Raw genomic sequence first — 447,366 nt, forward strand, 5'->3', positions numbered from 1 at the left:
CGAAGAATTCGAGAATATAGAAACCGTACGCACCGCGTATGGGTTGGGGCGGATTTGAACCGCGCCGAGACTCGCGATGCTCGTCTCGTCTGCTTCCAATCCGTGTCACTAATTTCGCCGACACAGACCGCTCGCTCCGCTCACGGTTTGTGTCGTCAAAAATGGGTTGGGGCGGATTTGAACCGCCGGCCTCCTCCATGTCAAGGAGGTGTCATAACCAACTAGACCACCAACCCGCGTTGGCTTCTATCTACACTCACCCGTTGCAGAGGGGTATAATTGAATGTTTCGAAACCGAATCCCAGTGCCGTCTGTGGGTTGTGGGCACGGTTCAGTCGAGCGCGATTCGAGCGACACGACGTGTCCACTCGGGCGATGTCCCGATTCCGAACCTGTCACGTGGTCCCGACAGCCTTATTTGGATGTACGAGGTTGTACATTACAACACGAAAGAGTTCATTGGTGACCCACAATGCAGGAATACATCGAACGCGTGACCGAGGGAGAGGATCTGACACAGGACGAGGCTCGCGAGGCAGCGACGGCGGTATTCGAGGACGCCACGGCGGCCCAGATCGGGGCGCTGCTGGCGGGTCTGCGAGCGAAAGGGGAGACCGAAGCGGAGATCGCCGGCTTCGCCGAGGGGATGCGCGACGCCGCGCGGACGATCGACCCCGACCGGCGGCCGCTGGTCGACACCTGTGGCACCGGCGGCGACGACTACGACACGATCAACGTCTCGACGACGAGCACGATGGTCGCCGCGGGTGCCGGCGTCCCGATCGCCAAGCACGGCAACTACTCCGTCTCCTCCTCGTCGGGGAGTGCGGACGTGCTGGAGGTGGCCGGCGTCGATGTGGAGGCCGAACCGCCACAGGTCGAGCAGGCCATCGAGGATGACGGGATCGGGTTCATGCTCGCGCCCGTCTTCCACCCGGCGATGAAGGCCGTCATCGGCCCGCGCAAGGAACTCGGCATGCGGACCATCTTCAACATCCTCGGACCGCTGACCAACCCCGCCGGTGCGGACGCACAGGTGCTCGGCGTCTACGATCCGGCCCTCGTGTCGACGATCGCGGAGGCGCTGGCTCGGATGGACGTCGAGCGAGCGATGGTCGTCCACGGATCGGGCCTCGACGAGATCGCGATCCACGGAGAGACCGTCGTCGCAGAGGTCACCGGTTCCGAGATCGAGGAGTACACGCTCGTCCCGGAAGACATCGGACTGACGACGGCCGACATCGAAGACGTGGCCGGCGGCACGCCCGAAGAAAACGCCGAGGACCTGCGAGGGATCGTCGAGGGGACCGTCACCGGACCGAAACAGGACATCATCCTCGCGAACGCGGGCGCGGCGATCTACGTCGCCGGTGAGGCCGACAGCCACGAGGCCGGCGTCGAGGCGGCTCGCGAGGCGATCGAGTCCGGCGACGCCGCCCGGAAGTTCGACGAGCTCAGAGGCGAGGCATGACGCGGGTCAAGGTCTGTGGAATCACTCGTCGCGAGGACCGCGAGGCCGTCGTCGCCGCGGGCGCAGACGCGATTGGTGTCATCAACGGCGTCAGCGTGGACACGCCCCGCGAGGTCGACGACGAGACCGCGGCCGCGCTCGTGGCCGGCGTGCCACCGCTCGTGACGAGCGTGCTGGTGACGATGCCCGAGGCCGTCCAGTCCGTGGCCCGCCGCGTCGAGACCGTCCAGCCAGACGTGGTGCAGGTCCACGACGGGTTGACCCCGACACAGCTGGGCGCGCTCCGACGGCGCGTCGACGCGAAGCTGGTGGCCGTCGTCGACGCCGAACACGCCGAGATCGAGGCGTACGCCGACGCCGCGGACGCCCTCCTCGTGGACTCGGTCGACGCCGAGGGCGGCGGCGGCACCGGCGAGACCCACGACTGGGATCGGACGCGCGAGATCGTCGACACGCTGGACGCGCCGGTCGTCCTCGCGGGGGGCCTCACCCCCGAGAACGTGGCCGACGCCGTCGGGACGGTCCGGCCGTTCGGCGTCGACGTGGCCTCCGGAGTGGAGGCCGAAGGCGGCGTGAAGGACCACGACGCGGTCAGGGCGTTCGTCCGGCAGGCGAAGCGCGCCGACGCCGCGGCCGTGGAGGCGGGACAGTGACCCTCGATATCGACCGCGAGACGTTCGTCGACCGAGCGACCGCCGACGGACCGGTCTCGGTGCGAGCGGTCGCGGAGCTGTCGGCCGACGTGGAGCCGCTGGCGGCCTACGCCGCGCTGACCGGCCGGACCACGGACGGTGCCCCCGGAAAAGGCGGCCACACGTTCCTGCTCGAAAGCGCGGAGAAGGTCGCCTCCAGCGACCCAGACGGCGCGTTCGCACCGGTGACCGACGATCGCCACGCCCGCTACTCGTTCGTCGGCTACGACGCCGACGCGGTGATCACGGTCGACGACGCGACCAGCGTCGAGGTCTTCGACGACCGGATCGCCGACCTCGTGACGACCGACGGGGGCGACGTGGTAGACGATCTCCGGGCGGCCATGCCGGACGTGGAGCTGCGGGGCTTCCCGGACCACGATCGCCAACACCTCGACGGCGGCCTCGTCGGCTTCCTGGCCTACGACGCCGTCTACGACCTCTGGCTCGACGAGGTCGGACTCGACCGGCCGGACTCTCGCTTCCCCGACGCGCAGTTCGCGTTGACGACGACGACGCTGCGCTTCGACCACGTCGAGGAGACGGCCGCGCTCGTGTTCACCCCGATCGTCCGACCCGGTGACGATCCCCGCGCACGCTACGACGCGCTCCTCGACGAGGTCGAGCGGGTCGAGGCCGTCCTCGACGGAGCCACGGACCTCGAGACCGGCAACTTCGTCCCCGCCCACGAGGAGGCCGGGCCGCGCGACGAGTACGAAGACGCCGTCGAGCACGCCAAGGAGTCCGTTCTCAGCGGCGACATCTACCAGGGCGTCATCTCGCGCAAGCGGGAACTGTACGGTGAGATGGACCCGCTGTCGCTGTACGAGTCGCTGCGGGCGGTCAACCCGTCGCCGTACATGTACCTGCTCGACTACGACGGGCTGAGCATCGTCGGCGCGAGCCCCGAGACGCTCGTCTCCGTGGCCGACGACCGGATCGTCTCGAACCCGATCGCGGGGACCTGTCCGCGCGGGACCAGTCCCGTCGAGGACCGCCGCCTCGCGGGCGAGATGCTCGCCGACGACAAGGAGCGAGCCGAGCACACGATGCTGGTCGACCTCGCGCGCAACGACGTGCGCCGGGTCGCAGAGCCCGGGAGCGTCCGCGTCGAGGAGTTCATGAACGTCCTCAAGTACAGCCACGTCCAGCACATCGAATCGACCGTGACCGGCACGCTCGACGAGGGAGCGGACGCCTTCGACGCCGCGCGCGCCACGTTTCCGGCGGGGACGCTCTCGGGTGCGCCCAAGATCCGGGCCATGGAGATCATCGACGAACTGGAGCGGTCGCCACGCGGGGTCTACGGCGGCGGCGTCGGTTACTTCTCCTGGACCGGCGACACGGACTTCGCGATCGTGATCCGGTCGGCGACGGTCGAGGACTGTGATACCCCAGCAGGCGTCGATGGCGACCGGACCCAGCGCACGACCGTGCAGGCCGGTGCGGGTGTCGTCGCCGACTCCGTTCCCGGGTCGGAGTACGAGGAGACCGAGGACAAGATGGGCGGCGTGCTGGACGCCGTAGAGCGCATCCGAGCGCCCGCGGCCGACGCGAACGAGGAGGTGTCCCGATGAGCGGCGACGAGGCGGCCGACGACGACCGGCCGCTCGTGCTCTTTATCGACAACTTCGACTCCTTTACTTACAACCTCGTCGAGTACGTCTCGGAACACGCCGACACCGAGGTCCTGCGCAACACCGCGACGCTCGCCGAGGTGCGGGCCGTCGACCCGGACGCCATCATCATTTCCCCCGGTCCGGGCCACCCGAAGAACGACCGCGACGTGGGCGTCACGATGGACGTGCTACGAGAAGTCAGCCCCGAAGTCCCGACGCTCGGCGTCTGTCTGGGGCTGGAGGCCGCCGTCTACGAGTACGGCGGAACGGTCGGCCGCGCGCCCGAACCGATCCACGGGAAGGCGTTCCCGATCGACCACGACGGCCAGGGCGTCTTCGCCGGACTCGAGCAGGGGTTCCAGGCCGGTCGCTACCACTCGCTGATCGCCGACGAGGTGCCCGACTGCTTCGACGTGACGGCCACGACCGGCGTGGCGACCGACGACGGGACGGTCGAACTAGTGATGGGCGTCCGCCACCGCGAGTACCCCATCGAGGCGGTCCAGTTCCATCCCGAGTCGGTGCTGACCGCAGTCGGCCACGACCTCATCGAGAACTTTCTCGACGGCCTCTGAACCTGGCGGCGTCTGTCGACTCGATCATACGGAAAGTTGTAGGTCTTTACCAGATCGACCGCACGCCGTCGTGCGGTCGACTGGGTAAGCGCCTACAACCGTCCGTATCAGAGCACGGAGATGCCGAACAGTCCGAGCAGGTAGAGCACGCCGACGGCGACCGCGGCGAGAACGACCAGTCGCCACGCGAACTTGAGGACGATCCGCCCGATCAAGATCACGACAGCCAGCGCGGCGAGGCCGACCAGCAGGGCGGGGATCGTTCCGAACCCGCCGATAGTCAGGAGCATACTGGCCCATCGGCATATGCTTTGTCGCCGTGCTCGCTGGCCGCGCCGTCGCGCCGGGACACGGCGAACGTATCAGAAACAAAAAATGCAAGACTGAACGACGACGGCGCGGCGCGATCGACCGGCGGACCTCGCCGGCCGTCCGCGGAATCTCCAGTCGAAACCCCCGACCATTTCGACTGAAATTTCGGCTCTCGTCTGGTGGTTTCTGGGAACCGTTTTTCACTTTCACTCCGGTCTCGCTCCATTAATATGCTATCGGCGTTTGCTATGTACCGTACAGCGAATCGCGTGCGCTGCCCGCTGGATCGTGGCTGATATTACCCACCAGTGATATTTCGCATAGCGTCGAAACCACCCGGCGGTCTGTCTCCCGTCGCGTGCCTACGGGGACACGTATCGCTGGGTATTTAACAGTCCGTACAAACACAACCGTCGTTACGAATGAGAGGATCTACACGCACTATCGAGAGGGGTATCGCCCGACAGACGGCCACTGTCGGCAGGAGGACCGAGGAATGAGCGACGCAGGTGCAGGTGCCGACGAGGTACAGCTGCCGATCAAGCGGACGACCGGCGACACGCTCGAAGACCGACTCACTGGCAACGCCTACCACAACATTCTGCCCGCCCGCTATCTCCGCAAGGACGCCGACGGCGAACTGATCGAACAGCAGGAGGATCTGTTCGATCGGGTCGGGACAAACGTCGCCCTGGCCGAAGCCGTCTTCGAAGCCGACAAACGGGGCGTCGACGTGACGGTCACCCCGGACCAGCTCAAACCCGATCACCCGCGGCGCGACGAACTCGCCGGGGAAGTGTTCGGCAAGGGAACCACCGTCGGCGACGACGCCGAGACCGAGCTGTCGGTGTACAACGTCAACAAGTTCGCGTACGACACCGTCGTCCCCGAACTGCCCGACGAGCTACGAGACCACGTCGAGAACGTGGCCGGCGAGTTCCAGGACGCGATGGAGAACCTGTCGTTCATGCCGAACTCGCCGACGCTGATGAACGCCGGTGACGAACTCCAGCAGCTCTCGGCCTGTTTCGTCGACTCGCCCGACGACGACATCGACGACATCCACCAGACCGCCAAGGAGGCCGCACAGGTCTTCCAGTCGGGCGGTGGCATGGGCTATGCCTTCTGGCAACTGCGGCCGTACGGCGATCAGGTCGGCTCGACCGGCGGCATCGCTTCGGGCCCGATCACGTTCATGCGCACGTACGACCAGATGTGCGAGACGATCGCACAGGGTGGTGCCCGCCGTGGCGCTCAGATGGGCGTCATGCGGGTCTCGCACCCGGACGTCATCCAGTTCATCCACGCCAAGAACAAGGACGTCTCGCTGGCCGAGACCCTGCGACTGAACGACCCCGACGACTTCACGCACAACTCCTTCGCCGAGGCCCTGGAGGAGGCCCGCGAACTCATCGACGAGGGCGGCAAAGTCCCGAAGCACCTCCGCAACGCCGTCGAGGGTCACCTCTCGAACTTCAACATCTCCGTCGGCATCACCGACGACTTCATGGACGCACTGGAGAACGGCGAGGAGTTCACGTTCACCAACCCGCGGACGAACGAGCCCCACGTCGCCACCGAGGAGACCCAGGAGCTGTACGAGATGTTCGACCTCGGCGAGTACGTCGAGGCCGGCGAAGTGCTGTCGATCCCCGCCGAGGAGCTCTGGGAGCGCATCATCGGCGGCGCACACGAGAACGGCGAACCGGGCGTGATCTACCTCGAACGCGTCAACAAGCAACACTCCTTCGACGTGGAGGAACACCCCGACCACCGCATCCTCGCGACGAATCCCTGCGGGGAGCAGCCGCTGGAGGAGTACGAGGCCTGTAACCTCGGACACATCAACCTCTCGACGCTGGCCGACCAGGACGCCCCCGACTGGCGTGTCTGGTCCGACGCCCACGCCGACGAGTACGACGCGCTCGAAGACGCCGTCGATGCCTTCCTCGACGACGCGCTGGACAACGAGGAGTTCCAGCGCCGCATCGAGCTGGGCACGCGCTTCCTCGAAAACGTCGTCACGATGTCGGACTTCCCGGTCGAGAAAATCGAGGAGAAGGTCCGAGAGATGCGCAAGATCGGGCTGGGCATCATGGGACTGGCCCAGCTGTACATCCAGCTCGGGGTCAAGTACGGCTCCGAGGAGGGCGACGAGATCGCCCGCCAGATCATGCGCCAGATCAACCACGGCTCGAAGTGGGCCAGCCACGAACTCGCGGAGGATCGGGGGACCTTCGACGAGTGGGACAACTCCAAGTACGCGGACCCGACGGCCTACCGCGAGTGGTTCGAGTCCCAGACCGGCCTCGACGCCGACGAGTGGGCCGACGGCTTCCCGATCCGCAACCACAACACCACCACGATCGCGCCGACGGGCACCACCTCGATGGTGGGCAACACCACCGGCGGCTGTGAGCCGATCTACAACGTCGCCTACTACAAGAACGTCTCCGACGACGTGCAAGGCGACGAGATGCTCGTCGAGTTCGACGACTACTTCCTGCGCGTGCTGGAGGAGAACGGCATCGACGTCGATGCCGTCAAGGAGGAGGCCCAAGAGCAGATGGCCGACAACGCCTTCGACGGCGTCGACGGCCTGACGACGGTGCCCGACGCAATCGGCGAGCTGTTCGTCACGACCGGCGACCTCACGCCGAAAGAACACGCCGGCATCCAGTGTGCCTGCCAGCAGGGCGTCGACTCCGCGATCTCGAAGACGGTCAACGCGCCAAACGACTCCACGACCGAGGACGCCCGGGAAGTGTTCGAGTACATCTACGAGCACGGCGGCAAGGGCGTCACCTACTACCGCGACGGCACCCGCAGCAAGCAGGTGCTGACGACGCGGGCCCAGAACACCGAGTTCGCAGACATGGACGAGGGCGAGATCGTCGCCCAGATCGAGGAGGTCTTCGACGGCATCGAGGGCTTCCTCGAACACGAGGCCGTCCAAGACGCACTCGATCAGCAGGTCGAGTCGCTGCTGGAAGTGGCCGACGGCGAGCAGCCCGAGACCAGCCCGTTCGCCGAGAAGCAGAGCCGACCGGACGTGCTCCACGGCGTCACCCAGCGCATCGACACCGGCTACGGGAAGCTGTACGTCAACATCAACGAGGACCCCGAGCGGGAACGGCCCTTCGAGCTGTTCGCCAACATCGGGAACTCCGGCGGCTTTACGGCCTCCTTCACCGAGGCCCTGGCCAAGACCATCTCGACGGCGCTCCGTTCGGGCGTCGATCCCAAGGAGATCGCAGACGAACTGCAGGGCATCCGCTCGCCCAAGGTCGCCTGGGACAAGGGCGAACAGATCCAGTCGATCCCCGACGCCATCGGCACGGCGATGCGTCGCTATCTCGACGACGAGATCGACAAGGCGTACCCGGACCAGGCCACGCTCGAACAGACCGCCGAAGACGAGGCGGGCAGTGCGGATCCGAACGTGCCCGAGACCGACGGCGGTGCCGTCACCCCCGACAGTTCGGCCACGGACGCGGCGGGCACAGAACCGTCGTCGCCGGGCGAGGCCACCGACGCCGACCAGCAGGAACTGATCGACGCGGGCGAGAATCCGGAGTGTCCGGAGTGTAGCTCGCTGTCGCTGTACTACTCCGAAGGCTGCAAGACCTGCGAGTCCTGTGGCTGGTCGGAGTGTTGAGGATCTGACTGCGGATCTCTGTGGCCGACCGTCGGCCACACCCGGGGCCAAGAGCGTGTGACACTCTCGGTTCACGACGTTGCCGTTCTTTTTCGATCGAGGCGACTGGCTGACTGTTTACACGACGCTGATACACAACTGGCCGGTTCCTGAACACACACCCGAAAGCACGATTAACCGCCGCTCGGTCGTCGTTCTGGTGTAGACATGGACAGTACCCCCTACCGACGCGGCCGTCCCGAACGGAGGGTGCGCCCGTGAGTCTGCTCCGGCGGTTTGGCTTCGTCGTCCGGTCGTGGCTCGACGCCCTGTTGAACCGCGTCGAAGACCCCGTCGCAGAACTGATACTGCCGGCTGTAACTGTTTCAAGATATTCGCGACAACGGGGTCGCGAAATCCTATACAGACTTACAGCCGGCAGTATGAACTCCTCCTACGAACAACTCCGAGACGAGCTCCAGGAGATCAACCGCGGCATCGCCGACCTCACCACCCAGAAGAAGCGCCTGGAGATGCACCGCGAACGCCTGCGGGCGGCCGTCGAGAAGTACGACGAGCAGAGTCAGGATGCACTCCGACAGGAGCGCGAGGACCTGGCCAGACGCGCCCTGGAGAAGAAACACGCGACGAGCGATCAGCTCGCTGGGCTGGACGAACAGATCGACCGACTGCAGGCGACGCAGGACCAGCTCGTCCAGCGCCAGATCGAACTCCGGGGACGGATCGAGGGGTTCCGGACCCACAAAGAGACGCTGAAGGCGCGCCACGAAGCGGCCGAGGCGTCGGCCCGCGTCGCCGAGGCGTTCACCGGGGTCGGCGGCGACATGGCTGACGTGAACCGTGCAATCGAGCGTGCGACCGAACGGACCGAGCAGATGGAGGCCAGAGCGGCCGCGCTCGAAGAGCTCGAAGCGAGCGGTGCGCTCGACGACGTGCTCGCAGAGGGCGACGAGATCGACCGGGAACTGGACCGACGCTCGACCGAACAGCGGGTCGATCGCGAACTCGATCAGCTGAAGACCCGGCTGGGGCACGAGACCGAGCGGTCCCAGAGCGTCGACGTGGACGAAGCAGCGAGCTAACCCGCCGTGTCGCGCGGTTCCGTTCGCTGGAGGGGCTACTCCACCGTCCTCGACACCCATCCGCTGGGGCCGTTGGGGAAGGCCTCGCGTTCGGTCTCGGGCTGGACCGTCCCGTCGGCCTCGATCGCGCGGGCGACGACCTCGTGTTTCCCGTCCGGCGGTTCGTACTCGAAGGCCCACTGTCGCCACACGTCCGGCGCGTGTGGCGTCTCGCCGGGCTCGCCGGCCCAGTCGACCGACTCGACGAGGGGATCGGAGAGTCGCGCCTCCGACCAACTGTCGCCGCCGTCAGTCGAGACTTCGACGGCCGAGACGCCACGCGTCCCGGCGTAGGCGTGGCCGCCGACCTGCACGCGGCCGTCTGGCAGCGTGTTCTGGGCGTGGATCTTCGCGACGGTCTCGACCGGTCCGGTGCCGTGCCAGCCACGTTCCTCCCAGTACCCCTCCGCATCGCGGTCGATCACCTCGATCTCGGTGATCCACTTGACGTTGATCTCGCCCCAGTGGCCGGGCACCAGCGCCCGGGCCGGGTAGCCGTGGCCCTGTGGCAGCGCGCGGCCGTTCATCCGGTAGGCCAGCATCGCGCCGTTGAGCGCGTCGATGGGGAACACCTGGTAGTAGTCGTCGGCGGCGTGGACCCGCACGCAGTCACAGTCGCTCTCGGGGCCGGCTCGGTCCAGCAGCGTCCGGACGGGAACGCCGGTCCAGAGGGCGTTGTCCATCTTCGTCCCGTTGAGCGATTCGCCGACACAGCGCAGCGTGTGAAACTCCGTCCGTGCGTCCATCGACCGGAGCCGCTCGTAGTCGACCGTGATCTCCTCCTCGACCGAGCCGGTCACCGAGAGGGTCCACTGGGTCGCGTCGACCTCGGGATCGACGGCGTTGATGTCGACGCTGAAGAACGCGTCGCTCACGAGCGGTTCGAGCCCGTCGACGGCCAGCGACTGGTCTGCAGCCGTTTCGAGTGCCTCACGCACTGCCGGACTGGCGTCGTCCGGAATCGTCGCGGTCGGCTGGCTGGTGTCGTCGGTCAGGACGGTCGCGACGACGCCGACTCCGGCCGCCGTCCCCAGCGACGCGAGGACGCGCCGACGGTCGGGATTCGTCGCGCCGCGAGCCGGAAGCGAGCCCGACAGCCCCGCGAGGCCGAGTGTGAGAGCCGCTCCGACTGCGGCACCACCGCCGGAAGGGACAGAGCCCGTGAGCAGCGTCGCGACGCCGAAGACGACGCCACCGGCGACGACGGGTCCGACGGCGCGGTTGGCGAGTCGATCCCCGAGCCTGCCGGCGACGCGTGCGACCGCGGCGACGACACAGACAGCCACGAGCGCGGCGGCGACGAGGTTCAGCCGCTGGCCGAGCGAACCGAGAAACTGGATCGCCAGCGAGACCACAGCGCCGGGCATCCGCCGGGCCAGCCACCGCTCGATCGGTGACGCGACGAACGACGGGGCGAAGCCGACGGCGGCGAGCGAGCCCACGACGGCCGCGACGCCGGCAAACAGCGCCACCGCATCGTCGGCCGACGGGCGAAAGCGAGCGAACCGTGTCATGCCCGTTGCTGGGGACACTACCCCCTTAACGGTTCTTCGGATTCCGTACCAAATTCGTCCGCGACGCCGAACGTCGACACGCTCTTTCCCGACCGCGCCCCAGAGCGTGTCATGACCGAGACCGGTGGGCGGCCCTGTCCGATGTGCGAGACGCCCATGTACCACCGCCACTGCAAGTACGTCTGTCCCGTGCACGGTGTCGTGTACGACTGCGCCGACACGTTCTACTGATACGCAACGACAACCGTCCGTATGACACTGCCGACTGTCAGTCTGGGCCGATCTCGCGATCCCGGAGTCACGAGTCGCTCGAAACAGTGACAGTGCGACGACTGAGACCGACGCCGGCTCGTGGACCGTCATATCGACACAACTACACATTTTTATACGGTGGGCGACAGAGACTGGTGTAATGACCCAGCCAGGGGACGGGGTTCGGGTGCTCCACGTGGACCGCGACCCGCAGGTCCGACACGCCGTCGCGGCGCGGCTGGCGGACGACGACGTCGTCGTCGAGAGCGTCGCGACCAGCGGGGCAGCAGTCGAGGAGCTCGACGACGGTCGGTTCGATTGCGTCGTCAGCGGCCACGACGACCCGGCACTCGACAGCGTCGCGCTCCTCGAAACCGTCCGGTCGGAGTATCCGGACCTCCCCTTCCTGCTGTGTACCGACGCCGGCAGTGAAGCGCTCGCCAGCGAGGCGGTCGCTGCCGTCGTCACCGAGTACCTCCCTCGCGACGGCGACGGCGGGTATCGCGCGCTCGTGGATCGGGTCGAGCGAACGGTCTCGGAGTACAGAGCGACGACGCCGATCGAACGGCAAGAACAGCGCCTCTCGACGCTGGTGTCGAACCTCCCCGGAATGGTGTATCGCTGTCGAAACGAACCGGGCTGGCCGATGCAGTTCGTCAGCGCGGGAGTCCGGGAGCTGACCGGCTACGAGCCCGACGCCCTGGAGAGCGGACGGGTCGACTGGGAGACCGACGTGGTTCACCCCGAGGATCGCGACGATGTCCGGGAGGCGGTCCAGTCGGCACTCGACAGCGGCGAGCCCTTCGAAGTCACCTACCGGATCGAGACGGACGACGGGCAACGGCGGTGGCTGTGGGAGCGGGGCCAGTTGCTCACGCGCGACGACGAGACGGAGATTCTGGAGGGGTTTATGACGGACATCACGGCTCGCACGGAGCACCGCCGGGCGCTCGAAGAGCAGCGAGCGTACGTCGAGGACGTGTTGAACTCGCTCGAAGACCTCTTCTACGTCGTCACGCCCGACTGGTCGCTGCGCCAGTGGAACGATCAGGTGGTCGACGTGACGGGATACAGCGACGAGGAGATCGCGGAGATGACTGCACTGGAGTTCATCGCTCCCGAGGACGTTCCCACGGTCGAAGCTGCCATCGAGCGTGCGATCGAGAGCGGCTCGTCACGATACGAGGCCACGATACAGACGAAGTCCGGCGAGACGATTCCCTACGAGTTCCACGGTACGGCGCTGTCGGACACGACCGGCGAGTTCCTCGGTATCGCCGGTGTGGGCCCTGACGTGACCGAGCGCAAGGAGCGCGAACAGACGCTGCGCCAGTACGAGACGCTGGCCGAGAGCGTCGCGGACCCGAGGTACGTGATGGCACCCGACGGGACCATCGAGATGATCAACGACGCGCTGGCCGACCACATCGGCTACGAGCGGTCCGAGATCGTCGGAGCGTCGCCCGAGGAGTTCGTCGTCGGAGACGGCGTCGAACGGGCCGAGGAACGCATCCGCGAGCTGTTGACTACCGATCGAGACGTGGCGACCTTCGAGATGTGGACGGTCGACGACGACGGCGAGGAGACCTACAACGAGACGAAAATCGCCGTCATGACCGACGAAGACGGCGAGTTCGAGGGAACGGCCGGCGTCATCCGAGACATCACCGAGCGGATGGAACGTCAGCGAGAGCTAGAGCGCTACGAGACGATCCTGCAGGCGGTTGGGGATCCCGTCTACACGCTCGACGCCGAGGGGCAGTTCACAGTCGTCAACGACGCGATGGCGGCGCTCTCGGGCTACGACCGCGAGCAACTGGTCGGCGAGCACATCTCGAAGCTGATGACCCCGGAAGACGTTGCAGCCGGCGAAGAGCTCATCGCAGAACTGCTCGCCGACCCGGACCGGACGAACGGGACCTTCGAGATGGGACTCCGGACGGCCGACGGAACCGAGATCACCTGCGAGAATCACGTCGCCCTGCTGCCGACCGATGACGGGCGGTTCAGAGGGACCGCCGGTGTCATCCGGAACATAACCGAGCGAAAGCAACGGGAGCGACAGCTCGAACAGTTCGCCAGCGTCGTCAGCCACGACCTCCGGAGCCCGCTCAACGTCGTTCAGGGACGGATCAACCACGCCGTGGCGACCGGCGAGCTCGAACACCTCGACGACGCGGCCGACGCCGCCGACCGAATGGAAGCGCTCATCGACGACCTCCTCACCCTCGCCCGCCAGGGACGGCGGGTCGGCGACCTCGAACCGGTCGCTCTCGACGTGGTCGCCCAGGCGGCCTGGTCGCACCTCGACGCCGACGAGAAGGATCTCGTCGCCGAGACCGACAGCCGCGTCGAGGCCGACTTCGACCGACTCCAGGAACTGTTCGACAACTTGTTTCGCAACGCGACACCCACGGCGGAGCCGAGACGGTCCGCGTCGTCGACACCGACGACGGGTTCGCCGTCGTCGACACCGACGACGGGTTCGCCGTCGTCGACACCGACGACGGGTTCGCCGTCGTCGACGACGGGGACGGGATTCCGCCGAGCCAGCGTGAGACGATCTTCGAACGGGGGTTCACGACCAGCGAGGAGGGGACCGGATTCGGACTGGCGATCGTCGACACCATCGTCAGGGCTCACGACTGGTCGATCACGGTCGGACGGAGCGACGCGGGCGGTGCGCGCTTCGAGGTCACGACCTAGTTGCGCGAGGGACGAGCCGACCGGACGTGACGGTACGCGGGCCCCGCCAGCAACACGACCGCGACCGCGAACGAGCCAAGCAGCACGTGCAGGCCCGCGCTCAGCCCCTCCGTCGAGAGGGTCCGCATCGACGCACCGGCGAGCACTTCCACGAACACCCACGGAATCTCTCCGAGGAACGTCCCGACGACGTAGGCCCGCGTCGAGACGCCGGAGAAGCCGGCACCGTACGAGACCGGATCTGCCGGAAGCGGCGAGAGGCGTGCCGCGAGAACGCCGCGGGTCGCGCCCGTGACAGAGATGAACCGCCGGCCCGCGTCGTTGAGCCGGGCGAACAGGCCGCCGCCGCTACGCCCGGCATAGCGGGCAAACAGGAAGGGCGGGATCGTCGTCAGCGTCGCCCCGACCAGCGCGACAGGGATCCCGTACCGGAGGCCCAGCACGTAGCCCACGAGCGCGGAGATCGGACTGATCGGCCAGGCAAACAGCGGGCGAACGAGATACAACACGAGCAGCGCCGCGCCGAACTGGAGGGGATGTGCCGAGAGATGTGCGACCTCGTCGAGCAGCTGCCGGGGCGAGAGTTCCAGCGACGCGACGACCACGAGCGCGGCGAAGGCCACGACACCGCCGAGTTGCCGTCGCGTCGACTGTTTCATCGGTCGAAAACCGCGTTCGCAGTGTGAAACCTCTTGTGGTCCGATTCCCCGGCGACCGGAGCGGCGCTCGACGGAGCAGCCGAACGTTTACCAGCGTCGCCGTCGATGCTCCGACCGTGCCGTCCGACGATCGCGTCGCGCTCGGTCTGGAACTGCTCGCCCACCTCGAACACGCCGAGCTGTCGGTCAAGGACGCGATGGACCGCATCGAGATCGTCACCACCGATCCGGCAGTCCAGCGCGAGATCCTGACGGCCGCACAGCGTGAGGGGATCGTCGAACGCGAGGGCGGGGCGGTCCGGCCGACCGCGACGGGCACGTTCGTCAGCTTCGAGAGCGATGTCGTCGTCAAAGAGGGCGAGTTCGACTGTCAGCGCTGTGGTGCGGGCATCTCCGAGGGCCACTTCGTCCAGTTCGACAGCGACGAGCTCGGCCCCTTCGGCTCGACGTGTATCAGGAAAGTGCTCGGGCGCGACTAGCGGCCCTGTCGGAGCTCTTTGATCAGTTGCTTGATCGTCTGCTGTTGTTTCGCGAGGAGCTCGTTTTGCTGTTCGATTGTCTCGGTCAGCGTCGCGAGTTGCTCTTCGACGGCCGCGAGGTCGGCATCGTTCGTGGTACCGTCGGCCGTCGGAGACGCCTGTCTGGTCTCGGCGTCACGTTGTGAGGTGACCGAGGCGGCCGACTGACGCTGTCCGGCGGCCGCGGCCGGTCGCTCGTCGGCGGGCTCTGCGTCCTCGTCGTCGCCGACCAGCGGATCGATGCCCGAGTCGAGTCCGAGACCGTCCGACCCGCTGGGGCTCGCCTCCTCGCCGTCGGTCTCGCCGTCCGTCTCGTCGACTTCGAGGGCGTGGTTGAGTTCGCCGAGCGAGTCCACGTCGTGGTACGCGAACAGCGACCCCTCCAGCGTCTTGCGGAACAGCCCGGCCTGATCGTTGGGCGCTTTGATGCGTTCCGGACGGCCGTCGGCTTCGAGGACGACCGCTGTCGCGACGCTCCCCTCCTCGAAGTGCAGTCCCGTCACGTCGTCGTAGTGATACGCCTCGAAGTCGCCGGCCCAGGTGTACTCGCCGATGTGTTTGAGCAGGCGCGACTCGGTGACGACCAGCGTCAGTTCGCTGAACCGGAAGACGCCGCTGACGCCCTCGTCGTCCGCGATGACGCCCTTGACGCGGAGGTTCGCCTCCAGCAGGCGTTCGAGGACCGCGCTGGTGCGCTTGCCGGGGACGGCAAACGAGTCCTTGTCGTCGACGTAGGTCATCGTGAACTTCGTCTTCCGGCGACCCTCGGAAATCGAGAGGCGTTCGAAGTCGTGGGCGTACTCGCCGACCCCTTCGTCACTCAGCAACCCTTCGCCCCTGTAGACGAGCGTCCGCGTCGGGGTGAAACAGACGGCGTCTTCGTCCCCGAGGTTGACGCCGGCCGTGACCTCCTCGTCCCCGAGCGCTTGCCGGACGAGGTCTGGTATCTCCATGGTGGTCATGTACCAGTCCGGTGGCTTAAATCCGCGGGTGCCAGACCGTCACGGACCGCCACTAGATGAGAACGTTAAAGAGCACCTCCGGACAACGAACGAATGCACCGCGCCCGGGTGGCTTAGCTGGACATAGCGCCGCACTCATAGGGTCGTCGTACGGACCGTCGTAGACCTTCGCCGGACCGGCCGGGGAAACGGCTCCGACGGTTCGTACCGAACTCACGCGGTACCAACCCGGCATGACAGCAGGCGTTCGTCGCGCCTGCGACCTGAGTCATGCGGAGATCGAGGGTTCGGAGCCCTCCCCGGGCATTTTACTCTCATCGCGAACCCCGTGCGAGTGACGACGCCATCGCCCCTCGACGAGCGAGACGATCCCATCGAGCCGACACCCCGGTCCTCGATTCATCGCGAATCTCACGAACAGAACGTATATCCAAAGCGATATATGAGGTGGTTTACCAACTGTGGTCCATGACCACTGAGGACTGCGACGGGCGTCGTTCGCGCGTCACGCGGCGGCGAATGCTCGAATCTGTCGGCGGTGCTGGAACGCTGGCGCTCGCCGGCTGTCTGGGATCTGATAGCACATCCACCGCGACGAGCAGCGGCGACGGGTCGGTCACGATCGCGCTCACGGCACCCGAGACGGGCCACTACGCTCCCGTCGGTGAGCACGAACGCGACGGGTTCGAACTGGCTGTCAGGCACCTCAACGAAGGGGGTGGGATCGTCGACGACGCCGAGTACAGTTCCCTCTCGGGCGACGGCGTGCTGGGCTCGACCGTCGAGACCGCCGTGCTGGACACGGAAGCCAGCTCCGCAACGACCGAATCGAAGGTGCGTCCGCGTCTCGACGGCGACGAGTTCGCGGCGTTGTTTGGCGGCGTCGCCGGATCCGTCGTACAGACCAATCGCGACCTCGCCGACGAGTACGAGACGCCGTACTTCGTCGGCTCGTCGACGGTCGACGCACTCACCGGGAGCGGCTGCTCGCCCCACGTCTACCGGCACCTGTTCAACTCCACGACGCTGGCCCGGTCGCTCGTGTCCGAGCTCGCCAGCGACATCACGGGCCAGCAGTCGACCTTCCACGTCTACGCCGACGCACCGGAAGGCAACGACCTGTTCCAGTCGATCAGCGATGTCGTCTCCCGCCGTGACCTCCCCTGGCGGCCGACGGGGGGGATCGCGGTCCGCCCGGGAACGACGAACTTCGAGTCGGCGATCAACGAGGGCACCCTCTCCGACGTGACACTCGTCTTTCTCGACGTGTTCGGACTGGACGCCGTCAACGCGATCCAGTGGGCCAGAGACACGCTCTCCGAGGACACGACCGTGGTAGTGCCATATCTCACGCAGTCGATCGCGGACTTGCTCGGGGACCGGGTGGCGGGAATCTACGGCACGACGGGCTGGCACGAGGACCTGGGGACGCCACTGGCCGGCACCTTCGGCGAGGCCTATCAGCGCGAGTACGGGCGGTCGGACTCGGACGCGCTCGTCGCACCGGGTCCCGCGCAGACCGTCTACGCGCAGGTCGTCCTCTTTGCCCACGCCGCCGAACGGGCCGGGAGCTTCGACGCCGCAGCGATCCGGACCGAACTCGAAGGACTCGGGTACGCGGCCGGTGCGGGAACACAGGAGATGCGGGCCTGTGACCACCAGTCTATCCGTTCGGTCCCGATCGTTCGCGGTCGAGCACAGACGGAGTCTATCGACAACAACCTCGAACTACGCGCTGTCAAACGCGGTATGGAACCCGGCTGTGAGGAGCCGCCCGCATCGTCGTGCGATCTGTAGTCGGTCCCGACGGCGGCGCGACACGCTACTTAACAATTCCAATGGTTTTATGTCCCACACACAAATACCGCCAGACACCGGTGCCCTCCACAGTGCCGGTACGAAGCCATCAGTTGCCATCGCCGCTCGCTCACTTCCCCAGGGGCGAGCGGTGAACGCAATGCGGCACGGCAGATGCCCACCTCACACGCTTCCATCCCCATCCTCCGTGGACATCCTGCCGTTCCGGCAGTTTCTCTTTCGAGACGACGATCGCTCCCGCTCCGCAATCCCTAAACGAGCCTCGCGCCAAGCACACGCCAATGGCCGACTGGACGGAGCGATACCGCCCGACGACGCTGGCGGAGGTGCGGGGCAACGACAAGGCCCGCGACGCCCTGCGAGAGTGGGCCGACACGTGGGAGGACCATCGCGAGGCTGTCATCCTCCACGGCGCGCCGGGGATCGGGAAGACCTCGGCGGCCCACGCGCTGGCCAACGACATGGAGTGGCCGACGATCGAGCTCAACGCCTCGGACACCCGGACGAAAGACGTCATCGAAAAAGTCGCTGGGGAGGCGGCGAAGTCGGGGACGCTCACGGCGGGCGGAGCGGGGCGACGGCTCGTCATCATGGACGAGGCCGACAACATCCACGGCAACGCCGACCGCGGGGGGGCGCGGGCGATCACGTCGCTGGTCAAAGAGGCCAATCAGCCGATGATCCTCATCGCAAACGAGTTCTACGAGATGAGCAACGGGCTGCGCAGCGCCTGTGAGGACATCGAGTTCCGCGACGTGGGCAAGCGCTCGATCGTGCCGGTGTTGCGGGACGTACTCAGGCAGGAGGAGATCGCGTTCGACGACGACGCGCTGACCGAGATCGCCGAGATGAACGACGGCGACCTCCGGGGGGCGATCAAGGACCTCCAGGCGCTTGCGGAGGGCCGGGACCACCTCGCCGCCGACGACGTGGTCACCGGCGAGCGCGACACCACGGAGGGAATCTTCGACTACCTCGATCTCCTGTTGAAGGAGGCCGGGCCACAGGAAGCACTCGAAGCGAGCTACGACGTCGACGAGACGCCCGACGACCTCATCAACTGGATCGAGGACAACATGCCCAAAGAGTACGCGGGCAGCGAGCTGACGACCGCCTACGAGTTCCTCGCAAACGCCGACCGCTGGCTCGGGCGCGTACGCGCGAAGCAGAACTACTCGTTCTGGCGCTACGCGGGCGACAACATGACCGCGGGAGTCGCCGCCGCCCGCGAGGGAACGAAGGGCGGCTGGACTCGCTACGGTCCCCCGAGCTACTGGTCGAAGCTGGGCCGCTCGAAGGGCACGCGCAACACGCGAGACCACATCGCCCAGCAGATCGCCGCCGTCAACGGCGTCAGCATGCGCACCGCGCGCCGGGAGATCATGCCTTTCCTCGCGACGATGACCCACCACTGCAAGAACCGCGAGCTGACCGTGGCGATGGCCGCCCAGTACGAGATGGACGCCAGCCACGTCGCCTTCGTCACCGGGTCGGGGAAAGACACCAACAAGGTCCAGTCGATCGTCGAGGACGCCGAGGAGCTGCGAGAGGAGGCCGCCGTCGAGGGGTCGGACGGTGCCTTCGAGGGGGCCAGCGCGGGCGAGGCGACACCGGACGCGGACGCCGCGGACGACACTGAGGACGACGGCGACGACACCGACGACGGTGGGCAGGCGACGCTTGGCGGTGAGCCCGCGGGCGACGACGGCGAGGCGGACGACGGCGACGGCAGCCAAGCGAGCGACGACGGCGACCAGCAGTCCGGGCTCTCCGATTTCATGTGACGATCGCCTGACCGACAGTCCGTATCATACGGTTTCTTGTAGTTGCTCACCGGTGATCGTCGCCACAGAGTAGACGATCACCGGTAAATCGCTACAATAATCCGTATCAGTTCGCCCGCGTCGCGGCCAGACCGCCGGTCTTCGACCGCTTCGAGAGCGTCCAGATCGCGCCCGCGATCAGGACGAGGACGACGACTGCACCGACATCCGTCAGCGTCTGGTCGAGCCCGAACTTCCGGCGCGCGACGAGCATGTCGAACCAGGTGACGGCACTGCCCAGCGCGAAGAGGAGACGCGCGCGAGCGAGCCCGTGGCCGTGTGCCCACAGCGCCCCCGCGGCGAGCGCGCCCCAGAGGAGGAAAGAGAGGGCGTAGTAGCCGGTGAGCACGCTGACCGGCACCGCGAACAGGGAGCCGTCGAGCGCGAGGTGGACGGGAACCGCCACAGCAGCGAGGATCGCCAGCGTGCGGAGTCCACCGACGGACGGCCGTTCGACGGTCCAGGCACAGGCCGCCGTGAGACAGAGCAGGATGAGCGACGCCGTAAAGAAGTGCGCCGCGGTGATCAGAGCGGTAAACTCCGTCACCGTCAGCGCCCCGAGGATGATCTGGGAGGGGAGCAGTGCGACGGCGGCGGTGACGGCCCACTTCACCCGACGGTCGTCCTGGCGTCGCCAGGCGAGATACAGGACGCCGAGCAGCGCGAAGCCGACGAGCATCGCCAGCAGCCGGTGGGACCACTCGATGAAACTCACGAGGTTCGCGGGGAACAGTCCCAGCCAGCCGTCACAGAGCGGCCATCGCTGTTCGCAGGTCAGTCCTGCGCCCTTGTAGGCGGTGTAGAGCCCGACGAGCATCAGGAGCAGCGTTCCGGCCGTCGACCCGAGCAAGAGGTTGCGAAACCGGCGACTCATGGCACGGGCTACGTCTCTGAGCTACTTATGTCCCGCCTTTCCCCGTGCAGTCTCGCGGAGTCCCCACGAGTTTTAAGCACGTTCCTGTCGCCGTATGTGTATGGGACTCGACGAGGACGCCCTCGACTACCACGGCCGGGCACCGCCCGGAAAGATCGAGATCGCGACGACGAAGCCGACCAACACCCAGCGAGACCTCTCGCTGGCGTACTCGCCGGGCGTGGCCGCTCCCTGTGAGGCGATTCACGAGACGCCCGAGGACGCGTTCAAGTACACCGCACGCGGGAACCTCGTGGCGGTCGTCTCCGATGGCTCCGCGGTGCTCGGCCTCGGCGACATCGGCCCGGAGGCGTCCAAGCCGGTGATGGAGGGGAAGGGCGTGCTGTTCAAGCGGTTCGCCGACATCGACGTGTTCGACCTCGAACTCGACACCGACGATCCCGACGCGATGATCGAGGCCGTCGACGCGATGGGACCGACCTTCGGCGGGATCAACCTCGAAGACATCGCCGCGCCGGCCTGCTTCGAGATCGAGCGCGAGCTGCGCGAACGGATGGACGTGCCCGTGTTCCACGACGACCAGCACGGGACCGCGATCATCTCCGGGGCGGCGCTGTTGAACGCGGCCGACATCGTGGACAAAGAGCTCGAAGAGATGGAGATCGTCTTCTCCGGAGCCGGGGCGAGCGCCATCGCCTCGGCCCGCTTTTACGTCTCGCTGGGAGTCCGCGAAGAGAACATCACGATGTGTGACTCCTCGGGGATCATCACTGCCGACCGCGTCGAGAACGACGGACTGAACCGCTACAAGGCGGAGTTCGCCAGCGAGGGGACCGGCGGCGACCTCGCCGACGCACTGGCCGGTGCCGACGCGTTCGTCGGCCTCTCGGTCGGTGGCGTCGTCGACGAGGCGATGGTCCGGTCGATGGCGAGCGACCCGATCATCTTCGCGATGGCCAATCCCGACCCGGAGATCGACTACGAGACGGCGAAGGCCGCTCGCGACGACACCGTCATCATGGCCACGGGCCGGTCGGACTACCCCAACCAGGTCAACAACGTCCTCGGATTCCCGTTTATCTTCCGCGGTGCGCTCGACGTGCGCGCGACCGAGATCAACGAGGAGATGAAGGTCGCGGCGGCCCGCGCACTGGCTCGCCTCGCCCGCCAGGACGTGCCAGACGCCGTCGTCAAGGCCTACGGCGACCAGCCGCTGCAGTTCGGTCCCGAGTACATCATCCCCAAGCCGCTGGACCCGCGGGTCCTCTTCGAGGTGACCCCCGCCGTCGCGGAGGCGGCGATGGACTCCGGCTGTGCCCGCAAGACGATCGACCTCGACGACTACGTCGAACGGCTGGAGGCGCGGCTCGGCAAGTCCCGCGAGATGATGCGCGTCGTGCTCAACAAGGCAAAGAGCGACCCCAAACGGGTAGTGCTGGCCGAGGGCGACGACGAGAAGATGATCCGCGCGGCCTACCAGCTGATCGAGGAAGGGATCGCCGAGCCGGTCTTGCTGGGCGACCGGGACCGGATCTCGGCGATCACCGACACGCTCGGGCTGGCCTTCGAGCCGGAGATCGTCGATCCCGACGAGGGCGGCCTCGACGAGTACGCAGATCGGCTGTACGAACTGCGACAGCGGAAAGGCGTCACGCGACGCGAGGCCGACGAACTCGTCACCGACGGCAACTACCTGGGCAGCGTGATGGTGGAGATGGGCGACGCCGACGCGATGTTGACCGGGCTGACTCACCACTACCCCTCCGCGCTGCGGCCCCCACTCCAGATCGTCGGGACCGCACCGGAAGCCGAGTACGCAGCGGGAGTCTACATGCTCACCTTCCGCAACAGGGTCGTCTTCTGTGCGGACACGACCGTCAACACGGACCCCGACGCGGACGTGCTCACGGAAGTGACCCGTCACACGGCCGAGCTGGCACGGCGGTTCAACGTCGAGCCCCGCGCGGCCATGCTGTCGTACTCGAACTTCGGCAGCGTCGACTCGCCGAGCACGCGGGCACCGCGTCGCGCCGCCGAGCGCCTCCGAGAGGACCCGGCGACGGACTTCCCGGTCGACGGCGAGATGCAGGCCGACACGGCCGTCGTCGAGGACATCCTCCAGGGGACCTACGAGTTCTCCGAACTGGACGACCCGGCGAACGTCCTCGTGTTCCCGAGCCTCGAAGCGGGCAACATCGGCTACAAGCTCCTCCAGCGCCTCGGCGGTGCAGAGGCGATCGGCCCGATGCTGGTCGGCATGGACAAGCCGGTCCACGTCCTCCAGCGTGGCGACGAAGTCAAAGACATCGTCAACATGGCGGGCGTGGCAGTCGTCGACGCTCAGGACGACTGATCGTCGTCAGTCGCTCGCGCCGCCGCGATTCGAGCGCGAGGGCGGAGGGACCTGCTCGTCGACGGTGGGCGTCTCGGGGAGCACACAGCGGGCCGGCTCGTCGTTGACGTGTGCGTACTGGTTGGGGGCGTTGGCCAGCGGGTGGGCCGGGTTCGATCCGCTGGCGATCCGTGCGGCCCTGACCTCGTCGAAGCCGTTGATGCGGGCTCGAATGCCACGCCAGTGGAGCCCGGTCGAGCGAGGGATCGAGACCGGGTGGCTCGCGTCGAACTGCGCGTTCTTGACCGCGAGCATCGCGGCGTTGACGTTTGCCGCGAGGTCGTCGTGGTCGATGAGGAGTCCGACGGTGGCGTCGCCCGGTGCCCGAGCGGCGAGGATGTCGAGCCCGAGGTGGAGCGCCCGATACTCGGCGACGTTGTTGTCGGGCGACCCGTCGCGGACCGACAGCCGGGCGACGCGCTCCCCGTCCCGCGTCTCGATGACGACTCCGAGTCCGCCAGACGACTCTCGATACGAGCCGTCGGTAGCGACGTAGAAGTCTCGGTGGTGTGTGCGCGGCGGGTGCGCGATGTGGGGCGTCGGCGATTCGTCGAACAAGTCTCGAAGTGACGGCCGGCCGTATGCGGCCATACAAGTATTACGTGTCCGTACGTGTTAAATATATTGCCCAACTCGTAGATGAGGTGACAGAAACACCGGGGCAGCGACGGTGTCGGAGCTCACTCTCGCAGGTGCTTGTGGCCGACGAGGAGGGCGACGGCGTTGCACAGCAAGAGGGTCAGGAACGCGCCAGTCAGGCTCTGGCTGGAGAGCCCGACCGCCAGAAGCGGCAGATAGAGGAAGGGCAGTGCGATGGCGATCCAGAACGCGAGCGCCCGGATCGGGGGCAAGACGTGCTTACCGACCTCGCTCACCGAGCGTACCGACTGGAGCGACGATCGAAGGTCGTTGTTGGTCGAGCTTGACATCGGGGACACCTATCGATCACCACGACCGAGAGCATCATATAACCGGTCGAGGCTTCGGACTGTTTCAGTTCATTTCACGCTGGTACGAAGTGCGTACGAACGTTTTACGACGGCTCGAAATAGCCCGAAACGTTTTATAACGTCATCTTACCGAGCGACGGCGATTCGATCACTCTCGGTCCCCGGCCGAGAGAAGCGCCACCGTGACCGCGCCTCCGGCCGCGGGGAGCTCGACGGAGTCGACGACGTACGCTGGGACCGTCGACCGCCACTCTTCGAGGGCCGCTTCGTGCGTTTCGCGGTGGCGCTCGACGGAGTACTGTTCGTCGGACTCGGACCTGAGCCGCTCGGCGGTCTCGTCCGAGGTGGGCAGTGACGGACAATCGCCGTCGAGGAGCGCGCAGGGCGAGAGCAACAGCTGTGCGTCGTCGTCGCCGTCGCCGGGCTGTTCGACGTGGAGGCGTGCCCGCATGCGAGCACTGAACGGAGCCGTGACACGAAGGGCGGTCTGGGTCCCCCGTTGGCTGGCCTCCAGCGCGGTGACGATCTCGTCGGCTTTGACGACGACCGTCTCGATTGCTTCGTGATCGGTCATCGGTGTGACTACTGAGTGGCGACGGCGTATCAATGTCGTGGGGTCGCCAGCGTCGAACGGGACCGGCATCGTCCCTCCGATCCCCACTGCGGGGTCGAAGACCGACCGGCAAAACGGGGCGTCGGGTCGCCTGTCCATAATCACGGGCGATAATCTGGCAGATAGATTTATCTGTGGTATGGCGAAATTGAGGGACAGTATGTGGCGGGGGGACGACGAACGGACGGAGGCATCTGGCGTGCAACTGAAGACGGACGCCGAGACACCCGAGATTCTCGTCGTCGACGACGAACGCGACGTTGCGGACCTGTACGCCATGTGGCTCGGCGAGGAGTACGACACCAGCGTCGCGTACGACGGTGACCAGGCACTGGAATACGCCGACGAGTCGGTCGACATCGCCCTCCTGGACAGACAGATGCCAGGTCGCTCCGGGGACGAGGTGCTGCGACGGGTCCAGGAGCGTGGGCTCGACTGTCGCGTCGTGATGGTCACGGCCGTCGATCCCGACGCCGACATCGTCGACATGCCCTTCGACGACTATCTCACGAAGCCCGTCACGGGTGCTGATCTCCGAGAGACGGTCGAAGCGATGATGCGCCGCGATGCGTACGACGACCACCTGCAAGCGTACTTCGCGGCCCTTTCGAAGCAGGCGACACTGGAGTCCGAGATGAATCCGAGGGCCCGAGCGGAGAGCGAAGCGTACGCGGAAATCACCGCTCGCGTCGAGCGACTGGCCGACGAGGTCGACGACCTCTCCGAGAACGTCGACGACTTCGAATCGCTGTTCTTCGAACTGACCGGACGCGACTGATACTGCCGGCTATCACTGTTTCGAGACGTTCGCGACCACGGGTCGCGAAATGCTGTACAGACGGACAGCCGGCAGTATGAGGTGGGACGCTCTCGGCGCTACACTCCCGGTGAGACGGAGATCGAGTCGTGTCCTGACGGCGACGTGTGGGCGGATCCGGAGTGAGAGTGCGTGCTTACAGCTCACACGCCGACGCGGGCGGTTCGTCACAGCCGGGTTCCACGTTTCGCCGCCCGTTCAACAGCTCGAAGTAGTTTCCGACCGAGTCCGTCTCGGTACTGCCACGAACGACCGGGACGGCTCGCATCGCCTGGTGGTCGCAGGCCCGCATCGTCTCTGAACCCGCACCGAGTGCGTACTCGACTCCTTCGAGTTCGGACCGGACCGCGTCCGCGTCGAACGTGCCGGCGGACTCGGCCGCGCTGGCCCACAACAGGACCTGTCCGTACGTGTTCTGGGCCGGGCCCGGTGGGACGAGCGCCGTGGTGCTCATCGTTCCCGAGTACTCGTTCTGGTAGGCGTCGCCGAACTTGCTCGACAGCGGCGTATCGAGGTTCTCGTGCCAGCCGACGGTGCCGTAGACTCCCTCGACCCGCTCGCCCAGCGAATCCGAGACCGACTGGGTGAGCAACGGGACGACGATGACTGCGTCCGCTGGGAGGATCTCTTTGGCTTGCTGGATCGCGTTGACGGCGTCGAGACCGAACAGATCGAGGAAGACGATGTCGACGCTGTTGCTCGACGCTTCCGAGAGCGGGCGCTCGAAGTCGGTCGAGCCCGATCGGACCGTCGCGGTACCGATGGGCCGCAAGTCGAGGTCGCTCGCGGTCGCGTAGCGGTTGATGCTCCGCTTGAGGTCGCGTCCTTCGATCGTGTCGGTGGTGACCTGGAAGAAGAACTGGGCACCGTCGATGTCGGAGACGACTTCCGGGACGAGAGCGCGGGCCAGCGTGCGGGAGTTGAACAGCTCGCGGTAGACGTGTGGCGAGCAGTGCTCGCCCGTGAGCTGGTTCAGCGTCGACGTGCCGACGAAGTACGGCGTCTCGTGTTCGTCCGCCAGATCCCGGTGTGTCGTGACGACGCTGCCCGCGACACCGCCAGTGAACATGGCCAGCTCGTCGTCGCCGAGTCGCTGCTGGAGGTTCGTTTCGGCCGTCGAGGCGTCGCCTTCCGTGTCGGCGATGGCGGTCTCGACGGTCCGTCCGAGCACGCCGTTCCCTGAGAGACTGGCGAACCCATCGCCACCGACCAGTCCCCCGCCCTCGTTGAGATGGGTGACCGCGAGTTCGAACCCTCGGCGCTCGTGATCGCCGATCGGCGAGTAGCGACCGGACTCGGGCGAGGACAGTCCGATCGTCACCGAGTCGTCGGTGCTGGTTTCTGTCGCCGCCCCGTCAGATCCGAGACAGCCGGCCAGCGCCACCGCTCCGGTCCCACCCAGAGATTCGAGTACACGCCGCCGCGTCGCCCGCGAACCGCAGCCACCACGCTCGTCCGTTGTCATGGCCTATGGTTGGCAAACCATTACATATATGATTTTGGATCAGTTCGCCGTTAGAATCTGTCGCCTCGCCGAAACCGACCCGACGGACGACACGGGACCCCGCTCGGTACGTCGTCCCAGATGCGACTGTCCGTCCGCTCGGGCGGCACCGGTCACCGGCGGTTGGCATCGAGGACATCTGCGTGGCGAAAATCGGTTCGTTTCACTCCGCGACACCGAAATGCCAGCGTCTTCGCGAAAGAATTATCAGGGTGTGAAGGTAATGCCAGTCAATGTCATCCGACCGTTTGCGAGGGATCTCTCGCCGCGATTTCGTCCGATCGGCGGTTGCGATCGGTGGGACGGCCGCACTCGCCGCGTGCATGGACCGGGAACTGGACGAGGGCGGAGAGACCGACACGGGCGGCGGTCGCTTCCCGTCTGGCACCGACACGGCGTCGCTGCCCGACGGACAACACGAGTGGAACGAGTATCTCGTCCACGGCGCACACGGAAACACGTCGCTACCCCAGCATCAGGTCATCCTGGGACTCTCCTACGTCGGCTCGGTGCCGCCGACGACCGCAGAGCGCGAGCAAGTCGAAGAGGCCCTCTCGACGCTCGAAGCGGCCGTCAGGTGGGGAACCGGCGGTGACCCGTCGGCGGCGATCAACGACGGCCTGCTGACGATGCTTGGCTACACGAGCCGATACTTCGATCGGCTCGGAAGCTCGGTCGAGCAGCTCGCGTCGCCCGAATCGCTCCTCGAATCGGTCGGGGAGGACCCCGAACACGCGGACGAGTTCGACGCGGTCCTCTTCCTGACGAGCGATCTGGGCTCGCTGACGATCGGTGCCGAGGAGGCGCTGTGGGGCGAGATCGACGGGCTCAACGGCGTCGCGTTCGACGCGACGCTGTCCGGGATCTTCGAACGGACGACGCGCCGCACCGGCGTCGTGGGACAGGGGCTGGTCGCCGACGAGGTCGAACAGGACGACGTGCCAGACGACGCGCCCCTCTCGATGGGATTTCGCTCTGGCTTCAAAGACTCCCAGCCCAGCGAAGCGGCAGTGACGATCGATACCGGACCGTTCGCCGGTGGGACGACGGCGGCAGTCGGTCGGTTGCACATCGACCTCGATCGGTGGTACGACAGCGGCGACCTGGAAGACCGCACCGAGAAGATGTTCTGTCCCGCTCACGACCCCGAAGAGATCGGCGAGACCGCCGACAAGCTCGGCAGCGAGAGCTCGATCACCGAGACGGACGTCGATCGGATGACCGAGGACGCCGACCGACACGCCCGCGTCGGCCACTCACAGAAGCTGGCGAGCATCCGTGACGACTCGTTCGATCCGCTGATCCTGCGGCGCTCGGAGGGGGTCGCGACGGACGCCCCCGAACCGGTCGACTTCAACTTCACCTCGATCCAGCGGGACATCGAGGACTTCGTCACCACCCGACGGGCGATGGAGCCCGAGGAGTACGACTTCGACGTCGACGACGACGAACACGGGATCGTCGACTACCTCGAAACGAAGGGACGGACGGCCCTCGTCGTGCCCGCGCGCGAGGACCGCGCGCTCCCGACACTATGATCGACCGACGGACGCTGGCGGTCACCGTCGTCGCACTCCTGACCGTGACCGCCGGCTGCACTTCGATCGCCGAGATGGGGGGCGGCGGCGACACCGGCGGCGAGATCGGCTTCGAGGACGTGACCGGAGAGGTGGGGCTGAACTACAGCGACGACGTGGCGGGCGGTGCCGGCAACGGCAACGCGGGCGTCTACGTCGCCGACGTGGACAACGACGGCTGGGACGACGTGCTGGCGGTCGGCGGCGAGCGGCCGGTGCTGTTCGAGAACACCGGCGGCGAGTTCAGTCGCTCGGGCGCGTTACCGGAGTACGACCGGCAGTTCAAGAGCGCCACGTTCGTCGACTACGACGACGACGGCTGGAAGGACCTCCTGTTGTTGCCCCGGGGCGGTGGCGTCGTCGCGCTCCACAACGACGAGGGATCGTTCGAACCGGACGACATGGGCCTGGGGAACGTCACACATCCCCTGGGAGCCGCGCCAGCCGACTTCGACGGCGACGGCCGCGTCGACCTGTTCCTCTACCAGTCCGGTGACTGGCTCGAAAAGACCCCGGCCGGCAAGAGCGCACTGAACGAGACGCTCGCGTCAGACAACGGCTACCCCAACTACCTCTATCGCAACGTCGGCGGCGAGTTCGAGCGCGTCGAGGACGCCGGCATCGAGGGCGACCGCTGGAGTCTGGCCGCCACTGCAACGGACCTGACTGACGACGGCCGACCGGACATCTACGTGGCTAACGACTTCAACACCGACGTGCTCTACGTCAACGAGGGCGACGGTACCTTCAGCCAGCGCCGGCTGGAGGGGCCGACCGCACGCAACGGGATGTCCGTCGAGGTCGCCGACCTGAGCGGTGACCGGCGTCGGGACGTGTTCGTCACGAACATCGAATTGCCCATCTCCCGGGACAACATGTCCGAGGAACGCTACGAGCTGCTCGAACGGATGTCGACGTTCGCCTTCCACTCGGGCCGGACGAAGGGCAACACCGTGATGGTCAATCAGGGCAACGGCACGTTCGAGGATCGAGCCGAGTCCCTGGGCGTCCAGACGGGTGGCTGGGGATGGGCCGCGACGGCGACGGACTTCGACAACGACGGGGACCGCGACCTCATGCACGCGACCCAGAACGTGTTCCGGCTGAACCCCGACGATCCACGCTACACCTTCCCCATGCTCTGGGAGCGGACCGACGGGGGCTTCGAGAACCTCGCAGCCGACGAGCGGGGGCTCCCCGAGACCGACGGGCGTGGCCTGGTCGCGCTCGACTTCGACAACGACGGCGATCAGGACGTGATCTCGGCCGCCTACGGCGACCGATTCGCCGTCTACGAGAACACGGTCACCAGCGACACGGATCGACTGCAGTTCCGGGCCGTCGACGAGACCGGGGGGACGGCACTGGGCGCGACCGTGACCGTGAGCGGCGAGGACAGCACCCAGCGGATCGTCCAGTACTCGGAGACGGACTACCTCTCACAGGAGAGTCAGGTCGGCCACGTCGGCCTCGCGGGCGAGGGCAACGTGACGATCACGGTCACCTGGCCCGACGGGACCGAACGGACCTTCGACGATGTGGCACCGAACCAGCGGGTCCGCCTCTCGCCCGACGGCATCGAGACGGTGACGACGTTCCCGACCGGCGATCAGACCGGGTGACACAGCGCCCACGTGTCCCACTCTGGATCGAGCTTCGACGGCTCGGCCCCGCGGTCGGTGAGCAGACCGGCGTGGTACAGCATCGCTTTGAGCTGAAAGACCGTCGGCGAGTGATAGACCGTCCCCTCCGCGAGAGCGTCTGACCTGAGATCGCCGCCCTCGTTCAGGACGCGCTCGCGGACCGTCTCGTCGCCCCGGAAGAACAGCTCGACGGTGAACGTCGGGTGGTGAGCGTGGAGCCACTCGACCAGTTCGACCAGCGAGGGGGCGTCGATGCCGTCGTCGTGCATCTGCTGGAGCTCCTCGACGAGCAGCGTCGTCGCCGGATAGGCGTAGACGACGCGGCGAGCGACCTGTCCCCAGCGCGGGGCGACGTCGACGAACCGCTTTCGCGAGCGGCGATAGGACTCGAAGTCGACCACTGCCGCTTCGAGCGTCCCGAACTCTTCGAGTCCGAACCGGACGACCTCCCGACCCAGCGGCGTCAGCGTCGGCCGGGGCTGGGCGTCGACCAGCCCGAGGAAGGCCGCGCCCTGGCGAGCCGCGTCGACCGCGCCGACGACGTGGTCGGCGACGAGCCGTTCGGTCTCGCCGTCGTGTGCGACCGCCAGCGGGTAGGCGAGGTAGTTCTTGGGATGGTTCAGCCCGAAGCTCTTCTCGGCGACGCCCTGGGCACCAGCCTGGAACCGGATCGCGCCGGCCTCGCCGTCGGTCCGGTTCCCGACGACTCTGGGTCGTTCGAGCACTTCGACACGACCGCTCTCGGTGACGCCGAGGACGCCGACGTTCAGCTCGCGCGCCAGCGTGCGTTCGCCGTCTCGGATCGACGCCAGCGGAGCCGAGACGAAGGCGACGTTGGCCTCGTCGAGCCGGTCGTGTGCCTGGACGACGGCGCGCTCGCCGTCGACCGTCCCGCCAGAGTAGCCCTTGGCCTCGACGACCACCAGCGGCGGCCGCTCGCCCTGTCGGTCGACCGCGAGCAGGTCGTCGTCCAGCGGTCCGACGCCGACGAGATCCGGGTAGCCGGTGCCGACCCGGACGTGGTTGAACGGCGCGAGTGCAGCCTTCGTCTCCTCGGCGATCGGGCGACGATCGACCCACCGCTCCTGTGCGAACTGCGTGTCCGCGACGACGTAGCCGTCCGGATCGTCGCCGGGAAACAGCTCGCGCTTCGTGTGCGCGAGGACCGACGGCTCGGTCAGCGACGCGCTCGTTGCCATACGGTCGCTTTCGCCGTCGCCGGCATCAGTGTTTGCCCCGCGACCGCCCCCAAAGACCTATATCGTGGCTGCTCGCAGGGCGAACGGCATGAAAGAAACTGTTCGCGAGCTGGGACCGGCAGCCGGAAGCGGGATCGGGGCGTACGTGCTGGGGTACATTTTCACGTACGTCCTGAGCGGGTCCGCTGTCGAGGAGTCGAGCCTGAATCAGATCGTCGAGGCGGTGGGCGACGGCGGCGTCGCCTGGAAGCTCGTCGGCTGGGTGTTCTACAACGCCCACGGCGCGACGACGACGATCGACATCGACATCCCGTTTATCGGGGGCACGGAGGTCCTCAACTACATCGCACAGGGGGACGCGTGTCGCCCGTGCTGTACGTGCTCCCGCCGGCGCTGTTGATCGCGGCCGGCCTCTTCGGAGCCCGGATGGTCGACGCGACGGACATCGGTGACGCGTTGCGGACCGGCGGCGCGGTCACGGCAGGCTACCTCCCGCTGGCGATCCTCGGCGTGTTCCTCTTCACCCTCACCGTCGACGGCTCGTCTGGCGGGCCGACGCTGGTGCCGGCGATCGGGCTCGCCGGACTGGTCTACCCGCTCGTGTTCGGCTCGATCGGTGGGGCGATTGGGGTCACCCTCGCGAGCAGCGGTCGGTGACGGCGGCTCCGGTACGCTTTTGACCGTCTCCGTGTAGACGGTGTGGTATGGTTCGGGGACCGCGGGCGGAACTGGCTGAGAAGATGGCGGGCGAGATCGCGCTCAGCGACGCGCCCGGCGAGACCGTCCGCAAGTGGCGCACGGACTTCGAGGTGAGCCAGACGGGACTGGCCGACGCGCTCGACGTGTCGCCCTCTGTCGTCTCCGACTACGAGAGCGGTCGGCGCGACAACCCCGGCATCGGCGTGGTCAGGCGGGTCGTCTCGGCGCTGCTGGACATCGACGAGCGACGCGGCGGCGAACACATCCGCCAGCACGCTCGCGTCCTCTCTGCTGGCTTCGACTCGGACGTGGTCCTCGATCTGGGCGAGTACGCGGCCAACGTCCCGCTGGCGGACTTTTACGACGCCATCGACGCCACCGAGCTGGTCAGCGGGGACGCCGACACCGTCGCCGGCCACACCGTCATCAACTCCATCGCCGCGATCACGCGGCTCTCTTCGGACGAGTTCTACCAGCTCTACGGGCAGTCGACCAACCGGGCGCTGGTGTTTACCGACGTGACTCGCGGCGAGTCACCGCTGGTCGCGCTGCGAGTCGTGACGCCGACGCCCAACGCGGTCGTCCTGCACGGACTCGAATCGGACGGCCTCTGGGACCACGCGGTCGATCTCGCCCGCATCGACGGCTTCTCGCTCGCCGTCGCGGACGCCGAGATGGACGAGATGCTGGCGGGGCTGCGGGAACTCCGGTAGGCGCTACTGGAGCGCGGGCGGCGCGACGAGATCGAGTTCGGACCCCTCGAAGAACGACCGCAGGAAGGGCGCTCGCGCCTCGATCTCCTCGGAAGTGTGTGAGTCGGAGCCGACGGTGACGGACACGTCGTACTCGGCCAGCACCGACCGGAACGGTGCCGTCGGGTGGACGAGATCGAGATCGGTCAGCGCGCGCCCGGCGTTGATCTCGGGGATCGTCCGCGAGTCGGTGAAGGCCGACGCCATGCGGCGATACTGCGCCTCGGTCGCGCGGCCAGCCAGGGGCGGCGTCCGCTCGATCAGGTCGGGGTGGGCGGCCACGTCGAACAGTTCGGACTCGATCAGCTCGACGAGACGGTCGAAGTACTCGTCGACGAGGCGGTCGAGTGCCGCCTCGGAGCGGCCGGCGTAGTTCGAGGGGACCTGTACGTTCGCGCCGTCGAGTTCGTGGACGCTCCCGATCGCGTAGTCGAAGTCGGCCTCGGCCAGGAAGTCGGCGATCGCGTCCTCGTCGCTGGGGTGGTAGTCCATCTCGACGCCGTCGTAGATCGCCACATCGGCCTCGGCGCGCAGCGACTCGATCCCCGTTCGTCGGCGCTCGTAGGTCTCGTCGAGGGCGAACCCGTACCGGGCCCGCTCCTCGCGGCGGAAGTCGCGCTCGGTGACGGTACAGTGATCGGTGAAGCCGATCCCCGCAAGTCCGGCCGCCTCGGCGGCTCGGGCCATGTGGAACATGTACCGACCGTCCGAGTAGTTGGTGTGGGCGTGGTAGTCGTACACGGTGGCTCACTGGGCACCGGCGGCAAAGTCGGTTGCGCCGGGAGCGAAAGAACCGTTAGTTCCCCCTTCGTCGCCGACACCATGGCCCCCCGAACGACGACCGTCCTCCTCGTCGGATTGCTCGTCCTGAGTGGACTCTCCGTCGCCGCCGGAGGGGTGATCGACGCCCCGCCCGAGCTGACGATCGAGAACCAGGCAGACACCCCCCACCGCGTGACCGCCTACACGGTCTCGGAAAGCGAGTCGGTAATGGAGCTGAACTTCGCCGTTACGACCGACGACGGCGACCGCCGACTCGCGACGCTCGAACAGCTCTACTGGCCCGGCGAGTTCCGGAACGTGACGATAGCAGACGACGGCGTCCCCAGCCAGCGCCACACCGTCGAGCCGGGCGAGAACGTGACGACGACGGTCGAGGCCTGGACGCCGGGCAACGTCACGATCTACGTCGTCGAGGATCTCGGCGACGACCAGCGCCACGTCCACACCGACATCCGCACCTGCACGGAGCGCCAGCAGGAGCACGAACTCAGGCTCGAATCGGACGGCACCGGCGGGAGCTACACCTGTGCGTCCAGCCTCGACTGGCTCTTACCGTGACCGCCTGCATCGACTGTTCTCGGCAGGTTCACGCCCCTGAAACCGATTCATACGGAAGGTTGTAGGTCTTTACCAGATCGACCGCACGCCGTCGCGCGGTCGACTGGGTAAACGCCGACAACCGTCCGTATCAGACCCCCGAACCAGGACGGCGATCGAGACGGCCTGAACCGGTGCCACGAGCGCCGTACTGAGGAACCCGCCAGCGACGGGGACCCGCGCCATCCCCCAGGCGGCGAGACCGAACGTGAGCACGAGTCCGAACAGTTGCAGTCGCCGTCCTCGTGCCGTCGCAGCGCTCGCTCCCAGCGCGCGCAGGACACCGTAGCCGGCAGCGAGGTAGCCGGGCAGCGCGAACAGCGAGACCAGCACGAGCGAGAGGACGACCAGCGACAGCAGTATCAGCGGGACGCTATCCGGGGAAAACTGGACGGGCGCAAACAGCCGGAGTGGTACCGTCAAAGAAGCCAAAACCGCGAGGTAGCGACCCAGCGACGCGCGGCCGCTGTCCCGGTCGAGCACCCGCGTCATCGTCAGCCAGCCGGCCGTACCCACTGCCAGCGGGACGACCGCTTCGAGCGCGACCGCACCGAGGAGAGACGGCAGTTCCAGATCGACGAGCGCACCGACGGATCTGCTCGTGCGGGCGGTCCCACGCGGAAACACCGAGTACTGGAGGCTGACGGTCTGGTCCATCCAGTGGGGCGTCACGACCGAGATCGGGTCTCGCTGCCGGAGCCAGTCGACGAGTGCTACCAGAAGGCCGGCGACGGCGAACGGAGCCAGCAGCCGGGGATCCCGCTGGAGCTCCGTCAGGGCGGCCCGCAGCACGCTCGCCGTCGGCTGCGGTGACGACCGCTCGTCGACGGCACCGTCATCGCCGACCGTCCCGCCGTCTGATGCCGTCGTCATGCCGTCTCCTCCAGTGCGATCACGCGCTTTCGGTTGGCGGCGTACAGCCGTCCGTCGCCGACGATCGGCGCGGACAGCGGGACCTGCGAGGGGCGGTAGGCGAACAGTCGGTCGCCGCTCGTGGCGTCGATTCCGACCAGCTCGAACCCCGACCTGACCGCGTACACGACGCCGTCGGCCACGACGGGAGCCGTCTTGCCGTCGAACGGCGTCGACCACAGTACCTCGCCGCTCGCGAGGTCCAGCGCGTGCATCGACCCCAGCTCGTCGACCGCGAAGACGGTCCCGTCGGCGACCGCCGGGACGCTATCGGTGACGTTCGCGTCGAACTCCGCGCGCCACAGTGTTGTGCCGTCAGCAAGATCCAGCAGCCGAACGTCCTCGCGAGTCTGAACGACCACGCCAGACGCGGTCGCGACCGGCGCGCTGATCATCTGTTCGTCGAGTTTTCGGTGCCACTCCCGGGCTCCGCTCTCGGCGCGATAGGCCGACACCTGTCCGGGCCAGGCCGTCGCGAAGACGAGCCCGTCCCGGACGGCCGGGCGCTGGAACGACGAACTCGACGCCTCGTCGTCGAACGTCGCCCGCCAGCGGACGCTGCCGCTCCCGGAGCCCAGCGCGACGAGCGAGTCCCCGGCCGGAACTGGGGTGTAGATCGTCTCGTCAGCGACGACCGGCGACGGCGGTTCCGGGGGACCGAAGAAGCCGGGCTTCGAACCCGGCCCGCGCCACCGATCGACACCCAGACGCTCGTCCGTCAGGGGCACGCCGATCCCGCCGCCCTCGTTCAGGCCGAAGACGTCCGTCGGCGTGGTCACGGCCAGCGTCGCCGTCTCGTAGCGGCCAGCCGGGGCGCGGGCGGGACTCGACTGGTAAGGTCCCGAGGCTCCGAACGCCCGCTCGCCGTCTTCCGGGTCCAGCGCGAGCAGGCCGCCCCCGGCCGCGTAGAGCCGGCCACCGGCGCTGATCGGGGTCGTCGTCCCCTGAAACCACGCCGTCGACTCGTGGCTCCAGGCGACCTCGACCTCGCCGCGCGGCCCCGTCGCGGACGGGTGGTGGGCCGTGCCGGCCGCGTCGTAGCGGGCCATCGGCCACGAGACCGGTTCGGGGGACGATTCGGACTGTGCGCCGGCAACGGAACCGCCGACAGCGCCGGCGAGTGCGACTCCCGCAGACGCGAGCAACCGTCGTCGAGTGGAGGGCATCACTGCCCCTCTTCAGCCGGCGGACAATAATCGGTGGTGGTTCTGTACTACCGCACGTAGCGATACTTCCGCTCGCCCATCCGTCCCGCTACCCACCTTCTTCCGCTTCGGGTAGCTCACTCCGTTCGCCACCATCTGCTCACGGGCGAAAAGCGCCCGTTCGCATTGTCTGCGGGACCGGAGGTCCCGCACCACTCGCGCAAAAACGTGGGCAAAAAAGCGGATCGCTCGCTTCGCTCTCGATCCGTGCTACCGCACGTAGCGATACTTCCGTTCGCCCATCCGACCCCAGCCGTCGAAGACGAACTCCTCGCTCGGCGTGGTGAGTTCCTCCACGTCGGCGTAGTCGTCGGTGTCGTGGTTGTGTACGTCGTGGATGCGCTCGTACTCCGCAAAGGAGATGTCGTAGCGGCGGTCGAGTTGGTCGTCGACGTTGAGCGCCTCGATTTCCGCTTTCCAGCCGTCGGCGACCGTCTCAGCGTGGATCTCGGCCTGTGCGCCCGAGCCGTAGGAGGCCACGAGGAGCTGAGCCCCGGTCAGGTCTCGGTCGTGTTCCAGTGCGTGCTTGAGGCCGGCAACGCGGGCGACGTGGACGGAGCCGGTGTACCAGTTGCCCACCTCGCGGGCGATTTCGAGGGTCGGTTCGATCGTGTCGGCGTACCAGTCCTCGTAGCGTTCCGTCTCGGTGAGTGCGTCCGTGTACTCCTCGATGGCGTCGAAGAACTGCTCCTGTGTCTTGAACTCCTCGCGGCGGGGCTGACGCCCGATTTCCTCGGCCAGTGTGAGCTCGACGTCCGTGTCACGACAGACGTGGCGATAGCCCAGAGCAGCGGCCTTGCGGACCATGCCCGGGAACGGCGTGTGAAACGGGATCAGCGCGAAGTCGTCGGGGTGGAGTTCGACCCCGGCGCGTTCGAGGTCCTCCATCGCCTCGCGCATGCGTGCGAGATACACTTTCATCGAACGCTTGCCGTCGACGGAGGGGAACTGCTGGTTTGGCTTCAGGAAGTCCGTCTCGTCGGCGCTCCCGAATCCCTGGTCGGTCGACAGCTCGACGAAGTCGGGATCCTCGTCGACGATCATCGCGACCGCGCCGGCACCCTGGGTCGCCTCGCCGGGGTCGTCGCGGGCGTACAGCGCGGTGTCGGTCGCGATCACGAGCGCCTTGCGGCCGCGGTTGCGGCCCGCGCGGATCCAGTTGTACGCGTCGTCGAGGCTCTGGGTCCCGGCGATGCAGGCGAACTTCCGCTCGCCCTTGTTAGCGTGGTGGAAGTCGTCGTCGTACACCTGTTCGAGACAGCCGGCGACGTACGTCGAGACCGGCTTGGAGTTGTCGAAGGCCGACTCCGTCGCCACGTCGATCCGGCCGATGTCGTCGGGCGTCAGCCCCTTGCGCTCCATGAGCCGGTGTGCCGCGTTGGCCGCCATCGTCACGATGTCCTCGTACACGTCGGGGAACGAAGAGACGTGGAGACCGAGCCCCTTCGTGTACTTGCCGGGATCCTCGTCCTGGGCCGGCGCAAACGTCTCCGCGAGGTCCAGTTGCAGCTTGCCCGTCCGAATCTCGATCGCGTCGATACCGACGGTTGTCATACTGTGAGAGTTACCACCGCCGTATAAGAGACTGTCGACTACCTATTCGACGATCGTCGAACATCGTACACTCAGCCCGCAAGATCAAGCCGACCGACGGTCGCCGACACGCCAGATCCGCCGTCGTCAGTACGATCTGTCGTCTGGACCGACGACTGTCGCTGGTCAACCGGTTCACGTCGTAACTCGGGGAGACACCGATTGGTCTGTCAACCGCTACCCGAGACGACGGCCTGGTCGCTTCCCGTATTGGGCGGTGATGCGGAGTCGTAGACGGTCACCGTGATGGTATACGAGCTATCGCGCTCGTTGGTCTGTGCGACTAGTCGCTCGGCCGAGATGTCGCTGGATCCGCTCACACCGTTGTCCGTCACCGTGTCGACAACCGTGCCCGACGAATCGGTGAGTTCGTACTCGACGCGGTCGAGGTCGCCGTCCGCGTCTGAGACGTCGACGGTGACGTCGTACCGGTCGGTCGGCGGCGAGGTCCCGGCGCTGTAAGTCGCGCTCGTTATAGTCGCCGACGGCGCGGAACTGCCGCCACCGCCTCCGCCACCCTTGTCGGTTGGCGTGATGGTAAACGTCTTCGTCTCGGTTCCGCCGCTCGCTGGCTGGTAGGTGACCGTGATCTCCACGTCCTCGCCGCTCATGTCGACCGATGAGAACTCGTCGGTGAACTCGTAGAGGTAGAACGTCGCCGTTGCGCCGTCCGAGAGTTGTGCGTTCCCGTCGTTGCTGAATCCGTCGGCGTCCAGATCGACAGTTCGCGGGAGGGCGGTCCCATCATTGTAATCGACGTGGGCATCGGCCAGGTCCGCAGCGACGTACACCTCACTCGTCACGGGTTCGCCGTTCGGCGTCCCGCCGTCGCTGAGGGCCGTAATAGCGCTGTTCGCCGGCGCTATCCTGACATCGGTGATCGTGACGCTCTCGCCGAAACGGTTCGTGACAGAGAAGTTCACCCCGCCAGCGACGCTGTCCGGGTCCTCGCCGTCGTTGGTCACAGCGTCGTCGTTGTACACGAGGGTTCCCCTATTGATAATCTCCAAGATCAGACGGTCGCCTCCCCCGCCACTCGACGTGTATACGGTCACCCCTCCGTTGTTCACCGGTGTCAACGTAGTCGAGTTTTCCCCGTCGGCATTCGTCGTTCCCGAAGTAGACACCGTACCGACCTGCGTATCGTTTGTCGCGTACTGTACTGCTCCGCCGTCGACAATCGGGTCTGTCGCCATCGACAGCGTCGCCTCAGTAGTCTGAGAGAAGTCCAGCGTACAGGGATCGTTCACTCCGTTCGGACAGTCGATCCCTATTTGATCGGACGGGTCCAGCCACGTGACGTTGTACGCACCGCTGCCGGCTGGTGCTGAACCTGCCGCTTCGCTCTGGACGTAGACCTGCATCGTGACGTTTCGCGGTGCCGTCCCGTCGAACGCAGTCTCGGAGTCGGTGTCGGCGCTGAACTTCAGATCGATCCACTGGCCACCGGCGACGCCGCTGCTGTCGTAGGTGAACGTCGCCTGTCCGTTTTCGTCCGGCGCTGCCTGGTCGGGGGAGAGCTCCCCGCCCTCCGCCGACGCGTTGATCTGGCCGTCCGTCACGGGGTTGTTGTACGCGTCCCGCAGCTCGACGGTTACCTCGGTCGTGTCGCCGCTGTCGAGTCGCGTCGCGTTGCCCGCAACGTCGGTCAGATACGCCTCGTCTTCCGGAGTGACCTGACTCCCGACCCCGACTTTCGTCATGCGGAGCCGGTAGGAGACGTCCGGTTCGAGCGTGATCCACAGACGATCGTACCGAGCGCCGGAGATCGTCTCGACCTCGTGGTCGAGGACGTGACCGCCGTTCTCGTCGCGTTGGTCCGCCAGGAGCGCGTCCCACTCGGACTCGGACAGCTGCGTCGCCACGGAGAGTGTCACGTTCGAGGAGTCGTTAGACACCTCCACCGTCGTCGTCGACGTACTCACCGGTTCGAGGTCCAGGCTCGTGGAACCGGCCTGGGTCCGGCTCAGAGAGCCGTTGATCGCTACGAGGCTGATCCGCTTGCCGTCGATCATCGTCTGGCCGGTTGCCGCCAGACTCTCGTCCGCGAAGCGATTCGACAGGACCGTGTTCTCGTAGGCCGTCTCCGGGGCCTGTCCGTAGACGTTGTAGCTGGGCTGGTAGACGAGGAAGCCGGTGTCGTAGCGCCGATCGGTGCCGTTCCAGAAGTCGCCGGTCTCACCGCTGGCGGTGGCGTTCGCGATCGTCAGATTCGCCCCGGACTCCGCGGTTTCGCTGGTGCGAATCGTCCCCGAGGCGGGACCGGGGTTGACGGCGACGAGTCTGGCGGGATAGCGGGTCCCGAGTGTCAGCGTCACCGATCTGGTCGCCGTCTCGCCGTGGATCGAGACCAGTTCGTTGCGCAGATCCTGCATCTGGTCGCGGACGTCTTGGTTGTGGTTGAACTCGACCGCGTGGTTCTGGTTCGGGACGACGAACGCCTGATAGCTCGAAAACGCGACGACGAGCATCGCGAACAGCAACACCGCTCCGATCTGGACCGACTGGGCGCGGTCGTCGTCCCGGAGTCCCATTGCCCGTCCTTGTCAGTACCCGATAAAAAAGCTGTCCGCAGCTATGATCCAAACGATAACGACTATTCGCCGTCTTCCTCGTCCTCTTCGACGACCTCGGGGTCGCTCATTGCCGTCTGGAGGCTATCGAGTCCGTTGGCCCACTCCGAGACCAGTCCGTATTCGAGTTCGGCGGCCGCGTCCACGTCGAGTTCCTCGCCGTCGATGACCAGCGTGCCGGCCTGGACGCAGTAACCGAGCGCCGCGTCGAGGTCCTCCTCGGCCTCGGCGTCGGCCGCGGCCTCGATGTAGTCGATGACGGTTCCTTCCTGGGCCGGCCCCTCGGCGATGTACTCCTCGGCGGCGTAGAAGACACAGACGAGGGAGGTCTGGACGCCGTCGATCAGCATGACGGTCTCCTCGTCGTCGAGATCGATCTCTTCGAGGACGATCGAGCGGATGTCCGCGATCTCCTCGAGCGCGGTCTCCCGATCGATCAACTCGTCGTCGTGATCGGTGATGATCTTGGCGACGGCGATCGCCGCATCGTCCTGCAGATTCAACAGCAGGCGAGCGGAATCCTCGTCTTCCGGATCGATCTCCTCTTCGCCGAGACGATCGATCCAGTTTTGCCACCGTTCCTCCGTGTAGTACTCCCCCGGTGGAGTGCTCATATCCCTCCCTACACATGGCCGGGGATAGTACTTTCGACCACCGGGGACGCAAGAAGTTACCGTACCGATCCACAGAGGCGCTCGAATGGCCGACGCGACAGTCGGTCGAGCCGTCGAACGGTTTGGACAATCATTTATTCCACCCCGAAGAATCGGTGGGTATGGCAGCACCACGAATCCTGATTCTGGGCCCGCCGGGTGCGGGCAAGGGCACGCAATCGAGCAACATCGCCGAGACCTACGGCGTCGAGCACGTCACGACCGGCGACGCGCTCCGTGGCAACAAGGAGATGGACATCTCCGACATGGACACGGAGTACGACACGCCTGGCGCGTACATGGACGCTGGCGACCTGGTCCCCGACAAAGTCGTCAACGCCATCGTCGACGAATCGCTCAGTCAGGCCGACGGCTTCGTCCTGGACGGCTACCCGCGCAACCTCGAACAGGCCGAGGAACTGGCAGACATGACCGACCTCGACGTGATCCTCTCGCTGTCGGTCGCTCGCAAGGAACTGGTCGACCGACTCACGGGCCGTCGGGTGTGTGACGACTGTGGCGCGAACTACCACGTCGAGTTCAGTCCGCCCGCGGAAGACGGCGTCTGTGACGACTGTGGCGGCGACCTGATCCAGCGCGACGACGACAACGAGGAGTCCGTGCGCAACCGACTGGACGTGTTCGACGAGAACACCCTGCCCGTCATCGATCACTACGAGGGCGACGACGCCTTCGTCGCCGTCGACGGCGAGCAGACCCCCGACGAGGTCTGGGCCGACATTCGGGACGCCATCGACGCGCGCGTCGAGTAAAACGTTGATAAGGGCTCGCCGCTGTAGAGTAGTACACGAATGGCACGTACCGCCCAGAAAGTAGAGTCGCTCGCCAGCGAGGGCGAGGACATGACCGACGCACTGGCGACCGTCCTCGCCGTCGCCGAGGAGCAGGGAACCGTCTCCTGGGCCGACGTGAGCGACGATCTCACGAGCGGTCAGTGGGGCCGGCTCATCGAGAAGGGGCTGCTGGTCGACGCCGACGGCGCGGGGTTCGTCCTCAGCGACCCCGACGGAATCCGCGACGCGCTCGGCGAAGACAGCGTCGAGACCGCCGCGGCCACCAGCGGCGACGGCGACGACGACGAGGGCGTCAACTGGACCAGTTACGACAAGGGCGCGGCCCTGGTCACCGTGGGCCTGTTCGCCGGCTACATGCAACAGGACGTGCGCGCACTCGTCGGCGGCACGATCGATATCCTGCTGGGGCCACTCAACGATCTGGTGCCCTTCTACGTCGTCATCCTCGTGCTGGCGATCATGACCGGTCTCTGGTCGACACTCCTCCAGGACAACCTCATGGATTCGGAAGTCATGGGGAAGTACCAGGAGAAGATGCAGGATCTGCAGGACCGCCGTGAGGCCGCCAAAGAGCGCGGCGACGACGAAGCCCTCGACGAGATCCAACAAGAGCAGATGGAGGCGATGGGCGACCAGCTGGGCATGTTCAAAGCCCAGTTCCGGCCGATGGTGTGGATCATGCTGCTGACGATCCCCGCCTTCCTCTGGATGTACTGGATGATCCGCGACGGCCACATCGAGGCCGCAGAGACCGTGATGGTGCTTCCGCTGGTGGGCGAGGTCTCGAACTGGCAACAGGGCGTCCTCGGGCCGCTCCAGGCCTGGATCCTCTGGTACTTCCTGTGCTCGCTCGGGTTCAGCCAGCTGCTCCGGAAGGCACTGAACGTCCAGACCTCGCCGACAGGGTAACCCCGCGAACGCGACCGGAAACAGACAGCCTCTTTATTCGCGCCCTCACCAGTCGATACATGTTGATCACCGTTTCCGGACCGGCGGGTAGCGGCAAGAGCACACTCGCCGCGAACCTCGCCGAGGAGCTCGGATACGACCACGTCAGCGGCGGCGACATCTTTCGCTCGCTGGCCGAGGAACGCGGCGTCTCGCTGGTCGAACTGAACCAGCAGGCCGAGTCCGACGACCAGATCGACCGCGACCTCGACCGGCGACTGCGCTCGACCGCTCGCGAGGAAGACGATCTCGTCCTCGAATCCCGGCTGGCCGGCTGGATGGCCGGCGACCACGCCGACCTGAAGCTGTGGCTCGATGCACCACTGGACGTGCGGGCCGAACGTATCGCCGACCGCGAGGAGAAGTCCGTCACCGAAGCCAGAGACGAGACGCAGGCCCGCGCCGAGAGCGAAGGGCTGCGCTACCAGGAGTACTACGGCATCGACATCGACGACCGATCGATCTACGACCTCTCGATCAACACCGCTCGCTGGGACGAAGGCGGCGTCCAGGAGCTCATCGTCGCCGCCGTCGACGCTTACGACCCGGACGGTGACGAGGGGAAAGCACCGACGGCCGGCGTCACCTACGAGTTCTGAGATGGTCCGCGACGCGCCCGAACACCGGTCGCCCGCCGATCTGCTCACCTTCGGCGTCGTCAACCTCGACAAGCCACCCGGCCCCTCCGCTCACCAGGTGGCCGCCTGGGTTCGAGACGCCGTCGACGACGCGCTCGACGCGGCCGGCGACGACCGGACGCTCGGACGCGTCGCACACGGCGGAACGCTCGACCCAAAGGTCACGGGCTGTCTCCCGATCTTGCTCGGCGACGCCGCCCGCGCGGCGCGCGTGTTCGACGACGCAGTCAAAGAGTACGTCACGATTCTCGAACTGCACGACCACGCACCGCCGGACTTCGACTCGATCGTCGCCGAGTTCGAGGGCGAGATCTACCAGAAGCCCCCGCGCAAGAGTGCCGTGAAACGACGGCTCCGCAGCCGGACGATCCACGCGCTGGACGTCCTCGAACGCCACGATCGCCGGGCGCTCCTGCGCGTCCGCTGTGGCTCTGGAACGTACGTCCGCAAGCTCTGTCACGATATCGGACTTGCACTCGGGACCGGCGCACACATGGGCGAACTCCGACGCACCGCGACCGGCGACTTCGACGATCGCGACCTCGTGACAATGGAAGACCTCGTCGACGCGCTGGCCGAGTGGGCCGACAACGACGACGAGACGTGGCTCCGCGAGACCGTCGCACCCGCGGAACGCGCCCTGGCCGGCTATCCCACGGTGACCATCGCACCCAGCGCCGCCCGCGAAGTGGCACACGGCGCACCGGTCTACGCACCCGGCGTGATCGAGACCGACGCCGAGCAGGGTGCCGACGTGTGCTGCGTGACACCCGACGGCGCGGCGGTGTGTCTGGGCAGACTGGTCGGCGACCCCGACGCCGACAGCGGCGTCGCCGTCGAACTCGAACGCGTCCTCGTCTAACGCTTCTGTAGGCGGCGACACCCGCCGCGACTCGACGCGCCCGACCGAGACGATGACTCCCACACGCAACGCCGAAGCGTAGCCCTTAATTAGTGGACCCTCCTCGTTCCGAGTGCGGGACCGTGGGGTAGTGGTATCCTCTGCCGATGGGGTCGGTAGGACCTGAGTTCGAATCTCGGCGGTCCCACTCCAAGTTTTCCCGGATCAAAATTACTGGCGGCTTGGATCTTCTGAATCCAAATTCCGGGTAGAAAACGAGTGGTCTAAACACCCTCGTTTAAGTGTGGGGTGGTCCGCGTGATCCGACTCCCCGAGAGCCGGATCGACAAGACGACCTGTCAGCATTGTGGGACTCACGTCTCGCGGGATTTCCGGCGGACCTTCGGCGATGAAGACGACATCGCCCACCGCTGTGCAGCCTGTGACTGCATGGCCCGGCTTTCAGCCGGGAGTGCAGCCGGGAAGAGCGTCTCGAAGGCTGACCCGGCGGAGCATCCGAACCGGAATCGAGGCCAGCGCACGGATGCGCGCGCCGACGGGGGTGAGTCGCTGTGAGGTATCAGTCGGATCTGTTCGAGTACGAGGAAGACCTGTCCCCCCTCACCGACGCCCAGCGAGAGGTGTACGAAGCTGTCGAGCAGGATGGCTACGGCGTTCGGGAGTACGCCCGCAAGACTGGCCGGTCGAAAGGGACAGTCGGAAACCTGCTTCGGCGGGCTCGTCGACGACTGGGGGGTGATGAGGCGTGAGTGAGACGATCCTCGATCGATTCGTCTCCAAGGTCTCGCAGTCGGTAACGGAGATCGTCGTGGCGTACCTGCTGGCGTTCATCGCGGGTGGTGACTCACTGCAGCTCGCGAAGATCGTGCTGGCGATCAAGCTGAACGTGTTCGCGCTGCCGCTGTCGTGGACGCCCGCGCTCCGGCTGCCGCTGTGGTGCTGGTACGTCACCGCCGTCCTGTGGCTTCGTCAGTGGCTGCTGCTGTCGGGCTACAGCACGTCAGAGGCAGTCGGACAGGTCGAGCGCTACGTCGGGGGTGAGACGGCGTGACCGAGTTCGTCCGAGCGTCTCGCCTGTACGACGTTGAGGCAGGCACTCCTCTCGGCTTCGGCTGGGCGGCGATGCGGCCCCTCGCCGAGAATCGCCAGTCGACAAAGCAGTACCGGGAGGGACAGTAATGCCGTCGACGAACCAGAGCGCCAACGATCGCGACCGCGAGACCTTCCCTAAGATCCGCGACGACGTTGGTGAAGATCCCGCTCGGTGGCTCGACTGGGAGATACTCGGCATCAACGACCGCGAGCAACTCGTTCGCACGCGAATCGACTCCATTGACAGCCTGGAAGCGATCCGGGCGTGGATCGGCGTCGAGCGGGCGCTCGGTCGGGGTGACGGCGGCGGTCCTCGCAAGGGGATCATCAACGCGCTCGAACAGCGCGAACGACGCCTCGACGAGATCGGCGAGCGACCCAACCGCCTCCAGCAGCGCGACGGCCCTCGCGATCTCGCGCCCGTCGAGTGCTCGTATCCTGATCGCGACGATATCGACGCGGCCAGCGATCGAAGGACGTACAGCCCGACACGAGCTTTCGGGCCGCTTCGGGAGCGGTACCCGCATCTGTTCGAGGACGGTCACAGCGCCGACGAGAGCGGCCAGACGGGCGCTGTCGCAACCGACGGGGGGAGCGGCGAATGAGTACCGATCCGCTGAACCCGGCCGGCGACGATCACATTCGCTTCGACGATGTCGCCAGCGGGTACGAGACTACCGCGATGCCGAAGCCCGTCGCCCACGGAGCTGCGATTCAGAACGTGCTGGCTGATCTCTCTCCGAGTGACCAGGACGCCACGCCGAACGAGCGTGAGACCCTGTACGCGACCGCCGTCGACTACTGGCGGGCGAACATCGCGAACCGCGATGTCGAGCCGTACATCGCCGAGCGCGGCGTCGAAGACCGCTTCGACTGGGTGCCGAACGACGGCCACGAGTACGGCTTCGTCGTCCGGTCGAGCAAGTGGATGGCCGGCACCGAGACCGGCGGCGACTATCGACCGTACTACCAGCAAGACGTACTGCTCCGGCGGATCGTCGATGATGATGACGCTGGCCTGTCGCTCGAACCCGGCCCGGTCTCGCTCCGGGTCGAGATCATGCCTCAGTACCGTGATCTCGTCTATCAGAACTCGCGGGACCCACTGCCATGTCCGTACGGCGAGGGTACCCGACTCCAGATGTGGACCACGTGGGCCGAAGAGGCCGAGGAAGTCGAGCAGCGCGCCTATGACGCCCTCGTGGCCGTCTACGGGAGCGACGCCCTGAACGTCGGGCGTGATCGCGTCGACGAGTCTCGCCGCATCGCCAAAGCAGAGACGCACATCCGCTTCGACGTGGACAAGAAGCCTCGCGTCGTCGAGGCCCTGGAGAACTCGAAGGACCTGATTGCGTGGGGTGGACATTCCGAAATCGAGGCTGGCCAGCAACGCGATCGAGAAGGCTGGAGCGAGGTGTCAGTCGAGTCCGACCGCTGGGACCTGCTGGGCTTCGACGGCACGGAGTACGGCGTTCACGCGAAGATCTATCAGGCTCAGGACTGGCACAAGCGTCCGGAGTCCGATTACTACCGACACCCGAAGTTCGAGGCCGCCTATGCCGGCGTTGATCGGGGCGCGAACCCCCACGTCGACGACTGGGACGACGTGATGACCCACCTTCGGACGATCGTCGCCACCCACGCCTACTGGGGTGGTCTCGACCGAGCTGATCACGTCGAAGACGACTACTTCGACGGGGCCTTCGCCGAACAGTTCGAGTTCGAGCGTCCCATTGGTCGGCGTGAGATGCTCCGGCGACGGTATCAGGATCTCGCCACCGAGGTGTACCGAGAGGCACTGAAAGAGTCGACGGACGCCGTCTACGACATTCTGAAGGTGGTCGCGAGAGCGGACGGTGCGACCTACGATCACTTGGAGCAAGAAACCGGGCTGGCCCGCTCGACGATCCGCTACCACGTTGCCCGGCTGGCCGAGAACGGCGTAGTCGCCCGGCGCGGGAATCCGGTGCTGGTCACCTTCGTGAGCAAGGATCTCTGGAAGCGCGCCACGGAGATCCTGGCGAAAGCGAACCCCGACGACACGCAAGAAGACCTTGCAGAGCGCGCCCAAGAGCGTCGAGAACGCCGTGAGGAACGCGACGAGCCCGACGACACCGAGGAGGGTGGCGACGCTGACGACACTGACGGCGACGCCTCGACCCGCACCGAGTGGCTGTATCTCGATGAATGGGGAAGCGTCGACGAGCTAATCGGTGAGCTGACCTATGGCGATCGGACGCCCCGCGACGTGCGTGTCCGTGATCTGAGCGAGCCTGCACCGGGCTAAACTGGGCTCGCGCGCCGGTTGCTGGTCGTGCGGATAGCTACTTCTCTCGCGTTTCAGACCTTCTTACGCTGTCTTCCGTCACTCATTCTTACAGAACCGACGCCAGTGTGTCTTCGACCGGTTCGTTCGGGCCGTCGAGACGGGGTGACCGCCTCGATCGAGGCGAGTTCCACCCAGTTTTTCGCCGAGCGCCTCGCTCGTTCAGATACCGAATCGCCCGTGAACGGGTGCTTCTCACCTCGAAAACGGCGGTCTCGCGGGCCGGGCCGTCCGCGCAAGTTGCCGGGTCCCCCTACGGCGGTGCCTGTAGGCAGGGCCACCAAGTGCGGGGCGCGCAGAACGCGCGCCCCTTCCCGCACCGCCACCGCAAATGGTGTTCGGGCGTCTGACCGGCGTGTACGTGCTGCCTACGGGGTATAGACTTCCCCCAGACCCTGACAACCAGCCTTGCCAGAACCGTCTACGAGGGGGTGAGAAGTCCTATGGAGATGACCACATCGGTAACTACACTGTATAGCATTGCTATCAGGGAGTAGAACAGTCGACAACCGAAATATAAAATTTGTTGATGCTTTCGGCTACTTTTATCACAATACGTCAGCTGTGACAGTACAACGTACTTATGGGGACATTCGGCGATCAATATGTCGTAGGAGAGGAATACCGCAACTCAACAGAGATTGAAACAAATCAGTACCACAAGTGGTTGAACGCTCCTTTAGATGGTGGTATCAATCCGCAAATGGGGATCGGAAGGCTTGAAAACCAAATCACTGGAGAGCGTGAATTTCTCATTTTCTACTCATCTGACGGCCAATCTATGCGGCACGATCCGTGGGACGATATCATAAATATGGAAGACGGGGTTGCACATTTTTGGGGCGACTCTAAGGCCGGAGACGGACCAGATCCGTTAGAACGTCCTGGGAACGCTCTGGTGAAAGAGGAGTACTGTACGAACTATGCTCAGAATAGGCGATCCAATGCTGCTCCCGTACTACTGTTTCAAAAAGAGCGACCGGGATATGTGACATTCAAAGGACTTTGTCTCATATCTGGTCTAAATCTTAAGCGGCACAAAGATGGAGACGAGACTGTTGTCAATTATCGAATCGACCTCGACATTCTTGATGCTGATGCTGTCGACTTAGAGTGGATACATCGGGCCGTGTTTAGACGCTCCTCAACCGGCGAGTCACGGGCCGTTGCGGTTGATCTAAAACCTGTCCTGAGTGCCTCATCGTGTCGATCTGTTCGCGGAGCATACGCTGCAAGAGCCGATTTGTACTGCGTCTAAACAAGGCCGATACATCGTAAAGCTCGAACGGGTGTCGATAACGGTGGGCCTGAAGCGTGGAACCACTGGGTAGATACTGGCACCGTCCGTCGATACTCGGTATATAAAGACCGTATCCGGTCAGCGGATGCTCAGAAGCCCGAAGGGAAGGTATCGGATCTTCATTCAGATATTCGATCTCGGCTCGATGGGTCAAATACTGAAAGAGGAGAAAAGCTGGAAAGGCTGTTAAAAAAGATGCTCAGCAGCATGGACAATATATCGCAGGTCGAGCTCACCCCCAGTAGTGGAGACAAAGGTGTTGATTTGACAGGCAAAATCGATCTGGTAACGGAAGCTCAATTGACGGAACCAAATACAAAAATCGCGTTCAAAGCACAGGTTAAGAATAAATCTGGCAGCGTTGGAGGGCGTGAAATTAGCCGTCTGGCGTCGCGAGTCGACGATGGAGAAATTGGACTGTTTTTCACGATGTCATACTATACTCAAAAAGCCCAACAAGAAAATATCTCGACATATCCAGTACGACTCTTTTCGGGGAAAGATATTGTTGAGCTACTGGCTCAGACGGACTTAGCAAGTAGAGAACGACTAAATGATGCTGTTGTTGATGAAATCAACAGTTCTGTATAGATCTGTTTATTTATAAGCACTAACTCTCGGCCTGTCAAGTTGGTGCAGCTCGGAGATGCCGATTTTCGATTGGCGAGCCTCACGATGCTCTCCCCCACCGTGCCAGTGTAACTTCGGCAGTCTTGAGGAGTGACGCATCTCCCACTGTAGGACTTCGATACCACGCCCACGAATCCGATACACCGCAAACACGTACCACCCGTTCGCAGCACGGAGCTGCTCGTGGTACTGATCGTAGAGCTTGAACGTGCCGGGCTGCCCGTCGCTGTGGCGATGCATCGCAGCCTTGATCTCGACCGGCGTGCCGTCCGGTCGCTTCGCGTCGTGCCAGCTACACCGATCGAGTTCTAGTCCGTACCGCTCGGCGGCTTGGCGCTCGACGAGGGTGCCGTAGTGATTCGCGCGATGGCTGGGCATTACGCTGTGCTCCGGTTTGCTCGCCATTTCAGCAGGATCGAGTGACCGAGCGCGACCAGCAGTACGGAACTGCACAGGAACCCGAGTCCGGCTGATCCCGACTGGTCGAAGACGATCGCGCCGAGGAGTATTCCGGACAGCCACGTGAGCCACATCTGGATTGGATCGACCGCTTGGCTCATTTTGTTGCCTCGCGTGCGTCATATATAGATACTCCTCCGGGTTGTTGTCGGCCGTTGCCCATGGCTGGCGTGCGCTTGCAGGCAGCGAGCACGCCATGGGCCAAGCGTAGGAGTACGCCAGGGGGTTGGTTGTTGTTGGTTTGCCCGAATACCGCCGCTGTCATGCGGTTAGTCCCTCCACGTCGCCAACCACGTTGCGATGGTCGCCGTCGTGCTGGTACTCGTTCCAGCGTTGTCGGACCCATTCGGCGCTGTAGGGAACGAAATCGGCAATTTCGTGGTTTGGTTTCTCCGGATTTGCCTCCTTGGCGGTGATGACGGTGTAGACGGCGAGCTTCCGTGAGAGGTCGGCGGGATCGACTTCGTCGCCGTCTTCCTCGCCGCCTGACCACGACCACGTGGTTGGCTCCTTGTCGTCGTATCGCCAGTCCGTTTCGGGGATTCCCGACACGGAGAAGATCTCGTTCACGCCCGAGCGGCCCTTCACGTCCTCGTAGAAGGTCGCCTCCTTCAGCCCCTCCTTGTGGACGCACACCGCCAGTTCACGAACCAGCGGATGCACGTCGCGGCCGTCGTGGCCGATGACGATCAACGAGCCGCCGTACTTCCGGATCTTGTAGGTGAGCGGTCCGAGCTTCGTCTTCGTGTCGTAGCCGTCCTTGCCGCTGCCGCCAGCGTTGCTCGATGCCTCGTCGAAGATGAACAGCTTCGGAGTCTGGGTGTTGTGCATCGGATCGCCGTCTTGTTTCAGCCACTCGTTCAGCTCGCCGTAGTTCGCCAGCCAGCCGTCCCGCCGATCTCCGTCGTCGTCGAGCCACGTGTCGGTTTCTTGGAGGGTGCGGATGTTCGAGGCGACGAGGCCGTCGGGGTGCTGCTCCTTCCAGAGTTGGCCGAGTAGACAGGCGAAGTTCGACTTCCCGGTACCGGGTTCGGCCCACTCGTAGAACATCGGCGCTGGCCCTGTCATCTGTGCGCGGAGCTGGTCGATCGCCTTGATTCCGGAGATGTCCGCACGCTGTCCGGCGTCGCCGGTGAAGTGCTTGAGCGACTGCATGTCGCCGTTTTCCAGGGCACGACGAGCCGTCTCGGTGCCTTCGATCCGGACGATATCCCGGACGTGCTGGAGATCCTTTGCCTGACCGGGCATCTTCGCCGGCCGGTCGCAGCGCTGTGGATCGTAGTGCGTTTCGAGGATCGAGAGATAGCGCGATAGTTTCTCGTCGCGAACGATCCCGGCGTGTGCGTGGGTCTCGTCTGGCTCGCGCTGGCCGTAGCCGTCCTGGTACTCGCGGAACTGTGCCGGGGTGTAGAGGTCGCTGTTGTCCTCAGTCATCGTTCATCTGGGGGTTCTGGTTCGGTTGGTCGGGAACCGATACGTCGGCGGGCCCATCGCCCACGGCGGCGTCGGCGGTGGGGTCGTGGTCGTCGAGATCGTGGATGGTGGGGGCGTCGTCGAAGTCTTCGCCGTCGTCGACGAGGTCGCCGAAGGTGTCCTTGGCAGCGGTCTTCTGGATCATCTGGCCGCGTTCGTTCGCTTCGCTCTCGGCGGTGACGAGCTTCTTCTGGAGTTCCACGGCACCACGGGACCACCGCCCGCGGATGGCAGCGAGTTCCTCGGCGCGATCGATGAGCCAGCCGTGGATGTCTTCCATCTGCTTCTTGCTGGTCATGAGCTGGGTGTCCTGGCAGCCTTCGAGCCAGACACCCTGAACCCGAACCTGTTCGATGTCGTCGAGGTACTCGTACTCCCGAACGGCCCAGGCGCTGCCGCCGTTGATCGGGTACGGATCTGGCCCTTCGATCTCCTTCTCGCGCCAGAGTTGTGGCGGGACGTAGTGCTTCTGGACGGTGTCTTCGGCCGCGTTGACGTGGTGAACCTCGATCCAGTTGCGGTTCCGGAGCCACCGGGCGATCTTCGCGCCCACGAGGTAGCACGGAACGCCGAGCAGGAGCCAGCCGACGAGGACGCCAGCGATCCAGACCGGCGGCGTCGGGAGCTGTGGCTGGTAGTAGATCACCAGCCCGACCGCGCCGAGGATCATGCCCGTGACGAGCAGCTTGTACTCGCCGAGGAGCCACGTCAGTCGGTCCCGGTTCGTCTGGAAGGTCGGGGCGGGCATTCAGGCCACCTCCGGCCGGCCGTTCTCGCGGCGGATCACGTTGTAGCCGGCGATGGCCATCCAGACGAAGGCGATCGCCGCGCCAGCGAGCCACGCCTGGAGTGACGACAGTGCGCGGAGGATATCGAGCCCGCCGCCGGAGGGTTGCTCGACGATTTCGGAGTACAGCCGGGTGTTCTCGGTGGAGATAGCGACGCCAACCCAGCCGTCGACTTCGGTGACGGGAATCTCGATCGTTGCTGTCTCACCAGCGCGGAAGGGCTCAGTGGTGACGGGCACCTTCCCGCCCTGTCGGAACCGGCCGCCGTCGGAGAAGGTGAGTGTCTGGACGGTCTTCGAGCGGATGGTCAGCAGCGCGACGCTCTCGTTCGCGCGGTATTCGGAATCGACCAGTACCGTGTTCTCGTCAATCCGCGTGGTGTCGGTCGGCGTGGTATCCGAGTCCTGGGCGGTAGGCTGGGGACTCGGGGTGTCGGCTGTCGGAGTGTTTCCAGCGGCCGCCGCCGGCCCCATCGGTGTGGCGCTGATCGGGCCGGCGACGATCGCGAGCGAGACGACTGCCAGCGTCACGAGTGTCAGAAAGCGCATGGTGAGTGGTTAGGAGTTGCCCAGCAGTGCAGCGCCGGCCAGCGCGGCCAGCGCGAGCAGTGCGACCGTCTGGTTGATCGAGCCGCCGCCGAGGAAGCCACCACCGCCACCGCCGCCCAACTCCTGTTCACGAGCCTCCCACTGTGCGCGCTCGTAAGCGAGGTTCTCGTACAACTGGGCGAGTTGGGTCGTGTTCACGTCGGCGGTCTTGTACACTGTTTTCTCGATGGTGACGTTTTGGCGACGCTCACCGTCGGTCGTGCGGATCTCGCTGATGCTAAAGTTGGTCGTTAGCTCTACGGTCCGCTCGTCGGTGACGACCCACTGAGTGCCGCCGATCGCGCTGGGATCGTAGGTCATGTTCGTCTCAAACTGGCCGCTGGCGGGGTTGGTTTGGGACATGAGCACGCCGCGATATTCAGATCCGTCCTCGGTTGTAACGACCATGTACCCCGTGGAATCCAGCGTTTCAGGGCTGTTTGCCCCCATCATGGTCAGTTTGCTGGCGGCCCAGCCCTGGTAATTGTCGCCAGCACTGAACTCTTGTCCGTAGAGGTAGGGATCGATCAAGTCTGAGTTGTTGATTTCGCCGGCCTGATAGGAGTCGTAGGTGTTGTTGACGAGCACGTCCATATCGGACTGGACAGCGTCGTTTTGGGTCTTGATCTGTTGCCAACTCTCGACGTATTGAGAGTTGTCATGCACAAGGTGTGGATCGTGGCTGTCAGTCGGTGCCCCGACTTCGAATCCGTGGAAGCGATAATATTTCTCGAAGGCGATTTCGTATCGGTTGAGTCCGAGCGTGGTATCAAAGGCATCGCCACCACCAAAACTGCCAGACACATCGATACCAGTGACAGTTACGCTGGATCCGTTCACCAACTGCATGGATATCTGTGAGTATCCATCATGAGTGGCTGGAGTTTCCCAGGCCCCATAGTTCGTCTCGTCAACGTGATGGATGTAGGACGCACTAATCCCGCTCTCGTTATCGACGACACGCCTATGATGGCGGACATTAGCAATGGAGATATCCCACTGCTTAGCGAGGTTGATCTGGATCTTAGCGTAGTGGTCTGCGATGGCCTGCTTCCCAGCGGCACGGGTGGCGGCTTTGCTGGAGCCGTTGTTGAGCGCCCTAATCTGGGCGTTTTGGCCGGCGATACGGGCCTGCGTTTTGGCTCCTTCTAATCTGTTAGCGGCAAAGGTGTGGGTTACCTCAGCGGACGCCTGTTGATCGAGCGCACGCTGGTAGATGTCCTGTTTGATCTGCTTGGCGTCGGTGTTGGTCGTGTTGATCGAATTTGACGAGACCGGTGCCGTGCAGTCGTATTGTGTATAGTCTGTCGACAGCAGCCGTCCGAGCTTCTGGACGTAATCACAGGTCAGATCCTTGTCGTTGCCGGTGCCGCCGGTCACATCGTACCGGTCCGGCACGAGTGTGCGACCGCCGTAGACAGCAGTCTCGACATCGCCAGCCCCCTCACCCTCGACAGTCGCGTTAAGCTCCTCATAAACACTATTGTGGAAGCCCAGGCCGTCTGATTGGGTGGTGTCGACGGTCTCCCGAGCGAGAATAGTCCTGCCCGATCCGGGGGTACCGCGGGTAGACCAGGTGACTGTCACGGACCCACTCATGTTGGTGGTGTCGACGACGGCGATTGGATCAGCGCCCTGGAAGGTGTACGTCTGCTTGTCAGTCGTGTCGGTCGGGGTGTCGGTCTGGGTGCTGGTGGCCGTCTGGGCGAGGCCGGCCGGGGCGATGGCCGACGAGACGAGGAGGACGGCGATCAGGACCGCGCCGCGGTTCATGGGTCGCCCCCGTCAGTAGCGACGGCTGGAGCGTCGCCGGTCGCGTCGTCGAGCTGGTCGTCGTCGGTGTCCTTCGTGCGGACGTGGTGGGCGGCGACGACGGCGGCGGCGAAGATCGTCGGGACGACGACGGGGAAGGGCTGACCGACGACAGCGGCGGCGATCGTCGAGGCGGAGACGCCGATAGTGCCGAGCAGGCCGTAGCCGAGGAGTGTATCGAGCCTCACGAGGATCACCCCATGTAGCTGATGACGTAGTAGCCCGAGGCCTCGACGGCGACGACGACGAGCCCGAACGCGGCGGTGCCGGCGATGACTTCCTGCGCGCCGAGGATGTTCAGCCCGGTCACGAGGACGAGCAGGGCCGTTCCGACGGCGAGGTACGTCTCGACCGGTGCCTCGCCGCGGGCGATGTTCGCCAGATCGGTGTCGATCTCGTAGGACTTCCCGCTGGAGCGGTTCACGCGATTCGTCGCGTAGGCTCCGAACAGTGACACCAGCGTCAGCAGGAACGCGAAGGTGATCTCCGTTCCCTGCCCGGTCCACACCGCCGCGCCTAGGTCGTTCCCGAGGATGTTGATCGTCGCGATTCCGTTCGTCACGAACGCACTGGCGGCGAAGATCGTGCCGAACAGCGCGTCTTCGATGTCGATCTTTCCGTACATAGTCGAGTTCGGCCGCGCTCGCGACCGATGCTCGACCCCGTTCGTCTGACCGCAATAGTTCTCAGGAAAATGGGGGACGTGGGGCGACGGCGTATATACGCGGTGTCGGTGACCCCAACCTATTTGATGGGTAGACGAAACCCAGCCGATAGTGATGCAGAAACTCCGGAACATGGACGGTACTGGTAGCGTGACGATCCCGAAGGACGATCTCGCCAGAGATGGGCTGGTCGACGACGACGGCGGACTGCCCGACAATCAGCAAGTCGTGGTCGATCGCCTCGACGAAGGCTGCTATGCGGTTCGGTTCGTCGACAGTGGCGACGTGCCCGAGCTGTCCGAGTGCGAGGCTATCGAGCGAATTGCCGCGCAACGGATGTTACAGCAGGATGCGCTTGGGAGCGTCCGAGCCGACTGAGCTACTTTTCGCCGACTTGGACCGTCGATTCTGTTTCTATCGGCATCGATCTGGTTGACAGTCGTTCGGCCACCTCTTCGAGGACGTCGTCACCAACATGGCGGGCGAGGTAGTCCATCGCCTCGCGTTTGCCCTGTTCGTCGCGACGGGCGTGTTCGCACGCGGCGATGATCGCGCCGGTGTTGTTCCCCACATCGAAGACATTCTTCGCGCGCTGGATCGCCTCGTACCTGTGGCCGTAATCGTCATCTGGATTGGTTCGGATTCGGACCTGGTTGGGGATCTGGTCACCCATACCTGTGGCCACGACCCCCAGAATCCTAGTTTTATCGCCTCACTCGAACTGAGACCGTATATAAAGAGCGACGGAACCGGTCGGGTTGAGCTGGTGAACCCGCGTGATCGGGGGGACTCGATGGGTCGTCGGTCAGGATAGTGGCCACAGTTCGATACCCGCTCGTGGCCACTGGCGAGAATCGTATCTTCTCGACGTGCGACCCCGTACGGTTGCTGAACGATGCTCTTCCAACAGGGATAAGACGCTGTGTGTTGTACTATATACCACAGCACCCTACCATGAGCCTCGAACACGACGGCGATTCCAACGAGAAATCCGCCGCAGAGCGGCTCGCCGAACTCACTGGTGAGCCAGTCGAGAAGTTCGAGTATGACGGCCCGATTCCTGACGCCGAGAATCAGGAATGGGAAGCCGTCGACGAGTAGCGCCGTCTATCTCCACTCTTTTCCGAAGTCGTGCCATGACTCGAACTGATCGAGGAAGTAATCCGCGTTGGCGAGTAGATACTGTTGGCAGAACTCCGGCGCGTGCTGCAGCGGAACATCGGGGAAGTCCCACGTCTTTTTGAACTTTTCACCGTCACGGTACACGTCCAGATGAAGACCTTCGATCGACACGTTATGCTTACCGTCGACGTTGTGATCGAAGCGCACGACCTGTCGCCAGTCGTGGGGCGGGTGCCCGTCGCGGGTCGCGTCAGCGTCGTATTCGAGCTGGTAGACGAAACGAGTCACGTCACCGCCCACGGTATCGAGTTCGCGACGAATCCGGGCGTAGGGCCACTCAACCCACACGAAGCCGATATCAGGCATCTTTGAATCTTGATTGTGTGCTAGTGCGGATTGTTAAATACCCAGCGATAAGGTGGTCGCATACATTTGCTTTTACTGGGCCTGTGGTCTCCTTCGGAGTATTGCTATCGCTTTCTCCCGTCAGTCTCCCGCTTATGAATACGATCTGTGATGTTCCGCTGAAGTTCGACTCCATCCCACTTCTCTCGTTCATTATCAGGAATCTCGTCGTGTAGCCTTCCCTCTTCAGCAAGCTTTTCTCCCATCTGTTTCAGGTACTTCCCCCACACGAGACGTGGAACTGGTTCGTCTCGCTCTTTGCACCACTCGATCACGTCTCTGTTCGATTTCGAGGAGTTGCAGGACTGGCAGGCAGGAACCTGATTACTGATGGAGTCGTCACCACCTTCAGCGAGGGGAATTACATGGTCGAAGGTGGTCTCGGTCTCTTCCTTGCAGTAGATGCAGATCCCGAAATCCTCCTTCAGTTGGTACTTGTCTTCCTTCGTGATCGACGCCATCTCGTACTCGCCTTCTTTGAGCTGGTGGTATCGCTTCCAGAGAAAGCCGTCGTGAGCAACGTCAGCAGCTAATTGAATCAGACGGGCGTGCTGGTAGCAGATGAGTTCGTGGTACGTCTCGATATTGCCGGGGAGGTTCGCTGTACCGCGGAACAGCCGTGGTTCTGGGTATGTGTAGTGCTTGATCGATGCTTCCTGTACTTCCTTCCAGAGGGTCTCGTCATCTAAGTCCTCCCAATCTGGGAGTTCGTCGCTAAGATTCTGTTCGAAGACAGCCACACTCACGAGTGCGTCTGAATCGTACTCTTCGTTGAAATCAGCGACGGTCCGCCCAGTTCCAGGTATGTCCCACTCTCCGGCTGTTTCACCGGGTTGGTGGACGATGACCATACTCGTCTGTCCTTCTTTTTCACGGTCGTAAACCCGCTGACCGGTAGAAAATCGATAACTTTGCTCGTCTTCGATGCTTTGAGCTTCGTCGTTCTCAGACATTCAGTGCAGTCCCTCGTTTTCACTATCTCGCACCGTAACTTCATTATCTAGGTTACATTCCGGAAACAGATTTGCTGTCGCGATTTTAGCTATCAACAAGGAGATCGTCGGCTTCGAGTTCCCCAGCGAGGTAGGCACGGCCGCGGTCGGTGATCTGGTAAGCACCCCTGTCTTCATCGTAGTATTCTACGAGGCCAGCTTTGTGAAGTTCTCTCAGTCGTGTTCGTATATGTGTTATTTGATAGTCAAGATTCATCTCAACCACTGCTGGCGTTGAGACAATAGGCTCATTTCCTTCATTCAGCAGAAACTCAAGAATACGGTCATCTGCTGCTGTCATCCAAGGCACCCGTGGCCGTCGCATTGGCTAACTGCATGAATATCTTGTAGTTAGGTGCGCCGTTTGACCTTGTAACTGCAATTGTATAATCCACTAGAGTAGATTGTGCAATCCACTAGTATTAAGTTACCTGCCACATTGTCGGTATTCAACGGAAGCACGTCGCGGACCCGTCGCTCGTCGTCGGGTCCTGTTCGAGAATTGCGGACCCCGCTGTAAGGGCAGCGGGTCCGCGTGGGCTTCCGTGAAGTAGCACGAAAGCCATGATAGCAAATTCGTCCGGGGTACATCAAAGCCCCGTCCGACAGCGCACGCACCGATCGAGAACCAGTTTCACTTCCACCGGCAGAATCACGGATTTCCGGGGGACGGGTCGGCGAACTGTTCACTTTCACTTTCACCACGCGGATAAGACTCGCTCCTTTTACCATCCCCTCTGTCGGTTCCGAATGGGTATGTTGGAAAAGAAGACCGTCCGCATAGAGTGCCGTAGCGATCGGTGGCGATTCGTGTGTCCCCGCGGCCACCGCTCCTGGGAGCCGACCAACCACCACTTCTGGTGTGCCTCCTGCGCGCGTACTGACGGCGTCGACGGGTCGTTTAACGAACTGCGCGACCGGAAGACCGGCGAGCTGCACGAGCGCGAACGCGTCCGGCTGGTGACGCCGACCGGACCGTACGATCGCGATCTCGACGGAGGGACCGAGCGATGACGCGCGAGACCGACCGCCACGAGTCGCCCTGGTACTGTCCGGAATGCGCGATCTGGGTAGGCTGGAAACTCGATACCTGCAGCGAGGGCCACGATCGCCCGCGCCTGCCGCTCCGGTACGTCGACGTGGAGTACGACGACGCCTGGAGAGTGGAGCGACGGGACCGGCTCCGTGGGAAGGTTCACTCGCTTTGGGGGTTCCTGCGATGAACGGGACTGTGTGGACCTGTCGAAGCTGTACCGGTGGATTCCCTCAGCCCGTGTTAGTCAACGGTGCCTACCGGTGCCCGTGGTGTTCCGAAGTGATCGCAAAGTGGGCCGGCGACTATCAGAAACACGCTGTCGAGCAGGTGATCGACAAATGACTCGGCTCGCCGAAGTCGAGACCTGTCGGGAAGACGACTGCCAGCGCGACGTGTATCCCGGCTGGTCCCGCTGCTTGGGCTGTGGGCGAAAACACCGGAGGGCTGCGTAATGAGCGACGACAGCGACGACGTTCGCGACGTGCTCGAAGAGATCCGCGAGGCTGTCGACGACGAAGCCGACCTGGAGCCGACCCCGCCGCGCGAGGCCTTCGACCTCTGGATTCAGCAACTCGACCGTGCCGAGTCAACGATCGAGTCCTATCAGTATCGAGTACAGCCGTTTCTGGAGTTCTGCGATGCGAACGATATCGAAACACTCGATCAGTTGACCACGCGGACTGTCAAAGAGTTCGAGGCAGAACGTCGTGGAGACCTCCAGAAGCAGACGCTAAACAATCAGTTCGGGACGGTTCGCCAGTTCCTGAAGTACTGCCGTGATCTGGAAGCGGTCACCGAAGACGTGGTTCGGGCGATCAACGTGCCCGAGCTGACGAAGGAAGACCGCGTCAACACGGAGAAGCTCATCTCCGAGCGTGCGAAGCCGACCCTCCAGAATCTCGAAAAGTACCGCTATGCGTCCCGTGATCATGTTCTCTTCCTGCTACTGTGGCGGACAGCCGCCCGCATCGGAACGTTGCACTCGCTGGACCTGAAGGATGTCTACGTCGACGAGGAAGACCGCGAGCGGCTACGGGTCGAACTCGCTGAAAGCGGCCACTCACCGAACGCCGTCGAGCAGATCCTCGACGAAGCCGAACTGCCGTTCATCTTCCCACGGAACCGGTCGGATTCGGGAACGAACCTGAAAAACCGCGACGGCGGGGAGCGCGTGATCAACATCGCCGGCTGGGTCGCGGAGGTCGTCGAGGATTACATCGACGTGAACCGCTTCGAAGTGACCGACGACGAGGGTCGCAAACCCCTTTTCACGACGCGGAAGGGGTCGGGCAGGCTGGCCCGCTCGACGATGCGGAACTGGATCTACATCCTGACCCAGCCGTGTGAGTTCGGCGGTGAGTGTCCCCACAACCGTGATCCCGAGACCTGTGAAGCCCGCGAACACGGCCACGGCTCGAAGTGTCCCAGTTCACGAAGCCCGCACAAGATCAGAACCGGCTCGATCACTTGGCACCGGGATAACGGCTGGCCGGTCGCGGACCTGGCGGACAAGGCCGACACCGGTGAGGATCTGATCAAAGGCGTCTACGATCAGCCTGAAGCACTGGTTCGCGGTGCGGCTCGACGGCACCATCTCGACAAACTCGACGATTCTGACGAGTGAGACACATCACTATGTATTCAATTAGTCCATCAAACCGACAGACGACTTTCGGTAGAGTAATGTCAGCTAACCGGCTATCCACCTCGGCGGTCCCACTCTTTTCCGTGTTGTATCGAAATTAACGGCAGTTCTGGGCTTCTGCGCCCAAATTACTGCGCTACAGAAATGTTCTAAAGTCACCTCTTTAAGTCGGCGGTGGTCGGCGTGAGTTCCGACAGTTTCGACCCGCTTGAGGATCCGCTGGTGTGCGATTACTGCGGATTCATCATCGAGGAAGTCGGGCAAGAGTGCCCGGCCCTGCCGAACGGGAGGTGTCGGCCGTGAGCGACGACGAGCCCGCACGGAGTCCTTCGAGGCGGGCGACGACGACAGAGGGTCGGACGCCGACACAGCGGCGACGTGGAAGCTCGCGCTGTACGGGGCGACGAACCGGCGGTTCTGGTCCTGATCGGAAGCGATCACCGAGGGGATCGACCCGAACGACCACACGCAGGACCCCGACGTTCGCGAAGCCGTCCGGTGGTGTTCGCTCGACTCCGTACAGGCTGCGAGTGAGCGCGAGAGACGCGACGACCTCGCGCGTCGGCAGTGGGACGACCTCGACGATCTCGACGCCGCCGTTGAGCGGACGATCTCCGACGTGGAACAGCCGCAGGTGCGTTCAACGCTGCCCGAGGAAGCTGAGTTCCGCTGTGTCGTCGACTACATCGGTGCATATGCGTACCGGGACCTCCCCAGCGACGAACTGGGAGACGGTCAGCAAGACCTCGAAGTCGTCGAAGACTGCGCCGACGACGGTGACGACGTGCCGATAGTAGATCGGGAAAAATACCTGCCGATTGTCGACGTGTGGGGCTAATTCCTCATTTATAAGATGTGAATACAAATCACCTCAATTCAACTGAAGTTGGTGGTTTAGATAGACATGTTAGCTGTAGGTCCAGATTGAAAGTGCTATCCAATAGTGATCATAGATTGATCTAGCAGTCTGATGATGGGATATTTGATCTGGGATTTCATAGTGTATTGAACACATAACACCCCTTTGTGTCAGGTGTATATTCGACAGAGGGTGTTGGATTGAGGGGCTGGAAATTTCACTTTCACTCCGGTGCCACCGAGTATATAAGCTATACTCTCCAATTGCATTGTATGTCGCGCTTCAAACTAAAACCGTATGAGATCCGACTTCGAAAGAGTGGAAATACTACCGACTATCTGGACCTGACATCTCTCGTTGAAAGTGGGGCTGCCTTTGAGGAAGCTTTCTTTGTAGATAGCCATAGCTCACCACTCCACCTGACCGAACTGTTCGAGCAATACGCTACACACTGGTACAACAACCCCGTTAATGACCAAGGCCGGCAACGTACACTTTCGGTAGACGACGATCCCGAGAATGGTGGTGGATATTTCCGACCAACCCAAGGAAGCGCTGGCGGAACACTAGAAGGTGTATTGAAATATGGCGTCTATGGAACCTCTGCAGATCACCTTGATACGGACACAGGTAATCGCGAAGAAGATGCAAGAAGGGCAGAAGAGGCTGCAGAAACTCCGATTCCGTTCCTTCTGCATGTCCCAGACAATGACCCTCGAAGAGCTGTGATAGTGTTAGAGGCCGTCGGCACTGCAGGAATCAAATCCCTGCTGGCACAAGAATTCGAGACCCTACTACCGGATGGCTTGATGCTGGAATTTGAGCCCGTCAAAGATGAGGCGATCTATAGCCGAATAAGACACGCAGATGAGGTCACTCGGGCTCGTCTCCGGAAAAGCGGCAGACTCAACGAACGAAATGACCGCTTCACATCGATCTTCGGGGACTCACTCTGCAAGCAGTCTAGCATATATGAGCCCTTCGAAGGGGGTTCAATTGATGTGGATGTCGGTGAACTCGAAGACTGGATTGAAAATGCGGATGATGACGAAAATCCCTTCGATATAGGGGGTGAAGTGTTCGATCAGGTACGCTTGACAATCAAAGAGGCAGGTTCAGAAAGCACTCTGTTGCTTAAAGAGGGTGAGAGGGTGTCATAGAACGGTTCTCATGGTTTCGTTGACTTCCTCAAAACGCTGTACACTTGGTGCACGCCATTTTTAGTGGGTTATAGATATGGGCAAAGAGAAATTCGGCGTTGCTGTTGACGAAGAGATCGTACAAGAAGTGGACGAATTAGTTGCTGAGTGTGACGATCTCGGAGCCAGCCGCTCCGAGATCGTCGAGGCCATCCTCACAGCGTTCGTTCAATCCGAGTCAAATCACGCTGAACGAGTGAGAGAAATCATAATTCGGAAACGAAAAGGGATACTCTAAACATTTCAATGCACCGTGCACCAAGTGCACGGCTTTCTAAGCTAGTAACGCTCTATAATAATCACAATCTCGACCATAGTGTGTGAAGACTTCTATGACACCCTCTAAAGAGGGTGAGGCAAAAATCATAGAGACGTTAGATGATATCGATACAGAAGGAGGCTACCCAGTGAACTCAGACGTATCTCGACGGGCTCGTACGTTTGTGAATCAGGAGATCCCATTCGCTAGTGGACTTGACAGTACCCCCGCATTATAATTAGAGTTACTCCTCGGTATCCTCTGAAACCCACCAACGACATTCGCCACCCCGTGTGGCGAAATCGGTCACAGATGGACGGCCGACAGTACAGGAGATCCGGTAGATGGACACCGCGAGAGATCGGCTGAACGATTCGCCGGAGCAACGCCGGTAGATGCTCGTCCTCGACAGGGTTCACTCCGATCGTTCGACGCATCGAAGCTGTGCCCTACAGCAGTCCGAGCGGTAGCGGTCGTACTCGCGGACGGACGGGCAGTCACGGTAGCGGCGGGCGACGACGGTGCCACAGGTTCGACACTCGAAGGTCCAGCGCGCGTCGGCGAACGTTCGGCAGTGGACCTCGGTGTCGAGTGTCTCGGCGCGCCGCCGGAACGCCGCGCCGTGGCCGGTCGTGGCGCAGTGTTGGTACTGTTCGACGTGGATCAGCTCGTGGCGCAGCGTCGACGCCCACTCCGCCTGCGAGAACTCGCGGAACGCGTCCCAGGTCAGCGACAGCGTACACGGGAGCGGCCTGCCGTCGGCATCGGGGACGGCGTCCCAGTCCAGGGGGTCGCCGACGGTGGCGTTGTCGATCTGGGGGTGTCTGACCGCGGCGGCGCGGCGGCGGGCCCGCGTCGAGACCGTCCACTCGACGAGGTCGAGGCGCACGTCCACCAGCCACTCGCGACGGGCGTGCTTGCAGTAGGCACGGGACCACGCGATCAGGTCGTCGTGATCGTCGATCGCGTCGAACTCGACCGGCGCGTCCATCGGCGGACAGTGGCCGCCGAGGGCGCTTGAGGGATGCGGTCCGTCGTGGTCGTTACAGTCCGGTCGGGTGGTCGACGTAGGTCGTGGTCAGGCCCCACTCTTCGAGCAGCGCGGCGAGGGACCGGACGCCGACGGTCTCCGTGGCGTAGTGGCCGGCCAGTACGACCGTCAGCCCCGCTTCGCGGGCCTCGTGGTAGGCTTTCTGTTTGCCTTCGCCGGTCACGAGCGCGTCCACGCCAGCCGCGGCGGCTTCGCCGATCCAGTCGCTGCCGCTGCCGGTGACGATCGCGATGTCCTCGATCTCGTCGGGGCCGAAGTCGAGCACCTGCACGGGTCGGCCGGCGGTGTCGAGTTCGTCGGCCAGCGACGACCGGAGGTCCTCGACGGTGTAGCTGCTGGCTGCCCGTCCGCGCTGGCCGATGTACTCCGGGCCGACCTCGCCGAAGGGAGCCCGGTCGTCCAGTTCGAGCAGGTCTGCGAGTCCGGCGGCGTTGCCCAGCTCCGGATGGCCGTCGAGGGGGAGGTGGGAGACGTACAGCCCAATGTCGTGCTCGATCAGGGGGGCCATCCGACGGTAGTGGGTCCCGGTCAGTCGCTCCATTCCGCCCCAGACGATGCCGTGGTGTGTGACCAGGAGATCGGCCCCGACGTCGGCGGCCGCCTCGACGGTCGCCTCGGCGGCGTCGACGGCGACGGCGACGTGCTCGATCTCGGTCGAGCGGGTCTCGACCTGAAGTCCGTTCGGGCTCGCGTCCAGGTCGGCGTAGGTCGCCGTGTCGAGTCGCTCGTCCAGTCGGTCCGTGAGTGTCTGCAGTTCCATGGCCGGCCCTTCGACGGCCCCGTCCGTATGCCTTCGGGGAGTCGGCTGGGCGGTGTTCAGATAAGAGAGAGTAGCGTCATTCAGGCACCGAAAGCCCTCGCGTCGCTCAGTAGCCATTGAAAGTCAATGCACACTCGATCGCACGACAGCAGTGCGATCAGTGTGTAAATCATTTCAATTGTCACTATAGCGGGCCGAGGGCTCTCGGTGTCTACAACTCAGAAAATGTAGCGGCTTCTCTGAACACTACCAACGACTGGGGTTGGGGCTACTCCAGTTCCCGCTCGCGCTCCTGGCTGGCCCGCTCGCGGTACTCTTCGACGTCTTCGAGCGTCTCGGTCTCCAGCAGTCGGTCGAGCTTGCGCTCGAACTGCTCGTCGGTGAGTTCGCCTTCGGCGTAGCGACGGCGCAGCGCCTCCAGTGGGGTCTCGTTCGGACTGTCGGCTTCCCGCTCCGATTCGTCTCTCGTCGTCTCGCCAGATTCAGTGCCGGTCACGTCGTCGGCCCACTCCTCTCGGTCTTCCTCGTCGCCGAACAGGGTCGCGGTCAGTGGAACGAACACGGCGTATCCGACGATCAGCGCCGGGAGCCACCACTCCTGTCCGGTGAACAGACCGACCATCCAGATGCCGGTCACCAGCATGGAGACGATCCCCGTGACGTTCTCGCGGGCGCGGTCGATCGGCGTCTCCTCGCTCATTGATCGTGGTTCTCGGGAGACGGTTATAATGGTGGCGAGAGCGTCACTCGTCGTTGGACAGGGGTTCGATCGGGACCCCGCCGACGCGCTCGCCCGGTGCCACGTCGCGGTTGACGAACGAGTGGGCGGCGACCGTCGCACCGTCGCCGATCGTCACGCCCGGCCGCGTCGAGGAGCCGTGTCCCAGGGTCACGTCGTCGCCGATCTCGACGGGGCCGACGTGCCACTCGTCGGTGTACCCCTCGTGGGTGAGCAGCTTCGTCCCCCAGCCGATCAGCGACCTCTCGCCGATCGTGATCTTCTCCGGGAAGAACGGGTCGACGACGACGGCCGGCGCGAGCACGGAGCCCGACCCGATCTCGACGCCGAAGGCCCGATAGACCGGGTTCTTGGCGATCGGTGGCAGGTGTTTACACAGTTCGAAGACGTAGTAGGTCAGGCCGAATCGGATCGGATTCCGTATCTGGTACCAGCCGGCGGCCGGTACGTCGCGGCGTTCGACGCTGTCGTCGACGGTCGACCGCTTCGCTTCGCGTCCGTCCATGCCTGCCGTAGGCGCGCCGCCGACAAGTCGGTTCCTCCGACGACGCCGGCAGCGTCACTCGACCGACGCGAGGGTCTCGGCGTCGCCCAGTGCCGGATAGTCCTCGAAGATCGCGGTGGCGGTGTGTTCGCCGCTGATGAGACACATCGGCATCCCGATCCCCGGCGTCGTGTAGGCCCCGGTGTAGTAGAAGCCGTCGAGTGGACCGCGGTGACTCGGTCGGAAGGGACCGGTCTGGAACAGGGTGTGTGCGAGACCCAGCGCCGTCCCGTCGGGGTCGCCGTAGCGGTCGGCGAACTCGCTGACGCAGGCCGTCGTCTCCGAGACGATCCGATCGCGGAGGTCCACGCCGGTGTGTTCGGCCAGATCCGTGAGGACCTGCTCGCGGAACCGCTCGCGCACGTCCGGAGCGTCGTCGAGACCCGGAGCGATCGGGACGAGCGCGACGACCGCGTGGTGTCCGTCGGGAGCGACGGTGTCGTCGGTCTTCGAGGTCACCGAGAGGTAGTAGGCCGGATCGTCGGGCCAGCGCGGCTCGTCGAAGATCGCCTCGAAGTGGTCCGACCAGTCCGTCGGCAAGACGAGCGTGTGGTGTTCGAGCGGGTCCACATCGCCCTCGACGCCGAGATACAGCAAGAACGCCGACGGCGCGTAGGTCTGGTCGTCCCAGTATCCGGGGTCGTGTGCGCGGTCCCGGTCGTCGAGCAGCGCTCGCTCGGTGTCGGCCGGGTTGGCGTTGCTGACGACGAGATCGCTCTCCACGAGGCCGTCGTCGGTCGACAGTTCGAACTGACCGGCCTCGCCGCCGACGTGCTGGACCTCGACGCCGGTCCGGACGGTGACGCCTTGCTCGCGGGCCAGCTCCGCCAGCGCGTCGACGACGCCAGCGATACCGCCCTCCGGGTAAAAGACGTTCAGGTTCAGGTCGACGTGGCTCATGATCGAGTACAGCGCAGGCGTGTTGTACGGCGAGCCACCGAGGAAGACGAGGGTGTACTCCAGGAGCTGACGGAGCTTCGGGTGCTCGACGTAGCGGCTCACGTAGTCGTCGATGTTCCCGAACAGGCGATAGCGCGGTGCCATCGGGAGCAGGTCGGTGTCGACGAACTCTCGGAGTCGCTCGCGGCCCTCGTAGACGACGCGATCCATCGCCAGCTCGTAGTTGCGCTCGGCGTCGCCGAGGTACGCGGCGAGTGCCTCGCCGGCCCCCGCCTCGTAGGACTCGAAGATCGCCTCGACGCGGTCGCGATCGGGCGGGACCGTCACGCTGTCGCCGTCCTTCCAGCACACCCGGTACTGTGGATCGAGTCGCTCCAGTTCGTAGTAGTCACCCGGTTCGCGGTCGAAGTGAGCGAAGAACCGCTCGAACACGTCGGGCATCAGGTACCAGGACGGTCCCGTGTCGAACCGGAACCCGTCGCGTTCGAGTACACCGGCGTGGCCCCCGACCCGGTCGTGGCGTTCGAGCAGGCGCACGTCCAGGCCCGCCCGTCCGAGGTACGCGGCCGCCGAGAGGCCGCCGAACCCGCCGCCGATCACCGTCACCGTCGGATCGCCCGAGCGCCGACTTTGCATGCCCGCCGCTAGCGGTCCCGTCGTTTTGAGGGCACCTGCCGTTCCCACACACTGGGAGTTAGGTATCCCACTTTTTTCACGAACGACGCTAGCGTCCGACGATGCGCCCGACGGAGACCCTCTCGGCGTGGCGGCTGTACCGAGACGTGGACACACACCCGTCGCTCGGACTCTCTCGGGCCGCACTGCTGGTCTTGCTGGTCGGGTTCGGCGGGCTCGCACTCGCCGGGATCGAGGTTCCGCTCCGGGCCCAGATGGTCGTCTACCTCGTCGGGATGGTCGCGCTGAACCTCCCACACGGCGGGTACGAGCACTTCGAGAACCTCCGGCGGCGACGGCCGACGGTCCGGTGGCGGTACGTCGGAGCGTACCTGCTGGCCATCGGTGCCTTCGTGGGACTCTTTTTGCTCGCGCCGGTCGCGGGGCTCGCGCTCGCCCTGGTGGTCGCGATGGCGAAAGGCGGGCTCGGTGGGCTCCACGTGCTCGCGGCGACGAGTGGGACCGGACACCTGCAGACCCGTCCACAGCGTGCGCTCGCGATCGCCGTCCGGGGCGGTGCGGTCATGCTCGTCCCCATCGTCTTCCACCCGACGACGTTCCACAGCTTCAGCTCGCTCATGGTCGGACTCGTCGAACCCGGCGCGCTCGCGGCCTACAGCGGCCAGTTCGACCTGACCCGGCGCGTGATCGCCGTCGGTTACGCGCTCGCGCTGGGCGCGCACGTCGGACTGGGCTACGTCCGGGGCGGCGGCCGCTCCTGGCTCGTCGACGCGGGCGAGTCCGTCCTGCTGGCCGCGTACTTCGCCGCCGTGCCCGTGCTGGTCGCGGTCGGTCTGTACTTCCCGTTCTGGTACTCGGCCCGCCAGGTCGCTCGGACGGCGACCGTCGAGGCCGAACCGGTCGGCGACGACGAGTGGGATCTGGTCGGGGGTACCTCGGCGTCGACGGTGGTGCTGCGCGCGTGGGGCATTCTGATCGCCGGTGCGCTGGCGACGTTCGCCGTCCTCGCGGTCGTCTACTGGCTGTTCCCCAACCCCTTCGCCGGTACCGCCGCACTCCCCGGTGCAGTCGCGTTCTGGAGCGTCTTCATCAGTATCGTCGCGCTCCCGCACGTCCTCGTGGGCTCGCTGCTGGACCGCGACCGGGGCATCTGGTACGTTCCGTGACTACGGCAGCGTGAACGGCTGCCAGTCGTCCGGCTGACCGCGCAGGCCGCGCACGCGCAACTCGCCGTCGGCGTCGCCGTCTTCCGGTTCCCGGACTCCGATCCGCCCGTCGGCCACCTGACTGATCGTGTTGACCGTCTTCGTGTCGTGAGTCGTCGGATCGATCGAGAACAGCCCCAGTCCACCGGCGCTGTCGATCCGACCCGAGAGCGTCTGGACGAACCGGAACAGCGCCCGCATGTCGACGTACATCGACAGCGACGAGAGGCTGACCAGCCCGGTCCGAACGCGGCCGTCGGCGGCGTCGGCGTACAGCGACTCGTACAGCGCCGAGAAGCGCATCCCGATACCGGTGAGGTCGCTCTGGGTCGAGATCGACCTGACCCTGAGATCGAACTGCGACTCGGCGAGGTCCTGTCCGGTACAGTCGATGACGCCCGCCCGGTCGGTGTCGAACGACGGGTGGAGTCGACGGCAGCTGTCGAGCAGCGTCTCGCAGCTCTGGTTGGTCGAGACGAACAGCATGCCGTCGCCCGTCTCCGTCCCGTCGGCGACCATCGAGCGGACGAGGTCCTCGGCGCGGCTCAGCGCCGGCCCGGCGACCAGCACGGTCGACCCCGCCTCGATCGGTTCGATCGGGACGCCGTCGCCGAACTCGTAGACGCCGTCGGCTCCGCCGCTCATGGCTCTTCTCCGTCCGTCTCGACGCCGCCGTCCAGTCGGGCGTGGAGTTCGATCACATCCATGGCGACGGCCGCCAGATCGCGGAGATACGCTTCGTCGGCCGCCGAGAACGAACGCGGCTCGTCGTCGTAGACACACAGCGGCCCGATCACGAGCCCGCTCCTGGTCACGAGGTTCGCGCCCAGGTACGCCCGGATCCCCATGTCTAAGAGCGTGTCGCTGCGGGACTCGAAGCGCGGGTCCTCGGTCACGTCCTCGACGGCGAGCACATCGTCGTCTTCGACGATCGTGAACGTGCAGATGGAGTCCTGCCGGTCCATCGTGTCCCACTCGTTGGCCCCGCCGTAGCAGGCCAGAAAGTCCTGACTGTGCTCGCTGATGATGTTGATCGAGGCGCGCTCGACCGAGAAGTGCGTGGCCGCCAGGTCGGTGATGCGGTCCAGGGAGTCGAGCAGTGCTCGATCGTCGAGATCGTACGACTGGAGTGCCGCCAGCCGCTCGCGTTCGTTCTGTGGCAGCGGGTACGAGGCCTGTGACTTGCCCTCAACAGTCGTCTGGAGCAGTCTGGCCAGCCGCTCGGTCCCGAACACCGAGCCCTTGCCGACGTACTCGGTGATAGTCCCGCGCAGTTCGTCGGTGCTGATGGCGTCCGGAGCGGCGTCGGTATAGAGGATACAGCCCGCGTCCGGCGCGGTGTCACGGACCGCAGTGACCAGTTCCAGGCCCGTTCCGTCGGCCAGGTCGTACTCCGTGACGACGGCGGCCAGGTCGGTCGAGACGGCTGCTGTCGCGTCGTCGAGGGTCGCCGCGGTCTCGAAGACCGGGTCGAACTCCGTGAGCTCGGTCCGGAGCCGTTCGACCGTGTCCTGGCGGGCGTCCTCGTCGGGATCGACACAGAGGATGCGATGAGACGGCATGCTGTTGGCTACATCGTCTGCCACGAGCGGTATGTACGTACTGGCCGAAGTATCAACAGCGAAAACTGCGCACCCTACTCAGTGCCAAGCACCGCATCGAGCGTCGCGTCGTCGACGTGGCGGCCTTCCCGGCCCGCCGTGTAGGTCTTTGCGACGGCGATGGCCCGCCCGGTCCGGGAGTCGCCCAGATCCGGCGACAGCTCCGACTCCAGCAGGTCGGTCGTCCACGAGCACTCCTCGTAGTCGATCTCACCGGCGACGAGGCCCAGACACAGCGAGACGACGATGTCGTTCATCGCGTCGGTGACGAACGCCGGGGTCGCTCCGCTGATCGCTCCCAGCTGCTCTACGTCGACCTGCGTCCCGTTGACCGTCGCAGCGAACACGACCGAGCCGGCGGCCAGCTCGGGGGCCGTGTAGTCGCCGTCCGGTTCGTCGGCCGCGTACCGTTCGAGCGTCCGCCGACTCTCCTCGGCGACGGCGTCGGAGAGTTCCAGTTCGGCGACGAGGTCGGAGACGACCTCCGCCGGGCTGGGGCTGGGGATGTCCGCGTCGATTGCCTCGTCCAGCGCGCCCAGCGTCTGCACGACCGCGCGGGCCTCGACGGGCCGGCGGGCGGCCACGTCCCCGGCGTCGGTGTCGGCCTCGTTCAGTCGCAGCCCCGCGACGAGTGTCGCACCCGCCAGCTCGGTCGCGTTCGACACGTCGACCTCGCCGACGGCGTCGCCCACCATCCCGCGAGCGAGCAGGCGCGTCGGCGCGTCGACGTCGAGCTCCTCGACCAGCGCGTCGATCTCGTCTTCGACCGCTTGGACCGTCACGTCGGGCTCCTCCTCTGTCACCGCGGTCTCGGGCTCGCCGTCCGCGTCTTCCGGTGTCGGCTCAGAGGGAGTCTCGCCGTCCGCGTCTCCCGGTGTGGTCTCGTCGGACTCCGAAGCCGACTGCTCCTCGGCTTCGCCAGCGCCGTCGGTGGCAGTCGCCGCTTCGGGCGGCTTGGCCACCTGTCCCTCCGTCTCGGCGCTCATCTGGTAGCGCTCGTCTTGCAGTCGGTCACCGAGCAGGCGTTTGAGCGCCTCCGCGCGGTTCTCGATCGCTACGCGGCTGGTCTTCGAGGCCCCGCTGAGGACGTTCTGTACGTCCTCCGCGTCGTGGCCGTTGACCAGCGCCGCCAGCGACAGCGCACCCCCGGCGGTCGCCCCCGGCGAGCGCCCGTTCGCGATCACCTCCGGATTCAGCTCGAAGGCGTCAAGCAGGATCCGGTGTGCCACGTCGACCAGCGAGTCGGGCATCTCGACGGCCAGGCCCAGGCGGTCGGCCAGCGCCTGTGGCTTGGGTGGGACCTCGTCGACGTCGAGGTAGACGCTCGCGGTGTCGAGTTGCTGCTCGGTGATCGTGATCTCCCGGTCGTCGAGCAGCTCGGACCACGCGCTCGCGACCGTCTCCTCGTCGACCGGGAGCCCGTCCTCGCGGGCCGACAGGACCAGTGCCGCCGCAAGGAAGTCGTCGACGTTCCCCTCGTCGATCTCGGGCTTGTTGCGCAGCTGTCCCAGCCGGACCTGGGTGATCTGTAACGTCTCTTTCGGTATCTGGAGTTGCTCGCAGACGCGGAGCAACCGATCCTCGACGCCGTCTCCTGCATTACTTGCCATACTCCAGTCGTTCACGCTTCACTGTCTTAACTTTTGGATGCTCGAACCGCCGATCGGAGCTGTCGCGGGACCGTCGCCGTCCCGGAGCGTCGAGCGACGGGTCCCCTCACCGCTCGTCTGCTGGCCCGAGGCCGGGGACGGCGACGGCCGATTCGAGCCGATCCATCGCCAGCGCGGTCGTCAACACCAGCGCGAGATACAGCACTGCCACGACGACGTAGGTGTCGGTGACCCGGAAGCTATCGGAGGCGATGATCCGGGCCTGCCGGAACAGCTCGGGCACGGTGATGAACGCGGCCAGCGAGGAGTACTTGATGAGATAGACGAACTCGTTGGTCCAGCCGGGGATCGCGTAGCGCAACCCCTGTGGCAGGACGACGTGGCGGATCCCCGCCGCCTTCGAGAGGCCGATCGATCGGGCGGCCACGAGTTGTCCGCTGTCGACCGACTGGAGCGCGCCCCGGATGTACTCGGCCTGGTAGGCCGAGGAGTTGATCGTGAAGCCGACGATCGCCACGAAGACGGCCGCCCGTGGCACGGCTCCCTCGCCGACGAACCCGAGCCCCTCGATCTCCTCTGCCAGGGGGAGCCCGTAGTACAGCAAGAACAGCTGGGCGAGCAGCGGCGTCCCGCGAACGAGCTCCGTGTACGCGAGCGAGATGTGTCTGACGAGCCACCCGCCGTAGACCCGCGCGACGGAGAGCGGGACGGCGATCGCCAGCCCGAGCACCATCGAGGCGAGCGTCAGGTACACCGTGATGAAGGCACCGGCGGCCATCGCCGGCCCGCCCTCGATGGCGAAGGCCGTCAGTTCGAACGGCCAGGCGAGCCACTCCGCGACGAGTCCGAGCGGCCCCAGATCGGCACCGACAGCGGTCAGGGTCTCGGCGGCGTTCGCGAACGGTGCGGTCGGGAGCCACGGCTCGCGAGCGAGCACCGCCGTCTCCGAGCGGATCAGGTCCGGGACGCCAAGCGCCGTGGCGACGGCGTCGAGGACCGTGTTGTGGTAGGCCCAGCGCAGCGACAGCCACGTCCAGAAGACGACGCCGACGGTCACGACGGCGACGCGTCGCCGGCCCGGCAGATCGCCGACTGCGGCGGGTTGGGTCTGGTCCGCGCTCATCAGTGGATCTCTGTGAGGTCGCCCAGGAACTCGCGTGTGCGATCGTGTTCGGGGTCGTCGAACAGCTGTTCGGGCGGTCCCCGTTCGACGATCCGTCCGTCGTCGAGGAAGGTGAGCGTCGTGGCCGCAGAGCGGGCAAAGCCCATCTCGTGGGTGACACACAGCATCGTCATCCCCTCGTCGGCCAGGTCGTTCATCACGCCCAGCACCTCGCCGATCAGTTCCGGGTCCAGCGCGCTGGTGGGCTCGTCGAAGAGGATGAGCTCCGGGTCCATCGCCAGCGAGCGAGCGATCCCGACCCGCTGTTTCTGGCCGCCGGACAGCTCTGCCGGGTAGGAGTCTGCCTGCTCGGCCAGCCCGACGCGGTCGAGGTACTCCATCGCGCGGTCGTGGGCCTCGCCGCTCGGGAGATCGAGCACCTCGGTCAGCCCCAGCGTGACGTTGCCCACCGCGGTGCGGTGCGCGAAGAGGTTGAAGTCCTGAAACACCATCCCGACCCGTCGCCGGAGGTCGTTCTCGTCCATCGCGTGGACGTCCTCGTCGTCGAGGAAGATCGACCCGCCGTCGATCTCGGTGAGACGGTTGACACAGCGCAACAGGGTGGACTTGCCCGACCCGCTCGGGCCGACGATCACGTCCACGTCCCGTGTGTCCATCTCGAACCCGACGCCGTGCAGTACCTCCTCTGTCCCGTACGATTTCTCGACGTCTTCGAGTCGAAGTAGGCTCATTCGTTGCCTCCTGGGATCGCGTAGCGGTCGTGTAGTCGATCGAGCGTCCGGTTCGTCGCGACGGTCAACACGAAGTAGATCGCGGTGATCGTGAGGATGACCTCCATCACGGCGGTGCCCCGGCCGGGCTGGAGATAGAGGTTCTCGGCCCGAGTCAGGAGCTCCGCCAGCCCGATCGCGAAGGCGACGCTGGTGTCTTTCAGCACGATCGTGAACTCGTTTTGAAAGCCGGGGATCGAGCGCCGGATCGCCTGCGGAAAGATCACGTGGCGGATGGCCTGGAGCTTGCTCATGCCGATCGAGCGGGCTCCCTCCATCTGGCCCTCGCTGATCGACTGTATCGCACCCCGGAACACCTGGCTCTGATAGGCCCCGCTGCGGAGCCCGAGGGCCAGCGTCGCCGCGAGAAACGGCGTCACCTGGATGTCGAGCGCCGGCACGGTGCCAAGCTGTGGGATCGGGAGCCCGAAGTACAGCACCACGACGAGCACGACGATCGGCGTGCCACGGAAGACGACGCCGACGGTGCCGACCACCGACCGGAGCGAGTCCGGCCCGTACACCTCGATCGCCCCCATCGGGAACCCGGCCAGGAACCCCAGCGAGAGACTGGTGATCGTCAGCAACACCGTGACGATCGTCCCCAGCAGCAGGAAGTCCGCGTTGCTGGCGACGAAGAGCCAGTCGCTGCTTTGCAACACGATCCCCGCCATCTATCTCACTCGAACCACTCGCCGACGAGCTCGTCGTAGGTCCCGTCGTCGCGCAGTTCCGCGAGCGCGTCGTTCAGATCGCTCAGGCGCTCGTCGTCGGGACGCATCCCCATGCCGAACTGCTCGCCGGTGTCGATGACGAACGCGATCGCGACCGCACGGTCGCCCGCGAAGCTCCCGGCCACGGGCTCGTCGACGATCACGGCGTCGACGTTGCCGTTTTCGAGGTCCTGGGCTGCCAGCGTGTAGTTGTCGTAGCGCCGGAGGTCGTCTTCGGCGACGAGTCCGTCCTCGACGAGCGCCTCGGCCTCGCCCTCGCCCGTGGTGCCGCCCTGGGCACCGACGCGGACGCCTTCGAGATCCTCGACCGACTCCGGCTGGAACTCGCCGCCTTCCCGGACGAGGACGGCCTGGCTGGACTCCCAGTAGGGGTCGGTGAAGTCGATCTGCTCCTGGCGGTCCGGGCCGATCGTCATGCCGGCGGCGATCAGATCGATGTCGCCGTCCAGCACCGACGGGATTAGCGACTCGAAGGCGATATCCTGCCACTCGCCGACCTCGTAGCCGGCCCGGTCGATGACCGTCTCGGCCAGCTCGATGTCGAAGCCGACCAGTTCGCCGTCCTCGGTGTACTCGAACGGCGGGAACCCGGAGTTCGTCCCGGGAACGATCGTCTCCGTGTTCTCTTCGCTACTCGAACAGCCGGCGATCGCCGTCGTGGCTCCGAGAGCCCCGACGGTCTTCATGTACGCCCGCCGATCCATACTGTACGTACGAGCCATATCGAGTGATCGGTAGAGCCACTGTTGAACGTTTCGGGCCTGTTCTGGATGGTCTATCATGCCGACGGCGGTGATCGGCATTTTTCGAGGACGGGCGAGGGGGTAATCACTCGCAGCTCTGCTTCGTATCTGAACACCGCCGTCTCTGTGGCGGGACCATTTATGTTCGCGCGTACCACACGGGTGAGCATGGAACAGCTATCCTCGTGTTACTTCTGTGGAGCCGCCCTCGACGCCCAGATCGAGCCCTACCAGGTCGTGCCGGCGTCGCTGGAGCCGACCGACGACCAGCAGCGAGCCGTCTCGCTGTGTCCGAGCTGTCGCCAGAAGCTCGCACACGTCGTCGAGACCGTCGTCGAAGCCAGCGACGACGGGGACGCCACCGCGGCCATGGACGACGTGTCGGATCTCGACCCCGAGGGAACGCTCCTCGACGACGAGCCAGGCACCGCGACCAAGGGAGAGGACTCCGTGGCCGACAGCCAGTCGACGGACGCGAGCAACGACACGAAACCGGAACCGGAACCCGCACACGAGGGGCGATCCGACGACGGTAGTGAGCCGTCCCAGTCCGACGCCGACGGACAGGCCAAGCGCACGGGATCCCGTCACTCTCACAACGGGACGGCCGACGAGCAGGCTGTCGATCGCCGCCGCGACGGCGAGACGCGAACGGACCGTGCCCCGGACGAACGTCGGGCCGAGAGCAGCGAGCGACGCGACGGTGCCGGTCCGCAACGAGACGGCCGGGGCGCAAGCGACGACGCCGAGGCCGACCGGACACAGCAGACTCACAGTGCCGGCGACACGGGCGAGGACGACGACGGACCGTCGCTGACGGCACTGGAGTACAACAAGGTGATGCGACTCCTCCAGAACCGAGAGTTCCCGGTCGAACGCGCCGAGATCCACGACATCGCGACGAGCGCCTACGAGATCAGCGACCGGGAGTTCGACGCGATCATCGACGCCGCGATCAAGCGCGGGCTCATCGACGAGGAGGACGGCACGCTCGTGAGCGGCGACTGATCGCGATCACTCGACTCGCTGCGTGTAGGTCACCTGTTTCTCGGTGAAGCCGTTGTCCTCGTAGACGCTGCGCGCCCCCTCGTTGGCCCACTCATACGGAAAGTTGTAGGTCTTTACCAGATCGACCGCACGACGGCGTGCGGTCGACTGGGTAAACGCCTACAACCGTCCGTATCACAGGAGACTTCCAGGTAGTCGACGCCGCGTTCGCGCGCGCCGCTCGACGCACTCGATGGCCGCAGTGCCGTGGCCCCGATCTCTGTGGCCCTGCTCGACGAACAGATCGACGATCTGGAGATACCTGTCCAGTGCCCGCGAGGAGTGCTCGCCTTCGCGTACGAGCACCGAGCCGACCGTCCGGCCGTCGACTTCCAGCAGGAAGGCCGTGGTGTCGTCACCGTTGACGTGGTGCTGTGCGATGCCCTCGACGACGTCCGCCGGATCGTCGTGAGCCAGTTCGTTCAGCTCCGAGTACGGCTCCATCTCGCTGGCCAGCTGGAACCAGTACTCGGCGAGCAGTTCGGCGTCGTCTCGGGTCGCCTCGACGAGATCCATACACCGGTCACAGAGCCGCCGTGGATAGCTGTTCTGGTGGTCTGGGAACTGATCGCACGCCTACCGACGGTAGTGTTCAGAGAAGCGACCGCGCTGGCTGAGTTGCAGACACCGAAAGCCCTCGGCCCGCTGGCCCGATCTGTGGCGGCACTATTCGACCGGAGAGAGAGAGAATATCCGCCACAGATCGGGCTACCGAGCGACGCGAGGGCTTTCGTTGACTGAATGACCCTACTCACTCTTATCTGAACACCGCCGGTCCTGACGATCAGCTGTCCGCGTGTGCGAACACGAACGAGCGCAGCAGCTTCCCGGCGAGCACCGCAGCCTGCCCGTCGTCGCGGTCGTTGACCTCCACCATGTCGAAGCCGACGGCGTGGGGCGCGACCGCCCGAACCACGTCGCGTAGCACACGTGGGGTCAGCCCGAACGGCTCTCTGGTACCGGTGCCGGGTGCGAAGCCCGGATCGGCGGCGTCGATGTCGAGCGAGCAGTACACCCGCTCGTCCTCGAAGTCGGGCTCCCAGTCCGCGACCGCGTCGGGCTCGACGACGGTCACGTCGGCCTCGCTCGCACGCTCCCACTCGCTTCGACAGCCGCTGCGGGCACCCAGAACGATCGCCCGGTCGGCGACGGCCAGCGCGTGGCGCGTGACGGTCGCGTGGCTCAGGGGGTTGCCGGCGTACTCTTCGCGGAGGTCGAGGTGAGCGTCGAGACAGCAAAACACGTCCGGATCGAGGGCCCGAACCCCGGCGACGGAGACGGTGTGTTCCCCGCCGACCAGGAGGGGGATCGCTCCGTCGTCGGCGTAGTCCCGGACTGTGCCGCGGAGAAAGGCCAGATAGTCGGCCACGTCGTCGGTCGGACCGATGTCGCCGTGGTCGGCGACCGCGAGGTCGGTGAACCGCTGGTCGGTCCGCCGATCGTAGTCCTCGAACGACTCGGCGTAGTGGCGGACGCGGCGCGGCCCGAAGCGCGTCCCGGGCTCGAACGTCGTCGAGGCGTCGAGTGGCGCACCGACGACGACGTAGTCGGCCGCGTCGGGGTCTGTGGCCGCGCCAGGAAACATCTTAGACGATCTTGCGCTGTTCCTCGTACTCCAGGTACTCGATCTCGTCGTCGGGGTTGAGATCCTCGTCCTCGGGGATGCGCATCGTGAACGTGTCGTAGGTCTCTAAGTCCATCACCTGTGCGTCGTCGCCCGTGACGGAGACGACCTGGCCCTGCTTTCGCTGGATGATCGGCACCCAGATCTTCGCGTCGACGGGCTGGGAGAGCGAGCGCTTCTTGCCGTCGAAGACGCCTTTCCCGTCGACACGGGCCTTGGCACTGCCGTGCTTGCCCGGCTTGGCCGTGCTGTAGGCGGTGATCTTGCAGGGCGTCTCTTCCATCATCACGTAGCTGCCCTCGTCGAGTTCGCGAACTTCGGTCTGTTGTCGTGGCATACGCCCGGATTATCCATGTGCGAGTATAAACGGTTTGGAATGGCGGCGGAGAAATCGCTGTCGACGGGGATCAGAACGGACACACCGAGGACTCACGCCTCGGCTGGCTCCGGTTCGAGTGTCGTCTCGACGACACGATACGCCGCGTAAACCCCCAGACGATCAGTCCGAGGAGGATGCTGTACGACCGCACTTCCAGCGGGACGAGCGCCTCGTGGACGATCTGGCTCCCCGTCGATGGGGTGTCCGCTTCCGAAGAGCATCTCCAGCAGGCCGATGGCGACGACGCCGAACGTCACCGCTCGTCCCAACAGCCGCGCGTGTCTATCTGTTCCGGCAAGAGTGTCACTCCAGTGTCCTTCTCAAAACAGCGGGGCATAAACACACGGGCGAAACGCCGTTCACTCCTCGTCAGGGCCGTAGCTCGACGCGTAGCCGGCGTCGTCGGCCGACTCCCGCTGGCGCATGCTCTGTCGGGTGAACTGGGGTGTCGCACGCAGTCCTTTCGACCGGCGAAAGGAGAGGTACGTGACGCCAGCGACCGCCAGCGTCCCGACACCCGCGACAGCCGTCGCTTCGTCGGTCGAGGCGGTGTACAGCAACGCCGTCGAGAGGGTTCCACTGGCGAGGATCATTCCGAGAATCAGCCGGCGGGTCATCCGTTCGAGGACGCCGTCAGAGTCCTCGATGTCGGCCCGGACGTGCAGGTCCTCGCGTTCGATCCGGTCGAGCGCGGACTCCAGTTTCGGCGGCACCCGGACCATCGACTCGGCGGCGTCCCGAACCTCGTCGGCCCGGTCCTGGGCGTACTGCTTCGCGCCGGCAGCGATGTGGCCTTCCTCCCGGAGGTACTCCGTCGCGACCGTGATGAAGTCGAAGTCCGGGTCCAGCGTCACGCACACTCCCTCGACGACCGTGGCGACGCGCAACACGAGTGCGAGGTTCGCCGGGAGCCGGAGCGGGAACTCGTAGATGGTGTCTTCGACCTGCTGGATGATCTGCTGGACGCGGTACTGTTCGAGGTCCTCGCCGCGGGCGTCGGCGATGGCCAGCTCCATCACCTCGCCCATCACTTGCCGGTCGGCCTCGGGGCTCAGCGTCCCCATCTCGATCAGTGCGTCGAGGATGGCGTCGATGTCCTGGCTCGCGACGGCCGCGTAGAAGTCGACGATCCGGTCCTGCACGAAGGGGTCGACCCGCCCGGACATCCCGAAGTCGTAGAACACGAGCGTCCCGTCGGACTGCACTGCGAGGTTCCCCGGATGTGGGTCGGCGTGGAAGACGCCGTCGTCGATGATCATCTGGAGGTAGCTGCGCTGGAGCGTCTCGGCGAGTCGGGTCCGGTCGACCGACAGCTCGTCGAGTTCCTCCACGTCGTTGATCTTCGTTCCGGGGAGGTACTCCATGGTCAACACCCGGTTCGTCGAGTGGGTCTCGACGACGCCGGGGATGCGGATGCGGTCGTTGTCGGCGAAGTTACCGCGGATCTCGGTGAGCATCTCCGCTTCCCGACCGTAATCCATCTCCTCGCGGATCGTCTTCGAGAACTCGTCGGCCAGCGTCTCCAGGGAGAACGAGCGCGTCTCGCCGACGAAGTACATCAGGATCGGGAGCGACCAGCGGATCGCCCGCAGGTCGGCCTCGACGAGGTCCTCGATGCCGGGGCGTCGGATCTTCACCGCCACGGCATCGCCGTCGACCTCGGCGCGGTACACCTGGCCGAGACTGGCCCCGCTGATGGCCTCGTCCTCGAAGTCGTCGAACGCCTCGTCGACGGGACCGAGCTCGTCTTCGAGGACGGTCCGGGCCTCGTCCCAGGGCGCTGGCGGCACCCGATCTTGCAGCTGGGCGAACTCGTCGATGTATTCGGGCGGGAGGACGTCAGGCCGCGTCGACAGCAGCTGTCCCAGCTTGATGAACGTCGGTCCCAGCGTCAGCAGCGAGTCCAGCAGCCGGCCGGCGCGGCGACGGCGCTGTTCGGGATTGACGTCTCTGGAGCGCCCGAACAGGAGAAATCGGTTCCGGTCCCGTGCGTAGGACAGCCCCAGCGGGAGGAAGTGGCGAACGACGACGACGAACCGCCAGTAGGCGCGGAGATTCACCGATGAGCCACCCCGTGATCAGGCGTCCTCGACGGGGATCGTCGTCTCGGTTCCGACACCCGCTTTCGGCAGTCTGAGTTCGAAGACGCCGCGGTCGATCGTCCCCTCGGCACCCGCCCCCGTCGCGTCCGGGGGAAGCGGGAGCTCCGCGTCGAGAAACAGCGAGCGGTCTTCTTCGACGTACCGGAAGTCGGAGCCCACGTCTTTCCCGCGCTGGGCCTCGATCACGATCGTCCCTCCGTCGACGCTGACGTCGATCGTGTCGGCAGTGACGCCTGGAAGGTCGACGACCAGCAGGTAGGCGTCGTCCGATTCGAGCACGTCGGCGAACACCGAGGCGGGGAGATCCCCCAGGGCGTCACGGAGCGCTGACATACACGGTGCTTGGGAATGGTGGGCGAAAAAGGCCGCGGTCGCGGCCAGAAACGGTGCCGGGACGGCTTCTCGCCGGCCGCCGCCGCTGGCGGGACGGACACGGCCGGACTTTTGTTCACGGCGTCGAACAGAGAGACATGAGCGATTCCACAGGCGATCTGACGGCGATCGCCGACGCCCGCGACACGCTCGCGACGCTGGTCGAGCCCATCGAACGCACCGACACCGTCCCGCTGTCGGTTGCGGAAGGACGTGTGCTCGCCGAGGAGCTGGTGGCCCGCGAGAGCAGCCCGGCCGACTGGATCGCGGTCGACGACCGGCTCTTTGCTCCGGGCCACCGCCTGCGCTCGACGGATCTCGGGCTCCTGAAAGTGGCCGGCGTCGACGACGTACTCGCCGTCCAGCGCCCGACGGTCGGTATCGTTCCGACCGGCGACGAGCTCGTCCAGCGCGAGGCCGGCGCGGGCGAGCGCGTCGAGACGACGGCGTTCACGCTCTCTCAACACGTCGACCGCTGGGGCGGGAAGGTGACCTACCGCGACACCGTCGGCGAGGATCGCCACGCGCTCCGGACGGCGATCCAGCGGGATCTGACCCGCGACGCGCTGGTCGTGACCGGCGTGACGGCGGGCGATCCCGTCCGCGAAGTCGTCGCGGACCTCGGATCGATCCACGTCGACGGCGTCGCCAGCGATCCGGGCCAGACGGTCGCCGTCGCCAGCGTCGAGGAGCGGCCGATCCTGCTCGTACCGGAGTCACCGGTCGACTGTCTCGTCGCCGCCGTCCAGTTGCTCCGTCCGCTCGTCGCCGAACTCTCGGGCGCACCGCTGCCCGCTCGCGCACACCACCACGCCGCGCTGTCGGAGTCAGTCGAGAGCGCGCCCGGCGTCAGGACCCTCGTTCCGGTCGAGTTGGCCGATCACGTGGCGACTCCGCTGGGGGACGGCCAGCCCACGCTTCGAGACGTGATCCGGGCCGACGGCTGGGTCACGGTCGAAGCGGGCGACGACGGACTGGCCGCCGAGGCGTCGGTCGGCGTGATCGACTGGGAACACGCCTAACGGGAGCTCTCGTCGCCGTTTGCCGGCCGGACGCCGCGGTCGCTCCAGTACGTATCGAACGGAGTTCGGACGGGCTCAGCTCATCTCGCCGAATCCGGTGACGCGGCGGTCACCGAGGACACACTGGCCGCGCTCTGCGGGATCGTAGCGCTCGACGTGGATCGCGTCGAGCCCGGCGTTCCAGGCGGCACCGATGTCGTCGGGGTCGTCCCCGGCCAGAACTCCCTCGTAGCCGTCGTGGGCGACGCCGAGATCCGTCATGGCCATCTCGACGGGCGTGGGATCGGGCTTCCAGCCGGTCTCGTCAGAACAGCACACGACCGTGTCGAACCAGTCTCGGATGTCGAGTCGATCCAGCACCGGATCCGTGAGGTACGACTGGCAGTGCGTGACCACGCCGACCGGCGCGTCGATCTCGCAGATGAACGACTCGGCGTCGTCGTAGAGGTAGGTCGCCCCGGCTCGGTCGGCGGGCTGCTCGACCTCGTGGAACGTCTCCCAGAACCGCTCGGGGTCGACGCCGCGCCGGCGCAGGACGCGTTCTCGGACGCCGCCGAGGCCGTACCAGAGGATCTCCGCCTCTCGCTCCGTGAAGGAGACGCCGAGCCGGTCGCCGACCGCCGACACGACTCGGGGCGGGTACGACGGGTCGATGTCGACGACGGTCCCGTCGAGATCGAACAGCCAGAAGTCGTAGTCGGTGCGGGCCATCGCGACTGCGTTCGTAGGGTCGCGACGAGTAAATAGCTTCTGGGCCGCCGAACCGTTCAGAGACCGGCTACGACACCGTAGCCGCCGGCTACTCCGACTCGACCCTGATCGAGCTTCCCAGGTACGTCCGGAGCACTTCCGTGACGGACTCGGCGTTGAAAAGCGACGGATCGTCCGCGATCGCCGATTTCAGTGCCGCGAAGTATGCCTCGTCGGTCTGGAGCTCCTGAAAGCGCACGTCGTCGACCGACACGCCGAGGGCGTCCTCGGTCTCTGTCCCGAAGAACGCGGGGTCGTTCAGCGCCCCGCGCCAGCAGTTGTCTCGGAAGAACAGCCAGCCGTCGTCGCCGTCTCCTAGCTGTCGCGACATACTCACACAGACGGCTACCGCCGGCAAAACGGTTCGCACGGCCGGAAAAATATAACCAGGTTCGGGCTGAACCCCGAAGCGCCCTTCATGAATCTCACGTTCGACAGCGGCAAACTCCTGTACGGACTGGGCGTCGCGTTCGCGCTCGGCGCGCTGGTCTATTTCGCCCGTGACGTGGTGTTCGAACTCTCGATCACGGTGACCGCGGCGCTGTTGCTCGTCGCGTTCGTCGGCTTCTTGCTGGCCGGACTGTCCCGAGAGCGGGACCCGCTTGGGACCGTCGCGTTCACGATCTCGGGGCTCTCGTACGTGGTCTTTCTGGGCTACGTCGTCTCCCGGTACGAACCAGGTGAGACGATCGTGTTCCTCCTCCTCGCCGGCTCGGCCGCGCTGTTCGTCGGCCTGGGCTACGGCGTCAGAGAGGTCGATATCGCTCTCGGCCGTCGGACGACGATCGGCGTCGTGATCGCGCTGCTGGTCGTCAGCGCCTCGCTGGTGACGGCCGACGCGCTCGGTGGCGACGTGACCTACACCGTCGAGACGAACGATACCACGACGGTGGCGCTGTCCAGCGTCGAGAGCGACACCGACCGAGTTCGCGGGACGGCTCGCGTCGGCACGCTCACCGCCACGAACCCCTCGTGGTTCACTCGGCCGGTCGATCTCCCCTCGATCCGTGGCTGTCTCGCTGGCGTCGAGCAGGGAGACCGTAGTCGCATAGATGTCGACTACGAGCCGGCGAGCTACGACACGCCGAACCGCCTCGGCGGCCAGTCGACGCGCGTCCACGAACTCACAGTGTCGTTCGAGTTCGCCGCGAACCAGACCGGGGATCGGCGCTTCGCCGTCGAACGCCGAGGTGACTGTGAGCCGACGCCCTCGGAGCCGACGCTGTTTCTCGTCGTCGAGCCGGACGACGGCCGGATCGACTGATACGGACGGTTGTAGGCGTTTACCCAGTCGACCGCACGACGGCGTACGGTCGATCTGGTAAAGACCTACAACTTTCCGTATGAGAAAACGGCGACAGCGATCCGTCTGACGCCAGTCGACGGCCGACGCGTTCCGGGGCGTGACAGCCCCGACGGACTCTCACTCGTGGATCTCGTCGAATCGCTCGGCCAGCTCGATGTCGTTTGCCGTGATGCCACCCGCGTCGTGAGTCGTCAGGCGCACCTCGACCTCGCGCCAGCCGATCGTCATCTCCGGGTGGTGAAACGCCTCCTGTGCGAGGCCACCGGCGGCCGCCGCGAAGCCGACGCCGTCGAGGTAGGCGTCGAACTCGTAGGACCGGACGATCTCGTCGCCCTCGCGGTCCCAGTCGTCGGGTAGCTGTGCCGCGATCTCGTCGTCGCTGAGCAGGTCAGCCATGTGACCACCGACGGACGGAATCGGCAAAACAGTTGGCCCGCCCTAGTCGTCGCTCAGCTGGTCCAGCATCGACGCGGGGATCTCCTCACGCATCCCTTCTGGGATGTCCTCGACTGACATGCCCTCGGCGAAGGCCGACGGGCCACCGGCGGTGGTGTCCGGCCCGAAGTCGGGATCGAACAGCTGGAGCGCGGTGTTGATCGTCGACCAGTCGTCCTCCTGGGCGGCCTCGCGCAGGCTCTGGGTCGGAGCCGCGAGCAGCTGGGAGACGATCGCGTCGGCCATCGACTCGACGACGGCTTGCTGGTCGTCGTCGAGGTCGAGCTTCGAGAAGGCGGTCTGGAGCTCGCTGGCCTTCACGTGGTCGGCGCTCTCGTACATCGCCGAGATGACCTGATCGGCCCGCTTGCGTTTGTACTGGTCGAGCAGGCGGTCGAACTCCTCGTCGACCATCGCCTCGACGGCGGTCGCTGCCGTGCGACGCTGGTCGCGCGTCTCCTCGGTCAGCGACTCCAGCGTGTCCATGTCACAGACGGTGACGTTCGAGAGGGAGTCGGCGTCCGTTGGCACGTCGCGTGGCTGGGCGATGTCGACGACGAACGTCTCGCCCGCGGTCGCCAGCGTCTCCGTGTCGAGCTGTGGCTCCGGGCTCCCCGTCGCGCTGACGACGACGCGGGCCTCCGAGAGCAGCGACTCGACGGCGTCGAGCGACACCGCCGTCGCCTCCACGTCGACCGTCTCGGCGACGTACTCGGCGTTGGGGACGGTGCGGTTGGCGACAACGAGCCGGTCGACCGTCGGCGCGAGGGACTTGGCCGCACGCGTCCCCATCTCGCCGGCACCGACGACCACCCCGGTCTCGCCGTCGAGGGTACACTCGTCGGTCGCGAGCCCGACGGCCGCAGAGGCGATCGAGACAGAGCCTTCGTTGATCGCCGTCTCGGTCCGGGCCCGCTCGCCGACGTGGATCGCCTTCGTGATGCCGTCTTCGAGCACGGAGCCGATGCCGCCGACGGCGCGGGCGTCCTGGTAGGCTCGCCGGACCTGCCCGAGGATCTGGTCCTCGCCGAGGACGATCGATTCGAGGCCGGCCGCGACACGGAGAAAGTGGTGCAGGCTCTCCTCGTGGTCCATCCGGACCACCGCGTCGTCGTCGACCGAGTCGGTAAACAGCGAGAGGGCGTCGTCGGTCCCCTCTTCGGTGACGACGTACCCCTCGATCCGGTTGCACGTCTGGAGTGCGAACGCCTCTTCGACGGCCGGCTCCGTCAGGAGCGACTCGACCGCGTGGCGTTGACTCTCCGTCGCTGCTGCCTCTCGGTCCTCGACGGTGGCGCGCTCGTGGGCGACGCTAACGCCGGAGATGACGCCGGTCCCTGCTTTCACGATAGATCACCAGTGTGCTCGTCGATCACGTCAGTAACTACTTGCCTAGTGTTACCCCCCGGGCTATCTAAAGCCTTCCAAACGCGGCGAGATCTGACGGCCGCTCTGATCGCGTCGCGGCGCTCGGTCGGCGAGACGCCACGGGCTTTCAGCTCGGTGCGGAGTTCGCCGGTCACCGCGGCCAACTCGCCGACGCCGGCAAACTCCGTTTCGAAGCGCTCGCGCAGGTGCTTCGACAGCGCGGGACTGGTCCCGCCGGTCGCGACGGCGACGGTGACCGGCCCGTCTCGGACCGTCGCGGGGACGACGACGCTGCCCATCTCGCGGTCGCCGTCTACGTCCGTACGGTTGACGAGTGCGCCCTGGTCGCGTGCGGCGTCGGCGATGGCCTCGTTGAGCGCCGCGTCGTCGGTCGCTGCCACGACGAGGGCCGGCCGGGTCCGCCCGATCCAGTCGGCGGCGGCCGCGGCGTCGGGGGCCGCTCTGACACGCTCGGCGTCGCCGAACCCGCGGTCGGCGAAGTCGGGGCTGACGACGATCACGTCCGCCTCGCGGTCGAACCGGCGGGCCTTGCGCGCACCGACCGGCCCGCCGCCGAAGACCAGGACCGTCTCGTCGGTGAAATCGTGCATGAGCGGGAGCATCGCTCAGTCCCTCGTCGGCTCGTCGGCGGGGTCGATCACGTTCGCCTCGGCGCGCTCGTCCATCCGGATACCGGTCTTCTTGAGGATCTCCGTCGAGAACAGCGTGTCCCAGTCGCCCTCGGACACGTCCCAGTACTCCGCCATCCGGTCCCGTACTTGCTCGACGCGCCGGTCGCTCTCGGCCTCGCTGCGGCCGTGGGTCATCGCGAAGACGTTGTACTCCCAGACGCCGTCGTGGCGCGGTCGCTCGTAGCAGTGGGTGACGAAGTCGAAGCTCGCGACCGCGGGGCCGACTTCCTCGACCACGTCGTCGGGGACGTTCCAGACGGTCATCCCGTTCTCGGAGTAGCCCAGCGCGTAGTGGTTGGGGACGACACCGACCCGGCGGACCTTCCCCTCGCGCTCGAAGCGCTTGATCGTCTCGACGACCCACTCGGTCTCGGCGTCGATGGCGTCGGCCACGTCTCGGTAGGGCGTCTCAGTCACCGGGAGTCCGCCCTGAATCTCCAGTACCAGATCGAGTTCGTCGGGCGTCAGGCCGTCCCGGTCGGTCGGTGTCACGTCGGGACCCAGTGCCGACAGATCGACGCTGTCGTCTTCGAGCGGGCCCTCGACGGGGAACTTCGCTTCGACGCGGAACTCTCGTTGCTTCGGGAGGTTGTAGGTCTCCTGGCCGGTCGCGTCCTCGATCTCGGCGAGCACCGCTGGAATCCGATCCTCGTCGGCCACCGAGAGGACGAACCACATGTTCAGGTGGGGGTGCTCACGGCGGTAGTTGTGGGCCACCTCGCGGAAGTCGTTGACCCGCTCTGCCACCTCGTCGAACCGCTCTTCGGGGGCGTGCATCGCCACCAGCGTCGCCATCCCGCCGATCGCCTCGGCGTCGATCAGCGCGCCGAAGCGAGTCAGCGTCCCCGCCTCGTCCATGCGGGCGATCCGCTCGACCAGTTCGCCTTCGGTCACGTCGACGCCGCGGTCGCGCAGCGCCGCCGCGGCGGGCTCGAAGGGCCGCTCGACGACCGGGAATCCACCCTGGAAGGCGTTGGCGATCGCGCGGTCGACGGACCCCAGCTCCTCACTCATGTCCGTAGCTCGGAACTCGGGGGGTATAAGCCCCGCGGCGTCGTTCTCGGCCGATATTCGTGAGGAGAGATAGAATAGCAACTGATACGGACCAGTCATCGTTGCGTACCAGCGAACGTCGCCACGGGGGAGACGCCCACCGGGACATCGCTACAACCGTCCGTATGAAACGAGTCACAGATCGATCGCACTATCTGTGGCGAGGGCCGCGCCGACGCCGACCGAAAGATACCCGATTGTGAGGCCGATGAGGTTCGGACGCCCTCGGCACAGATAGCCAACCGGCGTCCGGCCACCGTACCGTAGGACACCACCGTCCCATTCGTAAGCCAACAGAAACGGTCCGTCTGGAACACCATAGCAGCCACCGAGTGGTGAGGCGATGACCACGAGCCAGAATCCAACGAGAAACTCAGCTTTGAACGTTGAAGTTGGAGCGTGACATAGGCGGTAGCGAAGACGGATGATGCCGATTACGGACTTCTTGTCGTGTATGCGTGTGTTCGACGAGTTCGAGTCGCTCTCACCGGCGCAACGCTATCACGCCAAAACCTACGCCACAGGTCTTGTTGCGGCCAGCAACAAGACCGTGGCAGGTATCGCACGCGAAGTCCTTCCAGCTGGAGACAAACGCGCTCTCAACAAGTTCCTCACCGAGTACGACTGGGACGAACAGCAATTCAACCACGAACGCCTCGAAGAACTCCAAAAACACGGTGAAACGCGCTGGTCGAAGGATGGCTACATCATCCTCGACGACACGATCACCGAGAAAGCCGGGGACGACGTCCCCGGCGTCGGTCGCTTCTACGATCACGCCCAAGGCGACACTGTCTGGGGCCAAGACCTCATCTACGCCTTCTACGCTGACGACAAAACCGCCTATCCGCTCACTTTCCGCCTCTACGAAAAACAGGATGGAGACGGCCAAGACCACGACACTAAGTACGACCTCGCCCGCGATATCGTCACAGAACTCGAAGACGAGGTAGGTGTCCCGGCGGACACCTACCTCTTCGACTCGTGGTTCGCCCACGACTCCGGCCTTCCTGAACTCATCGAATCATACGACAAGGACTGGATTGGCCCGCTCCGGAGCAATCGACAGGTGACCTACGGCGGAGAAGTGATCCGCGTCGATGCGCTGGAAGAGCGCATCGACACGGTTGAGCGTAACGTTGAGGACGAAATCTACCACATCTGGACGAAGAAGCTTCCCGTCTCCCAGTTGGGAGACGTGAAGCTGGTCCTCGCTGAGAAAAAAACCGACAAAGAAGACGAAGAGAACCCGGTCAAGTACCTCGCTACGAACAAGATCGACGCACCGACCGAGCACATTATTCGCTCCTACGGGATGCGGTGGCGCATCGAGACGTTCTTCGAGGACTCGAAGCAGGATCTCGGCTTGGGAGACTGCGAGATGCAGACCGACGAAGGTGCCAGTCGGCACTGGCACCTTCTGATGGCTGCCTACAGTCTCGTTCGTCTTGATCCCGAATCGAGCGCCTTGGGGACGGTTCGCTCGAAAGCGTCATCGCTTCGAGCGAACCTTGAGCACTCCCTGAAAGAAGCCGTTTACAACCTCCTCTCGTGGGTTCGAGACAACAATGATCGTGGCGTCGATGACCTCATGGAGGAGATCGATCACCTCTTCGTTCACTCAACAGCCGACGCTAACGTTCAAAGCTGAGGAGAAAGACAGAGAGAGCGATCCGTCTTCTCCGTCGTATCTTAAACAGAGACAGAAGCAACACCAACGCCGTCAGCCAGAAGACTTTTGAGAGGCCGTTCCACCGAATGCCGAACTGCGTTCGGAACGTGAAATACTGCAGTAACCCGATGGCTAAAACCGTCGTGACGGACACAGCTGCCCGAAGTGTCCATCGGTCTCTCTCCGTACGATCAGTCATAGTACTGTGAGACGGGATCGATATCTGGCTACAGCTCGGCGTCCACTGCATTTAGAGCTTTATTTGGGACACCAGTGATCTGCCGGCAGTATGAGCCACCGATAGACACATTCATTGAGAGCCCGTATTGGACGGCGTGATCTCGACGGCCGAACTCGCGATCAGACTGCTGACGTTCCTGTTCGTCCTCGTGGCAGTCCCACTCTCCTTCGTCCTCATGTTCCGGTTCCTCGACTACATCGCGATGGACGGCCTGATCGAGGAGTACCGGACCGGTGGGAGCAGTCCGGTTCGAGACCGCGGGCAGCTGAACGCCTACTTCGAGGCCAGCGAGGCGGCGACGACCTGTCCCCGCTGTGGCGCGGCCAACGGGGAGGACTACACGTACTGTCACACCTGTCAGGCGAGCCTGGAGTGAGCGCGAGAGCGGTCGGTCCGCTGGGAGCGTGTCGAGAGGGGCCACCGCGGCGGCTGACGGTGGACCACTCCTCGACGCAGCTACTCTCCGAGAGTCTGCAGGAACGTCTCGAAGACGCCGGTACAGTGTCCACAGAGCGCGTAGTGGTGCCGGTCGACCGGCGGCGTCGCGTGATCGGTGCCGGCGCGGTACCACTCGACGCCGACGGGCGGCTCCGAGAGGGGATCGCCACAGAAGCTACAGTCCTCGGCGACGCGCGCGTATCCGGCGGTGATGGAATCGGCGTCGACCGGCGGCTCGGGAACGGACGCCCAGTCGTCGAGCAGTTCGGCGACGGCCGGCTGACAGTCTGGACAGATGCCGGCGACCGGCGGGTCGAGGCTGGCCGTCCGTCTGTCGCCGTAGCTCTGGAGGACCCACTGGTCGTCGCGACCGAGCGGGTCCGCACAGATCTGACAGACCGTCGACGGCAGACCGGGACGAACGAGCGTGTGATCGTCGCTCATACCGGCGGTGTCGACCGGCTGTCGTATACGCGTCCCGGAACGGCTCCACGTTCCTCGACCGCGTGGCGGGAGCCGGCGACTCGCCGTCGAGCCGACGGGATAGTCGACGCCGCGGTCAGCCCTCGACGTGATCGTGGACCGCCTCCTTGACCGCCCTGCTCTCGACCCTCCCCCCGGAGTCGACCCCGACCAAGAACCCCTCGAACTGGCCCGTAACGAAGTGGTGAGCACGAAGCTCCTCGAACTCGTGGATCGTACAGTAGAGCTCTCCAGCCCCGAAGAGATCCTCCAGATACTCCTTGGCGATGCCTTCGAGAACGAGGTTCTCGTAGACCGCGTCGGAAACGGCCTGCGTGTGCTCAGTGAGGTCTTCCCGGACGTACAGCAGTTCGTACCTGTCCTCGTCGTACCAGGCGACGACTCGCAGCGCGTCGCCGACGATCGATCCGAGGTCCGACACGAGAGCGGCCTCGTCGTCCATGCCCATGATAATTGATGGCAGTCCACACTCCTTCAAATCAGGGGGTCACTCCGGCGTATCGTCGATCGTCCTCTGACCGAGCATACGCTGGCAGATGATCGACGGAGAAAGCGGTCACAGCGGACCGTCTCGTACGGACGGGTGTGCCGTTTCGATGAGCGTCTATCCCGGTCGGGCGCTCGCCGGAGGCGACGACGCTCCGTGTCGGCGAGTCACCGCTGCCACTCGTAGAACCACCACGCTCCGCCCAGCAACATCAGACCGACGCCGAGCGTCGAGGTCGCCGGTTCGGGGATGACAAACAGGACGAATCCGATCGCCAGCATCGCCACCGGTTCGGCCTCGTCGTAGTACTGACTCAGGTCCATAGTCGACGGTTCGCCGGCCACTGTCATAGTAGTTGACCTCTGTCCGACCGGCGGTGGTCGGCACGCCGACCGCACTGCTGTCGTGCGGTCGCTCGCATTTGTTTCCGCCAGTGGCAGTGAAATTAGTCGACTCGGGCCTGAAAGCGCACTTCCGGTACCGAGTGACTTTTCGGCGAGAACCGTCCTCAGTCGAAACACGGTGATTCCGTAGTGGTCGATGTCGGCGGTTCGATCGGGCTGTTGCGCGACCGGGAGTTCGCCGCGCTCGCCGGGACCGCGTTCGCGAGGAGCCAGGCGTACTCGACGATCATCATCGCCCTCGCGCTGTACGCCGACCTGTTCGGCACGACCGGGACCGTCGAGGGGCTGTTCGGAACCGGGTTCGCGCTCGTCCAGTTGCTCGTCGTCTTGCCGCTGGGTCGACGCATCGACCTGGGCGACTCGAAGCGGTACCTGCTCGTCGGCTTTCTCCTCAATATCGTCGTGTTCGCGGGGTTCGTCTTCGTCGAGAACGCGATCCACATCGTCCTGATCCGGATGGTCCAGGGGCTGGGTGCGTCGCTCCTGTGGATCACCGGCTCGACGATCGTCGGCGAGATCAGCCCCGACGGCGAGCGGGGCCAGTGGCTCGGCGCGTACAATCAGTTCGGCTCGATCTCGTCGCTGGCGGGCGACCTCGTGGGCGGGTACCTCCTCTTTGCCTACGGCTTCACGCTCACTTACGCCGTCCTCGCCGGGGTCACGCTCGTGGCCTTCGCGCTCGTGTTCCTGTACCTCCGGGACAACCCCGGCGGTCGGAAAGATCCCGACGAGGCCGGCGGCATCGAGACCTTCCGCCAGCTGCTGGGCCGGCGGATGCTGCGCGCGCTCGTCGTCTTCCGTGTCACGTTCAGTGTCGGGAAGATGGCGGTCATCATCTTCCTCCCGATCTACGCCCGGACGAGCTTCGGCATCTCCGCGTTCGCCATCGGGTGGATCATGGCCGGCGGGAAGCTGACGAAGGCGATCACACAGGGGTACGTCGGTGACCTGACCGACCGACTCGGTCGCCACCACTACTTCGTCGCCGTCGGTGCCGGGCTGTACGGCGTCGGGACCGCGCTGATTCCGCTGGCGGCCTACTTCGAGGGGACCGTGACGCCGATCGAATTCACGGCCTTCGGCGGCACTCAGGCGCTGGGCGGTGCCTTCTTCGCCCTCTTTGGCGCGTTCTCGATCCTGGGGCTCGCCGACAGTCTCCGCCTGCCGGCGAGCATGGCGCTGTTCGTCGAGGAGGCCGAGGCCTACGACGCCGTCGCCTCCAGTTTCTCCCTGCGCTCGATCTCCTGGAAGGTCGGGCAGGTGACGGGTCCGGTCCTGATCGGCGCGATCAAAGAGCTCGTCTCGCCCGAAGCGGCGTTTCTCGCCGCCGCGGGGTTCCTCGGCTTCGCGACGGTCGTCTTCGTCGGGATGAGCGTCCGGGCGCGGCGAGCCCAGACCCCGGTGGCGACCCCCGGCGACTATAGTAACAATTGATACGGATTATTGTAGCGATTTACCGGTGATCGTCTACTCCGTGGCGACGATCACCGGTAAGCAACTACAATAAACCGTATGAAACGATTTACACACCGATCGCACTGCGGTCGTGCGATCGGGTGTGCATTGATTTTCAATGGCTACTATAGGCCAGCGGCCTCGCTACTGGAACGCCCGCTGGTACTGTGCCGGCGGTTCGTTGCGGTCGCCAGCGCCGAGTTCGCGGGCGGCGTGGAGACCGAAGTAGGGGTTCCGGAGGAACTCCCGGCCGACGATAGCCAGATCCGCCCGGTCGTTGCGGACGATCGCGTCGGCCTGCTGGGCCGTCGTGATCCCGCCGACGGTCCCGACGGCGACGCCGGAACTGTTCTCGCGGACGTGTTCGGCCAGCGAGAGCTGGAAGTTCGGCCCCACCCAGTCGGGAGCCGATTCGGGGACGATGCCGCCGCTGGAGACGTCGATCAGGTCCGCGCCGTCGTCGGCGAGTGCGTCCGCGAGGCGGGCCGACTGCTCGACCGTCCACGACTCGCGGTCGGGGAGCCAGTCCGTCCCGGAGAGCCGGACGAACACCGGGCGGTCGTCGGGCCAGACCGATCTGACCGCTCGCGTTACCTCTCGGACGATCCGAGCGCGGTTCTCGAAGTTCCCGCCGTACTCGTCGGTCCGGTCGTTGGTGACCGGCGAGAGGAACTCGTGGAGGAGGTAGCCGTGGGCCGCGTGGACCTCCGCGACGAGGAACCCCGCGTCACGGGCACGTTCGGCGGCCGCGCGGAACGAGTCGACGATCCCCTCGATCTCGTCGACCGAGAGGCGATCGGTCGCCGGGGGCTCGTCGTCGTGGGGCCACGGTCGATCGGTCGGGCCGACGACCTCCCAGCCGCCCTCGTCGGGCGAGAGCGGGGCGCTACCCTCCCAGGGACGGCTCTTCGAGGCTTTGCGGCCGGCGTGGGCCAACTGGATGCCCGGCACCGCGCCCTGCGAGCGGACGAACGCCGTCGTCTCTTGAAGCGCCGCGGCGTGTTCGTCGCTCCAGATGCCGAGATCCTCGGGCGTGATCCGACCGCGGGGTTCGACGGCCGTCGCTTCGGCCATCACGAGGCCCGCACCGCCGACGGCCCGCGAACCCAGGTGGACGAGGTGCCACGGCGTCGCGACCCCGTCCCGATCTTCGACGGAGTACTGACACATCGGGGAAACCATCAGCCGATTCGGAAGTTCCGTCTCCCGTAGCTCCAGGGGCGTCAAGAGGTCTGCTGTCATCGTCCGCGCTTGGTCGTCCAGTAGAAAACAGTTTGCGATATATGACAGCGTAAACGATCGACGACCGTGTCGCCCGTATCAGTCTTCCGCCGCGGCGGACTCGCCGCGGGGGACCGTCACGTCGGTCAACGCGGCCTCGATCGCCTCGCGGCGGTCCTCGAACTCCCCGGGGAGGACGAGACGGCCGCCCAGGTCGTCGAGCGGTTCGTCGTCGGTGTACCCCGGTCCGCTGGTCGCCAACTCGAACAGGATCCCCGCGTGCTCCCGGAAGTACACTGAGCGGAACCAGTGACGGTCGATCTGGGCGGTCGGGCGCAGTCCGGCCGACTGGACGGCCTGGCGCATCGCCTCCTGGTCCGCGTCGGTGGGCGTCTGGAAGGCGACGTGGTGGACCGTCCCGTGGCCCTGGCGACCGCTCTCGATCGTCGGCAGCACGTCGACGTACCGGCCGACGGTCCCCGCTGCCTCGAATCGGATCCGCTCGTCGCCCGGCGTGTCGCCCTGGGCCGCTTCGGTGTCGCTCCGTTCCAGTCCCATCGTCTCCAGTAGCTCCATCGTCGGCTGGGGATCGGCGACCCACAGCGTCACCGAGTGAAAGCCCCGGATCGCCGCCCGCTCGGGGACGAACTCGGTCCAAGGGACCGTCGGGTCGTCGTCGGGGATCTCGACGGCGACGAGTTCGACCGGGAGCCCGTCCGGGTCCCGGAAGGGGAGGACCGTCTCCGCTCGCGGTTCGTCACCGCTCGCGCTGTCCGAGGCGCGTTGCGCCTCGCCGCCGAAGCGCTCGACGCGGTCGTCGTAGTCGACGCCGTACTCCTCGAAGCGATCCTCCCAGTAGTCGAGGCTTCCCTCGGGGACTCGAAACGCCGTCCGAGAGACCTGCCCGGAGCCGACCTTTCCCTGGCGGAGGTTCTCCCAGGGGAAGAAGGTCATACTCGTGCCGGGCGTCCCCTCGGCGTCAGCGAAGAAGAAGTGGTACGTCTCGGGGTCGTCCTGGTTGATCGATCGCTTGACGAGGCGGAGTCCGAGCGTCTCGACCCAGAAATCGAGGTTCCGCTGGGGATCGCCCGCGATGCAGGTCACGTGGTGGATGCCGGGTGTCGGCGATACGTCTGCCATGTCTTCCGGTACGCGTCGAAACTACTTGAGTGCGTGCTGACACCAGTGTTACCGGGCGACGCGTCGGCGTTGCACGTCGGCCGCGGTCAGAGCGAACTCACCCGTCGACGAAGAACTCCGGCTGTTCGAACGACTCCGCTTCCCCTTCCACGTCGAGCACGTCCAGCGCCGTCACGACCGCGCCGGTGCCGACCTCGTCGGCGAGGTTGGGCTGGGTGCGGCCCTCGTCGCCGGAGATCAGTTCCTTCACGTAGAGTCCGCCGGCCCCGTGGACCTCGATGTCGGCGTGGCGGGCGTCGTCGAGTTCGCCCGAGATGTCGTACACGTCGCGAGTCCGGGTGATGTCGGCACGACGGTGGTCGACGCGCTGGGGGGTGCGCTGTTCGATCGTCGCGCCGTCGATCGCTGCGAAGGCGTCGTCGAGCGTCGCCTCCTCGATCGGCTCGTCGAACGCCACCTCCATGCGGTAGGTCTTGGAGGCCTCGTGTTCCTTGACGCGGGCGACCATGTCGTGGGTCGCGCGCCGGAGCCCCTCGACCTCGACCTTGCCGTCGGCGAAGTCGTTGACCTCCGCTTCGAGGGCGTCGGTGTCGACATCCCGCCGTCGTGGCTCCTTGATTTCGATGACGAACGGACGACCGCCCCCGAGCATCAGGGCGTCAACGTCTTCGCGCCCGGCCCCGTGAAAGACCGCCTCCGCGCCGTCCATCGCGTCGAGGACGACCGGCGCGGACAGTTGCTCGACGCTCTCGGGGTACCGATAGCCGGTGCCGTCACAGCCCGAACACTCCGCGCCGCGCTTGAGCCCGGTCGCGCCACACTCGTTGCAGGGCCACTTCGTCTGTGGGATGTCCCGTTCGAGCTTCCGGTAGCGTCCGTAGACGAACGCGGAGTTGACCTGCACGTCGATCTCGTCGGTCGCGAGGTCGATCGTCAGCTGTACGTCCGGGCGCTCGAAATCGACTTCCCCACCGCTCAGGTCGCCGACGCGGCGGCCGACCTCGCGGTTGAACTCCGTCTTGAGCTGTTCGCCGGCGAAGGCCTCGCGGTCGTCGTGGTCGGCGTCGGGCTCGCTGCCGTCCAGTCCCACGTCCTCTCGAAGCAGCTGGTCGTTCTCCTCCAGCAGCGGCGGCACCCGAGTGCCGAGCTGGTAGGTAGCGAACTCGTAGCCCTGGACCGCGGCCGCGGCTCGCTCGGCCAGTTCGTCGAACCGCGCGGTCTCGCCCTCGCAGATCCAGCAGTCTTCGGGCGGGTCGTAGGGCTCGTCGTCGTCGAGCGCGATCGTCGTCCGCAGCGCCCGACCGCGCTCGGTGTTCGTCAGGCCGAAGCTCCGCTCGGCGAACAGCCGGCCCAGACAGGAGTCACAGAGCGGGCCGGTCGCGACGGCGGCCCGAGCGTCGTCGAGGAGTGTCATTGCCGGAGAGTCGTCGCCGCGGCGTAATTCAGTTTCGGACGCTCGCTACGCCTGCCCCCACGTCCAGCGGGCGTCGAGGACGTACCGATAGACACCGCTGATCACGATAGCGATCCCGTTGGCGACCAGGTAGAGCAGACTGCCCCACTCGACGAGGGCGTAGAGGATCCCGAGTTGGATCGGGATCGCCGAGCCACGGACGACGTTCGTCTTGAGCAAGCCGGCGAAGAACTCGCGCCGACCGGTGTTCTGCGTCGCCTCGAACGTCCAGGCGTTGTTGAGGACGTACTGGAAGATGATCGTGATCTCGATGGCGATGGCCGCGCCGACGAGGTAGTTCAGTTCGCCGAACGTGACGAAGATCCACAGCAACACCTGCTGGACGCCGGCCGCGACGGTCCCGACGGCGACGAACCGCCGCAGCTGGAGGGCGAGCGGACCGCTATGGAGGTTGCGAAGCAGGTTCCGGACCATCTACTTGTAGCCGAGCGCCTCCAGTCTGGCGTCCAGATCCTCGTCCATCTCGTCGTCGGCCTCGCTTTGCTCTGCCGCGTGCAGCAGGTCTGCGTGGGCGTCGACGAGGGGCTCGAACGCCTCGATTACGGCCCTGGCCTCGGCGTCGGGACCGTCGGAGCGGTCGTCCTGTTGGCCGGGGTCCGAGGGCCGGTGGTACAGCTCCCGGTCGCCGGTGTCGACGTTCTCGATGTAACTCCAGTCGCGATCGCGGACGCTGACGAGGAGGTCGCCGTCGTCGAGCGATCGCGGGATGGGCTGGTCGGTGACGTCCTCGCCCCGGACCGTGACCGAGACGACCGGCTCGTCGGCCGGTTCCTCGCCGTCGAGGACGGCGGGGGCGAGCGAGTCCCCGCGCCACTCCGCTGGCGGGGAGACGCCCGCGAGGTCTGCCACCGTCGGTGGGAGCGAGTCGAGACCGACCTGTCTCTCGACGCGCCGACTCTCTGCGCCCGGTACGTCGACGATCAGCGGCACGCGGATCAGCTCGTCGTACAGCTTCGGGTAGTGGGCGAGGTGGCCGTGGTCCTGGAACTCCTCGCCGTGGTCGCCGGCCAGTACGACGGCGGTGTCGTCGTCGTGGCCGTGTTCCGACAGCGCGTCGAGCACTCGTCCGAGGCTGTCGTCGACCTGCCGGACGGCGCTCTGATAGAGCGTCCTGAGATTGCCAAGCGTCCGGTCGCCGACCTCCCAGCCCAGCCCGGCGTGGAGGTGCGCCAGGACCATCCGGTGGGTCCCGAAGCGGTCGGCAGACACCTCCCGGATGTACCGCGGGGCCGGGACGTACGGCGTGTGGGCGTCCATGTAGTGGATCCACAGGAAGAACGGCTCAGAGGCCGATTCGAGGAACGAGGTCGCCCCCTGTTCCACGTCGAACATCCGCGAGGTGTCGAGGAACGGACGGTGGCTGTCCGCCGACGAGAGCCACGAGCGGGCGCGGCGAAACGGCGAGGTCGCCAGCTGGAGCCAGGCCTCCACGGTCGGATGGGTCGCGAGATAGCGGCTGTAGATGCTGGAGCCCACGCTGGCGACGAAGGAGTCGAACTCGTCGAAGCCGTCGTCGTACCCCCAGTGTTCGGTCAGGAATCCGTTGGCGGCGTTGAAACCGCCGGTGTCGAAGCCCGCGTCCGAGAGCGTCTCAGCGAGCGTCTCGACGTCCGAGACGCCGATCTGGCCGTCGTCGGCGAACACCGGCGAGGAGGCCAACATCGAGGGAAACGAGAAGGGGGTCCAGTTTCCGTTGGCGAAGGCGCGCTCGAAGACCGTCCCCCGCTGGGCGAGTTCGTCCATGACGGGTGTGTGGCGGTCGCTGTCGTACGGACCGATGGCGTCCGCACGGAGCGAGTCGACCGTGACGAGGACGACGTTCGAGACGCCGGTTTCGGAGTGCATAGGTGAGACGTGTCGCGACCGCCGGCGGCCGCAGTGGCCCGCTGCGAGCGAGCCAAGAGACGAGCGACGGCAGCCGACGGGCTAGCTCTGTCTAGTAACACGTGGAAACGGACTTTACCGTTCCGGTCCGCGCCACTACCCGTCATTCGGCCGTCACTTGCTCGTCGGCAACGAGACGGAGCCGATCGAACGGGCAAGTCGATCACCGTGGATCGGTGCGTTCATTATCGCGAGGGTGGCGGATGTGGTATGAACGTCGACGACGCCGTCGTCGCCGCGCTCGTCGGGCTGGCACAGGGCGTCCTCGAATGGTTGCCCGTCTCCAGTGAGGGGAGCGTGGCGATCCTCGTCACCGCGCTCACCGGCTCGACGCCGGCCGTGGCGACGCAGCTCGCGCTGTTCGTCCACGCCGGCACCGCGTGCTCGGCGCTGGCGTACTACCGGACTGAAGTCGGGACGGTGCTCGCTTCGCTGCGGGAGTGGTCCCCCCGGACCGCGTTCGAGGACGACACGGCGGACCTCTCCTTTCTCGTCCTCGCGACGCTGGCGACGGGCGTGACCGGGCTGCCGGCTCTGCTGGTCTTAGAGACCGTCGTCTCGGAGCTGACCGGCGGCGCGTTCGTCGTCCTCGTCGGGGGCCTGCTGGTCCTGACGGGACTGCTCCAGCGGTTCGCCGCCTGGGTGTCGCTGGGCACGAGCGAGACGCCCGACTGGCTCGACGCCGTGCTGGTGGGCGGGTTGCAGGGAATCGCGATCCTTCCGGGAATCTCCCGGTCGGGGACGACCGTCAGCGCGTTGCTGTTGCGCGGCCACGAGGGCGAGTCGTCGCTCCGACTTTCCTTCCTGCTGTCGATCCCGGCGGCCCTCGGCGCGAACGCGATCGTCGTCCTCAGAGACGGCGTCCCGGTCGTCTCACCGGCGGCCGCCGCGGCCGCGCTGGCGGTGAGTGCGGTGGCTGGCTACCTCACGGTCGGGGCGCTCGTCAGTCTCGTCCGGCGCGTTCCCTTCTGGGCAGTCTGTGTCGGCTTCGGCGGACTCGCGATGCTGGGCGGTGGCCTGCTACTGGTCTGACGGCCACGACCGGCGACGAGGGAAGGTGTCGGCCTGAAGGACTTATATACCGGTAAACGCAACGTTCGTGACGAGCGAGGAGATGAGCAGCGAAGAACAGAAGCTGGTCGACACTGCGGGCGACTACATGTACGCCGTCAAGGGCGGCACGCCGGTCGATGACCCACAGTGGCGCTCGTGTCGGCTCGTCATGACCGACAAGCGCCTCGTGCTGGCCAACAGCGCCGGCAAGCAGGCCCTGCCCCACAGCAACATCGAGGTGGTGGGCGAGGAGGCGCTGCCCGCGTCGGTCGATCCAGCGGGGGCGACGCCGATGCGCATCGGCGACAACGTCGTGCTGTTCGACGCCGCCGACGTCTCCGACTTCGAACTGGAGTACTGCCGTGCGACACTCCACGCGACGGTCATCCTGACGAAACACCCCGCCGTCGTCGGCGGCGTGATTCAGGACGAAGCGACCTGGCGCAAGACCAGATTCCAGCTCGACGACGACGTGATCACGCTGGCGTTTCCCGACGGCGAGGAGACGACGTTCGCAGTCGACGACGTGGGGACCGTCGAGACGAGCGAACAGGCGGTCATGGGAGAGACGCGAACGATCCTAGAGATCGAGCACACCGACGAGGGCGACCGCAGCGTCGAAACGTACTTCTCGGGGATGGACCACCACACGACGGCCCTGCAGTCGCTGTTCGAGCGCGTCATCGAGGAGCGAGAGGGCGACTACGAGCTCGACGAGATCGAGAGCCAGGTGTTGATGGCGCTTTACTCCGGGGTCTCGCCGTTCGAGATGTCTGACTTCGTCGGGATTCCCGTCGACGAGGTCGAGGAGATCTACCGGAAGCTACTGGACGTGGGAGCGGTCGACGAGGTGCGCACTCGGACCGAGGTCAGCCTCAACGCGCAGGGACGCAACATGGCCAGCGAGGCGATGAACGAGCAGTAGACCACACGGCCGAGGCTAATTCTCCCGTCCAAAAACTGGGGCGGAAGTTATATTCCCCAGAGTGGGCAACGTGCCCGTAACGACCCCGGACCAGCATGAGTGACACCGAGAAGAAGATCGCGGACACGCGCGGGCAGTTCATGCAGGCGGTCCAGGAGGGACGCGAGCTCAACGACGCCTCCTGGACGGCCTGTCGGATCGTGCTCACGACGCAGCGACTGGTCCTGATTTCGGACGGGAAACGACAGATCTCGCTGCAGTCGATCGACCGGATCGCGGATCGACACGACGTCAACCAGGCCAGTGCCGGCGTCTCGAACTACGTCGCGCTCCACATGGGTGAAGACGTGGTGCTGGTCTCGGCGGGGGAACACGAGGCCTTCGAGACGGATCTGTACCGGGCGTCGCTGAACGGCGAGATCATCCTCGTCCAGCACCCGGCCGTCGAGGGCGGCGTCGTCCAGGACACCGAGTGGACGAAAGGTCGGATGAAAGTCACCGACGAGGCCCTGCGACTCGCACTGGCAGACGGACAGGCAGTCGAGGTCGAGCGGGCGGACATCGGCGGGCTGACCATCGAGGACAAGACCGTTTCCGGCGAGGAACGGACCGTCATCGAAGTCGAACACACGGACGAGGGCATCAGCGTCGAGACCCACCTCGCTGGCGAGGAGTTTCACGCGACCGTCCTGCAGGTGATGCTCGAAGAGAGCGCCGAGCGAAACCAGGCCGATCTCGACCTCTCCAGTACGGAGCGGCGGGTCATCATGGCGCTACACTCGGGGGTCTCTCCCTTCGACATCCCGAGTTTCGTCGGGATCGACATCGAGCAAAGCGAGGAGATCTTCGATCGCCTGATCGAACTCGACGTGATCAGCGTGGTCCGCGAGCGCACCGAAGTCCAGTTGACGACGAAGGGACGGCGCGTCGCCGGGGAGAACATCAGCGAGCAGTGATCGACCGAGACTGCGGGTAGGCGCTGCCTACGGCCGCCGCCGGCAAGATCGACGCCAGTAGGGGGGGCAAAACGTTCAAACGTCCGCTGAATGATTAGTTTCGTATGAGCGTACGAACCGCCGTCGTCCTGGCGGCCGGTGAGGGAACGCGACTGCGCCCGCTGACGCGCAACCGTCCCAAGCCGATGTTGCCCGCGGGGAACCGCCCGATTCTCGAATACGTCTTCGACGCGCTCGTCGAGGCCGGTCTCGACCGGATCGTCGTCGTCGTCGGCTACAAGCGCGATCGCGTGCAAGACCACTTCGGCCCGTCCTACCGGGGCGTCCCTCTGCGCTACGTCACACAGGGCAAACAGCTGGGCAGCGGCCACGCCCTCCTGCAGGCCCGGGACGCGGTGTCCGGTCCCGTCCTCGTGGTCAACGGCGATCGCGTCATCGACGGCGAGACGGTCGGCTCCGTGATCGACCACTTCGACACCGACCCAGAGACGCCGGCACTGGCGGTCTTGGAGCGTCAGGACGCCAGCCACTACGGTGCCGTCGACCTGCGGGACGGCGATCTCCACTCGATCGTCGAGAAGCCCGAGACCGACGAGTACCGTCTGATCAACGGCGGCATCTACGCGTTCCCCGAGTCGATCTTCGACGAGATCGAGGCCACGCCACGGGCAGAGGGCGAGCTGGCACTGACCGACACGATCGCACGCCTGATCGACTCCGATCGGGTCCGCGCGGTCACGACCGACGGCCTGTGGGTCGACGCGACGTATCCCTGGGACCTGCTGACGGTCGCCCGCGAGGTGCTCGCCCGCGGACGGGTCACGGAGTCGAACCGTCGGGACAGTGTCTGGGTCGCCGACTCCGCGCACGTCCACGAGGACGCGACGCTGCAAGCGCCGGTCGTGGTCGGTCCGGACTGCGAGGTCGCGGCGGGGACCGTGCTCGGACCGGACGCGGCGCTGGGAGCGAACGTCACCGTCGGCGCGAACGCGACGGTCCAGCAGTCGGTGCTCGACGCGGACACGCGCGTCGACGCGGGCGCGACGCTGGTCGATACGGTCGCTGGACAGGACGTGACACTCGGCGTCGAGACGGTCGTCCCCGGCGGTCCCGCGGACGTACAGATCGGGACCGAGGTGTTCGAAGACCGGACGCTCGGTGCGGTGTTCGCCGACCGCGTGACGACCCGAGGGAACGTCTCGGTGTCGCCCGGGACGCTGGTCGGCCCGTCTGCGACCCTCCACGCGGGCGTTCACGCCTTCGGCCACGTCGCCGAGGACGCCGAGGTGGTCCGCTGATGTGCGGGATCATCGGCTGTGTCGGCCGGGCCGACGAGACCCTCGACGTACTGGTCCACGGGCTCTCGAAGCTGGAGTACCGCGGCTACGATTCGGCCGGGGTGGCGCTCGCCGACGACACGGTCTCGGTCGCCAAGCGGTCCGGCGAGATCGACGAGCTGCGCGCGCTGCTCGACGAGACGACGATCGACGGCGCGGTCGGGATCGGACACACGCGCTGGTCGACCCACGGTCCGCCGACCGACGCCAACGCACACCCACACGGGGACTGCACCGGCGACGTGGCGGTCGTCCACAACGGGATCATCGAGAACTACCAGTCGATCCGGGACGAACTGGTCGCCGACGGCCACGAGTTCGCCTCCGACACCGACACCGAAGTGATCCCACACCTCGTCGAGGACGCGCTGGCAGACGGCGCGGAACCGATGGCGGCGCTTCGGCGGGCCGTCGACCGCCTGGAGGGGAGCTACGCCGTCGCCGCGGTCGTCGCCGGCACGGAGGCGGTCTTCGTCGCACGCAACGACTCGCCGCTGGTGCTCGGCCTCGACGAGGGCAGCGAGCCACACGACGAGTCGACGGCCACCGGTGGGGCGACGCGAGCGACCTACCTCGCCAGCGACGTGCCCGCGTTTCGGGACTACACCGACCGGGTCGTCTACCTCGCCGACGGCGAGTTCGCGCGTCTCGACGCCGAGGGCTGGACCGTCACCGACGGCGACGGGACCCCCGTGGAAAAGGAGATCGACACCGTCGCCTGGGACGCCGAAGAGACCGGCAAGAGCGGCTACGACCACTTCATGCTCAAGGAGATCCACGAGCAGCCCCGAGCGCTCCGCCAGTGTCTCCGGGGTCGCGTCGACGAACTCGGAGCGGCCGTCGACATCGAGGACCTCGGCGACCTCTCGCCGACCGGCGTCCAGTTCGTGGCCTGTGGGACCTCCTATCACGCCGCGCTGTACGGCGCACAGCTGTACCGACGGACCGGCATCCCCGCTCAGACCTTTCTCGCCAGCGAGTACGCGACCGCACCGCCGCCGATCGGCGACGCCCTCGTGGTCGGCGTCACCCAGAGCGGCGAGACCGCAGACACCCTCTCGGCGCTGCGGGAGGCCCGCCACCGCGGAGCGCGCACGATGGCCGTGACAAACACCGTCGGCTCGACCGCGGCACGCGAGTGCGATCACGCACTGTACATCAGAGCCGGCCCGGAGATCGGCGTCGCCGCCTCCAAGACCTTCGCCTCGCAGCTGGCGGCGCTGAACCTCCTGGCGCTCGGGACCGCGCCGGTCGACCGCCCCCGCGAGGCGATCGCCGGACTGCGTGACCTGCCGGGACAGGTGCAGGCGCTGCTGGACGACTCACGTGCCAGCGCGGTCGCCGAGCAGTACCAGGACGCCGGGGCGTACTTCTTCGTCGGCCGCGGACACCAGTACCCCGTCGCGCTGGAGGGTGCACTGAAGATGAAAGAGATCACCTACAAGCACGCGGAGGGGTTCGCCGCGGGCGAACTCAAACACGGCCCGCTCGCGCTGGTGACCGACGACACCCCGGTGTTCGCGGTCGTCGTCGGCGACGGCGAGCAGGCTCGCAAGACCGTCGGCAACGTCAAAGAGGTGGAAGCTCGCGACGCGCCCGTCGTCGCCGTCACGGACGGGCGAAGCGACGTAGAGCGATACGCCGACGAGGTGCTGGAGATTCCCGAGACCCGCCCCGAAGCGGCCGCGGTGCTCGCGAACGTCCAGCTCCAGCTCGTGTCGTACTACACCGCCAAGGGGCTGGGCCGCTCGATCGACAAGCCCCGGAACCTCGCGAAGAGCGTCACCGTCGAGTAGCTACGGCGGGCAGCTCCCGTCTCAGCGGCCCCACTCGCGCTGAGTCTTGGGCCGCGAGGCGATGTCCTGGACGTTCAGGGGCTGGTCGTCGGCGTTGATCGCTTCGAGGGCGGCCTCGGCGGACTCGCGCGTCGAGAAGTACGTGACCGTCTCTTCGACACACGCTTCCAGCACGTCGCGGTTGCGCGACAGCACCATGTCGATCTCGCCGTTCTGGATCGCTTCGACGATGGCGTCGACGTCCTCGAAGCCGTCGAAATCGACCACGTCGAAGTGGTCCTCGAAGCCGATGATCGGCATGTCGACCAGCGCCGTCCCGTCCAGCGGGATCGGCTTGTCGACGGACATCTGGGCCTTCTGGTAGGCCTTGCCGAAGGAGCCGGCCGTCCCCATGACCTCGCCGGTGGACTTCATCTCCGGGCCGAGGCGCGGATCCGAGCCCGGCAGGCGGTCGAACGGCAGGACGACCTCCTTGACCGAGACCTGATCCGGGATCTGTTCCTCGTAATCGAGTGCTTCGAGGCTCGCGCCGGCCATGACCTTCGCCGCGATCTTGGCCAGGGGAACGCCCGTCGTCTTCGCGATGAACGGCACGGTTCGGGAGGAACGCGGGTTGGCTTCGAGCACGTACACCTCGCCGTCGCGGACCGCGAGCTGGACGTTGAGCAGCCCCTCGGTCTCCAGGGCCGACGCGATGTCCTCCGTGACCTCGCGGATGCGTGGCATCACGTCTTTGATCTCCTGGGAGCGCGGCGGGATCATACACGCGGAGTCACCGGAGTGGACGCCCGCGGTCTCGACGTGCTCCATGACGCCGCCGATCAGCACGTTCTCGCCAGGGCGAGACTCCGTCTCGCTTGCAGGCGCGTGTGACGCGCCGACGTCGGCGACGGCGTCGACGTCTAACTCGATCGCGTCCGCGAGGAAGTCGTCCACGAGGATCGGGTTGTCCGGGGAGACGCGGATGGCCTCCTCGATGTAGGTTTCGAGGTCCTCGTCGTTGTACACCACGTCCATCGCGCGGCCGCCGAGCACGTAGCTCGGCCGCACCAGGACGGGGTAGCCGATGTCGTGAGCCAGGTCCAGCGCCTCTTCCTTGCTGGTCGCCGTCCCGCCTTCGGCCTGTGCGATGCCCAGCTCGTCCATCAGCTGATTGAACCGGTCGCGGTCCTCCGCGAGGTCCATCGCGTCGACCGCGGTGCCCATGATCTCACAGTCGAGGTCGCGGCGGTCGAGTTCCCGTTCGAGCGGCTGACCGATGTCGACGGAGGTCTGGCCGCCGAACTGGACCATCACGCCGTCGGCGTTGGTGGCTTCGACCACGTCGGCGACTTCTTCGGCCGTGACCGGCTCGAAGAACAGGCCGTCACTGGTATCGTAGTCCGTCGAGACGGTCTCGGGGTTGTTGTTGACGACGTGGGCGTCAATGCCGGCCTCTTCGAGCGCGCGGACCGCGTGGACCGAACAGTAGTCGAACTCGACGCCCTGCCCGATCCGAATCGGGCCGCCACCGACCACGACGACGCTCTCTACCTCGGGGTCGATCTGCAGCTCGTTGCGGTCGATCCCCGAGACGGGGTCTCGCGTCGAGTAGTAGTACGGCGTCGTCGCCTCGAACTCGCCGGCACAGGTGTCGACGAGCTTGAAGTCGCGATCGACCGTCTCTGACTCGACGTCCTCGACGGTGACGCCAGAGCCGTCTGTAGCGGCTTCGATCTCGTCGCCTTTCTCGCTGAGATTACCCTCCGGCACCCAGGAGGCGTGCGTGTCGTTGAACTCGCCGCCGGCCATCGCGGTGATCTCCTGGTCGGTGAAGCCGGCCTCGGCCGCGGTCGCGAAGTCGCCGTTCTGCGCGGCCTCGGCGGCTTCTTCGATCCGCTGGAAGCGCTCGACGTACCAGCGCTCGATGTCGGTCAGCTCGACGATCTCGTCGACCGTGTACCCGCGGGCGAAGGCCTCGAAGATGGCGTAGGGGCGATCCGGCGTCGGGCGGATCAGGTACTCGTCTTCGAGCTCGTCGTCGTCGACCTCGCTCCAGTCGACGGCGGGATCGTACTCCGAGGACCGCAGCGCCTTCAGCATCGACTCGGGGAAAGTGCGGCCGATGGCCATCGCCTCGCCGGTCGATTTCATCGCCGTCGACAGCTCGAACTCCACGTCGCGGAACTTGTCGATCGGCCAGCGCGGGACCTTCGTGACGACGTAGTCGATGGCGGGCTCGAAGGCGGCAGTGGTCTCGCCGGTAATTTCGTTGTCGATCTCGTGGAGGCGCTTGCCCATCGCGACCTTCGCGGTGACGCGGGCGATCGGGTAGCCCGTCGCCTTCGAGGCCAGCGCAGAGGAACGCGAGACCCGTGGGTTGACCTCGACGACGCGGTACTCGCCGCCGGGGGTGCCGTCGTCGCGCCACGCGTGCTGGATGTTACAGCCGCCCTCGATGCCGAGTTCGCGGATGACCTTCAGCGCGGAGTCGCGCATCGCCTGGTGGCCCTCGTCGGGGATGACCTGCGAGGGCGTGACGACCGTCGACTCGCCGGTGTGGATCCCCATCGGGTCGATGTTCTCCATGTTGCAGATGATGATACACGAGTCGTCGGCGTCGCGCATCACCTCGTACTCCAGCTCGACCCACCCCTCGATGGACTCGGTGATCAGCACCTCGCTGTTCCGAGAGAGGCGCAGCCCCTTGCGGACGCGCTCGATGAGGTTCTCCATCTCGTGGACGACGCCGGAGCCGGAGCCACCGAGCGTGTACGTCGTGCGTGCGATGACCGGCAGGCCGCCGACCTCGTCGACGGCGTCCTCGACGCGGTCGCGCAGGCTCTCCTCGGTCAGTTCGGTGACGGTCTCGCCCTCGTCGAGGGTGATCGTCGTCGAAGACGGCACCGGCTCGCCGATCTCCTCCATGCGCTGTTTGAACAGGTCACGATCCTCCGTCGCGTAGATCGTGTCCAGCGGCGTGCCCATGATCTCGACGTCGTGCTCTTCGAGGACCCCCTCCTCGGCCAGCTCGGCCGTGACGTTGAGGCCGGTCTGACCGCCCAGCCCGGCGATGACGCCGTCGGGATCTTCCTTCCGGATGATCTCGGAGATCGCCTCGGTGTTGATCGGTTCGAGATACACCTTGTCGGCCATCTCCGGGTCGGTCATGATCGTCGCCGGATTCGAGTTCACCAGGACGACCCGCGCGCCCTCCTCCTGCAGGGCGCGACAGGCCTGTGCCCCGGAGTAGTCGAACTCGGCCGCCTGTCCGATCTGGATCGGGCCACTCCCGATGAGCAAGATTGTGCGGTCTTCGCTCTCTGTCATTGTCCGTGGGGAGTCCGCACATCGTAATAAGCCCGGCGATAGGGTACGAAGATCGAAACCGAATTTCGAATGTCGTAATGTGGTGGTGTCGCATGGGTGGTCGTGACACTACCCTGATCCTCGATAGATCGAAGGCGTCCCACGACGAACGACTGTCCCATCACACAACCGGCCACGGATTCCCGACTGGCCCGGGCACGCCTCACGAGACCGGTGAGCGGACAAACGCCGTCTGCCCGGTCAGTTGTTCCGGTCGGCGAACTGGTACCGGTAGGGCTGGTCGCGAATGACCTCGACCTCACCGGTCTGTGCGCGCCGACCGAGCACCGTCGCGACGCGGTGGGCGCTGTCGAACTCCTCGCCGTGCTCGTCGAGGACCTGCAGGATCTCGCGCGCCGTCAACGGCTCGTCCGGGTCGGCGTCTTCGAGCACCGATCGAATTCGCTCGAACTCGCCGTGCCGTGTGCGCATGTGCATACATACGCCTTCACACACTATATAACACCGTCAGACAGCCGTCAGACGGCGTTCTATACAGAATCGCCGGACAGCGAACTGTCGGAAGATGCAGACAGCTGTCATACGCTATCGGCGGCAGATCTACGTTCTTCGGGCGGCCACTATATATCTACCATCAGCGCCCGAGCACTCAGATCGGCGTGTCGTGCTCAGACTCGAAGTGCCGGCAGACTCCGTCTCCCGTTGTCTCGCTCGCTCCGCTCGCGAGACTCTCCGAATTGCTCGTCCGAGCACTCAGATCGGCGTGTCGTGCTCGGACTCGAAGTCTCGCTGGGCCCGGTACTGCTCGACGAACTCGCTCACGTCGAACTCCAGCATCTCCTGTTCGAACTGGTCCATGACCGCGTCGTCCTCGGCGTGGCTGACGGCGTGTTCCATCAGTTCGACGAGCAACTCGACGACGATCTCGTGGAGTCGACGGGAATCGAAGTCGGCCACCCACACCAGCGCGTAGCCGACGGCCCCGTCCTCTGCCACGTCGGCGACGGCCATCTCCTCCGGGAACTCCTCCATCACGATCGCCATGAGGTGCGCCGTCGTGAACTCCTCGCGGTCGTCCTCGGCCGGTTCGACGGTCTCGGTGAGGATCTCGACGAGGAACTCCGGGACGAACCGCGAGAGGGGGTGCATGTCCATCACGACGGCGTGGGTCTCGCCACACCGGCAGTCGATCTCCCGCAGGCCCATGTCCAGTTCGTGGATGGAGCGCTCTTCCCCGCAGGGCAGTTCCATGGACTGGCCCCCGTTCCCGGGCACGCCGGACTCTGTCATTACCAGCGGTAACGGGTTCCAGGGGTTAAATCACGCGAAGTACGACCGCGCCAGACTGTGAACAAAAACCATTTGTGTTGAAGAAAAATACTTACCGAAGACTAGATGAACGTAATCGAGTTCACGACCCTACTGGGCGACCCCGCACGATTCTTCGAGCGCCGAGGCGAAGAGCCCAGCCTGTTCGGTCCGTTGCTGGTCGTCGCCGTCGTCGCACTCTGTGCTGCCGTCGGCTCTGTCGTCACGACCCTCCAGCTGGGGCAAGCCATCCAAGGGGATCTACAGATGCTCTTCCTCTTTACGGCGGTTGTCCAAGGTAGTTTCGCCCTTGTCGTGCCGTTCGTATCGTGGGTGTTGTACGTGCTCGGCTTCACAGCTGTGGCGGCCCTCCTCGGCGGAGACAGTGACCTTCGAGAGCTCTTCGCGCTGACCGGCTGGGGGTTCTTCCCGCAAGGTTTCGGTACAGTCGTAACGACGCTGGTGGTCGTCGCCACTCTCCACGGCGTCGAACTTTCCCCGGTCGTGATGCAGCCAGCGTGGGCAGAGTATCCACTGCGTCGGAACGTCTTCTTCGTCGTATCCTACGGCATGCCGGTCCTCGCAACGCTCTGGAGTGCTTACATCTGGCTCCCGGCTGTCAGGCGGGTGACTGGGCTCGGGCGTCGGCGGGCCGTTGTTACCGTGGCGATCCCTGTGTCAATCGGTATCGCTATCACTGTTTTCGCTTCTTTCGTTCTGGCGTGGCTGTAGCTATTCTACGGTCGTCTGGCCTGAAAGAGGACGAAAGAGTGGGCAGGAGTGGACACCATACGCCAGTCAGTTCCGAGCACCGAGGGCTGCGTAAAAGACCGCGTAAGCCATCAATTAGGGCCAGTCGTCGCGCTGCTCTTCCTCGTCGACGGCGTCGGGCGCTTCGGGATCGCCCAGTTCCCAGTCGGCCGCCTCGGCGGCTCCTTCGACGGTGAGGTACTCCCAGCCCGCCGTCTCGGCGAGTGCTTCGTCCTCGTCGCTGGTGCCGACGAAGACGTGGCGCTCGGTGTCGAACTGCTCTTTGACGTTGCCGAGGCTCTCTTCGCGGCCGCGCGGGCCCGAGAAGAAGTCCTGTCTGATCCGGTGTTTCCGACAGAAGTTCGTGACGACGTAGGTGGGTTTCTCTGAGATGACGCCGACGTACTCGGCCCACTGGCGCGCGTCGTTGAAGACGGCGTCGGGCTGGGCCAGTTCCTTGAGCGCCGCGAGCTCGATCGCGAGTGTCATGTCGCCGCTGCCGCCAACCATGCCCGGATCTCGGCTGCCACCGGAAAAAAGGCCGTCGGTTCACCCGCCGATCAGCGCTGGCGGTCGTCCACGTCCCGCAGTTTCGACGCCTGCCCGTTGATCTCCTGCATCTCCCTGACGGCGTCCTGCCCGTTTTTGTGACCGTGGGCATAGTCGACGGAGGCGTCGAGCAGCGACCCGGCGAAGCCAGCGTCTTCGTCGTCGCCACCGTCATCGTCCTCGCTGCTTCGTTTCGGAATGCCGACCAGCCAGCGGACGAGTCGTCGGAGCATACGCTCAAGTTTCCGTTACAGCGACAAAAAACGCTCGCCGACTGTCGACGTTACTCGGCCTGCGCTGGCGCGCCCTCTTCGAGGCGCTCGATGTCCACGTCCTCTTCGAGCAGCAGTTCCTTCTTGTCCGCGACCTCGCGTTCCTCGCGGATGAGCTTCTTGAACTTCGACTGCTGGGAGAGGTCGCCGATGAGCACGCCGCCGATGAGCTTGCCGTCCTTGAAGGTGAGTCGCCGCCACTCCGTGTCGGAGTACTTTCGCTCGCAGTCCTCGTCGCCGAGCGTCGGGTGACCGAAGGAGAGGAAGGGGAAGTCGAAGTGGGTGATCGAGTACGTCGAGACCCAGCGGAACTCTTCTTCCTCGGCATCCGCCACCATGTTGGCACCGGCGACCGATCCCTGCTCTTTGGCCGAGCCCCACGCGCCGTTCTGTGCGCGCTCGTCGAGGATCGTGTCGTAGAACTGCGTGATGTCGCCCGCGGCGTAGACGTCTTCCACGTTGGTCTGCATGTACTCGTCGACGACGATCCCGTCGTCGGTCTCGATCTCCGAGCCGGCGAGGAACTCGGTGTTGAAGTCCAGCCCGATCGCGACGCCCGCGAAGTCCCCGTCGTAGCGGTTGCCGTCGGGGTCGACGGCCGCCTCCACGTGGCCGTCGTCGTCGACCTCGAAGTGGTCGACGCCGGACTCGAAGACGGGTTCGACGCCCACGTCGCGCATCGCGTCGTGGATGATCTCCGCGCCGTCGAGGCTGAGCGCGTAGCGCCACCAGCGGTTGCCACGCATGAGGAACGTCCCGTCGATCCCCTGTGCGCCACAGATCGCGGCGAGGTCGATCCCCAGCAGACCCGCACCGACGATGATCGCGTCGTCGGTCTCCTCTGCGTGTTCGCGGATGTTGCGGGCGTCCTGGAACGTCCAGAAGTGGTGGATCCCGTCGGCGTCGGCGTTGTCGACCGGGAGCTGAGCCGGCGTCCCGCCGGTCGCGACGAGCAGTTTGTCGTACTCGTAGCTGTCGCCCTCGTGAGTGTGTATCTCGTGGGCGTCGGTGTCGACCTCCGTGACGTGGGTGTTCAGTTCGAGGTCGATGTCTCGCTCCTCGTACCACTCGGGTTCGTGGATCGAGATCGGTGCTTCGGGGAGCTTGCCCTTCGCGAACTCCTTGATGAGGATCCGGTTGTACAGGGCCTCGCCCTCGTCGGTGATGACTGTGACGTCTGCGTCTGGATCGGCTTCGCGGATCGACTCTGCGGCCGACGACCCCGCGATGCCGTCACCGATAATCACGTGCGACGTGCTCATAAGCGAGACGTTAGATATCGGGCTTAATGTGGATTGCCATCTCCGCGTCAGGTGGCAAGTATTGACGCGCTGGGTGCGAACGACCCCCGACCGCGGGGTTGAAGGCCGTCGCGACCAAGGAAAACGTGATGAAACTCCGCCAGAACGTCAAGCACTTCGCGGCCAAGCAGGCGCTGACACTCCCAGTCGTCGGCGATGCGGTCAACGACCGGCTGGTGGACTTGCACACGAACGTCTTCGCGGACAAGGCCGACGCCAGCCGCGCCGACGAACGGCGCGCCCACCTCGACGACTTCTTCGACGCGACGATGGACACCTACGTCGCCGCGCTGGACGCCGGCTTCCCCGAGGCCGAGGCCAGAGAGATCACGCACGTGCAGGCGAACTTCGACTTCTACAACCACGGCTGGACGGAGATGATGGAGTTCCCCGTCGACGAGCTGGCGGACCACTACGAGCGCTACGAGTCGTTCTTCGAGCGCTACGACATCACGATCGACGAGCCACTCGGGACGTTCGCTCCCGCGGACGGCATCACCGAGGCCCCGTCGACGCCCGAGGAGCTCGACGATCCCGAACACCCCCACGCGGAGGGCGGGTTCGCCGACGACGTGTACGTCGAGACCGACGACGGCGAGATCGTGGTCGGCGGCCAGGAAGAGCCCACCGACGTGGATCCGAGCGAGGCCCCCGGCGTCGAGGAGTAGGTCACAGCGACACCGGCACGTCACCAGTCGGCGCGGGGCTCGCACTCGACGCAGTCCCAACGAACTGACCGCTCGTGAGCGCCAGCGCGAACCGGCGGACCGCTATCGCTCGCCGGTGATCCGGTCGGCACACTCGTAGCCGGCGACAATGCCGCCGTTGAGGCTGCGCTCGGGATACTGTGCCCGAGAGGCCATCCCGGCGTAGTAGATCCCTTCGGCGATCTCGTCGGCCAGGTCGTACGGGACGACCATGTCCAGATAGCCCCGCTCGTAGATCGGTGCCGTCCGCGGATTCCGGGCGGTCTCGACCCAGTTGACGCTGTCGCGGTCGAAGTCGGGGAACAGCCCCTCGATGCCGGACAGCCACGTCTCGCGGATCTCCGCGTCGTCCTGTTGCCAGTAGGGGTCTCCCGTGTGCTGGACGTACTTGGCGATGTAGACGAGGTGTTCGCCGCCGTAGCGCTCGGGCGGGACGAAGTTGGTGTGCTCGATGAGCGCCCCGAACGGAGCCTCGTCGGCGATGTTGAGCCAGTAGGTGTCGGTCAGCGACTCGTCCATACTGATCACCGAGCAGATCGTCCCCTGGAAGTCGATCGCACACTCGTAGCCCGTCAGGGCTTCGAGGACGGTCGGCATCGCGGCGACGATCGCCGCGTCAACGTCGTGGGCGGTCGTACCGTCGTCCGTCTCGACGGTCATCGTCTCGATCGCGCCGTCGGCCGTCGCGATGTCCTGCACGCGTGCGCCGGTCGTGATGTTTTCCCGACCGACCGCCTCGACGAGCGCGTCCAGCAGCCGGCCGAAACCGCCGTCGAGATAGCCGAGGATCTCCCCGTTGAGGATGTCTCGCTCCCCGCGGAACTTGATGCGTCCGAGCAGCCAGGCGGCGCTTACGTCCGCCGCGCGCTCGCCGAACTTCGCTTCGAGCAGCGGTTCGAAGAACGTCTCGTAGACGTTCTCCGTCGTGTGCTCTCGTGCGAACTCCTTGACCGGCACGTCCTCGAAGTCTTCGAGACGTTCGTAGGTGTCGAACTTCGGGACGCCGCCACGAACGTCGATATCGAGCGTGAGCATCCCGAGCCTGAACTTGTCGTAGACGCTCCAGTGGGGGAACGCGAGGATCTCCCAGGGCTTGTCCATCGGGTGGACGACGCCGTCGACGTAGTAGGCGTTCTCGCCGATCCGCCACTCGACGTCCTCGCCCAGCCCCAGCTCGTGGGCCAGCTCGACGATCGTCTCCTCGGACTTCGAGAGGTGGTGATAGAACTTCTCCAGGGGGTCCCCGGCGGTCTCGTACACCGCGGCCAGTCCGCCGACCTGGTCTGTGGCCTCGAACACGTGGACTTCGTGGCCGCGTTGCTGGAGCCGGTACGCGGCCGCCAGCCCCGCGATGCCGCCGCCGACGACGCCGATCATGTCCGCTCGTTTTCGGGCGACCGGGATGTGTGTTGTGTCTCGGCCTGCTGGAACTCCAGCACGGCGACGGCACCGCGGCGCGTGCCGTCGTCGCGGATGTCGTTGTCCTCGATCCAGACCGTCCCACCGTAGAGGTTCATCATCACCGAAACGAAGTAGAGCCCGAAGCCGTGGCTGGTCTGGCTGGCCCCGACGTTGCGCTCGAAGACGGTCTCTTTCATTTCGTCGGTCATGCCGGGACCGTTGTCGGCGACTCTGAGCTGGACGCGGTCGGCGATCTCGCTGGCGGTGATCTCGACGCGGGGCGCTGGTGCGTCGTTGTGCGTGATGGCGTTCGAGATGACGCTGTCGACGACTTTCTCGACGAGGTCGTTGGCGAGAACGGTCAGCCCGTCGTCGACGGCCAGGTCGATGGTCACGTCCGTGAAGTCCTCCGAGAGCACGTCGACGCGGTCGGACAACACCCCGCCGAGATCGATCCTGTCGAGGCGCTGTGCCTCGCTGGCCGTGACGGTGTCGTTGATCGCCTCGATCTCCTCGCTGAGTTCCGAGAGGTCCTCACACCACTGGACGATGCGGTCGAGGTGTCGCTGTCTGGCGTCGTCGACGTGGTCTCGCAGGTGGTTGGCCCGTCCCTCGATGACGAGCAAGGCGTTGCGCAGCGTGTGTCGCAACACCCCGTTGAAGAACGCGACCTGCTCGTTGCGACGCTCGATCGCCTGTCGGCTCTGGCGCAGCTCGTGTTCGCGGTCGACCTGCGTGAACGCGACCTGCGTCGTCCGGGCGAGGATCGTCGCGAACTGCTCGTCTTCGGTCACGAACGCACCGAGCTCGCGCGAGCCGATCGCCAGCACGCCGTGGTTGTCGATCGGCACGAGGAGGAGATACCGGAACGGCATCGTCGTTCCCGAGTCTCGTACGTCCGCTCTGTCGATCGTCTCGGACTCGTAGGCGCTGTAGATCGGGTGGTCCCGATCCTCGACCGTCAACTCCGTCAGCGTACACTCCCGTTCGAGCGCGTCGCTGGCGGCGACCGGGCGCAGTCGATCGTCCTCGTGTACGTACACGGCGGCAGCGTCCTGATCGAGGACGCGGTCCGCGAACGTCACCGTCAGCTCGGCGATGCGCTCGACCGAGTTGGCCGTGATGAACTGCTGGGTCGCCGCCTGGAGGGCTTCGAGGCGGTCCTGGCGGCGCTGCTGGCCGGTCACGTCACGCAAGACGACGAGTCGCCCCCGTTCGATGCCGTGCTGGTCGTCGATCGAGGTGACCTGCGGATCGAAGTACGTGACCTCCTCGCTGGCGGACTCCGAGTGCGAGTAGACCGAACTACTGTCGAGCCGTTCCGCGAGCCGCGGTGCGACGGTGGTGAGCCGTCGGCCACAGAGAGGATCGGCGTCGAACATCGCCTCGGCGGCGCGGTTGTGGTCGAGGATGCGCCCGTCCTCTGCGAGGACGAACACGGGGTCGGGCAGTTCGTCGACGAGGATATCGCTCGCCAGTGGCGTCACGTCGAGGAGATCGTACCGGAACAGCCCCCAGCCGAGCACCACGCCGGTGAGACCGAGCGCGGCCGGCGTCAGATCCACGCCCGGATGTGTGAACAGGTAGAACTGTGTCGAGGCGTTGACGATGACCGGGACGAGGATCGCAGTCACCACCGTCGCCGTCTGCAGTCGGTAGATGGCCCGCGATCTGACGAGAAAGCGTGCCAGGAGGAGAAACGCCGCCGCGAGGACGACGTACGTGTAGAGGAGATCGATCTGGGAGGGAATCCCCTCTGTGACGGTCAACACGGCGGCATCCTCCCACGTTCCGACCCAAACGCTCTCGGGGCCCTGCACGTAGCCGTGGAGCGGTGCCGTCGCCGAGAGGGCGGTGTAGCCGGCCGGAACGATCCACACCAGCCCGACGAACCGCGGCGTGAGAACGTCTTCACGTCCGATATAGGAGAGCACGAACACCAGTACGAGCGGGGTAGTGCTACTGGAGGCGGCCCGAGCGAAGCGGTCGAACAGATACGCGCTCGCCGGTTCCGCGGTCAAGACTCGGGCCGTCGCCATGAACGCCCACGCAGCGGCAGCGACCATCAGCCAGCCAAACGCGGAGGCCGCCGGGCGATCGTGGTTGCGCCAGGCGAACACCGCCATGGCACTGCAGATCAACCCGCTGACCAACGTCGTGGCGACGGTCCCCCAGAAGACGTACGTGGCCATTCAATTGTCCCGTTCCGACAATATTCGTTCCGACACTAATCAGTTGCCCTGACTCACGGCCACATTGCCGGCCGTCACCGAACCCTGCGTACGGTCCGCTACCTTTTTGTCTGCAGTGGGGATACTCGGATGCATGTTGACCGTCCGGGCACCGGCAACGAGTGCCAATCTGGGGAGCGGGTTCGACGTGTTCGGCGTCGCGCTCGAGCGCCCGGCGGACGTGGTTCGCGTCTCGAAGGCCGAGCGGACGACCATCGAGGTGACGGGGGCCGGGAGCGAGTACATCCCGGAAGATCCGGAAAAAAACACCGTCGGCGCGGTCGCCGAAGCGCTCGACGCCCCGGCTCACATCGAGATCGACAAGGGCATCCGGCCCGCGTCGGGCCTGGGTTCGTCGGCCGCCAGCGCCGCTGCCGCGGCCGTCGGCCTCAACGAGCTCTACGGCCGGGGCCACAGCCGCGAGGCGCTCGTGCCCATCGCCGCCAAGGGCGAAGCGGTCGTCTCCGGGGACGCCCACGACGACAACGTCGCCCCGTCGATCATGGGCGGGTTCACGATCGCGACCGACGACGGCGTCACGCAGGTCGACGCCGACATCCCGCTGGTGGCCTGCCTCCCCGACATCGTCGTCTCGACGCGCGACGCGCGACGCGTCGTCCCCGAGCGGGCCGGCGTCGATCAGCTCGTCGAGACCGTCGGCAACGCCGCCAGGCTCACGACCGGAATGCATCGGGACGACCCCGATCTCGTGGGGGCCGGGATGTACGACTCGATCGTCACGCCGGCCCGAGCGAAGCTGATCGACGGCTACGCGGGCGTTCGGGAGGCCGCGCTGGAAGCGGGCGCGACCGGGGTCACCATCAGCGGTGCCGGCCCGACCGTCATCGCCGCCTGTCACGAGGGCGATCAGCGCGCGATCGGCTCGGCGATGATCGGGCGCTTCGCCGAGGAGGACGTGGAGGCTCAGGTGTACCAGACCCGAATCGGTGCCGGCGCGACCGTGTTCTAGGCGCTGTCTCCACCAGTTCGCTTTTGTGTCACGTGATCGACGTGCGAGTATGGTCCCCGACGCGAGCGACGACAGTCACGACCAGTCAACCGACGACGGCCGACCACGGCGAAGCGACGGCGGCGTCGATCCGGGGTTCGATCCGGACACGCTGTACCGGGTCGTTCGGGCCGCGATCAAAGACGCGCTGCTGGACGTGATCGGCACGTTGCTGTTGCTCGGCGTCGCGCTGGTGATCGTCGCTATCGGCGGACAGCTGCTCCTCGCTGCGATGTCCGAGGTGGCGATAGTGCTCGGAGCCCTGCTCGTCCTGTTCGGGCTCTACATCGGGGCTGCGACGCTGGAGCTGATCCCGCCGCTCCGGGAGTGGTTGTGACCCTCAGTATAGCGGGTGAGTTTATCCGACCAGAGTGTGTCGTGTGTACACATGGCACGCAGACAGCCGGAGTTCGGGACGGACGACTCCAGGTCGCCGGCACCGGTCGCGGATCGACTCGTGTGGCTCGGTACCGCGCTGTGCGTATTCGGAGTGCCGCTCGTCGTCGGCGTCGCTCTCGCGGTCGTCCTGTCGGCACCGTCGCTGGCGGCGGGTGTCGACAGTGCCCTCGCGGCCGTCGAGGGGCCACTCGGCGCGCCCGACGGCATCGAGTGGCTGCTCCACGTGGGCGTTCTCGGCGTGCTCGTCGGCGCGTGGCTCGCCGGTGCGGGGCTCGTGAGCGGGGAGCTGTTGCCCTGATCAGTTCGTCTCGCCGTCGGCTTCCGCCGACGGTTGTCCGTCGGCCAGCGGACCGTCGCGCAGTTGGGCCGCAGTCCCGTCGCGTGCGGACAGTTCGCGCTGCGGGTACGGCACCGTGATCCCCTCGCCGTCGAACGCCTCCTTGACGCCGCTGACGACCCCCGAGACGGCCCGCCACTTGCGCGGTGGGCTCGGGTGCTCGATCCAGTAGCGCAGTTCCAGCACGATCGCGGAGTCGCCGAAGGCCTTCGGGATGACTTTCGGTGCCGGAGCGTCCTCGATTATCTCCACGTCTTCGATGGCGTCGAGGGCGACCGCCTCGGCGTGGTCCGGATCGGCGTCGTAGTCGATCCCGACCTCCGTCCGCAGCCGCAGCCGGCCGTTGGAACTCCGGTTGGTCAGGGACTGATCGTTGACCTTGTCGTTGGGCAGGACGACCGTCTCGCCGTCGAAGTTCTGGAGCCGCGTGTTGAGGATCGTGATGTCGGTGACGATCCCCTCCTGGCCCCCGACTTCGACCCAGTCCCCGACGGTGAAGGGGCGCGAGAACATGAGGACGAAGCCGGCGATCAGCGAGCCCAGGGTCTGGCGAGCGGCCAGACCGACGACGATCCCGAGGAATCCGGCCCCCACCAGCAGACCGCTGAGATCGACGCCCCACAGCGTCATGATCGACGAACCGACGGTGACGAGCAGGACCACCTGGCCGACCCGCAGCATCACCTCTTCCTGGTGCTGGGTGACCCGGTCTGCGCCCTTGCTGAACCGATCGATCACGGTTCTGAGCTGGTCGGAGCCGACGTAGGCCAGCACCAGTAACGCGGCCGTGATCGTCGCTTTGACCAGATGAGGGATCGCGTCGAGAATGAGGCGACCGGTGGCGACGGCCACGTCGACGAGTCCCCAGACGACCAGCAGCGAGAGCGCACTGACGATCGTGACAGACACCTGTAACACCCGCAGCGCGATCCCCGAGATCGTCGTCGGAATGTACATCCCGACCAGTTCGACGCCGTCGGCGACGCGGCTGTCGAACAGTCGGGACGTGAGGACGCGGCGGATCTGGCGAACGAGCAGGGGGACGACGACGAAGACGGCGAGCAGCGCGGCGATCACGAGCACGGCGGTGACGGCGGCCCGCCCCTGCGTCGTCGCGAGTTCTTCGAGGAACCGTTGGCCCTCCCCGAAGACGGACGCGACGGTGTCCTGAAACACCGGCCAGTTCGACGCGGAGCCGTTGGTCGGAGCTGGTGTCTCCTCGCCGACCGGGGTCGGCGTCGTCGCCTGCATGGTTCCCCGAGAGAGCTACAGCGGCTTCAGGGTTGTCCTCCGGAGCGATACGGTCGGCTGTCCATCTGTGACCGATTTCGCTACTCCGAGGTGGCGAATCCCGTCACCACGTTACGGCCAACAGGATCAGTCGAGTCGCCGCTGGAGAAATCGGTCGCGAATCTCCGGCTCGGGGATCGGACACTGGTCTTTCTTGCCGAACACGCGATAGCGATACGCTGCCACCAGATCGTAGACCCCGTCGCGAACGCGGGTGGGGAGTGCGATCGCCGGGTACAACAGCGGCCACGGACCGTCGAGCCGTCGGGCCACGCGCAGTGCGGCCGTCGACTTCGTGGCGACCTCGCCGTCCTCGATCAGGACGACGGAGTCGAAGGTCTCGGTCGACAGATCGTGGCGTTCGAGCAAAGCCTGGCCGATCTCGGACTGGAGCGGTGCGAACTGGAACGTCCCGGCCGCGTCGAACCGCACGACGAACCGGACTGCGGCGTTACAGAGGTTACAGACGCCGTCGAACAGGAGTACTGGTCCGTCGATGGCATCGAGTCGAGCCGCCGCGGCGCGCTCGTCGCTCCCGCCGTCGCGGTCGTCGGAGCCGTCGTCGGAGCCGTCGTCGGAGCCGTCGTCGGAGCCGTCGTCCGCGGGAGTGTCGGCGCTCACGGGTCGTGATTGCTCGCCGTGTTCGAACGCTCAGACGCCACGGTCCTGCATCTTCTCTTCCTCGGGCAGGTCGGCGTTGGCGTCGCCCTTCATGCCGCCGCCGATGTCCGACGCGATCTCGGCGAGTCGCTCGGGATCGTCCCAGTTGTTTACCGCCTCGACGATGGCGGTGCCCATCGCTTCGGGGTCCTCCGCGCCGAAGATGCCCGAGCCGACGAAGATGCCGTCACAGCCGTGGTGCATCATCAGCGCGGCGTCGGCGGGAGTCGCGATACCACCGGCGGCGAAGTTGACGACCGGGAGGCGTCCCATCTCGGCGGTCTCGTGGACGAGATCGGCCGGGGCCTCGTGCTCGCGGGCCCACTTCTCGCGTTCCTCGTAGCTCATCCCGTCGAGCTCGCGGATCGAGCCCTTAATCGACCGCTGGTGGTGGACGGCCTGGTTCACGTCGCCGGTGCCGGCCTCGCCCTTGGTTCGAATCATCGCCGCGCCTTCGTCGATCCGGCGCAGCGCTTCGCCGAGGTTCCGCGCGCCACAGACGAACGGGGCGGTGAACTCGCGCTTGTCGATGTGATAGCGGTCGTCGGCCGGCGTGAGCACCTCGCTCTCGTCGACCATGTCCGCACCGGCGGCCTCGAGGATCTGGGCCTCCTTGGTGTGTCCGATCCGGGACTTGCCCATCACCGGGATCGACACCTCGTCGATGATCGCCTGCAGCGAGGCGGGGTCGGCCATCCGGGAGACGCCACCGCGCTTGCGGATGTCCGCCGGCACGGCTTCGAGGTTCATCACGGCGACGGCACCCACGTCCTCCGCGATGCGGGCCTGCTCGCGGTCGACAACGTCCATGATGACGCCGCCCTTCTGCATCTTCGCGAAGCCGCGCTTGACCAGTTCCGTCCCCCGCTTGAGCTCTTCGAGATCGGTATCGGACATTACGCTCCGCTTAGGGTCGGACTCACTTAACGCGTGTCCTTCTGTGTGGAACACAGTTTCACGGCGTGTGCCCGCTCGCGTTCGGGCCGGCGGCGAACCGACCACGGTCGATCAGGTACACAAAGGCTTTGGCCAACGCGGCCGGCGAATCAGGTATGCATTGGCGGCTCTTCGCGACGCTGGCCGAGACGGCCGGCGAGGATCGGGTGTCGGTCGACGACGCCGAGACGGTCGGCGAGGCCCTCGACGCACTGCTGTCGGCCCACCCCGCACTCGAATCGGAAGTGCTGGACGACGACGGCTCGCTGGTCGATCACATCCGGCTGCTCCACGACGGCGACGATCCGTTCGCGGCCGGCGACGGACTCGACACGCCCGTCTCGCCGGGCGACGAGCTGGCGCTGTTCCCGCCGGTCAGCGGCGGATAGCGCCTCACTCCCCGCCCGTCAGATCCGCGGCCGTGACGAAGGTCGGCGAGTCGTCGGTGTCAGCCCGGACGAACGCCGCCTGCCCGACGTGGCGTGGCGTCTCCGGGAGCAGGATTCGGACGGCGTCGGCACCGATCGCCGCGGCGTCGTCGCGGATCGCAGTGACCAGCGCGTCGGCGGCGTCGGCGTCGTCCCACGCGGCGACGCCGTACTCGGCGATCCGTTCGTCAGCGCCGGCTGCCGTCCTGACCCGGCAGGCCATCCCGCAGGTGCCGTCGCGCCTGACCGCGAACACGCGCTGCTCGTCGGCCAGGTCGTGGAGGCCGTCGCGGCTCAGCTCCGAGAGCGCCCAGGAGTGCCCCGCATCGAGGGCCAGCCCCCGCAGTGCCGTCCGCGCGTCGCTGTCGGTCCAGTAGTCCCAGGCCGCCGCGGGATCGGCGTCGACGGTCTCGCCGGGGGTTCCCTCCCGTGGCGTCGGCTCGGCCCACCGGAAGCTCGTCACCGGCTCGAACCCCGCGGCGATCGACTGCCCCAGTCCGGCGTCGTTCCACGAGAACACCATGTTCCGGGCGACGGTCGCGCCCCGGTCCCGTGCCCACTCGAAGAGCGCGTCGACCATCCGGAGTCCGAGGCCGGCTCGCCGGTGGTCGGGATCGACGCGCATCCCCTGGAGCCACGCCCCGTGGTCGGTGAGCACGAGCGCCTGACAGAGCCCGACCGCCCGGCCGTCGACGTCGGCGACGACCGTGCGCTGGTCCGGCCCGTCGCCCGCGACCCAGTCGCGGAACACGTCCGGGATGTAGTCGCGCTGCTCGCGGTCGTCCCACGTGTCGGCGGTGAAGGCGGCGACGGCCTCGTCGTCGTCTTCGCGGGCCTGTCGAACGGTCCCGTTCATGCGTGACCCTACGAGTCGAGCGCCTTGAAACTACGTCCAGGGGCGGGACTGGGACTGGATCTCGCCGGCCAGTGGCTCGCTCATCGTGTCGGCCACGTCGGACGTGTTCGCCAGCGCCCACATCAGCTTCACCTTCGCCGTTCCGGGGAGCATGTCCTCGCCTTCGACGACGCCGGCCGCCAGCAGATCACGGCCGGTGTCGTAGACCCGGTCACACACTCGCCCGTCGAGACACTGACTGGTCATGACGACCGCGGTGCCGTCGTCGGTCAGGTCGTCGATCACGTCGATCCAGTCGGTGTCGACGTGGCCCAGCCCGGTGCCCTCGACGACGATGCCCGCGGCGTCGTCGAGCGCCGCCAGCCGGCTCGCGTCGGTGCCCGGCGTGAACTTCACCAGCTCCACGTCCGTCTCCAGTTCGTCGTGCAGTGCCAGTTCGATCTCGCCGCGCTGGGCGTGCTCCCGGCGGAACGTGACACCGCCCTCGTCCGCCGACCCCGCGGCTGCCGGCTCGCCCTCGCGGACCGCCTCGTAGTCGACGGTGCCGAGGGGCTCGGCACCGACGGTCTCGAAGGCGTCCCGACGGGAGGTGTGGTTCTTCCGGACGCGGGTCCCGCGGTGGAGCGCACAGCGGTCGTCGGACTCGCTTTCGTGCATACAGACCATGACCTCCGCGGCGTCGCTCTTTGCCGCCGCGACCGCAGACACCGCGTTCATGACGTTGTCCGAGGAGGGGCGGTCGGCCGATCGCTGGCTGCCGGTGAAGACGATCGGCACCGGCGTATCGAGCATGAACGCCATCGCGCTCGCGGTGAACTGCATCGTGTCGGTGCCGTGCATGACGACGACGCCGTCGGCACCGGCCTCGATCTCCTCGTGGATCGCCCGTGCGAGGTCCTGCCAGACGGCCGGCGTCATGTTCTCCGAGAGGATGTTGGCGACGACGCGGCCGCGGTAGTTGGCCATCCCCGCGAGGTCGGGCACCGCTCGCAACACGTCTTCGGCGTCGAACTGTGCGGTCACCGCGCCGGTGCGGTAGTCGACGGTGGAGGCGATCGTGCCCCCGGTCGAGATCAGCGACACCGTCGGCAGCGCCTCGTCGAACTCCACCGTCGAGGTGCCCTCCTCGTCCTGTGCGCTCTCGACGTCGTACACGTCGGTCTCGACGACCTCGACGGTGGCGTCTTCGCGATCGATGCCGACGTTGTATCCGCCGTCGAGCTTGACGACGAGGTGGTCGGGCGTGCTCGACGGCAGGAGGACGCCCTCGTAGGCCTGCGCTCCGCGTTCGACGTGGATCCGGTCGCCTGCGTTCATGGCCGGTCGTTCCCGCCGCCGGGACGTAAACCCTCCCGTTTCACCGCCGAGCGGGACCGCCAGCCGGGAGTGGGCCGCGCCGTCGTCGATATAGTAGCCATTGAAGATCAATGCACACCCGGTCGCACGACGGCAGTGCGATCGATGTGTAAATCGTTTCAATTGTTCCTATAGGGGCCAACGGTCGCCGCGAACCCCGAAGTTATACGTCTCGCAGGCGACCGTCGGCGTATGAGCCAGTCGATCATCGACCCAGAGTTCGCCGACAACATCGTCACGACCGCCCGGACGGCGACCGGCGACAGCCTCCGGTCGGTGACCTACTTCACGCGGGCCAACTTCGAACAGCTCTATCTGCGCGAGGACCTCGAACAGGACGCCGACCTCAACGACTTCGTCGGCCACGAGTGGCAGGGGTACAAGCAGACCGAAAACGCCTACCAGGAGTCAGAGCTTGGCGAGTACCTGTTCACCGTCCGGGCCTTCGAGAACGGCTACCTCCTGCGGGTCACCGCGGAGCGCTCTGGCGTGTTGATCACGACCGACGGGCTGTCGATGAGCTCCTACGAGGAGATCGCCGAGGCCATCGGTCGGATGCTCGACGAGCGAGGCGAGGAGTGACACCACTTCGGGGCCGCTGGGGCGACCGTCGCCGGCCGTAACAATTCTTATGACTCGTCGGCGAAAGGCTCGGGTATGACACTCGACCCGGTGCACGTCGACGGGATCGCGCGCCTCGCCGGGCAGATCGAGCAGGGGGTCGACGAACAGGACCACCGGGCGTTCGCCGAGACCGTCTGGCAGGAGTTTCTGGACCCGCTCGTGGTCGACGGCCGGGCGGTGCTGGAGCCGATCGACGAGCAGCGCCGCCGCAAGGTCGACACGCAAGACGCCGCGCTCCAGGCGACGCCGTTTCCCACCCAGCACGGGCTGGACTCGGGGACGATCAACCCAACGACGTTCAAGAACGGCGTCGTACTGGACGTGGCCCAGGCCGCGATGAGCGCCGTCCCCTCCGACCTGGAGTTGCACCGCGGCCGGACGATCGTCATGACCGCCCACTCGAACGACGCCACGGCCAGCCTGACCGAGGACTGGCGGATGGACGATCAGGGGTACGCCCGCCAGCGAGTCCTCCAGACGCCCCGCGTCGACCGCTACGAGCAGGACGTGGTCCACGCGCTGGCGCTGTACCTCGCCGAGAGCGAGCACGCGCTCGAACAGGCAGACGTGGTCGACGACCTGCTCGTCCTCGACGGGCCGATCTACCCGACCGGGCTCCTCCAGTGGGCCGACCACGATCCCGAACTCGCCGAGTTGCTCGTCAAGGAAGACGTGCTCGCCGTCGTCGAGAACTACGTTACCCTCGTCGAGACGTTCCTCGATCGAGATGTCCCCCTGATCGGCTTCGTCAAGTCGACCGGCTCGAAGGCGCTGAGCCGCGCCGTCCGCAAGAGCCGGGGGCAGGCTCCGTGGGCCAACGACGCCGCCTTCTTCGAGAAGCTGCTCGCGCGGCGCGACGACGACGGCGAACGCCTGACCGACGCACTGACCTGTACGAACTGGTTCCGGTCGCGCATCGGCACCGACCGCCCGCTCTCGACGGACGGCGACGCGCTGGGGATCGACCGCGAACTCGATCCGGCCGCCTACGAGGTGACGTTCTTCGTCGTCTACGATCCCCGCGAGGACGTGCTGTACCGCGTCGAAGCCCCCTACGGCGTCACCCGCGACTCGGAGACGCGGGACGCGATCACCCGCCAGGTACTCGCCGACGTGGCCGCCGAGCGCGGTCCGCCGCTGTCGGTCGCCAAGGCCGACGAACTCGCCCGGATCGGGCGCGACGAGAAGGCGGCCCTCCGCGAGAAAATCGAGAGCCAGCTCGACAGCGACCGCCAGCGCGAGTACAACGACGTGCGCTGGGGTGCCGATTTCGAGGAGCTGTAGACTCCCGTCTCGGCCGAGACTCTGGCCCACGACTCCCCCAGAACGACGCTCACTCCTCGTCGGCGCTCCCTGTCAGGCCGGCGTCGGTCTCTCGTTCGAGTGCCGGCGGGACCGATCGGTCCGCTGCGTAGCCGTCGAACCAGCGGACGATCCGCTCGATCCGGTCGACGACGTGGCCGGGCTGGCCGCTCCGGGAGAGTTCGTGGCCCTCGTCGGGATACCGGACGAGACGCGTGTCGACGCCGTGTTTCCGAAGGATGCGATGGAAGAGCTCGGCCGAACAGATCGGCGTCCGGTAGTCGTCCTCGCTGTGGAGGACCAGCGTCGGCGGCACCACCTCGTGTGCGTGCCCCGTCGGCGACTGAGATTGCAGGAACGCGGGCTCCTCCCAGGGGGTCGTGTCGAAGTCGTCTTCGACCAGCTTGTAGGCCCAGTCCGTCGATCCGTAGAAGCCGAGCAGGTCGTAGACGCCGCGCTGTGAGACCGCAGCGGTAAAGCGGTCGGTGTGGCTCACCAGCCAGGCGGTCATGTACCCGCCGAAGCTACCACCGGTGACAAACAGCTGGTCCTCGTCGACGAAGGGCCGCTCCGCGACCGTCGCGACGCCGGTCAGCACGTCGCTGGCCGTGACATCCCCCCAGTCGCGCTCGATCGCCTGCATGTACTCCTTGCCGTACCCCGCAGAGCCACGCGGGTTCGACCAGAAGACGACGTAGCCCCTGGATGCGAGGGTCTGGAACTCGTGCCACATCGTCCCGCTGGTCGTCCACATCGCGTGTGGGCCGCCGTGGACCTCGACGGCCAGCGGGTACGACTCCTCGGGGTCGAACTCCGGCGGCGTCAGCACCCACCCCTGGCACGTCCTGTCGTCGGTCTCGTGGCCCGCGTCGCCAGCGGGAAAGCGGATCTCCTCGGGTTCCTGGACCGCGTGCGTATCGAGGTACTCGGCGTTACACTCGGTGAGTCGCCTCGTCTCGCCGTCGGCGTCGGCGACGAACAGGTCGCCGGGATGGTCCCAGCTGCTCTGGACGTACGCGACGCGGTCGTCCCCGACGTCGAAGCCGTCGATCGCCGACCACTCGTCGCGACGCACTCGCTCCGGCTCGACCGCGCCCGGTCGCGGCTCCGATTCGGGGCTGTCCGTCGTCGCGAGGTCGGCCGCGTGGACTCGCCAGAGCGCCGTCGCGCCCTCGTCCGGCGTCCCGAAGTACAGAGCCTCACCGTTCGGGTCCCACGTCGGTCCCAGATCGGTGTCGAGCGTCCGGTCGAGCGCTGCGGTGAGGTCGTGGACGGTGTCGGTCTCGTCGAGCAGGTGCAGCTCCGTCTGTGCCATGGTCCCCTGCTCCGGGTCGGTGTAGGAGAACGCGACGCGTCGCCCGCTGGCCGCGAGCGTCGGCTGGAACGTCGTCGTCTCGTGGCGCACGACGCTGTCGCCGCTGTCGAGGTCGTACGCTCTGATCTCCGTCGCCAGCGAGTCGTCGGGGTCGGCCACGTCGGCGTCGCGGGCGACGTACAGCGTGTCGCCGTCGCCCCAGGTCGGACTCGCGTGGTCGCGGTCGGCCGTCGTCACGCGCTCGACGCCCTCGCCGTCCGCGGTGGCGAGATACACCTGACTCCGTCTCCCGTCGCGATACCGCTCTGCGGTCCGGTACACCGTCCGGTCGACCACGCGCGGGTCCGGCGTCTCCGGCTCGAAGTCGGGTTCGACTTCGAGATCGCGGTCCGCCTCGCGGTCTGCGTCGGTCACCTGCTGGACGAACGCGATGCGCTCGCCGTCGGGTGCCCAGGCGATCTGGCCGACGCCGCCGACGACGCTGGTGACCTGCGTCGCCTCGCCGCCGTCGGTCGGCACCACCCAGAGCTGCTGGCGGTCGTCGGCCCCGCGGGTCGAAACGAACGCGAGGCGGTCGCCGCTCGGGCTCCACCGGGGCTCCGAGTCGACGCCCTCCGCGAGCGTGAACCGCTGCACCTCGCCGCCGGTGGCGTCGGCGACGTACACCGTGGCCTCGTACTCGCTGTCGTCGCTGGGGGTTCGCCGGACGTAGGCGACCCGGTCGCCCGAGGGCGAGAGACGTGGCGTCGAAACCTGCGCGAGATCGTGATAGTCGGCGGCGCTGATCGGCTCCATACCACCGCCTGTGACTGACAGCCAAAGACAGTGGTGGATCCCGTGGTAAATCGCCGTGACACAGCCACGGGAGTTCGTCTCATACTGCCAGCTGTAACTTCGTGAAGATCTTCGCCACCCCGGGGTGGCGAAATCGGTCACGGATTTACAGCCGGTGGTATCACTCCGCGTGCTCTGGGTCGGAGTCTCGGGTCACCGTGATCTCGACCTCGTCGGCGTCGATACCGAGCCTGACGAACTGGGTTCGGACGTGATCTTTCGCGGCGTCGAGGGCCTGCTCGCGGTCCTGAAAGCCCCGCGGCATCGGCGACTCGAACGCGATCTGGATCTCTTCGCCACCGATCGTCTGCGTGCTACCGCCAGTGTCCACTTCGTAGAACTCGTCGCAGATCCAGACGTACGGCGCGTCGTCGTCGGGGCTGCCGGCGAACTCCGGGGCGTCCTCGCCGTCCTCGTAGATCGTGCCCGTCAGCGCCGTCCCGCCGGCCGCACCGTGTACCAGAAGCATCGTCGGAACTTGTGTCTCCACTCTCTTCGATATTTCGGCCTCGAAGCCGACACCACGGCACGAACGGTCACGAGAGCGTGTCATGGAACCCGCCAGAGAATATTGCTTCTCGGAAAGACATGTCGAAACATCTGCTCGGTGTAAATACGTAAAGAGTACAGAGCGGCCGAAGTTCCCGGTCAGTCACCTCGTTCAACGCGCCGTCGCTGTCCTCGGAGGATCAAGAACGCGCCAGTAAATCCAAGTATCCACTGGAGTGCGACGACGGCCGCTGTTCGTTCTGCTGTGTGATCGACGGAAGACGCTGCGGCGTAGACGACAAAGTAGCCCTCGTCAGTGCTGACGAGTTCCTCAGCGCCGCTCAGTTCGTCGCTGGTCACGTATTTGCCTTGGGAGATTGCGGTTCGGACGCCAGGCGAGGTCTCGGAGAGCGGCGTCGCAATACGGTCGAGCGCCTTATCTTGTGGGACGGGCTCAAGTCCGTATCTCACGGTCCCGTTCTGACTCCCAGTGGTAGCGGGCTGGAAGAACCCGGACCCAAATATGTGGACGTAGGCATAGTCGTGGCTCATGAAGCTTCTCGGGGAGCCGTCATAGGTAATGCCATTATTTTCGTGTATCGCCCGTTCGAGCACGCAGGATCGACTCAGCATATCACCGAAACAGGCCACGTCAGAGTCAATGTGGTTAGTCGTTGCCGAGGTGTGATACGTACCGTTGGCGTAGACCTCAACCTCACTCGACTCATACCGGTACGAGTCCGGATCGCCAATATCGTACGCGCTCACAACTAAAGGGTTGAGGAGAAGTGCGAAGCCGACGATGATCGCGACTTCCCCCCGATACCGGACAAAAGAGTTAGAACTCATTGACCAGTTGATTTTTTGTCGAGAGTATAAAAATATCGCTTACACTGCCGGCTGTACGTCTGTACAGAATTTTTCGACCCCGTGGTGGTGAATCCGAGGCGAAAAACGGTCGCACAGTATCGGTCGTCAACAGATGGCTACAACGAGGATTGTGACCGACTCTGGGGGAAAGGGGTTAGTCGGGGGAGCGACATTGGTCCCGTATGTCTGATCTCGGGGATTTCACGGAGTTCGACGCTGACGACAGCGAGTCGTCGACGCCAGCGGACGGAGCGACCGGAGACGAAGACGGGGCCGACGAGGACGAGGCCTTCGAGGAGATGGACATCGAGCCAAGCGGGCGCGACCGCGGGATCGGCGTCCTCTCGGCCTCGGAGGGGCTGGCGATCTGCGAGGACGAGCGCGAGACCTGTCTGCGGGCGTACGTCACCGTCGGCAACCGATCGGACGTGCGCATCGGCAAGTACCTGCTCGTCCCCTATCCGGACGGTGAGCGACTGTTCTGTCGGATCTCGGCGCTGGAGTACGCCCAGGAGTTCCGCGCCGACGACGCGACCGAGATCCACGCGCGCCGCGCCATGCGCTCGGGTGGGATCGACGAGCAGGACTTCAAGTTCATGGCGACGCTGGAGCCCGTCGCCGTCCTCTATGGGACGGGCGAGGACACGAAACGGCGGATGACCGACCGCGTGCCAAAGCCCGAGACAGTCGTTCGCCAGGCCACCGACAAGAGCGAGATCAAGACCGGGCTGAAGATCCCCGAGGACGGCGTCTTCCTCGGGCACCTCTCGGTCGGTGGGGAGAAAGTGAAGACGGCTGCCGAGCCGCCGACGATCGACTACCGGCTGAAAGACGACTACGAAGCGGGCGATCCGCTCGTCTTCCGGCACACGCTCGTGGCCGGCGGCACCGGGTCGGGCAAGACCCACGGCTCGAAGAACATCCTCCGGCAGTACCTCGCCGAGGACCGAACGTATCCCATCGAGGGCGAGGACCGCGACGTGTCTCCCTGTCTGGTCATGTTCGACCCGCAGGACGAGTACGCCCAGATGCACGACGACGGCGACCTCCCCGAGGAGTTCCAGCGCCGCTGTGAGCGGGAGGGGATCGCCTGTGGCGGCCACGAGGACACGACGGCGTTCGTCCCGAAGGTGTCGGGTTCGAGCTACGCCGCGAGCCACCACCGCGCCGAGCAGGTCGAGTTCACCATCCCCTTCTCGATGGTCTACTCGAACCCGTGGCTGATCGCCGGCAGCCAGCTCAACGACAACCAGTACAGCGCCCTCCACTACCTGCTCGACCGGTTCGAGAAGGAGTACGGCGAGGACGGGACCTACGACCAGTTCACGACGTTCCTCGACGACCCCGCGCTCAAGGAGGAACTCGACGAGTCCGGCCGCGTCCACGAGGCGACCTTCGACGCCGTCAAGCGCCGGGCCTACGGCTTCGGCGGCGTCTTCGATCAGGACGCCCGGCCGATCACCGACATGGTCAAACAGTTCGTCCGCTCGGGCGGGATCAGCGTGGTCCCGACCTACCACATCAACGACTCCCGGTCGAAGACGACGGTCGTGCTGGCGCTGGCATCGATGCTCGTCGACGAGAAGCTCTCGAACAGCCCGCGCTACGACCGCATCAAGGAGACGCCGCTCGTACTCGGAATGGACGAGGCCCACAACTTCCTGACCGACGCCGACAACGTCCAGGCCCGGAAGGTCATCGGGAAGTTCACCGAGGCCGCGAAACAGGGCCGCAAGGAGCGCCTGGGCCTGTTCCTCATCACGCAGGACCCCCAGGATATCGCCGATCCCGTGTTCAAGCAGATCAACACCACGGTCGTCCTCAATCTGGGCGACGAGGACGCCATCTCCGCTGTCAACATCCCCGCGAACCTGGAGTCGAAGGTCCCCTACATGGAGAAAGGCCAGATGGTGGTGTACTCGCCGGACAACTCCGAGCCCGTCGAGATCCAGGGACTCGCGACCTGCGTGACCAAGCACGGGCGAGAGTGATACCGCCGGCACGCGCGATGGCTCACGGCGAAGCAGTCGAAGAGTATAATCCACAGCCATGACAGTACCGGACATGGGCAAGCGAATTCTGGTCCCGGTCGACGGCTCAGAGCAGGCGGAGACGGCTTTCGAGTTCGCGATCGACGAATTTCCGGACGCGACGATCGTCCTGCTGAACGTCATCAACCCGGCCGAAGCCGGTTACAGCGCACAGGCCTCGATGCCCTCCTTCTCCGAGGAGTGGTACGAACAGCAACAGAGCGCCGCACAGGAGTTGTTCGACGATCTGATCGCCGACGCCGGCATCGGCGACCGCGAGGTCGAACGGGCCGTCGAGGTCGGGCGGCCGACCACGGCGATCGTCGACTACGCCGACGACAACGACATCGACCAGATCGTCATGGGGAGTCACGGCCGCTCGGGCGTCTCCCGGATCGTCCTGGGCAGCGTCGCCGAGACGGTCGTCCGACGGGCGGACGTGCCCGTGACCGTCGCGCGGTAGGGCGGGCCTCGCGGCGTGCTGTGGTCCCCGTTCACGCCGCGTGGCGAACGATGTGTACGTCGTAGGTGGGATCTTCCGAGAGCGGTGCGCCGACGCTACAGACCGGCGTCGACACGCGCCCGGCGTTCTCGCTGCCGATGAAGACGATGGAGGCGTCGACCTCGTGGGACACTTCTCGGATCGTCCGGACCACGTCGGTGGTTACGTCGGCCATCGAACTCACGTCCTCGGGGGTCTCGACGCGGAACTCGGCGTCGGGCACGATGTCGGCGACCAGCGACTCGAAGCGGGCCGCGACCGCGTCGGGGTCGTACGCTTCGGGAGCGTCGACCCATCCGCGCTCGACGGCGTACTCGCCGTCGTCGGGGATCACCGAGAGAACCAGTACGTCTTCGTGGGTGTACTCCGAGAACTCGACGGCACGCTCCAGGGCAGTCTGTGCGAGGTCCGATCCGTCGAAGGGGACGAGCAAGACCATACCGATCCGTCGTCCCGGGGTCGCTTAATCCTTGGCTCGCTAGCGACGATGACTGGTGATAACGTGAACTGAAAGCCCTCGCCCCGCTCGCGAGATCTGTGCCGGATATTCTCCCTGCGGTCGAATAGTGCCGCCGCAGATCTCGCGACCGTGCCTCGCCCTTTCGATCCTCCAGGTACTGCACTGCTACAGCACCACAGCCACACGCCTTCCCAGCCGATTCCGTTACTCGGTCGTTTCGCTCTCTGCGTTACTCATCCCTCGCGTGATTACGTTGCGGTATGAAACCACGACAGCACACGCCACGTTGTTGCTGTGAGCATTCGCGCGAACGAGCGGTTCGAAGAACCCGGAAGTTCGCGCGATTCACTCGACCGAGCGCAGCGAGGTCGAGCCTTTTTCATCGACGTTTTTGCGCGAGCGGTGCGCGAAGCGCACCCGAAGCGGAAAAAGGTCGGTTTAGAAAATATTGGCCTGCTGGTAGACGCTGATGCCCTCCATCGTGATCTCGTAGGGCTTGGTCTCGCGGGAGTGGTTGGCGTTGCGGATCTTCTGGATCTCGACGGCGAGGCGGGTCTCGCGGGTTTCGGTGCGGACGTACTGGAGGACGAAGACGGCGTCGGTCAGGTACTCGATGATGCCGTGGCGCGAGGCGTAGGGGTTGTCCTCGCTGGCCTCGGAGGTGAGCATCGTCGTGACACCGGCGTTTTTCAGCGAGCGGGTGAAGTCGAACACTTCAGTCCGGCGCTTGGCCTGGTCGTCGTACATCATCTCCAGCAAGGACACCGAGTCGAGTACGAGTCGGTCGGCGTCGAACTCCTCGATCAGCGCCGGGAGTTCGCCCCGGATGTTGTCGAGGCTGTTGGCCATCTCGACCGGGTCGAGGTCGACGACGGCCAGCTGGCCCGTCTCCTCGTAGTGTTCGAACTCCCAGCCCCGTTCCTCGGCGGTGGCGATGATGGCTTCGCGGCTCTGTTCGAGCGTGATGAACACGGCGTTGTCGCCCTGTTGGAGGCCGTGGTGGAGAAACTGGAGGCCGAAGGTGGTCTTCCCGGTCCCGGCAGAGCCGATGGTGACGATGAGGTGGCGTTCGGGGATGCCTCCCTGGATCATCTGGTCGAGGCCGTCGATGCCGAGGTCGATCCGCGGGATCTCGGACTCGAAGTCCTCGTCTTCGAACCCCTCGGAATCGTCGCTCGGATCGCCGGCCGAGGCGAACGCCGACTCGAAGTCGTCGTCGAACAGCGAACTGTCGTCGTCGAAGGGACCTGTCTCGTCGGTACCGCCGTCGAAGGGGCTGGTTCCGGTCGTTTCGTCTGGGGAGTCGTCCCGGTCGAAGGGGCTGTCGCTGTCGGCGGGTTCTGACTCGCCGTCGTCGTCGGACTCGTCGACGGCGCTCTCGAACCAGTCGTCGTCTTCACTCATGGCGTGATCGAGCCCCGGTGGCCGTCATACGCGCCCGTTTTTACCCGAACGGATTAACCTTACCGCCGACGTTATCACCTGCGAACATTGGCGTGTGAACGGGTTTATGTACGCGCCGCCGAAAAGCCGGGACGATGAAGGTCGGGATCGTCGCCCAGCGATCGAACCGACGGGCGACTGCGCTCGCGACGCGGCTGTTCGAACGACTGCACGACGGGGAGACGACCGTCGTCTTCGACGAGACGACGGCGGCCGCCCTGTCGGCCGACGAGAGCCGCTGGCTGGACGGGCAGACGGCGACGCCGACGGGCCGTGGCGTCGACCAGATGGACGGCTGTGATCTGGTGGTCAGCATCGGCGGCGACGGCACCTTCCTGTTTGCCGCGCGGGGGGCCGGATCGACGCCGATCCTGGGCGTCAACCTCGGTGAGGTCGGCTTTCTGAACGCGGTCGCCCCCGACGAGGCGGTCGAGACCGTCGTCGAGGAGGTCCGCCGGATCCGTGAGACCGGGAGTGCGCGGACGCGCACGGTGCCCCGGCTTCGGGCCACCGGTGACGACTGGACGCTCCCGCCGGCCCTCAACGAGATCGTGATACAGGGAGCACAGCGCGGTCACGGCGGCGGCGCGGGGTTCGAGGTTCGCGTGGACGGGTCGCTGTACACGAGCGGTCGCGCGGACGGCGTGCTCGTCGCGACGCCGACGGGCTCGACGGCGTACAACCTCAGCGAAGACGGGCCGCTGGTCCATCCCGGCGTCGACGGACTCGTCGTCACCGAGATGGCGGGCGAGGAAGCGATGCCACCGCTGGTCGTCGACGACAGCAGCGAGATCACAGTCCGTATCGAGAGCGGTGCCGAGAGCGTTGCCGTCAGCGACGGCCGAGTGAGAGAGGCCGTCGCGCCACCGTCACAGGTGACCGTCGCTCGCGCGAGCGAGTCGGTCAACATCGCCGGGCCACAGCGTGACTTCTTCGCCGCGCTCGGGAAGTTGGCCTAGCGGCGGCCGACGGCGTAGATGACGGGTGCGACGACGAGCAGTCCCAGTCCGACGAACTTGTACATCGCGATCGTCCCGAGCAGGCTGCCGGCGGCCGGTTCGAACATGCCACCGGGCAGAATCAGGAACAGCAGGCCAAACGAGAGGAGGTGGAGCCCGAGCGCCTTGTTCGACCGCTGCAGAAAGACCCCCACCGCACCGAGGACAGTCACCAGCAGCAACACGTCACCGAGGTTGTAGTTCAACAGGAAGCTGTCGACGACTTGCAGTGGCGTGAACATCCTTGTTCGGATTTTCGCCGTGAGGTAATCTTTAAACTTCCGTTCCGCGGGAGCCACCGGACGAGGCGGCCCCACGACGGCCGTCCGGGATTTTTTCAGGGATATTGGGACAGAATCGAGCGAGGGCGGACGACAAACAAATATATGCACGCGGCTACCAACGTTGGACCTAGTGTCAGAGTCAACTGACGGTGCCACCGTCCTCGTCGTCGACGACGAGAAAGAGGTCGCCGACGTGTACGCGCTGCGGCTGCGTGACGAGTTCGACACGGAGACGGCCTACGGCGGCGAGGCGGCACTGGACGCCATCGGGGATGGTGAGGACATCGACGTGGTGTTGCTCGACCGGCGGATGCCGGGAGTCTCTGGTGACGAGGTCCTCCAGACCATCAGGGAACGCGGCGTCGACTGCCGAGTGATCATGATCACGGCGGTCGATCCGGACTTCGAGATCATCGACATGGCCTTCGACGACTACCTCTGTAAGCCGATCGAGAAAGACGACCTCGTCGCCGCGATCGAACAGCAGCTCACGGCGCGACGGTACGACGACCAGTTGACCCAGTATCTCGAAGCGACTTCGAAGCTCGCGCTGCTCGAAGCCGAGAAGACCGCACAGACCCTCGACGACAACGAAGACGTGGCCCAGCTACGAGACCGCATCGAAGCGCTGAAAGACGAGATGGACGACACGCTCGGCGAGTTCGACGACATCGAGCGGGCGTTCAAAGAGATCGGCCGTCATCCGGGCTGATCGCGACGGCGGGGCGTGTAGACGAGATAGCCGTCGTCGCCGCTCCCGGTCGTCCGGACTCTGAACGGTCGCGACCCGTCGGCCGTCTCGCAGGTCACGACCGTATCGAGCCCCGCGCCGTCGGCGACCGCCGTGACGATCTCGTCGGTGTCTCCGCCGGCCAGTACTGCCTCGGCCAGCGGTGCGTCGGCGACGGCGTCGGCCGGAACGTCGAACGTCTCGGCGTAGGCGGCGTTGGCGGCGCGGACGACCGGGCCGTGTCCGTCGTCGACGACGTACAGGACCGGATCGGGATGGTCGTCGAACAGGTCCGCGGGCGTCGGGGTGGGCCGTCGCGGTTCCCGTCCGACGGTCATCGTCTCGTCGACCGGCTCGCCGTCGCCCGTCGCGGCGTAGTTGGTCACGACGCCGATGCCGCCCCCGAGTGCGATACCCAGGCCCACCGCGCCGGACATCGCGAGTGGGACGCCCAGGAACGCGACCGCGACGTAGCCGATCGCCGCCCCGGAGACAGCACCGACGACGATGCCAGCGAGGAGTCCGCCGACGCCACGGAGCCGCCGTGTCCCGGCGGCGACCAGCACGGTCGCGACGACGGTGTCCTGTGTGAACACACCGGTGGCCGCGAGGGCGACACAGACGAGTGTGACGGCGCTCACCACCAGACGTTGACCGCGTACACCAACCCCCGTCATCGTTTCGTCACTGATCGCCAGACGGTAAAACAGTGTCTCATCGACGCCGTCGTCAGGCGTCGTCTCTGAGCAGCGATTCCCGCACGTAGTCGTCGAAGGCGGCCAGCACTGCCTCCGAGGGGTCGTCGTCTCTGGTCGACTGTCGGAACGTCTGTCCGGCGACGAGCGTCGAGACGAACGTCGCGGTCTGTTCCGGGTCCACGTCTCTGAACACGCCGGACGCGACGCCGTTTTCGACGATCTCCGCGAGCTGGTCCTCGAAGCTGCGGTCGACCTCGGTGAACTTCTCGCGGATCGTCTCGTCCTGGACGGCCTGTGCGCGCAGTTCGACGTAGGTGCCCAGCACTGTCGACGCGGGCGATTCCTCGGAGACCTTCTCGGCGGTCGTCGGGTCGAGAATGAGACGAACGAACGTCCGGAGGTTCGCTTCCGGACCGTCGCCGGCCTCAAGTGAGAACACGCGGGTGAACTCTTCGAGAATGAAGTCGACGAACGAGGTCAACAGATCGTGTTTGTCGTCGTAGTGGTGGTAGAACGTCGACTTGCTCAGATCCGCCTCGTCGGCGATCCGCTGGATCGAGAGCCCGGCGTAGCCGTACTGCTTCAGCGCACAGTACGTCGCACGCATGATCGCCTCCCGCGAGTCGTCGGGGTCGCCCGGGAAGGGCGTCTCCGGAGCCATACCGAACGAATATTCGGTCGGCCTGGTAAGGGTTTCGGTGAGTGCGACAGCGATAGATTGATATGATACCGAACGTTCGTTCGACACGAATGCCCGAACGATCGTTCGAGAGCGCTCGACGGCGAGCGTCGGCCGGCCGCCACGCTCTCTTCTGTGCTCTGTGGCGTGGATCGGCCCGCCGCGACACGGCACCTCGAACGGTCTGGCGGGCCAGAGACCCATGAACGGACGCACCTTTCTTCCGATAGCCGTCGTTGTATTGCTCGTCACGTCGGGACTCGCCACGGCAGCGGTCACCGGCAGTCCCGATATCAGCGTTCACGTGGCCGACGACACCCTCGCACCCGGCGAGGAGTCGAGCCTCGACGTCGTTCTCGTCAACAGCGGCGAACTCGACTCGGGCTCGGCCCGAAACCCCGCGCTCAACAGCGAGGTGACGACCGCTCGCGGAACGACCGTCAGCGTCGACAACGGGAACGCTCCGCTGACGGTCCAGACGGGTGAGCAGGCCGTCGGGTCGCTCCCGGAAGGATCGACGCGCGAGCCGCTTCCGTTCTCGGTCTCCGTTCCGGACGACGCCGAACCTGGCACCTACGACGTGCAGGTCACCGTCGAGTACGACTACTACAGCTACGTCTCGGAGGCGTCGGGCTCGCGGGACCGCGAGTCCGAGACTCGGACCTACGACGTGCAGGTGAAAATCGAGGAGTCGGCCCGACTCGACGTCACCGACGTGGACACGACGACGCGGGTCGACGGGACCGGGACCGTCGAGCTCACCGTCGCAAACAACGGGTCGGCGACGGCCCGAGACGCGACCCTCTCGCTGGCTTCCCCCAGCGCCGACCTGACGCTGGGCCAGTCCGCGAGCGCGGAGCGATACGTCGAACAGTGGGAACCGGACGAACAGCGGACCTTCACCTACCGGCTGAGCGCCGCCCAGACCGCCGAGTCCGAACCGTACCCGTTCACGCTGACGGCGGACTACGAACTCGGGAGCGGCGAGTCACGCACGAGCCAGCCGGTCACCGTCGAAGTGACCCCGGAGCCAGAACAGGAGTTCACCGTCAGTTCGATCGACAGCACCGTTCCGGTCGGCGACAGCGGTGACTACACCGTCACGCTTCGCAACGACGGCTCGGAGACGCTCACGGACGCCTCAGTCCAGCTGACCTCACAGAATCCCGACATCACGTTCGGCCAGTCGAACAGCGCCAGCCAGTACGTCGAGGAGTGGGAATCGGGTGCAGAACGGACCCTCACCTTCGACGCTCGGGCCGGTGACGGTGCCGAGCGGCGCAACTACACGGTCGACGCGACGGTCGAGTACGATCGACCGGACGACTCCGCCACCCATCGACAGGACGTGTCCCTGTCGCTGCGGCCGGCCGCCGAGCAGACCTTCGCCGTCGACACCGTCGACGCGGACCTGGAAGTCGGTGACGACGGGACGCTGTCGGCCGAGTTGACCAACACCGGCCCACGCACCGCCGAAGACGTCGTCGTGGTGTGGGCCAGCGAGCAGCGCAACGTCGATCCGATCGAAACGGAGTACTCGATCGGGAACCTCGACGCGGGCGAGTCCGCGTCGTTCGACTTCGACGTGGACATCAGCGACAGCGCGCGCAGCGGCCCCCGACAGTTCACGCTCCAGACGCGCTACACCAACGACGACGACGAACAGCGCACCGGCGACTCGATGAACGTCCGTGCCGAGGTCGCGCCCGAGCGCGACGAGTTCGACGTGGCCATCCGGAGTGCAAACGTCTCTGCCGGCGACGGGACGGAGCTCACCGTCGAGATCACGAACGCCAAGAACCAGACGCTCAGCGACATCAAGGCCAAGATCTTCGCCGACTCGCCGATCTCGGCCAACGACGACGAGGCGTTCGTGGACGAACTCTCACCGGGCGAGTCCCGGGAGATCACCTTCTCGATCAGCGCGGGCAGCAGTGCGCTCTCGAAGCCCTATCCCGTCTCGATGGACTTCCAGTACGACGAGGCCGACGGTGACACGGTCACCTCGGACACGTACAACATCCCGGTCGAGGTCGAAGGGTCGAGCGGCGGCGGTTCACCGCTCGTGTTGATCGGTGTCGCGGTCGTCCTGATCGTCGCTGCCGTGGGCGGCTACGTTCGGTTCCGATAGCACATGGGGTACCAACGCTACATCGACTGGATCGACGACAAGATCATCTACGACTCCAGGCGCGTCATCCTGGCGTTCCTGGTCCTGACGCTCGTCTTCGGGGCCGGGCTCAGCAACATCTCCACGTCGGCCGGGACCTCGCAGTTCGCTACCGGACTCGAAGAGGAACAGGCCCTCGAAGACATCAACCGGGAGTTCTCCCCGAGCTTCGAGACCGACACCGGGAGTACGCAGCTCATTCAAAAGGAGAACAACGTCCTCTCGAAGCCGGCCATGCTGCGGATGCTCGAAGCCCAAAAGCGGGTGCAAGAGCACCCGGACATGCGAGTCACGTCGACGAGCAGTGCCGCCGCGATCGTCGCACAGACGCTCGATCCGTCGGCGACGACCCTCGACCAGCAGATCGACGCCATCGAGCGCGCTCCCGCGTCCGAGATCGACCGTGCGGTGCGCCGGGCCGACGAATCGAGCCCGCGGTTCAGTTCGATCGTCAGCCAGGACTTCAACTCCGGAGACGCCAGCGCCTCGGCGTCGATCGGCGTCATCAGCCACGAGGTGCCCGCCGGACTCTCGTCGGGGTCGGGGCAGGGTGGCTCCAGTCCCCTGACCGCGATCCAGAAGCAAGCTGAGTTCCAGGTCGACTCCGCCGCTGGCGGTTCGATCACCGTCTTCGGTAGCGGTATCGTCGCCGACGAGTTCGGGAGCGTCATCACCGACTCCCTGCTGATCGTCGTTCCCGCTGCCGTCCTCTTCATCTTCCTGTTCCTCTCGATCGCCTACCGCGATCCGGTCGACCTCGCGCTGGGCCTGTTCGCCCTGCTGATGGCGATCGTCTGGACGTTCGGGTTCACCGGTATCGCCGGCATCCCCTTCAGCCAGATGTTGATCGCCGTGCCGCCGCTGTTGCTGGCCGTCGGGATCGACTTCGGGATCCACGCGGTCAACCGCTACCGCGAGGAACTCGTGCTCGACAGGGGCATCGACGAGTCGATGCGGACCACGACCAATCAGCTGCTGGTGGCGTTCTTCATCGTCACCGGGACGACGGTCATCGGCTTCCTGGCGAACTTCACGAGCGCGCTGGAGCCCATCCGCGAGTTCGGCGTCGTCGCCGGGGTCGGGATCGTCTTTACGTTCCTCATCTTCGGAATCTTCCTCCCGGCCGCGAAAGTCGAGATCGACCGGCTCCGCGAGCGCTACCCGATCCCGACGCTGAGCGAGACGCCGCTTGGCTCCGAGGATTCGGCGCTGGGATCGGTACTGCGAGTCGGGGTGACGATCGGCGACGCCGCACCGGCGCTCGTCCTCGTCGTCCTGCTCGTCGGCAGTGCCGGCGCTGGCGTCTACGCTCAGGAAATCGACACGACGTTCAGCCAGGAGGACTTCCTCCCGCCAGAGGACACCCCGGCGTTCCTCGAAGAGCTACCGGAACCGTTCGCGCCGGGCGAGTACACCGTCTCCGCGCAGCTGAACTACCTCGAAGACAAGTTCGCGACCACGCAGTCGAGTGAGACGACGGTGTACGTCGAAGGGCCGATGCAACGGGACACGGCGCTCGAAGAGATCTATCGGGCCGGAGACGACCCGCCGGACTCCTTCGCCGAGAGCGACGGCCGCGCGGAGTCGACCTCGATCGTCACCGTCATCCAGAGCTACGCCCAGCAGGATCCCGAGTTCCGCCGGCTCGTCGACCGCAACGACCAGAACGACAACGGCGTTCCGGACCAGAACCTCGAACTGATCTACGACGAACTGTTCGCCTCGCCGGCCGGCGACCGCGCCGAGAACTACATGACCGAGGAACGGCGCAGCGCCCGCGTCGTCTACACGGTCGAGGCCGACGCCGAACAGAACGAGATCACCGAGGACACCCGATCGGTCGCCGATCGGTTCCGGATGACCGCGACCGCGACCGGCAACACCGTCGTGTTCAAGGCCGTCTCGGACCTCATCCTCGAATCCGCGATCACCAGTCTCGCCGTCGCGCTGATCGGCTCGGCGATCTTCCTGATGGTCATCTACCGAGTGTTCGAGGGGTACGCCACGCTGGGAATCGTCAACGTCCTCCCCGTCGCGGTGACGGTGACGATGGTTGCCGCGTCGATGCGGTTCCTCGCCATCCCGTTCAACGCGATCACCGCGACGATCCTGGCGATCACGATCGGACTCGGCGTCGACTACTCGGTCCATGTGACCCACCGCTTTGCCGACGAGCGCACAAATCACGACCTCCGGACGGCACTCGACCGGACGGTCCGTGGCACCGGTGGGGCGCTGCTGGGCAGCATGCTCACCACCGTCTCGGGGATCGGCGTGCTGGCGCTCGCGCTGTTCCCCGCGCTGGGTCAGTTCGGCATCCTCACCGGGCTGTCGATCACGTTCGCCTTCCTGGCGTCGCTGTTCGTGCTCCCCCCGGCGCTGGTGCTGTGGGACGCGATGATCCACGAGGATCGTCGCTTCCTCTCGCTGTTCGGGATCGGGCCGAAACAGAAGGCCACGCAGGCCCCGACCGTCGGCGGCGGGCCCGACGAGTAGCCCGACGGCGACGCCGGTGAGCGCCACGTTACTGAACGCTTTTGGGTCGGCGTCCGTTTAGTGTCGGTATGACCCACGTCGTCATCATCGGAGCCTACGGCAGCGCCGGAGCCGCCGTCGCTGGCGAGCTGGCAGAGGAACCGGGTATCGAACTGACGCTGATCGACGACGGCGAGCCCGGCGGCGGACTCTGTATCCTGCGGGGTTGTATGCCCTCGAAAGAAGTCCTCTCGGCGGGAGCCCATCGCTTCCAGGCGCGCCACGACGACCGACTGGTCGGCGACGTACCCGAAGTCGACCTCGAACGGACCGTCGAGCGCAAGGACGACCACACCCTCGGGTGGGCGGGCCACCGCCGCGCCGGCATCGAGGAGCTGGCCGAGCGCGACGACGTGCGCTTCGTCCACGACACCGCTCGGTTCGTCGACCCACACACCGTCCGCGCGGGCGGCGAGGAGTTCGACGCCGACTACGTGGTCGTCGCCACCGGCTCCAGCGTCAACGTCCCCGACGTTCCCGGGATCGACGAGGTCGAGTTCATGACCAGCGCCGACGTGCTGGACGCCACCGACTTCCCCGACTCCGGGATCGTGATGGGCTTTGGCTACATCGGCATGGAGATGGTCCCGTACCTCGCCGAGGCCGGCGGGATGGACCTGACCGTCGTCGAGCACGACGACCGACCGATCGACGAGGCCGATCCCGAGTTCGGGGACGCCGCACTGGAGCTGTACCGGGACCACTGGGACCTGGAGATCCCGACCAACTGCCACGAGCGGCGTCTCGAAGCGACCGACGACGGCGGCGTCCGTCTCACCGTCGAGTTCGAGGACGACGGGGCCGACGGTCCCACTCGGGAGACCTACGAGGCCGACCAGCTGTTTTGCTTCACCGGCCGCCGCCCGACCGTCGAGGGGCTCGGACTGGACAACACGGGGATCGCCGTCTCCGGCGACTGGGTCCGCGAGACGATGCAGACGGCGGCCCACGACCACGTGTACGCCGTCGGCGACGTCAACGGCAAGGAGCCGATTCTCCACGTCGCCAAGGAGCAGGGCTTTACCGCCGCAGAGAACATCCGCCGACAGGAAGCCGGGAACGCACCCCAGCCCTACGAGAACGTCCACCACCACGTGATCTTCTCCGGGCTCGGCGTCTATCCGTTCGCCCGCGTCGGTCACAACGAGCAGACCGCCAGAGCGGCGGGCCACGACATCGCCGTCGCGACCCGGCAGGCGAGCGACGACGGGGTCTTCAAGTCCAAGTACGTTCCGGAGGGGCTCGCGAAGCTCGTCGTCGATCGAGCGGACGGCACCGTGCTCGGCTGGCAGGGGATGCACTACCACGCCGACAGCTTCGCGAAGACGATGCAGATCGTCGTCGAGATGGGGCTAGACGTTCGGGAACTGCCCGATCGCTCCTACCACCCGACCCTGCCCGAGAACCTCGACGGACTGTTCCGTGACGCCGCCGACGCCGTCGAGCAGTAAGGCACTGCGACGGGATCAGGCGAGGGGCAGGTCGCGGATCTCGAAGCGCGCACCGCCGTCGTCGCCGTCGGCGACGGTGACGGATCCGCCGTGAGCCTCGGCGATCTCGGAGACGATCTTGAGGCCGAACCCGGTGCCGTCGTCGGTGGTCGTGTAGGCAGACTGGAAGACGTCGTCGCGCTCGTCCTCGGGGATTCCGGGGCCGTCGTCGGCGACGTAGAAGCCGGTCCCCTCTTCGAGGGGGCCGACGGTGATGACGACCCCTCGACCGGCGTGCTGGACCGCGTTTCGAAAGAGATTCTCCAGGAGCTGCTGGAGACGCGTCGCGTCGCCGAGGAAACGGTCGTCGACGTCGATTCGCAGCGTCGCCTCGTCGCTTTCGACGACCGCCCAGGCGTCCTCGGCGACGGTCTCGATGTCGACCGGCGTCGGTTCCGAGACGGTCCTGCCGTCGCGCGCCACCGACAGGATGTCCTCGATCAGCGTGTCCATCCGCTGGAGCGACCGCTCGATCGCGTCGAAGTGCTCCTCGGCCCCGGTTTCGCGTGCCACGTCGATCCGCCCGAGTGCGACGCTGAGCGGGTTGCGCAGGTCGTGGCTGACGACGCTGGCGAACTCTTCGAGCCGGTTTCGCTCGCGGGCGATCTCGTTCTGGTGACGGCGGCGCTCCTGCTCGTAGCTCACCCAGTTGCCGAGCAGTTCCACGAGGGCGATCTCCCAGTCCGAGAAGGGCTCGGCCCGTGGCTCTCGGTCGTAGAAGCAGAACGTGCCGTACACCTCGCCCTCGACCACTACGGGGGTACCGAGATAGCAGGCGATGCCATCGTCGGTGTATCCGGCGCGTTCGGCCAGTTCCGGCGCGTCCCGCGCGATGTCTTCGAGGACGAGCGTCTCTTCGGTGACGATCGCCCGCTCGCAGTTGGTCTCGTCGAGCGCGACCCGGTCCCCGGGCCGGGTGTCGCCGGTCGGATCGCGGACGACCTCGAAGACGTACTCGTCGCCCGCTCTGGAGGAGAGCGCCCCGTAGTCGGTTCCGAGCACCGACTGGCCGATCGAGAGCAACCGATCGACCTGCTCCTCGAAGCTGAGCGTCTTCTCGGAGACGACGCGGTACATCTCCTTGAGGATGCGCTCGCGCTCCCGGAGCGTCTCGATCCGGTGCTTTCGATCCGTCACGTCCTGGAAGTACACCGAGAGCCCGTCGACCGAGGGGTAGGCCCGCACCTCGAACCACGTCCCGAGGGGCTCGTACTCGGCCTCGAAGGTCGTCACCCGCTGTTCGTCCATCGCTTCGGTGTATCGGTCGTAGAACTCCGTGTCGACGACTTCCGGCAACAGATCCCAGATTCGGGTCCCGACGAGGTCGTCGATCGACCGATCCACGTCGGCGGCGTCACACACGATCTCTCGCGCCCGTTCGTTGAGGTAGGTGAACCGCCACTCCACGTCCAGCGCGAAGAACGCGTCGGTCATGTGATCGAGGATCGCCGACTGTTCGTGCGGGCGGCTCACCGCCTCGATGACGGTCGTGACGAGCGCGGGGAGTTGTTCTTCGAGTGGCGTCCGCCGGAGATAGCCGGTCACGTCGGCGTCGATCGCCTCGCTGGCGACCGTCTCGCTGCCGTCGTCGGTGAACAACACGAACGGGAGCGACGGGGCGCGACGCCGTATCGATCGCAGCAGTGACAGCCCACTGCCGTCCGGGAGGTCCTGTTCGCTGACGACACAGTCTGTCGATCCGTCCGTCACGTGGGCAAGTGCCGTCGCCGCGTCGGCGACGTGTGTGACGCGAAACGGCCCGCTGTCGCCGAACGAGTCTCGAACCGTCGAGTCCGTGTCCGGGTCGACGTAGAGGACGTCGACGGTGTCCTCTCGCGGCGCTCGCGTTCGATCGACACTGTTCGCCCGGTCCATACACGGGATTGACGAGCCAGCGACATAGGTGTGGTGTCCGCGAGTAGCTGCTCCGTTTCGGCTGCGTTACCGACACGTACGGTGTGGCTATCGGGAACTGGGTTGGCAACAACTGTCTTGACTAGTGTTGCCGTACCACGGAGTATGTACGAGACGATTCTCGTTCCGACCGACGGGAGCGACCACGCCGACCGGGCGTTCGACAGTGCGGTGGCACTGGCCGACCGAGCGGACAGCTCGCTCGCCCTGTTGCACGTCGTCGACACCGGGACTATCGGCGAACCGGCGCTGTCGACGACCGAACTCGTCGTCGGCCAGCGCGAGGACGACGGCACCGCGCTGCTGAAGCGCCTGGCCCAGCGCGCTCGCGACCGCGGCATCGGTACCCAGCTGCACAACTGTCACGGCGAGCCGAGCCGGGAGATACGGAGCTACGCCGACGAGATCGAGGCCGACCTCGTCGTCATGGGCTATCAGGGCCGGGACCACGACCGCACGCTCGGCACCGTGACGGCACAGGTCGTCAAGGCGTGTGAGCGGCCCGTAATGCTGGTGTAGCGCGGTCAGGGACGCCGCGCTTCGAGCACCGGCATCTCCTCGATGCGGTCCTCGTCGAGGGCCGCCCAGTCGATGCCGTCCGGGCGGTCGTACGGCGTCGCCGTCTCGACGGTCCGTTCGGGCGTCACCACCAGGTCCATCGCCACGTCGTGTTCGTCGACGAGTTCGTGGTCTCGAAGCTGGCGCTCGTGGACCGTCGTCGCCACGGGCGTCTCGTCGTCGACCAGATCGAGTTCGCGGAGCAGCGCGTATTCGAGGTCGCTGTACCCCTCGCCCTTGCCGATCCGCGCACCGCGTTCGCTGACGGCGACGCTCCCCGAAACGATCAGGTCGATCGCGGGCATCTCGTCGGGGCCGACCTGCACGCCCGCCTCGCTGGAGCCGCTGACGGTCGTGGCGTCGTCGATGTCGTCGACCGCCGCCGGGTCGAGTTCGATGAAACACCGCTCGTCGCGCAACCGCGGGACGGCCATGTAGACGGTCTTGCCGGCCCGCATCGCCGCCCGCCGGACCGGGAGCTGCGGGGCGTCGGGGTTGGCCTTTAGGGCGTCGGCGTCCGCCCAGACCGCCGTCTCGGCCAGCCGGTCGGCCGCGGCGTCCGCGTCGGCGAAGTTCGGGATGCGACCGTGGGGCGGGAACGGGAACCGGGCGTCGCCGCTCTCTTCGAGGTCGTCCCACACGCGCTGGCGTAGCGTCTGCTTGTCCATATGGACGGCGACGGACGCTCGCACAAAAGCGCTGGCGTCACGCCGGAAACCAAACGCTTTCCTCGGGGCCGACGGAGAATCACGACGATGGACGAGCAGGATCCACCAGATCCCGAGGAGAGCGTGAGAGAGGCCGTCGAGCGGTCTCGCAGTGGGGCTCCGGCAGTGGGGCGGGTCGTTCGCGACCGGTTCTCGACCGACGAGGTGTTCCAGCGCATCGTCGCCGCGGCCGACGAGGAGATCACGTCGGGCAGTCGCGAGCTGTACTTCAGCGGTCTGGCGGCCGGGTTCGCGATCACGATCACGTTCCTGATGCTGGTGTCGCTGACGGCCTCGACCGGCGGCGACCCGATCCTGAGCACGCTCCTGTACCCGCTGGGGTTCATCTACATCATCATCGGCGGCTACCAGCTGTACACGGAGAACACGCTGCCGCCCGTCGCGCTGACGCTGGAACGTATCGCCAGCGTGCCAGCGCTCTTGCGCAACTGGATCGTCGTGCTCGCCGGGAACTTCACCGGCGGCGCGATCGGCGCGATGGCGCTGGCCTGGGGCGGGGTGCTGTCGGCCGACGGGACGGCCGCGGCGTTCTCGATCGCACAGAAGGGCATCAAGGCGAGCCAGGGCGAACTGTTCGTGAAAGCCGCGTTCGCCGGGCTGATCGTCGCTGGCGTCGTCTGGGTCGAGTACGCCTCTCGGGACACGATCTCGCGGATCGCCGTCGTCTACCTCGCCTTCCTCGCGATCCCGCTGGGCGGGCTCTACCACGTCGTGGTCTCCTTCACCGAGATGGTGTATCTGGTGCTGGTCGGCGATCTCGGGATCGTCGTCGGGATGGTCGAGTTCGTGCTCCCCGTGTTGCTCGGTAACACCGTCGGCGGCATCCTGCTGGTCACCGTCGTCAACTACTTCCAGACGACCGAGGAGCGCCTGGAGTCGGCCCGTTTCGACGGTGCTAACCGACAGCTCTCCTGGCGGGAGTGGATCCTGGGCGGTCTCGCGGGGCGGTCGTACGTGCCCCTGATCGACACGAGCGAGCGAGCGGCCGGACACGGCGCTGGCTCCGAGCGGATCCTGGTCCCGATCTCGAACCCGCGGACCGAGGGGACCCTCGCCGAGCTCGCGTGTGCCTACGCTGCCGGCAAGGAGGCGGCCTACGTGGAGTTCGTCCACATCGTCCGCCTGCCCGACCGGCTGGCGGGCGGGTACGGCGGCGACCAGACCGACCAGATCGTCGCCGAATCCGACGCACAGATGGGGCGAGTCCGCGAGATCGCGTCCAGCTACGCGGTCGACTCCGAGACCTCGACGATCGTCTCGCATCGCTCCATCGAGGAGGTGTTCCAGCTCGCAGACCGGAAGGGCGCGGACACGGTCGTGATGGGCTGGGACGAGGACGCGCTCTGGAAGGCCGGCCGAGCCGAACGCCCGCTCGACGAGCTGACGAGTTCGCTCCCGGCGGACTTCCTGGTGCTTGCCGATCGCGGATTCGATCCCGAGGAGATCCTGATCCCGGTCGCGGGCAACGAACACTCCGTGCTGAGCGGCGAAGTCGCCAGTGCGCTCGGCCAGACCGTCGGTTCGGCGATCTCGCTGCTCCGGGTCGCCGACGGGCCGGGCCGGCGGACGGAAAACGAGGAGTTTCTCGCCCAGTGGGCGAAGCACAACGCCCTCGAATCGGCAGACCGCATCGTCGACGACAGCGGCGACGTCGAGGGTGCCATCGCGCGGGCCGCACCGGAACACGGCCTCATCATCATCGGGGCGACCAGAGAGGGGCTCCTCTCGCGGATCGGGAGCGACTCGCTGCACCTCGACGTGCTGTCGGACGTGGACTGCTCGGTGTTGCTCGCCGAGCGAGCGACCGAGCGCGGGCTGCTCCAGCGGCTGTTCGGGAACTGATCGGCGGCGGGAAACGACAGCCCGAAGACGACGGCGGCCCACCGAGCCGTCGTGGACGAGACTATCGCGTGGCTCCGCGAACGACCCTTCTACGAGGGGCAGATCGTCGACCAGCGGACGGTACCGGGACGGGACGCGACCGTCGCCGACCTCGACGTACGCGACCGACTGGCCGACGCGCTGGCCGAGGACGGCATCGAACAGCTCTACGCCCACCAGGCCGACGCCGTCGGAGCCGTCCGTGACGGCGACAACGTGGTGCTTTCGACCGCGACGGCGAGCGGGAAGAGTCTCGCCTACACGGTGCCGGCCTTCGAGCGCGCCCTCGAAGATCGCCGGACCACACTCTACGTCGCCCCCCAGGTCGCGCTGATCAACGACCAGACGGAGACGCTCTCGGCGCTGGCGGATCGGCTCGGCTTTGCCTCCGGCGTGTCGGTCGCCCAGTACACCGGCCGCCAGTCCCAGACCGAGAAAGAGCAGATCCGCGAGCGCCAGCCCACCGTCCTCCTGACGACGCCGGACATGCTCCACTACGGCATCCTGCCCCACGCACACCGCCTCTGGAAGTGGTTCTTCCAGCGACTCGACACCGTCGTGGTCGACGAGGTCCACAGCTACCGGGGGGTGTTCGGCAGCCACGTCGCACTCGTGTTTCGACGCCTCCAGCGCATCGCAGAGCGGTTCGACGCCGATCCGGAGTGGCTCTGTTGCTCGGCGACGATCGGCAACCCCGTCGAGCACGCGGCGACGGTGACCGGCACCGCCCCGTCCTCGTACCGACTCGTCGACGACGACGCCAGCGCCAGCGGCCCCCGCCACTGGCTGGTGTGGAACCCGCCCGAGTACAGCGGGGACGGCTGGGGGAGCGGCCGCCGGAAGTCCAGTCACGTCGAGACCAGACGGCTGTTCGTCGAGCTGGTCCAGCGGGGCCTCCAGACGGTGGTGTTCACCGGCTCGCGCCAGACCGCAGAGCGCTACGCGGCGGACAGCGCCGACGAGTTACGGGACCGGGGAGCCCACGACCTCGCGGACGCCGTCGGGGCCTATCAGGCCGCACTGACCGACGACCGTCGCCGTCGGCTGGAGCGCGAGCTCAAGTCCGGCGCGCTGCGTGGCGTCTGGAGCACGAACGCGCTGGAACTCGGCGTCGACGTGGGCGGTCTCGACGCCGTCGTGCTCGATGGCTACCCCGGCACCCGGATGCAGGCCTTCCAGCAGGCGGGCCGGGCCGGACGCGGGCGCGATCCAGCCCTCGTCGTGCTGGTCGGCGGGGAGGACCAGCTCGACCAGTACGTCGTCGACAACCCCGACACGCTGTTCGAGCACCCGCCCGAGCGGGCGGTGACGAACCCGGAGAACGACCAGCACCTGCCCGCACACGCCTGCTCGGCCGCCCGCGAGACGTGGCTGAAACCCGACGACGACCGGTACTTCGGCGAGACGTTCCCCGCGCTGGTGGCCGACCTGGAGCGGGACGGCCGCCTCGCGCGTCGGACGACTGCGGAGGGGACCCGCTGGGTGTACGGCGGCGAGGGCAGTCCACAGCACGAGACGAGTCTCCGGACCGTCGACGACCAGTCGATCCAGCTGCGCCACGGCGAGGACACGATCGCGACGCTACCCCTCGGCGACGCGCTGCGAGACGCACACCCCGGCGCGATCTACCACCACCAGGGGACGACCTACGAGGTGACCGACCTCGACCTCGATCACGGCATCGCCGAACTCGACCGGACGTGGGCCGACTACTTCACCCGCGTGCGCCACGAGAAGGAGATCACCGTCGAGGCCGACCTCCGAGCGGACACGCTCGACGCCCGGCCCGACGTGCCCGTGCGCTTTGCGGACGTGACCGTGCGCAAGCAGATCACCGGCTACGAGCGCTGCGACGGCCAGAACGGCGAGGTGATCGGGCGGCGCAGCCTCGATCTCCCCGAGACAACCCTCAGGACCAAAGCGCTGTATTTCACCGTCCCCGCGGATCTAGAGCGAGCGATGCTTGGCGAGGCGGTCCCGGCGACCGACGACGGGACGGCGGACGGCCGCGACCGTCCGCCCGCCCCCGACGATTCCGGCGACTTCCCCGGCGGCATCCACGCCGCCGAACACGCCGCGATCTCGATGCTCCCCTTCGAGTATCTCTGTGACCGCCGCGACGTTGGCGGGCTCTCGACGCCGCGACACCCCCACACCGACGAGCCCACGATCTTCGTGTACGACGGCCACCCCGGCGGCGTCGGCATCGTCCGGAGCGCCTACGACGACGTCGAGGGGCTGCTGGCGACGACGCTCTCGATGCTGCGGTCCTGTGACTGTGCCGACGGCTGCCCGGCCTGCGTGCAGTCGCCCCACTGTGGCAACGCCAACGACCCGCTGGACAAGGGGCTGGCGACGTACCTGCTGGACGGGCTGACGGAGTGATCGCGTTCGGGCCAGAGCGGTGTCAGCCCAGTTCCTCGACGAACTCCTTGACGATCTTCTCCTCGGCGCGGTGGAGCGTCTCGCTGCAGGTCGACTTGGCGATGCCGACTGCCGAGGCGAGTTCGGTCAGCGAACAGTCTCGCGGCGTGTCGTAGTAGCCGTTCTCGACGGCGGCCCGGATCAACTCCAGTTGGCTCCCCGTGAGCAGCTGCTCGGTCTCGACGTGCTGGCTGACCCGCTCGACGTGGAACGGAATGCCGAACTCTTCGAGTTGCTGGCCCAGCGCGGACAGTCGCTCCTGTGGCGCGGTGATCTCCCAGCGGGCCTCGCCGTCGCTGAGTCTGAACGGCATCTCCAGTGGGATACCGGAGCCCTGCACCGGGACCAACAGGAGCGGATCGCTGGTCTCGAACTGGACCAGCGCCGTGTCCTCCCAGCGCTGGAGAATCTCCAGGCTGGTGACGGCCTCGCGCTCGTCCATCTGGCCGAGGACGGCGACCAGTTCGTCGGCGGTGATCTCCGTGAGCCCGACGCCCGACTCCTCGCCGGGGACCGCCGCCAGGATGCGAAACTCCGCGTCCGGAAACGACCGCGAGAGCGAACCGATCCACACCTCCTCTGGAATCGTCAGCGTCAGTTCGGCTCGTGGCATGTGTGCGAATATGTTCGTCCGGGGCGACGGCTCCTGTCCCGAACATGTTCGGTAACAGCCGCGACGCCGAAAACCCTTCGGGAGAGAACCGCGCTGTCGGGAGCGGCCTCGCCCAGCGACCGCAGAAGCCTTAAGCGGACGGGCGACGCGCCAGCACTCATGCAAGAAGTAACGGTGACGCGGGATTTGCCGGCCGCGCCCGAGGCGGTCCGCTCGCTGGTCGAAGAGACCGAGTCGTTCATGAGCGCCGCCGGGTTCGACGCCGTCCGCGTGGAGGGCGAGACCATCCGGATCCAGAACCGCGTGGGGCTGTTCGACGTCGAGCTCATCGCCGGCATGGTCAAGGACGACGACGCCGTGCTCGCCTACGAACAGGAAGAGGGGATCTTCGAGGACATGCACACGGCCTACCACCTCGAAGCGACCGACGACGGCACGACGATCTCGGCGACGACCACCTTCGAGGCTGTCGACCTGCCGATCGTCGGCCAGGTGCTGGACGCGACCGTCGTCAAGCGCCAGCGCAGCTCCGAGTTGAACGCGCAGTTCGACTGGCTCGAAGCGGAGCTCTCGTAGTCCGGTTCTCGCCCCCTGAAAAATCCCCCTCACATGTTCGGGACGGTACAGTCGGTCGTGGCGCTCGGAGGTGTTCGTATGAGCGTCTCACACGACGACGTCGAGCCCGTGACCGACCACGTCCACGAGAACTCCTGGTCGGTGAACCTCGAACAGCCAGCCCACGGCGACGACCGCGACCTCGTCGTGGCCCAGGCGATCGACGCGATCGAACACACCGCCTCGGGCAACCACGTCAACCTCGTCACGCACGGCGAGCACGGCCACCCGGAGACGTACCTCTACGACGCCCTCGAAGCGCGCGGGGACGTGACCTACGACTACGTCGAACAGTGTGGCTGTGGCGGCCACGTGGTCCGCGTCCAGGTGCAATGAGGGGCGTCGACGTCGAGGAACGGCCGCTGGTGCTGATCTGGGAGCTGACACAGGCCTGTGGGCTGACCTGCAAGCACTGCCGGGCCGACGCCCAGCCCGAGCGCCATCCCGACGAGCTCACGACCGTCGAGGGCAAGCGGTTGCTCGATCAGGCCGCCGACTTCGGCGACGGCCAGCTGGTCGTGCTCTCGGGGGGCGACCCGCTCGTGCGCGACGACGTGACCGAACTCGTCGCGTACGGGACCCGGCAGGGACTGGGAATGACACTGACCCCCAGCGGCACCGAGTCGCTGACCCCGGAGCGCATCGAAGCCCTGCAGGACGCCGGGCTCCGCCGGATGGCCCTCTCTCTGGACGGCGGCGACGCCGACTCCCACGACGCCTTCCGCGGCGAATCCGGGAGCTTCGAGGCGACGCTCGCGGCCGCCGAGGCCGCCCGTGAGACCGACCTCCCCTTGCAGATCAACACGACGGTGTGTGCCGAGACGATCGACCAGCTGCCGGCGATCCGGGAACTCGTGGCCGACCTCGGTGCGGTCATGTGGTCGGTGTTCTTCCTCGTCCCGGTCGGTCGGGGTCGGGTGCTGACCCAGATCGGCCCCGACCGGGCCGAGCGACTGATGGCGTGGCTCCACGAGGTCTCCGAGTCGGAGCCGTTCGGCCTCAAGACGACGGAAGCACCCCACTACCGACGGGTGACCATCGAGCGAGAGCGCGACGGAGCGGCCGGAGAGAACGACGGGCTCCAGCGTCGCACCGGCATCCGCGCGGGCCAGGGCTTTGCCTTCGTCAGTCACACCGGCGAGATGTACCCCTCGGGGTTCCTCCCGGAGTCGGCCGGCAACGTCCGCTCGCAGAGCGTCGTCGATCTGTATCGAGAGTCGGCGCTGTTTCAGCGCCTCCGTGACGACAGTGCCCTGGAAGGCAAATGCGGTGCCTGCCCCTACCGCGGGGTCTGTGGCGGGAGCCGTTCGCGGGCGTACGCGGCGACCGGCGACCCGATGGGCAGCGATCCGCTGTGTTCGTTCGTGCCCGACGAGTACGACGGTCCGCTCCCCGCGACCCACGAGGAGCGCGTTCCCACAGACTGAGAACACGCGTTTCCCGTTTTACTGTGTGCCAGATAAGCAACTGCCATGTCCGAGGGACTTCGCGTCGAGCTGGCGATCGACTCGCCCGAGGCCTGCCCCGTCGCCGACGCCTCCGAGCGGGTCGACGGGTCGGTCACGAACGTCACGCGTTCGACCGGCGGCGAAGCAGTCGTCGAAGAGTTCTCCGCGCCCGCCGGAACCGACGTGGGCGAGGCCGTCGAACCGCTCTTCGAGGACGGGTCGGAGGCGCGCTATCGCTTCCGGCGCGATCCCGACCAGGACTGTTTCTGTGACGCCGTCGAGACGTTCGACTGTGCGGTCAGCGACATCCAGGCGGAGGACGGGCAGGTCATCGCCACGGCCCACGTCGACGACGCGGCCCAGGTGCGTGCAGTCGTCGAGGAACTCCGGGACGCGTTCGGCGACGTGGCCCTGCGCTCGCTGCACCAGCACGGCGAGGGGACGTTGGGGGACGCCGTCGTCGTCGACCGCGGACAGCTGACCGATCGACAGCGCGAAGTGCTGGAAACCGCCCACGAGATGGGCTATTTCGACTATCCGAAAGGCGCGAACGCCGGTGAGGTCGCCGAGGCGCTCGACATCTCCGTCTCGACGCTGGCCGAGCACCTCGCGGCCGCCCAGACCAAACTGCTCGACGACGTACTGCCCTAGACCGTCTTTCGTCGCCGCGTCGTCGCCCTCGTCTGCGGGCGACGAACGCGCTCGCGAGCAGGGAGGCGTAGCCGACTGCCCCCGCGAGCACGGCCAGCCGTCCGACCGGGGTCGCGCCCGGCACGACCAGCCCCGCGAGCTGGCACAGGAGTCCGGCTGCGAGACCCGTGGCCGCGACATCGTCGGATCGACGCCCGCCGTCGGCCTAAAGCCACGGGCGAACGACTGGACGGTGTTCAGATAAGAGAGAGTAGCGTCATTCGGTCACCGAACGCCCTCGCGTCGCTCGACCGCTCCGGGGCTCGTTGCGCGCGCTCACTCCGTGCGCGTGCTTGTTCCGGGAGAGCAAGCTCTCCCGACGTTCGCCTCGCTCCGCTGGGCTCACCGTCGCCCGGGAGGGATCGAGCGCCCGAAGAGCACGCTCTTCCGAGCCCGCGGCGCAAGCGCCGCGGACGCCGCTCGGTAGCCCGATCTGTGGCGGATATTCTCTCTCCGGTCGAATAGTGCCGCCCCAGATCGGGCTATAGTAGCCATTGAAAATCAATGCACATCCGATCGCACGACTGCAGTGCGATCGGTGTGTAAATTGTTTCAATTGTTACTATAGCGGGCCGAGGGCTTTCGGTGTCTCCAACTCAGAAAATGCAGCGGCTTATCTGAACACTACCTCAGGACCACGGGGTACCTTTATCCACCACCGACTCGTAAGCGTTACCATGAGATTCGTTATCGTGGGTGCCGGTCGCGTCGGACTCCGGACCGCTCGCGTGCTCGACGACGGCGGGCACGACGTGGTTCTCGTGGAGAACGACCCCACGAAAGTAGCGCGTGCCCGCGAAGAGGGACACGACGTGATCGAGGGCGACGGTGCGGTCGAGACGATCCTCGACGACGCCGATCTCGACCGTGCGGACGCACTCGGCGCGCTGACCGGCGACCTCAACGACAACTTCGTAGCCTGTATGATCGCCAAACAGTTTGACTGCCGGACCGTGATGCGCATCGACGAGGACTACCGCGAGGAGATCTACCGCAAGTACGCCGGCGACGTGGACGAAGTGATCTACCCCGAGCGCCTGGGGGCGATCGCCGCGAAGAACGCCCTGCTGGGCGGGAACATCCGTGCCGTCGCCGACATCGATCAGAACCTCCAGCTCGTGGAGTTCACCATCACCGAGCAGTCGCCGATGCGGGGCTACTCCATCAGCGAACTCGAACTGCCGGCCAACGCCCGACTGCTCGCGTTCGGCAAGCGCGACGAGCCCCTGGACCTGCCCGGCGAGGACGAGACCCTCGATCTCGGCGATCACCTCGTCGTCCTCGCGGACTTCGACGCGCTCGGAGACGTGCGCAGCATCGTCGTCGGCGAGACCGGACGCGCGGCCACCATGGGAGGTGCCTGAGATGGTCGTCGCCTACGTGATGGTCAAGGTGTACACCGGCGACGCCGACCGGCTCAAGGGCGAAATCGAAGCCATCGACGGCGTCACGGCCGCTCACATCGTCGCCGGGGACGTAGACTTCATCGCGAAGGTCGTCGTCGAGACGCCCGCCGAGGTCAAGGACATCGCCGCCAAACAGATCCAGGCGATCGAGGGCGTCGAGGACACGCAGACCTACATCGCGATGGACTGATACGGTTTATTGTAGTTGCTTACCGGTGATCGTCTACTCCGTGGCGACGATCACCGGTAAATCGCTACAATAATCGGTATGAAGACTAAACTTTACTTCGTCGGGTTCGAGTCGCGCTCTCCGAGCGCGCTCGGAGTGAACCACGCTCGCTACGCTCGCGTGGATAGAAGTCACAAAGGCGTCCCGCCGGCACCGTCCTCGCCGTTGGTCTGGGCCTGGTCGACGAGATCGGCGACCGCACCCTCGTACTCGTAGCCGGGGACGACCCCCTCGACGTACGTCCCCTCGACGTACTCGACGAACGTCTTGGCGACCTGTGCGGCGGTGTCGGCGTTGCCCAGTTCGAACCCGTAGGTGACGACGACGGTCTCGCCGTCGCGTTCGACTCCAAACTCGTCCAGGTCGACGCTCGTCCGGGTGGCCTTGGGAGCGTCTTCGAGGCGGCGTTCGAGCGTCTCGAACCAGCCGTCTGTGACGGCGTCGCCGACCGTCTCGACGGTCGCGGCGGACAGTGTCGGAGCCCGGACGGTGACGGTGTAGGCGACGCGCCACTCCGGCGCGTCGTCCGCGACGACGATACCCTCGAAGGCAGTCGTCGTCACGCGATAGCCGTCGTCGGTCGGCTCGAACGCGCCGTTTCTCTCGAAGGCACTAGCTGCACTCTCGGGCGAATCGTCGCTCATTGCACGTCCGTAGGCCGCTTGCGGGCAAAAGCCCGTCGCCACGCCACCACAGTGAGCGCGACGACGCCGTCGAACCGATGGCGCTCGCGCCCTTCCATCTCGGTCCGGCGCTACTCGCCGGTGTCGTCCCGTATCGGTTCCTCGATCTGCCGACAGTGCTGGCTGGCAGTGTCGTCGTCGACGTTCGGGCCGCACTGGTCGTGTTCGGCCCCCTCGACGGGCCGGTCCACGGCGTCCTGACGACGTTCGTCGGAGCGACCGCCGTCGCTGTCGGCTCTAACGGTCGCTCTCGGAGCGTCCCGATCCGGGAGAATGCGAGGGATGGGATTCGAACCCACGGACCCCTACGGGAGCGGGTCTTAAGCCCACCGCCTTTGGCCAGGCTCGGCTACCCTCGCGCGTCCTGGACTACCGACGGCCGATGGGTTGGGGCTTTCGGTCTCTGGGCCGCGACCGTCGGCGGTCGAGAGCCGTCGATCGAGACTGCCGAGCGACCACACGGGACTGACCACTCCGTTTCACGCTGATACGGATTATTGTAGCGATTTACCGGTGATCGTCTACTCCGTGGCAACGATCACCGGTAAGCAACTACGATAAACCGTATGAGTGCCACCGACACCGGGAGGACGAGAGCGGTCGGTGATCACCAGTCGACCGACAGCGTCCCGTCGCCCTCGGGGTCGGGAGCGATCTCCTCGTCGGTCCGGCGGTCGACCACGTGGATGACGCCCACGTCTTTCTTGGCCGGACACACCTCGGCGGCACGGATCTCGTCGTCGACCTCGTCCTCGCCGACGAAGTACATCTTCGGTGCGGCGATCCCGGTGTCGAGGTTCAGGTCCCAGTTGTGCGAGACCTCGGCGCACTTGCCCGCGCCGATGCACTTGTTGGCCTCGAAGATGATCTTGTAGGGTTTGTCTTCGACCGGCGGCGCGTCGGTCCCGCCCATCTGGCTCGGGTCGACCGGAGCGTCTTCGTCTGCCATATCGGACGAACGCGGGCTGGACAGTTAAGCCCGACTCTTCCCGCAGGAGGCTATAGTAGCCATTGAAAATCAATGCACACCCGATCGCACGACAGCAGTGCGATCGGTGTGTAAATCGTTTCAATTGTTACTATACCGTCCGACGCCGGCAGCGTTGCCGAGTCGGCGCAGCGTCGACCCGTGAAAGCCCAGGCTCAACAGGAGGGCGGCGGCCGCGAGCGCCGATAGCACGAAGTACATCGACTGGACGCCCACGAGGTCCATCACGTTCCCGGCACCCAGTTGTCCCAGCGCGCGCCCGGTCCCGATCCCGAAGGCCGACAGCACCGCCTGTCCCGTCGAGGTCAGCTCGTCGGGCGAGAAGCGGTGGGCGAACTCGACGACGGCGAGGTTGTACAGCGCCAGCCCGACGCCCAGCACCAGCTGGACCGCCATGATCGCCGTCGCCGTCCCCACGGCGGCGTAGACGAGGTAACAGCCGGCAAAGAGGGCGGCACCGAGCGAGAGCTGCGTGCGGTTGGCGAGCCCGATCTTGGCCATCGAGAGGAAGATGACGGCCTCGCCGACGGTCTTGACCATCCACGCCGTCCCCGTGAGGCTGTCCGGCGCGCCGATCGCCCGGACGTACACCGAGAAGTAGGCGCTGCCCGAGGAACTGGCCCCACCCAGCAGCACCGCGACGCCGAGCAAGAGCAGGAACCGTCGGTTGCGCAGGAGCTTGACGGCCTCCCGTCGGAGATCCGGCGTCAGGTCGGCGTCGGCGTCGGGCACGCTGCGGACGATCAGGATCAGCACGACCATCCCGACCGCGTAGATGTAGAAGACGATCTCCGTCGCGAACCGCGAGAGCAGCCACCCGATGACGAGACTCCCCAGTCCGAACGCGATCGAGCCGAAGGCCCGGACCTGTCCGTAGTCGACGCCACGGGAGAGGATCATCGCGTTGGTGATCGGGACGATCGGTGACCGCACCGTCGAGAGCAGCGCCGTCGCCAGCACGAGCAAGAGGAAGGGATCGGGGACGCGCCCGGCCAGCGGGAAGGCGAGAACGGCCACGCCCGACACGCCGGCCGCGATCAACAGGACCGGCTTGGAGGCCGCGAAGCGATCGGCCACGCCGCCCCAGATCGGCTGGGCGATCATCCCGCCGACGACGAGCAGCGCGCCCAACAGCCCCATCTGTCCCCCGGTCAGTCCGAGCTCCTCGAAGTAGGCGTTCCGGAAGACGACGAAGCCGTTCGAGGAGGCGAAGAAGACGAAATACAGCAGCTGATAGCCGCGCTTGTCCCCGAGCATGGGCAACACTCTCGATTCCTCCTACTTCAACCCACGGATACGATACTACAGCCGTTGTTAATAGCCGCGAGCGTCCGGCGACAGCGACCCGCTAGCGCCGTTCAGGCCCGCGCTGCCGAACGACGTGAGACGAACAGTTGCCGTTGGTCTCGCGTTGTCGACGGTCTCGCGGGACGCGTCGTACCGTTCGTCTCATACGGACGGTTGTCGGACTGTCCCGGTGAGCGTCGCCACGGGGTAGACGCTCACCGGTACGCAACTACAACGTTCCGTATCAGTCGTGGATCTCGACGCCGTCGATCGTGATCGGCGTGGTCGGTCCGTCGTGCATGTCCGTGTCGGCGTTGCCGATCGCCTCGACGACGTCCATTCCGTCCGCGACCTCGCCGAAGACGGCGTGCTTGTCGTCGAGGTGTGGCTGGGCGTCGAGCGTGATGAAGAACTGCGAGCCGTTCGTGTCCGGACCGCTGTTGGCCATCGAGAGCTTGCCGGCCTCGTCGTGGCGCAGTTCGTCGTGGAACTCGTCGTCGAACTGGTAGCCGGGGCCGCCCCGTCCGGTGCCGGTCGGATCGCCGGTCTGGATCATGAAGTCCTCGATGACGCGGTGGAACTCGACGCCCTCGTACAGCGAGTCGCCGCGGATCTCGCCGCTCTCGGGGTCTTCCCACGTCGCCGTGTCCGGTGCCGGCTCGGCGTCGGCTGCCGGATCGTGCTCGGCCAGTCCGAGGAAGTTCTCGACGGTACGTGGTGCGCGCTCGTCGTACAGTTCCAGTTCGATGTCGCCCTTCGAGGTCTCCAGCGTGACGCGTGTCATACGTCCGACGAGGGCGGGTAGGCTGAAAAACCCTCGTTGTTCGATCGAGCGACTGCGTCCCATCGGTCACAGCCTCGCCGTCACCTGCTCGCCGCTGACGACTTCCGGCACGATCACCTCGTCGGCACCCGCACGACGGGCCAGCGCTTCGTCCATCCGACTGCCGGCCCGAACCACCAGCTCGACGGTGGGCGCGAGCTGACTCGCGGCGATGGCGATCTGGACGTTCGCGCTCGTGTCGTCGATAGCGCCGATCACGGTCCGGGACCGTTCGACGCCAGCGTCGGTCAGCGTCTCGTCCTGTCGGGCGTCGCCGCTGACTGCGAGGTGCCCGTCGTCGATCGCTCGCTCGAACTGTTCGTCTGCCTGTTCGACGACGACGACGTCGCGGTCGCGCTCTTGCAACCCCGCGGCGACGGTCTGTCCGAAGGTCCCGTAGCCACAGACCACGACGTGGTCGTCGAGTTCCTCGATCGTCTGTTCGATTTGCATCTGTCGAAGTTCCTCCTGAATCTGGCCGCCGAACGTCGCCGACAGCAGCGTCTCGCCGATCCACAGTCCCGCCACCACGAGTCCGGAGAGCACGACGATGGCGTACGCTTTGACCAGTCGGACCGGGCCGTCGTGGGACCGGAAGTGCAACTCGATACTGGTCGGATCGAGGAGCCAGAACAGTGCGTCGACGACGCCGACGCCAGCGAGCGCCCTGAAGCCCACGACGCCCGCCGCGACGACGGCCACGAACCCGAAGACCGGTCGTACCATCCGACGCAAGAGCGCCCGTCGCAGGACACCCCTGAGGAGCGTCCCGAGCACCGTCAGCACCGCACCTCCGGACCGGCCTGTGGCGGATCGATACGATGTGGGACGACACTCATACTGATCTGTGACACACTCTGTGTCGAAATAACAGGTGAGGATTGATACCATTTCTCATTAAACAGTATGGAGACATTAAATCCGAACCCCCACGGGGTACGGGCACCGGGGTAGCGGTGCGGACGGCGGTCGACGTGGCTCGCTACAGCGACGCCACGACGAACTCGGTGCTGGAGCCGAGGGGGTCGTCTGCACTCGTCGTTCGGAGGTCGTCGAAACCCGCGTCCCGAAGCTGTGTGAGCGTCTGTTCGCGACCCGGCGCGGCGAAGAACATCTCACCGCCCATCCAGCCGCGGCGAACCGTCTCGAAGCGGCCACCGGGCAGCGTCATCAGGACGCTGCCGCCCGGCTCCAGTACCCGAGCGAACTCCCGGTAGACGGTCGGCTGTTCGTCGCGTGGGACGTGAAAGACCGCGTGGTAGGCCGTGATCCCGTCGACGGCGTCGTCGGCGACCGGCAACGCGGTCATGTCCCCTTGCAGGAGGCGGGCCTCGGGAACCGTCTGGGCTGCGAGTTCGAGCCCACGCCCGGAGAAGTCCAGTCCCAGGCTACCGGCCGGCAGGTTCGCCAGCGTCCGGGCACCGTCGCCACAGCCCGCGTCGAGGACGAGCGGCTCGGGCGGTAACTCGTCGAGGAAGTCTCCGATCAGCGCCGCGTCGGAACCGCCGGGATCACGCTGGCGAGCGTACGTCTCGGCGACTTCGTCCCAGGCCGCGCGGATATCGTTACGGTCCATGCCGTCTGTTGGGGCTCGTCTCCAAAGAGTGCTCCCCGGCCAGTCAGATCCGACGGTATTTCCGCTCGGCGGCCAAGGAGTCGTATGGTCGACACGGCCACGGACGCACACACGGCAGCCGTCGACGCTATCGCTGACCGACGCTACGGACGTGCCGGCGACGAGTACACCCGCGCGGCGCGGGCGACACTCGCCGACCCACACGACGGACAGCACCCCTTCGAACCCGACGAGAAAGGGTGGATCGGCGACGGACTGCGCTTGCTCGCGACGGCCGCGGTCGCCTACCGCGTCGCGGGAGCCGACGAACGGGCGACCCACCGCTGTGTCGAGGGCGTCGCCGTCGCACGGGACCTCGAACACGTCCTCGAACACCCGGTACAGCGAGCCTGCCTCGCCGAGTTCGTCGCCGACTACCGGGTCGTGGGCGACGTGGGAGAGCCACAGGCGGCGTACGCGGACGCGGTCGACGCCTACGAGGCGGCCGACGCGGAGTCGCCACAGCGGTGGGCGACGACACCGCTTTTCGAGGCCGCGGCGGCGACGATCAAACAGGTCGCTCGCGGGCTCGACGACGGGGAAATCGCGATCACGTGGGAGGATCTCCACGGGGCCGATCCGAACGAGCCGGGTCGGTTTCTCGCTCACCGCGCGCAGTTCAAGCGCCAGCGGTTCCCCTCGTTGCTCGCGCACGTGGTCGACGACGGCACTCTCGCCGCGAGCCGCGGCACGACGGAGTACAACAACGCGAACTTCAGCTGTCCGGAGTGTGGCTCGACGGACGTGAACTGGATCGCCGACCGCACGCTCTGCATGCGGTGTTCGACACCGATGGAGCGCTCTAGTCGGTGAAGAAGTCGACGAGAGCCCGGTTGACTCGCTCCGGCGCGTCGAACTGCACCCAGTGGCTCGCGTCGGGAATCCGCTCGACGCGGAGGTCGTCGACCCACTCGTCGAGTCCCGCGGTCAGTTCGGCGTCGAGCGCGAAGTCTCGCTCGCCCCACAGCAGCAGCGTCGGCACGTCGACGTTGCGGTCCGGTTCGTCACCACCGGTCAGCATCGACCGCGCTCGCTGGCGACCGAGCGCCCGGTAGTAGTTGACCGCCGCCGTCAGTGCGCCCGGCGTCGCGAGGGCGGACTTGTAGCGCTCGACGTCCGCGTCGGTGAACGCGTCGGGCCGGACTGTCTCGCCCAGGATCGACTCCACGGCGGCGTAGTCGTTCAGTCGGAGCCCCAGCTCGGGGAGGACGGGCAGCTGGAAGTAGAAGACGTACCAGGACTTCGCGATCTGGGTGGGCGAGGAGCGAAGCAGCCGCTCGTAGCTGGTCGGGTGGGGCGCGTTCAGGACGGCCAGACGGTCGACGACCTCGGGACGGTCGCTGCCGACGTGCCAGGCGATCAGGCCGCCCCAGTCGTGGCCGACGACGTGGGCTCGCTCGCGGCCGCAGTGCTCGATCAGCCCGGCGACGTCGGCGACCAGTTCGTCGACTCGATAGTCCGCGACGCTCGGTGGCTTCTCCGAGCGGTTGTAGCCGCGCAGGTCCGGCGCGACGACCCGGTAGCCGGCGTCGGCGAGCGACGGGAGCTGATTGTGCCAGGAGTACCAGAACTCCGGGAAGCCGTGGAGCAAGACCACGAGGTCGCCGTCTGCCGGGCCGGCGGTCACGCAGTGCAGGCCGACCCCGTTGACCGTCGCGCGTTCGTGGCCGAGCTCGACGTCTTCGATGGACGGAGAGGGCACGGTCGTGATCTACCGGCGGTGTCCGAATGGATGTTTCGGTACAGCGAGGCCGGTTGGAGAGCGGTGCGGTCCCGACACGGCTCTCCGGAGATTGTCGTCGTCCCTATAGTAACAATTGAAACGATTTACACACCGATCGCACTGCTATCGTGCGATCGGGTGTGCATTGACTTTCAATGGCTACTATAGCTCACCTGCGTCCAGGGACCCCAGTCGCTGGCACCCGGCTCGTCGCCGTTCGTCCACCACTGGGCCTCCCAGACGGAGCCCTCGTAGACGACCCGGTCGCCACTTGAGTAGGTCGTGTCGGCGTCCCACTCGGGCTGGTCGGGTTCTGGTGTCGGCGTCGGATCGGGCTCGGGCGTCGGCGTCTCGTCGTCGGTCTCGACGACGCTCCAGGGACCCCAGTCACCCGCACCCGGCTCGTCGCCGTTCGTCCACCACTGGGCCTCCCAGACCTTCCCGTCGTGGGTGACCCGGTCGCCGCCGGTGTAGGCGGTGTCGGCGTCCCACGCCGGATACTCCGGATCGGGTTCGAGAGTCGGTGTCGACTCGGCTTCGACCGTGATCGTCCGGATCGTTTCGGCCTGCGTCCCGCTGTCGTCGACGACCACGAGGCGAACGTCGAGGGTCTCCGCGGACTCGTAGGTGTGCGTGAACTGCTCGCCCTTCTGTTCGAGGCCCGGCGTGACGGTGTAGTCCCAGCGGTACTCGACGATCTCGCCGGCCGGTGCCGTCGACTCGTCCGCGTCGAAGGTGACCGCTTCGCCGACGACCGGCTCGCTGGGACGCACGCTGAACGCGGCGACCGGATCGTCGGCGTCCGAGTCCGAGACGGTGATCGTCGTCGTCGCGGTGTCCGTGTTGTCGTTGTCGTCGGTCACCGTTAGAGAGACCGTGTACTCGCCGGCCGAGTCGTAGGCGTGCTCGACCTGCTGGCCCGTGGCGGTCGTTCCGTCACCCAGCTCCCAGGCGTAGCCGGTGAGCGATCCGTCCGGCGCGGTCGAGTTGCTCGCGTCGAACGTGACTGTTTCCGCTGGCGCGGCGGCGTCGGAACTGGTCGAAACGACGGCGACGGGCGGCTCGGGTTCCGGATCCGGCGTCGGGGTCGGGTCCGGGGAGTCGTCGGGCGCGGGGTCGGTGCGGTACTCTCGGCTCGGCTCGCCGACGTTGGTCTCGGAGCCGACTTCGGGCGCGTCGATCAGTCCCCAAAACGAGTGCAGCGAGATGCCCAGGTACTTGTCGCCGGTCTCCTCGTCGATGTACTGGTAGCTGGTGTCGGGGCTCCCGACCGTCCAGTTGTCCTCGACCCAGCCGTACAGGGTGTCGGCGTCGCTGTAGTTGCGGTTCGGGTGGCCGTGCTCGTTGATCCCGAGGCCGACGACGAAGGGCGTGTCGAACGGCTGTGTGACGCGCCCGAGGTTCGGCCAGAACGTCGCCTCGTTGCGGTCGTACACCATCGTACAGTAGTAATCGAGGTTGCGATGTTCGATCACCTCGCGAACCCGGTCGTTGTCGGTGTTGCGTGCCCACATCGGGTCCTGAGACATCGAGACGTTGAGGTCGTCGGCCGCGTCGTCGAGCCGATCGAGGATCTCCGGCTTGACTTCGTAGCGGTCCCCGTTCTCGACGTTGACGTGGATACCGTCGAACCGTTCCTCGGGCGGGTGGGCGTCGTTCCAGTCGAGGATCGACTGGGCCTGTGGCCACGCTTCGGCGGCCGGCCAGCCAGCCACGCCGCCGCCGATCAGCGGCTCGACGTTGATGCCGTTGGCGTGACACTCACGGAGGAACGTTTCCACGCCGCCGTCGTCGGCCGCCGTCACCGGCTCTTCCAGTTGTTCGCCGGTAGTCGGATCGGAGTAGTGGGGGTAGAAGGTCTCGATACCGTGGGCGTCGGCCTTGTCGAAAAAGAGGTTCCAGCGGCCGTCGTAGCCGTCCATGACCGTCTCGCCGTCGGTGATGATACTCGCCGGCACCCAACACCACAGGGCGCGGTCGGCAAACACCGAGTAGTCGGGATCGATCGCCTGCGAGTCGACGCCGTCACCGCTACTCTGTCCACCGGCCGCACTGACTCCCGCGAGCCCGGCCGACAGTAGCGATGCGTGTTTCAGTACTGATCGACGTGTGCTGTCCATGAATCTGCTGCACTTATAGCTCTCGGACGATAAAATAATTATGGAATATAGAAGAAAAAACGTTCTCGACTGCGAAACGCCGGGCGACAGGACGGAAGCACACGACCGACAGCAGCCGTCGAACAGTGGCGTGTCAGTGCCACACACATCGGCTGCTGGACGGTCGTCGTTCGTTCGACTGCTGGAAACGGCACGGAGTGTGCGAGACGCGCGCGTCGGCCGGGACTCGGACCACCGGCGAGCCCCCATACGGACGGTTGTCGGAATGTACCAGTGAGCGTCGCCACGGGGTAGACGCTCACCGGTACGCAACGACAACGTTCCGTATCAGTACGAGCGGAGGTCTTCGAGGACTGCGGCGGCGCTGCCGTCGCTGATGGCGGCGCGGGCCTCGGCCAGGCCGTCGTCGAGGCTCGACACGTCCTCGCGTGCGTAGATGCGCAGTGCGGCGTTGAGTTCCACGGCGTCGGCGAAGGCGTCCTCGCGGTCGCCCGCGACGACTTCCTCGGTGATCGTCGCCGAGTCGCCGGCCACGTCCTCGACTTCGAGGTCCTCGCCCTGGATGTCCATCCCGTACTCGGAGGTGCGGATCTCGTAGTCGAGGATGCCGTTCTCGTCGGCCGCCGCATCGTCAGAGGGCCACTCCGCGACGACGGTCGCGCCGGGGCGGATGTCGTCGTACCCCTCCATACCCTGGAAGAACAGTGCCCGCTCGGCGGGGTTGCGCTTGGACTTGGTGAGGGTCTTGACCATCCGCTTGGCGAACGCGAGGTGGTAGAAGCTCCCGAGGTGGACGCTCGCGTCGGCCGGGTTCGCCAGCGTCTCGACGGTGTTGACGTAGGTCCGAACGCCCATCATGTCCCGCCGTTCGAAGAGGTCGTCGATGCCGGGGTTGAACGCGGGCTGATAGTAGAAGCCAAAGCCCACGTCGTCGACCAGGTCGGCGCTCTCGCCGGGCGAGAGATCCGTCGTCGCGCCGAGTTCGTCCAGCACGTGCTTGTAGGCGTCGAGCTTCTGGGTCGGGACGCGGTCGCCCGAGTGGACGACCACTGGCGTGCCCGCGGCGGCGGCGACGACACCGGCGGCCACTCCGAGAATGGCGGAGCTGTGCTTGCCGTCGTAGTTGGCCCCGCAGTCGACGGGGTCGGCGCTGGGGGCCGCGACCTCGACGCTCTCCTCGCGCATCACGTCGACGAAGGCCGCCAGCTCCTCGGGCGTGTTTCGCTTCCAGCGGTTCGCCAGCCAGAACGCGCCCAGCGTCGTCTCGTCGGGTTCACCGTCGAGGATTCGCTGGAACGCCTCGCGTGCCTGCTCGCGGGTCATGTCCTCGGCGGACTTGTGCCCCGAGCCGACGACCTCGGTCATCAGACGCTTGAGCGGCCACTCGTTGTACTCGCTGGTCGCTTGTGCCATGCGAACCTGTTCGGCCGCGATCGGCTAAAGCCCCCCGGTTCACCGCCGAAATTGCCGGCCGAGAACCCTCAAATGTGGGGGATCGACGCGCCAGACAGTCGAAAGGGATACACCACCACACTCCCTAGTCGGACCGATGAGTCTCCGGTCGGGCGACTGGCGCGAGCGCATCGACGACGTGGACGCCACGCTCATCGACGGCTACCAGAGCGGGTTCCCCGTCGAGGAGCGTCCCTTCGAGACCGTCGGCACACGGCTGGGCATCGACGCCGACGACGCGCTCGAACGCGTCCAACGACTGCTCGACGACGGCGTCTTCCGCCGGTTCGGCCCGGTACTGAACCCTCCCGTCATCGGATCGTCGGCGCTGGCGGCCATCTCGGCTCCCGACGAGCGCTTCGACGAGTGTGCCGAGATCGTCAACGGCTACGAGCAGGTCAACCACAACTACGCCCGCGACCACGAGTGGAACATGTGGTTCGTCGTCACTGCCAGCACCCGCGAGCGCCGCGACGAGATCCTCGCGGAGATCGAGTCCCGGACCGGCTGTTCGGTGCTCGCGCTGCCGATGCTGACCGACTACTACATCGACCTGGAGTTTCCCGTCGTCAACACGGACCGCTTCGCCCGCGAGAGCCTGCAGTCGACCGACGTGAGCGCGACCCGGATCAGCGAGTCGGCGGCCGCGGATCTGACGCCGCTGGCCCGCCGGCTGCTGCTCGCGATTCAGGACGGAATGCCGCTGTCGGCGACGCCGTACCGCGATCTGGCCGCGAGCGTCGACGCACCGGTCCCGGACGTGCTGGCGACGATCGAACGCCTGCGCGAGGACGGCTGTATCAAACGGATCGGCTGTGTCGTCAACCACGTCGCGACCGGCTTCGACAGCAACTGCATGGTCGTCTGGGACGTGCCCGACGACGAACTCGACGAGCGCGGACGGACGGTCGGCGAACTGCCCTACGTGACGCTGTGTTACCACCGCCCGCGGCGACCGGAACAGGACTGGCCGTACAACCTCTTCACGATGATCCACGGCCGGGAGAGCGACGCCGTCGACGCGAAGATCGACGAGCTAGCGAACGTGTACCTGCCCGACGACCACGAGCGACTCTACTCGACGGCGACGCTGAAACAGACCGGGGCGCGGTACGACGATCTCGTCGGGAACTGACTCGCGGTGTCGTCGACGAGGAGAAAAACTCCCGGACGGCGGCCGATCCCCGGAACGCTTTTGCGTTAGTTGGTCCATAGTGTACGTAGTTAGATGGCCGTGAGCGAGCGCGCGACTGTGCTGATCGTCGACGACGAGCCCGACGTGGCAGACGCCTACGCAGCCCAGCTGCGCGGTCAGTACGACGTCCAGACGGTCTACAGCGGCCAGGCCGCGCTGGACGCACTCGACCCCGAGATCGATGTCGTGTTGCTCGACCGACGGATGCCGGACATCTCCGGCGACGCGATCCTCGAACGAATCCGCGAGCGTGACCTCCAGGCGCGGGTGGCGATGGTGACCGCGGTCGACCCCGACTTCGACATCATCGACATGCCCTTCGACGACTACGTCGTCAAGCCCGTCAGCCGCGACGACCTCTTCGAGACGATCGAACGCCTCCAGAGCTGTGCGGCCTACCAGAACCACCTGCGGGAGTACTACGCGCTCACCTCGAAGTTCGCGGCGCTCAAAGCGTCAAAACGGGAGGCAGAACTCCGGTCGAGCGACGAATTTCAGGACCTCAAAGATCGGATCGAGGACCACCAGGCCGAACTCGACGAGATCGTCGACCGCTTCGACGAGCACGATTACGAGGCGATCTTCCGCGACGTGGGCGGCCGCGCGGAGCTGTCGCTGGACGAGTGATCGACCCACTCGCACTGTGACCCCACTTTTGACGGGGGGTTCCGAAAGCATTAACCGAAGTTGTTCCCTAGGACGGGTCGATGAGCCAGCAACTGCCGGACGTTCAGGCGTCGAGCCCGGACGTCACCGTCGGCCTCAACCGCGTCGGCGTCACCGGCGTCGAGAAGCTCGTGAAGATCGACCGGGCCGACCAGCGCCCGATCGTGCTGATGGCGACTTTCGAGGTGTTCGTCGACCTCCCCTCCTGGCGCAAGGGCGCGGACATGAGCCGCAACATGGAAGTCATCGACGAGACGCTCGAAGCGGCGGTCCGCGACGAGGTCTCGGGCGTCGAAGCGGTCTGCGGTGAGGCGGCCGAGCGACTCCTCGACAAGCACGACTACACGACCAACGCCGAGGTACGGATGGAAGCCGAGTACGTCACCCGCGAGGAGACGCCGGCCTCCGAACGGCCCACGCAGTCGACGGCCGACATCGTCGCGTCGGCGACCGCCGACGCCGAGGGCACCCGCGAGGAGATCGGGGCCCGCGTCACCGGGATGACGGTCTGTCCCTGCTCGCAGGGGATGTCGGCCGCTCGCGCTCGCGAGACGCTGCGGGGCCTCGACGTCGACGACGAGACCATCGACTCGTTCCTCGAAGAGGTCCCCCAGCCGGGCCACTCCCAGCGGGGCCACGCGACCCTGACCATCGAGAGCGAGGGCGCGCCCGACGTGGACCTGCTCGACGTGATCGAGGTCGCCCGCGAGTCGATGAGCGCGCGCATCTACAACCTCGCCAAGCGACCCGACGAGGACCACATGACCTACGAGTCACACAAGAACGCCAAGTTCGTCGAGGACTGCGTGCGCTCGATGGCCGAGGGCGTCGTCGACCGCTTCGACCACCTCCCGGCCGACGCGATCGTGACGATGAAACAGTCCAACGACGAGTCGATCCACCAGCACAACGCCCACGCCGAGCGGGTCGCCACCTTCGGGGACCTCGAAGCGGAACTGGCCGACGACTGACGACGACCGCACCAGACAGCCCCGCGTTTCGACGATAGTACGTTCACAGAGTTGGGCGATCCGGTTGGCGTGACACCATCATTCTCAACCGTCCGTTTATCATGCAGGAGAAGTTGAAATACGAGTAATGGAACCACAGTTCGGCAGTGGCGTTTCTATACGATTGATCCAGGTCTTCGTGTTGATCTTTGCGGGATTCGCGACGATGCTTCTGCGGATCTATGGGACAGATGTTGAGGATATGGAAGCAGGTAGCCCCGAAATGTTGGCGTGGTTCTTCATGTCGTACGCTATCGTACCCGTGTATCCCGCATTTCTATTGAGTCTGGTCCCACTGCTGCGTGACGGGAGTGTCGTGACGGCGTATATCGGGTACCTGCTCGGTCTCTTTGTGACACTTCCGACGCTGGTGTTGACGCTGATCAACCTGTACGTCGGCGTGACTGACGAGGGTGATATTGCGTTACCGCTGTATCAGCGAGTGACGAGCGGCCTTTCTACTGTGCTAGTCTGGACATCAGCATTTGTCGTGGCGATCCTCTACGTTTGTCCCGAAGAACTCCCTATGCTAGTGAATCGGTGTCTATAGCGAGTACGAGTTCGTTCGGGCCATTCTCTTTCCGATTGATCTCGGACATCTGCTTGGCCCCCTCCTCGTCTAGCCTACCTTTGAGGTCGCTGATTTTCTCTTTCGGTCCGCCTCCCATGCCCCGAACGTGCAGGTAGTCGATATCGACTGGTAGCTCGTCCAGATGAGCAGCGTTCTGAGAAACCCTCCGTCGGAGTTCGTCGGTCCCAAGTTTACTCTCGCCTCGCACAAAGATGACGAAGGGACGATGTCGAACGAGATCGTCGAACAGGTCTTGAAAGTCCTCGTTCTGCGTGCTACTATCCGAGAGTTGACCGTAGAGGTCCCGAAACAGACCGTGTTTTTCGAAGTAACCGGCCGAGCAAAGACTTGGAACATTCTGTGCCGCACTCCCGTACTTGTCACCGAGTTTTCCCCGACGCTCGTATTCCTCTCCGCTGTCGACGTTGAAGTTGTCGAAGTATTTGCTGAGATGATACGCTTCCTCAAGCATACTACTCTGTGACGGGGAGAGAATCGAATCGAAAAATGCCAGTACCTCGTCAACGTCGCCCTTGCTCGCACGAATCGAGAGATACAGTTCGAACGCCGATTCGGAGAAGGCCCGTTTTGCTTCTTCACGCCAGTATTCTTTCAGTTCGGCTTTACTATCTCTCCAGTCACCTCGCGTCGGATCGACCGTGACGACGGCCTCTGTTTCGTCGATCTCGAACGGATCGTCACCCGTGACTCTGTCGATTTTTATGATATAGTCGTCACCCACGATAGACGCCGACTCCTGATTGTCAGTGTTCTCCGCTGACTTCGAGTCGGCGGATAAGAATGGATTCAGGTCAGACCGTAGCTCCGTGCTTGAGAAGAGCCGGTCGAAAAATTCCCGTAGCACGGTTACTCTTCGACTTCAGTAGCGTAGTGAAGGATGTCCCCGACATCGTCTTTGACGAAGTGTTCAGAGCTCTGATAGACGATTCCGAGGTCGTCGATCGTCATCTGCTCCCCGGTCTCGTCGTCCGTCACGATTTCGCCGGAGTCGCGGTCGCGGAGATACCCCTCTTCAGTGATGTCCTTATCGAAGAGGTCCGCTAAATACTCTTTCCGGTCTTCGCCGAAGACGATCTCTGGAGACATTATTCTCGTCTCGTCTGTGAGTTGTTCTGGACGACTCTTGAATCTTGCTCTCACGCACCCGCATAGTCGGCAGTCGCCCTACTCGCCCGCAATCTTGCGAGCCCGCTGCCAGCGTGGCTCGAACTCCGCGTAGATCTCGTCGGCGAACTCCGGATCTTTCAGATCGATCACGGCGAACGTCGATCCTCCGAGCGGGTGGGGCACCTCGATGCACACCTCGATGTCGTCGATCAGCTCGAACGTCGACGTGACCTCCTCCGTGGTGCGGTAGTGGTAGTTGTCGTACTGCTGGAGGCGTCGCTGGTAAGACTCACCCACGTCTGCCGGGACCGCCTCGACGAAGGAGGGCGGCAGGAGCATGTACACCTCGACGCCGCGCTGGAGCGCACGCTCCAGTTCGTCGACCAGCCGGTCGGTCGCCTCGGTCAGGTCGAGTTGCCGGCCGGGCAGCGAGCCCACCATCACGATTCGCTCGTCGGCGGCCGAGAGCCGCTCGACCAGGAGGTCGACGGTCTCGGCGGGTCCGACCGCGGCGGTCCAGAACGGTTCCTCGACCGGTTCGGCGGATTCGAGTTGATTCGAGAGTTCGTCGACGATCTCCTCGTACTGCTTTGCCTTCTCGTCGAGCTGGCGTTTCTTGTCCTCCAGGAGTCGATCCAGGGCGGTGTCGGGCTCGACCGGTGCGTACTTTTTGGGCCGACTGGCCGTCTGGCTGCGGACGAGGTTGTACGTCTCCAGGCTGTTGAGCACGTCGTAGATGCGGCCCATCGGAACGTCGCTGGCGCGTGACAACTCCTTTGCAGTTGTCGGTCCCGTGTCCAGCAGCGACCGGAAGGCGCGATCTTCGTACTCGGAGAGGCCGAGATCTCTCAGATTCGCCATACCGACGACAGGACCCGAGCAGTCAAAAACGCATCGGCAGTTTGCCCGCGTGTATCGTTTTTCGAGACGGGGCCTACGCGTCGCCCGTCAGGACGGCTTCGAGCCCCGCCGGCTCCTCGGCCGTGCCGACCCGCTCGCCGTCTTCGAACAGGACCGCCTCGTCGCCGCCAGCATCGGGGACGACGACGGTCTCGTGGTCGGCCAGCCGGAGTGCGGCCCGGTGGAGATCGCTCCCGGCCCGCGGGCCGACCCGGAGGACGGCGGGCGACCGAAGCCGGGCGGCCGTGGCCGCGTAGTGTGCAACTTCGACGCCCATCCGGTCGGACGCACCGGCGAAGGCCGCGATGGCACCGTGAGCGGCCTCCCGGTAGCGCTCGTCGTCGGCGAGCGCGGCCAGGTCGAGCAAGGCGTCGGCCAACTCGACGGTCGCGTCGAGCGGGTACTGCGAACGCGAGCACAGACCCGGCCCGTCGGCCGGTCCGTCGCGAAACGCGCCGCTCTCGGTCTGGAGGTGCTCGATCGCCCAGTCGGCGATCGCTCTGGCGGGGCGGCCCTCGCCGAGCACCTGCCAGCTGGTCGTCAGTCCCTGCAGGACCCGCGCCTGGTCGAGGAGGAGCCCGGTCGGCCCCACGGCGTCGTCGGTCCGGTAGTGCGTGACCACGCCGTTCTCGACGAGCGTCTCGGCGATCGTCTCGCGAGCGCGCTCCGCGTACCGGCGAGCGCGCTCGTCGTCGGTGTAGGCGGCGTACGTCGCCAGCGCGTCGATGGCCATCCCGTTCCGGTCGGCGAAGACCGTCTCGTCGATCCGGGGTGGATCCGCCGAGGCCCGGTCGCTGGCGTCCAGCCGGTGGTACGTGTCGTCGTCGGCCTGGCTGCCGGCGAACGCACCGCTGGTGTCCCCGCCGGTGTCGACCCACAGCTCCGTCGTCAGGTACTCGATGGCGCGCTCTGCGGTCTCGCGATAGGCCTCCTCTCCCGTGTACCGATAGCCGTGAGCGAACGCTCTGACCAGGGCGGCGTTCTCGTCGAGGAGCCGCTCTGTCCGCGCGTCCGACCACGTCCGGCCGTTCGCGTAGCGATAGAACCCGCCGTCGTCGGTGTCCCGAAGGTGCGTCTGAATCGCCTCCAGCGTCCGTGTCGCCTGGTCGCGGGCCCGCACCAGCGCGAACTCGACGGTCCGTGGCAACGGGAACTTCACGTCGGTGCCCCAGCCGCCGTACTCCTCGTCGTAGGCCGCGAGCAACTGCTCGACCATCCCCTCCTCGATCCGTGCGGTCACCTCGCCCGCCGGCGGCGCGTCGGTCTGGAGCGAGCGCGGGACGGAGCCGGCGGCCTCCCCCTCCGTCTCCCACGTCTCGCGGACGCTGTCGAGGATCCCACGGAAGCCGTCGGGTCCGAGATACGTCGCCCCGGTCAGCACCGTCCCCTCGGGCGTGAGAAACACCGTCGACGGAAACCCACCCATGATGTACCGCTCGCGCACCTCGGGGTGGCGGTCGCCGTCGACCCGGACCGGGACGAAGCCGTCGTTGACGTTGGCCGCGATCCGTGGCTCCGCGTACGTCTTGCGGTCCATTTCGCGACACTCGGGGCTCCAGGACACCGTCAGCGCGAGCAGGATCGGCTTGCCGGCCTCCCGCGCGGCCTCGAAGGCCGCCGGCCCCCACTCGCGCCACTCGACTTTCGTCTCCGCTGCGAACTGATCCATACCCGCGTTACGGAAGCGACCGGCAAGAGACTTGCACTCTCGGATCACCCCGGTCAGCACGCCGTCCGGCGGCGTCGGGTCACGACCCTCACCGGTCCGATACTCGAAAAGCGTTTGAGTCGCCGCCGGCAAGTGCGAGTATGCTCCGGGTCATCGCGGTGTTGCTGTTGATACCGCTGCTGGACGCACTCCTGCTCGTCGTCGCCGCAACGCAGTTCGACACGCTCTCTGCGGCCGTCGTCGTGTTGCTCGTCGTCGTCACCGCCCTCGTGGGGACGTTGCTGGTCCGCGCCGAGGGACGCCACACGCTACGCAGGATCCAGGAGAAGCTAGCGACCGGAGAGGTACCGACCGACGAGCTGGTCGACGGCGGCTTCCTCGTCGCCGCGGGCGCGTTCTTCCTCACGCCCGGCTTCGTCACCGACCTCCTCGGCCTCCTGCTCGCACTGCCGATCACGCGCGCACCGATCCGCATGGCCGCCAAACGCTGGATCGTCACCCCCTACCTCGACGCCAAAGCCCAGGGGTTCGTGAGCGGCAACGTCTACGTCGGCGGCTTCCCCGGCCAAGGTGACGCCGGCCCGGGTCCGAGCGGTCCGGCCGGCGGCCCCGACACTGGCCCGAGCGACGGCCCCGGTACCGCCGGCTCTGATGGCTCGCCTTCCGGTTTCGACCACGACAACGCCACCGACATCGACTTCGAGGAACGCGACGAGTGAGACTGCCGACCGGCGGTCTGGGACGGAGTCGCGCCACTCCGTCCCGGCGACGATCGTGACACAACGACCGAACCGGACGACGACAGGCGTGGTGTCGACCCACACTCCGCCCCCGAAAAGTAACGTTTAACAGTACCCCTCGGGTACATTCGGATGCACTCGCTCGGGCCGGTAGCTCAATCAGGTTGAGCGCTCGGCTGATAACCGGGAGGTTCGCGGTTCAAATCCGCGTCGGCCCATTCGTTTTCCACACGATCGTTGGCTGATCGGGAATCACAAGTACAGTCCCGAAAACGCTCGGATTCCCGCGATTCGCGATCTGAGAAGAGTCGTCTAAAATCCGAGTGCCACTGGAATCCAGTTGGCCACCCTGCCCGCTGTCGATTCTCGTTAGCCGGAGGTGCTGGCTGTGAGCCACGCGCGACCGCCGACACGCTGCACCGGTAGCACTCCGACAGCGACGAGCCACGTCCGGCCTGTCCGAGGCGGACACCCGCGACGACGCCGACAGAGAGTGTCGTCTGCTCGGAATTGGCGCGCCGCCACAGAGCGACGGCCACAGCTACGAGGTGTCCTGATACGGTTTATTGTAGTTGCTTACCGGTGATCGTCTACTCCGTGGCGACGATCACCGGTAAATCGCTACAATAATCCGTATGAGTCTACGGAATCCCGGCAGCGAGTCCCATCCCGACGTACCCGACCACGGCGGGAGGGAGTCCGACGTGTATCAGTCGGCGACTGTTCCGCGCGAACTGGTCCAGCGCCTCGGGATCCCGTTCGGCGAGGACGGTGGCCTCCAGAGAGTCACTCCCCGCGGCACGACCGAACACGGTGACGGCGTCGCCAGGTGCGAGCACGCGCTCTATCTCGTCACCGTCGACTCGGCCGGTGAGGAGGCCGGGACTCGCGTCGGTCGGGTCGACTCGGACGGCTCCGTCCGGTCCGGTGAGATCGAACGGGACCACACGCCGCTCTGTGGCGACCAGTGCCTGTCCCCGGGCCGACTTCACCTGGTCCTCGACAGCCCCGAACCCGGGACACTCACCGCGCTGGACGACCAGTGCCGGGCTCCCGTCCGACGCCGAAACGACCCGTCCCTCGCGACGGGACTCCGCCACACCGTCGACGAGTACGTGGCCGCTGGCTGGGACCGTGGCAGGTGTCACCGCGTCGGCTGCGTGGATCGCCGTCGCAATCCGATAGTGTCGACCGCCGTACGCAGTCGCTGCGACACCGACGAAAAAGACCGTCCAGGCGAGGTGGTACGTGTCGAGACCGGCGTAGTGGGGGGCCGCCGCCGGGTCCCCGAGGGCGTACGTTGTCCCGATGCCGACGGCGACGAGCACCCCGGCTGTGCCGTAGACGACCGCCCGCCCTCGGTCTTCGAACAGGTACCGGGCGATTCGCCAGTCGCGGCGATACTCGACGGCGACGAAGACAGCTGCGATCAGGCCTACCGGAAGGAGAAACTCCCACAGGACGTGTTCGAGCACGATTTCTGTTCACCCTTGTTCGGAGGGAAGGCGGCGTTCGCCACTCCTCGTAACTCGACGAGTGGCCGTACCAGTGTTACTCGCCGTCGGTCTCGCTATCTCGCCGCATCGCAATCTCGAACCACGGACACAGGCGGAGCTGTCGGTAGAACTTCGGGTTCTCCCGGAGGTCCTCGTAGGGGACCCACAGCAGACCCCCGACCTCCTCGGGGTCCCGGTCTAGCGAGGTGTCGGTCAGCGTCGCCCGCAGGACCGCACACACCTCCCACTCGACGCCGGCGTTCTCGTAGTAGCGCTTGTACTCGAAGCGGTCGGTCACCCGGAGGTCGTCGTACTGATCGGGCGTGATCCCGAGTTCCTCTTCGAGACGCTGGCGGGTCGCTTCCGCCTGGCTCTGGCCCTCGACCGGGTGGGACGCGACGGTGCCGTCCCAGTGAGTGTCCCACAGACGCTTGTCGTGAGCGCGCTGGGCCAGCAGTATCCGCCCTTCCTCGTCGAACAACAGCGCCGTGAACGCGCGGTGGCGGATGCCGTCGCCCGTGTGGGCGTCGAGACGGTTGGCCGTCCCCTGTTTCTCGTCGTTCGCGTCGACGGTGATCACGTCCTGGAGCGCGTTCTCGTGTTCCACGTCGTCCATGCCTGGCGTATCGGCGGAGTCGCTCTTACTCCCTTCGGCTGCGTCGCTCATACCCGTGGCTCTCGACAGGCACTCTTTGCTGCTTCGGTTGCCGGACGGATCAAGAACGTGAGGCGTCGGCTTTCCCCGTCGCAAGGCGGACAGCGCCAGAGTGTGCGCGCTGGATCGTCTCGGTCAGGTGGATTCCGAGAAGATCTCCAACGGTCCGCATCAATCCTCTTCGGGGGTCGGCTCTGACACAGAGAAAGCGAGCGTCCCAGTCGTGGCACGGCCCCAGTCGAACCGTCGCTGGAAGTACAGCGCGACGTTGACCAGCGCGAGCAGGACCGGCACCTCGATGAGCGGGCCGACGACGGTCGCGAACGCGACGCCCGAGCCGACGCCGAAGACCGCGACGGCGACCGCGATCGCCAGTTCGAAGTTGTTCGAGGCGGCGGTGAAGCCGATCGCCGTCGTCGTCGAGTAGTCCGCCCCGATGCCCCGTCCCATGCCGAAGCTCACGAGGAACATCACGACGAAGTAGATCGTCAGCGGCACCGCGATCAGCAACACGTCGCCCGGCGACGCGACGATGGCACCGCCCTGCGTGGCGAACATCACGACGACCGTAAAGAGCAGCGCGACCAGTGTCAGCGGATCGATCCTCGGGACGAACTCCGCCTCGTACCACGCTTCGCTCTTGACGCGGGTCCCCACGTAGCGGCTCAGGAACCCGGCCGCAAAGGGAATCCCGAGGAAGACGACGATCGCCTCGAACACCTGCATCGGCGTGATGTCGAAGGTCGTGATGCCGGCGACCAGCGACTCCATGCCCAGCACCGGCGGGAGGAAGAGCGCGAAAAACCAGACGTAGACGCCGTAGGTGACGATCTGGAAGAGGCTGTTGAACGCGACCAGTCCCGTCACGTACTCGGTCGACCCCTCCGCGAGTTCGTTCCAGACCAGTACCATCGCGATACAGCGGGCCATCCCGATGAACACGAGCCCGAGGAAGTACTCGGGGCGGGCGGGCAGTCCCGGAACGAGACCGCTGAAAAAGATCACGGCGAGTCCGAACATCAGCGTCGGACCGATCAGCCAGTTCTGGACGAGGCTCAGCCCGAGTACGCGCCAGTTGCTGAAGACGGTCCGGAGCTGCGAGTAGTCGGCCTTGGCCAGCGGCGGGTACATCATCAGGATCAGGCCGATCTCGACGAGGTGGAGGTTCTGGATCGGCTGGGTCACCGAGGGCGCGACGTACCCGAGGCCGACGCCGATCGCCATCGCGCCGAAGATCCAGACGGTGAGGTACTTGTCGAGCACGTCCATCGACCGTGGGTCGCCACAGCTCTCACACTCGCAGTCCGGCCCGTGGTCGTGTTCGGCGGTGCTCATCGATCGATCACGCTCCCTTCGAGGACCGTCACGAGCGCCACCGCGCGGTTGGTCGCCCGGTACCTCTTCCAGCGGCCGTCCTTGTCCCCCTCGACGAGGCCGGCGTCGACGAGCTTCGAGAGCGCGTGACTGAGTCCGCTCTCGCTCACGTCGACGACCGCGTTCAGCTCACAGACACAGAGTTGCTCCCCGGCCGCGACGAAGAACCGGACCAGGGTATAGCGCGTCTCGTTTGCCAGTGCCGACAGGACATCGAGTTCGGCCTCAGCCTGTGCCGTTCCGAGTCCAGCCTCGAGCGTCCCGAGTTCGTCGAGTCGGCGTTCCACGTCCTCGTTGCCACACTCACCGAGTTCGTCGTCGAGATACCGCCGTAGTCGTTCCGTCGCTTGTGCCATCAGCAAATAGTTGAAGATATACTCAATTAATTGTTCCGCATACAACTGGGAGATAGAATAGGAATAACCGAATACAGGGGTACATAGAACATCTCTCGGTAGTTCTGTAACCAGATATCTCTGGATATGACTCAGATTAGTTGTGTACTTATTAAATGCGAGCGTGACTCACTCAATCGTCGGACGTGGTCGGCTGACAGTCGGGACAGACCCGTGGATCCGCGCAGTCGTACGCACCCAGATCCCGCGGCAACACGCTTCCGGGCATTTCCCCGTCGTTCTCCGCCTCGTATGCGCGGTAAGTGCTCACTCCCGACTGGGTACTCTGAACCGAGAAGTGTCCGTTTTTTGGCCGTGTGCCGCCGTAGACGTCACGTTTCATCGTCTCGTTCGGGGTGACGGCGTACAGTGCGTCAAACGGCTTCCCGAGAAGCTCGGCGAGTCTAGTCATTTTCCCTCTGCCAGATACTTGAACGTCTCTTCAATTAATGCTTTCGACTCGGGTCTGTTTTACTGCTCGAATATCTCAATATCGGACCACTAGTACTGACTGATTAGAATATGGGGAATATGTACTGAATTGTAGATTGAATAGATACTGAATTATATTTCTCACCGTATCGGCGACGTGTCCGGCCTCTCGCTGGCCGTCAACCGGTGTGACTGCCGTCTGACCTCGCCGACCCGGTCCATCACCGCTCCCGCGAGGTCGTCGAACGCGGACCCGGAAGCGACGTCGCGCTGGACGATCGGCTCGCCGTCCTCGCCCGACTCGCGGATCGACGGGTCGAGCGGGATCCGGCCCAGGAACGGCACCTCGTACTCCTCGGCGAGGCGCTCCCCGCCGCCGACGTCGAACACGTCGTGTTCGCTGCCACAGTCCGGACAGACGAACGTGCTCATGTTCTCGATGACGCCGAGCACGTGGGCGTCGTAGTCGTCGTACATCCGCACGCCCTTGCGTGCGTTGTCCAGCGCGACGTTCTGGGGCGTCGTCACGACGACCGACCCGACGACGGGCATCTGCTGGAGCATCGAGAGCTGCGCGTCGCCGGTCCCCGGCGGCAGGTCGACGACCATGTAGTCCAGCTCGCCCCACTCGGTGTCGTGCCACAGCTGGGACAGGACCTTGTCGACCATCGGCCCGCGCCAGATGACCGGGTCGTTCTCCCCGACGAGGAAGCCGATGCTCATCAGTTTCATCCCGTAGCGCTCGATCGGGATGATCGTCTCGTCGTCCTCGGCCATGCCGGGGTGGTCGTGGACGCCGAGCATTCGGGGGATGTTCGGCCCGTACACGTCGGCGTCGAACAGCCCGACTGCGGCTCCGCGCTGGGCCATCGCCGTCGCGAGGTTCACCGCGACGGTGCTCTTGCCGACGCCGCCTTTCCCGGAGGAGACGGCGATCACGTTCGGGGCGTCTTCGACCATCGCCGCCGGGGTCTGATCGTCGATCTCGATCGACAGCGACGGCTCGTAGCCCGCCTCGCGGACGGCTTCTCGGACCTGGTCTGCGATCTCTGTCTCGACCGGCGAGTGGGGGGCACCAAGCGCGAGCGGGATCTCCGCGACGCCGTCCTCGACGGTGATTGCACCGATCAGACCGGCCGAGACGATATCCTCGCCGATGATCGGGTCTTCGATATCTCGTAGTGCTGTGCTGATTACTTCTGTCATTGTGAGAGGACCGCGTCTACGCCGCGTCGTTCGTTCGTCCGAATCGTGCCACCGTCGCCGACCGGCCGGTCGAGCGTGTCGTCGAGCTTGACCGACGCCCGCTGCCACAGGACCGCCTCCCGGTTCTCCGCGAGCCCGCTGAGGCTCTCGATAGCGTCCTCGTGCGCGTCGCTCCCGACGAACGTCGCCCACTCGCTAAGGGTCTCGAACCCGAAGACGAACTTTACCTCCGGCGACATCCCCGTGTCGTTCTGGAACACCTCGAAGAACGCGACCGTCTCGTGGCTGACCCACTCGACGATATCCGCCGAGAGCCACGCGTCGAAGGCTTCGCGGCGGCTCGCCGGCACGTCGAACTCGATCTCGTAGACGTTGTGGCTGTCGAGCATGCTCATCTGTCCTCCGCGAGTCGTTTGTGATGGCTGGTGACGACCGCCAGCGCCAGATCGAGCAGTCCCGCGTAGTACTCGTGGGGCTCCTCGCGCTGGAGACGGGCGTGATAGGCCGGCAGCCACTCGGTCAGGTGCTCGTCCAGCAGCCACCAGAGTGCGTCCCCGGTGTCGGGCTCGTCGGGGTCTCTGTCGCCGTCGTCCATCGCGACCAGTTCCCCGAGGAACTGGAGTTCGAGCCCCAGGTGGTCCGGGGGCTCGTTGCCGTGGGTGTCGTCCACGTCGAACCCGGCCCAGCGGTAGCCCTTCCGGATCTCGGTGGTCGTCTCGCTGTAGAAGCTCCCGTCGACGTACATCGACTCGTAGGGCGGATCGGGCGCGCGCTCGGAGACGCCCCGGAAGAGGTGGGTGTACGCCGTCCGGAGCGTCTCCGCGTCGGCGGTCGCACCGTCCTCGATCCGGTCCAGCGCCGCGTCGAACTCCGGCGGGAGGCGCTCGGCGTTGCAGCGCCACTCGCCCGCCCAGACCCCGACGGCGTCGACCCGTTCGCGCTCGGGTCGCGTCAGGAACTGCTCGCCCAGCACCCGGTAGACCCGCGCGTCGATATCGCGGGCCGTCTCCGCTGGATCGCCCCCGACGCGATCGGTCACGACCGATCCAGCGTCGTCGTTGTGGTCGCTCATTGGCTCGATTCGACTCCGTTCGTTGCGACGACTGGGAGCGTCTTGGCGAACACGAGCAGTCCGAGCGCGACCAGCGCCGTCGTCCCCATCAGGTTCAGCCACTCGTAGATCGACGGCGTGTACGCGCCGACCGGGTACAGCAGATCGGGGTACATCAGGCCGCCGACAGTCAGCCACGTCTCCTGGTGGAGGACGCCGACGAGCATCACGCCGGCGAAGGCGACCGTTCCGAGGAGGCTGAACCGACCGAGCGCCTGCTGGACCACGAGGTAGACCGTCGGGAGGACGACCGCCGCGACGGCGAGCCACAGCAGCGGCGCGAGCGGACCCTGGAAGACCAGCGTCGAGACGTTCGGGTCGGCCATGTCGGCCGCGAACGTCCCCGTCTGGATCTCGTAGAAGACGCCCAGCATGTACGTGAACGCGAACGCGCCGGTGAACACGCCGAAGGTCCGGAGCGTCTCGTCGGTGAACACGTCGTCGAGGTCGTAGGCGAACCGCAGGATTCCGGCGACGAACAGCAGCGTCGCGGCACCGACGGTCATACTCCCCGCGAGGAACGTCGGCCCCTGAATCGCGCCGAACCAGTTGATGTTCACGCCGAAGGGCCCCCAGACGAACGGGACGAGACCGCCGCCGACCACCGGGATGAAGGTCAGCACGCCGGCGGCGAGCCACCAGCGCAGGCCCCGTCCCTCACTGTCGGCCGGTGCCTCGTAGCCGATCAGCAGCGCCTCGTAGACCGGCGAGAGGACCGACGGGAGCACGCCGTCGTGGTACAGCTCGTGGAGGTCTCGGCGGATCGACACGAGCAGGTACGCGATCGAGAGCAGGCCCAGTCCGGCCAGCAGGATGACGTCCCAGGCGATCGGCGACTCCAGTGGCAGGTAGAGCAGCGTGTTCAACACCCGGAACGGCTGGCCCAGGTCGAAGACGATGTGCAGGAAGCTCGCCATGAAGGCAAGCGGTGTCACGAGTTCCCCGATCCGGGCGTAGGGCTCGTACTCGTCCATCCCGAAGACCCGGACGATCGCCGACAGCGCGATCGCGCCGACACCCATCAGCGCCCACCAGGTGAACGCGCCGATGTCCAGCCCCCAGGGGACGCCCGCGTCGGTCCCCCAGTTGTCCAGGCCGGTGACGGCGTGGCCCTCGGTGAGGACGGTCACGAAGCTGTACACCATGCCGAGGACCAGCACGACAGCGAAGCCGACCATGGCGTAGTAGAGCCTGCCGGTGTCCTCGAGCGGTTCGGTCAGTCGCGTGCGTGCGGATGGAGTACTCATTGGTTCACCTCCACGTCGGTCGAGCGACTCTCAGGCGGGTTCTGCTCGATCTCGATCGCTTCCTCCGGATCTTTGAACGTGTCTGCGCCCTCGATGGCGCGTGCATCGTCGCTCGGTTCGTCGCCGATGTAGACGATGTTCGGTTCGGTCCCGCGATCCTCCAGCAGCTTGAACGTCGACGAGGCGGACTTCTTTTCGAGGTGCTGGCGGGGTTCGCTCTCGGGGTCCTCCATGTCGCCGAACTTGATGGCGTCGACGGGACAGGTCTGCTGACAGGCCGTCGTCCCCTGCTCGCCGCGCTCCTCACTGTCCTGCCGGTGGACGCACATCGTACACTTGCTCATCACGCCCTCGGGCTGTGGCCCGGACATCTGCGTGCCGCGGGGCTCGACCGGCTCGTCGTGGATCGGGTCGTGCCACGGGGGCTTGCCCTCGCCGGGGTCCTCCTCGCCCAGCGCCTCGGCGAAGCTGCCCGAGCCGTGCATGTCGTCGCCGTCGTGTTCCCCGGAGCCGTAGCCGTACTGCGCTTCGTCGGGGTGCTGGAACTGCGCGTAGTTGACGCCGTAGGGACAGCCGATCTCGCAGTACCGACAGCCGATACACCGGTCGTAGTCCGTGAGGACGATGCCGTCCTCCTCGCGTTTGAACCGCGCGCTGGTCGGACAGGCCGATGCACACGACGGCTCCGAGCAGTGCTGGCACGGTCGGGGCATGTTCGTCTGTTCGGTGTTCGGGTACTCGCCTTCCTCGTAGCGGAAGACGTGCATCCAGAACGCCCCGCGGGGCGTGGAGTTCTCGACCTTGCAGGACTCCATGCAGGCCCGACAGCCGTAACACCGCTCTAAGTCGATCGCCATACCGAGTTGGGTCATTCGCTGTCACCTCCTTTGGGTTCGACCTTCGCACGGACCTGGAACGCCTGGCCGTTGTCGAGGCCGAGATATCCGGGTCCGCTGGGAAGGATCGTGTTACAGTGCGGCCCCTCGTCGAGGGCCTCCGTCACGCTGTCTTTCCACGTTCCGTGATGGGCCGGGAGACCGAGGGACCCGCGTTTGACGCCGTCCTGAACCATCACGACGCCCTCGGCGGTGTAGGTCTCGCCGGTCTGGGCGTTGTGGGTCTCGATCGTCACCTCGTCGCCGGTCTCGACGCCGATGCGGTCGGCGTCCTCGGGGTTCAGCCGGATCGAAGAGCGCGGCGCGATCTCGTTGAGCAGCTTGTTCGTGCTCGTACGGGACTGCTTGTGCTCGATCTGGTGCCAGCTGAACAGCGTCAGGTCGTACTCGTCGGGCGACTCGTACATCGTCGGCTGTCGCCACGTCGGGAACGCGGTGTAGTCCTGGAGATAGGGGAACTCCGCCTCCGGGTCGTCGAACTCCGAGTCGGCGAACAGCTCGTCGACGCGCTCGCCGAGCCGGAACAGCGTCTCGCTGTAGAACTCGTGTTTGGCGTCGTAGGGGTTGAACTCGCCGTAGCCGTTGTCCATCCCCCACGTGTAGGCGTAGCGGTTGCCGCCGCCGACCTCCCACTCGTTGGTGATGACGTTGCCGTCGCGGAACCAGTCGAGGTCGTGGCCCTTCGTCCGCGCCCAGCGGTCGAGGCCATCGCGGAGGAACTCGCTCGGGTCCTCGGGGGCCTCGTCGACACCCGAATACGCGTACTCGGTGCCGTCGAGCCCGAGTTCGGCGTTGATGTCGGCGACGTACTCCTCGAAGGCGTCGACGGCCTTGGCCATCTCGATGAAGATCTCCGCGTCGGGCTTGCTGTCCCACAGCGGCTCCATCGAGGGGAACCGGATGTGCTCGATGTCGGCGTAGCCGTTCCAGCCGCCGGTCGGCCCCTGGAGCTTGTCGGCGGTCGCCGCCGGAAGCACGTAGTCGGCGGCGACGTCCGCCGTCGCGCTCATCCACGGGTCGACGACGACGGTCGTGTCGACACTGCTCATGCTCTCGATGACCGTGTCGGTCTGGGGGGCCGAGTGGACGGGGTTGGCCATCTGGACGATCCACGCCATCTCCTCTGGCTCGTGGGGGAGGTTGTACTTGTCGGGGTTCGTCTGGCTGACGTGGCTCTGGGAGTAGGCCGTCGAGTCGATGGGGTGGAACATGCTCCCGCCCAGCGACGGTCCGTCCGGGTTCGGCGTGATCTTCTCGGGGTGGAACGCCTGATCGCGGAACGGCTGGCGGTAGTCCTGGGGCTCGGCGTACTTGCCCTTCCGGACACGCGTCGAGCCGACCACGTCGACCGCCCCGACCAGCATCGACGCGTGGTACTGGGCCATCGTCGTCTGGACGCCCATCTCCTGCTGGGCGACGTGGTAGCCGTGGGTGCCGACGGGCCGGTACGGGATCTCGATACCGTTCCGCTCGACGGTCGCGCCGATCTCGGCGTTCTCGCCCCAGTCGAGAGCGGTCTGTTCGATCTCGTCGGCTTCGAGGTCGGTGATCTCTGCGGCCCACTCTGGGTCGTACTGGGAGATCTGATCGAGGTACAGGTCGAAGGCCGGACGCGCTTCGACGCCGTCGACCTCGTAGGTGCCTTCCAAGGCGACGTTCTCCGGCGACGACGCCTCTTCGTGGGCGACCGCCTCACCGGCGGCTTCGTCCCAGACGAGTTCGCCGTCGGCCCACGTGTACTCCTCGCCGGGGTCCTCTGCGTCGTCGGTCCGGAGGATGTGGCCTTCCTCCTCGCCTTCGGTAGCGACGAGACACGGCGCGTTCGTCGCGGTCGTGAGGTACTCCTCGTCGATGTAGCCGTTCTCGACGAGGACGCTGTTGAACGCCAGCCAGAAGGCCATGTCCGTCCCCGGCTCGATCGGGAGCCACGTGTCGGTGTAGGGGCCGGAGTTACGCCGTTGGGGGTCGATGGAGACGCTCTCCATCCCCTGGTCGTCGCGGGCGTCGGCGACCTGTTTGGGCCACGTGATCTGACACATATGGGACCCGCCGCCCTGGGCGACGTTGTGGCCCCAACCGATGTAGTACTCGCAGTTCCGAAAGTCGGTCTCGGAGACCCCGTGCGTGGCGAACATCAGCTCCTGTGCGCGGTAGCCCGAGTCCGAGCAGGCCGCGCCGTGGCCGTACTTCTCCATGCTGCCGTACTTGTCGCTCGTGCCGGTCACCCACGCATCCTCCTGCCACTGGGGCGATTTCTTCCGACCGACCTGGAAGACGACACGGCGGGGGTCGTCTTCGAGTTTCGCCTTCAGGTCCTCGCCGATCTCGTCCATCGCCTGCTCCCAGCTGATCTCTTCGAACTCGCCGAACTGGCCCTTGTCGTTCGTCCGCTTGAGCGGGGCCTTGATCCGGTAGGGGCTGTAGACCTGTTCGATCTGGGCCTGTCCCTTCGGACAGAGCGACCCATCGGTGCGCGGATCTTCCGGCTGACCCTCGTACTTGACGACGCGGTTCCCGACCTTCTTGGCGACTGCCCCACAGTCCTGTTTGCCGATCCAGCAGGCCGTCGGCACCTCCTCGTATTCGAGGGAGGTCGACTGTGCCTCCCCGAGCGACGTGAGGTGGGAGGCCGTCCCGCCGAGTCCGAGCGCCACCGCCGCCGCCCCGCCAGCTTTCATCGCATCGCGACGCGTCAGTTCGAGGTTGTCGTCGTCGTTGCGTAACATCTTATTTCTCCGGTTTCGTCGGTCGGTCGTCGAGCCCGAACTCCGCCTGCACTTGCTCGTGATACTTCTCGTGGAACTCCTCCTGGCTCATCTCGCCGCGGGCGAGCCGAACCGCGTCCTTGCCCATCTCCTTGCCGAGTTCCGTGTCGTACTCGACATCGGCGAGTCGTTCTTCGGCCCAGTCGTCGAACTCCTCGTCGTCGATGTCCGGTGGCTGTTGGTGATCCCGATCCATGGATTATCGTACCGGCCCTGCCACCATCCGCCCCACTCTGAATAATTCAGGCTTTTATATACCGGTCCGAGAAAATCACGGAACTCGGGAGAAAAGTCGGCTGTTCGGCGTACTCGGCGAGAAAACGGCCAGCGGGCGGTCTGTTACTCCGCGAGGTCGTCGATCCAGGTCATCGCGGCCATCGCCTTCGGGAACCCCAGCGTCGGGATCGAGAGCAGCGCGACGTGATGGAGCGCCTCGGGGTCGATATCCTCTTCGAGCCCTCTGCGGACGTGCGAGTGGACAGCCCCCTCAGACTGGGAGCCGACGGCCAGCGCGAGCTTGACGAGCCGTTTCGTCTCGTCGTCGATCGGACCGGCCTCGGAGCAGGCCTTTCCGAGACCGGCGTACTGCTCCCACACGTCGGGATAGTCTTCGGCGAGCTCTCCTGCGGTCGACGGCAGTTCCTCCGGGGAATCTACTTGATCCGTCATACCGGAACATCGCCCAGTGACGAATTAATCGTTGGGGTGATTCCTGACGCGTAAAAATTTCGGCGTCGTCCGGCAGTATCAGTCCACACTCGCCTCAGCGAACGCGGCCGTGGCGAGTTTCGACTCGACGTTGTTGAGCCGCTGGGTGAGGGCAGATTTCGAGATGTCGAGGTCGGCGGCGAGTTCGCCGAGCGACGTCTCCCGCGGCGATTCGTAGTAGCCCGCTCCGATCGCTTTCGTGACCGCTTCGCGCTGTTTCTCCGTGACCTCGAAGAGGTCGAGGGTGACAGTGTTCCTGTTTCGCTCGACGGTCCCGTTCTCGATGCGCTTCAGTTGCCGGAGCCGGAGTCCGTCCGCGACGGCCTTCAGCGCGTCGACGAGTTCCGACAGGCGGTCGCGATCCGGTAGGAACGTCTCCAGAACGATCCGTTCGTCGGTGACGGCGCTCAGTTCCGGGACACAGCCGAACTCACCGAAGACGGCACAGGGACACGATTCGTCGACGGTACTCGTCGTGTGCACGACTTCGGTGCAGTCGCTGTCGGGCTCGCAGTCACAGTCGCTCGTCTGCACTGTCGTGTCGGTGTGGCAGTCGTCGCCCGCGAACTGTTGCCTGATCTCGTCGACCCTACCGTCGAAGTCACCGAGGGGACAGTCGCTCTCCGGAGACGGATCGACCTCGAAGACGACGTACAGGTCCCGCGTCGTGCTCTCGCGGTCGGTGGCTGTGTCCCCGGTCATGGCTCTCGTTTTTGGATACGCCGGCCACTATAAAAAGCGTGCCGGCGTTTCCAGCGGATTGAGGATTCCCCGTCGTGCACACTGCTGGTGAGACGGACTGCCGTCGATCCGGTAAAGAACTACAACCGTCCGTCTCAGTCGTCGTCAGGTGTCGGGACCGGCTGATCGAGGTAGCGGTCGTTTCGAACCCACTCGCCGTCTTCCTCGACGAGATACTCCCCGTAGTAGGGGACGCGACTGGCGACCGTCTCTCGGAAGGCCGTCCGGATCTCCTCGCGAGACAGCTCGCCCATCGCGCGGTGGTCGTCGTGGCGGTTGAGACACCCCTTGAACTGTCCGTCGTGTGTCACGCGAACGCGGTGGCAGTTGGCACAGAACTCCGCGTTCTCGACCGGATCGACGATCTCGACCATCCCGTCCCCGGCCGCCGGACCGTCGGGGTCACCCGCCGCTATCGTCGGTGTCTCGGCGTCGGCATCCTCGCCGACGTAGTAGCGCCGTCGGCCGTGCATCTCGCGGCGTTCGACGCGGTCGGCCCGGTCGGCCAGCCAGTCGTGGACCCGATCGATGTCGATCGCCCACTCGGGGTGACCGGCGATCTCCGGCATGTACTCGATGAGCTGGAGCTGAAGCCCGTCGTTGGCCGCGACGTGATCGACCATCTGCGGGACGTACCCGGCGGTCGGTTCCATCACGACCATGTTGAGCTTGACCGGCGCAAGTCCGGCCCCGAGGGCCGCTTCGACGCCCTCGATGACCTTGTCGTACGCACCGCTCTGCGTTAGCTCGGCGAACGCATCCGGATCGACCGCGTCCTGAGAGACGTTGACGCGTTCGAGGCCGGCGTCCGCGAGAGCGGCGGCCCGATCCGGCAGGAACGTTCCGTTGGTCGTCATCGAAACGTCCATGTCGTCGGGAGCGCGGCGGACGATCTCGACGAGATCCTGACGGAGCATCGGCTCGCCGCCGGTGAACTTCACGGTCTCGACGCCGAACTCGCGGACGACCTCGAGGAGCCGGATCACCTCGTCGGCCGTCATCTCCTCGTCCTGTGGGTCCATCGGCCCCCGCGTGTCGCCCAGACCTTCGTTGTGGCAGTAGACGCAATCGAAGTTGCACCGGTCGGTCAGCGATACGCGGATACCGGTGACCGCCCGTCCGTGATCGTCTTCGAGGGGCACACCCGGGAGTTCTATTCGGGAGTGATTAACGCTATTGTGCGTTCCTGCTCACCGGGAACGGCCGGCCACTGGAATCGACGATTCTCGTCCGGATCGCTGGTACCGGCTCGTACCCGCCCCTCGGGTTACCTAACTGAGAATCGGCGGTTCGCTTCCTCAGCCGAGTCGCTCGTCGAGAATCAGTCTCTCCTCGGCGGATTCTCCAATCAGCGACTCGCTTCGCCACCGCTCAGCCGAGTCGCTCGTCGAGAATCAGCCTCATCAGGAAATCTCAGAATGAACGGCTTGGTTCCCTGTGGATCACCCAAGCCGTTCGTCCAAGATTAGCCTCGTCTTCGTGCTCACGACTTCCTCCAGCTCGCGGGCCTGTGTGATCAGTTCGTTGACGCCGCCGGTGTCGGCACAGTCGACCACGAGTACGATGTCCTCCTCACCCGACACCTGCCAGACGAAGTCGACCTCGGGCCACTCGGCCATGAGGTCGGTGACCGCGTGCGTGTCGACGTTGACGTCGACGCTGACCTCGATCATCGCTTTGACGTTGCCCGTCTGCGTAGCGATGGTGAAGCGCTCGATGATCCCCTCGTCGATCAGCCGCTCGACGCGGTTCCGGACGGTGCCCTCGGAGGTTCCCACCTCGTCGGCGATCTCCGTGTACGGCGTCCGGGAGTCCCGCCGGAGGATACCCATGATCTCGCGGTCGAGGTCGTCCATTGAGATGTGACGCTTGTCGCGGTCCCTACTTGAGGATTACGAAAATCGTAACTCGACTTCGAAAGCAACCCTTATCAGCCCGAACTATGTACGTATCTCGTAATGGCTGACGCATACGTCGCGATCGAAGGTGAGCGTGTCGTCGAGGCACGTTCGCGCGCACCGGGCACCGCACGTGGCGAACTGGTATTCACCACCGCGTACACGGGCTACGAGGAGAGTCTGACCGACCCGTCCTACGAAGAGCAGGTCCTCACGTTCTCCTATCCCCTGATCGGCAACTACGGCGTCCGCGAAGAGCGGTTCGAGTCCGATCGAGTCCACCCCCGTGCTGCCGTCGCTCGTGAGATGACCGACGACGTGGCCGAGTGGCTCGAAAGCGAGGGCGTCCCGGCCGTCGACCACCTCGACACCCGCGACATCGTCACAGAAATCCGCGACGAGGGCGCGATGAAGTGTGGCATCTCGGCCGGTCCCGACGCCAGCGAGGCGGCGGCCCTCGAACAGCTCGCCCAGTGTGAGCACATGTCCGACCACACCGACATCGGCGCACAGGTCAGCGTCGACGAGCCTGAGACCCACAACGAGGCGGGCGACGGATCGACGGTCGCGCTCGTCGACTGTGGCGCGAAGGGATCGATCGTCTCGTCGCTGGTCGAACGCGACGCCACCGTCCACGTCCTGCCCTACGACACGACCCCCGAGACGGTCGACGAACTCGACCCGGACGTCCTGTTTATCTCGAACGGCCCCGGCGACCCGGTGAACTTCGAGCAGGCCAACGAACTCGTCGCCGAGAAGGTCGGCGACGTCCCCCTCGCTGGCATCTGTCTGGGCCAGCAGGTCGTCGCCAACGCCCTGGGTGGCGACACCGAGAAGATGGAGTTCGGCCACCGCGGCGTCAACCAGCCCGTGCGCGACCTGCGCAGCGGGCAGGTCGTCATGACCACCCAGAACCACGGCTACACGGTCGCCGACCCCGGCGAGAAACTCGACGTGACACAGGTCAACGTCAACGACGACACCCCCGAGGGACTGGAGAACGACGACCTCGACATCATCACCCGCCAGTACCACCCGGAGGCCAACCCCGGCCCGAATGACTCGCTGGACTTCTTCGACGACGTGCTGGCGCTCGCCGAGGAGTAGCGAGGCGCGTCGCGACCCGCAGGAGCGGCGGGCCTCGGAATTGCGAGCGGGAGTGATACGGAAAGTTGTCGGTCTTTACCAGATCGACCGCACGCCGTCGTGCGGTCGACTGGGTAAACGCCTACAACCGTCCGTATGAGCGAAGCGAACGACACGCGAGTAGCGCGGGGCGAGACGAGCGAAACGCGCCGGTCGTCCTTCAGATCGGTTTTGATCGATGACTAGCTCTTTAACGGTGGACTCTCTCTCCCCCGGTAATGGTTGCTGGCGACATCGACTGGCGGGCGCGTGCGAGCGCCGACCCCGCGCTGACGGGAGTGGTCGCGGTGACGGTGCTCGCGCTGGTGGCGCGACTCGTCGACCTGGGGGGACGCATCGCACACTTCGACGAGGGGAGAGTGGCCTACTGGGCGCTGGAGTACGCCGAGACGGGATCGATCTCCTATCGCTACATCGTCCACGGACCGCTGGTCCAGTACGCCGACGCCGTCCTGTTCCAGGTGCTCGGGACGGGCGACGCAGTGATGCGGTTGCCCGTCGCGGTCTTCGGCGGCCTGTTGCCGCTGTCGGCACTGCTCTTTCGCGAACACCTCCGTGACAGCGAAGTGGTCGCGCTGGCGGTCGTGCTGGCGGCAAACCCGGTCTTGCTGTACTACTCGCGGTTCTTCCGGAGCACGCTGCTGGTCGCGGGCTTCGTCTTCGTCGCCTTCGGTCTCGCGGTGCGGGCCTACGACACGAGACGGGTCCGCTACGTCTACGGCGTCGCCGCGCTGTTCGGACTCGCGCTCGCTGCCAAGGAGAACGCCGTCGTCTACGCCGTCGTCTGGGTCGGGGCGACCGCGCTCGTCGTCGACCAGCTCTTCTTCGCCGAGCGGGGCGAGGAACGCGGTCTCGACGTTGCGAGCCGCTACTGGGGCCGGCTCGTCGCCCGTGGTCGATCGCTCGGGCCGGCCGGCGTCGGTCGCTCCGCCGGCCACCTCGTCGGGGCCGTCGCCGTCTTCGGACTGGTCGTCTTCTTTTTCTTCGCGCCGCGCAACCCCGCGGACGGCGTCGGACTCTGGTACGCGATCGGACACCCGAGTTCGCTCCCGGCCGTAGTCGACGCCACGGTCGCGGATCTCACCGAGGGCTTCGAGTACTGGTTCGGCGGCACCGCCGATCCGGGCTGTCACAAGGACAACCTCGTCGACGGCTACGCCTGCTTTCTCGGACGGTTCCTCGAAACGCTGCTCGTGGCTGCCCTGCCGCTGTCGGTGCTGGCCGTCGGCGGGTTCCTGATCGAGCGGTACGGCGCGGTCCGTCCGCGTCCCGTCGTGCTCTTTGCCGGCTACTGGGGGTTCGTCTCGGTGGTCGGCTACCCGCTGGGGACCGACATCTACGGGGCCTGGATCACGGTCAACGCGCTGGTGCCGCTGGCGCTCCCGGCGGCCGTCGGGCTGGCGTACCTCTATCGGCTGGGCCGGACCGCCTTCGACGAGGACGACACGGTGTCGGCCTCGCTGGTCGGCGTCTTGCTCCTCGTCCTCACCGCCCAGGTCGCCGTGACGGCCGGGGGACTCGTCTACGAATCGCCGGCCGCGGCGGACAACAACCTCGTCCAGTACGCTCAGCCGACCGACGACTTCCGGCCGGTGCTGGCCGTCGCCGCCGAGACCGACACCGAGGGGACGGACGTGCTGCTCTACGGCTCGGAGCTCGCGGCCCCGCGCGGCGTCAGTCCACAGGAGCCACGCTGTGGCGATCTCGGAGAGCTGTTGCCCGTACAGTGGTACCTCGCGAAACACGACCTGAACGCGTCGTGTGCGGCCGATCCGGCGACGGTCGAAGCCGATCGCCCGCCGGTCGTCGTCGCACGGGGCGACAACGCGACGGCACTCGAATCCCGGCTGTCGGGGTACACGGCCGAGAGCTACGAGTTCCGTGCGTCCGGCGGGGCGACGACGTTCTTCGTCCGAGAAGACCTGAGCGAGTCGTAGCCTACCTTTCGACGCCCGTGACCTCGTATCCCCCGTCCCGCAGGTCGTCGAGGATCGCGGCCTGATCGGCGCTGGCCTCGTAGTAAAACACGATGTCGAAGCTCCCGTCGCGCAACAGCTGTTGGCACTCCCAGACGAACTCCTCGCCGTCGATGGTGAGCCCCTGGTGCTGGTTCGAGGAGAAGTCGGCGTCGTCGTTGCCCGAGTAGACGTAGGTGTCTTTCGGGTCGTGGCCGGCGTGCTCGACGATGACGTTGCCCGCTTCGAGGGTCGTCTCCATCATCTCGATGTCGTCTTGCCCGTCGAGGTCGGTGTGGACGATCGTCCCGTTCAGTTCGATCTCGCCGGGTTCGAGCAGTGCCTTCGTGCGTCGATAGAGGTCTTCGTCGAGTGTCTCCGCGCCCATACGACTCACTCGTCAGTCGGCACTAATACGACTCACGATTCGCGGCTGCGACCCCGCCGTATCGTTCGTCTCCGGCGGTTTCGAGAGTCACTGCTCCCGAACGTCTTCGGTCGTCGGACGTACGTGGCGGCGGCTCGTGTCGCCGCCGTCGCGATCGAAAGCGGAGAACTCGACTGCAGCGTGATACTACCGGCTGTACGTCTGTACGGCATTTCGCGACCCCGTGGTCGCGAATATCTTGACACAGTTACAGCCGGCAGTATGAGCTTACAGTCGCGTCAGGTTCTCGGCTCGCGGACCCTTGTCCGCTTGCACGATGTCGAACTCGACTTCCTGACCCTCTTCGAGGTCGGGACCGCCGATGTCCTCCATGTGGAAGAACACGTCGTCGTCAGCGTCCTCCGTGTCGATGAATCCGTAACCGCCCGTGTCGTTGAAGAAGTCTACAGTACCTTGCGCCATTGTGATCACAGCCGGGTGAGGTTTTCCGCACGCGGACCCTTGTCCGCTTGCACGATGTCGAACTCGACTTCCTGGCCCTCTTCGAGGTCAGGACCGCCGATGTCTTCCATGTGGAAGAAGACGTCCTCGTCGGCGTCTTCTGTGTCGATAAACCCGTAACCGCCAGTGTCGTTGAAGAAGTCAACCGTACCGGTCGCCATTGCAGCTACAAGAACGTGATTGTGGTATTAAAACCCACCGGTAATTGTGACCTTTCGAGTCCGATATAATCTCGGTAAGCCGGACACTCGGACCGAAGATCGATCTTACCGGTGTCTGAGAGGGGACCGGAACACAAAACTCATATTGAACCCTTTTGTTCGATGAAACGATGCTACGGCGGGCACGAGCACTCGCGCAGTCGGCCTACGAGCGACTCCTGGAACGCGAACTCTCCGATGCACCCAGTCACGTCGCCGTCATTCAGGACGGTAATCGCCGCTACGCCCGCGAACAGGGCGCAGACAAGACCGAGGGGCACCGCGAGGGCGCAAAGACCACCGAGGCGTTGCTACGCTGGTGCGAGGATCTGGCCGTCGAGGAAGTGACGCTCTACGCTTTCTCGACGGAGAACTTCGACCGCCCGCCCGAGGAACGCGAACACATCTTCGATCTCGTCGAACGGAAGCTCCGAAAGTTCGCCGACGCCGACCGCGTCCACGACAACGAGGTGCGTATCCGTGCCATCGGCGAGACGGAGATGCTCCCCGATCGGGTACGAGACGCCATCGACTACGCCGAGGACCGGACCGCGGCCTACGACAAGCTATACCTGAACGTCGCCCTGGCCTACGGTGGCCGCGCGGAACTGCTCGGCGCGACTCGGGACATCGCCCGGGCGGTCGACGACGGCGAACTCGATCCCGAGTCGGTCGACGCCGACACCATCGAGGGGCGACTCTACGAGGGTCCGACCCGCGACGTCGACCTGATCGTCCGGACCGGCGGCGACGAGCGGACCTCGAATTTCCTCCCCTGGCACGCCAAGGGCAACGAGGCTGCGGTCTACTTCTGTGCCCCCTACTGGCCCGAATTCCGGAAGATCGACTTCCTGCGGGCGATCCGGACCTACGAACACCGCGCCGAGTCCTGGCGTCGCACGCGCGCTCGCCGCGCGCTGACGCTCGTCCGAGCTCTCGGCCCCGAGGCGTCACAGGCCCGGCGGATCCTCGGTCGCTTCCGCGACGCGCTGACGCGCCAGGAACGGGAGGCCGTCGAAGACGATGTCGACGTGGTCGCGGACTGAGTACCCACCGTTTTCCGCTTCGGGTGCGCCTCCGGCGCACCATCTGTTCACGGGCCGTAGGCCCGTTCACATGATATGCGGGACCTTCGCGCACTACTCGCGCAAAAACGTCCTCAGAGATCGAAGATCTCTGATGGGCACCCAAGAGCAAGCTCTTGCGAACGTGGGCGAAAAAAGCCGAGCGCTTCGCGCTCAGTGAATCGCGTGAACTACCGGGTTCTTCGAACCACTCGTTCGCGCGAATGCTCCTGCAAACATGGTCAGTACCTCGCAAAGCGTCTTCTGCTAACTGCTTCTGACGAGTGAGTTCACTCCAAAACGGCAGCTGGACTTGGAGTTGACGCGTATTCTTGCCCAACGATACCCCGAAGCTGTCGGAGTCGGCGGCCGACAGCCGCCGACACGACAGCGTTGCCACTGCTTGAAGACCCATCCTAGCCGTGATTATCGCTCGAACCGGTCATCAGGAGGACGGTTCGCTGGAATCGACCGCCGAACTGAAAGAGCGTTCCATGCTGCGCGTGTGACCATACGGATGAATTCCTCGAAGGGCCACCACCAGAGGCGACGCCCGCCTTGGCGGGGCGTCGCCACGTATTTCCAGTGGAGATACCGCCAGACGTTCTGTACAAGCAGACTGATCACCACGAACAGCAACCGCCGAGTCTGATCGGTCACTGTCGTGGAAATCAGCGATGACTCTGACAGCCGGTAGGTCGCCTCAATACCGAACCGCTTGCCGTAGTGGCGGCGAGCCTGTCGCGGCGTGTCGATGAACGGCGCGTCGACGGCGTAGCCGTGACGCGCCACACCTTCCTCATCGTGGCGGCCCATTTGGTACGTACAGTCGATCATAACCGGGAATTCGACGGTCCACTTGTGACCGTCGAATTCCGTCGTGAGATCGTGTTCAATCTCACGACTCCACCCCTCGGATAGCTCCTGCTGAATATCGTTGCCCCATGCGACGACTGGCACGACGTACGCAAGGTTGTGCGCCTTCATCAGTGTGAGACACTTACCATCATAGAATTCGCTGTCGACGTACAGCGCTTTGACCTCGAAATCGAGGCTATCGACGAGACCAAGAAATTCTGCGAGGACGCTGCTGGCGGTGTCGCCGTCGGTCAGACGGCGCACCGCCAGCGTGTAGCGCTTGTTACGAACGCGGGCGTACAGTGTTGCGTAGGCGTGAAACGCGGTGGTTCCATCTTTCGCTTCGTTGTAGTAGAGACCGTCTGTCTTATCTCTGTCACCGTAGTAGGGCCGCAGGTGGAGATCAACGACGATCTCCACCTGCTCTGGAAGCACATCGAGCGTATGTTGCCTAAGAAGCGTGTTTCCGACGGTTTTGACTGTATCAAGATCGAGCTTCGTTCGAAGATGACGTAGAATGTTCGTGCTGGATGAGTTATCTTCACTCCGATCACAGAGTGTGGAGATCGAGGTCCCGTCGGCGGTTGCGCCGACGAGGACCTCGTAGATGTCCTCGGGGTTGATATCAGCGTTCTCTCCAAGACTCACACCAAATGCACCGGTGAGTGCGTTGACGAGAAAGTTAAGAAGCTGGTCCTCGTGGATTTCACCGTCTGCTTGCTGCTGTTGTTTGGTCACACTTCAGCAAGCAGGCCTCTCAACTAACAGGCTTTGCGAGGTACTGATGGTCGATAGAGGGGAACTACGTATCGCAGAGAGACCTTGTTACTCGGATTCTGTCACCGATGAGCTTCCCGTTTCATCCATTCGTAGTTTCTTACCTGCTTGGTACAATTCGTAGGAGAATAATCCCATCCCAAGTATGCTAATGGGCGGTATCAGAAGTATTATGCCCAGAATCTGTTTCCACCGAGGCATGTACTCTAACCGGGCCTCGACTTCCTCTATGAGGTTTCTTTGGCTCACACTGATACGTTATACCTACCAGAACAAATGCATACCGACGACCAGTTCGCACACTGACTGAACGGGTGGTTCAACCTTCTCTGATCGGAACAAACGCTCGTGTAGATCAGTCTCTGGCCGGGTCTGGGCGGCCAAAATCCCGCGAGACTCACTCCGTTCGTCTGCCAACACTCGGACTACCGCCCGAATCGGCGCTGTCGGTCCTGGTAGTCCCTGAGCGCGCGCAGGTAGTCACGCTCGCCGAAGTTCTGCCAGTTCACGTCCGTGAAGTACAGCTCGGAGTAGACGGACTGCCAGATCATGAAATCCGAGAGTCGTTCGGCACCGGTCTTGACCACCAGGTCCGGCGCGGTCGGGAAGACCAGTTGCTCCTCGACGACGCTTTCGTCGATCTCGTCGGGGGCGAGGTCGCCGTCGGCGACCGACTGAGCGATCGATCGGACGGCGATGGCGAACTCGTGTTTGCCGCCCAGCCCGATCGAGACGCCGATCGGGGCGTCTGCCGGATCGTCGTCGTCGGGTCCTCGAACGGCGACCTCGCGAGGGGCGCGCAGGGTCCGCAGCTCCGACTCGATCGTCGGGACAACCCCCTCGTCGAGGACGCTGACGTAGACGACGATCCGGTCGGCTCCGAACCGCACGGCCAGGTCGAAGAACCGCTCCAGAGTCTCGTAGGCACTGTCGACGAGCAGATCGCGCTCCGTGATGACGAGAGCGACTGTCTCGGGGAGCGCCGCGTCGCTCAACTGGAGGCGGACAGCGAGATACCGGTCGTAGATGGCCACGCTGGGCCGTAGCGCGTCGGCCGGCGTAATTCTTCGGATCGGCGAGATCCACGTAGCGGGTCGCCCGTCGACCGCTCTCCGACGGCCGGTCGCCGAGTTCGGAAAGGGTAAGTGCCTCTCTACGGTACCAGCGTGACGTGACATCTGCTGTCCGGCGGGCCGTCGGGTTCGCGCTGGTCGGGGCCGTGGCGCTCCTCGTGCCGCTCGTCGACGGCGTCGAGCCGCCGTGGCTGGCGACGGCGCTCGCGATCGCTCCGTTCGTGGGGATCGCGGCGCTCGCACTGACCGTCGTCGAGGACGGTCCGTTGTTCGAGCTGTTCGCCAGGCCGGGCGACCGCGAGGACCAGACCCTGTACGGGCTCGCTGGCTTCGCCCTCTCGATCGCCGGGCTCTCGCTGCTGGCCCTCCAGTTCGGGCTCCCGATGTGGGTGTTCGTCGCCAGCGTGTTCGTGCTGGCCGGCGGGAATCTCGGCACGCGGCTGGTCGAGCGCGTGACCGCCGACGCGGTAGCCGCGACTGCCGGGTTCGTGACGGCGGGGTTCCTGGCGGCGACCGCCGGGAGCGGCGTCTCGGCGATGCTGGCCGGCCGACCGCTGACGAGTCAGTTCCTCGCGCTGCTTGCGTTCTACGCGATCAGCGGCGCGCTGCTGGCGGCGCTGCTGCGTGCGGTCCTGTTCGAGCGTGACGACCCGCTAGTGTTGTTCTCGATCGGGCTGTTGCTGTGGCTGTTCTCCGATCTCCCCTTGCACGACGTGACGACGGGGCGTATCGCCCTCGCGCTGGGCGTGACGGTCGTCCTCGGCTACGTCTCCTACGCGCTCGATACGGCGTCGCTGCCGGGGATGCTCACCGGCGTCTTCCTCGGTCTCCTGACGATCGTTCTCGGTGACTTCCGGTGGTTCGCCATGCTCATCACCTTCTTCGGTCTCGGTGGTCTGGCGACGAAGTTCCGCTACGACGAGAAACTCGATCGCGGCATCGCCGAAGAAAACGAGGGGGCTCGGGGCAGCGGCAACGTCCTCGCCAACTCCATCGTCGCGCTCGTGGCCGTCCTCGCCGCGGCGGCGAGCCCGAGCCACACCGGCATCGATCCGATGTTGCTGCTGTACGCCTTCGCGGGCGCGGTCGCCGCCGCGATGAGCGACACCTTCTCCAGCGAGTTCGGCGGCCTCTACGACAATCCGCGGCTGATCACGACGCTCCGGCGCGTCGAACCCGGCACGGACGGCGGCGTGACCTGGCAGGGTGCCGTCGCCGGGCTGGTCGGCTCGGGCATCGTCGCCGGCATCGCTGGCGGGCTGTTCGCGGACATCGGAGCCGTCGGCGCGCTCGTGATCCTCGGTGCCGGCTTCTTCGGCATGCTGGTCGACAGCTTCCTCGGGGCGACGGTCGAGGGCGAGACGGTCGGCAACCAGAGCGTGAACCTGCTGGCCACGCTGGCGGCGGCGGTGGCCGGCGGACTCGCCTTCCAGTTCGTGCTATGATCCGCGAGGGCCAGCCCGGCGACTGGCCCCAGCTGCGACGCATTCAGGCCGCGACGCTGTCGGACCCGTGGCCGGAGCTACTGGAGCTGGCGCTCGGCAAGCCGTCGCTGGTCCTGATCCTGACCGTCGACGAACCCATCGGCTACGCGCTCGCCGTCCCCGACGACGAGGTCGCCTACGTCGCGGAGTTGGCGATCGCGCCCGACAGACAGGGCGAGGGCAACGGAAGCCGCCTGATGCGGGCACTGCTGGACCGACTGGCCGAGCACGGAATCGACACGGTACGGCTCACCGCGCGGGCCGACGCCGGGCGCGTCCACGCGTTCTACCGCGGGTTCGGATTCACCGTCGTCGAGGAGATACCGGACCACTACGACGACGCCGACGGTCTGGTGTTCGAGCGGTAACTACAGGTCTTCGATCGTCCGCACGCGGACCGCCGTCGGCTGTTTGACGAACTCGCCGGTCTGTCGGGCGACGATCTCGTCGACGCCCCGCTGGGCAGCCACGTCGAGGAGTCGCTGGGAGAGCGTGTCGTCGAGGACGACCGCCGCCGGGACCGGATCGGCCGCCTCGACGAGCGCGAACGCCTCGCTCGCGGGACCGTCACGGAGAACGCTCGCCTCGTCGTCGAGCAGCCGGACGGTCCCGGTGCCCTCGGCGACGACCGCCTGTGCGTGTGCCGCCACCGTCGACGGCGACGCGTCGTCGCTGGCGTCCTGGCCGCCGTCGTCGGGCTCGCCGGGCGACCGCTCGACGGCGTCTGGCGACGCTTGGCCGCCGGCGCTCTCGCTGTCGACCTCGGGGGTCACTGGGTCGACTGTCTCGGACGGAGCCGCCGCGTCGGCGGTCCCGACCTCGGCGTCGATGTCTCGGCCGCCGGAGGTGACCGCACGTGGCTCGTCGAGCTCGTCGGGTTCGTCCTCGGACGCGTCCGGCGTCGCCGCGACCGGGGCCGGACTACCTTCGTCGACGGCCTCGTAGGGGACCTTGTCCCGGAGCGCCGCGAGAATCTGTGAGCGCGAGAGGTCCTCGACGCACGTGCCGGCCGGCGCGAAGGCGACGTGATCGACCGCACCGACCTGTGCCAGCTCTTTCAGGATCAACTCGCCGCCGCGGTCGCCGTCGAGGAACGCGGTGACGGTCCGCTCGCGGCTCAGGTCGGCGATCGCCTCGGGCACGTCCGTCCCCTCGACGGCGACAGCGTTTTTGATCCCGAACTGGAGCAACTGGAGCACGTCGGCCCGCCCCTCGACGACGATGACGGCGTCGCTCTCGGCGACGCGCGGGCCGGCGGGCAGTCCCTCGTACTCGGTGATATCCGCGACGCGGAGGCGCTGGCGGACCTCTTCGACGATGTCGTGGGAGGTGATCGCCTCGGCCTCGAAGTCCGCCAGCAGCTCCGTGGCTCGTTCGACGACCTCGCGGCGCTTCGCATGTCGGACGTCTTCGAGGTCGGTGACGGTGACGGTCGCACGGCACGGTCCGACCCGCTCGATCGTCTCCAGCGACGCCGCGAGGATCGCCGTCTCGACGCGGTCGAGTCCGCTCGCGATCGTGATCTCGCCGAAGGACTGTCCCCCCTCGGAGGTCACTTCGACGTCGACGCGCCCGACTTTCGACCCCTCCTGTAGCTCCCGGAGGTCGAGCTCGTCGCCGAGCAGCCCTTCGGTCTGTCCGAAGACTGCGCCGACGACGTCGTTGCGCTCGACGACGCCGTTCGCGGTAAAGTCTGCGTGGATGAGATATTTCGTAGAGTCCTGCATTCCTGGATTCCAGTTGCCGGGGAATCGACCCCGTATTCGTGTCGAAAAGACGTTCGATTGGCCGCCTCAAATAGCTGCCGACCGGTCCCCGTCGGGCTGTGGGTCGGACTCGTCTACCGGACTGCACCGGAGAGCACGTCCGCGCCGTTTTCCAGCGCCGTCACGGGGTCGTCGGGTTCGTCGTTCTCGAAGACGGCCCACTCGGCGTCGATCTCCCGGGCGGCCGTCGCGACGGCGTCGACGTCGAGGTCGCCCTCGCCCAGCGGGGGGGCGTCCTCGCTGTCGAGGCGAACGTCTTTGAAGTGGACCAGCGAGATGCGGTCGGCGTACTCGTGGAGGAGAGCGACGGGATCTGCGCCCCCGTACAGCGCCCAACCGGCGTCGACCTCGAACATGAGGTCGTCGCTGGACCGTTCGACGAGCAGATCGAAGGCCACGCCCTCGTCGGTCTCGGCGAACTCCTGGTCGTGGTTGTGGTAATGCAACTGTAGCCCGCGGTCCGCGACCGCCCTGGCCAGCTCCGAGAGTCGTTCGGCCGTCGCCTCGACGGCCGCGACCGTCTCGAAGTGTTCCGGATCGAGCCACGGGACGACGATGTCCTCGTAGCCCAGCGCCTCCGCGGTCTCGATCACGTCGTCGAGGTCCGCTTCGAGGGCCTCGATCCCGACGTGTGCGGCGGCGGCAGTGAGACCGGCGTCTTCGAGGGCCCCTCGGATCTCTGCGGTGGACGCTTCGTCGACGCGATAGGCGAACTCGACGCCGTCGAACCCGGCGTCACCGACGCGGGCGAGCACGTCGAGAATCGATCCGTCGATCTCGCGGAGCGTGTACAGCTGGATTGCGGTCTGCATGCGTCGGCGTTGCGGACGTGCCCTCAAATAGCTACGGCCGCGTTTCGACCGAACTCGCCCGTCCCGACCACCGACCGTCGCCGGCCGCTCCCGACGCCCCCGCGACGGCAGATTGAACAGAATATCTCTTCAACTTCCCGAATCGAATAGCCGTTACCTCTATGTTGGTCCAGTTGCAAGCCAGCACAACGATGTGGGACGGCTCGAACTGGGCACGCAGTCGCTTCGAGGCGCTCGGGTGGGCACTCGCCGCGCTCGCAGTGGCGGCACTGGCGGTCCCGTGGTTCCTCTGGCGAGACAGCACTGTCGCCGCCGGGCTGCCGCTGTGGGTGTGGTGGCACGTCGGCTGGATGGGGCTGGCGTCGGTCGCCTTCTACGCGTTCACCCGCTACGGCTGGGGCGTCGGCGTCGAGACCGAGACGCCGGAGGTGAGTCGCGATGGCTGACACGACGATCCAGCTAGGCATCGTCGGCGGCTACATGGTACTGGCGGCGGCCATCGGCGTCGTCGCCTACCGCCTGACCGACCGCACGGCGGAAGACTACTACCTCGCCAGCCGGACCTTCGGCACGGTCGTCCTCCTCTTTACGACGTTCGCGACGCTGCTGTCGGCCTTTACCTTCTTCGGCGGCCCGAACCTCACCTTCGCGCAGGGACCCGAGTGGCTGCTGGTGATGGGGCTGATGGACGGGATCATCTTCGCCGTCCTCTGGTACGTGCTGGGGTACAAGCAGTGGCTCGTCGGCCAGCGCCACGGCTACGTCACGCTCGGGGAGATGCTGGGCGATCGCTTCGGCTCGCGTCTCCTCCGCGGGCTCGTGGCGGCGATCAGTCTCTTCTGGCTCTTCCCCTACGTGATGCTCCAGCAGAAGGGTGCCGGACAGGCGATCGTCGGACTGACCGACGGCGCGGTCCCGTTCTGGGTCGGTGCCGGCGGCATCACGCTCTTTATGATCGTCTACGTCGCCGTCTCGGGGATGCGCGGGGTCGCCTGGACGGACACGCTCCAGGGCATCGTCATGCTGGGCCTCATCTGGGTGGCCGTCGCCTGGATCCTCTCGGCTGTCGGCGGCCCGGCGGCGGCGACGGACCGACTGGCCGAGACCAACCCCGAGTTCCTCGCGCTCGGCGGCGGGCTGTACTCACCGGAGTACGTCCTCTCGACGGCGATCTCCATCGCCTTCGGCGTGACGATGTTCCCCCAGATCAACCAGCGCTTCTTCGTCGCTCGCTCCCAGAAAGTGCTCAAGCGGACGCTGGCGCTGTGGCCCGTACTGGTGGTCCTACTGTTCGTCCCCGCGTTCATGCTGGGCGCGTGGGCCGCCGGCCTGGGCGTCACCGTTCCGGAGAACGGCAACGTGATTCCCGCGGTGCTCAACGAGTACACCGCCGGGTGGTTCACGGCAGCCGTCGTCGCCGCGGCGCTGGCCGCCATGATGTCCTCCAGCGACTCGATGCTACTCTCGGGCGCGTCGTATCTCACCCGCGACCTCTACCGACCGGTGACCGACCTCGCCGAGGAGGAGCCGACGCTGCCGGACCGCGCGTCGCTGGTGAACCGCGTCCGCCGATCCCTGCTCGCGGCCGCCGTCTCCGTCGGTTGCGCGCTTCACTCCGACCGCGACCGGGAGGCGCTGCTCGCACGCGCGGGGGTCGTCGTCTTCGCGACGGTCTCGTTCGTCGCCAGCCTCTACGCGCCGGGAACGCTCGTCCAGATCGGCGACACCGCGTTCGGCGGCTTCGCCCAGCTGGCCCTGCCCGTCATCGTCGCGCTGTACTGGCCCCGGACGACCCGCTGGGGAATGTACGCCGGCATCGGGGGCTCGCAGCTGTTCTACCTCGCCAGCGTCTTCCTCCCGTTCGTGCCCGGCAGCTACCTCGGGGGCTGGTCGGCCAGCGTCGTCGGGATGGTGCTGGGACTGGGCCTGACCGTCGGCGTCTCGCTCGTGACGAGCGCGTCCCCCGGCGAGGACGCCGGCCTGTACAGCGTCTCGGGTGTCGACGGCGACTGATACTGCCGGTCGTCCGAGACCCATAGGTGAAGATACAAGAGCGTCGAACCCAACTATTCGAGTATGGATTCAACGGACAACGTTGGCGGCCGTGATCGGATCGCACGCGCGCTACTGGCGGTCGTGCTGAGTGTCGCAGCGCTTCGCTCGCTCCGGAACGGCAAGCGACTGCGCGGTCTGCTCGCCGGGATCGGCGCACTTGCCTTCGGCTTCAACGCCACGACGAAGTACTGCGGGCTCAACGACGCGCTCGGCGTCGACACGACCGGCGACGAGGTCACCGTCGACATCGACGAACTGCGAGGCGAGGACACGGAGACCGTCGTCGAGGACGCGTCCGACGACGGCGGACTCACCTGTGCCGACTGCGGCGAGCCGATCGTCCCCGGCGAGCGTCGCGGCCCCGACGAGAGCGGCGAGATCGTCCACGATCGTTGTCACTGACACTGTCGCGGACGCCTCACCGACGGACAGCCAACGAAGTACAGTCGTTCTGTTACTTCGTGCTCACGACCGATAACTGGAGACGGAATTTTTTGTGTTAGCTTTGCTGAATTGCCGAACATGATGTCGTCTCGATCCGGTCGCGCCGTTTCCCCGGTGGTAGCGAACGTCCTGCTGGTCGCAGTCGTCGTTATCCTGGCCGCGACCGTCTCGGTGTTCGCGCTCGGGTTCGCCGAGGAGGCGACCAAGCCGGGACCCGTCGTCGGCCAGTCCAGTGGCACGCTCGAAGCGAACACTGTGGGTGACGGCAACGGCATCGTCCGCCTCACCCACGTCGCAGGCGACCGGATCCCGGTCCCCGAGATGGAGGTCGTCGTCGACGCGACCGACGCCTGTGGCAAGAAGGGGCGGCTCGTGAATCTCCCCGTCGACCGGTACGGCGGCAAGGCGATCGGTCCCGCCAACATCGAGGGCGACGACATCTTCGACGAGCGGTCGTACAACAGCGACGGCACGCCCGACGAGAACGCGATCCACGGATCGGAGTACACGGCCAGCGATCAGATCGCGTTCCGCATTCCCGATGCGGACTGTACGATCGAGAAAGCCGAGGAGATCACCGTCCGCGTCGTTCACACGCCGACGGAGTCGGTTCCGATCACGAAGACGTTGACCGCGACGAGCCAGTGACGCTTTGCACCCCGGCGGTCGGTGCCGCACTCTTTCTCATACGGTTTATTGTAGTTGCTTACCGGTGATCGTCGCCACGGAGTAGACGATCACCGGCAAATGGCTACAATAATCCGTATCAGTCACGACGGCGGAGCGTCATCTCGACGGGACCGTCTGGACGAAGCGTGATCGAGGGAGCAAACGAGAGGTCGTCGTGTAGCTCGACGATCAGCCGGTGGCGCTCGACGATTCGGAGCAACTCTGCCAGCTCCGCACTCGGCCGGGAGTGAACGAAGACGTACAGATCGTCCCGTGGTCGACGTCGAGGCCCGGAACCAGCGCGTCTTCGCGCTCAGAGGAGGGCGACCCCGGAAACGTGAGTGTCAGATACCGCACACTCTTACTCGCGGCGGCCCGCAAACGACAGTGTCGACCGCCCCGACACACGCGAGAAGCTACTCTTTTGACCTCGACACGAGTAGCGGTGGACATGCAGACCCACATCGTCCCGGTCGGGTTCGACTACGACCGGCTGATCGCACCGCTCGCGCCCTCTATCGCGCTTTCAGGAATTCACACCCATGCCCGAAACCACGCTCGAACCCATCGCTCCGGACGAGGCAGTTCGCCTCTACCTGCGTGACCGTCAGAACGAGTTAGCCGACGCGACCATCGACTCTTACAGGTACAAACTCGAAACGCTCTTGCGTAGGTGATTGTTGATACTGCTGAGCGGTAGCTGTGGAGTCGAAGAGGACAAGGGCACCGCGTCAGCGGTGCCCGACACGAATGATTCCGCTAGATGTGTTTGGGTTGGAATCGGTCGCAGCGGACCTGCTGGAACAGGTTCGCTGGCGTGACGGTGTTACCTGTCCTCGCTGCCGTTCTGACCGGACGGTCAGAAACGGCAGCTACAGAGAGTTTCAGCGGTATCTCTGTAAGAATTGCGACCGCACGTTCAACGACAAGACGGGCACAATCTTCGCTCATTCGAAGATTGCGCTCTGTCGGTGGCTGTTCTCGATTTACGCGTTTCTCCGGTTTAATACGAGTCTCCGCCAATTACAGTGCGAAATCGAGGTAACACACAAGACGATGCACCGGCGTATCGAGCGCTTCGCCAGAGCGCTCGATGCGCCTTCCCTCGATCTCGTCGGACCGGTCGAAATCGACGAAGTTTACGTCAACGCGGGGAAGAAAGGCCGCAAGCGCGACCAGGAGTCGCGCTCGCGTGGCCTGTCCACACGCGGGCGAGGTTCGTACGATGGCGACAAGCCACCCGTGTTCATAATCGCTGATCGCGGGACCGGACAGCGGTACGTGATTCCAGCGAAAGCCGCCGACGAATCGACGATTCGACTCCTGCTTGCTGACCGCAAAGAGGAGTCGATCACAGTCTATACCGACGGCTTTCGAGCGTACGAACCGCTCGAAGCGGACGACGCATTCGACCGCGAATACGTCGTCCACGCCGACGGTGAATATGCCGATGAGGAAGTTCACGTCAACACCTGCGAGAGCCACGCGTCGCTGACGCGACGGTGGCTCTCGCCCCATCGAGGCGTCTCGAAAGACAAGTTGACGCAGTATCTCAGACGTTTCAATTACGTCGAGAACTGTTTCGGAAACCCGGTCGAAACGCTCTCAAACACGCTGTTCGAGCGACACTGTGAAATCAACAATGTGCTACGCATGAGCGAAAAAATTAAGATGGTTCTGAAGACTGCTAACGAGGACTTCCAAATCCAACTCTCGACCGATAGAGCCGCTTCCTATAGTGCTGACCGTCTTCACGTTTTCAACTTGCTAAAGCGAAGATGACCTACGTTTAAGTAGTATTCGTGATTCCTTTCTACCTATGGACGATGTGCCCGTCGATCGGTCTTTGATGGCTGGTTTTGAACCAGAATATGATGACAACGACAATATCATTGATTTTGCCACCGGAGACACACAAAAAGATCCAGGGCCGGAAGAACCGGCCCGTCAATGGTACGAACACGTCTTAGTAAAAGAATACGGCTATGATAAAGACCAAATTGATATTGAAATACCCATCACGATGGGGTCATCTACGAAATATGCAGATATTGGTGTATATGAGTCTTCCCGGCAGTTAGATCTGAAAATCCTGGTTGAAGCAAAGAAACCAGATCGAACCGATGGGGTCGATCAGCTTGAAAGCTATATGGAAGCTTCAGGTGTTTCACTAGGTGTTTGGACCAACGGGGCTGGGATTCAACACACGTACCGGCCAGAAGCCCGTGAATTTGAATCGATTTCCGACATACCGAAAGCGGGTGAAACACTAGAATCGATGGATTCCCGGGTGCTGAAGAAGGATCTTAGCCCGGCAACGGACTTAGTTTCAATTTTTGAACAGGCAGAAGATGAAATATTGGCACATCAAGGCGGTATTGATGTGTTTGATGAATTATTCAAGCTTATATTGACTAAAATATATGACGAAGTTGAAAATCTTCATTCTGAGGATTCTGTTGCTGAATTTCGAGCAGGACCAATGGAGGAGCCAGATCAAGTTGCTGGTCGGATTAAACAGCAATTTGAGGGTTCCAACGACGAGGGGATCATCGGTGTGAAGCGGAAGTATGATGACATTTTTCAAGAAGATGAAAAAATACAGCTATCCGACGAGAATATTGCACGAACAGCTGGGCTTCTACAGAATATCGAATTTATGGAAACAGATATGGATGTTCTTGGTACTGGTTTTGAGGCCCTTGTTCCGGACCAGATGAAAGAAGACAAAGGACAGTATTTCACACCGCGACAGGTTGTGCGGATGACAACAAATCTTGTTGATCCACAACGTTATGAAAGCGTTCTTGATCCTGCATGTGGTTCTGGTGGTTTCCTAATCTATACTATGAGGAAACTTCGGGATGAACTGATTGAAAAACGCGGTGAAGATGATCTGGAAGAAGTCATGGAATTGGTAAGGGACTATGCGTCAAATCGTGCTTTCGGGTTAGATTACGATCAGCGTCTTGTGAGGGTCGCTAAGGCATATATGGTAATCTGGGGCGATGGCCGATCAAATATAAGACAAGTTCAAGATAGTCTTCGATACTTTGATTGGCCCGGTGAGATTTCAGCCCTTATACCTGAAAACGAATTTGATGTAATTCTAACTAACCCACCGTTTGCGGGGGATTTTGATGTCCAAAATACGCGGAAATATTACGATCTTAGCATAAGAAACGGTACACAGTTAGATTCCCAAGAAAAAGACATATTATTTACAGAACGTTGTATCAAGCATCTTGAACCAGGCGGGCGAATGGGTATTGTCCTTCCAAAAGGTGACTTGGATGAAAAAGGGAAGTCATACTTTAGAGATTATATAAAAAATAATACTAATATTAAGGCAATTGTCGGGCTACACAAAAACACGTTCCTACCGTATACGGGAGACAAGACCTGCGTCTTAGTTCTTGAAAAGAAAGATAGCGAGAATAGTGAGGACGATAAGTCGGACGAAGACGAAGAAGTATTCATGGCCGTATCGGAAAAGCCGGGTAAGAATGACGAAGGAGAACCAATTTACAAACGAAATGAAGACGGAGAGGTTTTGTTAGACGACAATGGAAAGGCGATCTTAGATACTGATTTAGATCAGATCGCCGAAGAGTACCATTCTCACGATGAACCCGATATCGGATATTACGTCCCATATTCAGAACTTGAAGATCGACTTAGCCCAGAATACTACCATCCGAAATACGAGGAGATTGATGATCAATTAGAAGAAGTAGATCTAGTTGCCACCATTGATGAGCTTCTTGACCCCGATGAAAAGTATGCCTTGATCAACGGTAAGGACATTTCATCGTTAAGTAACACAGGGAAGCGAGAATATGTTGAGGATGGGACCCCGTACCTTCGAGCCGGCGATGTAGGACGAAATGAGATTGATCTTGATGACTGCAACAGTGTGTCTTATACTTCAGACGATCTAAAAGAATATAGGCGGCTTGAGAAGGGCGATATATTGGTATCCAGAAAAGGAACAACCGGGCGGGTATCTGTAGTAACTCAGCTTTGAACGTTGAAGTTGGAGCGTGACATAGGCGGTAGCGAAGACGGATGATGCCGATTACGGACTTCTTGTCGTGTATGCGTGTGTTCGACGAGTTCGAGTCGCTCTCACCGGCGCAACGCTATCACGCCAAAACCTACGCCACAGGTCTTGTTGCGGCCAGCAACAAGACCGTGGCAGGTATCGCACGCGAAGTCCTTCCAGCTGGAGACAAACGCGCTCTCAACAAGTTCCTCACCGAGTACGACTGGGACGAACAGCAATTCAACCACGAACGCCTCGAAGAACTCCAAAAACACGGTGAAACGCGCTGGTCGAAGGATGGCTACATCATCCTCGACGACACGATCACCGAGAAAGCCGGGGACGACGTCCCCGGCGTCGGTCGCTTCTACGATCACGCCCAAGGCGACACTGTCTGGGGCCAAGACCTCATCTACGCCTTCTACGCTGACGACAAAACCGCCTATCCGCTCATTTTCCGCCTCTACGAAAAACAGGATGGAAACGGCCAAGACCACGACACTAAGTACGACCTCGCCCGCGATATCGTCACAGAACTCGAAGACGAGGTAGGTGTCCCGGCGGACACCTACCTCTTCGACTCGTGGTTCGCCCACGACTCCGGCCTTCCTGAACTCATCGAATCATACGACAAGGACTGGATTGGCCCGCTCCGGAGCAATCGACAGGTGACCTACGGCGGAGAAGTGATCCGCGTCGATGCGCTGGAAGAGCGCATCGACACGGTTGAGCGTAACGTTGAGGACGAAATCTACCACATCTGGACGAAGAAGCTTCCCGTCTCCCAGTTGGGAGACGTGAAGCTGGTCCTCGCTGAGAAAGAAACCGACAAAGAAGACGAAGAGAACCCGGTCAAGTACCTCGCTACGAACAAGATCGACGCACCGACCGAGCACATTATTCGCTCCTACGGGATGCGGTGGCGCATCGAGACGTTCTTCGAGGACTCGAAGCAGGATCTCGGCTTGGGAGACTGCGAGATGCAGACCGACGAAGGTGCCAGTCGGCACTGGCACCTTCTGATGGCTGCCTACAGTCTCGTTCGTCTTGATCCCGAATCGAGCGCCTTGGGGACGGTTCGCTCGAAAGCGTCATCGCTTCGAGCGAACCTTGAGCACTCCCTGAAAGAAGCCGTTTACAACCTCCTCTCGTGGGTTCGAGACAACAATGATCGTGGCGTCGATGACCTCATGGAGGAGATCGATCACCTCTTCGTTCACTCAACAGCCGACGCTAACGTTCAAAGCTGAGTGTAGTAACAGACAGAGAAAAGCATTCGATAATTTCATCTGAAGTGATGAAACTTTCACTTCGAAACGCGGTCATGGGTCCTGAAGGAGAAATGAGGGATATTGACCCATTCTACGTTTCTGCCTATCTGAATAGTCGATTTGGGAAAATGCAGATAGAACGCCATTTGACTGGAAGTGTTTCATTAGGGATTAATCAAACTGATCTAAAGGCTGTGAAGATTCCCCTACCTGAAAAAGAGGTACAAGAAAAAGTAGCAAACAAATACAAGGAAGTAAGAGAACTACGGTCGAAGATCGAGAATTTGGACGAAGAAGCGCTTGAACTAGCTGATATGGTGGGTAAAAATGGCGATCTGTAGTATATGGTCAGATGGTTGAAATCGTTAATGTGGTAGGATCAGGTGCAATTGGAGAAGAAGTCAACTTAGAAGCATTAGCGTGCGATGTGGAAAAATCGATAGTGCGATATGACCCCGATAAATATCCTGGCTTGTATCTACGGTTTGATGAAGGCGGCCCCCTGACCACGTTATACAGGACTGGAAAGTACATTATTACCGGTGCTTCGTCAGTAGATAATCTTGAAGAAAGACGGGAAACCTTCTTGAACTTCTTGGATGACTTGGGGATAGTGGATTTGCCTATTGATGATGGTTTTTCTGTTCAAAACGTCGTTGCTGTTGGTCAGATTGGTCAAAAAACGAATTTGAACGCCTTAGCTATTGAATTAGGATTAGAGAATACAGAGTATGAACCCGAACAATTCCCAGGGCTGGTATATCGGTCGGATACCAGTAACGTCGTTTGCCTGCTTTTTTCTAGCGGTAAAGTAGTTATAACTGGTTCTAAGAGTATTAAACAGTCTAATGAGGGTTTTCAGGCGTTAGAAAATAAAATTTCAGACCTTATCTGAACATTCGATGGGTGCATACATCGGGTGGGGAATTGGCGGCGGAATATGTTTTTAACAGAAAAACCATACATAGGGTGGTCGGCGAAGAAGCGGCGGGCAAGTTGGGCGTCGGCCCCGGCTAAGTCGGTGTCCCGACCGAAGACCGTGCGAACGATATACGGAAGATTCGCACCTTCGGGCGTTCCGGCAACTAATCTTCCAACTCGGAAACGTCTTCAGCGCGTATCTCACTCGCTATCCACGGCATGAACTCTTGAGCCTCGTGTTCCCAATACTCGCGTACCTCTTGGGATTCGAGCGAAGCAAACTCAGGCATACCAGAAACTACCGAGCCAACTGTCAAAAGTATGCCTGCTACGCCTATGGCCTACTTCGGTCAACGGTCTTGACTCCGGCGAGCCGGTGATTCCAGTACACCGCTTCCACGACTACCTCGTCCGCGCCGTCCGTGCCGTTGCTGATAGCCCTATCACCACACTCGTCACACCACACGCGCCTGACTACCCACCCATCGGCGTCGTAGTGAGTCGCATACGCTCGCACGAGGTCGCCTGTCTTCACGCGCTTATTACAGCGGCCACAGAAGTTACCGGTCTGTACCCCGTTGAGAGCCGCCGCCGGAGAAGGTCGGGTCATTGCCCCACCTCAAGCGACGAGTACACGACGTTACACTCGCCACAGGCATACCCTCGCTGACCGGTCACTGTATCGAGTAGCGCCCCGTAGTCGAGTTCCGCGCCGCAACCGGGACACGTCGGGGTGTCCGTCATTCCCCATCACCCGGAAGGTCGCGCCGACCAGCCCGATAGCAGTTGAAACAGGGCATACTGTGGTCGTCGCACCAGCACCCGTCTTCGTCGCGGTCGTCGGCACCGAACTCTTCGAGGGTCACAGTTCCCCCGTCGGCGCGGACGGGCTGTTCCCTGCTGGCCGCTTCGAGGACGGGTTCTCGAATCGCCACAGCGACCATGTGTTTGCACGCGCCGGTCTGGTATTCCCATGCTGGACGGGTGCAATCGCTCGGAATGCCGCCTTCGACGTGGACGGTGTAGGTGTGTTCGTCGGCGTCTTCGTGCGACCCATTCGTTACCTCTACGTCGCCGTCTCCGAGAAGCCGGAAACTGAAGGCTTCCCATTGCGCTTGTTTCTCTACCTGTTCGTCGGACTCAAGTACCTCTAAGACTGATTTTGACATGGCGTTCTGACACCTCAGAAGGCCACCGCTCGCCTGTTCCAGCAGGCGGGCTGTTTTCCGAGAGTCAAGCCCTGAGAAGCGGTCGCCCTGCGCTTGCACTCACGATGTACTCACGCTGCTCTCTCAGGTTGGTGGCAACAACCGTCCGTCGTATAGTCCGAAAACTGGACGCTAAACGCTCAATACTACAGAATCCATCCCCAAACAGGGGTAGAGTAAAAGGGCCACAGCCCCTACGTATGTACGAAAGCCCACGAGGGCGCGGCGACAAACATCGTCGATGTGTATAACAACGGTCGCAAGACTGGTGGTTTATATAAACACCAGCCCGTTATCCCGCGTATGCAGACCCACATCGTCCCGGTCGGGTTCGACTACGACCGGCTCATCGCGCCGCTCGTGCGCGAGCAACTGGACGTGGACCACGTCATTCTGTTGGAGGGAGCCGTCGGTAGCGAGGCCAACGTCGAGTACTCCCAGCATCTCGCCGAGAAACTGGAGACGGACTACCAGAACCTGCTGGGGGCGACTACCGAGCGGTTCGTCATCGAGGACGTGTACGACTACGACGCGGCCTTCGAGCAGGCATTCGAGCTGATCAACGCCGAGCTCGACGAGGGCAACGAGGTGTGGGTCAACATCTCTGCGATGCCCCGGACCGTCTCCTTTGCCTTCGCGACGGCGTCGCACTCGATCATGGTCGAACGAGAGGGCGACCGAGACCGCATCCACACGTACTACACCGTCCCCGAGAAGTACCTCGAAACGGAGCTGGCCGAGGAGCTGCGCCGCCAGAACGATCTGCTGGAGGAGCTGAAGGCAGAGGCCGACGGCATCGCGCCGGACGAGGTCGACGAGGACCTCGGTGAGCGCGTCACGGCCCGCCTCGACTCCGCCCGAGATCTACTGGACGAGTTCGACGAGCGCGGGACCACCATCGGAGCCAAGGAGATCGACGGCAGCCACGTCGTCGAGCTCCCAGTCGCCTCCTTCTCGAACGTCAAGCCCTTCGAGGAGGTCATCCTCTTTACGCTCGGCGAACACGGCGAGTTCGAGTCGGTCTCGGAGCTGGCACAGGCGCTGGCCCGCGACATGGGCGAGGAGTACACCGACAGCTTTCGCTCGAAGGTGATCTACAACGTCGACCGACTGGGGCCGGGCGGGAAAGGCTACATCGAGCAGGAGGAACACGGGAAATCCTACCGGACGCGCCTGTCGCGGATCGGAGAGCTGTGGGTGCGCGCCCACGGGGACCGAGAGGACAGCTAAACGTCAGGCATCTCCGGGATCTCCGTCAGGGTCGTCTCCGGAAATTGCGGCATCGTCTCGGAGCTGTGTGATACGCTTCTGAATGGACGGATGTCCGTTCGCGAGGTCTTTTTGACGCCCTCTATCTCGTTTCATTATATTGATCTGTGCGAGACGTTCCAGCATGCTGACGACGGTCTCGGGACTCGTCGCGGAGGCTGCGTACGCGTCGGCCGCGTACTCTTGGGCTGTTGTGACCCACCCCAGTGCGTAGAAGCGATAGAAGGCCACGGCGGTCAACAGCAACCAGATGCTCGGTACCACCGAGTACGCAGTGAATCCGACGAACCAGTATCCGACCGAGAACAAGATCCGCTTGGGAATGTGATAGCCCCGGAGGTGGCCGATCTCGTGTGCTACTACCGCTCGTATCTGTGACGAGTCACACTGCTCCAAGAGGTCGTCGGTGACGAAGATCCAGTAGAGACCGGGGAGGCCGGTGAGGTGTCCGTTCATCTGAGGACTGTCGCCGGTTTCGAGCCGATAAACGCCACGGACATCGATGCCCGCGTCGTCACAGAGTTCTCTGATATCGGCCGCCACTTCGTCTGTCACCGAGTCGATGCCGTTAGCAAGCACCACCAGGGCTGGTGTTACTCCCGCTCTGACGACGAGCAGCAGGCCGACGAGCAGTGCTCCGACGGCAGGATACTCGACAATCCGGGACGAGAAACTGTACAGGACGACGACGACGAGCCAGTACCAGACCACGGTAATGACGGTCGACTTACTCCACGTGACGAGGACGCGACGACGATCGTACGGAGCGTCGACCAGTCTCCGATAGATCGGAGTGATCGCTAGCGTCGAACCGAGCCAAGCGACACAGGCGAACGGTGTGAACGCGACGAACCACAGTGTCACTGTCCACCACGTTCCCGATGGACTCGCTGAGAGTATCGATGCGGTCAAGAACTCGATCGGTGCGAACGCACCGAACCATAGTGCTGCCACGAGCGGGACCACAGGTCCATAGAACGCCGCGATACTTCGTGTTTCCCTCACAGCGTGGACGCGCTCGGCAAGCGACTCGTCACAGCCGGCGATCGAACGACCCCATCTTCGGAAGAACAGGTAGGGTGCGAAAAACGAGCCGACGAGGAGTCCACAGAGGAGAGCGAGGTCGATCGGTCCGACACCGTAGGTGATCCCATCGCCGGACAGCCACGGCCGACCGTCGACACCGTATCGTTCCCGGCCGAACGAGTGTGACTGCTGGGACGCCGGGTGTACCGTCGCACCCGTCGGCACATCCACGATAACCGTCGACTCCTCGACGGTCAGTCCCCGGATAGTTTCGCTGGTCACCTCTCGCTGGAGAACGCCCGTCTGACGACCGAGATCCGTCTCGATCGTCGTCTCGTAGAGAGGACCACCCTCCACCAGGTTACCGTTGATCCGAACAGTCTGCACCGCGTCAACTTCTCTCGTACGAACATCTATCACCGGTATATCGGCGTCCTCGGCACGTTCTCGCGCCCGTTCGGTGGGTTCGTAGGTCGGGCCGGTCTGGAAGAACAGTGTCACTGTGTCCGAGCCAGCGGGGTCGATATCGATGACGACTGCATCTTCGTCTGGAGGACGCATGTCCTCGTCGGCACTGGTTACGAGTGGGCCGGCACTAAGACACAACAGTAGACAGACGGCGGCGAGGAGAGATCTGTTCGTCATTGTCTCATTCTCTCTTCCTGTATCGTATTTAATTTGTGGAATATAAAATTCAATGGAGACAGCCAGTGGTCTACGGTAGTCGAATAGTCGAACCGACGAGTTCGCTGTGCGTCAGTCTCTCGACGGACTGAAATCGCCGTGTTACCGTGCGACACCGTCTACAGAGCCTGGGCACACTACCGAGCGTCAGGACACTACCCAGACACGGCCTCGTTCGAAACCGAAGCCATTAGGAACCGTCTGAGTGTACGATCACAGCAGATGATGCGTCGAGCACCCACTGCGCTCGTTCTCCGGCCCGTAGTAGGGGCGGCTACGCCCCACTAACTCACTCCGCTCGACGCTCGCACCGCTTTCCGATCACGCCGACAGCGACCGACAGAACCCATGAGTGACACACAGGACGCGACCGACGAATCGCCAGCAGAGCAACAGGGGATCGAGGGAGAGTACGATCCCGACGCCGTCGAGCCCCGGTGGCAGGACCACTGGGTCGAAGCGGAGACCTACGCCTACGAGGAGCCCGAATCGGGGGAGACCGTCGACCCGGACACCCGATACAGCATCGACACGCCGCCGCCGACCGTGTCGGGCAATCTCCACATGGGCCACCTCTACCAGTTCACGCTGCAGGACTTCGTGGCCCGCTACCACCGGATGGCCGACGACACCGTCTACTTCCCCTTCGGCTACGACGACAACGGCATCGCCTCCGAGCGCCTGACCGAGCGCGAGAAGGGGATTCGCCACCAGGACTTCGAGCGGCGGGTGTTCCAGGAGAAGTGTCGGGCGGTCTGTGAGACCTACGAGGCCGAGTTCACCGAGGACGTACAGTCGCTCGCGATCTCGGTCGACTGGGACAACACCTACAAGACCATCGAGCCCCGCGTCCAGCGGGTCTCCCAGCTGTCCTTTATCGACCTCTACGAGAAGGGCCGAGAGTACCGCCAGCGCGCGCCGACGATCTGGTGTCCCGACTGCGAGACGGCGATCTCGCAGGTCGAACAGGAGGACGAACACCAGGAGACGCTGTTCAACGACATCGCGTTCCCGCTGGTCGAGGACGGGACGGGACCAGCCGACGACGAGACGCTGACGATCTCGACGACCCGGCCGGAGCTGCTGCCGGCCTGTGTGTCGATTTTCGTCCACCCCGACGACGACGCCAACCAGCACCTCGTCGGCGGCACCGCGCGCGTCCCGCTGTTCGGTCACGAGGTGCCCATCATCGAGGACGACCGCGTCGATCTGGAGACCGGCAGCGGCGTCGTCATGTGCTGTACCTTCGGCGACCAGACCGACATCGAGTGGTACCAGGCACACGACCTCCCGCTGCGGATCGCCATCGACGAGTCCGGGACGATGACCGACGTGGCCGGCGACTACCAGGGCCAGAGCACCCGCGACGCGCGCGACGCCATCCTCGCCGATCTCGACGCCGAGGGGTCCCTGCTCGAACAGCGCGATCACGACCACACGGTGCAGGTCCACGAGCGCTGTGAGACGGAGGTGGAGTATCTCGTCACCGAGCAGTGGTACGTCGAGATGCTCGACCGGACCGACGAGTACCTCGAAGCGGGCCGCCAGATGGACTGGCACCCCGAGAAGATGTTCAGCCGCTACGAGCACTGGATCGAGGGACTGGAGTGGGACTGGTGTATCTCCCGCCAGCGAGACTCGGGGATTCCGATTCCGGTGTGGTACTGCGAGGACTGCGGGGAGCCGATCCTCGCGAACAAGGCCGACCTCCCCGTCGACCCGCTCTCGGACGGCGCGCCCGTCGACGCCTGCCCCGAGTGTGGCCACGACGACCTGCGGCCGGAAGAAGACGTGTTCGACACGTGGGCGACCTCGTCGCTGACGCCGCTGGTCAACGCCGGGTGGGACTGGGACGCCGAGGCCGAAGCGTTCAGTATGGAGCACCCCGAGCTCTACTCGTTCGATCTGCGCCCGCAGGGTCACGACATCATCTCGTTCTGGCTGTTCCACACCGTCGTCAAGTGCTACGAACACACCGGCGAGGTGCCGTTCGACAACGTGATGATCAACGGGATGGTGCTCGACGAGAACCGCGAGGCGATGTCCAAGTCGAAGGGCAACGTCATCCCCCCGAGCGACGTGCTCGAAGAGTTCCCGGTCGACGCGACCCGCTACTGGGCCGCCGGCACCTCCATCGGCGACGACTTCCCGTACAAGGAAGGCGACCTCGAAGCCGGCGAGCGCCTGCTCCAGAAGCTCTGGAACGCCTCGCGGCTGGTCGAACAGCTCGCGCCGGCCCCGGAGGCCGTCGAGCCCGTCGACGAGAGCGATCTCGCGCCCATCGACGAGTGGTTCCTCGCCGAACTGGACGCCACGGTCGAGTCGGTGACGGACCGCTTCGAGGCCTACGAGTTCTCGAAGGCCCGCAATGGGCTCCGGTCGTTCTTCTGGAACAGCTTCTGTGACGACTACCTGGAGATCGCGAAACAGCGCCTCTCGGGCGATGGCAGCGCGTCGACGGAGTTCGCGCTGACCCGCGCCCACCGCACCTTCCTCAAGCTGTTCGCGCCGTTCCTCCCCCACATCACCGAGGAACTGTGGGATCGAATCTACCGGACCGACGGCTCCACGGACCGGGCGGGCCTCGCCGGGGGCGACAGCTCCATCCACACGACCGACTGGCCGACCCCCGGCGGCTACGACGCCGACCTCGAAGCCGGCGAGACGGCGATGGAGGTCATCTCCGCGCTGCGGACGTACAAGACGGACAACGGCCTGCCGCTGAACGCGGACCTCGACCACGTCCAGGTGTACGGCCACGTCGAGGGGCTGGCAGACGCCGTCGCCGAGGCCATGCACGTCGCCGACCTCGAACTGCTCGCGGACGCCCCCGACATCACGACGGAGATCAGCGACATCGACCTCGACTACTCGATCGTCGGACCGGAGTACGGCAACCAGGTCGGCGACATCGAGGCCGGTATCGCACAGGGCGACTACGAGATCGACGACGGTCGACTGCACGTCGCTGGCGTCACCCTCGACCCGGAGATGTTCGAGATCGAGGAAGCCCGCACCTACTCGGGCGACGGCGAGATGATCGAGACCGAGACCGCGGTCGTCATCGTCGGGTAGGCGGGAGCGACGACGGCCGCCTCGCTGGCAGCGTCCCCGCGGTCTGTCAGACGTGTGCCCAGAAGATTATGTGTTCGCAGAACGGTACGTAACTAACGAACAGCCGTCGCAGTTGGGTGCTGCGCGGTGGTGTCTGCGATCAGGTCGCTACGCATCGTGCGCGTCTGCGACAAGGAGGTGGTGGTCAGTGTTAGGAGTCCTCAGAACGGTCGCCGTCGTGCTGGTAGTCGCGGGCGTAGTGGTCGGTCTGGCTCCGACGGTCGGTCTCACGACCGCGGATGCCGATCGGGGCGTCTCGGTCGGCACAGCACCCGACGGCTCGGCACTGATCGCGCTCGAACCGAGCGGAGCAACTGTGGAGAAGCCGAGCGCGACGACGGTCGCGACGCTGCGCAACAACGCCGGTGAACAACTGAACACGGAGTACAGCGTCTCGGTCGACGGCGACGGGGGCGCGCTCACCGTCGTCACTACCGGGACGACGACGAACCTAGATTCCGGTAGTGGAACGGATATCGCCGTCAAATGCGAGCCGAACGGACAGAGCGGGACGGCCCAGTTGCAGGTCCACGTCACCGAGGCTGCCGGTGACGGCGTGACGATACGGAACGCGCTGCTGACCGTCGACGTGGCGTACGACTGTCCCGGCGGTGGTGGTGGTCAGTCGGGCGTAGCGTTCGACGACGCCGACGGCGACGGAGTGTACGACGAGGGCGAGCAGACGTACTCGGTCGGCGATCTGGAGGACTTCGAGAACCGGAGCGTCCGGCTCGCGATCAAAGACGCGGGCACCATCGACGCACGGGGACAGCGGGTGTCGATCGAGGCCAGAGAGATTCTGATTCAGAACGCGACGCTCAGATCGAACAAGCGGGTCTCCCTGGATGCGATCGGGTCCGTGACCATCGACGGTGAGATCGAGAGCAACAAACAGATACGGGTCGACGCCGGTGGCTCGCTGAACGCTGACTACGCGCAGTTCCGTTCGAAGCGCGGCGTGTCCCTCTCCGCTAGCGGATCGCTGCTCCTTCGATTTGCGACGATCGACGCGAAGGGTGCGGCGACGGCGACGCTCCAGACCCAGAACGGTAACCTACTTGTACAGGGCCTCAGCGTGCAAGACGACGACGATACGCTCGTCTACACGCCCGCCGACGTGTCTGTCTCCGGCACGCCGAGTCGGGGCAGCGTCCAGGCCGGCTGATCACTCGGCGAACTCCGTTCGATCGAGGGGCTCGGCCGCCGTCCAGTACCGCTCGAAAGTCTCGTCGGCCCACGACAGCACCGCGGGGTCGTCGGCGTCGATCGATGCCTGCAGGACGCCGTTGTCGTCGCGCACGAGCAGGTGGACGGTCTCGTCCGCGACGGTGACGGCCAGTGGCAGCTCGTCGCGTGCGAGCCTGATCTCGACGCCGTCCGTCGCGACGAGCGCGAGCAGCCGCTCGCGCAGCGCCGAATCCTCCGCGAGGGCTTCGATCGCGGTCCGGGAGAACACGCCGCGGAACGTCTGTTGGCCGGCGGCGGTGCGTTCCTGGACGACCGTGAGGCTCTGCTCGTTGAACGCGTGCGAGAAGACACGCACGTCCGCGGCGGTTTCGATCATGTCGAGGACCCGCTGGACGGGCGCGTTGGGGCGGGTCCCGCTGGGAGTCGTGATTGTGGCGTCGGCCAGCCGCCGGAGGTCGAACGTCATCGCGTCCGCCGGGAGGTGTTCGACGATCGGTCGCAGTGCGCGCTCCGTCTCCAGCGTCGACAGCAGGTCGGTAAAGCCCGAGGCGACGAGTTCGCCCGTCGCGGTGGCGACGTAGCCGCCGCTCTCGCGCCGGACCCAGGACCGGTCCTCGAAGTCGCCCAGAATGCGGCCCAGCGTCGCCTGTGACGCGCCGGTCTCGTCGGCCAGTTCTCGGCGGGTGTGGCGCTCGCTCGCGAGCAGGGCGAGCACCGACACTCGGTTCTCGGAGAGCGCGAGAAACTCGATTTCCGACAGCGCAGCCTCCATACGTCACGTTCGCACTCGCCGGTGTAAACCGCTTTCGTAGCGTGAAAGATTTTCACGAGGGTGTCGTCGCCGATCGGGAGCCGGGCCTTGCACAGCGGCTCCGATTTTCGAACGTAGTTCATGCGTTTGCAGACCCTCCGTTCGAGTATGACTCGTCTCGACGCACAGCGATATCGTATCGGCATCGCCGCAGGCTGGGGACCCGACGGGGTGAGCGGCGAGTGAACGGCAGCCGCAGAACACTCGTGTCGTTCGCGGTCGCGAGCGTCCTCTTCGGGGGGACGTTCGTCGCCGCGAAGGCGGGACTGGACTACTTCCCGCCCCTGCTGTTCGTCGCCCTGCGCTTCGACGTGGCGTCGGTCGTCCTGATCGGCTACGCCGTCGCGACGACGCCCCGCGAGGGACTCCTGCCGCGCACTCGCGGCGACGTGGTGGGCATCGTCGCCACCGGGATCTTCGCCATCGGGCTGACCAACGCGCTGCTGTTCGTCGGCCAGCAGTACGCCACCAGTGCCGTCGGTTCGATCGTCTTCAGCCTGAACCCGATCCTGACGCCGGTGTTCGCGGTAGTCCTGTTGGCCGACGATCGGCTCTCGGCTCGGGGCAGCGCCGGGATGATCCTCGGCCTGCTCGGCGTCGGACTGGTCGTCAGCCCCGACCCGGCGAACCTCCTCGCCGGTGGGTTCGGCAAGGCGATCCTCTTTGCCGGTGCGGTCAGCGGCGCGCTTGGCAGCGTGCTCATCCGCTGGGCCGACGGAGAGCTGTCCAGCAGCGTCCGAACTGCCTGGGGACTCCCCCTCGGTGCCGGCCTCACGCACGCCCTGAGCCGTGCTGCCGGCGAATCCGTCGGCGCGATCACCTGGAGCGGCGAGGCGCTGCTGGCGCTTGGCTACGTCGGGGTCTTCGCCGGTGCGATCGCCTACATCGCCTACTTCGAGCTCCTGGACACGGCCGGGCCGATCCGTGCGAACCTCGTGTTCTACGTCGTCCCCGTCGTCGCGACGCTTGGCGGGTGGGCACTGCTCGACGAGACGATCGCACCGACTGCCGTCGCCGGCTTCCTGACGATCTTCGCCGGCTTCGCCGTGCTCGGAAGCCAGTCCGTCGACGCGACGGCGGTCCGCCGCCGCGTTCCGGGTCTCCGGCCGAGCGACGCCCCGGTCCGGACCGAGCCAAACGGCTTCGAGCCCGACTGATACGGACGGTTGTCGGACTGTACCGGTGAGCGCCGCCACGGGGGAGACGCCCACCGGTACGCAACGACAACGTCTGATACGGTTTCTTGTAGTTGCTTACCGGTGATCGTCGCCACGGAGTAGACGATCACCGCTAAATCGCTACAATAATCCGTATGACTGTAACTTACGTTCACGACATTTATATCAATTTCACGAAACACTCATGCGTGTACGTCCCCTCTATTCGGCTACGATGAACTGGCAACACCGACGCGACCAGCACCGTGCAGCACAGAAAGAGACCGAAACCCGCAGCGGTACCCGATGGACCTTCGTCGCGGCCGCCGTCGGCGCGGCCTGAGGGGGGGCGGCGTTCGCTTCTCGCAGTCTCACTCCGCGGCGGCCTCGCGGCGTTTGCACTTTTCGACCCGCGTCGCCAGTGCGAGGAAGACGGCGACGAACGTCAGCACCACCGCCCAGCCGGCGGCCAGATCGTGGGCCGGGAGCGTGTGGTCGAACCCGCCGACGACGGACTCCGCTCGCAGCCAGGTGTGGTGTGGCCCGCCCAGAACCGGGACGAAGTAGTCCACCACGTCGTTGAAGCCGTACCAGCCCAGTGCGACGGCGACGGCCGACACCGAGAACGACGCGTAGCGGTGGATCAAGAAGGCCTCGACGGCCATCGCCAGGTGGCTCAGGATCAGGAACCAGTAGAGCCACAGCGGGACGCCGGCCGGCCCGTTGATCACGAGCTGGACGTAGGGCGTCCACAGCCCGAGCTTCAGGCAGCCGAAGAACGCCAGCATGTGGAGCCAGTCGGCGTCGTAGTCCAGTCGCCAGGCCACGAGCGAGAGCCCGATGAACATCGTCGCGACGGGCGAGTCGGGGATCAGTGGGTAGGCCAGCGCCGGTGCAGCGCCGAGCTGTCCCTCGATCAGGGGCGGCGCGAGGTTCAGCGGCCGACCCGCGTAGTACCAGAACCCGAAGAGCGTCCCGACGAGATTGACCAGCGCGATCGGCCAGGCCAGTCGGAGTCCCAGGTCTTCGAGCCACTCGGGCAGCGGCGCGACGTACCGGGGCAGTCCCTCGGTGTCTGGCAGCGTCACGCCGAAGTAGCGCCCGACCAGTCGTTCGAGTCGCCGCCCGACGCCGTCGTGCCCAGCCATGTCAGTGCCCTACGGCGGCCGGAAAATAACGGTAGCGGTTGGATCGGTCGCCGTCGGTCGCGCGGGTCGCCGCCATCGATCGGTGGTCGTCCCCCGTGAGGACCGACCGGGAAGCGACGACAACGTTCCGTGTCAGGTGGTCCGATCGCGGTCGTCCGTCTCGTCGGTGTCCTCGTCGAGGCGGTCGTCCGCCTCCGATCCGTCCGCCTCCGGTCCGTCCGCGTCCGGTCCGTCCGCCGTTTCGTCGTCGAGATCGACCGTGTCGCCGGTGTCCTCGTCGAGGAGGTCGTCCAGGTCGTCGCCCGCGCCGACATCGGTGTCGAGCAGGTCGGCGAAGTCGCCCGCGGCTTCGTCCTCGTCCGACGGCGCGCTCCGCGCCGTCGCGCCGTCGGTTCCGTCCCCGTCGTCCTCCCGATCTGCTCGGGCGTCTCCCTCGTCTGTCAGCTCCGATCCGGGGAGGTCGTCGGTGTCGGGGATCGCCTCGGTGTCGTCGTCTCCGCCGTCGGACGGGGACGCCGTCGCGTCCTCGGGATCGATGCCCGGGAGGTCGTCGCTGTCGGGGAACGCGTCGCCGGAGAGGTCGGCATCGTCCGCGCCGTCGTCGCCCGACGCGTCGGCCTCGCTCTCTGTCGTCGATGTGTCGGCCTCGCCGTCGTCGCCCACCGCCTCGTCTCCGGCGTCCGGTTGCCCGTCGGACGCGTCCGCTCGTCGCTCGCTTTCCGACTGGTCGGGCCGGTGGTCCGCCGGTGGGCGGTCGCTCGCCGCGGGTTCCGGGTCTGTCGCGTCCTCGGCGGCCGTCGCCGGTTCGTCGTCCGTCCCGTCGGCCGGCTCCGCGACCGCGCCCTCGGGGGCCGCGGTGGCGGCCTCCAGCTTCCGGAGCGCGTCCGGCGTTGCGATGGCGTAGAGTACGTCTCCAGCCCTGAGGACCCGGTCTCGTGACGGAAGCGGGACGGGCCGCTCGTCGTCCCGTGTGACGGCAGCGACGGTGACCGACAGCGAACCCACGGGGGTCCCGTCGATCGGGGAGCCCGCCGCGACGGTGACCGTGGCGAGGGTCTCGTCTGCGGCCCGGAGGAGGGACGCGAACTCCCGGTCCGGCCGGTCCTGGACCGGCAGCGTCACGAGCTTGTACCGGCTCGTGGGGTCGAGTTTGGGCGTGTCGGCAGCGTCGATGGCGACCGTGACGATCTCGTCGGCGACGCCGCGGAGCTCTCCCGTGAGCACGCGCCGCGGGGGATCGGTCTCCCAGACCTGGACGAGATCGCCCGCGCTGGCGGCGTTTGCCGGGTCGGCCCGGATCGCGACCGCGTTGGTGGCCGGCGGGAGCGTCGGACCGATCCCGGCGGCCCGCGAGCCCAGCGCCAGGTACTCGATGTTGCCGGCCTCGTCGAACTCCACGTCGACGTGGCCGACGCCGTAGTCGGTCTTCAGCCGCGAGACGAACCGCTCGCGCAGCTCCGCCTGCGTGAGCCGCCGCGGGAAGAGGAACGTCCGACCGGCGAGGGTCTCCCGGGTCGCGGCCGCGACCGGATCGTAGCCGACCACGTCGTCGATCTCCTCGGGGATCTCGACGGCGATGACGCGACCGACGGCCCTGACGAGTTGGCTGACCTCGCCGTCGATCCCGTTGCCCCCCGTCGCCGCGAACAGGTCGATCCCGAGTGCGTCGCCGACCCGCATGCCGGCGTACGCCCCGAGGCCGCCGACGAGGAACGTGACGACGTTGAGCAGGGCCGCGAGGGCGTCGGGCTCGGCACCGCCCGGCACGAGCTGCTGGGCCAGCAGCGAGGTCGCCCCGGCGACGGCGGCGACGCCGGCGAGCCCGACCAGCAACGCCAGTCCGGCCGGCACCCGCTCGCGGACGTACCACCGGTAGAACAGCGCGACCGCCGCCGCGAGGAAGCCGGCCAGCACCGCCGTGCCGGCGATCCGGGCGGTCGTGTCGACGAGGGCTCCCGTCACGCCGCTGACGAGCTGTAGCGTCACGCCACCGCCTCCTCGAAGGCGTCGAGGTCGGCCCGCGTTCCGACGACGAACAGCTGTTCACCGGCCACCAGCCCGGTCGTGTCCTCGGGCGCGATCCGCCAGCCGCCGGGTTTCCTCACGGCGAAGACGGCCACGTCGTAGCGCTCTCGGAGGGCCGCCTCGCCGATCGTCACGCCGTCGAAGGGCTGGCCGCTGTGCGGTGTCACTCGCCGGAACCGCATGTCCGAACGCCGCAGGAGCGAGACGAGTTCGTACTCCCGACGGGTGCCCCGAGACTCGACGACGACTTTCGCCCGGTCGGCACGCAAGAGCGGCTGGGCGTCGGTGCGGCGGACGCCGGCCGTGAGCCGACCCTCGCCGCCGTCGGTGGTCGGTGCCTGCACGGGGGCCGGCAGCTGCTCGCCGTCTTCGACCGCCTCCGGGACGGCGATCGATTCGGAACTCCCGGAGCGAGCGCTGACGACGGTCCCGCGGACCTGTGCGTCGGTCGTCAGCAGCGTCACCTCGTCGCCGCGTGCGAGCCCGGTCGGGAGCAACGCGTCGACCGACACCGCGTGGCGGCCGTCCTCGATCCGCTTCGAGAGCCCGGAGAAGGGCGGGGCTGCGACGACGGTCGCCCGACCGCGCTCGTCGACGGTGACCGACACGTCGCCGAGGTCGAACTCCGTCTTGAGGCGCTCGGCGAGGCGCTGTTCGAGTTCGTCGAGCCGGAGATCTGCCGGGAACGTCCACTCGCCGCCACGGATCTCGGCCCGGAGCGGTTCGGGGAGTGGCGGGTACCCCTCCATGTCTGCCACCTCGCCGACGACGTGGATCCGGACCTCGCCCGCGCCGCCGACGAAGTCGACCACGTCTTTCGAGAGCGTGCGATTCCGGAGCGACGTGAGCGTGAGCCGCTTGGGAAAGTCCGCCCCCATCGAGTCGCCCTTGCTGTGGGCGTACATCGACGCCATGCTGACGACGAGGATCGCGACGACGATCCGCTCGGCGTTCGGACTGGCGGTGATCGACTTGTCGGCCAGCGCGAGCAGCCCGCCGTTGACTCCCGCCAGCGCGATCGCGAGGACGGCGACACCGAAGGCCGGGACGGTCACGCCAGCGAAGTAGCGAAAGGTAAACGCCATCGCCCACGAGACCAGCGCCGGGATGATCCCGACGAGCAACCCCAGATAGATCCCCAGCAGCACTTCGACGGGAAAGGAAGCCATGTCACAGCCCTGTCGCTCCTGTTCTATAGTCGTGTCGGCGCGGGCAGAAGACAAGCTTTACTCGCGCCGACGCGAGCAACGGGGTATGGACGACGTTCGCGACCTGCTGGGGGTACGCGCGGTGCTCCTGTTGCCGACGCTCGTCGCCGGGCTCTCGTTCGTGACGGGGGTCGCGAACATCAGCGCGCAGCGCGCTTCGGGACCGCTCGCGCAACACCTCCCGACGGTCGTGAGCCAGACGGTCGGGTTCACTGGCGCGCTCACGGGCTTTCTGCTCCTCTTTGCCGTCTCCGGTCTGCGACGACGGTATCGGGCGGGCTGGTACGCGACGGTCCTGTTGCTCCCGCTGACAGCCATCCAGGGACTGTTGCAGGGCGTCATCGATCTGCCCTACGTCGGCAGCGAACTCCCCGTCTCGCTCCCGCTGGTCGTCCTCTCCGTCCTCTCGCTGCCCACCGTACTGATCAATCGACGGCTGTTCGACCGGGCGCTCGACGTATCGACGACCCAGCAGGCCGCGATCGCGGCCCTGATCGGTGGACAAGTGTACATCACCACCGGTACGTACGCGCTGCGCGAGCAGTTCGGCGGCGTCTCGACGCTGACCGACGCGCTGTACTTCGCCATCGTCACCTCCAGTACCGTCGGCTACGGCGACATCTCTCCCGACCCCCAGTCACAGGCCGCACGGCTGTTCACCGTGTCGGTGGTCGTGCTCGGCACGTCCAGCTTCGCGCTGGCGCTGGGGTCGGTGCTGGGGCCGGCGATCCAGAGCCGCATCACGAAGGCACTCGGAACTATGACCGAATCACAACTCGACTTGCTCGAAGACCACGTACTGGTCCTCGGCTACGGCGACCTGAGCGAACCGATCCTCGACGAACTGTCCGGCGCGGTCGAGTTCGTCGTCGTGACGGCCGACCCGGACGACGCCGCGAGGCTCCAGCAGCGAGACGTCCCAGTGCTGACAGCCGATCCCAGCGACGAGGAGCCGCTGTACCGGGCCGGGATCGAGCGGGCGCAGGCGGTGATGGCCGCGACGAACGACGATGCACGGGACGCGCTCGCGATCCTGACCGCCAGACAGCTCAATCCCGAGATCCGGATCGTCGCCGCGGCGACCGACCGCGAGAACGTCACGAAGCTCAAGCGGGCCGGCGCGGACGTGGTGATCAGCCCCGCCGCCATCGGCGGTCACCTGCTGGTGGAGTCGGCGCTCGGTGACGACGAGTCCGAGTCCCTCGCGGACCGCATTCTCGACGGCGAGCTCTAGCCGCGGTCGACGATTGCCACGTCGGTGTCCATCTCGGCGATGCTCTCGAAGGTCGGCGGCGCGACGAACCGCGAGGCCGCGCTCCGGTCACGGCTGGCACCGATGAAGACGATGTCGTAGGCGGGTGCCGTCCCGCGCAGGAAGGGGACGATCTCCTGTCTGGCGACGCGGGTCTCGATCGGTGCCGCGAACGGGTCCACGAGGTTCGACAGCATCGACTCGGCGCGTCGCCGGTTAGCCGACGGACCGATACAGGTACAGACGGCGACCTCGCCGGTGGCTCCGGTGAGCCGGATCGCGAAGTCGATCATGCTGTGGGCCACGTCGCTGGCCCGCCGGACGGGGACCAGTGCCCGCTCCCACTGGGTCGCGCCGTCGGCCGAGCGGTGGACCAGCACGTCCACGTCGCTCCGGAACAGCTCGTGGACGAACGGCGCGAGCCGACCGCGGTGCTTGGCGTAGGGCGCGGCGACGAGATCGCAGTTCGTCTCGGTCGCCGTCGCGAGGATCGTCCGACCCAGCGACCCGCTCTCGACGGCGACGACGACCTCACAGGGGACACCGGCGGCCGTCTCGATGCGGTGGGCCCGCGTCTCCAGCCGACCGACCGTGTCCGCGACCGCCGACCGGTCGATGTCGTCCCACAGCGCCGCCTCGGAGTTCGACCCAGCGCCGGCCCGGTCGCCGGCCTCGTGTCCGTCCAGCAGGTCTCGCTCGGCGCGTGCCAGTCGCTCGTCGTCGACCACGTCGAGCAACACCACCTTGCCCGCGTCGTGTGCGCTGGCGATCTCGCCGCCCAGCATCGCCGTCGCGTCCGCTCGCTCGCCGTACATCGGGACGAGGACGTGATCGTCGCCCTTGACCGACTGGTACAGCACCGTCGCGCGCTGTTCGTAGAACTCCCGCCGCCAGACGACGAAGACGCTCGCGACGAGCAGGCTCGCGACGAAGACGCTCCCGAGGAAGGCCGGTTGCTGGCCCGAGGGGACGAGTAACCCCAGCAGCGCCGTCGAGTACGCCGCCGGCTCTTCGAGGCCGATCGACCACGTGGCCGCACCGACGAGCAACACGGCCAGAGCGGCCGAGACGGCCGTCACCTCCAGTGCCGCCGCCGCGCCGACCGCCCGGTTCGAGACGGCCAGACCGACCCAGCCACAGCCCGCGCCGATCGTCAGCCCGCCGACGAACTGCGCGGGGTTCGCGTACTCGCCCTCCGGGTTGGCAAAGAGCGTGTACGCACCCGAAGCCAGCGGCGGGAACAGCAGGAAAGAGAGCGCGTCGAGCGTGTTCGAGAGGTATGTGACCACCCCGATCGACAGCGGGACGAAGACCAGCACGGAGAGGTGGACGATCGTCGAAGTCCGCTCCAGCCAGGCGCGAAACTCGTGGCGCTCGCGGCGCTGGAGTTGGCGGACCCGCTCGACGGTCGTCCGAATCGCCCGCCCGAGGCGGTCGCGCATACCGGTCACTGCCGCGCCGCCGACATGAGCGTGTCGGCTACAGCGACGCGGCCGTCTCCAGTGCCAGCGCGATCGCTCGCTCGACGTTGTTCTTGGCCTTCTCGGGCAGTTCCTCGTCGTCGGTCTCGCCCTTCTGGGTCCCCTCGACGAGGTTGCCGTCGACGGTACAGATCGCGCCAGCGGCCATCCCCTTGCGACGGGCCAGCGAGAACAGCGCGGCGGCCTCCATCTCGACGGCCAGCAGGCCCGCTGCTTCCCACGCCGCGACGTACTCGTCGGTCTCGGCGTAGAAGGCGTCGTCCGTCGCGATCGGACCGACGTGGACGGACTCGCCGTTGGCCTCTGCGGCCTCGACCAGCGCCGACAGCACCGCGTAGTCCGGCACGGCCGGCACCGTCTCGGACTCGTATCGCTCGGTCGTCCCCTCGTCTTTGGCCGCGCCCGTGGCGACGACCATGTCGCCGATCTCGATGTCGGACTGGAGCGCGCCCGTCGTGCCGACTCGGATGACCGTCTCGACCCCGACGGCGTGGAGTTCCTCGATCGCGATCGCCGCCGACGGCGAGCCGATGCCGGTCGAGCAGATCGTCAGGTCGCGACCCTCGTAGGTCGCGTTGACGACCTTGTACTCGCGGTTCCGGGCGACCGTCGTCGCCTCGTCACACTGGGCGGCGATCCGGTCGACGCGGCCCGGATCGCCGGGAACGAGCGCGATGTCGTTCAGATCGCCGTCCTCGACGAGCAGGTGGGGCTGCTTTGCCATGTCTCGAGCGAGGGGCGACGGCGACTAAAATAGCCGTGCTTCGGCTCGACCCAAACAGATAATGTCTGTGAGTATGAACGTGTGCCTATGCCACAGCTCGAAGTCCACCTCAGCGTCGACGCGGAGAGCGAACCGACAGTCTACCACGTCGACGGCGATCTGAAGCGCCCCGGCGAGGCGATTCAGGCCGCCAAAGAGCTGGCGACGGAGGACGGACACGAGGGGGCCGAACTCGAAGAGGTGAAGCTGGCCGAGACGGCCTGATACGGTTTATTGTAGTTGCTTGCCGGTGATCGTCGCCACGGAGTAGACGATCACCGGTAAATCGCTACAATAATCCGTATGATACGGACGGGTGTAGCGAGGTGCCGGTGAGTCCCCTCGGGGAGCGACCGCTCGCCGTCCGAGCAGCGGGTAACTCGTTCGACGGTCGTCGCGCGCGACAGCGACGCCGTCAGAACGCCGGTGCCAGGAACAGGAACAGATTGTTGGTGGCCGGCCCCATTCCGACCGCGGCGATGAGCGAGAACACGAGCGCGCCCTCGGCGGGCTCGTCGGCGAGATAGCGGTTGAACGAGACGACGATCGCGGCCGCGATCACCAGCTTCACCAGCAGGAACAGCCACCCGACACCGAGCAGGTCGGCCGTCGGCAGCTGGCCGGCGAACTCCATGATCAGACGCGGCAGCGGCGACTGCTCGCTGGCCCCGACCACGTCGGCACCGATCGCGGTCGAGACGCCGTCGAGCGCGTGGGCGAAGACGACGACCGGACCCGCGTACCGCGTCCGGACGAACACGGGCGTGCGCCACAGGCTGATCGCCAGCACCACCAGCGCCGTCACGGCCAGCGCGACGATCAGCGACACCGCCGGCCACACCGGCGAGAACGTCGGCTGTGCGATCGACTGCCAGATGCGGACGACGACCAGCACGACGAAGATCGCCGTCCCGACCAGTCCGAGATTGCGGACGACGGTGTCCTCGTTGCCCCGGGCGATACCGACGGCCTGGAGAGCGAGCCAGACGCCGCCGGTCAGGAGGAAGGTCGTCAGGTACACTGCCGGCGTCCCGAACAGCGGTTCGTACAGGGACGGGTACAGCGCCAGCTGCTCGAAGGCGTGGAAGGCACCGCCGATCGCCATCCACGGCAGCAGGGACACCACGGCCCGCTGGTCGATCTCGGGTTCCGCGGCCGAGAGCAGTGCCGTCACCAGCCCGGCCCCACCGAGCAGGACGACGAGATACGGGAGCGGCGGCAGCGCGAAGCTCGTCGGTAGGATCTGCATATCCCGCCAACCGTCGCCGAGGGGCGAAAGTGTTCCGACCTTCGGTGGCGGCTCGGTCGCCTGGCCGACGGCACGACCGCGTCGCCGAGAGGCTTACGTGGCGACCCGCCAATGGGTGACTATGGACTCCGTTCCCGAACGGATCGAACACACGGTGCTGGGACCGACGACGCGGTGGGCCGACGTACAGACAGTGCTCGACGAAGCGGCCCAACACGGACTGCGGGCCTGCATCCCACCGTGTTACGTCGAACGGGCCGACGAGTACGCGGACGTACCGCTCAGCACGGTCGTGAACTTTCCCCACGGCCAGGGCGCGACCGACGCCGTCGCGGCGGAAGCGACGGAGGCGTGGGACGACGGTGCTGACGAGATCGACGTGGTCTGTAACGTCGGGCGGCTGAAGGCCGGTGCCGACGCGGCCGTCGAGGAGACGATCTCGGAAGTGGTCGCGGCCGTGCCGGTCCCGGTGAAGGTGATCGTCGAAGCGCCGCTCCTGACCGACGCCGAGAAGCACCGGGCCGGCGAGATCGTCGCCGAAGCCGGTGCAGAGTTCTGCAAGACGGCGACCGGTTTCTCCGACGGTGGCGCGACGGTCGCCGACGTGGAACTGTTGAGCCAGTACCGGCCGGTCAAGGCCAGTGGCGGCGTCGGCTCCTGGGAGCGAGCGAAGGCCATGTTCGACGCCGGGGCCGAGCGCATCGGCGCGTCGAGTGGCGTGACGATCGCCGAGGAGTGGCGGGCCGCCGAGGGCGGTGAGGACGCGTGAGCGTCCTCGATCGCTTCCGCCTCGACGGACAGACGGCGATCGTCACCGGCGGCAACCGCGGGATCGGCCGAGCGATCGCGCAGGCGCTGGCAGACGCCGGGGCCGACGTGGCGATCGGCAACCGCGACGCCGAGAGCGGCCGGCGAGCGGCCGAGGAGATCGAGGCCGCGACCGACGCGACCGTGCGGACCTACGAGGCCGACGTGACCGACGAAGCGCAGGTCGAGGCGCTGGTCGAGGCGACGGTCGAGGCGTTCGGAGGGGTGGACGTGCTCGTGAACAACGCCGGCATCACCGTCCACGCGCCCGCCGAGGAGATGACCGTCGAGCAGTTCCAGCGCGTCGTCGACGTGAACCTCACCGGGACCTTCCGGTGTGCGAAACACGCCGGCCGGGCGATGCTCGACACTGCCGATCAGAACGACGAGAGCGCCCGCGGCGGCGTCGGCTCGATCGTCAACCTCTCGTCGATGTCTGCCCGCGTCGCCAACTACCCCCAGCACCAGGTCGCGTACAACGCGACGAAGGGTGCCGTCGATTCGTTCACGCGACAGCTGGCCTCGGAGTGGGCCGACGACGGCATCCGCGTCAACGCCGTCGCACCGGGCTACGTCCGCACCGATCCGGTCGACGAGGCGCTGCGCGAGGACCCCGAACTGGAAGCGCTGTGGAAATCGGAGATGCTCCTCGACGAGATGGCTCGCCCCGAGGACATCGCGCCGCTGGTCCTCTACCTCGCCAGCGAAGCCTCGTGGTACGTGACCGGCTCGTCGGTGCTCATCGACGGCGGCTACACGGTGCGGTGAGCGAGGTTCGTCGCCCGACTGGGCGGAAACTGGCCGACGGCGGCCACTTCTCTACGCGCGTTTGAGAGTCTCTAGCTGCCGTTTTCCCGACCGAGACTGTTTTCCCTCGTGACCGGCTAGGCCGCCCGTGACCGACGCCGAACAGACACCCGCTCGCGACGACGAACTGACGAGTCACGGCTACCACATCACGCTCGACGACGGCCGCGACTCGTTTTTCGCCCTCTCGATCGAAGACCAACGGAGCGACGACGCCTGGCTGATGTCAGACACCGTCCGTGCGCTCGACGAGATGCGCTAGCAAATCGAGGTGATTCTCCGCCAACTGCTGTCGCTACCACGCCGACGGCCACTGTACCGAACACTCACCTATAGTAGCCATTGAAAATCAATGCACACCCGATCGCACGGGTAGTGTTCAGATAAGAGATCGGTGCAGGCAGTCTGAAGCACCGAAAACCCTCGGCACGCTCCGGGGTTCTGTGGCGGATATCCTCACTCCGTTCGGATAGTGCCGCCGCAGAACCCCGGACCGCGCCTCGCCCTTTCATCCGCCAGGATTCGGCTGCCTCACAGTCTGAACCCTGGCGGATGAAAGGGCGAGTACAGTTGCGGGAACCCCGACGATGCAAGCACGCGAAGCGCGCGCAGCGAGTCGCGGGACCGCAACTGTACGAGGGCTTTCGGTGTCTCCAACTCACAAAATGCAGCGGCTTATCTGAACACGATCATCGCACGACTGCAGTGCGATCGGTGTGTAAATCGTTTCAATTGTTACTATAGTGCGGCCCTCGAAAGCCCTCTGCTCGCTCCGGGGATCTGTGACGGATAACCTCATACGGATTATTGTAGCGATTTAGCGGTGATCGTCTACTCCGTGGCGACGATCACCGGTAAGCAACTACAAGAAACCGTATCACTCGTCCGAGAACGATTCCGTCGTCCTTTTGGCCGCGAGGGACAAGAGTCAGGTAACGCAGCGCATGGCCCAGTATCACATCGAGACGTACGGGTGTACGTCCAACCGCGGCGAGACCCAGGAGATCGAGCAGGCGCTTCGCGAGGGGGGCCACTACCCCGCCGAGGGACCCGAGGAGGCCGACGTGGCGATCCTCAACACCTGTACCGTCCTCGAAAAGACCGAGCGGAACATGCTTCGACGGGCCGAGGAACTCGACGCGGAGACGCCCGGCGATCTGGTCGTCACCGGCTGTATGGCGCTGGCACAGGGCGAGGAGTTCCGCGCGGCCGACGTGGACGCCGAGGTGCTCCACTGGGACGACGTGCCCCAGCACGTCCTCAACGGCGAGTGTCCGACGGTCACGCCTGACACGGAGACCGTGCTCGACGGCGTCGTCGGCATCCTGCCGATCGCGCGTGGCTGTATGTCCGACTGTTCCTACTGTATCACCAAGCAGGCGACCGGCAGGATCGAGTCGCCGTCGGTCGAGGAAAACGTCGAGAAGGCCCGAGCGCTGGTCCACGCCGGTGCGAAGGAGCTTCGCATCACGGGCCAGGACACCGGCGTCTACGGCTGGGACACCAATCAGGGCGAGAGCCTGCTGCCCGAACTGCTAGAGCGGATCTGCACCGAGATCGACGGCGACTTCCGGGTCCGCGTGGGGATGGCCAACCCGAAGGGCGTCCACGGCGTCCGCGAGGAGCTGGCCCGCGTCTTCGCCGAGCACGACGAGCTGTACAACTTCCTGCACGCGCCCGTCCAGAGCGGGAGCGACGACGTGCTCGCGGACATGCGCCGCCAGCACGCCGTGGCCGAGTACGTCGCGGTCGTCGACACCTTCGACGAGTACCTGGACTACTGGACGCTGTCGACGGACTTCATCGTCGGCTTCCCCAGCGAGACCGAATCTGACTTCCGGCAGTCGATGGCGCTGCTCCGAGAGACCCGCCCGGAGAAGATCAACGTCACCCGTTTCTCGAAGCGTCCCGGCACCGACGCCGCCGACATGAAGGGGCTGGGCGGCCAGACCAAGAAGGACCGCTCGAAGGCTATGTCCGAGCTGAAGATGGACGTGACCGGCGACGCCTACGAAGCCATGCTCGGCGAGGAAAAGCGGGTCCTCCTGACCGAAGACGGCACCGACGACTCGCTGGTGGGCTACGACGAGGCGTACCGACAGGTCGTCGTCGCCGACGCACAGCAGCGCGGGCTCGAAGTCGGTGACTTCGTCGACTGCGAGATTGCGAGCCACAACACCGTCTACGCGTTCGGCGAGCCGGTCTAGACCGGGGCATGTGCGACGAGGAGCAGCGTCGCCGTCACGACTCCGGCGACTGCGACCGCAACGCGGACCGACAGCCCGTGTGCGACTCTGAGTGCCCCGGTCCACAGGTATCCCATCCACAGGAGCGCGCCCGTCAGCAACGGTGACCGCGTGTCCATCAGCCCGCTCCCGTTCCAGTTCACCGGTCCCTGAGCCGCCGTCCCAGCGCCGTACAGGACTCCCCGAAGCGTCGCGTCCGGCGTCGTCGCCAGTAGCAGTCCCGCGACGACCGCGACGAGCGGGTAGACCACGAGATACGGTGCGAACGACCAGCCGACGTACGCCGCGAACGCCCGGAACCGACCCGTACCGCCGCTGGCCCGCGCGAGCACGTGGAGCGTCGCTGCCGCGCCCAGCCACAGCAGCACGCTCTGGACCAGCGAGCGTACGATGTTGGTCGGAAACACGGCCGGGAGCGCCACCCGCTGTCCGCCCATTGCGAGGGTGATCGTCGCGCCGACGGCCGACGCCTGGTCCCAGTGGGCCACGTACACCGGGAACATCGTGGCGGCACTGACGCCACTCAGGACGATCACGAGCGCCAGCGCCTGGGCGAACGACGGTGGCGCGACCCCGTCGTCGAACGCCCGCTTCGGGCGGACGAGCAGCGTCGTGAGTGATACGTCCATCCGGGCGTAGTTGACGGGTGCGTGGCAATATAGCTGTCGAGGCGAGCGGTCGCCAACAGCGCCGTTTCCGAGAGTCTCTGTGCTTTCGACGCGTCGCTCTAGCCGGGTAGCTGTATCGCCACTAGCATCACGACCGTCGCGACTGCGGCGACTGCCGTCGCCCGACGCCGCGAGAGGTCGTAGGTCGCGTCGAGCGCGCCGGTCCAGACGTAGCCGATCCACAGCGTCACTGCCACCGAGGAGATCGAACTCACGTCGATCAGTCCCCGGCCGTTGAACGTCACCATCGTCCCCTCGACGCCGCTAGTCCCGTGGAGGACGCTGTTCAGCGTCGCACCGGGCGTCGTCGACAGCTGCCAGGCCGCGACGAGCGCGACGAGCGGGTAGACGACGACGTAGGGGGCGTGAGACCAGCCGACGAAGGCCAACAGCCGCCTGAACCGTCCCCTGCCACCCGCGAGACGCGCGGCCCCGTGCAGCAGTACCGTCGTCACGACCCAGCCGACGAGGACGACGAGGATCCCGCCCACGGTGCCGATGGCGAACCAGATCGGCAGCCGCGCGGTCTGGGAACCGATGACGAACTCGACGGTCGCGATGTCGGACGAGAGCCGCCGTTGCAGGGCGACGTAGACCGGGAACGCAGTCGCGATACTGCTCGCGCCGACCAGGAACACGAGGACGAGCGGCTGGACCAGCGAGAGCCGCTCGCCGGCCGCCTCGAACGCCGCTCTCGGCCGGACGAGTAGCGTGGCGAGAGACACGTCCATCGCCAACAGTTCCGACACCGCACCGGAAATAGTTACCGCCGGACGCGTCCCGAGTCGTCGCGCCGGAATCACGGATCCCACACCGGCGACAGATCAGTCCCGGAGTGCCTCGACCGGCCGGGCGTTGGCCGCTTTCCAGGCCGGATAGAGGCCGCTGAGGAAGCTGGCACCCGTCCCGAAGAGGAAGCCAAGCACTGTGTACTGCAGAGCCTGCCCGGAGAAGGCGAGGGGATCCGAGAGCAGCTGCGCGTTCATCACCATCCCCAGGCCGACGCTGATGAGCACGCCGAAGATCGAGCCGACGACGCCCAGCAGCGCCGCTTCGTACAGCATCAGCTTGACGATGTCGAGTCGGTGGTAGCCGACCGCCCGGAGGACGCCGATCTCCTCTTTGCGCTCGATCGTGCTCATGAGCATCACGTTGAGGATGCTCACGGACGCGACCAGCAGCGAGATCCCGCCGACAGCGAGCAGGAACGTCCGGATGAGGCCGATCTGCTGGTTGAACTGTTCGAGGGCGGACTCGGCGTCGAAGACGCTGTAACGGGTCCGGCGGTCGCTGTTGAGGTTCTCGTCGATCCGATCGCTGATTGCGAACGCCTGCTGGGGCGTCTCCCCTCGGATGAGGACCTGCGACGCGCCGTCACCGAATTCGCCCGGTGGCAGGACGACGGCATCGCCCGTCGAGACGAACGAGGCGCGACTCGACTCTGCCAGCACGGCGACGACGCGCCGGCTCTCGCCGTCGACCTGCACGCTGTCCCCGGGTTGGACGCCGAGCGTCTCCGCCAGTTCGTTCCCGATCGCGACACCAGAGCGCCAGTTCTGCGGGATCTGGCCCGATTCCGCGGTGACGAACACCTCGGGATCGGAGAGCGACACCAGCGAGGCGCTCGTCGTCTCCTGTAATCCAGTCACTTCCCCCCGGCCGCGGGTGAGCGTGTAGACATCGCCGTTACCGGCGTAGCGTTCGATCTCGGCGACCTGTTCCCGATGGAGCAGCCCGAACTCCGAGTCTTCGCCGGGACCGACGGCGACGGTCCGGATCGCGTCGTCGGACGTGTCGAGAAACGACTGTTCGAGCGTGGCTCCGAACATCCCCAGCGAGGCGATCGCGACCACGCCGATCGTGATCCCCGCCATCGCGAGGATCGTCCGAGCGCGTGCCCGCGAGAGGTTGTTCCGGGCGAACGCCAGGAACGGCGAGAACCGCGCGAGCGGACTGTCAATCATCGTCTAACCTCCCGTCGACGAGCCTGATCGTCCGGTCGGCGAAGTCGGTCACCTGCTCGTCGTGGGTGACGGTGAGGATCGCGACGCCCTCGTCGGTGATCTCGCCGAACACGTCCAGTACCTGCGCGCCGGTGTCCTGGTCGAGGTTCCCCGTGGGCTCGTCGGCCAGCAGGATGTCGGGATCGTTGATCAGCGACCGCGCGACGGCCACGCGCTGTTTCTGCCCGCCGGACAGCTCGTTTGGGTAGTGGTCGAGTCGGTCGCCCAGCCCGACGCGTTCGAGCAGTTCGTCGGCCCGCGCCTGCAGATCCGACCGATCGTCGCGGACGAGTCCGGGGACGGCGACGTTCTGGCGCGCGGTCAGCGTCGGCACCAGGTAGAAGCTCTGGAAGATGAACCCGACGGTCTCGCGTCTGAGGTCCGTCCGTTCGCGCTTCGAGAGCGTCGACAGTGCCGTCCCGTCGACGGTGACGCTGCCCTCGGAGGGCTCGTCGAGCAGGCCCAGCAGGTTCAGCAGCGTCGACTTCCCGCTCCCGCTGGGGCCGACGACGGACGCGAACTCACCGGCGTTCACGTCGACGGAGACGCCGTCGAGCGCACGCAGCGTCTTGTCGCCGGACTCGTAGATCTTCACCGCGTCGGTGGCGCTGATGACGCTCATCGGTATCGTCGGTATCCGAGCCCGCCGGCCACCACGACGAGCACGACGCCACCGATCAACACGATCGGGACCGAGGAGTCCCGCTGGGATTGCTCGGCGGCGGGTCCGGTCGCCCGCGGCGTGTACGGGACGGTCGTCGTCGTGTCGATGCGCTGGCCGTTGACGCGATAGCTGACCTCGACCGGAACCGAGACGGTCTCGTTGGTGTCGTCGGTCAACCGAGCGTCGACCTGGAAGGACTTGAACTCGCTCTGGGCCACGTTGCCGGCGAAGTAACTCGACTGGGACTGGGCCGGCCGGATCAGTTCGTTCTGGCCGACCGAGACTATCACGGCGGAGACGTTGCTCGTTCCGAGGTTACTAGCGCTGCCCCGGACGGTGAGCCGACTGCCGGTCTGTTCGATGCGGACGCCGGTGAGATTGACCTTGCCGCTCGCGCTGAAGTCTTCCTGAACGGTCACCGTTCGCGTCACCTCCTGGCCGTCGAGACGGTACGCGACCGTCAGTGGGATCGTGGCGGTCGTCGTGTCGTCGGGTACCGTCGCACCGAGCTGGAAGTCACTGGAGGTGCTGGCGTCGAGCCTGCCGACGAACGCGCTGGACTGGGCCTCGCCGAGGCTGTACGGACCGTCCTCGACGGTGACGGTGACGCCCGAGACGTTCGTCTCACCGGCGTTGTTGGCCTGCCCGGAGATCTGCAACTCGCCGTCGGCACCCGACACGTCGATGCCGCTCAGCGAGACCTCACCGGGGTTCTCGGCGCTGTCGGCCGTCGTCGTCAGTTCGCGCGTGACGCTCTTGAACTCGCCGTCGTTGGTCGTGTACGTGACCGCCGCCTCGACCGTCTTCTCGCCGGGCTCGACGTTACTCGCAGGGAGCTGTAGCGTCGTCTCCGCGCCCGAGTCGAGCTGTGAGACGACGTGTCGATCCTCGTCGAACTGGATGTCTCCCGCGGACACGTCGACCGTAACGGCTCGGATGGGTTCCGTGCGAGCGTTCGAAACAGAGAGGTCGAAGGTCGCGTCACCGTCGGCACCGATATCGCCGCCGGACAGCGACAGCGCGGGGTCGGTCTCGCCGGCGGTGACGGTCACGTTGCGCTCGAAGTTGATCACGTCACCACCAGAGAGGACCTGGACGTGGAGGACGAACTGCTGTTGGCCGCTCTCCTCGATGTCGGCCCCGAGGTCCCGCGTCGTCGACTCGCCGGGCTCGATCGTGCTCGACTCGTCGGTCGAGTTGTACAGCGTGCTGTTGTCGGCGGTCGTCTCGCGCACTTCGACCGAGCGCAACTGGAAGTTGGAGCTTCCTGCCTCCGGATTCGAGACGGTCGTACTGATCGTCACGGTGTCGCCCGGCGCGGGTCGGTCCGGCGTCGTCGTCGTACTGATCGAGACGACGCCGGTGCTGGCACCCGTGACGGGACCGACGGCGAGCGCGACGGTCCCGACGACGAGCAACCCGACGAGACACAGCGAGCGGAGCCGTTTCATCGGGCACCTCCGGCGACGGGCAGAGAGCGTCGGGCAGAAGGCGTATCGGTCGTCCTGCGGGGCACGTTCGGCGACTTCGATGGCGTAGTCATTCCGTTTTCGCCTTTGGCCCCCGAATAAAAATACCACCCCCCACAGCTTCCCGGCGTGAAAGTGTGCCGGTCCGTTTTTTATACTCCCCCGTCGATCACGGATATGAACCGTGTCTGGAACCGCCCCGTCACTCGCCACGCCGACGTGACCGATGAGCGAGGAGCCAGGGATCGAGACCGTCGCCGAACTCCTCGACGACGAGTACGCACGGGAGATCCTCGCCGCGACGAGCACGGAACCGATGTCGGCAGAGGAACTGGCCGACGCCTGTGACGCCTCGCCGCCGACCGTGTACCGCCGGCTCGAACGGCTGCGCGAGCAGGACCTCGTCGTCGCCCAGCAACAGCTCGATCCCCAGGGTCACCACTACGACGTGTTCCGGGCCCAGCTGTCCCGCGTCACGGTCGATCTGGCGGACGGGGAGTACAGCATCGACATCGAACGCCGCGAACCCGACGCGGCCGACCGCTTCACCGAACTGTTCGAGGGGCTCAAATGACGACCGAACCACTGGCGACACACGCCGCGAGCGGGTCGACGCCGCTCCAGTCGACGGCCTCGCCGGGACAGCTGCTCGTCTTGCTGTTCTTCCTGGGGTTCGTCCTCTCGGTCGCCCTCTCGATCATCATCCTGATCAAGGGCGTCCAGAGCTACCGGCGCACCCACGACTCGGCGCTGCTGGGCATGGCTGCCGGGATCCTGCTGTTGAGCGGCGTGCCGCTCGTGGTGAATCTGATCCTGGGCAACACGACGGGGGCCAGCACGGAGACGATCCGGATCGTCACGGACCTGACCAGACTGAGCGGGCTCGGTCTGATCCTGTTCGTCATCTACCGCACACAGCGATGACTCGACACACGACACCACTGCCGACAGCGGGGGGCGAGTAGCCGTGAGTGAACTCCTCCAGATGTCGCTGGCAGTGACGACGGTGACCGCGCTCCTGACGGCGGTCGTGGGCGGCTTCGTCGCCTACCAGGCCTACCGGGGCTACCGGCGCAACGCCAGCCGTGCGATGCTGTCGCTGGCCGTCGGCATCCTGCTGTTGACGACGATTCCGTTCGTGCTGAAACAGCCCCTCGTCCTCCTCTCGCTGGCGACGACCGCCGAGGCGGAGCTGATCGCCCAGACGTGTCGGATCACCGGACTGCTGACCGTGCTGTACGCGTTTACCGGCGCTTAGCCGACGAGGCGGTCCACGTCGGCGTCGGATTTCCACTCGCCCAGTTCCTTGGGGTCGACGTGGACGAACACGTCGTCGACCTCCGGCAGTTCCTGGATCGCCTCGATGACGGCGGTCTCGATGTCGTGGGCCTCGAACAGCGTCTTGTCGCCCTCGACCTCGACGTGGAGGCTCACGTCGATCTCCGGGCCGACGTAGTGGGCGATCACGTCGTGGGCACCCTCCACGTCGTCCTGTTCGAGCGCGCGGCGGACGATCTCCGCCCGCAGCTCCTCGGGCGGGGCCGCGCCGACGAGGTAGTCGAGGTTGTCCCGGACGACCTCGACGCCGGTGTAGATGATGCCCACGGAGACGACCATCGCGGCGATCGGGTCCAGGAGCGGGTAGCCAAGCGTCGCGCCGACGACGCCGACGAGCGCTGCGGCTGCCGTGAGAATGTCGTTGCGGTTGTCCAGTGCCGTCGCGACCAGCGCGGGAGAGCTGTGGTCCCGGCCGGCGGACAGACAGTACCGATACAGGGCGTACTTCAGCACGCCGGAGAAGACGAGGACGCCGACGGCGGCGGGGCCACGACTCACGCCGACATCGCCCGACAGCAGCGAGCTGGCGGCCTGCCAGAGGATGATCCCACCGGCAGCGAAGATCCCGACGGCGACGAACAGCGAGACGAACGGCTCGATCCGCTCGTGGCCGTGGGGGTGCTCGAAGTCCGGCGGCTGTGTCGTCAGGTAGAGCCCGGCGACGATGACGAGGCTGTAGGCGGTGTCGGCGAGGCTGTTGACCGCCTCCGAACCGACGGCGAGGCTCCCAGTCTCTGCCCAGACGACGCCCTTCAGGAGCGCGAGGGCGAGATTCGCGCCCAAGATGACGAGACCGACCCGGCGGAGTACGTCCCGACGTGACATCACGTCGTCGTTGCGCCGGGGGTGACTAAGCCGCTTCGCTCGCGTCGACGCCGTCTGGAGAACTGATCCCAGTGATCTCGAAGGAGGCACCGGTGGCCGTTCCCGAACCGGATTCCGAGTCCGTGTGTCCGTCGGGGGCGTCGTCGGCCGCTCGCCCCGACACCGTGATCTCCCAGCCGTGGGCGTCGACGATCTCGCTGACGATCGCCAGTCCGAAGCCGGTCCCCCCGTCGGTCGTCGAGTAGCCCGACTCGAACACCGCCTCGCGGTCGTCGACCGGGATGCCGGGACCGTCGTCTGCGACGTAGAATCCGTTGCCGTCCGGTAGTCGACCGACTCGAACGGTCACGTCGTCACCGCCGTGTTCGACCGCGTTCCGAAAGAGGTTCTCCAAGAGCTGACGGAAGCGGTCGGGATCGGCGACGAGATCGAGACCGGTTTCGACGACGAGATCGGCGTCGGCGGCCTCGATGACCTCCCAGCACGACGACGCGAGCGACGCGAGCGAGATCGGTTCGGTCTCGTCGATGGGCTGGCCCTGCCGGGCGAGCGAGAGCACGTCGTCGATGAGCGTCTCCATCCGGTCGAGCGCTCGCTCCCCGCGGTCGAAGTGCGAGGGATCGCCGGTCTCGCGAGCCCCCTCGAACGCGCCACGCAACACCTGTAAGGGGTTCCGGAGGTCGTGAGAGACGACGCTGGCGAACTCTTCGAGGCGCTCGTTCTGGCGCTGGAGTTCGCGTCGGTCGCGTTCGCGCTCCGTGATGTCGGTAAAGAGCACGAGCCGACCGACCGGTGACCGTCCGGCCGCGAACGGGCTCTCGGTGAGCTGGTAGTATCGGGTTTCCTCGCCGTCACGAACGGACAACACGCCCGACTCGGAGTCGAGCGCCTCGGCGACGGACGGAACGACGCTCCACAGCGGTTTCCCGATCACGTCCGGCCGGGTGAGCGCGGGAAAGAGGTCGGCCGCCGCCGCGTTGTACTCGCGGAGCTGATCGCGTTCGTTCACGATGAGAATGGGCTTGTCGTCTCCCTCCGCGAGCCCGATCGCCTGAAACCGCTCGTGGAAGACAAAGGAGACGCCGACGGCGAAGACCGCGACACCGAGCGGTTCGTGGCTCACGTCGGCGAGCAGCGGGGTCGCGTGGCCGACGAAGTTCAGTGCGAACGGTGCCCCCGTCACCGCGACGAGGAGGCCGAAAGGCCACGTCTTGTAACTGACCTGTCGGAGCCGCTCGAAGAGCATGAAGTATCCGACGGCCGTCAGCGCGTAGCAGAGTCCGACGACGGCCCAGTGCAGCGGCTCGTGTGTCACCGCCATGTGCGGGAATGGTTCCGTCGCTGTCCGGGTTGTGAAGTACAGGCCGTGATAGTTCGTGACTTTCACCGCGACGATCGCGAGGAAGATCGCGACGGCCGCGCGTCGTAGACCGGTGCTGCGATGCAGCGTCCGACCGGTGAAAGCCGAGCAGAAGTAGAGCCACGCACCGACCGTCGCGAGGCCGACGACGAGGCCGGCGACGTAGAACGCGGTTTTGAGCCGGGGATCGGGCGCGAGGAAGTAGCCCAGATACGAGAGCGCCCAGCCGCCGCTGGCCAGGAGCAGCGCCGTCAGTCCACGCCGCGTGCCCGGCTCTTCGAGCTGTCGGACCCGGTCGATGCTCACGAAGCAGGCCAGTGTTGTCACAGCGAACACCAGGAGATAGCCCGCGTAGGTGAGGTCACCAGCCAACTGAATGATCACTCGAAGACTCCGCCTATTGCAGTGCTCACCGCCCGACGATCATGACATTATCGCTCCCGACAGTTCGAGCCACGTTCGGACCCGAACGCGACGGCGGTGTCGTCGTCGACGACCGTGGCGTCGTCCTGGGCCGCGAACCCTTCGTGAACGCGGTCGTACGTGTCTTCGAGACCCTCGACGATCACCTGCGTGTCGCTGATCACCGGCATGAAGTTCGTGTCTCCCTCCCAGCGGGGGACGACGTGGGTGTGGAGGTGGTCCTCGATCGAGCCGCCCGCGGGTCCCCCACCGAGGTTCAGCCCGGCGTTGAAGGCGTCCGGGTCGAGCGACGCCGCCAGGGCGTCGAACGTCCGCTGTTTCAGTCGCCCGTGCGCGAGCAACACCTCCTCCGAGAGGGCTCGATAGTCGCCCGTGTGCTGGTAGGGGATGACCATGAGGTGGCCGGGACTGTACGGCGCGTTGTTCAGCAACACGTAGGCGTGGTCGTTGCGGGCGACGACTCTGTGCTCCCGGTCGTCGTCGCGCTCGGGCAACGCACAGAACACGCAGTCGACGTCCGGGTTCTTCTCCTCCCGTTCGACCCACTCGATCCGCCACGGCGCGAACACCTGCTCCATGGCCGTGGGTCGGCCGCGAGACGGTAAATCGCTTTGCCACAGGACGGGCAAAACCAGTATTTAAATCTTGTTGCCGTTCACGGATCGTTATCCATCGAGGCGGAGCCAGAGACAACGATAAACAATCTAGTGGCTGCTAAGACAGTATCGTTGCGTATTCAGCTTCCGTCTTGCGATAAAACGGTCTCGCTCTTACGCAGACTAGCGAAAAATATCGGCAGCGAAGCAGTCAACGAGTCCGTGGATTGGTGCGCCAGCGAGATTCAATGACCGCAGGAAGCCGTAGGTACGAGCGGCCTGTTCCAAGCCCTGCTTGGACAGGCCGCGGAATTTCTCGATCCACGGTTGCAACAACGACCAGAGACNCTCAGCTTGGTTGGTGTGAACNCCCGCATCTGAGACGTATGCTTCGTCGTGAACCACCGTTCTGTGGTCGTGCTCCATCTGTTGATACGGCGGGTACTCATCCGTCCAGACCTCTCCCAGTCGCTGGGAGAGGTCTTCAGCTTCTTCGATCACTGGCTTGAGTTCGTCCTTGAACTTCGTTCCTTCCTCAGCAGAAACCACGCGAAGCACGTCGCGGCAGGCCGCGACGAGCGTCAGTTCATCACCCTGCTCACCGCTCCAGCGTGTGCGACCGCCCTCTGGCGACCCGCCGCGGGACAGACCGTCCCGCGGTGGGTCGCGTCCCTTGTACCCAGAGCAGACCTGCTGGGTTTCATCGACCTGCGTTGGCCCGTCGAGAGTGTGATCGATGCGATCCCAGACGACGGGGAAGCCGCGCTGGAACGCGGCTTCCACGTCACGAATCGCCGAGTGAATCGTGTTGTACGCCCGATCAAGTAGGGAAGCAATTTGATTGATGCTGAGCAACGAATCAGCGTAGAGGACGAAGGCGACGAGGAACTCGCCGGGGGCGAGTTCCGCGTCGTAGAACGGTGTACCGAGCGTGTAGGTACTCATGAAGCCGCAGCCACGGCACCAGATACGGTCGAGATCGTCGTAGGTTCGGATGGTTGTCGCGCCACAATCAGGACAGGGTGCCTGTTCCCAGATGGTCTTGAGACGCCGCTCGACGATGGCGTCGAGCGGCTCGGGCCGAAACTCCAAAGCGCCAAGCGATACAAGTTGCTGAAGCATCCCGCCGAATGCTGGTTGTTTGGTCACAGCTGATAGCAGGAGACGGGATGCTTTCCATACAACGGAGTCTTTTCGCTAGCTTGAGCAAGAGCGTCCAAGAAAAAGTAGACATTGACGGAGCACCACCCAAAGATGGAGTAGTTATTGGATGGGAGGACAGCCAATTTGGATTAGATGGTAGTGATTCCATCGAACATAGTTGCCAGGGGTATAGCACATCTGGAGATGTTGAAGAGATAAAGACTGAAGAACCTGAAGACAACCCTATCGGCAGTGATGGTGCCTCAGCAGTTGGAATAAAAGTAAGTGATAACGATTTGAGCTTCCAGCATCCGGAAAAAATTGTTGGAAGCCTCCGATTCACTCTGAACAAACAAAACTTCCCGGATAGGGCACCGGGCAGAATCGCAGGAACATACGAACACACCTGGAGTGTATTTGGGAATGCCGGTCTTAATTTCTTAGAAAGTGTTGTTCTTACATATCCTCCGCTCGGGGTGAATATTGATACAGGTGCGGATTCATGGTCGTATCCGGAAGACCAAGAAGAGGCAGAGGCTGTGTTGTGATACTACCGGCTGTAAATCTGTAACCGATTTCGCCACTCTGAGGTGGTGAAAATCTTCACGAAGTTATAGTATATATAAATATATTTCTGATATTTGTATAAAACAGCGTCTATAATTGATTATAAACAACCATCTCTGCGACTTCGAGCCGGACAGTGTCCTCGCTGACGGTCGGTTCGAAGGTGTCGGGCCCAACGTGCTTCTCGCCGTCCGGTCAAATAATGGTTGCTAGATCGTGGGTATGAGGTCGAACTTGACGGTCATCGACTCACCGTCGTCGAAACGCACGTACTCTTCCCCACAGATCTTGTGGTACGGCGAGACCTTCGATCTGACGCGGTCTTTCACGTAGAGCTGGCTGACCCCGTCGCCCGTTGGTCGCCAACGCTCTCGACGGTCACGGTCTCGTCTAGCGCGCTGGCCGCGGGGTTCTCTCTCTCGCCGTGGCTGCTCGCGGTCGTCTCGTCGGTCGTCTTCGGTGCCGCTCACGGCGCGCAGGGGCGAGTCGGCATGCTCGTCACCGGCGGACTCGGGCTGGCGCTGGCGGCCGGGTTCGTCCTCACCGACAGCCTGCTCGTGGTCGTCGTCGCCCACTACCTCGTCAACGCCTGGAGCTCGGGGTCCACGAGGGACTGGGCTACGAGCGACTGACGATCGACCGGGTCGTCGAGCGGCGCTAGAGCGTCAGTCGCGTGTCCTGCTCGACGACGGTGTAGCCCTGTGCGGACAGTGCCGCCACCCGGTATCGCTGGCCCACGAACCACTGTGGCAGCCGTCGGAGGCCGAATCTGCGATCCGAGGTCGTGTCGATCACGACGATCGTCTCGTCGTCGCGGGCCTCGATGTCGACGCGGTAGGTCCCCCACGAATCGTCGCCGACGGTGACCACCAGTTCGAGGTCGGCGTCGTCGCCGGGGCGGGTCTCGACGTGTAGCCGGACCGACCGCAGTCCCAGGAGATACGATATCTCGTAGGACCAGCCTCCGTCCGCCCGCTCGACCTCGTCGGCCAGCTCCCACTGAAAGACCAGCGGCGGCGGGCTGGCACTCTCGAAGGCCGCACGCACCTCGTCGGGACGCTGCTGGGTCGACAGCGTTGTCGTCCCGCCGGTCTCGAAGATGGGGACGCGGACGGCGACGAACACGGCGAGGGCGACCGCGAGGCCGACCACCAGCGGGAGCGTGGTGATCGCGACGGCCGCGACGAGTCCGACGAGGACGGCGACGCCGGCGCTGATCGGTCGTTCGAGCCGTCGGTATCGACGCACGACGGCGGATACGTCTCGCGGACCGTCGCTGTCTGTGTTGGAGGGCACAGACGCCACTGTCGGTGCCACTCTGGTATACGTTGCGTTCTGTCCCGATCGGGCGCGACGGCGGACCCGTCAGGCCGCCGACCAGCGGGACGCCGGTGTCCGGAACGCCGCCGGCTGGCACCGCCTCGTGCTCGTCACTGTTATCTTTCCCCCAGTCCATTGCCCGACGATGACAGACATCTTCGCGATCCGCTCACAGCGCCAGCGACAGATCGTCGTCGGTGCGTTGCTCGTCTACGTGGCGCTGTTCGTCACGGATCTCTCGACGACGAACCCCTTCGCCGGGCCGCTCTCGGATCTCCTCATCGGCGTGCTCGTGTTACTGGCCTGTGGCGTCGGCACTCGGCGGATCAGTCGCGCCCGCGAGACGGAGCCCGTCGCGGTCGCGCTGGTGGCGACACTCGGCATCGCCGGGCTGTCGATCGCCTATCAGGGTCTCGCTGGGTTCGAGGTCGTCCCGCGGATGCTCTTGATCGACACCGTCGGCTCGTTCGCGCTGCTCGTCGCGGTCGGGCTCTACTTCTACGATCAGTACGCGTGAGGTCGTCGGCCGTCGGTCGGCGTGCTCGCCAAGAGAGTCACTGTTTTATCGCCGAGCGTCCAACGGTCTCTCGATGCGTCTCGACGAGTTCATCGAGGGGTTCGACCGCGACGAGGCCGCCGAGCGGCGTCGCCTCGCCGAGGAGAAGTCCTACGAGATCACGAACCACCTCGAGGACGTCGAACGGCAGTTCGAGGAGACCGTTCAGGGCGACGCGCTCTTTGGTTCGACCGCGCCGGAGATCTTCGTCGGCCGGTCGGGCTATCCCGACGTGTCGACGGGCGTGCTCTCGCCGATGGCGTCCGACGCCGACGCCGGGCAGTTCGCCACCAGCGGCCAGTGGTACCGGGACGGGCTGGGGATCGACGACGTGCTCCAGCGACGGACCGGGATGCTCAACTCCACGCGCTCGGCGAACGTCGACGTATCGGACGTGTGGGACGGCTTCGTCGGCACGCAGCGCGAGGTCGCGATCGCCGACCACCCCGTCGACGTGGAGGTCGGACTCGACGGCACGCCGGACCTGGACGTGAGCTTCGACGACATCGGGACGCCGACGGGACCACGCGCTCGGGCCACGAACGCTGACCTCGCGGAGAACCCACACGTCCCTCGCGCCGTCGAGAAGACCCTGGAGGACGACGACTGGCAGGCAGAGGGCGCGATGAACTACCTCTACCGCCGCGGATTCGACGTGTACGAGGTCAACACGATCCTCTCGGCGGGCGCGCTGGGCCAGCGCCGTCAGCGCACACTCGTCCCGACGCGGTGGTCGATCACCGCCGTCGACGACACGGTCGGGCAGTATCTCCGGGGCACGATCCAGAACTGCAACACCATCGATCAGACGGAGGTCTGGTACAACGAGTACATGGGGAACCGCTACTGGGTCCTCATGGCTCCGGGCCAGTGGGAGTTCGAACTCGTCGAGATGAAAGCTCCCGAGAGCGTCTGGAACCCGACCGGCCAGACCCACTACCTCGCCAGCGCCAACGAGGGCTACGAGGGCCGCACCGGCTACGTCGAGGAGACTGCCGGCGCGTACTACGCCTCGCGGCTGGGCGTGCTCGAACACCTCCAGGAGCGAGATCGCCAGGCGAAGTGTCTCGTCCTGCGGGAAGTCACCGACGACTACTGGGCCCCGGTCGGGGTCTGGCAGGTCCGCGAGGGCGTCCGAAACGCCTTCGAGGAGGGCGTCGCTCGCGAGACGAACGAATCCGACGGCGACGCCGCCTATCAGGACCAGCCCGCCGTCGCCGAGAGCTTCCGCGACGCCGTGACCGCCGTCACCGAACAGCTCCCGGTGTCGCTGGGGACGCTCCGGCGCAAATCCGACATGGTCGCGGGACTCCAGTCGACGCTGGCCGACTTCTGATCGCCGACAGCGCTTATACGCCTCGCCGTCCAGACGCCGGTATGGAACCGCTACAGCTCCCGGTCGGCGTCGAACTGCTCTTCGTCGGCGCGCTCCTGTTGCTCTTTCTCGTGGTGTCGTTCGCGCTCGTCGGCGGCGTCTTGCTCGTCCGGCAGAACCGCTCGCCAGACCAGCAACGCCTCGACCGACTGGAACAGCAGGTCGAGGAGCTACAGCGCCGGGTGGATCGACTCGACGACCAGTAAGTTCTTGTTCTGGCGTGACAGATGTGCCGGACGTGATTGCCCTCCAGCTCGGTCTCCCAGGTACGCAAGAACTGATTATCGTCCTTCTGATATTCGTCCTGTTCGCCGCGCCAGTCGTTGTGGCTGCGGCACTGGCGATCGGCTATTTCCGCCGGTCTTCGGACGACGGCACGGACGAGCGCATCGCCGAACTCGAACGCGAAGTCGACGAGCTCATACGGATTATTGTAGCGATTTACCGGTGATCGTCGCCACGGAGTAGACGATCACCGGTAAGCAACTACAATAAACCGTATCAGACAACAGCAGTCCAGCGCCGACAGCGACGCCGCCGACGACCGTCGAGATCGGACCGACGACGGTTCTCACGGGTAACCGCGAGGGCGACACGGACCACACTGGCGTCGTGTGCTCGGAGACGCCCCGACCGAACGGACGGCGTGGCCGACAGCGCGGACTCCGCGAACGCCGACTGCGACAGAACAGTCCGCTGTGTTACTCGGTCGCAACCGGGCCGTCGCCGAGCACTCCACGGACGGCCGACTCGAACTCGCGTCGGTGCTCGAAGTACGGCACGTCCACGTCGGCCATCAGGTCGGCGAGTGGCTGTGGACCGTCGGGCGTACGGATGTCGGTGTCGCCCTCGCGCTCGACGATCGTGCTGTGCTCGATACCCCAGGTAAGTCGGGAGCTCACGCGTGCCAGGGGCGTACCGGCGACCGAATCTCCCTCGCCGAGTTCGACTGCCGGCCCGTCGTCGGTTTCCTCGTCGTCGCTCATACGCCCACGTTCCGAGCGGCCGTGATTAGGGTTTTCGGAACGCTGGCGTCGTTCGACGCGATCGCTCCCGCCGGTCGCTCCCGCTGCTCGCGTGTCGTTCGCTTCGTTCACTCCCGCTCGCGTGTTCCGAGGCGGTCGCTCCCGCCGGTCGCTCCCCCCTCGTATGCCACCCGTCTGACGGGTAGTTTTGAGGGGAGCGGCCCTATGACGGGCTATGACGAGTCTCACAGACGTGTACGAGGGCAACGTCGGCCGGGTGGCCAGCCGGCGACAACAGCTCCTCGGCAGCGGGCTCTTCCTCGTCGGCGGGACGATGGTGGTGGGTGCCATCGCGCTGGCGACGACGAACGTCGGTGTCCAGTCGCTCGGGCGGTACCCGGCTCGAGAGCTGGCGGGCGTCCTCACGGGACTGGGTTTGCCCGCCGTATTGCTCGGCGTCTTCGCCGTCCTTCCGGCGTCGCGGTCGGTCCGTGGGGCTGCAATTGTCGGGACGGGAATCACGGCGATCGGCGTCGCCATGTTCCAGCACGTCTATCCCTACGACTGGGTCACCGCCGCGCCGCTGCTGACGCTGGCGACGACGGCCGTCTACTTCTTCGGCGTCGTCACGATCTTCTGGAGTCTGTTCGTCGCACTGGCGACGTTCAAGACCCGCAACGATCCCGGCGGGACGGCCCGCATGGAGATCACCCGCCAGGGGACGATCCAGCTCGTCGAAGAGGCCCGCTCGCTCGGCCGCTTTGGCGGTGTCGGCCTCTTCGGGACGGACCTCGACGGCGAGGTCGAGACCCAGACGAACCGCGAGACCGCGTCGACCGGTCACGACGGCGCGACCGTCACGGTTGCAACACGCGACGACAGCGACGCGGCCGACGACGGCGGGTCGCAGGCCGCCGATCGCCGGTCGGCCGACGCCACCCAGACGGAGTCCTTCGATCCCATCGCGGACACCGCCACGGGCCACTCCAGAGGGCTACAGACAGAACCCAGCGCCGACGGCGGCGAAGTGATCGAGGCCGACGGAACGGCGACCGGTGGCGCGGCCTTCAGCAACGACGTCCTCGATTCGACGAGCGACGGTGACGAGGAGAACGACGAGGACGCCCTCGAAGCGTACTGCGGGAACTGTCGGCACTTCGAGTACGTGATGGAAGACGGCGAGTCGACGCCGTACTGTCAGCTCCACGATCGAACCATGGACGATCTGGACGCCTGTTCGAGCTGGCTGGAACGCTGAGCGATGGGTTCATACGGATTATTGTAGCGATTTACCGGTGATCGTCTACTCCGTGGCGACGATCACCGGTAAGCAACTACAATAAACCGTACCAGAGAAGCGACCGCGCTTGCTGAGTTGCAGACACCGAAAGCCCTCGGCCCGCTAGCCCGATCTGTGGCGCATATTCTCTCTCCGTCGAATAGTGCCCCCGCAGATCGGGCTACCGAGCGAAGCAGTCGAGCGACGCGAGGGCTTTCCGTGCTCGAAGGACGCTACTCTCTCTTATCTGAACACCGCCGTCGGCAGCGTGAGAAGTGTTAAATGGTTGTATAGTGTATGGTGTTAACACACATGACGCCAACGAAGCTCCGCGAACGCCTCCGAGAGCGCGAGGATCGCATCGACACCGAGCAGTTCCTCGACGCGCTCACCTACGTCCGCGACGACGGCCGGCACTGATCCTGTGGCGGGCCGTCGACGCCCGCTCCAGTGGCTACTCTGTCCACTCGTGACGACTGCCGCCGCTTCTCCGGTCGACGGCACACGACCCCGCGGTCGGTCAGCCCCAGTCTCGGTCAGACGATCGCCCCGGACTGGAGGAGGGCCACCAGCAGCGTGACCGTCACGACGCTGCCCAGCGTCGTCACGAGCACGGACGTGCTGACGAACTGACCGGCCGAGAGACCGTCGCTCTCGCCGCTGAACGCACCGACGAGGATGACGGGGGTCACCGCCGTCGGCGCGGCAGCGAGCAGGACGAACGTCCGCGCGACGACGGGATCGCGAAAGCCGACTGCGAGTGCGATCCCGACGCCGACGAGCGGCGCGACGGCGAGTTTCGCCACGCTGGCGACGCCGACCCGCCGCACGGTCTCGTCGACGCGGACGTTCGACAGGCGGATCCCGAGGATGAGCAGCATGACCGGGATCGAGGCGTTGCCCAGCATCTCGATGGTCTGCATCGCGGCGCTGGACTCGGGCGGTACGACCCCGAGCCACCGGGCCGCGAGCGTCCCGACGACGGCGTAGACCAGCGGGATCGAGAAGACGCGCTTCATGCTGCTCAGCGGGCTCCCGTCGTCGCCACGAGCGGCGATGTAGACGCCGACGGTGTACAGCAGGACGCCCTGCAGTGCCGTGACGAGAATCGCAGTGCTGCGACCGGTCGCGCCGAAGGCGAACTCCGAGAGCGGGATGCCGAAGTTGCCGACGTTGGGGAAGGCGACGACGAGGACGAACGCACCCAACAGCGGCTCGGTCTGTCCCTGGAGTCGGCCGACGGACTCGGCGACGGCGATCATCGCCGCCGAGAAGGCGGTGACGGCGACGACGACGCGTGCGAGGGTCGCGGCGGGGAACGGAGTGGTCGCGAAGCTGTAGACGACGAGTGCCGGCGCGAGCACGTAGACGGTGACCGTGTTGAGCGCGCCGGGATCCACGTCCCGAAACCGACCCAGCAGGTAGCTAGCACCGGCGACGGCGACGACCGGCAGGATCGCCGTCGCGAAAATCGAGAGCAGCGACACGGTCTGGGCTCTGTCCAGCAGGGACACAACGCTGTCGGTCTCGTCGTCGACCGTCGGTTCGACTGCCGCCGCACGATCGGCGTCGGCGACTGGCGGGCCGTCGACCACCAAGCCTTACTGCCGGCGGCGAGTCTGAGCGGGCATGGACACGCGACAGGCGCTGCTCGTCGACGCCTTCACCGACGAGCCGATGGCGGGCAATCCGGCGGGCGTCGTGCCGGACGCGGACGGACTGGACGACGAGCAGTTCGGCAAGATCGCTTCGGAGCTGGGTGCCAGCGAGACGGCCTTCGTGCTGCCGGACGACGAGGCGGACCGGCGGCTGCGGTACTTCACGCCCGAACGTGAGGTCGACCTCTGTGGACACGCGACCGTCGCCGCCCACGCGCTCCTCTACGAGCACGACCGGCTCGACGCCGGGACCCACACGCTAGCGACGGCCGCGGGCACGTTCGAGATCGAGATCGACGACGACGGCACCGTCTGGATGGAACAGGCGACCGCCACGGTGAGACCCGCCGACGTGGCCGACGAGGACGTGGCCGACGCGCTGGGGATCGACGTGGCGACGCTGCGGGACGTGGGTGCGGACTTCCCGCTCTCGGTCGCTTCGAGCGGCCTCCCCTTCCTCGTCGCTCCGGTGAACTACTTCGAGCACCTGCGGGACGCTCGGCCGGACATGGCGGCGATCGAGTCGCTCTGTGAATCCGTCGGTGCCGAGGGGCTCTACGCCTTTACCTTCGACACGCTGGACGGCGACGCGACGATCCACGCGCGGGCGTTCGTCCCGCTGGCCGGCGTTCCGGAGGACCCCGTCACGGGGACCGCCGCCGGGGCCGCGTGTGCCTATCTGCGCCGGCACAACGCGCTGGACGGCGAGCGCGAGGAGATCGTCGTCGAACAGGGTCACTTCCTCGATCGGCCCGGCCGCGTCCGCGTCGTGACCGACGGCCACGACGTGCGTGTCGGCGGGCGGGCGGTGACGACGCTCGACGGGGAGCTGACCGTCCCCGACAGCGAGGACGACGACATCATCGAGGCCTAGAGCGCGGTCGACCGAGCAGCGGTCTCAGCGATCTCTCATACGGACGGTTGTAGGCGTTTACCCAGTCGACCGCACGACGGCGTACGGTCGATCTGGTAAAGACCTACAACTTTCCGTATCAATCCTTCTTTCGGATCCGAGTGACTCCCGCTGAAACGTGCCGGAACCGGCAATACCATAACGGTCGTTCATGATGGTACGAACGCGCACATGGCACTACGCTGGCTCGACGACATCACGGCCGACGACGTAGACAGCGTCGGCGGCAAGGCGGCATCTCTCGGTGAACTCGCGGGCGCTGGCCTCCCGGTTCCGCCCGCGTTCGTCGTTACGGCCGACACGTATCGCTCGTTCGTACAGGACACCGGTATCGAGGCGGCGCTGTCCGAGACCGTCGACGTGGACACCGAAGACTCCCAGGCACTGGCGGCCGCGGCCGAGCACGCACAGGAGCTGATTCTGGAGACCGCCGTCCCAGACTCGGTCCGGGACGAGCTGCTGGCGGCGTTCGACGACCTCGACCACGACGTCGTCGCGGTCCGCTCCTCGGCGACGGCGGAGGACCTCCCGGACGCCTCCTTCGCCGGCCAGCAGGAGACGTTTCTCAACGTCGGCCGGGCGGACCTGCTCGACCGTGTCCGGGAGTGCTGGGCGTCGCTGTTCACCCAGCGAGCGATCTACTACCGCCAGGAACAGGGCTTCTCTCACGACGCGGTCGACATCGCGGTCGTCGTCCAGGCGATGGTCGACGCCGACGAGAGCGGCGTGCTGTTCACGAGCCACCCCTCGACGGGAGCCGAGCGAGCCATCGTCGAGGCCGCGTGGGGACTCGGCGAGGCGGTCGTCTCCGGTGCGGTCTCGCCGGACAACTACGTCGTCGATCGCGAGAGCGGCCGGGTCGAGGAAGTCACCGTCGCCGAGAAGAGGGTAATGCACGTCCGGGACGGTGACGACACCGTCGAGCGGGCGGTTCCGGACGACAAACGCGAGCAGCGCGTCCTTGGGACCGAGACGCTCGATCAGCTCGTCGAGATGGGCGAACGGGTCGAAGACCACTACGGGACGCCCCAGGACGTCGAGTGGGCGATCGACGACGACACGCTGTATCTCCTCCAGTCCCGGCCGATCACGACGATCGACGAGGGCGGGGCTGCCGATTGGACCGACGCCGGGGTCGCCGACGGCGGCGCGATGACCGGCCAGCAGGACGGCGTCCTCGTCTCCGGGCTGGGGGCGAGTCCGGGCCAGGTCGCCGGATCGGTCCGGCTGGTCTCCAAGCTCGACCAGCTGGACAAGGTCGAACCGGGCGACATCATCGTCACGGAGATGACGACGCCGGACATGGTGCCGGCGATGGAGCGGGCCGCCGGGATCGTCACGGACCAGGGCGGGATGACCAGCCACGCGGCGATCGTCTCGCGCGAGCTTGGCGTCCCCGCGGTGGTCGGCACCGACGCCGGGACCGACCGGCTACAGGACGGGCAGGACGTGACGATCGACGGCGACAAGGGGATCGTCGAGCCCGGCGCGACCGCTGCCGCCGACGAGCCCGAGCCGTCGTCGGTCGGCGACGGCACCGACGCCGGCCTCGCTGCCAAGCCGATGACGGGCACCGAGATCAAGGTCAACGTCTCGATCCCCGCGGCCGCAGAGCGGGCCGCCGCGACCGGTGCCGACGGCGTCGGCCTGTTGCGGATCGAGCACATGATCCTCTCGACGAGCAAGACGCCCGAACGCTACGTCGAGGACCACGGCGAACGGGCCTACGTCGACGAGATCGTCGACGGCGTTCGGACCGTCGCCGAGGCGTTCTACCCGCGTCCGGTCCGGGTCCGCACGCTGGACGCCCCGACCGACGAGTTCCGGCAGCTCGACGGCGGCGAGAACGAGCCCGCCGAGCACAATCCGATGCTCGGCTATCGGGGGATCCGCCGGAGCCTCGACCGGCCGGAGACGTTCCGGCTGGAGCTGGACGCGATCGCTCGCCTGTACGATCTGGGCTACGACAACGTCGAGGTCATGCTCCCGCTGGTCAACGACGCCGAGGACGTGTTGCAGGCCCGCCAGCTGCTCGAAGCGGCGGGCATCGACCCCGACAAGCGAACGTGGGGGGTGATGGTCGAGACCCCGGCCAGCGCGCTGGGCATCGAGCAACTGTGCGAGACGGGGATCGACTTCGCCTCGTTCGGGACGAACGATCTCACCCAGTACACGCTCGCGGTCGACCGGAACAACGAGGCCGTCGCGGGACGCTTCGACGAGCTTCACCCGGCGGTGCTCGAACTGATCGGCCGCACGATCGAGACCTGCCGCGAGCACGACGTGGCGACGAGCATCTGCGGGCAGGCCGGCTCCAAGCCCGAGATGGTCCGCTACCTCGTCAACGAGGGCGTCACCTCGATCAGCGCCAACGTCGACGCCGTCCGCGACGTGCAACAGGAGGTCAAGCGGGTCGAGCAGCGCCTCCTGCTCGAATCGGTCCGCGAATCGTAGCGACCCCGGGTCGGCTTTTCGACCGCGTTTCGGGGATACTGTTTTCAGCCGGCGCGGTGGAGTGGTCGTATGGACGACCTCTCGCCGCCCGAGGCCAAGAGCGTCAGTGCGGGAGTCGAGTACGTCCCGTTCGGCATCCCGGGACTGGACGGTGCCGTCAGGGGCATCCCGACCGGCAGCGCAGTGCTGCTCGCGGGGGCACCCGACGCCGGCAGCCACGCCTTCCTGTACACGAGCCTCGCCTCGCTCGCGCTCGCGAAACACGAGCCGGCGCTGTACCCCCGACGGCTCGGCGACGCGCGCGAGGCGATCCCCGAGCGCGTCAGCTACGTCTCGCTGACTCACGACCGGGACCACATCTACAGCGAACTCGACGCCGTCCTCGACTCCGAGCAGTTCGAGATCCTGACCGACCACCTCACCGTCGCCGACTTCTCCCAGCAGTTCCTCTCGGCCGTCGACGTGCCCGCGTCGCTGTACGACCAGCGCCGCGACGACGTGCCCGCGCCGACCGAAGACGACGACAGCGGCGTCGCCGGGCTGCTCGACGACGTGACGCTGCCGGACGAGCGCTCGACGGAGACTGACGACGCCGACGACGTGTCCGCCTTGCTCGACGAGATCAGCGAGTACGTCGCCGACAGCGGCGACGACGCGATCCTCGTGATCGACGGGCTCTCGGACCTCCTCCTGGCGACGAACTTCGGGATCGATCGCAGCGCCGTGCTCGGCTTCCTGCTGGGGTTGCGCGAAGCGGTCGTCGGCTGGGACGGGATCGCCTACGTGGTCTACGAACGCCGGGCCGCCGACGTGCGGAGCGATCCCGACATCCACGGACTGCTCCACGGCTCGGTCTTCTTCTACTCGAACGACCAGGGTCACGACACGTATCGGACCGTGCGCGTCGGCTCTTTCGGCGGCGCGCTGGACACCGAACGCCAGACGGTCTTCGAGAGTTCGGTCGGTCCGGCCGGCCTCCGGGCGAAGGCGACCAAGAAGATCGGCCCGTCGAACTGGTAGGAACACAACGCCTAAAGTCGTCAAGTCCGTGTTCGTAACTGATGCAGCGGGCCGAGCCCCAGTCGTTCGAACGTGTCCTCTCGTCGATGTGTACCGAACCCCACCCGGCGGCTCGGACGGCGGCCGAGCGGTTCCTCGCGACGAATCCCGGCGATCCGGGCACCTACGAGACGGTCGCCGACCTCGAACGCGAGGCCGTCGAGCGACTGGGAACGATCGCCGGACTCGGCGACCCCGCGGGCTACGTCACCAGCGGCGGCACCGAGGCGAACGTGCAGGCGATCCGGATCGCGCGCAACCGCGGCGACACCGACGACCCCAACGTCGTCGCGCCGGAACACGCTCACTTCTCGTTTACGAAGGCCGCGGAGCTGCTCGGCGTCGAGCTTCGGACCGCGCCCGCGACCGACTACCGGGCGGACATGGACGCTATGACCCACCTCGCGGACGACGACACCGTCGCCGTCGTCGGCGTGGCCGGCACCACCGAGTACGGCTACGTCGATCCGATCCCGGCGGTCGCCGACCTCGCAAATGCGGTCGGCGCGCTCTGTCACGTCGACGCGGCGTGGGGCGGCTTCTACCTCCCCTTTACCGACCACGACTGGCACTTCGGACACGCCGACGTCGACACGCTGACGATCGATCCACACAAGGCGGGGCAGGCCGCGGTGCCGGCGGGCGGACTGCTCGCGCGCTCGCCGGATCTCCTCGACGAGCTGGCGATCGATACGCCGTACCTGGAATCGCGGAGTCAGGTCACGCTGACCGGGACGCGCTCCGGGGCCGGCGTCGCAAGCGCCGTCGCCGCCATGGACGCCCTCTGGCGGGATGGCTACCGCGAGACCTACGAGCGGGCGATGGGCAACGCCGAGTGGCTCGCCGAACAACTCGACGTGCGGGGCCACGACGTGATCGGTCCCGAACTGCCCCTCGTCGCGGCGGACCTCTCGATCCCGATGACGACGGAGCTACGCGACCGCGGCTGGCGGGTCTCCAAGACCGGCAGCGGCGAGATGCGCGTCGTCTGTATGCCCCACGTCACCCGCTCGATGCTGCGCTCTTTCGTCGCCGATCTGGACTGGTACTGACACCGTCGACGGACATCTGTGACCGATTTCGCCACCCGAGTGGCGGCTCACGTCACGACGCAGGCGACAGTACGACGGCGACCGGGCGTATAGAGCGATACCGACGCGACATATCAACACTTACTACGCCCCTCACGTTAGGCCCTGTCAGTGGTGTTCGATGGGTTCGTGCTGTTTCTGTCCGAGTGCGGAACAGCGACAGATCCGACGGGACTCGAAGAGGCGGTCTGTACGGCGACCGGGCCGTTCGGACTACTGATCATCGGCGTCTACTCGTTCCTGATCGCGTTCCTGTTGCCGTTCCCGAGCGAGGTCGTCCTCGCTCCCAGCGGGACGTTACGCCTCGGTCTCTCGGAACCGGCGACGATCGCCGTCATCATCGTCGTCAGCGGGGCTGGCAAGGCGCTGGGTAGCCTCTTCGCCTTCCACATCGGCCAGGAGACCAAAGAGTACGGGCCGTTGCTCTCCCTGCTGGAGCGGTCCCGGTTCGACATTCTGGGCTGGTCCGAGCGCAAGACGGTCTCGATCGCCAAGAAGTACGGCTACGCCGGCCTCGCGCTGGCGCTGTGCGTGCCTTTCTTCCCCGACACGATCTCGATCTACGCGTTCTCGATCCTCGAAGACGACTACCTCAAGTTCGCGGTCGCCACCTTCTTCGGTAGCGCCGGTCGGCTGGTCGTGACGATCGGGCTCGCCGCCGGCTTCTTCGCGATCTTCTGACATCGCCGGCCGCGGGGCGTTTTCCGCCGGCACCGATGGCGGCGAACGTGCGGCTGCAAATCGGCACACTTTCCACGGCCACGGCGGTATCGAACCGATATGAGCGACCAGCAGTTCCCCACCGACAATCCCGCAGTGGTGACGGTCGGGTTGCCCTACGCGAACGGCGACCTGCACGTCGGCCACCTGCGTGGCTACGTCAACGGCGACGTGTACGCTCGCGCGCTCCGGCGCGTCGGCCAACAGACCGCGTTCGTCTGTGGCTCGGACATGCACGGCACGCCGATCGTCGTCAACGCGGGCGAGGAGGGCGTCGATCCCGAGGCGTACGCGCTGGAGTACCACGAGACCTACGCCGAGACCTTCCCGCAGTTCAACGTCGAGTTCGACAACTACGGTCACACCCACGACGACACGAACCAGGAGCTCACCCAGGAGTTCGTCCGCTCGTGGGTCGAGCAGGACCACGTCTACGAGAAGGAGATCCAGGTGGGCTACGACCCCGAAGCCGACCAGTGGCTCCCGGACCGCCTCGTCGAGGGCACCTGCCCGTACTGCGGCGAACGGGCGCGTGGCGACGAGTGCGACGAGGGGTGTCAGCGCCACCTCGAACCCGGCGAGATCGAGGACCCCGTCTCGACGCGGACGGGCAACCCCGCCGAGTACCGCACCCGCGAACACAAGTTCCTGCGCCTGAACGACTTCCAGGAGTACCTCCAGGGCTTTCTCGACCGCCTCGACGGCACCGACAACGCACAGAACCAGCCCCGCGAGTGGGTCGAGGGCGACCTGCAGGACCTCTGTATCACCCGGGACATCGACTGGGGGGTCGACTATCCGGCAGACGCAGCCGACGAGGAGACCGAAGAGGATCTCGTGCTGTACGTCTGGGTCGACGCCCCGATCGAGTACGTCGCCTCCACGAAGCAGTACACCGAGCGGGTCGGCGAGGACACCTACGACTGGGAGTCCGTCTGGAAACTCGGCGGCGAGGAACGTCACGGCACCGACTGGGACGACGACTGGACCGACGAGGCCGGCGAGATCGTCCACGTGATCGGCCGGGACATCATCCAGCACCACGCCGTCTTCTGGCCGGCCATGCTCCGGGGTGCGGGCTACAACGAACCCCGCGCGATCCTCGCGACCGGGTTCGTCAACATCGACGGCAACTCCCTCTCGACCTCCCGGAACCGCGCGGTGTGGGCCGACGAGTACCTCGACGCGGGCTTTCATCCCGACCTGTTCCGCTACTACATCGTCTCCGGGTCGGGCATCGAGACCGACGTGGACTTCTCGTGGGACCGCTTCGCCGAGCGAGTCAACGGCGAGCTCGTCGGCAACGTCGGGAACTTCCTCTACCGGTCGCTGCTGTTCGCGAAGCGCAACTACGGCGGCACGCCCGACACCGAGGTCAGCGACGACGTGCGCGAGCGCATCGAGGACGCCATCGAGACCTTCGAGGACGCGGTCGACGACTACGAACTGCGAGCCCTCGCCGACGTGGGCGTCGAACTCGCCGACTTCGGCAACGAGTACATCCAGCGCAACGAGCCCTGGAACCTCGTCGACGACGATCCGGTGCGGGCCCAGCAGGTGATCCGGGACTGCGTCCAGCTCTCGAAGGCCGTCGCAGTTCTGCTCCAGCCGGTGTTGCCGGAGAAGACCGAACGCATCTGGGGACAGCTCGGCGAACAGGGCTCCGTGGCTGATGTCCCGCTCGACGCCGCACTGGCGACGCCGCCCGCCGACTTCGACGAGCCGACGGAGCTGTTCAGTCAGGTCGAGGACGACCACATCGAGGGGCTGAACGATCAGCTCCAGCGCCGCGTCGAGGCGGCCAGTGACGACGAGGGCGACGAGGACGACGAGGGCGACGAGACGATCGAACTCGAACCGCTCGAAGACGAGCGCATCGGCTTCGAGGCGTTCGAGGGCGTCGACATGCGCGTCGGCCAGATCGTCGCCGCCGAGGACATCGCCGACTCCGACAACCTCCTCGAACTCGAGGTCGACATCGGGATCGAGACCCGCCAGGTCGTGGCCGGCCTGAAGGGGCTCCACGACGTGGACGAGCTCCCCGGAACGCGGGTCGTCCTCCTCGCCAACATGGAGAAAGCGGAGCTGTTCGGGCGCGAATCCAACGGGATGATCCTCGCGGCCGGCGACGACGCCGACCTGCTGACGACTCACGAGGACTCGCCACTGGGCACCCGTATCCACTGATCGGACGCAGGGAGCTTTTGTACCACCACCTGTAATGACGGCGTATGGCAAACGACGCCGACTCCGACGACTGGAAGTTCTCGGTCGACGAGGTCGGCCCCGACGCGGAGACCGCGACGAACGGCCACGACGAGGCGGTCGAGCTGTCGAGTGAGGACGTACCGGAACCGCTGGTCGACGAGAGCGAGTCCGACGCTGGCGGCAACGTCGCCGGGAGTCTGCTGTCGGCCGGGCCGATCGAACCCGAGGCGGCGAGCCGCGAGAACGCTCTCTTCGTCGTTCTCGGCGTCTACCTCGCGGTGTTCGGGTTCGCGGCCATGCTCTCACCCGGCTTCGTCTCGTCGCTCCAGAACGTGCTCGTACTCGGCGGCGGACTCCTCGTCGTCGCCCTGCTGTCTTTCGGCGTCTTCGGACTTCTGACCCCGGAGACTTAATCCACCGGAGGCCGTAGGTCGCGTATGTCTCTGCTCAGCGAATCGCTCTCGACGCTCCTCTTCGTCGGAGGAGCCCTGTTGCTCGTCGCCGAAGCGGTCGCTCCGGGCGCACACTTCTTCGTTCTGGGCGTCGCGCTCCTGACGGCGGGCGTCGTCGGGCTCTTCTCGCCGGTCGGGGGTGCGCTCGGGATTCTCGTGCTCGCCGCCGCCGTCCTCGTGGCCACCGGTCTGACCCTGTGGGGGTACCGTCGCCTCGACATCTACGACGGCGAAGGCTCTGCACAGACGCTCGACTCGGACTCGCTGCGGGGCAAGTTCGGCCGCGTCACCGAGCGAGTCACCCAGACCGACGGGGAAGTGAAGCTCCAGGACGCCGGCTTCAATCCCTACTACCAGGCTCGCAGCGTCGCCGGTGAGATCGAAGAGGGTGCGGAAGTGATGGTCGTCGATCCCGGCGGCGGCAACGTCGTCACCGTCGAGGCCGTTTCGGGCGGCGACGCGATCGACCGACAGCTCGAAACCGACCGCGAACAGTCGGTGACCGACGCCGAACCGGAACGCGAGTTCGACCCCGACGCCGAGTCCGACGCCGCCTGAACGGTCACCGTGTGCGATCTGTAAGAGAAAACTACCTGTCACGACGACCGAAGGCTTTTCTTTTAGCCACCCCGAGGTTCGGACGATATGCTTCCAAGTGTCGTCCTCCAAGGAGGGGGACTCCTGTTCGTCGCAGTGGTCTTCCTCCTGCTCGCCGTCGCACTGGTGTATTCGAGCATCGTCATCATCCGCCCGTACCAGCAGGGTGCGTACACGGTCCTCGGTTCGTATCGTGGCCTCCTCGATCAGGGGATCCACTTCATCTACCCGTTCGTGTCAGACGTGACGCGGTTCGACATGCGAACGCAGACACTCGACGTGCCCCGACAGGAAGCGATCACCCGGGACAACTCCCCGGTGACCGCCGACGCCGTCGTCTACATCAAGGTGATGGACCCGAAGAAGGCGTTCCTCGAAGTCGAGAACTACGAGCGAGCCACGTCGAACCTCGCCCAGACGACGCTGCGGGCCGTACTGGGTGACATGGAACTGGACGACACGCTGAACAAGCGCGGCGAGATCAACTCCCGCATCCGCCAGGAACTGGACGAACCCACCGACGAGTGGGGGATCCGCGTCGAGTCTGTCGAGGTCCGCGAAGTCAACCCCTCGAAGGACGTCCAGCGGGCCATGGAGCAACAGACCTCCGCGGAGCGGAAACGCCGTGCCATGATCCTGGAAGCCCAGGGTGAACGGCGCTCCGCCGTCGAGACGGCGGAAGGTGACAAGCAGTCCAACATCATCCGCGCACAGGGTGAGAAGCAGAGCCAGATCCTCGAGGCGCAGGGTGACGCGATCTCGACCGTCCTCCGTGCCAAATCCGCGGAGTCGATGGGCGAACGCGCAATCATCGACAAAGGCATGGAGACACTGGAAGGGATCGGCGGCAGCGAGTCGACGACCTTCATCCTGCCCCAGGAGCTCACGTCACTGGTGGGCCGGTACGGCAAGCACCTGACTGGCTCCGACGTCAAGGAGAACGGCCACGTCCTGGAAGGGCTGGACTTCGACGAGGAGACCCGCGAGATGCTCGGCCTCGACGACATCGAGAAGATCCTCGGTCAGATCGACGCGGAGGCCGACGTCGACGTCGAGGAAATGGAACAGCAGGCCCAGAAGATCAAACACGGCGAAGACTCGGGTATCGTCGACGCCAACGAGGCCATCGAGGAGATGGACCAGGAGTTCGGTGACGGTGGCAACGCCCCTGGCGACGGTAGCACCGACAAAGACGACCTGTAGGCCAGGTATAGTAGCCATTGAAAATCAATGCACACCCGATCGCACGACGGAAGTGCGATCGGTGTGTACATCGTTTCAATTGTTACTATAGTCACCACAGTCGAAGCCGTTTTATTACTGGTGTGCGTAGCTGAACCAGACATGGGTGGGGATGGTCCGGTCGACGAATCGAAGCGTGCGACGCTGCGCCGGTTCGCCGCGCTCGGTGCGGCGGGTCCGCTGGCGCGCTTCTCTGACAGCGACGGGGACTCCGAGAGCGACGCCCGCGAAGCGATCGCGGGCTACGTCTCGACGACGCCCGGCGCGCACTTCTCGAAGATCAGAGACGACCTCCAGCTCGGAACCGGCGAGAGCCAACATCACCTCCGGCAACTGGCCGAGGACGGACGGATCGACAGCTACCGCGACGGCGACTACCGGCGGTTTTTCGCGGCCGGACAGTTCTCCGAGCGGGAGATGGTCGTGTTGAGCTACCTTCGCCGCGAGACGCCGCGCGGGATGCTCGTCGCGCTGCTGAGAGATCCGTCGGCCACGGGCGGTGACCTGGCGGCGACGCTGAACGTGTCTCGGCCGACCGTCAGCAAGTACGCGAGCGAACTGGAGAGTGTGGGACTGCTCTCGCGAGACGACGGCTACGCGGTCGAAGAGCCAGAGACCGTCCTGACGCTGCTCGTTCGCTACGCGGACTCCTTCGGCGAGCACGCGGCCACGCTCGCCACCGAGGCGGCCGATCTCGTCTCGTACGATCCGGAGTGAGACGGGGGACTGCCGTCGCTTTTCCGGTCGAGCACAGGTCGCTGCTGGGGGGCGTGACCGACGGTCGGCCGTCGCTTCGGGCACTGACTGCCGGCACTACGAGAAGCGACGAGAGAGTTCGACGAGCGGTCAGCAGGTGACCTTCCACGTCGTCGCCGAGGAGTAGCCCCACTTCTCGACGTCGATGTCGAACTCGCCGCCTTCGATGGCCGTCATGTTCGTCCCGACTTCTTTCGCGGAGAGGCCGAGTTCGTTGCCGATGAGGCGAGACTTGAAGTACGTCTGTGTGTCGGCGTTGTCTCGCAGGAACTCGAGGATGCGGCGCTGTTTCTCCGAGAGGCGTGTGTCGGCCGTCGTCGCTGTCGTGCTCATACACCACCGTTCGGATCAGATACTCTTAGGGGGTTTGGTACGGTCGGTTAAACTGCTTCCGTCCTGCGGTTTTTGCGTCGGCTCGGTCGGCCGGTCCGTGCTCACTCCGCTCTGAGTGGGGCGGTTGGTACGGGTGGGTAACACCCACATACCGGCCCGTGGCGAGTGGCCGGTGTGGGCACGCTGCCAGCCGTCCGCCAGTCGTGTGGTCGACACGCTTGGCGGCGACGCCTGTCAATCAGTGACGGCAGTTAGTCCTCGATCTCGGCGATCGTCTCGGCCACGTCGTCCCAGTGGCTCCCTCGCCAGAAGTGCTGTCCGCAGGCTCGACAGCGCCACACGTCCGTCTCGTCGGGCTTCGGTGCGTAGTCGGGCGTCGAGCGGTCGGCGTCGACGGCGTCCAGTCGGCCGTTGCAGTCGCCACAGTACGCGGGTTCGTCGTCGACGGCGAGTTCGAAGCCCGCGGCCGACAGCTCCGAGAGCTGTGTCTCGATCGCCCGGCCGTCGAGCAAGATCGCGTCGGGACTCCGGCTCGCGAGGTCGCGATCCCTGGTGACGATCCGTCGCCCTTCGCGTCGGGCCAGGGCGAGGAGCGCCTCGTCCGGCGCGTCCGGGGCGATGTCTCGGTCGAGCGCGTAGGCGGCGTCGTAGCCACACATGCGCAGGTACGTCGCGAGCGTCCCGCACATCACGTCGAGCAGGAGATCGGTCATCGGTCAGTGGAGGAACGACCGCACGTCGTCGACGCTCCGGGCGTTGAGCACGTCCGCGGGCTCGGCCCAGCCCCGCCGGCCGGTGTGGACGCCGTACCTGAGGCTGTCGAAGCCGGCCGGCGAGTGTGCGTCGGTGTCGATAGCGATGGTCGCGCCGACTTCGATCGCCGTCTTGACGGCGCTGCCAGCGAGGTCCAGTCGCGCCGGGTCGGCGTTGATCTCCAGTGCCGTGCCGTGGTCGGCGGCGACCGTCGCCAGCCGGGATACGTCCACGTCGAGGCCCGGACGGCGGTTGAGGTAGCGACCGGTCGGGTGGCCGACGATGTCGACGGCCGGGTGTTTTGCCGCCGCGATCAACCGCTCGGTGCCGTCGCCGTCGAGCGCGGCGTGGGGCGAGGCAACCACGAGGTCGAGGTCGGACAGCAGGTCGTCGGCGACCGACACCCGGCCGTCGGCCGCGACGTTGGCCTCGACGCCCGCGAACACGTCGATCCCCGCCTCGTCGGCCGCCGCCCGGATCTCGGCGAGCTGGTCGCGCAGTTGCTCGTCGTCGAGGCCGACGCCGCCGACCATCCCCGGCCCGGTGGCGTGGTCCGTGATCGCGAGGTAGTCGTGGCCGAAGGCGGCCGCCCCCTCGATCATCTCCGCGACGGTGGCGCGGCCGTCCGACCAAGACGTGTGCGTGTGGAGGTCGCCGCGAATATCGCTCGTCTCGACGAGGTCCGGCAGGTCCCCTTCGGCGGCGGTCTCGATCTCGCCGCGGTTCTCTCGCAGTTCCGGGGGGATCCAGTCCATCTCCAGCGGCTCGTACATCGACGCCTCGGTCTCACCGCCGATCCGCTCGCCGGCCCGCTGGTCGTCGTCTTCGACGCCGGCCACGTCGAAGATGCCGTACTCGTTGACCTTCAGGTCGCGCTCGATCGCGCGGTTCCGGACGGCGACGTTGTGGGCCTTGCTCCCGGTGAAATACTGGAGGGCGGCCCCGAACTCCTCGGGGACGACGACGCGAAGATCGATCCGGACGCCGTCGGCCCGCAGGCTGGCCTTCGTGTCGCCGGCCTCGATGACGCTGTCGGCCTCGGGCCAGTCGGTGAACGCCGCGACGACCCGCTCGGCGTCGTCGCTGCCGACCAGCACGTCCACGTCGCCGATCGTCGCCCGCCAGCGTCGCAGCGAGCCCGCGAGCTCGACCGACGCGACCGCGTCGACGGCGTCGAGGTACTCGACCACGCGCTCGCCGTTGGGGCGGGCGTCCCCGAGCAACTGCCGTTCGTGGGCCTCGCGGGCGAAGTCGATGCCGTCGAGGATGTTCTGCTCGGTCGTGGCTCCGAACCCCTTCACAGTCTGGATGTCGCCGTCCTCGGCGGCCGATTCGAGGTCGTCGAGCGTCTCGATCCCCAGTTCCACGTACAGCGTCCCGGCGGTCTTGGGGCCGACGCCCTCGACGCTGGTGATCGCCGCCATGTCGAGGGGGTACTCCTCGCGCAGCGCCTCCAGTTCCTCGATGTGGCCGGTGTCGACGTACTCGACGACCTTGCTCGCGATGGCGTCGCCGACGCCGTCGATCTCGCCGACGGCGTCCTCGCCCTCTTGGGCGAGCCCCTCCACTGCCTGCGGGTACTCGCGGATGTTCTCCGCGGCGCGGCGGTACGCGCGTGGCTTGTAGTCGACGCCCTTCGCGTCCAGCAGGTCGGCGAAGGCCTCGAACTGCCGGGCGATCTCGTCGTTACGACTCATCGTCCGCGACTCGCCCTCCCGGTACCGGAGTCGGCGTCCTCGTGGCCCAGCGCCTTCTTGAGGAACGTCATCCAGCGCTTCTTGTCGGCGGCTTCCTTGGCCTGGGCCTCCTGCTCGATGTCGGCCGGGCCGAGCTGTTCGAGGGCGTTTAGCGCTCGGTCGATTCCGATGATCGAGTTCGCGAGGCGCTCTCCCTGCGCGAACGTGATGTCGTCGTCCTCGATGCGCTGCTTGCGCTGGCGGCGCTCGCGTCGGAGGTTGCGCTTGGCGTTCTCGACGCGGTCGCGTTCGCCGGAGGGGATCGTGTCTCGGCGCTTGATCTCGAAGACGAACGACTGGAGTTCGATCGCCTCGCCTTGCACCTCGATCTCCTCGGGGATGTCCACGCCGATCGTCGCGCTCTCCCGGCCGATGCGTTCGAGCAACTGCTCGCGCTCGAAGTCTTTCACGTGATCGTCTTCGGTCGGGAGGGTCTTACTCGCTTCGCCCGCCGCTACGCGGACCGCCCTCGTGCCGGCTCGGGCACCGGCGGCGGAATCGACGGCCTCCGGAAGCGGCGGGCTCGGCTCACCGGCACAGAGAATAAATTAAACGACTTAAGGCATACTGTAGCATACTGTGGACAAATTTTTGTGGCAGCTTCCGGCTACAGTCGAGTTCAGCGTGGATATCTGACCGCTTACGTCGAGCCCTCGAACCCCAGTTCGACGGCGCGCGCACGCTCGACGAGGTCGCCGTCGTAGCGGTCGGCCGTCTGCTCGGGGTGGGCCTCGTCGATGGCACGGACCGTCGCGACCGTGTTGGCGAAGTTCTTGTACGTGGCCTCGTCGACCATCTGGCCGTCCAGCACGACCGCGCCCGACCCCTCGGCCTTGGCTTCGACGAAGCGCTCGATCTTGCCCACATCGCGCTCCAGTTCCTCGGCGGTCGGCATGTGGATGCGGTTGGCCTGGACGGTCTGTTTGGGGTGGAGCGACCACGAGCCGTCGATGCCGATGGTCGCCTCGCGGGTCACCTGATCCGCATACCCCGGTGCGTTGTAGTAGGTCACCCCTGCCCGCTGGTGAAAGAGCTGGTCGAAGGGGCCGCCGACGGCGAGGAGACCGGCGGCGCTGGCCTCGTTCGAGAGCCGTTCGAGCATCGCGGCCCACTGGGGGCGCTCGCCGTCCATCGCGCGCCCGCCCAGCTCCGCGGTGTAGTCCACCGGTCCGAAGATCAGGCCGGTCAGACGCGAGTCCTCGCCCAGCCGCGCGATCTCTCGCAGGTCCGAGAACGCCCGCGCCGTCTCGACGATCACGGAGAGGCCGATCGAGCCGTCGTCGTGGCCGTGCTCGCGTTCGGCCTCCGCGACGGCCGAGCGGGCCCCCTCGACATCTGTTCGCCGGCCGACCTTCGGGACGACGACGCCGTCGAGGTGGTCGCCGGCCTCGCCGACGAGGCGGTCGATCTGGTCGACGCCTCGCTCTCGGAAGCTCGGGTCGGCGTAACTCCACTCGACGCGGGGCCAGATCTCCCCGCCGAAGTCGGGGCCGTACTCGGGGAGCCGGTCGATCGTGTTTTCGAGCGCCTCGGCTTTCATCGACGGCGCGGTGCCGTCCTCGATGTCGGGCGCGAGCCAGTCCGGTGCCTCGAACCCCTCGGCGGTGAGCCCGGAGTCGAGGTACTTCGCCGAGTTCTCGCGCGGGACGGCGGCCGGTGCGGTCTGGAAGGTGCGACAGAGTCGTGTCATTGGTTGTGGCTGTCGACGAGTGCGGTTCGCCGGCCGGAGTAGACCGGACGGCGGTCCTGGTCGAACGCGACGTGTTCGAAGGTCACTTCGCCGGCTCGCGGCGGGCCGGGGTCGGAATCGGCTTCGAGGACGCGCGTGAAGCCGTAGATCGTGTCGCCCAGCGTCACGAAGTCGTGGAACGATTCGTCGTGATAGGCGCGTTCCCGGTACGTCGCCTCGTCCGATCGGGCGTGGGCCAGCGCGACCGAGCGGGTCACGTCGCCGTAGGCCACGATGTCTCCGGACGGCGAGTCGGCCATCGCGTCGCGGTTGTGGTGCTGGCGCGCCGTGTTCAGCGTCGCCAGGGGGAGCCCGGCCACGAGCTGGTCGTCCATCGTCCGACCGCGCTCGTGGCGGTAGGCGACGGCCGCGTCCGGATCGTCCCCGACGCGATCGAGCGCCGCCCGAAAGTCCTCGAAGTGGGGGCCGTCGGGGGTGATCAGCGTGTCCGGCAGGGTGCGAGCGGGCGCTCCCTCCTCGGCCGTCTGTTCGTCGTCGGTCACCCGCCCACCGTCGGCCGCTGTCGCGGTCCGCCGCGGGACCATGTTCGTCCGCTCGTAGCTGACCAGCACCGAGTCCGTCTCGGCGTCGTAGCCCGCCGTCTGCCAGGTGACGATCCCGTAGTCGGGCCGGGAGTTCGAGGTGGCCGTCGACTCGACGGTCGATCGGGCTCTGATCTCGGTCCCCGGCAGGACGGGCTCGTGGAACCGGAGGTCGGTCCGGCCGAGGAAGTACCCGCCCTTCTCAGAGAGGTCCTCGACGGTCGCGCCCATGACGCAGGCGAGCAGGTAGTCCGGGTGGATCGGCGGCTCGGGGAAGTCCCGCTCGCGGGCGGTGTCGGTCCGCCAGTAGGCGGGATCGTGGTTCAGCGTCTGGCCCATCCACCGCTCGTTGCCGGGCCGATCGAGCGCCAGGCCGGGCTCGTGCTCGATGGTCTCGCCGACCGCGAAGCGCTCGAAGTAGTGGCCCTTCTCTCGGGTCTCCGCGCGATCGAGCGCCGAGGCGAAGGCGTCGGGGTCGGTCCACTCGCTCATCGCCGACCACCGCCCGCCCGGCCGGGATCTGGATCGCGACGCACGGCGTCCCGTCGCTCGGCGGCGTCGGCCCCGGTCGCTCGCCCGTCCATTCGCGCCACCGTCCGGCGCATCTCGTTGGTGACGATCATGTACCCCTCGTCGAAGCCCATGCCGGGCTTTGCCAGCACCTGCGCGGCGTCGGTCGCCAGCGCGACGTGGGCACAGGCCCGCGCGGAGGTCGCCGTCTCGTTGCAGGTGCCACCGAGGTACGCCCGGGTGTCGGTGCCCTCGCAGTAGCGGACCGCGCGGGCCGACCGCTGGACGCCGCCCAGGTCCGGCGTCTTGATCTGGACCACGTCAGCGGCCTCGTGGTCGACGAAGCGGCGAACGTCGTCGAACGTGTTGCACCACTCGTCGGCGACGACGTCCACGGCGACGCCCGCGTCGGCGAGCGCCTCGCGGAGTTCCGCCATCGCGTGGATCTGGTCGGCCCGCCCCGCGGCGTCCATCGGTCCCTCGACCTGCAGCGGGTAGGGGGCCGCCGCCCGTTCGAGCGCCGCGAAGTAGTCGGTGACTTCGGGGCGGTCGTAGGGCGGTCCGAAGAGTTCGCCGACCATGCCGTACACGTCGACGTGAAACCGGGGCTCGTACGCCGGGCGTCCGAGGTCGTCGGTGCGTGTCGACAGCCAGTCGAGGTAGTCGAGCAGGCCGTCGCCGTCCGCGCCCATCGCGTCCGCGGAGTTGAACAGTCCGTGGGGCAGGACTGGGACGCCCTTGACGAGCATCTTCTCGGCGTTGGTGTATCGCTCGTCGCCGGACTGGCCGAACACCGGGACGGGCTCCGTGGCCGGTTCCGTTCCCAGCGCCGTCGCGAGCACGTCGGTGGGCGTGCCCCGAGTCGCGTGGGCGGCGGCGTTCAGCAGCGCCTGCGAGACGCCGTAGCGGACGGCCGTGTGGAGTCGTCCCCCCTCGCGCGAGGGCAGCGCTTCGATGGCCGTGACGTTCTCGTCGAAGTGGGTCGCGTCCCGTCCGCGCAGCACGTCGGCGACCTGCCCCTCGACGACCGACACGAACTCGTCGGCCCGAAACCGGGGGTCGCGGCCGCCGGCCCCGGAGTACTGGACGGCGGCACAGTCGCCTCGCACCCACCGGCCGTCGCCGAGCCGGAGTTCGACCAGCAGGCTCTCGCCGGCCTCTCGGATCCGGTCGAAGCCGTCGGTCACCGGCTCGCCCTCGTAGACGAACCCGTCGCGGCTGGCCCCCTGCTTGATCGCCCGCTGGTCGTCGAAGAAGAACCCGGCGACGCCGGGGGTCGCCCGGACGGCCTCAATCCGCATCCGTCTCACCCCGGCGGCCGATGAGCTTGCCGTCGCTGATGGCGTCCACGTCGTCGGCGACCATCTGGAACGACTGGGCTCGGCCCTCTCTCTCGGCGCGCTTGCCGAGCTTGTTCTCGTGAATCTCGCGGATCTCGTCGGGCACTGCGAGATCGCCGAACTCGAACATCCGGACGCGGCCGTCGTCGTCGCGGGCCGGCAACACCGCGCCCGCCGCGGCGTCGCTGGGGGCGAAGGGAACGTCCATCGCGTCCGACTCGAAGGCACGGATCACTCCCTGGGCCACGTCGCCGTCGCCGTGGCGATCGATCGCGTCCATCAGCGCGCGTGTCGTCTGTTCGATCAGTCGCTGTTCCTCGTCGATACCGGCGAGGTCGATGTCCTGTTCGATGGTCATGTCTATGAGCTGTCTCGTCGTCCGCAGGCCGGCGGCGTTGGCCTCCTTGGTCGGGACGCCCTGGAACTCCTGTGGGGACTTGGTGATGACCTTGTCGGGCCTGGCGACCGCCGCCGTGACGCCGCCGAGGCCGATGACGCCGCTGGCACGGGCCTCGTCGGGCGGGAACCCGCCCATCCACTCGTGGAAGACGGTGGTGACCGTCACGTCGTCGGGGAGGTACTCCTCGCCCAGCGCGCGCAGCGCACGCAACGCGGCCACGTCCTGGACGACGTTGCCGACCTGGCCGTAGCCAAGCGTCAGCGAGCGCACGCCCTGCGTGGCCGCGAGCAGCCCCTCGACCAGCATCACGGCGATGGCGATGGCCGGCGGGACCAGCGTCCCGGTCAGCGGCCCGAACGGCTCGCGGTTGACGACGACGCCTCGCTCCGCGTAGGCCCCACAGAGCCGGTCGACGAACTGCCAGTGTGTGATCGTCTCCTCTAGGCTGTGGCCTTTCGTGTAGGGGATGTTGTACGAGATGGGGCCGCCCTCGAAGCTCTGGAAGCCACCCGCCAGCGTCACCATCGCCAGCAGGCGCGCGTCGGGCGTGCCGTGGCGCACCTCGATGGGCGTGTCCAGCGCCCGCACGAGTCGGCGACAGTCCTCGACGCCGTGGTTGACCGCTGGGAACCCGTTCAGCGCGTCCTCGTCGCTGTTGCGCGAGGCCGCCAGCCCTTCCTCTGCCTTCTCGTACTCGTTGTCGCGGGTGTAGGAGTCGATCGTCGTCGGGAGCAGGTCCGCCCCGCCCTGCTGTTCGAGGTACCGGAGCAGATCGATCTGCGCTTCGAGGCAGGGGACGCCCGCGCGTGGCTGGAGCAGGGGTCGATCGGCCGACTCCAGAACCGGGGCGAACTGTTTGCCGGCCGGGAGCGACTCGTGGAAGGCGATCGCCTCCTCGAAGTCGACCTCGCGGCCGGTGTGCCACTCGTCGCGGAGTCCGTCGGCGAGTCGCTGTAGCTCCTCGCCAGCGAGCCGCTGGTCGCGGGGCATGGTCAGCTGTCGACCCTCGCTCGCTCGGCCTCGCGGGCCGTCAGCTGGAGGTCCTGGCGCAGCGCCGCGATCGCCTCCTGTGGGTCGGTCTCCGCGTCGAAGACGCGGTCGAAACCCATCTCGCGGAAGCGCTCGCGGGTCTGCTCGAACTCGTCCTGACCGACCGCGAGGTTGCCGCCGACGTAGGTACACACGTCGAGGCCGGCGTCTGCGATCCGGTCGTGAAAGCCCTCACAGTCCTGCCGGGCGTGGCCGTACAGGGACGAGACCAGTACCGCCTCGGCGTCGTGGGACTGTGCCGCGTCGACGAAGTCCGCCTGCGAGGTCTTGACGCCGAGATTGACGACGTCGAAGCCTGCGGCCGACAGCGCCTGTTCGAGAATCGTGATACCGACGACGTGAGCGTCGGAGCCGATGACGCCGAGGATGACCGTCCGGGGCATGTGGTAGTGCAGACGAGGCTCCTCACAATAAATATAATGGTCTTTCATGATAATACGTCCTTAAGGTATCTATAATGATTAATCACAAAGATTCATGGCCGTGCCGACCGAGCCACGACGCATGGGTGCCCTCTCGGACCTTCGGGTCCTGGACCTGACACAGGTGTTGGCCGGCCCGTACTGCACGATGTTGCTCGCGGACATGGGCGCGGACGTGGTGAAGATCGAGCGCCCCGGCGGGGACCTGATCCGGTCGAACCCTCCGTACCTCGAAACCGACGACGAGCCCTACGGCGGGTACTTCCAGAGCGTCAACCGCGGCAAGCGATCGCTGGAACTGGACTTCGGCGACGAGGCCGACCGCGAGGCGTTTCTCTCGCTGGTCGAGCGCGCGGACGTCGTCGTCGAGAACTTCAAGGCCGGAACGATGGAACGGTTCGATCTGGGCTACGAGCGGCTCCGCGAGCGCAATCCGTCGCTGGTCTACTCCTCGATCCGTGGCTTCGGCGACCCGCGGACCGGCGAGACGCACCGCCAGGGCCAGCCCTCGTTCGACCTCATCGCCCAGGCGCTGGGCGGGGTCATGGAGATCACCGGCCCCGAAGACGGACCGCCGACGAAGGTCGGCCCCGGCGTCGGCGACCTCTTTACCGCGGCGCTCAACGCCGTCGGCATCCTCGCGGCCGTCCACCACCGCGAGCGCACCGGCGAGGGACAGTACGTCGACACGGCGATGTACGACGCCATGCTCTCGCTGTGTGAGCGGACGATCTACCAGTACTCCTACGACGGCCACGCGCCCACTCGACGGGGCAACTCACACCCCACGCTGTTCCCCTACGACGCCTTCGAAGCGGCCGACGGCCACGTCGTGATCGCCGCCTTCTCGGACGGGCACTGGCGGACGCTCTGTGAGACGATGGACCGCCCGGATCTGGCGGCCGACTATCCCGACGCCGCCAGCCGACGCGGCGCACGGGACGCGCTTCGGGCCGCCATCGCCGACTGGACGCGCGACCGCGAGACGAGCGCCGTCGTCGACGCCCTCGACGGCCGCGTCCCCGTCGCACCGGTCCAGAACACTGCAGACGTCTTCGAGGACCCACACGTCGCGGCCCGCGAGATGCTGGCGACGGTCGACCAGCCCGGCACCGACGAGCGGGTGACGATCGCCGGCAGCCCCATCAAGATGACCGAGACCGATCCGCGACCGCGCGGCCGCGCGCCACTGCTCGACGAACACCGCGACGAGATACTCGAAACCGCCGGCAGCGAGTCCGAAGACGGTCGGCGGGCCGGGAGCGACGATTGACCGGCGTCACGTCCTCGCCGACCGCCAGCGTCACGAGAACGCGCCGGTGAGCAACATTCCGGTGTTCCAGGCGGTGACGACGACGCCCACCAGCGCGAGCGTCGCGGGGACGGTCGTCGAGTACGGGTGGGGCAACGCTCGCCACACGAGGTAGGTCCCGACGAAGAACGCCGCTTTGATCGGGAGCAAGACGGCGACGCCGTACCGTTTGACGAGCGGTGCGACGACGGGATTGGCCTCGGTCGAGGAGCCAAGCGTCAGGCCGACCCCGGTCGTGAGGAGGTCGCCGACTCCGAAGAAGACCAGTGCCAGCAGCCACAGGCCGGCGGGCGGTTCGAGTACGTCGAGGGGGGGACTGCCGGTCGCGGTGTCCATCTCGACGGCAGAGAGACGCCGATCCCGGATAGTTACGTGTCAGTTACCTGTCCGAAGCGGTCGGTTACCCGACGACGAGTTGCCTGCGAGGTCACGCCGGGGGCGTCCAGTGGTACCGGTAGGCGACGCCGAGCACGGAATCGGGAACGACCAGTTCGACGCCGTCCTCGCGCCCGCTCGCCGACAGCAGGGACGGCATCCAGAGGTCGCCTCGGCCGCGGTCACCGCCGAAGGCCTGCATCGCGTCCACGAACGCCAGCGCGTCGTCCTCGTCCGCGTCGGTCTCGCTGTAGGCCTCGATCGCGCGATCGACCAGATCGACGACGAAGACGTATCCGTCGGCGGCGGCGACGCTCTGGGGTAACAGGAATCGATCGCCGTCGGTGCCGTAGCCGGCCCCGCCGTAGACGTGCCACCCGTCGTCGTCGCGGTACTGGAGCCGGTTGTTGTTCCGGTCGGTGACGTAGGTCGCGCGCTCGCCGACGGCCACGTCGCTGGGGTTCCAGAACTCGCCGGGGTCGTGCCCGAAGCGACCGTCGTCGGCCTCGTAGGCGAGTTCACCGGTCGTCCGGTCGAAGGTCCACCGGAGCAGTCGGCCGTTGAAGGAGTCGACCGCGAGCAGGCGGGTCCGGTCGCCGTCGACCTCGTCGGTCGCCAGCCCTCGGGGCAGCTTGCAGTTGTTCCCCCAGATGCCCCAGGTGGCGGCCGACGTGACGTGATCGATCCGAACCTCCTCCCGACAGTCGAGGCGGTAGACGGCGATCTGTGGCTCGTCGTTGTCCGTGTCGTAGGTCAGCGAGTAGTCGGCCGCGAAGAGATATCCCCGGCCGGGCTCGACCGACCAGAACGCCGTTCCGACCGGGAAACGGTTGTGCGAGAGCGGTCGCTGGACCAGCGGTCCGCCGCCGTCGGCGTCGGTCACCTGGAGCCGAGCGTTGTCGGCATCGACGACGAGTAGTCGCTCACCGCCCGCCGTGGGGACGCCGACGGCCGCGCTGGCGAAGGACAGCCGCTCGGGCGCGGTGTGGTCGCCGCCGACGCCGGCCAGCTGTCGCTTCGACTCGGAGATGGTCCCCAGCTCGTAGGCGGCGACGGTGTGGTCCATCGCCTCGGTGACCAGGACCCGCTCGGTCGTGTCGTCGGTCGCGGTGCCGTCCGGCGAGTCGTAGGGGGCGACCTGCATCGGCGACCCGAACCGCCGGTCGTCCAAGCTCGGCGCGATCGTCGAGGGGACTTCGCTCGTGTGCCCCCGCGCGGTGTCGTACATGTGGACGAAGCCACCGCCCACGTCCGGCACGGCGACGCGCTCGTCGTCCCCGCTGCCAAGCACGGAGACGCCCCGCGGCGTGACGTACGACTGCGGGACGATCGGCAGCCCCGTCTCCTCGAAGGGGACGCCAGCGCCGGCCCGGTCACAGCGAAGGACCGTCGCGAAGTACGAGGGGAACGCGCCGGTCCGGCGCAACACGCCCTCTCCCGTGTTCGCGATCAGGAGGTTCCCGGCGGTGTCGACGGCCAACCCCTGTGGCCAGTACAGCGGGAGCGCACCGGCGAACTCGGAGTCGACCGACCGGATCGTGTCGACGAGCGCCCCCTCGTCGTCGAAGACCGCGATCCGCGAACGGAGGTCGTCGCCGTCGTGGTAGAACTCGTCGGCGACGAACACCCGGAGCCCGTCGTCGTACTCGTAGACTGCGATGCCGTTGGGGTGAAAGCGCCCCCCGTCGTCCGGCCGGAAGGTGTCGACGGCGACGATTTCGGGCCGTCGATCGTCGTACTCGTAGGACAGCCGCTGGACCCGGCCGTTGGCCAGATCCGTCACGAACAGCGCCCGATCGCTCGGGTGGTGGGCGAGCCGAAAGGGCAGTTCGAACGATCCCGGCTCCGATCCCGGTTCGCCGACGGCCGCCAGGCGCTGTTCCAGGGCGCTGTCGAGGACGACGAGCCGACTGTTCGCGGTGTCCGCGACCCACACGTTCCCGCGCGGGTCCTGGCACACGCCGACCGGCGTGGTCAGCTGCGGCGAGTCGTCTGCCCGGCCCCCGTTCGTCTCGTACGCGCCGACGGTCGCCTGGTGGCGGAACGGCATTCGTGTTAGTACAATGAATAATACCGATTGTACTTAGTGTTGCTGAATCAATCCGAACGGCGTCCGTATCAGTCGGGGCCGCTCTCGGCGTCGCCGTCCAGCTCGATCCTCACGGTCGTCCGGCCGTCGGTGTGGTCGAAGCCCAGCGCCCCACCGGAGCGCTCGACGATCCAGTTGACCAGCCACAGGCCCAGTCCGCTCCCGTGTTCCAGTGGCGTCTCGGATTCCTGGTTCAGTGCCTTGCGCTCACACTCCGGCAGACCGGGTCCGCCGTCGACCACCGACAGCGAGACGCCGTCCCGGTCGCGTTCGACCTCGACGCGGGCATCACACGTCGCCAGCGCCTCGCCGTGCTCGACGGCGTTGTCCACGAGGTTCTCGACGGCGACGACCAGGTTCGGGTGGGCACGCACCGACAGTGACGACGACCCGTCGGTCTCGATGACCGCGTCGGGGTGCTCGTCTCGGACGGCCGTGACGGCGCGGTCGACGACCTGCTCGACGCACTGGGTCGTCCGGACCGCCTCGCTGTCGAGCACCGACTCGATCGCTCTGGCCTTCCTCGCGGTCTCTTCGAGTCGCCTGCCCCGTTCCAGTACCGTGCCGGCCAGCTCTCGGCTCGGCCCGTCCAGTTCCTCCATCACGACCTCGGTGTTGCCCATGATGATCGACAGCTCCGAGCGGAGGTTGTGTCGCAACACGCGAGCGAAGACCTGTCGCAGGAGATCCAGCTCCTCGCGGCGACGCTCGCGTTCGGTGATGTCCCGGAGCGTGCCGACCGAGCCGACGAACGCCCCGTCGTCTTCGATCACGCCGACGGTCACCTCGTAGAGGCGCTGGGTCCCGTTGGCGTCGGCCAGCCAGCTCTCGAAGCTCTCGAAGGTCCGGCTCTCGTCCCCGAGAATCGACTTGAGCGCCCTGTCGCCGCGCTCGCCGCCGGCCTCCGGGAGCAGTTCGTTGATCCGCTCGCCGACGACGGCGTCTTTCTCTCGGCCGAAGAACGACGCCATCGGTTCGTTGAGCAGTTCGATCCGGCCCTCGTCGTCGAGGACGTACATCGGATCACCGGCGCTCTCGACGAGCGTCTGGTACTGTTCCAGTGCCCGCTCGCGCTCCTTGCGTTCCGTGATGTCCCGGACGACACCCATCAGCCCGGCGTAACTCCCGTCTTCGGACGGCAACAGCGTGTAGTGGATCGACACCTCCAGACGGTTGCCTTCCCGGTCGAGGAAGGTCATGTCGACGGTGGCGCTCTCCTCGTCGGTGCGTTCGAGGTGGCGCAGCGTCTGCTGGCCCTTCTCTAGCTCGCCCTCCGCCAGCGTCTTCGAGGCGTGCCGGCCGATGATCTCGGTCCGCTCGTAGCCCAGCATCTCGGCGAACGACTCGTTGCAGAAGTCGATCACGCCGTTCTCGTCCAGCGTGTAGAGCCCGTCCTGTGCCTGCTCGACCAGCAGGTCCAGCAGCTCCAGTCGCGCCTCGCGCTGTACCTGTGGAGTCACGTCGCGAAACACTTCGAGGCGCAGCGAGCCGACGCTGTCTGGCAGCTCGTGTGCAGAGTGGCTGAAGTGGCGTGTCTCGTCGTCTGCCGGCACTTCCACGACGGTCTCGCTCGTCGCGTCGACCCCTCGCTGGGCTCTGGTCACGGTCCGTATGGCGCTCGGTCTGTCCCCCAGCAGCGCCACGAGTCGCTCGTAGAAGCCACCCGAGTCCGCCGCGGCGTCGACGGGGAAGACCGTCTCGAACGGATCGCTGGCCCAGCAGATCGTCCCGTCGGGCTCGACGAGGAACTGGTGACCCTCGCAGGCGGCGTCGTCGTCGACCCGCGCGAGCGCCTGCGCCAGGGCGTACTCGCTCTTCTCCTCTCGCTCGCTGACGAGCCCGACGATCTTCTCGATCAGGAACGGCGCGGTGTCGTCCGGATCGCCCCTGTCGACCAGCGTGTCGACGACTGCGAGCAGTTCGTCGGACACGTTCGCCGGGTCCGTCTCAGTGTAGAGGACGACGGGTAACGCCTCGATCTGGCGCACCTGTTCGTGGGTGTGCTCGCTCAGCGAGCCGTCGATCACGACGCAGTCGATGGTCCTGGCGTCTGCGACTGTCCGGATCCGTCGACGGTCGGTCGTCCACGCGACCGAGATCGGGGCGTCGACGTCCTTGGCCGCTTCGCTGATCGCCCCGGACGACGATCTGTCCCCGATACACAGCACGTCGATCCGTCCGTCGAGCGTTTCCCCACTCTCGCTTCGCGTCGACCGCTCGTTCCCCATTCTTTCTGTCACCCTCGCATCCCTAAGTACTACGGTAGCGTCTTTGCAACAGTATAAAGATTCGTGTACTACTGGAAATCTGTCACACGAACGAAACCGACAGGTCCTCCTCGGCGCGGGGAGATCCGGACGTTCAAACGGAGGGACGACGAAGGCCGATGTGATGGGTGACTCGGCGGTCGACGAACGTGGCTGGGAGGAGTACTTCGCGTTCGACGAGCCGTACGCGAACCAGGGCGACGCCATCGAGCGCGCGATCGAGGCCGGCGAGGCGCGGGGATACCTCGCGATGGAGGGCCCCTGTGGCACCGGCAAGACGATGGCGGCCCTGACAGCCGGCGCACAGCTGCTCGACGCCGGCCACTACGAGCGGATCGTCGTCGTGACGCCGGTCAAGCAGCAACTCCAGCAGTTCGTCACGGACCTCCGCGCGATGAACGCCGGACTGGACGAGCCACTGAACGGCATCTCACTGGTCGGCAAGCGCGACCTCTGTCCGTACGGCCGCGAAGATATCTTTCCCGAGGGTAGCTCCGTCCACGACCGCTGTGAAGACCTGCGAGAGAACACGGCACGGCTCGTCGAGGCCGAGGGCGACGGCACAGACCACGCGCCGGCCAGCGCCGCCGTCGAGGCGGAACTCGGCGACGACGAGCAGTGGTGGGACCCACAGATCGCCAGCGACCTCGCGGCGGCGGCCCGCCCGGACGCCCGCGACCAGCAGCGCTTGGGCGAGGGGACGCTGGGGACCGCCGGTGCCGACTCCCCGTATCGACCGAGCCAGCCCGCTGCCCCGGAATCGATCGCCGACGGCGACGATCCGCCGCTGTACTGTCCGTTCGAGGCCGACTGGTACGCCCGCAACACCGGCTCGCCGATCGACTTCGGCGTCGGGGAACACGGCGTCGTCACGGCCGAGGAGTACCTCCCCGCGTCGGTGGAGTACGGCACCTGTCCACACCGCGCGATGAGCGTCCTGCTGGAGGCTGCCGACGTGGTGATCGGCAACTACAACCACCTGTTCGACCCACAGACCCGTCCGCTCCTCGCCCCGATCCTCGACGAGGACACGTTCGTGGTCGTCGACGAGGCCCACCGGCTCGAAGAGCGCGTCCGCGACCTCCTCTCGGATCGCGTCGGGAGACAGACGCTCACACAGGCCAGAAACGACCTCAACTTCCTGCTCCAGCGGGCTCGCCAGACCGACGACCACCGACAGCAAGTCGAGGAGGTGCTCGCCGCACGCGAGGTCCCGCTGGCGGCCGTCGAGCGGGCCCAGCAGCTCTACGACGACGTACTCGACTGGCTCGACGACCGGGTTCGGACCTACCTCGACGGCGAGTTCGAGCGGTGGCGCACCGACCCCGACAAGCTCCCCCAGCGCGACCACGAGATCCCGCTGCGAGACCCGGAGACCGTCGAACCGGACGCCCTGACCGAGTGGACCGAACGCGAGGGGTACGACGGCGGCCTGTGGCGCTCGCTCCCGAAGATCGGCGCGGCGGTCGAGGAGGCCATCGACACGCTCGGCCTCTCGCGGACCCCGGTCTGTGCCGCCGTCGGGACGATCGCGGGCCAGTGGTGGGAACGCGACCACGCCGGCTTCCTCAGAGAGATCGAACTCGAACACGCACCCGCCGACGAGCGCCACGTCGACGCCGACTACGAGGTCGCGTACACCGCCGGGCTCCTGTGTTACAACTGCATGCCATCGACGGCGCTTCGCAACGTCTTCGACGACCTGGGCGGGGGCGTCCTGATGAGTGCGACGCTCGAACCGCTGGACGTGTTCCAGCACGTCTCCGGGCTCTCATTTCTCCGCGACGGCGGCCCGGACCGGGACCCTCGCTTCGTCACGGCCGCGACCTACGGACTGACGTTTCCCGCGGACAATCGCGCGTCGTATCTCGTGGACTGTCGCCCCTTCACGGCCCGCAACCGCGGCGATCCCGAGACGATGCGACCGCTGGGCGAGGGCTGGAACCCGACCCGCGACGAGTACGCCCACGCCCTCCGATCGCTGGCGCGCTCGCCCGGCAACGTCCTCGTGGCGATGCCGAACTACCGGGAGGCCGCGTGGGCCGGCGCGTACCTCGACGACGCCGTCGACAAGCCGGTCCTCGTCGACGAGTCGTCCAGCAACGACGCGACGAACCGCCTCAAGCAACGCTTCTACGACGGGCCGGGCAAGGTGCTCGTCACCAGCGCACGGGGCACGCTCACCGAGGGCGTCGACTACGACGGCGAGAAGCTCTCGACCTGCGCGGTCGTCGGCATCCCGCTGGTCAACATCGGCTCGCCGCGGGTCCGGGGGGTCAAGCGGGCCTACGGCGACGCCTTCGGCGACGACGTGGCCTTCGAGTACGCCCTGACCGTGCCCGCGGTCCGGCGCGCCCGCCAGGCCATCGGGCGGGTGATCCGCGGGGCCGAGGAGGTCGGCGTCCGGGCGTTCGTCGGCCGGCGCTACTGTCCCGAGGCACGCCACTCCGTCTACGAGTTCCTGCCGGAGAACGAACGCGCGGAGTTCACGCAGTTGACCCCGGAGTTCCTGGCCGACCAGCTCGATCGGTTCTGGGAGCAGGCGTAGCCGCGGGCGAACGGCTTTGTCCTGTCGGCGAGAGGTGGTCGCCATGAGCGATTCGTGTGCGGACCGGCTGGAGGCCGCGTTCTGGCGTCGCCACGCGAACCCCAAGAGCGGCTGGTCGCGCGTTCCCACTGGCCCCGTGATCGTCTACGCGATCTACCGGCGCGACTGGCGGCTGCTCGCGGCGGCGCTGGTCTGGACGGCCGTCAACCCGATCCTGTTCTCGCCGCCCGAGACCGACGACGCCTGGATGACCCGTGCGGTCCTCGCCGAACGGTGGTGGATCGACGACGAGCAGCGCTCGACGATCGGGCTGGACTACCCGAACGTCTGCAACGCCGTCGGTGCCTCGGCGTTCGGGTACGCGCTGTACGCCGCTGGCAACGCCGCGCGCGCGGTGCCGCGGCCGCGACGGCGCTGGGCGTCGCGCTGAAGCTCTGGTGGCTGCGCGTGCTGGTAGCGCGTTACGACGCGCGAGCCCGGCGGAGCTGACGCGGCGATCCCCAAACTACCTCAGATGTCGATCGGACAGCCGTTGATTTGCCCGCCGCGCATCCCGTCGGCCAGCCAGTACGTCGACAGGACGACGACGGCGAGGGCCAGCACGGCGAATTCGAGCCCGTCGAGCGGGAGCCAGAGCAGCGATGTCGAGACGCCGACCAGCGACAACAGCCCCAGCAAAATCGCCGAGCCACAGGCCGCACAGCCCGCCCCGAGCGCGCCCAACACCGCCCCGAGGACGCTCGTTCCGCCCTGCTGGAGCGAGAGGCCGTGTTCTCGGAAGTGGTAGGCCACCATCGCGACGTTGACGCCCAGCGTGGCCGCGACGACCACGAGCAGGCCGCCCTGCAGCGGCGTGAAGGCGGTGCCGACGAAGGGATAGAGGCTCGCGAGAAGCTCGACTTTCGACCCCGTGGAGATGGGCAGCGAGAGCGTGTCGACGGCGAGCGAGACGTTCAGCGACAGCGAGAAGGCGGTGAGTCCCGCCACCGCGGCCACGGCAGCGACCGCGGCGTAGGCCGGGATCGTCACGACGAGCCGGGCGGTGCGTCCCATCAGTCGCCAGTCGGCTCGACGCGTCGGTAGCGAGACCATCATCCCAGAAGGACGTTCTCGAAGACCGTGAAGTCCTGGGCTCCGCTGACCGTCGTCTGGTACTCGCCGTCTCGGAACAGGTAGAACGTCGGCGTCCCCGACGTACCAGCGGCCTGTCCGGCGTCGTAGTCGGTCTGGACCGCCTCGGCGGCGGCGTCTTCGCTCACCGCTGTGACGACCGCCGATCCGTCCACGTCGGTCGCGTCGTCGAGGTACGAGCGGGTGCGATCGAGGACGTTGTCCGTCGAGAACTGCCCCTGCTGGTCGAAGTAGTGTGCCTTCAGGTCCCAGACGGCCGCCGGGTCGCGAGCGAACGTCGCCTCTAGCGCCCGCGTCGCCGGGCCGCCCCACTCGTAGACGACGGGATACCCCCGGAAGACGTAGGCCACGTCGCCCGGCGCGAGCAGTTCGGACTCGATCTGCGGAAACGTGTTCCGGTTGAACCGCCGGCAGGTCGGACAGGAAGGGTCCTCGAAGGCGACGATGACGCCCTGCCGGCCCCGGTCACCGAGCGTCGGCTGGTCGTTGATCCCCGTCGCCGACGGGTGATCGAAGTCCACGTCGCTGCTCCCGCTGGTCATCAGCTCCCGGTCGGTCGGAGTGGCGTCGGCGTCAGTGTTGGCGTCACCGCCGACACAGCCCGCCGTCCCGGCCACCAGCCCGGCGGTCCCACCGAGTAGCCGCCGTCGCGTCAGATCGTCCATGGACGGGCGTCGGAGCCGTGGCCTATATCTCTTGGCCGGACGTCCGCTCGGCGCGCACACGGCCTGGCGACTGCCGGCAACAGTGTGGCGATGCGGAAAACATATATGCAATCGTGTGAGTGAAATAATAGATGCCCGAGTGCCAGAACTGCGGCGAGTTCGTAACAGAGCAGTACGTTCGGGTCTTCACGCCCGAAGGACACGACGGGCCACGGGTCTGCCCCTACTGCGAGGACAAGCTTCGTGACGGCGCAGACGTGCGCGAAGCACGCTCCTCTCGGCAGTAGCCCGGTCCGTTTTTCGGCGCGACGGTCCCCGCAAGTGGCAGCCGTCGTCCGATCGTTCGCGTAACCGGCCAGTCGACAGTCTCAAGGACGGAACGGCGTACCTCCACGTATGAGCGAACTCGACGTCGAGACGGTCGAAGAGATCGACGCGCCGACCGGTGTCGACGCGCCGGACTACGTCCTCTACGGCGGCAAGGGCGGCGTCGGCAAGACTACCTGTGCCGCGGCAACGGCGCTTGCGAGCGCCCGCGACGGCACGGCGACGCTGGTCGTCTCGACCGACCCGGCACACTCCCTGTCAGACACGCTCGGGACCGAGATCCCCGCCGAGCCCGCGCGGATCCGCGAGGATCTCCCGCTGTACGCCGCCGAGATCGATCCGGAGGCCGCCGTCGGGGAGGGACCGCTGGGGATGGACGGCGACCTCGGCGGTCTCGAACAGCTGCTGGGCGGCGAGGACGCGAACCCGCTCGCGGGATCGATGCCGGGCTCGGACGAGGCCGCGGCCATGCGACTGCTCTTGCAGTACATGGACGACGACCGCTTCGAGCGCGTGGTCGTCGACACCGCACCGACCGGCCACACGCTCCGCCTGCTGGAGCTGCCCGAGGCGATGGACTCGATGCTCGGAAAGCTGCTGACGCTCAAAGATCGCATGTCGAGCATGCTTGAGGGGCTCGGCGGGATGTTCGGCGACGACGCGGACCGAGAGGAGATGGAGCGCGACCTCCAGGCGATGCGCGAGCAGATCGAACAGCTCCGGGCGGTCCTGCGCGACCCCGAGAAGACCGACTTCCGGGTCGTGATGGTGCCCGAGGAGCTCTCGGTGATGGAGTCCGAGCGGCTGCTGGACCGGCTGGAGGCCTTCGGTATCCCGGCCGGAACCCTCGTCGTCAACCGCGTGTTGCAGGACCTCGACAGCGTCGTCGACGCGGAACTACCGGGCGACTACGTCGGTCCGAACCACGACGACTGCGAGTTCTGTGCCCGTCGGTGGTCCGTCCAACAGGACGCGCTGGCCCGCTCTCAGGACCTCTTCCGGGGGCACGAGGTCCGGCGCGTGCCGCTGCTGGCCGAGGAGGTCCAGGGCGAGGAGCTGCTGGAAGTCGTCGCGGCCTGCCTGGACTATAGTAGCCATTGAAAATCAATGCACACCCGATCGCACGACGGCAGTGCGATCGGTGTGTAAATCGTTTCAATTGTTACTATCGGCGCTCTCGCTCCGGTAGATGTCGTCCGAACGGTCGTATTCGAGCGTCGTTCGCACGCGTTCGGCGACGCCCGTGCTCCACTCCCGTTCGACGAGCCACAGCGCGAGATCGATGCCGGCGGTGACGCCGCCGGCAGTGAGCACGTCGCCGTCGTCGACGACGCGCGCGTCGACGACCGTCGCGTCCGTGGCGGCGAGGTCCGACAGCGCGCTGGCGTGGGTCACTGCCGGGCGGCCGTCGAGGAGTCCGGCGCGGGCGAGTACCATCGCACCGGTACAGACTGCGGCGACCGTCGAGCCGGCGGCGTGACAGTCCGCGACGAGGTCCGGGACGACGCCGCGTTCGACGGCCGCTCTGACGCCCCCGTCGGTCCCGCTGGCCCAGCGTCCGCCCGGCACGAGCAGGTAGTTGGGCGGCTCCTCGGCGTCGAGCGTGCCGTGTGGCACGATCTCGGTTCCCTTGCTCGCGGTCACGCTCTCGGTCGGCGTCGCGGTCACGAGCGCCACGTCGGCGAGGGCTCCGTCGCTCTCTGTCGCTCTCGCCAGCACGTCGTACGGGCCGACGGCGTCGAGCGATTCGACCCCGTCGAACAGGAGGACGGCAGCGTCGGGCATACCGACACGACGTGCCCGAGTCGCAAAAACGCCGGGCCGATCAGACGAGCTTTCGCAGGACGGCGACCGCCAGGTCCCGCCAGCGACCCGGGAGGTGGCTGGCGAGGGTGGCGACGCGAGCGAACTGGCCGACGGGGTATCGCGGCCGTGGATCGGTGGTCACGGCGGCGTCACGGATCGCGTGTGCGACCGCGTCGGGCGAGACCGACACCGCGTTCTCGCTGACCAGCGCGGTGTCCTCGTAGAGCTCGTAGAGCCACCCGTACGCGCCCGAGGCTTCCGTGTCGGCCATCGCCTCGCCCGCCCGGTCGGCGAAGTTCGTCTCCACGGGACCGGGCTCGACCAGGACCACGTCGACGCCGAAGTCGGCGACCTCGGCTCGCAGCGAGTCGCTCATCGCTTCGAGGGCGAACTTCGAACCGGCGTAGGCTCCGGCCCCCGGCGTCGCGATCCGGCCGTTGACGCTGGAGACGTTGACGATCGTGCCGTCCTCTCGGTCCCGCATGTGAGGCAGGACCGCCCGCGTGAGTCGGTGAGGGCCGTAGACGTTCACGTCGAACTGCTCGTGGAGCTGTGCCGTCGTCACGTCTTCGAGGGGACCGTACTGGCCGTAGCCCGCGTTGTTGACCAGACAGTCGATGCGTCCCTCGGCCCCGACGACCGTCTCGACGACCCGCTCGCACTCGCGGGCGTTCGTCACGTCGAGTTCGGCCGTCTTCGCACCCGAGTCGGCGAGACCGGCCATGTCGGCCTCGTTCCGGGCCGTCGCCCACACCTGCCAGTCGTCCGCGAGAAACGCCTCGGCCGTCGCCCGCCCGATGCCAGAGGAGGCACCCGTTATCAGCGCCGTCTTCGTCATGTCGGCAGCCTCGCTCCCCTGATAGTTAACCTTCCCGTCACCGGCCGGCCGATCCGTCGGTCGCCGCCGACTCGCGTTCCTCGTGGAACTGGAGCGCCCGGACGATCACGTACATGAGGAGAACAGCCCCACCGACCACGAGGACGAACTGACCGACGAGAAAGAACAGTACGCTGAGTTCCGGACCCACCAACAGTCCGAGCACGAATGCAGGCAGCGAGACTGCGGCGAACAGGAGCATCAGGTTGGCGATGGGGACCACTTCGGTGACGATCCGATCGTAGTCGAGGCCGCCGTCGGCGGCGAGAAACACTGGTTGGAGGGACACGCTCGGCCCTTCACCAGACCGGTACATTAGTCACGTGGATTCGGTGAAGACTGTCAGGTTCGCCGCTCCCGAACTGCGGCCTTCGCCTCGTCGGCGTCGCTGTCGGCCAGCCGCGTCGGCTCCGGGAGCTTGTAGCCGGCCGTGGTCGCGAGGACGATCTCCGGGACCGTCGCGGCCCCGACGCGGTGGCCGGGGCTGACGTACAGCGGATTGACGTGGCGCTTGGGCGAGTCGTACTGTCGGGTCTGGACGGCGTGGCCGATCAGCGCCCCCGGCGTGGCGGTCTCGACGCTGTCGTCGGCCTCGATTTCCACGGTCGTTCCGACCGAGAGTTTCCCGTCGAGCGACTCCCGGGGCTCCCCACAGAGGAGGCTCTTGGCGACGCCGATCGCGGGCACGTCGAACAGGACGCCGACGTGGGTCGCCAGCCCGGCTTCCCGGAAGTGGATGCGGCCGCTGCCGTCGACGACCAGCAGGTCCGGCGTCCGTCGTAGCTTCCCGAGCGCTGCGAGGATCGCCCCGCCCTCGCGAAAGGAGAGCAGCCCCGGAATGTAGGGGATTTCCGTCTCGACGGCGGCGTGGACGCGTTCGACGACCTCGTCGCCGCGGCTGACGACGACCGCCGAGACTGCCACGTCGTCGACGAAGGCCTGGTCGACGCCCGCGACCAGCGGCTGCGCTGGCGCGCTGTCAGACCCGTCCCCGACATCCTCGCCTGGTCTGTGCTGCTCGGGGTCGGACCGGAGCGCAGCCGGATCGACGCCGAGGTCGTCCGCGAACGTCGCCTCGGCGGCGATCTCGCGCTGGAGCGACTCCATCTCGCCGCGCGAGAGCGCCGGATCGGGGACGAACTCGGGTCGAGCGGGCTCCATCAGAACCGACCGCGGCCGGGACCGCCCGGTCCGCCGGGACCGCCGGGCCCGCGACCGCCGCCGCCGAACTGCAACTGGTCGGGCGTTCGCCGCTGGCCTTTGACCTGACTGCCGTACCACAGCCCGATCACGAGGCCGACGAGGTGGGCCATGTCGGCGACGTTGCCGCCGGTGAAGCCGCCGCCGACGCCGAGGATGCCGGCGACGCTGACGACGACGTAGAAGCCGGTGATCGCCCAGATCGGCACCGGAATCAGGAAGTAGAGGTAGACCCGGAGGCCGGGGTTGAGGACCGTCAGGACGCCCATGATCGCCAGCCCGGCACCGCTGGCACCCAGAACGCCGGCACCGAGGCCGGGCTGGTAACCGAGGAAGACGAGCAGGTGTGAGAGGCCGATCTGTCCGAGACCGGCCAGCGCACCGGAGACGAGAAACAGGATCGTGAACTTCTTCGATCCGACGTAGTCCTCGACGATCCGGCCGAAGAAGAAGATCACGATGCTGTTCAGCGCGATGTGGCCGAGGCTCAGCGGCGCGTGAGAGAACACGGAGGTGAACCAGGTCCAGACGTACTCTGGGTGCTGGGGCTGGAGTGTGAAGATCGCGCTCCAGGTCGGCCCGCCGATCGGGATGCCCACGAGGACCACCAGATGCTGCAAGAGGAACGTGACCCACATCAGGCCCAGCATGGTGTAGGTCGCGTTCCCGCGGAAGTACCCGAGGATGCTGCCCGGTCCGGTGTCGACCGAGAGCCGGTCGCCGAGTCCGCCGCCTCCGCCGTCGTCGACACTGTCGTCGAATCCGCTGTCGAACACGCCGTCGGGGTCACCCCAGTCGTCCAGCCCCGGACAGTCGTGTGCCTCCGGCAGCCGGTGCTCCGAGCAGTAGGTCCCCCCGCAGTGGTGACACCGGTACGGCATGTTCTCGGTCTTGCCACACGCGTCGCACTTCGACATTGGCGATTGCTTGGGCTGGCCGGTGCAAAGGGGTTGTGCTTGTGTGACTGGACGCGACCGTGCGGCCAACGCTCTTTAGGACTCGCCGCGAACGGCCAGCTATGCAGAGTGGCGTCGTCGTCGCTGGCGGGCGCTCGACGCGCTTTGGCGACGGAGACAAGGCGCTGGCCGACCTCGCGGGGACACCGATGGTTCGACGGGTCGCTGATCGGCTCGCGCCGGTCGTCGACGAGCTGGTGGTCAACTGCCGCGCGGACCAGCGTCGGGACGTGGCGGCGGCCCTCGACGGCCTCGACGTGCCGGTCTCGTTCGCGCTGGATCCCGTCCCGGATCGCGGCCCGCTGGCCGGGATCGAGACGGGACTCGACGCGGTCGCGGGAGAGTACGCCGCCGTCGTCGCCTGCGATATGCCGTTCGTCGAGCCCGCTCTGGTCGCACACCTCTTCGAACGGGCGGCGGGCCACGACGGTGCCGTCCCACAGCCCGACGAGTGGCTCCAGACGACACAGGCGGTCTATCACGCCGACGCGATGGCCGACGCCTGCCGGCGGGCGCTCGACGACGGCCAGCGTCGCGTGGCCGTCACACTGGACGCGCTCGACGTCGCAGTGATCGACCGCGACGAGATCGAACGCCACGCGACGATGGCGACCTTCGAGAACCTCAACACGCGCGAGGCGTTCGAAGCCGCGCGGGACCGCCTCTGAGAGTGCCGGCGGCGGTGGCTTTTTTCTGGCCGGGCTCTTGGAGCGAGTATGTCGACAACACTTCCGGCGAGCGAGTTCCGCGACCGCCTCGCTGCCGTCCGCGACCGGCTGGCGGCGGCCGACGCCGACGGTGCCGTCTGGTTCGACGCGACGAGCATCGAGTATCTGACCGGCTTTCACCACATCCAGACCGAGCGCCCGGTCGCGCTGGTCGTCACCGACGGGCGCGTCGAGATCACCGTGCCCCGACTCGAAGTCGAGCGCGTCGAGCCCAACCCCCGGATCGACGCCGTCCACAGCTACTTCGACTACCCCGGCGGCGAGCCGATCGCGACGGTCGCCGAGGCGATCGCGGAACTCGGCGTCGAGACGGTCCTTACAGACAGCGACGGCGCGCCGGGCGTGATGGGCTACGAGGGGCCGGCGCTGAGCGAGTTCCTCGACGTGACCGAACACGACGGCTGGGTGGCCGAGATGCGCGAGGCAAAGAGCGACGCCGAAGTCGCCCTCATCGAGGAGTCCGCGCGGTGGGCGAACCTCGGGCACCGCCACCTCGCAGATCTCACCGAGCCGGGGGCGCATCCGGCGACGGTCAGCCAGCGGGCGTCGCTGCAGGCGTCACGGGCCATGCTGGACACGCTCGGCTCCGAGTACGCCGTCCGGACCAGGGCCGACGGCCCGGTCCACGCCGGCTACATCAGCGGCTCGGAGACGGCGCTCCCGCACGGCCACACGCCCAACGAGCGGCTCGCGACCGGAGACGTGCTCGTCACGGGCGCGACGGCCAACGTCGACGGCTACTACGCCGAACTCGAACGGACGATGTTCGTCGGCGAAGTCGGCGACGAGCAGGCCCACTACTTCGAACTGATGGTCGAAGCCCAGGACGTGGCCTTCGAGGCGATGGGGCCCGGCGTCCCGGTCAGCCACGTCGATCAGGCGGTGTGGGACTACTTCGAGGAGCAGGGCGTCGCCGACCTCGCGCGCCACCACGTGGGTCACAACATCGGGATGGACGGTCACGAACCGCCCTACATCGATCGGGGCAACGACGCCGAGATGCGGCCGGGCCACGTCTACACGATCGAGCCGGGCCTCTACACCGACGAGGCCGGCTACCGCCACTCGGACACCGTCTCGATCACGGCAGACGGGATCGAGCGACTCACCTACTACCCGCGGGACCTCGAATCGAACGTCGTCAGGGAGTGATACTACCGGCTGTACGTCTGTGAGGAATTTCGCGACTCCGTATCGCGAATCTCTTGCAACAGTTACAGCCGGCAGTATAAGACGGACCGTCGTCGTTGCGCACCACGGGGAAGACGCCCGTCGGAACAGTCCGACGAGGAGGGCGACGACGCCGCGTCCGGTGACGGTGCCGTCGCTACTCGACGCTCACGGTCCGTGTGTCAGACGCTGACTGTCGGTCAGCTATCGGGAAAAAACGCTGCGAGTCGGTCGGCCGCCTCGTCGACGCGGGGTGTCATCAGCGCGAAGCGGAACCACTCGCTGCGCGAGTCGCCAAAGGCCTGGCCGGGCATGCCCGCGACGCCGGCCTCGTCGATCAGTTCGTAGGCATGATCGAAGCTTCCGTCGTAGTCCTCGAAGCGGGCCATCACGTAGAACCCCCCCTCGGGGCGGTCGTACTCCGCTCCGGCAGCTTCCAGTGTCTCACAGAACGTGTCGATCCGCTCGCGGAGCCGCTCTCGGATGTCGGCGTAGTACTTGGGACCCGTCGTCTTGAGCGCCCGCAGGACGGCGTACTGTGCCGGGCGCGAGCCGGTGACGTTCGTGAGCATGTGTCGCGTTCGCGCTCGTTCGAGCAGGTCTCCGGTCGACCCGTCCTCCGGCGGGAAGATGGCGTACCCGACCCGCAGGCCGGTAATCGCCATCGCCTTCGAGAAGGAGTTGGTGGCGACGACGTTGGGTGAGTCGATCTCGACGGCCGAACTGAATCGGCCGGTGTAGTCGAAGTGGTCGTACACCTCGTCCGAGACCAGCAGGGCGTCGTTCACTTCGGCGATCTCGACGAGCCGTTCCATCACGTCGGCGTCGTACACCGCACCAGTCGGGTTGTTGGGCGTGTTGACGACGATCACCGCCGTCTCCTCGCTGGCCCGTTCTCGGACGCGCTCGGGATCGAGGCGGCCTCGCTCTTCGACCGGGACGAACCCGACATCGGCGTCGAGGAAGTGCGCTCGCCCGGCGTAGTAGGGGAAGACCGGATCGGTCAAGAGGATCTCGTTGCCGCCGAACCGTTCGAGACCGCCGAACACTGCGAGATGGTTGGCTTCGCCTGCTCCGTTGGTGACGATGACGCGGTCCCCGTCGACACCGCGCCGGGCGGCGATGTGCTCGCGTAGCTCCGGGAGCCCGTCGCTGGGCAGGTACTGGAAGTCGTCGGCCGGGAAGTCGGCGTACTCCCGCAGGCCGTCGCGAACGCCCGCTGGCGGGTCCCAGTCCGGGCTTCCGGACACCATGTCGATCACGTCTCGATCGGCGCGCCGCGCGTACTGGACCACCCGGAAGAACCGGGGCGTTTGATAGTCCATGATCGACAGTGTACGTCGACTCCCCTTTCTCTTTCTGTCTGCGGTCGTCACGTCTGGCGGACCAGGAGGACGGCGACGCCGACCACGAGCAGGGCGATCCCCCAGAAGAGGTCGCTGCCGGGGAGAAAGCCGAGGACGAGCGTGACGAGTCCGGAAGTGAGAAGCGACCAGCCGATCGTCGTTCTATAGGACATGTGAACAGTATGTCTCGACAGCAGATAAGTCGTCGGTCCGGCCGTCAGGCCTGACCGCTCGGTCAAGCCGACGCCGGTGTGGAACCATTATCCGACAGTCTGGCCAACGTGTGCGTATGCCAGACGACACTGACGGCGGGATCGAGGCCCGCGTCGGCGAGACACTGCGCGAGACCGACGCGACCGTCGCCGTCGCGGAGTCCTGCACCGGCGGCCTGATCGGCTCGCTGCTGACCGACGTACCGGGGTCGAGTGACTACTTCGATCGCTCGGTCGTCACGTACTCCTACGACGCCAAGCGGGACCTGCTGGCGGTCGACCGCGAGGTCCTCGACGGGGCCGGCGCGGTCAGCGAGCCGGTCGCCCGCCAGATGGCTCGCGGCGTCAGAGACACCGCCGACACGACGTGGGGCGTCGCGACCACCGGCGTCGCCGGTCCATCGGGCGGGACCGAGGAGACGCCGGTCGGTACCGCCTACGTCGGCGTCGCCTACGCCGCACCGTGGGGGACCGGCGACTCGTCGACGTCGGTCGAGCGCTACGAGTTCGACGGCGACCGCGAGACGGTCAAACACGAGATCGCCAGACAGGCCCTCTCGGATCTCAGGGACGCGGTCCAGAGACGAGGCTGACGGCCTCGTCCACGCCGATCGGCACCGACGCGGGACGCCGGTGGAAATCGCCGACCATTATACCGGTCGCCAGCTAGCCACCACTGCATGAACAAACGCGGGCACGTGTTGAACGCGGCCCTGTTGAGTATCGGACTCGGGTACGTCCTCGAACCCTCCGGCGACGTGGAGACGTTCGTCACGATCGCCGAGGTGTCCGTGCCGATCGTCCTCGGCGCGCTCTTTCCCGACGTGGACACCGCCTTCGGCCGCCACCGCAAGACGCTGCACAACCTCCCGGTGCTCGCGGTCTTCCTCGCGTACCCGATCTACTTCTCGAACCTCCAGTGGGTCGGGCTCGGCGTTTTGACTCACTACGCGCTGGACTACTTCGGCTCTCGGCGGGGGATCGCGCTGTTCTATCCGCTGTCGGACCAGGAGTACGGATCGCCCACCGGCGTCACCACCTCCAGCGACCGCGCCGAGATCGTCACCGTCGTGGTGACCGTCTTCGAAGTCATCGTCGCGCTCGTCCTCGTCCACGTCCTCCCGCAGTACGTACCGACCGGGGCGATGCAGATCGTCGGCCTGGCAGCCGCTTAGTACACCTTCACGTCGTCGAACCGACCGCCGTAGGCGACGTGGTTCGGGTGGGTCGGCTCCGTCCCCTGCAACAGGAGGCGATCGACTTTCGACCAGCTGTTCTCGTAGCCGAGGTGGCAAAACTCCAGGCCACAGCGGAGCCGATGCCCGAGCCCGTCTCGATGGAACACCCGTCTGGGAGCACCCTCGCGCAGCGCCCCGACGAGAGCGTCGGCGTCGTCGATCTCGCGGTCGAAGGCCACCCAGGCCTCGCCGACGGTGCCCCTGACGTGGGCGTACGACGACGTGAACGGCTCGATGCCGAAGTCACTCGCCAGGGCCTTCGCCCGGCGGTTGTGGTGGGGCCAGTGTTTCGGGTTGTACACCTCGACGGCGTCGATCCGGTCGCGGTGTGCCCTGATCTCCTCGCGCGTGAGACTGACGTTGAGAAAGCCGGGATGGGGAACGAGCGCGGCGGCATCCTGACGCTTCAGTTCGTCCATCGTCCCCTCTAGCGTGAGAAAGTCGGGCACTGGATCGGAGAGCCCGACGGCGAGGACGTGGCGGCGCTGTTGCCAGCTGCCGGTGAACAGCTCTCTGGCCGGGACGACAGTCAGCTCGTCGTCGGAGTACCGCGCCGCTCGGGATTCGATCTCGGGGAGTCGTGTGAAATGCGGTGCGTAGACGAGTGCGTCCAGTCCGCGCGCTTTCGCCCGCCCGACGACGCGTTCGTCGAGCACTTTCACGTGCATGTCCACCCGACAAGCGGTCTCCGTCACACCACAACGTACCGTGGTCCCGTAATTAGTGATTGCGCTCTCGGTCGTCGGCGGTGTTCAGAGAAGCGACCGCGCTGGCTGAGTTGCAGACACCGAAAGCCCTCGCGTCGCTCGACCGCTCCGGGGCTCGCTGCGCGCGCTCACTCCGTTCGCGTGCTTGTTCCGGGAGAGCACGCTCTTCCGAGCCCGCGGCGCAAGCGCCGCGGACGCCGCTCGCCCTTTCCGTGCCTGAATGACCCTACTCTCTCTTATCTGAACACCGCCCTCGGAACAGTAGCGGGCGGCGTGCTACTGTCTGACCGAGAGCGCGAGCAGTCCCGACACTTCGATCTCGTCGCCGGGTGCAATGTGCGCCGTCTCGCCGGGGGGCACTCGCTCGCCGTTCACTCTGGTCAGGTTGTCGCCACGGGTCGTGAGGACGAATCCGTCGTCCGTTCGCTGGAACACGAGATGCCCGTCGTCGATCCACTTGGTCTGTTCGGACTTCCCGCCGTCGCGCAACAGCGAGCGGAGTTGCTCGTCGACGGTCGTTCCGTCCCTGACCGCGATCTCGCGGCCGCCGACCGACAGCGTCAGCGCCGTCGGGACCGGTTTCTCGGGGTCGTCGTCGGGGTTCTCGTCGAGTCTCGCACCACACTGGCTACAGAACCGCTCGTTCGTCCCGACGATCTCCCCGCAGTCCCCACAGTTGGTCAGATCTCGAACCCCACGGACGGCGTCGCCGGTCCTCTGATCTTCGGTCTCCGCTTTCGGATCGTCGTCCTCGTCCGCGTCGCTCTCGTCGTCTTTCTTTCCACCGGCCAGCCACTCGCCGACTCGATCGGATCGCCGAACGAGGAGCCCACCTGTGACGACTCCGCCGACGACGAGTCCGAGGAGCGGGATCGCCAGCAGGTAGAGCAACACGCCGCCGCTCTCGCCAGCGCCCCCCTCGCTCGTCGTCGTGCCGGTCCGTTCGCCGCCCGTGCTCTCGGTGTCGGCCGCGCCGTCGGCGCTCGCGTTCACGGCCGTCCCATCGCCGGCAGTCGACTCGTCGCCCTCTCGGGTCGGCTTCGCCGTGTCGGTCGACTCGCGCTCGTCGCTCGGCGTCGTGTCCTCACCGCCGTCCGCCGGCGTCGGGGTCGCGGCTTCGGTACCGTCCGTCGGCGCGTCCGTCGCCTCGGTCGACACTGGCGTGCTGGTCGGCGTCGCCGTTGGCGTCTCCGTCGCCGTCTGTCGTGCCGAGCTCCCGTCGCCGGCCAGCGCGGCGAATCGCGTCGTCGCCGTCGGGAACGCCGACCGATCGATCGACGCGCTGACCCCGTTTTGCTCCGCGTCCACGCTACCGCCGACGGTCGCCCAGCGCTCGGCCCCGTAGCTCCAGATCGACAGCGCCGACTCGTCGTCTACGTCACCGTCCTCGTAGTGGAGCGTCAGCGAGAGCTCGGTGTCGCTGCCAAGCGCCGTGATCGCGGCGGCCCGACCGGCCGACTGCTGTCCGTCCGGAGAGTCCGGGATCGACTCGACGCTCCGGATCGAGGCGTTCCTGATCGGCGTCGCGGAGACTCTCGTCTCCGGGGCCGTCGACTCGCCCAGCGAGAGCGAGCGGACTCGGTTTCCGTCGCCGCCCGCGACGGCGAGGTCCGCCCCGTTGTCGGCCGCGACTCCGCCGCGGACGACGGTGTTCGTCGTTCCGCGCCCGAGTGAGAGTCCCCGCTGTGTGTTCGCCCGGGCGGTCGGACCGTTGAGAGTCACGCCGTCGCTGCCGACGATCTCGATCCCGTCCGTGTTCTCGACGGCGGTGACGCCGCTGATCGTCGCGCCGTCCGCGGCCGCGGCATGGAGGCCGGTGTCCCATCCCGTGACGACGACGTTCTGAATCTGGACGTTCTCGCTCCCGCCGACGTGGATTCCGACCGTCCCCTCGTCCCGGTCACCGCTGGCCAGCGTGTGGCCGTTGCCCTCAACGACGACGTCGTCGCTCCGGATTTCCAGACAGCGATCCACGTCGGTCGCCTCGATCGCGCCCGACAGCTCGTAGGTTCCGCTCTGTTCGATCGTCCGACACTCGTCGATACTCGCGGTCTGGCCCCCGACGACGCCCGGCACCGCGGCTGCGACCACCAGTGCCAGGACGACGAGAGCCACACCCCTGTGCGTGCTGTTGCTGTGTCCCATAGTCCCCTGTGTCCGATCGGCCCCTCACCACCCCGGAGGCCGGTCAGCTACCGTTTCTCACGAGCTAATTCGACATAAATATTGGTGGCGGACGCCTGCAGCCGAGTCCGGCAACTGCTCCCGACAGAGCGAGCGGTCTCCTCGGCGTCCTCACCGCAGATCACGCACTCCGACCTTTTTCAGCGTCGGGTGTCCCCGCTCGCTTCGCTCACTGCGGGCACCACTCCTCGAAAAACGTCGATGAAAAAGCCGAGTACTCGCTCCGCTCGCACTCGGTGAAACCGCGCCTTCGGCGCGGTATGCTAGTACGACTTCGCGAAGTACGCCGTCTCCTTGGCGTCCTCACCGCAGATGGCACACTCCTCGTGGATCGGTTCCTCGTCGCGGTCGAGGGGGACCATCACGATCTCCGCGGCGATGGCCTCTTTGATGGGCTCTTCGCAGTCCTCGTCGCCACACCAGCCACACTTGACGTAGCCGCCGTGCTGGCCGATCGTACCGAGAATCTCCTCGCGCGATTCGGCCTCGCGGATCTCGCCTTCCAGCGTCTCCTCGGCGTCGGCGTACAGCTTCGCGAAGACCTCGTCGAGGTGGTCTCGAACGGTGGTTTCGAGATCGTCGCGGCTCTCGGTGATCGACTCGCCGTCGGGGCGATGCGACAGCGTGAGTTCCTCGTCTTCGACCTCGTTGGGGCCGATCTCGACGCGCAGCGGCACGCCCTTGAGCTCCCAGTCGTTGTACTTGAAGCCGGGGTTGCGGTGGTCGCGGTCGTCGAAGTGGACGCGAACGCCCGCCTCGTCGAGTTCGGCGGCCACGTCGGCGGCGTACTCAAGCACCTCGTCTTTGGTGTCTTCCTGCCAGATCGGCACGACGACGACCTGCTTGGGCGCGAGCGTCGGCGGGAGCACCAGCCCCTGATCGTCGGAGTGGGTCATGATGAGCGCGCCCATCGCGCGCCACGAGAGGCCCCACGACGTGGTGTGAGCGGTCTCCTCGTCCTCGTCCTCGTCGACGTAGGTGATGTCGAAGGCCTCGGCGAAGCTCGTCCCGAGGTAGTGGGAGGTCGCGGCCTGGACCGACTTGCCGTCGGGCATCAGCGTCTCGACCGTCGTCGTGGTGTGTGCGCCGGGGAACTTGTCGTGTTCGGGCTTGCGGCCCTTCAGCGGCGGCATCGCCAGCACGTCCTCGTACAGCTTCTCGTACTGGTCGAGCCGCGTCATCGTCTCCTCCCAGGCGTCGTCCTCGTCGCGGTGGGCGGTGTGGCCCTCCTGCCAGAGGAACTCCTTGGTGCGGAAGAACGGCTTCGTCTCGGTGGCCTCCCACCGGACGACCGAACACCACTGGTTGATCCGCAGCGGCAGATCGCGGTGCGAGCGCGTCCACTGGGCGAGGAAGGGCGCGATGATGGACTCGCTCGTCGGGCGCACGGCGAGTCGTTCTTCGAGTTCCTCGTGGCCGCCGTGGGTGACCCACGCGACCTCGGGGTCGAACCCCTCGACCACGTCTTTCTCCCGTTCGAGATAGCTCTCGGGGATGAACATCGGGAAGTAGGCGTTCTGGACGCCGGTGTCCTTGAACCACCCGTCGAGGTGAGTCTGGATCTGCTCCCAGATGGCGTACCCTCGCGGGCGCGTGACGATGAATCCGCCCATCGGCGCGTAGTCCGCGAGACCGGCCTTCTGGACGACCTCCGCGTACCACTCGCCGGGACTGTGTTCCTTGCTCTCCGTGATCCCGAGGTCCTGCTCGTCGCTCATACCGAACACTCTGACACCGGGGGGATAAACGCGCTGTGTTTCCCCGGTCGCCGCCACCGCCCGTGTCGCCGTCGGTTCCCGGAGCTACGCACCGATCGTCGTCAGCGACGCCAGCGAGTCCGCGAGCCGTCGTTCCATCCCGGCCCCGTCGAAGCTCGGTACCGGGCTGATGTCGACGGCGTAACACTCGTCGTGCTCGTCGACGACGAAGTCGACCCCGATAGCGCGCGCGTCGAACCGGTCGAGCAGCTCGCGGATGCGCGTCGCCAGCTGGACGCGGACGCTCGTCTCTTCGAGCACCGGCCGCCGTTCGGTCAGCTTCGTCCTGATCGTCAGCGCCTGCAAGTGCGTCTCGATCCCGTCGTCGAGCGCGTAGTAGCGTTCGATCGACGGCTCGGTCCCGACCGCCTGCTGGTAGAACTCCGGATCGGCGTCGACCCCCGCCGGCTCGTCCCACCGAAAGCGGTTCTTCCCGACGTAGTCGGCGTCGGGCTTCTGGAAGGCGATCGCGGGCACGCGGTACCCGATCCGTTCCAGCGCGTTGAGGACGACGAGCCGACAGGACAGCGCCGTCGTCGGAAAGAAGCCGTTCAGGGTCTCGACGCCGTTGCGGTCCGCATACGAGAGGGCGTCGAAGGCCCGCCGACAGATGGTTCTGTTCGCGAGCGCGTCGAGCGCGTCGATGTCCTCGGGTCGGATCGGCTCTCCGGGCGGCAGGAACTCCACGTCGAACCCCCTGGCGGCGAGCCGCTCGGCCGCCCGTCCGAAGACGGCGTCGTCCGGCTCACAGATGACCCCGATCGTATCCATAATCGCCCCCACGAAGCCGTGTTTCAAAAGAGTATGGCCAACGGCTCTCACGAATCCCCGACCGCGAAGGGGCTGTCCGTCTCTCGCCACGGCCACCCGGGGAGTCGCGTCTGGAAGCCAGCGGCCAGCGCGGCGTCGAGGTCGTCGGCACCCGCGGGATCGTCTGCGGTGCCGTGTGTCGTCACGTCCGCGTAGTGGAAAGTGGCCTCTGCGAGCAGTCGCAAGGGCTGGTCTCCGGCGATCATCGCGGCCAGTTCGCGACCCAGCAGTTCGTCGACGACGAAGCCGGGATAGTCGTCTGTCACGTCGAGATCACGCAGCAGGCCGATCAGCGCGGCGACGTTGACCGCGCGGTCGCCGTCGGCGAACAGTTCGTCGACGGCGGCCAGATACGCCGCCTCGTCGACGGGTTCGACGGAGACCTCGAACGCATCGCCGAGGTGCGCTCTCGTCTCGTTGAGCAGCGGGACGATCACGTCCGCACGCGCTCGGACCCAGTCGCGTTCGCGTCTGACAGTCTCGGGTGTCACGTGCATCGTTCGCTCTCACACGCGCCCCGCACTTGTGTCTCGCCGTCGTGTGGACTCTCCGGACTGCCTATTGCGAAGGCTTTTATTACCTGTGGGGAATACGCTGAGGTAGGATCGGTTTTCCGGCCGTCGGTTCCGGCCTGCAGCGTTCGACGGTCGCCGATTACGTGAACTATGTTACTACACAGCGTCCGTCCCGGCGTACGCCGACCGCCCACGACGCCGGGGGCACTCTCTGAGCTATGAGTACGGTAGACAAGCAACTCGAAACGGTGCGTGAAACGATCGACGAAGTCGTTCCTCGCGAGATCACGATCTCCGACGTGACCTACGAGGGGCCCGAACTGGTCATCTACACCCGCGATCCAAAGCAGTTCGCGCGCAACGGTGATCTGGTGCGCCGACTGGCCAGCGAGCTTCGGAAGCGAATCTCCGTCCGGCCCGACCCGGACGTGCTGACGCCGCCGTCCCGTGCAGAGGAGGCGATCAGGAAGGCCGTGCCCGACGAAGCCGAGATCTCGGAGCTGGACTTCCACGCCGACACCGGCGAGGTCCTGATCAAGGCGACGAAGCCGGGCGTCGTCATCGGCCAGAGCGGCGAGACCCTCCGGAAGATCACCCAGCGGGTCGGCTGGACCCCCGAGGTCGTCCGGACCCCGCCGATCGAGTCGGCGACGGTCCAGAACGTCCGGAACCTCCTCCAGCAGGAACGTGACGAGCGCCGAGACGTGCTCGAACGCGTGGGCCGGCAGATCCACCGCGAGCCGATGTCCGACGACGAGTACGTCCGGATCACGATGCTCGGGGGCTGTCGGGAGGTCGGCCGCAACGCCTTCATCCTCTCGACGCCCGAGTCGCGCGTCCTGATCGACTGTGGCGACGTGCCCGGCTCCTCCCAACAGCCGTATCTGGAGATCCCGGAAGCGTTCGGAGCCGGCGCGAACGGTATCGACGCGGTCGTGCTGACCCACGCGCACCTCGATCACTCCGGGCTCGTCCCGCTGCTCTTCGAGTACGGCTACGACGGCCCGATCTACTGTACCGAGCCGACCCGCGACCTGCTCGGCCTGTTGACCCTCGACGCGCTCGACGCGACGACGGGAGAGGGCCACGCCCCGCCCTACGACTCCGAGCGCGTTCGAGACGCCATCAAGCACACCATCACGCTTGAGTACGGCGACGTGACCGACATCGCACCCGACATCAAGCTGACGCTGCACGACGCCGGCCACGCGCTCGGGTCGGCCGTCACGCACTTCCACATCGGCGACGGGCTCTACAACGTCGCCTTCTCCGGAGACATCCACTACGACGACACGCGGCTGTTCGAGGGCGCGACCAACGAGTTCCCCCGCGTGGAGACGCTCGTCCTGGAGTCGACCTACGGCGGTCGCAACGACTACCAGACCGACCGAGAGGACGCCGAGCGCAAGCTCCTCGAACTCGTCCGGAAGACCCACGATCGGGACGGGACGGTCGTCGTCCCGTCGCCAGCGGTCGGCCGCTCCCAGGAGCTCATGCTCGTCCTCGAAGCGGCGATGCGGGCCGGCGACATCCCCGAGATGCCGATCTACCTCGACGGGATGATCTGGGAGGCGGCGGCGGTCCACACCACCTACCCCGAGTTCCTGCGCGAGGACCTGCGCGACCGCATCTTCGACGAGGCGGACAACCCCTTCCTCGCGGACGCCTTCGAGCCCGTCGACGGCGACGCCGACCGGGCCGCGCTGGCCGACGACGAGCCCGGGATCGTCCTCGCACCCGACGGGATGGTCACCGGCGGGCCGGTCCACTCGTGGATCGAACACCTCGCGGGCGACGCTGACTCGACGCTCGCGATGCTCGGCTACCAGGCCAGTGGCACGCTCGGCCGTCGCATCCGGAACGGCTGGGACGACCTCCCGATCGGCGACGGCGGCGAGACCGTGTCGCTCGACATGCGCGTCGAGAGCGTCGACGGCTTCTCGGGCCACGCCGACCGACAGGGAGTGGAGAACTTCGTCCGGACGATGAACCCCAGCCCCGAGAAGATCCTCTGTGTCCACGGCGACGAGTCCGCGACACAGGACCTCTCGTCTGCCCTGTACCACGACCACAACCTCCGGACGTTCTCCCCGAAGAACCTCGAAACGTTCCGGTTCGTGTAGGGCCGCCGATCGCTGTGAGCGCCGGCATCTCTGGGGGGCTCCGACACCAGTAAGACGCTGGGACCGTTCCCGGTCAGTATGGACGACTCGCAGTACGAGCGACTCAGGACGTTGCGACGCGACCTCCACCGACACCCAGAGCCCGCCTGGCGGGAGTTCTACACGACGGCCCGTCTCGTCGAGGAGCTGGAACCCGCCGCAGACGAGCTGATCGTCGGGCCCGACTTTCTCGACGCCGACGACCGTCTCAGCGTTCCCGAGGAGGCGACGCTGGCCGAGTGGCGCGAGCGCGCCCTCGATGCCGGCGCGGACCGCGACACCGTCGAACACCTCGAAGACGGACAGACCGGGCTCCTGGCCGTCCTGGAGCGCGGCGAGGGGCCGACGGTCGGGCTGCGGGTCGACATCGACGGACTCCCCCGCGAGGAGTCGGACGACCCCGACCACGAACCCGTCGCCGAGGGCTTCCGCTCGGAGACCGGTGCGATGCACGCCTGCGGCCACGACGCCCACGCTGCCATCGGCGTCGGCGTCTTCGAAGCGATCGCCGACAGCGATTTCACCGGGACGCTGAAGGTGCTCTTCCAGCCCGCAGAGGAGATCATCGGCGGTGCCAAAGCCGTCAGCCACCGGCACCTCGACGACATCGACGCGCTGCTGGCGGTACACATCGGGCTCGACCACCCGACCGGCGAGGTCGTCGCTGGCGTGACGGACTTCCTGGCGGTCAGCCAGTTCCACGCCGAGTTCACGGGCGAGCCGGCCCACGCGGGTGGCCACCCCGCACAGGGTACGAACGCCGTACAGGCGATGGCGGCGGCCGTCCAGAACCTCTACGCCATCCCGCGCAACGAAGACGGTCCGACGCGGATCAACGCGGGCGTCGTCGAGGGCGGGACGGCCTCGAACATCATCCCCGAACACGCGAGCATCGAGGGCGAGGTCAGAGGAGAGACGACAGAACTGATGACGTACATGCGCGAGCGCGCGGACGACGTGATCGAACACGCGGCCGGCATGCACGGCTGTGAGTACGCGGTCGAGCGCACTGGCGAGGCCCCGAGCGCGACCAACGACGAGGAACTCGTCTCGCTTGGCTACGAGGTCGCCGAGGGGATCTCCGGCGTCGACTCGCGGCTCCGGACCGCGCCACTCGGCGGCAGCGAGGACGCCACGGTGCTCATGCGGCGCGTCCAGGAGACCGGCGGCACCGCGGCCTACGTCGGCGTCGGCACCGACCACCCCGGCGGTCACCACACCGCGACGTTCGACGTGGACGAGCCGTCGCTGGCGGTCGGCGTCGACTGGCTCTCGGAGACGGTGCGCGAGATCGCAGACGAAGACGACTGATACGGAAAGTTGTAGGTCTTTACCAGATCGACCGCACGCAGTCGTGCGGTCGACTGGGTAAACGCCTACAACCGTCCGTATGATACGGTTTCTCGTAGTTGCGTCCCGGCGATCGTCTACTCCGTGGCGACGATCACCGGTACATCGCAGTATTCCGTATGAACGGTCAGTACTTCGGGTCCGCACCGGTGACGGCGTAGATCTCGTCCATCAGGTCGTCGCGCTCGGACTGCCAGCGGTCGAATCCCGAGGGACTCGACGGGTACGACTCGTAGTGTTCGAGGAGTCGGTCGGCGAGCTGTTTGGTCTTGTAGAGGTCGTAGATCGTGCCCCAGTGGCCGACGCTCTTGATCGCGGTCTTGAGCTTCAGTCCCACCCCCATGTCGGCCGAGCCCGAGTACAGCGCGTCGGCGATCTTGTTGGCCGGCATCGCGGCGAGCAGGCCCATCAGATCGTCCACGTCGTAGGCCGTCGTGAAGATGTTGTACACGTCCAGGGCGGCGTAGCGAGCCCCGAAGTGGTCCATCACGCGCTCGTTGTACTCCCACAGCGCCGCCTCCTCGTCGACCCGTCCGGCCTCCATGGCTTCGATGGCCTGCTCGCCCGCGTACTGGCCGGCGTAGGCCGCCCCGGCGATGCCGCCGCCGGTCGTCGGATTGACGTGGCCGGCCGCGTCGCCGACGGCCATAAAGCCCGGTGCGACCGCCGAGTCGTACGGCCGGCGAGTCGGCAGCGCAGCGCCGAGCTTGTCCTGTACCTCGGCGTTCTCGAACTCCGAACGGCCCTGGAGGTCCTGCTTGAGGTCGTCGACTAACTCCATCGGCTCGTCTTCGGTCATCTGGAACCCCAGGCCGACGTTGATCTCGGTGTCGGTCCGCGGGAAGTACCAGACGTATCCCGCCGCGCGCTTGGCGGGCTTGAACACGAGGGCGTCGTCCCACGGCACCGGCTCCTCGGTCTCGACGATTTCGCGATACGCGGAACAGAACTGCGAGTAGGTGACGTTCGTGTCGAAGGTCGCCGAGTCGAGCGTCGCCTTCTCCTGGATGATCGACAGCGCCCCCGCGGCGTCGACGACCAGTTCTGCTTCGTAGCTCGCGTGGTCGCCCTTCCGGGTCGCCTCCAGCCCGGTCACGCGGCCGTCGTCGTCCTGCCGTACGTCCTGGACGACGGTGTCGTAGTGGAATTCGACGCCGGCCTGCTCGGCACCCTCGATGAGCAGTCGGCCGTACTCCCAGCGATCGATGACGACCAGCTCGCCGGGGACCGGGATCTCCAGGACCGTGTCCTCTTCGGGGATCTCGAACCGGCCGTGGTCGACGCCGGTGTTCGTGAACGCGCCCTCGATCTGGGACTTCGGGATCGCCGTCGGGAAGTTCGAGGCCCCCTTCAGCGCGTCGCCACAGGCGATGTGGCCCGCCTCCTCGGCGTCCTTGCGCTCGGCGATGACGACGTCGTAGCCCTCGTGGGCGAGCGTCGCCGCGGCGTAACAGCCCGACGTGCCCGCGCCGACGACGGCCACGTCGTACTCGTGGGTGGTCATGGACGGGACCTATCTCCCGAGGGAGAAAACTCTTTATCCCGACGACGCGGTATCCGTCGGTTCGCCATGGTCTCGGCCAGGATCCAGCGCCGCAACGTGTACGGTCTCGCTACGCTCGGTCGCGGTCGATGCCACCTGAGATACGAGAGCCTCGCCCGGACGCCAACTGTCCGACAGCGGCGACTCGTCCGATAACAAGAGTTTTGCCGAGTGGTTCCGAACGCCGGGACATGACCGAGTACACCGTGGAGTTCGTGGGGACCGGCGAGGAGATCACGGTCTCGGAGAAGGAGACGATCCTGAGCCGGTGTCTCGAAGCGGGGATCGCACAGGAGTACTCCTGTCGCGTGGGGATGTGTCTGGCCTGTTCGGCGGAGATCGTCGACGGCGACGTCGTCCAGCCCGCCGCACGAGGACTCACCGAGGAAGAGCGGGACGGCTACGCGCTGACCTGTATGGCGCGGCCGGCTTCGGACCTCAAACTCGACCGCGGGAAGTACCCGCCCAGTATCGAGGCGGCGGGTTCGGCCGACGCGGCCGGCGACGAGCAGGCGGCCGCCGACGACTGAGTCCATTAATTCTCCGGTCCGTCTCGGAAAGAATCGCGGAACTGAATCTCGAACCCACCTCGTCGGCGTTCTGTCGGTCTCAGAGACGTTACCACGCACTTTCGAGAAGGACAGATCATATAAGCGAGTGGCTCCTACGTCGAATCGAATCGTTGCAGACCCGCGCCAGGGGTCAGCCGTCGGAGACTGCCACACCTGCACAATCATGACCAGCCGTGTATACAGACTTCATTCGACACTCGAACTGCCACTCGAAGACACGTACGACCTCTTCGAGGAACCCGATCTTCCCCCCGAAATCGCCGACGTCGAGATCACGCGGCGGAACAACACGCTGATCATCAGCGCCGTCTCGGCCGACGACACGATCAGCAAGTACACGCCGACGGCCCAGTTGAAGGCCAGCGTCACGGAGAATCGGGTCTACGAGGAAGATCCCGAAGAGATGGACGGACCCGGTCCCGGTCCCAACAGCGGTGGTGGCAGTCCACAGTGGGGGACCTTCGAGGATGAGGAAGAAGAGATTCCCTCCGAGCTCGTCGAGTACGCCTGTTTCAAGGGCGACCTCGAAACGGTCCTCCAGAACACGGCCCTGCAGTATCCGATGTTTCAGGTCCTCTGTGAAGTCGCGAAAAACGCCGAGAAAGGCACCCTTACGGCGATCGTCTGCGTCGACGAGAGCCTCGACGCCGTCCGCATCGTCGACGGCGAGGAGCTGCCCGCGACGATCAACGTCGTCGAGGAACCCCGCGACGACGCCGAAAACGAGAGCGTCGACTGGCGGAACAACGAGTTCATCAGCTGATTCTGCGGTCTGCTGCTGTGTCGCTCGACGGAAACGACGACGCTCTGCAGGACCAAGAGCGCGCTCGAAAAGCGGCCGATCGGGACAGCGCCGATTCTCACACGGTATGGGAACATCCCACATACGTGTCGGATATCCAAAAAGTACTTACAGCGCATCTAATTATATCTCATTACTCATGGCAGCATTCCCAGACTACCTCGACGTCGACTACACCGACGGCGAGGGCGAGACGCCGGAGGACTACCCGTCGATCAACCACAAGATCGAGAAGGCCATCGAGGTCACCAAGGAAGGCCTCGAACAGTACGAGAACCCGGTCGTCATGTGGACCGGCGGCAAGGACTCGACGCTGACGCTGTACTTCGTCAAGGAGGTCGCCGACCGCTTCGACCTCGAAGTCCCGCCGGTCGTCTTCATCGACCACTACCAGCACTTCGACGAGCTCATCGAGTTCGTCGAGCACTGGGCCGACGAGTGGGACCTCGAAGTCATCTGGGCTCGCAACACCGACATCGGCGACTACGTCGACGAGAACGGGCTCGATCCGGGCGACGACATCCCGATCGACGCCCTCTCGGAGCACAACCAGCACCACGTCCGCGAGATCCTCGAGTACGAGGAAGACAGCTTCCCCTTCCTGCTCGACACCTACGTCGGCAACCACCTGCTGAAGACGGTCGCGCTCAACGACGCCATCGAAGAGCACGACGTCGACGGCATCATCTCGGGCATCCGCTGGGACGAACAGGAGTCCCGCGCCGACGAGACGTTTTTCTCGTCGCGCCACGATCCGGACATCTACCCGCCACACGACCGCATCCAGACGATCCTCCAGTTCGACGAGGCCGCCGTCTGGGACGCCTTCTGGAACTTCGTCGTCCCCGACACCGTCGAAGGGTTCCCCGAGGAAGGCTACGTTCCGGAAACCGACGACGACCTGCCCGAGGGCATCGAGCAGGACGACATCCCCGTCTCGCCGAAGTACTTCGCCGGGTTCCGTTCGCTCGGCTCCGAAGTCTCGACGGACAAGGCCGCCGAGGAACCCGCCTGGCAGCAGGACCTCGACTCGACGACCGAGCGCGCGGGCCGCGCCCAGGACAAAGAGGACCTGATGGAGCGCCTGCGCGACCTCGGCTACATGTAGACGGTCGGTTTTCTTTCGTCGTCGCCTCTCGCGAGCGCTGTCACGATCCGCGCAAATGTCCGTACGCGACCAGCAGCGTCAGGGCGAGCGCGCCGACAGCACCCGGCGGGTGGACCTCGAACGCGACCACCAGCAGGAGGAGAAAGTTTGCAGCGAGGAGGACGAGGGCAGCGTCCAGTCGTTGTCGGAGGGCCGTGTCGGTCATGTCCTCCGTTGTACCGAGGCGGAAAAAAGGCTGTTGACTGTCGGCTGGCCGGCGGTCGATCAGAGGCGCTTTCTGTCCCGGTGGCGCGCCGTGGCTCGCTGTCGGAGGAACCACACGAGCGGGAGCGTGCCGATGGTCGCGAGCGCGGCGAGGTTCGCCCACGCCGTCACCGACAGCGATCCGACGCCGAACCCCGGCGTCGTCGCGAGCAAGGCGAGTCCGACCAGCGGAAACGGTGTCGCCAGCCACGGGGTGTCGCCGCGGTGGGCGATCACGCCGGCGAGGACGACGACCCCGCCGAAGGCGGCCAGTGCGAGGTGGCCCCACGTGCTGTCGGGACCCGACAGCGGGAGGTAGAAGCCGTTGGCCACGAGGGTCAACCCCAGCCCCTCCGCGAGTGCAGCGACCAGTCGCCCGCCGATGCGTCGCTCGCCCGACCGGAGAGATAGGTCGTCGGGTCGACGGCCGCCGGGTCGCTCTCGGCCGTCCTCGTCTGGCGCAGGCATCGTCAGCGTCGCCGGTACCGGTCGTCGTCCCGTTCGAGCCGGCGCTCGTCGACGCCGCGCTGGAGCGCCCGTCGAATCTCCATCCGATCGACACCCCGTTGTGTCATCAGCGCCACGATCTGGTCGCGCGAACACCAGCCGTCGCTGCCGGCCGCCTCGGCGACGGTCTCGGCGACGCGGGTCGTGATGTCTGCCACGGTCGTGTTGGGCGGCCCGAGGATTTGGAGGTTTCGGCGCTGTCGGCGGTTCGGGATGTTGGGGCGACGGCCACCGCAGCCCCTCACTCTGTACGCGCTCGTGCGGTCTGCCACTCCAGGACGATCTCGATGCTCAGCCAGACGGAGAGCCACACCCAGAGGAGCGCGACTACGATCACCGTCGAGGACAGCAGCAACAGGGGTCGCGTGGCGACCACCAGTGTGGGATACAGATAGAGTGTCGCCACCCCCATGACGAGGAGCGCCACCAGCCCACAGGCGGCGTGTTCTCCGGGGTTAGACGCTCCCGACGCAGTGCTCTCTCGGGTCTCTGGTCCGCCCTCGCCGTTCGACTGTGGTGTGTGCATACATATCGCTCTCCGTGCGGAAGTTTTCGCTACTTTACCATAAAATTCACCGCTAGGTGCGCGGTCGTGTTCAGATAAGAGATCGGTGCAGGCAGTCTGAAGCACCGAAAGCCCTCGTGCAGTTGCGGTCCCGCGATTCGCTGCGCGCGCTTCGCGTGCTTGCATCATCGGGGTTCCCGCAACTGCACTCGCCCTTTCATCCGCCAGGGTTTAGACTGTGAGGCAGCCGAATCCTGGCGGATGAAAGGGCGAGGCGCGGTCCGGGGTTCTGCGGCGGCACTATCCGAACAGTGTGAGGATATCCGCCACAGAACCCCGGAGCGTGCCGAGGGCTTTCGGTGTCTACAACTCAGCAGATCCAGCGGCTTATCTGAACACCACCAGGTGCGCGTGTCGAGCGGGAACACCACCGACCGCCGTGGCGGCTGCCGTCCGCCCTTGCGATAAAGTCCTTGCCAGTCGCCCACGTTGTACGGCCGTGCCAACGAGACACACTCGTCGCGCCCCTCGGCGCAATCGTCCGCGGACTGGTTCCCGACGCGACGGTCTGCGATTGGTCATTGTTTTGTCGGCCGACAGGCACAATTTATACATACGAGTCGCGAGCTACTGTCACCCATGGCATCTATCGAGACGAGCGTCAACCGGCCGAACGTACCGGCCGACGGCACGACCGTGACCGCCGAGATCGACGTCGAGCCGGGAGAACAGGAGGGGGACGTGCGGCGACACATCGCGCTGTGCATCGACACGAGCGGGTCGATGGAGGGTGACAACATCAAACGCGCTCGCGACGGCGCTGCGTGGGTCTTCGGACTCCTCGCCGACGACGACTACGTCAGCATCGTCGCGTTCGACACCGACGCGGACGTGATCCTGCCCGCGACGCGATGGGCCGACCTCGACCGCCAGACCGCGATGGACCACGTCGAGGAGCTGACTGCCGGCGGCGGCACCGACATGTACAACGGGCTCAAGGCCGCCAAGGAGACGCTGTCGTCCTCCGCGACCGGCCCCGACACGGTCAAGCGACTCCTCTTGCTCTCGGACGGCAAGGACAACGAACGCACGCCCGACGAGTTCGAGGGGCTGGCCGAAGCCATCGACGACGCCGGGATCCGGATCCAGTCGGCCGGGATCGGGACCGACTACAACGAGGCCACGATCCGGACGCTCGGGACGGCCGGGCGCGGGACGTGGACCCACCTCGAAGCGCCCGGCGACATCGAGGACTTCTTCGGCGAGGCCGTCGAGCAGGCCGGCTCCGTCGTCGCGCCGGACGCCCACCTCGACCTCGACGTGGCCCCCGGCGTCGAGGTCAGCGAGGTGTATCGCGCGCTCCCGCAGGCCCAGGAAGTCTCCCCCGAGTGGGAGGCAAACGCCACCCGGATCAAGCTCCCCGACCTGATCGAACGGGAGAGCCAGCGGGTCGTCCTCAAGATCCACGCGCCGCCCCGCGAGCCCGGCAGCCAGGAGGTGCTCGCGGACGTACAGCTCTCGGCCCGCGGCGACACCGCCAGCGACCAGATCGCCGTCGAGTACACGGACCAACAGGAGGAGCTGGCCGAGCACAACGAGTCCGTCGACATCGATCACAAACAGACCGTCATCCGGACGGAGCTCGGCAAGGGCAACGTCGAGGCCGCGGAGACGAAAGTCGAGCAGATGACCGTGATCCACGGCGAGGACGCCGAGGCGGTCCAGGAGGCCGAGCGCCAGACCGAGATCGTCAAAGAGGGCGGCCGTGCCGAACAGAGCCAGGCGACCCAGATCGTCGACAGCGACGACGGCATCCAGTGATGGCCCGCGTCGGCGGTGATACTCGATGACGACGTTCGAAGCGGGCGATCTCGTCGCCGGCCGGTACCGCGTTCAGGGCGAGGCCGGCAGCGGCGGCTTCGCGGTCGCCTACGAGGCGATCGACGAGGACAGCGGCGACACGGTCGCGGTGAAGGTGCCAAACTACGCCGGCTCCAGCAACGACCGGGACGTGATCGAGCAGTACTTTCTGAAAGAGGCCGACGCGCTCGAAACCGTCCGGGCGGCGGGGGGCAACGACAACGTGATGGACCTGATCGAGCGCACCGACGAGGGCGACACCCCGGTGCTGGTCGTCCAGTTCGTCGACGGCTACGAGCTGGACGACGCCATCGATCGCGTCGGACCGCTCGATCCCGCGGAGGTCCGGCGGGTCGGGATCGGGCTCTGTGACGCGATGAGCTTCCTCCACGAGAACGACATCGTCTACCGGGACCTCAAGCCCGACAACATCATGCTCGCCGGACAGGACCACCCGATCTTGATCGACTTCAACACGGCGACTGGGTTCGACGGGACCGACGCCGACGACGCCGGAACGACGATTCTCGGGCCGTACAAGCCCCGAGAGATCGCCGAAGCCAGCGACGCCGAGGACGGGCAGGGCCCGTGGTCGGACGTGTACTCGATCGGGAAGATCCTCCTGTTCTTGCTCAAAGGGACCGTCCCGAAGAAAGACGGCGTCGATCCTCGGGACTTCGGCGTCGACTGCCCGACGTACCTCGCGGAGATCATCGCCCGCGCGACACAGACCGACTACCGGGATCGCTACCCCAACGCGACCTCGATGAAGTACGTGCTGGAGGCCAGAGACCCCAGTCCGCCGCCACAGGCGAGCCTGGAGGCGCTGGGCGAAGACCGGTCGTTCACCGTCCACCCCGGCGACACGATCGGCCGGGACGGCGGCGCGACGACGCCGTCGATCACGCTCGACGACGCCGACGAGCACGTCTCTCCGATCCACGTTCGCTTCGATACGAGCAACGACGAGGCGATCTGGCGACTGGAGGACCACAGCCTCAACGGGACCTACGTCAACACCCAGACCGGCTGGCAGCGACTCCTCCAGCCCGGCGGCAAAGAGCTACTGGAAGCGCGTGGCGGCGATCCGACCGATCGAAACGGCGAGGACCCGCCCAGCGAGCACGCGCTCGGGGACGGCGACCTCATCGCGCTCGTCCACCCGAGCTACGGGACGACATTCGAGTTCAACGTCTCTCAGACATGATTTACGCGACGAACTACGACATCGGCGAACGCAAGCGGTCCAGCGGGATCAACGAGGACAGTCTCGCGGTCGACGTGCTCGAACAGGGCCACCGCGACGGCCTCCGTGACCGCTCGGACGCGGCCGACGGCCAGACGGACGACTCCCGAGACGGCACCGACGCCGAGGCAGAACGCGACGAGACCGGCGAGGAGTCAGGGGGTCGATCGGAGCCACGGAACCGCAGCGTCGCGACGTTCGTCCTGGCCGACGGTGCGGGCGGGTACGAGGCCGGCGACGTGGCCTCCTACGTCGCCACGACGACGATCACGACCGAACTGCAGGACGTGGCGAGTCGGGCCCTCCGGAGTAACCCGGACGCCTTCGACGTGACCCTGCCCGATGCGGTCGCGACCGACCCGCCGACGCCGGCCGAGATCCAGAGCGCGCTGGAGGCGGCCATCACGACCGCTCACCGCGAGATCATCCGATACACGAACGAGACCGGCAACCGAGCGTACACGACCGTCGTCGCCGGGCTCTGTTTCGGCGGTCGGTGTTACTACGCCTGGGTCGGCGACAGCCGCGCGTACCTGCTCAACGAGGCGCGCGAGACGATCGAACTGCTGACCAAGGACCACGGCGTCGTGGCCGAGCTCCGCGATCGCGGCGAGATCGACGACGTGGCGGCCCACGTCCACCCCCGAGGCAACGAGATCACTCGCGCACTTGGCGGCGGGGCCGACCAGGACCCGGACGCTGCGACGGTCGCGGTCGACAGCAACGTCGTCCCGCTGTACGCCGAGGACGTGTTGCTGGTCACCAGCGACGGCCTCATCGACGCCCAGACCGACGCCCCGGAACTGTACGACGAGTACGTCGAGTCGGACCGCTCGGAGGCGGCGGCCCAGCGCGTCCTCGACGCCGTCGTCACGGACGAGGAGATCAGAGAGTGCGTCCTGACGGCCGAATCGCTGGCCGCGGCCAGCGAGACGCTCGTCGAGATGGCCAACGACCGGGGCGGGAAGGACAACCTCTCGACGTTGTTCTTGCAGGATCCGGCGCTCCCGGCGACACCGGAGCATCGGCCGCTGACCCGCGCGCTGGCGACGGAGCCAGTCGAGGACCGCGAGACGGTTCTGCTCCCGGAGGAAGGGGAAACGCCGTGAGGAAAACTATTTTTTATGCGTAGGTAGACTGATCGAACACGCATGTCAGAAAGTACCAGTAGGTCGGTCGAATGTCCGCTGTGTGGCGAAACGTTCGATCCGACCGCTGCAGGGGGGTGGTGTACGAACTCGGAGTGTGGGGAGTGGCAGTACGACGGAGAGATCGAAGCGACCTCGGACGACGACTCGGAGGCCGAGACGGGGGAGGACGACCTGGAGGCCGAGACGAGGGAGGACGACCCGGTGGCCGACGCGGAGACGGCGTCCGAAGACGAGGCGACACCGGAAGACGACCCAGAAGGCGACGCCGTCAGCGACAACCCGCTGTTCGGCGACGACGAGCTGGATCTCGAAGATCCGACCGACCCACAGGCGGACGCCGAGCCGGACGACTCGCCGCTCGCCGATGCCGACGCGGCGAGTGAGTCCACAGACACCGCGGACGGGGCGACCGACGCGGCGACAGACGAGCCAGCGCGCCCGAGCACCGAGGACGCCGACGACGAGAGGGGCGCGGAGACGAGCGAGCCTGCGGACACTGCGGACGACGGCGACGACGAGACGGCGACGCTGGGGAGCTGTCCCGAGTGTGACACCGCCGTCGACCCGTCGGACGCCTTCTGTCCGGGCTGTGGAGCGGATCTGGACGCCCACCGCACCGCCGAGGAAGACGAAGACGAGACGACCCTCGACGCCTGTCCGGAGTGTGGCAGCGACGTCGAGCCCGACGACGCCTTCTGTGCGTCCTGCGGTGCGGATCTGGACGCCCACCGCACCGCCGAGGAAGACGAAGACGAGACGACCCTCGACGCCTGTCCGGAGTGTGGCAGCGACGTCGAGCCCGACGACGCCTTCTGTGCGTCCTGCGGTGCGGACCTGGACGCCCATCGCGGGAGCGACGCGAGCGGGACCGCCGCACCGTCTCGACTCGCGCTCTCAGCCTACGGGCAGTCTGTCGTCGTCGGCGACGACGAGACCGTCGGTCGAGAGATCCGGTCGCTGCTGGCCGACGCCGGGGAGGACGACGACACGTCCGTGCTGATCCACCGCGAACACGTCCGCTTCGTGCGCGACGACGACCAGTTCTACGTGGTCGACCTCGGCGACAATCCCACCGAGCTCAACGGCACCCGGCTGTCGAAGGGCGATCGGGAGCCGATCGGTCCCGGCGACGAACTCCGCCTGTCGGACGTGGTGACCCTCGATGTCGAGACGCCCTGATACGGATTATTGTAGCGATTTACCGGTTATCGTCGCCACGGAGTGGACGATAACCGGTAAGCAACTATAATAAACCGTATGAGGGCTGATCGGGCGGTCTTTTGCTGGTGATCCCGGAGGAGCGACTGCGCTCGGGTGGCTCTCTGGCAGCGTGCCAGACAGTTAGGTGGCTGGCCGTCGAAGCGGCGATATGGCTCGACGGAGCGTCCTCTTTGCCCCCGGTGACCAGCCCGAGAAACTGCGGAAGGCGGCCGACAGCGGGGCCGATGTCGCCGTCTTCGATCTGGAAGACGCCGTCGTTCCCGACCGGAAGCAGGCCGCACGGGAGGCGGTCCGCGACGTGCTGGCGACGGTCGAGTCGACGTGTGAACTGTGCGTGCGGGTCAACCCAATCGACGACGGCGCGGCCAGAGATCTGTCGGTCGTTCTGTCGGGTGGCGAGCCCGACAGCGTGATGGCTCCGAAGGTGCCGGACGCGAACGCCGTCGAGACGCTGGCCGGGATGCTCGCCGAACGCGACGCGAGCGGTCCGGTCCTGGCGCTCGTCGAGTCGGCCGCTGGCGTCCTCCACGCGGAGGCGATCGCCGCCGCCGACGCGACCGACGCGCTCCTGTTCGGTGCCGAGGATCTGGCGGGCGATCTCGGAGCGACTCGGACCGAGAGCGGTCGCGAGGTCGCCCACGCGCGCCAGCACGCGCTGCTGGCGGCACGTGCGGCGGGCGTCGACGCGCTCGACACCCACTACCCGGCGTACGAGGACGAGGCGGGGCTGCGCGAGGCGGCCACGGAGGCCCGGCGGCTGGGCTACGACGGCAAGATGGTGATCCACCCGGCGCAGGTCCCGGTCGTCAACGCGGCGTTCACGCCAGACGACGAGGCGATCGCCTGGGCTCGCCGGATCGTCGAGGCCAGCGAGGCGGCCGACGAGCGAGCGCGTGGCGTGTTCGTCGTCGACGGGGAGATGATCGACGCGCCACAGGTCCGCCAGGCCGAGCGCATCCTCGCGCGGGCAGAGGAGTGATCCGGCTGGTGGCTACTGCCAGACGAGATATGTGACACGTCAACTGCCGATACACTTTTGCGCCCACTGGCCGTCACTCCCGGCATGTCCGAGGTCAATCCCTTCGAGAGCCTCCAGGAGCAGATCGACGACGCCGCGGCGTTCGTCGCGGTCCCCGACGACGCGCTCGAACGCCTCAAGCGACCCGAACGGCTCCTCGAAACGACGCTGTCGGTCGAGCTAGACGACGGATCGATCGAGACCTTTCGCGCCTTCCGGTCGCAGTTCAACGGCGACCGCGGCCCGTACAAGGGCGGGATCAGGTATCACCCGCAGGTCTCTCGCGAGGAGGTGAAGGCCCTCTCGGGGTGGATGGTGTACAAGTGCGCCGCCGTCGACATCCCCTACGGCGGCGGCAAGGGCGGGATCGCCTTCGACCCCAGCGACTACTCCGAGAGCGAGATCGAGCGCATCACCCGCGCGTTCGCGACGGAACTGCGGCCGCTGATCGGCGAGGATCGAGACGTGCCAGCGCCCGACGTGAACACGGGCCAGCGCGAGATGAACTGGCTCAAAGACACCTACGAGACCCTGGAGAACACGACTGCCCCCGGCGTCGTCACCGGCAAGGCCATCGAGTCCGGCGGCAGCGAGGGCCGCGTCGAGGCGACTGGCCGATCGGTCGCGATCGTCGCTCGCGAGGCCTTCGACTACCTCGGCGGGGACATCGCCGACGCCACCGTCGCGGTCCAGGGCTACGGCAACGCGGGGTCCGTTGCGGCCGACCTGATCGCCAAGCAGGGCGGGACCGTCGTCGCGGTCTCTGACTCCTCGGGGGCGGTGTACGACCCGGCGGGGATAGACACCAGCGCGGCCAAGTCGTTCAAGCGCGAAACCGGGTCAGTGACGGGTTTCGAGGGAGCCAGCGAGGAGTTGAGCAACCGCGAGTTGCTCACGCTGGACGTGGACCTGCTCGTGCCGGCGGCCCTGGAAAACGCCATCGACGCCGCCATCGCCCGTGACGTACGCGCAGACGTGATCGTCGAAGCCGCCAACGGGCCGCTGACCCCCGACGCCGACGACGTGCTGGCCGACAGCGAGATCGTCGTCTTCCCCGACATCCTCGCCAACGCCGGCGGCGTCACGGTGTCGTACTTCGAGTGGGTCCAGAACCGCCAGCGCTTCTCGTGGTCGCTGGAGCGAGTCAACGACGAACTGGAGACCGTGATCACGTCGGCGTTCGACGACCTGATCGAGCGGTACGAGGCGACCGACGCGCCGACGCTGCGGACCGCGATGTACGCTGTCGCGATCGAGCGCGTCCACCGCGCGGCCGCGGAAGCCGGGACCTGGCCGTGATACGGGTTATTGTCGCCGTTTTCCCGGTGGCGCGCAGTCGATCCGGTAACGATCGACGATAATCCGTCTGGGAGCCGTCGCGGACCACTGTCTTTTCACCGCTGCCCGCCTAAGCCCTCACATGAGCGTCTACGAGCGGTCGGTCCGCGTCGATGCGCCACTGGCAGACGTGTGGGAGTTTCACTCGACCGGGGACGGGCTCGAAGCCCTGACGCCGGACTGGATGAACCTCGTCGTCGAGGAGTCACGCGGCCCCGACGGCGAACCGGACCCCGACGTGCTCACGGAAGGGTCCGTCATCGTCTCGTCGGTCCGACCGCTGGGTGTCGGACCGCGCCAGACCTGGACCTCCGAGATCGTCGCCCGCGAGGAGAGCGACGAGCACGCGATGTTCCGCGACCGCATGACTGAGGGACCGTTCGCCCACTGGCTGCACACCCACCGGTTCGTCGCGGAGGGCGACGCGACGCTGGTCCACGACCGGGTCGAGTACCAGTTCCCGGGTGGACCGCTCGGCAAAGCCGTCGGCCCCTTCGCCTACGTCGGTTTCGAGCCGATGTTCCGGTACCGACACCGGACCACGAAGCAGTTGCTGGAGTAGTCTCCGAAAATCGCTCTCGAACGGAGTGCCCGCGTCAGCGACGGCCGGCGTCGCGGTCGCCCGTTCCTGCGTCGGTTCTGCCGGAGCTATTTATATCACTGTCACGAACACACGCCCATGCACGACGTTGTGATCGTCGGCGGCGGCCCCGCCGGCCTGAGTGGTGCCCTGTTCACCGAGAAGAACGGTCTCGACACCGTGGTCTTCGACACCGACGAGACGTGGATGCACAAGGCACACCTGTTCAACTACCTCGGTATCGACTCGATGGACGGCTCCGAGTTCGTCGCCCAGTCTCGCGAGCAGGTCGCGGAGTTCGGCGTCACGCTGCGAGACGAGGCAGTGACGGCCGTCGAAGAGACCGCCGAGGGGTTCGCGGTGACGACCGAAGCGGAGTCCGAGGCCGGCGAGGCCGGCGACCAGACCGTCGAAGGGCGCTACCTCGTGCTCGCGACCGGCGCGGACCGGTCGCTGGCCGACTCGCTGGGCTGTGCGTTCACCGACGAGGACACCGTCGACGTGACGGTCTCGATGGAGACCAGCGTCGACGACGCCTACGCCACCGGCGCGATGGTCCGGGCGGAGGAGTGGCAGGCGGTCATCTCCGCCGGCGACGGCGCGGCGGCGGCGCTGAACGTCCTCTCGAAGGAAAAGGGCGAGCACTTCCACGACTTCGACGTGCCGGCCGACGCCGAGTAACGGCCGGGTACCGTCTCGCCGACTTCCCAGCGTTCAAGCCATCGCTGTCCCACGTACGGCCGTGAGCGACAGCGTCGCCCGGCCGCGTCTCGCGCTCGCCGTCGCGGTCGTCGCGATCAGCACGAGCGCGATCCTGATTCGCTGGAGTACGGCCCCGCCAGTCGTCGCCGCGTTCTACCGTGTCCTGCTGACGACCGCGCTGCTGGCTCCCGTCCTGCTCGCCCGCCACGCCGACGCGGTCGGCGACCTCTCCGGCCGGCACCTGCTGGCCGCCGGCCTCACCGGGGTGGCGCTGGCCGCGCACTTCGCGGCCTGGTTCGAGAGCCTCTCGTGGACCAGCGTCGCCGCCAGCGTCACGCTCGTCCAGTCCCAGCCGATCTTCGTCGTCACGGGCGCGTGGCTCCTCCTGAACGAGCGCGTCACCGGGCGGACGGTCCTGGGGGTCGTCGTCGCGATCGCCGGGATCGTCGTCATGTCTCTCGGCGATCTGCTGGGCGGGACGGCCGTCGGACCGCGACCGCTGTACGGCAACGCCCTCGCACTGGTCGGCGGGCTGATGGCCGCCGGCTACGTCCTCGCCGGTCGGTCGCTGCGGCAGCGACTCCCGCTGCTCCCCTACGTCACCGTCGTCTACGGCGTCGCCGCGCTGGCGCTGCTGGCGGTCGTCCTCGCCCGGGGACTTCCGCTGACGGGCTACGAGAGTCGGGAGTGGCTCCTCTTTCTCGCGATGGCGGTCGGTCCCGGCATCCTCGGGCACACGCTCGTGAACTGGTCGCTGGCTCACGTCGAATCGAGCCTGGTCAGCGTGACGCTGCTTGGCGAACCGCTGGGCAGCGCGCTCCTGGCGTTGCTCTTGCTCACGGAAGTGCCGTCGTCGTGGACCGTCGCGGGCGGAGCGGTCGTCCTGGCCGGGATCACGCTGACCGCGCGGTCGTCGGAGTGATCGCCGCTACTGCTCTGCGAGCTTCTCTATCTCGCCTTTGAGGCCGGCGGCCTCGAAGTCGTGGTCCGGTCGGATGTTGACGAAATCGAGGAACTCGCGGGCCGCGAGCAACTCTGCGGGCGTGTAGTGGTCGGTAGCGGCGTCGACGGCCCGCCGCCCGCCGGTCAGGGGCGTCAACGCACCCAGGGCACACGCGAGATCGTAGGATCGGGCGTCGTCGATCGCACCGTCACGGACGTTCGTCGCGTCGATGAAGTACAGTTCGCCGTCGGCGACGAGGACGTTCTCGGCCCGGAAGTCCCCGTGTGCGAGCCCCGCGTCGTGCATCCGATGGAGGAAGTCGAAGACGACCGGTGCGAGGTCGCTCGCGGTCTCGTCCGACAGCTCTTCGAGAACGGCGAAGTCGGGGATGTACTCCAGTACGAGCACCCCGTGGCCCTCGTACTCGAAGGCCTCGATCGGCTCGGGCGCGTTCACTCCCAGCTCGCGCATGGTCCGGGTCGCCGCCAGCTCGTGGTCGGCCATCTCGTAGGGCGTCCCGAAGTGCTCGAAGAAGCCCTCGGTCCCCGAGGAGAAGGCTCCGAGGTTCCGGCCGGCGGTCAACAGCGCGTGGACCAGGGAGTTTTGCTCGGTGATCAGCTTCACGAACCAGCGATCGTCGACGGCCATCGGCGTCGACAGCCAGTTGTCCGCGTCGAGGAACTCGACGCGAACCGACGGCTCGTCGTACCGCTCGCACATTTCCCCGGCGACGCCCTCCAGGGTCTCCCAGGGGACGCGACCGCGCAGGAACCGTCGAAACGCCATGTACCGTACCGAGGAGAGCCACACTCATACGAATTATTGTAGCGATGTACCGGTGATCGTCGCCACGGGGTAGACGATCGCCGGTACGCAACTACAATAAACCGTATCAAAGCGGTTCTGACGCCAGCCGCCACCATGCTATATGTTCGCTCGCCCCGAAGGCGGTGACATGGACTTTACCCTCCCAGACGAACACCGGATGATTCGCGATTCGGTCCGTGAGTTCTGTGCGGCCGAGATCGAGCCCATCGCCCAGGAGATCGAGGACGAGCACCGCTTCCCCGCCGAGATCTTCGATCAGCTGGCCGAACTCGACGTGATGGGAGTCCCCATCGACGAGGAGTGGGGCGGACTGGGCGGCGACCAGCTGATGTACGCCCTCGTGACGGAGGAACTGGGCCGAGTGTCCGGCTCGATCGGGCTCTCCTACGCCGCCCACGTCTCGCTGGCCTCGAAGCCGATCGAGCTGTTCGGCACGGACGACCAGCGCGAGCGCTGGCTCCGGCCTCTGGCCGAGGGCGAGTACCTGGGCGGCTGGGCGCTGACCGAGCCAGAGAGCGGGAGCGACGCCAGCGACATGAGCACGACCGCGACCAGAGAGGGCGACGAGTGGGTGCTCGACGGCACCAAGCAGTTCATCACCAACGCCTCGGTCGCCGGCTCGCTCGTCGTCAAGGCCGTCACCGAACCGGACGCGGGCTACGACGGTATCTCGACCTTTCTCGTCGATCCCGAGGCCGACGACGGATTCGAAGTGACGACGGAGTGGGAGAAGATGGGCCTCAACGCCTCGCCGACCTGCGAGATCCGGTTCGACGACTGCCGGATTCCGGCAGACCGAATGCTGGGCGAGCCCGGCGACGGCTGGGAGCAGACGAAGAAGACGCTGGACGGCGGGCGTATCTCGATTGCCGCCCTCTCCGTGGGACTTGCACAGGGTGCGTTCGAAGCCGCCCTCGAATACGCGAAAGAGCGCGAACAGTTCGGCCAGCCCATCGGCGAGTTCGACGCCGTCCGGGACATGCTCGTCGAGATGGACCGCAAGATCGAGCGCGCCAGACTGCTGACCCACAAGGCCGCCACGAAGTACGATCGGGGCGAGGACGTGGGGCGACTCTCATCGATGGCCAAGCTCGACGCCAGCGAGATCTGCCGGGAGGTCGCCGAGGACGCCGTCCAGGTGCTCGGCGGCTACGGCTACACCACCGACTTCGCGCCCCAGCGGTTCTACCGGGACGCCAAGCTGATGGAGATCGGCGAGGGAACCAGCGAGATCCAGCGGCTCGTACTGGGACGGGAACTGGGGCTCTGAAGGCGCGTTCGCCGAGCTGACAGTTCGATCCGTCGCCATTTGTAGCGATTTTATGACAGGTGGATGAACGACAGGTCGTGACCCACTCGCTCCGCTCGGCGCTCCCCGCCCTGGCAATCCTCGTGCTCGTTTTGGCCGCCGGTCCGGTGTCGATCGGCATCGGCGTGGCCGGTGCCGACGAGCCGGGAGTCGGCGGCTACGTCGCACTCGATAGTTCCGTCTGTCTCGGCGATACGACCCCAGTCGGCGTACTGACGACGACCCCGGCCGACCACGGACTCCTCGTCACGGGCAACGTCACCGTCGCAGGTGCAGACCCGACAGTGATCGTCCGCGACCACGGTAACGGCGAGTACGGGGTAGTCGTGACGACCGGTGTACCCGAGAACGCCGACGACTGTCGCCCCGCGACGACGATCACCCGCCGGCTTCCCGCCGACGCGTCCGGTGTCAGTGTCGTCGTCGACGGTCAGACGGTCGGGAGTGTCGACGGGACCGGTGCCGTGTCGCTGTCCTGACCGTCGGCCGACCGACTCCTCGCCTATCGTACCAGTGAATCGAAGCGCCGCCACGCCTCTGGTCGACATCCAGTAGAGTCCGAGTACTGTGAGCGAGAACGGGCCGGACAGCAGCGTCGCGAACGTCCTCAGGAGCGCGTGTCGCCCGTGGCGGTTGGCATCGACGAAGATCCAGGTGCCACCCAGAATCGGCGTTATCGTGACGACGAGGACGCCGAACTGCCAGACCAGTTCTGCGGGTCTTGGGAACGCGTTCTGGAGAGTCACGGACGCTCGATCGATAGTGGGGATGTAAATCATCTCGATTAGGCTCTCACTTCGTCGTTCGACCAGTGTGTCCTCTTAGAGACGGTATCCGAGGAACCGACGGTCAGCACTAGCAACGTCAGCAACACGTCGATTACGACCGCACGGACGACTCCAGGACGCACCGCAGTTTGACCGGCAGCGTATCGCTATGCCTACGAGAGTACTGCCGAGGATCACGAAGAGGAGCCAGTTGCTGGGGTCGGTCCGTTCTTCGGTCCAGCGCCAGAGGTAAAGCGCCGGGAAGTGAACAGCAGCCGCGAAATTGACTGTCGAATTCGGTCGCCCAGTGGGCTCGCGAAACCGGTGGTCACTCATCGTGGTGGAATTCAGACGAACCCTCCGACGCGATCTGTACTCCTGTGCGAGCTTCGGCACAAGCACGATGTTGAAACCGCCGCGTTTCTCGTTGATGGCGCTCAATCCCTCCAAACTGCACTACAACGAGTTGGCCTCCGATTTCAAATGTGCTGCCACGGTTATCGAACTGCTGTCGAAGGGATTTTTGCGATCTGAATTGACGAATCTCGTCATTCTTGAACTGCTCCAGTTACGTGCAACCGGAAGCAGCCGAAAATTGGTTGTAGAGCTTTTCTTGTTGGTATAAAAGACCAAACTAAGATTAATTTGGAGATAGAATATAACTAATTATAATTAAAATTATAGTCAAAAAAGTTTTATTGGATAGAGTCATAGTCTGATTTGGATGAATCGTAGACATTTCATTCAATCCCTCGGCATCGGTACTGCCAGTACAATATCTAGTATCGGTTCGGTTGCTGCTGAAACAAGCGAGGTAGGCGGCTATAGTTCTTTCAAGGACGAAATAGAGAATCTAAAGCAAGAGCATGGATCTATCACAGCACAATCGAGCGGTTCGGAGAGTGACTTACCACCAGCCGCTATTGACTACTCAAAAGTAGATGGAAAGGTCTATTTCAGAAGCAAGGATGTGTCGAATGAGACACTTGCGCTTGCAGATGACTATAGGACGGTTATTTCCCATTCCATACCGCTTAGCGATGGTGCTAACAAAACCGTTCAATACTTCGGTGATGCCAGAAAGGACATAGTTGCAGATATTGATGACAAGAGATTCAATATTGATCTGGATGGCCAAGCAAAGAAAGAGGTAGAGCAAAAGTTAGAAACCGATAAAAGGGGCCGAAGTCACTCTCAAGAGCGACAGGTATCTGGTCAATCTGCGGGTCATTCAACGCAAAGAAGCGTTGGGAGTCGTTCCCAGGGATCTGTTTCGGCCCAAGCCCTGATACGGAAAGTTGTAGGTCTTTACCAGATCGACCGCATGCCGTCGTGCGGTCGACTGGGTAAACGCCTACAACTGTCCGTATGAGTCCAGGTGAAGAAAATACATGGGATTCATTCTGTGAGACTAATTTCGACCCCTGTAACATCGGTGATCTAATAGCATCTTGTGATCATGATTACGATTGTAACTGAGCTTTGAACGTTGAAGTTGGAGCGTGACATAGGCGGTAGCGAAGACGGATGATGCCGATTACGGACTTCTTGTCGTGTATGCGTGTGTTCGACGAGTTCGAGTTGCTCTCACCGGCGCAACGCCATCACGCCAAAACCTACGCCACAGGTCTTGTTGCGGCTAGCAACAAGACCGTGGCAGGTATCGCACGCGAAGTCCTTCCAGCTGGAGACAAACGCGCTCTCAACAAGTTCCTCACCGAGTACGACTGGGACGAACAGCAATTCAACCACGAACGCCTCGAAGAACTCCAAAAACACGGTGAAACGCGCTGGTCGAAGGATGGCTACATCATCCTCGACGACACGATCACCGAGAAAGCCGGGGACGACGTCCCCGGCGTCGGTCGCTTCTACGATCACGCCGAAGGCGACACTGTCTGGGGCCAAGACCTCATCTACGCCTTCTACGCTGACGACAAAACCGCCTATCCGCTCACTTTCCGCCTCTACGAAAAACAGGATGGAGACGGCCAAGACCACGACACTAAGTACGACCTCGCCCGCGATATCGTCACAGAACTCGAAGACGAGGTAGGTGTCCCGGCGGACACCTACCTCTTCGACTCGTGGTTCGCCCACGACTCCGGCCTTCCTGAACTCATCGAATCATACGACAAGGACTGGATTGGCCCGCTCCGGAGCAATCGACAGGTGACCTACGGTGGAGAAGTGATCCGCGTCGATGCGCTGGAAGAGCGCATCGACACGGTTGAGCGTAACGTTGAGGACGAAATCTACCACATCTGGACGAAGAAGCTTCCCGTCTCCCAGTTGGGAGACGTGAAGCTGGTCCTCGCTGAGAAAAAAACCGACAAAGAAGACGAAGAGAACCCGGTCAAGTACCTCGCTACGAACAAGATCGACGCACCGACCGAGCACATTATTCGCTCCTACGGGATGCGGTGGCGCATCGAGACGTTCTTCGAGGACTCGAAGCAGGATCTCGGCTTGGGAGACTGCGAGATGCAGACCGACGAAGGTGCCAGTCGGCACTGGCACCTTCTGATGGCTGCCTACAGTCTCGTTCGTCTTGATCCCGAATCGAGCGCCTTGGGGACGGTTCGCTCGAAAGCGTCATCGCTTCGAGCGAACCTTGAGCACTCCCTGAAAGAAGCCGTTTACAACCTCCTCTCGTGGGTTCAAGACAACAATGATCGTGGCGTCGATGACCTCATGGAGGAGATCGATCACCTCTTCGTTCACTCAACAGCCGACGCTAACGTTCAAAGCTGAGCAACTACAATAAACCGTATCAGCTTTCGCTGGGGGAATCGAACAGACACAGCGCTCGCATGTTCCGGAGTAATGGCGGTCCGTATTGCCGATTAATTATGATTATGGGTAATTACTTGACCTTCGAGGGTGAACTGTCTCCCGTGATGGCTACGAAACAGACAGTCGGTATGAACCACCTGACGGTCGTTCCGGCGAACTTCGATCGCGACGACTCCTCGTCGGCCGACGACGACCCCGCCGAGCCCGAGCAGTGATTGCCGGTTCCGGTGACGCACACTCGACTCGGCCGCGAAAAGAAGCTTCTTGTCCCCGAGCGATGAACGAGGTGACATGGGCCTGTTCGACCGTATTCGCGGCGACGACGGACCCCGAGTCGCCTTCTTCGGCGTCGACGGGGTACCGCACAGTTTGATCGCGGACCACTACGACGAGTTCGAGAACCTCGCGGCGATCGCCGAGGACGGCACCGCCGGACCGATCGACAGCATCGTTCCACCGGAGTCCAGCGCGTGCTGGCCGGCGCTAACCACCGGCGTCAATCCCGGCGAGACCGGCGTCTACGGCTTTCAGGACCGCGAGATCGGCTCCTACGACACCTACGTTCCGATGGGCCGCGACGTGCAGGCGACACGCCTGTGGGACCGCGTCGCAGACGACGGCGGCGACGCGACGGTGCTGAACGTCCCCGTCACGTTCCCGCCCCAGCGCAACGTCCAGCGGATGGTCTCCGGATTCCTCTCGCCGGGCGTCGACGACGCCGCCTATCCCGACGAGCTCGGTGACTACCTCGACGACAACGACTACCGCATCGATGTCAACGCCAAGCTCGGCCACAGCGAGGACAAAACGGAGTTCATCGAAGACGCACACGAGACCCTGGACCGGCGCTTCGAAGCGTTCAAACGCTACATCGAACAGGACGACTGGGACCTCTTTTTCGGCGTCTTCATGACCACCGACCGGGTGAACCACTTCCTGTTCAAACACTACGAGGAGGACGGCGAGTACAGGGAGGAGTTCCTGGAGTTCTACCGCAAGGTCGACGACTACCTGGGACGGCTCCGTGACCTGCTGGCCGACAACGTCACGATGGTCGTCGCCTCCGACCACGGCTTCACCAGTCTCGACTACGAGGTCCACCTCAACGAGTGGCTCCAAGAGGAGGGGTGGCTCACCTACGAGGACGACGATCACGAGACGCTCGGCGACATCGACGAGTCGACGAAGGCGTACTCCCTGATCCCCGGTCGCTTCTACATCAACCTCGAAGGCCGCGAGCCGCGTGGCTCCGTGCCCGAAGACGAGTACGAGGCCGTCCGCGACGAGCTCAGAGAGAAGCTGGAGAACCTGACCGGTCCCGACGGCAACCCCGTCGCAGACCGCGTCGTCACCAAGGAACAGGCCTACCGCGGCGACCACGACGAGATCGCGCCCGACCTGACTGTCGTCCCGAACCACGGCTTCGACCTCAAGGCCGGTTTCAAGGGCTCGGACGACGTCTTCGGGGTCGGCCCGCGCAACGGCATGCACAGCTTCGACAACGCGACGCTGTTCGTCGACGACCCGGACGCCCGGATCAGCGACGCCGACCTCTACGACATCGCGCCGACGATTCTGGACCTGATGGACGTGGACTTCGACCGGACGGAGTTCGACGGCTCCAGTCTGGTCTGAGACGCCCGTTTCAGTCTCTGCGTGAATTGCTTCGCAGTGCCTCTCGGGCGAACCGGATGTTCAATCCGCGTGCGAATTCAACAATTTACCGATGTGTTGTTCCTATTCCCTGTACTGACCACCGGAAGCATCCGGGCGACCGAGCGGTCCGTCAGGACCCGGCAGGTCGGCTGGTTCACTCGCTCGAACGCAGTGAGAGCGAGCCTTTTTCACCCATGTTTTTGCCGTGAGTGGTTCGAGCGCGCCGGAGGCGCGACTCGAACCCGAGCGGGAAAAAGATGGTCTTACATCAGATCGTCGAGCCCGTCGTTTTCGAGGCCCTCCATCGGATCGATCTCCTTGTTCTTCTCTTGCTCGGCCTCGCGTGCGCGGTCCATGAACTCCTGGACGCGCTCGGAGCGTTCGACGCCGCCGAGGACGACCAGCGAGGCGAGCTTCCCGCTGTCGATGGGGAAGTCGCCGCCACGGACTTCGAGGCTACCGGTCTCCTCTTCCATCCACTTGCGGGCGCGTTCGACGCCCTTTCGCGAGATTCGCTCGGGATGGCCGGCGATCACGAGGAGGCCACGCTCCGCGTCGATCGCGTCCGGGAGGCTCATGCTCGTCAGGAGCGCGTTGCGGGTGACACTGGTGATCGTGTTGACGTTCTCGCCGGGGTCCTCGCTCGACTCGGCGGCGGCGTAGCCCACGGAGGCGATGCCGCCGCCCTTGAGCGTGTTGATGATCTCCGAGGAGTCGACGACGCTCTCGCCGACGCCTTCGACGGCCTCGCCGGAGGCAAAGAGGAGGCCGATCCGCTGGGCGATGGCGTCGTTGATGCGTTCGAAGCCGGCTTCGAGGCTGTCGCCGGAGGCCTTCCAGCCGTCGTTGTCGATGAGGATGAGCGAGTCGGCCTCACGGGCGCAGGTCTTGACCGAGCGGCCGGCGTTTGCCTGGTACAGTCCGCCCTCGTCTCGGCCGGGGAGGACGCCGAGGACGTAGACGGGGATGTTGTAGATGCGCTGGAGTTCACGCGTGAGCATCGGTGCGCCGCCAGATCCCGTCCCGCCGCCGAGGCCGGCGACCACGACGATCGCCTCGGCTTCGGTGGTGAGTCGGCCGTCGAGGTTGTCCATCACCTCGGTGGCGCTCTCTTGCATGATCTCCGCGCCGAGCTCGTTGTCGCCGCCGACACCGTGGCCCTTGACCCTGTCCTGGCCGATCAGCTGCGTGTCGATGTCGAGTTCGCTCAGATCCGGACGGGCCGTGTTGACCGCCAGTGCCCCCTTGACGGCGTCGAAGCCCATGTCGTAGTCGAACTCTGCGAGTGCCTGCGTGATCTTCCCCCCGGCTTGACCGACACCAATCAGGACGACTTTCATACTGTAGGACTGAGCAGGGCGACTAATCAACGTTGCCCCGTTCCGAGGGTTCAAATGCGATGACAGGACCACCGACGGCCATGCCAGACCGAGAACGGCTGGACCGGCGACTGCGGGCGGTCGAACGGACGCTGACGGGCGACGATCACGATCTCGACGCCCTCCAGCAACGAGGCGATCTCGCCCGCCGGGTCGAGGAACTGGAGGAACAACTCGACAGTGCCCAGCGACGGATCGACGAGCTCGAAGCCGCGACGCAGGCGCTCCGTGGCTACGTGGGCAACGTCCGGTCGGTCAACGAGGACGTCGAGCAACGGGCCGACGCGGCGGTGGCCGCGGTGGATCGGCTCGAAGCGCGACTCGCCGACGGCGCGGCCGATCGCCGCTCCGACAGCGCGTCGCGGCCGACCGATCGCACCGACGCCGCTCCGGACTGCCACCGCCGAGAACCGGTGTCGACGGGGACAGCGAGCGGGACACAGCGACCGGCCCACTCGTCGAACCGTGACCGGAGCGACCAGCCGGTCTCCGGAGCGACGGGCGACGGCCAACGTGCTGTCGGCCCGATCGACGGGGGCGCTGGGGCCGACGGCACTGACAGCGTCGATAGCGGCGACAGCGCAGACGAGAGCGGTGTGCTCGCCCGACTCCGGTCGCGGCTGTGATCTATCGCGTCGTACTGGCAGTCGTGCTCGCGACCGCGCTCGTCGCCGCGACGCTCGGCCCGATCGACGACGCGCGTCGACAGCGCGCCTCGGCGATGGTCTCGGACCAGGCCAGCGAGATCGAACGCGTCGCCGACACGCTCCTCGAAACGGACGATCCGCTCGACGGGCCGGGTGCGCGTCGCGTCGTGACGCTCCGCGTTCCGACCCGGACGTGGACCAGCGGCGGCGTCGAGCGCGTCTCTCTGCGCCCTCCGACAGACCAGACGCCGGCACGGCTCTCCTGGCTCCTCACGGACGGACAGCCCCGAACGCGACAGCTCCCCGGTGTCCCGCTGCGAACGCCCGACGGTGGTCCCGTCGTGCTCCGACGTGGCGGTCGCCACCGGCTCGTCCTCTCGCTCGACGGGCGACCGGGTGTGCCGGTGCTCACCGTCCGACGGTTGAAGTGAGATGAGGGGGCCACCGCCGCCCATGCGAGGGTGGTTCAGCCGTTCGACGCCGGCCCCCGACTGCAGATGTACAGTACGACGAGGACGCAACGACACCGATGAGACGCTGCTGGTCGACGCCACGGACTGTCCGGACGGCGGTCGACTGGCCGAGTCGCCAGCCTGTCGCCGGACGGTCGTCGAGGCGCTCGCCGAACGCGACGCCGAGCGCGTGGTGACGCGGTCGAACGGTCGCGAACGGGCCTATCTCGACGACCACGCGGCCCTGCTCTGTGCGGCCGGCCGGTTCGTCGAACGGACGCGGTTCCACGACGAGGCCCTCGCCGAACGGGCCGTGACCGATCCGATCGACGCCGCCCGGGAGGCCGTGGGTCGCGCGGGTCCAGTCGCGTCGATCGCGGCGGAGACCGGCCTGGGGCTCTGTGCTCGGCGAGTCGGCGAGATTGCGTCGCTCTCCCCGTACGTCGGCCCGACCATCGGACACACCCGTCTCGGGGCCGACCCGCCGGCCGACGGTCGGCTCCGCGACAGCCGGCGACTCTCGACTGGCGGACGCGTGCGACTCTACGAACGCGACGACGACCTCCCGGTGTATCACCTCGAACCGCTCGGGGCTACGCTGGACGACGCTGCGATGGCGACGCTCGAACGCGGTCGGGAGCTCGTCGCCGACGGGACGGTGACCGGCGAGCGTGCCGCCTGGCGTGCGATCCGGACCGTCGCTTGCGAGGACGATCCGGTCGAACGGCTCGGACGCGTGCTCGACCGACACACCGCCGGGTACGGCGTCCTCGCCGAGTGCTTCGACGACCCGCGCGTGACGGACGTGTTCGCGACCGCGCCGGTCGCGTCGAACCCGCTTCGGGTACGCGTCGACGGGGAACTGGCGACGACGAACGTCCGGGTGAGCCGGCGCGGCGTCGAAGCACTCGCCTCGCAGTTCCGCCGCGAGAGCGGACGGGCGTTCTCGCGGGCCAGCCCGACGCTCGACGCCACCACGACGGTCGGCGACCGGCGGGTCAGGATCGCCGGGACGACAGCGCCGGTCAGTGACGGCCCGGCCTTCGCGCTGCGAGCCCACGACCGGACGGTGTGGACGCTCCCACAGCTCGTCGACAACGACACCGTCCCGCCGGCGGCCGCCGCGCTGCTCTCGCTGGCGGTCGACCGTGCGGCTGCCACGCTGGTCGCCGGCCCCCGCGGAGCGGGCAAGACGACGCTGCTGGGCGCGTTGCTGTGGGAGCTCGACTCCGGCGTGCGAACGCTGGTCATCGAGGACACCCCGGAGCTGCCGGTCGCACAGCTCCAGGCCGACGGACGGGAGGTCCAGTCGCTGGTGACGGCGCGGGGCGACGGTCCCGGACTGCCGGCCGACGAGACGCTGCGGACGGCGCTCAGACTCGGCGAGGGGGCGCTCGCGGTCGGCGAAGTCCGCGGCGAGGAGGCTCAGGTCCTCTACGAGGCGATGCGTGTCGGTGCCGGCGGCAGTGCCGTTCTGGGGACGATCCACGGCGACGGGGGCGAGGACGTGCGCGAACGCGTCGTCGCCGACCTCGACGTGCCCGCCTCGTCGTTCGCGACGACCGATCTCGTCGTCACCATGGGGCGCTTCGAGACCGAGGACGGGCCGGCGCGTCGCGTCGCGGCGATCGAGGAGGTCGTCTCCGCTGGGGACGCGGTGGACTTCGAGCCGCTGTATCGGCTCCGAGAGGGACGCTTGCAGTCGACCGATCGGCTGGAACGGGGCAACAGCGAACTCCTCGCTGCGCTGGCCGACAGCGACGAATCCTACGCCGACGTGCGCGCGGGACTGACCGAGCGCACGGACGAGATCAGACGCCGGGAACGAAGAACTGGCCGGACGGTCGAGGCATGAATCGGGCGCTGCTCTGCGGGGCCGCGCGGTGCTGGCCTCTCTCCGTGTCGCCCGACCCAGATCTCCGTCGTGCGGTCGCCTTCCTCGGCTGGGGCGTCGACGCCGAGACGGTCGCGGGGGCGAGCTACGCGGCGACCGTCGCGCCGGCCACGGCTGGCGTCCTCGTTCAGGCCGTCCTGGGCGGCGGTGTCGGGCTGGCCGTCGCCGGCTGCTGTCTCGTCTGTGCCGCGGTCGTGCTCGCCACGTCGAAGCTCGTCGTCGCGTTCGCCAGCGTCCGGCGAGCGGAGGCGCTGGGTGACGCACCGGCGCTCGTGACTCGGCTCACGATGCGGCTGTCTCTGACACCGGCACCGGGGGCCGCCGCGGCGTTCGGTGCCCAGTCCGTTCCGGGAGCGTTAGCCGACAGTCTGGCGAGTCACGTCCGCCGGACGGCCAACGGGCCGAATACCGGCCTCCAGTCGTTCGGTCGAGAGTGGCGACCGTGGTTGCCCGAACTGGAACGCGCGTGTTCGCTCGTCGAGAGCGCCGGGCGGGAACCGGCCCAGCAGCGCGGGGCGACGCTCGAACGCGCTCGGACGACGGTCCTCGACGGCATCCACGACCGGACGGCCGCGTTCGCGGCCTCGATCAGCGGGCCGGCGACCGCGCTGTACGCCTTCGGCGTCCTGTTGCCCCTCGCGCTCGTGGCGCTCTTGCCCGCGCTGGACGCGGCCGGCGTGCCGGCACCGCTGTCGTTGCTCGTGGTCGTCTACGACGTGCTCTTGCCCCTCGCCGTCACTCTCGCCAGCGCCTGGCTGCTGACGAAGCGGCCGGTCGCGTTCCGGCCGACGCCGGTACGCCGATCCCATCCGGACGTGTGGTCTCGTCCGACACACGCCGCCGTGGCCGGCATCGCGGCCGCTCTCCTCGCCGGCTGGTCGGTCCGTCTCGTCCTCTCTGACTGGATGGGATTCGTCGCCGCGGCCGGGGCGGGGCTGGGGACTGCGCTGGTGGTCGCCTTCCAGCCGATGCAGTCGGTCCGGTCGACCGTCGAGGCGGTCGAAGCGGGTCTCCCCGACGCGCTCTCGCTGATCGGCCGGCGCGTCACACGGGGCACTGCGACCGAGCGCGCCGTCGAAGACGTCGCTACGGCGGTTCCGGGAGCGACCGGGACGGTGCTGGCCGAGGTGGCCGGTCGCCAGCGTCGCCTCGGGGTGGACCTCCGGACGGCGTTCGTCGGTGAACGCGGCGCGCTGGCGACGGTGCCGAGCGAACGGGCCGAGAGCGCGGCCTCGCTACTGGCCCTCTCGGCTCGGGAGGGGCGGCCCGCCGGGGACGCCCTGCTGGCGATGGCCGATCACCTCCAGACGATCGACGAGGCCGAGCAGGCGAACCGCCGTGCGGTCGCACAGGTGACGAACACGCTCTCGAACACGGCGGCCGTGTTCGCGCCACTGGTCGGCGGTGCGACGGTCGCGCTGTCGGCCGCGATGGGATCGGCCGGTCCCCTCGGCGGGAGCGTCGCGACCGCCGATCTCGGCCTCGCAGTCGGGTGGTACGTCCTCGTGCTCGCGATCGTCCTGACGACGCTGGCGACCGGGCTGACCGACGGGCTCGACCGGTCGCTCGTCGGCTATCGCGTCGGGCTGGCGCTGCTGGCCGCGACGGCGACGTACCTCACCGCGTTCGTCGGCGCGACCTCGCTCGTGTGAGGGTTTAAGTCCGAAGGCGGGGCCAGGGCGTGCCATGTTCGAGGTCCCGGTCGACGCACTGTACGCGTGGCTCGGCGTCGCGGCCGTCAGCGTCGCGGTGCTCGGCGTCGTCGTCGCGCTCCCCACGACCGCACCGCCCGACGCGACCACAGCAGCCGACGCCGTCGATCGCGTCGCCGTCGGACCGCCAGACGCCAGAGCGACGGTCCAGATCGACGCGGCGGCGATCCGGCTCGGTCCCCGCCAGCTCTCGCTGCGCAACGACGGCGGGACCGCGAGCGCGACGTTCGCGTACGGCCCCGTGACGCCCACACTGGCGGACGATCGGCTCGCGCTCGTTCTCTACGGGCGGCCGCCAGCGAGCGTCTTCGAGACGAGCGCGGCCTTCGAGCAGGCGGTCGCGGACGCCCAGCTCCGAAGAGAGTGGCGACAGGCACCGGCGGAGATCGACGTGCGACGCGTCCAGTGGGGTGAGACCAGTGTCACGCTCGTCGGCTAGGGGACAGGTCGAGCCCCTCGTGGCCCTCGTCGCGGTCGCCGCGGTCTCGCTCGCCCTGTCGCTCTACGCTGGCGTCCTCGGCGACGCACTGCCGAGCCAACGCGACCGAGAACTGCCCGAGACGACACTTGCCGCGGTCGACGATCACCTCGCACCCGCTGGCGTCGTCGAGCCCCGGCGAGTCTCCGACGCCGTCGACGCGGGCCCGTCGGGCTATCACACGAACGTGAGCGTGACCGCCGACGGCCGGCAGTGGCAGGCGGGACCGGTCGCCCCAGACGACGCTGGGACCGCGAGCGAGCGGGTGAGCGTCCGGACGAGGCCGGCCCACGTCGACGCGGGCCGTCTCCGGGTGGCGGTGTGGCGATGAGAGCGATCAGTACCGTCGTCGATACGACCCTGTTCCTCCTCCTGCTCGGGGGTGCCGTCGGGACGCTCGTCGCCGGGACAGGTGGTCTCGACGCGCCGCCCTCGGGGGACGACCACGCCGACGAGACGGCGACCGCACTGGCGACCACCACCGTCGGCGTCGACTACGCGCTGACGCCGCGAAACAACCACAGCGACGGAGTCAGCTACGGCCACAGCGCCGACTTCGACCGGACGGCACACGGGACAGTCGCCGGGCTCCTCGCGGCGGCCACGCGGACCGCCGCGACGCTCGACGGCGAGCGAATCGCCCCTGCCGGCGGCGGGTTCGAGCGAGCGGTTCGCAACGAGACCCGCGCCGCCGTCCACCGTCGCGCGACCGCCGTCGGCGTCACGGCCGTCTGGGAACCCTACGACGGTGCGCCCCTAGGCGGTCGCATCCACGCCGGACCGACGCCGCCCGCGAGGGCCGACGTGCGTGCGGCTCGACTCAGCGTCGACAGCGGCATCGCACCGGTGAACGAACGCGCACGCGAGGCCGCCCGGACCGACGGCACGGACGGCATTGCGCGCGTGGTCGCGGCGGCGGTCGTCGAGGGGTTCTTCTCGCCCGCCGAGAGCCGCGTCGCGCTCCGTGGGGACGCGCCGGCCGACACGCTGGCGGCCCACCGCTACCGCCGCGTCGCCAGACTCACCGACGCACCGGCTCTGGACCTGGAGAACGGCTCCGTCACGGCGACGAACGCCCGGCTCACGGCTGCGCTGGCCGATCGGTTCGCCGCCGACATGCGCGACCGGTTCGAGACACCGGCGGCCGCGGCCCGCACCGTCTCGACGGGCGAGGTGCGAATCGTCGTCAGGACGTGGTCGCCGTGATGGACGATCGCGGCCGCGTGCCGTTCGCACTGATCGGCGTCCTCCTGCTCGTCAGCAGCGCGACGCTGGCGACGACGATCGATCCGGGGCGTCCACCCTCCGACAGCGAGACCGAGGTGGTCACCGAACGGACGACCGCGACCGTACAGACGGAACTGCGCGAGGCCGTGACGACCGCCAGCCGGGCGGCCGCAGCGGACCCCGTCGTCGATCCGGCAGACACCGCGGCCGGTCGCCTTCTCGACGAAGAGACGGCGTTTCGCGACGCGCTCCGGCTCCGGATCTACCTGCGGGCCCGCGATCGCCTCTCTCGGGTCGCGGTCCGTCGTGGCGAGGTCACCGGCTCGGTCTCGCTGCCCTCGACGGAGACGCGGGCCAAGCGCCGCGCCGCCATCGACCGCGTGACGATCGAACGGGCAGACGACGACGGCACCGCGATTCGGGTGACCGTCGAGAACGTGACGGTTCGCACCCACCGTGGCGGGCAGGTGCGCTCCCGGACGACGATCTCTCCGACCGTCACCGTCGTGACGCCGGTGCTCGCGGCCCACGACCGGGTCAGTACGTACCAGCGGCGACTCGACGCCGGCGTGACGGAGCGAGGGTTGAGCCAGCGACTGACGACTCAGCTGTACGCACTGGCGTGGTCGCGGGGCTACCTCCAGTACGGCGAGGTACCGATCAGCAACGTCGTCTCGAACCAGCACGTGGGCGTCGTCACCAACGAGGCACTGCTGGACCTCCAGCGCGAGACGATCGGCCACGCCGATCCACGGGGCCGTCGCACGCTCGCGGTCGCGGCGGCACGGACGGCGGCACGGGATCTCACCGTCGCCACGGGGACCGACTCGCGCGTGACCGACGCCGTTCTGAGCGGACCGACGAAGCCGGCGGCGAGCGACATCGAGGGACTGGAGCCACCGCGCCGGTCGAGCCCCGACGAGCGGCGCGAGGTCGCGGTCAACGAGACGGCAGACAGAGCGTTCGTCGACGTGCTCGACGACGGTGCCATCGACAGCACGATACGAGACGCCTACAGCGTCGAGGTCCGGACTGTCGGCCGCGTCGAGGGCGATCGCCATGTCGGCGTGTCGGCACCGCGCCCCGCCGGCTCGAACTGGACGCGCGTCGACAAGCGCCGTGAGCGATCGATCCGCCACCGAAACGTGTCCGTCGCGCCGCCGCCGATCCCCGACGGCTGGCACGAGTTCGAGACCTACGGGCGAGAGACGGTCGTCACGGAGCGAGCGGTGGGGGTCTGGGAGCGCCAGGTCGCGGGGCCAAACGGGAGCGTCGAGGTCCAGCGGAGGACCACCGACAGGACGGGCACGAGTCGACAGACCGTCACCCTCGCGGTCGTCGGTCGTCACGACCGCACCTCGCCGGCTCCCGTTCGACCGATCCGACGGGCCCACCAGCGCGGTGCCGGCCCCCTGGAGGGACCGAACCTCGCCGACGCTCGCGAACGCGCCAGAGAGCGCCTGATCGACAGCCAGGGCGGCCGGTCCGCGGCCCTCGAATACGCGGTCCACAGCGGGCCGGACTCCGACGTACACACGATCGAGCTAGAGGTACCCGCGAACGCGTCCGAGTGGGCGTATCGCGATCTGATGGAGGTCCGAGAACGGGTCCGGTCCGTCGCCGTCGAGGTGCGGCAGGGACGAGTCGGGTCGTACAAATCGAACCCGCCGGCAGCGCTCGCACGGGCCGTCGAGCGAGAGTGGGCGCGGCTGATCGACGCACCGTCCAGCTACGACGGCGCGGCGACGAAGGCGCAGATCGCCGTCCGGGTCGCGTACCTCGACCGCGTACAGGCCCGCCTCCGTGCGCGGGCAGACGACCGGCGTGGCAGGGCCGACGCGTTCGGCGATCGGCTCGACGAGGCCGGCACGTCGATCGAGACGCTGCGCGAGGGGCTCGACGCTCGCGGGCGACCACCGTCGGACCGCCAGCCGCGGCTGGACGGTGTCGGCGGGCCGGTCGCGCTGACGGCCGACGGCGCACCGGCCTACCTCACGCAGGCCTCGCTCAGCCACGACGACGACCCGGCGATCGAGAACAGCTCTCGTCCGCTGGTCGCGCGCAACGTCAACGTCTTTACCGTACCCCACCAGACTGTCTCGGACTCGCTGGTCGACGGTCTGTTCGGCGATCGATCGGGGGTCAGACTCGACACGGCGGCCCGGACGTTGAACGCGACCAACGCGACCCTCGCCGAGGCGAACGCCGCTGCTGTGGACGACGAGGCGGTTCGACGGGCGGACGCGCGCCGACCCGAACGCCACGCCGAGAACGTCTCGGCGCTGACCCGCGAACGCGACGCCCTCCGCCGAGAAGTCGCGTCGGCGAACAAGCACGTGCTCGACGGCCAGCGGTCGGTGCTGTCCCGACGGGCCGTCGCCGGCGGTGCCAGCGAGCGCGAGGCGATGCTTCGAGACGCGGTCGCGCCGTGGCAGACGACCCACGATCGGGCCCTGGCACTGGCGAACGGCTCGGTCAGCCGTCGACTCGTCGCTCTCGCCGGCCGGCGGGCCGACTTCTCGGTGGCTGCACGCGACCGGCTCGCCATCCGACTGAACGCCACGCGCCGCGCGGCGTTACGGGAGCCGGGCGGGCGACCGGACACCGACGCCGTCGACGCGAGCCGATCGCGCACGCAGACCGTGGCGCGGGAGCTGGCCCGCGAGGCCGCTGCCGCCGGTGCGGAACGGGCCACGAAGCGCGGCTACGGCGCGGTGGTGAACGACACGTTCGAGGCGATGCCGGCCGGACTCCCGCTGGCACCCGTGCCCGGCTCGTGGTACGCCACGACGAACGTCTGGCACGTCACGGTCCGTGGCGAGTACGCCCGCTTCGGCGTGCGCGTCTCCCAGGGGCGGCCGACGACGCCCGGCGGCGAGTTCGTCTACGCCAGAGACGGCGAGACGGTCTCTCTCGACGTCGACGACGACGGATCACCAGAGCGGATCGGCCGGTCGACCCGCGTCGACTTCGAGGCCACGGCGACGGTCCTCGTCGTCGTGCCGCCGGGCAAGACCGGCGTCGGCGACACCAACGGCGTCGCGATCGAGGAGTCGGAGGGGTGGCCCGATCCCGGGCCGGAGTGACACTGACTTGTAGGCCCGTCCTGTAGGGTGCGTATGCTCAGAGGCGAATTCGAGGACGCGGGCGAGCAGTCACCAGAGACTCTCCGGCGGGCCTACGAGACGCGGCTGGCCGAGACCGTCGAATCCGTCGGCGTCGACCGGGCCGTCGACGAGACGCCGCTGGACCGAGACCGGATCACGGCGCTGCTCGACGGTGCCTCCCCGGAGATCGAACTCACCGAGGCCGCAGCGATCCTGGCGCTCGACGAGGGCCGTCCCCACGCCGACACGATCGCCGCGGACGCGCGGGACATCCTCCTGATGGGGATGACGACGGGGGTCCTGGACGTGGAAACGCTCGCGTCGGGTATCGACGGCCGGCTCGAACCGAAGGAGATCCAGCAGAAGGTCGAGGGCCGGTTTCCGATGACCGTCGCGGAGTACGCCCTCCTCCACCAGTTCATCGCCCAGCGCGAGGGGTGACCGATGCGGGTCGCCATCCTCGGCTGCGGGTACGTCGGGCTGGCTCTCTGCCGCCAGCTGACCGGCGCGGGCCACGACGTGGTCGGTGTGCGCCGCTCTCCAGACGCCGCGGCGGCGATCGAGGACGCCGGTGGCACGGCGGTCCGGGCCGACGTGACCGACGCCGACGACCTCGCTGCCGTCCCCGACGCAGACGCGGTCGTCTTCGCTGCCAGTTCCGGCGGGCGGGGAGCCGACGCGGCGCGCCGGGTGTACGTCGAGGGCCTCCAGACGGTGATCGACCACTTCGGAGCGCGCGACGATCCGCCAGCGCGGCTCGTGTACACGTCCAGTACGGGCGTGTACGGCGACCACGACGGCGACTGGGTCGACGAGACGACGCCGCTCGACCCCCAGACCGACAAGACGCGGGTCCTCGCCGAGGCCGAGCGCATCGCCAGAGAGCGGGCGCTGGACCGCGGCATCGACGGGACCGTCGCCCGCTTTGCCGGACTGTACGGCCCCGACCGGTACCGCCTGGAGCGGTACCTCGACGGCCCCGTCACTGAGGGGTACCTGAACATGGTGCACCGCGCGGACGCGGCGGGCGCGGTCGCGTTCCTCCTCCGGGAGGGAGTGGCTCGGGACGAGACCGTGCTGGTCGTCGACGACGAACCGGTCTCGAAGTGGGCCTTCGCCGACTGGCTGGCCGAGGAGTGTGGCGTCGCGGAGCCACCCAAACGGACCACGGCCGAGCGCCTCGCGGACGACGACCTCTCGGAGACCGCGCGTCGCCGAATCCAGACGAGCAAGCGCTGCTCGAACGACCGACTGCACTCGCTGGGCTACGAGTTCGCCCATCCGACCTTCCGGTCGGGGTACCGCGACGCGATCGAGCGCTACCGGGCCGCGAACTGACCGCCAAACGTATCAGACCGGGGGAACCTTCTTATCCGGTGACGCTGAAAACTGCGTCCGTATGCCGATCTGGCAAGTAGGTGGCCTCCAGCGAGTCGTCGATAGCGTCACCGTGTTCGCGCGTGAATCGCCGCTGGTGGCCGCGCTCGTGGTCGTCGGGCTCCTCGTCTTTCTCGTCGGAGTCCGCCTCGCGATCGACAGACTCCGCCGGTCGCCGGCCGAACGCTTCCAGCGACTGCTGGCGTCGACCGACGAGGTCGCCGTGTTGATGCATCCGAATCCCGATCCGGACGCGATGTCGAGTGCGCTGGCCGTCGACAGGCTGGCGACCCAGGCCGGTTCGTCGCCGACGATGTACTACCCCGGACAGATTCGCCATCAGGAAAACCGCGCGTTTCAGACCGTTCTCGATCTGGACTTCGATCGCATCGAGGAGGCCGGCGAGCTACGCGAGAACGATGTCGTCCTGGTCGACCACAACGAGGCGCGTGGCTTCCCCGGCGCGGAGAGCATCGATCCGATCGCCGTGATCGACCACCACCCCGGCGGCGGCGAGGGGTCGGAGTTGTCAGACGTTCGCACCGGCTACGGTGCCTGTGCGACGATCTTCGCGGAGTACTTCGAGACTCTCGACTGGGAACTAGCCGACGACGACGCGACGGCCACCGGCGACGACCAGATCGATCAGGCGGTCGCGACGGGGCTGCTCTACGGTATCCAGTCAGACACGAAACAGCTCACGAAGGGGTGTTCGTCCGCGGAGTTCGCGGCCGCCGAGTACCTCTACGACGGGATCGACGAAGACCTGCTCGACAGAATCGCGAACCCACAGGTCGACGCCGAGGTCCTGGACGTGAAAGCCCGTGCGATCACCGACCGCCAGATCGAGAACGCCTTCGCGATCAGCGACGTGGGCGCGGTCTCGAACGTGGACGCGATTCCACAGGCCGCCGACGAACTGCTCCGACTGGAGGGCGTGACGGCGGTCGTCGTGATGGGGCGCAAAGAGGACACGCTGCACCTCTCCGGGCGCTCGCGCGACGACCGCGTCCACATGGGCAACGTCCTCCAGACGGTCGTCGACGACATTCCGATGGGGTCGGCGGGCGGCCACGCCCGGATGGGCGGAGGGCAGCTCTCGATCGATCACATGAACGGGATCGGACCGGGAAGCGGCGTCGCGATGACCGACTTCAAGGGGCACCTGTTCGACGCGATGGCCGGCGATATCTGACCGCTTTTGACCGTCGAGAGCCAACGGCGACTATGGCAACTCAGTCGGCGACCTGGGCCTACCGCGACGACCACGACGACTTCGCCCGCACTTACTTCAGGCGGTTCGGTGACTGTGTCGTCTCGAGCATCGGCGTCGGCACCTACCTGGGCGATCCGACCGACGAGCGAGACGAGCGCTACCGGGAAGCGATCGCCGATGCGCTCCGCTCCGGGATCAACGTCGTCGACACGGCGATCAACTACCGACACCAGCGCTCGGAGCGCGTCGTCGGCGACGTGGTCCGGACGGGGCCGGTCGACAGAGAGTCGGTCCTCGTGGCGACGAAAGGCGGATTCGTCCCCTTCGACGAGGACCGCCCGGCCGATCCCGGCGCGTACGTCGGGTCGGAGTATCTCGACACCGGCATCGTCGACAGCGACGACCTCGTCCGCGGGCACCACTGCATCGCACCGGCGTTCATCGAGGACCAGCTCGACCGCTCGCTGGACAACCTCGGTGTGGACACGATCGACCTCTACTACGTCCACAACCCGGAGACACAGCTCGAAGCGAACTCGCGAGCGGCGGTGTACGACCAGCTCGAAGCGACCTTCGAGCGCCTGGAACGACGCCGCGCGGCGGGAGACATCAGACACTACGGCGTGGCGACGTGGGACGCGTTCCGGGTGCCCGCGGACCACGACAGCTACCTCTCGCTGCCCGAGATCGTGCGTCGTGCGCAGTCGGCGGCCGCCACGGCCGAAAACGAGACGACCGGCTTTCGCGGGGTCCAGCTCCCGTTCAACGTTCAGATGGCCGACGCCTTCACCGTCGAGGCCCACGAGGGGGCGGAGGGCACCCAGTCCGCGCTGTGGTTCGCCCACGAGGCCGAGCTGTCGGTGTTTGCCAGCGCGTCGATCATGCAAGGGGAGCTGTCGACGGGGCTGCCCGACGATATCGCGGCCAGACTCGACGGCGACACCAGCGTCCAGCGGTCGATCAACTTCGCCCGGTCTCCGCCGGGCGTCACGTCCGCACTGGTGGGGATGGGATCGCCCGAACACGTCGTCGAGAACGTCGCGGCCGGTCGGTACGAGCCACTCGGTGCGAGCGCGTTCGACGCCGTCTTCGAGTAGCTACATCTCCTGCCACTTGCTCTCACAGCCGGGACAGACGCGGATCTTTCCGATCTCGTCGGGGTCGTTCTCCGTTCCCAGCTCCTTGTCACAGCTGGTACAGGAGAGCCGCCCGTAGTTGTCCTTCTCCAGATCCCCCGCCCGAAGTCCGGACCGTACTGAGTCCATAGCTGGTGGTGGAACGGCCGAGCGTAAAAAGGCTCGCGACGGACCGGAAGGTTTGTGCCGTTGACTGACTGCCCAGTTAGCGTGTCTCGTCGAACGGTCTTCGGGTCGTTGCTGGGGCTCGTCTTCCTGGTCAACCTCGCACGGGTCGTGTTCGCGCCCCTGCTGGAGCCACTCGGTACCGCGCTCGACGCCAACGACGCCGCGCTGGGGACCATCGCGACGCTCGCGTGGCTCGGGAGCGCACTGCCCCGCATCCCGACCGGCTACCTCCTGACGCGAATCTCTCGCAGCGCCGTCATCCTGGCGTCCTCGGGAATCCTGGCGGTCGCGGCCGTCGCCACGTCGCTCGCCAACAGCGTCCCGGCCGTGATGATCGGGGCCTTCCTGATGGGACTGGCCAGCGGCTCGTACTTCATCGCGGGCAATCCCCTGGCGAGCGAACTGTTCCCCGACCGGGTCGGGTCGACCCTGGGTATCCACGGCACCGCCAGCCAGCTCGCTGCGGTCAGCGCGCCGGCGATCGTCGTTGCCGCTCTGGGCGTCGGCGACTGGCGGACCGTGTTCCGAGCGATGGCCGTCGCCGCCGTCGTCTCCGGGATCGCCTTCGCCCTCACCGCTCGTCGGACGGAGATGCCCGACGCCGGTGCGGAAGACACCGCCTTCCTGGCGGCCGCGCGCCACCAGTGGCGGATCGTGCTCGCGGGCGTGGCCGTCATCGGCGTCACGGGGCTGGTCTGGAACGGCCTGTTCAACTTCTACGTGAAGTACTTCCTCGCGAAGGGGCTGACCGGTGCCCAGGCGAACCAGTTGCTGACGATCGCGTTCGGCGCTGGCGTGCCGGCTTTCTTCGTCTCCGGGCGGCTGGCAGACCGACTGCCCGTGTTACCCTACATCCTCTCGATCATCGGCGGATTCTTGCTCTCGGTCTACGCGACGACGCTACTGTCCAGCTACCTCGGGCTGGCGGTCCTCAGCGCCGTTCTCGGCTACGTGATCCACAGCCTCTTTCCGGCGGTCGACACGTACCTGCTGGGCTCGCTCCCGGACCACCACCGCGGGAGCGCCTACGCCGTCTACAGCGGGACGATGATGATCATCCAGGCCTCGGGCAGTACGATCGTCGGCAGCCTCTCGTCGGCCGGCTACTCCTTCGAGGCGATCTTCACCGGGCTGGTGGCGGTGCTCGCGGCGGTGTTGCTCGGGCTCACGGGACTGTACGTCGACGGCCAGCTTCCGACCGGTGCACGGGCGTAGGCACGCTGTTTTTGAGGCCGGAACCGAAGTGGAGAGTGATGGAGTACGTCCAGGAACGGATCGCTACGCTACACGATTACGACGGCACGAACCCCGCCGCCCCGACCGATCGGGCCGCGGTCGTCGTCCCCATGACCGAGCGCGAGCACGCCAGCCTCGCCGCCGAGCACGTCTTCTCGACCCTGGCGTCGGTCGACCCCGAGCGGGTGTACGTCCCGTTGCGGGCCAGCCCGGGCGAGGTGGCCGCGGTGACCGAGTGGATCGACGGCTTCGACTTCGACGCCGAGGTGCTGTGGTGCAACGCGCCCCGCGTCGAGGAGCACCTGCGCGAGCGTGACCTCGTCGCCGAGGCCGGCAAGGGCCGAGACGTGTGGCTCGCGCTGGGCGTGGCCGCGCGCCACGACTACGTGGCGGTACACGACGCCGACGCCACGAGCTACGGGGCCGAGCAGGTCCCGAAACTGCTCGCACCCCTGGCCGGCGACCACAGCTTCGCCAAGGGCTACTACGCCCGCGTCGAGGACGGACGCCTCTACGGACGGCTGTTTCGCCTGTTCGTCCGCCCGCTCTTGCGCGCCCTCGACGAGACGGTCGATCATCCGGTGATCGACTACCTCCTGTCGTTTCGCTACGCGCTGGCCGGCGAGTTCGCCGCGACGAGCGCGGTCGCCAGATCGCTCCGCGCCCAGCCCGGCTGGGGGCTGGAGATCGGCACGCTCGGAGACGCCTACGACGCGGCGGGCTTCGCCGGCAGCGCACAGGTCGACCTGGGGACCCACGAGCACGACCACCGCTCGGTCGGCGGCCCGTCGGGACTGGGCGATATGTGCGAGGCGGTCGGTGGCGCGCTCTTCCAGGTGCTCGACGACCAGGGCGTCGCCGTCGAGTACGACCGCCTCCGGGACGCGTACACGACCGCTGCCGACGCGCTCGTCGACCAGTACGCCGCCGACGCGCGGTTCAACGGGCTAACCTACGACGCCGCCAGCGAACGCGAGCAGGTCCGAGAGTACGTCCGTGGGGTGGCCGACCCCGGCGAGGACCGCCGACTGCCGGCCTGGGATCGCTGTGAACTGGCACCCGAGACGATCCGGACGCTGTCACGGGACGCCATCGACGAGAGAGAATAAACGGAGTTTAAGTCCCGCCCGTCAAACGGACGCCTATGGACGAGCGAACGTACACGGCAGACGCCGAGCCCGGCGACACGGTCACCGTCGCCGGCTGGGTCCACGAGGTGCGCGACCTCGGTGGTATCGCCTTCCTCATCCTCCGAGACACGGAAGGGAAGATTCAGGTCAAGTTCGAGGTCGAGGAGATGGACGACGAACTCGTGGAGACGGGTCTGAACGTCCACCGCGAGTCGGTCATCTCCGTCACGGGCGACGTCGAAGAGGAACCGCGCGCGCCGACCGGCGTCGAGATCACGCCCGAATCGGTCGACGTGATCAGCGAGGCCGACCCCGAACTGCCACTCGACCCCTCCGGCAAGGTCGACGCCGAGCTGTCGACCCGACTGGACAACCGCACGCTGGACCTCCGCAAGGACGAGGTCAAGGCGATCTTCGAGATCCGCGCGGAAGTGCTGCGCGCGGTGCGCGAACAGTTCCGCGACCTCGGCTGCACGGAGATCAACACGCCCAAGATCGTCGCCACCGGCACCGAGGGCGGCACCGAGCTGTTCCCGATCACCTACTTCGGCCAGGAAGCGTTCATGAACCAGAGCCCCCAGCTGTTCAAGCAGCTGATGGTCGGCTCCGGGCTGGAGCGGGTCTTCGAGATCGGGCCGATCTTCCGCGCCGAGGAACACAACACGCCGCGCCACCTCAACGAGGCGACCTCGATCGACTTCGAGTCGGCGTTCGCCGATCACACCGAAGCGATGGACGCCTGCGAGGCCGTCGTCAAAGCCGCCTACGAGGCCGTCGAGTCGAACTGTCAGGACGAGCTCGTTGCGCTGGACCTGGCCGACGAGTTCGAGGCCCCCGAGGGCGAGTTCCCGCGCCTGACCTACGAGGAGGCCATCGAGCGCATCAACGCCACGGGCGAGCTCGACGAGCCGCTCGTCTGGGGCGACGACCTGCCGACCGAGGGCGAACACGCGCTCGGCCAGGACGTGGGCGAGCACTACTTCATCACCGACTGGCCCAGCGAGATCAAGCCGTTCTACATCATGGACAAAGACGACGAGGTCTCGACCGGCTTCGACATGATGCACCCCGAGATGGAACTGGTCTCGGGCGGTGCCCGCGAACACCGCTACGACCACCTCGTCGACGGGTTCGAACAGCAGGGCCTCGATCCCGAAGCCTTCGACTACTACACGAAGATGTTCAAGTACGGTATGCCACCCCACGCCGGCTGGGGTCTCGGCGGCGAGCGCCTCATCATGACGATGCTCGGCCTCGGGAACATTCGAGAAGCCGTTCTCTTCCCGCGAGATCGCCAGAGATTGAGTCCGTAGGGGGCGAGGGGCGCGAACGAAGTGAGCGGTCCTCGAAAGCGAGCGGGAGCGAAGCGACACGCGAGCAGCGACAAACCTGAGAGCCAGCGGGACGAACAGAGTGAGTCTCGCAGGACCGTCTTCCTCTCTTCCCGCGAGATCGGCAGAGATTGAGTTCGTAGGGGGCGAGGGGCGCGAACGAAGTGAGCGGTCCTCGAAAGCGAGCGGCCCTCGCCGACGCTCTCGACGGCTACCACACGATTTTTATCGGAGCCACGACACCAGCCACGCGTGTTCCAAATGGTCCCTCTCCAGGCTGGATTCGTACTGGTGTTCCTCCTGTTCGGGCTCGCAATTACCGCGCTGTGGGTGTGGGTGTCGTACTGGGTGTACAACGACGCGACCGACCGCGGCATGGACAGCGCGACGCTGTGGGCCGTCGTCACGTTCGTCGGCGGCGTCATCGGACTCCTGATCTACATCCTCGTCCGCGAGGACCCGTCGCCGTCCCGGGCGGTACAACCCTAGTCGCCGATCTCGCCGACGGCGCGCTCGCGGAGTTCGCCGGTCAGGTGCATCCCGTGCTGGTCGATCCGGCGGACGATCCGCTTTGCCTGTCGCGGGCTCAGGTACTTGTCTTCCAGCGTCGCCCGGACGACGACGCCGAAACTGCTGGTGACCTGGGCACCGAGTCCGCGACACATCTGGCGGACGGTCCGATCCTCCGAGACGACCGCGACGGCCGATCGGTCGTCGGAGTCCCGACGCGCCAGGACGCCCGCGATCACCGACGCCGCCGTCCCCACGTCCTTCTCGCCGAGGAGTCGCTGTGCGCGCTCGATGTCGGCGTCGGCTTCGGTGACCGCTCGCACGTCGTCGCCGTCGAGCAACTCGTCGAGGTTCGTCGCCGTCGGCTCGACGGCCGAGGCCTCGCAGACGGGCTGGGGTACGACGACGTCACCGTCGAAAGAGGTCAGCAAAGAGAGTTCGCCGACCTGCCCGAGGCTGTACACCGCCGTCGGCCCGACGTAGATCCGACTCATAGCTCCGTCGCGGTGTCGGCGTCGAGCTCCAGATCCGACAGCGCGAGCTGTGTCGTGAGGTTGCGTTCCCGAGCCACGTCGAGCCACTCGGCGATCGAGAGATCGGCCAGCTGTGCGGCCTCGGCGGCCGACACGTCGCCGGACTGGTAGCGCTCGACCGCGACCCGGATCCGGAGGGTCTCCAGCCCCTCGTCGAGGGCCTTCCTGATCGTCGTCGAGCGGTCCTCTGCGAGCAGTTCTGCGACGGCGTCCAGCTCTGCCTGCTCCTCGTCGGAGAGGCGCGCACTGATCGTCGGCATGTTTGCGCTCAACTACGCCGTATTACATAAGCGTGTGGCTCTCGGGTCGCGCCCGACCGGGGGCGATCGTCGCCCCGAACGCGTCTCACAGCCCCTCGATGCTCCGGAGCTTCTGCTCGACTGCCGGCGGCGCGCCGCTGGGGCCGTCCCGGACGCGATGGTCGGGGATCACCAGCGGGACCGGGTTGTCCGCGAGGGCCTCTCTGACGATCCGCGCGCTCTCGTCGTCGCTCGGGTCCAGCACCGGAGCCATCCGCACGAGCTGGTCGACGCCGGCCTCCTCGCCGTAGGGGATCTCCCGGACCGCTTCGAGCACGCTCCGGCGCTCGGTCGAGACGGTCAGGCCGACATCGACGTCACGGAAATCGTCCGTCTCGTTGCTCAGATACCCCTCGATCCGGTCGAGGAGGTCGTGGTCGGTTCGACTCTCCGCTGCCGGCCGCTCGGGGAACGACAGCTGGATGATCTTCTCGCCCGCCGCCCCGAACTGGACGTACCGGTCGAGAAACTCGAACTCGCGCGCGTAGATTCCCGCCTCTGGGCTGGCCATGTCCGATCACTCGCCCGGTCGCGTCTTGAAGATTCGGCTCCCGACCGACGACCGGACGCCGACGGGTCTCCGCCGACAAAGCCGCTCCGCCGAGGCCACCGAGCGAACCGGGCCGAGGCCGTCGTCGCCAAGGGCAAGTCTTATGTGCAACTCTGTCCGTTAGTGTACAGTAATGGGCGATAGTGAGGAGATCGCACCGGCGGTCGAGTCGATCCTGGCGGCGGCCCGCGAGCGTGGCGGTGCCGACGGCCGCGTCGACGTCGAGCCCCGGTCGTTGACCGACGCGTTCGCGGACGCCGAAGCGGACGGTCGCGTCCCGGTGATCGCCGAGGTAAAGCCGACGAGTCCGACTGCGGCGGGCGAACGCACGGAGGATCCGGTCGCGCTGGCCGAGCAGATGGTCGAGGGTGGAGCGGCGGCCCTGTCCGTGCTGACCGAGCCCGAGCATTTCGGCGGGTCCGAAGCGACGCTGGCTCGGATCCGCGAGGCCGTCGACGTGCCGGTCCTGCGCAAGGATTTCGTCCTCCACGAGGACCAGCTCGACGTGGTCGAGGCGGACGTGATCCTGTTGATCGTGCGCTTTCTCGACGAGCCCGACACGGGCGATCTGGCGGACCTGCTCTCGGCCGCGCGCGAGCGGGGGTTCCAGGTCCTCGTCGAGACGCACACGGCCGACGAGCTCGCGCGAGCGGTCGAGGCCGGCGCGGAGATCGTCGGCGTCAACAACCGCGATCTGGCGAAACTGGCGGTGGATCTGGACACCTTCGAGCGGGTCGCACCGGACGCCCCCGAGGGTGTGACCCTCGTCGCCGAGAGCGGCATCCAGAGCCCGGCCGACGTGGCCCAGATGCGCCGGGCCGGGGCCGACGCCCTGCTCGTCGGCTCTGCGATCATGGACCACAGCGCACCGGCCGAGGAGACGGACGTGACAGCGAACACGCGACGACTGACGACAGCGACGACAACACATGAGTAGCGAATCCAAATTCGGCGACTACGGCGGACAGTTCGTACCCGAGGCGTTGATGCCGGCCATCGAGGAGCTGACCGACGCTTACGAGCGGTACGTGATCGACAACGAGGACGGCTTCATGGACGAGTTCCGTCGCCGGCTAGCGGAGTTCGGCGGCCGACCCCTGCCCCTACAGCGGGCCGACCAGCTCTCGGCGCGCTACGACACCGAAGTGTACCTCAAGCGAGAGGACCTGCTCCACGGCGGGGCTCACAAGCTCAACAACGCGCTCGGGCAGGTCCTCCTGGCGAAGTACATGGGCAAGGAGCGCATCATCGCGGAGACCGGCGCTGGCCAGCACGGCACGGCGACGGCGATGGCCGCGGCCCACCTCGACATGCCCTGCGAGATCTACATGGGCGAGACCGACATCGCCCGCCAGCGGCCCAACGTCTTCCGGATGCGGATCAACGACGCCGAGGTGAATCCGGTGACGACCGGCCGCGGGACGCTCAAAGAGGCGATCAGCGAGACGATGCGAGACTGGGCGACCACCGTCGAGACGACCCACTACGTCATCGGGTCGATCGTCGGCCCGGCTCCGTTCCCGGCGATGGTCCGGGACTTCCAGTCGGTCATCAGCGAGGAGGCCCGCGAGCAGATCGTCGAGAAGACCGGCGGCCTCCCGGACGCCGTGCTGGCGTGTGCGGGCGGCGGCTCGAACACGATGGGCGCGTTCCATCACTTCGTTCCGGACGACGACGTGGACCTCTACGCCGTCGAGGCCGGCGGCTCCTCGCTGTCGGTCGACGAGGAGGAAGGCGTCGCGCCCAACTCGGCGTCGCTGTCGACCGGCGACGAGGGGGTACTCCACGGGGCGCGCACGAAGCTCCTCCAGGACTCTGACGGCCAGATCATGGAGTCACACTCCGTCTCGGCGGGGCTCGACTACGCGGGCGTCGGTCCGGAACTGGCCCACCTCGTCGACGAGGGGCGCGTGACGCCGGTCAACGTCGACGACGACACCGCACTCGAAGCGTTCCACCGGCTCTCGCAGGACGAGGGTATCATCCCGGCGCTGGAGACGGCCCACGCCTTCGGTTATCTAGAGCGCGTGGCGGGACCCGCCACGGACGATCGAGCGGCGGAGCCGCGAGATGAGCACCACGACGACCTCGGCGACACCGTGATCGTCAACGTCTCTGGCCGGGGGGACAAGGACCTCGAAACCGTCATCGAAGAGACCCAGAAGCGCGATCTGGACATCGCGCCGGACATGTCGATCTTCAACGAGATCGGGGGCGGGATCTAGATGGGACTGGAACGGGCCTTCGCCGACGAACCCGCCTTCGTCCCGTATCTCGCCGCGGGCGATCCGGACTACGACGCCTCGATCGAGTACGTCGAGGCGCTCGCTCGCGGGGGTGCGGACGTGATCGAACTCGGGCTTCCGTTCTCAGAACCCATCGCCGAGGGGTCGACGATCCAGGAGGCCGTCGTCCGCTCGCTGGACGCCGGAATGAGTCCGGATCGGTTCTTCGAGTTCGTCGAAGAGTTGGACGTGGACGTGCCGCTGGTCTGTATGACCTACTACAACCTCATCTACCAGTATGGCTCCGGACAAGGGCCAGAACCCTTCGTCGAGAAGGCCGCCGAGGTCGGTATCGAGGGGTTCGTCGTGCCGGACCTGCCCGCCGAAGAGGCCGGGCCGCTCCGGGCGGCCTGTGACGAGTACGGACTGGATCTGATCTTCATCGTCGCGCCGACCACGAAGGGCGACCGGCTCGCGTCGATGATGGACCAGACCTCGGGCTACGTCTACGTGCAGGCGCGGCTGGGCGTCACCGGCGCGAAGGACGACGTAGACGACGCGACCGAGGAGAGCCTCGCCCGGATTGCGGAGTGGGACGTGCCAAAGGCCGTCGGCTTCGGGATCAAGACCGGCGACCACGCCGAGCGGATCGTCTCGGCCGGAGCGGACGGCATCATCGTCGGCTCCGCGCTGGTCGATATCGTCGCCGAGGGCCACGAGAACGGCGACCCCGCCGACGAGGTCGCCGAACGGCTCGAAGGGAAGGCCCGCGAACTGAAGGCGGGGGCGCTGCGGGGCGCGGAACAGCAGGCGACGGCAGAGGGGTCGTAACTCGCCACACGTCCGGAGGAATCACGAAGTGTCTGGCGCTACAAGCGATGCGCATGGACGACGATCCTCTCGAATCGCTCCGCGATGAGTTCTCTGATGTCGAACGATCCGTCGGCGAACTCTCCGAAGACGCGTTGCGTGAGGCCATCGAAGAAGCGACTCCAGAGTGAACCGCCGACGTATCACTGGCCGCAACCGGAAGGAACATAATCGTACTTGCCACACATTCGCACAACATGAGCGCAGGGAAAGCAGCACGACTGGCGCGGATCGGGACAGGGGGGCGACACGTCATCGTCCCGATGGACCACGGCATCACACTCGGGGCCGTCGACGGTCTCGTCGACATCGAATCGACGATCGACGCGGTCACGGCGGGCGGCGCGGACGCCGTCCTCACCCAGCGCGGGATCGCCGGGCGCGTCCACGAGAACACGAACGACGCGGGCTACGTCGTCCACCTCAACGGCTCGACCTCGATCGGGCCAGACGAGAGCGACAAACGACCGACCGGCACCGTCGAGGACGCCATCCGGGCCGGGGCCGACGCCGTCTCCTTTCACATCAACGTCGGCAGCGAGCACGAACCGGACCAAATCTCACAGCTCTCCGAGGTCACCAGCGCGGCCCGCGAGTACGGGCTGCCGGTGCTGGCGATGGCCTACGCTCGCGGCCACGACGTTCGCGACGAGGACCCCGAGCTGTTCGCCGAGGACCTCGGCCACGCGGTCCGGCTGGCCGAGGAACTCGACGCCGATCTCGTCAAGACCGCCTACAGCGGCACGCCCGAGACGTTCGAACGCGTCGTCGAGTCGACTGCACTCCCCGTCCTGATCGCGGGCGGCTCGAAGGGCACCGACGAGGAGACGCTCGACATCGTCCGCGGGGCGATGGACGCCGGGGCGGCCGGCGTCTCGATAGGGCGCTCGATCTTCCAGCACGAGGAACCCGAGAAGATCGCTCGCGCCGTCGCCAGCGTCGTCCACGAGGACAGCGAGGCCGCCGACGCGCTCCGTGCGGCCGGTCTCGCCGTCGAGGCGTAGCGAACGTCGAACGCGGCCACCGCTGGCGACATCTGACCGACGAGACAGTCACGCGCGACGGTGATCCTTCTATCCGGGCCGATTGCCCGCATTCGCCACGTTCAAGCGGGACCGATTCGAGAGGTGGGACAATGACACGAAGCGTGTGGCTCAAGGCCGACAGCGAGGTCGGCGACTGGGAGACCCGAAAGCGCCGAATCACCGCTGGCCTCGAAGCCGGCGTCGACTGGGTGCTCGTCGACGAACACGACGTGGCCCGCGTCCGCGATCTCGGTGAGGTCAACGTCGCCGCCTTCGCCGGTGGCGACGTCACCGTCATGGACGCCGAGGGCGAGGAAGCCGAACCCGACGCCCGCGTCGTCGGCAAGGACGGCGAGGGCGACGGCACCGTCGACCTGCCCTCTGACTTCTCTGGCTCTGCCGACCTCTCTGCGCTCCGCCAGGACGGCGAGGCCCCACAGGGTGGCTACGTCCGCATCCGGTCCAAGGAGTACGAGGGCTTCGCCGAGGCCGTCGCCGAGGAGGCGGCCTTCACCATCGTCATCGGCGACGACTGGCAGATCATTCCCCTGGAGAACCTCATCGCCCGCGTCGGCGACGAGACGGAGCTGATCACCGGCGTCCAGACTGCCGAGGACGCAAAGACCGCCTACGAGACGCTCGAACTGGGTGCCGACGGCGTCCTGCTGGACACGGACGATCCCGACGAGATCCGCCGCACCGTCGAAGTCCGCGACGAGGTCGGCCGCGAACAGCTCTCGCTGTCCTGGGCCGAGGTCACCGACATCGAACAGACCGGGTCGGCTGACCGCGTCTGCATCGATACGGGCTCGCTGATGGCCGAGGACGAGGGAATGCTGATCGGCTCGATGGCGCGCGGGCTCTTTTTCGTCCACGCCGAGACCGCCGAGTCGCCCTACGTGGCCTCGCGTCCCTTCCGGGTCAACGCCGGGGCGGTCCACGCCTACGTCCGCACGCCCGACGGCGGGACCAAGTACCTCTCGGAACTCCAGAGCGGCGACGAGGTCCAGGTCGTCGACACCGACGGCAACACCCGCGAGGCCATCGTCGGCCGCGCCAAGATCGAGAAGCGGCCGATGTTCCGCGTCCAGGCAGAGACGGCGGACGGCGACCGCATCGAGACGCTGATCCAGAACGCCGAGACGATCAAGATGCACACCGCCGAGGGCCGGACCGCGATCACCGACATCGAGCCCGGCGACGAACTCCTGTTGTACACCGACGACAAGGCCCGTCACTTCGGCGAGGCCGTCGAAGAGTCGATCATCGAGAAGTAGCGCCCCGTAGGCACTCGTCACTCCAGTTCGGCCGTACACCAGTGACAGAAGTCGAGGTCCTCGTCGCGTTCCCGCCCGCAGTAGGGGCACTGTTGGCCCTCCTCGATGGCGGCCGCGGCGTTGATCTCGGTCGCGATCCGGTAGGCGTCGAGCACGCTCAACAGCGAGACGGCCAGCAACGCGCCGCGGGCCTGCCAGGAGAGGGCGCGGGTCATCTCGACTGACGCCGTCCAGATCGCCTCCGGCGTCGTCGCCGCCGGGAGCGTGGCCTCCGGCGCGAGGATACTGACGCCGAGCATCGCGAGGGTGAACCACAGCAGCGCACGGATCCACTCACGGAGGTAGAGGTGACCGAGACCGGGCGAGAGAAACGCCAGGGCGGCGGCGAGCAGGGGCCGTTTCTGGTCTGCATCGACCATGATACCCCCACTCCCGGGCCAATCGTTGTTAATCTTGCGCACCGACTCGTCTTCACGTGGTTGCCGGTCGCTCTCCGAGGTCAGGACAGCTGGTCGACCAGCCGTCGTAGCGTCGCCAGATCGTACTGTCCGGGTGCCGTGGCGTCGGCGGGATCGACGGGCGCGTAGCCGATCCGGGAGCCGTACAGCGGCGCGACGGGTCGAGAGTGGCAGCCGGCCTCGCCCATCGCCATCGTCGCAACGGTCTCGCCGGCCTCGGTCAGCCGGTGGGTCGCTTCGAGCAGCGCCAGTACGTCCCCGCGGTCCCGTGCCGTCGTCGCGATCTTGCCCACGTCGCCGTACTCGCAGGCCCGTGCCAGTCGGTCGACGAGGGCGGCTTCGTCGGGCGTCGCCTCGAAGTCGTGGGTCGAGACGACGACGCTTGCGTCCTGATCGTGGGCGTAGTCGACGACGCGAGCGGCGTCGCAGGCCCCCTCGCCTTCGAGGGCAGCAAGCTCCACGTCGACGGCCGTGACGGCGTCGTGCTCGACGGCAGTTTCGAGGGCGTCCAGTCGAGCGGCGTCGTCCGGGGCCTCCCCGCCCTCCCACTCGACGCGGTTGGTCACCAGGACGGGCAGGTCACCCTCGTAGTCGTCGAGCATCGACAGAGCGTCGTCCGCGAAGTCCATCCGCAGCTCCATCCCGTCGGCGTCCTCGCGAGCGGCCGGCTCGTCCGTCAGGTCGGCCGTGGCGGCCAGCAGCGTAAACGAATCGAAGTCCATGCCGTCGCTTGCTCCGACGGGCACTAAGCCTGTTCGCTCTCGCCGTCGGGGCACGCTTCGATCGGCGAGTGGGTCGCGCGATACCCCTCGTCTGTCCGTTCGACGCCGTCGACGCCGTAGAAGCGAATCCGGCGTTCCTGTTTGGTGTTGACGGCGGTGTCGTAGTGCTCGGCTTCGTAGCCCGGCTCGTTCCCTTCGGCTCGTCGCCGCTGGACCCACTCGCGGTGGTCAGCGAGTCGCCGTTCGGCGATCTCCCGTGAGCGCTCGGAGGCGTCCTCGACGCGGTCGTCGAGCGCAGCGAGGAGGTCGTCGTCCCGATCGTAACCCACGGAGTCGCGGCCGGCGACGAGCGCGGCCATCGTCGTCGTCCCGGTACCGAGGAAGGGATCGAGGACGGTGTCGCCGTACGTCGAGAACATCGAGACGAGTCGGTAGGGTAGCTCCAGCGGGAAGGCACCGGACCGCTCGCGCAGACCGTCCTCGACGGCCTGGCGCTCGCCCGTCAGCTCCCACAGGTCCGAGAACCAGACGTTGCGCTCCTCCCAGAAGTACGCGCTCTCGTAGCGGTCGTCGTCGCCGGGCGGGAAGGTGCGTCGTTGCCCGTTGCGAAAGACGAGGACGTGTTCGTGTTCCAGCGTCGGGTAGGCGTTGGGCGGGAGCATCCCCGAACCCATGAACTTCGTCGCGCGGTTCGAGGGCTTGCGCCAGAGGATGTCGGGCAGCGCCCGGAGACCTCGGTCGGTCAGGCGGGTCGTGATCTCCGCGTGGTTCGAGAACGACCGAAAGCCGTCGCCGATCGAGCGGGTGGCGTCGCCGACGTTGATGCAGGCGATCCCGCCCGGCCGGAGCACCCTGACCACTTCGGCCCAGACGGTATCGAGCACGTCGTGCATCAACCGGAAGGCGCGCTCGCCGTCTTCGTCGGCCAGCGCGTCCTCGACGGCGGGGTCGAGTGCTGCGAAGATGTCGTCCCACATCTCGATCATCGGGTACGGTGGCGAGGTCACGACCAGGTCGACGCTGTCGTCGGGCAGCGCCAGCTCGCGGGCGTCACCCGTCACTACACGGTGAGTCGTCTCCATAGAACGGCAGTCGAAACGAACCCCCTCGTGTCTTCTGGTTCGCGCCCTACCGGCGCTCGATCATGTCCTGCAGCTCGTTGACCTTCGCGGCCTGTTGCTCGTTGGCCGCGGCGATCTGTTCGATCTCGGTGGCGACCTCCTCGGCGCTCTCGGCGGTCGTGTCGACCATGCTCGCGACCTCCTCGGTCGATGCGGCCTGTTCGTCCGTCGCGGAGGCGACCTCCTCGGCACCCATCGCGGCCTCCTCGACAGCCTCGTCGATCTTCCGGAGGATGTCGACGGCCGTCTCGACCTGCGTGAGCCCCTCCTCGACCTGCTCGTTGGCGTGGTCGATGCTCTGGACGGTCTCTTCGGTGTCGGCCTTGATGTTCGAGACCAGCTCTTCGATCTCGGCCGCGTTCTGCTGGGACTCCTCGGCGAGGCTCTTGACCTCGTTGGCGACGACGGCGAACCCCTCGCCGGCCTCGCCCGCTCGCGCGGCCTCGATAGAGGCGTTCAGGGCCAGCATGTTCGTCTGGTCTGCGATGTCGTTGATCACCTCGACGATCTCGTCGATCTCGTCGATGCGATCGCGGAGCTGTTTGACGTCGGCCGACACGTCGGTGTTTGCCTCGTCGACGGCCTCCATCGCACCGATCGCGTCGTCGGCGGCCTCGCGGCCGTCGGCGGCGAGATCGCGGGCGTCGTCGCTGACCTGCTTGACCTGGCTGGCACTGGAGGCGACCTCCTCGACGGTCGCCGAGAGATTCGACACCTCGCTGGCGACCTCTCGCATGTTCTCGGACTGCTCGTTGGCGAGGTCGCTGATCTGCTGTGAACTCTCCGAGACGCCCTCGGAGGCCCGGAGCAACTCGTCGATCGCGCTCCCGAGTTCGCCACCGGCGAGAGACCCACCAGACGAGGCTTCGACGCCGCCATCGGTCGTTGGTTCCTGGTCCATAGCGGTACCAGCGGCTGGGACCGAATTAAACGTGACCTCTCAGTTATCAGGGTTGATTACGCCAGCGCCGGCGACGGATCGGTGGCCCGCGCTCCGGGGACGGAAACGAGAGACCAGTTAGGCCATCGGGAGGCCCTGCTCGGCCTCCAGCAGCTCGTGGTAGCGGTTGCGGATCGTCACCTCGGAGATGTCGGCGACCTCGCTGACGGCGGCCTGGGTCGTCTTCTCGTTGGTCAGCAGTGCGGCGGCGTACACGGCCGCTGCGGCCAGTCCGACCGGGGACTTGCCGGAGTGGACGCCCTGCTCTTTGGCGTTCTGGAGGAGCTGACGGGCGCGATGCTCGGCCTCGTCTGACAGTTCCAGCGAGGAGGCAAAGCGGGGGACGTAGCTCTCGGGGTCAGCCGGCGCGACTTCGAGCCCGAGTTCGCGGACGACGTAGCGGTACGTGCGTGCGATCTCGCTCTTCTCGACGCGGGAGACCTCGTCGATCTCGTCCAAGCTCCGGGGGACGCCGGCCTGACGAGCGGCGGCGTAGACGGAGGCCGTCGAGACGCCCTCGATGGAGCGACCGGGCAGGAGGTTCTCGTCCAGCGCACGGCGGTAGATGACGCTCGCGGTCTCGCGGACGTTCTCCGGGAGGCCGACGGCGGAGGCCATCCGGTCGATCTCGCCCAGTGCCTGCTTGAGGTTGCGCTCCTTGGAGTCACGGGTGCGGAACCGCTCGTTCCACTTGCGAAGCCGTTGCATCTTCTGGCGTTGCTTGCCCGACAGGGAGTTGCCGTAGGCGTCCTTGTCGCGCCAGTCGATGTTGGTCGACAGCCCCTTGTCGTGCATCATGTTGGTCGTCGGTGCGCCGACGCGGGACTTCTCGTCTTTCTCGCTGGAGTCGAACGCCCGCCACTCCGGTCCGCGGTCGATCTCGTCGGTCTCGACGACGAGCCCGCAGTCCTCACAGACCGTCTCGCCGTGCTCGTCGTCGACGACCAGCGTGCCAGAACACTCCGGACACGCGGTCGATGTCGTCTCGCTCTCTTCTTCTGTCTGTTCCTCGTCGGTCGTCGTGCGCGCTCTCGCTCGCGTTCTGGTGTTCGAATCGCTCATTGTACGAATGCGGGCGCTATCCGGGGTATCGGTGCCGAGAACGACTGGTGTCGTCCCATGCCAGGCGACGAACGGCGACGGTTCCGGTCCGTCATCGACGATCCCGGACGCTCGATTGGTACCAACACAGTGCCTTCGAAACTCATTTAAATCTATCGAATCTCGGAAGTCGAAACCGGTGTGAACGGTGCGAACGTGGTGTTTGAGAGAGTTTGACGCACCCGTTCAAATAGGGTCTGGCCGACAGTTGGTACGTACTAGTCGGCCTCCGGCTCGATTTCGCCGGACTGCTGGGACTCTTCGACCGCGGTCGTCAGCGAGACGTTGAGCCAGGCCATCGATCCCAGCCCGCCGACGATCGTGACGGCGTTCTTGACGGCGTGATCGACGATCGAGATCGCGAGTGCGACCGGCCCCGTAACGGTCGTCAGCCCGACGACGATGAGGGTGAAGGCACCCTCGTAGAGGCCGATCCCGCCCGGCGACAGCGGGAGGATCTTCGCGAGGTTGCCGACGCTGACCGCGAAGAACGCGGCCGCCACCAGCGACAGTGTGAGCTCGATGCTGGGGAAGGCAGCGAAGACGACGACCGCCGTCAACACGTCGACGATCCAGATGACGAGGCTGCCGACGCCGACCCGGAGGAAGGCCCCCCGGTCGGCGACGACGGTCTCGACGTCGCCGACGAACTGTTCGACGATTCCGGAGACGTACTGGGCGTAGGAGTCGTTGCTGAGCGCGGTGACCGCACGGTGGACGAGATCGCTGTCCCGGCGGGCGCTGACGACGATCACGGCGACGCCAGCGATGGCCGCCGCACCGACGACAGCGGCGACCTGGAGCGCCGTCCGCGCGGCCGCGGCGGGATCGAGCGTGTCGTCCCCGATCGTCACCGGGGGTACGTCGGCCGCGATCGCCTGGGCGATCTGGTCGGTCCCGCCGGTGACGACGAGGCCGACGAGGACGCTCCCGGCCAGGACCGTGATCGCGAGCAGGTCGAAGACGCGTTCGACGGCCAGCGAGGCGAACCCGGTCGGATACGGGATCTGCCGGCGGGCCTTGACGACGTACGCCCGGACGCCGTCGCCGAGTCTGGCGGGAAAGACGAGGTTCCCCGTCTGGCTGATGAAGATCGCGCCCGTGAGGAACCACGTGTCGCTGTCGTGACCCAGCCGAGCGAGGATGTCCCGATAGCGCTGTCCGCGCAGCGGCCACGACAGCAGGTACACCACGCCCGAGAACGCGACGACGCCGCCGTCCGCCCCGCTGATCGCGTCCAGGACGGCCGCCGGATCGAAGACGACCGTCACCGCGAGCACGAGCGCGGCGATCACCAGCAGCGACCCGGCAGTCATGCTCACCTTCCGCGTGATCCGGGGGCTCACCGACAGCTGCCACCAGGTCCGGACGATCTGGCTCCCCATCCCGAACACGTCCCGCACGAGATCGACCTTCGAGTCGCCCTTCGGCGTCCAGTCGACCGGGAACTCCTTGACGCGGTAGCCCTCGCGCTGGGCGCGGACCAGCAGCTCCGTGTCCCAGAACCAGTGTTCGTCTTCGACTTCGTCGAGGAGATCGAGCGCCGCCGCCCGATCGAACGCCTTGAAGCCACACTGGTGGTCCCGCAGATCCGATCGCAGGAACAGCCGCACGAGGGTGTTGTAGCCGAGGCTCGGCACCCCTCGCTTGGCGGGGCGATCGGCCCGGTTCTCGGGGAGCCAGCGCGATCCCGTCGCCACGTCGTACTCGCCCGATCGGACCGACTCGACCAGCTCTTCGAGGTGGCGCATGTCCGTCGCCAGATCCGTATCGAAGTACACCAGCGTCTCGCCCTCCGCCCGCCGGAAGGCGTCGGTCAGCGCCCCGCCCCGCCCCAGCCGCTCGTCGGAGTGGACGTGGCGTACGCGCTCGTCGGCGTCGGCCATCCGGGTCGCGATCTCCGGTGTGCGGTCCTCGCAGCCGTCCTCCGCGACGATCACTTCGAGGCTCCCCGCTGGCAGGAAGGCCGCCAGCGTCGACAGCGTCGTCTCGACCGTCTCCTCGATGGTCGCGGCCTCGTTGTAGGCCGGCAGGACGACGCTGACTTCCACGTCGCTCATTGTGTCACGGTGCGCGAGCGACCGAAAAGTACCTTCTGTTCGGCAGACGAGCCCGGCCGGTCGTCACCTCGGGACGACCGTCGCCGCTCCGTCGACACTCCATCCGTCGCGACACCCTCGACGCCGGCCGTCAGTCCGCTCCCTGTCGATGTTCGGCGGCGACGAACTGTGTCAGTGCGTCGTCGATCTCTTCGACGGAGTCGTAGGGTCTGTCGACGACGATGTCGCCGGCCGTCGAGCGCCCGATGCCCGGAATCGCCCGCAGCTCGTCCATCGAGGCGGCGTTGGGGTCCAGCGGGTAGGGGACGCCGGTCACCGAGCGGTAGCCGTGGTCGGTGATCGCCACGTCGATGGTCCGGCCGAGTTCGCGTTCGCCGGGGATGCCTACCAGCAACGGGTAGGTCCCCAGCTGGCGGCCGAAGGTCTTCCCGTCCTGGTGGTACTCCAGGGTCACGTCCGGGAGCACGGTCCCGACCGATGCGACCCGCTTGAGCATCGGGTTGTCGATCGTCTCGCGGACCTCCTGTTTGTACTGCTTGAACAGCTGCTTGTGGTCCTTGGCGATCTCCGCGCCGGTGTCGGCCATGTCAGTCCCCTCGAAGGCCATCACCTGTCGGATGTTGATCCGGCGCAGCATGTACCCCTCGTCGTAGACGCGCTGGAGGAACCGCTTGTTGTGCTCGAAGCTCTCCCGGCGTTCGCCCTTCAGTCCGTGGACGAGGTTGATCCCCGGCAGGAGCTTCGGGAGTCGGTTGGGCGCGTCACTGCCCGTACTGGGGCCGCTGCCGGGCTCCTCGCCCGGCCGGACGCCCGCGACCTCGTTGACGATCCGGACGGCCTGGAAACACTCTTCGGCGGAGACGTTGAGGTTGTTCTCCTCCTGGACGAGCGGATCGGCCGACTCCAGCCCGAACGCCGCCGTGTCGCCGGGCGTGTTGTGCTCGGCGATGACGCGGATCCCCTCGCGGGCCTTCTCGGGCCACTCGACGACCGTGATGGGGTTCATGTTGTCGAGGTGCAGCGTCTCCAGGTCCGGAGCGACCGACCTGATGCCGCCGTAGAGATCGCGGAGCGCGTCGGGGTTCGGTGCCTTGCCGTCGCCGCCGTAGGCGAGGATGTCCGCCTGCCGACCCAGCCGGAAGTTCGCCACGCCGCGATCGGAGAGGGCGTCGACCTCGTCGACGACGCTCTCGGGCGGCCGGAAGTCGGGGTCGCCGTACATCGGCTCCGTACAGAACGAACAGCGGTAGGGACAGCCACGCGAGGTCTCTAGCTCGGCGATGAGGTAGTCCGGATGGTTGGGGTGTTGCTCGACGACGAAGGCACCCTGGCGCGCCCAGCGGGTCTCCTCGGGGACGCCGCGGTAGCGGTCTTCGAACCCTTCGAGCCCGTTGTCGACGAGATCGTAGGCCGCCGCTTCAACGTCGGCCATCGCCAGGAAGTCGAAGTCCAGATCGTCGCGGGCGGTCTCGCTGGCCCCTTCGTTGGCCTCGCCGACGCCGAAGCGGACGGGCCCGCCCATCATCGAGGTGCCGTCGGCAGTCCAGGCCAGCTTGCGGACCTCGTCGGGCTCTGCCGGCGTCCCGCCGACGTACTTGCCGGGGACGGTCATCCCGCCGACGTAGACCAGCAGGTCGGCCTGCTCTACGTCCTGCCAGCGGGCGCTGTCCTCGCGCAGCGCGTCGATCGTGTGGTACGTGATCTGTCGCCGAGGGACACCGGCGTCGACGAGCGCTCCGGCGGTGTAGCGCGGATACGTCGAGACGTACGGCGGGACCCCGAAGTGGGCCGGCTCGTCGACGTAGCCGTCGACGATCGTCACCGAGAGGTCGGCGGGGTCGGTAGTCATGTCCGTCGCTACCGGCTCGACGCCTAAAACGGTGTCTGGTCGGGATCGGAGTCGGCCGCTCAGCCCGCGAACGGGATGTACTTCAGGAGCGTGGCCGGGAGCCCACCGGCGGTCTGTTGCAAAACAGTCTCGTGACTCAACAGCCGGTCTATGTAGTCGTCGACGACCGGATTCGCGGACTCTTTCACGTCTGTGGGTTCGAGCTGTTCGTAGACCTGCCCACGGGTGCCCCGGAGCTGGCCACCGAAACGCAACAGATCGTCCGTGATCTGGAGCGCCCGCGGGGTCAGTGGTTTCCGAGCGGCGGAAACGCTGTCGAGGTCGTCGAGGGTCGCACCGAGACGGTCCCGGATCCGCGTCAGGTGCTGGTCTTCCAGCAGCGCGAAATCGTACGCCAGATAGAGGTTGTTGAGCAGTTGCAGTCGCTTCCAGCGGCGACTCCAGTGACGGTGCTCGTCGAACGCGCCGGTCTGGATCACCGCTCCCGGACGGGCAACCGAGATCGCGTCCGTGTCGAAGCGGCCGACGTACGGCTTCGCGTGGCTGTTGAGCGTCTCTTCGTCCAACGGCCGGTCGTCGCGGCGGATCAGCTGCCCCCGTTCTCGCTCGCTGAGCGCGTCGGCGTCGTAGAGAAACGAGATCGTGGCAACCGGCCGTTCACCGATCCGGCCGACGTACGTGTCGGGGACGTTCGCTCCGAAGAGCCAGCGATCGATCGGTCGGAATATCTCCTGGACGAGCGGGCCACTGTCGTCGGCCCACGAGGGAGGGGCTCCGTCGACGCGGAGCTCCTGGCGAACGGTCCGCTGGAACGCGATGAAATCAGTGAGATCGAGGGGCCGCGAACTCTCGAAGTACACTCGAAACCGGGCGACGGCCAGACCGAACGGGTAGTAGAGGACTCGGGCCGTCACGTCGAGGTTCACCAGATCGTACCGACCGAACGTCCAGCCGGGAAGCGTGAACTCGTAGCTGGGGACGCAAAACAGCGGCCGGAACTCGAAGTTGTTGCGTCGCTCCGGGTACTGGAGGTGATCCCAGAACGCCCACCCACCGTCGAAGGTGCCGACGGCGTCGACTGCGACCGTCTTCGCGTCGTGATCGCCGTCGGTGACGAGACTCTCCGACCTGTTCCGGACGGCCGGCCGTAGCTCGGACCGGTCGAACAGTCGCTCCAGGTAGAACGCCTGTGTCGTCTCGGTGATCGTCCCCTCGTAGATCCCCATCGTCTCAAGCTTTATTTGCGAGCAGGGGTATTTTAAACCGTGGACTCTGTGGGCTGTACCGCCCTGTACAGAGCCGCCGCGAGGCGGCACATTCGTGGTTAGAAGTCGGAACGGGGGTTAGACTCCCGCGATAACCTCGTCGCTCGCGGCGTGGCTCGACGCCGCGCTGGGGGCGACTAGATCGGCGGGGAAAACCGCCGGTCGAACGTGCCGCCTCGCGTTCGCATTCATCCGTCGCCGTCACTCGTTTCTCGACCTCTGCGTTCGTGATCCTGCCGACTGGACGAAGCGTAGCCGCCAGCTGCGGTGGTGAAACACTTATACCGCCCTCCGACGTACCTGGCGTATGACCTACGATACCGTCGTGTTCGACAACGACGGTGTCCTCGTCGGTCGGACCGCCTTCGACGTTCTTCAGGACGCGACCCAGGAGACGTTCGAAGCGTTCGGTGTGACCGATCCGGACCCCAACCACGTCGAAAACATGACAGTGGGAGCGACCCCACACCAGGTAGCGACGATCTGTGGCCAGTACGACCTCCCACGAGAGGAGTTCTGGCGCGCTCGCGAAGAGAAGATGGTCGAGGCCCAGCAGGAAGAGGCCCGCGCCGGGCGCAAGCGCCCGTACGACGACATCGACACGCTCGACGGCTTAGACGCCGCGAAAGGCATCGTCAGCTCGAACCAGCAGGCGACAGTCGACTTCCTCCTGGATCACTTCTCGGTCCGGGACCACTTCGGCACGGCTTACGGCCGCGAGCCGACGATCCAGAGCCTCGACCGGCGCAAGCCAAACAGCCACTACCTCGACCGCGCGCTGGCGGACCTCGACGCCGACTCCGCGCTGTTCGTCGGCGACAACGAGTCAGACATCCGCGCCGCGGAGAACGCGGGCATCGACTCGGCGTTCATCCGCCGCCCGCACCGCACGGACTGGGAGCTCAACGTCTGGCCGACGTGGGACATCGACTCGCTGTCGGACCTCCACGACATCTGCCGGACCTGAGACGGATCGCCGCCGTCTCCCCGGTCGACCGCACGACGGCGACAGCGGCCGTCCCGTACGGACTGTCGTCGCCGTATCACACTGTCGGCTGTCCGTCTGGGAACGATTTCGCCATCCCGAGGTGGCACGTATCGTCACGAAGGGACAGCCGACAGTCTCATACGGATTATTGTAGCGATTTACCGGTGATCGTCTACTCCGTGGCGACGATCACCGGTAAGCAACTACAATAAACCGTATCAGTAGTCCCCGAGCACGCCGAGTCGCCGGGCTCGCCGCGTCGCGGCCTCGAAGACGGCGTAGCCGAGCACGACGTAGCCCACGGCGACGCCGACGAGGATCAGCAGGTCGACGGCGGGGAACTCCCACAGCCGCGTCCCGTCGATCATCGCCCGCTGGAGGAGCGCGCTGCCCTGTGCCAGCGGGAGGAACTTCGTCCACCCGAGGTCGAACGCCGGGGCCGAGATCAGCAGAATGAAGCCGAACTGGAGGAGGTTCAGCCAGTTGCCGATGCGCTTGTAGAGGACGGCGACGCCGCCGGCCGCGAAGCCAAGTCCCAGCACGGAGGCGATCGCCAGCCCGGCGACGACCGCGATCGTCACCGCCGGCAACTGGAGCGTGGTGTCGGTGACGAGCAGCATCACCGCGAGGATCACCGCCGACGTGAGGAAGGTCCGGACGACCTTCGCGACGCCTTTCAACAGCGCGACCGGTGCGAAGCCGAAGGGGGTCATGATGTGGCGTTCCAGAGTCCCCCACTGGACCTCGCTACCGATGTCGTTCGAGATCGAGGAGTAGGCACCGACCGCGAGCGTCCACAGGAAGTAGCCGACGACGATCCCCTCCAGCGAGTCGGTCAGCGCCTGTCCGGCGATCATCCGCCCGCCGTAGAACAGCAGCCCGAAAAAGAAAAGCGAGACGACGATCCCGCCGAGGGCGTTGGCCGGGTAGCGCACGAACAGCAGGAACTCACGGACGAGGACGGCCCTCGCGAGGTGGTAGTAAGAAGCCGGACGGGGCGTCTCCCCGCCGCTCGGCGTCTCACTGGCTGGCTGTCCCGTCATCGACGGCCCTCGCCCTCGTCGGTCAGCCCGAGGAACACGTCTTCGAGGTCCGGTTGAGCCGTGTTCACGCTGTCCAGCGCCACGTCGGTGGACCGCAACAGGTCGGTCAGAGCGTAGAACCCCTCGCTGTCGGTCGCCACCTCGACGCGCGTTCGCTCGCCGTCGGTCGTCACCGCAGTCACCTCGAAGCCGTCGCGGATGCGCGCCAGCAGCGCGTCGTCGATGTCCGAACTGGCGACGGCGAACCGCTGAGTGCCGTCGCCCGACAGGAGGTGCTCGACGGTGTCGTCCGCGATCACGCGCCCGTCGTTCATGATCACGACGCGGTCACAGACCGCTTCGATCACGTCCATGTCGTGGCTACAGAGCACGACGGTCAGCGCCCGCTCGTCGACGATCCGGCGCAGTTCGCGTCGCAGCGTCAGCGAACTCTCCACGTCCAGTCCGAGCGTCGGCTCGTCGAGAAAGACCACGTCGGCGTCGGTCGCCAGCACGCTGGCGAGAGACACCTTCTGTTTCATCCCCCGCGAGAGGTCTCGCACCGCCTCGTCGGCCTTCTCGGCGAGGTCGAGCTGGTCGAGCAGGCGCTCGTGGCGATCCGCTACGGAGTCGGGATCGACGCCGCCGATCGTCGCGAAGTACCGGAGGTTCTCCCGGACGGTCAGCCGCCAGTAGTCGTTGCGCGCGCCCTCCAGCATCGCGTCGACGTTGGCGTAGGCGGCACTCGGCTGTTCGTACACGTCGATCCCGTCGATCAGAACCGAGCCGGCGTCGGGCAACACCATGCCGAGGATCGCTTTGATCGTCGTCGTCTTGCCCGCGCCGTTGGGACCGAGCAGCCCGACGACGGAGCCACGGCCGACGCTGAAGGACACGTCGTCGACGGCGGTGACCGCGGCCTCGCCGCTGGCGAACCGCTTGGAGAGCCCCTCGACGACGAGGGCGGCGTCGTCGGGCGGGTCGTCGGTCGCGGCCGCGTCGGCGCTCGTCTGCGGTCGCTCTTGGGTTTCCATCGACCGCCCGTACGTCGTGACTGAGTAAAAAGTCCCGCACGCGTTCGTCGTCGTGGTGCCAGCCCGGCGTTCCCCCGAGCGAATTCGGCGCGGATATCACACGTAGATGTGGCCTTCCTCGCGCGGGCCGTGGAGCGGCCGTCTCCCGTTCTCGGCGACCCGGCCGGCCGAGACTACCGCCGCGAGACTGTCGAGCGCGTCGTGGTGTCGTTCGTACGCCTCGCGGAACCCCCCGAGGTCGACGCTGCAGGCCTCGATCCCGTCGACGTTGGTCGCGCGGCGGTCTCGTCGGTCGCTCTTGTACCCCTCGCGGTAGAGCCCGAGCCAGCCGAAGGTCGCGGCGGGGTACACCTCGACGACGCGGGTCACGGGGTCGCCGTCCTGCATCGGCGCGACGGCGACATCGGGATCGTCGGCGAGGCCGGCAAGCACGTTCCGGATCCCGTAGAACGTCTGGTACTGGACCATCCGGTCGTAGGGACACAGCGCGGCGCGACGCAGGTCCGTCTCGCGACGCAGCGACGCGGTGCCGTCGCCCGTGTGCTCGCGAGCGGTCGAGCGACACGTCGAGGCGAACTCGTCGGGATCGGTCGGGCCGTCGAGCGTGAGCCACTCGACCAGCCCGGCCCACTCGCCGTCGCAGTGCTCGTCCAGTAGCGCCTGCGGGAGGCTGAACGGGAAGTCGAGCCCGACGACGTCGAAGGCCGTGAGCCGCGAGCGCAGGCCGGCGTGTGCGTCCTCGCGGTCCGGTCCCCACTCGTCGGCCGCGCGATAGCAGTCCTCGACCCGCAGTCCGTCCCCCGTCTCCCGCGCCTCCGTCAGCCACAGCGAGCGCCCAGCGTCGCTCGCACCGCTGAAGTCGACGCCCAAGACACGCGAACTCATGCCCCAGCCCACTCGCCGGGCCGACATGAAAGTTCTCGTTGTCGCCGTGTGTCCGGCGGGGCGCGTACTCCGGGCTCCGAAAGCTGTTTGTCCCGCGCGGTCCAACAGAATCGTATGCCAGCGACGCTCGAACTCGTCTGTACCGACGACGGCTGCGAACTCGACATGTTCGAACTCCACTACACCTACGACATGCCCGACAGCGTGGGCGTGACCGACTTCCAGTGTCCCTACTGCGGGGGTGTCGACTGCCTGTCGGAGGTCGAGCTGTGATGTTCGACTTCGCCCGCTCGCTCGGCGACGCGATCGTCGAGAACGTCGGCCGCGCGGCCGGCCGCGTCCAGGAACGGACGCCGCTGCCGGCCGATCTGCTGGAGAGCGACGACGCGTACCTCGTGGTGTTCGACGCGCCGGGCGTCGAGGCCGCTGACCTGCAGGTCCAGTACGTCGACGACCGTGTCGAGGTCCGCGTCGACCGATTCCGACCGTTCCACGAGGGCTTCGAGATACGCTATCCCGGCCGCGGACTCTCTCTCGACGGCGGCGTCACCCTGCCCGCCGACGCCGTGGTCGACGCCGAGGCCGCGTCGGCGACCCTGAAAGACGACGGCACGCTGCACGTCCGCGTCCCGAAAGCCGACGAAGCGGCCGACTGACCGCTCGTCTCAGCTCGGTGTCTCCTCGTCCTCGTCGAGCGTCATGCCGTCGACCACGTCGATCGTCTCGTCGCCGGTAAAGCGGTCGGGATCGTAGGCGTCGACGCCCGGCCCGCCGAGGATCTGTTCGCCGATCCGCTCGCCCAGAGCCGGCGAGCGCATGAGGCCGTGGCCGTGCCACCCCGTCGCCACGTAGAGCCCGTCCCCGACGCCACCCAGCAGCGGCTCTCGATCCGGCGTCGCGGTACAGAGCCCCGCCCAGGACTGCGCTCGCGTCGCGTCGACGGTCGTCGCAGCGCCCAGTCGATCGAGCGCGCTCCGCTCGAAGCTCGCGTCGGCGTCGGGATCCCAGTCGTCGGGATCGACCTCGTGGGCACCGTCGCCGACGAGGATCCCACCCTCGCAGGGCCGCCAGTAACACTGCTGGGTCGCGTCGTAGGCCATCGGGAGCGTCGCCCGTAGCGGCTCCGTCACGAGCGCCTGGGCGCGATAGGCCTGTAGCGGGAGGGCGACGCCAACGTCGGCGACGATCGGCTTCGTCGCGGGGCCGGCGGCCACGAGCACGGCGTCGAACCCGACCATCCCGTCGGGCTCGGCGACCGTCGTCGGCCCGGCCAGCGAGACGGGCGTCTCCGTCCGCACGCCGACCCCGCGTTCCAGCACGGTCTCCGTCAGCGCACTCGCGTACTCGGTCGGATCGACGAAGCCGGCCCGGTGTGCGATCGCGGCGACGCCGATCTCGTCGGTCCGAAGCTGTGGGTACCGCTCGCCCAGTCGCTCGGGCTCGACCAGCGCCACATCGCGCCCGTGGGTCTGCATTCGCGGGACCTGCTGGGCGATGGCGTCGGCGTTTGCCTCGTCGCCGTCGCGGGCGTACCAGACGTACGGACACTCGGTGAGCACGCCCAGTTCGCGGAACCGCCGGAGCGAGTCGGCGGCCACCGCGGCGTCCCGGTCCTCGGCGAACGCGTCGTAGCACAGCCCCGCCGCGCGGCCGGTCGCACCGCTGGCGATCTCCCCGCGGTCGTACAGCACCACGTCGGTGCCGCGGTCGGCCAGCGTCCGTGCGGCGGTCAGGCCGACGGCACCGGCACCGACGACGGCGACCCGCATCGTCACCGCACCGGCTCGATGCCCCTGGCCGGGTAGCCGACGATCGCGTCCGCGCCGGCCGCTCGAAGCTGTTCGATGCGTTCCGCGACCGTCTCGGGCTCGCCCACGAGCGCGTAGTCGCGCACGGCCCGGGCGAGCACGTCGCGGGCTCGTCCGCTCGCGGTCGCGTCGGTCGCCGCGCCGTCGGGCAGGGCCGCACGGACCGGGCCGCGCCGGGCGGCGTAGTCCCCGACGGCGTCGAGGATCTCGCCCTCGTCGTCGGTCAGCACCGTCGGCGCGTAGACGGCGATCGCCCCCTCGAAGCCGGCCGTTCGAAGCGCCCGGAGGTCCCGTCCCGTCGATCGAGAGAGCAACTCGAACTGGGTGCCGCCGATCGCCAGCGCGACGCGCTCGATGCCCTCGGTGCCGACCCAGGGATCGGTGGCCGTCGCCGCGGCCGCTTCGAGCCGAGGGACGATCGCCCGTTCGGCCTCGTCGCTCGTGAGATAGGCGTCGTGGCCCGCGACCAGGACTCGCCCGACACCGTCGGGCAGCGTCGCGAGCGCGCCGTCGTCGCCCAGCGGGTCGAAGCCGTCAGCTCGGACCGGCGTCGTCAGCCTGACGCGCTTCCGGTCGGCCAGCGCGGCCAGCGTCGACCGGTCTGGCAGGTGCTCGCGCCCTTCGTAGTCGATCGTCACCGTCGACACGTCGAGGTCGCTGGCCGCCGTCACGTCGACCTCGGCGGGCTTGAGCGCTGCCGCGTCGATTCCGACATCGTCGAGCGTCACTCCTGTGAGCATGATTTGGGTGGGCGTCGTGCCCGTTCGATTGCTCGCCCGTACCCGATCCGCTGGCAAATGCCTGTCGCTTGGGGGTCGGGCACGAAAGCCGCGACACCGATCGCCTCACACCTGATCGCGGACGCTGGGCGGATAGTCGTCGTCGGGGCCGGCCACGCGGTCCGGCTCGGTCGGCATCGTCCAGTCGGTCGCGAGTTCGAGCAACTGGACGAGCATCCGGGCGGTCGCTCCCCAGACGGTGTAGCCGTCGACGTGGAAGAAGTGCAGCCGGATGTCCCCGTCGTGTGGGTGGTCCCGGCGCTCGGACTCGTAGTTGTCCAGGTCCACGAGATCGTCGACGGCGAGGACGACGACTTCCGCCACTTCCTCGTCGCTCGGCTGGTACTCCCGGTCGGGAATCCTGGCGACGAACGGCCGGACGGAGTACTCCGAGACGGTGCGGATGTCGTCCAGTCGCCCGATCACGTTGGCGGCACGGGGGTCGAGACCGACCTCCTCCTGTGCCTCTCTGAGGGCGGTCCGCAACAGCGAGTCGTCCGCCGGCTCGCGGCCGCCGCCGGGGAAACTCATCTGGCCGGGGTGGTCCGAGAGGTGGTCGGCCCGCTTCGTGAACAGCACGGCGTGGTCGTCGCCGTCGCCCGCGTCGGTGACGACGGGGACGATCACGGCCGCCTCGCGTGGCTCCGCCGCGACCTCGATCGCCCCGTGGCTGGCCACCCGATCGAACTCCATGTGACAGCCTGGGGCCGGGACGCTCTTAATTCAGTTGGAAGCGCACCGCCGCCGGACTCACTCGCCGGCCGCGTCGGCGAGACGCTCGCGGGCCGCGCTCACGTCGATCGGTCCCCAGACTTCGAGTTCGTAGCTCACGTCGAGCAGGCGCTCTACGAACGCCTCGTTGTCCGAGCGGACGGCGACGAGGCTCTCCTCGCGGAACCGCTCTTGGACGGCCGCCGCGAGTCGCTCCCTGTCGATCGATCGCTCGGGCACGTCCATGATGTGGGGCAGGTCCGTCGCGCCGTCGGGCAGTTCCGGGAACGCCGCCGGACCGGCCGCGAGCAGTTTCTCGCCGTCGCGTTCGACGACCGCGAGGTGATAGGCGGCGACGGCGTCGTCGATCGCCCCCGCTGGATCGTCCGCGTCTTCGCCCCGCTTGAACGCCAGCTCGGAGAGCGCCTCGACCAGTTCGTCGCGGGTGAGCGCGCCGAACAGGTCGACGACGCCCGCGAGTTCGTCGGCCGTCGGTTCCATACCGGTCCTCGCGAGCGCGGCGGCTTGAGCGTTCTGGGTTTCGGGCACCCGACTGCCACCCGTCCGGCGGTCGCGACCGGGAACGGCGACGATCGCGCCGCGGCGGCGCTACTCGTCGAGCCACTCGTCGAACCACTCGCGGTGAACGCCGACGGCTGCCGTTCCCGTCAACTCGGGGTATCGGGGTCGCGTGACGGTTCCGTTCGAGTCGACGGCCGAAGCGGCGATCGCGGCGACTCGATCGGCCACCGACACGTCGGGCAGCGGCCGCACGGCGGCGTACCCCTCGCGGAACGCGCTCCTGAGCGGGGTCGAGTCGTCGACGTACCACGCCGCCACGAGGTGTTCGACCTTCGCGACCGCGAGAGCCGGATCGGCGGCCAGCGGGTCGGCCCAGTCGAGCACCGCAGCGAGGTCGCCGTCCGCGAGGATCGCGTTGCCCGGCCTGAGGTCCCAGGGGAAGAGACGCGGCTGTACGGCGCGCTCCGGGCGACTCGCGACGGCGGCCTCGATCGCGGGCCGGCGGTCGTCGAACGCCGACGGGAGCGCCTCGACGGCGTCGCTCGCGTACTCCTCGAAGAAGGTCGCGCCGTCCGGACCCGTGGCCGCGAGCGTCCCCGATGCCCCGACCTCGACGGGGCCGGCGGCGTCGAACGCGAACGCGTCGTGAAGTTCGCCGAGACAGCGGCCGAACCGACGGACGAGGTGCTCGCGGGTCGCACGCGAGCAGGTCACGAACGACTCGTGGAGACCCCGGCCGGAGACGTGCTCCGTGACGAGATACCCTCGGTCGCCGATGCGTCCCCGGCCGAGGAGTCGCACCACCGGGACCGTCGTCTGGTTGTAGACCGCGGCCAGCAGCGTCGCCTCCGTGTGCGCGCCGCTGGGCGTTGCGGTCAGCTGGACGACCACGTCTGGCCGGTCGGGGTACCTGACGATCGTGGTGTCCTTGTGGTTCCCCTGGGGCGGTGTCTCGGCTCCCGACGGCGCTCGCGTCTGGAGGACGCGGTCGAGGATCCGCTGGACGGTCACGTCGGGCGCGATCCGGGTCATACGACCCCGTCCAGATCGGCCGGTCCGTCGAAGACGTGCTCGGGACGGTACTGGCCGGGATCGCGCTCGTGCTGGGGACACCAGGCCGCCCGGAGCCCCGCACCGTGTGCGCCAGCCACGTCGTTTTCCAGTGAGTCACCCACGTACAGCGTCGTCTCCGGCGGCGTCTCGATCGCTCGACAGACCCTCGCGAACGGCTCGGGGTGGGGCTTCCGTCGCTCCATGTCGCCCGCGTAGACGACGGCGTCGACGCCCTCGTCGAGTCCGAGCGTCCGGACCTTGGGCCGCTGTCGCCGTGCGGGGCCGTTGGTCATCACTGCGACCGGACCGTGGTCGCGTGCCGCCGCCAGCGCCCTCTCGGCTCCCGCCCGGTAGGCGACGGCGCTGTAGTCGATGGCGTCGATCAGGCCCGCCGCGAGCGCGTCGGCCGGCACCCGCCGACGGCCGTGTTGTGCCCCGACGCGGCGAAACCCCGCCGCCAGCGACGACCGCTCGTCCTCGGGGTCCGGATCCGGCGGGCCGTCGAGGGCGGCCCACAGCTCGCCGGGCGAGCCGAACGGTTCCACGTCGGTCGCCGCGAACGCCGCCTCGTAGAGGGACGCCTCTGCCTGTGTCCCCTCGCAGAGCGTCCCGTCGAGATCGAACACGACGGCCGCCGGCGTCGTCATGACACGCCGTTAGCGCCGGACGAACAAAAGCGCACGTGGCCGTGGCGTCACGCTCGTCGCTGGGGTGTCGACAGTGTCCCGTGGCACCGTAGCTCGCACGGTACGCGTCGAATCGCCACAGAACCACAGCCCTACCGACGGTCGTCGCGACGTGTCGCCGAGTGTCGCCACGTGGGAGGTCCCCGGCGACCACGCCGTCTGTCGGCGGTTCCTACTCGCCCGGCGGCGTGGCCGCCGTCGCGTCGCGCGCGCCCTCGACGGTCTCTCTGACTGCGTCGACGCCCTCGTCGTGGACCAGGTCGCCGACGACGATCGTGTCGGCGTGGGTCGCCATCTGCCGGGCCGAATCGTAGTCGTGGATGCCGCCGCCGTAGAACAGCGTCGCGTCGTCGAGGATCTCGTCCGCCGCGGCCACCTTCTCGGGATCGCCCAGCATCCCCGAGTACTCGACGTAGACGATCTCCTGTCCCAGGAGGTGCTCCGCGGCCTCCGCGTAGGCCGCGACCTCGTCGGCGTCGAGATCGCAGTTGGCCTGCGTGTAGCTGGCGACGGCGGCCTCGGGGTTCATCACGATGTAGGCCTCGGTGAACGTGCGCGACCAGTCGATGTCGTCGTCGATGCGGATCCACTCCTTGTGCGCGCCGGTGATCCAGGTCACGTCACCGGCGTTCATCACGACCGGGATGAGGTAGCCGTCGTGACGGTTGCTGTGGACGACCGACGCGGGGTTCGACGGCTCGATGTAGACGGGGATGTCGTGTGCGCCACACGCCTCGACGACGCGGGCCATCTTCTCTTCGGTCATGCCGGTCGTGCCGCCGATCTCGATCGCGTCCGTTCCGGTCGCGGCCACGTCCTCGAAGGTCTCGCCCGCGACCAGGCTCTTGTCTGGGTCGATCTTGACGATGTGGTCCCAGTCCGCCCACGTGCTCATACGTGCACAGAGTCAACCGCGGGCGTATAACCGCTTCGGAAGTGGGCCTTCCACGCAGGCGACCGTCCCGTAGCGCAACCAACCAGAACGACCACACACCGCGACCGACAGCCAAAGCCGCCAATTGTCTGTCGGAGAACGGCTCTCAGACGCTTCGAGCGGGGGTCGGATCTGCTGGCTGCTGGTCGTGCGCCGTCCAGTAGTTTCTTGCTGATCGCGCCGGGAGTCTGCTGTATTCAATGAGTCAGGCGACGCTCTCTTCCGAACCGTACACCAACTCGGCGCTTTTCTCCGGCTATTACCTCGACGAGCGAGTGCGTGACCTCGACGCGTGGGACTGTGATGACGACGCCACAGCGGCCTTCGAGGAGCTACAACGCCTCTGGGACCTCGAACGCGACCTCGTCGGCTCGTACAAAGAAGACGAACTCCTCGACTCGTGGATCGACGAAGTGCTCGACGTGCTCGGGTTCGGGACGCTCTCGGAGACGACGCTGCCGGACGGGGGCGGCTACAACGACCGGTTGCTGTTCGAGTCCGACGAGACGCGGCGCGACGGCGCGCTCCGGAACAAGGAGGGAGAGACAGAGGCGATGTACAGTCTCGGGTCGGCCGTGCTGGAAGCCAAGCAGTGGAACGCCGACTTCAACAAGCGGTTCAACGAACAGCGGTCGTACCGCGACGCCTCCCACCAGATCAAGTACTACCTGGAACGGACTCCGGAAGATCTCCAGTGGGGAGTTCTAACGGACGGTCGGAAGTGGCGGCTCTACGGCACCAAAGACTACGCGACCGAGATCTTCTACGAGGTCGATCTGCCGGAACTGCTCGACTCGGGCAATCTGGAGCAATTCAAGTACTTCTACGCCTTCTTCCGGCCGGCAGCGTTCCGGAAGACCGCCGGAACGTCGTTCCTCGAAACGGTGTGGTCCGAGAGCGAGACCGCTGCCCAGGAACTTGGCGAAGATCTGCAAGACAACGTCTTCACGGCGCTTCGCGTGCTGGGTGAAGGCTTTATCCACACCAACGGCCTCGACATCGATCCCGACGACGAGGCGGCGCGTGCGGAACTGAAAGAACAGTCGCTCGTCCTGCTCTACCGATTGATGTTCGTCCTCTACGCCGAGTCGCGGGACCTGATTCACCCGGACGACCCCGACGCCGTCGACGAGTACGAGGAACACTTCAGCCTCGACCAGCAACGGTTGGAGATCCACGAGGACATCCAGTCCGGCGACACGTTCGAAGACTACAGCGGCCACGCGACCCAGATGTGGAGCCGCCTCGAAGACCTCTTTCGCCTCGTCGACGAGGGCGAAGAGTCGCTCGGCATTCCGGCGTACAACGGCGGTCTGTTCGACGACGATCAGCACGACTTCCTCGCGGAGAACGAGGTCGCGGACCGCTACATCGCCGAGGTGATCTATCGGCTGGGGACGACCGAAGGCGAGGACGACGAGTTCGTGCTGGCGGACTACGCCGACCTCGACACGCGCCACCTCGGGAGCATCTACGAGGGGCTGCTGGAACACGAGTTCCGTATCGCGTCGGAGACCTACGCCGCGGTCTCGGCGGACGGCGGCCAGGTCTGGAAGCCCGGCAGTGAAGTGAGCGTCGCCGACGCCGTCGAGACGGTCGACGAGGGCGAACTGTACGTCGTCAACGACGACGGCGAGCGCAAGGCGACGGGCGCGTACTACACGCCCGACTACGTGGTGAGCTACATCGTCGAGGAGACGATCGATCCGCTGCTTGCCGACATCAAAGAGGCGTTGGCGGCCGACGGACTGGAGCCCAGCGACACCGAGTACTTCCGTCGGTTCTGGCAGCAGGTGCTCGACCTGAAGGTGCTCGATCCGGCGATGGGGAGCGCCCACTTCCTCACGAGCGCGACGGGCTACCTGACCGAGCAGGTGATGGAGGTCGTCCGCGAGCAGGAGATCCAGAGCTACGACGAGCAACACCTCCGCCGGGAGATCGCCAAGGAGTGTATCTACGGCGTCGACATCAACGGGATGGCCGTCGAGCTCGGCAAGCTCTCGATGTGGCTGGAGACGCTGGCGGCGGACCAGCCACTCGCCTTCCTCGATCACCACCTCAAGGCCGGGAACTCCCTCGTCGGCTCGGACATCACCGAAGTGCTGTCGGACGACACCGACGAAAACGGCGGCCAGTTGACCCTCGGACAGGCCTTCGCTCGCGCCCGCCAGCAGACGCTGGAGCACGTCATGGACCTGATGGAGGACCTCCTGGCGATCGACAACGAGACGCTCGAAGACATCAAATCGATGGAGGAGATCTACCGGGACATCCGCGACGATCCCCTGTATCGACGCCTCTTCGAGGTCGCCAACGTCCACACCGCCGAGGAGTTCGGCCTGGACGTGCCCGACGGCGTCTACGAACAGATGGCCGGCGCGATCGAGGACGGCGACGAGTGGGCCGAGATTCGGGAGCGCGACTGGTTCACGTCGGCGCAGGCGATGGCCGACGAACAGGCCTTCTTCCACTGGGAACTGGAGTTTCCCGAGGTGTTTTTCGGGGCAGATGGGGCGAAGCTAGACGAGGCTGGGTTTGATGCGGTCATTGCAAATCCTCCCTATGTCTCCAACTGGGAACTGACAGATACAGACGAGAAACTCCCAAGCCGTCTGGAAAGACTGTACCCAAAAGTAACATACGGGCACTGGGACCTGTTTGTACCATTCGTCTATAAAATCACGGAGCTTGGGTCAGATAATGGTCAACAAGCTTTTATCACTCCCAATTCGCTCGGAACAGAAAAATACGGAAAAAAGATCAGAGAACACCTGATCTCTAATTGTCACATGCGGAAGCTGGTTCAGTTTCATGACCACTCTGTGTTCAATGACGTGGACCGGCAATATCTGATCACGGTAGTTCAGCGCTCCCAGCCGAACACCGAACAGTGTGATATCATTGAGTATGATGAACACAGTTTCCGCTCAAAGAGTAGCATTGATCCGAAAATATTTCTAGAATATTCCAACTCTACGTTGCGATTAGACATACTTGATGAGGATCGTAGAATCAAATCAAAGGTTGAAGACGAGTCAGTACAGCTGGGCCATCTGTGTGTCGTTAACCCCGGAGTGGTAGCACATAGTGCCTCAGATAGCTCCCTTGACTTCAAAAAAGATGATGTGATTGCTGAAGAGCACCATGGGGGGTGGAAGAAATACATCTCTGGTGGTGATATACATAGATACCGGAAGGAATGGAATGGTGAATATATGGACTATAATTCAAAACAAGATCATTTCCACCGCCCAAAATCTCCAACTTTATTCGAATCTCCCAAGATTATGTTTAGTGGAATTAGCGGGGAAAGTTCCCTGATCCGGAGCACATACGATAGTGAAAAATATTATACAAATCATAATGTACTCCACGCAGCGTTGTTGACAGGCGATATCTTGGATCATCATTCTGGACAGGATTATGAAATTGATGATAATGCCCACAAATATAATCTGAAGTATATCTCTTCGCTGGTAAACTCAAAGCTGCTCAATTACTATTTCAAACGGTTCCTCGCAACCGGAACATTGCAGGGGTCTTACAGCAGCATGTACCCGGAAGACATCCGAAAACTACCCGTCTATGAGTTGGATTTTGAGATACTATCAGAGATGAAACTGTCAGGGATTGGTAATGATCTCTCTGATTTAAATCCGATGGCTGCTCTTTCTACATTGGTAGACCGAATGATCAGCTACAACCAGAAACACGTGAATTTGAACAAGGACCTCAGAGACCACCTCGGCAACTACTCCGACGGCCAGACCCTCGCCGACATCGGCCTCACTCAGCCGCCGGAAGGCTCCGCCGACTCCATCCTCCAGGAGACCACAGAGCAGAAGCCGAACCTCCGCGTCGGCGAGGCCACCGTTTCCCGCGAATCCGACACCACCGTCGAGATCCGACTCACGGCGCGGTACAAACCCGACGAGGAAGACAGCGAGACGCGACCGAAGGGAGGGTCTCGGACTGGTGGAGCGGGCGAAGCCCGCGAAGCCGCCTACGAAACGGACCAGTGGGGCTACACCGAGACCGACCCGCTGGCGGCGCTGCGGATCACCGACCTCACCGCGACGGAGGCGGACCTGATCGAGGCGTTCGTCCCCGTCGCCGTCGACGAGGCCGGCGGCTTCGCCGGCTTCCGCGAGACGGCGACCAAGACAAATTCGCTCGTGGATCGCCTGCGGAAGCTGACGCTGCCGGCCGTCGACGACGTGCGCGACGGGCTCGAAAGCTACACCGAGACCGTCGAGCGCGCCGCAGAACTGGAGGCGAAGATCGAGAAGACGGACGAGCTGATCGACGAGATCGTCTACGAACTGTACGGGCTCACCGACGAGGAAATCGAGATCGTCGAGGAAGCGGTCGGCGAGTAGCCCGCGAGCGAAGCGAGCGGTTCACCGCAGCCGAGCGACGCGAGGGCGTTCGGTGTCTGCCACTCAGCCAGCGCAGTCGCTTCTCTGAACACCGCCGAGAAATCGGCCCCATCTCTTATCTGGGTGCGTACCACACGGTCTGCCGTGGGAGAATCACGCATCGATCGCTCCGGGGGGACGAATGAGTAGCGCCACGGTGGCCCGTCCGCGCTGGGACCGGGACGCCGAGGGCCGTCGGTTCGTCCGCCCCCGGTCGGCTGGCGAGGGAAGCGGACTGAGAGGAGACGCGGGTCGAGCGCCGACGAGGGCCACCCGGCACGCCGGGTGTCCGTCGGGATGATCGAGAAGACGGAGTTCGACCGATCGCGGGTGCTCTGGTGGACCCTCACTGCCGCTCTCGTCGGCACGCTCGGGCTGGTGGTGTACTCGTATATCGGGACGTTCGTCTTCGGGATATTCATCTACTACGCGGCCCGGCCCGTCTATCGTCGACTGCGACGCGTCGTCGACCGTCCCGGATTCGCTGCGGCGGGCGCGCTGTTCGCGTTCGAGATCCCGTTTCTCGCGGTGACCGGCTACCTCCTGTTTCTCGGCATCAAGGAACTTGAGCGGTCCGCCGGAGCGGGTGCGGAGGTCGTCGCCTGGTTCCTGCCGATCCCCGCCGCGGAACTGGAGCGGGCGGTCGCCGATCCCGCGACGTACGTGTCGTCGTTCGACGCGGCGTCGATCAACGAGATCGTCAGTACCGGCGGGGACGTTCTTGGGCCGGTGTCGACGTTCTTCCTGCATCTCGCGCTGGGGATCGCCATCGCGTTCTATCTGCTCCGGGACGGGGAGCACATTGCGACGTGGCTCCGCGAGGAGGTCGGCGAGGAGTCGGCCCTGTGGCTCTACGCGACGCTGGTCGATCGCGACTTCCAGGTGGTGTACTTCGGGAACGTCCGCACCGTGGTCGTCGTCGCGCTGCTCGCCCTGGGCGTCTACAACGGGCTCAACGTGATCGCCCCGCCGGGGCTGAAGATCCCCATCCCCAACGTCCTCGCGCTCCTGACGGGCGCGGCGACGCTCGTCCCCATCGTCGTGGGGAAGATCGTGTACGTCCCGGTGACGGTGTACCTCGGGCTGGCCGCGATCGAGTCGGACCCGGCGACGATCTGGTTCCCCGTCGCCGTGGCCGTCGTGGCGCTGCTCGTCCTCGATCTGTTCCCCATCATGATCGTTCGGCCGGTCTTCGCCGGGCAGAGCACCCACAGGGGGGCGATGATGTTTTCCTACATCTTCGGCGGGCTGCTGTTCAGCTGGTACGGCGTCTTCTTCGGTCCGCTGTTGCTGATCGCGGCCATCCATCTCGTCCGCGTGGGCCTCTCGGAGCTCGCCCACGGCGACCGCGTCACCGCAATGGTGACGACCGCGCACGGACTCGGCTCGATGCCACAGCCCGACGGGGATCCGCCGGACGAGGAGGCGACCGGGGAGGCTGACGCCCCCGTCGGAGAGTGATACGGACGGTTGTCGGAATGTTCCGGTGTGTCTCCCCCGTGGCGACGCTCGCCGGTACGCAACGACAACGTTCCGTACGACCCGTCACCGTCGCCGGACACGTCCCGCAGACATTTCACGTCCGCCGACAAACACGACTCGTAGATGCTCGGAGCGAGCGAACTCACCACGGTCGAGACAGTCCACGACGACGGGTCCTACACCTGCACCGTCCGCGACAGCTACGGCGAGCGCGACGAGGTGATCGTCGTCCCCTGCGAGGACGATCCCGGCGTCCGGGCGTGGATCAACCGCTGTACGCACGAGGCCCAGCGCTTCGACACGGGCCGGGGCGCTCCGATGCGCGACGGGCAGGTGATCTGTCCCAAGCACGGCTCGCTGTTCGACGCCTGTTCGGGCGAGTGTGACAACGGCGAGGCCGCGGGCACCACCTTGCCGGCGGTCGATCTGGCCGTCGAAGAGGGGACGGTCTTCCTGCGCGACGACGACTACACCTTCGTCCACGACGGGACGATCGACGACGACGACGGCGACGACGGCCCGAGTTCGACCTCACACATCGGCTTTTGATGGACGACACAGACTGCTTACCGCAGGCGTTCGAGAGACGACTACGTCCTCGACGGCCCTCGTCCATTCACTCCGCCAGCTCGGCCTGCCAGTCCTCGATCTGGCTCGCGGAGACGCCCTGGACCTCGGCGGCGATCTCGTCCGGTTCCACCTCCCGGAGGTCGGCGGGCTCGTCGACGCCGACCGCTTCGAGCTTCTCGGCGGTCGCGCCGCCGATGCCGTTCAGATCTTCGAGGTCGTCGATCGCGTTGCGGGCCCGGTACTCGGCGTAGTTGCAGATCGGACAGCCAAGCTCCCAGGGATCGTCGTCGTCCTCGTCGTCGACGATCGAGATCTCGGGCAGGTCGTGTTCCGCACAGCGCTCCTCGCCGACCACGACGTCGCCGTTGCGGGGCAGCGGGAGCGAGTACTCGCAGTCGGGGTAGCGGGTACAGCCCACGAGTCGCGAGCCGGAGCGCAGGCGCTTGATCGCCAGCTTCCCGCCCTGCGCTTCGGCGGTTTCTTCTCGCGGGCTTTGCCCGCTCGAATGGTCCGAGGCGCTTTGCGCCTCGCTATCACCGCCTTCGCCTCGTTGCTCCTCCGGAGCAGCGCCCTCCCCACACTCGGGACAGGCTCCGATCACCTCGTCGTCGGTCTCGTCGGCCTTCTCGGCCTCGCAGCGGGGACAGCCGTGGACGAAGGTGTCGCGACCCGCAAGCATCTTCACGTGGTTGAGGCCGTGGTCCTCGCAGCTGTCGTCGAGGACCTGCGGCTCGCCGGTCGACGGCAGCGGGAGGGTGAAGCGACACTCGGGGAAGCCGTCACAGCCGACGAAGTACGACCCCTGTCGCGAGCGACGCACGAGCAGGTCCTCGCCACACTCCGGGCAGGGTCCGAGCGTCTTGTCGGCTTTCAGCGACTCCTGGAGGTAGTCGCCGACCGCCTCGCGGGAGTCGGCCAGCTCCTCGAACACCCGATCGAGCATCTCGCGGGACTCCGCGGTGACCTCGTCCAGCGTGGCCTCGCCGCTCGCGATCGCGGACATGTCGGCCTCCATCTGGGCGGTCATCTCCTCGCTGACGATCCGGTCGGCGAACTCCTCTGCGGCCTCGACGACGGCCTCGGCCAGGGTCGTCGGCCGCGGCGGGTCGCCCTCGATGTACCCGCGGTCGTATAACTTTTCGATGGTGTTGTGTCGCGTGCTCTTCGTCCCCAGCCCGAACTCCTCCATCTTCTTGATGAGGCGGGACTGCCCGTAGCGACGCGGTGGCTGGGTCTGTTTGGCGTCGAGGCTCACGTCGCTCATCGTCAGCGCGTCGCCCTCGGAGACGGCCGGGACGACGTTCTCGCTGGCCGAGGAGTAGGGGTAGACGGCGTGGTAGCCCGGTTCGAGCAGGCGCTTGCCGTTGGCCTTCAGCGAGTGGCCAGCAGCCTCGGCGACCACCCGGAGGTGGGCCCACTTCGCGGGCTCGGCGACCGTCGCGAAGAAGCGCCGGACGACGAGCTCGTAGATCTCCCACTCGTCGTCGTCCAGCTCGCCCCGCGGGGGGAGTTCCCCGGTCGGGTGGATCGGCGGGTGGTCGGTCGTCTCCTCGTCGCCCTCGGTGGGGACGATCTCGTCCCGTTCGAGCAGCGACTCGGCGTCCTCGCCGAAGGCCGAGCTGCCGACGAACTCGTCCAGCAGTTCGTCGGGCTCCAGGTCCTCGGGATAGACCGTGTTGTCCGTCCGGGGGTAGGTCACGTAGCCGGCGGTGTACAGCTCCTCCGCGAGGCTCATCGCCCGCTGGGCCGAGTAGCCCAGCGAGCCCGCGGCGGAGATGAAGGCGGTGGTGTTGAACGGCTCCGGTGGCGCGTCGGTGCGGGTCCGCTCGCGGACGGACGTGACCGTCGCGGCGTCGAGCGCGGCCAGGTCCTCGTAGACGGATTCGGCGGTCGCCTCGTCCCAGACGCGCTCGGCCTCGCTGCCGTCGTCGTCGTAGAAGTACTGGGCCTCGAAGGCTGCGTCGTCGCCCTGGAGGTCGCCGAATATCTCCCAGTAGTCCTCGGGATCGAACGCCTGGATCTCGCGCTCGCGGTCGACGATCAGCTTCAGCGTCGGGGACTGGACGCGGCCGACCGAGATGAAGTCGTCGCCGAGCTGTCGGGCCGACAGAGAGAGGAAGCGGGTCAGCGCCGCGCCCCACACGAGGTCGATCACCTGTCGGGCCTCACCGGCGGCGGCGAGGTCGAAGTCGATCTCGTCGGGGTTGGCGAAGGCCTCCCGGACCTCGCGGTCGGTGATCGAGGAGAACCGCACGCGATCGACGGGCACGTCGGTCTCCTCGCGGATCAGTTCGTACGCCTCCTTGCCGATCAGCTCCCCCTCGCGGTCGTAGTCCGTCGCGATCGTCGCCTCGTCGGCCCTGCGGGCCAGCTTGCGCAGGGTCGCGACGATGTTCTCCTGGGTCGCGGACTTGACCACGTCTGCCGCGACCAGCTCCGCCGGCTCGACATCGCGCCAGTCGGAGTACTCCGGCGGGAAGTCCACGCCGACGACGTGTCCCGACAGCCCCATGCAGCGTTTGGTCCCCCAGCGATAGACGTTGACGCCGTTCTCGCGCTCGGCGGTCGCAGCGCCGTCGCTGAGAATCTCCGCGATGCGGCGGGCGGCGTTCTCCTTTTCGGTGATGATCAGTTCCACGCGCCATCACCAGACCGTTCGATCATATCTCCGGGTACGGCCGACTGTGTTCTAAAGGCTTTCGCCAGAATCGGACGATAGCGCGTGTGTGAGTGCGGTTGCGGACGCGTGGGCGGCCCCGTGCGTCGAGCGCGCGCCCGGACGCGAGTCTGCCCTCGAACGAAGCCGATCCGACGAACGCCCTCGCCGCTCGCAGGCCGGTGCTACAGATACTCGAAGTCGGCGTCCCCGGTCTCGAATCCCACGCGATCGTGAGCCCAGTCGAAGGGCACGTCGTCGCGGCGGTCGTCGAGGAACGCGACGATCTGCTCGGCGGGGTTCTCGCCGTAGATGGTCTCGCCGGACTGGAGCCGTTCGCGCACGTCGTCGGTCTCGACGACGTACTCGACCATCTCGGTCATGTACTCGCCCGAGACCGGCGGCACGAGGAGGTTCGTCTCCGCGTCGAAGACCGTCTCGGGCCGGTCCGTGTTGAAGCGCGCGGTGAGACAGATCGTCTCGTCGATGACGTTGAGCTCTTCTTGCATGCTCCCGGAGTCGGTCAGTTCCGCGAGGCACTGACCGGACTGGAGGAACTCGTAGACGTGGGCGTGCTTCTTCCAGAGCCCGGTAAAGAGGAAGTTCTCGCGCTCGGCTTCCAGCGCGAGCAGGCGGTCGCGGTAGCCGTACTCTTCGAGGGCCTTCCTGGTCGCGGTGAGTTCGAGGAAGTTGACGTTGTAGCCGGCTTCGACGAGGCCGATCACGGCCTCGACGATGGCGCTGAACCGCTCGGGCAGGAGGTTCGCCCGGCGGTGGATGTCCACCCGAATCCAGTCGTCGCGTTCCGCCAGGACCGGGTAGATGTCGAAGATGCTCTCTTCGAGGTCGGCGTCGGTCTTCTGGGCGATGGCGTCGACGACGGAGTTGCCGACGACGGGGATCCGCTCGCGGCCGTCGACCGCGGCGGGGTACCCCTCGCTTTCGAGGTGCTCGCGGTTCAGATCGACCGGTGCGAAGTGATAGTGTGAGGCCGCCGAACCGACGAAGGTGTCGTACTGCTCGGGGAAGGGTTCGGCGCGGTTGAGCGACCACTCGCCCTCCCACTGGGCCTCGACGGCCGCAGCGGGGTCGGCGTCGAAGTCGAAGTCCGGCGACATGCCGCGCAGTCCGGCCTCGTTGTGGGCGACCGCCTGGTTGGTGGCGAACTGCCAGGCCTGAGGGACGATGCCGGCGGCGTGGGTGTCGCCGTGGACCAGCGGCAACACGGTCGTGTCCTCCCACCGTTCGAGTCGGTCGGCCAGCTCGCTGATGCGCTCGTGGACCTGCGCGGTCTTCTCCGAGAGCCCGCCGCGGATGCCCAGGTCGACCGCGATCCGGTCTTCGAGGTCGTACTCCGCCAGCCCGTGGCCGAGCACGTCGTCGTAGTGCTGGCCGGTGTGGAGGACGAAACAGGGCAGGCCCCGCTCGCGGGCGGCGTCGACGACCGGTGCCTGCTTGTAGAAGTCTGGCTTCGTCGCCGTGACGACCGCGAGGACGAACTCCCCGCGGTCCATCTGGCGGGCGAGCCGATCCTCGTAGACTGTCATCTCACTCATTGGTCTCCGATTTAGCGGCGGGGGTGGTGTAGGCTTCGGTCTCGCCCGGGGTCCGCTTCGACGGACTCATTTCGGACGAGTGGCAACGTCGACCATGGACCGCTCGGTCAGGATCGCCCGCGCCGTCGCGGCCGGGCTCGTGTTCGTCACTGCCGCCTACCACCTCTGGTGGGGGTTCCCGCGCATGCTCGTCTACCTCCAGGGACTCGGCTCGCTCGCCAGCCGCGGCCTGATCCCCGATCCGCGCCCGTTTCTCTTCGTCGCCTTCGCGCTCGTGTTGCTGGCCGGCCCCTACCTCGTGACGCGGGACTACCTCACCGTCCGCCGGGGCTATCTCGCCGGAGCCGGACTGATGGTGCTTTCCTTCCTCGCCTGGGTCGCCTGGCACCAGACCGGCCACGGTGCCTTCCTCACCGGGTTGCCGGCACCCGAGACCGGCGGCCACACCCACGGCGGCGTCCTCTACACGATCTACGATCACTACGTCACGACGCCGATCGAGGGCGTCATCAAGAGCGTCGAACTGCTCGCTGCCGGCCTGTTCGCCTGGCTCCTCCGGCGCGATCCCGCAGCGAGCGCGTCGACCGACGACGGCGAAGCGCCGGTCGGCGGCGACCGCGCGACTCGCGAGTGATACGGATTATTGTCGCGATAGACCGGTGATCGTCTCCCCCGTGGCGACGGTCACCGGTACGCAACCACGATAATCCGTATGAGCGCCCGCTACTCCCGGCGAACGTACTCGACGAAGGAGAGTTCCCCGCGGTCGTCCCGAGACGCCTCTCGCCAGTCGTCCCACGCCACTTCGGGGAAGTACGTGTCGCCCTCGTACTGGTCGTGGACCTCCGTCAGGACGAGGCGGTCGGCGTCGGGCAGGAACTGCTCGTAGACGGTCGCGCCGCCGACGACGTAGGCGGTCTCGCTGCCGGTCTCGCGGGCCGCGTCGATGGCGTCCGTGATCGACCCCGCGGCGACGGCACCCGCCGGAAAGTCACGCCGCTGGCTCGTCAGGACGACGTTCGTCCGGCCGGGCAGCGGCTCGCCGAGGTCAGCGACGATCCCATCGAAGGTCCGTCGCCCCATCACGACCGGGTGGCCCATCGTCGTCTCCTTGAAGTGTGCGAGGTCCTCCGAGTAGTGCCAGGGCAGCTCGCCGTCCGTTCCGATGACGCCGTTCTCGGCGACGGCGGCCACGAGCGCGATCTCGATGTCGGTCTCGGCCCCGGCGTCGGTTCCCTCGCCCGTCATCACTCGGCCACCGAGAAGGAGATCCCCGGCGCGGGATCGTAGCCGTGCAGTTCGAAGTCGTCGAAGGTCAGCTCGTCGAGGGGCGTGTCGGCGATCTCCATGGTCGGGCGTTCACGGGGCTCGCGAGCGCACTGTTCGAGCAGGCCGGGCACGTGGTCGTACCCCTCCTGTCCGTCGTCCTCGGCCGGTGCGGTCGATTCGAGCCACTCGCGGACCGCGCGGTAGTCCGCCTTCGCGTCGACGTGCTGGAGTCGTTCCTGTAGCCCGTCGAGGTTGTCGGCGTACCACTCGCCCCGAGCGCCCGTCCCGCAGTAGACGTGGGCGTCGACGATAGTGTGGGCGAAGGAGCCCAGTTCGAAGTCGGTGCGCTGAGCGACGGCCTGGGCCAGCAACGAGTACGCGGCGACGTTGAAGGGGACTCCCAGCGCGATGTCGCCCGAGCGCTGGGTCAGGTGGACGTTCAGGCGACCGCCCTGGACGTTGAACACGAACGTGTAGTGACAGGGCGGCAGCGTCGAGACCGTCGCGTTCGCCGGGTGCCAGGCGTTGACGACGAGCCGGCGAGAGCGGGGGTTCTCTTCGAGCTGGTCTATCACGTAGGCGAGCTGGTCGAACGTCCCGTCGTCGTTGACCCAGCGGTGGGCGTCGTCGGGCCAGCTCTCGCCGGGGAGTCGGGCGTCGTCGTCCGGGATCGGGTAGCGCCGCCAGAACCGACCGTAGGCGGTGTCGAGGTGGCCCTCTTCGTCGGCCCAGGCGTCCCAGATCCCGGTCTCCTCTCGTAGCTCTCGGATGTGCTCCTCGCCCGAGAGGTACCACAGCAGCTCGTGGATCAGCGAGTTCCACCGAAAGCCAGAGAGGTCCTTGGTCGTCAGGAGGGGGAACCCCTCGGCGAGATCGACTTCGTAGTGCTGGCTGAACGACGCGACCGTGTCGACGCCCGTTCGATTGGGCTTGTAGGTCCCACCGCGAAGCGTCGAATCGACGAGATCGAGATACTGTTGCATAGTGGTTGTTGTGTTCCCGTGGGGCTGGCGCTTAGTTACTCTGGCGACACAGTCGTTCGGCTGTCATCGGTGTCGGACCGAGGACACGGCTTCCGAAGCCGCCTAGCCGTCTAACTCCGCCCGCAACAGCTGGTTCACCTCGCCCGGGTCGGCGCTGCCGCCGGTCTTGCCCATGACCTGGCCGACGAGGAAGTTGATCGCGCCGTCGTCGCCGTCCTCGTAGTCGGCGACGGCGTCGGGGTTCTCCTCGATGGCGGCCGCGACGGCCTGCTGGACCGCGTCGCCGCTGGTCTTGCCCAGCCCCTCGCGGTCGACGATCGCGTCGGGATCGTCGCCCTCGTCGAGCATCTCTCGGAGGACCGTCTCCTTTGCGTTCTTGGCGGTGATCTCGTCGTCGGCGACGAGTTCGACGAGGCGCTCGATCTCGTCGAAGCGGTCCTCGACGTCCGTGATCAGCATGTCGCGGTAGTTCAGTTCGCCCAGCAGCTCGTCAGCGACCCACGTCGCCGCCAGATCGGCGTCGAAGCGCTCGGCGACGGCCTCGAAGAAGTCGGCGACCTGTTTCGTCGAGGTGAGCTTCGAGGCGGCCTCTTCGCTGAGGTCGTACTCCGAGACGAAGCGGTCCCGGCGGGCGTCGGGCAGCTCCGGAATGTCGATATCTTCTTTCCAGTGGCTGACCCGGAGCGCCGGGAGATCGGCCTCGCGGAAGTAGCGGTAGTCTTTCTCTTCCTCTTTCGAGCGCATCCCGACGGTGTTGCCGTGGGTCTCGTTGAAGTGTCGGGTCTCCTGGGCGACCTCGCGGCCCGACTGGACGAGCTTCTTCTGGCGGGAGGCCTCGAAGGCCAGGGCCGTCTCCGCGCCCTTGTGACTGGAGATGTTCTTGACCTCGGTGCGGTTCGCCGCTTCGAGCACGGCCTCGTCGATGCTCCCGTCGTCGTGCACGTCCTCGGCGTCGATCAGTGAGAGGTTCGCGTCGATGCGGAGGCTGCCGTCGCGGGTGGCGTCGAACACGCCCAGGTATTCGAGGACCTCCTCCAGCTTTTCGAGGAAGGCCCGCACCTCGCCGGGGTCCCGGAAGTCCGGCCGGGTGACGATCTCCATGAGCGGCGTCCCAGCGCGGTTGTAGTCGACGAGCGTGTAGTCCGCGCGGTCGATCCCGGTCGTCCGCGAGTCGAGCGGACCGGTGCCCTCGCGGGCGTGCTTGATCGAGCCGGGGTCCTCTTCGAGGTGGGCACGCCGGATGCCGACGGTGCGGCTGTCCCCCTCGTGAGAGAACTCCAGCTCGCCGTCCTGACAGATCGGCGAGTCGTACTGGGTGATCTGGAAGTTCTTCGGCAGGTCGGGGTAGTAGTAGTTCTTCCGGTGGAAGGTGGTCTCCTCGGGGATCGAAGCGTCGATGGCCTTGCCGATCTTGACGGCAGATTCGACGGCCGCCTCGTTGAGCACCGGGAGCGCGCCGGGGAGCCCGAGACAGACGGGGCAGGTGTTGGTGTTTGGCTCCTCGCCGCCGTCGGTCGAACAGCCACAGAAGATCTTCGTCTCGGTCTCGAGTTGGACGTGCACCTCGAGCCCGATGACGGTCGCGAGCTCGCGCGACTCGGCAGCTTGCGCAGTCATTACTCGCGGTTCGGTGGCGGGCGGCTAAAGGCTAACGACCTCCGTGGCGGTGTCGTCGCTCGACGGCCCCAAACGCCGTGTCACCCCGGCGGCCCGATCGATCGCCCCACCTGTCACGAATAGTGTCATTGTCTGACGTAGGTATAAGTGGACAGACCGGCAGGTCCTGGGTATGTGCGGCAACCGTGTCGAGGAACTCGAAGCGCGCGTCAAAGAACTGGAAGCCTCCGTCGAAGGACTCACCGACGAGCTCGTCGAGTGCAAGGTCCGACTGCGGGAACTGGAGAGCGCGGTCGACGAGGACATCGGCCTCGCGCCGAAGGCGACCGACGCCGACGAGCAGCCAGACGACGCCGCGCCGGAACCTGACACCGAAGCGACGAGTGAGACGACCGTAGCCGACAGTACTAAGCAAGCGGACGGTAAGGACGAACACAACCGAGAGGAAAGCGAGGCCGAGTCCGACTCCGACATCATCGTCGCGTAAGGCTGGGCCACGAGCGACCCCATGCACATCAAAGAGCTCGTCCTTGACAACTTCAAGAGTTTCGGCCGGAAGACGCGGATCCCCTTCTACGAGGACTTTACCGTCGTCACCGGCCCCAACGGCTCGGGCAAGTCCAACATCATCGACTCGATTCTGTTCGCGCTCGGACTCGCCCGCACTTCTGGCATCCGCGCGGAGAAACTGACGGATCTGATCTACAATCCGGGCCACGCCGACGAGGAGACCGACGGCAGCGGGGAGCGCGAGGCCAGCGTCGAGGTCATCCTCGCGAACGAGGATCGAACCCTCGACCGCTCGCAGGTGATCAACGCCGCCGGCACCGAGGACGTGGGCGACGTGGACGAGATCTCGATCAAGCGCCGCGTCAAGGAGACCGAGGACAACTACTACTCGTACTACTATATCAACGGCCGCTCGGTCAACCTCGGCGACATCCAGGACCTGCTGGCCCAGGCCGGCGTCGCGCCGGAGGGGTACAACGTCGTCATGCAGGGCGACGTGACCGAGATCATCAACATGACGGCCGGCTCGCGCCGGGAGATCATCGACGAGATCGCCGGCGTCGCGCAGTTCGACGAGCAGAAGGCCGACGCCTTCGAGGAACTGGAGGTCGTCCAGGAGCGAATCGACGAGGCCGAGCTCCGCATCGAGGAGAAACGAGAGCGCCTCGACCAGCTGGCCGACGAACGCGAGACGGCCCTGCAGTACCAGGAACTCCGCGAGGAGAAAGCGGAGTACGAGGGGTATCGCAAGGCCGCGGAACTCGAAGACAAGCGCGAGGAGCGCGCGGAGCTCCGCGACGAGATCGGGGCGCTGGAAGACGAACTCGCGGACCTCCAGCGCGAACTCGACGAACGCCAGGGCGCGGTCGTCCGCCTCGAAGACGAGCTACAGTCGCTCAACACCGAGATCGAGCGCAAGGGCGAGGACGAACAGCTGGCGATCAAACGGGAGATCGAGGAGATCAAAGGCGACATCTCGCGGCTCGAAGACAGCGCCGCGACCGCCGAGGAGAAGGTCGAAGACGCCGAGAACGAGCGCCGGCAGGCGTTCGTCCAGATCGACCGCAAGCAAGAGACCATCGACGAGCTGGAGAGCGAGATCCGACAGACGAAAGTCGAGAAGTCGAACGTCAAAGCCGAGATCAACGAGCGGGAGGCCGAACTCGCGGACGTACAGGCGAAGATCGACGCGGTCGGCGAGGAGTTCGAGGAGGTCAAGTCGGAGCTAGAGGCAAAGCGGACCGCGCTGGAAGCGGCCAAATCGGCGAAGAACGACCACCAGCGCGAGCAGGACCGCCTGCTCGACGACGCGCGTCGCCGGTCGAACCAGCAACGAGAGAAACGCGGCGCGATCGAGGACGCGGAGGCCGAAATTCCCGACCTCGAAGCCGACATCGAGGACCTCGAAACGGAACTGGAGAAAGCACAGAAGAACTCGGCGACGATCACCGAGGTCGTCGAGGACCTCACAGCGGAGAAACGGGAACTCCAGAGCGACGTCGACGATCTGGAAGACGAGATCAGCGGGCTCCAACAGGAGTACGCGAACCTCGAAGCGAAGGCCGGGCAGGACGGTGACTCCTCGTACGGCCGGGCGGTGACGACGATCCTGAACGCCGGCATGGACGGCGTCCACGGCACCGTCGGCCAGCTCGGCGGCGTCGACCCCGACTACGCGACCGCCTGCGAGACCGCCGCCGGTGGCCGGCTCGCACACGTCGTCGTCGACGACGACACGGTCGGACAGCAGGGCATCGAGTACCTGAAGTCCCGCAACGCCGGCCGCGCGACCTTCCTGCCGATCACGGAGATGCACCAGCGGTCGCTGCCCAGCCTCCCCCAGCACGGCGGCGTCGTCGACTTCGCGTACAACCTCGTCGACTTCGATCCCGAGTACGCGGGCATCTTCTCCTACGTGCTGGGCGACACCGTCGTCGTCGCGGACATGGACACCGCCCGCGAGTTCATGGGCGAGTTCCGGATGGTCACGCTCGAAGGCGATCTCGTCGAGACCTCCGGCGCGATGACCGGTGGGTCCTCGTCGGGGACCCGGTACTCCTTCTCTGGCGGCCAGGGCCAGCTCGAACGCGTCGCGGCGAAGATCAACGAGCTGGAAGACGAACGCCAGGAGCGCCGCGAGGAGCTTCGCGACGTGGAAGCGCGCCTTGACGACGCCCGCGACCGACAGACCGACGCGAACGAGCAGGTCCGCGAGATCGAATCCGAGATCGAGCGCAAGCGGGCGACCATCGAGGACGCCCACGAGCGCGTCGAGCGCCTGGAGGCGGAACTGGCGGAGATCGAGGCCGAACGCGAGGACGTCTCCGACGAGATGGACGTACTGGAGGGGAAAATCGCCCGCCAGAACGAGGCCATCGCCATCATCGAGGCGGACATCGACGAGCTGGAGGCGGAGGTCGCCGACTCGCAGCTGCCGGCGCTCACCGACGAGGCCGACCGGATCAAACAGGCGATCGACGAACTGGAGAGCCGTGAGAGCGACCTCGACGCCGACCTCAACGAGCTCCAGCTGGAGAAGCAGTACGCCGAAGACAACATCGAGGAGCTCCACGAGGACATCGAAGCCGCACAGAACCGCAAAGCCGAGGCCGAGGAACGGATCGCCGAACTCGAAGCCGAGATCGAGGAGAAACGCTCCCAGAAAGCCGCCAAGGAAGACGAGGTCGCGGAGCTGGAGGCCGAGCTGGCGGACCTCAAAAGCGAGCGCGAGGCGCTGCGCGAGGAGCTACAGGACGCCAAAGAGCGGCGCGATGAACAGCAGTCGAAGGTCAGCGAACTCGAACGCGACCTCGACGACGCCACCGAGGAGCGCGAGCGCCTCGACTGGGAGATCGACGAGCTCGAAGCCGAGGTCGGCGACTACGATCCGGACGAGATCCCGGATCACCACGTCGTCGAATCCCAGATCGGTCGGCTCGAATCCAGAATGGAGGAACTGGAGCCGGTCAACATGCGCGCGATCGACGAGTACGACGCCGTCGAGGCGGACTTAGACGAGCTGGAAGACAAGAAGGAGACGCTCGTCGAGGAGGCCGACGGCATCCGCGACCGGATCGAGACCTACGAGCAGCGCAAGAAGGCGACGTTCATGGACGCGTTCGACGACATCAACGAGCAGTTCGAGGACATCTTCGAACGGCTCTCGAACGGGTCCGGCCACCTCCACCTCGAAGACGAGGCAGATCCCTTCGAGGGCGGCCTGACGATGAAGGCCCAGCCGGGCGACAAGCCGATCCAGCGACTCAACGCCATGTCCGGGGGCGAGAAGTCCCTGACGGCGCTGGCCTTTATCTTCGCGATCCAGCGGCACAACCCCGCGCCGTTCTACGCGCTGGACGAGATCGACGCCTTCCTCGACGCCGCTAACGCGGAACTGGTCGGCGAGATGGTCGACGAACTCGCCGGGCAAGCCCAGTTCGTCGTCGTCTCCCACCGCTCGGCGCTGCTCGACCGCTCCGAGCGGGCCATCGGCGTGACGATGCAAGACGACAACGTGAGCGCGGTGACCGGAATCGATCTCACCGGGGAGATCGGGGAGGTGCCGGCGGATGACTAGCGAGTCGCCCGAGGACCAACGGGACGAGGGGGACTCGAAAACGTCGAGCGGGGAGCGACGCGACCCGCGAGATAGCGAGGAGCGGTCCTCGGAGAATCGAACGGGGAGCGACGGCAACGACGACATTCCCCTGAATATCGCCGGTCACGAGGATCGAGAGCCGCCGGGTGAGGCCGATGCGGACGATCCCTTCGGAGGGGCGGGCGACGACTCGGACGGCGAGTCGGAGACGGTCGATGCCGGCGAAGCCGACGACGAAGACGACGAGGAGGAAGTCGAGCCCGTCGAGGTGCTGGTCCAGCTCGCCGACGCGGGGGAGATCGACCCGTGGGACATCGACGTGGTGCAGGTGACCGACAAGTTCCTCGAAGTGATCGACGAGGCGGACTTGCGGACCTCCGGGCGGGCGCTGTTCTACGCGTCGGTGCTGATCCGGATGAAGAGCGACGCGATGCTGAACGACGAGGAGGAGGAAGAACCCCCGGCCGAGCCCTGGGAGGCGGCGATGGCCGGCGACGAGCCGATCGACGAGCCGGACCCCTTCGCCTCGCTGGAGCAGGAGATGGACCGCCGACTGGAGCGCCGTCGGGCGCGAGGAATGCCCCAGACCCTGGACGAGCTGGTACGAGACCTCCGGGAGGCCGAGCGCGATTCCTGGTGGAAGGAATCACGCAGCTACGACACGAGCGACTCGCCGTCGGAGTTCCGCCGCGGGACCCAGGAACTGGACTACCGCGGGGCCGAAGACGTGCGGATGGACGACGAGCCGACCGCCGACGAGGTGACGGCCAACACCCACGGCGAGGACATCGACGCAATCGTCGACGAGGTGTACGAGGCGGTGCGCGAGCAGTACGACGCCGGCCGCGAGGAGGTCCTGTTTCGGGAGGTTCACCAGATCGGCGGCTCTCGGGTCGAGACGTTCCTGGGGCTGCTCTTTCTCTCTCACCGCGGGCAGGTCCGCCTCCAGCAAGACGAACTGTTCGGAGATCTCTGGATACAGGACCCGAGCGCCGTGACCGGCTCCGAAGAGGCACTGGCCGACTAGCGCTTCTCGCCCGCGTCGCGGCGTCGATCTCGCTCGACGAGTCCACCTCGCCAGCTGCGCGCTCGTGACTGGGCCCCGATCGAGAAGTCGGCAGGCTAGTGTTCAGAGAAGCGACGCGAGGGCTTTCGGTGCCTGAATGACGCTACTCTCTCTTATCTGAACACCGCCGAGCGATGAACCCCCGAGCTTAAACCACTTCGATGGCAATCCCAGTCAACCATGGAGTTCTGTGACGACTGCGGTTCGATGATGAAAGCCGAAGACGGCGTCTGGGTCTGTGGCAGCTGCGGTGCCGAGCGGGCCCGCGACGCAGCGGACGAAAGTTCGATGGTGACCACGCAGGGCCAGGAAGAGAGCGAGATCGTCGACACCTCCGAGGTCGAGGCCGAGGACATGGGGCCGACGACGGACGCACACTGTCCCGAGTGTGGCAACGACCGGGCCTTCTGGGAGATGAAGCAGATTCGGGCCGCCGACGAGTCCGAGACGCGGTTTTTCACCTGTACCGAGTGCGACCACAAGTGGCGCGAAGACGACCACTGACCGTTCGACGGAACTGTTAGGTGAGTTCCGCCACCAGTACGAGGTGTGTCACCTTCCGACGAGCGGTACCCCTCGGTCCCCGAGCGGCGACTCGAAGACGGCGGCTGGACCCGAACCGACGAGACCATCGAGACGGTGTTTCAGCTCCCCGGGACCCGTGTCGAAGGCGCGACGGTGCTGTACGGTGACGAGCCAACGCGTCGGGCCGCCGCCGAGTACGGTGGTCGGGACCAGCGCTGGCGGTTCTTCTTTGCGACGAAACTGACCTTCACGCCGTCGCTGTCGCCCGGCATCGGCCCCGCGATGATCCTCCCGACGGTCCGTTCGGAGGCCAACAGGACCTTCAAGTCCGAGCTGCGAGACCGCGGCTTCGAGTCGATCGGACGGGGCCGCACGGAGCGTGTCCGGGTCGCGTCTGGCGAGCGAGCGAAGCTCACGCAGTATCGGGCCGAACTACCGCTGTCGGAGCCGGACGCGACGCTGCCGATCACGGGCTGGGTCGGCGTCTGGCACGGCGAGGGCTTTCGCATCGGTGCCGGCGCGTATCCAGCCCGTCCCGTGGCCGAAGTCCTCGGAATCGACGATCCACCCGAGGTGCTGACGAGGACGCCCGAACGGTACCGAAACGAGCTGATCGAGCTGATCAGGGCGATCGAGTAGGCCGGGGCGTCTCGCCAGCCCGCGATGGGACCCTCGGTCTGTGCAGAACTGTCAGGGGTTGCGTGCGAACGTCAGGTAGCCGGTGTGCCCGACGCCCCGCGTCGACGGCCGGGTGCCGCGGTCGCTCACGTCGAGCGCGCGCTGGATCGTCTCCAGCGTTTCGGCGTCCCGTAGTCCGGTGTCCCGCGCGGTCTGGATCGCTTCGCGGGCCTGCTCGACGAACGGCGAGTAGACGGCCAGAAAGCCGCCGGGGACGAGCAACTCCGGCGCTCGCTCGACGACCGCCGCGGCGTCCCCGGTGTCGAGTGTGACCACGTCGAAGTCGGTCTCGGCGAGGGCGTCGACGGCTTCGGTCACGTCGTCACTGCGCACGTCCACTCGGTCTTCGACGCCGGCCATCGCCATGTTCTCGCGGGCCACGTCGGCGAACTCCGGATCCCGTTCGTAGGTCGTCACCGTCACGCCCATCCGCGCGAGGTAGGCCGCGAGGACGCCCGTTCCGGTGCCGGCATCGAGCACGCGGTCGCCCGACTGGAGGCCGGTCTTGCCGACGACGATCCCGATGTCTCGGGGCATCATCGGCGCGCCGGTGCGTTCGAGGTGGTTGAACAGGTCCGGGCCGCGCAGTTCTCGCACGGTGAACGGCTCGTCGAGATGCGTCTCGACGACCTGTCCCGGCTCGGGATCGTCGGGGACTTCCAGCACGCCCAGATCGGTCTCCAGGGTCTCGCCGGCCGCGAGGAGGTACTCGCGGTCTTCGCCCTCGTGGATGAGGAGGTACGTCACTCCAGACGCTCGACTGCACCGGCGAGGTCGCCGTCCTCCGCTTCGAGCGCCTCGCGGGCGGCCTCCTCGTCGACGCCGGCACGCATCGCCACCAGCTCCACGTCGTCGTCGGGAATCCCGCTGTCACCGGCGGCGTCGTCGGCCGATGCGTCGGCCTCGCTCTCACCGTCGTCGCCGGCTTCGAGCGCTCGCTCCTCGGGCTCGCCGACGACCTGATAGGTCGACTGGCCCTGAGCCGCCATGAGCTGGACCTCGGCGTCGGTGAAGTACAGCTCCTTGTCGGGGGTCCGAATGATCACTTCTTCGGCATCGATGTCCTCCATGTCGATGCCCATCTGTTCCATCATCTGCTTCATCTTGCGCGGATTGAGTCCGCCGCCGCCTCCTCCGAACATACCCGTTCGTGCGTTGGCCGCCGTCAAAAGGACACCGACCTACCGTCGGCGTTCGCTACGATTCGGACGCGTCCGCAGTGCCGGCACCGTGACGGACTTTGACCGCCATCCCCGTCTCGAAGTCGAGCATGGCTTCGCCGGGTAACTCGGCCCGACCGACGCCCAGGAGGTCGCCATCGTAGTGGACCACCAGCACCTCGTCGCCCGGTCGGATGCCCTCGTCTGCCGACCGGACGAACTTCGCGAAGGCGTTGCGTCCCTCCCGGACGAACGGCTCGCTGTCGTCGCCGACGACGACCTGATGGCGCGCGTCGTCGAGACCGTCGAGGAGGCGTCGCCCACCGGCGACGCCGAGCGTGAATCGCCCGTCACTGCCGTACTCCAGCAGTCGGTCGTCGCCATCGCGCACCTGTCGCGGTCGCCCGGAACGCGTCGTCGTCACCTCCAGCCCGTCGACGTCGGGGAACAGCGCCTCGTCGGCTCCGGGGCCGAACTGGTAGGTCGCGACACGCGTCAGGAGATCGGTGGCTCGATCGCTCATTGTCCGGCGAAGGTCGTCGCCGACCAAAAGTCGACTGTTCTCTCTGTCGCAGTACCGACCGGCAAACTATAGTAGCCATTGAAAATCAATGCACACCCGATCGCACGACGGCAGTGCGATCGGTGTGTAAATCGTTTCAATTGTTACTATAGCGCGTAACGCCCCAATACTGTGGAGGTTGGTCTCAGTTACCACGGCTGTGTCGGGCGGTTTTGGAGAAACTTATACCGGATGACCCGCTAGTACCGGGCATGGCAACGGATACGCGAAAAGTCGTACTGGGCACGGTCTTGCTCGTCGCGAGCAGCGCGATCGTTCTGGGTACCGGTCAGTTAGGCAGTGGCTTCCCGCTGTGGGCGGCCTCGATCGCCGCGCTCGGAATGGCCGCCGGTGCGCTGTTCGTCGGCACCTCGGAAGACAAGCGCCCGGTCTGAACACGTTTTCGACAGTCGCCGCTACAACAGATACCGCTCGGCGTCGTCGCTGAGGTTTCGGAAGTGGTCTGCGGCCTCGACGAGTTCTTCGGCGGTCGACTCCTCGAAGCCCATCGTCTCGACTTTCACGCCCTCGTGGCGGAGATATCGGCAGAGACGAGCGAAGTCGCCGTCGCCGGTGATGAGCACGACCGTGTCGACGTGGGGGGCCAGCGAGACGGCGTCGAGACTCATGCCTACGTCCCAGTCGGCCTTCTTCGACCCGTCGCCGAAGGTCTTGATATCCTTGATGCGGGTCTCGAAGCCGATGTCTTCGAGCGCCTCGAAGAAGCTCTCTTCGTCGGGCGAGTTCGCTCGGATGACGTATGCGATGGCGCGGGTGAGCGCCCGGTCATTGACGGCCTCGTCGAGCAGTGCTTCGTAGTCGATGTTTCGCGTATGAAGGCTCCGGGCGGTGTGATAGAGGTTCTGGGCGTCGGCGAGAACGCCGACACGCTGTCCCGGATGTGAGACGACCATGTCTTTGTGTGGGGAAGCGCCGGGAATAGCTCTTGGGGCTTCGCGGTGGCCGGACTGGCCCTACTCCGATTCCGTCTCGTAGGCCTCGCCGACCGCGGCGGGCACGCGCGTGTAGCCCACCAGCGTGAGCACGACGAGCACGGCGACGTAGGGGAACAGTCCGGTGATCGAGCCCGGCAGCGAGATCCCGACCGTCTGGAGCTGGATCTGGAGCATGTCCATCGCGCCAAAGAGCAGCGACGCGAGGAAGGCCCCGATCGGGTTGTAGTTGCCAAAGAGGTAGGCGACGATGGCGATCCAGCCTCGTCCGTCGACCATCGTGACGCCGGTGCCGGTGAAGCCGCTCCCGATGCCGACCGACAGCGTCGCACCGGCCAGGCCCGCCATCGCTCCCGAGAAGATGACAGTCGCGTAGCGGACGCGGTTCACGTCGACGCCCGCGGTGTCCAGCGCCTCGGGGTTCTCGCCGGCCGCCTGGATCCAGTAGCCGTAGCGCGTGCGATAGAGGACGACCCACGCGAGGACCGTCAGGACGAGCGTCAACAGGACGAGCGGCGACGTATCGAACAGCAGTCGTCCGAGGACCGGTAGCTCGGCGAGTCCGGGGATCACGACGTCGTTGACGTTGGGCAGCGTCGGGCTGGAGACTCCGCCCCACAGGACCGTCGCCCCGAAGGGCCCAAAGCCCAGGCCGATGAACCACACCGCCAGTCCGGCGACGATCTGGTCGGCCTTGTATCGGATCGTCAGGACGGCAAAGGCCACCGTCAACAGGGCACAGAATACGACTGCCACGAGAATGGCCAGCCAGAGGTCGCCCTGCGTGATCGAACTCTCGCCGGAGATGAGCCACGCCGCGGCGGCGGCGGTCAGGGCCCCGAAGATCATGAATCCCTCCAGCCCGATGTTGAACACGCCGCTCTTCTCGGCGTACAGACCGCCGATCGCGGCCAGCGCGATCGGCATCGCGGCCTGCAGTGATCGCTCCGCGGCACCGACGGTCAGCAGGTCCGCGCCGGGCAGATCCAGCAGCGTGATCGCTGCCACGGCAGCGAGCGCGGCGAGCCCGCCGCCGACGGCGAGGCGATGCTCGGCCGCGTAGTCGGCGACGCTCATCGATCGTCACCCCCGAGTCCGAAGCGGCGGGCACTCATTCGGAACAGCTCCGGGGCGGCGACGAACAGCACGATGAGACCGATGACGCCGTCGACGAGCTCCGAGGGCACGTCGAGCGTGAACCCGATGTATTGGCCGCCCGCGTCGAGACCGCCAAAGAGCAGGCCCGCCGGGATCACCCCCAGCGGGTTGTTCGCCGCCAGCAGGCTCACGGCGATGGCGTCGAACCCGAAGCTCGGGAACGTGCTCGGATCGCTGTAGTACCCCAGGACCATGATCGCGAACATCGCACCGGCGACGCCAGCGACCATTCCCGAGAACGTCATCGTCGTCACGACCGTTCGCTTCGGGTCGACCCCGGAGTAGGCCGCCGCGGACTCCTGGTAGCCGCTGGTCACGAGGTCGTAGCCGAAGCTCGTGCGGGCCATGACCACGTAGACGCCGAGCGCCGTCGCCAGCGCGACCCCGAGCCCGATCACCGAGAACGAGCCGCTCCCGAACGCGAAGCCGGGCAGGTCGACGTAGTCGGGGAACGACTCCGTGTTCGGTGCGGAGGTCCCCGACGGCCGGAGGTACGCGTCGATGAGGAAGTAGACGACGCCCGACGCGATGAAGTTCAGCATGATCGTGGTGATCACTTCGTTGGCGTCGGCGTAGGCCTTCATCAGGCCCGGAAGCGCCCCGTAAGCACCGCCCGCGACGATCGCCGTGATCGTCCCGAGGACCATCAACACGACGCCCCCGACGGGGCCGCCGGGCAACAGCGGCGCGAGAAAGAGGATCGTCAGCGCGGTCGCGAACCCGCCGACGACGAACTGTCCCTGGACGCCGATGTTGAACACGCCGGCCCGGAAGGCGACGGCGACGGCGACGCCGGTCAGGATCAGCATCGTCGACTGACGCAGCGTGAACGCGACGTTCGAGAGGTTCCCGACCGCGCCGTACAGCAGCGACGTGACGAACTCCACGGCGTCGTAGCCGGTCGCCCAGACGATCACCGAGCCGATCAGCAACGCCAGCAGCGTCGAGACGACCGCCAGCGCGAACCGTTCGAGGACGCTGGCTCGCAGCATCCGATCGGCCGCCCGATCGAGAACGGCACGCGCCCGGTCGCTGGCCGTGCTCACCGCTCGACACCTCCGTCGGCGGCCGCCCGCTCTCGCCCGGCCATCAGCAGGCCGAGTTCTCCCTCGGTCACGGCGTCCGGATCGACCACGTCGACGAACTCGCCCTCGTGGATCACCGCGAGGCGATCCGAGAGCTTCTGGACCTCGTCGAGCTTCGAGGAGACCAGCAGAATCGCCATCCCCTCGTCGCGCATCTCGTGGAGTCGACCGTGAATGAACTCGATCGACCCGATGTCGACTCCCCGAGTCGGATGTGAGGCGACCACCAGGTCCGGGTCGTGTCTGAGTTCGCGTCCGACGACGAACTTCTGCTGGTTGCCTCCCGAGAGCGAGCCGGCGTCGGCCTCGACGTGGGGCGGTTGCACGTCGTACTCGGCGACGATCTCGGCCGCGTGTTCGCGGACGCGATCCCAGTCGACGAAGCCGTTCTCGACGAACGGCTCGATGGTCTGGTTCCCGAGCAGGGCGTTCCGGACGAGGTCGTACTCCTGGACGAGCCCCTCGCTCTGGCGGTCTTCCGGGATGTAGGCGATGCCCGCCTCGATGCGGTCGCGCCGGCTCGTCTCGGTGATGTCTCGCCCCTCGAAGGTGACTGTCCCGGACTCGACCGGCCGCAGTCCGGTGATCGCCTCGACGAGTTCGGCCTGGCCGTTGCCGTCGACGCCCGCGATCCCCAGCACCTCGCCGGACCGCACCGAGAGGTCGATCCCGCTGACCTGTTCGAGCCCGCGGTCGTCTTGGACGCGCAGATCCGCTACGTCGAGGGTGACCGAACCGGGCTCTGTCGTGCGTTCCTGGCCCTCGAAGAGCACGTCCCGGCCGACCATCATGCGCGCGAGTTCCTGCTCGCTCGTCGAGGCTCCGTCGACGGTCCCGACCGACTCGCCGTCCCGGAGGACGGTGATATCGTCGGCGACGGCCATCGCCTCGTCGAGCTTGTGGGTGATGAAGATCAGCGATTGGCCGCGGTCGGTCAGCTCTGCCATCACGTCGAACAGCTCGTCGACCTCCTGGGGAGTCAACACTGCGGTGGGCTCGTCGAGGATCAGCGTGTCCGCCCCCCGGTAGAGGCTCTTGACGATCTCGACGCGTTGCTGGACGCCGACGCCGAGGTCCTCGATTCGCGTGTCCAGGTGCTTATCGATGTCGAAGCCGTAGGTCGAACAGACCTCGTCGATCGCCGCTCGGGCGCTGTCCTGATCGACGAGCCCGTTGTCCGTCGGTTCGTGGCCCAGGACGACGTTCTGGAGGACGGTCATCGTATCCACGAGCTGGAAGTGCTGGTGGATCATGCCGACTCCGGCGTCGATCGCGTCCCGCGGCGAGTCGAACGTCCGGGGCTGTCCGTCGACGCAGATCGTCCCCCCGTCGGGCTCGTAGAGCCCGTAGAGGACGCTCATCAGCGTCGTCTTGCCCGCTCCGTTCTCGCCGACGAGCGCGTGGACCGTCCCGCGTTCGAGCGTGAGGTCGACGCCGTCGTTGGCGATGACATCCCCGAAGCGTTTGGTAATGGCGTCGAGTTCGACGGCTGGTGCCCCGCTCCCGCTCATAGCTGTGTAGTGGTATCGTGTCTCATAACGTGCGATGGTGACTGTGGCTTCAGTCCTGACAGCCGGCGGCCGTACAGGGGACGGTCACGTCGCCGTCGACGATGGCCTGCTTCGACTCTTCGAGGTTCTGGCTCACGGCGTCGGGCAACTTCGAGCCGATCGCCTGGCCCAGCACGACCGCGACGGCGTCCTGGTCGAGGCCGAGGACGTTTCGACCGCTGACTTCGTCCCAGTTGTCCTGGACGATGCCCTCCGCGACGCGGTAGGTCCCTTCGTTGATGCGCTTGATCGCCGAGCCGATGATCACGTCCTGGTAGTCCGGCAGCGTCACCGACTGGTCGGCGTCGACGCCGATGGCGAAGCGGTTCGCTTCTTGTGCGGCCTGGAAGACGCCCTGTCCGGCGGCCGCCGCGGCCTGGTAGACGATGTCCGCCCCGGCGTCGTACTGCGAGGAGGCGATGTTGGCCGCCGTCTGGGTGTCCTCGTAGTTGCCGATGTAGCCGACCCGCACGTCTACGTCCTTGTTGACCCACTCGACGCCGGCGACGTAGGCGCGTTCGAACGCGTTGATCAGCGCCCCGTCGACGCCGCCCACGAAGCCGACGGTGGTCCCGTCGGGGTCGTTGGAGTTCCCTTCGTGCGTGAGCTCTCGGGTCGTCATCGTCCCGGCGAGGACGCCCGCCTGGAACGACATCTCGTGGTTGGCCCAGATGTAGCCGCCGACGTTCGGCCGTTCGATGTGGTCGTTGATCAGCATCCAGCGCTGGTCGGAGTACTCCTCGGCGTTGGTCTCCAGTGCCTGGGTGTGCTGGTAGCCGACCAGGACGATCAGGTCGTAGTCGGGGTTCTGGCTCTCTGCGAGCCGGGACTGGACGGTCCCGTAGTTGGACTGGTTGGTCTCTTCGACCTGCTGGAGCTCGATGTCGTACTCCTCGGCGGCGTTCTCCAGGCCCTCCAGTGCGAGGTCGTTGAACGCGCGGTCGCCGAAGCCGGCGGAACTGGAGACGATCGCGATGTTCGTCGTCCCGCCCTCGCCGCCGTCGGTCGTGTCTGTCTCCGTGTCGCCGTCGCCGCCGTCGCCGGTCAGACAGCCGGCGAGGCCGCCGGTGATAGCGACCGCCGCTCCCGACCGGAGCACGTCGCGTCGGTTGATCGGTGTGGCGGAGTCTCCCCGCTGGTCGACTGTCGTCGATTCGCCGTCTGGATCTGGTCCCGAAACCATTGGTATGTGGATATAACTATTTTCTAGGTATATAAGTTCGTCCCCAAAACAGGCAGACAAGGCAGTGAAGTCGGCACGAGATCCGCTGTGGTGTGTAAAATTTTGGTATCAGAATAAAAATACAAATCGGCGCTGTCGGCCGCATCCGCGCCACCACGACGCCCGTCGCCTCGCACGGAGTCCCGTCGCTCTGTCTCTGCTGGTTCCGGGGAGAGAAGCCGATCAAAGAAGGCCGGCGACAGTCCGTCTCATACGGAAAGTTGTAGTTGCTTACCGGTGAGCGTCGCCACGGGGGAGACGCTCACCGGTAAATTCCTACAACCGTCCGTATCAGTTCTCGGCCTCGAAGCCCGCGATCGTCACCGGCAGCCGACCTCTGGCCCGACGCCGGCCGGCCAGGATCTCGCCGGTCACCGACAGCGTCGCGGGCGTGTAGTCGTAGGTCGACACCGCCGTCGACATGTCGGGGAAGCGAGCGAGGTCGTAGGGGTTGCGCACCACCAGCGCGGCGAAGGCGTCGACGGCCTCGTCCAGTCGCTCGACCGCTCGCACCTGTTCGTCGTCGCCAGCGGCGTTGTAGGTCGCCAGCACGACCTGTTCGTCGCCCTCGAACGACGGCAGGGCGTCGGCGGTCTCGACCTCGTGCAGTTCCACGTCGAAGCCGCCGGCTTCGAGTGCGTCGGCGACCAGCGTCGGCTCGTAGCGGTCGTCCTCTGCCGGCGAGGCGCGTCCGCCGGGGAAGCCGACGAGGTGAAGCGGTCGTCCGGTGTCGAAGGGGACCGTCTCGCTTCGATCCCGAGCGACCGTGATGCCGGCCGCGGCGACCTCACGACCGACCTCGCGGGAGCGATCGCTCGTCGCCTCCCAGCGGTCGAGCGAGGGCGTCTGCTGGCCGACGCCGCGTCGCTCCTTGTACTCGAGGACGCGCTCGACAGCGTCGTCGATCCGCGACTCGTCGATGCGGCCCGACTCGACGGCGTCGATGACCGCCTCGACCGAGTCTTTCTGGACCGCGGGGGTGTGACAGACCAGGAGGAGATCACAGCCCGCTTCGACGGCTTGGACACACCCTTCCGGCGTCCCCATCTCGTCGGCGATGGCGTTCATCTCCATTCCGTCGGTGACGACCAGGCCATCGAACCCTAACTGCTCGCGGAGGAGTCCGGTCTGTACGTCTCGGGAGACGGTCGCCGGGAGCTCGTCGTCGCCGGTGATCGTCGGGAACGAGACGTGTGTCGTCATGATCGCGTCGATCCCGGCGTCGATCGCCCGGCGGAAGGGGGCGAGTTCGACGGCGTCGAGACGCTCGCGGTCGTGGTCGACGACGGGTAGCGAGTGGTGCGAGTCGGCGCTGGTGTCGCCGTGGCCCGGGAAGTGCTTCCCACAGGCCAGCACGCCCTCGGCCTGCATGCCGTCGGCCATCGCCGCGCCGAGGTCGCCGACGAGTTCGGGCTCCTCGCCGAACGACCGGACGCCGATGACGGGGTTGTCCGGGTTGTTGTTCACGTCCAGCACCGGCGTCAGATCGAAGTTGACGCCGATCGACGCGAGTTCCGCCCCGACAGCGCCGCCCACCGAACGGGCGAGGTCGGCGTCCCGGCCCGCACCGATGCTCATCTGACTCGGGGGTTCGGTCCCCCAGTCGGTCCGCGAGACGACGCCGCCCTCCTGGTCGGCCGTCACGAACAGCGGGATCTCGGGTCCCGCTTCGGTGGCGATGGTCTGTAGCTCGCGACTGAGCTCGGCGACCTGCTCGGGCGAGTCGATGTTCCGGCTGAAGTAGATGACGTTGCCACAGCGATAGTCGGTGAGGAGTTCGCGGAGGTCCTCCGTCGGCTCCGGTCCCTCGAAGCCGACGACGAACAGCTGTCCGACTTTCGTGGCGAGATCGAGTTCGGCCACGTCTGGCAGAGACATGGTGATACTGTCTCAATTGCACCCACGTAGTTCTGTCGGCCCGACGCTCCGATTTTCCCATGAGAGAACGCATGCGTGCCGAAAACGGGACTTTCGAAGATCGTTTCTCTATGCTCACCGAACGGCGTCACCGCTTCAGCGTGCTGTAGGTCGCCTTGGCGAGGTCCATCCCGATCCCGTCGGACTCGACGACGTAGTAGGGAACCAGGTCCGCGCCGAACTTGGACTTGTACCGGCAGAGTCGCTCGGTGTTCGCGCCCATCAGGTCGTAGCCGGTCACCGACGAGAGCGCGTCGTCCGCGAGGATGTCGGCGATGATCTGCCAGTGGACGAGGCTGTTGAGACTGACGCCCTCGTAGCTGCTTCGGGTGCCACCCTGCCAGAAGTACGCGGCGTCGGGCGAGTACAGCGCGGTTATGCCCCCGAGGAACGCGCCGTCGGGTCCGCGGACGACGTACGGTCGTGCCCGGTCGCCAAGCGCGGACACGAGATCGCGGACGTACGACCACTCGATGGGAAAGGGCCGTTCCTGCTCGGCGTAGCGTTCGCGGGTGGCCTCGTGGATCGCTCTGGCACCGTCCAGCCCTTCGACGCTCACGCTCACGTCCAGCTCTCTGGCCGAGCGGATCTCTCTGCGGAGGCTACTGGAGAAGCCGGCCATCGTCTCGTCGACCGTCGCGTCCGCGAGGTCGAGGCGGTAGGTGAACTGCGTCGTGAGGTCGTACTCCGCCCAGACGTAGGGCCGGGGGTCGAGGTACTGGCTGTTACAGACCATCCGGAACAGCGACAGCGAGCCGCCGGTGTCGATCGTCTCAAGCACCGCCTCGGTGAACTTCGAGTTGACCGATTCGATCTTGCGCTGCTTGGGACTGGTCGGCATCACCACGGGGCCGAGCCGCGGGACGTTCATCGACGGCGGCGGCGAGGTCACTGTCGTCCCGACGAGCTTCGAGTCGGTGACCACCGGGAGCAGTCCGATCGCCTGCTGGCCCTTGAACCCGCCGTACAGTTCGAGATCGCCGTCGACGTGTTCCGCGAGCACTTCGAGGGCCTCGGGCTGGTGGAAGAGGTCGATCCCCGAGTCCGGAACCGCCTCGCCCCACTCGTCGATATCGAGTCGTTCGATCTCCATCTCTCACCGGAGAACCCGCCCGTTCGGGCTTTGTTATCGACCGCCTACGCCAGTCACTGGGTCGCTCGTTCGCTCTCCGGCGTCGGGACCTGCGCTCCGTCGGCCTGCCAGTGCTCGTAGAGTTGCCCCGGCGGCCCGACCCACGCACCCAGATCGAGCGCGCACTCGATCAGCTCCCGGTACAGTTCGGTGTACCCGTCGTAGTCGGAGCTGAAGTAGCGGGGATGCCACAGCACCGTCATCACGCCCTCGTGGTCGCGCGCCTCTTCGAGGAGCCTGTGGCAGGCCGCCCAGGCGCGTTCGTACGCCTCGCCGGGGTTCGGTAGCGCACACTCCATGAGCACCGTGGGAAACACGACGAAGTGGTCGTCGAACGGCCGGAACGGGTGGTAGCCGTCCTGGAACCCGAACTCGGCGGACGAGCCGGGCGACGCGTCGTACTGGAGCCCCATCGAACGCTGGTAGCGCCAGGTCGACGGCCGCTCCAGGTTGAGGTAGTGCTGGCGGCCGCCGCGGACGGCCCGTCCGAGGGTCTCTTCGAGCCACTGCTTCTCTCGCTCCAGCATCGACGGCTCCCGGTAGGACTCGTAGGAACCGTGTAACCCCACCTCCCAGCCGTGGTCGTCCAGCGACGACATCAGCTGGGCGATGTCGGGGTCGCCCAGGTCGTACCGGCCGGCGTAGAGCCGCCAGCTCTCTACGTCGGTCCACTCGCTGACCGAGCGATCCCGGAACAGCGACTGTTCGGACAGGAAGTAGAACGCCGACCTGACGCCCAGCGACTCCTCCAGAGAGACGATGTCCTCGAAGGTCCAGTAGGGGTTGCGCCACGGCAGCAGGTCCAGCAGGTGCGTGGGATCGCGCTCGGCGACAGTGTAGTACAGCGACTGGTAGGTCTTGTACGGTCGGTCCACGTCGTGGGTGAGACAGAGTGCGAACTCGGCGTCCCCGGGTACCCAGTCAGACATCGCTACCTCTCGGGCCGTGGCTGGTCGGTTCCGTCACGGTCGATACCGGTAGCCCCCTCGCCGGCGTCCGGCGGACTCCTGTTTGTAACATCGCTACCATCTGTGTTGCGGTTCCACGGACTCTCGATACTGGCATTGTTATAGGGTATGTACCAGGTGGCACCGATCTCCGGCGGCGGACGCCGTCGTCGCACTCGCCGCCCGAGAACCGGCAAGCACAACGCATAAGTCCGTCGCCCGACCCGTGTGCAGTATGCGACGGGACGCACGACTCCGTCTCGACAGGGTAGCAAGCAGTGCGTCCACGCCGCCGAAAAAGCGCAAGCGCCCCTTCTGACGGCTCGCTGCGGGCGTGGCGCTCCCGTCTCGGGCCGGTCGCTCTTTTGCCGGGTATCGACGCCTCGACCACCACTCACACACGACAGCAATGACGCACATCGACCTCACCGGCGTGTTCCCCGCGATTCCCACGCCGTTCCACGACGACGACGACCGCAGCATCGACTTCGAAACACTCCGACGCGACGCACAGCGCCTCGAAGCGGCGGGCGTCGACGGCCTTGTCCCGGCCGGCTCGACCGGCGAGTCGGCGACGATGACCCACGACGAACACATCGAGGTCGTCGAGGCGGTCGTCGACGCCGTCGACGACGTCCCGGTCATCGCCGGGACGGGGAGCAACAACACCCGCGAGGCCCTGTCGCTGTCCCAGCGGGCGGCCGACGCCGGTGCCGACGCGCTCTTGCTCATCTCGCCGTACTACAACAAGCCCGAACAGCGCGGTCTCGTCGATCACTACCGGACCATCGCCGACGCCGTCGACTGCCCCCAGATCGTCTACAACGTCCCCTCTCGGACCGGCCAGAACATCGAGCCCGACACCGCCGTCGAACTGGCCAGCCACGAGAACGTCGCGGGGTTCAAGGCCGCGAGCGGCGACATGAATCAGATCTCCGAGATCGTCGAGCGGACCCGCGACGAGGAGTTCTCGGTGCTGTCGGGCGACGACGGGATGACCCTGCCGATGCTCTCGGTCGGTGCGGACGGGTGTATCAGCGTCGCCGCCAACGTCGAACCCGAACGCACCTGTGCCATGGTCGGAGCGGCCGTCGCCGGCGACTTCGAGCGCGCTCGGTCGATCCACCACGAGCTCGGCCCGCTCTTCCGCGCGCTGTTCGTCGAGACGAACCCGATTCCGGTCAAGGAGGCAATGCGAATCCGCGGGTACGGGCCGGCCCACATGCGCCAGCCCCTCTCTCGGCTCGCCAGCGAACACGTCGACCGGCTCGAAGCCGTCCTCGCCGACCTCGCCGACGAGGACCTCGAAGCCGAGTACGCGGAGGCCGAGCGATGACGCGGATCGCCGTCTGTGGCGCGACCGGCCGGTCCGGGGCCGCGGTCGTCGAGGCCGGACGAGCCCGTGACGACGTGGAGGTCGTCGCTGGCTTCGCCAGCACGGCCGACGAGACCGACGGCCTGCCACTGCGTCCCGCCAGCGAGGCCGGCACGGTACTCGAAGAGTACGACGTGGACGCAGTCGTCGACTTCTCGACGCCCGAAGCGACGATGGACGTGCTCGCGGGCTGTCTCGACAACGGCGTCGCGCTCGCGGTCGCGACGACCGGCTTCGACGAGGCCCGGTCCGAGCGGCTACGCGAGGCCGCCGACGAGATCCCGATCCTGAAGGCGACGAACTTCTCGCGGGGCATCCAGGCCCTCCTGCGGACGGTCCGGGCGGCCGTCGGCGCGCTGGACGACTACGACCTCGAACTCGTGGAGAGCCACCACAACGGGAAGGTCGACGCGCCCTCGGGGACGGCCAACACGATCCTCGAAACGGTCCAGGAGGAGCGCGACGTGGAGCCGGTGTACGGCCGCGAGGGCCACGCGCCCCGGGCCGACGACGAGATCGGCGTCTTCGCCCGCCGTGCCGGGGACATCCGCGGCGAGCACGAACTGGTGCTGGCGGGCAACGACGAGGTGCTCTCGCTGTCCCATCGCGCCGAGGACCGCGGCGTCTTCGCCGCGGGCGCGCTCGACGCGGCCCGGTGGCTCGTCGGCCGCGACCCCGGCTGGTACGACTTCGGTGCGGTCGTCGACGACGCCTGAACCGGTTGGTTCCGGGCCCTACGCCGCGTCTTCTCGCCGTTGTCGGACTTCCGGGACTGGTCTGAGCACGCCGAACAGGACGCGATTGAGCGCGAGACCGGCTCCCATCCCGATCAGGACGAGCGGCAGTACGCCGGTCGGAACCGTGTCTCGCAACATTCCCCAGCCCAGCCCCAGAATCGCGACAGTGCCGATCGCGATCAGGACCCACATCCCGGCGCGGCTGCGATCCGCCGATGCGCTCAGGAGCCCGGCGACGACGATCGCGACCACACTGATCCACCACTGATCGACGGCGAATGCGACCGTTCCGGCCAGCATGACTCCGACAGTGACGTTCCTGATCGCGATCCCGATGTCCTGTCGGACGATTCTCTCGCTGAGATCACTCATGTCGTGTCGACGGACTGTCGCCGGTGACATTAACATCACGGACTGGCGGCCAGCCGTCGATAGATCGGGTACAGCGTCGCGTAGACGCTCGTCGGGACCTGGCGAGCCGTCGCCTGCAGGAGGCGCTGACCGAGCGGTCGAGCCGACTGCTCGACCGACGCCCCGAAGTCGGCTTCTCGGAGCCACCCGAGCAGTTCCCGGCCACCGGGCGCGTCGATCGCCTCGACCTCGCGGGCGGCGTCCTGCAACGTCTCCCAGTGGTAGCGCTTCTGTGCCGAGAGGTGTTTCTCGCCGGACTCGAAGGTGTCTCTGATCGCCGGGACCGTCGCGGCGTCGTGGTCGTACCCGTGGTCGTTCGGATCGAGGCCGGCCAGCAGGAGCCCGACGATCGTCCGGTAGCACTTCTCGCAGTGGCTACAGTTCTGCGGGCCCTCGGCGTGGACGCACGTCCGGAGCGTGATCTCTCGGGACCGGCCGCGCACGTAGTCGGCGATGGTCTCGATCTTCTCCTGGCGGGTCGACTCGTAGCCGTCGTGGACAGCCTGGGTCCCGCTCCACCGGACGCGGTCGTCGATCGTCGGGTGCGAGCCCCACGGACGAGTCCACTCCTCGGTGTGGGTCGCTGCGATGTACAGCCGTCCGATGTCTGCGGCCGCCGTCAGTGGCGCACACAGGCCGAGCAACCCCAGTCCGTGGCCGACGGAGCTGTACCACGCGCCGTCGAGGTACCGCTGGAAGTGGGCCTGCAACAGCGGCGTCGCGAGGAACGACAGCATGTTCGACTCGACGAAGTGCGCGTCGAGGCCCCGCTCGGCCGCGAAGTCGGCGAAGAACTCGCGGTTGCGCTGCCAGCGGTCTCGGTCTCGCATCACCCACCCTCTGACGCTGATCAGATCGGGCTGTTCGGACTCGTGGCGGACGTACGTCGCCGTCGAGTCGACGCCGCCGGTAAACAGCAACGCGCTGCCCGCGCGCTCGCCCGGATCGCGACGGCCCTCGACGGCCTCTTCGCAGACGATCTGTCCCCCCTGCATGAAGGACGGATACATCTCACAGAGGCGCTGGCCGACGTGTCGGAGCGAGTCGAGGAACGCCGCGTCGACGCGATCGACCGCGACCGTCGCCCCCGTCGCCCAGGCGACGGGACAGACGTGTGCGAGCACCGGAACCACGAGCAGCGACTCCGGCACGGCAGCGATGTCGACGCCGTAGTCGGCGACGAAGGGGTCGTCGGTGACGAAGCGCCCGACGCGGCCACTCGTCGTCACCGTCGCTCGCAGCGTCGTGTCCGTCGCCGTGACCTCGTCGACTGTCACGCGATTCATCTCCCTGTCACCATCGGCCCCGCTCGCGCGTCGTCGCGGCGGTCGTTCTGTCGCCGTGATCCTTCCTGGCACTCGTCTCGCTCGCTGGATCGCTGTCGGCTCTCATCTGTCGTGGGCCGACGGTGGGTCGACGCACGCATTGTTAGTTCGACCGTATGTGCCCGTTCCCACGGCTCTCCGTCGGAAACCGTCACTTACCGGACCGTCGAGCCGTGGCGATTCGCTCCGGCGTCCGTTCGGTCGGAAACCCAGAGACGTATATCCGAGGAGGAGCAATCCCGTCCCAATGAGTCTCGAAGCAGACGTACGCGACCTCTGGGAGCGCAAACAGGACGGGCTGACGGCCGCCGACGCGACCGACGACCACCTGGCCGTCCTCGACGACTTTCTCGCCGCGCTCGAAGCCGGCGAGATCAGGGCCGCCGAGAAACGCGGCGGGGAGTGGGAGGCCAACGCCTGGGTCAAGCAGGGAATCCTCCTGAACTTCGGCCTGCGCGAGACCGTCGCCCGCCAGTACGGCGACGTTACCTACCACGACGTGCTCCCGCTGCGCGAGACCGACGACCTGCACGAACGGGGGAGCCGCAACACGCCCGACGGGACGGTCATCCGGCGCGGTGCGTACGTCGGCGGCGACGCCATCCTCATGTCGCCCGCGTTCGTCAACATCGGCGCACACGTCGGCGACGGCACGCTCGTCGACTCCTGTGACACGGTGGGATCGGCCGCCCAGATCGGCGACGACGTGAAGCTCGGCGCGAACACGCTGATCGGCGGCGTCCTCGAACCGGTCGAGAGCACGCCGGTCGTCGTCGAGGACGGCGTCTCGCTGGGCGCGGGCTGTCGGGTCACCAGCGGCTTCGTCGTCGGGGAGAACAGCATCGTCGGGGAGAACACGCTGCTGACGCCCCGCATTCCGATCTACGACCTCGTCGAAGAGGAAGTCATCTACGGCGAGTTGCCGCCCGAACGGCGCGCGTTCACCCGCTTCGTCGAGTCCAGCGTGAGCGACCACGCGCTCTTCGACGGCGGCGCGTACAAGCCCGCCGTCGTCGCGACCGACGTGGAAGCGGAGACCCTGGAGGCGACGGAACGAGAGGACGCGCTACGGGAGTGAGCGACCGGCCGCCGGCACGGCGGTAAGCCGACCGCACCCGAGCACTGTCTCGCCTTACTCGCGGCGGCCGTCGCCGACGCCGGCCACAGACGCCGCCGTTCGTCGCTCTCTGTCGTCACCCGGAGTCCCAACGCGGCCGTCCCCGTTCGAACGCCTCGCGACCGGGTAACGCGGTCGTATCGAGCGCCGGCTGGAAATCTCTGCGCATAACAAACCGTCCATCTCCGTAAGCGGGAGACGCCATAGCGCTGGCAGGACACGCTCATGACAGACAGACACCGAACGGACGACAGCACAGTATTGCCGACGATGAAAGACATCCGCCAGACGATGCGCTCGCGGCGCGACGTGCTCGCGGGCACGGGTGCAGTGATCGGTGCGGGGCTGGTCGGGACGGCCGCGACGGCCCAGGAGGACGACGCGGCTGGCAACCAGCCCATGGAGGTTCCGTCCCAGTTCGACCAGCCCGACACGGACGTGGACGTGCTCAACTACGCGTTGACGCTCGAATACCTCGAAGACGAGTTCTACGACACGGGGCTCGAACAGTTCGACGGCGAGGCGCTGGCGAGCGCGAGCGCGCTCGAAGTGCCGGCGGATCTGCTGGTCACGTTCTTCGAGGAGATCAGCGCACAGGAACAGTCCCACACCGAGCAGCTGGCTCGCGTCATCGAGACGCTCGGCGGGACGCCGGTCAACCCGCCCGCCTTCGAGTTCGGGATCGACTCGGCCGACGCCTTCATCGCGACCGCACAGGTGCTCGAAAACACCGGCGTCGCCGCCTACGCCGGTGTGGCACCGCGCATCGAGAGCCCGGACATCCTCTCGGCCGCGCTGTCGATCCACAGCGTCGAGGCGCGCCACGCCGCGGTGCTCAACGCACTCGTCGGCGAGTCGCCGTTCCCGGACGCCTACGATCCGGCGCTCCCCATCCCGGACGTGCTGTCGGCGATCCAGCCGTTCATGGCCGAAGAGATGGAGGAGACGCCGGAAAAAGAGCCGGGCACGGAAACCGACGCACCGGAAGAAGAGCCGGGCACGGAAACGGAGGCGACCGACGACGGAACTGAGTCGCCGGCTGAGGGTGAGAGCGGGTAACCGCGCCTCGTCTCCCTCGCCTCGGCGAGCCGCGGTCGGTCCCTGCGTCTGGATTCCCGGACCGGAGACGAGCGGGCACACGGACCGACTACCGGCGGCCCGAAACGGAACCCTTCTTACTCGCCCGCGCCGTGTACTCCCCAATGAGTAGCGACTCGCCTCCGGTCCGTCGACTGGCGGACTGGGACCACGACCGTCTCGCCCGGCTGGCCGAGGAACACGGGACGCCGCTGTACGTGCTGGACGTGGACCGCGTCGCGGCGAACTACCGGCGCTTCGCCGCGGCCTTCCCCGACGCGCACGTGATGTACGCCGCGAAGGCACACACCGGCCGTGCCGTCCTCTCGGGACTCCTCGAAGCGGGCGCGGACATCGAGTGTGCCGCTGCCGGCGAACTCCAGCGAGCGATCGACGCCGGCGCGGACCCCAACACGCTGCAGTACACCGCGGTCAATCCTCCCACGGGCGACCTCGACTACGCGGTCGATCTCGCCGACGAGCACCCCGGTCTGACGATCACCGGCGGAGCCGAGGACACGTTCGACCGCCTCGAAGACCGCGGCTACGACGGTCGCGTCGCGATCCGGATCAACCCCGGCATCGGGACGGGCCACCACGAGAAGGTCGCGACCGGTAAGGACGCGAAGTTCGGCATCCCCTACGACGAGGTGCCCGCGCTCGCGGACGACCTCCGCGACCGGTTCGACCTCGTGGGGCTGCACGCCCACGCGGGCAGCGGCGTCCTGCGCGAGGACCTCGACGACCACTGCCGGGCCATCGCGAAGGTCGCCCAGCTGGCACGCGAAGTCGGGGACTCCGATCTGGAGTTCGTCGACTTCGGCGGCGGCTTCGGCGTGCCCTACCGCGAGGAGACCGAGCCCCTGGACGTGGAGACCGTCGGCGAGCGGGTCCGCGAGGCGGTCGGTGACCTCTCGGCCCGGATCAAACTGGAGCCGGGCCGCTACGTCGTGGCCGACGCCGAGTTGATCCTCACGACAGTCAACACGGTCAAGGAGACGCCAGCGACGACGGTCGTCGGCGTCGACGCCTCGCTGGCGACGCTGATCCGCCCGGCGATGTTCGACTCCTATCACCCGATTCGCAACGTCACCGCTCCCGACCGAGAGCCACATCCCGTCTCGATCGGCGGCCCGTGCTGTACGAGCGCGGACGTGTTCGCGACGGACCGTCCGATCGCCCGCCCCGAGCGGACCGATCTGCTGGCGATCGGCAACGCCGGGGCCTACGGCTACGAACTGGCCAACCAGTTCCACTCCCAGCCCCGACCGGCCGAAGTCGCCATCGAGGACGGCGACGAGCGGGTGGTCCGCCGCCGCGAGACGATGGTCGACGTGGTTCGCGTCGAAGACGAGGCCGGAGAGTAATGGCCGACGCCGCGACGTTCGACGTCGACGCTTTCCACCGCGAGGCCGTCGAGACTCCCTCCCACGACGCTGTCGACGAGATGCGCGATCTGCTGGTCGACGCGCTCGCCGACGGCGGTCACGAGGCCACCGTCGACGAGGCCGGAAACGTGCTGGCCAGCCGCGAGGCGGCCGAGGAGGGCCCTCACCTCGTCCTGAACACGCATATCGACACCGTCCCGCCTCACGTTCCGTTTCGCGAGGGCGAGGACGACGTGGTCCGAGGCCGGGGGAGCTGCGACGCGAAGGGGCCACTGGCCGCGCTGCTCGCCGCCTTCCTCCGGGCGGATGTGGGTGCTGGGCGGCTGACGCTGGCGATCACGCCAGACGAAGAGACCCACCAGACCGGTGCGGGCCACCTCGAAGAGGCGCTGTCGGCCGACGGGTACGTCGTCGGCGAGCCGACCGACCTGGACGTGTGTACCGCGGCCCGCGGCCAGTTCGAGGGGCGGGTCACCATCCACGGCGAGAGCGCCCACGCCTCCGATCCCGCCGACGGCGCGAACGCCATCCGGGCCGCCGCGCCGATCATGCAGGCCATGGAGAGCTACAGCGAGCACCACGGTCCGAGTGAACACGAGACACTGGGCCGCCCCACGCTCACCCCCTCGATGATCGAGGGCGGCGAGGCCCCCAACCAGGTGCCCGCCGAGTGTACGATCACCTTCGACCGCCGCAGCGTCCCCCCGGAGACCAGCGACGAGTTCCCCGAACGGCTCGAAGCACACCTCGGGCAGTGGCTCCCGGACGGCATGTCCCTCGACGTGTCGCTCGTCCGGCCCGACACGCCGTTCCCCGAGGCGTTCGAGACCGACCGGGAAGCGACGCTCGTCCAGACGCTCGCCGCGGAGAGCGGCGGTGCGGTCCGCCCGTTCGGTGCCGCGACGGAGGCCGCCCACTTCGCGCCCGACGCACCGACGGTCGTCTTCGGTCCGGGCGTGCTGGCCGACGCGGAGGGCGCGGTCGCCCACAGCGAGCGCGAGTACGTCCGCCGCAGCGAGATCCACGCGGCCGCGGCGGCCGTCGAGGCGACTGTCGAACGGCTGCTCTCGACGAGCCGTTGAGCCTCGCGGCGCTACTCGGACGCCAGATACCCCATCGCTTCCTCGTCGCTGACCTGTCCGAAATTCCGGTAGTAGGCCCCGACCGCCCGGAAGGCCGCCGGTGTCTCGACGCAGACGACGGTGTCGGCACTCGCCGCGAGGTCGTCGATCGTCCCCGCGGGCCCCACCGGGACGCCGACCGCGATCGACGCCGGCTCCGCGGCACGCACCCGAGCGAGGCAGGCCCGCATCGTCGCGCCCGTCGCGATCCCGTCGTCCACGATGGCGACGCGCCGGTCCCGTAGCGACGGAAATGCTCCCTCGCGGTACCGCTCGGCCGTCTCGCGTGCCTCGTCGCCGACGCGGACGCGTTCGGCGTCGACGTACTCGTCGGTCACGTCGAGTCGCGCGAGCAGCTCGTCGTTGCGCCAGACGCTCCCGTCCTCGGCGACGGCGGCGAGGGCCAGCTCGGGGTTGTTCGGCGCGCCGAGCTTCCTGGCGACGACCACGTCGAGCGGCGCGTCGAAGCGGTCGGCGACGGCCCGTCCCGGTGGCAGGCCGCCGCGCGGAATCGCGAGGACGAGCTCCGGGCTGACGCCGCGGTCGGCCATCGCCTCGGCCAGCTGTCGGCCGGCGTCGGTGCGGTCGCGGAACATACGGTCGACTACGGGTGCCAGCCGTTAGGGTGTGGTGCCGATAGCTACTGGCGGTCGACGACGCCCTCGACGACCGCGGCCTCGGCCTTCCGAACGAGTTCGCCCGCCGTGCTGGTCGCGCAGTCGAGTCGCGCCGCCACGTCCTCGATCGTGCCCTCGCGCGGGATCTCGTAGTAGCCGACCGCCACCGCCGCCTCGATAGCCGCTCGCTGTCGATCGGTGAGCCGTGCGGGGCGACTGGAGCGTTCGAACGACCGGACCCGCTCGATCGAGAGATCCCCGACCGCCGCGAGTGCGTCGTGAAAGGCGCTGAGGGCGCTCGTCTCGCCGACGGCCTCGAACGAGATCGTCCCGTCGTCGCGAAACACCACCGGCGGGCGGAAGATCACCGCGGCGTCGGCGATCAGGTCCAGCACCACGTCGGGAAACTCGAACCCGTCCTGCTGGAGGTAGACGTAGGTCCCGTCACCGTCCCGAACGTGGCTGGTCGTCTCCAGTGAGTCGATCGTCCCGACCGCGCGCTCGGCGGCCGCCGGCTCGCCGTCGAACCAGCACAGCGTCGTCGCGTCCGCCGTCGGACTCCACAGCAACAGCTCGGCCCGCGTGAGCGGTCCGTCGCCTTCGAGGTGGCTCTGGAGGGGGTGACGGAGCCGATCTGGGTACGTGACCGAGAACTGGATCCGTTTCATGCGGCCGTTGGCCGCCGTTCGTCTGTCCGGCATAAAGACCTCACGCGGCCGCCCGGACGACGCCTGCCGCGGTCATCGATACGCCTCAAGTGCCGCCGGCACCGCTCGAAGGAGCGTCCGCAGGTGGTCGGCACTGTCGACCGTCTCGATCGTCGCGGCCGGGAGTCGGTCCTCGAACGCTCGCACGCTCGCTATCGGGACGTTCGTGTCCGCGGTCCCGTGCCAGAGACGCACGTCGGCGGCCAGCGCCTCGTAGTCCAGCGCCCACTCCGTGGCCGCGGTCCGGAGCTCCGTGACGGTACCGCTCGTGGTGTGTGCGAGCGCTTCGAGAAAGTCGGCCTCGACGGTCGTCGCCACTTCCTCGGAGACCGACTCGTCCGCGTCGCCCGCGGTGTACTGTGCGACGACGAACGACGGGTCGAGACGCTCGGCGAGCCACGCCTGTCCGCGCAGGAGGCCAGCGAGCAGCGTCGGCGCTCTGGTCGCCAGCCCATCGAGGAGCCGCTGTGTCGTGGGTGTCTCGCCGGCCACGTCCGGCGGTGTCGCCCCGGCGACGAGATCGACCCGAGACACGATGTCGGGGCACTGCGTGGCCATCGCCAGCGCGTGTGGCGCGCCGCCGGAAAAGGCCACCAGCCCGGCTCGCTGGACGTTCGCGTCGTCGAGGATCGCACGGAGGTACCGGTCGGCGTCGCCGATTGATCGCTCCGACCACGCCGTCGAGCCGCCGTAGCCCGGCCGGTCTGGCGCGATGAGCCTGACCCCCCGTTCTCGCGCGGCCGCGTCGAATAGCGAACCGAGCCTGTGCGAGCCGGGGGTCCCGTGCAAGAACAGCACGGGCGTCCCGTCGGAACGGCCGTACGCCGCGTACCTGAGCCGGCGACCGCCGCTCAGCGAGATCGTCGTCGTGGGGTCGGCGTCGCGTCTCCCCCTGATGGCTGTCGAGGATGCGGTCATCGTGTGATAGTTGACTGCGAGCCGTCTGAGGCTGCTCCCGGATGCATCCGGTGTTTTATCATTATCTCACTCCTGTGGCGCTGGCTCACTGGTCCGACCGGTCTCCAGCGTGTCCTCGACTTCGAAGTAGGTCAAGAGGAGCGCGAACACGGCCAGGACGGCACCGAAGCTAAACGGCGCGACGAGACCGCCGAGGTTGTACAGCACGCCGGAAGCGAGTGGCCCGAGTGCGACGCCGAGTCCGAACGCCATCGTCAGCACCGACAGCGTCGTCCCCGACCCGCGGTCCCCGGCGAGATCGCCAGCCAGCGCGAGCGACGGCGCGAACACGAGCGCGACGGCGACGCCCTGGAGCAGTCTGGCCGCGAGCATCGTCCACGGTCCCGTGACGACGCCCTGCGCGAACACGGCGGGGATCAGGACGACGAAGCCCGCGATGATGAACGGGCGGCGGCCGTACACGTCCGAGGCGCGGCCGATGGGGATCTGGAAGACGACGTTGGCGATGACGACGGCGGCGAACTGCACCGAAAAGAGGAACGTCGTCTCGTCCAGTCGCGCGCGGATCGGCCCCTCCAGGGTGGCGAACAGCGCGATCGTCGTGGCCATGAAGAAGGTCCCGACGCCGAGGACGAAGACGGGATCGAGCCCGTTCCCGTCGCGGTCGCGGACCGCGATCGAGAGGTCTTTGCCCGCCCCGCCGACGACGTTCGGCGGGTCCGCGATCAGAGCGACGACGAGCACGAAACTGACGACCGCCCCGAGGACGGCGACGGCGAAGGCGGCGACGAACCCGGAGAACGTGAGGCCGGCCAGGGGGCCCAGCCAGCCCGGGAGCGCGTAGCTGACGACGGTCTCGGCCGCCAGCCCGCCCGTGATGACGACTCCGGCGACGATCGGCCCGAACCCGAAGCCGATCAGCCGGAAGGTGTTGAACACGCCGAAGTTGCCGCCCCGTTCGCGGTCGCTGGCCGCGTAGTCGTTGACCAGCGCGACCGTGGCCGGCACGGTGAAGGCCGCGCCGATCCCCTGGAGCGCGCGGGCCCCGAGCACCGACCAGTAGCTCGTGACGAACGGGTAGGTCGCGCTGCCGACGGCGAAGATCGCCAGTCCCGTCAGGACGAACACGCGCCGCCGGCCGGTCCGGTCGGAGAGCCGGCCGGTGAACGGCTGGCCGAAGCTGTTCAGCAGACCGAACAGGGAGAGCACGAGCCCGATCAGCGTCTCCTCGCGCAGGACGAAGCCGAGGATCTCCGTGCCGGCGATGCCCGACAGCGAGATCTGGCCGCTGGCGATGTACAGCGGCAGGACGATGATCAGAAAGGAGTTGCCCAGCGCGTCGGCCATCCGCGCGAACGCCAGTGTCAGGACGCGACCGTCCGTATTCAGTACCATCTACCAGCCAGTCGGTCCCGAACCCCGTGAGGATTGTGCTCGACTGTCAGACGGTCTCGGCGATCACGCGGTCGACGGCACGGGCGAGCCCGCTCTCGCTGGCCCAGGTGAACAGTCGTCCCTCGTCGTCGAGGTAGGCAAACAGCGTCAGCATCATCGCGTCGAAGCGCTCGTAGTCGAGGTCGCCAAACGCCGGGTCGGCGGCCGATCGCTCGTCGTCGTCCGGCGGATCGAGCGACGCCCCGTCGTAGTCTCGCTTGAGGACGTACAGCCGCTCGCGATCCACCTCGCCCAGCTCCAGTTCGTGCCCGCCGTCGTTGTCTTCGGCGACGAGGACGATGTGGTCTGCCCGCCGGGCGAACACCCGGAACTTCACGTAGAAGTTCTGCCAGGCGTCGACGCCGGGATCGATATCCTCCAGCGTGAACGCGACTCGGCCGGCCGCAGAGTCGGTCAGAGAGTCACGAACCGACAGGACGCGCTCCTTCTCGTACTCGTCGTAGTTGCCCAGTACGAAGTACGTGCAGTCGGCTTCCTCGTAGCGGCCGAGGTCGCCGTACACCGCGTCCCGCATCGCCGTGATCTGCTCGGGGGGGAGACTCCCGAGGAAGGACAGCGTCTCGTCGAGGACCTCCTGCCCGTCGAAGCTCGGCCCGCTCATGGTTTCGCGGTCGACGGGACGGTATATAACCGTGGCTGGTCCGGTCCTCGTCGGCCGCTCACACCCTAGGATCAACTTTGCTAGTGTAGTGATGACTACAGCGATCTAGTACTGACCAGAACACTTATCGGCGAGGCACGGCACCGACTAGACATGGCGACGCAAGACCGCGGCGAGCGACCGAACGGCTTCGGGGACGAACTGGAGCGACGGCGCTTCGTCCTCCACGAGACCCGCCTCGACGTCCTCCACCAGATCCTCGCCCAGCCCGACGGCGTCCTCTCCGTCGAGGAGCTTCTCTACCGCAACCCTGACGAGACCGAGGCCAACCTCCGGTACCACGTCGACGAGCTCGTCGACCGCGGCATCGTCGAGAAGATCCCGGTCCCGCGCGCCAAGAGCGTCGACGATCCGCCGACGACGTTCTACGCCGTCACGGGCGAGGGGATCGCTCTCCTGAAGGCAGTCAGCATGTACGAGGAGGCCGCGGTCTGGCGCAGCGTCTACGAGCAGATGGAGCGGACCGACCGGATCGAGGCGATCGAGAATCTGGAGACTCGTCCCGACGTGGACTACGAGAGCCGCGGCGCGACGGCGCAGGACTGATCGCGCGACCGCCCAGCGTCAGTCGCCGCCAGCGACCAGCGTCTCGGGGCTGTGCCGTGTGCGGTGATCGGAGAACCGCGCTCGTGCCTACACGTCGTCCGCCAGTTCGTCGGCGACGCCGGTGTAGCCCGTGGGCGTCACGGCGAGCAGTTCCTCGCGGACGGACTCGCTCACGTCCAGGCCCGCGATCATCTCCCGGAAGTCCTCGATAGTGACGGACTTGCCCCGCGTCGCTTTCTTCACCTGCTCGTAGGCGTCGTCGTGGCCCTCGCGTCGGAGGATCGTCTGGACGGCCTCGCCGATGATCTCCGGGGTCGATTCGAGCTCCTCGCGCATGACCCGCTCGTTGGGGACGACCTTGTCCAGGCCGCGCTGACACTTCTGGTAGGCGATCAGACAGTAGGCGAACGCCGACCCGATGTTGCGCTTGACCGTCGAGTCAGAGAGGTCCCGCTGGAGCCGGGAGGTGGTGACGTAGTCCCCGAGGAAGGTCAGGTCCGAGTTCGCCTTCGTGAGGTTCCCCTCGCTGTTCTCGAAGTCGATGGGATTCACCTTGTGGGGCATCGTCGAGGAGCCGGTCTCGCCCTCGACGGCCTCCTGTCCGAGGTAGCGATCGGAGACGTAGAGCCACATGTCGAGGTCGAGGTCCCGGAGGACGTTGTTGGCTCCGCGGACCGCGTCGAAGACGGCTTCGAGGTCGTCACAGGGGTTGACCTGCGTCGTCAGCGGTTCGTGTTCCAGCCCGAGGTCCGCGACGAACGCCTCGGAGACGGCGGGCCAGTCCACCTCGGGATACGCGGCGTGGTGAGCGGCGTAGGTGCCGGAAGCGCCGGCCAGCTTGCCCGAGAGGTCGTCGGCCGCGGCTTCGATCCGCGCGATGGCTCTCCCCAGCCGCGAGGCGTAGACGGCCATCTCCTTGCCGAAGGTCGTCGGCGTCGCGGGCTGTCCGTGGGTGCGGGCCAGCATCGGGAGGTCGCCGTAGTCGTGAGCGAACGCGACCAGGCGGTCCCGGACGGCGCGCAGTTCCGGGACGAGCACGTCCTCGACGGCCGGACCGACCAGCAGCCGGTGGGCGAGGTTGTTCACGTCCTCGCTGGTGAGTCCGAAGTGGATCCAGTTGGCCGCGTCCAGTCCGTCGGGGAGGTGGAGGCGAACGAAGTACTCGACGGCTTTCACGTCGTGGTTGGTCGCGGCGTACTCCCCGTACCCCTCCGTTTCGAGTTGCTTGACGAGGGCCGCGTCCTCCTCGTCGAAGGCCTCGTAGCAGTTCCGCAGGTGGTCGCGCTGGGCCGCGTCGATCGTCAGCGGCGTCGCGTCGAGATCGGCCAGCGCGAGCAGGTACTCGACTTCGACCCGGACGCGAGCGCGCATCAGTGCGCGCTCGCTGGCGTAGGGCACGAGCGGTTCCGTGTAACGAGCGTAGCGGCCGTCGAGCGGCGAGACGGCGTCGAGCGGACCCCGGTCAGTCATACCGAGGGATGTGCGAGGCCGGCGAAAAAGCGTGTCGATCAGGGTTCGGCGGGACCGTCGCCCGTCTCGATGGCGTCCAGCACGCGCAGTTCGTGGGCGTTCCACTCGGCCACGTCGTAGCGGTCCTCGCCGGGGAGTCCATCCTGTACGGGATCGCGGTCTGGCATGACTCGGCTATCACTGGCCGCCGTAGAATGTCTTTCGCCGGGCGAGGTCACCGGCTGATCGCGCTGGGTTCGAGGTGGCCCGACGGCTGCTCCGAGTACCGGAGGAGGTAGCCCCCGAGCGCGAGCCACGCCAGGCCCAGCGGCGGTGCGAGCCACGCACGCAGTCCGTCGCCGTTTCCGAACCCGAGAAACAGGACGGTCCCGACGAACAGGGCGACGCCGAGCCAGGGCGGAACTCGGCGTGCCCGGACGACACCGGCAGCCAGCAGGACGGTCCCGCTGGCCAGTCCGAGGACGCCCAGCGCGACGATGCCCTCGGCGAACCACCCGGCCCCGCCCAGCAGCACCCTCGACCACTGACCGGCGGCGAAGGCGAGCCCGCCAAGCAGTGCGATCCCGCTCCCCTCACCGCCGGGGAACTGGTAGATCCACGGGAGCCGGAGGACGACGCCGAGCAGTCCGACCGCCAGCACGAATCCGGACGCGCCGACGAGGAGCCGGACGGATCCGTCGGCGGATCCGGTGACGATCGTCGCCAGGCTCCAGCCGATCCAGCAGAGGCCGCCGACGGCGAGCGCCAGCTGTGCCCACGGGCGCTCAGCTTCGGTCATACCTCGTCGCTGGGCGGCGGTCCCTGAAAGCGTTACTGTCGAGCCGAACCGTGTCGATTGTGTCATTCCGACACCGCAATTACTTTGCGCGCCCGCCGCGCCCTCTCGACCATGAAAATCGCCGGTCTGGCCAGCAACCGTGGCCGCAACCTGATGAACGTCGCCGACCGCGCGCCCGGCGGGGCCGAGATCGCGGTCGTGCTCACGAACGACGCCGACGCGCCCGTCATAGAGGCCGCCGCCGAGCGCGACATCCCCACCGAGGTCGTCGAGCGCCCCGACGACCAGGAGCGGGAAGCCCACGAACTGCGCGTGCTGGACGCCATCGAGGAGTACGACTTCGATCTGGTCTGTCTGGACGGCTACATGCGAGTCCTCACGGAGACGTTCCTCGACGAGATGTCCACGACGCTGAACGTCCACCCGTCGCTGCTGCCCGCCTTCCCGGGCATGGACGCCCACGAGCAGGTCCTCGACGCCGGCGTCAAGACCACCGGCTGTACCGTCCACGTCGTCGACGAGGAGGTCGACAACGGCCCGATCGTCACGCAGGAACCGATCCCGGTGTACGACGGCGACGACGTGGCCGACCTCAAGGAGCGCGTCCTCTACGAGGGCGAGTTCACCGCGTATCCGCGCGCGATCGAGTGGTTCGCAGAGGACCGCGTCACCGTCGACTGGGACGCCCACACCGTCACCGTCGAGGGCGACGACGGCGGTCCGTTCCCCGCGCGCCGGCTCGTCAGCAACGACCGCACCGCCGACCTGCGCTACGGGGAGAACCCGCATCAGGACGCGGCGGTGTACGCCGACCGGACGACCGAGGAGGCCAGCGTCGTCCACGCCGACCAGCTCAACGAGGGCGCGAAGGCACTCAGCTACAACAACTACAACGACGCCGACGGAGCCCTGAATCTGATCAAGGAGTTCGACGAGCCGGCCGCCGCCGTCATCAAGCACACCAATCCCGCGGGCTGTGCGACCGCCGACTCCGTCGCCGAGGCCTACGAGCGGGCCCTCTCGACGGACCCCCAGAGCGCCTTCGGCGGCATCGTCGCGCTGAACCGCGAGTGCGACGTTGCCACGGCCGAGCAGATCGTCGACTCCTTCAAGGAGATCGTCGTCGCGCCGGGCTACACCGACGACGCGCTCGACGTGCTCTTCCAGAAGGAGAACCTGCGCGTACTGGACGTTGGGGACGACCGGACGGGCGAGTCCGGCCGGCCGGAAAACTACGACGTGAGCGAGCCGATCACGGAGAAGCCACTCGTCGGCGGCCGCCTCGTCCAGGAGCGCGACACCCAGCACCTCACGGCCGACGACCTCGAAGTCGTCACCGACCGCGAGCCGACCGACGAGCAGATCGAGTCGATGCTGTTCGCCTGGCACACGCTCAAGCACGTGAAATCGAACGGCATCCTCTTCGCCAAAGGGACGGAGACGGTCGGGATCGGGATGGGGCAGGTCTCTCGGGTCGACGCCGTTCGCCTCGCCGCGATGAAGGCCGACGAGCACGCCCAGGGCAAGGACGCCGACGGCGCGGTGATGGCGAGCGACGCCTTCTTCCCGTTCCCGGACGGCCTCGAAGCCGCCGCCGAGGCGGGCATCGAGGCGGTCATCCAGCCGGGCGGCTCGAAGAACGACGACACGGTCATCGAGGCCGCGAACGAACACGACGTGGCGATGGTCCTCACCGGCCAGCGGTCGTTCCGACACGACTGATCGACGCGTCTCGGGATCGCGTTCTGCAGTCGCTGCTCGTCGGGAATCTGTCCGTCGGGCGCGTGCTCGCTTCCGCTACTCGTCTGCCCGATCCAGTTCGTGAAACACCAGGATCGCGGTCCCGTCGTCGAGCGTCGACAGCGTCGTCCGCGAACTGCTCGGCTCGTCCGTGTCGGTCGCGAGCGTCGTCTGTCCGGTCCAGCTCCAGCCGTCGGCGGCGACGGGGAACGCCTCTGACCGGAGTCGCCGGACGGACGCCTCCGCTAGCAGCTCGGTCCACTCTCGGCCGCGCAGCTCGGCCGGCGACGCGGACAGTTCCGTCGCGAGCCGGTTGTTGGCGAAGGTCACTTCGCCGTCTGGCGTGACCATCAGCGTGGCCTCGCGGCTCGCTTCGAGGGCCTCGTGACAGCGCCGCGCGCTCGCAGTCAGGCGGTGTTGCCCGACGAGCCGGCGGATGCGATACGCCAGGAGTGCCATGTGGGAGTCGCCCGAGCCCTTTTCGAGGTAGTCCGTCGGACCGTTCCACAGGGCGTCCCGATCGATCTCTTCGAAGGGGACGGCCGAGTGAAACAAGAACGGGACGTTCGGGGCGACTTCCCGGACCGCTCTCAGCAGCGAGCGCCCGTCAGAGCCGTCGGGTCGGACGGCGCTGACCAGACACTCGACGCCGTCGAGCCGGTCGGGCACGGCCGACGGATCGGTCTCGACGCGAATCTGGAGGTCGTCGCGATCCTCGAAGGCTCGTTCGATCGCCGACAGGTACTCGCGGTCGTCGTCGACACAGAGGGCTGTCGCCGGTCGCGCGCTCGTGGGCCGAACCAGCGTCTCGATGGTCGTGTCCATTGGCGGATCGGTCGAGCCGGAGTGGCCGGGCCGACACGGCGGTGGAGTGTTCACTGCTCGATTTCGACGGTCACGTCCGACTGGATCCAGGCGTGGGTGCGCTCGGGATCCGCGATCATCGCGACGCTCTCGCCGCGGATGACGTACTCCTCGTAGGTTTCGCGGATCTGCTCGTCGTCGGCCCGTGTCGGTTCGTTCGTCGACATCCTCAGATCTCCTCCGGCAGCGGTTCGAGCGCGAGCTGGTCGTCGCTGCCGATCGAGATTCGGTAACCTTCGTACTCGAAGTTCACGGAGAGGTCGCCGGCAGACGAGACGAGTGCGTCGAGCGCGTCGGTGTCGAGGACTGTGCCAAGCGGCGTGAGTTCGGTCGGATCGGTGTCGGTTTCGGCTGCAACTGCGTCGACGACGCGCAGCGACGGTGTTTGCGCGTGGCGTTTCACGGATGTGGTCGTCATTTCTGATCGGAACATGGCCCGCTGTCTCCTTTGGCTTCCCCTAGAACTGTATTCGCCGCGGCGGTGTCTCTGGGCTATACATATAGTGTCTCGCCGTCGCCCCGGCTCCGCCGTGTGGTTTCACTGTCGGTGTCGTGGGACCCGCTCATACGGATTATTGTAGCGATTTACCGGTGATCGTCTACTCCGTGGCGACGATCACCGGCAAGCAACTACAATAAACCGTATCAGTTATTCGACTGCGACGCGCGGGCTCGTCCGCGCGACCCCTGCAAGTCATTAGCGTCCGTTGTTAACTCGGACACATGATCTCACTCTGGCACGACGTGGTCCCGTTCGTCGGGGCGGCCAGCGGGGAGTGGTTCTTCTCGGTCTCCGGCGGCGTGACGGGGGTTGACACGTTCTCGATCGCGTTCGTGCTCACCGGACTGGTCGGCCTGGCGGTCCGGGGCGACGCCGACGATCCGATCGCACAGTTGACCGAGAAGGTGCGTCGCGTGGCAGCCGGCGCGGACGACGTCACGTTCACGACCGACCGCGACGACGAGATCGGTGCGCTGTACGACGCGATCGACGACCTCGTCACTGCGACCGACGCCGAGGACCAGACCGACGAGACGTTTCGCCGTTCGATCTACGAGATCACGAGCGATCCGGCGCTCGACGACGACGCGAAACTCGACCGACTGCTCGAACTGGGCTGTGAGCGACTCGGGGTCGAGACCGGCTTCATCGCACAGATCGACCAGGCCGACGGGCGCTACGAGATCGAGCGGGCGACCGGCCCGCTCGTCGCCGAGGAGAGCGTGTTCGACCTCTCCGAGACGCTCTGTCGTCGGACCATCACGTCCGACGACGTGCTCGGCATCGCCGACACGGTCGCGACGAGCGACCTCGACGACTCCGAGTACGCGGACTCGGACGTGCGCAGCTACATCGGCTCGAAGCTACTCGTCGATGGGGAACTGTACGGGACGCTCTGCTTCGTCGGCTCGGAGCCCCGAGAGCGTCCGTTCAGCCACGCAGAGAAGGTATTCGTCGATCTCGTGGGTCGGTGGATCAGCCAGACCGTCGAGCGCCGCGAACGGATGGAGACGCTGGAGCGACACGCCTCGATGCTCGATTCCCTGTTCGAGGAACTGCCGGTCTCCCTGTACGTCAAAGACGAGGCGGGCAGACACCTCCGCAAGTCCGTCTCCGACCGGGTGACGGAGTTCCCGGACGACGAGGAGTGGTACCGGGGCAAGACCGACCTCGACATCTACGACGAGGCGTTGGCCGAACGGACCTACGCCGACGACATGCAGGTCATCGAGTCGGGCGAACCCATCCGCAAGACAGAGCAGTACGACCCCAGGGCCGAGGAGTGGGTGCTCACCTCCAAAGTGCCCTGGCGGGGGCCCGACGGCGAGGTGCGTGGGCTGATCGGCGTGACCCAGTACATCACCGAGCGGAAGGAATACGAGCGCAAACTCGAAGCGATCGTCCAGAACACGACCAACCAGATATACATCAAGGACTCGGACGGCGTCTACCAGTTCGTCAACGAGGCGACTGCGGAGCTGTTCGACCGCGAGCCGGCGGAGATCCTGGGGAAGCGAGACGACGAACTCTTCGACAGCGGGACCATCGAGGCGCTCATTTCGGAGGACCGCCACGTCCTGTCGTCGGGCGAAACCGTGACGACGACGACGACGGCGGAGATCGACGGCGAGCGTCGGACCTTCCTCGACAACAAGTACCCGTACCGAGACGAGTCGGGCGAGATCATCGGCGTCATGGGGATCAGCAATGACATCACCGAGCGACAGGCACGCGAACGAAAGCTGCGTGAGCGCAAGCGCGAGCTCGCGACCCTGATGAGCAACCTCCCGGGGATGGTGTATCGCTGTCGAAACGAACCCGACTGGCCCTTCGAGTTCGTCAGCGAGGGGTGCCGGGAGCTGACGGGGTACGAGCCAGCGGCGATCCGGAGTGGCGATGTGAACTGGGGAGAGGATGTCATCGTCGGCGACAACGACGAGCTGTGGGAGACGGTCCAGCGCGCCGTCGACGACCACGAACAGTTCGAGGTCACCTATCCGATCGAGACCGCCGACGGCCAGCGGCGGTGGCTGTGGGAACGCGGCGTCGGTATCTACGACGACGACGGAACCGTCCGAGCCCTGGAGGGCGTCGTCACCGACGTGACCGATCGCAAGGCCCGCCAGCGCGAGCTTCGCCGGACCAACGAGCGGCTCAACACGCTCATCGACGCCTCGCCCGACGCCCTCATTCTGATCGACACCGACGGCGTCGTCGAGCTGTGGAACCCCGCTGCCGAGCGCATCTTCGGCTGGAGCGAGGCGGAGGTCGTCGGCGACACGCTGCCGTTCGTCCCGGCCGACAGGGAGTCCGAGTTCGACGGGTTCCGCGAGCGGCTGCTGTCCGGCGAGTCGATCAGCAGCGTCGAGACGCGACGACGCCGCACGGACGGCACGCTGATCGACGTGAGCCTCTCGGCGGCCCCGCTGCGAGACGTCGACGGCGAGATCACCGGGATCATGGCCGTCATGGAGGACATCACGGAGCGCAAGCGCCAGGAGCGCCAGCTCCGGGAACACCAGCGCGAACTCGACCGCTACCGAGAGTTCACCGAAGACATCCTCGACGCCGTCGACGACGTGTTCTACGTCCTCGACGAGGACGGCTCCCTCCAGCGCTGGAACAGCGCACACACACAGGTGACGGGCTACTCGGACGCGGAGATCGAATCGATGCACGCGACGGACTTCTTCGCGCCCGAACACCGCAGCGAGATCGAGGCGGCGATCGAAGAGACGAAAGCGACCGGTGACGCGGTGGTCGAGGTTCCCTACCTGACCAAAGACGGCGAGCAGGTCCCCCACGAGTTCGTCGCCGTCGCTCTCGAAGACCCGGACGGGAACCAGCTCGTCGCGGGAATCGGGCGAGACATCAGCGAGCGAAAGCGCCGGGAGCGCCAGCTCGAACGCACGACGGACCTGCTTTCGCGGGCCGAAGAGATGGCGGCGATCGGCGGCTGGGCGGCGGTCGTCGAGGACGGCGCGGCCGTCGACACCACGTGGACCGACAAACTGTTCGACATCTTCGGGCTGGCCGACGGCGAGGCCCGCCCGGTGGAGGCGATGCCCGAGTTTTACCACCCCGACGATCGGGAGCGACACCGCGACGCCATCGAGCGCGCGCTCGACCACGGGATCGGGTGGGAGCAGGAACTGCGACTCGACGCTCCCGACGGCACCCAGCGGTGGGTCCACACCATCGGAGAGCCGGTCCTCGAAGACGGCACTGTCGTCGAGCTCAGGGGCTCGGTCCAGGACATCACCGCACAGAAGCAACGCGAACTCGCGCTGGAGTCGCTCCACGACTCGGCGCGCGGGCTGTTGACGACGGAGTCGATCGACGACGCCACCCGGTTGATCGTCGACACGGCCGCGTCGCTGCTCGACCAGGCAGCGGTCGGGATCTACCTGTACGACGAGACGACGAACCTGCTCGAACCCGCCTCGGTGTCTCCGGGCTTCGAAGCGCTCTGTGGCGGCGAGCCGGATGCCGTCGGGCCGGGGACGGAGTCGTTCCTCTGGCACGCCTACGTCACCGGGACCCAGAGCGTCCTCGAAGGCGTCGACACCAGCGGCGAGTCGGGCCCCTTCGTCGACGCGGTCGACACCGGAATCGTGGTGCCGATCGGGAGCCACGGCGTCTTCGCCGCACTGGACGAGGCCGGCGAGATCGGTGAGAGAGATCGTTCCCTCGTCGAGACGCTGGTCGCGACCGCGGCGGCCGCCTTCGAGCGACTCGAAAGCGAGGCCACGCTGCGCGAGCGCGAGGCCGAGATCGAGGCCCAGAACGAGCGGCTCAGACGCCAGATCCGGGCCAACGAGACGATCCGCTCCGTCGATCAGGCCCTCATCGGTGCGACCGACCGAGACCAGCTCGAAGCGGCGGTGTGCGAGCGGCTGGTCGACGACGAGGACATCTCCTTCGCCTGGATCGGGTCGTTCGATCCCGGCGGCGAGACGCTCCAGGCCCGTGCGTGGGCCGGTGCGGGCGAGTCGTATCTGGACACGCCCTCGTTCGACCGCTCGGCGACGCACTCCGACCCGGCCGTCTCGGCGGCGCTGGACGACGAGCCGGTCGCGGTCTCGAACATCGCCCGGAACGTCCAGCAGGCGGCGTGGCGACGAGCGGCACTGGCCGTGGGTCACCAGTCGGCGCTCGCGGTCCCCGTCTCGCTCGACGACTACCAGTACGGCGTGCTGGCGGTGTACGCCGACGAGCCGGACGTGTTCGGCGAGTTCGAGACCGCCGTGTTCGCGGAGCTGGGGACGAGCATCGCCAACGCGATCACGAGCATCACGACCCGGCAGGCGCTCAACGCCGACACGCTGACCGCGCTCGAACTGCGCGTCGAGGACACGACGGACCCGCTGCTCGACATCGCGTTCGAGAGCGGCTGTACGGTCACTTACGAGGGCGTGGGTACCGTCTCGTCCGACGAGACTCGACTGTTCGTCCGGGTGAGTGGCTGTGCTCCCGCGACCGTCTCGGAGCTGCTCGCCGATCGGCATACGATCGCCGACCACCACCTCGTCTCCGAGAGCGAGGACGGCGGCGTGTTCGAGGTGACGATCCGGGGCGAGACGGTCCTCGCTCGACTCGCCCGGCAGGGCGGGCGAGTGCGAAAGATCGCCGCCGAGGGGTCCGGCATCGACATCGAGGTCGACGTGCCGACCTCGGTGGACGTGCGCTCGTTCGTCGAGACGCTCACCGACGACGGCACGGTCGAACTGGTCAGCCGACGCGAACGAGCGCGCTCCTCGGAGTCCGACCCCGCGCTCGCCGAGACGATCCTGGGGGCGCTGACGGATCGCCAGCGGGAGGTCCTCCGGACTGGCTACTTCTCGGGGTTCTTCAACTGGCCGCGCGACACGACCGGCCAGGAGCTCGCGGCGATGCTCGACGTGTCTCAGCCGACCGTCAACCGCCACCTCAGGCTGGGCCAACAGCGGATCATGCGACAGCTGTTCGACGACGAGCCCGAAGCGGAGTGATCCGGAGTCTCGTCGCCGCTTGCCCGGTCGATCGCGTGCGGTCGTGCGGTCGATCCGGTACCGATCGACAGCGATCCGTGCGACGGGGGTGTCACCGCGCGTTTTTATCGCCGCCGCTCCAAGCCCGCCTGTGTCCTGGTTCAGCCGCAATCGCCACTGGCTGTTGCTCGCGCTCGTCGCGGTGACGACGGTCCTCGCCGTCGGGACCGTCGGTGTCGGGCTGGTCGCGGTCCTCGCCGGACTGGCCGGCGGTGCCGGTCTCGGTGCCGTGCTGGGCGACGTGGCGCTCGTGTTGTCGATCGCTGCCCTCCTGGTCGCCGCAGACGTCGCGTTCGTGCTGGCCTTTCTCGTCACCCTCGCACGCCGGGCGTCGCTGCCCTCTCTGCCCGAGAACGACCGCGTCGCCGACGGGTTCGAACGCGCCGAGCGACTCGTCCCGCCGCTGTCTCGACTGGCGCTCGCCGACCGCTTCGCCGTCTCCACGGAGACCAGGCGCGAGCGGCTGAAAGAGCGCTACGTCGACGGCGAGCTCACGGAGGTCGAGTACGAGCGCCAGCTGCAGGCACTGCTGGCCGAGGCCGACGACGCGGCCGCGTCGGCCGGAGACCAGATCGAGGCCGATCTCGCCGCCGGCGGGGATCAGGCGACGGCCCGAAGAGCGGCCGACAGCGGCACCACCAGTACCGAACTCGAATCCGACGCCGAGTAGCACGCTGATTTTATACCGCGGCCCGCCGTCGGTAATCGTATGACCGACGAGTTCAGCGTGTTTCGCTTCGACGTCGACGCCGAGGCGATGCGTGCCCTCCTCGAATCGCTCGGCGTCGAGCCGTCCGTGCCAGCGGCGTTCGAGCCCGACGAGACCGACGCCGAGCGTGCGAGCGAACCGCACGGCGAGCGGACCGGCCCACGCGTCGGCGAGACGCCGCCGCCCGGTGCCGGCGATCAGATCGCCGTCGAGGACAGTCCGGAAGCGAGCGGCGGCGGGCGTCGCACGCTCCTGGTGGCCGCCGTCGGCACCGCAGTGGTGGCGCTGCTGACGGTTCTCGCCGTGGTGGTGTACCGTCGGCGGTCCGGCGAGACGCTGCCGGACGTTCCGGTGCCCGACGACGTTCCGATCCCGGACGTGGGGACGCTACCGGGGCCGTTCGGCGACGCCGACGAGCCGAACCCCGAGCGATCTCGGCCGGCGGCCGACGAGGAGACGGTCGACGCCGCGCCGCTGGTCGGAATGACCCTGCTGTCGCTCGGTGGTGCCGTGTTGCGCCGCGTCCAGCGGCCCGACGACCGCGATCGCTGACCGATCCGCGGCGCGAAAGCCGGCGGCGAGGAGCGAAGCGACTGGTGGTCGTTCTCTCTTTCGACACATTATTTCGATCCGCATCGACAGTATTATTCCTGTCTTTCGTGTGTTACTGTCTAGCCACCGATACGGGGGGATGTTGGGCGTCGGGTTCTCCGGCGGAGCGCCCCGATCGGTCGGCCGTTCGTACCTATGAGAGAAACACGACGCGACGTTCTTCGGAACGCCTCGGCGCTGGTCGCAGCGGTGACCGGCGCTGGCACAGCAGCGGCACAGCAATCACCCCCGGCCTACGACGACGGCACCGTCTACACCGGCGGGGATCGAGTGACCTACGACGGGTCCGTCTGGGAGGCCGGTTGGTGGACCCAGGGGACACCCCCGTCGACGGACGCGGCGGTCTGGGAACGGATCGACGCCGACGACGGTGGCGGTGACGACTCCGACGACGGCTCGTACCCGGCCTGGGACGCCAGCGTCGCCTACAGTGGCGGGGACCGGGTGACTCACGACGGCTCCGTCTGGGAGGCGGCGTGGTGGACGAAAGGGACCGAGCCCGCCGCCGACGCGACCGTCTGGGCACTGGTCGAGAGCGACGACGGCTCCGACGGCGACGAGAACGGGGCACCGACGGCCGTCGTCGGCGTCACTCCCTCGGCACCGACGCCGGGCGAGACGGTGACCTTCTCCGGGGCCGACTCCTCGGACCCCGACGGCGACGCACTGGACTACGAGTGGACTATCGACGGCGACACGGTGACCGGCGTCGAACACACGCGGTCGTTCGAGTCCGCCGGGGAGTACGCCGTCAGCCTGACCGTCACCGACGGCTCGGGGGCCAGTGACTCGGCCACGACGACGGTGTCGGTCTCCGAAGGAGACGGGACCTCGCCGGGCTGGGACGAGCACCCGGTCATGGCCTACGAGTTCCAGGGGGCGGCCCCGGCCGACAAGCTCACCCACGTCATCCAGACGTTCGGCAGCGTCAGCGCCGACGGCTCCGTCTCGGCACCGTGGGACGCCGGGGGTATCGACGGCGTCACCACGCTCCTCTCGATCGGCGGCTGGAAGAACTCCCAGGGGTTCCCGGAACTGGCGAGCGACCGGGAGAGTCGGGAGACGTTCGCCAGCGAGTGTGTCGCGCTCCTGCGTGACCGCGATCTCGACGGCATCGACATCGACTGGGAGTTCCCCGGTCCGTACGGTCCCGACGGACTCACGTCGTATCCCGACGACGAGGAGAACTTCGCCGCGCTGATCGAGGAGTGTCGCCGACAGTTCGACGCGGCCGCCGCCGAGGACGACACCGAGTACTACCTCACAGCGGCGCTGAACCACGCGGAGTCACATCTCTCCGGGCTCCCCCACGACCGGCTCGCCGACGCGCTGGACTACGCGAAGATGATGACCTACGACATGCACTCGCCGGTCTGGGTCGACGAGACCAACCACAACTCGCCGCTGTACGCCACCTCCGGAGCCGACAGCGACGACTCGATCCACAACACCCTCACGTACATGCGCGAGCAGGGATGGCCCGCGGAGAAGCTCGTCATGGGACTGGCCTTCTACGGCCGCGAGTTCACCGGCGTCGAGAGCACGGCCAACGACGGGCTGCTCCAGCCCTTCGGGGGCAGCGGCGGGGCCACCGGCTTCGCCGACATCGACCAGCAGTTCGGGGGCCACACCCGCTACTGGGACGACGACGCGAAGGTGCCCTACAAGTTCGACGGCAGTAGCCTGCTGAGCTACGACGACGAGGAGTCGGTCGCGGTCAAGGCCGACTACGCAGACGAGCGGGGCCACCCCATCATGTACTGGGCCTCCGGTCACGACCCCGACGAGACGCTGCTCGACGCGGTCAACGACGCGCTCGGGAAGTGATACTGTGTCGACTGTGACACGCCGCTATAGTGACAATTGAAACGATTTACACACCGATCGCACTGCCATCGTGCGATCGGGTGTGCATTGATTTTCAATGGCTACTATAACCGCCACTCTAAAGCGCACCCACCGGATTGCTTTGGGCATGAAGTTCCACGAGGCGGCGAACTTCCTCTTCGATCTCCGCCGATTCGCGCTCCGACCGGGCACGGAGGCCACTCGGTCGCTGCTGGCCCAGCTGGGCGACCCGCACGACTCGCTCGACTGCGTGCAGATCGCCGGCTCGAACGGCAAGGGAAGCACGGCTCGCATGGTCGAACGGACGCTCAGGGAGGCGGGGCTCGACGTGGGCCTGTACACCTCGCCACACCTAGACGACGTTCGGGAACGCATCCGGGTCAACGGCCGGAAGATCACCGAGTCGGCGATCGTCGAGTTCGTCGAGTCCGTCGAGCCGTACGTCACCGACCGGGCGGCCGACGGCACTTCGCCGACGCTCTTCGAGACGCTGACGGCACTGGCCTACTGGGAGTTCGAGCGCCAGTCGGTCGACGTGGCGGTCGTCGAGGTCGGCATCGGCGGCAAGCTCGACGCCACCAGCGTCGTCGACCCCGTCGCCAGCGCGGTGACGACGGTGACGCTCGAACACACGGACATCCTGGGCGACACGGTCGGCGAGATCGCCCGAGACAAGGCACACGTCGCGCCCGCTGACCGCCCGCTGGTGACCGCCACCGGGGGCGACGCGCTCGACGCCGTTCGGGACGTGGCCGGCGACGTGGTCACCGTCGCCGACACCGCGGACGGCGAGGCCGGCGACGTGACGGTCACCGACCACGGTCGCGAGGGACTGGAGGGATCGGTGTCGATCGCTGGCGACGAGTGGGGCGTCGAGACGAACCTCCCCCTGCTCGGTGCCCACCAGGCGATCAACGCCGGGATCGCCGCGACGCTGTGTCGCCAGGTCGCGGCCGTCGACGAGGCGACGATCGCACGCGGCCTGCGAAACGCCCACTGGCCCGGTCGCTTCGAGATCATGGGACGGGACCCGCTGGTGGTACTGGACGGCGCGCACAACCCCGGCGGCGTCGAACGCGTCGTCGAGACGCTGGCCGCGTTCGACTACGATGACCTCCACGTCGTCGCGGGGTCGATGGTCGACAAGGACCTGCGTGCCATCGCCGGGGCACTCGACGGGGCCGACCACGTCGTCGCCTGCGAGCCCGACCGAGACCGGGCCGAAGACGAGCAGGTGGTCGCAAAGGCGTTCCGAGACGAGACTGCGGCCAGCGTCGAGACGCGCAGCGACGTGGCCGGCGCGTTCGATGTGGCTCTCGACGCGGCCGGCGAGGACGACTGTGTGCTGGTCACGGGCTCGCTCTACGCCGTCGCCGAGGCTCGCCAGCGCTGGATCCGGCCGACGATTCCCAAGCGGGTCGACGGGGTGGCGGCGGCACGCGAGACGATCGACGCCGCCCACGTCACCGACGCCGGTGCGTGGCGCATGCGCGGCAAGGCGGTCCACCGCCTCCTCAAGACGCGGGTCCAGCCCCGACAGGCACAGTACCTCAAAGAAGAGCTGCTCTCGCTGGGCGGGGACTGTGCGATCTCGGGGCTGAACGATCAGGACGAGGAGATGCTGGACGTACTCCTGATGGGGACGATGGCCCAGTTCCGCCGCCTGACGGACAAGCTCGACGGCCAACCGTACGGCCTCGCGTCGCTGGCCGACGAACTCCGGACCGCGCTGGACATCCAGCAGCCCGATCGAGACCGGGGCTATCCCTGGGACGACGGCACCGCGGTCATGGGGATCTGTAACATCACGCCGGACTCCTTCCACGACGGCGGCGAGTACGACGCCGTCGAGGACGCCGTTTCCCGCGCCGAGTCGATGATCGAGGCCGGCGTGGACGTTCTCGACGTGGGCGGCGAGTCGACCCGCCCCGGCGCGGACGAGGTCCCCGTCGAGGAGGAGATCGAGCGCATCGTCCCGGTGATCGAGCGCCTCGCCGACCTCGACGCCGCCGTCGCCGTCGACACCCGCAAGGCACCGGTCGCCCGCGCCGCACTGGACGCCGGTGCGGACATCCTCAACGACGTGTCCGGGCTCGAAGACCCCGAGATGCGCCTCGTCGCAGCCGACTACGACGTGCCCGTCGTCGTGATGCACAGCATCGAGGTACCGGTCGATCCCCACAGCGCCGTCGACTACGACGACGTGGTCGAGGACTGCATCGACCAGCTGACCGAACGCGTCCTGCTGGCCGAGAAAGCGGGGCTCGACCGCGAGCAGATCGTCGTCGATCCGGGGCTGGGCTTCGGCAAATCGGCCGCCGAGAGCTTCGAACTGCTGGGCCGACTCGAAGAGTTCCAGTCGCTGGGCTGCCCGATCCTCGTCGGCCACTCCCACAAGTCGATGTTCGAACTCGTCGGAGCCGAGGCCGGGGACTGCCTGGACGCCACCATCGCCGGCACGACGCTGGCCGCCGAACGCGGTGCCGACATCGTCCGGGTCCACGACGTGCCCGAAGCGGTCCGGGCCGTGAACGTGGTTGAAGCCGCCGACGAGCCTGGGTCGTTCGTCGACGAAGGCTAACCGAGCACGCTGTGGCGCGCACTGTCGCTCGCTCCGTCGTCCCTCGCACAGTGTCGTCGCTCGACGGAGCGAGCGACAGCGTGCGCCACCGCATCACAGGAGAGATTACTCGTCGCCTGCGTCGTCTTCCGCTCGACCAGAGCGCTCCCCGACGGCCTCGGCGTCGCGCTCGGTCACGCGGATCCCCTTGGAGGCGAGGTGGCGCATCTGCTGGCGGACGAAGTCCTCCTCCTCGGTGCCCCGCGTCGCGAGCAGGTAGAGCTGTGCGTCGCCGACGGGGCGCATCGTCCGGCCGGCCCGCTGTGCGCCCTGTCGCCGGGAGCCGCCCAGCCCGGAGGCGACGATCGCCAGCTCGGCGTCGGGCAGGTCGATCCCCTCGTCGCCGACCCGAGAGATCACCAGGGTGTCGCGCTCGTTCCGGCGGAAGTCGTCGAACAGCCGTTCGCGCTCGGCGTGGCGGGTCTCGCCGCTGACGAAGGGCGCGTCGAGTTCCGCGGCGATGGCCTCCCCCTGGTCGAGGTACTCGACGAAGACGAGCGCCTTCGCGTGGGGGTGTTCGGCCAGCAGATAGCGCAGTTCCTCGATCTTCGCTGGGTTCGTCGCGGCGGTCTGGCGGCGGCCGTGGCCCACGGCGGAGACGTACTCGTCGGCGGCCGCGTCGTCGCTCCAGGGGACCAGACGAATCTGGACCTCCGGCTCCTGGACGAAGCCGGCGTCGAACAGCGCCGACCAGTCGGTGCCGATCGGCGGCCCCACGAGCGTGAAGATCTCCTCTTCTCTGTCGTCTTCTCGAACCGGCGTCGCGGTCAGTCCCAGGCGGTGCTTGCCCTGCAGGCGGGCGCTGCGGCGGGCCACGTCGGCGGGGATGTGCTGGACCTCGTCGTAGACGATCAGCCCCCAGCGCCGTTCGTCGAACAGCTTGCGGTGGCGGTCCATCCCGGCGGTGCGGTAGGTCGCGATCGTCACCGGCCGGATCGCCTTCTCGCCGCCGTGGTACTCGCCGATCTGGCTCTCGTCTAGGTCGGTGTGTCTGAGCAGTTCCTCGCGCCACTGGCTCGCCAGTTCGCGGGAGGGGACGAGAACCAGCGTCTCGCCGCCGACGGCTTCCATCACGCCCATCGTCGCGACGGTCTTGCCCGATCCCGGCGGGCCGACGAACACGCCCGACCCCTGCTCCTGGAAGCGCTGCACCCAGTCGGCCTGGTAGTCCCGCAGCGGCAGGCCGAGTTCGACCGACAGCGCGTCGCCGTCTTCGAGGTCGCGGTCGTCCCGGACCGGATAGCCCGCCTCGTACAGCGTGCGCTTGAGCTGGGCGGTCAGCTCCTCGTTGACCCACGACTCCGAGTCCGAAATCGGCGCGCGCAACACGTCGTCGTCGAGCTTCTGGCGGGCGACGTTGCCCATCAGGTCGTCGTTCTCGGCTTCGAGGACGGTGTAGCCGTCCTCGTGGGTCACTAGCCGGAACTTCCGGGCGCGTTCCCACTGGCTCCGAACCCACTCCTCTAAGTGTTCGGAGCGCTCGCCGACCACGTCGTGGATCGTCGCAAGCAGGTCCGAAAGCGACTCGTAGGGTGCCTGCCACACGTCCTCCTCGCGGAGCTCGTAGATCGCGCCGCCGGAGCGGTTCGTGTCGACGAGGTGGGCGAACTGCGAGAGCTGTGCGCGGGTGAACTGGTCCGCGTGTTCCACGACGATCTCGTGGCGGTCCGGAAAGAGGATCACCCGCTCGCGGTCGGTCACCGCGTCCAGGTCCGGCGGGTAGTAGACCGCCTCGGCACCGGCCACGTCCTGGCGTTCCAGCTCGGCGTCCTCGCTCAGCCGCGCCAGCGCCTCGCGGGCCGCGTCGGCGGCGAGTCCGGTCTTGGCGGCCAGTTCCGCGGCCGTGAGGTGTGGTTTGCCGACCGCGTCGATGGCGTCGTACACGTCGGCGACGGTCACCGTTCCGGGCTGGTCGCCCGCGTCGTCACCGCCGGCCTCGGCGTCGTCCTCTGTGGTCACTGGGGATGGGTATCGGCCCGACGAGTAAACGCCTTGTGTCACGATCGGCGACCGTCTCTCATACGGACGGTTGTAAGCGTTTACCCAGTCGACCGCACGCAGTCGTGCGGTCGATCTGGTAAAGACCTACAACTTTCCGTATCACAGCAGGCCGTGGGCCTCGATCAGCCGCCGGTAGTGTTCGAGATACTGCTCGCGGACGGCGTCGTGGTCGTACTCGGCGAGCGATTCGTCGATCGTCTCGTGGGGGTAGTCGCCGCTCGCGACGATGGCGTCGGCCATCTGCTGGGTGCTCGTGACCCGGAAGCTGCGCTCGCGGTGTTCGATCAGCTCGTGGGCGCTAGAGCGGGCCTGATACTCGACGATGCCGATACAGCCACAGGCGAGTGCCCACAGCAACTCGCTGGCGAAGTACTCCCGGTAGGCCGTCTGGACGAAGACGTGTGCGCCCCGGTAGATGCTGATTCGTTCCTCGCGGTCACAGGCTCCGACGAACTCGACGCGGTCCTCGATGCGAAGGTCGCGGACCTGCCGCTCGTAGTCCTCGCGGTAGGGGCCGTCGCCGACGATCTTCGCCGACCAGTCCCGTTCCCGGAGCTCCGCCAGGCCGAGCAGGAGGCTCTCGACGTTGGCGCTCTCGTCTAACGGATGGGCGAAGGCCACGTCGACGGTCGCTGCGGGATCGGTGTCTCGGATCTGTCCCATGTCGATGCTCTCCGGGACGATCGCCGTCCGGTCGCTGCTGGCACCGTGTTCCCGGACGGTCGTCCGGACCATCTCCGACGGCGTGACCACGCAGTCTGCGCTCTTTGCCGCGCGGTCGACCAGTCGTGTGCCGCCGATCGCCTCGTCGCCGAACCAGTCGACCAGCACTGGGGCGCGCGTGATCGTCCCGCCGACACTGGCCCCCACGACGCCGCCGGGCGGGCGCGGACTGGCGTGGATCACGTCCGGCGGGTGGCGCGCGAGACGAACGGGCAGGCGCGTCGCGAACGCTGCCGCGTTCGGCGTCGCCGTCACCGCGCGGTAGGTGATGTCGTCGGGCTCGAAGGTCCGCAGGTCGCTGTCCCACCAGCGAGCGCAGTAGATCGTCACCTCGTGGCCCCGCTCGGTCAGCTGCTGGGCGACGCGTTCGAGCCGGCGGGCCCCCTCTGTGTCCCGGTGGTGGGTCGTCTCCATGGCGACGAACGCGACGCGCATACCTGACGGTCAACGTGGCCCGTGAAAAATCCAACCGTTGCCGGGGCGTCTGTCGGTCCCGCGACGTTCGCTCTCTCATCGGAATCCATAAAGCATTTCATTCGTCTCCGCAGCCGTCCGTACATGGCCCCGCGAACGCCCCTCCTCCGCCCGGATAGATACTTCGCAGACCGCGAGCCGACGTTCGATCGCGGTCTGATCGTCGCCGCGCTGGTCGTGGTCGGCACGCTCGTGATGGTGGCCGGGCTCGGCGCGGTCTTCTCGGCGAAGATCGACGGCACCGTGATGGTCGACAATCCGGACCGACCCTCCGACCAGTTCTGTGACGGGCGGATGAACGAGAGCTTCTCCGAGACGAACGCCACCTTCGGCTGTGACGAGCCCGCCGAGATCGAGCGCAACATCGACACGATCATCGACGACGCGATGGGACAGTTCTACGGCCCGCTGCTCGTCGGTGTCCCGGTCGTTCTGTTCGTCGTCGCCGGACTGCTCCATCTCGGAACGGCACTGGCCGGCGGACAGGGCTCGTTCGGCAATACGCTGACGGTCGCCGCCTGGGGCTTCGTCCCGGCACTGGTGACGATGCCCCTGGCGATCGCGGCGCTGTGGGTGACGATGGATCCCATGACGATCAGCCAGGGGATGGAGCCCGCCACGTTCCAATCGACGCTGCTCGGCCAGATCGAGAACTGGACCCCGATCGCGCTGGCGTTCAACGCCGTCGGCTCGCTCTGGGGAGCCGTGATCTGGGGGTTCGGACTGGAGCGTGGTCGGAACGTCTCTCTGATCGGGGCAGCTATCGTCTCCGGTAGCGTCGCGTTCCTGCTGTTCGTCGTCGGGTTGGCCTAGCGGGCTCGGCGTTACAGTTTGTCCGCTGGGTCGGTCGGGTGTGCGATACTCCACGCGTTCGCAGCACCCAGACTCAGATTGACCGAGAGGCCACCGGCACCGCCGGAGATGCCCTGTATCGACGAGGTCGGCGAGCCGGCGAAGGTGTGCGTGTACGACCCCCAGATCGTGCTCGGTTCGCCGTCGTCGCGCAGCCGGAACTTCGCGGTCAGGCTCGCGGACGCACTGGGCAGCGAGTCCCCGGCTGCGGCACCGAAGTCGTTGTGATTGACGATGTCGACCGTCCCGGCGAGTGCGTCCTGAGCCACGTCGTCGGAGGTGAACTTCGCCGAGTGACGTTCCGTCGCGCCGACGCTCGGTTCCCCGACCGGGGCCCAGTCTCCGTTGATGTACCCGATTCCGATGGCGTCGTCACACCACCAGGAGTTCCGGATGGTGCGGTTGAGCCCCTCCAGTGTCATCCCGACCGCGACCCACACCTCGTCGCCGCCCGCGTCGCTGACGCCGACGACCAGCTCGGAGTCCGAGTTTTCCGGATCGTTGTACGTGTACTCCGGTTCCACGTCCTGTTCGGTGGCGGTGTCGTTCGTCTCTGCTTCGACATCCGCCTGCACGTCCTCGTTGACCTGGAACTCCCGTGTCGCCTCGACCGACGGCTCCAGTCGGAAGCCTTCGAGCGCGCGAGTCGCGCCCTCGGACCCGTTTCGCACCAGTCCCTGGTGGAACGCCTCGCCGACTACGTCGGTCGTCGGTTTCTGTGACTGTCGCTGCGCAGTGACAGCGCCGGTGGCTCCGACAGTCGCGAGCGAACCTGCAGTGAGGAGGAATGTCCTTCGGTTTGGCATTGCGATCTTTGATTCCGATGATAGCCATAAAATACTTCTAGATTACATATCTATTATTTTATTTCTAACCAATATACATATGTACTCTCAATAGTGTGGTCACTGCAGCCAGCGCCAAACCGTTATACTCGCGCTCGCCCAGACATCTGGCGTGTACGATCTCGAACGCTATCTCAACGTCAGATCTGCGACCGGGGCGACGCTCGGGCCCGACGGACAGCTCGCCTTCCGGATGGACACGACCGGCACGTTCCAGCTCTGGAACGTCGACGAACCGGGCGGCTGGCCCCAGCAGCGCACCTTCTACGGGGACTCCGTGTCCTTCGCTTCGTACTCGCCCGAACGGCCGGAGCTGATCTTCGGCAAAGACGAGGGGGGCGACGAACGGATGCAGCTGTTCCGCCTCGACGCCGACGGCACGATCACGTCGCTCACCGACAGTCCGGACGCCAAACACCGCTGGGGCGGCTGGAGCCACGACGGCGAGCGATTCGCCTTCGCCTCGAATCGCCGCGACGAAAGCGTCTTCGACATCTACGTGCAGGGCCGGGACGACGACGAGGCCACACTGGTCCACGAGGGCGACGGCTGGCTCACCGTCGGCGGCTGGTCGCCCGACGACACGAAACTCCTCGTCGGCGAGGCCCACTCGAACGTCGACCAGGATCTCTTCGTCCTCGACCTCGAATCGGGAGATTTCGAGTACCTCACGCCCCACGACGGCGACGTGCGCTACGGGAGTGCCCAGTGGGCACCCGACGGCGACGGCGTCTATCTCGTCACCGACAGCGATGCGGACCTGCGCTGGCTGGCCCGCCTCGATCTCGACGGGACGCTCCGCGAGGTCGTCTCGGACGACGACTGGAACGTCGACGGCGTGTCCGTCGACGTCGACACCGGACGGCTCGCCTACTCCCGGAACGTCGACGGCTACACGGACCTGACCGTCGGACAGTTGACCGACGAGACCACTATCGAGACGTTTCCGACGCCGGAGCTGCCCGGCGGGATCGCTGGCGGCGTCTCGTGGGGACCCGACGCCGAGCGCTTCGCGGTGACGGTCACCGGCCGGACGGTCAACACGAACGTCTTCGTCGTCGAGACCGAGACGGGCGAGGCCACCCGCTGGACGCACGCCTCGACAGCCGGCATCCCCGACTCGACGTTCGTCCCACCGGAACTGATCCACTTCGAGAGCTTCGACGGGCGAGAGATTCCGGCGTTCTTCTCGCTGCCGCCGGCCGAGGTCAGGGCCGACGACGGCGTCCCGGTGATCGTCGACATCCACGGCGGTCCCGAGAGCCAGCGCCGACCCTCCTTCTCCGGCCTCCAGCAGTACTTCCTCTCGCGTGGCTACGCGCTGTTCGAACCCAACGTCAGGGGATCGAGCGGCTACGGTACCGCCTACATGCAACTGGACGACGTGGAAAACCGGCTTGACAGCGTCCGAGACATCCGTGCCGGCGTGGACTGGCTCCACGAGCATCCGGCGGTCGACTCCGACCGACTGGTGGCCAAGGGCGGCTCCTACGGCGGGTTCATGGTGCTCGCCGCGATGACGGAGTACCCAGACCTCTGGGCCGCGGGCGTCGACGTGGTCGGCATCGCGAACTTCGTCACCTTCCTCGAAAACACCGGCGACTGGCGTCGCTCGCTCCGCGAAGCCGAGTACGGCTCACTGGAGGACGACCGCGAGTTCCTCGAATCCGTCTCGCCGATCCACAGCGCCGACCAGATCGCCGCGCCGCTGTTCGTCATCCACGGCGAGAACGACCCGCGGGTCCCGGTCGGCGAGGCCGAACAGATCGCCGACGCCGTCCGCGAGCGAGACGTTCCGGTCGAACTGCTGGTCTTCGACGACGAGGGCCACGGGATCGCCAAGCGAGAGAACCGGATCGAGGCCTACACGCGGGTCGTCGAGTTCCTCGACGAACACGTGTAGTGTGACTTGCTGACCTCTCTTCTGATTGCTTTGGTCAGCTTTCGACGTAGCCGTCCGCTGTCTCTTCGAACGTCTTCTGCCCTCCCTGACCGATTACTTCTCCCTCCGGACCAGCGTGGAGGGTGTAGACTTTCGCCGGCCGCTCGTTCCACTCGATCGTCGTCTCGTACTCGTAGTACCGGTGCTGTGGCTCTTCGCTTTCCGTCGGTCGTGCAGTCATTTCGAGCACGGAAAACCGCTCCTCGTCTCCACCGCTCGAAGAGGGAGCACAGACGATTTCACACGGTGGCAGCTCCGCCGACAGGGTTCCTCGAAATACCGTCTGGTTTCCGCTGTCGCTCAAGATGTTGACGGTGTTTGTGCGCTTTTCTTGACCTTTATTAATAATTTTTGTTGATGTATCTTGTGTGTGCCCAGAAGATTTGCCTGAGGAGAGACAGCCACTGGTACCGACCATCACAGCAGATATGCCGCATAGTACTGCACGTCTGGTATTAAGAAGCATACATTATTCAATTTTATAATACTGATATTGATATACTTATCACCTTCCTTTCAGATTATAGTCACGGCCGGCAGTCTGAGGCGACGTTCGCTCTGGAACTCCCACAACGGCCCAACTTGGTGGGTGAACGGGGCGTTCTCACGTCTCGCAAACGACTGGCTGCTTTTATTGGTGTCGCTGACGAGTACGACGTATGGAATCGGTGGGTGGATCTCGGGACGTGATCGGTAACGGGATCGAGTTGCTCCAGCAGCGCCACGGCCCCTTCCCGGTGAACCAGACGACGCTCAGTCTCTCTCCCGACGCGTACGACGCCGCCGTCGAGCGCGCGTGCGACGGGTTCGCGGACGTGTACGTCCGGGTGGAGAACGACGACGGCGAGGTGCTACACGTTCAGGGTGAAGACCGCAGACGGGTCCCGCGCTGTGTCGGCGGGAGCGAGACGCCCCTCTCCGAGCGGGCGCGTGACGCCGTCAAGGACGCGACCGGCGTCAGCTGTACGATCGACGGGATCGTCCGCGTCACGATTGCCGGCGTCCGCAACGCCGAGGACACCGACGCCGAGACCGTGTACCGACTGCTCGTCCTCGCCGACGCCACCTACGACGGCGGGCAGGCCGAGCGCGGTGTCTGGCGGGTCGACCCGAAGATCCCCGAATTCGTGTAGATCGGTACCAGATCGACCGTACGCAATCGTACGGTCGACCGGGCAAACTGCGACAAGAGGCCGTCTCATACTGCCGGCTGTAACTTCGTGAAGATCTTCGCCACTCCGGGGTGGCGAAATCGTTCACAGATTTACAGCCGGTAGTATCAGATAACGCCGGTCACGGTCGCCGCCTCGCGGGCGGCGGCCTCGCTCATCCCGTCGCCCAGGATCGTGTAGCGGTCTCGGATCTCGTGGGCGGTCGTCAGCGCTTCCAGTACGGTGTCGTCGTCGATCCCCAGCTCGTCGGCCGTCGTGGGCGCGCCGATCGATGCCAGCGCGTCGCGAACGTCGATCCACTGCCCTTTCGCGCCGCTGTGGAGGTACTCGGTCATGATCGAGCCGACGCCGACCTGGTGGCCGTGGAGCGCGGCGTCGGGCGCGATTCGGTCGAGCTGGTGGGAAAAGAGGTGTTCAGCGCCGGAGGCGGGCCGCGAGGAGTCGGCGATCGACATGGCGACGCCGGAGGAGACCAGCGCCTTGACGACGATCCACGACGACTCTTCGAGTCCCTGCTTGATCGAGCCGGCGTTCTCGACGAGCATCTCCGCGGTCATCCGGGCCAGCTCGCCCGCGTACTCCGAGTACTCCACGTTCTTCAGCCGGTGGGCCAGCTGCCAGTCCCGCACTGCGGTGTAGTTCGAGATGATGTCGGCACAGCCCGCGGTGGTCAGCCGCCAGGGGGCTTCGGCGAGGATCTCGGTGTCGGCGACGACGGCCAGGGGCGGCTCAGAGGCGACGCTGTGGCGCGTATCGCCCTCCGGGACCGAACCGCGTCCGGAGACGATGCCGTCGTGACTGGCGGCGGTCGGCACGGAGACGAAACCCAGGTTCAGCTCGTCGGCGGCCATCTTCGCGATGTCGATGGCCTTTCCGCCGCCGACGCCCAGCAGATAGCCGGCGTCGACCGAGCGGGCGGTCTCGATGACCGACTCGACAGCTTCGAAGCTGGCCTCCTCGACGATCACCTCGGCCGGATCTGCGTCGGCGTCCTCGAACTGCGCGACGACGCGCCCGCCGGCCACGCTGTACGGCGTCGGGCTGGCGACGATCAGCGGCCGCCCGGAGAGGTGGATGTCCTCGACGGCCGCGACAGTCTGGTCGAGGACGCCGTGGCCCACCACCACGTTGTGGGGGAGCCTGATCCAGCTCGTTTTGTCGAACATACCCGTGGGTGGTCAGCCAGGCGTGAAAACACTTGTCGTGGCCGGCGGTCGCTCCAGGACGGCGGGTCGGTCGAGCGACCGACGCGCGCACTCGTCGACCGACCCTCCGTTTTTTATCGGGTGGGACGGAACTGAACGGCCATGGCAACGACGGGCCCACTCGACGAGACTCCCCGCCCGCTGGCCACGGAACTACTGATCGTCGTGGCGGCGCTGCTGGCGGTCCAGCTGTGGACCGGGACGCTGTGGAAGCGGGTGGTCGGTCCCTCGGTCCGGAACCTCCCGCTGGCCGACGCGCTCGGTGTCGACGGTCTCGGTGCCTTCCTCGCGAGTTCGTTCGTCTACAGCGGGCCGTTGGTCGCGAGCGTCGTCGTCATCGCGGCCGTCTACGTCCGTACCAGAAACCTGCCCGTCGGCACGGCGCTTCCCGGCAGATCGGATCTGGCACTGGTCGCACTGGCCGTCGTCACGCCGGCCGTCCTGATCGGCGTGACGGACCTCGTCGGTAACGTCACGAGCGTCCCGTTCAAGACGCTCGTGCTCACGGCCTACGCCGAACGGGCCGCGGTCACTTTCGTCGCCGCCACGACGCTCGCCAGGGTGTTCGTCGCCGTTCCGCTGGCGCTGGTGCTCAACCAGGTCCTCGTTCAGGGGAGCGTTCGATCGATCACGAGCAGTGACACCGCGATCGCCCTGACGACGTTGCTGGGCGCGTTCGTGCTTGGCGATCAGGGACTGGTCGGCGGCATCGGCGAGACCTCGAAGTACGTCGGCGTCGGCCTGTTCGCGCTCGCGTCGCTCGCTGTCCACGTCTCCAGAACACGCTTCGATGCGGGGTGGATCCGGGCCGTCGCCGCCGTTCCCGCGGTGCTGTTCGTCGTCCTCTCTGGGGTCCAGTGGGTCGCCTCGATCGACTCCATCGCTGCCGGACTGTACGGGCTCGCCAACCTGGCGACGCTCGGCGTGGCCGCTTACACCTACGAGCGGACGGACTCGCTGCTCGTTCCGGCGCTCGCGTACGCGTCGCTGCTCGTCACCAGCGAAGCGATCGTGTTCCTCTTCGAACCGGGCCCGCTCTGATAGCGACTCGGCGACGAACCGGTAACCACTCTATAACAATCCGTCCAGATCTCGAAGAACGGGTGTCATGTCCTGTGTCAACTGCGACACCGACACGCGGGCGTACACACTCAGAGCCCACGTTCGCGACGCCGACTCGGACGTGGACCTGGCGTTTTGCTCGACGGACTGTCTGGACGAGTGGGTATAGGGCGAGACGCTCGGCGCTGTCGCCGGCTCACTCGCCGAGCGACGCCAACAGCGCCGTCTCGTCGGCCCGGTCGGGCCCCTCGCCTCGCCCCGTGCGCTCGCTCTCGCGGTGTTCGTCGACCGTCGCCGCCAGTGCCGCCTCGTGTGGCGTCGACGACCAGCCCAGCGAGCGCAGCTTCGCCGTCGAGAGCAGGTGTGGCGAGGGCCGATACAGCGGGAACTCCGTCGATTCGAGTCCGACACGCCTCAGTTCGCGCTCGCTCACCGCCACTCGTTCGACCGCGGTGTCGCAGGCCGCTGCCAGCAGATCGACCCACTCGCCCAGCGTCGGGACGTGGTCGTCGCCGACGTTGTACGCCTCGCCGGCAGTGCCCGACTCGGCGACGACCCGGAGCGCGCTGGCGACGTCCTCGACGTAGACCAGCTGCCAGAGGCTCAGCCCGTCGCCCGGCACGGCGACGCGGTCGTGGTTGTCCACGCGATCGATCCAGTAGTCGAAGCGCTCGGTGTAGTCGTGTGGCCCGTAAACGACGGTGGGGCGGACGCTCATGGCGCGTACCCCGCGCTCGGCCGCCGCGAACAGCTCGCGGTCGCCCTCGGCTTTCCGCGGCCCGTAGGTCGCCGCACTGTCGGTCGTCGCCTGTTCGGGCGTACACTCACACAGCGGCGTCTCGTTCTCTCGCTTCGGGACGCGCTCGACGCCGTAGGACGCGCCACTGGAGACGTAGACGTAGGCCTCGGCGTCGGCGAACACGTCGGTCGCGACGCGCACGTCCTCGGGGAAGTAGGCCACGCAGTCGATCACGGCGTCGGGGTCGACCTGTTCGCGAACCGCTTCGAGGTCGTCGCGATCGCGTCGGTCGCCCTCGACGTGATCGACGCCGGGATCGTCTGCGAAGGGATTGGCGTGGTTCCCGCGGTTACAGATCGTCACGTCGTAGCCGTGCTCGCGGAACTCCTCGACCGTCGCCCGGCCGATGAAGCGCGTCCCGCCGATGATCAGCAGCGAGTCCATACTGGCAGGTCGAGCGGCGACGGAAAAACGGTTGGTCCTACGGGTACCGACTCGCGTGGTGCGTCAGGAACGGACTGCGGAGGCACGGCCGGTGGTCCACAGCCGAGCGGCAAAAAAGAGTCGTCCGCCGATCGACCCGGGAATCGAGCCCGATGGTCTCGATCAGTCGTCGCTGGTCGCGATACCGCCCTCGGCCGCGCCAGCCTCGGGCGTGGCCGACGCGGGCGGTTCGTTGCGCACGTCGTCGCGGTCGCGCTCGTCGATTACCTCGGCGTAGGCGTCGGGCATCACCTTCACGAAGTCCGATAGCGCCGCGTCCCAGTCGTCGAGCAGCGTCTTTGCCCGCTCGGAGTCCGTGTAGGCGGCGTGGTTCTCGACCAGTCGGGTGAGCATCTGCTCGTCTTTCCCTTCCAGCGTTCGGGACAGCGAGACCATCCCGGTGTTGGCTCGCTGCTCGAAGTCGCCGTCGGGGTCGTAGACGTAGGCGACGCCGCCGGACATCCCGGCCGCGAAGTTCTTGCCCGTCTCGCCCAGGACGACGATGGCACCGCCGGTCATGTACTCACAGCCGTGGTCGCCGACGCCCTCGACGACGCCCTTGACCCCGGAGTTGCGGACGGCGAAGCGCTCGCCGGCCATCCCGTTGACGTAGGCCTCGCCCTGGGTCGCGCCGTACAGCGCGACGTTGCCGACGACGATGTTCTCGGCGGGGTCGAAAGCGGCCGTCTGTGGCGTCTCGACGATCACCTTCCCGCCGGAGAGGCCCTTGCCGACGTAGTCGTTGGCGGTCCCGTCCAGCGCCATGGTCACGCCGTCCTGCAGGAAGGCCCCGAACGACTGGCCGGCCGTCCCGTTGAGGTCGACGCGGATGGTGTCGTCGGCCAGTCCGTCGGTGCCGTACCGCTCGCTGATGCGGTTCGAGAGGGTCGCACCGACCGCGCGGTGGACGTTGTCGATCTCTGTCTCGATCGCGACCGGCTCGCGGTCTTCGAGCGCCGGCCGGGCGGCCTCGATGAGCTCCCAGTCGAGTTGCTCGTCGATGTCGTGGTCCTGCTCGCGGCTCTTGATGCGTTGGTCGCCCTCCGGCTCGGCGACGAGCCCGGAGAGGTTCAGCTTCTTGGCCTTGGGGTTCTCGATGTCGTCGCGCTGTCGGAGCAGCTCCGCTCGACCGACCATCTCGTCGATGGTCTCGAAGCCGAGCTCGGCCATGATCTCGCGCAGCTCCTGGGCGATGAAGGTCATGTAGTTGACCACGTGCTGGGGTTCGCCCGGGAAGCGGTCACGTAGCTTCTCGTTCTGGGTGGCGACGCCGACCGGGCAGGTGTTCTCGTGGCACTGTCGGGCCATCACACAGCCCGAGGTGACCATCGACGCGGTTCCGAAGATGTACCCTTCCGAGCCCAGCAGCGCGGCGACGGCCACGTCGCGGCCGGTCTTCATCCCGCCGTCGGAGGTGACTCTGATCCGGTCGCGCAGTTCGGTCGCGCTGAGCATCTGGTTTGCCTCGGCCAGCCCCAGCTCCCAGGGGAGGCCGGCGTTCTTGATCGACGTCTTCGGCGACGCGCCGGTCCCACCGGAGTGGCCCGAGATGTGGACCACGTCGGCGTTCGCCTTCGCGACGCCGGCCGCGATCGTCCCGATGCCGTCCTCCGCGACGAGCTTGACGTTGATGTCGGCATCGGGATTGGCCGCCTTCAGGTCGTGGATCAGCTGCTTGAGGTCCTCGATGGAGTAGATGTCGTGCAGCGGCGGCGGCGAGATGAGGCCGACGCCCGGCGTCGCGTACCGGACGTGGGCGATCATCTCGTTGACCTTCTTGCCGGGCAGGTGCCCGCCCTCGCCGGGCTTGGAGCCCTGGGCCATCTTGATCTGGATCTCCTCGGCAGAGGCGAGGTAGTCGCTCGTGACGCCGAAGCGCCCGGAGGCGACCTGCTTGGTCGTACACTCCTTCTCGGTCCCGAACCGCTCGGGCGGCTCGCCGCCCTCGCCGGTGTTGGCGTTGGCACCGATCCGGTTCATCGCGATGGCGTTGTTCTCGTGCATCTCGGGAGAGAGGCTCCCGAGGCTCATCGCGGCCGTCTCGAAGCGCTGTACGATCTCCGAGACGGGCTCTACGTCCTCGACCGGGATCGACTCGCGGGCATCGTCGTCGAACTCCAGGAGGCCCCGCAGCGTCTGGAGGGTCTGCTGTTGGTCGTTGATCTCCGCTGCGAACTCCTTGTAGGTCTCGTAGTCGCCCATCCGGACCGCCTGCTGAAGCTTGCCCACAGTATCCGGGTTCCACTGGTGGTGGATCCCGTCCGACCGGAACTCGTACTCGCCCTGTCGGGGCATGTCCGGCTCCGCTTCGCTCCAGGCGACGTCGTGGCGCTGGCGGAGGTCGGCCTCGATCTCGTCGATGCCGATCCCCTCCGTGCGGCAGGTCGTCCCCTCGAAGTACTCGGCGACGAAGTCCGAGCCGAGCCCGACGGCTTCGAAGATCTGGGCTCCCTGGTAGGACTCGACCGTCGAGATGCCCATCTTGGCCATCGTCTTCAGCAGTCCGTCCTCGACGGCGGTGATGTACGCGCCGATCGCCGCCTCCAGGTCCGCACCGTCCGGCCCGGCGACGAGGTCGTCGATCGTCTGGTAGGCGAGGTAGGGGTTGACCGCGCCCGCGCCGTACCCGATCAGCGTCGCGAAGTGATGCACCGCCCGCGGGTCACCGGACTCCACGACGAGCCCGACGTGGTTGCGCAGCCCGTTGCGGACGAGGTGGTGGTGGATGCCGCCGACCGCCAGCAGGCTCGGGATCGGGACGCGGTCTTCGCCCGCCGCGCGGTCCGAGAGCACGAGCACGTCGGCGTCGGTCGCGGCCGCGGTCGCCTCGTCGCGAACGTCCTCGATCGCCTCTCGGAGGTCGGTCCCTCTCTCGTAGGTGATATCGAGGACGGCCGACGACATCCCGTTCTCGTCCAGCTCTTTGATCGCCGCCGTCTCCTCGTCGCTGAGGATCGGCGAGTCGAGCACGAGCTGGCGGGCGTGTTCCTGTGTCTCGGCCAGCAGATTCCGCTGGTAGCCCAGCCGCGACTCCAGCGAGGTGACGAGCTCTTCGCGGATGT

General features: G+C 66.4%; 433 protein-coding genes, 5 tRNA genes and 6 pseudogenes (1 of these 444 cut by a window edge). 212 read left to right on the plus strand and 232 right to left on the minus strand.

Features of this window, described 5'->3' with window-relative positions:
• Window positions 1–162 precede the first annotated feature (162 nt).
• A tRNA-Val gene (locus HALKA_RS0108670) sits at window positions 163–236 on the minus strand.
• Window positions 237–472: 236 nt separating this feature from the next.
• Between HALKA_RS0108670 and trpD the strand changes: the two genes are divergently transcribed.
• Genes trpD through trpG form a run of 4 tightly spaced genes read left to right on the plus strand, consistent with a single transcriptional unit; the run spans window position 473 to window position 4,357 of the window.
• Entirely contained in the window at window positions 473–1,471 is a 999-nt protein-coding gene (trpD, locus tag HALKA_RS0108675) for an anthranilate phosphoribosyltransferase (protein ID WP_018257609.1), read from the plus strand.
• Window positions 1,468–2,124 (plus strand): phosphoribosylanthranilate isomerase, encoded by a 657-nt coding sequence (locus HALKA_RS0108680; protein ID WP_018257610.1) that lies wholly within the window; start codon window positions 1,468–1,470, stop codon window positions 2,122–2,124. The genes trpD and HALKA_RS0108680 overlap by 4 nt, the downstream gene beginning before the upstream one ends.
• On the plus strand, window positions 2,121–3,740 hold the full coding sequence (trpE, locus tag HALKA_RS0108685) for an anthranilate synthase component I (protein WP_018257611.1): 1,620 nt from the start codon (window positions 2,121–2,123) through the stop codon (window positions 3,738–3,740). The genes HALKA_RS0108680 and trpE overlap by 4 nt, the downstream gene beginning before the upstream one ends.
• Window positions 3,737–4,357 carry an anthranilate synthase component II gene (gene trpG / locus HALKA_RS0108690; protein WP_018257612.1) on the plus strand — a complete coding sequence of 207 codons (621 nt, stop codon included), beginning with the start codon at window positions 3,737–3,739 and terminating at the stop codon, window positions 4,355–4,357. The genes trpE and trpG overlap by 4 nt, the downstream gene beginning before the upstream one ends.
• A 107-nt stretch (window positions 4,358–4,464) precedes the next feature.
• On the opposite strand, the gene HALKA_RS0108695 is transcribed toward trpG, so the two are convergent.
• Window positions 4,465–4,647: a DUF8029 family protein gene (locus HALKA_RS0108695; RefSeq protein WP_015762723.1), complete on the minus strand. Its 183-nt coding sequence runs from the start codon at window positions 4,645–4,647 to the stop codon at window positions 4,465–4,467.
• A 518-nt stretch (window positions 4,648–5,165) separates the two neighbouring features.
• Here HALKA_RS0108695 and HALKA_RS0108700 point away from each other — a divergent pair.
• Together HALKA_RS0108700 and HALKA_RS0108705 are read left to right on the plus strand one after the other, a co-directional pair.
• On the plus strand, window positions 5,166–8,327 hold the full coding sequence (locus HALKA_RS0108700) for an adenosylcobalamin-dependent ribonucleoside-diphosphate reductase (RefSeq protein ID WP_018257613.1): 3,162 nt from the start codon (window positions 5,166–5,168) through the stop codon (window positions 8,325–8,327).
• Between the two features lie 257 nt (window positions 8,328–8,584).
• Window positions 8,585–9,409: a PspA/IM30 family protein gene (locus HALKA_RS0108705; protein ID WP_026190233.1), complete on the plus strand. Its 825-nt coding sequence runs from the start codon at window positions 8,585–8,587 to the stop codon at window positions 9,407–9,409.
• 35 nt (window positions 9,410–9,444) lie between these two features.
• Here the strand turns inward: HALKA_RS0108705 and HALKA_RS0108710 are convergent, their stop codons facing one another.
• Complete coding sequence (locus tag HALKA_RS0108710) at window positions 9,445–10,962, minus strand: molybdopterin-dependent oxidoreductase (RefSeq protein WP_018257615.1); 1,518 nt, start codon at window positions 10,960–10,962, stop codon at window positions 9,445–9,447.
• 111 nt (window positions 10,963–11,073) lie between these two features.
• Between HALKA_RS0108710 and HALKA_RS22250 the strand changes: the two genes are divergently transcribed.
• From HALKA_RS22250 to HALKA_RS21900, 3 genes and pseudogenes are all read left to right on the plus strand, one after another.
• On the plus strand, window positions 11,074–11,193 hold the full coding sequence (locus HALKA_RS22250) for an HVO_2523 family zinc finger protein (RefSeq protein ID WP_015762719.1): 120 nt from the start codon (window positions 11,074–11,076) through the stop codon (window positions 11,191–11,193).
• A 181-nt stretch (window positions 11,194–11,374) separates the two neighbouring features.
• Window positions 11,375–13,393: pseudogene (locus HALKA_RS21895) on the plus strand (PAS domain S-box protein); the annotation flags it as partial.
• A 383-nt stretch (window positions 13,394–13,776) separates the two neighbouring features.
• On the plus strand, window positions 13,777–13,920 hold the full coding sequence (locus tag HALKA_RS21900; protein ID WP_342661900.1) for an ATP-binding protein: 144 nt from the start codon (window positions 13,777–13,779) through the stop codon (window positions 13,918–13,920).
• Here the strand turns inward: HALKA_RS21900 and HALKA_RS0108725 are convergent.
• Entirely contained in the window at window positions 13,917–14,579 is a 663-nt protein-coding gene (locus HALKA_RS0108725; protein ID WP_026190234.1) for a TVP38/TMEM64 family protein, read from the minus strand. The two genes, HALKA_RS21900 and HALKA_RS0108725, sit on opposite strands and share 4 nt — an antisense overlap.
• A 116-nt stretch (window positions 14,580–14,695) precedes the next feature.
• Between HALKA_RS0108725 and HALKA_RS0108730 the strand changes: the two genes are divergently transcribed.
• Window positions 14,696–15,058 (plus strand): DUF5830 family protein, encoded by a 363-nt coding sequence (locus tag HALKA_RS0108730; RefSeq protein WP_026190235.1) that lies wholly within the window; start codon window positions 14,696–14,698, stop codon window positions 15,056–15,058.
• Here HALKA_RS0108730 and HALKA_RS0108735 read toward each other — a convergent pair.
• Complete coding sequence (locus HALKA_RS0108735) at window positions 15,055–16,050, minus strand: DUF7115 domain-containing protein (protein WP_018257618.1); 996 nt, start codon at window positions 16,048–16,050, stop codon at window positions 15,055–15,057. The genes HALKA_RS0108730 and HALKA_RS0108735 overlap by 4 nt on opposite strands.
• Before the next feature lie 111 nt (window positions 16,051–16,161).
• Between HALKA_RS0108735 and HALKA_RS20940 the strand changes: the two genes are divergently transcribed.
• From HALKA_RS20940 to HALKA_RS0108745, 3 genes are all read left to right on the plus strand, one after another.
• Window positions 16,162–16,365: transfer RNA gene (locus tag HALKA_RS20940), tRNA-Met, on the plus strand.
• A gap of 162 nt (window positions 16,366–16,527) precedes the next feature.
• A complete protein-coding gene (locus HALKA_RS0108740; RefSeq protein WP_018257619.1) occupies window positions 16,528–17,856 on the plus strand; it encodes an ABC transporter substrate-binding protein in 1,329 nt (442 codons plus the stop codon).
• A 302-nt stretch (window positions 17,857–18,158) separates the two neighbouring features.
• Window positions 18,159–19,661: a replication factor C large subunit gene (locus HALKA_RS0108745; protein ID WP_018257620.1), complete on the plus strand. Its 1,503-nt coding sequence runs from the start codon at window positions 18,159–18,161 to the stop codon at window positions 19,659–19,661.
• A 106-nt stretch (window positions 19,662–19,767) separates the two neighbouring features.
• On the opposite strand, the gene HALKA_RS0108750 is transcribed toward HALKA_RS0108745, so the two are convergent.
• Complete coding sequence (locus tag HALKA_RS0108750; protein WP_018257621.1) at window positions 19,768–20,574, minus strand: COX15/CtaA family protein; 807 nt, start codon at window positions 20,572–20,574, stop codon at window positions 19,768–19,770.
• A gap of 100 nt (window positions 20,575–20,674) precedes the next feature.
• On the opposite strand from HALKA_RS0108750, the gene HALKA_RS0108755 reads away from it, so the two are divergent.
• On the plus strand, window positions 20,675–22,927 hold the full coding sequence (locus HALKA_RS0108755) for an NADP-dependent malic enzyme (protein ID WP_018257622.1): 2,253 nt from the start codon (window positions 20,675–20,677) through the stop codon (window positions 22,925–22,927).
• A gap of 6 nt (window positions 22,928–22,933) precedes the next feature.
• Here the strand turns inward: HALKA_RS0108755 and HALKA_RS0108760 are convergent, their stop codons facing one another.
• The 3 genes from HALKA_RS0108760 to HALKA_RS0108770 all read right to left on the minus strand — a co-directional run bounded on the left by HALKA_RS0108760 (window position 22,934) and on the right by HALKA_RS0108770 (window position 24,490).
• Window positions 22,934–23,557, minus strand: a complete 624-nt coding sequence (locus HALKA_RS0108760; RefSeq protein WP_018257623.1) for a reverse transcriptase-like protein — start codon at window positions 23,555–23,557, stop codon at window positions 22,934–22,936.
• Between the two features lie 89 nt (window positions 23,558–23,646).
• The gene (locus tag HALKA_RS0108765; protein ID WP_015762708.1) at window positions 23,647–23,895 is read right to left on the minus strand and encodes a DUF8028 family protein; all 249 of its coding nucleotides are present in this window, start codon (window positions 23,893–23,895) and stop codon (window positions 23,647–23,649) included.
• Between the two features lie 169 nt (window positions 23,896–24,064).
• Complete coding sequence (locus tag HALKA_RS0108770; RefSeq protein ID WP_018257624.1) at window positions 24,065–24,490, minus strand: DUF8009 family protein; 426 nt, start codon at window positions 24,488–24,490, stop codon at window positions 24,065–24,067.
• A 199-nt stretch (window positions 24,491–24,689) separates the two neighbouring features.
• Between HALKA_RS0108770 and HALKA_RS0108775 the strand changes: the two genes are divergently transcribed.
• Window positions 24,690–25,307 carry a HalX domain-containing protein gene (locus HALKA_RS0108775; RefSeq protein ID WP_018257625.1) on the plus strand — a complete coding sequence of 206 codons (618 nt, stop codon included), beginning with the start codon at window positions 24,690–24,692 and terminating at the stop codon, window positions 25,305–25,307.
• A gap of 175 nt (window positions 25,308–25,482) precedes the next feature.
• Here HALKA_RS0108775 and HALKA_RS0108780 read toward each other — a convergent pair whose 3' ends face one another.
• A complete protein-coding gene (locus HALKA_RS0108780) occupies window positions 25,483–26,811 on the minus strand; it encodes a substrate-binding protein (protein ID WP_018257626.1) in 1,329 nt (442 codons plus the stop codon).
• Window positions 26,812–27,083: 272 nt separating this feature from the next.
• Here HALKA_RS0108780 and HALKA_RS0108785 point away from each other — a divergent pair, with 272 nt between their 5' ends.
• Both HALKA_RS0108785 and HALKA_RS0108790 read left to right on the plus strand, forming a co-directional pair.
• Complete coding sequence (locus tag HALKA_RS0108785; RefSeq protein ID WP_026190237.1) at window positions 27,084–28,388, plus strand: DUF7405 family protein; 1,305 nt, start codon at window positions 27,084–27,086, stop codon at window positions 28,386–28,388.
• Entirely contained in the window at window positions 28,385–30,049 is a 1,665-nt protein-coding gene (locus HALKA_RS0108790) for a CRTAC1 family protein (RefSeq protein WP_018257628.1), read from the plus strand. Before HALKA_RS0108785 ends, HALKA_RS0108790 begins: the two co-directional genes overlap by 4 nt.
• Here the strand turns inward: HALKA_RS0108790 and HALKA_RS0108795 are convergent.
• On the minus strand, window positions 30,037–31,269 hold the full coding sequence (locus tag HALKA_RS0108795) for a hypothetical protein (protein ID WP_018257629.1): 1,233 nt from the start codon (window positions 31,267–31,269) through the stop codon (window positions 30,037–30,039). The two genes, HALKA_RS0108790 and HALKA_RS0108795, sit on opposite strands and share 13 nt — an antisense overlap.
• An 88-nt stretch (window positions 31,270–31,357) precedes the next feature.
• Here HALKA_RS0108795 and HALKA_RS21905 point away from each other — a divergent pair, with 88 nt between their 5' ends.
• From HALKA_RS21905 to HALKA_RS0108805, 3 genes are read left to right on the plus strand one after another with little or no spacing between them, the layout of a single operon-like run.
• On the plus strand, window positions 31,358–31,669 hold the full coding sequence (locus HALKA_RS21905) for a DUF7978 family protein (RefSeq protein WP_245545370.1): 312 nt from the start codon (window positions 31,358–31,360) through the stop codon (window positions 31,667–31,669).
• Window positions 31,639–31,926 carry a DUF7978 family protein gene (locus HALKA_RS21910; protein ID WP_245545371.1) on the plus strand — a complete coding sequence of 96 codons (288 nt, stop codon included), beginning with the start codon at window positions 31,639–31,641 and terminating at the stop codon, window positions 31,924–31,926. Before HALKA_RS21905 ends, HALKA_RS21910 begins: the two co-directional genes overlap by 31 nt.
• A 47-nt stretch (window positions 31,927–31,973) precedes the next feature.
• On the plus strand, window positions 31,974–32,681 hold the full coding sequence (locus HALKA_RS0108805) for a helix-turn-helix domain-containing protein (RefSeq protein ID WP_018257630.1): 708 nt from the start codon (window positions 31,974–31,976) through the stop codon (window positions 32,679–32,681).
• Between the two features lie 3 nt (window positions 32,682–32,684).
• Here the strand turns inward: HALKA_RS0108805 and HALKA_RS0108810 are convergent, their stop codons facing one another.
• Window positions 32,685–33,461, minus strand: coding sequence for a PHP domain-containing protein (locus HALKA_RS0108810; RefSeq protein WP_018257631.1), 777 nt, complete (start codon window positions 33,459–33,461; stop codon window positions 32,685–32,687).
• Window positions 33,462–33,542: 81 nt separating this feature from the next.
• Here HALKA_RS0108810 and HALKA_RS0108815 point away from each other — a divergent pair, with 81 nt between their 5' ends.
• A complete protein-coding gene (locus HALKA_RS0108815) occupies window positions 33,543–34,061 on the plus strand; it encodes a hypothetical protein (protein ID WP_018257632.1) in 519 nt (172 codons plus the stop codon).
• A gap of 69 nt (window positions 34,062–34,130) precedes the next feature.
• Here the strand turns inward: HALKA_RS0108815 and HALKA_RS0108820 are convergent, their stop codons facing one another.
• From HALKA_RS0108820 to HALKA_RS0108840, 5 genes are all read right to left on the minus strand, one after another.
• Window positions 34,131–34,973, minus strand: a complete 843-nt coding sequence (locus HALKA_RS0108820; RefSeq protein WP_018257633.1) for a hypothetical protein — start codon at window positions 34,971–34,973, stop codon at window positions 34,131–34,133.
• Window positions 34,970–36,178, minus strand: coding sequence for a PQQ-binding-like beta-propeller repeat protein (locus HALKA_RS0108825; RefSeq protein WP_018257634.1), 1,209 nt, complete (start codon window positions 36,176–36,178; stop codon window positions 34,970–34,972). Before HALKA_RS0108825 ends, HALKA_RS0108820 begins: the two co-directional genes overlap by 4 nt.
• 249 nt (window positions 36,179–36,427) lie before the next feature.
• Window positions 36,428–37,771: a hydroxymethylglutaryl-CoA synthase gene (gene hmgB, locus HALKA_RS0108830; RefSeq protein WP_018257635.1), complete on the minus strand. Its 1,344-nt coding sequence runs from the start codon at window positions 37,769–37,771 to the stop codon at window positions 36,428–36,430.
• A gap of 209 nt (window positions 37,772–37,980) precedes the next feature.
• A complete protein-coding gene (locus tag HALKA_RS0108835) occupies window positions 37,981–40,344 on the minus strand; it encodes an Ig-like domain-containing protein (protein WP_018257636.1) in 2,364 nt (787 codons plus the stop codon).
• 62 nt (window positions 40,345–40,406) lie between these two features.
• On the minus strand, window positions 40,407–40,997 hold the full coding sequence (locus tag HALKA_RS0108840) for a DUF2150 family protein (RefSeq protein WP_018257637.1): 591 nt from the start codon (window positions 40,995–40,997) through the stop codon (window positions 40,407–40,409).
• A 161-nt stretch (window positions 40,998–41,158) separates the two neighbouring features.
• Between HALKA_RS0108840 and HALKA_RS0108845 the strand changes: the two genes are divergently transcribed.
• The 13 genes from HALKA_RS0108845 (at window position 41,159) to HALKA_RS20380 (ending at window position 49,608) form a co-directional block, all read left to right on the plus strand.
• Window positions 41,159–41,809, plus strand: coding sequence for an adenylate kinase (locus HALKA_RS0108845; protein ID WP_018257638.1), 651 nt, complete (start codon window positions 41,159–41,161; stop codon window positions 41,807–41,809).
• Window positions 41,810–41,848: 39 nt separating this feature from the next.
• Window positions 41,849–42,760: a DUF106 domain-containing protein gene (locus HALKA_RS0108850; RefSeq protein ID WP_018257639.1), complete on the plus strand. Its 912-nt coding sequence runs from the start codon at window positions 41,849–41,851 to the stop codon at window positions 42,758–42,760.
• 59 nt (window positions 42,761–42,819) lie between these two features.
• A complete protein-coding gene (gene cmk, locus HALKA_RS0108855) occupies window positions 42,820–43,398 on the plus strand; it encodes a (d)CMP kinase (RefSeq protein ID WP_018257640.1) in 579 nt (192 codons plus the stop codon).
• 1 nt (window position 43,399) lies between these two features.
• On the plus strand, window positions 43,400–44,299 hold the full coding sequence (locus HALKA_RS0108860) for an RNA-guided pseudouridylation complex pseudouridine synthase subunit Cbf5 (protein ID WP_018257641.1): 900 nt from the start codon (window positions 43,400–43,402) through the stop codon (window positions 44,297–44,299).
• Window positions 44,300–44,415: 116 nt separating this feature from the next.
• Window positions 44,416–44,486: transfer RNA gene (locus HALKA_RS0108865), tRNA-Pro, on the plus strand.
• A 110-nt stretch (window positions 44,487–44,596) separates the two neighbouring features.
• The gene (locus HALKA_RS22455) at window positions 44,597–44,854 is read left to right on the plus strand and encodes a DUF7563 family protein (protein ID WP_169333100.1); all 258 of its coding nucleotides are present in this window, start codon (window positions 44,597–44,599) and stop codon (window positions 44,852–44,854) included.
• On the plus strand, window positions 44,851–45,048 hold the full coding sequence (locus HALKA_RS0108875) for a sigma factor-like helix-turn-helix DNA-binding protein (RefSeq protein ID WP_018257643.1): 198 nt from the start codon (window positions 44,851–44,853) through the stop codon (window positions 45,046–45,048). Before HALKA_RS22455 ends, HALKA_RS0108875 begins: the two co-directional genes overlap by 4 nt.
• Window positions 45,045–45,350 (plus strand): hypothetical protein, encoded by a 306-nt coding sequence (locus tag HALKA_RS0108880; protein WP_018257644.1) that lies wholly within the window; start codon window positions 45,045–45,047, stop codon window positions 45,348–45,350. The genes HALKA_RS0108875 and HALKA_RS0108880 overlap by 4 nt, the downstream gene beginning before the upstream one ends.
• Window positions 45,347–45,478, plus strand: coding sequence for a hypothetical protein (locus tag HALKA_RS22115; protein ID WP_018257645.1), 132 nt, complete (start codon window positions 45,347–45,349; stop codon window positions 45,476–45,478). The genes HALKA_RS0108880 and HALKA_RS22115 overlap by 4 nt, the downstream gene beginning before the upstream one ends.
• A complete protein-coding gene (locus tag HALKA_RS19945) occupies window positions 45,478–45,996 on the plus strand; it encodes a DUF8129 domain-containing protein (RefSeq protein ID WP_018257646.1) in 519 nt (172 codons plus the stop codon). Before HALKA_RS22115 ends, HALKA_RS19945 begins: the two co-directional genes overlap by 1 nt.
• Window positions 45,993–47,678: a MarR family transcriptional regulator gene (locus HALKA_RS0108890; RefSeq protein ID WP_018257647.1), complete on the plus strand. Its 1,686-nt coding sequence runs from the start codon at window positions 45,993–45,995 to the stop codon at window positions 47,676–47,678. Before HALKA_RS19945 ends, HALKA_RS0108890 begins: the two co-directional genes overlap by 4 nt.
• Before the next feature lie 622 nt (window positions 47,679–48,300).
• Window positions 48,301–48,975 (plus strand): hypothetical protein, encoded by a 675-nt coding sequence (locus HALKA_RS22360; protein WP_169333101.1) that lies wholly within the window; start codon window positions 48,301–48,303, stop codon window positions 48,973–48,975.
• A gap of 216 nt (window positions 48,976–49,191) precedes the next feature.
• Window positions 49,192–49,608, plus strand: coding sequence for a restriction endonuclease (locus HALKA_RS20380; RefSeq protein WP_281170699.1), 417 nt, complete (start codon window positions 49,192–49,194; stop codon window positions 49,606–49,608).
• 6 nt (window positions 49,609–49,614) lie between these two features.
• Here the strand turns inward: HALKA_RS20380 and HALKA_RS19445 are convergent, their stop codons facing one another.
• The 7 genes from HALKA_RS19445 to HALKA_RS0108930 form a co-directional block, all read right to left on the minus strand.
• On the minus strand, window positions 49,615–50,025 hold the full coding sequence (locus HALKA_RS19445; protein ID WP_018257648.1) for a PD-(D/E)XK family putative nuclease: 411 nt from the start codon (window positions 50,023–50,025) through the stop codon (window positions 49,615–49,617).
• 342 nt (window positions 50,026–50,367) lie between these two features.
• A complete protein-coding gene (locus HALKA_RS0108905; protein ID WP_018257650.1) occupies window positions 50,368–51,540 on the minus strand; it encodes a hypothetical protein in 1,173 nt (390 codons plus the stop codon).
• Window positions 51,533–52,327 carry a hypothetical protein gene (locus tag HALKA_RS0108910; RefSeq protein WP_018257651.1) on the minus strand — a complete coding sequence of 265 codons (795 nt, stop codon included), beginning with the start codon at window positions 52,325–52,327 and terminating at the stop codon, window positions 51,533–51,535. The genes HALKA_RS0108905 and HALKA_RS0108910 overlap by 8 nt, the downstream gene beginning before the upstream one ends.
• Complete coding sequence (locus HALKA_RS0108915) at window positions 52,328–52,915, minus strand: DUF8063 family protein (RefSeq protein ID WP_018257652.1); 588 nt, start codon at window positions 52,913–52,915, stop codon at window positions 52,328–52,330.
• Between the two features lie 9 nt (window positions 52,916–52,924).
• Entirely contained in the window at window positions 52,925–54,727 is a 1,803-nt protein-coding gene (locus HALKA_RS21915) for an Env/VP5 family phage fusion protein (protein ID WP_018257653.1), read from the minus strand.
• The gene (locus HALKA_RS0108925) at window positions 54,724–54,963 is read right to left on the minus strand and encodes a hypothetical protein (protein WP_018257654.1); all 240 of its coding nucleotides are present in this window, start codon (window positions 54,961–54,963) and stop codon (window positions 54,724–54,726) included. The genes HALKA_RS21915 and HALKA_RS0108925 overlap by 4 nt, the downstream gene beginning before the upstream one ends.
• Window positions 54,960–55,391: a DUF8023 family protein gene (locus tag HALKA_RS0108930; RefSeq protein ID WP_018257655.1), complete on the minus strand. Its 432-nt coding sequence runs from the start codon at window positions 55,389–55,391 to the stop codon at window positions 54,960–54,962. Before HALKA_RS0108930 ends, HALKA_RS0108925 begins: the two co-directional genes overlap by 4 nt.
• Window positions 55,392–55,545: 154 nt before the next feature.
• Here HALKA_RS0108930 and HALKA_RS0108935 point away from each other — a divergent pair, with 154 nt between their 5' ends.
• Window positions 55,546–55,809: a DUF8053 family protein gene (locus tag HALKA_RS0108935; RefSeq protein ID WP_018257656.1), complete on the plus strand. Its 264-nt coding sequence runs from the start codon at window positions 55,546–55,548 to the stop codon at window positions 55,807–55,809.
• 1 nt (window position 55,810) lies between these two features.
• Here the strand turns inward: HALKA_RS0108935 and HALKA_RS0108940 are convergent, their stop codons facing one another.
• Entirely contained in the window at window positions 55,811–56,104 is a 294-nt protein-coding gene (locus HALKA_RS0108940; protein ID WP_018257657.1) for a DUF7692 domain-containing protein, read from the minus strand.
• 281 nt (window positions 56,105–56,385) lie between these two features.
• Between HALKA_RS0108940 and HALKA_RS20945 the strand changes: the two genes are divergently transcribed.
• Entirely contained in the window at window positions 56,386–56,532 is a 147-nt protein-coding gene (locus HALKA_RS20945) for a hypothetical protein (protein ID WP_018257658.1), read from the plus strand.
• Between the two features lie 6 nt (window positions 56,533–56,538).
• Here the strand turns inward: HALKA_RS20945 and HALKA_RS0108950 are convergent, their stop codons facing one another.
• From HALKA_RS0108950 to HALKA_RS0108960, 3 genes are all read right to left on the minus strand, one after another.
• A complete protein-coding gene (locus HALKA_RS0108950; RefSeq protein ID WP_018257659.1) occupies window positions 56,539–56,919 on the minus strand; it encodes a DUF7718 family protein in 381 nt (126 codons plus the stop codon).
• Window positions 56,920–57,023: 104 nt separating this feature from the next.
• Entirely contained in the window at window positions 57,024–57,911 is an 888-nt protein-coding gene (locus HALKA_RS19455) for an HNH endonuclease (RefSeq protein ID WP_018257660.1), read from the minus strand.
• An 85-nt stretch (window positions 57,912–57,996) separates the two neighbouring features.
• Window positions 57,997–58,251 carry a winged helix-turn-helix domain-containing protein gene (locus tag HALKA_RS0108960; protein ID WP_080505815.1) on the minus strand — a complete coding sequence of 85 codons (255 nt, stop codon included), beginning with the start codon at window positions 58,249–58,251 and terminating at the stop codon, window positions 57,997–57,999.
• 449 nt (window positions 58,252–58,700) lie between these two features.
• Between HALKA_RS0108960 and HALKA_RS0108965 the strand changes: the two genes are divergently transcribed.
• From HALKA_RS0108965 to HALKA_RS0108995, 6 genes are all read left to right on the plus strand, one after another.
• Complete coding sequence (locus HALKA_RS0108965; RefSeq protein WP_018257662.1) at window positions 58,701–58,964, plus strand: hypothetical protein; 264 nt, start codon at window positions 58,701–58,703, stop codon at window positions 58,962–58,964.
• The gene (locus tag HALKA_RS0108970; protein WP_018257663.1) at window positions 58,961–59,173 is read left to right on the plus strand and encodes a hypothetical protein; all 213 of its coding nucleotides are present in this window, start codon (window positions 58,961–58,963) and stop codon (window positions 59,171–59,173) included. The genes HALKA_RS0108965 and HALKA_RS0108970 overlap by 4 nt, the downstream gene beginning before the upstream one ends.
• A gap of 264 nt (window positions 59,174–59,437) precedes the next feature.
• Entirely contained in the window at window positions 59,438–60,610 is a 1,173-nt protein-coding gene (locus tag HALKA_RS0108975; protein WP_018257664.1) for a tyrosine-type recombinase/integrase, read from the plus strand.
• A gap of 640 nt (window positions 60,611–61,250) precedes the next feature.
• Window positions 61,251–61,469 (plus strand): hypothetical protein, encoded by a 219-nt coding sequence (locus HALKA_RS21920; protein ID WP_018257665.1) that lies wholly within the window; start codon window positions 61,251–61,253, stop codon window positions 61,467–61,469.
• 293 nt (window positions 61,470–61,762) lie between these two features.
• Window positions 61,763–62,650, plus strand: a complete 888-nt coding sequence (locus HALKA_RS20950; protein ID WP_155119391.1) for a hypothetical protein — start codon at window positions 61,763–61,765, stop codon at window positions 62,648–62,650.
• Window positions 62,651–62,726: 76 nt separating this feature from the next.
• The gene (locus HALKA_RS0108995; RefSeq protein ID WP_018256768.1) at window positions 62,727–62,927 is read left to right on the plus strand and encodes a ribbon-helix-helix domain-containing protein; all 201 of its coding nucleotides are present in this window, start codon (window positions 62,727–62,729) and stop codon (window positions 62,925–62,927) included.
• 436 nt (window positions 62,928–63,363) lie between these two features.
• Here HALKA_RS0108995 and HALKA_RS0109000 read toward each other — a convergent pair whose 3' ends face one another.
• The 5 genes from HALKA_RS0109000 to HALKA_RS0109020 all read right to left on the minus strand — a co-directional run bounded on the left by HALKA_RS0109000 (window position 63,364) and on the right by HALKA_RS0109020 (window position 67,578).
• Complete coding sequence (locus HALKA_RS0109000; RefSeq protein ID WP_018257668.1) at window positions 63,364–63,939, minus strand: SprT-like domain-containing protein; 576 nt, start codon at window positions 63,937–63,939, stop codon at window positions 63,364–63,366.
• Between the two features lie 52 nt (window positions 63,940–63,991).
• The gene (locus HALKA_RS0109005) at window positions 63,992–64,759 is read right to left on the minus strand and encodes a Nif3-like dinuclear metal center hexameric protein (protein ID WP_018257669.1); all 768 of its coding nucleotides are present in this window, start codon (window positions 64,757–64,759) and stop codon (window positions 63,992–63,994) included.
• Window positions 64,760–65,027: 268 nt separating this feature from the next.
• Window positions 65,028–65,459 carry an SHOCT domain-containing protein gene (locus tag HALKA_RS0109010; protein WP_018257670.1) on the minus strand — a complete coding sequence of 144 codons (432 nt, stop codon included), beginning with the start codon at window positions 65,457–65,459 and terminating at the stop codon, window positions 65,028–65,030.
• 43 nt (window positions 65,460–65,502) lie between these two features.
• A complete protein-coding gene (locus HALKA_RS0109015) occupies window positions 65,503–66,003 on the minus strand; it encodes an acyltransferase (RefSeq protein ID WP_018257671.1) in 501 nt (166 codons plus the stop codon).
• 54 nt (window positions 66,004–66,057) lie between these two features.
• Complete coding sequence (locus HALKA_RS0109020; protein ID WP_018257672.1) at window positions 66,058–67,578, minus strand: bifunctional phytoene desaturase/3,4-desaturase; 1,521 nt, start codon at window positions 67,576–67,578, stop codon at window positions 66,058–66,060.
• Between the two features lie 101 nt (window positions 67,579–67,679).
• On the opposite strand from HALKA_RS0109020, the gene HALKA_RS0109025 reads away from it, so the two are divergent.
• Complete coding sequence (locus HALKA_RS0109025) at window positions 67,680–68,744, plus strand: Brp/Blh family beta-carotene 15,15'-dioxygenase (RefSeq protein WP_018257673.1); 1,065 nt, start codon at window positions 67,680–67,682, stop codon at window positions 68,742–68,744.
• Here the strand turns inward: HALKA_RS0109025 and HALKA_RS0109030 are convergent, their stop codons facing one another.
• The 7 genes from HALKA_RS0109030 to HALKA_RS0109060 all read right to left on the minus strand — a co-directional run bounded on the left by HALKA_RS0109030 (window position 68,745) and on the right by HALKA_RS0109060 (window position 75,343).
• Entirely contained in the window at window positions 68,745–69,428 is a 684-nt protein-coding gene (locus HALKA_RS0109030; RefSeq protein WP_018257674.1) for an RAD55 family ATPase, read from the minus strand. It lies immediately after the preceding gene.
• The gene (locus HALKA_RS0109035) at window positions 69,425–70,345 is read right to left on the minus strand and encodes a GAF domain-containing protein (RefSeq protein WP_018257675.1); all 921 of its coding nucleotides are present in this window, start codon (window positions 70,343–70,345) and stop codon (window positions 69,425–69,427) included. The genes HALKA_RS0109030 and HALKA_RS0109035 overlap by 4 nt, the downstream gene beginning before the upstream one ends.
• Before the next feature lie 74 nt (window positions 70,346–70,419).
• Complete coding sequence (locus tag HALKA_RS0109040) at window positions 70,420–71,994, minus strand: hypothetical protein (RefSeq protein WP_018257676.1); 1,575 nt, start codon at window positions 71,992–71,994, stop codon at window positions 70,420–70,422.
• 106 nt (window positions 71,995–72,100) lie between these two features.
• A complete protein-coding gene (locus HALKA_RS0109045) occupies window positions 72,101–73,117 on the minus strand; it encodes an amino acid ABC transporter permease (protein ID WP_018257677.1) in 1,017 nt (338 codons plus the stop codon).
• Window positions 73,117–73,848, minus strand: coding sequence for an amino acid ABC transporter ATP-binding protein (locus HALKA_RS0109050; protein WP_018257678.1), 732 nt, complete (start codon window positions 73,846–73,848; stop codon window positions 73,117–73,119). Before HALKA_RS0109050 ends, HALKA_RS0109045 begins: the two co-directional genes overlap by 1 nt.
• Entirely contained in the window at window positions 73,845–74,561 is a 717-nt protein-coding gene (locus HALKA_RS0109055; protein WP_018257679.1) for an amino acid ABC transporter permease, read from the minus strand. Before HALKA_RS0109055 ends, HALKA_RS0109050 begins: the two co-directional genes overlap by 4 nt.
• A gap of 5 nt (window positions 74,562–74,566) precedes the next feature.
• Window positions 74,567–75,343 carry a basic amino acid ABC transporter substrate-binding protein gene (locus HALKA_RS0109060; RefSeq protein WP_026190240.1) on the minus strand — a complete coding sequence of 259 codons (777 nt, stop codon included), beginning with the start codon at window positions 75,341–75,343 and terminating at the stop codon, window positions 74,567–74,569.
• A gap of 189 nt (window positions 75,344–75,532) precedes the next feature.
• Here HALKA_RS0109060 and HALKA_RS0109065 point away from each other — a divergent pair, with 189 nt between their 5' ends.
• Entirely contained in the window at window positions 75,533–76,372 is an 840-nt protein-coding gene (locus tag HALKA_RS0109065) for a DUF8528 domain-containing protein (RefSeq protein WP_018257681.1), read from the plus strand.
• A gap of 174 nt (window positions 76,373–76,546) precedes the next feature.
• Here HALKA_RS0109065 and HALKA_RS0109070 read toward each other — a convergent pair whose 3' ends face one another.
• From HALKA_RS0109070 to HALKA_RS0109095, 5 genes are all read right to left on the minus strand, one after another.
• Window positions 76,547–76,927 (minus strand): GNAT family N-acetyltransferase, encoded by a 381-nt coding sequence (locus HALKA_RS0109070; protein WP_026190241.1) that lies wholly within the window; start codon window positions 76,925–76,927, stop codon window positions 76,547–76,549.
• 268 nt (window positions 76,928–77,195) lie between these two features.
• Complete coding sequence (locus tag HALKA_RS0109075) at window positions 77,196–77,996, minus strand: arginase family protein (protein WP_018257682.1); 801 nt, start codon at window positions 77,994–77,996, stop codon at window positions 77,196–77,198.
• 1 nt (window position 77,997) lies between these two features.
• Window positions 77,998–78,372: a translation initiation factor IF-5A gene (locus tag HALKA_RS0109080; protein ID WP_018257683.1), complete on the minus strand. Its 375-nt coding sequence runs from the start codon at window positions 78,370–78,372 to the stop codon at window positions 77,998–78,000.
• Window positions 78,373–78,773: 401 nt separating this feature from the next.
• Window positions 78,774–80,474, minus strand: a complete 1,701-nt coding sequence (locus tag HALKA_RS0109090) for an AarF/UbiB family protein (RefSeq protein ID WP_018257685.1) — start codon at window positions 80,472–80,474, stop codon at window positions 78,774–78,776.
• 18 nt (window positions 80,475–80,492) lie between these two features.
• Window positions 80,493–80,849, minus strand: coding sequence for an Hsp20/alpha crystallin family protein (locus tag HALKA_RS0109095; RefSeq protein WP_018257686.1), 357 nt, complete (start codon window positions 80,847–80,849; stop codon window positions 80,493–80,495).
• Between the two features lie 137 nt (window positions 80,850–80,986).
• Between HALKA_RS0109095 and HALKA_RS0109100 the strand changes: the two genes are divergently transcribed.
• Window positions 80,987–81,910, plus strand: coding sequence for a molybdopterin-binding protein (locus HALKA_RS0109100; protein ID WP_018257687.1), 924 nt, complete (start codon window positions 80,987–80,989; stop codon window positions 81,908–81,910).
• A 75-nt stretch (window positions 81,911–81,985) separates the two neighbouring features.
• Here the strand turns inward: HALKA_RS0109100 and HALKA_RS0109105 are convergent, their stop codons facing one another.
• Window positions 81,986–82,621 (minus strand): HAD family hydrolase, encoded by a 636-nt coding sequence (locus tag HALKA_RS0109105; RefSeq protein ID WP_018257688.1) that lies wholly within the window; start codon window positions 82,619–82,621, stop codon window positions 81,986–81,988.
• 88 nt (window positions 82,622–82,709) lie between these two features.
• The gene (lwrS, locus tag HALKA_RS19460) at window positions 82,710–82,991 is read right to left on the minus strand and encodes an LWR-salt protein (protein ID WP_018257689.1); all 282 of its coding nucleotides are present in this window, start codon (window positions 82,989–82,991) and stop codon (window positions 82,710–82,712) included.
• 87 nt (window positions 82,992–83,078) lie between these two features.
• On the opposite strand from lwrS, the gene HALKA_RS0109115 reads away from it, so the two are divergent.
• Window positions 83,079–83,924: a hypothetical protein gene (locus tag HALKA_RS0109115; RefSeq protein WP_018257690.1), complete on the plus strand. Its 846-nt coding sequence runs from the start codon at window positions 83,079–83,081 to the stop codon at window positions 83,922–83,924.
• 159 nt (window positions 83,925–84,083) lie between these two features.
• Here the strand turns inward: HALKA_RS0109115 and HALKA_RS0109120 are convergent, their stop codons facing one another.
• The 4 genes from HALKA_RS0109120 to ahbB (HALKA_RS0109135) are packed head-to-tail and all read right to left on the minus strand — an operon-like array spanning window position 84,084 to window position 87,475.
• The gene (locus tag HALKA_RS0109120; RefSeq protein ID WP_018257691.1) at window positions 84,084–84,362 is read right to left on the minus strand and encodes a 4a-hydroxytetrahydrobiopterin dehydratase; all 279 of its coding nucleotides are present in this window, start codon (window positions 84,360–84,362) and stop codon (window positions 84,084–84,086) included.
• 42 nt (window positions 84,363–84,404) lie between these two features.
• Window positions 84,405–85,748 (minus strand): glutamyl-tRNA reductase, encoded by a 1,344-nt coding sequence (gene hemA, locus HALKA_RS0109125; RefSeq protein WP_018257692.1) that lies wholly within the window; start codon window positions 85,746–85,748, stop codon window positions 84,405–84,407.
• A complete protein-coding gene (locus HALKA_RS0109130; RefSeq protein WP_018257693.1) occupies window positions 85,745–86,392 on the minus strand; it encodes a precorrin-2 dehydrogenase/sirohydrochlorin ferrochelatase family protein in 648 nt (215 codons plus the stop codon). Before HALKA_RS0109130 ends, hemA begins: the two co-directional genes overlap by 4 nt.
• Before the next feature lie 3 nt (window positions 86,393–86,395).
• Complete coding sequence (ahbB, locus tag HALKA_RS0109135) at window positions 86,396–87,475, minus strand: siroheme decarboxylase subunit beta (protein ID WP_018257694.1); 1,080 nt, start codon at window positions 87,473–87,475, stop codon at window positions 86,396–86,398.
• A gap of 463 nt (window positions 87,476–87,938) precedes the next feature.
• Between ahbB (HALKA_RS0109135) and HALKA_RS0109140 the strand changes: the two genes are divergently transcribed.
• Window positions 87,939–89,165 (plus strand): IS701 family transposase, encoded by a 1,227-nt coding sequence (locus tag HALKA_RS0109140; RefSeq protein WP_026190243.1) that lies wholly within the window; start codon window positions 87,939–87,941, stop codon window positions 89,163–89,165.
• 347 nt (window positions 89,166–89,512) lie between these two features.
• Window positions 89,513–89,803, plus strand: coding sequence for a DUF7577 domain-containing protein (locus HALKA_RS0109145; RefSeq protein WP_018257696.1), 291 nt, complete (start codon window positions 89,513–89,515; stop codon window positions 89,801–89,803).
• Between the two features lie 80 nt (window positions 89,804–89,883).
• On the opposite strand, the gene HALKA_RS0109150 is transcribed toward HALKA_RS0109145, so the two are convergent.
• The 3 genes from HALKA_RS0109150 to HALKA_RS21370 form a co-directional block, all read right to left on the minus strand.
• Window positions 89,884–90,309, minus strand: a complete 426-nt coding sequence (locus tag HALKA_RS0109150) for a hypothetical protein (RefSeq protein WP_018257697.1) — start codon at window positions 90,307–90,309, stop codon at window positions 89,884–89,886.
• 115 nt (window positions 90,310–90,424) lie between these two features.
• Window positions 90,425–90,796, minus strand: a complete 372-nt coding sequence (locus HALKA_RS0109155; RefSeq protein ID WP_018257698.1) for a DUF7522 family protein — start codon at window positions 90,794–90,796, stop codon at window positions 90,425–90,427.
• A gap of 206 nt (window positions 90,797–91,002) precedes the next feature.
• Window positions 91,003–91,158 carry a hypothetical protein gene (locus HALKA_RS21370; RefSeq protein WP_018257699.1) on the minus strand — a complete coding sequence of 52 codons (156 nt, stop codon included), beginning with the start codon at window positions 91,156–91,158 and terminating at the stop codon, window positions 91,003–91,005.
• A gap of 210 nt (window positions 91,159–91,368) precedes the next feature.
• Between HALKA_RS21370 and HALKA_RS0109165 the strand changes: the two genes are divergently transcribed.
• On the plus strand, window positions 91,369–92,673 hold the full coding sequence (locus HALKA_RS0109165; RefSeq protein ID WP_018257700.1) for an MFS transporter: 1,305 nt from the start codon (window positions 91,369–91,371) through the stop codon (window positions 92,671–92,673).
• Window positions 92,674–92,838: 165 nt separating this feature from the next.
• On the opposite strand, the gene HALKA_RS0109170 is transcribed toward HALKA_RS0109165, so the two are convergent.
• The 5 genes from HALKA_RS0109170 to HALKA_RS0109190 form a co-directional block, all read right to left on the minus strand.
• Window positions 92,839–93,936 (minus strand): NADH:flavin oxidoreductase/NADH oxidase, encoded by a 1,098-nt coding sequence (locus tag HALKA_RS0109170; RefSeq protein WP_018257701.1) that lies wholly within the window; start codon window positions 93,934–93,936, stop codon window positions 92,839–92,841.
• Window positions 93,937–94,014: 78 nt separating this feature from the next.
• Entirely contained in the window at window positions 94,015–95,055 is a 1,041-nt protein-coding gene (locus tag HALKA_RS0109175) for a VOC family protein (RefSeq protein WP_018257702.1), read from the minus strand.
• A gap of 97 nt (window positions 95,056–95,152) precedes the next feature.
• Window positions 95,153–96,469 carry a tRNA pseudouridine(54/55) synthase Pus10 gene (locus HALKA_RS0109180; RefSeq protein WP_018257703.1) on the minus strand — a complete coding sequence of 439 codons (1,317 nt, stop codon included), beginning with the start codon at window positions 96,467–96,469 and terminating at the stop codon, window positions 95,153–95,155.
• 45 nt (window positions 96,470–96,514) lie between these two features.
• Window positions 96,515–96,943 (minus strand): GtrA family protein, encoded by a 429-nt coding sequence (locus HALKA_RS0109185; protein WP_018257704.1) that lies wholly within the window; start codon window positions 96,941–96,943, stop codon window positions 96,515–96,517.
• Window positions 96,944–98,374 carry a sulfatase gene (locus HALKA_RS0109190; protein ID WP_018257705.1) on the minus strand — a complete coding sequence of 477 codons (1,431 nt, stop codon included), beginning with the start codon at window positions 98,372–98,374 and terminating at the stop codon, window positions 96,944–96,946.
• A 249-nt stretch (window positions 98,375–98,623) separates the two neighbouring features.
• Between HALKA_RS0109190 and HALKA_RS0109195 the strand changes: the two genes are divergently transcribed.
• The 5 genes from HALKA_RS0109195 to glmS (HALKA_RS0109215) all read left to right on the plus strand — a co-directional run bounded on the left by HALKA_RS0109195 (window position 98,624) and on the right by glmS (HALKA_RS0109215) (window position 104,480).
• Complete coding sequence (locus tag HALKA_RS0109195) at window positions 98,624–99,445, plus strand: undecaprenyl-diphosphate phosphatase (RefSeq protein ID WP_018257706.1); 822 nt, start codon at window positions 98,624–98,626, stop codon at window positions 99,443–99,445.
• Window positions 99,446–99,527: 82 nt separating this feature from the next.
• The gene (locus HALKA_RS0109200; RefSeq protein ID WP_026190244.1) at window positions 99,528–100,391 is read left to right on the plus strand and encodes a CheF family chemotaxis protein; all 864 of its coding nucleotides are present in this window, start codon (window positions 99,528–99,530) and stop codon (window positions 100,389–100,391) included.
• A gap of 95 nt (window positions 100,392–100,486) precedes the next feature.
• On the plus strand, window positions 100,487–101,347 hold the full coding sequence (locus HALKA_RS0109205) for a CheF family chemotaxis protein (RefSeq protein ID WP_018257708.1): 861 nt from the start codon (window positions 100,487–100,489) through the stop codon (window positions 101,345–101,347).
• A gap of 104 nt (window positions 101,348–101,451) precedes the next feature.
• On the plus strand, window positions 101,452–102,645 hold the full coding sequence (locus HALKA_RS0109210; RefSeq protein WP_018257709.1) for a sugar phosphate nucleotidyltransferase: 1,194 nt from the start codon (window positions 101,452–101,454) through the stop codon (window positions 102,643–102,645).
• Complete coding sequence (gene glmS, locus HALKA_RS0109215) at window positions 102,645–104,480, plus strand: glutamine--fructose-6-phosphate transaminase (isomerizing) (protein WP_018257710.1); 1,836 nt, start codon at window positions 102,645–102,647, stop codon at window positions 104,478–104,480. The genes HALKA_RS0109210 and glmS (HALKA_RS0109215) overlap by 1 nt, the downstream gene beginning before the upstream one ends.
• A 21-nt stretch (window positions 104,481–104,501) precedes the next feature.
• On the opposite strand, the gene carB is transcribed toward glmS (HALKA_RS0109215), so the two are convergent.
• The 3 genes from carB to HALKA_RS0109230 form a co-directional block, all read right to left on the minus strand.
• Window positions 104,502–107,789 carry a carbamoyl-phosphate synthase large subunit gene (gene carB / locus HALKA_RS0109220; protein WP_018257711.1) on the minus strand — a complete coding sequence of 1,096 codons (3,288 nt, stop codon included), beginning with the start codon at window positions 107,787–107,789 and terminating at the stop codon, window positions 104,502–104,504.
• A gap of 240 nt (window positions 107,790–108,029) precedes the next feature.
• Window positions 108,030–108,260: a hypothetical protein gene (locus HALKA_RS0109225; RefSeq protein ID WP_018257712.1), complete on the minus strand. Its 231-nt coding sequence runs from the start codon at window positions 108,258–108,260 to the stop codon at window positions 108,030–108,032.
• Window positions 108,261–108,542: 282 nt separating this feature from the next.
• Window positions 108,543–109,079 carry a DUF5815 family protein gene (locus HALKA_RS0109230; RefSeq protein ID WP_018257713.1) on the minus strand — a complete coding sequence of 179 codons (537 nt, stop codon included), beginning with the start codon at window positions 109,077–109,079 and terminating at the stop codon, window positions 108,543–108,545.
• 105 nt (window positions 109,080–109,184) lie between these two features.
• Between HALKA_RS0109230 and HALKA_RS0109235 the strand changes: the two genes are divergently transcribed.
• The gene (locus HALKA_RS0109235) at window positions 109,185–109,829 is read left to right on the plus strand and encodes a YIP1 family protein (protein WP_018257714.1); all 645 of its coding nucleotides are present in this window, start codon (window positions 109,185–109,187) and stop codon (window positions 109,827–109,829) included.
• A gap of 114 nt (window positions 109,830–109,943) precedes the next feature.
• Here HALKA_RS0109235 and HALKA_RS0109240 read toward each other — a convergent pair whose 3' ends face one another.
• Genes HALKA_RS0109240 through HALKA_RS0109250 form a run of 3 tightly spaced genes read right to left on the minus strand, consistent with a single transcriptional unit; the run spans window position 109,944 to window position 111,930 of the window.
• Complete coding sequence (locus HALKA_RS0109240; protein ID WP_015762595.1) at window positions 109,944–110,357, minus strand: DUF7124 domain-containing protein; 414 nt, start codon at window positions 110,355–110,357, stop codon at window positions 109,944–109,946.
• A gap of 50 nt (window positions 110,358–110,407) precedes the next feature.
• Window positions 110,408–110,629 (minus strand): hypothetical protein, encoded by a 222-nt coding sequence (locus HALKA_RS0109245; protein ID WP_018257715.1) that lies wholly within the window; start codon window positions 110,627–110,629, stop codon window positions 110,408–110,410.
• A gap of 50 nt (window positions 110,630–110,679) precedes the next feature.
• Window positions 110,680–111,930: an NAD(P)/FAD-dependent oxidoreductase gene (locus HALKA_RS0109250; protein WP_018257716.1), complete on the minus strand. Its 1,251-nt coding sequence runs from the start codon at window positions 111,928–111,930 to the stop codon at window positions 110,680–110,682.
• A gap of 128 nt (window positions 111,931–112,058) precedes the next feature.
• Here HALKA_RS0109250 and HALKA_RS0109255 point away from each other — a divergent pair, with 128 nt between their 5' ends.
• Window positions 112,059–112,637 (plus strand): DUF6149 family protein, encoded by a 579-nt coding sequence (locus HALKA_RS0109255; RefSeq protein ID WP_026190245.1) that lies wholly within the window; start codon window positions 112,059–112,061, stop codon window positions 112,635–112,637.
• A 102-nt stretch (window positions 112,638–112,739) separates the two neighbouring features.
• Here the strand turns inward: HALKA_RS0109255 and HALKA_RS0109260 are convergent, their stop codons facing one another.
• Both HALKA_RS0109260 and HALKA_RS0109265 read right to left on the minus strand, forming a co-directional pair.
• Window positions 112,740–114,053: an NAD(P)/FAD-dependent oxidoreductase gene (locus tag HALKA_RS0109260; RefSeq protein WP_018257718.1), complete on the minus strand. Its 1,314-nt coding sequence runs from the start codon at window positions 114,051–114,053 to the stop codon at window positions 112,740–112,742.
• Window positions 114,050–116,269: a sensor histidine kinase gene (locus HALKA_RS0109265; protein WP_018257719.1), complete on the minus strand. Its 2,220-nt coding sequence runs from the start codon at window positions 116,267–116,269 to the stop codon at window positions 114,050–114,052. Before HALKA_RS0109265 ends, HALKA_RS0109260 begins: the two co-directional genes overlap by 4 nt.
• A 133-nt stretch (window positions 116,270–116,402) precedes the next feature.
• On the opposite strand from HALKA_RS0109265, the gene HALKA_RS0109270 reads away from it, so the two are divergent.
• The 3 genes from HALKA_RS0109270 to HALKA_RS0109280 are packed head-to-tail and all read left to right on the plus strand — an operon-like array spanning window position 116,403 to window position 118,014.
• Window positions 116,403–117,278 carry a homoserine kinase gene (locus HALKA_RS0109270; protein WP_018257720.1) on the plus strand — a complete coding sequence of 292 codons (876 nt, stop codon included), beginning with the start codon at window positions 116,403–116,405 and terminating at the stop codon, window positions 117,276–117,278.
• A 49-nt stretch (window positions 117,279–117,327) separates the two neighbouring features.
• On the plus strand, window positions 117,328–117,654 hold the full coding sequence (locus HALKA_RS0109275) for a hypothetical protein (RefSeq protein ID WP_018257721.1): 327 nt from the start codon (window positions 117,328–117,330) through the stop codon (window positions 117,652–117,654).
• A 51-nt stretch (window positions 117,655–117,705) separates the two neighbouring features.
• Window positions 117,706–118,014: a hypothetical protein gene (locus tag HALKA_RS0109280; RefSeq protein WP_018257722.1), complete on the plus strand. Its 309-nt coding sequence runs from the start codon at window positions 117,706–117,708 to the stop codon at window positions 118,012–118,014.
• On the opposite strand, the gene HALKA_RS0109285 is transcribed toward HALKA_RS0109280, so the two are convergent.
• The 3 genes from HALKA_RS0109285 to pdxS form a co-directional block, all read right to left on the minus strand.
• Window positions 118,015–119,304 (minus strand): mechanosensitive ion channel family protein, encoded by a 1,290-nt coding sequence (locus HALKA_RS0109285; RefSeq protein ID WP_018257723.1) that lies wholly within the window; start codon window positions 119,302–119,304, stop codon window positions 118,015–118,017.
• Between the two features lie 126 nt (window positions 119,305–119,430).
• Window positions 119,431–119,964 (minus strand): thiol-disulfide oxidoreductase DCC family protein, encoded by a 534-nt coding sequence (locus HALKA_RS0109290; protein ID WP_018257724.1) that lies wholly within the window; start codon window positions 119,962–119,964, stop codon window positions 119,431–119,433.
• A gap of 30 nt (window positions 119,965–119,994) precedes the next feature.
• Window positions 119,995–120,900, minus strand: a complete 906-nt coding sequence (gene pdxS, locus HALKA_RS0109295) for a pyridoxal 5'-phosphate synthase lyase subunit PdxS (protein ID WP_018257725.1) — start codon at window positions 120,898–120,900, stop codon at window positions 119,995–119,997.
• Between the two features lie 155 nt (window positions 120,901–121,055).
• Between pdxS and HALKA_RS0109300 the strand changes: the two genes are divergently transcribed.
• Window positions 121,056–121,328: a ubiquitin-like small modifier protein 1 gene (locus HALKA_RS0109300; protein ID WP_018257726.1), complete on the plus strand. Its 273-nt coding sequence runs from the start codon at window positions 121,056–121,058 to the stop codon at window positions 121,326–121,328.
• A gap of 4 nt (window positions 121,329–121,332) precedes the next feature.
• Here HALKA_RS0109300 and HALKA_RS0109305 read toward each other — a convergent pair whose 3' ends face one another.
• Window positions 121,333–122,223: a GNAT family N-acetyltransferase gene (locus tag HALKA_RS0109305; RefSeq protein WP_018257727.1), complete on the minus strand. Its 891-nt coding sequence runs from the start codon at window positions 122,221–122,223 to the stop codon at window positions 121,333–121,335.
• Window positions 122,224–122,253: 30 nt separating this feature from the next.
• Window positions 122,254–123,540, minus strand: coding sequence for a Glu-tRNA(Gln) amidotransferase subunit GatD (gene gatD, locus HALKA_RS0109310; RefSeq protein ID WP_018257728.1), 1,287 nt, complete (start codon window positions 123,538–123,540; stop codon window positions 122,254–122,256).
• Between the two features lie 231 nt (window positions 123,541–123,771).
• Here gatD and HALKA_RS0109315 point away from each other — a divergent pair, with 231 nt between their 5' ends.
• A complete protein-coding gene (locus tag HALKA_RS0109315; protein ID WP_018257729.1) occupies window positions 123,772–124,161 on the plus strand; it encodes a DUF7522 family protein in 390 nt (129 codons plus the stop codon).
• A 75-nt stretch (window positions 124,162–124,236) separates the two neighbouring features.
• A complete protein-coding gene (locus tag HALKA_RS0109320) occupies window positions 124,237–125,487 on the plus strand; it encodes a DNA double-strand break repair nuclease NurA (protein ID WP_018257730.1) in 1,251 nt (416 codons plus the stop codon).
• Window positions 125,488–125,536: 49 nt separating this feature from the next.
• Here the strand turns inward: HALKA_RS0109320 and HALKA_RS0109325 are convergent, their stop codons facing one another.
• The 3 genes from HALKA_RS0109325 to HALKA_RS0109335 all read right to left on the minus strand — a co-directional run bounded on the left by HALKA_RS0109325 (window position 125,537) and on the right by HALKA_RS0109335 (window position 128,992).
• Complete coding sequence (locus HALKA_RS0109325) at window positions 125,537–127,615, minus strand: S9 family peptidase (protein ID WP_018257731.1); 2,079 nt, start codon at window positions 127,613–127,615, stop codon at window positions 125,537–125,539.
• 160 nt (window positions 127,616–127,775) lie between these two features.
• Complete coding sequence (locus HALKA_RS0109330) at window positions 127,776–128,123, minus strand: DUF7113 family protein (RefSeq protein WP_018257732.1); 348 nt, start codon at window positions 128,121–128,123, stop codon at window positions 127,776–127,778.
• A gap of 179 nt (window positions 128,124–128,302) precedes the next feature.
• Window positions 128,303–128,992, minus strand: a complete 690-nt coding sequence (locus HALKA_RS0109335) for a DUF8127 domain-containing protein (RefSeq protein WP_018257733.1) — start codon at window positions 128,990–128,992, stop codon at window positions 128,303–128,305.
• A 203-nt stretch (window positions 128,993–129,195) separates the two neighbouring features.
• Here HALKA_RS0109335 and HALKA_RS0109340 point away from each other — a divergent pair, with 203 nt between their 5' ends.
• Window positions 129,196–131,004, plus strand: coding sequence for an ATP-binding protein (locus tag HALKA_RS0109340; protein ID WP_018257734.1), 1,809 nt, complete (start codon window positions 129,196–129,198; stop codon window positions 131,002–131,004).
• A gap of 73 nt (window positions 131,005–131,077) precedes the next feature.
• Window positions 131,078–131,506 carry a universal stress protein gene (locus tag HALKA_RS0109345; protein WP_018257735.1) on the plus strand — a complete coding sequence of 143 codons (429 nt, stop codon included), beginning with the start codon at window positions 131,078–131,080 and terminating at the stop codon, window positions 131,504–131,506.
• Between the two features lie 31 nt (window positions 131,507–131,537).
• On the opposite strand, the gene HALKA_RS0109350 is transcribed toward HALKA_RS0109345, so the two are convergent.
• Window positions 131,538–131,984, minus strand: a complete 447-nt coding sequence (locus HALKA_RS0109350) for a universal stress protein (protein ID WP_018257736.1) — start codon at window positions 131,982–131,984, stop codon at window positions 131,538–131,540.
• Between the two features lie 459 nt (window positions 131,985–132,443).
• Window positions 132,444–133,409, minus strand: a complete 966-nt coding sequence (locus HALKA_RS0109355) for a KaiC domain-containing protein (protein WP_018257737.1) — start codon at window positions 133,407–133,409, stop codon at window positions 132,444–132,446.
• Between the two features lie 134 nt (window positions 133,410–133,543).
• Between HALKA_RS0109355 and HALKA_RS0109360 the strand changes: the two genes are divergently transcribed.
• Entirely contained in the window at window positions 133,544–134,407 is an 864-nt protein-coding gene (locus HALKA_RS0109360; protein ID WP_018257738.1) for an NAD(+)/NADH kinase, read from the plus strand.
• Here HALKA_RS0109360 and HALKA_RS0109365 read toward each other — a convergent pair.
• Window positions 134,404–134,688 carry a DUF8006 family protein gene (locus HALKA_RS0109365; protein WP_018257739.1) on the minus strand — a complete coding sequence of 95 codons (285 nt, stop codon included), beginning with the start codon at window positions 134,686–134,688 and terminating at the stop codon, window positions 134,404–134,406. The genes HALKA_RS0109360 and HALKA_RS0109365 overlap by 4 nt on opposite strands.
• 172 nt (window positions 134,689–134,860) lie before the next feature.
• Here HALKA_RS0109365 and HALKA_RS0109370 point away from each other — a divergent pair, with 172 nt between their 5' ends.
• Window positions 134,861–135,442 carry a response regulator gene (locus tag HALKA_RS0109370; protein WP_018257740.1) on the plus strand — a complete coding sequence of 194 codons (582 nt, stop codon included), beginning with the start codon at window positions 134,861–134,863 and terminating at the stop codon, window positions 135,440–135,442.
• Here HALKA_RS0109370 and HALKA_RS19465 read toward each other — a convergent pair.
• Together HALKA_RS19465 and HALKA_RS0109380 are read right to left on the minus strand one after the other, a co-directional pair.
• Window positions 135,430–136,101 carry a hypothetical protein gene (locus HALKA_RS19465; RefSeq protein ID WP_245545373.1) on the minus strand — a complete coding sequence of 224 codons (672 nt, stop codon included), beginning with the start codon at window positions 136,099–136,101 and terminating at the stop codon, window positions 135,430–135,432. The genes HALKA_RS0109370 and HALKA_RS19465 overlap by 13 nt on opposite strands.
• An 88-nt stretch (window positions 136,102–136,189) precedes the next feature.
• Complete coding sequence (locus HALKA_RS0109380; protein WP_018257742.1) at window positions 136,190–136,819, minus strand: TetR/AcrR family transcriptional regulator; 630 nt, start codon at window positions 136,817–136,819, stop codon at window positions 136,190–136,192.
• Between the two features lie 322 nt (window positions 136,820–137,141).
• Here HALKA_RS0109380 and HALKA_RS0109385 point away from each other — a divergent pair, with 322 nt between their 5' ends.
• The 3 genes from HALKA_RS0109385 (at window position 137,142) to HALKA_RS0109395 (ending at window position 142,993) form a co-directional block, all read left to right on the plus strand.
• A complete protein-coding gene (locus HALKA_RS0109385) occupies window positions 137,142–138,968 on the plus strand; it encodes a COG1361 S-layer family protein (protein ID WP_245545374.1) in 1,827 nt (608 codons plus the stop codon).
• A 3-nt stretch (window positions 138,969–138,971) separates the two neighbouring features.
• Complete coding sequence (locus HALKA_RS0109390; protein ID WP_018257744.1) at window positions 138,972–141,503, plus strand: efflux RND transporter permease subunit; 2,532 nt, start codon at window positions 138,972–138,974, stop codon at window positions 141,501–141,503.
• Between the two features lie 68 nt (window positions 141,504–141,571).
• Window positions 141,572–142,993, plus strand: coding sequence for a dihydrolipoyl dehydrogenase family protein (locus tag HALKA_RS0109395; RefSeq protein ID WP_018257745.1), 1,422 nt, complete (start codon window positions 141,572–141,574; stop codon window positions 142,991–142,993).
• Window positions 142,994–143,008: 15 nt separating this feature from the next.
• On the opposite strand, the gene HALKA_RS0109400 is transcribed toward HALKA_RS0109395, so the two are convergent.
• A complete protein-coding gene (locus tag HALKA_RS0109400) occupies window positions 143,009–144,907 on the minus strand; it encodes a hybrid sensor histidine kinase/response regulator (RefSeq protein ID WP_018257746.1) in 1,899 nt (632 codons plus the stop codon).
• A gap of 144 nt (window positions 144,908–145,051) precedes the next feature.
• Between HALKA_RS0109400 and HALKA_RS0109405 the strand changes: the two genes are divergently transcribed.
• Window positions 145,052–145,465 carry a universal stress protein gene (locus tag HALKA_RS0109405; RefSeq protein WP_018257747.1) on the plus strand — a complete coding sequence of 138 codons (414 nt, stop codon included), beginning with the start codon at window positions 145,052–145,054 and terminating at the stop codon, window positions 145,463–145,465.
• 5 nt (window positions 145,466–145,470) lie between these two features.
• Here HALKA_RS0109405 and HALKA_RS0109410 read toward each other — a convergent pair whose 3' ends face one another.
• Window positions 145,471–146,172 carry a 5-formyltetrahydrofolate cyclo-ligase gene (locus HALKA_RS0109410; RefSeq protein ID WP_018257748.1) on the minus strand — a complete coding sequence of 234 codons (702 nt, stop codon included), beginning with the start codon at window positions 146,170–146,172 and terminating at the stop codon, window positions 145,471–145,473.
• Window positions 146,173–146,259: 87 nt separating this feature from the next.
• On the opposite strand from HALKA_RS0109410, the gene HALKA_RS0109415 reads away from it, so the two are divergent.
• Entirely contained in the window at window positions 146,260–148,074 is a 1,815-nt protein-coding gene (locus tag HALKA_RS0109415; protein ID WP_018257749.1) for a formate/nitrite transporter family protein, read from the plus strand.
• A 51-nt stretch (window positions 148,075–148,125) separates the two neighbouring features.
• On the plus strand, window positions 148,126–150,498 hold the full coding sequence (locus HALKA_RS0109420; RefSeq protein WP_018257750.1) for a DEAD/DEAH box helicase: 2,373 nt from the start codon (window positions 148,126–148,128) through the stop codon (window positions 150,496–150,498).
• Window positions 150,499–150,520: 22 nt separating this feature from the next.
• Here the strand turns inward: HALKA_RS0109420 and HALKA_RS0109425 are convergent, their stop codons facing one another.
• Complete coding sequence (locus tag HALKA_RS0109425) at window positions 150,521–151,150, minus strand: helix-turn-helix domain-containing protein (protein WP_018257751.1); 630 nt, start codon at window positions 151,148–151,150, stop codon at window positions 150,521–150,523.
• Window positions 151,151–151,309: 159 nt separating this feature from the next.
• Here HALKA_RS0109425 and HALKA_RS0109430 point away from each other — a divergent pair, with 159 nt between their 5' ends.
• The 6 genes from HALKA_RS0109430 to HALKA_RS0109455 all read left to right on the plus strand — a co-directional run bounded on the left by HALKA_RS0109430 (window position 151,310) and on the right by HALKA_RS0109455 (window position 155,499).
• A complete protein-coding gene (locus HALKA_RS0109430) occupies window positions 151,310–151,726 on the plus strand; it encodes a hypothetical protein (protein WP_018257752.1) in 417 nt (138 codons plus the stop codon).
• Window positions 151,727–151,804: 78 nt separating this feature from the next.
• The gene (locus tag HALKA_RS0109435) at window positions 151,805–152,101 is read left to right on the plus strand and encodes a CGCGG family putative rSAM-modified RiPP protein (RefSeq protein ID WP_026190249.1); all 297 of its coding nucleotides are present in this window, start codon (window positions 151,805–151,807) and stop codon (window positions 152,099–152,101) included.
• Window positions 152,098–153,192, plus strand: a complete 1,095-nt coding sequence (locus tag HALKA_RS0109440; protein ID WP_018257754.1) for a radical SAM protein — start codon at window positions 152,098–152,100, stop codon at window positions 153,190–153,192. The genes HALKA_RS0109435 and HALKA_RS0109440 overlap by 4 nt, the downstream gene beginning before the upstream one ends.
• Before the next feature lie 45 nt (window positions 153,193–153,237).
• Window positions 153,238–153,864 carry a helix-turn-helix domain-containing protein gene (locus tag HALKA_RS0109445; protein ID WP_018257755.1) on the plus strand — a complete coding sequence of 209 codons (627 nt, stop codon included), beginning with the start codon at window positions 153,238–153,240 and terminating at the stop codon, window positions 153,862–153,864.
• 716 nt (window positions 153,865–154,580) lie between these two features.
• A complete protein-coding gene (locus tag HALKA_RS0109450) occupies window positions 154,581–155,267 on the plus strand; it encodes a potassium channel family protein (RefSeq protein ID WP_018257756.1) in 687 nt (228 codons plus the stop codon).
• A 1-nt stretch (window position 155,268) separates the two neighbouring features.
• Window positions 155,269–155,499 (plus strand): Lrp/AsnC family transcriptional regulator, encoded by a 231-nt coding sequence (locus tag HALKA_RS0109455; RefSeq protein ID WP_018257757.1) that lies wholly within the window; start codon window positions 155,269–155,271, stop codon window positions 155,497–155,499.
• A 170-nt stretch (window positions 155,500–155,669) separates the two neighbouring features.
• On the opposite strand, the gene HALKA_RS0109460 is transcribed toward HALKA_RS0109455, so the two are convergent.
• From HALKA_RS0109460 to HALKA_RS0109495, 7 genes are all read right to left on the minus strand, one after another.
• Window positions 155,670–156,182: a DUF5813 family protein gene (locus HALKA_RS0109460; RefSeq protein ID WP_018257758.1), complete on the minus strand. Its 513-nt coding sequence runs from the start codon at window positions 156,180–156,182 to the stop codon at window positions 155,670–155,672.
• Window positions 156,183–156,495: 313 nt separating this feature from the next.
• Window positions 156,496–156,580 (minus strand) — tRNA-Leu (locus HALKA_RS0109470).
• Between the two features lie 248 nt (window positions 156,581–156,828).
• Window positions 156,829–157,170 carry a ferredoxin gene (locus tag HALKA_RS0109475; RefSeq protein WP_015762551.1) on the minus strand — a complete coding sequence of 114 codons (342 nt, stop codon included), beginning with the start codon at window positions 157,168–157,170 and terminating at the stop codon, window positions 156,829–156,831.
• A gap of 120 nt (window positions 157,171–157,290) precedes the next feature.
• Window positions 157,291–158,466 (minus strand): MFS transporter, encoded by a 1,176-nt coding sequence (locus HALKA_RS0109480; RefSeq protein ID WP_018257759.1) that lies wholly within the window; start codon window positions 158,464–158,466, stop codon window positions 157,291–157,293.
• Window positions 158,467–158,740: 274 nt separating this feature from the next.
• Window positions 158,741–159,280, minus strand: a complete 540-nt coding sequence (locus tag HALKA_RS0109485) for a peptidylprolyl isomerase (protein WP_018257760.1) — start codon at window positions 159,278–159,280, stop codon at window positions 158,741–158,743.
• A gap of 66 nt (window positions 159,281–159,346) precedes the next feature.
• Complete coding sequence (locus tag HALKA_RS0109490; RefSeq protein WP_044956676.1) at window positions 159,347–160,045, minus strand: potassium channel family protein; 699 nt, start codon at window positions 160,043–160,045, stop codon at window positions 159,347–159,349.
• A gap of 256 nt (window positions 160,046–160,301) precedes the next feature.
• Window positions 160,302–160,895 carry a class I SAM-dependent methyltransferase gene (locus HALKA_RS0109495; RefSeq protein ID WP_018257762.1) on the minus strand — a complete coding sequence of 198 codons (594 nt, stop codon included), beginning with the start codon at window positions 160,893–160,895 and terminating at the stop codon, window positions 160,302–160,304.
• Window positions 160,896–160,979: 84 nt separating this feature from the next.
• Here HALKA_RS0109495 and HALKA_RS0109500 point away from each other — a divergent pair, with 84 nt between their 5' ends.
• Complete coding sequence (locus tag HALKA_RS0109500) at window positions 160,980–161,747, plus strand: hypothetical protein (protein ID WP_018257763.1); 768 nt, start codon at window positions 160,980–160,982, stop codon at window positions 161,745–161,747.
• Here the strand turns inward: HALKA_RS0109500 and HALKA_RS0109505 are convergent.
• From HALKA_RS0109505 to HALKA_RS0109515, 3 genes are all read right to left on the minus strand, one after another.
• The gene (locus HALKA_RS0109505) at window positions 161,737–162,636 is read right to left on the minus strand and encodes an alpha/beta fold hydrolase (RefSeq protein ID WP_018257764.1); all 900 of its coding nucleotides are present in this window, start codon (window positions 162,634–162,636) and stop codon (window positions 161,737–161,739) included. The genes HALKA_RS0109500 and HALKA_RS0109505 overlap by 11 nt on opposite strands.
• Window positions 162,637–162,809: 173 nt before the next feature.
• Window positions 162,810–164,777: a PKD domain-containing protein gene (locus HALKA_RS22120; protein ID WP_018257765.1), complete on the minus strand. Its 1,968-nt coding sequence runs from the start codon at window positions 164,775–164,777 to the stop codon at window positions 162,810–162,812.
• A gap of 327 nt (window positions 164,778–165,104) precedes the next feature.
• The gene (locus tag HALKA_RS0109515) at window positions 165,105–166,190 is read right to left on the minus strand and encodes an anthranilate phosphoribosyltransferase (protein WP_018257766.1); all 1,086 of its coding nucleotides are present in this window, start codon (window positions 166,188–166,190) and stop codon (window positions 165,105–165,107) included.
• A gap of 136 nt (window positions 166,191–166,326) precedes the next feature.
• Between HALKA_RS0109515 and ahbB (HALKA_RS0109520) the strand changes: the two genes are divergently transcribed.
• From ahbB (HALKA_RS0109520) to HALKA_RS0109535, 4 genes are all read left to right on the plus strand, one after another.
• Window positions 166,327–167,364, plus strand: coding sequence for a siroheme decarboxylase subunit beta (gene ahbB, locus HALKA_RS0109520; RefSeq protein WP_018257767.1), 1,038 nt, complete (start codon window positions 166,327–166,329; stop codon window positions 167,362–167,364).
• 93 nt (window positions 167,365–167,457) lie between these two features.
• Window positions 167,458–168,051 (plus strand): HalX domain-containing protein, encoded by a 594-nt coding sequence (locus HALKA_RS0109525; protein ID WP_018257768.1) that lies wholly within the window; start codon window positions 167,458–167,460, stop codon window positions 168,049–168,051.
• Window positions 168,052–168,131: 80 nt separating this feature from the next.
• Window positions 168,132–169,061 (plus strand): GTP cyclohydrolase MptA, encoded by a 930-nt coding sequence (gene mptA / locus HALKA_RS0109530; RefSeq protein ID WP_015762541.1) that lies wholly within the window; start codon window positions 168,132–168,134, stop codon window positions 169,059–169,061.
• 127 nt (window positions 169,062–169,188) lie between these two features.
• A complete protein-coding gene (locus tag HALKA_RS0109535; protein ID WP_018257769.1) occupies window positions 169,189–169,650 on the plus strand; it encodes a hypothetical protein in 462 nt (153 codons plus the stop codon).
• On the opposite strand, the gene HALKA_RS0109540 is transcribed toward HALKA_RS0109535, so the two are convergent.
• From HALKA_RS0109540 to HALKA_RS0109555, 4 genes are all read right to left on the minus strand, one after another.
• Complete coding sequence (locus tag HALKA_RS0109540; protein WP_211206024.1) at window positions 169,625–170,413, minus strand: hypothetical protein; 789 nt, start codon at window positions 170,411–170,413, stop codon at window positions 169,625–169,627. The genes HALKA_RS0109535 and HALKA_RS0109540 overlap by 26 nt on opposite strands.
• A 125-nt stretch (window positions 170,414–170,538) precedes the next feature.
• Window positions 170,539–170,778 carry a hypothetical protein gene (locus HALKA_RS0109545; RefSeq protein ID WP_018257771.1) on the minus strand — a complete coding sequence of 80 codons (240 nt, stop codon included), beginning with the start codon at window positions 170,776–170,778 and terminating at the stop codon, window positions 170,539–170,541.
• A gap of 78 nt (window positions 170,779–170,856) precedes the next feature.
• Window positions 170,857–171,660 (minus strand): TrmB family transcriptional regulator, encoded by an 804-nt coding sequence (locus HALKA_RS0109550; RefSeq protein WP_018257772.1) that lies wholly within the window; start codon window positions 171,658–171,660, stop codon window positions 170,857–170,859.
• Window positions 171,661–171,733: 73 nt separating this feature from the next.
• Complete coding sequence (locus HALKA_RS0109555) at window positions 171,734–173,368, minus strand: DUF255 domain-containing protein (protein WP_018257773.1); 1,635 nt, start codon at window positions 173,366–173,368, stop codon at window positions 171,734–171,736.
• 140 nt (window positions 173,369–173,508) lie between these two features.
• Here HALKA_RS0109555 and HALKA_RS0109560 point away from each other — a divergent pair, with 140 nt between their 5' ends.
• Window positions 173,509–174,087 carry an FxsA family protein gene (locus tag HALKA_RS0109560; RefSeq protein WP_018257774.1) on the plus strand — a complete coding sequence of 193 codons (579 nt, stop codon included), beginning with the start codon at window positions 173,509–173,511 and terminating at the stop codon, window positions 174,085–174,087.
• 165 nt (window positions 174,088–174,252) lie between these two features.
• Window positions 174,253–174,326 (plus strand) — tRNA-Ile (locus HALKA_RS0109565).
• Window positions 174,327–174,749: 423 nt separating this feature from the next.
• Here the strand turns inward: HALKA_RS0109565 and HALKA_RS0109570 are convergent.
• The 15 genes from HALKA_RS0109570 to HALKA_RS0109645 form a co-directional block, all read right to left on the minus strand.
• The gene (locus tag HALKA_RS0109570) at window positions 174,750–175,583 is read right to left on the minus strand and encodes a hypothetical protein (RefSeq protein WP_018257775.1); all 834 of its coding nucleotides are present in this window, start codon (window positions 175,581–175,583) and stop codon (window positions 174,750–174,752) included.
• A gap of 76 nt (window positions 175,584–175,659) precedes the next feature.
• A complete protein-coding gene (idi, locus tag HALKA_RS0109575; protein WP_026190252.1) occupies window positions 175,660–176,271 on the minus strand; it encodes an isopentenyl-diphosphate Delta-isomerase in 612 nt (203 codons plus the stop codon).
• A 159-nt stretch (window positions 176,272–176,430) separates the two neighbouring features.
• The gene (arsB, locus tag HALKA_RS0109580; protein WP_018257777.1) at window positions 176,431–177,594 is read right to left on the minus strand and encodes an ACR3 family arsenite efflux transporter; all 1,164 of its coding nucleotides are present in this window, start codon (window positions 177,592–177,594) and stop codon (window positions 176,431–176,433) included.
• Window positions 177,591–177,989: an ArsR/SmtB family transcription factor gene (locus tag HALKA_RS0109585; protein WP_018257778.1), complete on the minus strand. Its 399-nt coding sequence runs from the start codon at window positions 177,987–177,989 to the stop codon at window positions 177,591–177,593. Before HALKA_RS0109585 ends, arsB begins: the two co-directional genes overlap by 4 nt.
• 612 nt (window positions 177,990–178,601) lie before the next feature.
• Window positions 178,602–179,666 carry an Mrp/NBP35 family ATP-binding protein gene (locus HALKA_RS0109595; RefSeq protein ID WP_018257780.1) on the minus strand — a complete coding sequence of 355 codons (1,065 nt, stop codon included), beginning with the start codon at window positions 179,664–179,666 and terminating at the stop codon, window positions 178,602–178,604.
• A complete protein-coding gene (locus HALKA_RS0109600) occupies window positions 179,663–180,061 on the minus strand; it encodes a hypothetical protein (protein WP_018257781.1) in 399 nt (132 codons plus the stop codon). The genes HALKA_RS0109595 and HALKA_RS0109600 overlap by 4 nt, the downstream gene beginning before the upstream one ends.
• The gene (locus HALKA_RS0109605; RefSeq protein ID WP_018257782.1) at window positions 180,058–180,738 is read right to left on the minus strand and encodes a TorD/DmsD family molecular chaperone; all 681 of its coding nucleotides are present in this window, start codon (window positions 180,736–180,738) and stop codon (window positions 180,058–180,060) included. Before HALKA_RS0109605 ends, HALKA_RS0109600 begins: the two co-directional genes overlap by 4 nt.
• Window positions 180,735–182,024, minus strand: a complete 1,290-nt coding sequence (gene nrfD, locus HALKA_RS0109610) for an NrfD/PsrC family molybdoenzyme membrane anchor subunit (protein WP_018257783.1) — start codon at window positions 182,022–182,024, stop codon at window positions 180,735–180,737. The genes HALKA_RS0109605 and nrfD overlap by 4 nt, the downstream gene beginning before the upstream one ends.
• Complete coding sequence (locus HALKA_RS0109615; protein WP_026190253.1) at window positions 182,021–182,896, minus strand: 4Fe-4S dicluster domain-containing protein; 876 nt, start codon at window positions 182,894–182,896, stop codon at window positions 182,021–182,023. Before HALKA_RS0109615 ends, nrfD begins: the two co-directional genes overlap by 4 nt.
• Complete coding sequence (locus tag HALKA_RS0109620) at window positions 182,893–185,646, minus strand: molybdopterin-containing oxidoreductase family protein (protein ID WP_018257785.1); 2,754 nt, start codon at window positions 185,644–185,646, stop codon at window positions 182,893–182,895. The genes HALKA_RS0109615 and HALKA_RS0109620 overlap by 4 nt, the downstream gene beginning before the upstream one ends.
• Before the next feature lies 1 nt (window position 185,647).
• Window positions 185,648–185,881 carry a 4Fe-4S ferredoxin N-terminal domain-containing protein gene (locus HALKA_RS0109625; RefSeq protein ID WP_018257786.1) on the minus strand — a complete coding sequence of 78 codons (234 nt, stop codon included), beginning with the start codon at window positions 185,879–185,881 and terminating at the stop codon, window positions 185,648–185,650.
• A gap of 143 nt (window positions 185,882–186,024) precedes the next feature.
• Entirely contained in the window at window positions 186,025–186,354 is a 330-nt protein-coding gene (locus tag HALKA_RS0109630; RefSeq protein ID WP_018257787.1) for a carboxymuconolactone decarboxylase family protein, read from the minus strand.
• Between the two features lie 78 nt (window positions 186,355–186,432).
• On the minus strand, window positions 186,433–187,095 hold the full coding sequence (locus HALKA_RS0109635; RefSeq protein ID WP_018257788.1) for a helix-turn-helix domain-containing protein: 663 nt from the start codon (window positions 187,093–187,095) through the stop codon (window positions 186,433–186,435).
• Between the two features lie 134 nt (window positions 187,096–187,229).
• Window positions 187,230–188,276, minus strand: coding sequence for a GTP 3',8-cyclase MoaA (gene moaA / locus HALKA_RS0109640; RefSeq protein ID WP_018257789.1), 1,047 nt, complete (start codon window positions 188,274–188,276; stop codon window positions 187,230–187,232).
• Between the two features lie 300 nt (window positions 188,277–188,576).
• Entirely contained in the window at window positions 188,577–188,990 is a 414-nt protein-coding gene (locus tag HALKA_RS0109645) for an Lrp/AsnC family transcriptional regulator (RefSeq protein WP_018257790.1), read from the minus strand.
• 102 nt (window positions 188,991–189,092) lie between these two features.
• Here HALKA_RS0109645 and carA point away from each other — a divergent pair, with 102 nt between their 5' ends.
• A complete protein-coding gene (gene carA, locus HALKA_RS0109650; RefSeq protein WP_018257791.1) occupies window positions 189,093–190,139 on the plus strand; it encodes a glutamine-hydrolyzing carbamoyl-phosphate synthase small subunit in 1,047 nt (348 codons plus the stop codon).
• A 257-nt stretch (window positions 190,140–190,396) separates the two neighbouring features.
• On the plus strand, window positions 190,397–192,115 hold the full coding sequence (locus tag HALKA_RS0109655; RefSeq protein WP_018257792.1) for a flippase activity-associated protein Agl23: 1,719 nt from the start codon (window positions 190,397–190,399) through the stop codon (window positions 192,113–192,115).
• 1 nt (window position 192,116) lies between these two features.
• Here HALKA_RS0109655 and HALKA_RS0109660 read toward each other — a convergent pair whose 3' ends face one another.
• The 3 genes from HALKA_RS0109660 to HALKA_RS0109670 all read right to left on the minus strand — a co-directional run bounded on the left by HALKA_RS0109660 (window position 192,117) and on the right by HALKA_RS0109670 (window position 193,183).
• Window positions 192,117–192,521, minus strand: coding sequence for a DUF5778 family protein (locus HALKA_RS0109660; RefSeq protein WP_018257793.1), 405 nt, complete (start codon window positions 192,519–192,521; stop codon window positions 192,117–192,119).
• A gap of 267 nt (window positions 192,522–192,788) precedes the next feature.
• Window positions 192,789–192,983 (minus strand): cold-shock protein, encoded by a 195-nt coding sequence (locus HALKA_RS0109665; RefSeq protein WP_015762510.1) that lies wholly within the window; start codon window positions 192,981–192,983, stop codon window positions 192,789–192,791.
• Window positions 192,984–192,988: 5 nt separating this feature from the next.
• A complete protein-coding gene (locus HALKA_RS0109670; RefSeq protein WP_015762509.1) occupies window positions 192,989–193,183 on the minus strand; it encodes a cold-shock protein in 195 nt (64 codons plus the stop codon).
• A 170-nt stretch (window positions 193,184–193,353) separates the two neighbouring features.
• Between HALKA_RS0109670 and uppS the strand changes: the two genes are divergently transcribed.
• Window positions 193,354–194,268, plus strand: a complete 915-nt coding sequence (gene uppS / locus HALKA_RS0109675; protein WP_018257794.1) for a polyprenyl diphosphate synthase — start codon at window positions 193,354–193,356, stop codon at window positions 194,266–194,268.
• Between the two features lie 444 nt (window positions 194,269–194,712).
• Here the strand turns inward: uppS and HALKA_RS0109680 are convergent, their stop codons facing one another.
• Both HALKA_RS0109680 and HALKA_RS0109685 read right to left on the minus strand, forming a co-directional pair.
• On the minus strand, window positions 194,713–195,882 hold the full coding sequence (locus tag HALKA_RS0109680; RefSeq protein ID WP_018257795.1) for an ISH3 family transposase: 1,170 nt from the start codon (window positions 195,880–195,882) through the stop codon (window positions 194,713–194,715).
• 464 nt (window positions 195,883–196,346) lie between these two features.
• Window positions 196,347–196,955 carry an undecaprenyl diphosphate synthase family protein gene (locus HALKA_RS0109685; RefSeq protein ID WP_018257796.1) on the minus strand — a complete coding sequence of 203 codons (609 nt, stop codon included), beginning with the start codon at window positions 196,953–196,955 and terminating at the stop codon, window positions 196,347–196,349.
• A gap of 137 nt (window positions 196,956–197,092) precedes the next feature.
• Between HALKA_RS0109685 and HALKA_RS0109690 the strand changes: the two genes are divergently transcribed.
• Both HALKA_RS0109690 and HALKA_RS0109695 read left to right on the plus strand, forming a co-directional pair.
• Window positions 197,093–198,439, plus strand: coding sequence for a DUF92 domain-containing protein (locus tag HALKA_RS0109690; protein WP_018257797.1), 1,347 nt, complete (start codon window positions 197,093–197,095; stop codon window positions 198,437–198,439).
• A complete protein-coding gene (locus HALKA_RS0109695) occupies window positions 198,436–198,846 on the plus strand; it encodes a GNAT family N-acetyltransferase (protein ID WP_018257798.1) in 411 nt (136 codons plus the stop codon). The genes HALKA_RS0109690 and HALKA_RS0109695 overlap by 4 nt, the downstream gene beginning before the upstream one ends.
• Here the strand turns inward: HALKA_RS0109695 and dnaG are convergent, their stop codons facing one another.
• Together dnaG and HALKA_RS0109705 are read right to left on the minus strand one after the other, a co-directional pair.
• Window positions 198,847–200,205 (minus strand): DNA primase DnaG, encoded by a 1,359-nt coding sequence (gene dnaG, locus HALKA_RS0109700; protein ID WP_018257799.1) that lies wholly within the window; start codon window positions 200,203–200,205, stop codon window positions 198,847–198,849.
• A gap of 113 nt (window positions 200,206–200,318) precedes the next feature.
• A complete protein-coding gene (locus tag HALKA_RS0109705; RefSeq protein WP_018257800.1) occupies window positions 200,319–201,056 on the minus strand; it encodes a sugar phosphate isomerase/epimerase family protein in 738 nt (245 codons plus the stop codon).
• Window positions 201,057–201,229: 173 nt separating this feature from the next.
• Between HALKA_RS0109705 and HALKA_RS0109710 the strand changes: the two genes are divergently transcribed.
• The 4 genes from HALKA_RS0109710 to HALKA_RS0109725 all read left to right on the plus strand — a co-directional run bounded on the left by HALKA_RS0109710 (window position 201,230) and on the right by HALKA_RS0109725 (window position 204,203).
• Window positions 201,230–201,502, plus strand: a complete 273-nt coding sequence (locus tag HALKA_RS0109710; protein ID WP_394324984.1) for a DUF3311 domain-containing protein — start codon at window positions 201,230–201,232, stop codon at window positions 201,500–201,502.
• Window positions 201,495–203,069 carry a sodium:solute symporter family protein gene (locus tag HALKA_RS0109715; protein WP_018257802.1) on the plus strand — a complete coding sequence of 525 codons (1,575 nt, stop codon included), beginning with the start codon at window positions 201,495–201,497 and terminating at the stop codon, window positions 203,067–203,069. The genes HALKA_RS0109710 and HALKA_RS0109715 overlap by 8 nt, the downstream gene beginning before the upstream one ends.
• A 63-nt stretch (window positions 203,070–203,132) precedes the next feature.
• Window positions 203,133–203,513 (plus strand): YgaP family membrane protein, encoded by a 381-nt coding sequence (locus tag HALKA_RS0109720; RefSeq protein WP_018257803.1) that lies wholly within the window; start codon window positions 203,133–203,135, stop codon window positions 203,511–203,513.
• Between the two features lie 120 nt (window positions 203,514–203,633).
• Complete coding sequence (locus tag HALKA_RS0109725; protein ID WP_018257804.1) at window positions 203,634–204,203, plus strand: type IV pilin domain-containing protein; 570 nt, start codon at window positions 203,634–203,636, stop codon at window positions 204,201–204,203.
• Window positions 204,204–204,321: 118 nt separating this feature from the next.
• On the opposite strand, the gene HALKA_RS22125 is transcribed toward HALKA_RS0109725, so the two are convergent.
• Window positions 204,322–204,444, minus strand: coding sequence for a hypothetical protein (locus HALKA_RS22125; RefSeq protein ID WP_018257805.1), 123 nt, complete (start codon window positions 204,442–204,444; stop codon window positions 204,322–204,324).
• Between the two features lie 322 nt (window positions 204,445–204,766).
• On the opposite strand from HALKA_RS22125, the gene HALKA_RS22130 reads away from it, so the two are divergent.
• The 6 genes and pseudogenes from HALKA_RS22130 to HALKA_RS20405 all read left to right on the plus strand — a co-directional run bounded on the left by HALKA_RS22130 (window position 204,767) and on the right by HALKA_RS20405 (window position 210,435).
• Entirely contained in the window at window positions 204,767–204,901 is a 135-nt protein-coding gene (locus tag HALKA_RS22130) for a hypothetical protein (RefSeq protein ID WP_018257806.1), read from the plus strand.
• Between the two features lie 73 nt (window positions 204,902–204,974).
• Window positions 204,975–205,858: pseudogene (locus HALKA_RS19475) on the plus strand (IS1595 family transposase).
• 185 nt (window positions 205,859–206,043) lie between these two features.
• On the plus strand, window positions 206,044–208,251 hold the full coding sequence (locus tag HALKA_RS20400; protein WP_080505818.1) for an N-6 DNA methylase: 2,208 nt from the start codon (window positions 206,044–206,046) through the stop codon (window positions 208,249–208,251).
• A 41-nt stretch (window positions 208,252–208,292) separates the two neighbouring features.
• Window positions 208,293–209,519, plus strand: a complete 1,227-nt coding sequence (locus HALKA_RS0109755; protein WP_026190256.1) for an IS701 family transposase — start codon at window positions 208,293–208,295, stop codon at window positions 209,517–209,519.
• A gap of 47 nt (window positions 209,520–209,566) precedes the next feature.
• Window positions 209,567–209,881, plus strand: coding sequence for a restriction endonuclease subunit S domain-containing protein (locus HALKA_RS20965; RefSeq protein WP_155119393.1), 315 nt, complete (start codon window positions 209,567–209,569; stop codon window positions 209,879–209,881).
• Window positions 209,882–209,892: 11 nt separating this feature from the next.
• On the plus strand, window positions 209,893–210,435 hold the full coding sequence (locus HALKA_RS20405; protein ID WP_080505819.1) for a TATA-box-binding protein: 543 nt from the start codon (window positions 209,893–209,895) through the stop codon (window positions 210,433–210,435).
• A gap of 766 nt (window positions 210,436–211,201) precedes the next feature.
• Here the strand turns inward: HALKA_RS20405 and HALKA_RS21930 are convergent.
• Window positions 211,202–211,729, minus strand: coding sequence for an SWIM zinc finger family protein (locus HALKA_RS21930; RefSeq protein ID WP_245545380.1), 528 nt, complete (start codon window positions 211,727–211,729; stop codon window positions 211,202–211,204).
• Window positions 211,730–211,972: 243 nt separating this feature from the next.
• Between HALKA_RS21930 and HALKA_RS0109770 the strand changes: the two genes are divergently transcribed.
• Complete coding sequence (locus HALKA_RS0109770; RefSeq protein WP_018257812.1) at window positions 211,973–212,899, plus strand: HFX_2341 family transcriptional regulator; 927 nt, start codon at window positions 211,973–211,975, stop codon at window positions 212,897–212,899.
• Between the two features lie 3 nt (window positions 212,900–212,902).
• Here the strand turns inward: HALKA_RS0109770 and HALKA_RS0109775 are convergent, their stop codons facing one another.
• Window positions 212,903–214,525: a M48 family metalloprotease gene (locus HALKA_RS0109775; RefSeq protein ID WP_245545381.1), complete on the minus strand. Its 1,623-nt coding sequence runs from the start codon at window positions 214,523–214,525 to the stop codon at window positions 212,903–212,905.
• 471 nt (window positions 214,526–214,996) lie between these two features.
• Between HALKA_RS0109775 and HALKA_RS0109780 the strand changes: the two genes are divergently transcribed.
• Together HALKA_RS0109780 and HALKA_RS0109785 are read left to right on the plus strand one after the other, a co-directional pair.
• The gene (locus HALKA_RS0109780; RefSeq protein WP_018257814.1) at window positions 214,997–217,723 is read left to right on the plus strand and encodes a valine--tRNA ligase; all 2,727 of its coding nucleotides are present in this window, start codon (window positions 214,997–214,999) and stop codon (window positions 217,721–217,723) included.
• Between the two features lie 187 nt (window positions 217,724–217,910).
• Window positions 217,911–218,927, plus strand: coding sequence for a hypothetical protein (locus HALKA_RS0109785; protein ID WP_155119394.1), 1,017 nt, complete (start codon window positions 217,911–217,913; stop codon window positions 218,925–218,927).
• On the opposite strand, the gene HALKA_RS0109790 is transcribed toward HALKA_RS0109785, so the two are convergent.
• Window positions 218,928–219,722 (minus strand): helix-turn-helix transcriptional regulator, encoded by a 795-nt coding sequence (locus tag HALKA_RS0109790; RefSeq protein WP_015762494.1) that lies wholly within the window; start codon window positions 219,720–219,722, stop codon window positions 218,928–218,930.
• A gap of 221 nt (window positions 219,723–219,943) precedes the next feature.
• Here HALKA_RS0109790 and HALKA_RS0109795 point away from each other — a divergent pair, with 221 nt between their 5' ends.
• Window positions 219,944–220,918 carry a DMT family transporter gene (locus HALKA_RS0109795; RefSeq protein ID WP_044956522.1) on the plus strand — a complete coding sequence of 325 codons (975 nt, stop codon included), beginning with the start codon at window positions 219,944–219,946 and terminating at the stop codon, window positions 220,916–220,918.
• Between the two features lie 371 nt (window positions 220,919–221,289).
• On the opposite strand, the gene HALKA_RS0109805 is transcribed toward HALKA_RS0109795, so the two are convergent.
• The 3 genes from HALKA_RS0109805 to HALKA_RS0109815 all read right to left on the minus strand — a co-directional run bounded on the left by HALKA_RS0109805 (window position 221,290) and on the right by HALKA_RS0109815 (window position 225,260).
• Entirely contained in the window at window positions 221,290–222,066 is a 777-nt protein-coding gene (locus HALKA_RS0109805; protein ID WP_018257818.1) for a DUF1405 domain-containing protein, read from the minus strand.
• A gap of 132 nt (window positions 222,067–222,198) precedes the next feature.
• Window positions 222,199–224,052 carry a DUF8167 domain-containing protein gene (locus HALKA_RS0109810; protein WP_018257819.1) on the minus strand — a complete coding sequence of 618 codons (1,854 nt, stop codon included), beginning with the start codon at window positions 224,050–224,052 and terminating at the stop codon, window positions 222,199–222,201.
• Window positions 224,049–225,260, minus strand: coding sequence for a potassium channel family protein (locus HALKA_RS0109815; RefSeq protein WP_018257820.1), 1,212 nt, complete (start codon window positions 225,258–225,260; stop codon window positions 224,049–224,051). Before HALKA_RS0109815 ends, HALKA_RS0109810 begins: the two co-directional genes overlap by 4 nt.
• Before the next feature lie 85 nt (window positions 225,261–225,345).
• Between HALKA_RS0109815 and HALKA_RS0109820 the strand changes: the two genes are divergently transcribed.
• Window positions 225,346–226,533 (plus strand): NAD-binding protein, encoded by a 1,188-nt coding sequence (locus tag HALKA_RS0109820; protein ID WP_018257821.1) that lies wholly within the window; start codon window positions 225,346–225,348, stop codon window positions 226,531–226,533.
• On the opposite strand, the gene HALKA_RS0109825 is transcribed toward HALKA_RS0109820, so the two are convergent.
• Both HALKA_RS0109825 and HALKA_RS0109830 read right to left on the minus strand, forming a co-directional pair.
• Window positions 226,530–227,993: an HPP family protein gene (locus HALKA_RS0109825; protein ID WP_018257822.1), complete on the minus strand. Its 1,464-nt coding sequence runs from the start codon at window positions 227,991–227,993 to the stop codon at window positions 226,530–226,532. The two genes, HALKA_RS0109820 and HALKA_RS0109825, sit on opposite strands and share 4 nt — an antisense overlap.
• A 37-nt stretch (window positions 227,994–228,030) precedes the next feature.
• Window positions 228,031–228,756, minus strand: coding sequence for a nucleoside phosphorylase (locus tag HALKA_RS0109830; protein ID WP_018257823.1), 726 nt, complete (start codon window positions 228,754–228,756; stop codon window positions 228,031–228,033).
• Between the two features lie 87 nt (window positions 228,757–228,843).
• Between HALKA_RS0109830 and HALKA_RS21375 the strand changes: the two genes are divergently transcribed.
• A complete protein-coding gene (locus HALKA_RS21375; protein ID WP_018257824.1) occupies window positions 228,844–229,020 on the plus strand; it encodes a hypothetical protein in 177 nt (58 codons plus the stop codon).
• A gap of 190 nt (window positions 229,021–229,210) precedes the next feature.
• Here HALKA_RS21375 and HALKA_RS0109840 read toward each other — a convergent pair whose 3' ends face one another.
• Window positions 229,211–230,044: a DUF63 family protein gene (locus HALKA_RS0109840; RefSeq protein WP_018257825.1), complete on the minus strand. Its 834-nt coding sequence runs from the start codon at window positions 230,042–230,044 to the stop codon at window positions 229,211–229,213.
• 121 nt (window positions 230,045–230,165) lie between these two features.
• Between HALKA_RS0109840 and deoC the strand changes: the two genes are divergently transcribed.
• From deoC to HALKA_RS0109860, 4 genes are all read left to right on the plus strand, one after another.
• A complete protein-coding gene (gene deoC, locus HALKA_RS0109845) occupies window positions 230,166–230,813 on the plus strand; it encodes a deoxyribose-phosphate aldolase (protein WP_018257826.1) in 648 nt (215 codons plus the stop codon).
• Window positions 230,810–231,619 (plus strand): SDR family NAD(P)-dependent oxidoreductase, encoded by an 810-nt coding sequence (locus tag HALKA_RS0109850; RefSeq protein WP_018257827.1) that lies wholly within the window; start codon window positions 230,810–230,812, stop codon window positions 231,617–231,619. The genes deoC and HALKA_RS0109850 overlap by 4 nt, the downstream gene beginning before the upstream one ends.
• A 127-nt stretch (window positions 231,620–231,746) precedes the next feature.
• Window positions 231,747–231,920, plus strand: coding sequence for a hypothetical protein (locus HALKA_RS21380; protein WP_018257828.1), 174 nt, complete (start codon window positions 231,747–231,749; stop codon window positions 231,918–231,920).
• Window positions 231,921–232,602: 682 nt separating this feature from the next.
• Entirely contained in the window at window positions 232,603–233,865 is a 1,263-nt protein-coding gene (locus HALKA_RS0109860) for a tRNA (N(6)-L-threonylcarbamoyladenosine(37)-C(2))-methylthiotransferase (RefSeq protein WP_018257829.1), read from the plus strand.
• On the opposite strand, the gene HALKA_RS0109865 is transcribed toward HALKA_RS0109860, so the two are convergent.
• The 5 genes from HALKA_RS0109865 to HALKA_RS0109885 all read right to left on the minus strand — a co-directional run bounded on the left by HALKA_RS0109865 (window position 233,862) and on the right by HALKA_RS0109885 (window position 238,690).
• The gene (locus tag HALKA_RS0109865) at window positions 233,862–234,533 is read right to left on the minus strand and encodes a YIP1 family protein (RefSeq protein ID WP_018257830.1); all 672 of its coding nucleotides are present in this window, start codon (window positions 234,531–234,533) and stop codon (window positions 233,862–233,864) included. The genes HALKA_RS0109860 and HALKA_RS0109865 overlap by 4 nt on opposite strands.
• A gap of 98 nt (window positions 234,534–234,631) precedes the next feature.
• Window positions 234,632–235,303 (minus strand): YIP1 family protein, encoded by a 672-nt coding sequence (locus HALKA_RS0109870; protein ID WP_018257831.1) that lies wholly within the window; start codon window positions 235,301–235,303, stop codon window positions 234,632–234,634.
• A gap of 93 nt (window positions 235,304–235,396) precedes the next feature.
• Complete coding sequence (locus HALKA_RS0109875; protein WP_018257832.1) at window positions 235,397–236,536, minus strand: ABC transporter permease; 1,140 nt, start codon at window positions 236,534–236,536, stop codon at window positions 235,397–235,399.
• Window positions 236,529–237,197 carry an ABC transporter ATP-binding protein gene (locus HALKA_RS0109880; RefSeq protein WP_015762478.1) on the minus strand — a complete coding sequence of 223 codons (669 nt, stop codon included), beginning with the start codon at window positions 237,195–237,197 and terminating at the stop codon, window positions 236,529–236,531. Before HALKA_RS0109880 ends, HALKA_RS0109875 begins: the two co-directional genes overlap by 8 nt.
• A complete protein-coding gene (locus tag HALKA_RS0109885; protein WP_018257833.1) occupies window positions 237,194–238,690 on the minus strand; it encodes a COG1361 family protein in 1,497 nt (498 codons plus the stop codon). The genes HALKA_RS0109880 and HALKA_RS0109885 overlap by 4 nt, the downstream gene beginning before the upstream one ends.
• Window positions 238,691–238,934: 244 nt before the next feature.
• Between HALKA_RS0109885 and HALKA_RS0109890 the strand changes: the two genes are divergently transcribed.
• The 3 genes from HALKA_RS0109890 to HALKA_RS0109900 are packed head-to-tail and all read left to right on the plus strand — an operon-like array spanning window position 238,935 to window position 239,966.
• Window positions 238,935–239,282 (plus strand): ArsR/SmtB family transcription factor, encoded by a 348-nt coding sequence (locus HALKA_RS0109890; RefSeq protein WP_015762476.1) that lies wholly within the window; start codon window positions 238,935–238,937, stop codon window positions 239,280–239,282.
• Entirely contained in the window at window positions 239,279–239,632 is a 354-nt protein-coding gene (locus HALKA_RS0109895; protein ID WP_018257834.1) for a hypothetical protein, read from the plus strand. Before HALKA_RS0109890 ends, HALKA_RS0109895 begins: the two co-directional genes overlap by 4 nt.
• 43 nt (window positions 239,633–239,675) lie before the next feature.
• Window positions 239,676–239,966 carry a DUF7521 family protein gene (locus HALKA_RS0109900; RefSeq protein ID WP_018257835.1) on the plus strand — a complete coding sequence of 97 codons (291 nt, stop codon included), beginning with the start codon at window positions 239,676–239,678 and terminating at the stop codon, window positions 239,964–239,966.
• Here the strand turns inward: HALKA_RS0109900 and HALKA_RS0109905 are convergent.
• From HALKA_RS0109905 to HALKA_RS0109920, 4 genes are all read right to left on the minus strand, one after another.
• On the minus strand, window positions 239,963–240,871 hold the full coding sequence (locus tag HALKA_RS0109905) for a cation diffusion facilitator family transporter (protein WP_018257836.1): 909 nt from the start codon (window positions 240,869–240,871) through the stop codon (window positions 239,963–239,965). The genes HALKA_RS0109900 and HALKA_RS0109905 overlap by 4 nt on opposite strands.
• 25 nt (window positions 240,872–240,896) lie before the next feature.
• Window positions 240,897–242,615: a sensor histidine kinase gene (locus HALKA_RS0109910; protein ID WP_018257837.1), complete on the minus strand. Its 1,719-nt coding sequence runs from the start codon at window positions 242,613–242,615 to the stop codon at window positions 240,897–240,899.
• Between the two features lie 47 nt (window positions 242,616–242,662).
• A complete protein-coding gene (locus tag HALKA_RS0109915) occupies window positions 242,663–243,232 on the minus strand; it encodes an HIT family protein (protein ID WP_018257838.1) in 570 nt (189 codons plus the stop codon).
• A gap of 201 nt (window positions 243,233–243,433) precedes the next feature.
• Window positions 243,434–244,372, minus strand: coding sequence for an IS1595 family transposase (locus HALKA_RS0109920; protein WP_018257839.1), 939 nt, complete (start codon window positions 244,370–244,372; stop codon window positions 243,434–243,436).
• Window positions 244,373–244,452: 80 nt separating this feature from the next.
• Here HALKA_RS0109920 and HALKA_RS20970 point away from each other — a divergent pair, with 80 nt between their 5' ends.
• Both HALKA_RS20970 and HALKA_RS22255 read left to right on the plus strand, forming a co-directional pair.
• The gene (locus tag HALKA_RS20970) at window positions 244,453–244,941 is read left to right on the plus strand and encodes a hypothetical protein (RefSeq protein WP_155119395.1); all 489 of its coding nucleotides are present in this window, start codon (window positions 244,453–244,455) and stop codon (window positions 244,939–244,941) included.
• 414 nt (window positions 244,942–245,355) lie between these two features.
• Window positions 245,356–245,621 (plus strand): annotated as a pseudogene (locus HALKA_RS22255) (CPBP family intramembrane glutamic endopeptidase); the annotation flags it as partial.
• Here the strand turns inward: HALKA_RS22255 and HALKA_RS0109935 are convergent.
• A complete protein-coding gene (locus tag HALKA_RS0109935) occupies window positions 245,618–246,256 on the minus strand; it encodes a hypothetical protein (RefSeq protein ID WP_018257841.1) in 639 nt (212 codons plus the stop codon). The pseudogene HALKA_RS22255 and the gene HALKA_RS0109935 sit on opposite strands and share 4 nt — an antisense overlap.
• Before the next feature lie 169 nt (window positions 246,257–246,425).
• Between HALKA_RS0109935 and HALKA_RS0109940 the strand changes: the two genes are divergently transcribed.
• From HALKA_RS0109940 to HALKA_RS0109955, 4 genes are all read left to right on the plus strand, one after another.
• On the plus strand, window positions 246,426–246,797 hold the full coding sequence (locus HALKA_RS0109940) for a hypothetical protein (RefSeq protein ID WP_018257842.1): 372 nt from the start codon (window positions 246,426–246,428) through the stop codon (window positions 246,795–246,797).
• A gap of 73 nt (window positions 246,798–246,870) precedes the next feature.
• Window positions 246,871–248,172: a DNA repair protein NreA gene (gene nreA, locus HALKA_RS0109945; RefSeq protein WP_018257843.1), complete on the plus strand. Its 1,302-nt coding sequence runs from the start codon at window positions 246,871–246,873 to the stop codon at window positions 248,170–248,172.
• 41 nt (window positions 248,173–248,213) lie between these two features.
• Window positions 248,214–248,417, plus strand: a complete 204-nt coding sequence (locus tag HALKA_RS0109950; RefSeq protein ID WP_018257844.1) for a hypothetical protein — start codon at window positions 248,214–248,216, stop codon at window positions 248,415–248,417.
• Window positions 248,418–248,440: 23 nt separating this feature from the next.
• Window positions 248,441–248,662: a hypothetical protein gene (locus HALKA_RS0109955; protein WP_026190258.1), complete on the plus strand. Its 222-nt coding sequence runs from the start codon at window positions 248,441–248,443 to the stop codon at window positions 248,660–248,662.
• A gap of 250 nt (window positions 248,663–248,912) precedes the next feature.
• On the opposite strand, the gene HALKA_RS0109960 is transcribed toward HALKA_RS0109955, so the two are convergent.
• On the minus strand, window positions 248,913–249,197 hold the full coding sequence (locus HALKA_RS0109960; protein ID WP_018257846.1) for a DUF5789 family protein: 285 nt from the start codon (window positions 249,195–249,197) through the stop codon (window positions 248,913–248,915).
• Window positions 249,198–249,411: 214 nt separating this feature from the next.
• Here HALKA_RS0109960 and HALKA_RS0109965 point away from each other — a divergent pair, with 214 nt between their 5' ends.
• On the plus strand, window positions 249,412–250,434 hold the full coding sequence (locus tag HALKA_RS0109965) for a cell division protein CdpA domain-containing protein (RefSeq protein WP_018257847.1): 1,023 nt from the start codon (window positions 249,412–249,414) through the stop codon (window positions 250,432–250,434).
• Between the two features lie 557 nt (window positions 250,435–250,991).
• Here the strand turns inward: HALKA_RS0109965 and HALKA_RS0109975 are convergent.
• Window positions 250,992–251,942, minus strand: coding sequence for an AEC family transporter (locus HALKA_RS0109975; RefSeq protein ID WP_026190259.1), 951 nt, complete (start codon window positions 251,940–251,942; stop codon window positions 250,992–250,994).
• A gap of 142 nt (window positions 251,943–252,084) precedes the next feature.
• Between HALKA_RS0109975 and HALKA_RS0109980 the strand changes: the two genes are divergently transcribed.
• The 10 genes from HALKA_RS0109980 to HALKA_RS0110025 all read left to right on the plus strand — a co-directional run bounded on the left by HALKA_RS0109980 (window position 252,085) and on the right by HALKA_RS0110025 (window position 263,566).
• Window positions 252,085–252,987, plus strand: a complete 903-nt coding sequence (locus HALKA_RS0109980) for a PhzF family protein (protein ID WP_018257850.1) — start codon at window positions 252,085–252,087, stop codon at window positions 252,985–252,987.
• A 210-nt stretch (window positions 252,988–253,197) separates the two neighbouring features.
• Window positions 253,198–255,480 carry a phosphoenolpyruvate synthase gene (gene ppsA / locus HALKA_RS0109985; RefSeq protein ID WP_018257851.1) on the plus strand — a complete coding sequence of 761 codons (2,283 nt, stop codon included), beginning with the start codon at window positions 253,198–253,200 and terminating at the stop codon, window positions 255,478–255,480.
• 69 nt (window positions 255,481–255,549) lie between these two features.
• A complete protein-coding gene (locus tag HALKA_RS0109990; protein WP_018257852.1) occupies window positions 255,550–256,500 on the plus strand; it encodes an RAD55 family ATPase in 951 nt (316 codons plus the stop codon).
• 41 nt (window positions 256,501–256,541) lie between these two features.
• Entirely contained in the window at window positions 256,542–257,591 is a 1,050-nt protein-coding gene (gene mfnA / locus HALKA_RS0109995; protein ID WP_018257853.1) for a tyrosine decarboxylase MfnA, read from the plus strand.
• A 150-nt stretch (window positions 257,592–257,741) separates the two neighbouring features.
• Entirely contained in the window at window positions 257,742–258,311 is a 570-nt protein-coding gene (locus tag HALKA_RS0110000) for a YqaA family protein (protein ID WP_018257854.1), read from the plus strand.
• Between the two features lie 99 nt (window positions 258,312–258,410).
• Window positions 258,411–260,537: a methionine--tRNA ligase gene (metG, locus tag HALKA_RS0110005; RefSeq protein WP_018257855.1), complete on the plus strand. Its 2,127-nt coding sequence runs from the start codon at window positions 258,411–258,413 to the stop codon at window positions 260,535–260,537.
• Window positions 260,538–260,581: 44 nt separating this feature from the next.
• A complete protein-coding gene (locus HALKA_RS0110010; RefSeq protein WP_018257856.1) occupies window positions 260,582–260,971 on the plus strand; it encodes a DUF7312 domain-containing protein in 390 nt (129 codons plus the stop codon).
• A gap of 24 nt (window positions 260,972–260,995) precedes the next feature.
• A complete protein-coding gene (locus HALKA_RS0110015) occupies window positions 260,996–261,568 on the plus strand; it encodes an NfeD family protein (RefSeq protein WP_018257857.1) in 573 nt (190 codons plus the stop codon).
• 87 nt (window positions 261,569–261,655) lie between these two features.
• Window positions 261,656–262,810, plus strand: coding sequence for an SPFH domain-containing protein (locus HALKA_RS0110020; protein ID WP_018257858.1), 1,155 nt, complete (start codon window positions 261,656–261,658; stop codon window positions 262,808–262,810).
• Window positions 262,811–262,951: 141 nt separating this feature from the next.
• The gene (locus tag HALKA_RS0110025; protein ID WP_018257859.1) at window positions 262,952–263,566 is read left to right on the plus strand and encodes a winged helix-turn-helix transcriptional regulator; all 615 of its coding nucleotides are present in this window, start codon (window positions 262,952–262,954) and stop codon (window positions 263,564–263,566) included.
• A 129-nt stretch (window positions 263,567–263,695) separates the two neighbouring features.
• On the opposite strand, the gene HALKA_RS0110030 is transcribed toward HALKA_RS0110025, so the two are convergent.
• The 9 genes from HALKA_RS0110030 to glmS (HALKA_RS0110070) form a co-directional block, all read right to left on the minus strand.
• Window positions 263,696–263,938, minus strand: a complete 243-nt coding sequence (locus HALKA_RS0110030; protein WP_018257860.1) for a DUF7123 family protein — start codon at window positions 263,936–263,938, stop codon at window positions 263,696–263,698.
• Between the two features lie 251 nt (window positions 263,939–264,189).
• Window positions 264,190–264,651, minus strand: coding sequence for a DUF5615 family PIN-like protein (locus HALKA_RS0110035; RefSeq protein WP_018257861.1), 462 nt, complete (start codon window positions 264,649–264,651; stop codon window positions 264,190–264,192).
• Between the two features lie 3 nt (window positions 264,652–264,654).
• Complete coding sequence (polX, locus tag HALKA_RS0110040) at window positions 264,655–266,388, minus strand: DNA polymerase/3'-5' exonuclease PolX (protein WP_018257862.1); 1,734 nt, start codon at window positions 266,386–266,388, stop codon at window positions 264,655–264,657.
• Window positions 266,385–266,837: a DUF5788 family protein gene (locus tag HALKA_RS0110045; protein ID WP_018257863.1), complete on the minus strand. Its 453-nt coding sequence runs from the start codon at window positions 266,835–266,837 to the stop codon at window positions 266,385–266,387. Before HALKA_RS0110045 ends, polX begins: the two co-directional genes overlap by 4 nt.
• Before the next feature lie 230 nt (window positions 266,838–267,067).
• Window positions 267,068–268,117 carry an L-malyl-CoA/beta-methylmalyl-CoA lyase gene (citE, locus tag HALKA_RS0110050; protein ID WP_018257864.1) on the minus strand — a complete coding sequence of 350 codons (1,050 nt, stop codon included), beginning with the start codon at window positions 268,115–268,117 and terminating at the stop codon, window positions 267,068–267,070.
• Window positions 268,114–269,190 carry a 2-methylfumaryl-CoA hydratase gene (gene mch, locus HALKA_RS0110055; protein WP_018257865.1) on the minus strand — a complete coding sequence of 359 codons (1,077 nt, stop codon included), beginning with the start codon at window positions 269,188–269,190 and terminating at the stop codon, window positions 268,114–268,116. Before mch ends, citE begins: the two co-directional genes overlap by 4 nt.
• Entirely contained in the window at window positions 269,187–270,509 is a 1,323-nt protein-coding gene (locus HALKA_RS0110060; protein WP_018257866.1) for a methylaspartate ammonia-lyase, read from the minus strand. The genes mch and HALKA_RS0110060 overlap by 4 nt, the downstream gene beginning before the upstream one ends.
• Window positions 270,499–271,938, minus strand: a complete 1,440-nt coding sequence (locus HALKA_RS0110065) for a methylaspartate mutase subunit E (protein ID WP_018257867.1) — start codon at window positions 271,936–271,938, stop codon at window positions 270,499–270,501. The genes HALKA_RS0110060 and HALKA_RS0110065 overlap by 11 nt, the downstream gene beginning before the upstream one ends.
• Window positions 271,939–271,940: 2 nt before the next feature.
• The gene (gene glmS / locus HALKA_RS0110070) at window positions 271,941–272,381 is read right to left on the minus strand and encodes a methylaspartate mutase subunit S (RefSeq protein WP_015763927.1); all 441 of its coding nucleotides are present in this window, start codon (window positions 272,379–272,381) and stop codon (window positions 271,941–271,943) included.
• Window positions 272,382–272,502: 121 nt separating this feature from the next.
• On the opposite strand from glmS (HALKA_RS0110070), the gene mct reads away from it, so the two are divergent.
• Window positions 272,503–273,693 (plus strand): succinyl-CoA:mesaconate CoA-transferase, encoded by a 1,191-nt coding sequence (mct, locus tag HALKA_RS0110075; RefSeq protein WP_018257868.1) that lies wholly within the window; start codon window positions 272,503–272,505, stop codon window positions 273,691–273,693.
• A 30-nt stretch (window positions 273,694–273,723) separates the two neighbouring features.
• On the opposite strand, the gene HALKA_RS0110080 is transcribed toward mct, so the two are convergent.
• The 3 genes from HALKA_RS0110080 to HALKA_RS0110090 all read right to left on the minus strand — a co-directional run bounded on the left by HALKA_RS0110080 (window position 273,724) and on the right by HALKA_RS0110090 (window position 278,424).
• Entirely contained in the window at window positions 273,724–274,068 is a 345-nt protein-coding gene (locus tag HALKA_RS0110080) for a DUF5658 family protein (RefSeq protein ID WP_018257869.1), read from the minus strand.
• Between the two features lie 91 nt (window positions 274,069–274,159).
• Window positions 274,160–276,157: an NHL repeat-containing protein gene (locus HALKA_RS0110085; RefSeq protein WP_018257870.1), complete on the minus strand. Its 1,998-nt coding sequence runs from the start codon at window positions 276,155–276,157 to the stop codon at window positions 274,160–274,162.
• A gap of 68 nt (window positions 276,158–276,225) precedes the next feature.
• Complete coding sequence (locus HALKA_RS0110090) at window positions 276,226–278,424, minus strand: PAS domain-containing protein (RefSeq protein WP_018257871.1); 2,199 nt, start codon at window positions 278,422–278,424, stop codon at window positions 276,226–276,228.
• A gap of 163 nt (window positions 278,425–278,587) precedes the next feature.
• On the opposite strand from HALKA_RS0110090, the gene HALKA_RS0110095 reads away from it, so the two are divergent.
• Together HALKA_RS0110095 and HALKA_RS19480 are read left to right on the plus strand one after the other, a co-directional pair.
• Window positions 278,588–281,011 carry an ATP-dependent DNA helicase gene (locus HALKA_RS0110095; protein WP_018257872.1) on the plus strand — a complete coding sequence of 808 codons (2,424 nt, stop codon included), beginning with the start codon at window positions 278,588–278,590 and terminating at the stop codon, window positions 281,009–281,011.
• A gap of 43 nt (window positions 281,012–281,054) precedes the next feature.
• The gene (locus HALKA_RS19480) at window positions 281,055–281,441 is read left to right on the plus strand and encodes a DUF6653 family protein (RefSeq protein ID WP_245545385.1); all 387 of its coding nucleotides are present in this window, start codon (window positions 281,055–281,057) and stop codon (window positions 281,439–281,441) included.
• An 80-nt stretch (window positions 281,442–281,521) separates the two neighbouring features.
• On the opposite strand, the gene HALKA_RS0110105 is transcribed toward HALKA_RS19480, so the two are convergent.
• On the minus strand, window positions 281,522–282,106 hold the full coding sequence (locus tag HALKA_RS0110105) for a hypothetical protein (RefSeq protein ID WP_018257873.1): 585 nt from the start codon (window positions 282,104–282,106) through the stop codon (window positions 281,522–281,524).
• The gene (locus HALKA_RS0110110; RefSeq protein ID WP_018257874.1) at window positions 282,103–282,807 is read right to left on the minus strand and encodes a DsbA family protein; all 705 of its coding nucleotides are present in this window, start codon (window positions 282,805–282,807) and stop codon (window positions 282,103–282,105) included. Before HALKA_RS0110110 ends, HALKA_RS0110105 begins: the two co-directional genes overlap by 4 nt.
• A gap of 131 nt (window positions 282,808–282,938) precedes the next feature.
• On the opposite strand from HALKA_RS0110110, the gene HALKA_RS21385 reads away from it, so the two are divergent.
• Together HALKA_RS21385 and HALKA_RS0110115 are read left to right on the plus strand one after the other, a co-directional pair.
• Window positions 282,939–283,094: a DUF7563 family protein gene (locus HALKA_RS21385; protein ID WP_015763918.1), complete on the plus strand. Its 156-nt coding sequence runs from the start codon at window positions 282,939–282,941 to the stop codon at window positions 283,092–283,094.
• Between the two features lie 109 nt (window positions 283,095–283,203).
• Window positions 283,204–284,235, plus strand: a complete 1,032-nt coding sequence (locus HALKA_RS0110115; protein WP_018257875.1) for an ArsA family ATPase — start codon at window positions 283,204–283,206, stop codon at window positions 284,233–284,235.
• A gap of 54 nt (window positions 284,236–284,289) precedes the next feature.
• On the opposite strand, the gene HALKA_RS0110120 is transcribed toward HALKA_RS0110115, so the two are convergent.
• The 5 genes from HALKA_RS0110120 to HALKA_RS0110140 are packed head-to-tail and all read right to left on the minus strand — an operon-like array spanning window position 284,290 to window position 287,934.
• Window positions 284,290–284,919, minus strand: coding sequence for a DJ-1/PfpI family protein (locus HALKA_RS0110120; protein ID WP_018257876.1), 630 nt, complete (start codon window positions 284,917–284,919; stop codon window positions 284,290–284,292).
• A 40-nt stretch (window positions 284,920–284,959) separates the two neighbouring features.
• Window positions 284,960–285,778, minus strand: coding sequence for an SDR family oxidoreductase (locus tag HALKA_RS0110125; RefSeq protein WP_018257877.1), 819 nt, complete (start codon window positions 285,776–285,778; stop codon window positions 284,960–284,962).
• A gap of 37 nt (window positions 285,779–285,815) precedes the next feature.
• Window positions 285,816–286,106: a hypothetical protein gene (locus HALKA_RS0110130; protein WP_018257878.1), complete on the minus strand. Its 291-nt coding sequence runs from the start codon at window positions 286,104–286,106 to the stop codon at window positions 285,816–285,818.
• A gap of 53 nt (window positions 286,107–286,159) precedes the next feature.
• Window positions 286,160–286,978: an endonuclease V gene (locus HALKA_RS0110135; RefSeq protein ID WP_018257879.1), complete on the minus strand. Its 819-nt coding sequence runs from the start codon at window positions 286,976–286,978 to the stop codon at window positions 286,160–286,162.
• Window positions 286,978–287,934: a rhomboid family intramembrane serine protease gene (locus HALKA_RS0110140; protein ID WP_018257880.1), complete on the minus strand. Its 957-nt coding sequence runs from the start codon at window positions 287,932–287,934 to the stop codon at window positions 286,978–286,980. Before HALKA_RS0110140 ends, HALKA_RS0110135 begins: the two co-directional genes overlap by 1 nt.
• A gap of 101 nt (window positions 287,935–288,035) precedes the next feature.
• Here HALKA_RS0110140 and mobA point away from each other — a divergent pair, with 101 nt between their 5' ends.
• Window positions 288,036–288,641, plus strand: a complete 606-nt coding sequence (mobA, locus tag HALKA_RS0110145) for a molybdenum cofactor guanylyltransferase (RefSeq protein WP_018257881.1) — start codon at window positions 288,036–288,038, stop codon at window positions 288,639–288,641.
• A gap of 48 nt (window positions 288,642–288,689) precedes the next feature.
• A complete protein-coding gene (locus HALKA_RS0110150) occupies window positions 288,690–289,853 on the plus strand; it encodes a M24 family metallopeptidase (RefSeq protein ID WP_018257882.1) in 1,164 nt (387 codons plus the stop codon).
• Between the two features lie 218 nt (window positions 289,854–290,071).
• On the opposite strand, the gene HALKA_RS0110155 is transcribed toward HALKA_RS0110150, so the two are convergent.
• On the minus strand, window positions 290,072–291,196 hold the full coding sequence (locus HALKA_RS0110155) for a pyridoxal phosphate-dependent aminotransferase (protein WP_018257883.1): 1,125 nt from the start codon (window positions 291,194–291,196) through the stop codon (window positions 290,072–290,074).
• Window positions 291,197–291,243: 47 nt separating this feature from the next.
• A complete protein-coding gene (locus HALKA_RS21390; RefSeq protein WP_018257884.1) occupies window positions 291,244–291,390 on the minus strand; it encodes a hypothetical protein in 147 nt (48 codons plus the stop codon).
• A 116-nt stretch (window positions 291,391–291,506) separates the two neighbouring features.
• Between HALKA_RS21390 and HALKA_RS0110165 the strand changes: the two genes are divergently transcribed.
• On the plus strand, window positions 291,507–292,022 hold the full coding sequence (locus tag HALKA_RS0110165) for a CinA family protein (protein WP_018257885.1): 516 nt from the start codon (window positions 291,507–291,509) through the stop codon (window positions 292,020–292,022).
• 87 nt (window positions 292,023–292,109) lie between these two features.
• Complete coding sequence (locus tag HALKA_RS0110170; protein WP_018257886.1) at window positions 292,110–292,604, plus strand: metal-dependent hydrolase; 495 nt, start codon at window positions 292,110–292,112, stop codon at window positions 292,602–292,604.
• Here the strand turns inward: HALKA_RS0110170 and HALKA_RS0110175 are convergent.
• The 5 genes from HALKA_RS0110175 to HALKA_RS0110195 all read right to left on the minus strand — a co-directional run bounded on the left by HALKA_RS0110175 (window position 292,601) and on the right by HALKA_RS0110195 (window position 298,622).
• Window positions 292,601–293,335 (minus strand): PHP-associated domain-containing protein, encoded by a 735-nt coding sequence (locus HALKA_RS0110175; protein WP_026190262.1) that lies wholly within the window; start codon window positions 293,333–293,335, stop codon window positions 292,601–292,603. The two genes, HALKA_RS0110170 and HALKA_RS0110175, sit on opposite strands and share 4 nt — an antisense overlap.
• 315 nt (window positions 293,336–293,650) lie before the next feature.
• Window positions 293,651–295,519, minus strand: coding sequence for a NosD domain-containing protein (locus HALKA_RS0110180; protein ID WP_044956530.1), 1,869 nt, complete (start codon window positions 295,517–295,519; stop codon window positions 293,651–293,653).
• Window positions 295,520–295,821: 302 nt separating this feature from the next.
• Entirely contained in the window at window positions 295,822–297,276 is a 1,455-nt protein-coding gene (proS, locus tag HALKA_RS0110185; RefSeq protein WP_018257888.1) for a proline--tRNA ligase, read from the minus strand.
• Window positions 297,277–297,360: 84 nt separating this feature from the next.
• Window positions 297,361–298,086, minus strand: coding sequence for a hypothetical protein (locus HALKA_RS0110190; RefSeq protein WP_018257889.1), 726 nt, complete (start codon window positions 298,084–298,086; stop codon window positions 297,361–297,363).
• A 47-nt stretch (window positions 298,087–298,133) separates the two neighbouring features.
• A complete protein-coding gene (locus HALKA_RS0110195) occupies window positions 298,134–298,622 on the minus strand; it encodes a DUF7984 family protein (RefSeq protein WP_018257890.1) in 489 nt (162 codons plus the stop codon).
• A gap of 236 nt (window positions 298,623–298,858) precedes the next feature.
• Here HALKA_RS0110195 and HALKA_RS0110200 point away from each other — a divergent pair, with 236 nt between their 5' ends.
• Both HALKA_RS0110200 and HALKA_RS0110205 read left to right on the plus strand, forming a co-directional pair.
• Window positions 298,859–300,763 carry a beta-CASP ribonuclease aCPSF1 gene (locus HALKA_RS0110200; protein WP_026190263.1) on the plus strand — a complete coding sequence of 635 codons (1,905 nt, stop codon included), beginning with the start codon at window positions 298,859–298,861 and terminating at the stop codon, window positions 300,761–300,763.
• A gap of 78 nt (window positions 300,764–300,841) precedes the next feature.
• Entirely contained in the window at window positions 300,842–302,113 is a 1,272-nt protein-coding gene (locus tag HALKA_RS0110205; RefSeq protein ID WP_018257892.1) for an amidohydrolase, read from the plus strand.
• 166 nt (window positions 302,114–302,279) lie between these two features.
• Here the strand turns inward: HALKA_RS0110205 and HALKA_RS0110210 are convergent, their stop codons facing one another.
• Window positions 302,280–303,656, minus strand: coding sequence for a geranylgeranyl reductase family protein (locus tag HALKA_RS0110210; protein WP_018257893.1), 1,377 nt, complete (start codon window positions 303,654–303,656; stop codon window positions 302,280–302,282).
• A 230-nt stretch (window positions 303,657–303,886) separates the two neighbouring features.
• Here HALKA_RS0110210 and HALKA_RS0110215 point away from each other — a divergent pair, with 230 nt between their 5' ends.
• The 3 genes from HALKA_RS0110215 to HALKA_RS0110225 all read left to right on the plus strand — a co-directional run bounded on the left by HALKA_RS0110215 (window position 303,887) and on the right by HALKA_RS0110225 (window position 306,177).
• The gene (locus HALKA_RS0110215; RefSeq protein ID WP_018257894.1) at window positions 303,887–304,225 is read left to right on the plus strand and encodes a 2Fe-2S iron-sulfur cluster-binding protein; all 339 of its coding nucleotides are present in this window, start codon (window positions 303,887–303,889) and stop codon (window positions 304,223–304,225) included.
• A 205-nt stretch (window positions 304,226–304,430) separates the two neighbouring features.
• Window positions 304,431–305,030, plus strand: coding sequence for a DUF7110 family protein (locus tag HALKA_RS0110220; RefSeq protein WP_018257895.1), 600 nt, complete (start codon window positions 304,431–304,433; stop codon window positions 305,028–305,030).
• 178 nt (window positions 305,031–305,208) lie between these two features.
• Window positions 305,209–306,177, plus strand: a complete 969-nt coding sequence (locus tag HALKA_RS0110225; protein ID WP_018257896.1) for a phosphoadenosine phosphosulfate reductase family protein — start codon at window positions 305,209–305,211, stop codon at window positions 306,175–306,177.
• Between the two features lie 40 nt (window positions 306,178–306,217).
• Here the strand turns inward: HALKA_RS0110225 and HALKA_RS21395 are convergent, their stop codons facing one another.
• The 4 genes from HALKA_RS21395 to HALKA_RS0110245 form a co-directional block, all read right to left on the minus strand.
• Window positions 306,218–306,382, minus strand: coding sequence for a hypothetical protein (locus HALKA_RS21395; protein ID WP_018257897.1), 165 nt, complete (start codon window positions 306,380–306,382; stop codon window positions 306,218–306,220).
• A gap of 59 nt (window positions 306,383–306,441) precedes the next feature.
• Window positions 306,442–306,888 (minus strand): hypothetical protein, encoded by a 447-nt coding sequence (locus HALKA_RS0110235; protein WP_018257898.1) that lies wholly within the window; start codon window positions 306,886–306,888, stop codon window positions 306,442–306,444.
• 2 nt (window positions 306,889–306,890) lie between these two features.
• A complete protein-coding gene (locus HALKA_RS0110240; RefSeq protein ID WP_018257899.1) occupies window positions 306,891–307,085 on the minus strand; it encodes a hypothetical protein in 195 nt (64 codons plus the stop codon).
• Window positions 307,086–307,168: 83 nt separating this feature from the next.
• Window positions 307,169–307,453: a hypothetical protein gene (locus HALKA_RS0110245; RefSeq protein WP_015764067.1), complete on the minus strand. Its 285-nt coding sequence runs from the start codon at window positions 307,451–307,453 to the stop codon at window positions 307,169–307,171.
• Between the two features lie 618 nt (window positions 307,454–308,071).
• Here HALKA_RS0110245 and HALKA_RS0110250 point away from each other — a divergent pair.
• The 9 genes from HALKA_RS0110250 (at window position 308,072) to HALKA_RS0110290 (ending at window position 317,470) form a co-directional block, all read left to right on the plus strand.
• Window positions 308,072–309,253 carry a vWA domain-containing protein gene (locus HALKA_RS0110250; RefSeq protein ID WP_018257900.1) on the plus strand — a complete coding sequence of 394 codons (1,182 nt, stop codon included), beginning with the start codon at window positions 308,072–308,074 and terminating at the stop codon, window positions 309,251–309,253.
• A gap of 25 nt (window positions 309,254–309,278) precedes the next feature.
• Entirely contained in the window at window positions 309,279–310,499 is a 1,221-nt protein-coding gene (locus tag HALKA_RS0110255) for an FHA domain-containing serine/threonine-protein kinase (protein ID WP_018257901.1), read from the plus strand.
• On the plus strand, window positions 310,496–311,647 hold the full coding sequence (locus tag HALKA_RS0110260) for a PP2C family protein-serine/threonine phosphatase (RefSeq protein WP_018257902.1): 1,152 nt from the start codon (window positions 310,496–310,498) through the stop codon (window positions 311,645–311,647). The genes HALKA_RS0110255 and HALKA_RS0110260 overlap by 4 nt, the downstream gene beginning before the upstream one ends.
• A gap of 42 nt (window positions 311,648–311,689) precedes the next feature.
• Window positions 311,690–312,868 carry a double zinc ribbon and FHA domain-containing protein gene (locus HALKA_RS0110265; RefSeq protein WP_018257903.1) on the plus strand — a complete coding sequence of 393 codons (1,179 nt, stop codon included), beginning with the start codon at window positions 311,690–311,692 and terminating at the stop codon, window positions 312,866–312,868.
• A gap of 190 nt (window positions 312,869–313,058) precedes the next feature.
• On the plus strand, window positions 313,059–313,889 hold the full coding sequence (locus HALKA_RS0110270) for an HpcH/HpaI aldolase/citrate lyase family protein (RefSeq protein WP_018257904.1): 831 nt from the start codon (window positions 313,059–313,061) through the stop codon (window positions 313,887–313,889).
• 84 nt (window positions 313,890–313,973) lie between these two features.
• Complete coding sequence (locus tag HALKA_RS0110275; RefSeq protein WP_018257905.1) at window positions 313,974–315,227, plus strand: Glu/Leu/Phe/Val family dehydrogenase; 1,254 nt, start codon at window positions 313,974–313,976, stop codon at window positions 315,225–315,227.
• Window positions 315,228–315,348: 121 nt separating this feature from the next.
• Window positions 315,349–315,828: an SRPBCC family protein gene (locus HALKA_RS0110280; RefSeq protein ID WP_018257906.1), complete on the plus strand. Its 480-nt coding sequence runs from the start codon at window positions 315,349–315,351 to the stop codon at window positions 315,826–315,828.
• A 117-nt stretch (window positions 315,829–315,945) separates the two neighbouring features.
• Window positions 315,946–316,527, plus strand: a complete 582-nt coding sequence (locus HALKA_RS0110285; protein ID WP_018257907.1) for an NAD(P)/FAD-dependent oxidoreductase — start codon at window positions 315,946–315,948, stop codon at window positions 316,525–316,527.
• Window positions 316,528–316,588: 61 nt separating this feature from the next.
• A complete protein-coding gene (locus HALKA_RS0110290; protein WP_018257908.1) occupies window positions 316,589–317,470 on the plus strand; it encodes a DMT family transporter in 882 nt (293 codons plus the stop codon).
• A gap of 6 nt (window positions 317,471–317,476) precedes the next feature.
• Here the strand turns inward: HALKA_RS0110290 and HALKA_RS0110295 are convergent, their stop codons facing one another.
• The gene (locus HALKA_RS0110295) at window positions 317,477–318,277 is read right to left on the minus strand and encodes an RIO1 family regulatory kinase/ATPase domain-containing protein (protein ID WP_018257909.1); all 801 of its coding nucleotides are present in this window, start codon (window positions 318,275–318,277) and stop codon (window positions 317,477–317,479) included.
• A 169-nt stretch (window positions 318,278–318,446) separates the two neighbouring features.
• On the opposite strand from HALKA_RS0110295, the gene HALKA_RS0110300 reads away from it, so the two are divergent.
• The 6 genes and pseudogenes from HALKA_RS0110300 (at window position 318,447) to HALKA_RS0110325 (ending at window position 324,826) form a co-directional block, all read left to right on the plus strand.
• Complete coding sequence (locus HALKA_RS0110300; RefSeq protein ID WP_018257910.1) at window positions 318,447–319,589, plus strand: acyl-CoA dehydrogenase family protein; 1,143 nt, start codon at window positions 318,447–318,449, stop codon at window positions 319,587–319,589.
• Between the two features lie 77 nt (window positions 319,590–319,666).
• The gene (locus HALKA_RS0110305; protein WP_155119398.1) at window positions 319,667–320,107 is read left to right on the plus strand and encodes a hypothetical protein; all 441 of its coding nucleotides are present in this window, start codon (window positions 319,667–319,669) and stop codon (window positions 320,105–320,107) included.
• 666 nt (window positions 320,108–320,773) lie between these two features.
• Window positions 320,774–321,000: pseudogene (locus HALKA_RS0110310) on the plus strand (IS6 family transposase); the annotation flags it as partial.
• A gap of 119 nt (window positions 321,001–321,119) precedes the next feature.
• Complete coding sequence (locus HALKA_RS20985) at window positions 321,120–321,767, plus strand: hypothetical protein (protein WP_155119399.1); 648 nt, start codon at window positions 321,120–321,122, stop codon at window positions 321,765–321,767.
• A gap of 155 nt (window positions 321,768–321,922) precedes the next feature.
• On the plus strand, window positions 321,923–323,149 hold the full coding sequence (locus tag HALKA_RS0110315) for an IS701 family transposase (RefSeq protein WP_018257913.1): 1,227 nt from the start codon (window positions 321,923–321,925) through the stop codon (window positions 323,147–323,149).
• Window positions 323,150–323,482: 333 nt separating this feature from the next.
• A complete protein-coding gene (locus HALKA_RS0110325) occupies window positions 323,483–324,826 on the plus strand; it encodes an alkaline phosphatase family protein (RefSeq protein WP_018257915.1) in 1,344 nt (447 codons plus the stop codon).
• 284 nt (window positions 324,827–325,110) lie between these two features.
• On the opposite strand, the gene HALKA_RS0110330 is transcribed toward HALKA_RS0110325, so the two are convergent.
• Complete coding sequence (locus HALKA_RS0110330) at window positions 325,111–326,187, minus strand: tubulin/FtsZ family protein (RefSeq protein ID WP_018257916.1); 1,077 nt, start codon at window positions 326,185–326,187, stop codon at window positions 325,111–325,113.
• 80 nt (window positions 326,188–326,267) lie between these two features.
• Here HALKA_RS0110330 and HALKA_RS0110335 point away from each other — a divergent pair, with 80 nt between their 5' ends.
• From HALKA_RS0110335 to HALKA_RS0110390, 12 genes are all read left to right on the plus strand, one after another.
• On the plus strand, window positions 326,268–326,852 hold the full coding sequence (locus tag HALKA_RS0110335) for a DUF7310 family coiled-coil domain-containing protein (protein ID WP_018257917.1): 585 nt from the start codon (window positions 326,268–326,270) through the stop codon (window positions 326,850–326,852).
• A complete protein-coding gene (locus HALKA_RS0110340) occupies window positions 326,849–327,304 on the plus strand; it encodes a DUF7311 family protein (protein WP_018257918.1) in 456 nt (151 codons plus the stop codon). The genes HALKA_RS0110335 and HALKA_RS0110340 overlap by 4 nt, the downstream gene beginning before the upstream one ends.
• Before the next feature lie 22 nt (window positions 327,305–327,326).
• Window positions 327,327–329,180, plus strand: a complete 1,854-nt coding sequence (locus HALKA_RS0110345; RefSeq protein WP_018257919.1) for an ATPase, T2SS/T4P/T4SS family — start codon at window positions 327,327–327,329, stop codon at window positions 329,178–329,180.
• On the plus strand, window positions 329,177–330,871 hold the full coding sequence (locus HALKA_RS0110350; RefSeq protein WP_018257920.1) for a hypothetical protein: 1,695 nt from the start codon (window positions 329,177–329,179) through the stop codon (window positions 330,869–330,871). Before HALKA_RS0110345 ends, HALKA_RS0110350 begins: the two co-directional genes overlap by 4 nt.
• Before the next feature lie 34 nt (window positions 330,872–330,905).
• Window positions 330,906–331,370, plus strand: a complete 465-nt coding sequence (locus HALKA_RS0110355; RefSeq protein WP_018257921.1) for a DUF7283 family protein — start codon at window positions 330,906–330,908, stop codon at window positions 331,368–331,370.
• Window positions 331,351–331,740: a DUF7285 family protein gene (locus HALKA_RS0110360; RefSeq protein WP_026190264.1), complete on the plus strand. Its 390-nt coding sequence runs from the start codon at window positions 331,351–331,353 to the stop codon at window positions 331,738–331,740. Before HALKA_RS0110355 ends, HALKA_RS0110360 begins: the two co-directional genes overlap by 20 nt.
• Window positions 331,737–332,615, plus strand: a complete 879-nt coding sequence (locus HALKA_RS0110365; protein WP_018257923.1) for a DUF7284 family protein — start codon at window positions 331,737–331,739, stop codon at window positions 332,613–332,615. The genes HALKA_RS0110360 and HALKA_RS0110365 overlap by 4 nt, the downstream gene beginning before the upstream one ends.
• Window positions 332,615–335,722 carry a DUF7286 family protein gene (locus HALKA_RS0110370; RefSeq protein ID WP_049919928.1) on the plus strand — a complete coding sequence of 1,036 codons (3,108 nt, stop codon included), beginning with the start codon at window positions 332,615–332,617 and terminating at the stop codon, window positions 335,720–335,722. Before HALKA_RS0110365 ends, HALKA_RS0110370 begins: the two co-directional genes overlap by 1 nt.
• Window positions 335,723–335,755: 33 nt before the next feature.
• Complete coding sequence (locus tag HALKA_RS0110375; RefSeq protein WP_018257925.1) at window positions 335,756–336,184, plus strand: DUF5791 family protein; 429 nt, start codon at window positions 335,756–335,758, stop codon at window positions 336,182–336,184.
• Window positions 336,185–336,187: 3 nt separating this feature from the next.
• Complete coding sequence (locus tag HALKA_RS0110380; RefSeq protein ID WP_018257926.1) at window positions 336,188–337,081, plus strand: SDR family oxidoreductase; 894 nt, start codon at window positions 336,188–336,190, stop codon at window positions 337,079–337,081.
• 61 nt (window positions 337,082–337,142) lie between these two features.
• Window positions 337,143–338,315 carry a DHH family phosphoesterase gene (locus HALKA_RS0110385; protein WP_018257927.1) on the plus strand — a complete coding sequence of 391 codons (1,173 nt, stop codon included), beginning with the start codon at window positions 337,143–337,145 and terminating at the stop codon, window positions 338,313–338,315.
• Between the two features lie 32 nt (window positions 338,316–338,347).
• Window positions 338,348–339,433 carry an aldo/keto reductase gene (locus tag HALKA_RS0110390; protein ID WP_018257928.1) on the plus strand — a complete coding sequence of 362 codons (1,086 nt, stop codon included), beginning with the start codon at window positions 338,348–338,350 and terminating at the stop codon, window positions 339,431–339,433.
• Here HALKA_RS0110390 and HALKA_RS21400 read toward each other — a convergent pair whose 3' ends face one another.
• Window positions 339,434–339,601 carry an HVO_0758 family zinc finger protein gene (locus HALKA_RS21400; RefSeq protein WP_018257929.1) on the minus strand — a complete coding sequence of 56 codons (168 nt, stop codon included), beginning with the start codon at window positions 339,599–339,601 and terminating at the stop codon, window positions 339,434–339,436.
• Between the two features lie 81 nt (window positions 339,602–339,682).
• Here HALKA_RS21400 and HALKA_RS0110400 point away from each other — a divergent pair, with 81 nt between their 5' ends.
• From HALKA_RS0110400 to HALKA_RS0110415, 4 genes are all read left to right on the plus strand, one after another.
• A complete protein-coding gene (locus HALKA_RS0110400; protein WP_018257930.1) occupies window positions 339,683–340,855 on the plus strand; it encodes an MFS transporter in 1,173 nt (390 codons plus the stop codon).
• A gap of 38 nt (window positions 340,856–340,893) precedes the next feature.
• Window positions 340,894–341,985, plus strand: coding sequence for a glycosyltransferase family protein (locus tag HALKA_RS0110405; RefSeq protein ID WP_018257931.1), 1,092 nt, complete (start codon window positions 340,894–340,896; stop codon window positions 341,983–341,985).
• A gap of 35 nt (window positions 341,986–342,020) precedes the next feature.
• Window positions 342,021–343,319 carry an aspartate--tRNA(Asn) ligase gene (gene aspS, locus HALKA_RS0110410; RefSeq protein WP_018257932.1) on the plus strand — a complete coding sequence of 433 codons (1,299 nt, stop codon included), beginning with the start codon at window positions 342,021–342,023 and terminating at the stop codon, window positions 343,317–343,319.
• A 279-nt stretch (window positions 343,320–343,598) separates the two neighbouring features.
• Window positions 343,599–343,826 (plus strand): PLDc N-terminal domain-containing protein, encoded by a 228-nt coding sequence (locus HALKA_RS0110415; RefSeq protein WP_018257933.1) that lies wholly within the window; start codon window positions 343,599–343,601, stop codon window positions 343,824–343,826.
• Here HALKA_RS0110415 and HALKA_RS0110420 read toward each other — a convergent pair.
• From HALKA_RS0110420 to HALKA_RS0110430, 3 genes are all read right to left on the minus strand, one after another.
• Entirely contained in the window at window positions 343,823–344,341 is a 519-nt protein-coding gene (locus HALKA_RS0110420) for a PIN domain-containing protein (RefSeq protein ID WP_018257934.1), read from the minus strand. The genes HALKA_RS0110415 and HALKA_RS0110420 overlap by 4 nt on opposite strands.
• Window positions 344,338–344,640, minus strand: coding sequence for a UPF0175 family protein (locus HALKA_RS0110425; protein WP_018257935.1), 303 nt, complete (start codon window positions 344,638–344,640; stop codon window positions 344,338–344,340). The genes HALKA_RS0110420 and HALKA_RS0110425 overlap by 4 nt, the downstream gene beginning before the upstream one ends.
• An 85-nt stretch (window positions 344,641–344,725) precedes the next feature.
• Window positions 344,726–345,190 (minus strand): MGMT family protein, encoded by a 465-nt coding sequence (locus HALKA_RS0110430; RefSeq protein ID WP_018257936.1) that lies wholly within the window; start codon window positions 345,188–345,190, stop codon window positions 344,726–344,728.
• A gap of 172 nt (window positions 345,191–345,362) precedes the next feature.
• On the opposite strand from HALKA_RS0110430, the gene trpC reads away from it, so the two are divergent.
• From trpC to HALKA_RS0110460, 5 genes are all read left to right on the plus strand, one after another.
• Window positions 345,363–346,166, plus strand: a complete 804-nt coding sequence (trpC, locus tag HALKA_RS0110435; protein WP_018257937.1) for an indole-3-glycerol phosphate synthase — start codon at window positions 345,363–345,365, stop codon at window positions 346,164–346,166.
• Window positions 346,159–347,454: a tryptophan synthase subunit beta gene (gene trpB, locus HALKA_RS0110440; protein WP_018257938.1), complete on the plus strand. Its 1,296-nt coding sequence runs from the start codon at window positions 346,159–346,161 to the stop codon at window positions 347,452–347,454. Before trpC ends, trpB begins: the two co-directional genes overlap by 8 nt.
• Window positions 347,455–348,285, plus strand: coding sequence for a tryptophan synthase subunit alpha (trpA, locus tag HALKA_RS0110445; RefSeq protein WP_018257939.1), 831 nt, complete (start codon window positions 347,455–347,457; stop codon window positions 348,283–348,285).
• Window positions 348,286–348,521: 236 nt separating this feature from the next.
• Window positions 348,522–349,328: a 2-amino-3,7-dideoxy-D-threo-hept-6-ulosonate synthase gene (locus tag HALKA_RS0110455; RefSeq protein WP_018257941.1), complete on the plus strand. Its 807-nt coding sequence runs from the start codon at window positions 348,522–348,524 to the stop codon at window positions 349,326–349,328.
• Window positions 349,329–349,459: 131 nt separating this feature from the next.
• Window positions 349,460–350,626 carry a 3-dehydroquinate synthase II gene (locus HALKA_RS0110460; protein ID WP_026190266.1) on the plus strand — a complete coding sequence of 389 codons (1,167 nt, stop codon included), beginning with the start codon at window positions 349,460–349,462 and terminating at the stop codon, window positions 350,624–350,626.
• Between the two features lie 17 nt (window positions 350,627–350,643).
• On the opposite strand, the gene HALKA_RS0110465 is transcribed toward HALKA_RS0110460, so the two are convergent.
• The 8 genes from HALKA_RS0110465 to HALKA_RS0110500 form a co-directional block, all read right to left on the minus strand.
• Entirely contained in the window at window positions 350,644–351,045 is a 402-nt protein-coding gene (locus HALKA_RS0110465; protein ID WP_015763981.1) for a DUF7575 domain-containing protein, read from the minus strand.
• Window positions 351,046–351,125: 80 nt separating this feature from the next.
• A complete protein-coding gene (locus tag HALKA_RS0110470; RefSeq protein WP_018257943.1) occupies window positions 351,126–351,806 on the minus strand; it encodes a type I 3-dehydroquinate dehydratase in 681 nt (226 codons plus the stop codon).
• Window positions 351,807–351,829: 23 nt separating this feature from the next.
• The gene (locus tag HALKA_RS0110475) at window positions 351,830–352,888 is read right to left on the minus strand and encodes a DNA-methyltransferase (RefSeq protein WP_018257944.1); all 1,059 of its coding nucleotides are present in this window, start codon (window positions 352,886–352,888) and stop codon (window positions 351,830–351,832) included.
• A gap of 46 nt (window positions 352,889–352,934) precedes the next feature.
• Window positions 352,935–353,828, minus strand: coding sequence for a methyl-accepting chemotaxis protein (locus HALKA_RS0110480; protein ID WP_018257945.1), 894 nt, complete (start codon window positions 353,826–353,828; stop codon window positions 352,935–352,937).
• A gap of 117 nt (window positions 353,829–353,945) precedes the next feature.
• Entirely contained in the window at window positions 353,946–354,929 is a 984-nt protein-coding gene (locus HALKA_RS0110485) for a transcription initiation factor IIB (RefSeq protein ID WP_018257946.1), read from the minus strand.
• Between the two features lie 257 nt (window positions 354,930–355,186).
• On the minus strand, window positions 355,187–357,028 hold the full coding sequence (locus tag HALKA_RS0110490) for a lysylphosphatidylglycerol synthase domain-containing protein (RefSeq protein WP_018257947.1): 1,842 nt from the start codon (window positions 357,026–357,028) through the stop codon (window positions 355,187–355,189).
• Window positions 357,029–357,158: 130 nt separating this feature from the next.
• Window positions 357,159–358,877 (minus strand): radical SAM protein, encoded by a 1,719-nt coding sequence (locus tag HALKA_RS0110495; protein WP_018257948.1) that lies wholly within the window; start codon window positions 358,875–358,877, stop codon window positions 357,159–357,161.
• A gap of 59 nt (window positions 358,878–358,936) precedes the next feature.
• Window positions 358,937–360,103 carry a hypothetical protein gene (locus HALKA_RS0110500; protein ID WP_018257949.1) on the minus strand — a complete coding sequence of 389 codons (1,167 nt, stop codon included), beginning with the start codon at window positions 360,101–360,103 and terminating at the stop codon, window positions 358,937–358,939.
• A gap of 346 nt (window positions 360,104–360,449) precedes the next feature.
• Here HALKA_RS0110500 and HALKA_RS0110505 point away from each other — a divergent pair, with 346 nt between their 5' ends.
• Window positions 360,450–361,109 (plus strand): HAD family hydrolase, encoded by a 660-nt coding sequence (locus tag HALKA_RS0110505; RefSeq protein WP_015763973.1) that lies wholly within the window; start codon window positions 360,450–360,452, stop codon window positions 361,107–361,109.
• Window positions 361,110–361,348: 239 nt separating this feature from the next.
• Here HALKA_RS0110505 and HALKA_RS0110510 read toward each other — a convergent pair whose 3' ends face one another.
• From HALKA_RS0110510 to HALKA_RS0110520, 3 genes are all read right to left on the minus strand, one after another.
• Window positions 361,349–362,173 carry a hypothetical protein gene (locus HALKA_RS0110510; RefSeq protein WP_018257950.1) on the minus strand — a complete coding sequence of 275 codons (825 nt, stop codon included), beginning with the start codon at window positions 362,171–362,173 and terminating at the stop codon, window positions 361,349–361,351.
• Complete coding sequence (locus tag HALKA_RS0110515; RefSeq protein WP_018257951.1) at window positions 362,170–363,186, minus strand: ABC transporter ATP-binding protein; 1,017 nt, start codon at window positions 363,184–363,186, stop codon at window positions 362,170–362,172. The genes HALKA_RS0110510 and HALKA_RS0110515 overlap by 4 nt, the downstream gene beginning before the upstream one ends.
• Window positions 363,187–363,282: 96 nt before the next feature.
• A complete protein-coding gene (locus tag HALKA_RS0110520) occupies window positions 363,283–364,071 on the minus strand; it encodes a DUF429 domain-containing protein (protein WP_018257952.1) in 789 nt (262 codons plus the stop codon).
• Window positions 364,072–364,185: 114 nt separating this feature from the next.
• Here HALKA_RS0110520 and HALKA_RS21405 point away from each other — a divergent pair, with 114 nt between their 5' ends.
• Window positions 364,186–364,344: a DUF7559 family protein gene (locus HALKA_RS21405; RefSeq protein WP_015763969.1), complete on the plus strand. Its 159-nt coding sequence runs from the start codon at window positions 364,186–364,188 to the stop codon at window positions 364,342–364,344.
• Window positions 364,344–364,724, plus strand: a pseudogene (locus HALKA_RS0110530) (Hsp20/alpha crystallin family protein); the annotation flags it as partial. The gene HALKA_RS21405 and the pseudogene HALKA_RS0110530, both read left to right, overlap by 1 nt.
• A gap of 12 nt (window positions 364,725–364,736) precedes the next feature.
• Here the strand turns inward: HALKA_RS0110530 and HALKA_RS0110535 are convergent.
• From HALKA_RS0110535 to HALKA_RS0110565, 7 genes are all read right to left on the minus strand, one after another.
• Window positions 364,737–365,840, minus strand: a complete 1,104-nt coding sequence (locus HALKA_RS0110535; protein WP_044956678.1) for an NAD(P)/FAD-dependent oxidoreductase — start codon at window positions 365,838–365,840, stop codon at window positions 364,737–364,739.
• 2 nt (window positions 365,841–365,842) lie between these two features.
• Window positions 365,843–366,619, minus strand: coding sequence for a DUF7388 family protein (locus HALKA_RS0110540; protein ID WP_026190267.1), 777 nt, complete (start codon window positions 366,617–366,619; stop codon window positions 365,843–365,845).
• Between the two features lie 105 nt (window positions 366,620–366,724).
• On the minus strand, window positions 366,725–367,351 hold the full coding sequence (locus HALKA_RS0110545; protein WP_018257956.1) for an NUDIX hydrolase: 627 nt from the start codon (window positions 367,349–367,351) through the stop codon (window positions 366,725–366,727).
• A gap of 57 nt (window positions 367,352–367,408) precedes the next feature.
• Complete coding sequence (locus HALKA_RS0110550; RefSeq protein WP_018257957.1) at window positions 367,409–367,870, minus strand: DUF7109 family protein; 462 nt, start codon at window positions 367,868–367,870, stop codon at window positions 367,409–367,411.
• A 108-nt stretch (window positions 367,871–367,978) separates the two neighbouring features.
• Window positions 367,979–368,923, minus strand: a complete 945-nt coding sequence (locus HALKA_RS19485; RefSeq protein WP_018257958.1) for a phosphotransferase family protein — start codon at window positions 368,921–368,923, stop codon at window positions 367,979–367,981.
• Complete coding sequence (locus HALKA_RS0110560; RefSeq protein WP_018257959.1) at window positions 368,920–369,591, minus strand: HAD family hydrolase; 672 nt, start codon at window positions 369,589–369,591, stop codon at window positions 368,920–368,922. The genes HALKA_RS19485 and HALKA_RS0110560 overlap by 4 nt, the downstream gene beginning before the upstream one ends.
• 211 nt (window positions 369,592–369,802) lie before the next feature.
• On the minus strand, window positions 369,803–370,525 hold the full coding sequence (locus HALKA_RS0110565; protein WP_018257960.1) for a phosphoglycerol geranylgeranyltransferase: 723 nt from the start codon (window positions 370,523–370,525) through the stop codon (window positions 369,803–369,805).
• Window positions 370,526–370,764: 239 nt separating this feature from the next.
• On the opposite strand from HALKA_RS0110565, the gene HALKA_RS0110570 reads away from it, so the two are divergent.
• The 3 genes from HALKA_RS0110570 to HALKA_RS0110580 all read left to right on the plus strand — a co-directional run bounded on the left by HALKA_RS0110570 (window position 370,765) and on the right by HALKA_RS0110580 (window position 377,013).
• On the plus strand, window positions 370,765–374,943 hold the full coding sequence (locus HALKA_RS0110570) for an Eco57I restriction-modification methylase domain-containing protein (RefSeq protein WP_018257961.1): 4,179 nt from the start codon (window positions 370,765–370,767) through the stop codon (window positions 374,941–374,943).
• A gap of 336 nt (window positions 374,944–375,279) precedes the next feature.
• Window positions 375,280–376,443 (plus strand): AI-2E family transporter, encoded by a 1,164-nt coding sequence (locus tag HALKA_RS0110575; protein WP_018257962.1) that lies wholly within the window; start codon window positions 375,280–375,282, stop codon window positions 376,441–376,443.
• A 144-nt stretch (window positions 376,444–376,587) separates the two neighbouring features.
• The gene (locus tag HALKA_RS0110580) at window positions 376,588–377,013 is read left to right on the plus strand and encodes a Rieske (2Fe-2S) protein (protein ID WP_018257963.1); all 426 of its coding nucleotides are present in this window, start codon (window positions 376,588–376,590) and stop codon (window positions 377,011–377,013) included.
• Between the two features lie 67 nt (window positions 377,014–377,080).
• Here HALKA_RS0110580 and HALKA_RS0110585 read toward each other — a convergent pair whose 3' ends face one another.
• The gene (locus HALKA_RS0110585; RefSeq protein ID WP_018257964.1) at window positions 377,081–379,672 is read right to left on the minus strand and encodes a DNA topoisomerase I; all 2,592 of its coding nucleotides are present in this window, start codon (window positions 379,670–379,672) and stop codon (window positions 377,081–377,083) included.
• Between the two features lie 203 nt (window positions 379,673–379,875).
• Window positions 379,876–381,246 carry a UDP-N-acetyl glucosamine 2-epimerase gene (locus HALKA_RS0110590; RefSeq protein ID WP_018257965.1) on the minus strand — a complete coding sequence of 457 codons (1,371 nt, stop codon included), beginning with the start codon at window positions 381,244–381,246 and terminating at the stop codon, window positions 379,876–379,878.
• A 79-nt stretch (window positions 381,247–381,325) separates the two neighbouring features.
• Here HALKA_RS0110590 and HALKA_RS0110595 point away from each other — a divergent pair, with 79 nt between their 5' ends.
• Window positions 381,326–381,880: a hypothetical protein gene (locus HALKA_RS0110595; protein ID WP_245545388.1), complete on the plus strand. Its 555-nt coding sequence runs from the start codon at window positions 381,326–381,328 to the stop codon at window positions 381,878–381,880.
• 89 nt (window positions 381,881–381,969) lie between these two features.
• Here HALKA_RS0110595 and HALKA_RS0110600 read toward each other — a convergent pair whose 3' ends face one another.
• The 3 genes from HALKA_RS0110600 to gatB all read right to left on the minus strand — a co-directional run bounded on the left by HALKA_RS0110600 (window position 381,970) and on the right by gatB (window position 385,115).
• Window positions 381,970–382,494, minus strand: a complete 525-nt coding sequence (locus HALKA_RS0110600) for a dihydrofolate reductase (protein WP_018257967.1) — start codon at window positions 382,492–382,494, stop codon at window positions 381,970–381,972.
• Window positions 382,494–383,498, minus strand: a complete 1,005-nt coding sequence (gene thyA, locus HALKA_RS0110605; protein WP_018257968.1) for a thymidylate synthase — start codon at window positions 383,496–383,498, stop codon at window positions 382,494–382,496. Before thyA ends, HALKA_RS0110600 begins: the two co-directional genes overlap by 1 nt.
• A gap of 102 nt (window positions 383,499–383,600) precedes the next feature.
• A complete protein-coding gene (gene gatB, locus HALKA_RS0110610) occupies window positions 383,601–385,115 on the minus strand; it encodes an Asp-tRNA(Asn)/Glu-tRNA(Gln) amidotransferase subunit GatB (protein ID WP_018257969.1) in 1,515 nt (504 codons plus the stop codon).
• Between the two features lie 172 nt (window positions 385,116–385,287).
• Here gatB and HALKA_RS0110615 point away from each other — a divergent pair, with 172 nt between their 5' ends.
• The 5 genes from HALKA_RS0110615 (at window position 385,288) to HALKA_RS0110635 (ending at window position 391,453) form a co-directional block, all read left to right on the plus strand.
• Entirely contained in the window at window positions 385,288–385,602 is a 315-nt protein-coding gene (locus tag HALKA_RS0110615) for a DUF7518 family protein (protein WP_015763950.1), read from the plus strand.
• Window positions 385,603–385,623: 21 nt separating this feature from the next.
• Window positions 385,624–389,202: a chromosome segregation protein SMC gene (gene smc, locus HALKA_RS0110620; RefSeq protein WP_018257970.1), complete on the plus strand. Its 3,579-nt coding sequence runs from the start codon at window positions 385,624–385,626 to the stop codon at window positions 389,200–389,202.
• A complete protein-coding gene (locus tag HALKA_RS0110625) occupies window positions 389,195–390,250 on the plus strand; it encodes a segregation/condensation protein A (protein ID WP_018257971.1) in 1,056 nt (351 codons plus the stop codon). The genes smc and HALKA_RS0110625 overlap by 8 nt, the downstream gene beginning before the upstream one ends.
• 219 nt (window positions 390,251–390,469) lie before the next feature.
• Complete coding sequence (locus tag HALKA_RS0110630) at window positions 390,470–390,793, plus strand: transcription factor S (protein WP_015764134.1); 324 nt, start codon at window positions 390,470–390,472, stop codon at window positions 390,791–390,793.
• Window positions 390,794–390,838: 45 nt separating this feature from the next.
• Entirely contained in the window at window positions 390,839–391,453 is a 615-nt protein-coding gene (locus HALKA_RS0110635; RefSeq protein WP_018257972.1) for a DUF6517 family protein, read from the plus strand.
• 51 nt (window positions 391,454–391,504) lie between these two features.
• Here HALKA_RS0110635 and HALKA_RS0110640 read toward each other — a convergent pair whose 3' ends face one another.
• The 3 genes from HALKA_RS0110640 to HALKA_RS0110650 are packed head-to-tail and all read right to left on the minus strand — an operon-like array spanning window position 391,505 to window position 393,175.
• Entirely contained in the window at window positions 391,505–392,239 is a 735-nt protein-coding gene (locus HALKA_RS0110640) for a tRNA (adenine-N1)-methyltransferase (protein ID WP_018257973.1), read from the minus strand.
• Window positions 392,236–392,634: a nascent polypeptide-associated complex protein gene (locus HALKA_RS0110645; protein ID WP_018257974.1), complete on the minus strand. Its 399-nt coding sequence runs from the start codon at window positions 392,632–392,634 to the stop codon at window positions 392,236–392,238. The genes HALKA_RS0110640 and HALKA_RS0110645 overlap by 4 nt, the downstream gene beginning before the upstream one ends.
• Window positions 392,635–392,689: 55 nt before the next feature.
• Window positions 392,690–393,175: a PUA domain-containing protein gene (locus HALKA_RS0110650; RefSeq protein WP_018257975.1), complete on the minus strand. Its 486-nt coding sequence runs from the start codon at window positions 393,173–393,175 to the stop codon at window positions 392,690–392,692.
• Window positions 393,176–393,426: 251 nt separating this feature from the next.
• Here HALKA_RS0110650 and HALKA_RS0110655 point away from each other — a divergent pair, with 251 nt between their 5' ends.
• Window positions 393,427–393,609, plus strand: coding sequence for a hypothetical protein (locus HALKA_RS0110655; RefSeq protein ID WP_018257976.1), 183 nt, complete (start codon window positions 393,427–393,429; stop codon window positions 393,607–393,609).
• Window positions 393,610–393,630: 21 nt separating this feature from the next.
• Here HALKA_RS0110655 and HALKA_RS0110660 read toward each other — a convergent pair whose 3' ends face one another.
• The 8 genes from HALKA_RS0110660 to HALKA_RS0110695 all read right to left on the minus strand — a co-directional run bounded on the left by HALKA_RS0110660 (window position 393,631) and on the right by HALKA_RS0110695 (window position 403,160).
• The gene (locus tag HALKA_RS0110660) at window positions 393,631–394,128 is read right to left on the minus strand and encodes a LabA-like NYN domain-containing protein (protein ID WP_018257977.1); all 498 of its coding nucleotides are present in this window, start codon (window positions 394,126–394,128) and stop codon (window positions 393,631–393,633) included.
• Window positions 394,129–394,188: 60 nt separating this feature from the next.
• Entirely contained in the window at window positions 394,189–395,244 is a 1,056-nt protein-coding gene (locus HALKA_RS0110665) for an ABC transporter permease (RefSeq protein WP_018257978.1), read from the minus strand.
• Window positions 395,241–396,371, minus strand: a complete 1,131-nt coding sequence (locus HALKA_RS0110670; protein WP_018257979.1) for an ABC transporter permease — start codon at window positions 396,369–396,371, stop codon at window positions 395,241–395,243. The genes HALKA_RS0110665 and HALKA_RS0110670 overlap by 4 nt, the downstream gene beginning before the upstream one ends.
• A complete protein-coding gene (locus HALKA_RS0110675) occupies window positions 396,368–397,921 on the minus strand; it encodes an ABC transporter ATP-binding protein (RefSeq protein ID WP_018257980.1) in 1,554 nt (517 codons plus the stop codon). The genes HALKA_RS0110670 and HALKA_RS0110675 overlap by 4 nt, the downstream gene beginning before the upstream one ends.
• Before the next feature lie 49 nt (window positions 397,922–397,970).
• Window positions 397,971–399,143, minus strand: coding sequence for a BMP family ABC transporter substrate-binding protein (locus tag HALKA_RS0110680; RefSeq protein ID WP_018257981.1), 1,173 nt, complete (start codon window positions 399,141–399,143; stop codon window positions 397,971–397,973).
• Window positions 399,144–399,473: 330 nt separating this feature from the next.
• On the minus strand, window positions 399,474–401,060 hold the full coding sequence (gene nagZ / locus HALKA_RS0110685) for a beta-N-acetylhexosaminidase (protein WP_018257982.1): 1,587 nt from the start codon (window positions 401,058–401,060) through the stop codon (window positions 399,474–399,476).
• A 127-nt stretch (window positions 401,061–401,187) separates the two neighbouring features.
• Complete coding sequence (locus HALKA_RS0110690) at window positions 401,188–402,192, minus strand: GNAT family N-acetyltransferase (RefSeq protein WP_018257983.1); 1,005 nt, start codon at window positions 402,190–402,192, stop codon at window positions 401,188–401,190.
• A gap of 53 nt (window positions 402,193–402,245) precedes the next feature.
• The gene (locus HALKA_RS0110695) at window positions 402,246–403,160 is read right to left on the minus strand and encodes a polysaccharide deacetylase family protein (protein WP_018257984.1); all 915 of its coding nucleotides are present in this window, start codon (window positions 403,158–403,160) and stop codon (window positions 402,246–402,248) included.
• 427 nt (window positions 403,161–403,587) lie between these two features.
• On the opposite strand from HALKA_RS0110695, the gene dapA reads away from it, so the two are divergent.
• Window positions 403,588–404,514, plus strand: coding sequence for a 4-hydroxy-tetrahydrodipicolinate synthase (dapA, locus tag HALKA_RS0110700; protein WP_018257985.1), 927 nt, complete (start codon window positions 403,588–403,590; stop codon window positions 404,512–404,514).
• Window positions 404,511–405,269 (plus strand): 4-hydroxy-tetrahydrodipicolinate reductase, encoded by a 759-nt coding sequence (gene dapB / locus HALKA_RS0110705; protein ID WP_018257986.1) that lies wholly within the window; start codon window positions 404,511–404,513, stop codon window positions 405,267–405,269. Before dapA ends, dapB begins: the two co-directional genes overlap by 4 nt.
• A gap of 18 nt (window positions 405,270–405,287) precedes the next feature.
• Here dapB and HALKA_RS0110710 read toward each other — a convergent pair whose 3' ends face one another.
• Together HALKA_RS0110710 and HALKA_RS0110715 are read right to left on the minus strand one after the other, a co-directional pair.
• Window positions 405,288–405,662 carry a hypothetical protein gene (locus HALKA_RS0110710; RefSeq protein WP_018257987.1) on the minus strand — a complete coding sequence of 125 codons (375 nt, stop codon included), beginning with the start codon at window positions 405,660–405,662 and terminating at the stop codon, window positions 405,288–405,290.
• A 35-nt stretch (window positions 405,663–405,697) separates the two neighbouring features.
• Window positions 405,698–406,987, minus strand: coding sequence for a hypothetical protein (locus HALKA_RS0110715; protein WP_018257988.1), 1,290 nt, complete (start codon window positions 406,985–406,987; stop codon window positions 405,698–405,700).
• A 286-nt stretch (window positions 406,988–407,273) separates the two neighbouring features.
• Here HALKA_RS0110715 and HALKA_RS0110720 point away from each other — a divergent pair, with 286 nt between their 5' ends.
• From HALKA_RS0110720 to HALKA_RS0110735, 4 genes are all read left to right on the plus strand, one after another.
• Window positions 407,274–408,104, plus strand: a complete 831-nt coding sequence (locus HALKA_RS0110720; RefSeq protein WP_018257989.1) for a 2,3,4,5-tetrahydropyridine-2,6-dicarboxylate N-succinyltransferase — start codon at window positions 407,274–407,276, stop codon at window positions 408,102–408,104.
• Window positions 408,105–408,368: 264 nt separating this feature from the next.
• Window positions 408,369–409,202 (plus strand): ferritin-like domain-containing protein, encoded by an 834-nt coding sequence (locus HALKA_RS0110725; protein ID WP_245545390.1) that lies wholly within the window; start codon window positions 408,369–408,371, stop codon window positions 409,200–409,202.
• 143 nt (window positions 409,203–409,345) lie between these two features.
• The gene (gene lysA, locus HALKA_RS0110730; protein WP_018257991.1) at window positions 409,346–410,587 is read left to right on the plus strand and encodes a diaminopimelate decarboxylase; all 1,242 of its coding nucleotides are present in this window, start codon (window positions 409,346–409,348) and stop codon (window positions 410,585–410,587) included.
• Entirely contained in the window at window positions 410,587–411,690 is a 1,104-nt protein-coding gene (locus tag HALKA_RS0110735; RefSeq protein ID WP_018257992.1) for a M20 family metallopeptidase, read from the plus strand. The genes lysA and HALKA_RS0110735 overlap by 1 nt, the downstream gene beginning before the upstream one ends.
• An 11-nt stretch (window positions 411,691–411,701) precedes the next feature.
• On the opposite strand, the gene HALKA_RS0110740 is transcribed toward HALKA_RS0110735, so the two are convergent.
• The 5 genes from HALKA_RS0110740 to HALKA_RS19955 all read right to left on the minus strand — a co-directional run bounded on the left by HALKA_RS0110740 (window position 411,702) and on the right by HALKA_RS19955 (window position 416,027).
• Window positions 411,702–412,325, minus strand: a complete 624-nt coding sequence (locus tag HALKA_RS0110740; protein ID WP_018257993.1) for a phosphoribosyltransferase — start codon at window positions 412,323–412,325, stop codon at window positions 411,702–411,704.
• A 44-nt stretch (window positions 412,326–412,369) separates the two neighbouring features.
• Complete coding sequence (locus tag HALKA_RS0110745; RefSeq protein ID WP_026190268.1) at window positions 412,370–413,047, minus strand: helix-turn-helix domain-containing protein; 678 nt, start codon at window positions 413,045–413,047, stop codon at window positions 412,370–412,372.
• A 39-nt stretch (window positions 413,048–413,086) separates the two neighbouring features.
• On the minus strand, window positions 413,087–413,971 hold the full coding sequence (locus HALKA_RS0110750) for an alpha/beta fold hydrolase (RefSeq protein WP_018257995.1): 885 nt from the start codon (window positions 413,969–413,971) through the stop codon (window positions 413,087–413,089).
• 66 nt (window positions 413,972–414,037) lie between these two features.
• Window positions 414,038–415,366, minus strand: coding sequence for an MFS transporter (locus HALKA_RS0110755; RefSeq protein WP_018257996.1), 1,329 nt, complete (start codon window positions 415,364–415,366; stop codon window positions 414,038–414,040).
• 46 nt (window positions 415,367–415,412) lie between these two features.
• Window positions 415,413–416,027, minus strand: a complete 615-nt coding sequence (locus HALKA_RS19955; protein WP_018257997.1) for a DUF8170 family protein — start codon at window positions 416,025–416,027, stop codon at window positions 415,413–415,415.
• Window positions 416,028–416,180: 153 nt separating this feature from the next.
• Between HALKA_RS19955 and HALKA_RS0110765 the strand changes: the two genes are divergently transcribed.
• Window positions 416,181–416,633 (plus strand): winged helix-turn-helix domain-containing protein, encoded by a 453-nt coding sequence (locus tag HALKA_RS0110765; RefSeq protein ID WP_018257998.1) that lies wholly within the window; start codon window positions 416,181–416,183, stop codon window positions 416,631–416,633.
• An 87-nt stretch (window positions 416,634–416,720) separates the two neighbouring features.
• Here the strand turns inward: HALKA_RS0110765 and purB are convergent, their stop codons facing one another.
• From purB to HALKA_RS0110780, 3 genes are read right to left on the minus strand one after another with little or no spacing between them, the layout of a single operon-like run.
• Window positions 416,721–418,103 carry an adenylosuccinate lyase gene (gene purB, locus HALKA_RS0110770; RefSeq protein WP_018257999.1) on the minus strand — a complete coding sequence of 461 codons (1,383 nt, stop codon included), beginning with the start codon at window positions 418,101–418,103 and terminating at the stop codon, window positions 416,721–416,723.
• A 38-nt stretch (window positions 418,104–418,141) separates the two neighbouring features.
• Entirely contained in the window at window positions 418,142–418,270 is a 129-nt protein-coding gene (locus tag HALKA_RS22135) for a hypothetical protein (protein WP_018258000.1), read from the minus strand.
• Between the two features lie 47 nt (window positions 418,271–418,317).
• Window positions 418,318–418,881: a hypothetical protein gene (locus HALKA_RS0110780; protein ID WP_018258001.1), complete on the minus strand. Its 564-nt coding sequence runs from the start codon at window positions 418,879–418,881 to the stop codon at window positions 418,318–418,320.
• A 111-nt stretch (window positions 418,882–418,992) separates the two neighbouring features.
• On the opposite strand from HALKA_RS0110780, the gene purH reads away from it, so the two are divergent.
• Entirely contained in the window at window positions 418,993–420,603 is a 1,611-nt protein-coding gene (gene purH, locus HALKA_RS0110785) for a bifunctional phosphoribosylaminoimidazolecarboxamide formyltransferase/IMP cyclohydrolase (protein WP_018258002.1), read from the plus strand.
• 75 nt (window positions 420,604–420,678) lie between these two features.
• Here the strand turns inward: purH and HALKA_RS0110790 are convergent, their stop codons facing one another.
• The 3 genes from HALKA_RS0110790 to HALKA_RS0110800 are packed head-to-tail and all read right to left on the minus strand — an operon-like array spanning window position 420,679 to window position 421,918.
• Window positions 420,679–421,446 (minus strand): PAS domain-containing protein, encoded by a 768-nt coding sequence (locus HALKA_RS0110790; RefSeq protein WP_018258003.1) that lies wholly within the window; start codon window positions 421,444–421,446, stop codon window positions 420,679–420,681.
• A 50-nt stretch (window positions 421,447–421,496) separates the two neighbouring features.
• A complete protein-coding gene (locus HALKA_RS21410) occupies window positions 421,497–421,652 on the minus strand; it encodes a hypothetical protein (RefSeq protein ID WP_018258004.1) in 156 nt (51 codons plus the stop codon).
• Window positions 421,653–421,654: 2 nt separating this feature from the next.
• Complete coding sequence (locus HALKA_RS0110800) at window positions 421,655–421,918, minus strand: HalOD1 output domain-containing protein (protein WP_018258005.1); 264 nt, start codon at window positions 421,916–421,918, stop codon at window positions 421,655–421,657.
• 290 nt (window positions 421,919–422,208) lie between these two features.
• On the opposite strand from HALKA_RS0110800, the gene HALKA_RS0110805 reads away from it, so the two are divergent.
• The 6 genes and pseudogenes from HALKA_RS0110805 to folP all read left to right on the plus strand — a co-directional run bounded on the left by HALKA_RS0110805 (window position 422,209) and on the right by folP (window position 432,767).
• Window positions 422,209–426,978, plus strand: coding sequence for a PAS domain S-box protein (locus HALKA_RS0110805; protein WP_018258006.1), 4,770 nt, complete (start codon window positions 422,209–422,211; stop codon window positions 426,976–426,978).
• Between the two features lie 130 nt (window positions 426,979–427,108).
• Window positions 427,109–427,687, plus strand: coding sequence for an SHOCT domain-containing protein (locus HALKA_RS0110810; protein ID WP_018258007.1), 579 nt, complete (start codon window positions 427,109–427,111; stop codon window positions 427,685–427,687).
• A gap of 39 nt (window positions 427,688–427,726) precedes the next feature.
• The gene (locus HALKA_RS0110815) at window positions 427,727–428,278 is read left to right on the plus strand and encodes a hypothetical protein (protein ID WP_018258008.1); all 552 of its coding nucleotides are present in this window, start codon (window positions 427,727–427,729) and stop codon (window positions 428,276–428,278) included.
• A gap of 195 nt (window positions 428,279–428,473) precedes the next feature.
• The gene (locus tag HALKA_RS0110820) at window positions 428,474–430,165 is read left to right on the plus strand and encodes a glycosyl hydrolase family 18 protein (RefSeq protein WP_018258009.1); all 1,692 of its coding nucleotides are present in this window, start codon (window positions 428,474–428,476) and stop codon (window positions 430,163–430,165) included.
• A gap of 148 nt (window positions 430,166–430,313) precedes the next feature.
• Window positions 430,314–431,564: pseudogene (locus HALKA_RS22365) on the plus strand (bifunctional folylpolyglutamate synthase/dihydrofolate synthase); the annotation flags it as partial.
• 411 nt (window positions 431,565–431,975) lie between these two features.
• Window positions 431,976–432,767, plus strand: a complete 792-nt coding sequence (folP, locus tag HALKA_RS22370; RefSeq protein WP_394324987.1) for a dihydropteroate synthase — start codon at window positions 431,976–431,978, stop codon at window positions 432,765–432,767.
• Between the two features lie 105 nt (window positions 432,768–432,872).
• On the opposite strand, the gene HALKA_RS0110830 is transcribed toward folP, so the two are convergent.
• Window positions 432,873–434,765, minus strand: a complete 1,893-nt coding sequence (locus tag HALKA_RS0110830; protein ID WP_018258011.1) for a DEAD/DEAH box helicase — start codon at window positions 434,763–434,765, stop codon at window positions 432,873–432,875.
• A gap of 141 nt (window positions 434,766–434,906) precedes the next feature.
• Window positions 434,907–435,965 carry a glycosyltransferase family 4 protein gene (locus HALKA_RS0110835; protein WP_018258012.1) on the minus strand — a complete coding sequence of 353 codons (1,059 nt, stop codon included), beginning with the start codon at window positions 435,963–435,965 and terminating at the stop codon, window positions 434,907–434,909.
• Between the two features lie 123 nt (window positions 435,966–436,088).
• On the opposite strand from HALKA_RS0110835, the gene HALKA_RS0110840 reads away from it, so the two are divergent.
• Window positions 436,089–436,817, plus strand: coding sequence for a Yip1 family protein (locus HALKA_RS0110840; RefSeq protein ID WP_018258013.1), 729 nt, complete (start codon window positions 436,089–436,091; stop codon window positions 436,815–436,817).
• 11 nt (window positions 436,818–436,828) lie between these two features.
• Here HALKA_RS0110840 and HALKA_RS0110845 read toward each other — a convergent pair whose 3' ends face one another.
• Window positions 436,829–437,662: a hypothetical protein gene (locus tag HALKA_RS0110845; RefSeq protein ID WP_018258014.1), complete on the minus strand. Its 834-nt coding sequence runs from the start codon at window positions 437,660–437,662 to the stop codon at window positions 436,829–436,831.
• A gap of 151 nt (window positions 437,663–437,813) precedes the next feature.
• On the opposite strand from HALKA_RS0110845, the gene HALKA_RS0110850 reads away from it, so the two are divergent.
• Complete coding sequence (locus HALKA_RS0110850) at window positions 437,814–439,604, plus strand: S9 family peptidase (RefSeq protein WP_018258015.1); 1,791 nt, start codon at window positions 437,814–437,816, stop codon at window positions 439,602–439,604.
• 34 nt (window positions 439,605–439,638) lie between these two features.
• On the opposite strand, the gene HALKA_RS0110855 is transcribed toward HALKA_RS0110850, so the two are convergent.
• On the minus strand, window positions 439,639–439,824 hold the full coding sequence (locus HALKA_RS0110855) for a hypothetical protein (RefSeq protein ID WP_018258016.1): 186 nt from the start codon (window positions 439,822–439,824) through the stop codon (window positions 439,639–439,641).
• A 478-nt stretch (window positions 439,825–440,302) separates the two neighbouring features.
• On the opposite strand from HALKA_RS0110855, the gene HALKA_RS19495 reads away from it, so the two are divergent.
• Window positions 440,303–440,776 carry a hypothetical protein gene (locus tag HALKA_RS19495; protein WP_018258017.1) on the plus strand — a complete coding sequence of 158 codons (474 nt, stop codon included), beginning with the start codon at window positions 440,303–440,305 and terminating at the stop codon, window positions 440,774–440,776.
• 146 nt (window positions 440,777–440,922) lie between these two features.
• On the opposite strand, the gene HALKA_RS0110865 is transcribed toward HALKA_RS19495, so the two are convergent.
• Window positions 440,923–441,981, minus strand: coding sequence for an NAD(P)-dependent glycerol-1-phosphate dehydrogenase (locus HALKA_RS0110865; protein ID WP_018258018.1), 1,059 nt, complete (start codon window positions 441,979–441,981; stop codon window positions 440,923–440,925).
• Window positions 441,982–442,122: 141 nt separating this feature from the next.
• On the opposite strand from HALKA_RS0110865, the gene HALKA_RS0110870 reads away from it, so the two are divergent.
• Together HALKA_RS0110870 and HALKA_RS22140 are read left to right on the plus strand one after the other, a co-directional pair.
• Complete coding sequence (locus HALKA_RS0110870; protein WP_018258019.1) at window positions 442,123–443,061, plus strand: hypothetical protein; 939 nt, start codon at window positions 442,123–442,125, stop codon at window positions 443,059–443,061.
• 67 nt (window positions 443,062–443,128) lie between these two features.
• On the plus strand, window positions 443,129–443,251 hold the full coding sequence (locus HALKA_RS22140; RefSeq protein ID WP_018258020.1) for a hypothetical protein: 123 nt from the start codon (window positions 443,129–443,131) through the stop codon (window positions 443,249–443,251).
• Window positions 443,252–443,278: 27 nt separating this feature from the next.
• On the opposite strand, the gene HALKA_RS0110880 is transcribed toward HALKA_RS22140, so the two are convergent.
• Together HALKA_RS0110880 and gltB are read right to left on the minus strand one after the other, a co-directional pair.
• Window positions 443,279–444,265 carry an NAD-dependent epimerase/dehydratase family protein gene (locus HALKA_RS0110880; protein ID WP_018258021.1) on the minus strand — a complete coding sequence of 329 codons (987 nt, stop codon included), beginning with the start codon at window positions 444,263–444,265 and terminating at the stop codon, window positions 443,279–443,281.
• Window positions 444,266–444,427: 162 nt separating this feature from the next.
• On the minus strand, window positions 444,428–447,366 hold the 3' portion of the coding sequence (gltB, locus tag HALKA_RS0110885; RefSeq protein WP_026190270.1) for a glutamate synthase large subunit. 1,630 nt of this gene lie beyond the right edge of the window; only the last 2,939 of its 4,569 coding nucleotides appear in the window; its start codon lies beyond the right edge, outside the window; the stop codon is at window positions 444,428–444,430.

The sequence above is a fragment of the Halomicrobium katesii DSM 19301 genome (genome assembly GCF_000379085.1).
GTDB classification, from domain to species: domain Archaea; phylum Halobacteriota; class Halobacteria; order Halobacteriales; family Haloarculaceae; genus Halomicrobium; species Halomicrobium katesii.

What these genes read in the sequence shown, in the direction of transcription:
- trpD (WP_018257609.1), top strand. Translation starts at nt 473, where the DNA reads ATGCAGGAATACATCGAACGCGTGACCGAGGGAGAGGATCTGACACAG.
- HALKA_RS0108680 (WP_018257610.1), top strand. Translation starts at nt 1,468, where the DNA reads ATGACGCGGGTCAAGGTCTGTGGAATCACTCGTCGCGAGGACCGCGAG.
- trpG (WP_018257612.1), top strand. Translation starts at nt 3,737, where the DNA reads ATGAGCGGCGACGAGGCGGCCGACGACGACCGGCCGCTCGTGCTCTTT.
- HALKA_RS0108695 (WP_015762723.1), bottom strand. Translation starts at nt 4,647, where the DNA reads ATGCTCCTGACTATCGGCGGGTTCGGAACGATCCCCGCCCTGCTGGTC.
- HALKA_RS0108700 (WP_018257613.1), top strand. Translation starts at nt 5,166, where the DNA reads ATGAGCGACGCAGGTGCAGGTGCCGACGAGGTACAGCTGCCGATCAAG.
- HALKA_RS0108710 (WP_018257615.1), bottom strand. Translation starts at nt 10,962, where the DNA reads ATGACACGGTTCGCTCGCTTTCGCCCGTCGGCCGACGATGCGGTGGCG.
- HALKA_RS22250 (WP_015762719.1), top strand. Translation starts at nt 11,074, where the DNA reads ATGACCGAGACCGGTGGGCGGCCCTGTCCGATGTGCGAGACGCCCATG.
- HALKA_RS0108725 (WP_026190234.1), bottom strand. Translation starts at nt 14,579, where the DNA reads ATGAAACAGTCGACGCGACGGCAACTCGGCGGTGTCGTGGCCTTCGCC.
- HALKA_RS0108735 (WP_018257618.1), bottom strand. Translation starts at nt 16,050, where the DNA reads ATGGAGATACCAGACCTCGTCCGGCAAGCGCTCGGGGACGAGGAGGTC.
- HALKA_RS0108740 (WP_018257619.1), top strand. Translation starts at nt 16,528, where the DNA reads ATGACCACTGAGGACTGCGACGGGCGTCGTTCGCGCGTCACGCGGCGG.
- HALKA_RS0108745 (WP_018257620.1), top strand. Translation starts at nt 18,159, where the DNA reads ATGGCCGACTGGACGGAGCGATACCGCCCGACGACGCTGGCGGAGGTG.
- HALKA_RS0108750 (WP_018257621.1), bottom strand. Translation starts at nt 20,574, where the DNA reads ATGAGTCGCCGGTTTCGCAACCTCTTGCTCGGGTCGACGGCCGGAACG.
- HALKA_RS0108755 (WP_018257622.1), top strand. Translation starts at nt 20,675, where the DNA reads ATGGGACTCGACGAGGACGCCCTCGACTACCACGGCCGGGCACCGCCC.
- HALKA_RS0108760 (WP_018257623.1), bottom strand. Translation starts at nt 23,557, where the DNA reads ATGGCCGCATACGGCCGGCCGTCACTTCGAGACTTGTTCGACGAATCG.
- HALKA_RS0108765 (WP_015762708.1), bottom strand. Translation starts at nt 23,895, where the DNA reads ATGTCAAGCTCGACCAACAACGACCTTCGATCGTCGCTCCAGTCGGTA.
- HALKA_RS0108770 (WP_018257624.1), bottom strand. Translation starts at nt 24,490, where the DNA reads ATGACCGATCACGAAGCAATCGAGACGGTCGTCGTCAAAGCCGACGAG.
- HALKA_RS0108775 (WP_018257625.1), top strand. Translation starts at nt 24,690, where the DNA reads ATGTGGCGGGGGGACGACGAACGGACGGAGGCATCTGGCGTGCAACTG.
- HALKA_RS0108780 (WP_018257626.1), bottom strand. Translation starts at nt 26,811, where the DNA reads ATGACAACGGACGAGCGTGGTGGCTGCGGTTCGCGGGCGACGCGGCGG.
- HALKA_RS0108785 (WP_026190237.1), top strand. Translation starts at nt 27,084, where the DNA reads ATGTCATCCGACCGTTTGCGAGGGATCTCTCGCCGCGATTTCGTCCGA.
- HALKA_RS0108790 (WP_018257628.1), top strand. Translation starts at nt 28,385, where the DNA reads ATGATCGACCGACGGACGCTGGCGGTCACCGTCGTCGCACTCCTGACC.
- HALKA_RS0108795 (WP_018257629.1), bottom strand. Translation starts at nt 31,269, where the DNA reads ATGGCAACGAGCGCGTCGCTGACCGAGCCGTCGGTCCTCGCGCACACG.
- HALKA_RS21905 (WP_245545370.1), top strand. Translation starts at nt 31,358, where the DNA reads ATGAAAGAAACTGTTCGCGAGCTGGGACCGGCAGCCGGAAGCGGGATC.
- HALKA_RS0108805 (WP_018257630.1), top strand. Translation starts at nt 31,974, where the DNA reads ATGGTTCGGGGACCGCGGGCGGAACTGGCTGAGAAGATGGCGGGCGAG.
- HALKA_RS0108815 (WP_018257632.1), top strand. Translation starts at nt 33,543, where the DNA reads ATGGCCCCCCGAACGACGACCGTCCTCCTCGTCGGATTGCTCGTCCTG.
- HALKA_RS0108820 (WP_018257633.1), bottom strand. Translation starts at nt 34,973, where the DNA reads ATGACGACGGCATCAGACGGCGGGACGGTCGGCGATGACGGTGCCGTC.
- HALKA_RS0108825 (WP_018257634.1), bottom strand. Translation starts at nt 36,178, where the DNA reads ATGCCCTCCACTCGACGACGGTTGCTCGCGTCTGCGGGAGTCGCACTC.
- hmgB (WP_018257635.1), bottom strand. Translation starts at nt 37,771, where the DNA reads ATGACAACCGTCGGTATCGACGCGATCGAGATTCGGACGGGCAAGCTG.
- HALKA_RS0108835 (WP_018257636.1), bottom strand. Translation starts at nt 40,344, where the DNA reads ATGGGACTCCGGGACGACGACCGCGCCCAGTCGGTCCAGATCGGAGCG.
- HALKA_RS0108840 (WP_018257637.1), bottom strand. Translation starts at nt 40,997, where the DNA reads ATGAGCACTCCACCGGGGGAGTACTACACGGAGGAACGGTGGCAAAAC.
- HALKA_RS0108845 (WP_018257638.1), top strand. Translation starts at nt 41,159, where the DNA reads ATGGCAGCACCACGAATCCTGATTCTGGGCCCGCCGGGTGCGGGCAAG.
- HALKA_RS0108850 (WP_018257639.1), top strand. Translation starts at nt 41,849, where the DNA reads ATGGCACGTACCGCCCAGAAAGTAGAGTCGCTCGCCAGCGAGGGCGAG.
- cmk (WP_018257640.1), top strand. Translation starts at nt 42,820, where the DNA reads ATGTTGATCACCGTTTCCGGACCGGCGGGTAGCGGCAAGAGCACACTC.
- HALKA_RS0108860 (WP_018257641.1), top strand. Translation starts at nt 43,400, where the DNA reads ATGGTCCGCGACGCGCCCGAACACCGGTCGCCCGCCGATCTGCTCACC.
- HALKA_RS19945 (WP_018257646.1), top strand. Translation starts at nt 45,478, where the DNA reads ATGCCGTCGACGAACCAGAGCGCCAACGATCGCGACCGCGAGACCTTC.
- HALKA_RS0108890 (WP_018257647.1), top strand. Translation starts at nt 45,993, where the DNA reads ATGAGTACCGATCCGCTGAACCCGGCCGGCGACGATCACATTCGCTTC.
- HALKA_RS22360 (WP_169333101.1), top strand. Translation starts at nt 48,301, where the DNA reads ATGGGGACATTCGGCGATCAATATGTCGTAGGAGAGGAATACCGCAAC.
- HALKA_RS19445 (WP_018257648.1), bottom strand. Translation starts at nt 50,025, where the DNA reads ATGCCCAGCCATCGCGCGAATCACTACGGCACCCTCGTCGAGCGCCAA.
- HALKA_RS0108905 (WP_018257650.1), bottom strand. Translation starts at nt 51,540, where the DNA reads ATGACTGAGGACAACAGCGACCTCTACACCCCGGCACAGTTCCGCGAG.
- HALKA_RS0108910 (WP_018257651.1), bottom strand. Translation starts at nt 52,327, where the DNA reads ATGCCCGCCCCGACCTTCCAGACGAACCGGGACCGACTGACGTGGCTC.
- HALKA_RS0108915 (WP_018257652.1), bottom strand. Translation starts at nt 52,915, where the DNA reads ATGCGCTTTCTGACACTCGTGACGCTGGCAGTCGTCTCGCTCGCGATC.
- HALKA_RS21915 (WP_018257653.1), bottom strand. Translation starts at nt 54,727, where the DNA reads ATGAACCGCGGCGCGGTCCTGATCGCCGTCCTCCTCGTCTCGTCGGCC.
- HALKA_RS0108930 (WP_018257655.1), bottom strand. Translation starts at nt 55,391, where the DNA reads ATGTACGGAAAGATCGACATCGAAGACGCGCTGTTCGGCACGATCTTC.
- HALKA_RS0108935 (WP_018257656.1), top strand. Translation starts at nt 55,546, where the DNA reads ATGCAGAAACTCCGGAACATGGACGGTACTGGTAGCGTGACGATCCCG.
- HALKA_RS0108940 (WP_018257657.1), bottom strand. Translation starts at nt 56,104, where the DNA reads ATGGGTGACCAGATCCCCAACCAGGTCCGAATCCGAACCAATCCAGAT.
- HALKA_RS20945 (WP_018257658.1), top strand. Translation starts at nt 56,386, where the DNA reads ATGAGCCTCGAACACGACGGCGATTCCAACGAGAAATCCGCCGCAGAG.
- HALKA_RS0108950 (WP_018257659.1), bottom strand. Translation starts at nt 56,919, where the DNA reads ATGCCTGATATCGGCTTCGTGTGGGTTGAGTGGCCCTACGCCCGGATT.
- HALKA_RS19455 (WP_018257660.1), bottom strand. Translation starts at nt 57,911, where the DNA reads ATGTCTGAGAACGACGAAGCTCAAAGCATCGAAGACGAGCAAAGTTAT.
- HALKA_RS0108960 (WP_080505815.1), bottom strand. Translation starts at nt 58,251, where the DNA reads ATGACAGCAGCAGATGACCGTATTCTTGAGTTTCTGCTGAATGAAGGA.
- HALKA_RS0108965 (WP_018257662.1), top strand. Translation starts at nt 58,701, where the DNA reads ATGGGTATGTTGGAAAAGAAGACCGTCCGCATAGAGTGCCGTAGCGAT.
- HALKA_RS0108970 (WP_018257663.1), top strand. Translation starts at nt 58,961, where the DNA reads ATGACGCGCGAGACCGACCGCCACGAGTCGCCCTGGTACTGTCCGGAA.
- HALKA_RS0108975 (WP_018257664.1), top strand. Translation starts at nt 59,438, where the DNA reads ATGAGCGACGACAGCGACGACGTTCGCGACGTGCTCGAAGAGATCCGC.
- HALKA_RS20950 (WP_155119391.1), top strand. Translation starts at nt 61,763, where the DNA reads ATGTCGCGCTTCAAACTAAAACCGTATGAGATCCGACTTCGAAAGAGT.
- HALKA_RS0108995 (WP_018256768.1), top strand. Translation starts at nt 62,727, where the DNA reads ATGGGCAAAGAGAAATTCGGCGTTGCTGTTGACGAAGAGATCGTACAA.
- HALKA_RS0109000 (WP_018257668.1), bottom strand. Translation starts at nt 63,939, where the DNA reads ATGGACGCGCCGGTCGAGTTCGACGCGATCGACGATCACGACGACCTG.
- HALKA_RS0109005 (WP_018257669.1), bottom strand. Translation starts at nt 64,759, where the DNA reads ATGGAACTGCAGACACTCACGGACCGACTGGACGAGCGACTCGACACG.
- HALKA_RS0109010 (WP_018257670.1), bottom strand. Translation starts at nt 65,459, where the DNA reads ATGAGCGAGGAGACGCCGATCGACCGCGCCCGCGAGAACGTCACGGGG.
- HALKA_RS0109015 (WP_018257671.1), bottom strand. Translation starts at nt 66,003, where the DNA reads ATGGACGGACGCGAAGCGAAGCGGTCGACCGTCGACGACAGCGTCGAA.
- HALKA_RS0109020 (WP_018257672.1), bottom strand. Translation starts at nt 67,578, where the DNA reads ATGCAAAGTCGGCGCTCGGGCGATCCGACGGTGACGGTGATCGGCGGC.
- HALKA_RS0109025 (WP_018257673.1), top strand. Translation starts at nt 67,680, where the DNA reads ATGCGCCCGACGGAGACCCTCTCGGCGTGGCGGCTGTACCGAGACGTG.
- HALKA_RS0109030 (WP_018257674.1), bottom strand. Translation starts at nt 69,428, where the DNA reads ATGAGCGGCGGAGCCGACGGCGTCTACGAGTTCGGCGACGGCGTCCCG.
- HALKA_RS0109035 (WP_018257675.1), bottom strand. Translation starts at nt 70,345, where the DNA reads ATGCCGTCTCATCGCATCCTCTGTGTCGATCCCGACGAGGACGCCCGC.
- HALKA_RS0109040 (WP_018257676.1), bottom strand. Translation starts at nt 71,994, where the DNA reads ATGGCAAGTAATGCAGGAGACGGCGTCGAGGATCGGTTGCTCCGCGTC.
- HALKA_RS0109045 (WP_018257677.1), bottom strand. Translation starts at nt 73,117, where the DNA reads ATGAGCGCGGACCAGACCCAACCCGCCGCAGTCGGCGATCTGCCGGGC.
- HALKA_RS0109050 (WP_018257678.1), bottom strand. Translation starts at nt 73,848, where the DNA reads ATGAGCCTACTTCGACTCGAAGACGTCGAGAAATCGTACGGGACAGAG.
- HALKA_RS0109055 (WP_018257679.1), bottom strand. Translation starts at nt 74,561, where the DNA reads ATGGCGGGGATCGTGTTGCAAAGCAGCGACTGGCTCTTCGTCGCCAGC.
- HALKA_RS0109060 (WP_026190240.1), bottom strand. Translation starts at nt 75,343, where the DNA reads ATGGCTCGTACGTACAGTATGGATCGGCGGGCGTACATGAAGACCGTC.
- HALKA_RS0109065 (WP_018257681.1), top strand. Translation starts at nt 75,533, where the DNA reads ATGGAACAGCTATCCTCGTGTTACTTCTGTGGAGCCGCCCTCGACGCC.
- HALKA_RS0109070 (WP_026190241.1), bottom strand. Translation starts at nt 76,927, where the DNA reads ATGGATCTCGTCGAGGCGACCCGAGACGACGCCGAACTGCTCGCCGAG.
- HALKA_RS0109075 (WP_018257682.1), bottom strand. Translation starts at nt 77,996, where the DNA reads ATGTTTCCTGGCGCGGCCACAGACCCCGACGCGGCCGACTACGTCGTC.
- HALKA_RS0109080 (WP_018257683.1), bottom strand. Translation starts at nt 78,372, where the DNA reads ATGCCACGACAACAGACCGAAGTTCGCGAACTCGACGAGGGCAGCTAC.
- HALKA_RS0109095 (WP_018257686.1), bottom strand. Translation starts at nt 80,849, where the DNA reads ATGTCAGCGCTCCGTGACGCCCTGGGGGATCTCCCCGCCTCGGTGTTC.
- HALKA_RS0109100 (WP_018257687.1), top strand. Translation starts at nt 80,987, where the DNA reads ATGAGCGATTCCACAGGCGATCTGACGGCGATCGCCGACGCCCGCGAC.
- HALKA_RS0109105 (WP_018257688.1), bottom strand. Translation starts at nt 82,621, where the DNA reads ATGGCCCGCACCGACTACGACTTCTGGCTGTTCGATCTCGACGGGACC.
- lwrS (WP_018257689.1), bottom strand. Translation starts at nt 82,991, where the DNA reads ATGTCGCGACAGCTAGGAGACGGCGACGACGGCTGGCTGTTCTTCCGA.
- HALKA_RS0109115 (WP_018257690.1), top strand. Translation starts at nt 83,079, where the DNA reads ATGAATCTCACGTTCGACAGCGGCAAACTCCTGTACGGACTGGGCGTC.
- HALKA_RS0109120 (WP_018257691.1), bottom strand. Translation starts at nt 84,362, where the DNA reads ATGGCTGACCTGCTCAGCGACGACGAGATCGCGGCACAGCTACCCGAC.
- HALKA_RS0109130 (WP_018257693.1), bottom strand. Translation starts at nt 86,392, where the DNA reads ATGCTCCCGCTCATGCACGATTTCACCGACGAGACGGTCCTGGTCTTC.
- ahbB (WP_018257694.1), bottom strand. Translation starts at nt 87,475, where the DNA reads ATGAGTGAGGAGCTGGGGTCCGTCGACCGCGCGATCGCCAACGCCTTC.
- HALKA_RS0109140 (WP_026190243.1), top strand. Translation starts at nt 87,939, where the DNA reads ATGATGCCGATTACGGACTTCTTGTCGTGTATGCGTGTGTTCGACGAG.
- HALKA_RS0109150 (WP_018257697.1), bottom strand. Translation starts at nt 90,309, where the DNA reads ATGAGCGACGATCACACGCTCGTTCGTCCCGGTCTGCCGTCGACGGTC.
- HALKA_RS0109155 (WP_018257698.1), bottom strand. Translation starts at nt 90,796, where the DNA reads ATGGGCATGGACGACGAGGCCGCTCTCGTGTCGGACCTCGGATCGATC.
- HALKA_RS21370 (WP_018257699.1), bottom strand. Translation starts at nt 91,158, where the DNA reads ATGGACCTGAGTCAGTACTACGACGAGGCCGAACCGGTGGCGATGCTG.
- HALKA_RS0109170 (WP_018257701.1), bottom strand. Translation starts at nt 93,936, where the DNA reads ATGACAGCAGACCTCTTGACGCCCCTGGAGCTACGGGAGACGGAACTT.
- HALKA_RS0109175 (WP_018257702.1), bottom strand. Translation starts at nt 95,055, where the DNA reads ATGGCAGACGTATCGCCGACACCCGGCATCCACCACGTGACCTGCATC.
- HALKA_RS0109180 (WP_018257703.1), bottom strand. Translation starts at nt 96,469, where the DNA reads ATGACACTCCTCGACGACGCTCGGGCCGCCGTCGCGACCGGCCCGCTC.
- HALKA_RS0109185 (WP_018257704.1), bottom strand. Translation starts at nt 96,943, where the DNA reads ATGGTCCGGAACCTGCTTCGCAACCTCCATAGCGGTCCGCTCGCCCTC.
- HALKA_RS0109190 (WP_018257705.1), bottom strand. Translation starts at nt 98,374, where the DNA reads ATGCACTCCGAAACCGGCGTCTCGAACGTCGTCCTCGTCACGGTCGAC.
- HALKA_RS0109195 (WP_018257706.1), top strand. Translation starts at nt 98,624, where the DNA reads ATGAACGTCGACGACGCCGTCGTCGCCGCGCTCGTCGGGCTGGCACAG.
- HALKA_RS0109200 (WP_026190244.1), top strand. Translation starts at nt 99,528, where the DNA reads ATGAGCAGCGAAGAACAGAAGCTGGTCGACACTGCGGGCGACTACATG.
- HALKA_RS0109205 (WP_018257708.1), top strand. Translation starts at nt 100,487, where the DNA reads ATGAGTGACACCGAGAAGAAGATCGCGGACACGCGCGGGCAGTTCATG.
- HALKA_RS0109210 (WP_018257709.1), top strand. Translation starts at nt 101,452, where the DNA reads ATGAGCGTACGAACCGCCGTCGTCCTGGCGGCCGGTGAGGGAACGCGA.
- glmS (WP_018257710.1), top strand. Translation starts at nt 102,645, where the DNA reads ATGTGCGGGATCATCGGCTGTGTCGGCCGGGCCGACGAGACCCTCGAC.
- carB (WP_018257711.1), bottom strand. Translation starts at nt 107,789, where the DNA reads ATGACAGAGAGCGAAGACCGCACAATCTTGCTCATCGGGAGTGGCCCG.
- HALKA_RS0109225 (WP_018257712.1), bottom strand. Translation starts at nt 108,260, where the DNA reads ATGCGCACACGGCACGGCGAGTTCGAGCGAATTCGATCGGTGCTCGAA.
- HALKA_RS0109230 (WP_018257713.1), bottom strand. Translation starts at nt 109,079, where the DNA reads ATGACAGAGTCCGGCGTGCCCGGGAACGGGGGCCAGTCCATGGAACTG.
- HALKA_RS0109235 (WP_018257714.1), top strand. Translation starts at nt 109,185, where the DNA reads ATGAACGTAATCGAGTTCACGACCCTACTGGGCGACCCCGCACGATTC.
- HALKA_RS0109240 (WP_015762595.1), bottom strand. Translation starts at nt 110,357, where the DNA reads ATGGTTGGCGGCAGCGGCGACATGACACTCGCGATCGAGCTCGCGGCG.
- HALKA_RS0109245 (WP_018257715.1), bottom strand. Translation starts at nt 110,629, where the DNA reads ATGCTCCGACGACTCGTCCGCTGGCTGGTCGGCATTCCGAAACGAAGC.
- HALKA_RS0109250 (WP_018257716.1), bottom strand. Translation starts at nt 111,930, where the DNA reads ATGAGCACGTCGCACGTGATTATCGGTGACGGCATCGCGGGGTCGTCG.
- HALKA_RS0109255 (WP_026190245.1), top strand. Translation starts at nt 112,059, where the DNA reads ATGAAACTCCGCCAGAACGTCAAGCACTTCGCGGCCAAGCAGGCGCTG.
- HALKA_RS0109260 (WP_018257718.1), bottom strand. Translation starts at nt 114,053, where the DNA reads ATGATCGGCGTCGTCGGCGGCGGCATCGCGGGGCTGGCGGCCGCGTAC.
- HALKA_RS0109265 (WP_018257719.1), bottom strand. Translation starts at nt 116,269, where the DNA reads ATGGCCACGTACGTCTTCTGGGGGACCGTCGCCACGACGTTGGTCAGC.
- HALKA_RS0109270 (WP_018257720.1), top strand. Translation starts at nt 116,403, where the DNA reads ATGTTGACCGTCCGGGCACCGGCAACGAGTGCCAATCTGGGGAGCGGG.
- HALKA_RS0109275 (WP_018257721.1), top strand. Translation starts at nt 117,328, where the DNA reads ATGGTCCCCGACGCGAGCGACGACAGTCACGACCAGTCAACCGACGAC.
- HALKA_RS0109280 (WP_018257722.1), top strand. Translation starts at nt 117,706, where the DNA reads ATGGCACGCAGACAGCCGGAGTTCGGGACGGACGACTCCAGGTCGCCG.
- HALKA_RS0109285 (WP_018257723.1), bottom strand. Translation starts at nt 119,304, where the DNA reads ATGCAGGCGACGACGCCGACCCCGGTCGGCGAGGAGACACCAGCTCCG.
- pdxS (WP_018257725.1), bottom strand. Translation starts at nt 120,900, where the DNA reads ATGTCCGATACCGATCTCGAAGAGCTCAAGCGGGGGACGGAACTGGTC.
- HALKA_RS0109300 (WP_018257726.1), top strand. Translation starts at nt 121,056, where the DNA reads ATGCATTGGCGGCTCTTCGCGACGCTGGCCGAGACGGCCGGCGAGGAT.
- HALKA_RS0109305 (WP_018257727.1), bottom strand. Translation starts at nt 122,223, where the DNA reads ATGAACGGGACCGTTCGACAGGCCCGCGAAGACGACGACGAGGCCGTC.
- gatD (WP_018257728.1), bottom strand. Translation starts at nt 123,540, where the DNA reads ATGAACGCAGGCGACCGGATCCACGTCGAACGCGGAGCGCAGGCCTAC.
- HALKA_RS0109315 (WP_018257729.1), top strand. Translation starts at nt 123,772, where the DNA reads ATGAGCCAGTCGATCATCGACCCAGAGTTCGCCGACAACATCGTCACG.
- HALKA_RS0109320 (WP_018257730.1), top strand. Translation starts at nt 124,237, where the DNA reads ATGACACTCGACCCGGTGCACGTCGACGGGATCGCGCGCCTCGCCGGG.
- HALKA_RS0109325 (WP_018257731.1), bottom strand. Translation starts at nt 127,615, where the DNA reads ATGGAGCCGATCAGCGCCGCCGACTATCACGATCTCGCGCAGGTTTCG.
- HALKA_RS0109330 (WP_018257732.1), bottom strand. Translation starts at nt 128,123, where the DNA reads ATGCTTCTGGTACACGGTGCGGCCGGCGGGACGGCGCTGACGGGCACG.
- HALKA_RS0109335 (WP_018257733.1), bottom strand. Translation starts at nt 128,992, where the DNA reads ATGAGTTCTAACTCTTTTGTCCGGTATCGGGGGGAAGTCGCGATCATC.
- HALKA_RS0109340 (WP_018257734.1), top strand. Translation starts at nt 129,196, where the DNA reads ATGTCTGATCTCGGGGATTTCACGGAGTTCGACGCTGACGACAGCGAG.
- HALKA_RS0109345 (WP_018257735.1), top strand. Translation starts at nt 131,078, where the DNA reads ATGGGCAAGCGAATTCTGGTCCCGGTCGACGGCTCAGAGCAGGCGGAG.
- HALKA_RS0109350 (WP_018257736.1), bottom strand. Translation starts at nt 131,984, where the DNA reads ATGGTCTTGCTCGTCCCCTTCGACGGATCGGACCTCGCACAGACTGCC.
- HALKA_RS0109355 (WP_018257737.1), bottom strand. Translation starts at nt 133,409, where the DNA reads ATGAGTGAAGACGACGACTGGTTCGAGAGCGCCGTCGACGAGTCCGAC.
- HALKA_RS0109360 (WP_018257738.1), top strand. Translation starts at nt 133,544, where the DNA reads ATGAAGGTCGGGATCGTCGCCCAGCGATCGAACCGACGGGCGACTGCG.
- HALKA_RS0109365 (WP_018257739.1), bottom strand. Translation starts at nt 134,688, where the DNA reads ATGTTCACGCCACTGCAAGTCGTCGACAGCTTCCTGTTGAACTACAAC.
- HALKA_RS0109380 (WP_018257742.1), bottom strand. Translation starts at nt 136,819, where the DNA reads ATGGCTCCGGAGACGCCCTTCCCGGGCGACCCCGACGACTCGCGGGAG.
- HALKA_RS0109390 (WP_018257744.1), top strand. Translation starts at nt 138,972, where the DNA reads ATGGGGTACCAACGCTACATCGACTGGATCGACGACAAGATCATCTAC.
- HALKA_RS0109395 (WP_018257745.1), top strand. Translation starts at nt 141,572, where the DNA reads ATGACCCACGTCGTCATCATCGGAGCCTACGGCAGCGCCGGAGCCGCC.
- HALKA_RS0109400 (WP_018257746.1), bottom strand. Translation starts at nt 144,907, where the DNA reads ATGGACCGGGCGAACAGTGTCGATCGAACGCGAGCGCCGCGAGAGGAC.
- HALKA_RS0109405 (WP_018257747.1), top strand. Translation starts at nt 145,052, where the DNA reads ATGTACGAGACGATTCTCGTTCCGACCGACGGGAGCGACCACGCCGAC.
- HALKA_RS0109410 (WP_018257748.1), bottom strand. Translation starts at nt 146,172, where the DNA reads ATGGACAAGCAGACGCTACGCCAGCGCGTGTGGGACGACCTCGAAGAG.
- HALKA_RS0109415 (WP_018257749.1), top strand. Translation starts at nt 146,260, where the DNA reads ATGGACGAGCAGGATCCACCAGATCCCGAGGAGAGCGTGAGAGAGGCC.
- HALKA_RS0109425 (WP_018257751.1), bottom strand. Translation starts at nt 151,150, where the DNA reads ATGCCACGAGCCGAACTGACGCTGACGATTCCAGAGGAGGTGTGGATC.
- HALKA_RS0109430 (WP_018257752.1), top strand. Translation starts at nt 151,310, where the DNA reads ATGCAAGAAGTAACGGTGACGCGGGATTTGCCGGCCGCGCCCGAGGCG.
- HALKA_RS0109435 (WP_026190249.1), top strand. Translation starts at nt 151,805, where the DNA reads ATGAGCGTCTCACACGACGACGTCGAGCCCGTGACCGACCACGTCCAC.
- HALKA_RS0109440 (WP_018257754.1), top strand. Translation starts at nt 152,098, where the DNA reads ATGAGGGGCGTCGACGTCGAGGAACGGCCGCTGGTGCTGATCTGGGAG.
- HALKA_RS0109445 (WP_018257755.1), top strand. Translation starts at nt 153,238, where the DNA reads ATGTCCGAGGGACTTCGCGTCGAGCTGGCGATCGACTCGCCCGAGGCC.
- HALKA_RS0109450 (WP_018257756.1), top strand. Translation starts at nt 154,581, where the DNA reads ATGAGATTCGTTATCGTGGGTGCCGGTCGCGTCGGACTCCGGACCGCT.
- HALKA_RS0109455 (WP_018257757.1), top strand. Translation starts at nt 155,269, where the DNA reads ATGGTCGTCGCCTACGTGATGGTCAAGGTGTACACCGGCGACGCCGAC.
- HALKA_RS0109460 (WP_018257758.1), bottom strand. Translation starts at nt 156,182, where the DNA reads ATGAGCGACGATTCGCCCGAGAGTGCAGCTAGTGCCTTCGAGAGAAAC.
- HALKA_RS0109475 (WP_015762551.1), bottom strand. Translation starts at nt 157,170, where the DNA reads ATGGCAGACGAAGACGCTCCGGTCGACCCGAGCCAGATGGGCGGGACC.
- HALKA_RS0109480 (WP_018257759.1), bottom strand. Translation starts at nt 158,466, where the DNA reads ATGCTCGGGGACAAGCGCGGCTATCAGCTGCTGTATTTCGTCTTCTTC.
- HALKA_RS0109485 (WP_018257760.1), bottom strand. Translation starts at nt 159,280, where the DNA reads ATGACACGCGTCACGCTGGAGACCTCGAAGGGCGACATCGAACTGGAA.
- HALKA_RS0109490 (WP_044956676.1), bottom strand. Translation starts at nt 160,045, where the DNA reads ATGGTACGACCGGTCTTCGGGTTCGTGGCCGTCGTCGCGGCGGGCGTC.
- HALKA_RS0109495 (WP_018257762.1), bottom strand. Translation starts at nt 160,895, where the DNA reads ATGGACCGTAACGATATCCGCGCGGCCTGGGACGAAGTCGCCGAGACG.
- HALKA_RS0109500 (WP_018257763.1), top strand. Translation starts at nt 160,980, where the DNA reads ATGGTCGACACGGCCACGGACGCACACACGGCAGCCGTCGACGCTATC.
- HALKA_RS22120 (WP_018257765.1), bottom strand. Translation starts at nt 164,777, where the DNA reads ATGGACAGCACACGTCGATCAGTACTGAAACACGCATCGCTACTGTCG.
- HALKA_RS0109515 (WP_018257766.1), bottom strand. Translation starts at nt 166,190, where the DNA reads ATGGCACAAGCGACCAGCGAGTACAACGAGTGGCCGCTCAAGCGTCTG.
- ahbB (WP_018257767.1), top strand. Translation starts at nt 166,327, where the DNA reads ATGAGTCTCCGGTCGGGCGACTGGCGCGAGCGCATCGACGACGTGGAC.
- HALKA_RS0109525 (WP_018257768.1), top strand. Translation starts at nt 167,458, where the DNA reads ATGGCCGTGAGCGAGCGCGCGACTGTGCTGATCGTCGACGACGAGCCC.
- mptA (WP_015762541.1), top strand. Translation starts at nt 168,132, where the DNA reads ATGAGCCAGCAACTGCCGGACGTTCAGGCGTCGAGCCCGGACGTCACC.
- HALKA_RS0109535 (WP_018257769.1), top strand. Translation starts at nt 169,189, where the DNA reads ATGGAACCACAGTTCGGCAGTGGCGTTTCTATACGATTGATCCAGGTC.
- HALKA_RS0109545 (WP_018257771.1), bottom strand. Translation starts at nt 170,778, where the DNA reads ATGTCTCCAGAGATCGTCTTCGGCGAAGACCGGAAAGAGTATTTAGCG.
- HALKA_RS0109550 (WP_018257772.1), bottom strand. Translation starts at nt 171,660, where the DNA reads ATGGCGAATCTGAGAGATCTCGGCCTCTCCGAGTACGAAGATCGCGCC.
- HALKA_RS0109555 (WP_018257773.1), bottom strand. Translation starts at nt 173,368, where the DNA reads ATGGATCAGTTCGCAGCGGAGACGAAAGTCGAGTGGCGCGAGTGGGGG.
- HALKA_RS0109560 (WP_018257774.1), top strand. Translation starts at nt 173,509, where the DNA reads ATGCTCCGGGTCATCGCGGTGTTGCTGTTGATACCGCTGCTGGACGCA.
- idi (WP_026190252.1), bottom strand. Translation starts at nt 176,271, where the DNA reads ATGAGCGACGCAGCCGAAGGGAGTAAGAGCGACTCCGCCGATACGCCA.
- arsB (WP_018257777.1), bottom strand. Translation starts at nt 177,594, where the DNA reads ATGAGCACCGCCGAACACGACCACGGGCCGGACTGCGAGTGTGAGAGC.
- HALKA_RS0109585 (WP_018257778.1), bottom strand. Translation starts at nt 177,989, where the DNA reads ATGGCACAAGCGACGGAACGACTACGGCGGTATCTCGACGACGAACTC.
- HALKA_RS0109595 (WP_018257780.1), bottom strand. Translation starts at nt 179,666, where the DNA reads ATGACAGAAGTAATCAGCACAGCACTACGAGATATCGAAGACCCGATC.
- HALKA_RS0109600 (WP_018257781.1), bottom strand. Translation starts at nt 180,061, where the DNA reads ATGAGCATGCTCGACAGCCACAACGTCTACGAGATCGAGTTCGACGTG.
- HALKA_RS0109605 (WP_018257782.1), bottom strand. Translation starts at nt 180,738, where the DNA reads ATGAGCGACCACAACGACGACGCTGGATCGGTCGTGACCGATCGCGTC.
- nrfD (WP_018257783.1), bottom strand. Translation starts at nt 182,024, where the DNA reads ATGAGTACTCCATCCGCACGCACGCGACTGACCGAACCGCTCGAGGAC.
- HALKA_RS0109615 (WP_026190253.1), bottom strand. Translation starts at nt 182,896, where the DNA reads ATGACCCAACTCGGTATGGCGATCGACTTAGAGCGGTGTTACGGCTGT.
- HALKA_RS0109620 (WP_018257785.1), bottom strand. Translation starts at nt 185,646, where the DNA reads ATGTTACGCAACGACGACGACAACCTCGAACTGACGCGTCGCGATGCG.
- HALKA_RS0109625 (WP_018257786.1), bottom strand. Translation starts at nt 185,881, where the DNA reads ATGGATCGGGATCACCAACAGCCACCGGACATCGACGACGAGGAGTTC.
- HALKA_RS0109630 (WP_018257787.1), bottom strand. Translation starts at nt 186,354, where the DNA reads ATGACGGATCAAGTAGATTCCCCGGAGGAACTGCCGTCGACCGCAGGA.
- HALKA_RS0109635 (WP_018257788.1), bottom strand. Translation starts at nt 187,095, where the DNA reads ATGACCGGGGACACAGCCACCGACCGCGAGAGCACGACGCGGGACCTG.
- HALKA_RS0109645 (WP_018257790.1), bottom strand. Translation starts at nt 188,990, where the DNA reads ATGGACGACCTCGACCGCGAGATCATGGGTATCCTCCGGCGGGACTCC.
- carA (WP_018257791.1), top strand. Translation starts at nt 189,093, where the DNA reads ATGGCTGACGCATACGTCGCGATCGAAGGTGAGCGTGTCGTCGAGGCA.
- HALKA_RS0109655 (WP_018257792.1), top strand. Translation starts at nt 190,397, where the DNA reads ATGGTTGCTGGCGACATCGACTGGCGGGCGCGTGCGAGCGCCGACCCC.
- HALKA_RS0109660 (WP_018257793.1), bottom strand. Translation starts at nt 192,521, where the DNA reads ATGGGCGCGGAGACACTCGACGAAGACCTCTATCGACGCACGAAGGCA.
- HALKA_RS0109665 (WP_015762510.1), bottom strand. Translation starts at nt 192,983, where the DNA reads ATGGCGCAAGGTACTGTAGACTTCTTCAACGACACGGGCGGTTACGGA.
- HALKA_RS0109670 (WP_015762509.1), bottom strand. Translation starts at nt 193,183, where the DNA reads ATGGCGACCGGTACGGTTGACTTCTTCAACGACACTGGCGGTTACGGG.
- uppS (WP_018257794.1), top strand. Translation starts at nt 193,354, where the DNA reads ATGCTACGGCGGGCACGAGCACTCGCGCAGTCGGCCTACGAGCGACTC.
- HALKA_RS0109695 (WP_018257798.1), top strand. Translation starts at nt 198,436, where the DNA reads ATGATCCGCGAGGGCCAGCCCGGCGACTGGCCCCAGCTGCGACGCATT.
- dnaG (WP_018257799.1), bottom strand. Translation starts at nt 200,205, where the DNA reads ATGCAGGACTCTACGAAATATCTCATCCACGCAGACTTTACCGCGAAC.
- HALKA_RS0109705 (WP_018257800.1), bottom strand. Translation starts at nt 201,056, where the DNA reads ATGCAGACCGCAATCCAGCTGTACACGCTCCGCGAGATCGACGGATCG.
- HALKA_RS0109715 (WP_018257802.1), top strand. Translation starts at nt 201,495, where the DNA reads ATGGCTGACACGACGATCCAGCTAGGCATCGTCGGCGGCTACATGGTA.
- HALKA_RS0109720 (WP_018257803.1), top strand. Translation starts at nt 203,133, where the DNA reads ATGGATTCAACGGACAACGTTGGCGGCCGTGATCGGATCGCACGCGCG.
- HALKA_RS0109725 (WP_018257804.1), top strand. Translation starts at nt 203,634, where the DNA reads ATGATGTCGTCTCGATCCGGTCGCGCCGTTTCCCCGGTGGTAGCGAAC.
- HALKA_RS22130 (WP_018257806.1), top strand. Translation starts at nt 204,767, where the DNA reads ATGCCCGAAACCACGCTCGAACCCATCGCTCCGGACGAGGCAGTTCGC.
- HALKA_RS20400 (WP_080505818.1), top strand. Translation starts at nt 206,044, where the DNA reads ATGGACGATGTGCCCGTCGATCGGTCTTTGATGGCTGGTTTTGAACCA.
- HALKA_RS0109755 (WP_026190256.1), top strand. Translation starts at nt 208,293, where the DNA reads ATGATGCCGATTACGGACTTCTTGTCGTGTATGCGTGTGTTCGACGAG.
- HALKA_RS20965 (WP_155119393.1), top strand. Translation starts at nt 209,567, where the DNA reads ATGAAACTTTCACTTCGAAACGCGGTCATGGGTCCTGAAGGAGAAATG.
- HALKA_RS20405 (WP_080505819.1), top strand. Translation starts at nt 209,893, where the DNA reads ATGGTTGAAATCGTTAATGTGGTAGGATCAGGTGCAATTGGAGAAGAA.
- HALKA_RS0109770 (WP_018257812.1), top strand. Translation starts at nt 211,973, where the DNA reads ATGCAGACCCACATCGTCCCGGTCGGGTTCGACTACGACCGGCTCATC.
- HALKA_RS0109775 (WP_245545381.1), bottom strand. Translation starts at nt 214,525, where the DNA reads ATGCGTCCTCCAGACGAAGATGCAGTCGTCATCGATATCGACCCCGCT.
- HALKA_RS0109780 (WP_018257814.1), top strand. Translation starts at nt 214,997, where the DNA reads ATGAGTGACACACAGGACGCGACCGACGAATCGCCAGCAGAGCAACAG.
- HALKA_RS0109790 (WP_015762494.1), bottom strand. Translation starts at nt 219,722, where the DNA reads ATGGAGGCTGCGCTGTCGGAAATCGAGTTTCTCGCGCTCTCCGAGAAC.
- HALKA_RS0109805 (WP_018257818.1), bottom strand. Translation starts at nt 222,066, where the DNA reads ATGGCTGGGCACGACGGCGTCGGGCGGCGACTCGAACGACTGGTCGGG.
- HALKA_RS0109815 (WP_018257820.1), bottom strand. Translation starts at nt 225,260, where the DNA reads ATGGCTTCCTTTCCCGTCGAAGTGCTGCTGGGGATCTATCTGGGGTTG.
- HALKA_RS0109820 (WP_018257821.1), top strand. Translation starts at nt 225,346, where the DNA reads ATGGACGACGTTCGCGACCTGCTGGGGGTACGCGCGGTGCTCCTGTTG.
- HALKA_RS0109825 (WP_018257822.1), bottom strand. Translation starts at nt 227,993, where the DNA reads ATGCGCGACCGCCTCGGGCGGGCGATTCGGACGACCGTCGAGCGGGTC.
- HALKA_RS0109830 (WP_018257823.1), bottom strand. Translation starts at nt 228,756, where the DNA reads ATGGCAAAGCAGCCCCACCTGCTCGTCGAGGACGGCGATCTGAACGAC.
- HALKA_RS21375 (WP_018257824.1), top strand. Translation starts at nt 228,844, where the DNA reads ATGCCACAGCTCGAAGTCCACCTCAGCGTCGACGCGGAGAGCGAACCG.
- HALKA_RS0109840 (WP_018257825.1), bottom strand. Translation starts at nt 230,044, where the DNA reads ATGCAGATCCTACCGACGAGCTTCGCGCTGCCGCCGCTCCCGTATCTC.
- deoC (WP_018257826.1), top strand. Translation starts at nt 230,166, where the DNA reads ATGGACTCCGTTCCCGAACGGATCGAACACACGGTGCTGGGACCGACG.
- HALKA_RS0109860 (WP_018257829.1), top strand. Translation starts at nt 232,603, where the DNA reads ATGGCCCAGTATCACATCGAGACGTACGGGTGTACGTCCAACCGCGGC.
- HALKA_RS0109865 (WP_018257830.1), bottom strand. Translation starts at nt 234,533, where the DNA reads ATGGACGTATCACTCACGACGCTGCTCGTCCGCCCGAAGCGGGCGTTC.
- HALKA_RS0109870 (WP_018257831.1), bottom strand. Translation starts at nt 235,303, where the DNA reads ATGGACGTGTCTCTCGCCACGCTACTCGTCCGGCCGAGAGCGGCGTTC.
- HALKA_RS0109875 (WP_018257832.1), bottom strand. Translation starts at nt 236,536, where the DNA reads ATGATTGACAGTCCGCTCGCGCGGTTCTCGCCGTTCCTGGCGTTCGCC.
- HALKA_RS0109880 (WP_015762478.1), bottom strand. Translation starts at nt 237,197, where the DNA reads ATGAGCGTCATCAGCGCCACCGACGCGGTGAAGATCTACGAGTCCGGC.
- HALKA_RS0109885 (WP_018257833.1), bottom strand. Translation starts at nt 238,690, where the DNA reads ATGAAACGGCTCCGCTCGCTGTGTCTCGTCGGGTTGCTCGTCGTCGGG.
- HALKA_RS0109890 (WP_015762476.1), top strand. Translation starts at nt 238,935, where the DNA reads ATGAGCGAGGAGCCAGGGATCGAGACCGTCGCCGAACTCCTCGACGAC.
- HALKA_RS0109895 (WP_018257834.1), top strand. Translation starts at nt 239,279, where the DNA reads ATGACGACCGAACCACTGGCGACACACGCCGCGAGCGGGTCGACGCCG.
- HALKA_RS0109905 (WP_018257836.1), bottom strand. Translation starts at nt 240,871, where the DNA reads ATGTCACGTCGGGACGTACTCCGCCGGGTCGGTCTCGTCATCTTGGGC.
- HALKA_RS0109915 (WP_018257838.1), bottom strand. Translation starts at nt 243,232, where the DNA reads ATGGAGCAGGTGTTCGCGCCGTGGCGGATCGAGTGGGTCGAACGGGAG.
- HALKA_RS0109940 (WP_018257842.1), top strand. Translation starts at nt 246,426, where the DNA reads ATGACAGACATCTTCGCGATCCGCTCACAGCGCCAGCGACAGATCGTC.
- nreA (WP_018257843.1), top strand. Translation starts at nt 246,871, where the DNA reads ATGCGTCTCGACGAGTTCATCGAGGGGTTCGACCGCGACGAGGCCGCC.
- HALKA_RS0109950 (WP_018257844.1), top strand. Translation starts at nt 248,214, where the DNA reads ATGGAACCGCTACAGCTCCCGGTCGGCGTCGAACTGCTCTTCGTCGGC.
- HALKA_RS0109960 (WP_018257846.1), bottom strand. Translation starts at nt 249,197, where the DNA reads ATGAGCGACGACGAGGAAACCGACGACGGGCCGGCAGTCGAACTCGGC.
- HALKA_RS0109965 (WP_018257847.1), top strand. Translation starts at nt 249,412, where the DNA reads ATGACGAGTCTCACAGACGTGTACGAGGGCAACGTCGGCCGGGTGGCC.
- HALKA_RS0109980 (WP_018257850.1), top strand. Translation starts at nt 252,085, where the DNA reads ATGGACACGCGACAGGCGCTGCTCGTCGACGCCTTCACCGACGAGCCG.
- ppsA (WP_018257851.1), top strand. Translation starts at nt 253,198, where the DNA reads ATGGCACTACGCTGGCTCGACGACATCACGGCCGACGACGTAGACAGC.
- HALKA_RS0109990 (WP_018257852.1), top strand. Translation starts at nt 255,550, where the DNA reads ATGGACGACCTCTCGCCGCCCGAGGCCAAGAGCGTCAGTGCGGGAGTC.
- mfnA (WP_018257853.1), top strand. Translation starts at nt 256,542, where the DNA reads ATGCAGCGGGCCGAGCCCCAGTCGTTCGAACGTGTCCTCTCGTCGATG.
- metG (WP_018257855.1), top strand. Translation starts at nt 258,411, where the DNA reads ATGAGCGACCAGCAGTTCCCCACCGACAATCCCGCAGTGGTGACGGTC.
- HALKA_RS0110010 (WP_018257856.1), top strand. Translation starts at nt 260,582, where the DNA reads ATGGCAAACGACGCCGACTCCGACGACTGGAAGTTCTCGGTCGACGAG.
- HALKA_RS0110015 (WP_018257857.1), top strand. Translation starts at nt 260,996, where the DNA reads ATGTCTCTGCTCAGCGAATCGCTCTCGACGCTCCTCTTCGTCGGAGGA.
- HALKA_RS0110020 (WP_018257858.1), top strand. Translation starts at nt 261,656, where the DNA reads ATGCTTCCAAGTGTCGTCCTCCAAGGAGGGGGACTCCTGTTCGTCGCA.
- HALKA_RS0110025 (WP_018257859.1), top strand. Translation starts at nt 262,952, where the DNA reads ATGGGTGGGGATGGTCCGGTCGACGAATCGAAGCGTGCGACGCTGCGC.
- HALKA_RS0110030 (WP_018257860.1), bottom strand. Translation starts at nt 263,938, where the DNA reads ATGAGCACGACAGCGACGACGGCCGACACACGCCTCTCGGAGAAACAG.
- HALKA_RS0110035 (WP_018257861.1), bottom strand. Translation starts at nt 264,651, where the DNA reads ATGACCGATCTCCTGCTCGACGTGATGTGCGGGACGCTCGCGACGTAC.
- polX (WP_018257862.1), bottom strand. Translation starts at nt 266,388, where the DNA reads ATGAGTCGTAACGACGAGATCGCCCGGCAGTTCGAGGCCTTCGCCGAC.
- citE (WP_018257864.1), bottom strand. Translation starts at nt 268,117, where the DNA reads ATGACACGACTCTGTCGCACCTTCCAGACCGCACCGGCCGCCGTCCCG.
- mch (WP_018257865.1), bottom strand. Translation starts at nt 269,190, where the DNA reads ATGAGCGAGTGGACCGACCCCGACGCCTTCGCCTCGGCGCTCGATCGC.
- HALKA_RS0110060 (WP_018257866.1), bottom strand. Translation starts at nt 270,509, where the DNA reads ATGCGGATTGAGGCCGTCCGGGCGACCCCCGGCGTCGCCGGGTTCTTC.
- HALKA_RS0110065 (WP_018257867.1), bottom strand. Translation starts at nt 271,938, where the DNA reads ATGCCCCGCGACCAGCGGCTCGCTGGCGAGGAGCTACAGCGACTCGCC.
- glmS (WP_015763927.1), bottom strand. Translation starts at nt 272,381, where the DNA reads ATGCCCCGGACGGTCATCCTCGGCGTCATCGGCTCCGACGCTCACGTC.
- mct (WP_018257868.1), top strand. Translation starts at nt 272,503, where the DNA reads ATGGGTGCCCTCTCGGACCTTCGGGTCCTGGACCTGACACAGGTGTTG.
- HALKA_RS0110080 (WP_018257869.1), bottom strand. Translation starts at nt 274,068, where the DNA reads ATGGACACCGCGACCGGCAGTCCCCCCCTCGACGTACTCGAACCGCCC.
- HALKA_RS0110085 (WP_018257870.1), bottom strand. Translation starts at nt 276,157, where the DNA reads ATGCCGTTCCGCCACCAGGCGACCGTCGGCGCGTACGAGACGAACGGG.
- HALKA_RS0110090 (WP_018257871.1), bottom strand. Translation starts at nt 278,424, where the DNA reads ATGGGGAACGAGCGGTCGACGCGAAGCGAGAGTGGGGAAACGCTCGAC.
- HALKA_RS0110095 (WP_018257872.1), top strand. Translation starts at nt 278,588, where the DNA reads ATGGGTGACTCGGCGGTCGACGAACGTGGCTGGGAGGAGTACTTCGCG.
- HALKA_RS19480 (WP_245545385.1), top strand. Translation starts at nt 281,055, where the DNA reads ATGAGCGATTCGTGTGCGGACCGGCTGGAGGCCGCGTTCTGGCGTCGC.
- HALKA_RS0110105 (WP_018257873.1), bottom strand. Translation starts at nt 282,106, where the DNA reads ATGATGGTCTCGCTACCGACGCGTCGAGCCGACTGGCGACTGATGGGA.
- HALKA_RS0110110 (WP_018257874.1), bottom strand. Translation starts at nt 282,807, where the DNA reads ATGGACGATCTGACGCGACGGCGGCTACTCGGTGGGACCGCCGGGCTG.
- HALKA_RS21385 (WP_015763918.1), top strand. Translation starts at nt 282,939, where the DNA reads ATGCCCGAGTGCCAGAACTGCGGCGAGTTCGTAACAGAGCAGTACGTT.
- HALKA_RS0110115 (WP_018257875.1), top strand. Translation starts at nt 283,204, where the DNA reads ATGAGCGAACTCGACGTCGAGACGGTCGAAGAGATCGACGCGCCGACC.
- HALKA_RS0110120 (WP_018257876.1), bottom strand. Translation starts at nt 284,919, where the DNA reads ATGCCCGACGCTGCCGTCCTCCTGTTCGACGGGGTCGAATCGCTCGAC.
- HALKA_RS0110125 (WP_018257877.1), bottom strand. Translation starts at nt 285,778, where the DNA reads ATGACGAAGACGGCGCTGATAACGGGTGCCTCCTCTGGCATCGGGCGG.
- HALKA_RS0110135 (WP_018257879.1), bottom strand. Translation starts at nt 286,978, where the DNA reads ATGGAGCCCGCTCGACCCGAGTTCGTCCCCGATCCGGCGCTCTCGCGC.
- HALKA_RS0110140 (WP_018257880.1), bottom strand. Translation starts at nt 287,934, where the DNA reads ATGTCGAAGTGCGACGCGTGTGGCAAGACCGAGAACATGCCGTACCGG.
- mobA (WP_018257881.1), top strand. Translation starts at nt 288,036, where the DNA reads ATGCAGAGTGGCGTCGTCGTCGCTGGCGGGCGCTCGACGCGCTTTGGC.
- HALKA_RS0110150 (WP_018257882.1), top strand. Translation starts at nt 288,690, where the DNA reads ATGTCGACAACACTTCCGGCGAGCGAGTTCCGCGACCGCCTCGCTGCC.
- HALKA_RS0110155 (WP_018257883.1), bottom strand. Translation starts at nt 291,196, where the DNA reads ATGGACTATCAAACGCCCCGGTTCTTCCGGGTGGTCCAGTACGCGCGG.
- HALKA_RS21390 (WP_018257884.1), bottom strand. Translation starts at nt 291,390, where the DNA reads ATGTCCTATAGAACGACGATCGGCTGGTCGCTTCTCACTTCCGGACTC.
- HALKA_RS0110165 (WP_018257885.1), top strand. Translation starts at nt 291,507, where the DNA reads ATGCCAGACGACACTGACGGCGGGATCGAGGCCCGCGTCGGCGAGACA.
- HALKA_RS0110170 (WP_018257886.1), top strand. Translation starts at nt 292,110, where the DNA reads ATGAACAAACGCGGGCACGTGTTGAACGCGGCCCTGTTGAGTATCGGA.
- HALKA_RS0110175 (WP_026190262.1), bottom strand. Translation starts at nt 293,335, where the DNA reads ATGCACGTGAAAGTGCTCGACGAACGCGTCGTCGGGCGGGCGAAAGCG.
- HALKA_RS0110180 (WP_044956530.1), bottom strand. Translation starts at nt 295,519, where the DNA reads ATGGGACACAGCAACAGCACGCACAGGGGTGTGGCTCTCGTCGTCCTG.
- proS (WP_018257888.1), bottom strand. Translation starts at nt 297,276, where the DNA reads ATGAGCGACGAGCAGGACCTCGGGATCACGGAGAGCAAGGAACACAGT.
- HALKA_RS0110190 (WP_018257889.1), bottom strand. Translation starts at nt 298,086, where the DNA reads ATGGATACGATCGGGGTCATCTGTGAGCCGGACGACGCCGTCTTCGGA.
- HALKA_RS0110195 (WP_018257890.1), bottom strand. Translation starts at nt 298,622, where the DNA reads ATGCACGTGACACCCGAGACTGTCAGACGCGAACGCGACTGGGTCCGA.
- HALKA_RS0110200 (WP_026190263.1), top strand. Translation starts at nt 298,859, where the DNA reads ATGAGTACGGTAGACAAGCAACTCGAAACGGTGCGTGAAACGATCGAC.
- HALKA_RS0110205 (WP_018257892.1), top strand. Translation starts at nt 300,842, where the DNA reads ATGGACGACTCGCAGTACGAGCGACTCAGGACGTTGCGACGCGACCTC.
- HALKA_RS0110210 (WP_018257893.1), bottom strand. Translation starts at nt 303,656, where the DNA reads ATGACCACCCACGAGTACGACGTGGCCGTCGTCGGCGCGGGCACGTCG.
- HALKA_RS0110215 (WP_018257894.1), top strand. Translation starts at nt 303,887, where the DNA reads ATGACCGAGTACACCGTGGAGTTCGTGGGGACCGGCGAGGAGATCACG.
- HALKA_RS0110220 (WP_018257895.1), top strand. Translation starts at nt 304,431, where the DNA reads ATGACCAGCCGTGTATACAGACTTCATTCGACACTCGAACTGCCACTC.
- HALKA_RS0110225 (WP_018257896.1), top strand. Translation starts at nt 305,209, where the DNA reads ATGGCAGCATTCCCAGACTACCTCGACGTCGACTACACCGACGGCGAG.
- HALKA_RS21395 (WP_018257897.1), bottom strand. Translation starts at nt 306,382, where the DNA reads ATGACCGACACGGCCCTCCGACAACGACTGGACGCTGCCCTCGTCCTC.
- HALKA_RS0110235 (WP_018257898.1), bottom strand. Translation starts at nt 306,888, where the DNA reads ATGCCTGCGCCAGACGAGGACGGCCGAGAGCGACCCGGCGGCCGTCGA.
- HALKA_RS0110245 (WP_015764067.1), bottom strand. Translation starts at nt 307,453, where the DNA reads ATGCACACACCACAGTCGAACGGCGAGGGCGGACCAGAGACCCGAGAG.
- HALKA_RS0110250 (WP_018257900.1), top strand. Translation starts at nt 308,072, where the DNA reads ATGGCATCTATCGAGACGAGCGTCAACCGGCCGAACGTACCGGCCGAC.
- HALKA_RS0110255 (WP_018257901.1), top strand. Translation starts at nt 309,279, where the DNA reads ATGACGACGTTCGAAGCGGGCGATCTCGTCGCCGGCCGGTACCGCGTT.
- HALKA_RS0110260 (WP_018257902.1), top strand. Translation starts at nt 310,496, where the DNA reads ATGATTTACGCGACGAACTACGACATCGGCGAACGCAAGCGGTCCAGC.
- HALKA_RS0110265 (WP_018257903.1), top strand. Translation starts at nt 311,690, where the DNA reads ATGTCAGAAAGTACCAGTAGGTCGGTCGAATGTCCGCTGTGTGGCGAA.
- HALKA_RS0110270 (WP_018257904.1), top strand. Translation starts at nt 313,059, where the DNA reads ATGGCTCGACGGAGCGTCCTCTTTGCCCCCGGTGACCAGCCCGAGAAA.
- HALKA_RS0110275 (WP_018257905.1), top strand. Translation starts at nt 313,974, where the DNA reads ATGTCCGAGGTCAATCCCTTCGAGAGCCTCCAGGAGCAGATCGACGAC.
- HALKA_RS0110280 (WP_018257906.1), top strand. Translation starts at nt 315,349, where the DNA reads ATGAGCGTCTACGAGCGGTCGGTCCGCGTCGATGCGCCACTGGCAGAC.
- HALKA_RS0110285 (WP_018257907.1), top strand. Translation starts at nt 315,946, where the DNA reads ATGCACGACGTTGTGATCGTCGGCGGCGGCCCCGCCGGCCTGAGTGGT.
- HALKA_RS0110295 (WP_018257909.1), bottom strand. Translation starts at nt 318,277, where the DNA reads ATGGCGTTTCGACGGTTCCTGCGCGGTCGCGTCCCCTGGGAGACCCTG.
- HALKA_RS0110300 (WP_018257910.1), top strand. Translation starts at nt 318,447, where the DNA reads ATGGACTTTACCCTCCCAGACGAACACCGGATGATTCGCGATTCGGTC.
- HALKA_RS20985 (WP_155119399.1), top strand. Translation starts at nt 321,120, where the DNA reads ATGAATCGTAGACATTTCATTCAATCCCTCGGCATCGGTACTGCCAGT.
- HALKA_RS0110315 (WP_018257913.1), top strand. Translation starts at nt 321,923, where the DNA reads ATGATGCCGATTACGGACTTCTTGTCGTGTATGCGTGTGTTCGACGAG.
- HALKA_RS0110325 (WP_018257915.1), top strand. Translation starts at nt 323,483, where the DNA reads ATGGGCCTGTTCGACCGTATTCGCGGCGACGACGGACCCCGAGTCGCC.
- HALKA_RS0110330 (WP_018257916.1), bottom strand. Translation starts at nt 326,187, where the DNA reads ATGAAAGTCGTCCTGATTGGTGTCGGTCAAGCCGGGGGGAAGATCACG.
- HALKA_RS0110335 (WP_018257917.1), top strand. Translation starts at nt 326,268, where the DNA reads ATGCCAGACCGAGAACGGCTGGACCGGCGACTGCGGGCGGTCGAACGG.
- HALKA_RS0110345 (WP_018257919.1), top strand. Translation starts at nt 327,327, where the DNA reads ATGCGAGGGTGGTTCAGCCGTTCGACGCCGGCCCCCGACTGCAGATGT.
- HALKA_RS0110350 (WP_018257920.1), top strand. Translation starts at nt 329,177, where the DNA reads ATGAATCGGGCGCTGCTCTGCGGGGCCGCGCGGTGCTGGCCTCTCTCC.
- HALKA_RS0110355 (WP_018257921.1), top strand. Translation starts at nt 330,906, where the DNA reads ATGTTCGAGGTCCCGGTCGACGCACTGTACGCGTGGCTCGGCGTCGCG.
- HALKA_RS0110365 (WP_018257923.1), top strand. Translation starts at nt 331,737, where the DNA reads ATGAGAGCGATCAGTACCGTCGTCGATACGACCCTGTTCCTCCTCCTG.
- HALKA_RS0110370 (WP_049919928.1), top strand. Translation starts at nt 332,615, where the DNA reads ATGGACGATCGCGGCCGCGTGCCGTTCGCACTGATCGGCGTCCTCCTG.
- HALKA_RS0110375 (WP_018257925.1), top strand. Translation starts at nt 335,756, where the DNA reads ATGCTCAGAGGCGAATTCGAGGACGCGGGCGAGCAGTCACCAGAGACT.
- HALKA_RS0110380 (WP_018257926.1), top strand. Translation starts at nt 336,188, where the DNA reads ATGCGGGTCGCCATCCTCGGCTGCGGGTACGTCGGGCTGGCTCTCTGC.
- HALKA_RS0110385 (WP_018257927.1), top strand. Translation starts at nt 337,143, where the DNA reads ATGCCGATCTGGCAAGTAGGTGGCCTCCAGCGAGTCGTCGATAGCGTC.
- HALKA_RS0110390 (WP_018257928.1), top strand. Translation starts at nt 338,348, where the DNA reads ATGGCAACTCAGTCGGCGACCTGGGCCTACCGCGACGACCACGACGAC.
- HALKA_RS21400 (WP_018257929.1), bottom strand. Translation starts at nt 339,601, where the DNA reads ATGGACTCAGTACGGTCCGGACTTCGGGCGGGGGATCTGGAGAAGGAC.
- HALKA_RS0110405 (WP_018257931.1), top strand. Translation starts at nt 340,894, where the DNA reads ATGGAGTACGTCCAGGAACGGATCGCTACGCTACACGATTACGACGGC.
- aspS (WP_018257932.1), top strand. Translation starts at nt 342,021, where the DNA reads ATGGACGAGCGAACGTACACGGCAGACGCCGAGCCCGGCGACACGGTC.
- HALKA_RS0110415 (WP_018257933.1), top strand. Translation starts at nt 343,599, where the DNA reads ATGGTCCCTCTCCAGGCTGGATTCGTACTGGTGTTCCTCCTGTTCGGG.
- HALKA_RS0110420 (WP_018257934.1), bottom strand. Translation starts at nt 344,341, where the DNA reads ATGAGTCGGATCTACGTCGGGCCGACGGCGGTGTACAGCCTCGGGCAG.
- HALKA_RS0110425 (WP_018257935.1), bottom strand. Translation starts at nt 344,640, where the DNA reads ATGCCGACGATCAGTGCGCGCCTCTCCGACGAGGAGCAGGCAGAGCTG.
- HALKA_RS0110430 (WP_018257936.1), bottom strand. Translation starts at nt 345,190, where the DNA reads ATGGCCAGCCCAGAGGCGGGAATCTACGCGCGCGAGTTCGAGTTTCTC.
- trpC (WP_018257937.1), top strand. Translation starts at nt 345,363, where the DNA reads ATGGGCGATAGTGAGGAGATCGCACCGGCGGTCGAGTCGATCCTGGCG.
- trpB (WP_018257938.1), top strand. Translation starts at nt 346,159, where the DNA reads ATGAGTAGCGAATCCAAATTCGGCGACTACGGCGGACAGTTCGTACCC.
- trpA (WP_018257939.1), top strand. Translation starts at nt 347,455, where the DNA reads ATGGGACTGGAACGGGCCTTCGCCGACGAACCCGCCTTCGTCCCGTAT.
- HALKA_RS0110455 (WP_018257941.1), top strand. Translation starts at nt 348,522, where the DNA reads ATGAGCGCAGGGAAAGCAGCACGACTGGCGCGGATCGGGACAGGGGGG.
- HALKA_RS0110460 (WP_026190266.1), top strand. Translation starts at nt 349,460, where the DNA reads ATGACACGAAGCGTGTGGCTCAAGGCCGACAGCGAGGTCGGCGACTGG.
- HALKA_RS0110465 (WP_015763981.1), bottom strand. Translation starts at nt 351,045, where the DNA reads ATGGTCGATGCAGACCAGAAACGGCCCCTGCTCGCCGCCGCCCTGGCG.
- HALKA_RS0110470 (WP_018257943.1), bottom strand. Translation starts at nt 351,806, where the DNA reads ATGGACTTCGATTCGTTTACGCTGCTGGCCGCCACGGCCGACCTGACG.
- HALKA_RS0110475 (WP_018257944.1), bottom strand. Translation starts at nt 352,888, where the DNA reads ATGGAGACGACTCACCGTGTAGTGACGGGTGACGCCCGCGAGCTGGCG.
- HALKA_RS0110480 (WP_018257945.1), bottom strand. Translation starts at nt 353,828, where the DNA reads ATGGACCAGGAACCAACGACCGATGGCGGCGTCGAAGCCTCGTCTGGT.
- HALKA_RS0110485 (WP_018257946.1), bottom strand. Translation starts at nt 354,929, where the DNA reads ATGAGCGATTCGAACACCAGAACGCGAGCGAGAGCGCGCACGACGACC.
- HALKA_RS0110490 (WP_018257947.1), bottom strand. Translation starts at nt 357,028, where the DNA reads ATGAGCGACGTGGAAGTCAGCGTCGTCCTGCCGGCCTACAACGAGGCC.
- HALKA_RS0110495 (WP_018257948.1), bottom strand. Translation starts at nt 358,877, where the DNA reads ATGACTACCGACCCCGCCGACCTCTCGGTGACGATCGTCGACGGCTAC.
- HALKA_RS0110500 (WP_018257949.1), bottom strand. Translation starts at nt 360,103, where the DNA reads ATGGGGATCTACGAGGGGACGATCACCGAGACGACACAGGCGTTCTAC.
- HALKA_RS0110505 (WP_015763973.1), top strand. Translation starts at nt 360,450, where the DNA reads ATGACCTACGATACCGTCGTGTTCGACAACGACGGTGTCCTCGTCGGT.
- HALKA_RS0110510 (WP_018257950.1), bottom strand. Translation starts at nt 362,173, where the DNA reads ATGACGGGACAGCCAGCCAGTGAGACGCCGAGCGGCGGGGAGACGCCC.
- HALKA_RS0110515 (WP_018257951.1), bottom strand. Translation starts at nt 363,186, where the DNA reads ATGGAAACCCAAGAGCGACCGCAGACGAGCGCCGACGCGGCCGCGACC.
- HALKA_RS0110520 (WP_018257952.1), bottom strand. Translation starts at nt 364,071, where the DNA reads ATGAGTTCGCGTGTCTTGGGCGTCGACTTCAGCGGTGCGAGCGACGCT.
- HALKA_RS21405 (WP_015763969.1), top strand. Translation starts at nt 364,186, where the DNA reads ATGCCAGCGACGCTCGAACTCGTCTGTACCGACGACGGCTGCGAACTC.
- HALKA_RS0110535 (WP_044956678.1), bottom strand. Translation starts at nt 365,840, where the DNA reads ATGCGGGTCGCCGTCGTCGGTGCCGGTGCCGTCGGCCTGACCGCCGCA.
- HALKA_RS0110540 (WP_026190267.1), bottom strand. Translation starts at nt 366,619, where the DNA reads ATGCTCACAGGAGTGACGCTCGACGATGTCGGAATCGACGCGGCAGCG.
- HALKA_RS0110545 (WP_018257956.1), bottom strand. Translation starts at nt 367,351, where the DNA reads ATGGAGTTCGATCGGGTGGCCAGCCACGGGGCGATCGAGGTCGCGGCG.
- HALKA_RS0110550 (WP_018257957.1), bottom strand. Translation starts at nt 367,870, where the DNA reads ATGGAACCGACGGCCGACGAACTCGCGGGCGTCGTCGACCTGTTCGGC.
- HALKA_RS19485 (WP_018257958.1), bottom strand. Translation starts at nt 368,923, where the DNA reads ATGACCCGGATCGCGCCCGACGTGACCGTCCAGCGGATCCTCGACCGC.
- HALKA_RS0110560 (WP_018257959.1), bottom strand. Translation starts at nt 369,591, where the DNA reads ATGACGACGCCGGCGGCCGTCGTGTTCGATCTCGACGGGACGCTCTGC.
- HALKA_RS0110565 (WP_018257960.1), bottom strand. Translation starts at nt 370,525, where the DNA reads ATGAGCACGTGGGCGGACTGGGACCACATCGTCAAGATCGACCCAGAC.
- HALKA_RS0110570 (WP_018257961.1), top strand. Translation starts at nt 370,765, where the DNA reads ATGAGTCAGGCGACGCTCTCTTCCGAACCGTACACCAACTCGGCGCTT.
- HALKA_RS0110575 (WP_018257962.1), top strand. Translation starts at nt 375,280, where the DNA reads ATGATCGAGAAGACGGAGTTCGACCGATCGCGGGTGCTCTGGTGGACC.
- HALKA_RS0110580 (WP_018257963.1), top strand. Translation starts at nt 376,588, where the DNA reads ATGCTCGGAGCGAGCGAACTCACCACGGTCGAGACAGTCCACGACGAC.
- HALKA_RS0110590 (WP_018257965.1), bottom strand. Translation starts at nt 381,246, where the DNA reads ATGAGTGAGATGACAGTCTACGAGGATCGGCTCGCCCGCCAGATGGAC.
- HALKA_RS0110600 (WP_018257967.1), bottom strand. Translation starts at nt 382,494, where the DNA reads ATGACGGGCGAGGGAACCGACGCCGGGGCCGAGACCGACATCGAGATC.
- thyA (WP_018257968.1), bottom strand. Translation starts at nt 383,498, where the DNA reads ATGCAACAGTATCTCGATCTCGTCGATTCGACGCTTCGCGGTGGGACC.
- gatB (WP_018257969.1), bottom strand. Translation starts at nt 385,115, where the DNA reads ATGACTGCGCAAGCTGCCGAGTCGCGCGAGCTCGCGACCGTCATCGGG.
- HALKA_RS0110615 (WP_015763950.1), top strand. Translation starts at nt 385,288, where the DNA reads ATGTGCGGCAACCGTGTCGAGGAACTCGAAGCGCGCGTCAAAGAACTG.
- smc (WP_018257970.1), top strand. Translation starts at nt 385,624, where the DNA reads ATGCACATCAAAGAGCTCGTCCTTGACAACTTCAAGAGTTTCGGCCGG.
- HALKA_RS0110625 (WP_018257971.1), top strand. Translation starts at nt 389,195, where the DNA reads ATGACTAGCGAGTCGCCCGAGGACCAACGGGACGAGGGGGACTCGAAA.
- HALKA_RS0110630 (WP_015764134.1), top strand. Translation starts at nt 390,470, where the DNA reads ATGGAGTTCTGTGACGACTGCGGTTCGATGATGAAAGCCGAAGACGGC.
- HALKA_RS0110645 (WP_018257974.1), bottom strand. Translation starts at nt 392,634, where the DNA reads ATGTTCGGAGGAGGCGGCGGCGGACTCAATCCGCGCAAGATGAAGCAG.
- HALKA_RS0110650 (WP_018257975.1), bottom strand. Translation starts at nt 393,175, where the DNA reads ATGAGCGATCGAGCCACCGATCTCCTGACGCGTGTCGCGACCTACCAG.
- HALKA_RS0110655 (WP_018257976.1), top strand. Translation starts at nt 393,427, where the DNA reads ATGGCAACGGATACGCGAAAAGTCGTACTGGGCACGGTCTTGCTCGTC.
- HALKA_RS0110660 (WP_018257977.1), bottom strand. Translation starts at nt 394,128, where the DNA reads ATGGTCGTCTCACATCCGGGACAGCGTGTCGGCGTTCTCGCCGACGCC.
- HALKA_RS0110665 (WP_018257978.1), bottom strand. Translation starts at nt 395,244, where the DNA reads ATGAGCGTCGCCGACTACGCGGCCGAGCATCGCCTCGCCGTCGGCGGC.
- HALKA_RS0110675 (WP_018257980.1), bottom strand. Translation starts at nt 397,921, where the DNA reads ATGAGCGGGAGCGGGGCACCAGCCGTCGAACTCGACGCCATTACCAAA.
- HALKA_RS0110680 (WP_018257981.1), bottom strand. Translation starts at nt 399,143, where the DNA reads ATGGTTTCGGGACCAGATCCAGACGGCGAATCGACGACAGTCGACCAG.
- nagZ (WP_018257982.1), bottom strand. Translation starts at nt 401,060, where the DNA reads ATGTCTCTGCCAGACGTGGCCGAACTCGATCTCGCCACGAAAGTCGGA.
- HALKA_RS0110690 (WP_018257983.1), bottom strand. Translation starts at nt 402,192, where the DNA reads ATGGAGATCGAACGACTCGATATCGACGAGTGGGGCGAGGCGGTTCCG.
- HALKA_RS0110695 (WP_018257984.1), bottom strand. Translation starts at nt 403,160, where the DNA reads ATGTCTGACTGGGTACCCGGGGACGCCGAGTTCGCACTCTGTCTCACC.
- dapA (WP_018257985.1), top strand. Translation starts at nt 403,588, where the DNA reads ATGACGCACATCGACCTCACCGGCGTGTTCCCCGCGATTCCCACGCCG.
- dapB (WP_018257986.1), top strand. Translation starts at nt 404,511, where the DNA reads ATGACGCGGATCGCCGTCTGTGGCGCGACCGGCCGGTCCGGGGCCGCG.
- HALKA_RS0110710 (WP_018257987.1), bottom strand. Translation starts at nt 405,662, where the DNA reads ATGAGTGATCTCAGCGAGAGAATCGTCCGACAGGACATCGGGATCGCG.
- HALKA_RS0110715 (WP_018257988.1), bottom strand. Translation starts at nt 406,987, where the DNA reads ATGAATCGCGTGACAGTCGACGAGGTCACGGCGACGGACACGACGCTG.
- HALKA_RS0110720 (WP_018257989.1), top strand. Translation starts at nt 407,274, where the DNA reads ATGAGTCTCGAAGCAGACGTACGCGACCTCTGGGAGCGCAAACAGGAC.
- HALKA_RS0110725 (WP_245545390.1), top strand. Translation starts at nt 408,369, where the DNA reads ATGACAGACAGACACCGAACGGACGACAGCACAGTATTGCCGACGATG.
- lysA (WP_018257991.1), top strand. Translation starts at nt 409,346, where the DNA reads ATGAGTAGCGACTCGCCTCCGGTCCGTCGACTGGCGGACTGGGACCAC.
- HALKA_RS0110735 (WP_018257992.1), top strand. Translation starts at nt 410,587, where the DNA reads ATGGCCGACGCCGCGACGTTCGACGTCGACGCTTTCCACCGCGAGGCC.
- HALKA_RS0110740 (WP_018257993.1), bottom strand. Translation starts at nt 412,325, where the DNA reads ATGTTCCGCGACCGCACCGACGCCGGCCGACAGCTGGCCGAGGCGATG.
- HALKA_RS0110745 (WP_026190268.1), bottom strand. Translation starts at nt 413,047, where the DNA reads ATGCCGGACAGACGAACGGCGGCCAACGGCCGCATGAAACGGATCCAG.
- HALKA_RS0110750 (WP_018257995.1), bottom strand. Translation starts at nt 413,971, where the DNA reads ATGACCGCATCCTCGACAGCCATCAGGGGGAGACGCGACGCCGACCCC.
- HALKA_RS0110755 (WP_018257996.1), bottom strand. Translation starts at nt 415,366, where the DNA reads ATGGTACTGAATACGGACGGTCGCGTCCTGACACTGGCGTTCGCGCGG.
- HALKA_RS19955 (WP_018257997.1), bottom strand. Translation starts at nt 416,027, where the DNA reads ATGAGCGGGCCGAGCTTCGACGGGCAGGAGGTCCTCGACGAGACGCTG.
- HALKA_RS0110765 (WP_018257998.1), top strand. Translation starts at nt 416,181, where the DNA reads ATGGCGACGCAAGACCGCGGCGAGCGACCGAACGGCTTCGGGGACGAA.
- purB (WP_018257999.1), bottom strand. Translation starts at nt 418,103, where the DNA reads ATGACTGACCGGGGTCCGCTCGACGCCGTCTCGCCGCTCGACGGCCGC.
- HALKA_RS22135 (WP_018258000.1), bottom strand. Translation starts at nt 418,270, where the DNA reads ATGCCAGACCGCGATCCCGTACAGGATGGACTCCCCGGCGAGGACCGC.
- HALKA_RS0110780 (WP_018258001.1), bottom strand. Translation starts at nt 418,881, where the DNA reads ATGACCGAAGCTGAGCGCCCGTGGGCACAGCTGGCGCTCGCCGTCGGC.
- purH (WP_018258002.1), top strand. Translation starts at nt 418,993, where the DNA reads ATGAAAATCGCCGGTCTGGCCAGCAACCGTGGCCGCAACCTGATGAAC.
- HALKA_RS0110790 (WP_018258003.1), bottom strand. Translation starts at nt 421,446, where the DNA reads ATGGACACGACCATCGAGACGCTGGTTCGGCCCACGAGCGCGCGACCG.
- HALKA_RS21410 (WP_018258004.1), bottom strand. Translation starts at nt 421,652, where the DNA reads ATGTCGACGAACGAACCGACACGGGCCGACGACGAGCAGATCCGCGAA.
- HALKA_RS0110800 (WP_018258005.1), bottom strand. Translation starts at nt 421,918, where the DNA reads ATGTTCCGATCAGAAATGACGACCACATCCGTGAAACGCCACGCGCAA.
- HALKA_RS0110805 (WP_018258006.1), top strand. Translation starts at nt 422,209, where the DNA reads ATGATCTCACTCTGGCACGACGTGGTCCCGTTCGTCGGGGCGGCCAGC.
- HALKA_RS0110815 (WP_018258008.1), top strand. Translation starts at nt 427,727, where the DNA reads ATGACCGACGAGTTCAGCGTGTTTCGCTTCGACGTCGACGCCGAGGCG.
- HALKA_RS0110820 (WP_018258009.1), top strand. Translation starts at nt 428,474, where the DNA reads ATGAGAGAAACACGACGCGACGTTCTTCGGAACGCCTCGGCGCTGGTC.
- folP (WP_394324987.1), top strand. Translation starts at nt 431,976, where the DNA reads ATGGGGATCTGTAACATCACGCCGGACTCCTTCCACGACGGCGGCGAG.
- HALKA_RS0110835 (WP_018258012.1), bottom strand. Translation starts at nt 435,965, where the DNA reads ATGCGCGTCGCGTTCGTCGCCATGGAGACGACCCACCACCGGGACACA.
- HALKA_RS0110840 (WP_018258013.1), top strand. Translation starts at nt 436,089, where the DNA reads ATGGCCCCGCGAACGCCCCTCCTCCGCCCGGATAGATACTTCGCAGAC.
- HALKA_RS0110845 (WP_018258014.1), bottom strand. Translation starts at nt 437,662, where the DNA reads ATGCCAAACCGAAGGACATTCCTCCTCACTGCAGGTTCGCTCGCGACT.
- HALKA_RS0110855 (WP_018258016.1), bottom strand. Translation starts at nt 439,824, where the DNA reads ATGACTGCACGACCGACGGAAAGCGAAGAGCCACAGCACCGGTACTAC.
- HALKA_RS19495 (WP_018258017.1), top strand. Translation starts at nt 440,303, where the DNA reads ATGGAATCGGTGGGTGGATCTCGGGACGTGATCGGTAACGGGATCGAG.
- HALKA_RS0110865 (WP_018258018.1), bottom strand. Translation starts at nt 441,981, where the DNA reads ATGTTCGACAAAACGAGCTGGATCAGGCTCCCCCACAACGTGGTGGTG.
- HALKA_RS0110870 (WP_018258019.1), top strand. Translation starts at nt 442,123, where the DNA reads ATGGCAACGACGGGCCCACTCGACGAGACTCCCCGCCCGCTGGCCACG.
- HALKA_RS22140 (WP_018258020.1), top strand. Translation starts at nt 443,129, where the DNA reads ATGTCCTGTGTCAACTGCGACACCGACACGCGGGCGTACACACTCAGA.
- HALKA_RS0110880 (WP_018258021.1), bottom strand. Translation starts at nt 444,265, where the DNA reads ATGGACTCGCTGCTGATCATCGGCGGGACGCGCTTCATCGGCCGGGCG.